Origin of the sequence: Labrys monachus, assembly GCF_030814655.1 — a bacterium.
GTDB lineage: Bacteria > Pseudomonadota > Alphaproteobacteria > Rhizobiales > Labraceae > Labrys > Labrys monacha.
In genome coordinates this window covers 1,871,359-2,328,947 of sequence record NZ_JAUSVK010000001.1, presented here as the reverse complement: position 1 = coordinate 2,328,947, position 457,589 = coordinate 1,871,359, and the positions used below count along the sequence as shown (strand labels likewise).

General features: G+C 66.9%; 408 protein-coding genes, 3 tRNA genes and 1 pseudogene (2 of these 412 only partly in view). 223 read left to right on the top strand and 189 right to left on the bottom strand.

Features of this window, described 5'->3' with window-relative positions:
• Positions 1-314: the 3' portion of an aspartate aminotransferase family protein gene (locus J3R73_RS10535; protein ID WP_307426055.1), read on the top strand. Its footprint begins 1,054 nt before the window's first position; 314 of the gene's 1,368 nt are visible here — the last part of the coding sequence; its start codon lies beyond the left edge, outside the window; the stop codon is at positions 312-314.
• A 12-nt stretch (positions 315-326) separates the two neighbouring features.
• On the opposite strand, the gene J3R73_RS10530 is transcribed toward J3R73_RS10535, so the two are convergent.
• The 5 genes from J3R73_RS10530 to J3R73_RS10510 form a co-directional block, all read right to left on the bottom strand.
• The gene (locus tag J3R73_RS10530) at positions 327-1,223 is read right to left on the bottom strand and encodes a carbohydrate kinase family protein (protein ID WP_307426053.1); all 897 of its coding nucleotides are present in this window, start codon (positions 1,221-1,223) and stop codon (positions 327-329) included.
• Positions 1,220-2,248, bottom strand: a complete 1,029-nt coding sequence (locus J3R73_RS10525; RefSeq protein ID WP_307426050.1) for an SIS domain-containing protein — start codon at positions 2,246-2,248, stop codon at positions 1,220-1,222. The genes J3R73_RS10530 and J3R73_RS10525 overlap by 4 nt, the downstream gene beginning before the upstream one ends.
• Positions 2,249-2,252: 4 nt before the next feature.
• Entirely contained in the window at positions 2,253-3,101 is an 849-nt protein-coding gene (locus J3R73_RS10520) for a carbohydrate ABC transporter permease (RefSeq protein ID WP_307426047.1), read from the bottom strand.
• The gene (locus J3R73_RS10515) at positions 3,101-3,985 is read right to left on the bottom strand and encodes a carbohydrate ABC transporter permease (protein ID WP_370880074.1); all 885 of its coding nucleotides are present in this window, start codon (positions 3,983-3,985) and stop codon (positions 3,101-3,103) included. The genes J3R73_RS10520 and J3R73_RS10515 overlap by 1 nt, the downstream gene beginning before the upstream one ends.
• Before the next feature lie 112 nt (positions 3,986-4,097).
• Positions 4,098-5,303: an extracellular solute-binding protein gene (locus J3R73_RS10510; protein ID WP_307437261.1), complete on the bottom strand. Its 1,206-nt coding sequence runs from the start codon at positions 5,301-5,303 to the stop codon at positions 4,098-4,100.
• Positions 5,304-5,560: 257 nt separating this feature from the next.
• On the opposite strand from J3R73_RS10510, the gene J3R73_RS10505 reads away from it, so the two are divergent.
• Entirely contained in the window at positions 5,561-6,790 is a 1,230-nt protein-coding gene (locus J3R73_RS10505; protein WP_307426041.1) for an ROK family transcriptional regulator, read from the top strand.
• Between the two features lie 11 nt (positions 6,791-6,801).
• Here J3R73_RS10505 and recF read toward each other — a convergent pair whose 3' ends face one another.
• The 3 genes from recF to trpS form a co-directional block, all read right to left on the bottom strand.
• Positions 6,802-7,923, bottom strand: a complete 1,122-nt coding sequence (recF, locus tag J3R73_RS10500; protein ID WP_307426038.1) for a DNA replication/repair protein RecF — start codon at positions 7,921-7,923, stop codon at positions 6,802-6,804.
• Between the two features lie 259 nt (positions 7,924-8,182).
• A complete protein-coding gene (gene dnaN, locus J3R73_RS10495; RefSeq protein WP_307426034.1) occupies positions 8,183-9,301 on the bottom strand; it encodes a DNA polymerase III subunit beta in 1,119 nt (372 codons plus the stop codon).
• 105 nt (positions 9,302-9,406) lie between these two features.
• A complete protein-coding gene (gene trpS, locus J3R73_RS10490) occupies positions 9,407-10,447 on the bottom strand; it encodes a tryptophan--tRNA ligase (RefSeq protein ID WP_307426033.1) in 1,041 nt (346 codons plus the stop codon).
• A gap of 266 nt (positions 10,448-10,713) precedes the next feature.
• Between trpS and J3R73_RS10485 the strand changes: the two genes are divergently transcribed.
• The 4 genes from J3R73_RS10485 to rplT all read left to right on the top strand — a co-directional run bounded on the left by J3R73_RS10485 (position 10,714) and on the right by rplT (position 13,975).
• Complete coding sequence (locus J3R73_RS10485) at positions 10,714-12,414, top strand: saccharopine dehydrogenase family protein (protein ID WP_307426030.1); 1,701 nt, start codon at positions 10,714-10,716, stop codon at positions 12,412-12,414.
• 87 nt (positions 12,415-12,501) lie between these two features.
• Positions 12,502-13,068, top strand: coding sequence for an elongation factor P (gene efp / locus J3R73_RS10480; RefSeq protein ID WP_307426029.1), 567 nt, complete (start codon positions 12,502-12,504; stop codon positions 13,066-13,068).
• Positions 13,069-13,386: 318 nt separating this feature from the next.
• Positions 13,387-13,587, top strand: a complete 201-nt coding sequence (rpmI, locus tag J3R73_RS10475; RefSeq protein ID WP_284311925.1) for a 50S ribosomal protein L35 — start codon at positions 13,387-13,389, stop codon at positions 13,585-13,587.
• Between the two features lie 37 nt (positions 13,588-13,624).
• Entirely contained in the window at positions 13,625-13,975 is a 351-nt protein-coding gene (gene rplT / locus J3R73_RS10470) for a 50S ribosomal protein L20 (RefSeq protein ID WP_307426024.1), read from the top strand.
• 91 nt (positions 13,976-14,066) lie between these two features.
• On the opposite strand, the gene J3R73_RS10465 is transcribed toward rplT, so the two are convergent.
• On the bottom strand, positions 14,067-14,894 hold the full coding sequence (locus J3R73_RS10465) for an LOG family protein (RefSeq protein WP_307426021.1): 828 nt from the start codon (positions 14,892-14,894) through the stop codon (positions 14,067-14,069).
• Positions 14,895-15,069: 175 nt separating this feature from the next.
• On the opposite strand from J3R73_RS10465, the gene pheS reads away from it, so the two are divergent.
• The gene (pheS, locus tag J3R73_RS10460) at positions 15,070-16,152 is read left to right on the top strand and encodes a phenylalanine--tRNA ligase subunit alpha (protein WP_307426019.1); all 1,083 of its coding nucleotides are present in this window, start codon (positions 15,070-15,072) and stop codon (positions 16,150-16,152) included.
• 141 nt (positions 16,153-16,293) lie between these two features.
• On the opposite strand, the gene J3R73_RS10455 is transcribed toward pheS, so the two are convergent.
• A complete protein-coding gene (locus J3R73_RS10455) occupies positions 16,294-17,784 on the bottom strand; it encodes an MFS transporter (protein ID WP_307426016.1) in 1,491 nt (496 codons plus the stop codon).
• 775 nt (positions 17,785-18,559) lie between these two features.
• Here J3R73_RS10455 and J3R73_RS10450 point away from each other — a divergent pair.
• The 4 genes from J3R73_RS10450 to pyrF are packed head-to-tail and all read left to right on the top strand — an operon-like array spanning position 18,560 to position 21,867.
• Entirely contained in the window at positions 18,560-19,252 is a 693-nt protein-coding gene (locus J3R73_RS10450; RefSeq protein WP_307426013.1) for a glutathione S-transferase family protein, read from the top strand.
• A 39-nt stretch (positions 19,253-19,291) separates the two neighbouring features.
• Positions 19,292-20,503 (top strand): tRNA epoxyqueuosine(34) reductase QueG, encoded by a 1,212-nt coding sequence (gene queG, locus J3R73_RS10445; RefSeq protein WP_307426010.1) that lies wholly within the window; start codon positions 19,292-19,294, stop codon positions 20,501-20,503.
• A 51-nt stretch (positions 20,504-20,554) separates the two neighbouring features.
• On the top strand, positions 20,555-21,172 hold the full coding sequence (locus tag J3R73_RS10440) for a class I SAM-dependent methyltransferase (protein ID WP_307426007.1): 618 nt from the start codon (positions 20,555-20,557) through the stop codon (positions 21,170-21,172).
• Positions 21,169-21,867, top strand: a complete 699-nt coding sequence (pyrF, locus tag J3R73_RS10435; protein ID WP_307437258.1) for an orotidine-5'-phosphate decarboxylase — start codon at positions 21,169-21,171, stop codon at positions 21,865-21,867. Before J3R73_RS10440 ends, pyrF begins: the two co-directional genes overlap by 4 nt.
• Before the next feature lie 24 nt (positions 21,868-21,891).
• On the opposite strand, the gene J3R73_RS10430 is transcribed toward pyrF, so the two are convergent.
• The 3 genes from J3R73_RS10430 to J3R73_RS10420 all read right to left on the bottom strand — a co-directional run bounded on the left by J3R73_RS10430 (position 21,892) and on the right by J3R73_RS10420 (position 24,876).
• Positions 21,892-23,817, bottom strand: coding sequence for a DUF2207 domain-containing protein (locus tag J3R73_RS10430; protein ID WP_307426005.1), 1,926 nt, complete (start codon positions 23,815-23,817; stop codon positions 21,892-21,894).
• Complete coding sequence (locus J3R73_RS10425; protein ID WP_307426002.1) at positions 23,817-24,377, bottom strand: LemA family protein; 561 nt, start codon at positions 24,375-24,377, stop codon at positions 23,817-23,819. Before J3R73_RS10425 ends, J3R73_RS10430 begins: the two co-directional genes overlap by 1 nt.
• Before the next feature lie 178 nt (positions 24,378-24,555).
• Positions 24,556-24,876 (bottom strand): hypothetical protein, encoded by a 321-nt coding sequence (locus tag J3R73_RS10420; protein ID WP_307425999.1) that lies wholly within the window; start codon positions 24,874-24,876, stop codon positions 24,556-24,558.
• A gap of 300 nt (positions 24,877-25,176) precedes the next feature.
• Here J3R73_RS10420 and J3R73_RS10415 point away from each other — a divergent pair, with 300 nt between their 5' ends.
• Positions 25,177-26,994, top strand: coding sequence for a peroxidase family protein (locus J3R73_RS10415; protein ID WP_307425997.1), 1,818 nt, complete (start codon positions 25,177-25,179; stop codon positions 26,992-26,994).
• A 118-nt stretch (positions 26,995-27,112) separates the two neighbouring features.
• Positions 27,113-27,598, top strand: a complete 486-nt coding sequence (locus J3R73_RS10410) for a hypothetical protein (RefSeq protein ID WP_307425995.1) — start codon at positions 27,113-27,115, stop codon at positions 27,596-27,598.
• A gap of 41 nt (positions 27,599-27,639) precedes the next feature.
• On the opposite strand, the gene J3R73_RS10405 is transcribed toward J3R73_RS10410, so the two are convergent.
• The 4 genes from J3R73_RS10405 to rpsO form a co-directional block, all read right to left on the bottom strand.
• Positions 27,640-29,625 carry a BTAD domain-containing putative transcriptional regulator gene (locus J3R73_RS10405; RefSeq protein WP_307425994.1) on the bottom strand — a complete coding sequence of 662 codons (1,986 nt, stop codon included), beginning with the start codon at positions 29,623-29,625 and terminating at the stop codon, positions 27,640-27,642.
• 173 nt (positions 29,626-29,798) lie between these two features.
• The gene (locus tag J3R73_RS10400) at positions 29,799-31,052 is read right to left on the bottom strand and encodes a YcaO-like family protein (RefSeq protein ID WP_307425992.1); all 1,254 of its coding nucleotides are present in this window, start codon (positions 31,050-31,052) and stop codon (positions 29,799-29,801) included.
• A gap of 117 nt (positions 31,053-31,169) precedes the next feature.
• A complete protein-coding gene (gene pnp / locus J3R73_RS10395; protein ID WP_307425990.1) occupies positions 31,170-33,314 on the bottom strand; it encodes a polyribonucleotide nucleotidyltransferase in 2,145 nt (714 codons plus the stop codon).
• Between the two features lie 349 nt (positions 33,315-33,663).
• Positions 33,664-33,933, bottom strand: coding sequence for a 30S ribosomal protein S15 (gene rpsO / locus J3R73_RS10390; protein ID WP_307425987.1), 270 nt, complete (start codon positions 33,931-33,933; stop codon positions 33,664-33,666).
• 297 nt (positions 33,934-34,230) lie between these two features.
• Between rpsO and J3R73_RS10385 the strand changes: the two genes are divergently transcribed.
• The 4 genes from J3R73_RS10385 to dapB all read left to right on the top strand — a co-directional run bounded on the left by J3R73_RS10385 (position 34,231) and on the right by dapB (position 37,855).
• A complete protein-coding gene (locus J3R73_RS10385; RefSeq protein WP_307425984.1) occupies positions 34,231-35,661 on the top strand; it encodes a sensor histidine kinase in 1,431 nt (476 codons plus the stop codon).
• Between the two features lie 127 nt (positions 35,662-35,788).
• On the top strand, positions 35,789-36,466 hold the full coding sequence (gene tsaB / locus J3R73_RS10380; RefSeq protein ID WP_307425981.1) for a tRNA (adenosine(37)-N6)-threonylcarbamoyltransferase complex dimerization subunit type 1 TsaB: 678 nt from the start codon (positions 35,789-35,791) through the stop codon (positions 36,464-36,466).
• Positions 36,463-36,954 carry a GNAT family N-acetyltransferase gene (locus tag J3R73_RS10375; RefSeq protein WP_307425979.1) on the top strand — a complete coding sequence of 164 codons (492 nt, stop codon included), beginning with the start codon at positions 36,463-36,465 and terminating at the stop codon, positions 36,952-36,954. The genes tsaB and J3R73_RS10375 overlap by 4 nt, the downstream gene beginning before the upstream one ends.
• A gap of 85 nt (positions 36,955-37,039) precedes the next feature.
• Positions 37,040-37,855, top strand: a complete 816-nt coding sequence (dapB, locus tag J3R73_RS10370; RefSeq protein WP_307425976.1) for a 4-hydroxy-tetrahydrodipicolinate reductase — start codon at positions 37,040-37,042, stop codon at positions 37,853-37,855.
• Between the two features lie 31 nt (positions 37,856-37,886).
• Here dapB and J3R73_RS10365 read toward each other — a convergent pair whose 3' ends face one another.
• The 7 genes from J3R73_RS10365 to J3R73_RS10335 form a co-directional block, all read right to left on the bottom strand.
• On the bottom strand, positions 37,887-38,528 hold the full coding sequence (locus J3R73_RS10365; RefSeq protein ID WP_307425974.1) for a glutathione S-transferase family protein: 642 nt from the start codon (positions 38,526-38,528) through the stop codon (positions 37,887-37,889).
• 57 nt (positions 38,529-38,585) lie between these two features.
• Positions 38,586-39,050, bottom strand: coding sequence for a PTS IIA-like nitrogen regulatory protein PtsN (gene ptsN, locus J3R73_RS10360; RefSeq protein WP_307437254.1), 465 nt, complete (start codon positions 39,048-39,050; stop codon positions 38,586-38,588).
• A gap of 137 nt (positions 39,051-39,187) precedes the next feature.
• A complete protein-coding gene (gene hpf / locus J3R73_RS10355; RefSeq protein WP_307425971.1) occupies positions 39,188-39,769 on the bottom strand; it encodes a ribosome hibernation-promoting factor, HPF/YfiA family in 582 nt (193 codons plus the stop codon).
• Between the two features lie 236 nt (positions 39,770-40,005).
• The gene (locus J3R73_RS10350) at positions 40,006-40,947 is read right to left on the bottom strand and encodes a 2-hydroxyacid dehydrogenase (protein ID WP_307425967.1); all 942 of its coding nucleotides are present in this window, start codon (positions 40,945-40,947) and stop codon (positions 40,006-40,008) included.
• A 61-nt stretch (positions 40,948-41,008) separates the two neighbouring features.
• Entirely contained in the window at positions 41,009-42,637 is a 1,629-nt protein-coding gene (locus tag J3R73_RS10345; RefSeq protein WP_307425964.1) for an ABC transporter ATP-binding protein, read from the bottom strand.
• 186 nt (positions 42,638-42,823) lie between these two features.
• Positions 42,824-43,531: a molybdate ABC transporter permease subunit gene (gene modB, locus J3R73_RS10340; protein ID WP_307425959.1), complete on the bottom strand. Its 708-nt coding sequence runs from the start codon at positions 43,529-43,531 to the stop codon at positions 42,824-42,826.
• Between the two features lie 82 nt (positions 43,532-43,613).
• Entirely contained in the window at positions 43,614-44,975 is a 1,362-nt protein-coding gene (locus tag J3R73_RS10335) for a polyhydroxyalkanoate depolymerase (protein ID WP_307425957.1), read from the bottom strand.
• Positions 44,976-45,124: 149 nt separating this feature from the next.
• Here J3R73_RS10335 and J3R73_RS10330 point away from each other — a divergent pair, with 149 nt between their 5' ends.
• The 5 genes from J3R73_RS10330 (at position 45,125) to J3R73_RS10310 (ending at position 50,391) form a co-directional block, all read left to right on the top strand.
• Entirely contained in the window at positions 45,125-46,192 is a 1,068-nt protein-coding gene (locus J3R73_RS10330; protein ID WP_307425954.1) for an alpha/beta fold hydrolase, read from the top strand.
• A 132-nt stretch (positions 46,193-46,324) separates the two neighbouring features.
• Positions 46,325-47,227: a sugar phosphate isomerase/epimerase family protein gene (locus J3R73_RS10325; protein WP_307425951.1), complete on the top strand. Its 903-nt coding sequence runs from the start codon at positions 46,325-46,327 to the stop codon at positions 47,225-47,227.
• 63 nt (positions 47,228-47,290) lie between these two features.
• The gene (locus J3R73_RS10320) at positions 47,291-48,172 is read left to right on the top strand and encodes a beta-keto acid cleavage family enzyme (RefSeq protein ID WP_307425946.1); all 882 of its coding nucleotides are present in this window, start codon (positions 47,291-47,293) and stop codon (positions 48,170-48,172) included.
• A 13-nt stretch (positions 48,173-48,185) separates the two neighbouring features.
• Positions 48,186-48,767 (top strand): thioesterase family protein, encoded by a 582-nt coding sequence (locus J3R73_RS10315; protein WP_307425944.1) that lies wholly within the window; start codon positions 48,186-48,188, stop codon positions 48,765-48,767.
• 187 nt (positions 48,768-48,954) lie between these two features.
• Positions 48,955-50,391, top strand: coding sequence for an NAD-dependent succinate-semialdehyde dehydrogenase (locus tag J3R73_RS10310; protein WP_307425943.1), 1,437 nt, complete (start codon positions 48,955-48,957; stop codon positions 50,389-50,391).
• Positions 50,392-50,414: 23 nt separating this feature from the next.
• Here J3R73_RS10310 and J3R73_RS10305 read toward each other — a convergent pair whose 3' ends face one another.
• The 3 genes from J3R73_RS10305 to J3R73_RS10295 all read right to left on the bottom strand — a co-directional run bounded on the left by J3R73_RS10305 (position 50,415) and on the right by J3R73_RS10295 (position 52,414).
• On the bottom strand, positions 50,415-50,996 hold the full coding sequence (locus J3R73_RS10305; protein WP_307425942.1) for a peroxidase-related enzyme: 582 nt from the start codon (positions 50,994-50,996) through the stop codon (positions 50,415-50,417).
• Positions 50,997-51,035: 39 nt separating this feature from the next.
• Positions 51,036-51,626, bottom strand: coding sequence for a CMD domain protein (locus J3R73_RS10300; protein WP_307425940.1), 591 nt, complete (start codon positions 51,624-51,626; stop codon positions 51,036-51,038).
• 230 nt (positions 51,627-51,856) lie between these two features.
• A complete protein-coding gene (locus tag J3R73_RS10295) occupies positions 51,857-52,414 on the bottom strand; it encodes a c-type cytochrome (protein WP_307425937.1) in 558 nt (185 codons plus the stop codon).
• A gap of 223 nt (positions 52,415-52,637) precedes the next feature.
• Here J3R73_RS10295 and J3R73_RS10290 point away from each other — a divergent pair, with 223 nt between their 5' ends.
• Both J3R73_RS10290 and J3R73_RS10285 read left to right on the top strand, forming a co-directional pair.
• On the top strand, positions 52,638-53,378 hold the full coding sequence (locus J3R73_RS10290) for a 3-deoxy-manno-octulosonate cytidylyltransferase (RefSeq protein ID WP_307425936.1): 741 nt from the start codon (positions 52,638-52,640) through the stop codon (positions 53,376-53,378).
• Positions 53,375-54,238, top strand: a complete 864-nt coding sequence (locus J3R73_RS10285) for a prephenate dehydratase (protein WP_307425934.1) — start codon at positions 53,375-53,377, stop codon at positions 54,236-54,238. Before J3R73_RS10290 ends, J3R73_RS10285 begins: the two co-directional genes overlap by 4 nt.
• A 298-nt stretch (positions 54,239-54,536) precedes the next feature.
• Here J3R73_RS10285 and J3R73_RS10280 read toward each other — a convergent pair whose 3' ends face one another.
• The 5 genes from J3R73_RS10280 to J3R73_RS10260 form a co-directional block, all read right to left on the bottom strand.
• On the bottom strand, positions 54,537-55,484 hold the full coding sequence (locus J3R73_RS10280; RefSeq protein WP_307425932.1) for an IS110 family RNA-guided transposase: 948 nt from the start codon (positions 55,482-55,484) through the stop codon (positions 54,537-54,539).
• A 329-nt stretch (positions 55,485-55,813) separates the two neighbouring features.
• The gene (gene nudC / locus J3R73_RS10275; RefSeq protein ID WP_307425928.1) at positions 55,814-56,770 is read right to left on the bottom strand and encodes an NAD(+) diphosphatase; all 957 of its coding nucleotides are present in this window, start codon (positions 56,768-56,770) and stop codon (positions 55,814-55,816) included.
• 9 nt (positions 56,771-56,779) lie between these two features.
• A complete protein-coding gene (locus J3R73_RS10270) occupies positions 56,780-57,199 on the bottom strand; it encodes an HIT domain-containing protein (RefSeq protein WP_307425925.1) in 420 nt (139 codons plus the stop codon).
• 579 nt (positions 57,200-57,778) lie between these two features.
• A complete protein-coding gene (gene pyc, locus J3R73_RS10265; protein WP_307425922.1) occupies positions 57,779-61,258 on the bottom strand; it encodes a pyruvate carboxylase in 3,480 nt (1,159 codons plus the stop codon).
• A gap of 252 nt (positions 61,259-61,510) precedes the next feature.
• Positions 61,511-61,786, bottom strand: coding sequence for a hypothetical protein (locus J3R73_RS10260; RefSeq protein ID WP_307425919.1), 276 nt, complete (start codon positions 61,784-61,786; stop codon positions 61,511-61,513).
• Positions 61,787-61,976: 190 nt separating this feature from the next.
• Here J3R73_RS10260 and J3R73_RS10255 point away from each other — a divergent pair, with 190 nt between their 5' ends.
• The 3 genes from J3R73_RS10255 to J3R73_RS10245 all read left to right on the top strand — a co-directional run bounded on the left by J3R73_RS10255 (position 61,977) and on the right by J3R73_RS10245 (position 66,466).
• Positions 61,977-62,906, top strand: a complete 930-nt coding sequence (locus J3R73_RS10255; RefSeq protein WP_307425917.1) for a LysR family transcriptional regulator — start codon at positions 61,977-61,979, stop codon at positions 62,904-62,906.
• A 98-nt stretch (positions 62,907-63,004) separates the two neighbouring features.
• Positions 63,005-65,422, top strand: a complete 2,418-nt coding sequence (gene pheT / locus J3R73_RS10250; RefSeq protein WP_307425914.1) for a phenylalanine--tRNA ligase subunit beta — start codon at positions 63,005-63,007, stop codon at positions 65,420-65,422.
• Between the two features lie 243 nt (positions 65,423-65,665).
• Positions 65,666-66,466 (top strand): undecaprenyl-diphosphate phosphatase, encoded by an 801-nt coding sequence (locus J3R73_RS10245; RefSeq protein ID WP_307425911.1) that lies wholly within the window; start codon positions 65,666-65,668, stop codon positions 66,464-66,466.
• A 52-nt stretch (positions 66,467-66,518) separates the two neighbouring features.
• Here J3R73_RS10245 and J3R73_RS10240 read toward each other — a convergent pair whose 3' ends face one another.
• Positions 66,519-67,484, bottom strand: coding sequence for a complex I NDUFA9 subunit family protein (locus J3R73_RS10240; RefSeq protein WP_307425908.1), 966 nt, complete (start codon positions 67,482-67,484; stop codon positions 66,519-66,521).
• A 156-nt stretch (positions 67,485-67,640) separates the two neighbouring features.
• Here J3R73_RS10240 and J3R73_RS10235 point away from each other — a divergent pair, with 156 nt between their 5' ends.
• The 7 genes from J3R73_RS10235 to J3R73_RS10205 all read left to right on the top strand — a co-directional run bounded on the left by J3R73_RS10235 (position 67,641) and on the right by J3R73_RS10205 (position 75,066).
• Positions 67,641-68,939, top strand: a complete 1,299-nt coding sequence (locus J3R73_RS10235) for an ActS/PrrB/RegB family redox-sensitive histidine kinase (RefSeq protein ID WP_307425906.1) — start codon at positions 67,641-67,643, stop codon at positions 68,937-68,939.
• Positions 68,940-69,104: 165 nt separating this feature from the next.
• A complete protein-coding gene (locus tag J3R73_RS10230; RefSeq protein ID WP_307425902.1) occupies positions 69,105-69,647 on the top strand; it encodes an ActR/PrrA/RegA family redox response regulator transcription factor in 543 nt (180 codons plus the stop codon).
• A 124-nt stretch (positions 69,648-69,771) separates the two neighbouring features.
• On the top strand, positions 69,772-70,884 hold the full coding sequence (locus tag J3R73_RS10225; protein WP_307425899.1) for an S-(hydroxymethyl)glutathione dehydrogenase/class III alcohol dehydrogenase: 1,113 nt from the start codon (positions 69,772-69,774) through the stop codon (positions 70,882-70,884).
• A 162-nt stretch (positions 70,885-71,046) separates the two neighbouring features.
• Positions 71,047-71,706, top strand: coding sequence for a Spy/CpxP family protein refolding chaperone (locus J3R73_RS10220; protein ID WP_307425897.1), 660 nt, complete (start codon positions 71,047-71,049; stop codon positions 71,704-71,706).
• 24 nt (positions 71,707-71,730) lie between these two features.
• Positions 71,731-72,426 (top strand): response regulator, encoded by a 696-nt coding sequence (locus J3R73_RS10215; protein ID WP_307425896.1) that lies wholly within the window; start codon positions 71,731-71,733, stop codon positions 72,424-72,426.
• Between the two features lie 31 nt (positions 72,427-72,457).
• Positions 72,458-73,711: a HAMP domain-containing sensor histidine kinase gene (locus J3R73_RS10210; protein WP_307425894.1), complete on the top strand. Its 1,254-nt coding sequence runs from the start codon at positions 72,458-72,460 to the stop codon at positions 73,709-73,711.
• 140 nt (positions 73,712-73,851) lie between these two features.
• Positions 73,852-75,066, top strand: coding sequence for an aminotransferase class I/II-fold pyridoxal phosphate-dependent enzyme (locus tag J3R73_RS10205; RefSeq protein WP_307425891.1), 1,215 nt, complete (start codon positions 73,852-73,854; stop codon positions 75,064-75,066).
• Here J3R73_RS10205 and J3R73_RS10200 read toward each other — a convergent pair.
• The 8 genes from J3R73_RS10200 to J3R73_RS10165 all read right to left on the bottom strand — a co-directional run bounded on the left by J3R73_RS10200 (position 75,035) and on the right by J3R73_RS10165 (position 82,064).
• The gene (locus tag J3R73_RS10200) at positions 75,035-76,420 is read right to left on the bottom strand and encodes a glycosyltransferase family 2 protein (RefSeq protein WP_307425888.1); all 1,386 of its coding nucleotides are present in this window, start codon (positions 76,418-76,420) and stop codon (positions 75,035-75,037) included. The two genes, J3R73_RS10205 and J3R73_RS10200, sit on opposite strands and share 32 nt — an antisense overlap.
• A gap of 90 nt (positions 76,421-76,510) precedes the next feature.
• Positions 76,511-77,758, bottom strand: coding sequence for a glycosyltransferase family 2 protein (locus J3R73_RS10195; RefSeq protein ID WP_307425885.1), 1,248 nt, complete (start codon positions 77,756-77,758; stop codon positions 76,511-76,513).
• The gene (locus J3R73_RS10190) at positions 77,755-78,552 is read right to left on the bottom strand and encodes an SDR family NAD(P)-dependent oxidoreductase (protein ID WP_307425884.1); all 798 of its coding nucleotides are present in this window, start codon (positions 78,550-78,552) and stop codon (positions 77,755-77,757) included. The genes J3R73_RS10195 and J3R73_RS10190 overlap by 4 nt, the downstream gene beginning before the upstream one ends.
• Positions 78,549-78,950, bottom strand: a complete 402-nt coding sequence (locus J3R73_RS10185) for a MaoC family dehydratase (protein WP_307425882.1) — start codon at positions 78,948-78,950, stop codon at positions 78,549-78,551. Before J3R73_RS10185 ends, J3R73_RS10190 begins: the two co-directional genes overlap by 4 nt.
• Complete coding sequence (locus J3R73_RS10180; protein WP_307425879.1) at positions 78,947-79,393, bottom strand: hypothetical protein; 447 nt, start codon at positions 79,391-79,393, stop codon at positions 78,947-78,949. Before J3R73_RS10180 ends, J3R73_RS10185 begins: the two co-directional genes overlap by 4 nt.
• Positions 79,390-80,607 carry a beta-ketoacyl-[acyl-carrier-protein] synthase family protein gene (locus J3R73_RS10175; protein WP_307437251.1) on the bottom strand — a complete coding sequence of 406 codons (1,218 nt, stop codon included), beginning with the start codon at positions 80,605-80,607 and terminating at the stop codon, positions 79,390-79,392. Before J3R73_RS10175 ends, J3R73_RS10180 begins: the two co-directional genes overlap by 4 nt.
• On the bottom strand, positions 80,603-80,887 hold the full coding sequence (locus J3R73_RS10170) for a phosphopantetheine-binding protein (protein ID WP_307425877.1): 285 nt from the start codon (positions 80,885-80,887) through the stop codon (positions 80,603-80,605). Before J3R73_RS10170 ends, J3R73_RS10175 begins: the two co-directional genes overlap by 5 nt.
• A 22-nt stretch (positions 80,888-80,909) precedes the next feature.
• A complete protein-coding gene (locus J3R73_RS10165) occupies positions 80,910-82,064 on the bottom strand; it encodes a hypothetical protein (RefSeq protein ID WP_307425874.1) in 1,155 nt (384 codons plus the stop codon).
• A gap of 244 nt (positions 82,065-82,308) precedes the next feature.
• On the opposite strand from J3R73_RS10165, the gene J3R73_RS10160 reads away from it, so the two are divergent.
• A complete protein-coding gene (locus J3R73_RS10160; protein WP_307425870.1) occupies positions 82,309-83,106 on the top strand; it encodes an ABC transporter permease in 798 nt (265 codons plus the stop codon).
• Positions 83,090-83,911 (top strand): ABC transporter ATP-binding protein, encoded by an 822-nt coding sequence (locus J3R73_RS10155; protein ID WP_307425867.1) that lies wholly within the window; start codon positions 83,090-83,092, stop codon positions 83,909-83,911. Before J3R73_RS10160 ends, J3R73_RS10155 begins: the two co-directional genes overlap by 17 nt.
• Positions 83,912-83,971: 60 nt before the next feature.
• On the opposite strand, the gene J3R73_RS10150 is transcribed toward J3R73_RS10155, so the two are convergent.
• Entirely contained in the window at positions 83,972-84,523 is a 552-nt protein-coding gene (locus J3R73_RS10150) for a sterol desaturase family protein (protein WP_307425864.1), read from the bottom strand.
• A 515-nt stretch (positions 84,524-85,038) separates the two neighbouring features.
• The gene (locus tag J3R73_RS10145) at positions 85,039-85,731 is read right to left on the bottom strand and encodes a GntR family transcriptional regulator (protein ID WP_307425859.1); all 693 of its coding nucleotides are present in this window, start codon (positions 85,729-85,731) and stop codon (positions 85,039-85,041) included.
• Positions 85,732-85,878: 147 nt separating this feature from the next.
• Here J3R73_RS10145 and J3R73_RS10140 point away from each other — a divergent pair, with 147 nt between their 5' ends.
• The 6 genes from J3R73_RS10140 (at position 85,879) to trpA (ending at position 92,646) form a co-directional block, all read left to right on the top strand.
• Positions 85,879-87,255, top strand: a complete 1,377-nt coding sequence (locus J3R73_RS10140; RefSeq protein WP_307425856.1) for a glutamine synthetase family protein — start codon at positions 85,879-85,881, stop codon at positions 87,253-87,255.
• 130 nt (positions 87,256-87,385) lie between these two features.
• Positions 87,386-88,510 carry a polyamine ABC transporter substrate-binding protein gene (locus tag J3R73_RS10135; RefSeq protein ID WP_307425854.1) on the top strand — a complete coding sequence of 375 codons (1,125 nt, stop codon included), beginning with the start codon at positions 87,386-87,388 and terminating at the stop codon, positions 88,508-88,510.
• Positions 88,511-88,740: 230 nt separating this feature from the next.
• On the top strand, positions 88,741-89,667 hold the full coding sequence (locus J3R73_RS10130) for an SMP-30/gluconolactonase/LRE family protein (RefSeq protein WP_307425850.1): 927 nt from the start codon (positions 88,741-88,743) through the stop codon (positions 89,665-89,667).
• A 154-nt stretch (positions 89,668-89,821) separates the two neighbouring features.
• Positions 89,822-90,508, top strand: coding sequence for a phosphoribosylanthranilate isomerase (locus tag J3R73_RS10125; protein ID WP_307425848.1), 687 nt, complete (start codon positions 89,822-89,824; stop codon positions 90,506-90,508).
• Positions 90,505-91,725: a tryptophan synthase subunit beta gene (gene trpB, locus J3R73_RS10120; RefSeq protein ID WP_307425846.1), complete on the top strand. Its 1,221-nt coding sequence runs from the start codon at positions 90,505-90,507 to the stop codon at positions 91,723-91,725. The genes J3R73_RS10125 and trpB overlap by 4 nt, the downstream gene beginning before the upstream one ends.
• A 93-nt stretch (positions 91,726-91,818) precedes the next feature.
• The gene (trpA, locus tag J3R73_RS10115) at positions 91,819-92,646 is read left to right on the top strand and encodes a tryptophan synthase subunit alpha (protein WP_307425844.1); all 828 of its coding nucleotides are present in this window, start codon (positions 91,819-91,821) and stop codon (positions 92,644-92,646) included.
• Positions 92,647-92,766: 120 nt separating this feature from the next.
• Here the strand turns inward: trpA and J3R73_RS10110 are convergent, their stop codons facing one another.
• Positions 92,767-93,336 (bottom strand): NUDIX domain-containing protein, encoded by a 570-nt coding sequence (locus J3R73_RS10110; RefSeq protein WP_307425841.1) that lies wholly within the window; start codon positions 93,334-93,336, stop codon positions 92,767-92,769.
• A gap of 160 nt (positions 93,337-93,496) precedes the next feature.
• On the opposite strand from J3R73_RS10110, the gene J3R73_RS10105 reads away from it, so the two are divergent.
• Positions 93,497-93,581 (top strand) — tRNA-Leu (locus J3R73_RS10105).
• Positions 93,582-93,669: 88 nt separating this feature from the next.
• The gene (locus tag J3R73_RS10100; protein WP_307425839.1) at positions 93,670-95,319 is read left to right on the top strand and encodes a DUF6538 domain-containing protein; all 1,650 of its coding nucleotides are present in this window, start codon (positions 93,670-93,672) and stop codon (positions 95,317-95,319) included.
• A gap of 751 nt (positions 95,320-96,070) precedes the next feature.
• On the opposite strand, the gene J3R73_RS10095 is transcribed toward J3R73_RS10100, so the two are convergent.
• Complete coding sequence (locus J3R73_RS10095) at positions 96,071-96,832, bottom strand: hypothetical protein (protein WP_307425837.1); 762 nt, start codon at positions 96,830-96,832, stop codon at positions 96,071-96,073.
• 290 nt (positions 96,833-97,122) lie between these two features.
• Between J3R73_RS10095 and J3R73_RS10090 the strand changes: the two genes are divergently transcribed.
• Positions 97,123-98,274 (top strand): IS5 family transposase, encoded by a 1,152-nt coding sequence (locus J3R73_RS10090; RefSeq protein ID WP_307429163.1) that lies wholly within the window; start codon positions 97,123-97,125, stop codon positions 98,272-98,274.
• 291 nt (positions 98,275-98,565) lie between these two features.
• On the opposite strand, the gene J3R73_RS10085 is transcribed toward J3R73_RS10090, so the two are convergent.
• The 7 genes from J3R73_RS10085 to J3R73_RS10055 all read right to left on the bottom strand — a co-directional run bounded on the left by J3R73_RS10085 (position 98,566) and on the right by J3R73_RS10055 (position 109,174).
• Entirely contained in the window at positions 98,566-99,360 is a 795-nt protein-coding gene (locus J3R73_RS10085) for a tyrosine-type recombinase/integrase (protein WP_307425834.1), read from the bottom strand.
• 232 nt (positions 99,361-99,592) lie between these two features.
• Positions 99,593-99,985, bottom strand: coding sequence for a hypothetical protein (locus tag J3R73_RS10080; protein ID WP_307425832.1), 393 nt, complete (start codon positions 99,983-99,985; stop codon positions 99,593-99,595).
• Between the two features lie 167 nt (positions 99,986-100,152).
• On the bottom strand, positions 100,153-104,613 hold the full coding sequence (locus J3R73_RS10075) for a hypothetical protein (RefSeq protein ID WP_307425829.1): 4,461 nt from the start codon (positions 104,611-104,613) through the stop codon (positions 100,153-100,155).
• Between the two features lie 721 nt (positions 104,614-105,334).
• Positions 105,335-106,702 carry a hypothetical protein gene (locus J3R73_RS10070; protein WP_307425825.1) on the bottom strand — a complete coding sequence of 456 codons (1,368 nt, stop codon included), beginning with the start codon at positions 106,700-106,702 and terminating at the stop codon, positions 105,335-105,337.
• Positions 106,692-107,450, bottom strand: coding sequence for a hypothetical protein (locus tag J3R73_RS10065; protein WP_307425822.1), 759 nt, complete (start codon positions 107,448-107,450; stop codon positions 106,692-106,694). The genes J3R73_RS10070 and J3R73_RS10065 overlap by 11 nt, the downstream gene beginning before the upstream one ends.
• Positions 107,450-108,007 (bottom strand): hypothetical protein, encoded by a 558-nt coding sequence (locus tag J3R73_RS10060; protein WP_307425819.1) that lies wholly within the window; start codon positions 108,005-108,007, stop codon positions 107,450-107,452. Before J3R73_RS10060 ends, J3R73_RS10065 begins: the two co-directional genes overlap by 1 nt.
• Before the next feature lie 900 nt (positions 108,008-108,907).
• Entirely contained in the window at positions 108,908-109,174 is a 267-nt protein-coding gene (locus J3R73_RS10055; protein ID WP_307425816.1) for a hypothetical protein, read from the bottom strand.
• A gap of 139 nt (positions 109,175-109,313) precedes the next feature.
• On the opposite strand from J3R73_RS10055, the gene J3R73_RS10050 reads away from it, so the two are divergent.
• Positions 109,314-109,568, top strand: a complete 255-nt coding sequence (locus J3R73_RS10050; protein WP_307425813.1) for a hypothetical protein — start codon at positions 109,314-109,316, stop codon at positions 109,566-109,568.
• Positions 109,569-109,852: 284 nt separating this feature from the next.
• Positions 109,853-110,569 (top strand): AbiU2 domain-containing protein, encoded by a 717-nt coding sequence (locus tag J3R73_RS10045; RefSeq protein WP_307425810.1) that lies wholly within the window; start codon positions 109,853-109,855, stop codon positions 110,567-110,569.
• A 576-nt stretch (positions 110,570-111,145) separates the two neighbouring features.
• Here J3R73_RS10045 and J3R73_RS10040 read toward each other — a convergent pair.
• The 4 genes from J3R73_RS10040 to J3R73_RS10025 all read right to left on the bottom strand — a co-directional run bounded on the left by J3R73_RS10040 (position 111,146) and on the right by J3R73_RS10025 (position 116,372).
• Positions 111,146-111,721, bottom strand: coding sequence for a recombinase family protein (locus tag J3R73_RS10040; protein ID WP_307425807.1), 576 nt, complete (start codon positions 111,719-111,721; stop codon positions 111,146-111,148).
• A 123-nt stretch (positions 111,722-111,844) separates the two neighbouring features.
• Positions 111,845-112,543, bottom strand: coding sequence for a hypothetical protein (locus J3R73_RS10035; protein WP_307425804.1), 699 nt, complete (start codon positions 112,541-112,543; stop codon positions 111,845-111,847).
• 195 nt (positions 112,544-112,738) lie between these two features.
• Entirely contained in the window at positions 112,739-113,338 is a 600-nt protein-coding gene (locus J3R73_RS10030; RefSeq protein ID WP_307425801.1) for a trypsin-like peptidase domain-containing protein, read from the bottom strand.
• A gap of 2,464 nt (positions 113,339-115,802) precedes the next feature.
• The gene (locus tag J3R73_RS10025) at positions 115,803-116,372 is read right to left on the bottom strand and encodes a TetR/AcrR family transcriptional regulator (protein WP_307425798.1); all 570 of its coding nucleotides are present in this window, start codon (positions 116,370-116,372) and stop codon (positions 115,803-115,805) included.
• A 100-nt stretch (positions 116,373-116,472) separates the two neighbouring features.
• Between J3R73_RS10025 and J3R73_RS10020 the strand changes: the two genes are divergently transcribed.
• From J3R73_RS10020 to J3R73_RS10010, 3 genes are all read left to right on the top strand, one after another.
• The gene (locus J3R73_RS10020; RefSeq protein ID WP_307425795.1) at positions 116,473-116,856 is read left to right on the top strand and encodes a DUF4267 domain-containing protein; all 384 of its coding nucleotides are present in this window, start codon (positions 116,473-116,475) and stop codon (positions 116,854-116,856) included.
• Between the two features lie 39 nt (positions 116,857-116,895).
• Complete coding sequence (locus tag J3R73_RS10015; protein WP_307425792.1) at positions 116,896-117,333, top strand: ester cyclase; 438 nt, start codon at positions 116,896-116,898, stop codon at positions 117,331-117,333.
• Positions 117,334-117,650: 317 nt separating this feature from the next.
• The gene (locus J3R73_RS10010) at positions 117,651-118,178 is read left to right on the top strand and encodes a hypothetical protein (RefSeq protein WP_307425789.1); all 528 of its coding nucleotides are present in this window, start codon (positions 117,651-117,653) and stop codon (positions 118,176-118,178) included.
• Positions 118,179-118,336: 158 nt separating this feature from the next.
• Here the strand turns inward: J3R73_RS10010 and ltrA are convergent, their stop codons facing one another.
• Positions 118,337-119,704 (bottom strand): group II intron reverse transcriptase/maturase, encoded by a 1,368-nt coding sequence (gene ltrA / locus J3R73_RS10005; protein ID WP_307424710.1) that lies wholly within the window; start codon positions 119,702-119,704, stop codon positions 118,337-118,339.
• A 496-nt stretch (positions 119,705-120,200) separates the two neighbouring features.
• A complete protein-coding gene (locus tag J3R73_RS10000; RefSeq protein WP_307425787.1) occupies positions 120,201-120,653 on the bottom strand; it encodes an NUDIX hydrolase in 453 nt (150 codons plus the stop codon).
• A 618-nt stretch (positions 120,654-121,271) separates the two neighbouring features.
• On the opposite strand from J3R73_RS10000, the gene J3R73_RS09995 reads away from it, so the two are divergent.
• The 5 genes from J3R73_RS09995 to J3R73_RS09975 all read left to right on the top strand — a co-directional run bounded on the left by J3R73_RS09995 (position 121,272) and on the right by J3R73_RS09975 (position 125,818).
• On the top strand, positions 121,272-122,039 hold the full coding sequence (locus tag J3R73_RS09995) for a glucose 1-dehydrogenase (protein ID WP_307425784.1): 768 nt from the start codon (positions 121,272-121,274) through the stop codon (positions 122,037-122,039).
• Positions 122,040-122,202: 163 nt separating this feature from the next.
• Entirely contained in the window at positions 122,203-123,834 is a 1,632-nt protein-coding gene (locus J3R73_RS09990; RefSeq protein WP_307425781.1) for a SulP family inorganic anion transporter, read from the top strand.
• Positions 123,834-124,472 (top strand): ParB-like protein, encoded by a 639-nt coding sequence (locus J3R73_RS09985; RefSeq protein ID WP_307425778.1) that lies wholly within the window; start codon positions 123,834-123,836, stop codon positions 124,470-124,472. The genes J3R73_RS09990 and J3R73_RS09985 overlap by 1 nt, the downstream gene beginning before the upstream one ends.
• Positions 124,473-124,562: 90 nt before the next feature.
• Positions 124,563-125,267, top strand: coding sequence for an SDR family NAD(P)-dependent oxidoreductase (locus J3R73_RS09980; RefSeq protein ID WP_307425775.1), 705 nt, complete (start codon positions 124,563-124,565; stop codon positions 125,265-125,267).
• Between the two features lie 11 nt (positions 125,268-125,278).
• Positions 125,279-125,818 carry a 2,4'-dihydroxyacetophenone dioxygenase family protein gene (locus J3R73_RS09975; protein WP_307425771.1) on the top strand — a complete coding sequence of 180 codons (540 nt, stop codon included), beginning with the start codon at positions 125,279-125,281 and terminating at the stop codon, positions 125,816-125,818.
• Between the two features lie 12 nt (positions 125,819-125,830).
• On the opposite strand, the gene J3R73_RS09970 is transcribed toward J3R73_RS09975, so the two are convergent.
• Positions 125,831-126,718 carry a hypothetical protein gene (locus tag J3R73_RS09970; protein ID WP_307425769.1) on the bottom strand — a complete coding sequence of 296 codons (888 nt, stop codon included), beginning with the start codon at positions 126,716-126,718 and terminating at the stop codon, positions 125,831-125,833.
• A gap of 193 nt (positions 126,719-126,911) precedes the next feature.
• Between J3R73_RS09970 and J3R73_RS09965 the strand changes: the two genes are divergently transcribed.
• On the top strand, positions 126,912-127,400 hold the full coding sequence (locus J3R73_RS09965; RefSeq protein ID WP_307425766.1) for a hypothetical protein: 489 nt from the start codon (positions 126,912-126,914) through the stop codon (positions 127,398-127,400).
• Between the two features lie 27 nt (positions 127,401-127,427).
• On the opposite strand, the gene chrA is transcribed toward J3R73_RS09965, so the two are convergent.
• Positions 127,428-128,651, bottom strand: a complete 1,224-nt coding sequence (gene chrA / locus J3R73_RS09960; protein WP_307425763.1) for a chromate efflux transporter — start codon at positions 128,649-128,651, stop codon at positions 127,428-127,430.
• Positions 128,652-129,017: 366 nt separating this feature from the next.
• Here chrA and efeU point away from each other — a divergent pair, with 366 nt between their 5' ends.
• The 6 genes from efeU to J3R73_RS09930 all read left to right on the top strand — a co-directional run bounded on the left by efeU (position 129,018) and on the right by J3R73_RS09930 (position 134,399).
• On the top strand, positions 129,018-129,932 hold the full coding sequence (gene efeU, locus J3R73_RS09955) for an iron uptake transporter permease EfeU (RefSeq protein WP_307425760.1): 915 nt from the start codon (positions 129,018-129,020) through the stop codon (positions 129,930-129,932).
• Positions 129,929-131,113: an iron uptake system protein EfeO gene (gene efeO, locus J3R73_RS09950; RefSeq protein ID WP_307425758.1), complete on the top strand. Its 1,185-nt coding sequence runs from the start codon at positions 129,929-129,931 to the stop codon at positions 131,111-131,113. Before efeU ends, efeO (J3R73_RS09950) begins: the two co-directional genes overlap by 4 nt.
• A gap of 13 nt (positions 131,114-131,126) precedes the next feature.
• Positions 131,127-132,416 (top strand): iron uptake transporter deferrochelatase/peroxidase subunit, encoded by a 1,290-nt coding sequence (gene efeB / locus J3R73_RS09945; RefSeq protein WP_307425756.1) that lies wholly within the window; start codon positions 131,127-131,129, stop codon positions 132,414-132,416.
• 68 nt (positions 132,417-132,484) lie between these two features.
• Positions 132,485-133,309, top strand: coding sequence for an iron uptake system protein EfeO (gene efeO, locus J3R73_RS09940; RefSeq protein WP_307437248.1), 825 nt, complete (start codon positions 132,485-132,487; stop codon positions 133,307-133,309).
• A 136-nt stretch (positions 133,310-133,445) separates the two neighbouring features.
• Positions 133,446-134,189 (top strand): COG4280 domain-containing protein, encoded by a 744-nt coding sequence (locus tag J3R73_RS09935; RefSeq protein ID WP_307425753.1) that lies wholly within the window; start codon positions 133,446-133,448, stop codon positions 134,187-134,189.
• A 3-nt stretch (positions 134,190-134,192) separates the two neighbouring features.
• Entirely contained in the window at positions 134,193-134,399 is a 207-nt protein-coding gene (locus tag J3R73_RS09930; RefSeq protein ID WP_307425751.1) for a hypothetical protein, read from the top strand.
• 15 nt (positions 134,400-134,414) lie between these two features.
• Here J3R73_RS09930 and J3R73_RS09925 read toward each other — a convergent pair whose 3' ends face one another.
• The 4 genes from J3R73_RS09925 to J3R73_RS09910 form a co-directional block, all read right to left on the bottom strand.
• Complete coding sequence (locus J3R73_RS09925) at positions 134,415-135,575, bottom strand: hypothetical protein (RefSeq protein WP_307425749.1); 1,161 nt, start codon at positions 135,573-135,575, stop codon at positions 134,415-134,417.
• Between the two features lie 169 nt (positions 135,576-135,744).
• Positions 135,745-137,202 (bottom strand): xylulokinase, encoded by a 1,458-nt coding sequence (xylB, locus tag J3R73_RS09920; protein WP_307425747.1) that lies wholly within the window; start codon positions 137,200-137,202, stop codon positions 135,745-135,747.
• A gap of 311 nt (positions 137,203-137,513) precedes the next feature.
• Positions 137,514-143,066 carry a DUF3320 domain-containing protein gene (locus J3R73_RS09915; protein WP_307425745.1) on the bottom strand — a complete coding sequence of 1,851 codons (5,553 nt, stop codon included), beginning with the start codon at positions 143,064-143,066 and terminating at the stop codon, positions 137,514-137,516.
• Positions 143,067-143,285: 219 nt separating this feature from the next.
• On the bottom strand, positions 143,286-145,013 hold the full coding sequence (locus J3R73_RS09910) for an MFS transporter (RefSeq protein ID WP_307425743.1): 1,728 nt from the start codon (positions 145,011-145,013) through the stop codon (positions 143,286-143,288).
• Between J3R73_RS09910 and J3R73_RS09905 the strand changes: the two genes are divergently transcribed.
• A complete protein-coding gene (locus J3R73_RS09905) occupies positions 144,988-145,224 on the top strand; it encodes a hypothetical protein (RefSeq protein ID WP_307425740.1) in 237 nt (78 codons plus the stop codon). The genes J3R73_RS09910 and J3R73_RS09905 overlap by 26 nt on opposite strands.
• Before the next feature lie 101 nt (positions 145,225-145,325).
• On the opposite strand, the gene J3R73_RS09900 is transcribed toward J3R73_RS09905, so the two are convergent.
• Complete coding sequence (locus J3R73_RS09900) at positions 145,326-145,976, bottom strand: LexA family transcriptional regulator (protein WP_307437245.1); 651 nt, start codon at positions 145,974-145,976, stop codon at positions 145,326-145,328.
• A 163-nt stretch (positions 145,977-146,139) separates the two neighbouring features.
• Here J3R73_RS09900 and J3R73_RS09895 point away from each other — a divergent pair, with 163 nt between their 5' ends.
• The 11 genes from J3R73_RS09895 (at position 146,140) to J3R73_RS09845 (ending at position 156,894) form a co-directional block, all read left to right on the top strand.
• Complete coding sequence (locus J3R73_RS09895) at positions 146,140-146,391, top strand: hypothetical protein (RefSeq protein ID WP_307425737.1); 252 nt, start codon at positions 146,140-146,142, stop codon at positions 146,389-146,391.
• A 51-nt stretch (positions 146,392-146,442) separates the two neighbouring features.
• The gene (locus tag J3R73_RS09890; RefSeq protein WP_307425734.1) at positions 146,443-146,949 is read left to right on the top strand and encodes a hypothetical protein; all 507 of its coding nucleotides are present in this window, start codon (positions 146,443-146,445) and stop codon (positions 146,947-146,949) included.
• Between the two features lie 88 nt (positions 146,950-147,037).
• Positions 147,038-147,655 carry a hypothetical protein gene (locus J3R73_RS09885; protein ID WP_307425732.1) on the top strand — a complete coding sequence of 206 codons (618 nt, stop codon included), beginning with the start codon at positions 147,038-147,040 and terminating at the stop codon, positions 147,653-147,655.
• A 94-nt stretch (positions 147,656-147,749) separates the two neighbouring features.
• A complete protein-coding gene (locus J3R73_RS09880; RefSeq protein WP_307425729.1) occupies positions 147,750-148,283 on the top strand; it encodes a DUF1697 domain-containing protein in 534 nt (177 codons plus the stop codon).
• A gap of 157 nt (positions 148,284-148,440) precedes the next feature.
• The gene (locus J3R73_RS09875; RefSeq protein WP_307425726.1) at positions 148,441-149,337 is read left to right on the top strand and encodes a cation diffusion facilitator family transporter; all 897 of its coding nucleotides are present in this window, start codon (positions 148,441-148,443) and stop codon (positions 149,335-149,337) included.
• Positions 149,338-149,502: 165 nt separating this feature from the next.
• Entirely contained in the window at positions 149,503-149,838 is a 336-nt protein-coding gene (locus J3R73_RS09870; RefSeq protein WP_307425724.1) for a hypothetical protein, read from the top strand.
• A 2-nt stretch (positions 149,839-149,840) separates the two neighbouring features.
• Positions 149,841-151,205, top strand: coding sequence for a hypothetical protein (locus J3R73_RS09865; protein WP_307425721.1), 1,365 nt, complete (start codon positions 149,841-149,843; stop codon positions 151,203-151,205).
• Positions 151,206-151,303: 98 nt separating this feature from the next.
• The gene (locus tag J3R73_RS09860) at positions 151,304-151,804 is read left to right on the top strand and encodes a hypothetical protein (protein ID WP_307425718.1); all 501 of its coding nucleotides are present in this window, start codon (positions 151,304-151,306) and stop codon (positions 151,802-151,804) included.
• Positions 151,805-152,456: 652 nt separating this feature from the next.
• The gene (locus J3R73_RS09855; protein WP_307425715.1) at positions 152,457-153,518 is read left to right on the top strand and encodes a hypothetical protein; all 1,062 of its coding nucleotides are present in this window, start codon (positions 152,457-152,459) and stop codon (positions 153,516-153,518) included.
• Between the two features lie 131 nt (positions 153,519-153,649).
• On the top strand, positions 153,650-154,174 hold the full coding sequence (locus J3R73_RS09850; protein ID WP_307425712.1) for a hypothetical protein: 525 nt from the start codon (positions 153,650-153,652) through the stop codon (positions 154,172-154,174).
• A gap of 116 nt (positions 154,175-154,290) precedes the next feature.
• Positions 154,291-156,894, top strand: a complete 2,604-nt coding sequence (locus tag J3R73_RS09845; protein ID WP_307425709.1) for a hypothetical protein — start codon at positions 154,291-154,293, stop codon at positions 156,892-156,894.
• Positions 156,895-156,941: 47 nt separating this feature from the next.
• On the opposite strand, the gene J3R73_RS09840 is transcribed toward J3R73_RS09845, so the two are convergent.
• Positions 156,942-157,820, bottom strand: a complete 879-nt coding sequence (locus tag J3R73_RS09840) for a hypothetical protein (RefSeq protein ID WP_307425708.1) — start codon at positions 157,818-157,820, stop codon at positions 156,942-156,944.
• Positions 157,821-158,025: 205 nt separating this feature from the next.
• Here J3R73_RS09840 and J3R73_RS09835 point away from each other — a divergent pair, with 205 nt between their 5' ends.
• The 5 genes from J3R73_RS09835 (at position 158,026) to J3R73_RS09815 (ending at position 163,167) form a co-directional block, all read left to right on the top strand.
• Positions 158,026-158,241 carry a hypothetical protein gene (locus J3R73_RS09835; protein ID WP_307425705.1) on the top strand — a complete coding sequence of 72 codons (216 nt, stop codon included), beginning with the start codon at positions 158,026-158,028 and terminating at the stop codon, positions 158,239-158,241.
• Complete coding sequence (locus J3R73_RS09830) at positions 158,238-160,040, top strand: portal protein (RefSeq protein WP_307425702.1); 1,803 nt, start codon at positions 158,238-158,240, stop codon at positions 160,038-160,040. Before J3R73_RS09835 ends, J3R73_RS09830 begins: the two co-directional genes overlap by 4 nt.
• A gap of 95 nt (positions 160,041-160,135) precedes the next feature.
• Positions 160,136-161,140, top strand: coding sequence for a hypothetical protein (locus J3R73_RS09825; RefSeq protein ID WP_307425699.1), 1,005 nt, complete (start codon positions 160,136-160,138; stop codon positions 161,138-161,140).
• Positions 161,141-161,368: 228 nt separating this feature from the next.
• Entirely contained in the window at positions 161,369-161,890 is a 522-nt protein-coding gene (locus tag J3R73_RS09820) for a hypothetical protein (RefSeq protein ID WP_307425696.1), read from the top strand.
• 239 nt (positions 161,891-162,129) lie between these two features.
• Positions 162,130-163,167, top strand: coding sequence for a hypothetical protein (locus tag J3R73_RS09815; RefSeq protein WP_307425693.1), 1,038 nt, complete (start codon positions 162,130-162,132; stop codon positions 163,165-163,167).
• A 114-nt stretch (positions 163,168-163,281) separates the two neighbouring features.
• Here J3R73_RS09815 and J3R73_RS09810 read toward each other — a convergent pair whose 3' ends face one another.
• A complete protein-coding gene (locus J3R73_RS09810; protein ID WP_307425689.1) occupies positions 163,282-163,734 on the bottom strand; it encodes a hypothetical protein in 453 nt (150 codons plus the stop codon).
• A 178-nt stretch (positions 163,735-163,912) separates the two neighbouring features.
• Here J3R73_RS09810 and J3R73_RS09805 point away from each other — a divergent pair, with 178 nt between their 5' ends.
• The 11 genes from J3R73_RS09805 to J3R73_RS09755 all read left to right on the top strand — a co-directional run bounded on the left by J3R73_RS09805 (position 163,913) and on the right by J3R73_RS09755 (position 173,377).
• Positions 163,913-164,254 carry a Bbp19 family protein gene (locus J3R73_RS09805; RefSeq protein WP_307425686.1) on the top strand — a complete coding sequence of 114 codons (342 nt, stop codon included), beginning with the start codon at positions 163,913-163,915 and terminating at the stop codon, positions 164,252-164,254.
• A gap of 134 nt (positions 164,255-164,388) precedes the next feature.
• Complete coding sequence (locus J3R73_RS09800) at positions 164,389-165,063, top strand: hypothetical protein (protein ID WP_307425683.1); 675 nt, start codon at positions 164,389-164,391, stop codon at positions 165,061-165,063.
• A gap of 45 nt (positions 165,064-165,108) precedes the next feature.
• Positions 165,109-166,110, top strand: a complete 1,002-nt coding sequence (locus J3R73_RS09795) for a major capsid protein (protein ID WP_307425680.1) — start codon at positions 165,109-165,111, stop codon at positions 166,108-166,110.
• A gap of 191 nt (positions 166,111-166,301) precedes the next feature.
• Positions 166,302-166,742 carry a Bbp16 family capsid cement protein gene (locus tag J3R73_RS09790; RefSeq protein ID WP_307425677.1) on the top strand — a complete coding sequence of 147 codons (441 nt, stop codon included), beginning with the start codon at positions 166,302-166,304 and terminating at the stop codon, positions 166,740-166,742.
• Position 166,743: 1 nt separating this feature from the next.
• Positions 166,744-166,995, top strand: coding sequence for a hypothetical protein (locus J3R73_RS09785; RefSeq protein ID WP_307425674.1), 252 nt, complete (start codon positions 166,744-166,746; stop codon positions 166,993-166,995).
• Between the two features lie 49 nt (positions 166,996-167,044).
• The gene (locus J3R73_RS09780; RefSeq protein ID WP_307425670.1) at positions 167,045-167,635 is read left to right on the top strand and encodes a phage connector family protein; all 591 of its coding nucleotides are present in this window, start codon (positions 167,045-167,047) and stop codon (positions 167,633-167,635) included.
• Positions 167,632-170,103 carry a phage tail protein gene (locus tag J3R73_RS09775; RefSeq protein ID WP_307425667.1) on the top strand — a complete coding sequence of 824 codons (2,472 nt, stop codon included), beginning with the start codon at positions 167,632-167,634 and terminating at the stop codon, positions 170,101-170,103. The genes J3R73_RS09780 and J3R73_RS09775 overlap by 4 nt, the downstream gene beginning before the upstream one ends.
• A gap of 133 nt (positions 170,104-170,236) precedes the next feature.
• Positions 170,237-170,485, top strand: coding sequence for a hypothetical protein (locus tag J3R73_RS09770; protein ID WP_307425664.1), 249 nt, complete (start codon positions 170,237-170,239; stop codon positions 170,483-170,485).
• Positions 170,486-170,708: 223 nt separating this feature from the next.
• Entirely contained in the window at positions 170,709-171,587 is an 879-nt protein-coding gene (locus tag J3R73_RS09765) for a glycosyltransferase family 2 protein (RefSeq protein ID WP_307425661.1), read from the top strand.
• A gap of 53 nt (positions 171,588-171,640) precedes the next feature.
• Positions 171,641-172,546, top strand: a complete 906-nt coding sequence (locus tag J3R73_RS09760) for an NAD-dependent epimerase/dehydratase family protein (RefSeq protein ID WP_307425658.1) — start codon at positions 171,641-171,643, stop codon at positions 172,544-172,546.
• A 3-nt stretch (positions 172,547-172,549) separates the two neighbouring features.
• The gene (locus tag J3R73_RS09755; RefSeq protein WP_307425655.1) at positions 172,550-173,377 is read left to right on the top strand and encodes a hypothetical protein; all 828 of its coding nucleotides are present in this window, start codon (positions 172,550-172,552) and stop codon (positions 173,375-173,377) included.
• A gap of 5 nt (positions 173,378-173,382) precedes the next feature.
• On the opposite strand, the gene rfbA is transcribed toward J3R73_RS09755, so the two are convergent.
• The 18 genes from rfbA to J3R73_RS09665 all read right to left on the bottom strand — a co-directional run bounded on the left by rfbA (position 173,383) and on the right by J3R73_RS09665 (position 192,336).
• Positions 173,383-174,249 (bottom strand): glucose-1-phosphate thymidylyltransferase RfbA, encoded by an 867-nt coding sequence (gene rfbA / locus J3R73_RS09750; protein ID WP_307425652.1) that lies wholly within the window; start codon positions 174,247-174,249, stop codon positions 173,383-173,385.
• Positions 174,246-175,118 (bottom strand): dTDP-4-dehydrorhamnose reductase, encoded by an 873-nt coding sequence (gene rfbD, locus J3R73_RS09745; protein WP_307425649.1) that lies wholly within the window; start codon positions 175,116-175,118, stop codon positions 174,246-174,248. The genes rfbA and rfbD overlap by 4 nt, the downstream gene beginning before the upstream one ends.
• Positions 175,103-176,176 (bottom strand): dTDP-glucose 4,6-dehydratase, encoded by a 1,074-nt coding sequence (gene rfbB, locus J3R73_RS09740; protein WP_307425646.1) that lies wholly within the window; start codon positions 176,174-176,176, stop codon positions 175,103-175,105. The genes rfbD and rfbB overlap by 16 nt, the downstream gene beginning before the upstream one ends.
• A 22-nt stretch (positions 176,177-176,198) precedes the next feature.
• Positions 176,199-176,756 (bottom strand): dTDP-4-dehydrorhamnose 3,5-epimerase, encoded by a 558-nt coding sequence (rfbC, locus tag J3R73_RS09735; RefSeq protein WP_307425643.1) that lies wholly within the window; start codon positions 176,754-176,756, stop codon positions 176,199-176,201.
• Positions 176,757-176,762: 6 nt separating this feature from the next.
• Positions 176,763-177,560 carry a hypothetical protein gene (locus J3R73_RS09730; protein WP_307425640.1) on the bottom strand — a complete coding sequence of 266 codons (798 nt, stop codon included), beginning with the start codon at positions 177,558-177,560 and terminating at the stop codon, positions 176,763-176,765.
• 83 nt (positions 177,561-177,643) lie between these two features.
• Positions 177,644-178,699, bottom strand: coding sequence for an ABC transporter permease (locus J3R73_RS09725; RefSeq protein WP_307425636.1), 1,056 nt, complete (start codon positions 178,697-178,699; stop codon positions 177,644-177,646).
• Positions 178,700-178,776: 77 nt separating this feature from the next.
• The gene (locus J3R73_RS09720; protein ID WP_307425633.1) at positions 178,777-180,309 is read right to left on the bottom strand and encodes a sugar ABC transporter ATP-binding protein; all 1,533 of its coding nucleotides are present in this window, start codon (positions 180,307-180,309) and stop codon (positions 178,777-178,779) included.
• Positions 180,310-180,427: 118 nt separating this feature from the next.
• Positions 180,428-181,357, bottom strand: a complete 930-nt coding sequence (locus tag J3R73_RS09715) for a sugar ABC transporter substrate-binding protein (RefSeq protein WP_307425629.1) — start codon at positions 181,355-181,357, stop codon at positions 180,428-180,430.
• 103 nt (positions 181,358-181,460) lie between these two features.
• Positions 181,461-182,288, bottom strand: coding sequence for a TIM barrel protein (locus J3R73_RS09710; protein WP_307425626.1), 828 nt, complete (start codon positions 182,286-182,288; stop codon positions 181,461-181,463).
• Between the two features lie 263 nt (positions 182,289-182,551).
• Positions 182,552-183,592 (bottom strand): Gfo/Idh/MocA family protein, encoded by a 1,041-nt coding sequence (locus tag J3R73_RS09705; protein WP_307437242.1) that lies wholly within the window; start codon positions 183,590-183,592, stop codon positions 182,552-182,554.
• 40 nt (positions 183,593-183,632) lie between these two features.
• A complete protein-coding gene (locus J3R73_RS09700) occupies positions 183,633-184,418 on the bottom strand; it encodes a ThuA domain-containing protein (RefSeq protein ID WP_307425623.1) in 786 nt (261 codons plus the stop codon).
• Between the two features lie 218 nt (positions 184,419-184,636).
• Complete coding sequence (locus J3R73_RS09695; RefSeq protein WP_307425620.1) at positions 184,637-185,764, bottom strand: ABC transporter ATP-binding protein; 1,128 nt, start codon at positions 185,762-185,764, stop codon at positions 184,637-184,639.
• A 4-nt stretch (positions 185,765-185,768) separates the two neighbouring features.
• On the bottom strand, positions 185,769-186,590 hold the full coding sequence (locus J3R73_RS09690) for a carbohydrate ABC transporter permease (protein WP_307425616.1): 822 nt from the start codon (positions 186,588-186,590) through the stop codon (positions 185,769-185,771).
• Positions 186,587-187,510 carry a carbohydrate ABC transporter permease gene (locus J3R73_RS09685; RefSeq protein ID WP_307425614.1) on the bottom strand — a complete coding sequence of 308 codons (924 nt, stop codon included), beginning with the start codon at positions 187,508-187,510 and terminating at the stop codon, positions 186,587-186,589. Before J3R73_RS09685 ends, J3R73_RS09690 begins: the two co-directional genes overlap by 4 nt.
• A 108-nt stretch (positions 187,511-187,618) precedes the next feature.
• Positions 187,619-188,878, bottom strand: coding sequence for an ABC transporter substrate-binding protein (locus J3R73_RS09680; protein ID WP_307425612.1), 1,260 nt, complete (start codon positions 188,876-188,878; stop codon positions 187,619-187,621).
• 238 nt (positions 188,879-189,116) lie between these two features.
• Positions 189,117-190,001 carry a DMT family transporter gene (locus tag J3R73_RS09675; protein ID WP_307425610.1) on the bottom strand — a complete coding sequence of 295 codons (885 nt, stop codon included), beginning with the start codon at positions 189,999-190,001 and terminating at the stop codon, positions 189,117-189,119.
• Between the two features lie 203 nt (positions 190,002-190,204).
• A complete protein-coding gene (locus J3R73_RS09670) occupies positions 190,205-192,244 on the bottom strand; it encodes an FAD-dependent oxidoreductase (RefSeq protein ID WP_307425607.1) in 2,040 nt (679 codons plus the stop codon).
• A 16-nt stretch (positions 192,245-192,260) separates the two neighbouring features.
• Positions 192,261-192,336: transfer RNA gene (locus J3R73_RS09665), tRNA-Ile, on the bottom strand.
• A 127-nt stretch (positions 192,337-192,463) separates the two neighbouring features.
• Between J3R73_RS09665 and J3R73_RS09660 the strand changes: the two genes are divergently transcribed.
• Positions 192,464-193,180 (top strand): SIMPL domain-containing protein, encoded by a 717-nt coding sequence (locus J3R73_RS09660; protein WP_307425605.1) that lies wholly within the window; start codon positions 192,464-192,466, stop codon positions 193,178-193,180.
• Between the two features lie 149 nt (positions 193,181-193,329).
• Entirely contained in the window at positions 193,330-193,815 is a 486-nt protein-coding gene (locus J3R73_RS09655; RefSeq protein ID WP_307425603.1) for an Lrp/AsnC family transcriptional regulator, read from the top strand.
• A 48-nt stretch (positions 193,816-193,863) separates the two neighbouring features.
• On the opposite strand, the gene J3R73_RS09650 is transcribed toward J3R73_RS09655, so the two are convergent.
• The 4 genes from J3R73_RS09650 to carA all read right to left on the bottom strand — a co-directional run bounded on the left by J3R73_RS09650 (position 193,864) and on the right by carA (position 199,936).
• Positions 193,864-194,352, bottom strand: coding sequence for a hypothetical protein (locus J3R73_RS09650; RefSeq protein WP_307425600.1), 489 nt, complete (start codon positions 194,350-194,352; stop codon positions 193,864-193,866).
• A 261-nt stretch (positions 194,353-194,613) separates the two neighbouring features.
• Positions 194,614-195,087: a transcription elongation factor GreA gene (gene greA, locus J3R73_RS09645; protein WP_307425598.1), complete on the bottom strand. Its 474-nt coding sequence runs from the start codon at positions 195,085-195,087 to the stop codon at positions 194,614-194,616.
• Between the two features lie 106 nt (positions 195,088-195,193).
• Complete coding sequence (carB, locus tag J3R73_RS09640; protein ID WP_307425596.1) at positions 195,194-198,511, bottom strand: carbamoyl-phosphate synthase large subunit; 3,318 nt, start codon at positions 198,509-198,511, stop codon at positions 195,194-195,196.
• Positions 198,512-198,754: 243 nt separating this feature from the next.
• A complete protein-coding gene (gene carA, locus J3R73_RS09635) occupies positions 198,755-199,936 on the bottom strand; it encodes a glutamine-hydrolyzing carbamoyl-phosphate synthase small subunit (RefSeq protein ID WP_307425594.1) in 1,182 nt (393 codons plus the stop codon).
• 241 nt (positions 199,937-200,177) lie between these two features.
• Here carA and J3R73_RS09630 point away from each other — a divergent pair, with 241 nt between their 5' ends.
• Both J3R73_RS09630 and J3R73_RS09625 read left to right on the top strand, forming a co-directional pair.
• Positions 200,178-200,639, top strand: coding sequence for a GatB/YqeY domain-containing protein (locus J3R73_RS09630; RefSeq protein WP_307425591.1), 462 nt, complete (start codon positions 200,178-200,180; stop codon positions 200,637-200,639).
• Positions 200,640-200,776: 137 nt separating this feature from the next.
• A complete protein-coding gene (locus tag J3R73_RS09625; RefSeq protein ID WP_307425590.1) occupies positions 200,777-201,913 on the top strand; it encodes an alpha/beta hydrolase in 1,137 nt (378 codons plus the stop codon).
• 169 nt (positions 201,914-202,082) lie between these two features.
• Here J3R73_RS09625 and J3R73_RS09620 read toward each other — a convergent pair whose 3' ends face one another.
• Positions 202,083-203,021 (bottom strand): NAD-dependent epimerase/dehydratase family protein, encoded by a 939-nt coding sequence (locus J3R73_RS09620; protein ID WP_307425587.1) that lies wholly within the window; start codon positions 203,019-203,021, stop codon positions 202,083-202,085.
• 56 nt (positions 203,022-203,077) lie between these two features.
• Here J3R73_RS09620 and J3R73_RS09615 point away from each other — a divergent pair, with 56 nt between their 5' ends.
• The 6 genes from J3R73_RS09615 to J3R73_RS09590 all read left to right on the top strand — a co-directional run bounded on the left by J3R73_RS09615 (position 203,078) and on the right by J3R73_RS09590 (position 211,278).
• Positions 203,078-204,073: a LysR family transcriptional regulator gene (locus J3R73_RS09615; RefSeq protein WP_307425585.1), complete on the top strand. Its 996-nt coding sequence runs from the start codon at positions 203,078-203,080 to the stop codon at positions 204,071-204,073.
• 144 nt (positions 204,074-204,217) lie between these two features.
• On the top strand, positions 204,218-206,128 hold the full coding sequence (gene dnaG / locus J3R73_RS09610) for a DNA primase (protein WP_307425582.1): 1,911 nt from the start codon (positions 204,218-204,220) through the stop codon (positions 206,126-206,128).
• 260 nt (positions 206,129-206,388) lie between these two features.
• Positions 206,389-208,392 carry an RNA polymerase sigma factor RpoD gene (rpoD, locus tag J3R73_RS09605; RefSeq protein ID WP_307425580.1) on the top strand — a complete coding sequence of 668 codons (2,004 nt, stop codon included), beginning with the start codon at positions 206,389-206,391 and terminating at the stop codon, positions 208,390-208,392.
• Positions 208,393-208,566: 174 nt separating this feature from the next.
• A complete protein-coding gene (locus J3R73_RS09600) occupies positions 208,567-208,866 on the top strand; it encodes an HlyU family transcriptional regulator (RefSeq protein ID WP_307425577.1) in 300 nt (99 codons plus the stop codon).
• Between the two features lie 305 nt (positions 208,867-209,171).
• Positions 209,172-209,248 (top strand) — tRNA-Arg (locus tag J3R73_RS09595).
• Positions 209,249-209,730: 482 nt separating this feature from the next.
• Positions 209,731-211,278, top strand: coding sequence for a Fic family protein (locus J3R73_RS09590; protein WP_307425574.1), 1,548 nt, complete (start codon positions 209,731-209,733; stop codon positions 211,276-211,278).
• 286 nt (positions 211,279-211,564) lie between these two features.
• Here J3R73_RS09590 and J3R73_RS09585 read toward each other — a convergent pair whose 3' ends face one another.
• A complete protein-coding gene (locus J3R73_RS09585; RefSeq protein WP_307425571.1) occupies positions 211,565-212,890 on the bottom strand; it encodes a glycosyltransferase in 1,326 nt (441 codons plus the stop codon).
• Positions 212,891-213,550: 660 nt separating this feature from the next.
• Between J3R73_RS09585 and J3R73_RS09580 the strand changes: the two genes are divergently transcribed.
• Positions 213,551-214,258, top strand: a complete 708-nt coding sequence (locus J3R73_RS09580) for a response regulator (protein WP_307425568.1) — start codon at positions 213,551-213,553, stop codon at positions 214,256-214,258.
• A gap of 269 nt (positions 214,259-214,527) precedes the next feature.
• Here J3R73_RS09580 and J3R73_RS09575 read toward each other — a convergent pair whose 3' ends face one another.
• From J3R73_RS09575 to J3R73_RS09515, 13 genes are all read right to left on the bottom strand, one after another.
• Positions 214,528-215,334: a cyclase family protein gene (locus tag J3R73_RS09575; protein ID WP_307425565.1), complete on the bottom strand. Its 807-nt coding sequence runs from the start codon at positions 215,332-215,334 to the stop codon at positions 214,528-214,530.
• A gap of 394 nt (positions 215,335-215,728) precedes the next feature.
• Positions 215,729-216,757 carry a cytochrome-c peroxidase gene (locus tag J3R73_RS09570; protein WP_307425562.1) on the bottom strand — a complete coding sequence of 343 codons (1,029 nt, stop codon included), beginning with the start codon at positions 216,755-216,757 and terminating at the stop codon, positions 215,729-215,731.
• Between the two features lie 483 nt (positions 216,758-217,240).
• Positions 217,241-219,736 (bottom strand): two-component system VirA-like sensor kinase, encoded by a 2,496-nt coding sequence (locus J3R73_RS09565; protein ID WP_307425559.1) that lies wholly within the window; start codon positions 219,734-219,736, stop codon positions 217,241-217,243.
• A 361-nt stretch (positions 219,737-220,097) separates the two neighbouring features.
• Positions 220,098-220,751, bottom strand: a complete 654-nt coding sequence (locus J3R73_RS09560) for a DUF1127 domain-containing protein (RefSeq protein WP_307425555.1) — start codon at positions 220,749-220,751, stop codon at positions 220,098-220,100.
• 399 nt (positions 220,752-221,150) lie between these two features.
• Positions 221,151-221,723: a DUF2478 domain-containing protein gene (locus J3R73_RS09555; RefSeq protein WP_307425554.1), complete on the bottom strand. Its 573-nt coding sequence runs from the start codon at positions 221,721-221,723 to the stop codon at positions 221,151-221,153.
• Between the two features lie 161 nt (positions 221,724-221,884).
• The gene (locus tag J3R73_RS09550; protein WP_307425551.1) at positions 221,885-223,135 is read right to left on the bottom strand and encodes a molybdopterin molybdotransferase MoeA; all 1,251 of its coding nucleotides are present in this window, start codon (positions 223,133-223,135) and stop codon (positions 221,885-221,887) included.
• A 2-nt stretch (positions 223,136-223,137) separates the two neighbouring features.
• Complete coding sequence (locus tag J3R73_RS09545; protein ID WP_307425547.1) at positions 223,138-223,422, bottom strand: hypothetical protein; 285 nt, start codon at positions 223,420-223,422, stop codon at positions 223,138-223,140.
• Positions 223,423-223,431: 9 nt separating this feature from the next.
• Positions 223,432-224,334, bottom strand: a complete 903-nt coding sequence (locus J3R73_RS09540) for a peptidylprolyl isomerase (protein WP_370879877.1) — start codon at positions 224,332-224,334, stop codon at positions 223,432-223,434.
• A 3-nt stretch (positions 224,335-224,337) separates the two neighbouring features.
• On the bottom strand, positions 224,338-225,117 hold the full coding sequence (gene narI / locus J3R73_RS09535) for a respiratory nitrate reductase subunit gamma (protein WP_307425544.1): 780 nt from the start codon (positions 225,115-225,117) through the stop codon (positions 224,338-224,340).
• Positions 225,118-225,130: 13 nt separating this feature from the next.
• Entirely contained in the window at positions 225,131-225,835 is a 705-nt protein-coding gene (gene narJ / locus J3R73_RS09530; protein ID WP_307425541.1) for a nitrate reductase molybdenum cofactor assembly chaperone, read from the bottom strand.
• The gene (gene narH, locus J3R73_RS09525) at positions 225,835-227,361 is read right to left on the bottom strand and encodes a nitrate reductase subunit beta (RefSeq protein ID WP_307425538.1); all 1,527 of its coding nucleotides are present in this window, start codon (positions 227,359-227,361) and stop codon (positions 225,835-225,837) included. The genes narJ and narH overlap by 1 nt, the downstream gene beginning before the upstream one ends.
• Entirely contained in the window at positions 227,358-231,101 is a 3,744-nt protein-coding gene (locus J3R73_RS09520; RefSeq protein WP_307425535.1) for a nitrate reductase subunit alpha, read from the bottom strand. The genes narH and J3R73_RS09520 overlap by 4 nt, the downstream gene beginning before the upstream one ends.
• 16 nt (positions 231,102-231,117) lie before the next feature.
• Complete coding sequence (locus J3R73_RS09515; RefSeq protein ID WP_370879876.1) at positions 231,118-233,859, bottom strand: nitrate/nitrite transporter; 2,742 nt, start codon at positions 233,857-233,859, stop codon at positions 231,118-231,120.
• Between the two features lie 170 nt (positions 233,860-234,029).
• Between J3R73_RS09515 and J3R73_RS09510 the strand changes: the two genes are divergently transcribed.
• Positions 234,030-234,743 carry a helix-turn-helix domain-containing protein gene (locus J3R73_RS09510; protein WP_307437229.1) on the top strand — a complete coding sequence of 238 codons (714 nt, stop codon included), beginning with the start codon at positions 234,030-234,032 and terminating at the stop codon, positions 234,741-234,743.
• A 109-nt stretch (positions 234,744-234,852) separates the two neighbouring features.
• Here J3R73_RS09510 and J3R73_RS09505 read toward each other — a convergent pair whose 3' ends face one another.
• Both J3R73_RS09505 and J3R73_RS09500 read right to left on the bottom strand, forming a co-directional pair.
• Positions 234,853-235,587, bottom strand: a complete 735-nt coding sequence (locus tag J3R73_RS09505) for an RES family NAD+ phosphorylase (protein WP_307425532.1) — start codon at positions 235,585-235,587, stop codon at positions 234,853-234,855.
• 2 nt (positions 235,588-235,589) lie between these two features.
• Positions 235,590-235,988: an MbcA/ParS/Xre antitoxin family protein gene (locus J3R73_RS09500; RefSeq protein ID WP_307425530.1), complete on the bottom strand. Its 399-nt coding sequence runs from the start codon at positions 235,986-235,988 to the stop codon at positions 235,590-235,592.
• Positions 235,989-236,216: 228 nt separating this feature from the next.
• Here J3R73_RS09500 and J3R73_RS09495 point away from each other — a divergent pair, with 228 nt between their 5' ends.
• Together J3R73_RS09495 and J3R73_RS09490 are read left to right on the top strand one after the other, a co-directional pair.
• Positions 236,217-236,876 (top strand): peroxiredoxin, encoded by a 660-nt coding sequence (locus J3R73_RS09495; RefSeq protein WP_307425527.1) that lies wholly within the window; start codon positions 236,217-236,219, stop codon positions 236,874-236,876.
• Between the two features lie 90 nt (positions 236,877-236,966).
• The gene (locus J3R73_RS09490; protein WP_307425525.1) at positions 236,967-238,004 is read left to right on the top strand and encodes an MBL fold metallo-hydrolase; all 1,038 of its coding nucleotides are present in this window, start codon (positions 236,967-236,969) and stop codon (positions 238,002-238,004) included.
• Between the two features lie 54 nt (positions 238,005-238,058).
• Here J3R73_RS09490 and J3R73_RS09485 read toward each other — a convergent pair whose 3' ends face one another.
• Positions 238,059-239,786, bottom strand: coding sequence for an AfsR/SARP family transcriptional regulator (locus J3R73_RS09485; RefSeq protein WP_307425522.1), 1,728 nt, complete (start codon positions 239,784-239,786; stop codon positions 238,059-238,061).
• A 510-nt stretch (positions 239,787-240,296) separates the two neighbouring features.
• Here J3R73_RS09485 and J3R73_RS09480 point away from each other — a divergent pair.
• The 9 genes from J3R73_RS09480 (at position 240,297) to J3R73_RS09440 (ending at position 250,689) form a co-directional block, all read left to right on the top strand.
• On the top strand, positions 240,297-241,391 hold the full coding sequence (locus J3R73_RS09480) for a sugar ABC transporter substrate-binding protein (RefSeq protein WP_307425518.1): 1,095 nt from the start codon (positions 240,297-240,299) through the stop codon (positions 241,389-241,391).
• A 130-nt stretch (positions 241,392-241,521) separates the two neighbouring features.
• Positions 241,522-243,075 (top strand): sugar ABC transporter ATP-binding protein, encoded by a 1,554-nt coding sequence (locus J3R73_RS09475; RefSeq protein WP_307425515.1) that lies wholly within the window; start codon positions 241,522-241,524, stop codon positions 243,073-243,075.
• The gene (locus J3R73_RS09470) at positions 243,072-244,085 is read left to right on the top strand and encodes an ABC transporter permease (protein WP_307425512.1); all 1,014 of its coding nucleotides are present in this window, start codon (positions 243,072-243,074) and stop codon (positions 244,083-244,085) included. Before J3R73_RS09475 ends, J3R73_RS09470 begins: the two co-directional genes overlap by 4 nt.
• Positions 244,086-244,167: 82 nt before the next feature.
• Positions 244,168-245,616, top strand: coding sequence for an aldehyde dehydrogenase family protein (locus J3R73_RS09465; protein WP_307425510.1), 1,449 nt, complete (start codon positions 244,168-244,170; stop codon positions 245,614-245,616).
• 84 nt (positions 245,617-245,700) lie between these two features.
• On the top strand, positions 245,701-247,233 hold the full coding sequence (gene xylB / locus J3R73_RS09460) for a xylulokinase (protein WP_307425507.1): 1,533 nt from the start codon (positions 245,701-245,703) through the stop codon (positions 247,231-247,233).
• Complete coding sequence (locus J3R73_RS09455; protein ID WP_307425504.1) at positions 247,230-247,877, top strand: HAD family hydrolase; 648 nt, start codon at positions 247,230-247,232, stop codon at positions 247,875-247,877. Before xylB (J3R73_RS09460) ends, J3R73_RS09455 begins: the two co-directional genes overlap by 4 nt.
• 7 nt (positions 247,878-247,884) lie before the next feature.
• Complete coding sequence (locus tag J3R73_RS09450; RefSeq protein ID WP_307425501.1) at positions 247,885-248,718, top strand: SIS domain-containing protein; 834 nt, start codon at positions 247,885-247,887, stop codon at positions 248,716-248,718.
• 49 nt (positions 248,719-248,767) lie between these two features.
• A complete protein-coding gene (gene rpiA, locus J3R73_RS09445; RefSeq protein ID WP_307425499.1) occupies positions 248,768-249,487 on the top strand; it encodes a ribose-5-phosphate isomerase RpiA in 720 nt (239 codons plus the stop codon).
• A 152-nt stretch (positions 249,488-249,639) separates the two neighbouring features.
• On the top strand, positions 249,640-250,689 hold the full coding sequence (locus J3R73_RS09440) for a GlxA family transcriptional regulator (RefSeq protein ID WP_307425497.1): 1,050 nt from the start codon (positions 249,640-249,642) through the stop codon (positions 250,687-250,689).
• A 103-nt stretch (positions 250,690-250,792) separates the two neighbouring features.
• On the opposite strand, the gene J3R73_RS09435 is transcribed toward J3R73_RS09440, so the two are convergent.
• Positions 250,793-251,005, bottom strand: a complete 213-nt coding sequence (locus J3R73_RS09435) for a hypothetical protein (RefSeq protein WP_307425495.1) — start codon at positions 251,003-251,005, stop codon at positions 250,793-250,795.
• Here J3R73_RS09435 and J3R73_RS09430 point away from each other — a divergent pair.
• The 8 genes from J3R73_RS09430 (at position 250,985) to J3R73_RS09395 (ending at position 260,031) form a co-directional block, all read left to right on the top strand.
• Positions 250,985-251,827, top strand: coding sequence for an ABC transporter permease (locus J3R73_RS09430; protein WP_307425491.1), 843 nt, complete (start codon positions 250,985-250,987; stop codon positions 251,825-251,827). The genes J3R73_RS09435 and J3R73_RS09430 overlap by 21 nt on opposite strands.
• A gap of 44 nt (positions 251,828-251,871) precedes the next feature.
• On the top strand, positions 251,872-252,918 hold the full coding sequence (locus tag J3R73_RS09425; protein ID WP_307425488.1) for an ABC transporter substrate-binding protein: 1,047 nt from the start codon (positions 251,872-251,874) through the stop codon (positions 252,916-252,918).
• Between the two features lie 83 nt (positions 252,919-253,001).
• Positions 253,002-253,844, top strand: coding sequence for an ABC transporter ATP-binding protein (locus tag J3R73_RS09420; RefSeq protein WP_307425485.1), 843 nt, complete (start codon positions 253,002-253,004; stop codon positions 253,842-253,844).
• A 25-nt stretch (positions 253,845-253,869) separates the two neighbouring features.
• On the top strand, positions 253,870-255,309 hold the full coding sequence (locus J3R73_RS09415; RefSeq protein ID WP_307425482.1) for an LLM class flavin-dependent oxidoreductase: 1,440 nt from the start codon (positions 253,870-253,872) through the stop codon (positions 255,307-255,309).
• A 181-nt stretch (positions 255,310-255,490) separates the two neighbouring features.
• Entirely contained in the window at positions 255,491-256,348 is an 858-nt protein-coding gene (locus tag J3R73_RS09410; RefSeq protein ID WP_307425480.1) for an SDR family oxidoreductase, read from the top strand.
• Positions 256,349-256,503: 155 nt separating this feature from the next.
• Positions 256,504-257,184: a response regulator transcription factor gene (locus J3R73_RS09405; RefSeq protein WP_307425479.1), complete on the top strand. Its 681-nt coding sequence runs from the start codon at positions 256,504-256,506 to the stop codon at positions 257,182-257,184.
• Positions 257,185-257,387: 203 nt separating this feature from the next.
• The gene (locus J3R73_RS09400) at positions 257,388-258,938 is read left to right on the top strand and encodes a glycosyltransferase family 39 protein (protein ID WP_307425476.1); all 1,551 of its coding nucleotides are present in this window, start codon (positions 257,388-257,390) and stop codon (positions 258,936-258,938) included.
• 37 nt (positions 258,939-258,975) lie between these two features.
• Positions 258,976-260,031 (top strand): glycosyltransferase family 2 protein, encoded by a 1,056-nt coding sequence (locus tag J3R73_RS09395; protein ID WP_307425473.1) that lies wholly within the window; start codon positions 258,976-258,978, stop codon positions 260,029-260,031.
• Between the two features lie 48 nt (positions 260,032-260,079).
• On the opposite strand, the gene J3R73_RS09390 is transcribed toward J3R73_RS09395, so the two are convergent.
• The 3 genes from J3R73_RS09390 to J3R73_RS09380 are packed head-to-tail and all read right to left on the bottom strand — an operon-like array spanning position 260,080 to position 261,713.
• A complete protein-coding gene (locus J3R73_RS09390) occupies positions 260,080-260,511 on the bottom strand; it encodes a GtrA family protein (RefSeq protein WP_307425470.1) in 432 nt (143 codons plus the stop codon).
• Positions 260,512-260,522: 11 nt separating this feature from the next.
• Positions 260,523-261,281, bottom strand: a complete 759-nt coding sequence (locus tag J3R73_RS09385; RefSeq protein ID WP_307425467.1) for a cytochrome b/b6 domain-containing protein — start codon at positions 261,279-261,281, stop codon at positions 260,523-260,525.
• Positions 261,282-261,317: 36 nt separating this feature from the next.
• Positions 261,318-261,713 (bottom strand): hypothetical protein, encoded by a 396-nt coding sequence (locus tag J3R73_RS09380; protein WP_307425465.1) that lies wholly within the window; start codon positions 261,711-261,713, stop codon positions 261,318-261,320.
• 363 nt (positions 261,714-262,076) lie between these two features.
• Between J3R73_RS09380 and J3R73_RS09375 the strand changes: the two genes are divergently transcribed.
• Both J3R73_RS09375 and J3R73_RS09370 read left to right on the top strand, forming a co-directional pair.
• A complete protein-coding gene (locus tag J3R73_RS09375; RefSeq protein WP_307425463.1) occupies positions 262,077-263,408 on the top strand; it encodes a sensor histidine kinase in 1,332 nt (443 codons plus the stop codon).
• 143 nt (positions 263,409-263,551) lie between these two features.
• Complete coding sequence (locus J3R73_RS09370; protein ID WP_307425460.1) at positions 263,552-265,174, top strand: ABC-F family ATP-binding cassette domain-containing protein; 1,623 nt, start codon at positions 263,552-263,554, stop codon at positions 265,172-265,174.
• A gap of 45 nt (positions 265,175-265,219) precedes the next feature.
• Here the strand turns inward: J3R73_RS09370 and J3R73_RS09365 are convergent, their stop codons facing one another.
• Positions 265,220-266,602 (bottom strand): aminotransferase-like domain-containing protein, encoded by a 1,383-nt coding sequence (locus J3R73_RS09365; protein WP_307425458.1) that lies wholly within the window; start codon positions 266,600-266,602, stop codon positions 265,220-265,222.
• 305 nt (positions 266,603-266,907) lie between these two features.
• On the opposite strand from J3R73_RS09365, the gene J3R73_RS09360 reads away from it, so the two are divergent.
• The 9 genes from J3R73_RS09360 to J3R73_RS09320 are packed head-to-tail and all read left to right on the top strand — an operon-like array spanning position 266,908 to position 274,651.
• Complete coding sequence (locus tag J3R73_RS09360; RefSeq protein WP_307425455.1) at positions 266,908-267,390, top strand: MSMEG_0572/Sll0783 family nitrogen starvation response protein; 483 nt, start codon at positions 266,908-266,910, stop codon at positions 267,388-267,390.
• 59 nt (positions 267,391-267,449) lie between these two features.
• Positions 267,450-268,493, top strand: a complete 1,044-nt coding sequence (locus J3R73_RS09355) for a Nit6803 family nitrilase (RefSeq protein ID WP_307425451.1) — start codon at positions 267,450-267,452, stop codon at positions 268,491-268,493.
• Positions 268,420-269,538 carry an MSMEG_0568 family radical SAM protein gene (locus J3R73_RS09350; protein ID WP_307425448.1) on the top strand — a complete coding sequence of 373 codons (1,119 nt, stop codon included), beginning with the start codon at positions 268,420-268,422 and terminating at the stop codon, positions 269,536-269,538. The genes J3R73_RS09355 and J3R73_RS09350 overlap by 74 nt, the downstream gene beginning before the upstream one ends.
• Positions 269,535-270,077: an MSMEG_0567/Sll0786 family nitrogen starvation N-acetyltransferase gene (locus J3R73_RS09345; protein ID WP_307425445.1), complete on the top strand. Its 543-nt coding sequence runs from the start codon at positions 269,535-269,537 to the stop codon at positions 270,075-270,077. The genes J3R73_RS09350 and J3R73_RS09345 overlap by 4 nt, the downstream gene beginning before the upstream one ends.
• Positions 270,078-270,087: 10 nt before the next feature.
• Entirely contained in the window at positions 270,088-271,062 is a 975-nt protein-coding gene (locus J3R73_RS09340) for a sll0787 family AIR synthase-like protein (RefSeq protein ID WP_307425442.1), read from the top strand.
• Positions 271,059-272,222: an MSMEG_0565 family glycosyltransferase gene (locus J3R73_RS09335; protein WP_307425439.1), complete on the top strand. Its 1,164-nt coding sequence runs from the start codon at positions 271,059-271,061 to the stop codon at positions 272,220-272,222. Before J3R73_RS09340 ends, J3R73_RS09335 begins: the two co-directional genes overlap by 4 nt.
• Entirely contained in the window at positions 272,215-272,502 is a 288-nt protein-coding gene (locus J3R73_RS09330) for an MSMEG_0570 family nitrogen starvation response protein (protein WP_307425436.1), read from the top strand. The genes J3R73_RS09335 and J3R73_RS09330 overlap by 8 nt, the downstream gene beginning before the upstream one ends.
• A gap of 11 nt (positions 272,503-272,513) precedes the next feature.
• Entirely contained in the window at positions 272,514-273,788 is a 1,275-nt protein-coding gene (locus J3R73_RS09325) for an MSMEG_0569 family flavin-dependent oxidoreductase (protein WP_307425433.1), read from the top strand.
• A gap of 14 nt (positions 273,789-273,802) precedes the next feature.
• Positions 273,803-274,651, top strand: a complete 849-nt coding sequence (locus tag J3R73_RS09320; RefSeq protein ID WP_307425431.1) for a Pnap_2097 family protein — start codon at positions 273,803-273,805, stop codon at positions 274,649-274,651.
• Positions 274,652-274,674: 23 nt separating this feature from the next.
• Here J3R73_RS09320 and J3R73_RS09315 read toward each other — a convergent pair whose 3' ends face one another.
• Positions 274,675-275,319, bottom strand: a complete 645-nt coding sequence (locus tag J3R73_RS09315; RefSeq protein WP_307425428.1) for a TetR/AcrR family transcriptional regulator — start codon at positions 275,317-275,319, stop codon at positions 274,675-274,677.
• A 244-nt stretch (positions 275,320-275,563) separates the two neighbouring features.
• On the opposite strand from J3R73_RS09315, the gene J3R73_RS09310 reads away from it, so the two are divergent.
• The 3 genes from J3R73_RS09310 to J3R73_RS09300 are packed head-to-tail and all read left to right on the top strand — an operon-like array spanning position 275,564 to position 279,326.
• Complete coding sequence (locus J3R73_RS09310) at positions 275,564-276,040, top strand: (2Fe-2S)-binding protein (RefSeq protein WP_307425426.1); 477 nt, start codon at positions 275,564-275,566, stop codon at positions 276,038-276,040.
• On the top strand, positions 276,037-277,020 hold the full coding sequence (locus tag J3R73_RS09305) for an FAD binding domain-containing protein (RefSeq protein WP_307425423.1): 984 nt from the start codon (positions 276,037-276,039) through the stop codon (positions 277,018-277,020). The genes J3R73_RS09310 and J3R73_RS09305 overlap by 4 nt, the downstream gene beginning before the upstream one ends.
• Positions 277,017-279,326: a xanthine dehydrogenase family protein molybdopterin-binding subunit gene (locus tag J3R73_RS09300; protein WP_307425420.1), complete on the top strand. Its 2,310-nt coding sequence runs from the start codon at positions 277,017-277,019 to the stop codon at positions 279,324-279,326. Before J3R73_RS09305 ends, J3R73_RS09300 begins: the two co-directional genes overlap by 4 nt.
• A 69-nt stretch (positions 279,327-279,395) precedes the next feature.
• Here the strand turns inward: J3R73_RS09300 and J3R73_RS09295 are convergent, their stop codons facing one another.
• Both J3R73_RS09295 and J3R73_RS09290 read right to left on the bottom strand, forming a co-directional pair.
• Complete coding sequence (locus tag J3R73_RS09295) at positions 279,396-279,743, bottom strand: hypothetical protein (RefSeq protein WP_307425417.1); 348 nt, start codon at positions 279,741-279,743, stop codon at positions 279,396-279,398.
• A gap of 65 nt (positions 279,744-279,808) precedes the next feature.
• Entirely contained in the window at positions 279,809-280,273 is a 465-nt protein-coding gene (locus J3R73_RS09290; protein WP_307425414.1) for an Hsp20 family protein, read from the bottom strand.
• Positions 280,274-280,676: 403 nt separating this feature from the next.
• Between J3R73_RS09290 and uxuA the strand changes: the two genes are divergently transcribed.
• The 11 genes from uxuA (at position 280,677) to J3R73_RS09235 (ending at position 293,721) form a co-directional block, all read left to right on the top strand.
• A complete protein-coding gene (gene uxuA, locus J3R73_RS09285) occupies positions 280,677-281,870 on the top strand; it encodes a mannonate dehydratase (protein ID WP_307425411.1) in 1,194 nt (397 codons plus the stop codon).
• A gap of 75 nt (positions 281,871-281,945) precedes the next feature.
• Positions 281,946-282,602 carry a bifunctional 4-hydroxy-2-oxoglutarate aldolase/2-dehydro-3-deoxy-phosphogluconate aldolase gene (locus J3R73_RS09280; protein ID WP_307425409.1) on the top strand — a complete coding sequence of 219 codons (657 nt, stop codon included), beginning with the start codon at positions 281,946-281,948 and terminating at the stop codon, positions 282,600-282,602.
• Between the two features lie 52 nt (positions 282,603-282,654).
• A complete protein-coding gene (locus J3R73_RS09275) occupies positions 282,655-283,440 on the top strand; it encodes an SDR family NAD(P)-dependent oxidoreductase (RefSeq protein WP_307425406.1) in 786 nt (261 codons plus the stop codon).
• Positions 283,441-283,446: 6 nt separating this feature from the next.
• The gene (locus tag J3R73_RS09270) at positions 283,447-284,550 is read left to right on the top strand and encodes an ABC transporter ATP-binding protein (protein WP_307425403.1); all 1,104 of its coding nucleotides are present in this window, start codon (positions 283,447-283,449) and stop codon (positions 284,548-284,550) included.
• 33 nt (positions 284,551-284,583) lie between these two features.
• A complete protein-coding gene (locus J3R73_RS09265; RefSeq protein ID WP_307425400.1) occupies positions 284,584-285,828 on the top strand; it encodes an ABC transporter substrate-binding protein in 1,245 nt (414 codons plus the stop codon).
• 437 nt (positions 285,829-286,265) lie between these two features.
• The gene (locus J3R73_RS09260; protein ID WP_307425398.1) at positions 286,266-287,213 is read left to right on the top strand and encodes a carbohydrate ABC transporter permease; all 948 of its coding nucleotides are present in this window, start codon (positions 286,266-286,268) and stop codon (positions 287,211-287,213) included.
• Positions 287,214-287,222: 9 nt separating this feature from the next.
• A complete protein-coding gene (locus J3R73_RS09255; RefSeq protein ID WP_307425395.1) occupies positions 287,223-288,107 on the top strand; it encodes a carbohydrate ABC transporter permease in 885 nt (294 codons plus the stop codon).
• 74 nt (positions 288,108-288,181) lie between these two features.
• Entirely contained in the window at positions 288,182-288,961 is a 780-nt protein-coding gene (locus J3R73_RS09250) for a GntR family transcriptional regulator (RefSeq protein WP_307425392.1), read from the top strand.
• 431 nt (positions 288,962-289,392) lie between these two features.
• Positions 289,393-290,484 carry a substrate-binding domain-containing protein gene (locus J3R73_RS09245; protein WP_307425390.1) on the top strand — a complete coding sequence of 364 codons (1,092 nt, stop codon included), beginning with the start codon at positions 289,393-289,395 and terminating at the stop codon, positions 290,482-290,484.
• 112 nt (positions 290,485-290,596) lie between these two features.
• Positions 290,597-292,891: an ABC transporter permease gene (locus tag J3R73_RS09240; RefSeq protein ID WP_307425387.1), complete on the top strand. Its 2,295-nt coding sequence runs from the start codon at positions 290,597-290,599 to the stop codon at positions 292,889-292,891.
• A gap of 35 nt (positions 292,892-292,926) precedes the next feature.
• A complete protein-coding gene (locus tag J3R73_RS09235; RefSeq protein ID WP_307425385.1) occupies positions 292,927-293,721 on the top strand; it encodes an ATP-binding cassette domain-containing protein in 795 nt (264 codons plus the stop codon).
• A 69-nt stretch (positions 293,722-293,790) separates the two neighbouring features.
• Here J3R73_RS09235 and J3R73_RS09230 read toward each other — a convergent pair whose 3' ends face one another.
• The gene (locus J3R73_RS09230) at positions 293,791-294,888 is read right to left on the bottom strand and encodes a GntR family transcriptional regulator (protein ID WP_307425383.1); all 1,098 of its coding nucleotides are present in this window, start codon (positions 294,886-294,888) and stop codon (positions 293,791-293,793) included.
• An 84-nt stretch (positions 294,889-294,972) separates the two neighbouring features.
• A complete protein-coding gene (locus tag J3R73_RS09225) occupies positions 294,973-295,788 on the bottom strand; it encodes an HpcH/HpaI aldolase family protein (RefSeq protein ID WP_307425380.1) in 816 nt (271 codons plus the stop codon).
• A 157-nt stretch (positions 295,789-295,945) separates the two neighbouring features.
• Between J3R73_RS09225 and J3R73_RS09220 the strand changes: the two genes are divergently transcribed.
• Positions 295,946-296,719: an SDR family NAD(P)-dependent oxidoreductase gene (locus J3R73_RS09220; protein ID WP_307425378.1), complete on the top strand. Its 774-nt coding sequence runs from the start codon at positions 295,946-295,948 to the stop codon at positions 296,717-296,719.
• 20 nt (positions 296,720-296,739) lie between these two features.
• On the opposite strand, the gene J3R73_RS09215 is transcribed toward J3R73_RS09220, so the two are convergent.
• The 8 genes from J3R73_RS09215 to J3R73_RS09180 form a co-directional block, all read right to left on the bottom strand.
• Positions 296,740-297,891 carry a mandelate racemase/muconate lactonizing enzyme family protein gene (locus J3R73_RS09215; protein ID WP_307425375.1) on the bottom strand — a complete coding sequence of 384 codons (1,152 nt, stop codon included), beginning with the start codon at positions 297,889-297,891 and terminating at the stop codon, positions 296,740-296,742.
• A gap of 84 nt (positions 297,892-297,975) precedes the next feature.
• The gene (locus J3R73_RS09210; protein ID WP_307425372.1) at positions 297,976-298,755 is read right to left on the bottom strand and encodes an SDR family NAD(P)-dependent oxidoreductase; all 780 of its coding nucleotides are present in this window, start codon (positions 298,753-298,755) and stop codon (positions 297,976-297,978) included.
• Positions 298,752-299,555 carry an ABC transporter permease gene (locus J3R73_RS09205; protein WP_307425370.1) on the bottom strand — a complete coding sequence of 268 codons (804 nt, stop codon included), beginning with the start codon at positions 299,553-299,555 and terminating at the stop codon, positions 298,752-298,754. Before J3R73_RS09205 ends, J3R73_RS09210 begins: the two co-directional genes overlap by 4 nt.
• A gap of 3 nt (positions 299,556-299,558) precedes the next feature.
• Positions 299,559-300,398, bottom strand: coding sequence for an ABC transporter permease (locus tag J3R73_RS09200; RefSeq protein ID WP_307425368.1), 840 nt, complete (start codon positions 300,396-300,398; stop codon positions 299,559-299,561).
• On the bottom strand, positions 300,398-301,450 hold the full coding sequence (locus tag J3R73_RS09195; protein WP_307425365.1) for an ABC transporter ATP-binding protein: 1,053 nt from the start codon (positions 301,448-301,450) through the stop codon (positions 300,398-300,400). Before J3R73_RS09195 ends, J3R73_RS09200 begins: the two co-directional genes overlap by 1 nt.
• 2 nt (positions 301,451-301,452) lie before the next feature.
• Positions 301,453-302,664, bottom strand: coding sequence for a mandelate racemase/muconate lactonizing enzyme family protein (locus J3R73_RS09190; RefSeq protein ID WP_307425363.1), 1,212 nt, complete (start codon positions 302,662-302,664; stop codon positions 301,453-301,455).
• A 289-nt stretch (positions 302,665-302,953) separates the two neighbouring features.
• Positions 302,954-304,012 carry an extracellular solute-binding protein gene (locus J3R73_RS09185; RefSeq protein ID WP_307425360.1) on the bottom strand — a complete coding sequence of 353 codons (1,059 nt, stop codon included), beginning with the start codon at positions 304,010-304,012 and terminating at the stop codon, positions 302,954-302,956.
• A 40-nt stretch (positions 304,013-304,052) separates the two neighbouring features.
• Complete coding sequence (locus tag J3R73_RS09180) at positions 304,053-304,727, bottom strand: GntR family transcriptional regulator (RefSeq protein ID WP_307425357.1); 675 nt, start codon at positions 304,725-304,727, stop codon at positions 304,053-304,055.
• Between the two features lie 204 nt (positions 304,728-304,931).
• Here J3R73_RS09180 and J3R73_RS09175 point away from each other — a divergent pair, with 204 nt between their 5' ends.
• Entirely contained in the window at positions 304,932-305,114 is a 183-nt protein-coding gene (locus tag J3R73_RS09175; protein ID WP_307425355.1) for a hypothetical protein, read from the top strand.
• Between the two features lie 131 nt (positions 305,115-305,245).
• On the opposite strand, the gene J3R73_RS09170 is transcribed toward J3R73_RS09175, so the two are convergent.
• Entirely contained in the window at positions 305,246-306,349 is a 1,104-nt protein-coding gene (locus J3R73_RS09170) for a LacI family DNA-binding transcriptional regulator (RefSeq protein ID WP_307425352.1), read from the bottom strand.
• Positions 306,350-306,462: 113 nt separating this feature from the next.
• Between J3R73_RS09170 and J3R73_RS09165 the strand changes: the two genes are divergently transcribed.
• The 3 genes from J3R73_RS09165 to J3R73_RS09155 all read left to right on the top strand — a co-directional run bounded on the left by J3R73_RS09165 (position 306,463) and on the right by J3R73_RS09155 (position 310,133).
• Positions 306,463-307,281: an ABC transporter substrate-binding protein gene (locus J3R73_RS09165; RefSeq protein ID WP_307425350.1), complete on the top strand. Its 819-nt coding sequence runs from the start codon at positions 306,463-306,465 to the stop codon at positions 307,279-307,281.
• A gap of 124 nt (positions 307,282-307,405) precedes the next feature.
• A complete protein-coding gene (locus J3R73_RS09160; RefSeq protein ID WP_307425347.1) occupies positions 307,406-308,950 on the top strand; it encodes an amino acid ABC transporter permease/ATP-binding protein in 1,545 nt (514 codons plus the stop codon).
• 49 nt (positions 308,951-308,999) lie between these two features.
• Positions 309,000-310,133: an NAD(P)/FAD-dependent oxidoreductase gene (locus J3R73_RS09155; RefSeq protein WP_307425345.1), complete on the top strand. Its 1,134-nt coding sequence runs from the start codon at positions 309,000-309,002 to the stop codon at positions 310,131-310,133.
• A 40-nt stretch (positions 310,134-310,173) separates the two neighbouring features.
• Here J3R73_RS09155 and J3R73_RS09150 read toward each other — a convergent pair whose 3' ends face one another.
• Both J3R73_RS09150 and J3R73_RS09145 read right to left on the bottom strand, forming a co-directional pair.
• Positions 310,174-310,776: a CatB-related O-acetyltransferase gene (locus J3R73_RS09150; RefSeq protein WP_307425342.1), complete on the bottom strand. Its 603-nt coding sequence runs from the start codon at positions 310,774-310,776 to the stop codon at positions 310,174-310,176.
• Between the two features lie 38 nt (positions 310,777-310,814).
• A complete protein-coding gene (locus J3R73_RS09145; protein WP_307425339.1) occupies positions 310,815-311,558 on the bottom strand; it encodes a hypothetical protein in 744 nt (247 codons plus the stop codon).
• A gap of 490 nt (positions 311,559-312,048) precedes the next feature.
• Between J3R73_RS09145 and J3R73_RS09140 the strand changes: the two genes are divergently transcribed.
• Positions 312,049-313,074 (top strand): aldo/keto reductase, encoded by a 1,026-nt coding sequence (locus J3R73_RS09140; RefSeq protein WP_307425336.1) that lies wholly within the window; start codon positions 312,049-312,051, stop codon positions 313,072-313,074.
• Positions 313,075-313,296: 222 nt separating this feature from the next.
• Here J3R73_RS09140 and J3R73_RS09135 read toward each other — a convergent pair whose 3' ends face one another.
• The 5 genes from J3R73_RS09135 to J3R73_RS09115 all read right to left on the bottom strand — a co-directional run bounded on the left by J3R73_RS09135 (position 313,297) and on the right by J3R73_RS09115 (position 318,835).
• Complete coding sequence (locus J3R73_RS09135) at positions 313,297-314,316, bottom strand: ABC transporter ATP-binding protein (protein WP_307425333.1); 1,020 nt, start codon at positions 314,314-314,316, stop codon at positions 313,297-313,299.
• The gene (locus J3R73_RS09130) at positions 314,316-315,329 is read right to left on the bottom strand and encodes an ABC transporter ATP-binding protein (protein ID WP_307425330.1); all 1,014 of its coding nucleotides are present in this window, start codon (positions 315,327-315,329) and stop codon (positions 314,316-314,318) included. The genes J3R73_RS09135 and J3R73_RS09130 overlap by 1 nt, the downstream gene beginning before the upstream one ends.
• A complete protein-coding gene (locus tag J3R73_RS09125) occupies positions 315,326-316,195 on the bottom strand; it encodes an ABC transporter permease (RefSeq protein ID WP_307425327.1) in 870 nt (289 codons plus the stop codon). The genes J3R73_RS09130 and J3R73_RS09125 overlap by 4 nt, the downstream gene beginning before the upstream one ends.
• Positions 316,192-317,130 carry an ABC transporter permease gene (locus tag J3R73_RS09120; protein ID WP_307425324.1) on the bottom strand — a complete coding sequence of 313 codons (939 nt, stop codon included), beginning with the start codon at positions 317,128-317,130 and terminating at the stop codon, positions 316,192-316,194. Before J3R73_RS09120 ends, J3R73_RS09125 begins: the two co-directional genes overlap by 4 nt.
• 103 nt (positions 317,131-317,233) lie before the next feature.
• Positions 317,234-318,835 (bottom strand): ABC transporter substrate-binding protein, encoded by a 1,602-nt coding sequence (locus tag J3R73_RS09115; protein WP_307425321.1) that lies wholly within the window; start codon positions 318,833-318,835, stop codon positions 317,234-317,236.
• Between the two features lie 180 nt (positions 318,836-319,015).
• Between J3R73_RS09115 and J3R73_RS09110 the strand changes: the two genes are divergently transcribed.
• Genes J3R73_RS09110 through J3R73_RS09085 form a run of 6 tightly spaced genes read left to right on the top strand, consistent with a single transcriptional unit; the run spans position 319,016 to position 325,222 of the window.
• Complete coding sequence (locus J3R73_RS09110) at positions 319,016-320,002, top strand: GntR family transcriptional regulator (RefSeq protein ID WP_307425317.1); 987 nt, start codon at positions 319,016-319,018, stop codon at positions 320,000-320,002.
• Positions 319,999-320,700 carry a creatininase family protein gene (locus J3R73_RS09105; RefSeq protein ID WP_307425314.1) on the top strand — a complete coding sequence of 234 codons (702 nt, stop codon included), beginning with the start codon at positions 319,999-320,001 and terminating at the stop codon, positions 320,698-320,700. Before J3R73_RS09110 ends, J3R73_RS09105 begins: the two co-directional genes overlap by 4 nt.
• Positions 320,697-321,734: a ketopantoate reductase family protein gene (locus J3R73_RS09100; protein ID WP_307425312.1), complete on the top strand. Its 1,038-nt coding sequence runs from the start codon at positions 320,697-320,699 to the stop codon at positions 321,732-321,734. The genes J3R73_RS09105 and J3R73_RS09100 overlap by 4 nt, the downstream gene beginning before the upstream one ends.
• Complete coding sequence (locus J3R73_RS09095) at positions 321,731-322,489, top strand: SDR family NAD(P)-dependent oxidoreductase (RefSeq protein WP_307425310.1); 759 nt, start codon at positions 321,731-321,733, stop codon at positions 322,487-322,489. Before J3R73_RS09100 ends, J3R73_RS09095 begins: the two co-directional genes overlap by 4 nt.
• A complete protein-coding gene (locus tag J3R73_RS09090) occupies positions 322,486-323,883 on the top strand; it encodes a dipeptidase (protein ID WP_307425306.1) in 1,398 nt (465 codons plus the stop codon). Before J3R73_RS09095 ends, J3R73_RS09090 begins: the two co-directional genes overlap by 4 nt.
• Entirely contained in the window at positions 323,876-325,222 is a 1,347-nt protein-coding gene (locus J3R73_RS09085; protein ID WP_307425303.1) for an amidase, read from the top strand. Before J3R73_RS09090 ends, J3R73_RS09085 begins: the two co-directional genes overlap by 8 nt.
• A 185-nt stretch (positions 325,223-325,407) precedes the next feature.
• On the opposite strand, the gene J3R73_RS09080 is transcribed toward J3R73_RS09085, so the two are convergent.
• Both J3R73_RS09080 and J3R73_RS09075 read right to left on the bottom strand, forming a co-directional pair.
• Positions 325,408-326,363, bottom strand: a protein-coding gene (locus J3R73_RS09080) for an IS630 family transposase (RefSeq protein ID WP_307421350.1) whose coding sequence is annotated in 2 segments (ribosomal slippage) — positions 325,408-326,015 and positions 326,015-326,363 — 957 coding nt in all. Because the reading frame shifts where the segments join, the coding sequence is not laid out codon by codon here.
• A gap of 207 nt (positions 326,364-326,570) precedes the next feature.
• Positions 326,571-327,650, bottom strand: a complete 1,080-nt coding sequence (locus J3R73_RS09075) for an IS5 family transposase (RefSeq protein ID WP_307424647.1) — start codon at positions 327,648-327,650, stop codon at positions 326,571-326,573.
• Between the two features lie 207 nt (positions 327,651-327,857).
• Between J3R73_RS09075 and J3R73_RS09070 the strand changes: the two genes are divergently transcribed.
• From J3R73_RS09070 to J3R73_RS09025, 10 genes are all read left to right on the top strand, one after another.
• On the top strand, positions 327,858-329,654 hold the full coding sequence (locus tag J3R73_RS09070; protein ID WP_307425301.1) for an NAD(P)/FAD-dependent oxidoreductase: 1,797 nt from the start codon (positions 327,858-327,860) through the stop codon (positions 329,652-329,654).
• A gap of 438 nt (positions 329,655-330,092) precedes the next feature.
• A complete protein-coding gene (locus tag J3R73_RS09065; protein WP_307425298.1) occupies positions 330,093-331,124 on the top strand; it encodes an aldo/keto reductase in 1,032 nt (343 codons plus the stop codon).
• Positions 331,125-331,210: 86 nt separating this feature from the next.
• Positions 331,211-331,936, top strand: coding sequence for a GntR family transcriptional regulator (locus tag J3R73_RS09060; RefSeq protein ID WP_307425296.1), 726 nt, complete (start codon positions 331,211-331,213; stop codon positions 331,934-331,936).
• A 3-nt stretch (positions 331,937-331,939) separates the two neighbouring features.
• Positions 331,940-332,965, top strand: a complete 1,026-nt coding sequence (locus J3R73_RS09055) for an ADP-ribosylglycohydrolase family protein (protein WP_307425294.1) — start codon at positions 331,940-331,942, stop codon at positions 332,963-332,965.
• Positions 332,962-333,906 (top strand): PfkB family carbohydrate kinase, encoded by a 945-nt coding sequence (locus J3R73_RS09050; protein ID WP_307425291.1) that lies wholly within the window; start codon positions 332,962-332,964, stop codon positions 333,904-333,906. Before J3R73_RS09055 ends, J3R73_RS09050 begins: the two co-directional genes overlap by 4 nt.
• A gap of 126 nt (positions 333,907-334,032) precedes the next feature.
• A complete protein-coding gene (locus J3R73_RS09045; RefSeq protein ID WP_307425289.1) occupies positions 334,033-335,100 on the top strand; it encodes an ABC transporter substrate-binding protein in 1,068 nt (355 codons plus the stop codon).
• 209 nt (positions 335,101-335,309) lie between these two features.
• Positions 335,310-336,206, top strand: a complete 897-nt coding sequence (locus tag J3R73_RS09040) for an ABC transporter permease (RefSeq protein ID WP_307425286.1) — start codon at positions 335,310-335,312, stop codon at positions 336,204-336,206.
• A gap of 9 nt (positions 336,207-336,215) precedes the next feature.
• Positions 336,216-336,995: an ABC transporter permease gene (locus J3R73_RS09035; RefSeq protein WP_307425283.1), complete on the top strand. Its 780-nt coding sequence runs from the start codon at positions 336,216-336,218 to the stop codon at positions 336,993-336,995.
• Positions 336,982-338,040, top strand: a complete 1,059-nt coding sequence (locus J3R73_RS09030) for an ABC transporter ATP-binding protein (RefSeq protein WP_307425281.1) — start codon at positions 336,982-336,984, stop codon at positions 338,038-338,040. The genes J3R73_RS09035 and J3R73_RS09030 overlap by 14 nt, the downstream gene beginning before the upstream one ends.
• Positions 338,041-338,097: 57 nt before the next feature.
• Positions 338,098-339,723, top strand: coding sequence for an NAD(P)/FAD-dependent oxidoreductase (locus J3R73_RS09025; RefSeq protein WP_307425279.1), 1,626 nt, complete (start codon positions 338,098-338,100; stop codon positions 339,721-339,723).
• A gap of 34 nt (positions 339,724-339,757) precedes the next feature.
• Here J3R73_RS09025 and J3R73_RS09020 read toward each other — a convergent pair whose 3' ends face one another.
• The 10 genes from J3R73_RS09020 to J3R73_RS08975 form a co-directional block, all read right to left on the bottom strand.
• On the bottom strand, positions 339,758-340,399 hold the full coding sequence (locus tag J3R73_RS09020; RefSeq protein WP_307425277.1) for an alpha/beta hydrolase family protein: 642 nt from the start codon (positions 340,397-340,399) through the stop codon (positions 339,758-339,760).
• A gap of 177 nt (positions 340,400-340,576) precedes the next feature.
• Positions 340,577-340,867: a type II toxin-antitoxin system RelE/ParE family toxin gene (locus J3R73_RS09015; RefSeq protein WP_307425275.1), complete on the bottom strand. Its 291-nt coding sequence runs from the start codon at positions 340,865-340,867 to the stop codon at positions 340,577-340,579.
• On the bottom strand, positions 340,864-341,115 hold the full coding sequence (locus J3R73_RS09010) for a type II toxin-antitoxin system ParD family antitoxin (RefSeq protein WP_307425273.1): 252 nt from the start codon (positions 341,113-341,115) through the stop codon (positions 340,864-340,866). The genes J3R73_RS09015 and J3R73_RS09010 overlap by 4 nt, the downstream gene beginning before the upstream one ends.
• A 267-nt stretch (positions 341,116-341,382) precedes the next feature.
• Positions 341,383-342,507 carry an aldo/keto reductase gene (locus J3R73_RS09005; RefSeq protein WP_307425271.1) on the bottom strand — a complete coding sequence of 375 codons (1,125 nt, stop codon included), beginning with the start codon at positions 342,505-342,507 and terminating at the stop codon, positions 341,383-341,385.
• Positions 342,508-342,544: 37 nt separating this feature from the next.
• Positions 342,545-343,279, bottom strand: a complete 735-nt coding sequence (locus tag J3R73_RS09000; protein ID WP_307425269.1) for an aspartate/glutamate racemase family protein — start codon at positions 343,277-343,279, stop codon at positions 342,545-342,547.
• A gap of 252 nt (positions 343,280-343,531) precedes the next feature.
• A complete protein-coding gene (locus tag J3R73_RS08995) occupies positions 343,532-344,362 on the bottom strand; it encodes a substrate-binding periplasmic protein (RefSeq protein WP_307425267.1) in 831 nt (276 codons plus the stop codon).
• Positions 344,363-344,388: 26 nt separating this feature from the next.
• Positions 344,389-345,051 carry an amino acid ABC transporter permease gene (locus J3R73_RS08990; RefSeq protein WP_307425265.1) on the bottom strand — a complete coding sequence of 221 codons (663 nt, stop codon included), beginning with the start codon at positions 345,049-345,051 and terminating at the stop codon, positions 344,389-344,391.
• Entirely contained in the window at positions 345,051-345,689 is a 639-nt protein-coding gene (locus tag J3R73_RS08985) for an amino acid ABC transporter permease (protein ID WP_307425262.1), read from the bottom strand. Before J3R73_RS08985 ends, J3R73_RS08990 begins: the two co-directional genes overlap by 1 nt.
• The gene (locus J3R73_RS08980) at positions 345,686-346,480 is read right to left on the bottom strand and encodes an amino acid ABC transporter ATP-binding protein (protein WP_307425259.1); all 795 of its coding nucleotides are present in this window, start codon (positions 346,478-346,480) and stop codon (positions 345,686-345,688) included. The genes J3R73_RS08985 and J3R73_RS08980 overlap by 4 nt, the downstream gene beginning before the upstream one ends.
• A 108-nt stretch (positions 346,481-346,588) precedes the next feature.
• On the bottom strand, positions 346,589-349,030 hold the full coding sequence (locus J3R73_RS08975; protein ID WP_307425256.1) for a GcvT family protein: 2,442 nt from the start codon (positions 349,028-349,030) through the stop codon (positions 346,589-346,591).
• Positions 349,031-349,127: 97 nt separating this feature from the next.
• Here J3R73_RS08975 and J3R73_RS08970 point away from each other — a divergent pair, with 97 nt between their 5' ends.
• Both J3R73_RS08970 and J3R73_RS08965 read left to right on the top strand, forming a co-directional pair.
• Positions 349,128-350,045: a LysR substrate-binding domain-containing protein gene (locus tag J3R73_RS08970; protein WP_307425254.1), complete on the top strand. Its 918-nt coding sequence runs from the start codon at positions 349,128-349,130 to the stop codon at positions 350,043-350,045.
• Between the two features lie 96 nt (positions 350,046-350,141).
• Positions 350,142-351,419 (top strand): alpha-mannosyltransferase, encoded by a 1,278-nt coding sequence (locus tag J3R73_RS08965; protein ID WP_307425251.1) that lies wholly within the window; start codon positions 350,142-350,144, stop codon positions 351,417-351,419.
• Between the two features lie 188 nt (positions 351,420-351,607).
• Here the strand turns inward: J3R73_RS08965 and J3R73_RS08960 are convergent.
• Positions 351,608-352,563, bottom strand: a protein-coding gene (locus J3R73_RS08960; RefSeq protein ID WP_370879838.1) for an IS630 family transposase whose coding sequence is annotated in 2 segments (ribosomal slippage) — positions 351,608-352,215 and positions 352,215-352,563 — 957 coding nt in all. Because the reading frame shifts where the segments join, the coding sequence is not laid out codon by codon here.
• 173 nt (positions 352,564-352,736) lie between these two features.
• Here J3R73_RS08960 and J3R73_RS08955 point away from each other — a divergent pair.
• The 20 genes and pseudogenes from J3R73_RS08955 to J3R73_RS08860 all read left to right on the top strand — a co-directional run bounded on the left by J3R73_RS08955 (position 352,737) and on the right by J3R73_RS08860 (position 370,667).
• Complete coding sequence (locus J3R73_RS08955; RefSeq protein WP_307425248.1) at positions 352,737-353,714, top strand: glycosyltransferase; 978 nt, start codon at positions 352,737-352,739, stop codon at positions 353,712-353,714.
• A 37-nt stretch (positions 353,715-353,751) separates the two neighbouring features.
• Positions 353,752-354,048, top strand: a complete 297-nt coding sequence (locus J3R73_RS08950) for a PqqD family protein (protein ID WP_307425245.1) — start codon at positions 353,752-353,754, stop codon at positions 354,046-354,048.
• A complete protein-coding gene (locus tag J3R73_RS08945) occupies positions 354,021-354,863 on the top strand; it encodes a hypothetical protein (protein ID WP_307425242.1) in 843 nt (280 codons plus the stop codon). Before J3R73_RS08950 ends, J3R73_RS08945 begins: the two co-directional genes overlap by 28 nt.
• 422 nt (positions 354,864-355,285) lie before the next feature.
• Positions 355,286-356,404, top strand: coding sequence for a glycosyltransferase family 2 protein (locus J3R73_RS08940; protein WP_307425240.1), 1,119 nt, complete (start codon positions 355,286-355,288; stop codon positions 356,402-356,404).
• 15 nt (positions 356,405-356,419) lie between these two features.
• Positions 356,420-357,352, top strand: a complete 933-nt coding sequence (locus tag J3R73_RS08935) for an ATP-grasp domain-containing protein (RefSeq protein WP_307425237.1) — start codon at positions 356,420-356,422, stop codon at positions 357,350-357,352.
• Positions 357,353-357,407: 55 nt separating this feature from the next.
• Positions 357,408-358,202 (top strand): glycosyltransferase family protein, encoded by a 795-nt coding sequence (locus J3R73_RS08930; RefSeq protein WP_307425235.1) that lies wholly within the window; start codon positions 357,408-357,410, stop codon positions 358,200-358,202.
• A 206-nt stretch (positions 358,203-358,408) separates the two neighbouring features.
• Positions 358,409-359,125, top strand: a complete 717-nt coding sequence (locus tag J3R73_RS08925; protein ID WP_307425231.1) for an outer membrane protein — start codon at positions 358,409-358,411, stop codon at positions 359,123-359,125.
• A 15-nt stretch (positions 359,126-359,140) separates the two neighbouring features.
• A pseudogene (locus J3R73_RS08920) lies at positions 359,141-360,276 on the top strand (nodulation protein NodZ).
• Between the two features lie 295 nt (positions 360,277-360,571).
• Positions 360,572-361,267: an acetoacetate decarboxylase family protein gene (locus J3R73_RS08915; RefSeq protein WP_307425228.1), complete on the top strand. Its 696-nt coding sequence runs from the start codon at positions 360,572-360,574 to the stop codon at positions 361,265-361,267.
• A gap of 56 nt (positions 361,268-361,323) precedes the next feature.
• Positions 361,324-362,085 (top strand): SDR family NAD(P)-dependent oxidoreductase, encoded by a 762-nt coding sequence (locus J3R73_RS08910; RefSeq protein WP_307425224.1) that lies wholly within the window; start codon positions 361,324-361,326, stop codon positions 362,083-362,085.
• Between the two features lie 153 nt (positions 362,086-362,238).
• Positions 362,239-363,354, top strand: a complete 1,116-nt coding sequence (locus J3R73_RS08905; RefSeq protein ID WP_307425221.1) for a branched-chain amino acid ABC transporter substrate-binding protein — start codon at positions 362,239-362,241, stop codon at positions 363,352-363,354.
• A 71-nt stretch (positions 363,355-363,425) separates the two neighbouring features.
• Positions 363,426-364,376 carry a branched-chain amino acid ABC transporter permease gene (locus J3R73_RS08900; RefSeq protein ID WP_307425219.1) on the top strand — a complete coding sequence of 317 codons (951 nt, stop codon included), beginning with the start codon at positions 363,426-363,428 and terminating at the stop codon, positions 364,374-364,376.
• A gap of 3 nt (positions 364,377-364,379) precedes the next feature.
• Positions 364,380-365,375 (top strand): branched-chain amino acid ABC transporter permease, encoded by a 996-nt coding sequence (locus J3R73_RS08895; RefSeq protein WP_307425216.1) that lies wholly within the window; start codon positions 364,380-364,382, stop codon positions 365,373-365,375.
• The gene (locus J3R73_RS08890) at positions 365,351-366,175 is read left to right on the top strand and encodes an ABC transporter ATP-binding protein (protein WP_307425213.1); all 825 of its coding nucleotides are present in this window, start codon (positions 365,351-365,353) and stop codon (positions 366,173-366,175) included. The genes J3R73_RS08895 and J3R73_RS08890 overlap by 25 nt, the downstream gene beginning before the upstream one ends.
• Positions 366,162-366,815: an ABC transporter ATP-binding protein gene (locus J3R73_RS08885; RefSeq protein ID WP_307425211.1), complete on the top strand. Its 654-nt coding sequence runs from the start codon at positions 366,162-366,164 to the stop codon at positions 366,813-366,815. The genes J3R73_RS08890 and J3R73_RS08885 overlap by 14 nt, the downstream gene beginning before the upstream one ends.
• Positions 366,816-366,829: 14 nt before the next feature.
• Positions 366,830-367,597 carry an SDR family NAD(P)-dependent oxidoreductase gene (locus J3R73_RS08880; RefSeq protein WP_307425209.1) on the top strand — a complete coding sequence of 256 codons (768 nt, stop codon included), beginning with the start codon at positions 366,830-366,832 and terminating at the stop codon, positions 367,595-367,597.
• Positions 367,598-367,678: 81 nt separating this feature from the next.
• A complete protein-coding gene (locus tag J3R73_RS08875) occupies positions 367,679-368,317 on the top strand; it encodes a helix-turn-helix domain-containing protein (protein ID WP_307425206.1) in 639 nt (212 codons plus the stop codon).
• Between the two features lie 246 nt (positions 368,318-368,563).
• Positions 368,564-368,920: a lysozyme inhibitor LprI family protein gene (locus J3R73_RS08870; RefSeq protein WP_307425203.1), complete on the top strand. Its 357-nt coding sequence runs from the start codon at positions 368,564-368,566 to the stop codon at positions 368,918-368,920.
• Between the two features lie 146 nt (positions 368,921-369,066).
• Entirely contained in the window at positions 369,067-369,420 is a 354-nt protein-coding gene (locus tag J3R73_RS08865; RefSeq protein WP_307425200.1) for a YciI family protein, read from the top strand.
• On the top strand, positions 369,417-370,667 hold the full coding sequence (locus tag J3R73_RS08860; protein ID WP_307425197.1) for an RNA polymerase sigma factor: 1,251 nt from the start codon (positions 369,417-369,419) through the stop codon (positions 370,665-370,667). Before J3R73_RS08865 ends, J3R73_RS08860 begins: the two co-directional genes overlap by 4 nt.
• Before the next feature lie 33 nt (positions 370,668-370,700).
• Here the strand turns inward: J3R73_RS08860 and J3R73_RS08855 are convergent, their stop codons facing one another.
• Together J3R73_RS08855 and J3R73_RS08850 are read right to left on the bottom strand one after the other, a co-directional pair.
• Entirely contained in the window at positions 370,701-371,033 is a 333-nt protein-coding gene (locus J3R73_RS08855; RefSeq protein ID WP_370880073.1) for an Atu4866 domain-containing protein, read from the bottom strand.
• Positions 371,030-371,854 carry an oxidoreductase gene (locus J3R73_RS08850; RefSeq protein ID WP_307425194.1) on the bottom strand — a complete coding sequence of 275 codons (825 nt, stop codon included), beginning with the start codon at positions 371,852-371,854 and terminating at the stop codon, positions 371,030-371,032. The genes J3R73_RS08855 and J3R73_RS08850 overlap by 4 nt, the downstream gene beginning before the upstream one ends.
• Before the next feature lie 108 nt (positions 371,855-371,962).
• Here J3R73_RS08850 and J3R73_RS08845 point away from each other — a divergent pair, with 108 nt between their 5' ends.
• A complete protein-coding gene (locus tag J3R73_RS08845; protein ID WP_307425191.1) occupies positions 371,963-372,868 on the top strand; it encodes a LysR family transcriptional regulator in 906 nt (301 codons plus the stop codon).
• 148 nt (positions 372,869-373,016) lie between these two features.
• Here the strand turns inward: J3R73_RS08845 and bla are convergent, their stop codons facing one another.
• Positions 373,017-373,874, bottom strand: coding sequence for a class A beta-lactamase (bla, locus tag J3R73_RS08840; RefSeq protein WP_307437223.1), 858 nt, complete (start codon positions 373,872-373,874; stop codon positions 373,017-373,019).
• 358 nt (positions 373,875-374,232) lie between these two features.
• Here bla and J3R73_RS08835 point away from each other — a divergent pair, with 358 nt between their 5' ends.
• The 3 genes from J3R73_RS08835 (at position 374,233) to J3R73_RS08825 (ending at position 378,007) form a co-directional block, all read left to right on the top strand.
• Positions 374,233-375,324 (top strand): Gfo/Idh/MocA family protein, encoded by a 1,092-nt coding sequence (locus tag J3R73_RS08835; RefSeq protein ID WP_307425186.1) that lies wholly within the window; start codon positions 374,233-374,235, stop codon positions 375,322-375,324.
• A gap of 440 nt (positions 375,325-375,764) precedes the next feature.
• Positions 375,765-376,667: a glucosamine kinase nucleotide-binding domain-containing protein gene (locus tag J3R73_RS08830; protein WP_307425183.1), complete on the top strand. Its 903-nt coding sequence runs from the start codon at positions 375,765-375,767 to the stop codon at positions 376,665-376,667.
• Positions 376,668-376,855: 188 nt separating this feature from the next.
• Entirely contained in the window at positions 376,856-378,007 is a 1,152-nt protein-coding gene (locus J3R73_RS08825; protein WP_307437221.1) for an IS5 family transposase, read from the top strand.
• 176 nt (positions 378,008-378,183) lie between these two features.
• Here the strand turns inward: J3R73_RS08825 and J3R73_RS08820 are convergent, their stop codons facing one another.
• From J3R73_RS08820 to J3R73_RS08810, 3 genes are read right to left on the bottom strand one after another with little or no spacing between them, the layout of a single operon-like run.
• The gene (locus J3R73_RS08820) at positions 378,184-379,113 is read right to left on the bottom strand and encodes a MurR/RpiR family transcriptional regulator (protein WP_307425182.1); all 930 of its coding nucleotides are present in this window, start codon (positions 379,111-379,113) and stop codon (positions 378,184-378,186) included.
• Positions 379,106-380,590 (bottom strand): mannitol dehydrogenase family protein, encoded by a 1,485-nt coding sequence (locus J3R73_RS08815; RefSeq protein ID WP_307425179.1) that lies wholly within the window; start codon positions 380,588-380,590, stop codon positions 379,106-379,108. Before J3R73_RS08815 ends, J3R73_RS08820 begins: the two co-directional genes overlap by 8 nt.
• Before the next feature lie 10 nt (positions 380,591-380,600).
• Positions 380,601-381,386, bottom strand: coding sequence for an oxidoreductase (locus tag J3R73_RS08810; RefSeq protein ID WP_307425176.1), 786 nt, complete (start codon positions 381,384-381,386; stop codon positions 380,601-380,603).
• A gap of 365 nt (positions 381,387-381,751) precedes the next feature.
• Between J3R73_RS08810 and J3R73_RS08805 the strand changes: the two genes are divergently transcribed.
• From J3R73_RS08805 to J3R73_RS08780, 6 genes are all read left to right on the top strand, one after another.
• Entirely contained in the window at positions 381,752-382,810 is a 1,059-nt protein-coding gene (locus J3R73_RS08805; protein ID WP_307425173.1) for a sugar phosphate isomerase/epimerase family protein, read from the top strand.
• Positions 382,811-382,813: 3 nt separating this feature from the next.
• On the top strand, positions 382,814-384,001 hold the full coding sequence (locus J3R73_RS08800) for a Gfo/Idh/MocA family protein (RefSeq protein ID WP_307425170.1): 1,188 nt from the start codon (positions 382,814-382,816) through the stop codon (positions 383,999-384,001).
• 127 nt (positions 384,002-384,128) lie between these two features.
• Positions 384,129-385,154, top strand: coding sequence for an ABC transporter substrate-binding protein (locus J3R73_RS08795; RefSeq protein WP_307425167.1), 1,026 nt, complete (start codon positions 384,129-384,131; stop codon positions 385,152-385,154).
• A gap of 268 nt (positions 385,155-385,422) precedes the next feature.
• Positions 385,423-386,928 carry a sugar ABC transporter ATP-binding protein gene (locus J3R73_RS08790; RefSeq protein WP_307425164.1) on the top strand — a complete coding sequence of 502 codons (1,506 nt, stop codon included), beginning with the start codon at positions 385,423-385,425 and terminating at the stop codon, positions 386,926-386,928.
• Positions 386,925-387,911, top strand: coding sequence for an ABC transporter permease (locus J3R73_RS08785; protein ID WP_307425161.1), 987 nt, complete (start codon positions 386,925-386,927; stop codon positions 387,909-387,911). The genes J3R73_RS08790 and J3R73_RS08785 overlap by 4 nt, the downstream gene beginning before the upstream one ends.
• Positions 387,908-388,849 (top strand): ABC transporter permease, encoded by a 942-nt coding sequence (locus J3R73_RS08780; RefSeq protein ID WP_307425158.1) that lies wholly within the window; start codon positions 387,908-387,910, stop codon positions 388,847-388,849. The genes J3R73_RS08785 and J3R73_RS08780 overlap by 4 nt, the downstream gene beginning before the upstream one ends.
• Positions 388,850-388,885: 36 nt before the next feature.
• Here J3R73_RS08780 and rocF read toward each other — a convergent pair whose 3' ends face one another.
• Positions 388,886-389,815 carry an arginase gene (gene rocF, locus J3R73_RS08775; RefSeq protein WP_307425155.1) on the bottom strand — a complete coding sequence of 310 codons (930 nt, stop codon included), beginning with the start codon at positions 389,813-389,815 and terminating at the stop codon, positions 388,886-388,888.
• Between the two features lie 151 nt (positions 389,816-389,966).
• On the opposite strand from rocF, the gene J3R73_RS08770 reads away from it, so the two are divergent.
• Positions 389,967-390,404 (top strand): Lrp/AsnC family transcriptional regulator, encoded by a 438-nt coding sequence (locus tag J3R73_RS08770; protein ID WP_307425152.1) that lies wholly within the window; start codon positions 389,967-389,969, stop codon positions 390,402-390,404.
• 33 nt (positions 390,405-390,437) lie between these two features.
• On the opposite strand, the gene J3R73_RS08765 is transcribed toward J3R73_RS08770, so the two are convergent.
• From J3R73_RS08765 to J3R73_RS08745, 5 genes are all read right to left on the bottom strand, one after another.
• Positions 390,438-391,574 carry a lipase family protein gene (locus tag J3R73_RS08765; RefSeq protein WP_307425150.1) on the bottom strand — a complete coding sequence of 379 codons (1,137 nt, stop codon included), beginning with the start codon at positions 391,572-391,574 and terminating at the stop codon, positions 390,438-390,440.
• Positions 391,575-392,068: 494 nt separating this feature from the next.
• Positions 392,069-392,923, bottom strand: coding sequence for a sugar phosphate isomerase/epimerase family protein (locus tag J3R73_RS08760; protein WP_307425147.1), 855 nt, complete (start codon positions 392,921-392,923; stop codon positions 392,069-392,071).
• Between the two features lie 79 nt (positions 392,924-393,002).
• Positions 393,003-394,001 (bottom strand): sugar ABC transporter substrate-binding protein, encoded by a 999-nt coding sequence (locus J3R73_RS08755; protein WP_307425144.1) that lies wholly within the window; start codon positions 393,999-394,001, stop codon positions 393,003-393,005.
• 48 nt (positions 394,002-394,049) lie between these two features.
• Positions 394,050-395,021, bottom strand: coding sequence for an ABC transporter permease (locus J3R73_RS08750; RefSeq protein WP_307425142.1), 972 nt, complete (start codon positions 395,019-395,021; stop codon positions 394,050-394,052).
• Entirely contained in the window at positions 395,021-396,571 is a 1,551-nt protein-coding gene (locus J3R73_RS08745) for a sugar ABC transporter ATP-binding protein (RefSeq protein ID WP_307425139.1), read from the bottom strand. Before J3R73_RS08745 ends, J3R73_RS08750 begins: the two co-directional genes overlap by 1 nt.
• Positions 396,572-396,874: 303 nt before the next feature.
• On the opposite strand from J3R73_RS08745, the gene J3R73_RS08740 reads away from it, so the two are divergent.
• Entirely contained in the window at positions 396,875-397,570 is a 696-nt protein-coding gene (locus J3R73_RS08740; RefSeq protein WP_307425137.1) for a GntR family transcriptional regulator, read from the top strand.
• Positions 397,571-397,703: 133 nt separating this feature from the next.
• On the opposite strand, the gene dxs is transcribed toward J3R73_RS08740, so the two are convergent.
• Positions 397,704-399,620 (bottom strand): 1-deoxy-D-xylulose-5-phosphate synthase, encoded by a 1,917-nt coding sequence (dxs, locus tag J3R73_RS08735; RefSeq protein WP_307424423.1) that lies wholly within the window; start codon positions 399,618-399,620, stop codon positions 397,704-397,706.
• A 238-nt stretch (positions 399,621-399,858) separates the two neighbouring features.
• On the opposite strand from dxs, the gene hpnA reads away from it, so the two are divergent.
• From hpnA to J3R73_RS08700, 7 genes are read left to right on the top strand one after another with little or no spacing between them, the layout of a single operon-like run.
• Entirely contained in the window at positions 399,859-400,851 is a 993-nt protein-coding gene (gene hpnA, locus J3R73_RS08730; RefSeq protein WP_307437217.1) for a hopanoid-associated sugar epimerase, read from the top strand.
• Positions 400,852-400,859: 8 nt separating this feature from the next.
• Complete coding sequence (locus J3R73_RS08725; RefSeq protein ID WP_307425134.1) at positions 400,860-402,011, top strand: glycosyltransferase; 1,152 nt, start codon at positions 400,860-400,862, stop codon at positions 402,009-402,011.
• Positions 402,011-402,883, top strand: a complete 873-nt coding sequence (gene hpnC / locus J3R73_RS08720; protein WP_307437212.1) for a squalene synthase HpnC — start codon at positions 402,011-402,013, stop codon at positions 402,881-402,883. Before J3R73_RS08725 ends, hpnC begins: the two co-directional genes overlap by 1 nt.
• Positions 402,880-403,713 (top strand): presqualene diphosphate synthase HpnD, encoded by an 834-nt coding sequence (gene hpnD / locus J3R73_RS08715; protein ID WP_307425132.1) that lies wholly within the window; start codon positions 402,880-402,882, stop codon positions 403,711-403,713. The genes hpnC and hpnD overlap by 4 nt, the downstream gene beginning before the upstream one ends.
• Complete coding sequence (gene hpnE / locus J3R73_RS08710; protein WP_307425131.1) at positions 403,713-405,008, top strand: hydroxysqualene dehydroxylase HpnE; 1,296 nt, start codon at positions 403,713-403,715, stop codon at positions 405,006-405,008. The genes hpnD and hpnE overlap by 1 nt, the downstream gene beginning before the upstream one ends.
• Positions 405,005-406,972: a squalene--hopene cyclase gene (gene shc / locus J3R73_RS08705; RefSeq protein ID WP_307425128.1), complete on the top strand. Its 1,968-nt coding sequence runs from the start codon at positions 405,005-405,007 to the stop codon at positions 406,970-406,972. Before hpnE ends, shc begins: the two co-directional genes overlap by 4 nt.
• A gap of 41 nt (positions 406,973-407,013) precedes the next feature.
• Positions 407,014-407,751, top strand: coding sequence for a phosphorylase family protein (locus tag J3R73_RS08700; protein ID WP_307425124.1), 738 nt, complete (start codon positions 407,014-407,016; stop codon positions 407,749-407,751).
• On the opposite strand, the gene hpnH is transcribed toward J3R73_RS08700, so the two are convergent.
• Complete coding sequence (hpnH, locus tag J3R73_RS08695; protein WP_307425121.1) at positions 407,671-408,822, bottom strand: adenosyl-hopene transferase HpnH; 1,152 nt, start codon at positions 408,820-408,822, stop codon at positions 407,671-407,673. The two genes, J3R73_RS08700 and hpnH, sit on opposite strands and share 81 nt — an antisense overlap.
• Before the next feature lie 44 nt (positions 408,823-408,866).
• On the bottom strand, positions 408,867-409,793 hold the full coding sequence (gene ispH, locus J3R73_RS08690; RefSeq protein WP_307425119.1) for a 4-hydroxy-3-methylbut-2-enyl diphosphate reductase: 927 nt from the start codon (positions 409,791-409,793) through the stop codon (positions 408,867-408,869).
• A 272-nt stretch (positions 409,794-410,065) separates the two neighbouring features.
• Between ispH and hpnN the strand changes: the two genes are divergently transcribed.
• Positions 410,066-412,654, top strand: coding sequence for a hopanoid transporter HpnN (gene hpnN, locus J3R73_RS08685; RefSeq protein WP_307425116.1), 2,589 nt, complete (start codon positions 410,066-410,068; stop codon positions 412,652-412,654).
• On the opposite strand, the gene hpnK is transcribed toward hpnN, so the two are convergent.
• From hpnK to cyoA, 10 genes are all read right to left on the bottom strand, one after another.
• Positions 412,655-413,509 carry a hopanoid biosynthesis-associated protein HpnK gene (gene hpnK, locus J3R73_RS08680; RefSeq protein WP_307425114.1) on the bottom strand — a complete coding sequence of 285 codons (855 nt, stop codon included), beginning with the start codon at positions 413,507-413,509 and terminating at the stop codon, positions 412,655-412,657.
• A 306-nt stretch (positions 413,510-413,815) separates the two neighbouring features.
• Positions 413,816-415,255: a hopanoid biosynthesis associated radical SAM protein HpnJ gene (gene hpnJ, locus J3R73_RS08675; protein ID WP_307437210.1), complete on the bottom strand. Its 1,440-nt coding sequence runs from the start codon at positions 415,253-415,255 to the stop codon at positions 413,816-413,818.
• Between the two features lie 2 nt (positions 415,256-415,257).
• Positions 415,258-416,397 carry a bacteriohopanetetrol glucosamine biosynthesis glycosyltransferase HpnI gene (gene hpnI, locus J3R73_RS08670; RefSeq protein WP_307425111.1) on the bottom strand — a complete coding sequence of 380 codons (1,140 nt, stop codon included), beginning with the start codon at positions 416,395-416,397 and terminating at the stop codon, positions 415,258-415,260.
• 159 nt (positions 416,398-416,556) lie between these two features.
• Positions 416,557-417,558 carry a lysylphosphatidylglycerol synthase domain-containing protein gene (locus tag J3R73_RS08665; RefSeq protein ID WP_307425109.1) on the bottom strand — a complete coding sequence of 334 codons (1,002 nt, stop codon included), beginning with the start codon at positions 417,556-417,558 and terminating at the stop codon, positions 416,557-416,559.
• 589 nt (positions 417,559-418,147) lie between these two features.
• The gene (locus J3R73_RS08660) at positions 418,148-418,816 is read right to left on the bottom strand and encodes a GOLPH3/VPS74 family protein (RefSeq protein WP_307425107.1); all 669 of its coding nucleotides are present in this window, start codon (positions 418,814-418,816) and stop codon (positions 418,148-418,150) included.
• Between the two features lie 3 nt (positions 418,817-418,819).
• Positions 418,820-419,158 carry an STAS domain-containing protein gene (locus tag J3R73_RS08655; protein WP_307425104.1) on the bottom strand — a complete coding sequence of 113 codons (339 nt, stop codon included), beginning with the start codon at positions 419,156-419,158 and terminating at the stop codon, positions 418,820-418,822.
• Between the two features lie 213 nt (positions 419,159-419,371).
• Positions 419,372-419,770 carry a cytochrome o ubiquinol oxidase subunit IV gene (gene cyoD, locus J3R73_RS08650; protein WP_307425101.1) on the bottom strand — a complete coding sequence of 133 codons (399 nt, stop codon included), beginning with the start codon at positions 419,768-419,770 and terminating at the stop codon, positions 419,372-419,374.
• Positions 419,767-420,357, bottom strand: coding sequence for a cytochrome (ubi)quinol oxidase subunit III (locus tag J3R73_RS08645; protein ID WP_307437208.1), 591 nt, complete (start codon positions 420,355-420,357; stop codon positions 419,767-419,769). Before J3R73_RS08645 ends, cyoD begins: the two co-directional genes overlap by 4 nt.
• A 47-nt stretch (positions 420,358-420,404) precedes the next feature.
• Positions 420,405-422,387, bottom strand: coding sequence for a cytochrome o ubiquinol oxidase subunit I (gene cyoB / locus J3R73_RS08640; RefSeq protein ID WP_307425098.1), 1,983 nt, complete (start codon positions 422,385-422,387; stop codon positions 420,405-420,407).
• A 1-nt stretch (position 422,388) separates the two neighbouring features.
• Positions 422,389-423,405, bottom strand: a complete 1,017-nt coding sequence (gene cyoA, locus J3R73_RS08635) for a ubiquinol oxidase subunit II (protein WP_307425095.1) — start codon at positions 423,403-423,405, stop codon at positions 422,389-422,391.
• Between cyoA and J3R73_RS08630 the strand changes: the two genes are divergently transcribed.
• From J3R73_RS08630 to J3R73_RS08595, 8 genes are all read left to right on the top strand, one after another.
• Positions 423,371-423,793 carry a hypothetical protein gene (locus tag J3R73_RS08630; RefSeq protein ID WP_307425092.1) on the top strand — a complete coding sequence of 141 codons (423 nt, stop codon included), beginning with the start codon at positions 423,371-423,373 and terminating at the stop codon, positions 423,791-423,793. The two genes, cyoA and J3R73_RS08630, sit on opposite strands and share 35 nt — an antisense overlap.
• The gene (locus J3R73_RS08625) at positions 423,753-425,420 is read left to right on the top strand and encodes a thiamine pyrophosphate-requiring protein (RefSeq protein WP_307425089.1); all 1,668 of its coding nucleotides are present in this window, start codon (positions 423,753-423,755) and stop codon (positions 425,418-425,420) included. The genes J3R73_RS08630 and J3R73_RS08625 overlap by 41 nt, the downstream gene beginning before the upstream one ends.
• A 102-nt stretch (positions 425,421-425,522) precedes the next feature.
• Positions 425,523-427,094: an ABC transporter substrate-binding protein gene (locus J3R73_RS08620; protein ID WP_307425086.1), complete on the top strand. Its 1,572-nt coding sequence runs from the start codon at positions 425,523-425,525 to the stop codon at positions 427,092-427,094.
• Positions 427,095-427,160: 66 nt separating this feature from the next.
• On the top strand, positions 427,161-428,153 hold the full coding sequence (locus J3R73_RS08615) for an ABC transporter permease (protein WP_307425085.1): 993 nt from the start codon (positions 427,161-427,163) through the stop codon (positions 428,151-428,153).
• Positions 428,150-429,133, top strand: coding sequence for an ABC transporter permease (locus tag J3R73_RS08610; RefSeq protein WP_307425081.1), 984 nt, complete (start codon positions 428,150-428,152; stop codon positions 429,131-429,133). Before J3R73_RS08615 ends, J3R73_RS08610 begins: the two co-directional genes overlap by 4 nt.
• The gene (locus J3R73_RS08605) at positions 429,130-430,938 is read left to right on the top strand and encodes an ABC transporter ATP-binding protein (protein ID WP_307425077.1); all 1,809 of its coding nucleotides are present in this window, start codon (positions 429,130-429,132) and stop codon (positions 430,936-430,938) included. The genes J3R73_RS08610 and J3R73_RS08605 overlap by 4 nt, the downstream gene beginning before the upstream one ends.
• Positions 430,935-432,329: a dihydropyrimidinase gene (gene hydA / locus J3R73_RS08600; protein WP_307425074.1), complete on the top strand. Its 1,395-nt coding sequence runs from the start codon at positions 430,935-430,937 to the stop codon at positions 432,327-432,329. The genes J3R73_RS08605 and hydA overlap by 4 nt, the downstream gene beginning before the upstream one ends.
• On the top strand, positions 432,326-433,384 hold the full coding sequence (locus J3R73_RS08595) for a GlxA family transcriptional regulator (RefSeq protein WP_307425070.1): 1,059 nt from the start codon (positions 432,326-432,328) through the stop codon (positions 433,382-433,384). The genes hydA and J3R73_RS08595 overlap by 4 nt, the downstream gene beginning before the upstream one ends.
• Positions 433,385-433,617: 233 nt before the next feature.
• Here the strand turns inward: J3R73_RS08595 and J3R73_RS08590 are convergent, their stop codons facing one another.
• The gene (locus J3R73_RS08590; protein WP_307425068.1) at positions 433,618-434,394 is read right to left on the bottom strand and encodes an SDR family oxidoreductase; all 777 of its coding nucleotides are present in this window, start codon (positions 434,392-434,394) and stop codon (positions 433,618-433,620) included.
• Positions 434,395-434,495: 101 nt separating this feature from the next.
• On the opposite strand from J3R73_RS08590, the gene J3R73_RS08585 reads away from it, so the two are divergent.
• Complete coding sequence (locus J3R73_RS08585) at positions 434,496-435,422, top strand: allantoinase PuuE (protein WP_307425065.1); 927 nt, start codon at positions 434,496-434,498, stop codon at positions 435,420-435,422.
• Positions 435,423-435,447: 25 nt separating this feature from the next.
• Complete coding sequence (locus J3R73_RS08580; protein WP_307425060.1) at positions 435,448-436,215, top strand: class II aldolase/adducin family protein; 768 nt, start codon at positions 435,448-435,450, stop codon at positions 436,213-436,215.
• Between the two features lie 140 nt (positions 436,216-436,355).
• Here the strand turns inward: J3R73_RS08580 and J3R73_RS08575 are convergent, their stop codons facing one another.
• Entirely contained in the window at positions 436,356-437,120 is a 765-nt protein-coding gene (locus J3R73_RS08575; protein ID WP_307425058.1) for a DeoR/GlpR family DNA-binding transcription regulator, read from the bottom strand.
• An 82-nt stretch (positions 437,121-437,202) separates the two neighbouring features.
• Here J3R73_RS08575 and J3R73_RS08570 point away from each other — a divergent pair, with 82 nt between their 5' ends.
• From J3R73_RS08570 to J3R73_RS08560, 3 genes are all read left to right on the top strand, one after another.
• Complete coding sequence (locus tag J3R73_RS08570) at positions 437,203-438,624, top strand: NAD(P)/FAD-dependent oxidoreductase (protein ID WP_307425056.1); 1,422 nt, start codon at positions 437,203-437,205, stop codon at positions 438,622-438,624.
• Positions 438,617-439,861 carry an FAD-dependent oxidoreductase gene (locus J3R73_RS08565; protein WP_307425054.1) on the top strand — a complete coding sequence of 415 codons (1,245 nt, stop codon included), beginning with the start codon at positions 438,617-438,619 and terminating at the stop codon, positions 439,859-439,861. The genes J3R73_RS08570 and J3R73_RS08565 overlap by 8 nt, the downstream gene beginning before the upstream one ends.
• A 130-nt stretch (positions 439,862-439,991) precedes the next feature.
• Positions 439,992-441,395 carry an FGGY family carbohydrate kinase gene (locus J3R73_RS08560; protein ID WP_307425052.1) on the top strand — a complete coding sequence of 468 codons (1,404 nt, stop codon included), beginning with the start codon at positions 439,992-439,994 and terminating at the stop codon, positions 441,393-441,395.
• A 55-nt stretch (positions 441,396-441,450) separates the two neighbouring features.
• Here J3R73_RS08560 and J3R73_RS08555 read toward each other — a convergent pair whose 3' ends face one another.
• The 16 genes from J3R73_RS08555 to J3R73_RS08480 form a co-directional block, all read right to left on the bottom strand.
• Positions 441,451-442,266, bottom strand: coding sequence for an IclR family transcriptional regulator (locus tag J3R73_RS08555; protein WP_307425050.1), 816 nt, complete (start codon positions 442,264-442,266; stop codon positions 441,451-441,453).
• A gap of 46 nt (positions 442,267-442,312) precedes the next feature.
• Positions 442,313-443,344, bottom strand: coding sequence for an ATP-dependent DNA ligase (locus J3R73_RS08550; RefSeq protein ID WP_307425047.1), 1,032 nt, complete (start codon positions 443,342-443,344; stop codon positions 442,313-442,315).
• A gap of 91 nt (positions 443,345-443,435) precedes the next feature.
• A complete protein-coding gene (locus J3R73_RS08545; RefSeq protein WP_307425043.1) occupies positions 443,436-443,702 on the bottom strand; it encodes a hypothetical protein in 267 nt (88 codons plus the stop codon).
• Positions 443,703-443,739: 37 nt separating this feature from the next.
• A complete protein-coding gene (locus J3R73_RS08540) occupies positions 443,740-444,852 on the bottom strand; it encodes a WD40 repeat domain-containing protein (RefSeq protein WP_307425040.1) in 1,113 nt (370 codons plus the stop codon).
• 5 nt (positions 444,853-444,857) lie between these two features.
• Positions 444,858-445,172 (bottom strand): hypothetical protein, encoded by a 315-nt coding sequence (locus tag J3R73_RS08535; protein ID WP_307425039.1) that lies wholly within the window; start codon positions 445,170-445,172, stop codon positions 444,858-444,860.
• Positions 445,172-445,636 carry a hypothetical protein gene (locus J3R73_RS08530; RefSeq protein ID WP_307425036.1) on the bottom strand — a complete coding sequence of 155 codons (465 nt, stop codon included), beginning with the start codon at positions 445,634-445,636 and terminating at the stop codon, positions 445,172-445,174. Before J3R73_RS08530 ends, J3R73_RS08535 begins: the two co-directional genes overlap by 1 nt.
• A 21-nt stretch (positions 445,637-445,657) precedes the next feature.
• The gene (locus J3R73_RS08525) at positions 445,658-447,718 is read right to left on the bottom strand and encodes a sigma-54-dependent Fis family transcriptional regulator (protein WP_307425034.1); all 2,061 of its coding nucleotides are present in this window, start codon (positions 447,716-447,718) and stop codon (positions 445,658-445,660) included.
• 70 nt (positions 447,719-447,788) lie between these two features.
• Positions 447,789-448,283 (bottom strand): hypothetical protein, encoded by a 495-nt coding sequence (locus J3R73_RS08520; protein ID WP_307425031.1) that lies wholly within the window; start codon positions 448,281-448,283, stop codon positions 447,789-447,791.
• A gap of 148 nt (positions 448,284-448,431) precedes the next feature.
• The gene (locus J3R73_RS08515) at positions 448,432-450,063 is read right to left on the bottom strand and encodes a molecular chaperone GroEL (RefSeq protein ID WP_307425028.1); all 1,632 of its coding nucleotides are present in this window, start codon (positions 450,061-450,063) and stop codon (positions 448,432-448,434) included.
• A 255-nt stretch (positions 450,064-450,318) separates the two neighbouring features.
• On the bottom strand, positions 450,319-451,104 hold the full coding sequence (locus J3R73_RS08510) for a metal-sulfur cluster assembly factor (protein WP_307425026.1): 786 nt from the start codon (positions 451,102-451,104) through the stop codon (positions 450,319-450,321).
• A gap of 5 nt (positions 451,105-451,109) precedes the next feature.
• A complete protein-coding gene (locus J3R73_RS08505; RefSeq protein WP_307425022.1) occupies positions 451,110-452,132 on the bottom strand; it encodes an amidohydrolase family protein in 1,023 nt (340 codons plus the stop codon).
• A 131-nt stretch (positions 452,133-452,263) separates the two neighbouring features.
• Entirely contained in the window at positions 452,264-452,635 is a 372-nt protein-coding gene (locus J3R73_RS08500; RefSeq protein WP_307425019.1) for an MmoB/DmpM family protein, read from the bottom strand.
• A 5-nt stretch (positions 452,636-452,640) separates the two neighbouring features.
• Positions 452,641-453,711: an aromatic/alkene monooxygenase hydroxylase subunit beta gene (locus J3R73_RS08495; RefSeq protein ID WP_307425016.1), complete on the bottom strand. Its 1,071-nt coding sequence runs from the start codon at positions 453,709-453,711 to the stop codon at positions 452,641-452,643.
• A gap of 46 nt (positions 453,712-453,757) precedes the next feature.
• Positions 453,758-454,807 carry a 2Fe-2S iron-sulfur cluster-binding protein gene (locus J3R73_RS08490; RefSeq protein WP_307425014.1) on the bottom strand — a complete coding sequence of 350 codons (1,050 nt, stop codon included), beginning with the start codon at positions 454,805-454,807 and terminating at the stop codon, positions 453,758-453,760.
• Positions 454,808-454,913: 106 nt separating this feature from the next.
• Entirely contained in the window at positions 454,914-456,584 is a 1,671-nt protein-coding gene (locus J3R73_RS08485) for an aromatic/alkene/methane monooxygenase hydroxylase/oxygenase subunit alpha (RefSeq protein ID WP_307425011.1), read from the bottom strand.
• A 672-nt stretch (positions 456,585-457,256) separates the two neighbouring features.
• Positions 457,257-457,589, bottom strand: the 3' portion of a protein-coding gene (locus tag J3R73_RS08480; RefSeq protein WP_307425008.1) for an NAD(P)-dependent alcohol dehydrogenase. The gene runs 720 nt beyond the window's last position; 333 of the gene's 1,053 nt are visible here — the last part of the coding sequence; the start codon falls outside the window, past its right edge — the gene reads right to left on this strand; its stop codon occupies positions 457,257-457,259.

Below are 457,589 nucleotides of genomic sequence, written 5' to 3'. Positions count from 1 at the left end.
TGCAGAAGCGCTGGCTCGCCTTGGCCGACCATCCGATGGTCGGGGAAGCCCGCATGGTCGGCCTCGTCGGAGCGCTCGAACTGACGCCGAACAAGGCGACGCGCGCCTCCTGGCCGGTCGAGACCGGCACGGTCGGGCTCATCACCCGCGACTTCTCCTTCCGCAACGGGCTGGTGATGCGGGCGACGCGCGACACCATGATCATCGCCCCGCCTTTGGTGATCAGCCATGACGAGGTCGATGCGCTCATCGCCTGCGCCAAGAAGACGCTCGACGATGCCTGGACCGAGGTGAAGCGCCGCGGCTATGTGTGACCGCCGGAGGCGCTATTTGTAGCGGCGGGGGCTGGTCGACACCGCCAGCGACGCGACGGTGACGCCGCGCGTCACCGCGGCCGCAAGGTCGGCCCCCTCGGCGAGGGCGGCGAAATAGCCGGCCGAGAAAGTGTCGCCCGCGCCGATGGTGTCGACGACATCGACCGCCGGCGCGGCGATGTCGACATGATCGGCGCCGCGCCACGCCATCGCACCCCTCGGGCCGCATTTCACCACCAGCGTGGCGCCGGCCGGCAGCAGAGGCAGGATCGCCGACGCCGCGCAGGCGGGCGTGTCGGCGCCCGACAGGCCCTTCGCCTCGATGTCGTTGATGAGCAGATGGTCGCATCGGGCGATCCAGCCCCGGACCCTCGCCCGCACCGCCTCGGTCCAGCCGCCGTCGGGCCAGCCGGTGTCGAGGGCGATCCGGTATCCCCGGCCGCACAACACGCCGATGAGCTGGTCATAGTCATCCAGCAGCGCCGGCGTGACGAAGGGGCCGACCAGCAGGACCATGCGCCCGCCGCCCTCGTCGTCGAGCTGGGCGAGCACATCGGCGAGGGTGAAGGCGTGGAGATGGCCGGTCGTGGTGAGGAAGGTGCGCTCGCCGTCCGGGTGGCCGATGCCGACCGAGACCGTCGTCGGCGCCTCGGCCCTCGCCCAGGCGGCGGCACGCCGCCCGAACGGCTCGGCCAGCCAATGCCCCAGTACGTCGTTGCCCCGGCTGGCGACCAGCCGGTAGTCGACGCCCAGCGCTTCGAGGGCGAGGGCGGTGTTGCCGGCCGCGCCGCCGACGCGCAGCTCACTGTTCGGCAGGATCACCTCGGTGCCCGGCTGCGGCCAGGGCGCCAGCGGCCCCATGACGAGGTCGACATTGACATTGCCGATCAGGATGAGGGCTTCGGTCATAGTTCGGTCGTGACCTTGGTGGACCGCACGGGCTCTCCGACATGGCGCACCCGGCGGGCGGCGAAGGTGACGAGCAGCGTCTGCAGCGCCGGCAGGACGGAGAGGATCGCCGCCATGCCCTCGGCCTTCGGCAGGGCGAGGGTCACGGCGTCGGCAACCGGCGCCTCGCCGGAGACGTCGAGCACCACGACCGGCGATCCGGCGGCGCGGCAGGCCGCGGCGAGGCCGGGGGCGAGCGCCGCCGACGAGCCGGCGGCACGCAGCAGGACGACGCCGGTGTCGGCCGAAAGCATTTCCATCGGGCCGTGGCGCAATTGCCCGCCCTCCAGGCCGAGCGCCGGCAGGCGGGCGAGCTCCATCACGCAGAGCGCGCCGGATTCGGCGACGCCCTGCAGTTCGGCGCGGCCCGACAGGACGAGCGCAGCGCTCGCGGCGAGGGCCGCCAGCGCCGCTTCGAGCGGCGGCAGGACGGGCGCCTGGAGGATGGCGAGGGCGGGCTCGGCCGCCATGCCCAGCGCCTTCAGGACCGCGAGGTGCAGGGCATGGCTCACCAGGATGCTGCGCGTCGCCGCGAAGGCCCGTTCCGGACCGCCGACGCCGACGAGCGAGGGCAGCCGCGAGCCGAGCGCGCTTTGGGCGTCGAGCGTGAGGCCGAAGCGCTCCTGCCGGCCCGCCGACCGGTCGAGGAAGGCGACGACCTCGCCCGAATTGCCGGACTGCGAGGTGACGAGAACCGTGCGCGGCCGGTCGGGCTGCGGCGTGATCAGCAGCTCGGAGAGCACCTCGGTCTCGACCTCGATGCCGAGGCGCCGGTAGAGCACCGCCGCGGCGCGGTTCACCCAATGGGAGCCGCCCATGGCGGCCAGGGTCAGGCGGCCGGTGAGCCCGATGCTGTCGGCGATCCGCTCCGCCATGACCCCGGCGCCGTGGAAGGAGGCCAGGGCGTCGGCGTGCTGGCGCGCCATTTCCGCTTCGATCATGGCCAGCCCCGTGCCGGGCACGAAGGCGGTCGTTTCGGTGTTCATGAGGTCAACCCTTGACGCTGCCGGTGGTGAGCCCCGCAACCAGAGATTTCTGCAGGACGAAGGCGATCAGGACCGGCGGCAGCGCGGTGAGCAGGCCGGCCGCCGAGACGAGGCCGAAATCCGTCGCACGGCCCGCGGCGAAATCCGCGATGGTGACGGTCAGCGTCTTGGCGTTCTGATTCGAGGTGAAGAGCAGGGCGTAGAAGAAGTCGTCCCACGCCAGCAGGATGGCGAACAGCGCCGCCGTGGCGACGCCGGCCCGCGCATAGGGCAGCGTCACGCGCCGCAGCGTCTGGAACACCGAGGCGCCGTCGATGGCGGCAGCGCTTTCGAGTTCGCGCGGCACCGCATCGAAGGCGGCCTTGATGAACCAGGCGGTGAAGGGCGTCAGCATCGAGCAATAGACGATCACCAGGCCCAGCACATTGTTGAGCAGCCCCAGCGCCGACAGCAGGAAATAGAGCGGCAGGATCAGGGCGACGGCCGGCGTCATATAGGTGGCGAGGATGACGTAGAGCACCGTCGCGACGCGCCCGTCGCGATAGCGCGAGAAGGCCCAGCCCGCCGGCACGGAGACCGCGAGCGCGATCACCGTCGCGCCCACCGAACTCAGGAGGCTGTTGCGCAGAGCCATGAGGAAGGCTTCGCCCAGGCTGTTGGCGTTGAAGGTGAACAGCCGGGCGTAGTGCGAGAGATCGATATGCTTGGGAATGAGGGAGAGCGGCTTGTCGGTGAGGTCGGCCGGCAGCGAGACGCTCATGACGCCGAGCCACAGGATCGGGGCGAGCGTCGTCACCAGGAACAGCGCGACGCCGAGATAGACGAGAACCGTCGCGAATGGGCGGCGCACCATCACGAGGCCTCCTGCCGCTTGAGCAGGCGCACATAGACGCCGACGAACACCATGCAGATCAGCACGACGATCAGGGCGTAGGAGGCGCCGGAGCCGACGCGCATGAAGCGGAAGGACTCCTCATAGACGAAGAAGCTCATGGTCTTGGTGGCGCTCGCCGGTCCGCCATGCGTCATGACGTAGAAGATGTCGAAGACCTTGAGCGCCTCGATCGAACGCAGCACCAGCGCCACGAGGAGCGGCGGCGCGATGATCGGCCAGGTCACCACGCGGAAGCGATGCCAGGCATTGGCGCCGTCGAGCGTGGCAGCGCCGTAGAGTTCCGCCGGCGCCGATTGCAGTGCCGCCAGCACGATCAGCGCGACAAGCGGATAGTTCTTCCAGACATCGGCGAGGATCACCGCATTCATGGCGCTGCTCTCGACCCCGAGCCAGCTGCGATAGCTGCCGATGAGCCCCGTCTGGCTGAGCACGGCGTTGAGCACCCCGAAGTCCGGCTGGTAGACGAGCCGCCACATCAGGGCGTTGACGATGGTCGGCAGCGCCCAGGGCAGCACCAGCAGGGCCCGGCAGAAGGTTCGCCCGTGGAATTCCTGGTTGAGCAGCAGCGCCACGGCGATGCCGAGCAGCGCCTCGGCGCTGACCGAGACGAGCGTGAAATAGACCGTGCGGCCGGCCGCGGCGAGGAAGTCGGCGTCGGTGAAGACATAGGCGAAGTTTTCGAGCCCGATCCAGTGGGCCGAGCCCGGCCCCGCCATCAGCCGCGTGTCGGTGAAGGCGAGCCAGATCGTGGTCACCACGGGATAGCCGACGGCCGCGAGCACGACGACGAGCATCGGGCCGAGCAGGAGCCATGGCGAGGGCATGCCGATGCGGCCGCTCATCATCGGGAACAATCCATGGGTCGCCTGCCGGAAAACACGTCGCGGAGGATGGGAAGGCACGGTCCCCGCCTTTTCCGGTATCGGAAGAGGCGGGGACGTTCGCGAGCGCGGGTCAGCGGATGCGCGCCGCATCCTTGGCGGCCGCGGCGAGGGCATCCTCCGGCGTCGCCTTGCCGGCGAGCGCGTTCTGGATCTGCGTCTGCAGGATGGTCGACAGTTCCTGGTAGCTGGCGACCATCGGGCGCGGCGTCATCAGGCCGATCGCGACGTCGGCGGACTGCACCAACGGCTCCTGGCCCTTGGTGACGGCGGGATCGGTGTAGGACGCCTTCCAGATCGGCAGGCTGAGCTGGGCGTATTTGTCCTGGACCGGCTTGGAGGTGAGATAGGCGATGTATTTCCAGGCGAGATCCACCTTGGAGGAGCCGGCGGTGATGCCGAGCGCCATCGAGCCGTTCACCGCCGACGCGGCGGTCTTGCCCTCGACGCCGGGCGCCGGCTCGACGCCGACCTTGCCGACCACCTTGCTTTCGGCGGGATCATTGGCCTTGCCGTACATATAGGTCCAGTTCAGGGCGAAGGCGGCGTCGCCCGCCGAGAACACCTTGCGGACGTCCTCTTCCAGATATTCCTTGGAATTGGGGTTGGAGACGCCGTCCTTCAGCGTCTGCACCATGTATTTCAGCGCATCGAGCGAGCCGCCCTTGTCGAAGGCCGGCTTGCCGTCGTCGAAGAACTTGCCGCCATAGGCCGCGGCGATCGTCACATAGTCGCAGATGACCGCCTCGGCCTGCGACCAGCTCCACACGATCGGATATTGGACGATGCCCTTGTCCTTGATGATCTTGGCGTCCTTGGCCAGTTCCTCCCAGGTCTTGGGCGGCGCGGCGATGCCGGCCTTCTTCAGCATCTCGGTGTTGTAGAACAGATATTTGGTGTCGAGGATCCAGGGCATGCCATAGGTCTTGCCGTCATAGTCCACGGTCGCCCAGGCACCGTCGAAGATCTGCGAACGGTCGAGGCCCTTGAGCCTGTCGGTGACGTCGACCAGGACGTTGTTCTGGGCGAAGGCGGCCGGCCAGATCACGTCGTAGAGCACGACGTCGTAGCCCGCGCCGCCGGCGGCCTTGGAGGCGACGATCTTGTCGTAGAGCGCCTCATAGGGCACGAATTCGAGGTTGACGGTGACGCCCGGATTGTCCTTCTCGAAGGCAGCCGTCATCGCCTTGACGTCGCTGTCGCTATAGGCGGCCTGCGCCATGAACAAAGCGTTGAGCGTTTCGGCGGACGCCGAGGACATCGCGCCCAGCGCCGCCATGGCGAGACCGGCGGCTGCGCCGGTACAAACGCTTCGCAAACCCAACCAACCATCCGACCAGGAACCAGACATTGCAACTATCTCCCGCTTGCAATTTCCGCCAAGCCCCAGGCCCGGCGCTGATGAAAAGTTTCGAGCTGCGCCCCGCTTTGATATGTCTGGTCGCGTCAGCCAGGGAAAAATTATTAACTCAATTTGTTTGAATGTAAATGTCCCGTCATACTCCGCGCGGTGGTCTGGTGAGCGGGATGGAACGGATGTCTGGGTATGTCGCGAGGACCGGGAGACAGGCTGGCCGAAGCGCGGCGGGCCGGAGCGTCGCCGGCACCAATCTCGAACATGCCCGCTCGCACAACCGGCGCGTGGTGCTCGACGTCGTCCGGCGGCTCGGGCCGCTGTCGAGGGCCGAGATCGCACGCGAGACCGCGCTCACCAACCAGACCATCTCCAACATCGTCGACGAGCTGGAGCTCGCCGGCTTCCTGCTGCCGGGCGTGCCGACCCGGGAAGGGCGCGGCCAGCCGCCCATTCCCTATGGCATCAATCCGGAGGGGGCCTGGTCCCTCGGCTTCCATGTCGACCACCGGGCGATCACCGGCGCGCTGGTCGACCTTACCGGCAGGCCGGTCGCCCTCAGGGAAGTCGCCGCGCAGCGGCCCTCCCCGCAGGATGCGGCGCCGATCCTCCGGCGCCTCGCCGACGAACTCGCCGCCGAGGCCCGGATCGAGCCCTCGCGCCTGCTCGGAGCCGGCCTCGCCCTTCCCGTGCGCTTCGACGTCGGCGCCATCACCACCGCGGGGCCGACCACCCTGCCCGGCTGGGACGGGCCGGACATGCGCCTTCATCTCAGCCGGACCCTCGGCCAGCCCGTGCTGATCGAGAACGACGCCATGGCCGCCGCCATCGGCGAGCGGCTGCACGGGGCGGCCCGCGACATCGACAGCTTCGTCTTCCTCTTCCTCGACCAGGGCCTCGGCGCCGGCCTGTTCCTCGGCGGCCAGCCCTGGCGCGGCGCCTCGCTCAATGCCGGCGAGATCGGCCATATGATCGTGGTGCCCGGCGGAAGGCCCTGCCCGTGCGGCAATCGCGGCTGCCTGGAGCGCTACGTCTCCCTCAGCGCCGCGCAGGAATTCCTCGCCGACGACCCCGCCTCCGATACGGCGATCGACCTCGCCGCCGCATCGCCGGAGCGCCTGGAGCGCTGGATCGACGAGGCGGCACCCCATCTCGCTGCCGCCGTCAACATCCTGGAATCGACGCTCGATCCCGAGACGATCCTGCTCGGCGGCGTCGCGCCGGCGGCCCTGCTCGCGCGGCTGATCGAAAAGGCGATGCCGCTGCCGATGTCGGTCGGCTCGCGCACGGGCCGCGATCGGCCGCGCCTCATCGCCGGCGCCGTCGGCCGCCACACCGTGGCGCTCGGCGCCGCCTCGCTGCCGATCTTCGACGAGATCAATCCGAGGTTCGACGTGCTGCTGAAGCGGTAGGGGGCGTCCCCCTATCGTCCAACATGGCCCGGCGTGACCTTGAACACCGCCGCCTCGCCGGCGAGGGCGTCGAACACCGAGGGGTCGGCGCCGGTGAGCCAGACCTGCGCGCCCGAAGCCAGCAATTTGCCGTAGAGCGCCTCTCGCCGGCTCGGATCGAGATGCGCCGCCACCTCGTCGAGCAGCATGATCGGCGCCATGCCGGCCAGGCGGGCGACGAGCCCGGCATGGGCGAGGACGAGGCCGAGCAGCAGCGCCTTCTGCTCGCCGGTGGAGGCGCGCTCCGCCGCGATGCCCTTGGGACCGTGGACGACGAGGAGATCGGTCAGATGCGGGCCCTCCAGCGTGCGGCCGGCGGCCCGGTCGCGGGCGCGGCCCTCGCGCAGGATGCGGCGATAGCGTTCCTCCACCGCGACGGCGGGCTCGTCGAGCACCGCATTCTCGATCGCCCCGTCCAGCGCGATCTGCGCATGCGGAAAGGGCGAGGACGGATCGATCTCCTCGCCGATCAGGCCGGCGAGGCGGCGCACCGTGTCGGCGCGCGAGGCGGCGACGGCGATGGCGATGTCGGCGATCTCATGCTCGGCCGCCTCCAGCCAGCGCTGGTCGGCCTGGGGATCCTCGAGGAGGCGGTTGCGGGCGCGCAGCGCCCGTTCCAGGGCGTTGACCCGCGTGCCGTGGCCGGCATCGACCGCCAGCACCAGGCGGTCGAGGAAGCGCCGCCGCTCGCCGGCCGGGCCGGAAAACAGGCCGTCCATCGAGGGCGTCAGCCAGACGAGGCGCAGATGGTCGGCGAAGGCCGCCGCCGAGGAGACCGGCTCGCGGTCGATGCGGTATTTGCGCGGGCCGGGCTCCCCCTCGATGCCGGTGCCGAGATGGACCGGGCCGAGGGCCCCGTCGGCTTCCGCCGCCACGGCGAAGCTGCCGTCGCCCTCCTCGCTCGCCATGTCCGCGAGATCGGCGCGGCGCAGGCCCTTGCCCTGGGTGAACAGCGACAGCGCCTCCAGCACATTGGTCTTGCCGGCGCCGTTCTGGCCGGTCAGCACCACCATGGCCGCGTCGATGGCGAGATCGAGCTTTCGATAGGAGCGGAAGGCGGTGAGGATCAGGCGGGTGATGCGGGGCGCGATCATGGGACAAACATGGGAGCGCGGACATCCTGTCCGGAGGCGCTGGATAAGCGGATCAGCCGCCTTCTCCCGGCCGGGAAAAGGTCCCGGCAGGGGGATGAGGGACTGATCTTTGACAACAAGGGTCCGACAATCGCGGTTGAATAGTCGAAGATTAACCCCTCATCCGGCGCCTTGCGCCACCTTCTCCCATTCGGGAGAAGGAAACTCGCGCTGTTTCTGCAGACCTGACGCCAACCGACAGGCTGTCCGCACTTCCCGCTCAAACCCGCATCGGCATCAGCACGTAGAGGGCCGAGGCCCCCTCGCGGTCCTGCACCAGCGTCGGCGAGCCGGGATCGGCGAATTTCAGCAGCGCGGTATCGCCGTCGAGCTGGGCGGCGATGTCGAGCAGATAGCGCGAATTGAAGCCGATATCGAGCGGGGCGGCATCGTAGTCGACCTCGATCTCCTCGGTCGCCGTGCCGGAATCCGGATTGGTGACGGTCAGCACCAGGCGGCCGTCCGCCAGCGATAGCTTCACCGCGCGGCCGCGCTCGGAGGAGATCGTCGAGACGCGGTCGACCGCGGCGGTGAAGTCGATCCGCTCGACGACGAGGCTCTTGTCGTTGCCGCTCGGGATGACGCGGGCGTAATCGGGGAAGGTGCCGTCGATCAGCTTGGAGGTCAGCACCACCGGACCGACGGTGAAGCGCACCTTGGCGGCGGACAATTCCACCGACACGATCGCTTCGGCATCCTCCATCAGCTTCTGGATCTCGCCCACCGCCTTGCGCGGCAGGATGACGCCGGGCATGCCGGCGGAACCCTCGGGCGCGGGCAGTTCCACCCGGGCGAGGCGATGGCCGTCCGTCGCCACGGCGCGGATGCGGATGTCGCCGTCGACCTCGAGGGTGTGCAGATAGATGCCGTTGAGATAATAGCGCGTCTCCTCGGTCGAGATCGCGAACTGGGTCTTCTCGATCAGGCGGCGCAGATCGGCGGCCTTGAGCTCGAAACGATGCGGGAACTCGCCGGCGGCGAGGTCGGGGAAATCGGACGGCGGCAGCGTCTGCAGCGTGAAGCGCGACCGCCCCGAACGCACGATCAGCTGCGTCGCCTCCCCGCCGCCTTCCAGCGAGACCTGCGCTCCGTCCGGCAGTTTGCGCACGATGTCGTAGAGCGTATGGGCCGGCACCGTGGTGGCGCCGCCCATGGTGACGTCGGCGGGCGAGGATTCCACCACCTCGAGATCGAGGTCGGTCGCCTTCAGCAGGAGGCTGGCGCCCTGCGCCTCGATCAGGACGTTGGACAGGATCGGAATGGTGTTGCGCCGCTCGACGACGCGATGAACATGGCCCAGCGATCTGAGAAGGGCGGTCCGTTCGAGCGTAACCTTCATGGAATGCGTCCTGGCGTAGCGAACCGCACGCGGCCGTCGGGGCCGCGTGCGGTCAAAAGGGCGAAGACCATGCCGCCCCGCGCGCGGAAAGGCAAGCGCCTGCGCCTAGCGGGACCGGATAAAGCCGACGATATCCTTCACCGAAGCCATGATCGGCGCCGCGATGGTCCTCGCCCGCTCCGATCCGTCGGCGAGCACGGCGTCGATATGGGCCGGCTCGGCCATCAGGCGCTTCATTTCGCCGGCGATCGGCGCGAGCTGGGAGACGGTGAGGTCCGCCAGCGCGGTCTTGAAGGTCGAGAACTGGCCGCCGCCGAACTCGGCGAGGACCTCAGCCACCGTGCGGCCCGACAGCGCCGCGAAGATCGCCACGAGGTTCTCCGCCTCGGGCCGCCCTTTCAGCCCCGCTTCCTCGCCCGGCAGCGGCTCGGGATCGGTGCGCGCCTTGCGGATCTTGGAGGCGATGGCGTCGGCATCGTCGGTCATGTTGATGCGCGAGAGATCGGACGGATCCGATTTCGACATCTTCTTGGTGCCGTCGCGCAGGCTCATCACCCGCGTCGCCGCGCCCTGGATCAGCGGCTCCGGCAGCGGAAAGAACCCGCCATTATGGCCATGAGAGGCGATCGACTCGGCGAAATCGTTGTTGAACTTGGTGGCGATGTCGCGCGCCAGCTCGAGATGCTGCTTCTGGTCCTCGCCGACCGGCACATGGGTGGCGCGGTAGACCAGGATGTCGGCGGCCATCAGGGCGGGATAGGCGAACAGCCCGACGGAGGCGGCTTCCCGGTCCTTGCCCGCCTTCTCCTTGAACTGGGTCATGCGGCTGAGCCAGCCCATGCGGGCGACGCAATTGAAGACCCAGGCCAGTTCCGCATGCTCGGCGACCTGGCTCTGGTTGAAGACGATATGGGCCTTGGGATCGATTCCGGCGGCCAGGAACGCCGCGGTCACCTCGCGGATGGCGTTCTGCAGGCCCTTGGGATCCTGCCACACGGTGATGGCGTGCTGGTCCACCACGCAATAGATGCAGTCATGGCTCTTCTGCATCTCGACGAAGCGCTGGATCGCGCCGAGATAATTGCCCAGATGCAGGTTGCCGGTCGGCTGGACGCCCGAAAAGACGCGCTCCGCGAACTTCGTCATGGCAGGAGGGTTCCGTTTTTGCTGCTGCGCTTATGGCGGGCAGCAGGCAAAGACGCAAGTGCGGGGAATTCCTCCGGGGAATCGCCGCCTTTTCGGGCACGGACTGGAGCGTCGATCCCCGATCGACGTGGAAGCCCGCGTTCGCCGGAGGGGGAAGATGTCGATCGGGGATCGACACGCCAGGGCCGAAGGCTCTCGGGGCAACGCCCCTTGCCCCGCCGGGCGCCAGCCTTTACCCAGAAGAGGAACCGCGCGGAACTCAGCCCGTGAGCCTGTCTCCGTCTTCCCTCCGCATCCTCATCCTCGGGGGGTACGGCACCTTCGGCGGCCGTCTCGTCCGCCTTCTCGCCGGCGAGGAGAGACTGACGCTGATCGTGGCCGGCCGCTCGGCACAGAAGGCGGCCGCCTTCTGTGCCGGCATCGAGGCGCGGGCGCAGTTGCAGCCGGCCGCCTTCGACCGCGCCGGCCCCGCCGCTGCGCAGATGCGGGCGCTGGCTCCCGACATCGTCGTCGACGCCAGCGGCCCGTTCCAATCCTATGGCGAGGCGCCCTACCGCATCGTCGAGGCCGCGATCGCGCAAGGCGCGTCCTATCTCGACCTCGCCGACGGCGCAGGCTTCGTCGCCGGCATCGAGGCTTTCGACGCGGATGCGGGACGGGCGGGTGTGTTCGCCCTTTCGGGTCTCAGTACCTGCCCCGCGATCACGGCGGCGGCCGTCCGTCGGCTCGCCGAGGGACTGGACCGCATCGACCGCATCAGTGGCGGCATCGCCCCCTCGCCCCGGGTTCGCATTGGCCTCAGCGTCCTCGCGGCGATCACCTCCTATGCCGGCAAACCCATCGCCCTCCTTCGCAACGGACGGCCCGCCACGGGCTACGCGATCGTCGAGACGCTGCGCCGCACCATCGCGCCGCCCGGCGCCCTGCCGCTGCGCGACCGGCTTTTCGCTCTGGTGGACGTTCCGGACCTGACGCTCCTGCCGCGCCTGTGGCCGGCGTCGACGAGCGTCTGGTTCGGCGCCGCGCCCGCCCCGGAAATCCTGTACCGATCCCTGATCGCCATGGCCTTCCTGGTTCGATGGCGGCTCCTGCCGTCACTGCTGGCCCTGGCGCCGCTCCTGCATCGGGCGAACGGCGTCCTGCGGTGGGGCGAGAATCGCGGCGGCATGTTCGTGTCCGTCGAAGGCCGCGATGCTGCAGGCAAAAGGCGAGACCGCTCCTGGCATCTGATCGCCGAAGGCGACGACGGGCCGTTCATACCGGCGATGCCGGCGGCGGCAATCATCCTGCGCACGCTCGACGGGCGTGCGCCGGCACAGGGCGCTCGGCCGGCCCTGCACGAACTCGCCCTTGAGGATTTGCGGCCGCTGCTCGCCGCGCGAAACATCGTCACCGGGATCCGGGAAGACGGCGTACAGGCGGGGCTGGCGCTCTATCCCGCCGTGCTCGGCGCGGCCTACGAGGCGCTTCCGGCGCCCATCCAAGCCCTTCACCGGCACGAAAGCGGCACGCCGATGCGCGGCAGAGCGGATATCGACCGTGGTACGGGCATGTTGGCGAGGCTCGTCGCCGCCTGCTTCGGCTTTCCCGCGCAGGCGAAGGATGTGCCCGTGGCCGTCCGTTTCGAAATCGCGGATGGAACCGAAATCTGGCATCGCGATTTTGCCGGCCGGCGTTTCCGCTCGGTGCAGTCGGCCGGCACGGGCCGCAACCGCCATCTCGTCGAGGAGCGTTTCGGCCCGTTCGTCTTCGGCCTCGCTCTGGTCGCGACACCCGGGAGACTTCGCTTGGTAGTCCGGAACTGGCGCGTCTTCGGAATTCCCCTCCCCCGCTTCCTCGCCCCCTATGGCGACAGCCATGAGAGCGGAGCGGACGGGCGCTTCAACTTCCATGTCGAGATCGCCCACCCGCTCCTCGGACTGATCGTGCGCTATCGTGGCTGGCTGGTGCCCGGAAACGGCGCCTAGGCCGCGCTATTTTGGCAGGATGCGCTTTCGCTCGAACGCGGCGCGGTGTATGAGGCGCCACACATTCTCAAGGTTCAGGACAATATCGTGAAGGTCATCGCCAGCCAGATTCGCAAGGGCAACGTCGTCGAAGTCAACGATCAGCTGTATGTCGTGCTCAAGGCGGAGAGCTTCTTTCCGGGCAAGGGCACCCCGACGACGCAGATCGACATGCGGCGCCTTTCGGACGGCGTCAAGACGGTGCAGCGGTACCGGACCACGGAGCAGGTCGAACGCGCCTTCATCGAGACGAAGGAGCACAACTATCTCTATGAAGACGCGCATGGCTACGCCTTCATGAGCAATGAGAACTACGAGCAGGTGACGGTGCCCGCCGACGTGATCGGCGACCAGGCGGTGTATCTGGCCGAAAACATGCCCTGCCAGATCAGCCTCTACAACGGCGTGCCGGTGGCGATCGAACTGCCGGCCCGCGTCGTGCTGGAAGTGATCGAGACCGAGCCGGTGACCAAGGGCCAGACGGCCTCCTCCTCCTACAAGCCGGCCACGCTCTCCAACGGCGTGCGCACCACCGTGCCCCCCCACATCGCCGCCGGCACGAAGGTGGTGGTGATGACGGAAGACGGTTCCTACGTCGAGCGCTCCAAGGATTGATGCCCGGCCGAGCCGGGGCCTTCCCCCGCCCGGCTGAGCGCAATCCGCATTCAGCCGGGTGCGAGGACGTCCCGTTCGCTCTTCCAACCCGCAAACGCAGCGCATCCGGCGCGCCGGATTGGAAGGACTGCGAATTCCTCGCTGCGCTGTTGCATTCGGGCCCATCTGCGACTATAGACGCCGCTTCCCCGCATCGACCGGCTGATCAGGGCTGCCGTGGCGATGCTGTTGGCTCGGACGCTTTCAAAAAAGCATCGCGGCTTACCGGTGGCGGAACCGACGGGTTCCGGTGCCTTTTCATATTCGGAGACGAGCAAAATGCCCAAGATGAAGACCAAGTCGGGCGCCAAGAAGCGCTTCAAGATCACCGGGTCCGGCAAGGTGATGCATGCCCAGCAGGGCAAGCGGCACGGCATGATCAAGCGCACCAACAAGCAGATCCGCAAGCTTCGCGGCACGCGCGTCCTGTTCAAGACGGACGGCGAAAACGTGAAGAAGTACTTCCTGCCGAACGGCTGATCGCCACGGCAAACGCGCAACCTCGAGGAGATCAGCCATGGCTCGCGTCAAACGGGGCGTCACCGCCCATGCAAAGCACAAGAAGGTCCTGAAGCAGGCGAAGGGCTATTACGGCCGCCGCAAGAACACCATCCGCACTGCCAAGCAGTCGGTGGAGCGTTCGCTTCAATATGAATATGTCGGCCGCAAGCTCAAGAAGCGCACGTTCCGCGCCTTGTGGATCCAGCGCCTCAACGCGGCTGTCCGCGAACTGGGCCTGACCTATTCCAAGTTCATCGCAGGTCTCACCCGCGCCGGGGTCGAGATCGACCGCAAGGTGCTCTCCGACCTCGCCATCCGCGAGCCGGAAGCGTTCAAGGCCCTCGTCGAGAAGGCCAAGGCGGCCTGAGCCGCCTTCCCTGCGAGACGACAGGTCCTGCAGAACCCGCTGCCTCGTCGCGGCGGGTTTTTGCTTGACTGCGCCCGGCCGGCCAGCGGGTTCAGGGCGCAGGCTCGTTGAGGCCCTCGCGGTCGAGGATGGCCCAGCAGGCCTCGGCATCCTCGGCGAAATGGAACAGGCCGAGATCCTCGGCCCGGATGAAGCCCTCCTCGGCCAGCGCCTCGAAATTGACCGTCCGACGCCAGAAGGCCTCGTCCATCAGCACGATGGGGCAGAAGGGCATCTTGCCGGTCTGGCGCAGGGTAATGATCTCGAACAATTCGTCGAAGGTGCCGAAGCCGCCGGGAAACGCCACCAGCGCCGCCGCATGCATGGCCAGGTGCATCTTGCGCATCGCGAAATAATGGAAGCGGAAGGTGAGGTCCGGCGTCGTGTAGACATTGGGGCGCTGCTCGTGCGGCAGCGTGATGTTGAAGCCGATCGTCGGCGCGCCCGCATCCCTGGCGCCGCGATTGGCCGCTTCCATGATGCCCGGGCCGCCGCCGGTGGCGATGACGTTGAAGCGCCCGCCCCCGTCCTCGTTGCAGGCGCCCCCGCGTTCGGAAGCGATGCGGCCGAAGGTCCGCGCCTCGGCATACCAGCGGCCGTGCCGGCCCGGCGCATCCTCGCGGATGCGCGCCGAGCCGAACACCACGATGGTCGAGCGGATACGGGCGGCCCTGAGGCCTTCCTGCACCTTCATATATTCGAGCTGGAAGCGGACCCCGCGCGTGGAATCGCCGAGGAGGAAGTCGGGGTCGACCGCGGCAAGCCGATAGGCGGGCGCTTCGGTCTGGCGGAGTTCCTCGATCTTCTCCTTCGTCTGCGGGGCCAGGGTTTGCCTGGTGGAGACCATCGTGGTCGGCGAGGACGTATCGGTGGTGGACATTGAGAGCCTTGCGGAGGTCGGTGGGCCCGATCTGGGCTCTTGAACGGCGCGCCGCAAGGTCCGGCGCCCGGGGTCCCTCCGGTTTCCGCGGGCCGGCGGCGGAATTTGCGGTCAAGCCGGTTCCCATCCCGGCCGGATATGCGCTAGAAGGCGCCTCGATTTGAGGAATGGCACGATGACCGATCTCGCCGCGCTGGAAAGCGCCCTTCTGTCCGATATCGATGCCGCCGCCGACGAGGCGGCGCTGGAAGCGGTGCGCGTCGGCGCGCTCGGCAAGAAGGGTTCGCTATCCGAAAGGCTGGCGGCTCTCGGCCGCATGGCGCCGGACGAGCGCCGGGCCGCCGGCGCCGCCATCAACGCCGTCAAGGACCGCGTCACCGCCGCGCTGGCGAGCCGGCGCGCCGTGCTCAAGGCGGCGGCGCTCGACCAGCGCCTGCAGGCGGAAGCCGTCGACGTGACGCTTCCCGTCCGCGAGACCGGCACCGAGATCGGCCGCCTGCATCCGATCAGCCAGGTCATCGACGAGATCACCACGATCTTCGCCGATATGGGCTTCGCCGTCGCCGAAGGGCCCGACATCGAGACGGACGAGTATAATTTCACCATGCTCAACTTCCCGCCGGGCCATCCGGCGCGGGAGATGCACGACACCTTCTTCTTCGCGCCCGACGAGAAGGGCGAGCGCAAGGTGCTGCGCACCCATACGAGCCCGGTGCAGATCCGCACCATGCTCACGCAGAAGCCGCCGATCCGCGTCGTCATTCCGGGGCGGACCTATCGCTGCGATTCCGACCAGACGCACACGCCGATGTTCCACCAGGTCGAGGGCCTGGTCATCGACGAGACCAGCCATGTCGGCCACATGAAGTGGGTGCTGGAGGAGTTCTGCCGCGCCTTCTTCGAGGTGCCCTCGGTCAAGATGCGCTTCCGGCCGTCCTTCTTTCCCTTCACCGAGCCGTCGATGGAAGTCGACATCCAGTGCTCGCGCAAGGGCGGCGAGATCCGCTTCGGCGAGGGCGACGACTGGCTGGAGATCCTCGGCTGCGGCATGGTGCACCCGAACGTGCTCACCAATTGCGGCCTGGACCCCGACCGCTACCAGGGCTTCGCCTGGGGCATGGGCATCGACCGCATCGCCATGCTGAAATACGGCATGCCGGATCTTCGCCCCTTCTTCGACGCCGATGTGCGCTGGCTGTCGCATTTCGGCTTCCGCCCGTTCGACCTGCCGAGCCTGGCCGGCGGCCTGTCGGCATAGGGTGCCTCGCCCCCCGGGCGGCGGCGTTGCCATCCTGCCGGGGAACCGGCGCGCTCGGAGCGCGGACATCCCGTCCGCTGGTGGACCCTCGCGCTTGCGGAAGAGGGCGGACAGGATGTCCGCGCTCCCCCTATCCGCAGGTCAGGGTTTCCTGGCGGCCTCGACCGCGAGCCCCTGCAGCCAGCCGCTGCCGTCGGCGGACACCTTGGTGAGCGGGTCGGCGATGTCCTCGAGGCCCTTGCGCTCGGCGTCGACGCCGCAGACGAGGGCGACGATGCCGCCGAACATCATCACGGCCGACCCGACGACATAGCCCCAGAACAGCGGGTCGCGCTGGGTGCCGTCGCCGACCAGATAGCCGAAGATCAGCGGGCCGAGCGAGCCGACGATCTGGGCGACGGCGAAGAAATAGGAGATCGCCTGCCCGCGCACTTCGAGCGGAAAGATCTCGCTGACGGTGAGATAGGCCGAGGACGCTCCCGCCGACGCGAAGAAGAACGACACGCACCACAGCAGCGTATGCGTGCCGGCGCCGAGAAGGCCCAGCTTGAACAGATAGGCCGAGACGAGCAGCACCATGCCGGCGAGCACATAGGTCCCGAAGATCATCCGCCGGCGCCCGATCGTATCGAACAGCGGCCCCAGCACGAGCGGGCCGAGCAGGTTGCCGATGGCGAAGGGAAAGAAATAGAGCGCCGTCCGCGACTCGTTGAGATGATAGAAATTCTGCAGGACGAGAGCGTAGGTGAAGAAGATCGCGTTGTAGAGGAAGGACTGCGTGACCATCATGGTGAGGCCGAGGAAGGTCCGCGACGGGTAGCGCTCGAAGAAGACATGCATCAGCCGCCCGAAGGGGACCGACGTCTCCGGCCTTATCGTCACCGCCCTGCGCTCGTCGACGGGCGGCAGGTCGGCTCCGCCCTCGCGCAGGCCCGCCTCGATGCCGTCGACGATGCGATCGGCCGCCTCGGCATGGCCGTGGGTCAGCATCCAGCGTGGGCTTTCCGGGATGTGACGGCGCAGGAAGATGATGGCCAGGCCGAGCAGCGGGCCGATGAAGAAGGCGAGGCGCCAGCCGAGATTGGCCGGGAACAGGGAATGATCGAGCAGCACGAAGCTGCCGACCGCACCCAGCATGGCTCCGGCCCAGTAGGTGCCGTTGATGGCGATGTCCACCCGGCCGCGATACCGGGCCGGAATGAGCTCGTCGATGGCGGAATTGATCGCCGTGTATTCGCCGCCGATGCCGAGGCCGGCGACGAAGCGCCAGACATAGAGGAACCACGGTGCCCAGGCGAGGCCGGCGACGCCGGAGCCGACGAGATAGATCGCCAGAGTGATGATGAACAGCTTCCTTCGTCCCCAGCGATCCGTCAGGCGGCCGAACAACAGGGCGCCCACGACCTGACCGACGAGATAGATCGTGCCGGTGAAGCCGACTTCGGCGCTCGACATGCCGAGCGTCTCCTTGAAGCCGGAGGCCGAGACCAGCTGGATCTCGATGCCGTCGAGAATCCAGCTCACCCCCAGCCCGACGACCACCATCCAGTGGAACCGCGCCCAGGGCAGCCGGTCCAGCCGCGCCGGTATGAGGCTGTGGACGGGCCGTGTATCGGCGGATGCTGCCCGCATGTTCTGCTCCTGAGAACGTCTTCCCGACTCTGTTCTTGGGGATACCGGTCGCGAAAGCCGAATTTCCGGGACTTCACGTCCGACGACCGAGGGAGGCGCGGCGCGTGCGGCCGAAGAAGGCCTCGAAGACGCAACGGCCGGATTCATGCCGCATTTCGGCTCTATTCGGCTCTGCCTTCGCGCCGCGGCATGCGGGGCGCCGGGAGGCGCCGGTCGTCCGACGGTCGGGACGGGGCATGCCGACAGGCCCCCGCGGCGACAAGGCGGGGCGGAGCGGGTCCGGCGGTCCGGGACGCGGCACCGGCGGGAAAGGGCCGGCCCCGAGAGCGGGCGGACGTCCTCCTCGCGCGGCTTCGTCGCCGGAAACCGTCCACGCATCGAAGGTCGGCATCATCGCCCGCACGCCCGGCATTCCAGCACATTCGAGGCATCACCGCTCAATCCGCAGGAGAAATTCCATGCCGTAATCGTGGTCGGCAGTAAAAGTTCCCGCAGTCCCGGCCTTGCAAAGACGTTTGGGGGATGTTGACGACTCGTTAACCTCCCAAGCCCATTTCCGGATCGGCGATGCACAACCTGTGCTTTAGTCCCTCCGGAGAGTTGCCGCGCGATTACGGACGGGGCTATAGGAATCTCCCGCAGAAGCCCTCGTTGCGGGAATCTCCAGGGCATAATTACGGAAAGCTGCAGACTTTTCGACGAGATTATGCGTAGATTCAAACAGATAGAGCAATCTGACGCTCCTATGGGTAGTCCTGCTCCGACCGGCGGTTTCATGGCACAGCTTTTTCATCATTCTATCGACCCGCAATCGCGCTTCATTCGTCTCGTCCTGAATGAAATGGATGTGGCGACGGATCTGATCGAGGAGCGGCCATGGGAACGCCGCGAGGCGTTCCTGCATCTCAATCCGGCCGGCGTCCTGCCCGTGCTGGTCGACGCGACGGGCCTGGCCATCCCGGGCGCGGCGCTGATCTGCGAATATCTCGACGAGACCTATGGCGATGCCCTCGGCGAGCAGCGCCTGCTGCCGCGCGACCCGCGGGCGCGGGTCGAGACCCGCCGCCTGATCGAATGGTTCGGCATCAAGTTCCATGCCGAGGTGGGCGAATATCTCATCACCGAGAAGATCCTGAAGCGCTTCGTCCCGGTGGGGGAAGGCGGCAGCTCGCCCGATACGGTGGCGATCCGGGCCGCCAAGAGCAATGTGCGCTACCATCTGCGCTATGTCGGCTATCTGGCACGGCGGCGGAACTGGCTCGCCGGTGACCGCCTCTCCTATGCCGATTTCATCGCTGCCGCCCATCTGTCGGTGATCGACTATCTCGGCGACGTGCCGTGGGAGGAAGACAGCGCCGCCAAGGAATGGTATGCAAGGCTGAAATCGCGCCCGTCCTTCCGTCCGTTGCTGGCGGAAACCATGCGCGGCACGCCGCCTTCGGCAAGCTATGCGGATCTCGATTTCTGAGATCGGGCCTGTGCCGCGCCTCATCCGGCAGATCCCGACATGGTCCCACACACCGACCGATCTCCCGAGCCCACGCGGCCGGCGCCCGCCGCTTCCGGCCTCAAGGCATCGCTGATCGTCCGGGCCCGGGCCGAAGGCTTCGACGCGGTGCGGGTGACCGGGCCCGACGCCATTCCCGCCGCGCCGGAGCGGTTGCGCAGCTTTCTCGACAGCGGATTTCAGGGCAGCATGGCCTGGATGGCCGAACGGGCCGAGCAGCGCGGCGATCCGCGGATCCTGTGGCCCGACGTGCGCAGCATCGTCATGCTCGGCCTCAATTACGGGCCCGGGTCCGATCCGAGGCTGGGGCTCGAGGATCGCGCCGGCGGGCTGATCTCGGCCTATGCGCAGGGCGACGACTACCACGACGTCGTCAAGAAGAAGCTCAAGAGCCTGGGGCGCTGGCTCGGCGAGACGACGGGGCAGGCCCTGAAGGTCTTCGTCGACACCGCGCCGGTGATGGAAAAGCCGCTCGCGGCCGCGGCGGGCCTCGGCTGGCAGGGCAAGCACACCAATCTCGTCAGCCGCGAGTTCGGGTCCTGGCTTTTTCTCGGCGCGATCTTCAGCGCGGCGGCGATCGAGCCGGACGGGCCGGAACGCGACCATTGCGGCTCCTGCCGGGCCTGCCTCGACGCCTGCCCCACCGCCGCCTTCCCGGCGCCCTACCGGCTCGACGCCAGGCGCTGCATCTCCTATCTGACCATCGAGAACAAGGGGCCGATCCCGCGCCGGTTCCGGGCGGCGATCGGCAACCGCATCTATGGCTGCGACGACTGCCTGGCGGCCTGTCCGTGGAACAAATTCGCGCAGACGGCGCGCGAGCAGAGGCTGGCCGCGCGCGCCGAACTGCGCCAGCCGCGCCTCCTCGATCTCGCTCGCCTCGACGATGCCGGATTCCGGGCGCTGTTCGCCCGCAATCCAGTCAAGCGCATCGGCCGCGACCGCTTCATGCGCAACGTCCTCGTCGCCCTCGGCAATGGCGGCGACGGGGCGGCCGTGCCGGCCGTCGAACGCCTGCTGCGCGACCCCTCGCCGCTCGTGCGGGGCGCCGCCATATGGGCCCTGTCGCGGCTGGCGCCGGAACGGCTGGCCGCCGCCTCGGCGCTCGCCGTCGACGAAACCGATGGCGAAGTCCGCACGGAATGGTGCGAGGCCGGCATCGACTTTCAGGGAAACGCCGCAAATTTGTCGCATTCGGACGGCTTGCCTTGACGCCGCGGCCGTCCGTCAATAGCGGTGGTTTCGAGTAACAGGAGGATGGCGATGCTTCATCGGAATGAATCGCGGCAGTTGGGCAGGAAATCACCGAGGCGACTGCACGATGCCGCTCAATTCTTCCGAAGCTGGGCCGAGAAGCCCCTGCAGATGGGTTCCGTCACCCCGTCGAGCCGTACCCTTTCCCGCGCCATCGCCCGAGCCGTCAACCCGCAATCCCCGGGACCCGTCATCGAGATCGGCCCCGGCACCGGCCCCGTCACGCAGGCGCTGATCGAGCGCGGCATCGCCGAGGACCGGCTCGTCCTGGTGGAATACAGCCCCGAATTCTGTGACCTGCTGCGGCGTCGCTTCCCGAAAGCGCGGATCGTGCAGGGGGATGCCTATGCCCTGGCGAAGACGCTGGACGGCATGCTGTCCGCCAAGGCGGCGGCCGTCGTCTGCGGGCTCCCCCTCCTTACCAAGCCGGAGCCGGCCCGGCTCGCGCTGCTCGCCCAGGCCTTCAGCCTGATGCAGGCCGGCGGCCCGTTCGTCCAGTTCACCTACTCCCTGACCTCGCCGATGCCGCTTCGCAATGCCTTCTTCACCTGGAAGGCGTCGCCGCGCATCTGGCTCAACGTGCCGCCGGCACGGGTCTGGACCTATCGCCAGCTTTCGAGGAACTGATCTTGGACCAGCGGGACCGTCTCATCGTCGCCCTCGACATCGACAGCGTCGCACGGGCCGAGGCCCTGGTCGCGCAGCTGGGCGACAGCGTCACCTTCTACAAGGTCGGCTACCAGCTCGTCTTCAATGGCGGCCTGCCCTTTGCGCAGGCGCTGGTCGCGTCGGGAAAGAAGGTCTTTCTCGACATGAAGCTGCACGACATCGGCAACACCGTCGCCAAGGGCGTCGAGGCGATCGCCCGCATGGGCGTCACCTTCCTCACCGTGCACGCCTTTCCGCAGACGATGCGGGCGGCGGTGGAAGGCGCACGGGGGTCGGACCTCAAGGTCCTCGGCGTGACGGTGCTGACCTCCTACGACGCCGCCGACCTCGCCGAATCCGGCTATCGCCAGAGCGTGAGCGACCTCGTGTCCCTGCGCGTCGGGCAGGCTCTGGAGATCGGCCTGCCCGGCCTCGTCCTCTCGCCGGAAGAGGCCGCGGCGACCCGGCGCCGCGTCGGAGACCGCATGCTGCTGGTGACGCCGGGCGTGCGCCCCGCCGGCAGCGACAGCGGCGACCAGAAGCGCATCATGACGCCGGGGGACGCCCTGCGTGCCGGCGCCGACCATCTCGTCGTCGGCCGCCCGATCGTCGCGGCGGCGGATCCGAAAGCCGCGGCCCTGGCGATCCAGGCCGAGATCGCCGCCGCGGTCTGACCCCGGCGAAGAGCGGGCGCGGCCCTACCAGCCGCTTCCCCCTCCTCCACCGCCGCCGCCGCCGGACGAGCCACCTCCGCCCCCTCCGCCGCCGCCGAAACCCGTGCCGGGGCTCGAGCCGGGCGGGGACGAGGCGGCGGCCGCGCTCGTGGCGAGCCCGTCGCCAAGCCGCGTCCCGAAGGAGGTGGGGTTCGAGGGGTTCCAGTTGGTGCCGACATACCAGGCGGGCGCGGTGATGCCGGCCGCCGCCAGCACGGCGGTGAACTTGCTGCTCCATTCGTGCGAGCAGCCGAGCGCCAGCGCATAGGGCAAATAGCGCTCGAAGAGGTCGGGCGTGCGCTGCGGCGGATTGAGGATGTTCAGGCGTTCTTCCTCCGCCGCCGCCAGATACATGCGGAAGCCCTCGATCTTGTCGAGCAGGTCGCGCCCGGCCCGGCTCGGTGCCGGCAGCAGGAAGAAGAAGACGAGATTGAGCCCGCCGATCGCGGCGGCGGCGAGCATGGGCAGCCAGTCCCCGGGCGAAATGCCGTCGACGGAGGCGAACACCGCCGGCAGGGCGAGGCCGAACAGCACGAACGGTGCGAGCACGAGGAGGCCGAACAGGCGCCCGATGGCGGCGACGCCGCGCACGCCGGCGAGGCTGGCGACCAGCCGGCGTCCCATCGCGAAAATGATCGCCCACCAGACGACGAAGAAGGCGCCGACGATCAGCGGACCGGCTTCGCCGGACCCGAGCACGAAGGCGACGGCGAGGAAGGCGACGGAGAGGGCGAGGCCGGCCGCGAACCACCCCCGATTGAGGCTGAAGGCCTTGCCGCCATAAGCGAGGTCGAGGGCGCTGCGCAGGGCCGAACGGGCCGCCTCGACCCGCCGGTAGCTGGTATTCGAGAGGACGAGGGGGCTTGTTCCGAGCGTCTGCACGAGGCGCAATTCGTCCGGCATCAGGCCTGTCGGCGCCTTGCCGAGCGGCTGGAGCTGGTAGGACGACGCCGTGTCGACGATCTTGAGATAGCCCTTGACGGCAAGATCGATCACCGCGCTGGAAAAGGCCTTGTCGTCGAAGCCGCGCTGGCGGACATAGCGGGCGGCGGCCGGCGTGACGCCGGCCGGCGGGCGGAAGGCGGGGACGATGACGCCCGCCGGCGGATCGCGCCCCACCCGCCACCACGCGCCGAGGAAGAAGCCTGCGACGACGACGACGCCGAGCAGGGCGACCACGGTCGAGGCATTGTCCTCGACGAACCAGAGGATCCTCTGCAGGCGGCCGGGCGGCGTCACGAAGCCTTTCGGCCAGTCGACCGCGATGGTGAAGCCCTGGTTCGGCTGCAGCGGGGCGGTGGTATGGGCGGCGAAGGCCGCGCCGCTTTCGTCGACGGCGGCATCGCGCTCCCGCGCGCCCTGATAGCCGGTGTAGAGGCTCGATCGCAGGGCCGCGGCGCCGGGCGGCAGCGTGACGCGGATGCTGGCCGCGTCGATGGGAAACTCCCAGCCATTGCCGGTCACGTTCCAGTACAGCTGGTCATAGCCGTCGAAGAAGCCGATCTCGCGGGTGGCCCGGTAGCGGATCTCATAGGTCGTCGGCCCCGGCGGCAGCACGACATCCTTGTCGCCGATGCGGATACGCACGCCGTTGCTGAGGCCCTCCAGCACATAAGGCTCGCTCCGGCCGTCGCGCTTCACCGCTTCCACATGGAAGCCGACGAACAGGAGGTTGCCGTTGCGATCCTTGTAGCGCGTGGGGAAATCGCGGTTGATGCCGTGCCGGATGCGGATGCCCTGCACGTCGACCCGGATCGTCTCGACGACGTCGAGGGCCGCATCCGGATCGACCGTGGCGGCGCTGTCGAAGGCGAGGATATGCTCGTCCGCCCAGGCGGGGAGGCCGAACAGCAGCGCGGCGAGGAGAAGGAGCCCGCGCAGCAGGGAGAAGGCCGTCGCAGCCCGTGCCATCAGGGCGTTCCGAAGCTGACTTTCGGTGCGGTGCGGGCCGCTTCGTCGCCGATCTCGAAATATTCGGCCTTCTGGAAATGGAAGGCGTTGGCGATGAGGTTGGAGGGAAAGGATTCGATCTGCGTGTTGAAATTGCGCGCCGCGCCGTTGTAGTAGCGCCGGGAGGCCTGGATGTCGTCCTCGATGCCGGAGAGCTGGCTCTGCAGGTCGCGGAAATTGGCGTCCGCCTTGAGGGTGGGATAGGCTTCGGCCACCGCGAAGAGGTTGGCGAGCGCCGCCTGCAGCCCGCCTTCGGCAGCGGACTTGGCGCCGACGCCCTTGGCGCCGAGACTGGCGGCGCGGGCCTGCGTCACCGCTTCGAAGACGCCCTTTTCATGGGTCGCATAGCCCTTCACCGTCTCGACGAGGTTGGGAATGAGGTCCGCGCGGCGGCGCAGCTGCACGTCGATGCCGCTCCAGCCTTCCGCCGTCAGGTTCTTGTTGCGGATGAGGCCGTTATAGGCCGTGATCGCATAGAGCGCGACGACGGCGACGATGCCGAGGATGATGTAGCTGGTCATGGGGCGCTCACGGTTTCGGCGATGCCCCACCATCGCGCACCGCTCGGGCGAAGGCAATCGCAGGAGAAATAGTCCCGGCGGGCGCGCCGGGCCGTGCGAAGAGGCACGGCGCGGAGGCGGGATGGCGGGCAGGATGCCGGCAGCTGACTGGGGCGGGCGGAGCAATGCGGGATGAAGCCTATCCCCGATCGAAGTTCGACGGGCCCGGCAGGGTCTCGACGGCATCGAAGATCCAGCCGCGGCACTGGCCGCTGTTGCTGTCCATCCCGGTCGCCCGCATGCGCCGCAGGCCGCTCGCGTCGGGTTCGAAGATGAGGATCGAGCCCATGGCCGGAAAGAAGGAATTGTCGACGACATTCGAAGGAAGGCGTGGCAGGATCATGAAGATCGACGACCCCGCCAGTTCGAGGGTGAGACGCCCGTAGATCCGCGGGCTGCCGAGGCTCGTTTCCGGCGCGGTGATGGTGAGGACGTTCTGCCGTGACTCGACGGTGACCACTTCCTCGCGAATTTCCGTAATGGGAAGATGGGGACTCTCACAGCGCGAAAATCGGAATTGATTGTTCATTCGCGTGAGAAAATCACTCATCAAATGCCTGCAATTCGTCTCGGTGTGACGGGACACCGTGCTGCGCAGGGAGCCATTCTCAGGCTTTTGTTCCGACGCGCCCGATGGATGGCGCAGCGTTAAGAAGGCAGCGTGATCGCAGCGTGAACTGCGTTGGCGGTACTATAGCGCCGACATTTCACGCTGCGATCACGCGGATGTCGTAACCGGCGGTATGGGGAGGACGCGAGCATGAGTGGTCACGGTAGCAGCAGGGCACGGTTTCTGTCGAACATACCCAAGACGTTGAATCTACGGTCTCTTCTGGAAGCCGACGTCGATCCCCTGGCGGCACGCGCCCCCGGCGCGGGCGATCCGCGCCAGCGGGGCATGGCGGGCTTCCGGCATTTCATCCGGCCGCCCGAGCCGAAGGAACGCTTCGCCGTCGCCCGGCGCCCGTTCGATCCCGCGGACGCGCAGCAATTCACTCAGGTGCAGGACCTGATGCACAAGCTCGCCGACATGATCGAGGCGGCGCCCATCCCCGCCGGCCAGGAAGACGGCATCAGCGCCTGGTTCAATCGCGGCCTTCCCAGCGGCTTCACCTATTTCATGCAGTTCATCGCCCATGACATGGTGAGCAGCTCGCTGACGCTTTCGCGCAGCGAGGCGCAGACCGTCGGCTTCGCCAACCAGCGTCGCGTGCCGCTCAGGCTCGATGCGATCTATGGCGGCGGCCCGGCCGTCTGCCCGCATGCCTACCAGCCGGACCCGGCGGTGGAGCTGCGCACCCGCCTTCGGCTGGGCCGGACGCGCGACGATACCAGCGGCCGGCTGCGCGACATCGCCAGGGGCCGCGACACCACGGTTCCCGACGGCTCGCCCCTCTATCCGGAAGCGCTGATCGCCGATCCGCGCAACGACATGCACGCCCTCATCTCGCAGATGACGGTGCTGTTCCATCACCTCCATAACGCGGCGGTCGAGACGCTGGCCCGGGACAAGAGCCTGCCGCCGACCGCCAACAGCTTCGCGGCGGCGCAGCGCAATTTCTTCGCCGCCCAATGCGCGTGCATCCTGATCTACCGCCATCTCATCCGGGAAGACCTGCTGCCGCGCATCCTCCATCCCGACGTCTATGCGGTCTATCGCGCCGGCTCGGGACCGTTCCTCGAGGACTGGACCGGGCTCGAAGAGGATATCTGGACCGCGCCGCTCGAATTCACGCATGGCGTCATGCGCTTCGGCCACGCCATGATCCGTGCGAAATATTCCTTCAACGAACTGACGACCTTCCCCGACAGCCCGGCGGCGCCCGACAAGTCCTTCAACTTCACCGACATCATGCGCTTCAATTCGGACCTGCGTCCCGACCAGATGCCGCTGCTGACGAAATGGACCGTCGACTGGCACCGCTTCTTCGGGGACGATCCGAAGACTGGCAATTTCAGCGTCCGGCTCGGTCCGTGGACGCATCGGCAGCTGGAATTTTCCATCGAAAGCCAGAAGCCGCCCGGCGGCGGCAGCCTGATCTACCGCGACCTCCTGGGATCGGTGATGACCTGCCCCTGGTCGGTCAACGCCCTCATCGCGGAGATCGCCAGGACACATGGGGACCTGATCGCCGGCTCGTCCCTCCTCTATGACGACACCACCGCGCAGCTTCCGACGGCCCGGCCCTGGGCCAAGCCGATGAGCGACTGGCTGGCGCAGCAGAGAAACCGCGTCGGCCATGCACCGACCGACGAGGACATCGCCGCGATCATCCAGGATCCGCCGATGCCCTTCTTCGTACGCTTCGAGGCCGCCCATGCGCCGGGCGCCAGCGGCAAGCATCTCGGCATCTTCGGGTCGATCGTCATGGCCGACACCCTGTTCGGCGTGCTGAACCAGGACAGGGTGCTGGGCATCGATCCCCTCGCCGATCTCGACGTGCAGCTCAAGGCGGTCTCGCGCATCGCGCTCGACGCCGACGACAAGCTGCAGGCCCTGTCCGGCATCCGGGATTTCAATTCGCTGATCGACTATCTCGGCGATGCCGTCGCATTTCCGTCCGGGCTGAATGGCTGACGATCAGTTCCGCTGGAAATGACGAGATCTTTGGGTGAGACTACCCAAGGGACAAAGTAGTGAACTGCGACTGAATTGAATATCATGCTTGAGCGGTTTTTCGCTGGAAGGGGAAACTATGGAACGCTATCGCATCAATGTGGACGACAACTTCGCCTGGGGAAAACTCGTGAAGACGTGGGCCACGGGCCGCAACTATGTCGACCATGAGCCGACGGAAGCCGAACCCCTGCCGACGGAAGTCGAAAACCCGCCGAAATATCCCAAGCCGACCTGCTTCAAAGACCTCGCAACCCAGGCCATCGCCGCCAAGGTCGGAATGCATTTCGAGGATGGCAACAATACACCTGTCACCGGAGACGAAGATCTCGGCTTCCTGCTCGCGCAGGCGACCCTCGAAACCTATGTGCTGCGTCTGCCGGCCAAGGATGCGCTGGAGCGATCCGAGCAGCAATTGCTCGCGGGGCAGGACTATTGGCTGCCGACGTTCTACAGCCGCATCTTCGAAACCGACGTGAAGCCGGCGGAAGTCCAGACCGCCACGCAGCGGGCCCAGCTGCACGCCGAACGCGTGGGCGAGTACACGATCAATACTTGCCACTGACGAGACGATCGGGCGAGCGGAAGCTGCGGCCCGATTCGTACTTACCAGACCCCGAAGGCAGCCTTCTCGACCGGCGCTCCAGCGCCGCCGAGACCGGCCCGCAGGTGCTCCCAATCCTCGGCGACGGCGATGGGATAGAGATGCAGCATCCAACGCGCCATGTTTTCGGGAGTCGGATTGTGCTTGCCGTGCCAGTCGCTCCTGATCCTGACATAGGTCTTGTCGAGTTCGGCCGCGGCCTCTCGCGAGCGGCCGAGCCTGGCGAGGGCGGCGGTGACCCACATCCGAAAACCCGGGGATGCGTCTAATCCATTCGCGGCGAGTTCGATGCAGGCTTCATAATCGCCGACGAGAAACTTGATGACCGAAAGATAGGTCATCTGCTGCGGCGTCGCCAGCGGCGTGATATCGACCGAGGCTGCCGCGAAATCCCTGGCTTCGGCGTATTTGCCGCAATAGGCAAAAATCAATCCCGCCGACATCAGCGTCCAGGGGTCGCTGCCGTTCAGATCGATGGCCAGGGAAGCGTGCAAAGTGGATTCGTCGGCGCGGCGGGCGAGCTGGTGGGTCCAGGCGAGGTTGAGCTGGGCCCGGGAATCGAGCGGGTCGAGATGGGCGGCGCGGCGCGCCAGGACGAGCACATCGGCGAGGCGCGCGCGGTCAAGGAAGACGCCCGGCCGCGCGATGTGCTCGGTGTTGTTCATCTGCACCAGGCTGGTGAGCGCCGGCCCGTAGTCGGGCGCGTCGCGCACCAGCTCCTCGAAGACGGCGAGCGCCGCGCGCCAGTCCTCCGACGCCAGGCGATGCACCATCGCCTGGCCGCGCAGCCAGCGATCATGGATGTCGGAGGCGATGCTGCCTTCGACGCCGATGCGCCTGAGCCTTTCCGCCGACAGATGCACATTCAGGGCGGTGGCGATCTTGCGGACGATCTGCTGCTGCATTTCGAGCCAGGTCGCCAGCGACAGCTTGAAACGCTCGCTCCACACGCAGATCGAGGTCGCCGCGTCACGGAAGGTGATGATGAGCCGGATCTCGCCGCCCGATTCATAGGTCGTGCCCTCGACCACATATTCGGGCGGCGCGAACCAGCTCGCCGGCACGGGCTTCTGGTCGGGCGCCAGGGGGCGCACGGACCATTCGCGAAAGCGCATCAGGCAGGCGATCAGCTCGTGCTGGAAGCCGTCGACGACGTAGCGCTTGTCGGTCGGCACGCCGCCGGCATCGAAGGGGCAGACCGAAATCAGGACGCCCTTGGCCCAGACCGGTTGGCTCTGCAGCGCCGCGGGCCGGCTCGGGCGCGTCGCGCTCCAGTCCGCCTGCTGCTTGATCTCGACGATGAGGTCCTGCGTCTCCTTGGAAGGCTCGATATCGAAATCGGCCTCCAGCACGTCCCACAGCGTCTTGTAGGCCTTCATCGCGGCGCCGATGTCGCCCCGGGCGGCGCGTGCGCGGATGAGATGCCGGCAGGCGGGCTCATGGGTCGGGTCGAGATTGAGCAGGGCGGTCGCCACGGCGCTGGAATCGATGCCGCTGCCCTCGGGCGGCAGCAGGGCCTCCAGGCCCAGGGTCAGCCGGTCGTGCAGGAGCTGGCGCCGGGTCTGCACCCAGATCTGGAAGGCCGGATCGAGATCGTCGAGGCCCTCCAGCAGCGCATCGGGCAGCCGCTGGGTCGACAGCAGGCGCTCCGGCACGTCCTGACGCACGATCGCCGCGATGATCTCGTCGACGTCGCATTGATAGCGGCCGCGCTCCAGAGAGAGCGTCAGCTTGCCGGGGCGGAAGCCGTCGAAGCCGACGGCGTCGCAGGCGGATTTGATGTCGTGCACGGCCTGCCGCAGGGAGGCGCGCGCCCGCTCCTCGTCGCTCTCGCTCCACAGCAGCCCGACCAGGCGCTCGCGCGTGTCATGGGCGTTGTCCGACAACGCCAGATAGGCGATCAGCGCCCGCGTCTTGCGCTTGGGCAGGTCGAGCCTGCGCCCGTTGAAACTGGCCGAGAAATCACCGAGCACGCGCAGAATCAGCACCGGGCGCTCCCCAGCGCTCCCGGCCCCGTCGGCTGCCGCGTTCGACATATCCTGCAAGGCAATCCCCAAGGCCCTCGCCCCTCTTGGAAGATCCGTCTTCCAACGGAAGACGAGTTCCTTTGGAAGATTATGAATGAGAATGGCACGGCATGCCGCCCGATGGCAATGCACATCTAGAAGAGCGGCAAGCCGTCGGCGAACTCTCCGTGACCCGGCATGTTCCGCAACGTTTCCAGGCGCTTCGCCGTCACGTCCCGAGAATAGGGCTGAAGGTCGGGAGAGACCGCGCGCAGGACGGCGATGCCGATATCGCCCCGCGACAGATCCACCAGGAAAATGCGGATGCCGCGCTCGCGGAGATGGCCGACGAGCCGATCGAGAGCGCCGGTCCGGCTGCTGCCGTCGAAGAGCGCCGCTGCGTTGGAGAGGCCGGCGCTTTCGAGAAGGGGACACCCGGCAGCCGGAAAGGCGGCCCGGCGCAAATGGCGCCGGTCCGCCTCGTTGAGCCCGGCCTCGCCGCGTTCGGCCAGCTTGGCCGCGGCAATCGGCGCCGACAATTCCATCTGGGCCATTTCGAGCACGGCCGCCGCGACGGCTTCTTCCGGGGCGAGCCGCGCGGCGACGCCGCAGGCGAGGCCCCGGCCGTCCCCATCCATCGACAGGGCGGCGACGGCCGGCACGCCGGGATCGGCGGTGATGTCGAGGAGCAGCGTGCGGCGGCCCTCCACGCCCCGCCTCAGGCGCCCCACCAGCGCGCGGCCGGCGAGGCCAGCCGGATGGTCCGCAGCGAAATGCCGCGGCGCGCGGCCGCCGAACCACCAGAGCGCCGCCGCATCGCGTTCGCAGAGCTCGAGGATGGCGCGCAGCGCGGCCCGTTCCCGGTCGGGCCCGGCGGCGACCCCGGCCGACAAGGCGCCGGCCGGCGCCAGGACGCGCCTTGCCGGGTCACGCCGCAGGCAGAGATCGGCGGGCAGGAGAACGGGGTCGCCGGAGGCCGCCTCGACACCGGCCATCCAGTCCAGGGCCCGGCCCGCGCCGATCGCCCCAGCCCCGATCCAGCCATCGGCCATGCTCCCCGGCAGGCCGGCCGGGCCGCCCTGGGCGGCGATATCGCCGTCCCTTTCGAATTGCGAGAGCAGGTCGGCCGTCTCGCCGAGGCAGGAAATGAAGGCGGCCTCCGCCGTCTCGCCATTGCCGGTGACGCTCAGGCGCGGAGCCCTATTGGCGAGAGAAGCCGCAGCGTCGAGCACGACCTCCCCGCCGATACAGACAAGTCCCGGCGCGAAGGGAGAGCGGACCGCAAAGGCGCGCGCAAGACGGGCGGCGACGGCGGCCAGAGCAGGCGAGGCCTGGTCCGACACCGCCTGCAGCAACGCCGTTCCGGCCTCGGCACGAAGGTCGATCGGGTGGAGAGAGGGCAGCGCCATGCCGGGCTTCCTGTCGTGGGGACGCCCGCAGTCTACACCGTCCCAAGAAAAAGGGCGGCCCGCGAGGGCCGCCCATGATCGTTACGCGCCGGAGATTCCCGGGCTCGGGAGGAGATCTTACTCGGCCGCCTGGCCCTCGGCCTTGGCCTTCTTCTCCAGGTCTTCGCCGGTGGCCTGGTCGACCGCCTTCATCGACAGGCGGACCTTGCCCCGCTCGTCGAAGCCGAGCAGCTTGACCTTGACCTTGTCGCCTTCCTTGACCACGTCGGTGACCTTGTTCACGCGGTTCGCAGCCAGTTGCGAAATATGAACGAGGCCGTCCTTGGCGCCGAAGAAGTTGACGAAGGCGCCGAAATCGGTGGTCTTGACCACGGTGCCGTCATAGACGGCGTTGAGTTCGGGCTCGGAGGCGATCGACTTGATCCAGTTGATCGCGGCCTTGATCGCCGTGCCCGAGGCGGAGGCGACCTTGACGGTGCCGTCGTCCTGGATGTCGATCTTGGCACCGGTCTTCTCGACGATCTCGCGGATGACCTTGCCGCCCGATCCGATGACCTCGCGGATCTTGTCGACGGGAATGGTGATCACCTCGATGCGCGGGGCATGCTCGCCGAGTTCGGGGCGCGCGCCGGTCAGCGCCTTCGACATCTCGCCGAGGATGTGCAGGCGCCCACCCTTGGCCTGCTCCAGAGCGACCTGCATGATCTCTTCGGTGATGCCGGCGATCTTGATGTCCATCTGCAGCGAGGTGATGCCGTTCTCGGTGCCGGCGACCTTGAAGTCCATGTCGCCGAGATGATCTTCGTCGCCGAGGATGTCGGACAGCACCGCGAAGCGCTCGCCTTCCAGGATCAGGCCCATGGCGATGCCCGCCACCGGCGCACGCAGCGGCACGCCGGCATCCATCAGCGCCAGCGAGGTGCCGCAGACGGTCGCCATCGAGGACGAGCCGTTGGATTCGGTGACCTCGGACACGACGCGGATGGTGTAGGGAAATTCGTGCTGCGGCGGCAGCATCGGATGGACGGCACGCCAGGCGAGCTTGCCGTGGCCGATTTCGCGGCGGCCGGGCGAACCCATGCGACCGGTCTCGCCGACCGAGTAGGGCGGGAAGTTGTAATGGAGCATGAAGCGCTCCTTGTAGGTGCCCTCCAGGCTGTCGACGAACTGCTCGTCGTCGCCGGTGCCGAGGGTGGCGACGGCCAGGGCCTGCGTCTCGCCGCGGGTGAACAGGGCCGAGCCGTGGGTGCGGGGCAGGATGCCGGCTTCAGCGACGATGGGGCGAACCGTCTTCACGTCGCGGCCGTCGATGCGGATGCCGTTGTCCAGGATGTTCCAGCGCACGACCTTGGCCTGGAGGTCGTGGAAGACCTCGGCGACCTGCTGCTTGGAATAAGCCGGGGTCTCGGCGCCCTCGGGAAGGAAATGGGCGATGACCTTGGCCTTGGCGGCGTCGATGGCGGCATAGCGCTGCTGCTTGGCGGTGATCGAATAGGCGGCGCGCAGATCGCCTTCGATCACTTCGAGCATGGCCTTTTCGAATTCCGAGCGGTCGGAAGGCTGGAAGTCGCGCGGCTCCTTGGCCGCCTTCTCGGCGAGGCGGATGATCGCCTCGATCACCGGCTGGAAGCCCTTGTGGCCGAGCATGACCGCCTCGAGCATGGTCTGCTCGGAGAGTTCCTTGGCTTCCGATTCCACCATCAGCACGGCGTCGGCGGTGCCGGCGACCACGAGCGAGAGGGAGGATTCCTTCATCTCGTCGACGGTGGGATTGACCTTGAGCGCACCGTCGACGAGGCCGACGCTGGCGGCGCCCACCGGCCCCATGAAGGGCACGCCCGACAGGGTCAGCGCAGCGGAGGCGGCGACCATCGCGAGCACGTCGGTGTCGTTGACGAGGTCATGCGAGAGGACGGTGACGATGACCTGCGTCTCGTTGCGATAGCCTTCGACGAAGAGCGGGCGGATCGGACGGTCGATCAGGCGGGAGATCAGGGTCTCGCGCTCGGACGGACGCCCTTCGCGCTTGAAATAGCCGCCGGGAATGCGGCCGGCCGCGAAGGCCTTTTCCTGGTAGTTGACGGTGAGCGGGAAGAAGTCGATGCCCGCTTTCGGCTCCTTGGCCGACACGACGGTGGCGAGGACCGTGCTGTCGCCGTAGGAAGCCAGCACCGCGCCGTCAGCCTGGCGGGCGATCTTGCCCGTCTCGAGCGTCAGTTTGCGGCCGGCCCATTCAAGCTCTTCGCGATATATCGTGAACATTCTGTTCAATCCTGTCCTTGTGTGGGCGACCAGACGAAGCAGGCATAAACGAAAGCAGCCATGAGCAAGACGGCGCGATGCATCCTCGGAGCCGAAAGCTCCAGGAATGCATCCTGCGATCCTGCCATGGTCTGCTGCCCGTCCGGTCTGATGCGCGATCCTGCCGCGCCCTGCGCGTCTTCAAAACGGATCCCGCGTCCTCTTGTAGCGAGGCAGCTTGCCTGCTGCTCTCCTCGGGCTGCACGGCGGCCCCATGCCGCCATGCCCCTCCATGTCGTTGCCGCGGCCCTCTGCTGCAAGGCCGCTGCGGGCGGCGCACGGAAAACCGTGCGCCCGTCGAAAACCGCTCTCAGCGGCGGATGCCGAGGCGCTCGATCACCGTCTTGTAGCGGCCCTCGTCCCTCGACTTGAGATAGTCGAGCAGCGAGCGGCGCAGCGCCACCATCTTGAGAAGCCCCCGCCGCGAATGATTGTCCTTCACATGCGACTTGAAGTGGCCGGTCAGGTTGGCGATCCGCTCGGTGAGGATGGCGATCTGCACTTCCGGCGAGCCGGTGTCGCCGGCCTTCGTTCCATATTCCTTGATGAGCGCGCTCTTGCGCTCCACAGTAATCGACATCGGGTGTTCCTTTCACAGGGCATGTACGGCGCAAAATGCGCTATGATGCCGGAGCGTCTTGCGACGAGGGAGGCCTGTGAGGCCAGGATCGCCATCCACCTCGGCCCGGCCGGGATGTCGTCCAGCGGGGTCGGCGGAGGCGGTTTAAACCCGGACGGCTTCCGTCCGGATGCGGCCCTATAGTCGATACCGGGACAAAAAGCCAGAGAAAAGGCAAAGTCTCTTTCTATATGCTTGCACGCCGACGCATCGCTGGGACACTGGCGGCGCGCGGCAATTTCGACTAAGGCAATTTGTGTGCCCAATTTCGCCGACATCAAGGACAAATCCGGCCTTTTCGGACTTTCCGCACGCCTGCTCGTCCTCACCATCCTGTTCGGCATGCTGGCCGAGGTGATGATCTATCTGCCGTCGGTGGCGACCTACCGCCAGAACTGGCTGTCCAACCGCATTTCGTCGGCGATCACCGCCGCGCTGGTGCTGGAGGCGGCGCCGAACGGCATGGTATCGGACAGCCTCGCCATGCAGATTCTGGATTCGGTGGGGGCCAAGATGGTGGCGCTGAAGATGCGCGACACCAAGCGCCTGCTCGCCTCCTCCGAAATGCCGCCCCAGGTCGCGACCACGACGGACCTGCGCAACGTCTCCGAAATGGCGTCGATCCGCGAAGCCGTCGCCACGCTGATCGCCCCTCCCGGGCGTTTCATCCGCGTCATCGGCAATGCGCCGATGAACGGGCAGTTCGTCGAGATCGTGATCGACGAAGCCCCCCTCAAGGAGGCCATGTATGCGGCCTCGCGCCGTCTCCTCCTGATTTCGCTGTCCATCTCCGCCATCACCGGCTGCCTCGTCTATCTCACGCTGAGCTGGCTCATCGTCCGGCCGGTGCGCCGCCTGACCTTCGCGATGATGCATTTCGGCGACAATCCGGAAGACGGCTCGCGCATCGTGCAGACGTCGCGGCGCAACGACGAAATCGGCGTCGCCGAACGCGAGTTGGCGGCGATGCAGCGCCAGCTTCTGGGCATGCTCCAGCAGAAGAGCCGCCTCGCCGCGCTGGGCCTCGCCGTCTCCAAGATCAACCACGATCTTCGCAATCTCCTGGCGGCGGCGCAGCTCTTCTCGGACCGCCTGACCGATTCGGAGGATCCGTTGGTGCAGCGCTTCGCGCCGAAGCTGCTGCAGACGCTCGATCGCGCCATCGCCTTCTGCCAGTCCACCCTGTCCTATGGCCGGGCGGCGGAACAGCTGCCGTCCCGGCGCATGATCCCGGTGGCGCCGATCGTCACCGACACCCGCGAACTGCTCGGGCTCGGCGGCGAGGACGGCATCGTCTGGTACGAGAAGATCGAGCCGGACCTGCACATCGATGCCGACCCCGACCATCTCTCGCGCATCCTGCTCAATCTGTGCCGCAACGCGCTGCAGGCGCTCGAAGCCCAGGCGAGGACCGAGGACGGCCGGGGCCGCATCCACGTGATGTGCCGGCGCGACAGCGCGGCGGTGATCATCGAAGTCGCCGACGACGGCCCCGGCGTGCCGGAACGGGCGCGGCAGAGATTGTTCGAGGCTTTCGCCGGCTCGACGCGGCCGGGTGGATCGGGGCTCGGCCTGGCGATCGCGGCCGAGCTGGTGCGGGCCCATGGCGGCATGCTGACCCTCCTCGACCAGAGCCCGGGCGCGACGTTCCGCATCCGCATTCCCGACCGGACGGGGTCGCCGTCCTGAAGCCGGGGCATAATTTGTGAATTTGTCGAATTTTAAGGCAAATTTATCAGAAAAATAAGTAGATGGAGCCGAATGAGGGATCCGATGGGACCGTCGTTTCCTCCCTTGCTGCTTACGGACGATCTTCATGCGTATCCTGGCCATCGACACCGCCCTCGGAGCCTGTTCGGCCTGCGTGTTCGATTCGGATGACGGCGAGATCGCGTCCGAGACCGAGATCATGCAGCGCGGCCATGCGGAGGCGCTGATTCCCCTCGTCGAACGCGTCGTCGCCCGCTCGGGCGGCTTTTCGCCGATCGACCGCATCGCGACGACGGTGGGCCCCGGCTCCTTCACCGGCCTGCGCGTGGCGATTTCGGCGGCGCGCGCCTTCGCCCTCGCCTTGCGCGTGCCCTGCGTCGGCATATCGAGCCTGGCGGCCATCGCGGCGCCGTTCATCGACGAGAAGGACGGCCAGCACGTGGCCGCCGCCATCGACGCCCGCCACGGCAACATCTATTTCGAGCTGTTTTCCAATCGGGGCCGCACCATCGTGGAGGCGAGCTGCATTCCCATCCGCGACGCGGCGCGCGTCCTCGGCCCGGCCACGGTGAAGATGGCGGGCCCCGCCTCCCCCCTCCTGCTGGCCGAGGCCAAGGCGGCGGGGACCGCCGGGATCATCGTCGACAGCCGGCCGGCGCCGGACATCGCGTGGGTCGCCCAGCTCGGGCTGCTCGCCGATCCCGCGGAATCGCCGCCGCGGCCCTATTATCTCAAGCCCGCCGACGCCACGCCGCAGCAGAACGGCCAGGTTGCACGGCAATGAGCGGGAACTGGCCCTGGTTCGGCAGGCCGCAGCCGCCGGTCGTCGCCGATGCGCAGACCGCCGATGCGGCCGGGCTCGCCGCCATCCATGCCGCCAGCTTCGAGCGGGGCTGGGACATCTATGAATTCGAGCACCTGCTCGCCGACCGCATGGTGGTCGCCCATGTGGCGCGGCCGGGAGGGCGCGGCAGTCCGACGGGCTTTGCCATGTCCCGCCTCGTCCTGGACGAAGCCGAGATCTTTACCGTCGCCGTGGCGCCGGCGGCACGGCGGACGGGGCTGGCCACCCTGCTGATGCAGCATCATCTGGCGCGCCTCGCCGCCGCCGGCATCAAGAAGGTGTTCCTCGAAGTCGCGGAGGACAATGTCGCGGCGCGCCGGCTCTATGACCGCCACGGCTTCGTCGAGATCGGACGGCGCGCCGCCTATTACGCCCGCAAGGGCGGAGCCGCCGCCGCGGCGCTCGTCATGGAACGAAGCCTGCGCTGATGCCGTGCGATGTTTCAACCACGCGTCACCCCGACGTTCGACGGACCGCGAACCGTTCGGCACAATCGGCACAAGGAGAAGAACGATGGCGGATATGAGGCTCGTGGTAGCGGGCGCCGGCGGGCGCATGGGGCAGGCCCTCGTCCGGCTGATCGGCGCGACGCCCGGCGTCGTCCTCGCCGGCGCCATCGAGCGGGCGGGCTCCCCCCTGATCGGCCAGGACGCCGGCAGGCTGGCGGGCCTCGAACCCAATGGCGTCCTCGTCACCGACGATCCGCTCGCCCTCCTCACCGGCGCCGAGGGCATCGTCGACTTCACCGCCCCGGCGGCGACGGTGGAGCTCTCGGCCCTCGCCGCGCAGATGCGCATCGTGCATGTCGTCGGCACCACCGGCCTGTCCAGCGAGGACATGGCGCGCCTGAGGGCGGCCGGCCGCCATGCCGTGATCGTGCAGTCGGGCAATATGAGCCTCGGCGTGAACCTGCTCGCAGCCGTGGTCAAGCGGGTGGCCAGGAGCCTCGACGCCGAATTCGACATCGAGATCCTCGAAATGCATCACAACCGCAAGGTCGACGCGCCCTCGGGCACCGCGCTCCTGCTCGGGGAAGCGGCCGCCGCCGGGCGCGGCGTCGATCTCGCCGGCCATGCGGACCGGGTGCGGGACGGCCACACCGGCGCGCGCCAGAAGGGGCATATCGGCTTTGCGACCCTGCGCGGGGGCACGGTCGTCGGCGAGCACAGCGTGATCTTCGCCGGCGAGGGCGAGAGGATCGAATTCTCGCACAAGGCGGAGAGCCGCACGATCTTCGCGAACGGCGCGCTCAAGGCGGCGATGTGGGGCCAGGGGCGCAAGCCGGGCCTCTACACGATGGCCGACGTGCTCGGCCTCGCCGACCTGTAGCGGGACGGAGGTCGGCCTGGCCGGCCGGGGATCAGCGCACGCGCAGATCCTCGTAGGAAATCATGACATGCTCCCGGAACGCCGCCCGCTCCGTCAGCCGGTCGTAGTAGCGGCGCAGGGCGGGATGGCCGGGCCGCTCGATCGCCATGTCGAAATAGCGGTAGAGCACATGGCCGAACTGGATATCGGCGAGCGTGAAGGCTTCGCCCGCCAGATGGGCATGGCGGGCGAGGCGGGTCTCGGCGATGTCCAGCCTGGCGCCGAGTTCGCCGACCGCCCGGCGGATCGCCGCCTCGTCGCGGTCCTTCGGCGCCGTGCGCACGGCGCGCCAGAAGATCGGCACCGTGAAGTTCAGGGCGATATTGATCTTCGACCATTCGGCCCACATGTCGACCCGGCTGCGCGTCTCGATGTCCGCAGGCCAGAAGGGCGGCTCGCCATAGCGATTGGCGAGATAGCGCAGGATCGCGCCCGTCTCCCACAACGGCTCGCCCTCCCCGTCCCGCAGCACCGGAACCGTGCCGTTGGGATTCATCGCCAGGAAGGCCGGCGTGTCGTTGCCGCCATAGTTGTGGCCGACGTCGTGCCGCCTGAACGCAAGCTCCAATTCGCCGATGCACCACATCAGCGCCTGCACATTCGACGATGTCTTGCGTCCCCAGACCGTCAACATGCCAGCAGCCCTCCCGCGGCGGCCGCAGGCGGTCATCGCACCGCGGGCCGGTCCGTCCTATGCAGCGTGGGATGCCGGCTCGTCGCAGAGGATGGCGTGGAGCCCCGCGCCGTCGCGGGTCGCGCGCAATTTCTGGACGATGCCGGGATCCCGCAACATGCGCGCGATACGCGACAGCGCACGCAGATGGTCGGCGCCCGCGCTTTCGGGGGCCAGCAGCAGGAAGATCAGGTCGACGGGCTGGCCATCCAGCGCCTCATAGTCGATCGGCCTTTCGAGCCGGGCGAAAAGACCGAAAATCCGGTTGATCTTGCCGAGCTTGCCGTGCGGAATGGCGATGCCGTTGCCGACGCCGGTGGATCCCAGCCGCTCGCGCTGCAGGAGCGTGTCGAAGATTTCGCGTTCGCCGATACCGGTCAAAGCCGCCGCCTGGGCGGAAATTTCCTGCAAAGCCTGCTTTTTTGAGTTTACCTTCAGCGCCGGAAGCACCGCATCCTGCGGCAGCAGATCGCTCAGAGGCATCGAATTCCTCGCGGATGGTTCGAGCACGGCCGCACTCGAGGCGATCGTCGGCTCAATCTTGTTCGTGTTTGCCTGCCGGTTCGCCACCGGCCCGGCGCCCGCCTCTCGTCGAGGCAGGCGCATGATTGATGGGCCGGTCAGGATGCGTCCGCCGCAACATGCGGCAGGTCGATCCAGCCGATATGGCCGTCGGAGCGGCGGTAAACCACGTTCACGCGGCCATGTCCAGCGTGGCGAAACACCAGGGCTCCGGCGCCGGTCAGATCGAGGTCGGTCACCGCCTGGCTGACCGAGAGGCGTTTCATGCGCTTGGAATTCTCGGCGACGATCACCGGCGTGAATTCGCCGGGCGCCGCTTCCTCCTCGTCCGGGGCGGCGATGACGTAGTCGATGGATTCGCCGTCGGCCCCCGAGTCGGGCCCGGCATGATAGTCCTTGATGCGGTGCTTGTAGCGCTTGAGCCGCTTTGTGAGCCGTTCCGTCGCCAGGTCGACACTGGCATGCGGGTCATGCGCCATCGATTCCGTCTGCAGCGTAAGACCCGTGGAGAGATGGATGAGGCAGTCGGTCCGAAACCCCGTCCCCTCCCTCTTAACGGTGACATGTCCGGTATAGTCGTGGTCAAAATACTTCGACAGGCTATCGGCCACCCGCGCCTGGACGTGGGTACGCAACGCCTCGCCAATGTCGAGATTTTGTCCGGAGACACGCAAGGTCATGCTTCGCTCCGCTTCTGAGATAAGCAGGCCTGAGGGGCCTGCATCCACGAACCGGCCGTCAGGACCGGCCCACCCATCTAGGTAGGACCGTCTTGATCCCGCGTCAACGCCGATGCGTTTTCGCCCCGCCTTAAAAGGATGTAATCCACGCCGCGGCTTCCTGCCGGACGGGCTCGAATACGGCTTGTTTGTCAACGGCTTGGGCGCGGATGCCGAGGCCGGCCGGGCGCGCGCCCTCAATACTGCCTGGCGATATCCACCGGCGCCTCGAAAGGCAGGCCGCGTTCATGCCGCTCGACCTGGCGGAGCACGAAGCGGCCGACCGCCTCCTCGTCCGAGATCGAGGAATTGTGCGGGGAGATGGTGACGTTCGGATGCAGCCAGAGCGGGCTCTCGGGGGGCAGGGGCTCGCTCTCGAACACATCGAGGGTGGCGGCGCGCAGGGTGCCGTCGTCCAGCGCGGCGAGGATGTCGGCCTCGACCTGCAGGCCGCCGCGCCCGGCATTCATCAGGATCGGCGCGCCGAAGACGCCGTCGCGCGCCAGCTTCCCGAACAGGCTCCGGTCGAGGATGCCGCGCGTCGCCGGCGTCAGCGGCAGGAGCGATACGAGCAGATCCGTCCGTGCGAGAAAGCGGTCGAGGTCCTCGCCCGCGAAGCAGGGAATGGCGTCGACCTGCTTGGGCGTCCGGCTCCATCCCGCGACGTCAAAGCCCATGAGGGCGAGCTTGCGCACCGCATCGAGGCCGAGCACGCCGAGACCCATCACCCCGACGCGCAGCTCGCGCGCCTCGGGCGAGGGATCGAGCTCGCGCCAGATCCTCTGGCGCTGCAGCGCCTGGTAGCCGGCCTGGTTGCGCAGATGCATCAGCGCATGCATCACCACCCATTCGCTCATGCGGTGGGTGAGGCTGTCGTCGATCACCCGCCCGAGCGGCACCGGCGGCAGCGCGGGATCGGCCAGCACATGGTCGACCCCCGCGCCCAGAGAGACGATTCCCCGGAGATTGGGGAAGGTCGCCAGCAGGCCCGGCGGCTGCTTCCATACGGCGGCATAGGTGATCTCGGCGGGGTCGCCGACATCCGGCCAGGCGCGGATGTCGCGATCGGGCGCGAGGCGGCGCAGCCGGTCGAGCCAGCGCGCGGCGTCCCACTGGGTGATGCAGAGAAGAAGAGCCATGACAGCCGGACCTGAATGGAAGGGATGGGGGGACGCGCGGTGGCGGGCGGCGTGGTGCGGATCACTGGCTCACGGCATCGACGTCCACGGCCTCGATCGAGAAGGCCGCCGCCAGCAGCGCCTTGGTGTAGTCCTCGCGCGGATGGTCGAAGATCTCCGTCGCCGGCCCGTGTTCGACCACCTTGCCCGCCTGCATCACCATCACCTCGTTGGCAAGGGCGCGGACGACCTTGAGGTCGTGGCTGATGAAGAGATAGGCCAGCTTGTGGCGCTGCTGCAACTCGCGCAGCAGATCGACGATCTGGGCCTGCACCGACATGTCGAGCGCCGAGGTGGGCTCGTCGAGCACGACGAAGCGGGGCTCCAGCACCATGGCGCGGGCGATGGCGATGCGCTGGCGCTGGCCGCCGGAGAATTCGTGCGGATAGCGGTCCATCACCGCCGGATCGATGCCGACACCGACGAGGGTCGCCGCGACGGCCTCGCGCCTCCGGGCGGCCGACATCGCCTTGCCCTGGACCAGCAGCCCCTCCTCGACGATCTGGGCGATCGAAAGCCGCGGCGACAACGCGCCATAGGGATCCTGGAACACGATCTGCATGTCCTTGCGCAGCGGGTTCATCGCGGCCCGGCCGAGGCCCTGGATCGGCCGGCCGAGATAGGCGATCGGCCCCTTGCTCGAAATCAGGCGAAGGATGGCGAGGCCCAGCGTGGTCTTGCCGGATCCGGACTCCCCGACGACGCCGAGCGTCTGGCCCTCCTTCACCGCGACGCTGATACCGTCGACCGCCTTCACATAGCCGACGGTCCTGCGCATCAGGCCGGCCTTGATCGGGAACCAGACCTCCAGCCCTTCCGTGGTGACGATGGTGCGGGCATCGGGATCGAACGGCGTTGGCCGGCCTTTCGGCTCGGCGGCGAGCAGGCGCCTGGTATAGTCGCTGGTGGGGTTGGCGAACACCTCATGGGTCGGCCCGGCGTCGACGATGCGGCCCTTCAGCATGACGCAGACCCGGTCGGCGAGCTTGCGCACGATGCCGAGATCATGGGTGATGAACAGCATCGCCATGCCGGTGCGCCGCTGGATGTCCTTCAGCAAGGCGAGGATCTGCGCCTGGACCGTGACGTCGAGCGCCGTGGTCGGCTCGTCCGCGATGAGAAGGTCCGGGTCGTTCGCCAGCGCCATCGCGATCATCACGCGCTGGCGCTGGCCGCCGGACAATTGATGCGGAAAGGCATCGAGCCGCTTGTCCGCGTCGCGGATGCCGACCTGGCGCAGCAGGTCGAGCGTGCGCACCCGCGCCGCCTGCCGCGACATGCCCTGATGCACGCTGAGAATCTCGCCGATCTGCCGCTCGACGCTATGCAGCGGATTGAGCGAGGTCATCGGCTCCTGGAACACCATGGTGATGTCGGCGCCGCGCACCTTGCGCATCACCGGCTCGGGCGCGCCCATGAGATCGCGCCCCTTGAACAGGATGCGGCCGGAGGGGTGCGACGCGGCGGGATAATTGAGGAGCTGGACGATCGAGAGCGCGGTGACCGACTTGCCGGAACCGGATTCGCCGACGAGCGCCAGGGTCTCGCCCTTGTCGAGGGCGAAGGAGACGCGATCGACCGCAAGCGTGGTTTCGCCGTCCTGATGGAATGCGGCCGAGAGATCGCGGACGTCGAGAAGAGGCGTGGTCATCCGGGGCTGAATCTCGCGGTTCACGACGAAGGGCGGGTGCTCCCTCAAGCCTTAAGGCAGAATCGGGGGCAATTGAATCGGATTCTGGCGTGTTCTGCCGTCGGATCGGATCACCAGGGATTGCAAAATTCTTTTGATACCAATGCGTTAAATTGGTGGACCACCCCTGCCTGGACGCATTTTGGTTTAGCCGTCCACGCGCCCCTGGCCGATGCGGGCCCGTGCCCGCCTCGCCAAGGCTTCGGAGACGATGAGGGCGGCAAGAGCCAGCGCCACGGACACCAGGGTCAGCCGCAGGACGGTGCGGTCGCCATTGGGATCCTGGAGCGCGGTGTAGATCGCGGCGGACAGGGTCTGCGTCTCGCCGGGAATATTGGAGACGAAGGTGATGGTGGCGCCGAATTCGCCGAGCGCCTTGGCAAAGGCGAGCACCATGCCGGCGATGATGCCGGGCAAAGCGAGGGGCAGCGTCACCACGCCGAAGGCGAGGAAGGGATTGGCGCCGAGGGTGCCGGCCGCCGCCTCGAGCCGCGGGTCGACGGCCTCGATGGCCAGACGGATGGCGCGCACCATGAGGGGAAAGCCCATGACGGCGCAGGCCAGGGCCGCCCCGGTCCAGCGGAAGGCGAGCACCACGCCGAAATGCACGGCCAGAAAGGCGCCGATCTCGCCGTTGCGCCCGAACAGGACCAGCAGGACATAGCCGGTGACCACCGGCGGCAGCACCAGGGGCAGGTGGATGAGGCCGTCGAACAGCGCCTTGCCGGGAAAATCGCGGCGCGCGAGGATCCAGGCGGCGGCGATGGCCGGCACGAGCGACAGCATCGTGGCGAGCCCGGCGATCTGAAGGCTGAGCCGAAGCGCCGTCCATTCCTCAGGCGACAGCACGTCCATCGCCTTCCTCCCGGCGGTTCACCACGTCCGGCTCATGCCGACGGCCGGCGGTTCCATCGGCAGGCGCCGCAAAGCACCAGGGTCATTCCTTGACCAGGCGAGGCTTGGGGCGCTCGGCATCGGAGGAAACCGGCCGCTTGGCGGCGCCGCCGCCCCGCGGGACGACGCTCGGCGCGGCGTTGGAGCGGATGAAATCGGCGATGCGCGGCGCGATCTCCGAACGGAAGCGGGAACCGTTGAACACGCCGTAATGGCCGACGCCCATCTGGGTGTAATGGGCCTTCTTCTCCGGCGGAAGATTGACGCACAGCCCGTGCGCGGCCTGGGTCTGGCCATGGCCGGTGATGTCGTCGTTCTCGCCCTCCACGGTCAGCAGGGCGACGTTGCGGATCGCGGCGGGATCGACCGGCTTGCCCCGGTGGGTCATCTCGCCCTTGGCGAGGGCAAAATTGATGAACACGGTCTCCACCGTCTGCAGGTAGAACTCGGCGGTGAGATCCATGACCGAGAGATATTCGTCATAGAATTCGCGATGCTTCTGGGCATTGTCGCCGTCGCCGCGCACGAGGTCGAAATAGAGAGACTTGTGCGCGTTGACGTGGCGATCGATGTTCATCGTCATGAAGCCGCTCAGCTGCAGGAAGCCGGGATAGACGTCGCGCATGAAGCCGGGATGCGGAAACGGCACCTTGGTGATGACGTTGCTGCGGAACCAGTCGATGCCCTTGTCGACCGCGACGTCGTTGACCTTGGTCGGCGACAGGCGGGTATCGATCGGTCCGCCCATCAGCGTCATGGTCTGCGGGATATAGGGGTCCTGCTCGGCTTCCATGCGGGAGACCGCCGCCATCACCGGCACCGAAGGCTGGCAGACCCCGACCACATGGGTGTCGGGGCCGAGCGTGTGCAGCATGGAAATGACATAGTCGATGTAGTCGTCGAGATCGAAGCGGCCTTCCGCGGCCGGCACCATGCGGGCATCGACCCAATCGGTGATGTAGACCTCGTGATTGGGCAGGAACGCCGCCACGGTGCCGCGGAGCAGCGTCGCATAATGGCCCGACATCGGCGCCACGATCAGCAGCTTCGGGTCGGGCCGGCGAGCGCCGCGGACGGCGCGGGAAAAATGCAGGAGGTTGCAGAAGGGCCGCTGCCAGACGATTTCCTCATGCACCGCCACGCGCTCGCCGCCGACCAGCACGTCCTTGATGCCGAAGGCCGGCTTGCCGTAGCGGCGCGTCACGCGCTCGAACACCTCACAGGCGGCCACCACCGACTTGGCCCACGGCGTCTTCGAAAAGGGGTTGCCGGGATTCTCGAAGAATGCCCTGGTCGCGTCGGAAAAAGCGCGGGAGGGGCCCAGGGCCGCATGCGTGGCTTCGTAAAGCGAATAGACCGGCGCGGAGAGCACGCCGAGCCCGTCACCTGAAAAATTGTCAAACATCACAATACCCAAGGGGATGGTCTGCCCATCCCGTGCAGGTTAGCCGTCGAATTATCAACAAACTGGCGCGCTTTATGCGGGGGCGCAAGGGCCGGCGGCGTCATTCGTCTTCTAAATTGTGCAGTGCACCTTGCAGCAGGAGATCCCGGGTGTCATCCAAATTTCGTTTCCCGCCGGCATGGCGCGCCCTTCATGGGGCCGCGACGCTCGTCGCTTTCTGTCTCGCTTTCGCCTGCCTTCCGGCCGCGGCCCAGACGGCAGCCCCCGCCGGAATCCAAGGCCCCGTTTACACGCAGGCGCTGGGGATCGGCCTTGAATCCTGGCCCTATCCCTATCCCGTCCATTTCATGCCCGTCGAGGAGCAGGGTCAGGCCCTGCGCATGGCCTATATGGACGTGGCGCCGTCAGCCACGCCGAACGGGCGCACGGCCCTTCTCTTCCACGGCAAGAATTTCGACAGTTCCTACTGGCGCCTGACGATCGAGGCCCTGGCCGGCGCCGGCTATCGTGTCGTCGTACCCGACCAGATCGGCTTCAACAAATCGTCCAAGCCGGAAATCGACTACTCCTTCGATGTCCTGGCCGCCAACACCGCCCGGCTGCTCGACAGCCTGCACGTCAGCGATGTCGACCTGATCGGCCATTCGACCGGCGGCATGCTGGCCGTCCGCTTCGCCCGCACCTTTCCCTCCCGGATTCGGCGGCTCGTGCTGGAGGACCCGATCGGCCTCGAAGATTACCGCCTCTCGATTCCGCCGCAGACCACCCGGACGCTGTTCGAGGCCGAGCGCAACCAGACGGTCGAGCAGTACCGGGCCTTCATCAAGCGTTATTTCCCCGTGCTGCCCGCAAGCCAGTACGAACCCTTCGTCGAATGGCGCGCCCGCATCGGCCTCAGCGGCGAGTTCGACCGCTATGCAATGGCGGTGGCCCTGACCTACCAGATGATCTACCGCCAGCCGGTGCGCTATGAATACCGCTTCCTGGAGATGCCGATGCTGATGATGGTGGGCGGGGCCGACCGCACGACGCCGCTGCGGGCCTATGCGCCGCCCGAGGTCGCCGCCAGGATGGGCGATTTCCCGGTGCTGGCCCGGGACGCCTGCGCGGAGGCCCGGCATTGCCGCCTTGTCGTCTTTCCGGGCCTCGGCCATGTGCCGCATCTGGAGGCACCCGACGCGTTCAACCAGGACCTGCTGGCGTTCCTGCGCGAGTGATGGACCGGCCGCAACGGGCAAAGGCGGCGCCAACGGCCCCGTGTGACCGTCATTGAGATCATGCAAGGCTTGGAAATCATGTAAGGCTTGGCGTCGCCGTCCTCCCGCCATCGTTCATTTCCCAGGCCCGCCATGTCGCTTTCCATTCCAGTCGGTCTCGCCGCGCGCGAAGGCCAGCCCGACCTCTCCGACTTCGCCGCCACCCTCGACGACATGGCCGGTCTCGGCCTCGGCTATGTCGAGATCCCCGCTTATGCCTATGACCTCGTGATCGCCGGCAGGCTGTTGCCGGCACGGGTCGCCGAGTTCGCGGCGATCTGCGAGGGACGCGGACACGGCTTCACCATCCACGGCCCGCTGTCGATCAACTTCATGGGACCGGAAGCCCAACTGCCGCGCTTCCTCGAGGCGACCAAGGCCTTCATCGAGATCTGCGCGCGCATCGGCGCCCCGCATCTCGTCATCCATGCCGGCATGATGCAGCCGGACGAGCGGCATGATTTCGAGAACGCGGCCGGGCGCCAGCGGGATTGCCTGCATCGCGCCGGCGAGTTTGCGGCCGAGCACGCGGTGACGCTCTGCGTCGAGAACCTCTTCGACTTCGGCCCCTATGCCGCGACGCCGAGCATCGCCCGCCTCGCGCGCGAACTGGAGGCGATCGGCCACGACCATGTGCGCGCCACCTTCGATTTCAGCCACGGCCTGATCCATGCCACCCAGCATCGCTACGACTTCCTTGCGGAAGCCAGGGCGCTGGCTCCCTTCTCCAAGCATCTGCACCTGCACGATTCCTTCGGCATACCGGACCTGCCCTGGGTCTATGCCAGCGCCGAGGCCAATGCCTTCGGCTTCGGCGACCTCCATCTGCCCCAGGGCTGGGGCTCGGTGCCATGGGCGGCGATCGCCGCGCAATGCGCCTTCCCGCCGGAGGCGATCGCCATCCACGAGCTCAACATGCGCTTCTGGCGCGACCGGCACGCCGCGATCGACGCCGCCCGCGCCTTCGCCGCCGGCCTGTCGCATTCGGCCATCTGATTGTCGCGGCAGGTCACGAGGCCGCATCGCCGTCCCCTAACATCGCGGCAAAGGAGAACGCTCGTGAACACCGACATCATCATTTCCTGCGCGATCACCGGGGCCGGCGATACGGTCGGCAGGCATCCCGCCATCCCCGTCACGCCCAAGCAGATCGCCGATTCGGCGATCGAGGCGGCCAAGGCGGGGGCGGCGATCGCCCATCTCCACGTGCGCGATCCCGAGACCGGCAAGGCCGGGCGCAAGCTCGAACATTACCGCGAGGCGGTCGAGCGCATCCGCGATTCCGGCGTCGACGTGGTGATCAACCTCACCGCCGGCATGGGCGGCGATTTCTTCTTCGATCCGCAGAACCCACGCACCGGCGGACCGGGCACCGACATCGCCAACGCCGCCGAGCGCGTCGCCCATGTCGAGGAACTCAGGCCCGAGATCTGCACCCTCGACTGCGGCTCGCTCAATTTCGGCGACGGCCTGTTCGTGGGCACGGCGGACCTGCTGCGCGACATGGCGCAGCGCATCCAGGCGGTCGGCGTCAAGCCCGAGATCGAATGCTTCGAGCTCGGCCATATCTGGCTCGCCAAGGACCTGATCAAGCGCGGCCTGATCGATGCGCCGCCGCTGTTCCAGCTCTGCCTCGGCATCCCCTGGGGCGCGGAGGCCACCACCGAGACCATGCTGGCCATGCGCAACCACCTTCCGGCGGGTGCCAATTGGGCGGGCTTCGCCATCGGACGCATGCAAATGCCCTTCGTGGCGCAGGCCATGCTGCTCGGCGGCAATGTGCGCGTCGGCCTCGAAGACAATATCTGGCTCGACCGCGGCGTGCCCGCCTCCAACGGGTCGCTGACCGCCCGCGCCAAGGAAATCGTCGAGCGCATGGGCGGGCGCGCCCTGACCCCCGCCGAAGCGCGCGAAAAGCTCGGCCTCCGCAAGCAGAAATAGGGCTCGACATCCGATGCAGGACCGGCCGACACGCGTCGTCGCACCGAACGAGGGCAAGCCCTTCGCGGGTTGGGACTGGTCGAAGCCGGTCCCGGCGCCGCTGGCCCTGCACCGTACGCCGGTGATCGAGGCCTGGACCGACTATAACGACCACATGACCGAAAGCGCCTTCCTGCTGGTCTTCGGCGATTCCTCCGACTGCTTCTTCCGCTATATCGGCATCGACGAAGCCTATCGGGCCGCCGGCCGGTCGATCTATACGGTGGAGACGCGCATCCACAACCGGCGCGAGGCCCATATCGGCGACCGCCTGGCCCTGACGCTGCAGCTGCTCGACCACGACGCCAAGCGCCTGCACGTCTTCCACGGCATGACCGACGAGGCGACCGGCCAGACGCTGGCGACCGCCGAGCAGATCCTGGTGCATGTGGACATGAAGGAGGGGCGCTCCACCCCGTTCCCGCCGGACCTCGCCGAGCGCATCGCCGCCATCGCCGGCGCGCATGCCGTCCTGCCCGTGCCGGCGACGGTTGGGGTGCCGACGGGCTTGCGGAAGGCCCGGCCGCCCGCCATCGCGGGCACCGACCCGCGATAAGGCCCCGTGCCGCGTCGGCGGCGACATCGTGCTGCGCCCCGCCGACGCCGTGTGGCTGCCAAAAGACGCGCGTCTGGTCTACAAGGTGACGAGCCGGGCGACGGGCACCGATGCGCCCCCGGCCGGCTGCAAGCCCCGGCTTGCGGCCGGCGCGCCCGACGATTCATCGCCTTCAAGGAATTGCCCCATGTATTCCGACACGCAGCTGCTCATCGACGGCGTCTGGCGCCCGAGCCATGACGGCCGGACCATCGACGTCCTCAATCCCGCGACCAATGAGCGCATCGGGTCGGTCGCCCATGCCGGCATCGCCGATCTCGACGACGCGCTGACGGCCGCCGAGAAGGGCTTCCGGGTCTGGCGCGCCATCTCGGCCTTCGAGCGCAGCAAGATCATGCGCCGCGCCGCCGAGTTGGTGCGGACGCGCTTCGAGGCCATCGCGACGGCGATGACGATGGAGCAGGGCAAGCCCCTCGCCGAAGCCCGGATGGAGGTCCTCAGCACCGCCGACATCCTCGACTGGTTCGCGGAGGAAGCGCGCCGGACCTATGGGCGGGTGATTCCGGCCCGGGCCGAAGGCGTCAGCCAGCTCTCGCTCCGCGAGCCGGTCGGGCCGGTCGCCGCCTTCACGCCGTGGAACTTCCCCATGAGCCAGGTGGTGCGCAAGGTCGCCGCGGCGCTCGCCGCCGGCTGCTCGATCATCGTCAAGGCGTCGGAGGAAACCCCGGCCTCGGCGGCGGCGCTGGCCGCGGCGCTGGTCGAAGCGGGCGTGCCGGCGGGCGTCCTCAACCTCGTCTTCGGAACGCCTGCCGAGATTTCGGAGCATCTCGTCCCGCATCCGACGATCCGTAAGGTATCGTTCACCGGATCGGTGCCGGTGGGCAAGCATCTCGCCGCGCTCGCCGGCCGCCACATGAAGCGGGTGACGATGGAACTCGGCGGCCATGCGCCCGCGATCATCTGCGACGATGCCGACATCGAAGCCGCGAGCACGCTCCTGTCCGCCTCGAAGTTCCGCAATGCCGGGCAGGTCTGCGTCTCGCCGACCCGCTTCCTCGTACAGGAAAAGGTGATGGATGCGTTCGTGGACCGCTTCGTCCAGCACGCGCGCGCCATCCAGGTCGGCGACGGCCTCGATCCGGCCACCCGCATGGGCCCGGTCGTCAATTCCCGCCGCCTGGATGCGCTGGGCAGCCTCATCGCCGATGCGCAGCAGAAGGGGGCGAGCGTCGCCACCGGCGGCAGCCGCGTCGGCAATACCGGCAATTTCCTGGAACCGACCGTCCTGACCGGCGTGACCCGCGACATGCGCATCATGAACGAGGAGCCGTTCGGGCCGGTCGCGCTGATGACGTCCTTCCACGATCTCGACGAGGCGGTGGCGGAAGCCAACCGCCTGCCCTTCGGCCTCGCGGCCTATGCCTTCTCGCGCGCGTCCCGGAACGTGGCGACGCTGTCCGCCGGCATCGAGACGGGCATGCTGACGATCAACCATCTCGGCCTCGCCTTGCCCGAAGTGCCGTTCGGCGGCGTCAAGGACAGCGGCTACGGCTCCGAAGGCGGCCTGGAAGCGATGGAAGCCTATCTGACGACGAAATTCGTCACCCACGCGGCGCTGGCCTGAGGCACCGCGCACGCCTCCCCGCTCTACGAGGAGGTCTGGCATTCCGCATTCCGGTTCGCGGCCGGACGTCCGCCGTCGCGGCCGGTGCCGGACCCTGCCGGCTCGCCCAGCGACAACGTCAGGCGATTGACGCCGTTGCACAGCGCGACGGCGTTGATCATCGCCGCGATGGCGTCATCGTCCAGCCCGACGCGGCGCAGTTCGCGGACATGCCCGGCCCCGAACTGGCTCGGCGTGGCGGACAGAGCCGCCGATGCGGCGGCGATGGCGTTCCAGCGCGGGCCGAGATCGGCAGCGGTGCCCTGGTCGAGGAGGCGCTGCATGTCGCCCGTCCGGCCGCAGGCCTGCGAAACGGTGCGTGCGTGGACGGAGGCGCAGAAGAAGCAGCCGTTGAAGCGGGACGCGACGGCGGCGCAAAGCGCCTGCTCGACCCGACGCACGCCATCCTCCCGCGAGCAGGCCGCATCCGAGCCGGACGGGACGCCCTCGCCGAGAAGCTCGCGGCTCGGCGGAGCGCATTCGAGCCAGCCCAGCCACGCCGGTGCTTCCAGGGCGAAGGCGGCGGGACCGTCGAGGCAATGAGGGAGGGGCGGAGCGGCGGTCATGGCGATCTTCCTGCCCGCATTGGGCGGGCGGCTGCCGGGTCAGGCCACATCGAGAACGCGCAGGCCGGCCACGGCGCGGATCTGAAAGACGAGGAAGGCGACGAGCTGCGACAGGGTCACGATGCCTTCCGGCGGCCAGCCGGCATCCTCCAGCGCACGGAGATCGGCGCGCCCGGCGTCGCCGGGGTGGAACACCAGCAGATGGGCATGCTCCAACGCCGCCGCCAGCCGCCGGCCGAGGACCGGCCGGTGCGCATCCAGGACACGATAGCGCATGCCTTCCCCACCCTTGGCACCGGGCGGGACGGCGGAGCGGCCATAGGGCCCCCGCGCGGCGCCGCAAAAGACCTCCTCGGACAGGAGGCGGGCCAGCCGCCCGTCCGGATCCGCCATGCCGCGGCCGTAGAACTGCACGATCGAGGGCTCGCGGTGCAGGCCGGCGACGAAGGCGGCGACGACATGGCGCTCCTGTCTTGTCACGCCCGCCTCGTCATCGCACTGGAACAGCGCGCGATGGCGTTGCTGCGCGTCACCGCGTATCTGCGGAGCCCGGCCGCGAATCCCGTCGAGACGGGAGCCGGGATCGATGCCAGCCAGATGATCGATGACGTCGGAAGCGACCGCGCGCATGGCCCGTTCCCTTCTGCCGGAGAGGAATGCGGGCGCGGGTCATCCGCCCGGTCATCCCACCGCCGCGGCGCCGGGCGAGGCCGCCTCGGCGCGAAGGCACCCGGCAAAGGAAACGAGCGAGGGAGCCGCCGGTTCCGTCGGCCCCCGAATTTCCGTCGAGTGGGGAACCTAACAGAGAAAAGCCGGGCGCAAGGCCCGGCTCCGACGGCGGCGCTACAAAAAACGAGGGATCAGGACTTCGGCAGGTCGACGGGCTTGTCGCTCTGCGAGTTCAGATAGGTCAGCACGTCGGCGCGATCCTGCGGCTTCGGCAGGCCGACGAAGGTCATCTTGGTGCCCTTGATGAAGGCCTGCGGGGACTTGATGAAGTGGTAGAAATCATCCGGGGTCCAGGTCTCGCCCTTGTCGTGCAGGGCCTTCACGGCGTCCGAATAGGCGAAGTCGCTCTTGTGCCCCTTCGGGCCGCCGATCACGCCGTAGAGGTTGGGGCCGACGCCGTTCTTGCCGCCCTTGTCGTCGGTATGGCAGGCGCCGCACCGCTTGAAGATCGCGGCGCCGCGCTCGGCCGACGCCTTGGCGAGGACTTCGGCCAGCGGCGGATCCTGGGGAGCGGCAGCCGCAGTGCTCGTGTTGGTCGGCGTCGCCTCGGCCAGCTCATAGCCCTGCTTGGCCGGCTTGGGCTGTTCGAAGATGATCTCGGAGAAGATGCCCAGCGCGACGGTGAGGGTCAGCGTGCCGAGGACCGCGCCGGCAATCTTGTTCAGTTCAAACGATGACGACGAGCTCATCCCCGGCTCCAAATATGACAAACCTTGGCACGGCAGCCCCTGGGAGCCCGCCGATCCCTGCGCCAGACAGACGCGGGCCACCGCTTGTGTCAAGCGACAAACCTCATCGGCTCGTCTATCCGGTTTGACCCGTTGTTTGCAACTCGTATAAATCGCGCGCGCTTGCTACTTTTCGCCGCCCCACTCTCGCCGCGTTTCGCGCGGCTTCTCACCATGGTCCGCCTTGTCCAATCCGCTCATCCTCATTCCCGCGCGCATGGCCTCCACGCGCCTGCCGGGCAAGCCGCTCGCTCCCATCGCCGGGGAGGCGATGATCGTCCATGTCTGGCGCCGCGCCTGCGAATCGCGCCTCGGCCGCGTCGCCGTCGCCACCGACGCGCCTGAAGTCGCCGCGGCGGTGCGCGCCGCCGGCGGCGAGGCGGTGATGACGCGCGCCGACCATCCGTCCGGCTCCGACCGCATCTATGAGGCGCTGCTCGCGCTCGATCCGCAGGCGCGGCACGACGTCGTCGTCAATGTGCAGGGCGACCTGCCGACGATCGAGCCCGAAACCATCCGGACCGTCTTCGCCCCGCTCGCCGACGAGGCGGTCGATATCGCCACCCTCGCCGCGGTGATCACGCGGGAGGAGGAGCGGACCGACCCCAACGTCGTCAAGGCGGTGGGCACGCCGATCGGGCCCGGCCTGCTGCGCGCCCTCTATTTCACCCGCGCCACCGCCCCATGGGGCGAAGGCCCGCTCCTGCATCACATCGGCCTCTACGCCTATCGCAGGACGGCCCTCGTCCGTTTCGTCGGCCTCGCGCCGTCGACGCTGGAACAGCGCGAGCGCCTGGAGCAATTGCGTGCCCTGGAAGCGGGCATGCGCATCGACGTCGCCATCGTGCCGGCCGTGCCGCTCGGCGTCGATACCCCCCATGACCTGGAACGCGCCAGGATCCTCTTGGAAAGCCGCAACGCATGAGTCCGCCCCCCCTCAAGATCGCCTTCCAGGGCGAGCCCGGCGCCAATTCCCATATCGCCAGCCTCAATGTCTTTCCCGAGGCCGAGCCGCTGCCCTGCCCGACCTTCGAGGACGCCTTCAACGCGGTCTCCTCGGGCCAGGCCGCGCTCGCCATGATCCCGATCGAGAATTCGGTTGCCGGGCGCGTCGCCGATATCCATCATCTGATGCCGACGGCCGACCTCCACATCGTCGGCGAATATTTCCTGCCGATCCATCACCAGTTGATGGCGATCCCCGGCGCGAGTCTGCAGACGATCCGGACCGTGCACAGCCATCCGCAGGCGCTCGGCCAATGCCGCAACACCATGCGCCGGCTGCATCTGACGCCGGTCACCGAGAGCGACACCGCCGGCTCGGCGCGCCTGGTGCGCGACTGGCAGGATCCGGGCAGGGCCGCCCTCGCGCCGGCGCTCGCCGCCGAGATCTACGGGCTGGAGATCCTCGCCGCCGACGTCGAGGACGAGACGCACAACATGACGCGCTTCATCGTGCTGTCGAACGAGCCGCGATGGCCGCCCGTCGGCGACGGCCCCTGCATCACCTCGCTGCTCTTCACGGTGCGCAACCTGCCGGCGGCGCTCTACAAGGCGATGGGGGGCTTTGCGACCAACGGCGTCAACATGACCAAGCTCGAGAGCTACATGGTCGGCGGCTTCTTCTTCGCCACCCAGTTCTATGCCGATGTCGAGGGCCATCCCGACGAGCCGGGCCTGCGGCGCGCCATCGACGAACTGCGCTTCTTCTCCACCGAGGTGCGGATCGTCGGCGTCTATCCGGCCAATCCCGTCCGCGGCGTCCGCGCCCCGCCGGCGGAGTGACCGCGAGGGCGGCGCATCGCCGCGCGATCGCGTGTGCTGGCGCGAGATCCCGGCCTCACCCAACAGGTCACAACACCGAAGCCAGGCCGTGACGATCGGGCGGCGCCGCCGTCTGCCTCGTCCCGGTTGCGCTGCCCCTCATCCTCACCTTCTCCCCGCCAGCGGGGAGAAGGGCTGGCTGGCGTCGCGTTTCGATCACCGGGCTGCGAGACGGCGGCCTCTCCATCCTGTCGCGACGCCGATGTCTCCTCGCCCCGCGGAGCGGGGAGAGGATAGAGGTGAGCGACTATCTGGCTTGTCAAGTTGCGTTGGCGAAAGCGATGCGCGCATCGCGTGCTTTTGCGTTGAGCTTGACGAGAAGTTTGCGGGCCAGGGCAATACGGATGACCATTTTGGGCTTCTTGGCATCCAGCAACCTCTGGTGGAATTGTTTCAGGCCGGGGTCGTAGCGACGGGCGATGTCGGCGACCAGGAAGAGGATCGAACGCACCGGAGCCCGGCCGGCGCGGATATGGCGCTTGCCTTCGAGTGCGCCGCTTTCCCTGGCGATCGGGGCAAGGCCGACCAGTTTGGCGATGGCTCGGTTGGAATAGGTGCCGATTTCCGGCAGGTCCGCCATCAGGCGGGCGATCGAGCGATTGGCCACGCCCTTGACCGACCGAAAAGTCTCCCCCAGATGGCTCCAGAGGGGATCCTCGTCGATCAGACCGGCGATCTCGCCCTCCAGCGAACGCGACTGGCGTTTGAGGAAGGCGATCAATTCGTCCAGGCTGGCGAGAGCCTTGGCGTCGGTCGTTATCTGGCGCCGCTGCTTCTGGACCACAAGGTCGCTCGTGACCTGGCCGAGCCGGCGTACAAGCGCCGTCAGGCTTTGCTGGGCCAAGCTCGGCGGCGGATCGGGCCGCATCTGCTTCACTTCGGCGAAGCGCCGGATCATGCCCGCATCGATCCGGTCGGTCTTCTCCAGCACCCCCATGGCTTCGGCGAAGCGGCGCACCGACCGGGCATTGGCCAGGGCACAGGGGATGCCAGCCTCCCACAGAAGCAGGAAGGCCAGCCGCTCATAGCCGCCGGTCGCCTCCATCACCACCAATTCAACGCCATGCTCCCGGCACAAGGCCGCAAAGTCGGCGATCTGCGCCGCGTCGTTGATGAAAGAAGCTCTCACCACCTCGCCACGCGGGTCCAGCATCTCCACGTCGAGACGCGCCTTCGAAACATCTGCTCCACAAAACTGATGCGCCACGGTAACCTGCCTTGTTCGTGCGATTGCGATCCAGCGACTATTCGGTCGTACGTGACAACGGCGAAGATCCCAGGCTCACCTGCGGTTGTAACCTGAGGGGCAACGGGCGACTTCACCGCACCCGAGGACCGGTGGCCACCGGTCCTCGGGCTCTGTCGCTTCAATCCAACATCAATCGTGATGTCCAGATACAAGGGGCGGCGCGGAGCTATCTGCCGTTCCGTGGTGCAGCCCCTCATCCTTACCTTCTCCCCGTCAGAACGGGGAGAAGGGGCGGCGGCGTCGCGTTGCATCATGACGCGGCGGGGCCGCGCGGCAGATGTCTCCCCCTACGGCACCACCTCGCCGCCCTTCTCCGCGAATTCCTTCAGGAGGTGGTGGGCGATCGCCACCGGCTTGGGCGCCAGCAGGCCGGCGGGATGGGTCTCCGCCAGCATCTGCACCACCTCGGCCCGCGTGAACCAGCGGGCATCCTCCAGTTCCTTCATGTCGATGGTGATGCCGTCGCCGATGGCGCGCGCAAAGCAGCCGACCATCAGCGACGACGGGAAGGGCCAGGGCTGGGAAGCAAAATAGCGCACATGCGAGCAGGCGATGCCGGCCTCCTCGCGGATCTCGCGGCGCACCGCGTCCTCCACCGTCTCGCCGGGCTCGAGGAAGCCGGCCAGGGCCGAATACATCTTCTCGGGAAAGCGCGCCTGCCGGCCCATGAGGCAGCGGTCGCCGTCGACCGCCAGCATGATCACCACGGGGTCGACGCGCGGGAAATGCTGCGCGCCGCACTGCCCGCAGTCGCGACGCCAGCCGCCGGACACCGCCTCGGTCGCATGGCCGCAATTGGCGCAGAAGCGATGGCGGTTGTGCCAGTCGAGGGTTTCCTTGGCGCAGCTCAGTTCGCCCAGGACCTCGTCGGGCACCAGCCCGCGCTGGGCGGTGGACCGCAGGTCGATCGCCTCGATGTCCTCCCGCCCGGCGATCTCCTCCGCCAGCGCCTTGTCGAAGGAACGCGCGAAGACCGCCCCGCCGTCCGGCTGCAGCCCGAGCAGAACCGTCTGCCGGCCGTCCCGGAACGTCTCGATGTCGGCGCGGGTGAAGGCGGCCTCGTAGCCGCCGCCATGCTTGCGCAGCACGGGCACGTCCCCGGCGAAGGCGAAGAAGCGGCTGGCGGGATCTTCGAGACTGCGGGCAATGAAATCGGCGTCTTCCCGCCGGTCGGAGACCCGGTCGAGCGGGTTGACGCAAAAACCGATCGCGGCGGAGCGGTCGAACAGGGAATGAACTGTCATGGGAATTCTTCAGGCGATGAAAAGCTTGGATCGGAGCTGGCTGACGAGATCGGCGGCGCTTCTCTCGTCATAGGCCACGGCCTCCGCCTGCCCCCAGACGGGCCGGGGCCAGGCCGCATCGCTCCGGAAGCGGGCGATGACGTGGACATGAAGCTGCGGCACGGCGTTGCCGAGCGAGGCGACGTTGAGCTTGTCACAGCCGGTATGCGCCTTCAGGACAGCGGAGACCAGCGCTATTTCGCGCATCAGCGCGGCGCGATCCTCTTCGTCGAGGTCGATGATCTCGACGGCGCCGGCCCGCCGCGGCATCAGCAGCAGCCAGGGATAGGTCGTGTCGTTCATCAGGCGCAGATGCGAGAGCGGCAGATCGCCGACCTCGATCGTGTCCCTGACGATCTGCGGATGGAGCGTGAAGGCGGAGACGGGCATGAAGGCTTTCCTGGGAGCGCGGACGTCCTCGTCCGCCCTTCCTAGCCTGCCGGCGCGGCTGTTCCAAGCTGCGCCGGGGAAGGATTCGTCACGCCGGCGGCATCGCGCCGAAGCCGCGGGAGGGCGGCTTCTGGCCCGCGACGATCGGGATTTGTCATTGCCGGGCTCGTCCCGGCAATCCAGCCGGGCCGCCAAACTCCTTCCGGATGACCTCCGGATATCCGGGGACAAGGCCATACCCGCCTTCTCCCGGTCCGGGAGAAGGTCCCGGCAGGGGGATGAGGGTCTAAACTTCAACGCAGATAGCTTAATAGTCGCGCTGGACTTGCAGAAGTCCAGGCCCTCATCCGGCGCTTCGCGCCACCTTCTCCCACTCGGGAGAAGGAAAATCGCGCTATTGTCGGCAAAGTTAGCGCATATGGGGGACAAGCCCGGATATGACACGACAGCGCCTCTTCCTCGCCTCCCGCCGCATAGGCCCCGAGGCATGGTCTGGACTGGTGAGATGGCCGTCCCGCCCCCACCCTTCCATTCCCTGCCCGCACGCGGCGGAGGGAATGGAAGGGGCGGGAGGCGGGATCAGCCCATCACCATCAGGAGGTCCTTGGCGTCGATCTGCGCGCCGGGGGTGACGAGCACCTCGGCGACCTTGCCGTCATGCGGGGCATGCAGCGCGGTCTCCATCTTCATCGCCTCGATGGTCAGGAGCACGTCGCCGGCCTTGACGGCCTGTCCCGCCTTCACCGCCACGGTCGAGATGGCGCCGGGCATCGGCGCGGCGACATGGGCCTCGTTGCCGTCCTCGGCCTTGCGGCGGAGCTTGACGCCGCCGGCGGCGAGGCGGTCCGGCACCTTGATGATGCGCGGCTGGCCGTTGAGCTCGAAGAAGACGCGGACCTGGCCCTCCTCGTCGGTATCGCCCAGCGTCTGCAGGCGAATCGCCAGCACCTTGCCGCGCTCGATCTCGATGGTGAGGTCCTCGCCCGCCTTCATGCCGTAGAAATAGCTGTGCGTCGGCAGCACCGAGACGGGACCGTATTTGCGCAGGGCATTGGCGTAGTCGACGAAGACCTTGGGATACATCAGGTAGGAGGCGACTTCCTGGCCGTCGAGGGCACGGTCGGCCTTCTTTTCGGCTTCCGCCTTGAGGGCGGGGATGTCGGCGTCGGGCAGGAGCGACCCCGGCCGCACCGCGATCGGCTTCTCGCCCTTCAAGGCGCGGTCCTGGATCGCCTTCGGCCAGCCGCCCTGGGGCTGGCCGAGATCGCCATGCATCATCTCGACCACCGAGGCGGGGAACGCCACCTCGCGGGCGGGATCGAGCACGTCGGCGACCGTCAGGCCCTGCGCCACCATCATCAGCGCCATGTCGCCGACGACCTTGGAGGACGGCGTCACCTTGACGATGTCGCCGAACATGTCGTTGGCGGCCCGATAGGCCTTGGCGACCTCGTGCCAGCGGGTTTCGAGGCCGAGGGAGCGGGCCTGCTCCTTCAGATTGGTGAACTGGCCGCCCGGCATCTCATGCAGGTAGACCTCGGAGGCGCCGGCCTTGAGGTCGCTCTCGAACGCGGCATATTGGGTGCGCACCGCCTCCCAATAGAACGAGATCTGGCGGATCGCCTCCGGATCGAGGCCGGGATCGCGCTCCGAATAGCGCAGCGCCTCGACGATCGAGCCGAGGCAGGCCTGCGACGTCGTGCCCGACATCGCATCCATCGCGGCGTCGACGACGTCCACCCCCGCCTCGATGGCGGCGAGCACGGTCGCCCCGCCGATGCCCGAGGTGTCGTGGGTGTGGAGGTGGATCGGCAGGCCCACCTCCTCGCGCAGGGCCTTGACGAGCTTGCGGGCCTGGGCCGGCTTCAGGAGCCCGGCCATGTCCTTGATCGCGAGAATGTGGCAGCCCGCCTTTTCGAGCTCCCGCGCCATCGCCACGTAATAGGCCAGATCATATTTCGAGCGGGTGGGGTCGAAGATGTCGGCGGTGTAGCAGATCGCGCCTTCCGCCAGCTTGCCGGCCTCCAGCACCGCGTCGATCGAGACCCGCATGTTCTCGACCCAGTTGAGGCAGTCGAAGATGCGGAAGAGGTCCATGCCGGCATCGGCCGCCTGCCTGACGAAATGGCGCACGACATTGTCGGGATAATTGGTGTAGCCGACGGCATTGGCGCCGCGCAGCAGCATCTGGGTCAGGATGTTCGGGGCGCGCTCGCGTATCAGCGCCAGCCGCTCCCACGGGTCCTCGGTCAGGAAGCGCATGGCGACGTCGAAGGTCGCGCCGCCCCAGCATTCGAGCGAGAAGAGCTGCGGCAGGCCCGCGGCATAGGCCGAGGCCGCGCCCGCGATGTCATAGGTGCGCATGCGCGTGGCGAGCAGCGACTGATGCGCGTCGCGCATCGTGGTGTCGGTGACGAGGACCTGGCTCTGCTCCTTCATCCACGCCGCGAATTTCGCCGGCCCGAGGGCCTCCAGGCGCTGCTTGGTCCCCGGCGCGGGCGCGCCGTCGAACACCGGCGCCTGCGGCGTGCGCGCCTCGGCCGGCGGACGCACGCGGCCGCGCGCCTCCGGATGGCCGTTGACGGTGACGTCGGCGATATAGGTGAGCAGCTTGGTGGCACGGTCGCGGCGCTTGGCGAACTGGAACAGTTCCGGCGTCTCGTCGATGAAGCGCGTCGTGTAGTCGTTGTTGCGGAACTTGGGATGCGCCAGCACCGCCTCGAGGAAGGGCAGGTTGGTGGCGACGCCGCGGATGCGGTATTCGCGCAAGGCGCGCGTCATGCGGGCGATCGCCTCCTGCGGGGTCGAGGCCCAGGCCGTGACCTTTTCCAGCAGCGGATCGTACCAGCGGGTGACCACCGCGCCCGAATAGGCGGTGCCGCCGTCGATGCGGATGCCGAAGCCCATGGCGCCGCGATAGGCGGTGATGCGGCCATAGTCCGGGATGAAGTTGTTCTCCGGGTTTTCCGTGGTCAGGCGGCATTGCAGGGCGTGGCCGCGCATATGGATGTCCGCCTGCGCGGGGATGCCGGTCTCCAGCACGCCGTTCGGGCCGAACGGGCCGATATGGCCGCCCTCGGCGATGCGGATCTGCGCCTTGACGATATCGAGGCCGGTGACGACCTCGGTGACCGTATGCTCGACCTGGATGCGCGGGTTGACCTCGATGAAGTAGAACTTGCCGCTGTCGGCATCCATCAGGAACTCGACCGTGCCGGCGCCGGCATAATCCGTGCCGCGGCCGATGCTGAGCGCCGATTCGCACAGCGCCTGCCGCGTGGCCTCGTCGAGATAGGGGGCGGGAGCGCGCTCGATCACCTTCTGGTTGCGGCGCTGGATCGAGCAGTCGCGCTCGAACAGGTGGACGAGGTTGCCATGGCTGTCGCCGAGGATCTGCACCTCGACATGCCGCGCCCGGCGCACCAGCTTTTCGAGATAGACCTCGTCCTTGCCGAAGGCGGCCTTCGCCTCGCGCTTGGCGGTGAACACGGCGTCGAGCAGCTTGTCCTCGCTCTCGATCGGCCGCATGCCGCGCCCGCCGCCGCCCCAGGAGGCCTTGAGCATGACGGGATAGCCGACGGCGCGCGCCGCCGCCTTGATCGCCTCGGCGTCGTCCGGCAAGGGCTCGGTCGCCGGCATCACCGACACGCCGACGGAGATGGCGAGGTTGCGGGCGTCGACCTTGTTGCCGAGGGTGCGCAGGGTCTTCGGGCTCGGCCCGATGAAGGTGATGCCGGCCGCCGCGCAGGCCTCGGCGAATTCCGGGCTTTCCGAAAGGAGGCCGTAGCCCGGATGGATCGCATCGGCCCGGGCTTCCTTGGCGACGCGGATCACCTCGTCGATCGAAAGATAGGCCTCGACCGGCCCGAGATTTTTCGAAGGGTCCTTGCCCTTGCCGACCTGATAGGCCTCGTCCGCCTTGAAGCGATGCAGGGAGAGCTTGTCCTCCTCCGCATAGATGGCGATGGTCGAGATGCCGAGTTCCGTAGCGGCACGGAAGACGCGGATGGCGATCTCGGAACGGTTGGCGACGAGCAGGCGGCGAAAGGGCGGGCGCATGGGCACTCTCATCCAGAGGGGCAGCACCCGACTTTATGTTGCAACGCGAAGACCGTTGCAACGGGCATCTGCCGAACAGCGCGCCACGCCCATTTCCTCGGCAATGCAAGAGGCGGAGGCCCCGCGCGAACGAGGCCTCCTACGATCCGCCGGGCCGGCTTGGGGCACGGCCCGGCGGATCGGTCCGGCTGCAGCGTCCGCCGGCATGCGGAGCTTCGGTCGGCAGCGTGGACCGAAGTCCGCCCTGCCTCGTCAGTAGCAGACGCGGACGCGTTCCCAGTGCCAGCCGTAATAGTCGGCGACGCGGCGGCGCTCGATATGGCAGCTGCGGTAATAGACCGGCTCGGAGTCGTAATAGGCGTTGTTGTAGGCGGCGCCGGCGAGCACGCCGCCGAGCAGGCCGAGGCCGGCGCCGGCCGCGAAGGCACCGTGATTGCCGTAGCGGGCTTCGGCGGAACCGGTGGTGGCGACAGCCGCGCCGGCCAGGGAGGCGGCAACCAGGGCACCGGTGAGGATCTTCTTGAACATCGTCGTCTTCCTCTCGCTGGATCTGCGCGGGCTTGCGCTCGATCGATGGGAAGATCATGGTCGAAGCCGGAAGAACCTGCCGTGCGAAACGGCACGGGCTCGTCCGGAGCACGGACGTGCCGTCCGCTTCTTCCTTTCTGCAGGCGCGACGTTTCCAAGAGCGGACAGGATGTCCGCGCTCCGGGATGGCATGATCGACAAGCTCGAATTCCTGATCGCCCTGTCCCGCGAACGGCATTTCGGCCGGGCGGCGGAGATCTGCGGCGTCACGCAGCCCACTCTGTCGGCCGGGCTCAAGCAGCTCGAGGGCGAGCTCGGCGTGCTGCTGGTGGCGCGCGGCTCACGCTTCCAGGCTTTCACGCCGGAGGGAGAGAAGGTGCTGGAATGGGCCCGGCGCATCGTCGGCGATGCGCGGGCCATGCGCCAGGAGGTCGATGCCCTCAAGCGCGGCCTGCACGGCCATCTCACCATCTCGGTGATCCCCACGGCGCTGTCGATGGTCGCCTCGCTGACCACGCCCTACCGGGCGCGCCATCCCAACGTCACCTTCACCATCCTGTCGCGCCCCTCGATCGGCGTGCAGCAGGAACTCGACGACCTCGCCATCGATGCCGGCATCACCTATCTCGACAACGAGCCCCTCGGCAAGGTGTCGGCGGTGGAGCTCTACCGCGAGACCTATTGCCTGCTTTCCGCCGCCGACGGCGAATTCGGCGGGCGCGACGAGGTGAGCTGGTCCGAGCTCGGGCATGTGCCGCTCTGCCTGCTGACGCCCGACATGCAGAACCGGCGCATCGTCGACCAATTGCTGCGCGGGGCGCAGGCCCAGGCGGTGCCGACGCTGGTGTCCAACTCGATGCAGGTGCTGCTCTCGCATGTGCGCACCGGGCAATGGTCGAGCGTGATGCCGTCGATCCTGGTCGAGACGCTCGGCGTCGGCGACAGGGTGCGTTCCATTCCCATCGTGAATCCGGACGCCCGCCATCTGGTGGGCCTGATCACGCCGCGCCGGGAGACGCAGACCCCGCTGGTCGCCGCCCTGATCGCCGAGGCGAAGCGCTTCGCCGCGCGGCAGGCCGAGGATGGGGTGCGCCGGCCTTCGGATCGGCCTCCGGCATGAAGAATGCGGTCGAAGACCGCCATACCGACGCCCCCCTTTGCATCTTGGCGCTCAACGCGCTATCGGCAGGGCCTGCGCAGAATGACTAGGCCTCCTCGATGAAATTCACGCTTTCCTGGCTCAAGGACCACCTCGACACCGAGGCGTCGCTTGACGAGATCGTCACCACGCTCACCCGCATCGGCCTCGAGGTCGAGGGGGTGGAAGATCGCGCCAAGAAGCTGGCCGGCTTTTCCATCGCCTATGTCATCTCGGCCGTGCAGCATCCCAATGCCGACAAGCTCAGGCTGTGCATGGTCGATACCGGCTCGGGCGAGCCGGTGCAGGTCGTCTGCGGCGCGCCGAATGCCCGCACGGGCATGAAGTCGGTGTTCTCGCCGCCCGGCACCTACATCCCCGGCAAGGGCATCACGCTCGGCATCGCCCCGGTGCGCGGCATCGAGAGCCGGGGCATGCTGTGCTCGGAATTCGAGCTCGAGCTCTCCAACGAGCATGACGGCATCATCGACCTGCCGGCCGACGCGCCGGTCGGCGTGCCCTATGCCGAGTGGGCGGGCCTGGGCGACCCGGTCATCGACATCAACCTGACGCCGAACCGGCCCGACTGCACCGGCATCGCCGGCATCGCCCGCGACCTCGCCGCCGCCGGGCTCGGCACGCTGAAGACGCCGCCGGTTGCCGCCATCGCCGGCGAAGGCCCCTGCCCCGTCGGCGTGACGCTGGATTTCGGCGACACCGCCCCGCTCTGCCGCGGCTTCGCCCTGCGCCTGGTGCGCGGCGTGCGCAACGGCCCGTCGCCGGCATGGATGCAGCGCCGCCTCACCGCCATCGGCTTGCGCCCGATCAGCGCGCTCGTCGACATCACCAATTACGTCACCTTCGACCGCGGCCGGCCGCTGCATGTCTTCGATGCCGGCAAGATCGCCGGCAACCTCGTCGTCCGCCGCGCCCGGGAAGGCGAAACCGTCCTCGCGCTGGACGGCAAGACCTATGCGCTCGACGAAACGATATGCGTCATCGCCGACGACAAGGGCATCGAATCGATCGCCGGCATCATGGGCGGCGAGCAGTCGGGCTGCGATGCGGACACCACCGACGTGCTGATCGAATCGGCGCTGTGGGAGCCGCTCAACATCGCCCGCACCGGACGCAGCCTCGGCATCAATACCGACGCGCGCTATCGCTTCGAACGCGGCGTCGACCCCGCCTTCATGGCGCCGGGCGCCGATCTCGCCACGCAATGGGTGCTGGAGCTGTGCGGCGGCACGCCGACTCAGCTCAGCGTCGTCGGCGCCGAGCCGATCGTGCCGAAGCGCATCGCGTTGCCGGCCGGCGAAGTGCGCCGCCTGACCGGCCTGGACACCGACGCCGAGGAGAGCGCCGCGATCCTCGGACGGCTGGGCTTCGGGGTCGGGCGCGGGACCGACGCGCTCGACGTCACCGTCCCCAGTTGGCGGCCCGACATCGAAGGCAAGGCCGACCTCGTCGAGGAGGTCATGCGCATCGTCGGCGTCGACAACATCGCCGTCACGCCGCTGCCGCGCGCCCCCCATGTGCCGCTGCCGGTGCTCACCGTGCTGCAGAAGCGCACCCGCCTCGCCAAGCGCAGCCTCGCCGCCCGCGGCATGATGGAGGCCGTGACCTGGTCCTTCATCGCCAAGGCGCAGGCCGAACGCTTCGGCGGCGGCCAGCCGGCGCTCGCGCTCGCCAACCCGATCGCCGCCGATCTTTCCGACATGCGGCCGAGCCTGCTGCCCGGCCTGATTGCGGCCGGCCAGCGCAACGCTGACCGTGGCGCGGGCGACGTCGCGCTGTTCGAGGTCGGCCAGATCTTCCGCGGAGACCGTCCGGAGGACCAGAAGATCGCGGCCTCGGGCATCCGGCGCAGCCAGGCCCGGCCGACCGGCTTCGGCCGGCACTGGTCGGCGCCGGCCGCCCCCGTCGGCGTGTTCGATGCGAAGGAGGACGCCTTCAGCCTGCTCGCCGCCCTCGGCGCGCCGGTCGCCAGCTTCCAGATCGTGCCGGGCGCGCCGTCCTGGTACCATCCCGGCCGCTCGGGCACGATCCAGCTCGGCCCGCAGAACGTCATCGGCTGGTTCGGCGAGCTCCATCCCGCCGCGCTGGAGACGCTCGACGCGGCGGGCCCGGTGGCCGCCTTCGAGATCATCCTCGACGCCATCCCCCAGCCGAAGGCGAAGGCGACCAAGACACGCGGCCCGCTCGCCGTGTCGCCGTTCCAGCCGGTCCGGCGCGACTTCGCCTTCCTCGTCGACCGCAAGGTGCGCGCGGCCGACATCGTGAAGGCGACGCAGGGCGCCGACAGGAAGCTGATCGCGGGCGTGTCGATCTTCGACGTCTATGAGGGCAAGGGCGTCGGCGAAGGGCAGAAATCGATCGCCGTGGAAGTCGTGCTGCAGCCGCAGGACAGGACGCTGACGGATGCGGAGATCGAAGCGGTGGCGGCGAAGATCGTCGCCGAGGTGGGCCGGAAGACCGGCGCCAGCCTTCGCGGCTGAGACCGGGCACGCCCGCCGGCGCCCGGGAGCCGAGCGGCCGTCCGCCTTCCCGGCAAGGTTGCCGGGGTGTCGCAGGGCTCGCTTTTCGATGCATGGTTACTTCTTGGTTACCCCTCCTCCTCTAGAATCATCCATCGGCCGGCTTTCCGCGCCCCCCGCGCGGAAAGCCCGGTCTTCCGGTTTCCATCCTGCATCGGTTCCGGCGCCCTCCTCCGCCGGATCATACCCCTGCAAAGGCCCCCCATGACACTGCCCGGCATTCTGGAAGCGATCGTCCTCGGTGTGGTCGAAGGCCTGACCGAGTTCATTCCCGTGTCCTCGACCGGGCACCTGCTGCTCGCCTCGCATTTCCTCGGCTTCGCCTCGGACGGCACCTTCGAGATCCTGATCCAGCTCGGCGCCATCCTGGCCCTGCTGCTCGTCTATGCGGAGAAGCTGTGGCGGATCGCCGTCGCCGCGCCGCGCGACCGGGAAGCGCAGCATTTCGTGGTGGGCGTCCTCGTGGCGTTCCTGCCGGCGGCCATCCTCGGCGCGCTGTTCGAGCACAAGATCAAGGAATATCTCTTCGACGTGCACATCGTGTGCTACGCGCTGATCGCGGGCGGCTTCGTGCTCATCGCCATCGACGAGATCAACTTCACCCGCCGCTTCAGCAATTGCTACGTCCTGCCGCTCCCCGCCTATCTGAAGATCGGCCTGTTCCAGTGCCTCTCGCTGATCCCCGGCGTGTCGCGCTCGGGCTCGACCATCGTCGGCGGCATGCTGGTGGGCCTGGACAGGCGCTCGGCGGCGGAATTCTCGTTCTTCCTGGCGATGCCGACGATGCTCGGCGCCTTCGTGTATGAATTCGCCAAGAGCTACCACACCATGACGCTCGACGGCCTGGGACAGACCGCCATCGGCTTCGTCGCCGCCTTCGTCTCGGGCCTGTTCGTGGTGCGCTCGCTGCTCGACTTCGTGTCGCGGCGCGGCTTTGCCATCTTCGGCTGGTGGCGCATCATCGTCGGCGTCGCCGGCCTCGTCGCCCTCTACACGATCGGCTGACGGGACCGCTCGCCGGCGCGGAGCGGCCTCACCGCTCCCGCCGATGCACCGTTCAGGCCGGCATATGCTCGAACTGGCCGGATTTGCGGAAGCGCCAGAGATAACCGGGCACGATGGCTTCCACGGTGGCGGCCTGGATGCCGAGCCCTTCCAGCGTGCGGCCTTCGGCCTGTGCCGCCGCCGAGACGATGTTGTCCCGGCGCAGCAGCGCGACCTGGTCGCGCGTCAGCGGCGCGTTGGGCAGGAGGCCGAGCACCGCCGCCTGGAGATTGGCGAGCGCGAAGGGCATCGGCACCAGCAGGCGCTTGCGGTTGGTGACCTTGAGCACGAATTTGAAGATGTCGCGCAGGGTCATGATCTCCTGCCCGCCGAGTTCATAGGTCGTGCCCGGCCGCAGGCCGCCTTCGACGCCGCGCGCCAGGACCTCGGCGACATCGCCCACGAAGACGGGCTGGAACTTCGTGTCGCCGCCGCCGATCAGCGGCAGGACCGGCGACAGGCGGGCCAGGGCGGCGAAGCGGTTGAAGAAATTGTCGTCCGAGCCGAAGATCGCGGAGGGACGCACGATGATCGCATCGGCGAAGGCCGACCTTACGGCCGCCTCGCCCTGTGCCTTGGAGCGCGCATAATGCGCCTCGGCGCCGGCCTCGCAGCTCAGGGAGGAGACATGGACGAGGCGCTGCACGCCCGCGGCCTCGGCGGCCCGGGCGATGGCGCCGGCGCCGAATGCCTGCACGGCATCGAAGCCGTTGCGGCCGTCATGCATGACGCCGACGAGGTTGACGACCGCCTCGGCGCCTTCCACCGCGGCGGCGATCGAGGCGGGATAGCGGATATTGGCCTGCATGCCGTGGATCTGGCCGACGGCCCCGGCCGTCATCAGGAATCGCGCCAGGTCCGGACGGCGGACGGCGACGCGCACGCGAAAACCGCGCTTGGCCAGCGACCGCACCAGATTGCGGCCGACAAAACCCGATCCCCCAAATACCGTGACCAGACGATCGCTGACAGGCGCCATTCTCTTCGATCCCCGAGATAAGCTCGATGCGAGGTTTCCTTAGCGCGGCAGGGTGGGCCTGTACAGGGTGCAGCGCAAAACCGGGATGGTTTTGCCGTCGCAACGGCGTATAGCGGAGAGGCACGCCGCCGGCGACCTTCAGCCCCCGGGAGAAGAATGTCCTCGTCCTTCCTGCCCCATGACAGCTTCGGCATCGGCACGCTCCGGCTCGACACGCTGATACGCCTGCGCTGGATGGCGCTCGCCGGCCAGCTCAGCGCCGTGCTCGGCGTTCATTTCGGCCTGCGGTTCTCGGTGCCGCTCGGCGCCTGCCTCGCCCTGATCGGCGCCAGCGCCCTCGTCAACCTGGTGCTGCGCCTGCGCTATCCGGCGACCGAGCGCGTCGATACGGCCCGAGCCGCCAGCTTCCTCAGCTTCGACATCATCCAGCTGGCGGCCCTGCTCTTCCTCACCGGCGGCCTCGAAAATCCGTTCGCCTTCCTTTTCCTCGCGCCGGTGATGATCTCGGCCACCTCGCTGCCGCCGATGCTCACTTTGGCGCTCGGCCTGCTGGCGATCGCCTGCGCCACCGTGCTGACCGAATGGCACCTGCCGCTGCCCTGGTTCGACGGCCAGAGGCTCAACATGCCGATCCTCTATGTCGCCGGCATGTGGTTCTCCGTCCTGCTCGGGCTCGGCTTCATCGGCATCTATGCCTGGCGGGTGGCGGACGAAGCGCGGCTCCTGTCCAACGCGCTGGCCGCGACGGAACTGGTGCTGGCGCGCGAGCAGCACCTCTCCCAGCTCGACGGCCTCGCCGCGGCGGCGGCCCATGAACTCGGCACGCCTCTCGCCACCATCGCCCTCGTCGCCAAGGAACTGGAAGTCGCGGCGCCGCAGCAGGGCGACTTCATCGACGACATCCGCCTTTTGCGCAGCCAGGTCGAGCGGTGCCGCGAGATCCTCGGCAAGCTCGCCTCGCTCAGCGAGGACAGCGCCGCCCCCTTCGACCGCCTGTCCCTGCCCCTGCTGATCGAGGAGGTCGCGGCGCCGCACCGCGATTTCGGCATCGCCATCGCCACCCGGTTCGAAGGCGTGGAACGCATCGCGCCGACGGCCGCACGCAATGCCGGCATGCTCTACGGCCTCGGCAACATCGTCGAGAATGCCGTCGACTTCGCCAAGTCCCAGGTGACGATCGTCGCCGCCTGGGATCCCAAGATCGTCACCCTCACCGTCAGCGACGACGGGCCGGGCTTTCCGTCCGAGATCATGGCGAGGCTGGGCGATCCCTATGTGACGCGCCGCCGCCCCCGTCCGCCGGGCCAGCCGGGCGGCGGCCTCGGCCTCGGCTTCTTCATCGCCAAGACGCTGCTGGAACGCTCCGGCGCCTCGATCTCGCTCGCCAACCGTGCGGCGCCGGAAAGCGGCGCCATCATCCGGCTCGAATGGGCGCGGGACATCTTCGAGCGTTAGCGGCGCGCCGGGGCGATGCGGGTGCCCTTCGCCGCCCCGCAAAGACCGGGGTTTGCAATCGCCGGCCGAGGGAATAAACGATATGCGCAGTTCGCGATGAAAATCCTTTGTTTCGCCGTTATACTTTGAGATGTGGCGATCTGCCGCGCAGTGTGAGTTTGTTTCATGGTTGCACCCGATTTCGCCGACCGTTCGCTCCTGCTCGTCGATGACGACAAGGCCTTCCTCCAACGGCTCGGACGAGCGATGGAGGCGCGCGGCTATGTCGTGACCACCGTGGACACGGTCGCCGACGGGCTCGCCCAGGTCGAGGGATCGCCGCCGGCCTTCGCTGTCATCGACATGAAGCTGTCCGACGGGTCGGGCCTCGACGTCATATCGCGGCTGAAGGTCAAGCGGCCCGAAGCGCGCGGCATCATCCTCACCGGCTACGGCAACATCGCCACCGCGGTCACGGCCGTGAAGCTCGGCGCCTTCGACTACATCGCCAAGCCGGCCGACGCCGACGACATCCATGCCGCCCTGATGGCCGACCCCAGCCACAAGCCCGAACTGCCGGAAAACCCGATGTCGGCCGACCGGGTGCGCTGGGAACACATCCAGCGCGTCTACGAGCTGTGCGGGCGCAACGTCTCGGAGACGGCGCGCCGCCTCGCCATGCACCGGCGCACGCTGCAGCGCATCCTGGCCAAGCGGGCGCCGCGCTAGCCTCGGGCGCCGATATCCGAGGTTGCGGGTTTTTCGTGCGGCTCGTCTTTTCGAACTGCCCGTAGGGATCTTGCCTCCCGGCTCCCTTTCGCGCTACGCCCTCGCTACAGTCCGGGGAGGTCACATGAAGACGCGTGCCGCAGTAGCTTGGAAGGCGGGAGCACCGCTGACGATCGAAACCATCGAGATCGGCGGCCCGAAGCCGGGCGAAGTGCTGGTCGAGATCATGGCGACGGGCGTGTGCCACACCGACGCCTACACGCTTTCGGGCGCCGATCCGGAAGGCCTGTTTCCGGCCATCCTCGGCCATGAGGGCGCCGGCATCGTGCGCGAGGTCGGGGCGGGCGTGACCTCGCTGAAAGCGGGCGACCATGTGATCCCCCTCTACACGCCGGAATGCCGGCAGTGCAAGACGTGCCTGTCGCAGCGCTCGAACCTGTGCACGGCGATCCGCGCCACCCAGGGCAAGGGCGTCATGCCGGACGGCACCAGCCGCTTCTCCTGCGACGGCGGCGAAGTCTTCCATTATATGGGCTGCTCGACCTTCTCGAACTTCACCGTGCTGCCCGAAATCGCGCTCGCCAAGGTGCGTGAGGACGCCCCCTTCGACAAGATCTGCTATATCGGCTGCGGCGTCACCACCGGCATCGGCGCGGTGATCAACACGGCCAAGGTCTGGCCGGGTGCCAATGTCGTGGTGTTCGGCCTCGGCGGCATCGGCCTCAACGTGATCCAGGGCGCCCGCATGGTCGGTGCCGACAAGATCATCGGCGTCGACCTCAACCCCGCCAAGGTGGCGATGGCGAAGAAGTTCGGCATGACCGATTTCGTCAATCCGGCCGAGGTCGGCCAGGACAAGATGGTGCAGGCGATCGTCGATCTCACCGGCGGCGGCGCCGACTTTTCCTTCGAATGCATCGGCCTGCCGGTGACGATGCGCCAGGCGCTCGAATGCTGCCACCGCGGCTGGGGCGAATCGATCATCATCGGCGTCGCCGCCTCGGGCCAGGAAATCTCCACCCGCCCGTTCCAGCTCGTCACCGGCCGCGTCTGGAAGGGCACCGCCTTCGGCGGGGCGCGCGGGCGGACCGACGTCCCCAAGATCGTCGACTGGTACATGGACGGCAAGATCGACATCGACAGCCTGATCACCCATGTCATGCCGCTCGACGAGATCAACACCGCCTTCGACCTCATGCATGAGGGCAAGTCGATCCGCTCGGTGGTCACCTATTGAGCGTCCGCAAGGCTGCGCGAACCGCGGCGGCAACCCAGAGTTGCCGTATTTTCTTCGCGCTTCGTTCACCTAACTTTACATAGGGCCGCTCGGCGCGAAACCTCCATTGTCTAGGGTTCTCCCTGAAGCAGCCGCTTCGGCTGCGCTTCAATGGAGACTGAGATGACCGACGGTGAACTCGACTATCTCGCGCCGAAACCCGCCTCCGGCGAGGGCGAGCCTGCCCGCAGGCGGATGTGGCCGCGTGCGCTCCTCTTCGGCGGAGCCGTGGCGGGCGGCATGGCACTGGGCGCCGCCGGCCTCGCCGGCGCCGCGGTGATGGGCGACCATATGGGCTGGCACCCGCGCGGGTCCCATCTGGCGCATATGCAGAACTTCGTGCGCATGGCGCTCGACTCGGTCGCGGCGACGTCGGACCAGGAAGCGAAGATCCACGATATCGTCGCCTCCGCCTTCACCGACCTCGCGCCCAAGCCGGAAGACCGCGCCGCTTTGGCCAAGCAGGCGATCGAACTCCTGCGCGCCCCCACCATCGACAAGGCCGGGGTCGAGAAGCTGCGCACCGATTTCGTCGGCCAGATGGATGCGAAGTCGAAGCGCTTCGTCGACGCCCTGCTGCAGGCCGCCGACGTGCTGACGCCGGACCAGCGCGCCAAGCTGGCGGACCGCGCCGCCTTCTGGGCGGAACACCCGCCGCAGCATCCTCCGATGATGGGCGCCCCCGGCTGGCGCCACGGCGAAGGGCCTGATGGCGGCCCCGATGGCGATCGTCATGGCATTCCCGGCGCACCTGATGATAATCAGGGTCCCGACAACGACTGACGGCGAACGAGCGAGGCGGCTGAGGTGGAACGCATTCTGATCATCGACGACGATGCGCGCCTTGCCGCCATGCTCAGCGAATATCTGTCGGCGGCCGGCTTTTCGGTCGACCGCCGGCAATCCGGCCAGGAGGGGCTGACGGCCCTGGAGCGCGACGTCTACGATGCCGTCGTGCTCGATATCATGCTCCCCGATTTCGACGGCTTCGAAGTGTGCCGCCGGCTGCGGGTGCGCTCCAACATCCCGGTGGTGATGCTGACGGCGCGGGGTGACGATACCGACCGCATCGTCGGGCTCGAGATCGGCGCCGACGACTACCTGCCCAAGCCCTTCAATCCCCGTGAACTGCTCGCCCGCCTCCGCGCGGTGCTGCGGCGGCGCGTCGCCACGACCGAGCCGCAGGACACGACGATGCGCTTCGGAAGGCTGGAGATCGATCGCGGATCGCGCAGCGTGCGCATCGACGGGGACGAGCGTTCGCTGACGAGCCACCAATTCGACCTGCTGCTCGCCCTCGCGGACAATGCGGGCCGCGTGCTCAATCGAGAAAGGCTGATGGACCTCGTCAAGGGCGAGGAGCTCGATGCCTTCGACCGTTCGATCGACGTGCATATTTCCCGCATCCGCGCGGCAATCGAGGAAGACGCCAAGCATCCGCGCCGCATCCTGACGGTGCGCGGCGCCGGCTATGTCTTCGCCCGCCGCCAGGACGCGGACTGAACCAGGCCGGAAAGCAGGATCGAGCGGTTCGATGCTCACATTCTTTCGTAAGCGGCTGTTCTGGCAGGTCTACCTGACGCTGCTGGCCTGCCTGCTGCTGCTCGCTTTGCTCGTCGGCGCGCTCCTCCACTTCACGGGGGAGAGCCCGGAGGCCCGCTGGGACGCCTTCCGCGTCCGCCTGACCGACGAACTGGCCAAGACGCAGGGCCTTCCGCACGAGGGCGTGCGCGCCGCCGTCCGCGAGCTCAGCCAGGATCTCGGCGCCGCGATTTCGGTCTACGGCCCCGATCGGGTCCTGATCGCCGCGCAGGGACGTCCGATTCCGCTTTCGGCGGGAGAGGACGAGGTGCCGCAGCGCTGGCGGGACCATGTCGTGCGGGTGGACCTGCCGGAAGGTCGCATCGTGCTGGCACGGCTGCCGCCGCCGGAGCCCGGCCTGCGCATCCTGACGCTCGTGCTCCTGGTCGCCGGCGGCGTCGGCATCGCGGCCTATCCTGCGACGGCGCGGCTGACCCGTCGCCTCGAGCAATTGCGGACCGGCGTCGAAAGCTGGGGCAGCGGCGCCCTGGCACGGCGGGTGCCCGAGCAGGGACGCGACGAAGTCGCCATGGTGGCGCACAGCTTCAACGGCGCCGCCGACCGCATCGAGGCGCTCGTCAACTCGCAGAAAGCGCTGCTCGCCAATGCCAGCCATGAATTGCGCTCGCCGCTGGCACGCCTGCGCATGGCGATCGAGATCTGGTCCGCCTCGCCGGGCGCGGCGCGCGAGGAGATCACGCGCAATCTCGCCGAGATCGACCAGCTCGTCGAGGAAATCCTGCTGGCGAGCCGGCTGGACTATGCCGGCGCCAGCCCGCTCAGCGGCAGCCAGGTCGACCTCCTCGGCCTCGCTGCCGAAGAAGCGGCGCGCACCGGGGCCGGCGTCGACGGCACGCCGGTCGAAATCTACGGCGATGCCACGCTGCTGCGCCGGCTCATGCGCAATCTGCTGGAGAATGCCGGCAAGCACGGCAGGCCGCCGGTCGAGATCACGGTGAGCCGCGCCGGCGACCGGGTGCGGATCGCCGTCGCCGACAGGGGCCCCGGCATTTCGGAGACCGAGCGCAAGCGCCTGTTCGAGCCGTTCTACCGGCCGGCGGGACGCAGCGAGATGTCGGGCGGCTGGGGCCTCGGCCTCGCGCTGGTCAGGCAGATCGCGGGGCGCCACCACGGCACCGTGCGGTGCGAGACGCGGGACGGCGGCGGGTCGGTATTCGTGGTCGAGCTGCCGATCGCGGCATCCTGAACGCCGCCGGCACGCGGACCCGCGGTCCGCCCCCAGGCACCGCTCCTGCGGGAAAGAACGGGCGGGAAGCTCCGCATTCCCTGGAATGCCGGCCAAAATAGGCTATGACGACGGCCTTGCATCGGATCGACGGAGGAAACATGGCGGGACCGGCTGGCATCAAGGCACGTTCGTCCGGCTTTGCCGACATGTTCGACCGCTCGACGGCCGGCGGGCTCACCCCGCTCGACGTGGTGATCGAGAAGGTGCTGAGCCCTGTCCGCGCGGTGATCGAAGGCCGGGAGACGCTGATGTTCGGCACGAACTCCTATCTCGGCCTGAATTTCGAGCCGTCCTGCATCGAAGCGGCCACCATCGCCCTCGCAGATTTCGGCACCGGCTCGACCGCCTCCCGCGTCGCCAGCGGCAACCAGCGCCTTCACGTCGAACTGGAACGGGCGGTCGCCGACCTCTATGGCCGGCGCGACGCGATCGTGTTCTCCACCGGCTTCATGGCCAATGTCGGCACCATCGGCGGCCTCGTCCGTGAAGGGGACGCCGCCATCCTCGACGCCCATTGCCACGCTTCGATCTTCGATGCCTGCAAGCTCAGCGGCGCCAGGACCCTCACCTTCCGGCACAATGACGCCGTCGACCTCGCCCGGGTGATCGAGGCCAGCGGCATTGCTCCGAGCCGTATCCTGGTGATCGTCGAAGGCCTCTACAGCGTGCTCGGCGACATCGCCGATCTCGTCTCCGTCAGCGCCGTGACGCAGGCCTCCGGCGCGCTGCTGCTGGTGGACGAGGCGCATGCCCTCGGCCTGTTCGGCCGCAGCGGGCGCGGGGTCGCCGAGGCGCAGGGCGTCGAGGACAAGGTCGACGTCATCGTCGGCACTTTCTCCAAGAGCGTGGGGGTGGTCGGCGGCTATTGCGTCACGGCGGATCCGGCCTATCGCGCCCTGCGCTTCGCCGCCCGGGCCTATCTCTACACGGCCTCGCTGCCGCCGCCCGTGGTGGCGGCGGCCAGCCGGGCGCTGCACCTGATCCGCACCGATGACGGCCCGCGCCGGACGGTGGCGGCCAATGCCGAGGCGCTGCATCGCGGACTGACGGCGCTCGGCCTGCCGCCGCTCGCGCCGCCGGGGCCGGTCGGCGCCGTGCGCATGCCGGGGATCAAGGCCGGCCTCGACATGTGGCGCAGCCTGCTCGCGGCCGGGGTCTACGTCAACATGCTGATCCCGCCGGCGACCCCGAACGGCGAGGTCGTGCTGCGTTACAGCGTCTCGGCCGCCCATCGGCCGGAGGATATCGACGCAGCGCTGGCCATCGTGTCGGCCGTCGGGCTCAGGACCGGGGTGATCCGCCCGGCAGCCTGAGATCGGCGGCGGCCGGCACCGGCACCGGTACCGGTTCGGCATAAGCCGTCTGCGCCGCCGATTTCGGCGTCCGCACGAATTCGCTGCGTTTGCGGAAGATCACCTCGCGCTGCGCCGGGCCGATGGCGGCACCGATGCGGAAGAGATCGCGCGAGACGAAGAGGAAATCGCGCAGGAACCGGCCGAACGTCGTGGCGCCCGGCCGCAGGGAAAGATTGCCCGCGCGGAGGAACAGGAACAGCGCGACATAGCCGACCGCCAATTGCCCGAGCAGCAGGGCGGCGAGCGTCCAGCGCAGGGGCGAAGCGAGCAGGACGGCCGCGACCCCGGCCGGCAGGGCGACGCCCCAGGCGATGCCGGACCACCAGACGCCCAGATGGATCGCCGCCCTGCAGCGGTCCGCCAGCGACAGGGAGGCGTCGCCGAGGATCGGCCACAGCAGGCGCAGCATCACCTCGCCGAATCCCTTGGTCCAGCGCTGCTGCTGCGTCATCCAGGCCTTCATCGTCTCCGGCAGTTCGCCCGGCACCGGCACGCTCATCAGGAAGGAGCCGCGGCGCCCGATGCGCCAGGCCCGGTAGGACAAATCGAGGTCCTCCGCCAGCGTGCCGCCGCGCCAGCCGCCGGCGGCCTCGATCGCCTCGCGCCGCCACACGCCGCATGTCCCGTTGAAGGGCAGCGGGTGGCCGCCCCAGCAGCGCGTGCCCTGCTCGATGGCCAGATGCGCATCGAGCAGCACGGCCTGCGTGCGGGTCAGGTCGTTGGCGTCGCGGTTGATGTAGTCGAAGCGCGCCTGGATGAAGGCGAGATTCGGCGCCGCGAGCAGGCAGGTCATGGTCTTGCGCAGGAAATCGGGCTGCGGGACGTAGTCGACGTCGAGAATGGCGAAGAAATCGTGGCGCGTCAGCGTCATCGCGTGGGCGAGCGCCCCGGCCTTGTATTCGGTGCGGTTGGTGCGGTGGATGACGAGGACGTCGAAGCCCAGGGCGCGGCGGTCGGCCGCCTCCTGGCGGGCGAAGAGCGTCGACCCGTCCGTGGAATCGTCGAGCACCTGGATGTGCAGCCGGTCGCGCGGCCAGTCGAGCGCGATGGCGGCATCGAGCGCCCGCGCCACCATCGCGCCTTCGTTATAGGTCGGGATCTGCACCACGACGTGCGGAAGATCCTCGTCGGGCGGCAGGCCGTGCGCCAGCAGCGCGCTCTCCCGCGCCGTGCCCGCAGCGCGCAGGCGCCAATGCTCGGCCACCAAATAGAGCGTCGCCAGGGTCGAGGCGAAGGTGACGGCCCAGCCGGCCAGCGAAACCCACGACAGCACCAGCGCAAGCCAATCGATCGCTATCCAGAACCTATCCAAGCAATGCCCCGTTCGCCCGCGCCTGCCGAAGCGCCTGCCTGTTCCACTCACCAAGTCCCGGCCCGGAAACGCGGCTTCGAGAAAACCCGCTCATTTCCGCCCCGTCTTCGGCGTCCGCACGAAATCGCGGCGGGCGGCGAAAGGCGCCGCCATGACGGCACCCGAATTCGCGATCGCCAGGAAGACCAGGAGAGCGGGCATCGTCGTCAGGGTCGCCACGTAGCGAACTATACCACCTCGGCGCAAGCGCTTAAACGGCGGCAGCGTGATCGCGACCGCCGACACCCCCGCGACGATCGCCGCTGCCGTGGCGATGGCGCCGTGAACCGGACCGAAGCCCCGCACCCCTCCGTCCAGCAGCAAGGCGCCGGCGGCGAGCAGGAAACAGGGCAAGCCCGCCTGCAGCCCGAGCAGCAGGCTGGCGCCCAGCTTCGCCGGCAGCGGCCATGCGGCCCGCCATATCAGCGGCAGCGCCTTGCGGGCGACCTGCACGAAGCCGGTAGACCAGCGGGCCTGCTGCACGCGCCACGCGCCGATATCGGCGGGCGCCTCGCCCTGCAGCGCCGGCTCCAGCGCGAGAAGGCCGTGCCAGCCGGCCGCATAGGCGCGGAAGGTGAGGTCGAGATCCTCGGCCAGCGTGTCGGCCGACCAGCCGCCGGCATCCTCGATCGCTGCCCGCCGCCACACCGCCCCCGTGCCGTTGAACTGGAACGGCTCCCGGCCCGCCGCGCGGCCCGCCTGCTCGGCGCAGAAATGGGTATCGACGGACAGCTGCTGGCCGCGCGTCATCCAGTTGCGGTCCCGATTGGCGAATTCGAAGCGGAACTGCACGAAGGCGGCCCGCTCATCCGCCAGGAGGGCAGCGACCGCGACCCGAAGCCAGTCCGGCGGCGCGCGGAAATCGACGTCGAGAATGGCGACCATCGGGGCGACGCTGCGGGCGAGCCCGGCCGCCAGGGCGCCGGCCTTGAAGCCGGAGCGGTGCGCGCGGCGCACGTGATCGATCGCCGGACCGCCCGGCGGCAGGCGGCCGATCGCCGCCTGCAGGATGCAACCGGTGTCGTCGGTGGAATCGTCGAGGAGCTGGATCGTCAATTTTTCGCGCGGCCAGTCCAGCGCCGCGGCGGAAGCCAGGGCTCCCTCGACCGAGGCCGCCTCGTTGTAGAAGGGGACCTGCACCAGCACCGCCGGCAGGCCGGCATCCGGCACCGCCGTGCCGGCCGGCGGCCGGAAGCGCCGGGCCATCCAGGACAGGCGCAGATGCTGGAGCAGCAAAGCAAGCAGGAAAGAGCCCGCGAGGAGCCCGATCGCGTCGACGAGCCCGAGAAGCGCCGTCACGGCTCGATCCGCTCGCGCTCGGCCGTCTCGGGCACGTCGACGCCCGGCCGGTCGAGGAAGCGGTCGGCAATCCCTGCCGGCATCAGGGTGAGCAGGCGCAGGCCGGCATAGAGGATGAAGGGGAAGGCGATCACCGCCTTGCGACGGTCGAGACCCCGGCGGATGATCCTCGCCGCCGCCGTGGCGGACATCTCGAGCGGGCGCGGTGCCCGGAGGCGCTCGTTCAGCGGCGTGCGCACGAAGCCCGGCGCGACGAGGCTGACGGCGATGCCCTCGCGCCGCAGCGCCGGACGGATGCCCTCGGCATAGGCGTGCACCGCCGCCTTGGCCATCGAATAGGCAGGCGAGGACGGAAAGCCGCGCAGTCCGGCCAGCGAGCCGATCAGGGCGACATGCCCGCGGCCTCTCGGGCGCATCGCCGCCAGCACGGGCTCGACGGTGTTGAGCACGCCGACGAGATCGACCGCGAGCACCGCCCGCATCGCTTCGCCGCTGTCGAGCGCCCGGTCCGGGCCGGTGCCGGAGACGATGCCGGCGCAGGCGACGGCGAGATCGATCGGCGTCGCCGCGTCCCGCTCGGCGATCCAGGCGGCAAGGCCGTCACGGTCGCGCACGTCGATGCGCCCGGCTTCGGTGGCGGCCCCGCGCATCCGGCATTCGCCGGCAATGGCGTCGAGGCGGGCCCGATCACGGCCGACGAGCAGCAGATGCACGCCGGGGCCGGCGAATTCGAGGGCGAGCGCCCGGCCGATGCCGCTGGTCGCGCCGGTGAGGAGGATCGTTCGCGCGGTCATGCCGGCCAGCCCTCGGCGGGCGGCGACAGGGTGGCCTCCGCGATGCAGGCGAGCGCCCCGCCGGCGATGCTGACGAACAGGCGCATGACGAGGGGATCGCGCCGGCCGGCGGCCTTCACCACGCGGCCGCTGATCTCGAGCCTCTCCCCGACCGGAACCGGCGCCATGAACCGCGTCGCCAGGCCGGTGATCGTGCCTTTCGGCCGGTAGTGCCGTGCCGCGTCGTGCAGGAAGGCGACGAGCAGCATGCCGTGCACGGGAACCGCGTCGAGCCCCACCTTGCCGGCCAGCGCCGGATTGACATGCAGGGGATTGCCGTCGCCCGAAACCGCGGCGAAGGCTTCCACCTGCGCCCGGGTGATCGGCCCGACGGTCAGGGGCGGCAGGGACACGGTCATGACGCCTCGGGCCGGAGGTCGAACAGGCGATAGGTCGCGCCGAATGTCGCGACGACATCGCCGTCCGGCGTTTCGATATGGGCCTCGATCTGCACGTCCTCCGGCCTTGCCGGCGCGGCGCGGCGCAGGATGACGAAGCGGATGTCCTCCCCGATGCGCAGAAGACGACGATATTCGAAGCGCTGCGCGATCAGGACGGGCACGCGATGGGCGTCGCCGGCGAGGTCGGCCATGGCGGCGCGGGCCGCCGGATGCCACAGCCAGATGGCGGGGAAGGTCGCCGGCACCGCCTCGGGAGTGGCCTCTTCGGGCGGCAGGCCGTCGCAGGCCGTCGCCTCCCGGTAGCGGCGCACCTCCTCGGCCTCGATGCGCGCGGCGATCGGGCCGATCCGCAGCGGCGGCCATGCCGGCCCCGGCGCCGCCTGTCCGGAGGCCGCGCTCATGGCTGCCCGAGCACCAGGACGGCGTTGATGCCGCCGAAGGCGAAGGAGTTGGACATGGCGTAGCGCATCGCCACCTCTCGCGCCTGGCCGGGCACGCAGTCGAGGTCGCATTTCGGATCCGGCGTGGTCCAGTTGGCGGTCGGCGGCGCAATGCCCGCCCTCAGCGCCATCAGGGTGACCGCCAGCTCGATCGCCCCGCCGGCGCCCAGCCCGTGGCCGTGGATGGGCTTGGTGGAGGAAACCGGCAGACGCCGCAGCCCTTCCCCGAAGACGCGATGCAGCGCGGCGGCCTCGGCCGCGTCATTGGCGAGCGTACCCGTGCCATGGGCGTTGACGTAGCCGATCGCGCCGGGGGGCAGGCCGGCATCGTCCAGCGCCTGGCTCATGGCCGAGGCGGCGCCCGAGGCGTCCGGCCGCACGATGTCGGCGGCATCGCTCGACGTCCCGTAACCGCAGAGTTCGGCGAGCGGCTCGGCCCCCCGCCGGCGCGCCGCTTCCTCGCTCTCCAGCACGAAGATGCCGGCGCCCTCACCGAGCACCATGCCGTTGCGGTCCTTGGAAAAGGGCCGGCAGAAATCCGGCGACAGCACGCGCAGCGCCTCCCAGCCCTTCATGCCCGACGCGGTGATGCAGGCTTCCGCTCCGCCGACGATGGCGCGGTCGACGAGGCCGGCGCGGATGAAATGGGCGCCGAGGCCGATGGCCTGCGTTCCCGAAGCGCAGGCGCTCGCCACCGCGAAGGACGGGCCCTGCGCGCCGTAGCGCGCGCTCAGCTGCGAGGCGGCGCCGTTCGGCATCAGGCGCGGCACGCTCCAGGGGTCGACCCGCTGGCCGGTGACATAGGCATTGTGCATGCCGAGCTCGATGGTGTCCGCCCCGCCGATGCCGGTGCCGACGATGGTGGCGGTGCGCGGGCCGAGCCGCTCGCCGCGCGCCAGCCCCGCCTGGGCCAGCGCCTCGTCGCCCGCGACGACGGCGAACTGGGTGAAGCGATCGCAGAATGCCAGCACGCCGCTCTCGATATGAGCGGCGGGATCGAAGCCCCGTATCTGTGCCCCGATGCGGATATTGCTGCGCAGCGGCCGCGCGAGCTCGAGCGGGCCGACCGCGCTGCGCCCTTCGCGCGCGGCCTCCCACAAGGGGGCGACGCCGATGCCGGCCGCCGTGGCGGCGCCAGCCCCCGTGATGAAGACGCGAGGCCTCGTCACATCAATTCTTTTCGCTGGCGATACGCTGAAGCACGCCGTCGATGAAGGATTTCAGATCCCGGGCTTCGGCGATCGATCCGTCCATCGGAATATAGACGTCGAACTTCTCCTCGACGGCCGTGAGGATCATCACGATATCGATCGATTTGAGACCAAGGGTGTCGAAGGTCGCCTCCGGCGTGACCTTGTCGCGATCGACCATGCCTTCGGTCACGATCAGGTCGACGACCTGGTCGTAGACGCGCTGCGGATCGGACAGGATATTTTCTTTGGTTTCAGTCGACATCTTTTTCCCAGGGCACAGCGGCTCACTCTGCGCGAGGGGACCGTGTCGATGCTTCGAACACGCCGAAGCGGCGCGTCGACTGGGCCCCGAGCCATTCAACGACATTCGTCATGGCATAGTTGTCATCAAGAATCCAACCGCATTCCAGGTCTTGCACACCGGTCACGGCCGCACGGCGCATCAATTCGTCGACGAGGACCAGTGCGACGCCCGCGCCGGAGACCGAACCGACCATGTGCGAGGCGACGCCGAACAGCACCGCCCGCCCGCCGGTGAAGCGCCGCGTCAGCCCCCGCCAGCCGAGTTTCAGCCAGCCCAGAGGCGACGGCGCGCCGCCGAGATCGCCGGCGATCTCGAAGACGTTGGGCAGGAACAGCGCGAAGCCGACGAGTTCCCCCCGCTTCTCGACGAACACGCCGTATTCCGGCTTGAGCAGCGGGCGGAAGGCCTTGATCATCGCCGCCATCTCGGCCTGCGATACCGGCACGAAGCCCCAATTCGCCGCCCAGGATCCGTTGAACAGCAGCCGTCCCCGTTCGGCGTCCTCGGCCAGGCGGTCCATGCGCATCGTCCGGATGTCGAGGCCCCGGCGGCGGCGCTCCATGCCGAGCTGCTGCAGCCGTTCGGCCAAGTCGCTGCGGCGCCGGTCGAAGGCGTAGGACTTCAACACCTTGGCGAGCCGGGCGCCGGCCGCTTCCAGATGCGCCCGCAGATAGGGAGGATGCCAGGGCATCAGCACCATGGGCGGTGCGGCGAAGCCCTCGATCAGCAGGCCGGATTCGGCGTTGATCGACAGGGTGAACGGCCCGCGCATCGCCGTCCGGCCGCGCTCGGCCAGCCAGGCGCGCGCGCTGTCGAGGAGACGCGCCACCACGTCCGCGTCGTCGATCGCATCGAGGCAGCCGAAGAAGCCCATGCCCTCATGCTGCGGCCCGGTGGCAAGATGGTCGATCTGCGCCGAGATCCGCCCCACGTCCCGACCCGCCGCGTCCGAGGCGATCCAGTAGGCCGCCTCGCCATGGGTCCAGAAGGCGCTCTTGGCCGGCGCGATCAATTGCGCCCGGTCATGGTCCAGCGGCGGGACGAAATGCGGTTCGCCGGCATAGAGCCGGCGCGGCAGGGCAAGGAAACGCGCCAGGTCGCGCTTGGTCGTGACGGGACGGATGGTGACCGGCATGGGCCTTCCAGGGGTGAAGCGCATGACGTCTAGCGCCGAATGGGGCGAGCGCAAGGACAATCCGGCGCGAATATCGCTTCGCGGCAAGCCGGCGCGTCCGGCCGCGGCGGGGAATCCGAAACGCCGGCCCGATAGTCGGCCGGCCCGGCTCCTGTGACCGAGACCGCGACCTCCGGCGCGCCATGCCCCTTGTTGGAGCGGGTGCCTTTGGCTATGCCTCCTGCTCCCCGTCCGGAAAAAGCCCTTGCTGCAGCCCTTCCTCGACATCTGGCGCCAACGAGAATTGTTCCGCGCCATTCTCACGCGGGAGTTGCAGGTGCGCTTCCGCGGCTCCGTCTTCGGATGGGCATGGGCCATCCTCGCGCCCCTGGCGATGCTCTCGGTCTATACGCTGGTGTTCTCCGGCGCCTTGAAGATCGATGCCGCGCGCCAGGACACCGGCCGCTTCGGCTACGCCTTCTCGATCTTCGTCGGGCTGGTGGTGTTCAATTATTTCTCCGAGATCGCCTATCGCTCCCCGCTGCTGCTGGCCGAGCACAAGCACATCATCCGCCGCTCGATCTTTCCGCCGCAGGTGCTGGCCTGGATCGCGGTGGCCCGCGGCGGCGTCTACATGCTGATCGCGCTGGCGGTGCTGCTGGTCGGGCACGTGCTGATCAACCAGTCGATCCACTGGTCATGGCTCGCCCTGCCCTTCGTCCTGCTCCCGCTCTGCCTCACCTTGCTCGGCATCGTCTGGCTGCTCTCGACCATCGGCGCCTTGACCGGCGACCTCAACCATCTGATCATCTCGATCATTCCGGTGGCGATGTTCGCCACGCCGGTCTTCTACGAAGCGGCGAACGTGCCGGCGGGCTGGCGCTTCGCGCTCTATTGCAACCCGCTGACCGGCATCATCGAGATGATGCGCGCCATCATCCTGCGCGGGGAATGGCCGGACGGCCTGCTCTACGCCGCCAGCCTCGCCGTTTCGCTAGTGCTCTTCTATGGGGGCCGCACCCTGTTCATGCGAAAGAAGGCCATCCTTGTCGACATCATCTGACCTTGCGCCGGCCGGGGCCCCGGCAGAGGGCGCGCCCGAGGCCGGGATCGCGATCGAATGCCGCGGCCTCGGCAAGGCCTACCAGTTCTACCGCCGGCCGATCGATCAGGTGAAGCAGGTGCTGTTCGGCGGCCGCAAGCGCTATTACGACGAATATTGGGCGCTGCGGGATATCGGCTTCTCCATCCGCAAGGGCGATGCGGTCGGCATCGTCGGGCGCAACGGCTCCGGCAAGTCGACGCTGCTGCAGATCCTGTGCGGCATCACCGCGCCGACGGTCGGCTCGCTCACGGTCAAGGGCCGCATCGCCCCGGTGCTCGCCCTCGGCGCCGCCTTCGACTACGACCTCACCGGACGGGAGAACGCCTATCTCTCCGGCGCCATCCTCGGCCTCAGGCGGGCGCAGGTGAGCGAACGGCTCGATGCGATCCGCGACCTCTGCGGCCTCGGCGACTTCTTCGAGCAGCCGGTGAAACTCTATTCGAGCGGCATGGGCGCCCGCCTCGCCTTCGCGATCTGCGCCCATGCGGACGGCGACGTGCTCATCGTCGACGAGGCGCTCGCCGTCGGCGACGATGCCTTCCGCCAGCGCTGCCAGCGCATCATCCGCGATTTCCGAGCCCGCGGCACGCTGCTGTTCGTCTCGCACGACCTCGACCAGGTCGTCGACCTGTGCGACCGCGTGATCTGGATCGACCGCGGGCGCATGCGCGCCGACGGCGAGACGCATGCCGTGGTCACCGACTATTGCAAGGCGCTGGCCGAGGAGCCGGACGATCCCAACCGCTTCGCGTTCATGACGTAGCCGCCTCGCCGCGAAGACCGCCGACGTCCCGTCCGCCTCCCCGCAGGGCGCGGCGGCAGCCTACGATGCGCGGCGGCGCTGCGGTTCGATATAGGTTGCGAAGACGTGATCCCAGAAGGAGGTGATGACGCCGTAATTGCCTTCCTCGCCGCGGAAGTGATGCACCATGTGCTTGAGGCGCAGCCGGTAGAGCAGGCCGCCCGGCTTCAGGGCCCAGTGGTGCGAGGCATGATGCACCAGCATGTAGGCGGTGTAGCCGAGCAGGATGCCGCTGGTGAAGCCGCCGGCGAAAACGTGGCTGGCAAAATACAGGGGCAGGTAGAAGATCGCGAAGATCAGGGCGACGCTGAAGAACGAGGGCGCGCCGATCATGCCCTTGGGCTCCTGATGGTGGGCGTCGTGCATTTTGTCGAAATAGGGCACGGCATGGTAGACCCAGCGATGCACGGCATATTCGACCAGCGTCCAGGCCATGCAGCCTGCCACGAAAGCCAGGCACCACATGCCGAGCGCCGTCAAGTCGCCCTGTGCCAGAACGGCAAGCAACAGGCCGGCAATGGCAAGCGGGCAGGCAATGAAATCGCCGAAATAAAGAAACCTGTTCAGATTCATGCGCTTCGCCCGATTAAAGATTGAGTAGCTCTACTCTATTCATACAGATTGCGTCAGTTTGAGGACATCGAAGATGCCTTCACGGCCTTGCCGGCCGTCCGCCCCGCACATTCGTCCTACTCTGCCTACGCGTGGCGTCGAGGACTCGTCAACATCGCCAATTTGCCACGAGTCAGCGCGATGGTGAAATCGATAATGACATCCGCACCAGAGCCGAGCCCTGCTTTGACGTCGCAGCGCAGCAGCGATCGCACCCCATTCAAACGCCATCCGGATCCGACAGGGACGGACGGAACGCGTCGCCTCGACGGCGAATCCCCGCCTGCGGCAGCACATACCCTTATCCTTATCAAGATAAAGATAAATTTATCATCATATCGTGCGACCCGCAGCGTATTTTATGCAGGTCTGCCGCGTCCCAAGCGGGACTCTCGCGCCTGGCGCGCCCCGGCTGCAGCACCGCGGGCGGCGGCCCGGCAGCGGGCGGGAGATCCCTTGCCGGCCGATCGCCGAGCCTAGGGCAGCGCCATGCCGCCGATGATGGACATGCCGTCGGCGATGTCGGCCTCGATCGCCGCCCGCAATTCGGCCGCATCCCGCCGCTCGATGGCGCCGATCGCCCGGCCGTGCTGGTCGACGAGGCCGGTCATGTCCAGCCCTTCATAGACGAGGCGCATGAAGGGCCCGAACTGCAGCCAGAGATTCTCGACGAGGGGCAGCAGCACCGTCGACGGCGCGGCGCGGTAGATGGCGAAGTGGAAGGCGTGGTTGGCGCGCATATAGCCCTGCGCATCGCCCTCAGCGAGGCAGCGCTCGAGCGCCGAATCATGAGCCCGTATCTCGGCCAGCCGCGCGGCGTCGACGGCCGGCAGGGCCCGCACCGCCGCCTCGCCTTCGAGGAGGATGCGGACCCGCACGAGCTCTTCGAAGCGGTCGGCGGTCATCACCGGCACGCTGATGCGCCGCGTCGGGGTGAGCGCCAGCGCCCCTTCCGCCACCAGCCGCGCCACCGCCGCCCGGACCGGCATGGGGCTGACGTCGAGCATGTCGGCGAGGCCGCGCAGGGTCACCGGCCGTCCGGGCACGAAATCGCCGCCGATCAGGCCCTCGCGCAGCGCCTCATAGACCCGATCGTGCATCGGCGCATACAGGGCGTCCGGCAATTGCGCCGTCTTCTCGGCCCCCGTGCCCGCCAGGACTCTCGCCATCGCCTTCCCCGGTTTGACATCCCCCCGATTTGTGATCACAATTATTGGCATGAAAAAGGCGCCGATGCGCCGCCCCGCCCGAAATCGCGTGGCGGCAGCGCAGCGTGCGGTCGGCATCGTCTCAACAGGCCCTCAGGTCCGGTCATCATGGGTTTTCAGACGCTCGGCGTCAGCGACGTCGCCGGGGACGAGGCGGCAGCCTCCCGCCCGCCGCCCCTCGACACGATCGAGGTCCTCCTGCCCGACACCAACGCCATCCTGCGCGGCAAATGGCTTCCCGGCTCGGCCCTCGACAAGATCGGCAAGGACGGCGTCGCCATGCCGCTGTCGATGTTCGGGCTCGACGTCTGGGGCCGCGAGGTGGAGGAAACCGGCATCCATATCGAGACGGGCGACAAGGACGGCCTGTGCCGGCCGGTCCCCGGCACGCTGAAGCCGGTGCCCTGGGCGGCGCGGCCGACGATGCAGGCCCTGCTGTCGATGGACCTGGCGGACGGACGGCCCTGGATGCTCAATCCGCGCCATATCCTGCAGTCGGCGGTCGACCGCTTCGCCGAGCTGGGCCTGCGGCCGGTCGTCGCCTTCGAGCTCGAATTTTACCTGCTGCGGCCCGACGCCGCGCCGGGCGGCGCGCCGCGCACCGTCTTCCATCGCGCCGAGGGTCCGGCGCCGCAGAACATGTATTCCATCTCGGACCTCGACGACCTCGCCGCCGTGATCCAGGACATGCGGACCGCCGCCCAGATCCAGGGGCTGCCGGCCGATTCGGTGATATCGGAGGCCGCGCCCGGGCAGTTCGAGATCAATCTCCACCATCGCGGCGACGCGATGGCGGCGGCGGACGACGCCGTCCTGCTGCGGCGGCTGATCCGCGGCGTCGCCCGCAAGCACGGCTTGCGCGCGAGCTTCATGCCCAAGCCCTATCTCGACTGCGCCGGCTCGGGCATGCATGTCCATGCCAGCCTCCTCGACGCGGCCGGCGCCAACGCGTTCGCGGACGGCGAGACGGGCGAGGTCCTGCTGCGCCGGGCGGTGGGAGGCCTGCTCGCGCATATGCCGGACACCGCGCTGATGTTCGTCTCCAGCTATAACGGCTTTCGCCGGCTGATGCCCGGGTCCTATGCGCCGGTGTCGCCGAGCTGGGGCTGGGACAACCGTTCGGTGGCGGTGCGCATCCCCAATGGCGGGCCGGCGGCCCGGCGGGTGGAGCATCGCATCGCCGGCGCCGACGCCAACCCCTATCTCGTGCTCGCGGCCATCCTCGCCGCGATGGAGGACGGCATCCGCCAGTGCCTTCCCGCCCCCGAACCCGTGAGCGGCAACGCCTACGACCTCGCCCGCGGCGCCGATGCGCCGACGCTTCCCGCCACCATGCGCGAGGCGGTTGAACGGTTTCGCGGATCGGCGTTCAATGCCCGCAATTTCGGCGCGCGCTTTTCGCGCATCTACGCCATTATGAAGGAATTGGAATGCGCCGAATTCGAGCGGCGCATCTCGGACCTCGAATACCAGACCTATCTGTAAGCCAGGCATCGATCCCCGCCTGCCACCGTCAATCCGCAAGACCGGGCACCTCACCGCGATGCTCCGGCTTGCCGACCACAGACGCCGCGTCCGGGAAAGCGCGCGCGTTCATCCAGAGGAGGTATTCCCGATGCCCGCGTCGAAACCGCATCCGTTGAAACTGGCCCTCGCCGCCACGGCAGCCCTGCTGCTTGCCGGACCGGCCCTGGCCCAGGACAAGGTCGTCAACGTCTACAACTGGTCCGACTATATCGATCCTTCCGTGCTGGAGAGCTTCACCAAGGACACGGGCATCAAGGTCGTCTACGACACCATGGATTCGAACGAGGTCCTCGAGACCAAGCTCTATGCGGGCCATTCGGGCTATGACGTCGTGGTGCCGACCGGCGCCAATCTGCAGCGCGAGATCAAGGCGGGCGTGTTCCAGCCGCTCGACAAGTCGAAGATCCCGAACCTCAAATATGCCTGGGACGAAATCGTCAAGCGCCTGCAGACCTATGATCCCGGCAACAAATACGCCGTGAACTACATGTGGGGCACCACCGGCATCGGCTACAATGTCGACAAGGCCAAGCAGCGGATGGGCGACCAGCCGATGAACAGCTGGGACGTGATCTTCAAGCCCGAGATCCTCTCCAAATTCGCCGATTGCGGCATCTACTTCCTCGACACGCCGGACGAGCTCATCCCGGCCGCCCAGAAATATCTCGGGCTCGATCCCAATTCCAAGGACCCCAAGGACATCGCCAAGGCCACCGCAGCGCTGGTGGCCATCAGCAAATATGTGAAGAAGTTCCACTCCTCCGAATATATCAACGCGCTCGCCAACGGCGACATCTGCCTCGCCGTCGGCTGGTCGGGCGACGTGATCCAGGCCAAGAACCGCGCGATCGACGCCCATACCAAGTCGCCGGACAAGCCGCTGGTCGACATCGGCTATGCCATTCCCAAGGAAGGCGCGCTGATGTGGTTCGACTCGATGGCCATCCCGAAGGACGCCGCCCATGTCGACGAGGCGCATGCCTTCATCAACTACATGATGCGCCCGGACATCGCAGCCAAGAACACCAACTACGTCTCCTATCCCAACGGCAATCTCGAATCGCAGAAGTCGGTCAACCCGGACATCCTCAGCAACACCTCGATCTATCCGGACGCCGCGACCCTGGCCAAGCTGTTCATCACCACGCCGCCGGACGCCAAGATCCAGAAATTGTGGACGCGCAACTGGACCAAGATCAAGACCGGGCAGTAAGCCCAAACGCTTTCCGGCATCGAATCGGCGCGGGCGATCATCCCGCGCCGTTTTTTATTTGCCGTGCGTTTTGCCCCCTCGACCTGACCGCAATTCCATGCTCTCTGCCGTTCGGATGAGGGTTCTGGCCTTCGTCGGCGCCGCGTTCGAAAGCGGGATCGACGAAGGCCGGCCTCTTCGGAAAGGTGGCGGATCGGCAAGATCCGCCGCGGAATCATCGGGGAAACGCCATGCTGACCAAGGACTTCGAAGTCATCGATCCGCGCTTTGAGAAACTCGTCTTCGGCAATGTCCATCTCGAGCGCCTGTATACCGGAACGCGCTGGGCCGAGGGGCCGGCCTATTTCCCCGCCGGCAAATATCTGGTCTGGTCGGACATCCCCAACAACCGCCTGATGCGCTACGACGACACCGACGGCTCCGTCTCGGTGTTCGAGCAGCCGAGCCGCAACCAGAACGGCCACACCGTCGACCGCGAGGGCCGTCTCATCTGCTGCGAGCACCTCTCGCGCACCGTCACCCGCGTCGAGCATGACGGCACCCGCACCACCATCGCCTCGGAATTCGAAGGCAAGCGCCTCAATTCGCCCAACGACGCGGTGGTGAAGTCGGACGGCTCGATCTGGTTCACCGATCCGACCTATGGCATCGATTCCTATTACGAGGGCGACGCCGCGCCGTCGGAAGTCGGCGGTTCCTATGTCTACCGGGTGTCGCCGGACGGCAGCCGCATCGATGCCGTGGCGCGCGACTTCGTCAAGCCGAACGGCATCGCCTTCTCGCCGGACGAATCCAGGCTCTATGTCGCCGACACCGGCGCGACCCATGTGCAGGACGGCCCCCGCCACATCCGCGTCTTCGACGTCGGCGCCGACGGCCTCACGCTGTCGGGCGGCGCGGTGTTCGCGACCTGCCCCGTCGGCCTCTTCGACGGCTTCCGCGTCGACATCCACGGCAATGTCTGGACCTCGACCGGCGAGGGCGTGCTCTGCTACGCGCCCGATGGCACGCTGCTCGGCAAGATCGTGGTGCCGGAAGTCGTCGCCAACGTGGAATTCGGCGGGCCGAAGCGCAACCGGCTCTTCATCTGCGGAACCACGACGCTCTATGCCGCCTATCTGAACACCCAGGGCGCCCGCCGGCCGAAGGCGGGCTGACCCCGCCGGGCGCGGGATCGCGGCGGGCCTGCCGCCCGCGATCCCGGCATACGCTCGCACAGGCGGCATTTCCCGCGCGGCGACGGCCCCAAATGGCCGAAGCCGTGCGTATTTCGCTGGCATCCACGGCAGGATGCCACTATCTGCAGACATCATGGCCCTGATCAAGATCTGCGGATTGTCGACACCGGAAACGCTCGAAGCGGCCCTCGCCGCCGGCGCGGACATGGTCGGCTTCGTGTTCTTCGCCAAGTCGCCGCGCCATCTGACGCCCGAACGGGCGGCGGCGCTCGCCCCGCGGGTCGCGGGCCGGGCGCGCAAGATCGCGCTCAGCGTCGACGCCGACGACGGCGCGCTCGACGCGATCGTCGAGGCGCTGGCGCCGGACGCGCTGCAGCTCCACGGCCGGGAAAGCCCGGAGCGGGTGGCGGCCGTCAAGGCCCGCTACCGCCTGCCGGTGTTCAAGGCGGTGGGCGTGTCCACCCGCGCCGACCTGCAGGGGACGCAGGCGCACCGCACCGGCGCGGACTGGCTGCTGCTCGACGCCAAGCCGCCCAAGGGCTCGGCCCTGCCCGGCGGCAACGGCCTCGCCTTCGACTGGACGGTGCTCGGCGATCTCGACCGCAGCCTGCCCTTCATGCTATCGGGCGGCCTTGACGCCGCCAACGTCGCCGACGCCGTCCGCATCGGCCGCCCCGACGGCGTCGACGTCTCGTCCGGCGTCGAAGACCGGCCCGGCGTGAAGAACCCCGACAGGATCAGGGCTTTCGTGGCGGCCGCCCGCGCCGCCTTCGCCCGCCTCCAGCCCCCCATCCCGCCTCCGGAGACCCCCCTTCGATGACCGAAGCGCCCAAGCTCAATTCCTTCCGCAACGGACCCGATGAGCGCGGTCATTTCGGCCAGTTCGGCGGACGTTTCGTGGCGGAAACCCTGATGCCGCTGATCCTGTCGCTCGAGCAGGCCTATAAGGAGGCCCGCGTCGACCCGGCCTTCCACAAGGAGATGGGCGGGCATCTGGTGCATTATGTCGGCCGGCCGAGCCCGCTCTATTTCGCCGAAAGGCTGACCGAGCATCTCGGCGGGGCGAAGATCTACCTCAAGCGCGAGGAGCTCAACCATACCGGCTCCCACAAGGTCAACAACGTGCTCGGCCAGATCATGCTGGCGCGCCGCATGGGCAAGCCGCGCATCATCGCCGAGACCGGCGCCGGGCAGCACGGCGTCGCCACGGCGACGCTCTGCGCCCGCTTCGGCCTCAAATGCGTCGTCTATATGGGCGCCGTCGACGTCGAGCGCCAGCAGGCCAACGTCTTCCGCATGAAGATGCTGGGCGCCGAGGTCATCCCCGTGCAGTCCGGCTCGAAGACGCTGAAGGACGCCATGAACGAGGCGCTGCGCGACTGGGTCACCAATGTGCACGACACCTTCTACTGCATCGGCACGGTGGCCGGCCCCCATCCCTATCCCGCCATGGTGCGCGACTTCCAGTCGATCATCGGCCGCGAGACCCGCGAGCAGATGATGGCGGCCGAGGGCCGCCTGCCGGACAGCCTCATCGCCTGCATCGGCGGCGGCTCCAACGCGATGGGCCTGTTCCATCCCTTCCTCGACGATGCCGGGGTGGAGATCTTCGGCGTCGAGGCCGCCGGCCATGGGCTGAGCGGGCTGCACGCCGCCTCGATCGCCGGCGGGCGCCCCGGCGTGCTGCACGGCAACCGCACCTATCTCCTGATGGACGCCGACGGCCAGATCGAGGAAGCCCATTCCATCTCGGCCGGCCTCGATTATCCCGGCATCGGGCCGGAGCATTCCTGGCTGCACGATGTCGGCCGGGTGACCTATCTGTCGGCGACGGATGAGGAGGCCCTGGAGGCCTTCCAGCTGCTCTCTCGCCTCGAGGGCATCATCCCCGCGCTCGAGCCGGCCCACGCCATCGCCCGGGTGATCGAGCTCGCGCCCAAGCTGCCCAGGGACCACCTGATGGTGGTGAACCTGTCGGGGCGCGGCGACAAGGACGTGCCGCAGGTCTCCGAGATCTTCGAAAGCCGGGGCCGCTAGCCGCTCCCGCGCGGGCGGCCGGCCCGTGCGCCGCGAGACACCCATCGTTTCCAAGATGCGGGCGAGGACGTCCGCGCTTCCCAGGGTTTTGCCATGACCAGCCGCCTCACCGCCCGCTTCCAAGCCCTGGCCGCCGACAGGCGCGCCGCCCTCGTGACCTTCATCACCTCGGGGGATCCCGATGCGGGCACGACGGCGAAGATCCTCGCCGGCCTGCCGGCCGCGGGCGCCGACGTCATCGAGATCGGCATGCCCTTCACCGACCCGATGGCCGACGGGCCGGCGATCCAGGCCGGCGGCCTGCGGGCGCTCAAGGGCGGCATGACGCTGGCCAAGACGCTCGCGCTCGTCGGCGACTTCCGCAAGGGCGACGACGCCACGCCGATCATCCTGATGGGCTATTACAACCCGATCTACATCTACGGCGTCGAGCGCTTCCTGGTGGACGCCAAGGCCGCCGGCGTCGACGGGCTCATCGTCGTCGACCTGCCGCCGGAGGAGGACGACGAGCTCTGCCTGCCGGCCCTCGCCGCCGGCCTCGCCTTCATCCGCCTGGCGACGCCGACGACCGACGACAAGCGCCTGCCGACGGTGCTGCGCAACACCTCGGGCTTCGTCTATTACGTCTCGATCACCGGCATCACCGGCTCGGCCACACCCGATTTCGGCGCGGTGGCCGCCGCCGTGTCCCGCATCAAGCAGCACACCGACCTGCCGGTCTGCGTCGGCTTCGGCGTGCGGACGGCCGAGCATGCGCGCGCCATCGCCGAGGGCGCCGACGGCGTCGTCGTCGGCTCGGCCCTGGTGGAGGCGGTGCGCGCCTCGCTCGACGCCGAAGGCCGCGCGACGCCGGCGACGGTGCCGGCCGTGCTCGACCTGGTGGCGCGCATCGCCGAAGGCGCGCACGCCGTCCGCAAATAGCGCCGGAAGGGCGCCGCCGCTAGAGCAAAGCGCGTTTAGGCAGAAGCGGCGCTTTGCTCTAGCTCTTTGTTTTTCGACGCGTCTTTGCGTTTTGCCGATTCCGTCAAAACACAAAACGCTCTAGCCGCCGAAGAGCTCCGGCCGCTTCAGGCGCAGGGTCTGCACCAGCGCATAGGTCTTGAGATCCGTCAGGCTGCCGCCGTCGGCCATGGCGGCGAGCTCGGCCAGCCCGATCTCGACCACCTCGATCTCCTCGTTCTCCTCGGACAGGCCGCCCCCGGCGCCGACGCGGCTCGCCGGGCCGTATTCGGCGAGGAAGAGATGCATCTTCTCGGTGGAGACGCCTGCCATCGGGAAGGCGCAGCCGAGGGGCACGAGGTCGGTCAGCAGCAGGCCCGCCTCCTCCATCGCCTCGCGGCGGGCGCAGGCGGCCGGATCGTCCTCGTCGAGGATGCCGGCCGGCGCTTCGAGCGAATCGGCGAGGCCATGCCCGCGCAGGAGCGCCACCCGCAGCTGCCGCACCAGCAGCGCCATGCGGCGCACCGGATCGAAGGGCAGCACGGTCACCGCATCGCCATGGTCCTCGACGCTGCGATGGATCACGGCGCCGCTCGGCGTGCGCGCCTTCACCATCAGCAGGCGGTTCCAGCCGTCATAGAGCAGGGCTTCATCGAGAATCGCTGCGGCCACCCGACACCTCCTTGGAATCCGCCACACCCAAGCCCAGCATGGTGTCAAAGGCAAGGCGAAGCGACGACCGGAAGCCGCTTCACCGAACCGTCAAAATGCTGGCGGAGGCATGTGAATCGGCGTTGACATCCGCCCGCCCTCCCCCTAGAAGCAGCGCCACGCCCAGATGGCGGAATTGGTAGACGCGCTGGTTTCAGGTACCAGTCTTGCAAGAGGTGGAGGTTCGAGTCCTCTTCTGGGCACCATTCCCACCCGTTTCTTGAACGGGGACAATAAGTTAAGCATTGTCAGAGAGTTACACGCCACGGAACTGTGTAACAATGGTGGCAGACAATGCTCTATCGCGTGGTTCGGCCCGTGCGTCGTAGCGGCTCCCGTGTCCCCTACTTCATCCAGCGAATTCCGGCCGACCTGAAGGCCCGTGTGGTCGGCCTCAAGCTGGCCATCCCGCTGGCTGGCACCATCGTGCCGCTCACCATCACGGAAAAGACCCCCTTCATCCGGCTGTCTCTGCGGACCACCAATCCAAGCGAGGCCAAGGTCCGCCAAGCGGAAATCGCGGCGTACCTCGAAGCCATCTGGCGGAGCCTCCGCGAGAACGCCCCGGTCTCCCTTACGCTCAAGCAGGCAACCGCTCTATCTCACGACCTCTATCTCTCTTGGGCTGCCGGCGAGGACAACGAGCGGACTGTCTCGGGGACCATTGGGTTTGACGGCAAGTGGACCCTGGACACGCCGCCCACGCTCGAAGAGACACGCGCCGCCTGGGTTGCTGTTGTAGAGCGCTGGGAAGCCCTTGGCGCCAGCACAGAGCCCGCGGACCTTGAGCCACATGTTGGCCCGCTCGTTAGCCGCCGGCTGCTCGCCAGGGGCATCCCCTCTGTCACGCCAGAGACGAGGGCCATTCTGCTTCGCGTCTTCTGGGAGGCGCTCCGCGATGGCTTCGCGAGCCGCAAGCGTAACGCCGATGGCGACTATTCGCCGGACCCCAAGGCCGCGCGGTATCCCAAGTGGGAGGAGCCCGGGCGGGCCACCGCGAGCCCGGCCCCCAAGGTCTCCCTCAAAGGGCTTGTTGAGTCGTGGTGGACAGAGGCCAAGGCGGCGGGCCGGACCATCAGCACCTATGAGAGCTATCGCAACACCGTGGGCCGCCTCGCGGACTTCCTGAAGCACGACGACGCTGCGGCCCTCACCGTCCATGACATCATCGCTTTCAAGGACCATCGCCTTGCCCAAGGGGTCAGCCCCAAGACGGTGGGTGACAGCGACATCGCCGGCCTTCGGTCCATCTTCAAGTGGGCCGTGGCGAACCGAAAGCTTACCTCGGATCCAACCGAAGGCGTCAAGGTGACCCGCGCAAAGGCCACCCGCACACGGTCCAAGGGGTTCACCGATGCCGAAGCCAAGGCGATCCTGAAGCAGGCTGCGGAGCACGTGAGGGGAAGGGAAAGCCCCAAGCTCTTCGCGGCTAAGCGGTGGGTCCCGTGGCTCTGCGCCTACACAGGTGCCCGCGTGGGCGAACTGGTGCAACTTCGCAAAGAGGACGTCCGCCAGGTCGGAGGGAATTGGGTCATCACCATTACCCCCGAGGCCGGGACGGTGAAGGACAAAGAGGTCCGCCAAGTCGTCCTACACCCGCACCTCGTGGACCTCGGGTTCCCCGCCTTTGTTGGCGGCTCCAAGCCCGGCTATCTGTTCGTGGCGCCAAAGGCGGAGGGCGACATTCGCGGGGTCTGGCAGGCCACCAAGAACCGCCTCGCGGAGTTCGCCCGGCAGATCGTGAAGGACCCCGAGGTCGCCCCGAACCACGGATGGCGCCACCTCTTCAAGACCGTGGGCCGCGAGGCCGGCATTGAGGATAGCGTGTTGGATGGCATCTGCGGGCACGCTGCGGGAACCGTGGGCGGGTCCTATGGTGAGGTGAGCATCGCGGCGCAGGTGAGGGCCTTTGAGAGGTTCCCGAGGTTCAACATTGATGAGTGATCAGCCTAACTTCGTTCCCGAAAGCGCCTTTGAAGTCGCCCTTGCGGCGGCCCTCGGGGCATGGATATGCGAGTCCGACGACAATGCGCAGGCGATGTGGTCCGCTCTCGCCAATATCATTTGGACCCATAGCGACGGGACGGAGGCAGCATACACTTTCCGCGACGCTGGCAGCCTGATTGCCTCGATCAGGGGGCGAGGAACCCACATGGATTGGTATTGCAGCGGTCCCTACGCACAGGTGAGCGAGCACATTGCGGCCACGATGGCAGGCGCAGGGTGGACCCCCTCACACTATCCGCCAGACCCCGACGAAACGGACGTTCATTTAGTGGGCGAGGACGGGAGGATGGTGAGCCACCGTATCGGCGCCGTCACAGGGCCGAAGTGACTTCCGGCTTACCGGCGGGAGTCGGCCAAGTCCGCCTCCGTCACCCTGCCCGCCTCATAAAGCCCCACGCAGCGCCCCCACTCAGCCACCCCATGGTCCGCGCAGTAGGCCATCAACAGGTCCGGGCGGGGTTCCACGCCAACCCGCTGCGCAAACACGCCGTGGCCATTGAGCCAGTCGGCGGCAAGGTCCCATGCGGCCGGCCCAAAGGCGACCGCACAGGCCAGAGCGATAGCCGCGAGGTCTCCACGGCGGAAGGAACGAGGGAGAGACATAGGCCGAACCCCTTCGATACTAAATGCCTCTCCCCCGCCCGCTGGCCTCCGCTGGCCGGCTAGCACGGGGCGGAGGAACTCGGTGTCAGTTGCTTGGGTGCCTCACCGCACGCCACCGGGCGACTGCCTCGGGGGTAGCGGGAGGGTTGTGGGACCAGTGGACCTTGAGGGCGCTTTCGAGAATGCCCCGGTAGGTCTCCGGGTCCGCGCCGAAGCGCTGTTCGCCCGTCCTTGGGTCCTGCGGATCGTGCCCGTTGGGCTTGGCGTAGATCCTCACTGCGGTGTCCAGGAATTCCTTAACGCCTCTGTAGATAGAGCCCGGCCCCTCCTCTATGAAGAGCCGGCGCATGCGGCAATCGCGGTTGGTATAGGGGTGGGACCGGTCAACCATGCTCCGCACCCTTTGCCCTTGGCCGGCCTGCATGAGGACCCGCTGTAGGAATGCGCTGTTGCCGAACATCTTCGGGTAGTGCCATGCCCTGCGGCTGCCGTCCTCGCTGCCGTGCCCGTCATCATCCACGAACAGGGTGCCGCCGTTGGCGAGGGCAAGGCGGATCACGAGGAAGGCTTCGGGGTCCCAATAGCGGAGGCGTGGCCGGGCTGCACTGTTGTCGCCCTCGCGGTCTTTGAGGCGCAGGGTCTCAGAACGGATGGACTGGGTGGTGGCGGCGATGACCGGCGACCCACCTACGGGGTCCGGCTCGACGTGTGCGCGTACGATGGCGCCCTGTGGCCAGTGATTCAGGAGGAGTGCCGGATGCGGATTGCCGCCCGTCTTGCGCCCTTCAAGCCAGCCGTAGAGATCATGGAAGGCGAGGGTAGTCATGGGTCCGTGGGTTCTGCTCATGGGGTTCGGTCCTTTCGTTTTGGTGATCATCGTGGGGTTCGGCGCGGACACACGGCCTCGCCTCCCGGAGCGCGGAGGGCGCCCGGGTTCGGTCTGGCTGGTGGTAGGGGGAAGTCGGGAGAGGCTAGACGCTGGCCAACAGGTACGCCCTGTCGACCTTTCGCTTGAGGTCCTTCAACTCGTCTCTCGTGAGGAAGTGGGCGCGTTCCGGGTCTAGCAGGCTGCGGAAAAAGTCTTCCTCGAAGCGTTCCATGGTGATTCACTGCTGGTGCATGAACGGGAGGGGATCGATGCGCGGAGCGGATGTTCGGACGGAGAGTCTGTTCTCGTATGTGAGCTGCGAAGCTCGGGTTCCTGCGGATCATCCGCTGCGTGCGATCCGTGCGATTGTCGACGAGGCGCTGGAGGCGCTGTCGCCGGAGTTCGACAAGCTGTATTCGCGGCATGGGCGTCCTTCGATCCCGCCGGAGAAGCTGCTGCGTGCGCTGTTGCTGCAGGCCTTCTTCACGATCCGCTCGGAGCGGCAACTGATGGAACAGATGGATTACAATCTGATGTTCCGCTGGTTTGCCGGGCTGTCGATGGATGCGCCGATCTGGGATGTGACGGTGTTCACCAAGAACCGCGAGCGCCTGCAGGAAGGCGATATCGCCGCCAAGTTCCTGGCTGCGCTGCTGTCCCAGCCGCGGGTGACGGCTTTGCTGTCGGAGGATCATTTTTCGGTGGACGGCACCCTGATCGAGGCCTGGGCGAGCATCAAGGGCTTCAAACCCAAGGCCGATAGGGCCGACAGCCCGGATAAGGGCGATGATGGCGGTTCGGGCAGCGTCCCGCCGGCTTCCGGTGCGGCTCCGGAAGGCAAGCCCGCCGGCGGACGGAACGCCGAGCGCGATTTCCATGGCGAGAAGCGCAGCAACCGGACCCATGCCTCGACCAGCGATCCGGATGCCCGGCTCTACAAGAAGGGCCGCGGCGCCGCGGCCAGGCTGTGCCATATGGGGCACTTCCTCATGGAGAACCGCCACGGCCTGATCGTCGACACCGAACTGACGCTTGCGACCGGCACTGCCGAGCGGGAAGCGGCCCTGAGCATGCTCAGGCGCCGCAACGCCCGTCATCGCATCACGGTCGCTGCCGACAAGGCCTATGACGTGGCTGGCTTTGTGGCGGATCTGCGCAGTATCAAGGTCACCCCGCATGTGGCGCAGAACACCACCAACCGGCGTTCCGCCATTGACGGGCGCACCACCCGGCATGCCGGCTACGCTCTCAGCCAGCGCATCCGCAAGCGGATCGAGGAAGGGTTCGGCTGGATCAAGACCTGTGGCGGACTGAGCAAGACCCGCCATCGAGGCACTGAACGCGTCGGTTGGTCCTTCACGCTGACGGCGGCGGCCTGCAATCTGATCCGATTGCCCAAATTGATCGAAATCAAAGGATAACTGCGCCAAAATGTCGGAAAACGCATCCAAAATGCTGTTTTGGCAGCGGTCATTGCATGAAAATCGGCCGCCAAAATCAAACCGAGCCCAAAAAATCAGGCCCTCAGCCAAAATATGCGGCCACGCAACACGTTTTTCCGCAGCCTGCTAGGGGTCCCTGCCGGGCGGGAGCGTCTTCGGCCTCACAAAGCGGCGCGAAGCCTCCGCCCTCACTGAGGAGGAACAAGGCCGCCTCCCCGGGAAACCGGAAGATCGCGCCGGGAGGCATCCCCCGAAGATGGGCTTGTCCTGTCAAAGCCACCGCTTCATCTCCTCCGCGCTGTACCCGCCGACCAGCCGCAAGTACCCCGTGGTGGTATGCACAGAGCTATGCCTGAGGTACTGCCGGGTGACGTCCAGCGGCATGTTGCGCTCCACGTGCAGGTACCTCGCCGCCGTTCTGCGGAAGGACTTCAGGGTCGCCGTGGGGACATCAGAGACGCCGAGGACACCCCTGCACTCGTTCCACAGGGTGGACAGCACGCGGTATTTCGCGGGGAACACGAGGCCGGCCGGGCCGGCTGCCGGATCGGCATTGCGGCGCCTCAGAAGGATCTCCCCAGCCTCCCGCGAGAGTGGAAGGGTGGCCTGTGAGGCTACGGTCTTCGTGCCTGGGATGAGCACATACATATCCTCGGGCAGGCGGGGGTCCCTGGGGCAGAATGTGATGTCTCGCCAGCGGAGCCGCAGGGACTCCTCCACGCGGAGACCAGTCACGCAGACCCACTCGATATAGTCCGCGAGGACAAGCCGAGCGTCGCCATGGGGCGCCATCGTCGCGGTGTCCCGCAAGTGGGCGACAGCCTTGGCGCGGTACGATGGATTGAGCCACCATTGCAGAGGCTTGGGGAGCTTCGGCAGGCAGCCCTCAACGGGCGCCCCCATGAAGCTGATCGCCGTGAGGCGCTTGCGGACGGTACTCGCGGAATACCCCTCTGCAAGCCAGGCCCGCACGGCCTCACGTATCTTGTCCGGGGTCACGTCGTCCACATGGTAGACCCCGAGGCTGTGCAAGCCCTTGATGGCCCCCAAGCCTTGGGACGCCATGGTCTCCTCGGACCGGGCGCCGGACCAGTGCTTGCGAATGACGTGTTCCAAGGCGTCCGTGAGGAGGGTCTTGCCGGGCTGCGCTAAGGCCGCGCTAGTGCGAGCCGTTGGGCCTGCCGCGCCGGCTTCGGGTGGGTCGAGAGCGTTGGCCACAGCCTCATCCGTCAAGGGGCGTAGATAGGCTGCTGCATCTGTTCGGCGGTAAGACATCGCTGTATCCCTCCCCTCGCCGCTAGGCCTTGACCCGGACGATGGCGAGGACGCCGAAGCCCTGTTCTTCGAAGCCGTCCCCTTTGCCGGTCCGGTTGTTCTTCACCAATTCGAAGCGCTCCGCTCGCTTGGCTGCGGGCGACTCCTTGACCCACTTGCCCCAAGCCTCCCCGAGCTTTTGCTTGATGTAGCCGTGGTTTACCTTCTCGGCGGGGGCGCCGCGGACCTCCACGAAGTAGCAGGCGGGCACGTAGAAACCGCGGGGCTTACCGTCCCGCTCGATCTCCGCAGCAAGAGCGGTCCAGCGGTCACGGAAAGGGAGCGGATCGTGCCCGAACCTCGGGGGCTCCGGTGGGAGGGCTTCGAATACCTGGACTGGAAAGTCATAGCGGGGCTTTGCAGCGGCGGCGGGCATGATTGGATGTCCTTACGGTTGAGGTGGAAGCGTCTATTGTGTTCGGCGAGGCGGCGGGCGGGGTCCAACGCAAAGGTTGCATCGATCCGGCCCCATTGATTCATGCTGGTGATGAGTGGCCCCGAGGCCCCGCTGTCGGCAGAGCCCCGGGAGCAGCCAAGAACGGCTTAGGGTTGCTTGATGCCCGGCAGTCCGACCCCGGTTAGGATCTTGTCGAGCGTCTGCGCCTGCGGGATCGCGCCCTGCGGGTCCCTCTGCTTCGCCGCGTAGGCAGACCGCACGGCCTCATTGGCCGCATAGAGCGCCTGCCGGACATTGGGGTCCGCCATGAGCGCCTTCTTGGCCTTGTCGTGGTAGGGGTTGATGACGGAGCCCAGAAGGTAAAGCCGTGTGCCCTTGATCGTGGCGGCCCCATCGGGAGCCCTGCGATAGGCGGGGGTCTGCATCACCTTGGCGACCAGAGACTTGAGCGATGGGGCACCCGGAAGGTGGCCCCCGAGTTCCTGGTACCGGTCCCATGCATTGCGGCCATCGGCCATGTATACGCTGCGGAGGTCATAGCCGGGTCCCGTGGGGGTGAGCCCTGCGATGGACCTCCCGTCCGCGGTGTCCATGGCGAGGCGCTCCATTTCGTGGTCCACCTCGCCGTGAACCGTTGTGGACCAAGCGAGCCTCGCGTGGATGGGATCGCCCCACGTGTCCCGCCTCGGGGGCACCCCGGTAGACAGGCCGGGGATGTTGGCCAAGAGCCTGTCCACGATGGACCGGGCGTCCCTCATGGTGTCGTCCCCGAAGTTCCTATTGACGTCCCGGAGGGCCGCCGACATGGGCACGAAGCCGGACGCGATGTCCCCCGCCGTCCGCTCCCATGCGTTCGGGGTCGGGCTGGCGATGAGGTCCAAGGCCTGCGAGAGGCCCTGAAGGTACGTGCTGTCCGCCATCTGCTTCGAGAGGGCCAGCGCGAAGGAAGAGATAGCCGTCTGCGAGCCGTCCGCCGCCTCCGGATGGTGGATCGCCTCCGCAAGGTCCGCCGCGATGGTGAAAGGCACGGCGTAAGGTCCAAGATAGTCGCGAAACGGGACGTAGGTTGTCGCTCCGTCCGCATTGCCCCGGCGGATCGAATAGGGCCGCCATCCCGTGGCCATGAGGTCCCGCCGCGCCTTGGGGTCCGTTGGGCCTCCCCCGGTGATCATGCCCCCGCTTGCCATGAGATAGGCGGTGCCCATGAAGAGGGACCCAAGGGTCATCTGGCCCCGGGCCTGTGCCATGTTCATCATACGGATAGCCTGGGTGTCCCCCTTCTTGCCGGCCCATGCCGCCCGGAAATCATTGCTGAGGAGATTGAGACCGGGTGTCACGTTGACCCCCAGCCGCGCAATGTTCGTGCTGGCCTTCACGAAGGGGACCAGCCATTTGATGGGCGGGAACTGGTTGGAAACGGATTGGAGCGCCCTCCCGCCCGCCGCGAGGATGCCGCTATCGAGGTCGTTGGAGAATGTCGCGGTCTGGGCTTCCCGCTTCGCCGCTACATCCGTGGCCCGCCCTTGATCATCGAAAGCCTTGGCGAGGCGATCATTGACGAAGCTATCGAGGTCCCGCCCGGTGAGGCCCATCTGAGCCGCCTCGATATGGGCCTTGGACCCGACCACGCCGCGATAGGTGATCATCTTGGCTGCCTCATCGGCTGCCGTGAGGAACCGCAGGGACCCGCCCACGGCCATCTGCCCGAAGTTGCTGAAGGAAGCCGCGCCGTTATAGGCGAGGTCCGCCACGTTGTTCACGGGCTTCCACTTGGCGAGCGCCCGGTTGCCGTACAGCGGCGTCCCGTAGAGGTCCGTGTTGTACATGGCCAGCTTGCTGTCACCCAGCTTGAAGGCTTCCACGGCGGCATGCCAGGCGTCCGGGATGGCAGACGCCATGTAGGCGTATTGCCGGACAGCCTGTTCCCGAACGGATGCGCCCTCGCTGCCCATGAGGGAGGCCCCCACGATCCTCTCGGCAGGGCGGACCACGGCCGTGACGGCGTTGGACACGATGTTGTTGACCTGGGTTTTCCAGCCGTAGAGCAGATTGCTTGCGTAGTAGAGGTCTGCGAAGTTCCTGAGGCGCCGCAGGAAACTCGGTTGGATGACCCCGCGGAGGCTCCTCACGTCTCCCTTGGTGGTGGCGAGGATCTGGGCCAGCATATCGGGGTTGGCGTCTTGGATGCTTGCGATCATCTCGGGATCCGGCATGAACTCCGCGCGGTTCCTGCGGACGATGCGGCCACCAGCGGCGCGGATCGCGTTGGCGTGCTTCAAGGCCTGGGCCGCATAGGCAAGCTGCGCCTTGGCCTGGGTGGCTGCCGCCAAAGCATCCCCGCCCCACTGGTCCAAGCGGCCCTCCTTGATGGCGAGGCCGGACACATAGGCATCTTGGAAGTATTTGTTGGCGAGCAGATAGCCGACCTCCATATGGGCCACCATGTCTTTGGTCGCCGCCCCGGCCCGGGCAAGGTCCCCCATCATCTGGACGGGGTCGGCGCCGGCAGCTTCCGCCAGCCGTGAGACCGTCTGCTGTACCTTGGCGTCCGAGAGGATCGCCCAGCCCTTCCCCTCATCCAGCCACCCCGTACGGTTGAGGGCGACCACGGCATTGTTGATGAAGCCTTCCACCGCCTCCGGGCTGGCCATCTTGTTGTACGGCAGGGCGTTGGGCGGCGAGGCGAACCGCTGGCCCCCTTCAAGGGCAGCATTCCAATCGATCCCCTTGCCCAAGGTGGCGTCCCAGTCCTTGCGGACAGCCGCGACGATATCGAGGGTCATTTCGGGGTCGAACTCGGGGGGCGCCACCTCGGGGGCCTTGGGTTGCCCTTCCGTCCCCATGGTGTCCGCCGCCGGCTTCGCCTCCGCCTCACGGGCCGCCGCGAAGTATTCCTTAGCGGCCTCTACGCGGGCCTCGGGCGTGTTGAGGACCTCCTCGGACCGGAAGTCGTCGAAGTTCCTCGGGGTGACGGTGAGGTCCTTCTCGGGGTCGAAATAGATGGTGACTTTGTGGGCCGCCGTGCCGGTCTGAAGTCCCCCGAGATGCGAGATGCCGTCGTAGCCGTGCTGCTGAAGGTTGTACTTCAGGCTGTCGAAGAGGTCCTGCACATCGTTGGTGGAGAGGCCGTTAGCCGTCCCGTGCTCCCGGATGCCGTCATAGAGTTCCCGGAGGTTCCTGGGGTTGTCCCTGAGGGCGTAGGAGAGGATGGCATCGGCCTCGCCGGGGTGCTCGGGATGGCCCAGAAGGATGGACTTGAGGTATTCGCTGAGGGGCTGCTCGGCGTCCAGGATGTTGAGGGGTCGTGTCTCCGTGACCTCATAGAGATTTCTTGAGCCGGTGTCCTGTGAGCCCCGCCTTGAGTACCTATGGGCCACGTCCACGGCATCGGTCGTGTAGAAGCCCTGCCCGTAGTAGTTCCTTGAGGAGGCGTGGATGCTGCTGGGTTGCAGGGTGGGGTCAGAGGTCCCGTGATACTGCGTGCCCTGCCCTCGGGTGTCGTTGAGGGGCTGAAGGTATTTCGGGACGGGAGGCAGTGGGAGGTCAGGCGGCGCCTGGGCCAGAGTGCTGGACCCACCCTCCTCGATCCTTATCGCGGGGCCGTTCATGTCCTTCTGTGCGACCAGCGGGGTACTTCCCCAGCGCTGGCCCTGGGCATCCGTCATCATCCCATTGGTGACAGCGGTAATCTCGACGGGCTTGCCATCGGGGTAGATCGTGACCCGCTTGCCCTGGGACAGCGCGGTGCCGACCTCGGAGGCGACCTTGGCCCCCGCCGCGCCCATGTCGAAGTAGCCCTTGGCGTCCGAGAGGCGAGCCTTGAGTTGCGCCGCGGTCTCGACGGTTGCCGCAGGGGCTACCGGGGAGATGGACCCCGATTGCTGCGCCCCGGGGGCGCTTGCCCCTGCTGCCGGCTGTTCCCCCTGCCCTCCGGTGTCGGCCTGCTGGTGTGCCTTCAGGACCTCATCGGTTGCCGCCGCGATAGCCGGACGGTCCCCCGAGGCCAGTGCCTTGTAGAGCTTCACGCCGCCGATGAGGAGGGCACCCGTCCCGGCCTCTATCCCGAGGTTCTCCATGACGTTCCGCAGGCGGCCCACCGCGTCGCTCTCTCCCGGCTGGTGGGCGAGAAGGGCCGTGATGGGGTTACGGAGGGAGGGGTATTGCTGAATGAGATTGCTGAGGCCTTCTTGATGTGGGTCGAAGGCCGTGGCGCTGACAATGGAGGTCTTGGCGGCCTCTGCGCCCGCCCGGGTGAGGCTGGACCCATTGATATATCCCTCCGCCACTTCCACCCCCCTGGCCACCCACGGGAGGAGCTTGAGGCCGGCCGTAAGTTCGCCAAGGCCCACCATGCCGGTAGCGAACTGCGAGGTGGCCCCCGCGAGACCAGCCACGGGGGTATTCTCCGCGGCCCTGTTGAAGTTGGCCTCACGGGCCTTGCGCCATGAGGACTTCTGGTCCTCCGGGGTCGGCCCGAAGAGGAAATCATGGGCCTCAATGGCAGCCTTGTTGACACCTTCGAGGGAGGCCACCCCGATATCCGCGAGATGCTGTCCCCTCTCCCCGGCCTGCTGGGTGTACTCCGGGTGGAACTGCTCGGAGATCATGGGGTCTGTCTGGGAGGGATCGAAGCCGGACGCTGGGTCCATGGCTCCGGGGGTGGCCTGGGGCTGCTGGTCGGCTGCTGCCTGGGCCATAGCGGCTTGGAGGGCTGCATCTTGAGCTTGGGGACCCGCGGGGGCGACCTGGGGACCCGCTTGCGTAGTGGTCTGCCTCTGGGTCTCTGCGGCCATCTGGTCCGCTATGGCCTGCTGAAAGATGGCATCCTGTAGGGCCTGGTCTTCGGGGGACATCGGGGTGCCTGGGGTGGGTGAGGAAGTGGATGCTTTGGGGTCGGCCATGGGGTGAGCCTTGCGGTTGAGGGGATGGGGTGGTAGGGATGGCCTGAGGTGACCTTGCGGACCTCGGGGAAGTATCGAAGAAGAAGACACAGGGCGCCGTTGACATGCCGTGGCGTCTTGGGGCATACCTTGGGGGGTCTTCTGGTAGTTGATGGATGAGTGGTCTAGTAAGCTAGGTCATGAGAGGGTCCTTGAAGACGTGAGGAATTGTCCGGAGAACTGACCGGGAGACGTGGAGATGCCGGGGTGCACTTTGAGGTGCAGCGCAAAGAGGCCCGATGGCGCACTCTAAGCTTGGGGAAGCTAGGCGCTCACTGTGGTCCGGCGATGTGTGATTGAGGAGTGCGGGTTTATCTCTTCATCCGGGTTTCCTGTTTGGTGACACTGGGAGGAGAGGAGGAGCTAGTAGCCTTTATGTGGGCCGTAACTAGCGCCGATATAGTTTTGTGGTGGTCGGCAGGCGGAAGCCGGTAAAGTCCCGCGCCGCTTCCTCCATTGCCTTTCGCGCCGTGGCGGCCTTCGATGCTGCGACCATTAAGCCGTCATGCATCGGCAGCGCCGTAACGCCCTGATCGACAAGGCGAAGTAGCGTCGCCACCATAATCTCGCTTTCTGTGAACATGAGGCTCAACCCGACGCCGGCCTCAAACATGTGGGCGACCGAATGATGTGCGGCGAGAATGGCCTCGCGGACCTCGCTGGCCGATGCCCCACGTGGGAAAAGCTGCTTGGCGCCTCTCGGGAACTTGGTGAGTGGCGTGGTCCGGAAGAGCATCGCGTTAACGACCTTCTTGAGACCGTCCCGGAATTTGGTGCCGCGCCACACGCCTGCATAGAGATCTCCAGCCGCTGGGGATGGAAGCCCAGCTCGGAGGTAGGCCAGGCGAAGAAACATACTGCGGAAATCAAGGTCCGCGATGGGCTCACCGTCAATGCGGATATGGTGCCGCTGCGACGATGGCAGTTCTTGCCACCACCCACCGAACAGCCGGCCGCAAAGGTCAAAGCGCGGCTTGTCTTCGCCTTCCGGAAGCTTGAAGTACCTGCAAAGCTCTCGCTGGGCAAAGACCCCCATGCGGGCTGGGAGGTCCGCTTCTAGACCAAGTTGGGCTCCGGCGAGATGGCGATTGATCCGCAATAGCTCTGCTCGATATCGACGGCTACTCTCGGTATCTTCGGTGTAATCGACCAGTTTCCCTTCCCTATCGTGGTCGCTTTGGTCCTCTTCCGCCTCCTCATACCGGTGCCGAATGCTTCTGCTAAGACGGATGAGTTCGCGACCCTCCACCCTTCCGAAGTGCTCGGGCAGGGCGGTGAATGACCCCTTTTTCGTCTCCCACTTGAAAGCGGTAACCCGGGTTTCGATCGTACTCGCTATCTGCCGTTGGGTTGATCGCCGCACTACGAGATATAGGCCGGTGCTTGCCAACTGCTCTACGACTTGCGGAAGACTACTCAGCCCTTGCGCGTCATATCGTGTGTGCTTTTGCCTGTAAGACCGCAGGCTGATAGCCACTGCGGGCGGACTGGCCCCGAGAGCGGCGGCATAGGCAAGATTAACGTAAATTGCCCGAAAGATACGTTCGAAGCTCGCGGCATCGCGGGCCTTTTGTTTCCGCTTCCGTTGCGACGGGTAACGCATTCCGTAAGTGGCACGGAGGTTCGATATGACCCCGTCAACACTGTCGGAGCTTGTTACCAACCACGGGTCAAACATCAGGCGCTGCCGCTCTACCTTTGCGTCCTCGCCTCGGCCCCCTAGGCCGCTCACGGGTTTGCTCTCGCTATCGTCCACGGGTTGCCCCTTGTGCTGCCTGGCGGGGCTTAGAGGCCGCCCTAGGCCCTTCCCGCGAGGTCTCCGCCATGACCACTACGGCCGCTACGCAGCCCGCCCCGACCCACTCGCACGCCTTCTCGATCATTTGTCCGAGGTGCCGAATGGCCAGCCCCGCAGACCTGGGGTACCGCTCATAGCCGTAGTCCGTGTGGTACCCCGAGGCGAGCCGATGGGCCGCCTTGCCTATCTGGGTCTGCCGGAATACCTCGCGGTCACCGCCTGGGCCTACAGAGTCATCCGTGATGGTGGCGCAAACGGTGAGGTAGACCAAGAGGAGCCTATCGGCTGGGACCCCGGCATCCCGCATACGCGCCAGTGCAGCCCGCGCCTTGTCCGCCGCCGGCATGACCATGATGTCGCTCATACGCTGCACAGGCCCGGCCCGCTGCATGATGCCGTCCAGTGCGCTCTTGGCCGCAAGGAGCCCCTTGTCGGCCTTGTGGTCCCGGATGTACCGCAGGGCGGCCCGCTTGTAGGGAAGCAACTCGGCGGCCCTGTAGGTGCCCTTGTAGTAGCTGCCGTGACGATTGTGGTACTGGGCATGGTAGCGGCAGATGAAGGTCGATAGCCCCTTCCTCGCCGCCGCCTGCGGGAGCCGCTTGCATCCCCAGACAGTGCAGCAGGCCGCTGCGCCTTCGGCCCGCTTCGCGACGAGAGCCTTGACCCTCGCCCGGTCCCCAAGCCACTTCTGATGACTCTTGGCCATCACGGCTCCTTATCCACGGCATCACGGCGTAGTTTGTCAGTGTCCACCTTGGCCCACGGGTTTTCCCGCAGCTTCAGGTCTTCAAGGGTGGGCTCACGGACACCGCGGCGCCTACGGCTGGCAGCCGAGCGGAGCCGCTTCAGTAGTGCAGCGCCTTCGCTTCCCGGCTCCGGGACCTCCGCCGTCACCCTGATGCCCTTCGACTGCATCAGTTCCCACAGCACCCGGCACTCATCGCGATGGGTGTCCGGCTTGGACCGGAAGCCCTCCTTGGCGGCATCTTCAAGGCGTCCTAACGAGAACATTTCGGCTATGGGCGCCATAGGAACCACGATGTGCACCACGGCGCCGGCTGGGCTGTCCCCAATGAGGGCAGTGAGGAAGTGGAGACAGGCGAGGTATAGCGTATAGCCACCGTCCTGGGTGTACTCATTGATCGTGGGGAGGGCCGTAGCGTCTGCCGGCTGTACCTGCCACGCGATAAAGACCTTAGGCGAGAACTTGGCATTCGGCTGTTCTGCACTGCCTGCCATCCCCACTACTATGGTGTTGTCCAACGGTGCCCCCTTGGCGACAGCAAGGGGTACCTCCCCCTGTTGGGGTGTAGGTATGGGCACCTATTTGGGAACAATCAAGCCCATCAAGTACAGTAAACGCAAAAATACTTCCGATTTTATTATCACACCCGAATATCCCTAGTGAGGACATTTGTTCGAATGGGTATGAACAGTGGGGATCAATAGCGATTTTTAAGCTTCATAAGTGGGCCATAGATGGAATTAAAACATACTAATGGTGGGCCATAATCTACCTGCCTCACTTATCCACAGGCCGTCCGGCGCCAAATCCTTCTGCGCTGCAATGACTTAGAGGACAAATGGAGGCCGCCTGTGGATAACTCCTACGGCGTGTTGGGCACCTGTCGGGCGCAACGCGGGCAAAGCCATCTACCGCCACCCTCCTCACAACCGCACAGAGCCCACAAGCCCCTTCTCGCCCGCAGGCACATCCAGGCCTCGACAGCGAGAGTAGCCGTCAGTGAGTCTCTGCGGGCTTTCGGGGACTATTCTAGTGAGGCGCAGCGCCGTCCCCCCGGCGCCGACGGCTCGCTTTACACATGGCCGGCTTCGCGAGTGAGTTTAGGAAATAACCATCGCCATGCCATACGATTCCCCCTCGCCCCGCTTCACCGGGTGAGAGGATCGGAGGCGAGATGGACCCCACAATTCACATTCTCATTGTAGGCATCTTCGAGGCTACCGCCTCAGGCTTGCTTGGCGTGGTGGCTGTGACTTTCATAGCCGCACTTCTCATCATCCTGGCCACGCGGGGCAGCCGGCCGCGCAAGGAATGACAGCCAAGCCGGCTGCATGTCCAAACGTCCGGACCCGCCCGCGGCAACTCCACGGTATCGGACGCGGCCCCGGGTCCCTCCCCCGAGCGGGAGCGATTGCCCCTCAGTCCTCGCTCCGCCTGTCCGCCCGGCTCAACCGCTCATAGAACAGGTCCCGAGCGTAGGCCTTCGAGACCTTAACCGTGATAGCCGCGACCTCCTCCGTGAGCGCCGCGAGGTCGGCCTCAAGGCTGCCATTGAGGACGATGAGCGCCATAACAGCGGCCCGAGCATCCCCGCCGCAGTCCGCGATGGCCTGCTCTGTGGCAGCCACAAGCTCATCTTGCGAGAGGTCAACGCCGCGCAGGCTTTCGGAAAGGGGTCTCGACATCAGGGCCTCCGCATCTCGGGATACGGAAGGCTACCTAGGGTCGCCCGTGAAGGCGAGTCTTTTGTTCTCTTCTTGTTCTCGCCTGTAGTTTGCGGCAAGATCCGCCGGGGGTGGCGCCTCGGGACCGGAGGATGGCCCAATGGCAAACATCACGTACTATGTCGTCGTGCCCTTTGAGCAGAATGAGGAGGGCGACATCGTCATGCTGGACCCCGTGGAGGCCCGCAGCGCCGACTCTGCCCGCTCTCGGGTTCGGCTGCTTGCGGGGGCCGGCAGGGGTGGCGTTGCGTTCTCGCGGATGGGCGACCCGGAGCTTGGGGACTTCAAGGACGGGGAGATTCTTGAAGCCCTGGGAAGCCTGCCGGCGAACCTGGATGAGTATCTGTCCGGATAATGCCAGCCATTAAATAGGTGGCCTCCGCTGGCTTGGCGCGAGGCCCCATCACCCTCGGCGGCTAACTCGGATAGGATTAGTCTCGCTAACCCCTCGCTGCTGCCACGCGACATCTCATGCGTCGTCCTTGTTCGCCCCTGATAACGAACTGTAAGCATTCCGCCGCTGGCTTCCCACTCTCCGGTATGCCTCCCGTCGGCGGTGGTTACTTTCTGCCAGTCTTTCGGCGGGGTTCGCGATTTGCTCATGAATTACCAAGAAGCCCTCTGTAAGGATTTGCGGCAATGACCACGCCGAAGACCCCAGCGCCGCAGCCAAAACCGGCCGAAATCATCGAAAGACTGGACATCTACAAAGTACGACTCGTCCGAGAAGCTGTTAGCGCCCTTGCGTTATTCGAAGTCTGGGACGGGCTGAATGAGGACACTACCCGCCGCCGCGCAGTAAAGGCTTCGCCGGTCCATAAGGCAATAGATGTGATGTGGCGAGCGACGATGGACACTCTTATCCTAACGCTGGTCCGATCGCTCGAAGGGTTCCGCGGGTCAGTCCACGCTACTCACAAGGTTTCGTTTCAGGTTGTCCGCAAGCTGCTGGATGAGCCGGGCGTTCTTGATCTGCTCGTAGATCGCGCCAAGCACAACGCAGGACCGGCGCCCGCAAGGGCGAAGGGACAAGCCGTTTTGGAAGCCGCAGCCCGCTTGCGCAGCAACGTAGATCGGTTGGCTTCTGAAAGCCCCAGCCGCATCAGGCGCCTTCAGGAAATCCGCCACCGGTATCTCGCCCACCAGCTACACGTTACCGACCCGCTTGACCCGCCCGAGTACGAGAGCATTGGTGAGATAGCCAATGAGGTCTTGTCCCTCGCCGAACATACGACGCGGATCCTAGAGCCCACGGCTATCGAGTGGCCGCGGGGCGAACTGGCCGCGGCGACTGCCCGGCTTATCAAGGTGATTGCCGAGCGCTTTCCCACTGCGGCGCATGTGTCGGGGGATTAGCGGCCCGCCCCGTAGAAAGGTGGCTGTATCGATGCCGTGTCAAAGACAACGCAATAGGCGCCGCTTCGGAGTGAGGAGGCCGCTCGCGTCCCTAGCTGCCCGGGCGCGAGTCGGGAAGCCCCCAGCCCTGGGGGGCTCTCTCGAATCATCCACCATGCTCTCTGTCCCGCTCAACGTTTTCTGTTGCTACGAACTGCGGGCGAAGATGGACCCAACCCTGCACGTGCAGATCGGCCTGAACGGGTTTGAGGTCTCTGCCTCGGGCTGGCTCGGCGTTGGGGGAGCGATCTTCCTTGTCGCCCTCGTGGTCCTTATGGCCGCCTGGACGAGACGCAATCCGCGGCAGGGCCGCCCGCGAAGGCCTCGCCGCAGAGAGCGCCTATGCGCCTCCCGCTGCGCCGGCACCGTTGGACCTCGACGGCAGGAAAGCCTGCCAGTGACTCTCTGAGGCCACGCTAGGGGCATTCCGGCGGAGACGGGAGACGCGTCCTTGCCGCAGGACCCGCGGGACCCACTTCGCCGCACTCGAAGTCAGCGCCGGGCCCCTCCCCGCACCGCAGGCCCCCGCATAGCTCTTCAGGCCTGCGATGATGCGGCCACATCCTCGATAGCCCGGTAGACGCTCCCCCGGCCGATCCCCAAGGCCTTCGCGATCTCCGTAGGGGTCTTCCCCTCGGCATGCATCTTCCGGACATCCTCAGCCTTCGCCCGCGCGGTGGGCTTGCGGCCCTTGTAGACCCCTTCCGCCTTGGCCTTGGCGATCCCCTCGCGCTGCCGCTCAAGCATCATCTCGCGCTCGAACTGAGCGAACCCTGCGAAGATGCTGAGGATGAGCCGGCCGGTAGCGCTCTTGGTGTCCACCGTCTCGCCGCCGAGGTTGAGGACCCGCAGGCCCACGCCCTTGCCGTCCAGTTCCTTCACGATGTCCCAGAGGCCGACCGTAGAGCGGGCCAGACGGTCCACCTTGGTGACAACCAGCGTGTCCCCTTCCCGGGCGAACGCAATGGCCTGCGCGAGTTGCTCCCGGCTGGCGACGGATGAGACGTGTTCGGAAAAGACCCTCTCGCATCCGATGGCTTTGAGGTCCCGCTGCTGGGCCTCAAGCCCCGCCGCCTGTTCCGTGGTCGATGTCCTGGCGTAGCCGATAAGCATGTTCTCAACCTCCCAAGTGTCCAATAGGATCGAGGGATGATGAGTCGGGCCGTCCAGAATGTCAAGCCCCATCCTAATGGACGCGATTGAGGATGGAAGCGGACACGTCCACACGGGCAGGGTCTAATGGGCGCGGCCGCTGTCCCCCGACTGCTCGCTAACAGCTTCTCCGGCCTTAGCCACCAATTCGTAGAAGGCTGCCGACAACTCGAAGCCGTCTTCTTTGGCAAAGAAGTCCACGTCCTTTTTCGGCGTTAGAAAACCCCGGCGACTCAGTTCGTTCAGCCCCTCAGCCAAGATGCCGTCATCGCGAAGGTCTGCGACTAGCTCCGGCCCTTTGACGGCGGCGACGGATACCCACCTTGGGTTCGCAGAGGGCACCACGTAACTGGCGATATGAGCAATCAGCCTAAGTTCGTTCTTCGAGATGCCTTCAAGTCGTCCTGCCATTCGACTGAAATTCGCCGCCTCCGGGCTTTCCTCGCCCACCTCCCCCACGATGAACGCCGCCAGCACTTCAAGCGTATGCTCGTACTCGCCCTGCATGACGGCCTCGAAGAACCTGTAAGCCATCGGGACGAGTTCCGCGTGTTTCTCAGCGGAGAGAAGCGCCACCTCGCCCTTCCGGAGCCGGTCCGCTAGAATCCGCTCCCCGCGCTTCACGAACTTGCCGATGGCGAATGTGAACGCTGCCGCCGCAACGGCGGCTGTCACGGGAAACCACGTTGCGGCAACCGCAGCGCCAATGCCCGCGGCCAGGGCGGCTACGTCCGCGGCGCCTTCGGTCGGGCTCGGCGGGTCATGTTCGGTGCTGTCCGACATCGTTTTTTCCGTGCTGAAAACCGGGCCACCCCAGAGGGGGGAAGTGCCTGCGCCGTTGGCACGTGATGGGGTCTCACATGGGTGACCCCTGGGTAGTTCGGGTGTCACCCCGAATTATCGAGGTGGGGCAAACACCGGGCCGCGTACATGGTCCCAGCAGCTTCTTAGCTTTGCATCGCCGACAAGATGCTGTCGCTACGTGCCCAAGCGATTAACTAGTTCACCGCCACCCCACTCAAGTCGGCACGTATCGCGAGACACTCCACCGGCGATGCCAGCGGTATCCGCCGCAATCGCCCCGCTCTCGACGAATTCCCAAAGGAAGCGCTGGGCCACAACACCGTGCCCATCTCGCGCTTCGACAACCAACAGCATCGCGGGGGCGATCAAAGAAGCATAAGAAATGTGGCCTGTCTCCTCGCCGTCCAGCTTCATCGAGGAGCAAACGACGCCCCTGACTAATCCGTCCTCGCCAAGCACCGGACCGCCGCTCATGCCGCCATCATACCGCGCCGACGTGCGAAAGCACGGGAAGTTCAAGCTGTGGCGATCTCGCGTCGGTACGTGTAATTCCTCAATAATACCTCTCGATGCTGCGAAGTTCTGATGGACCTGATGGAGTTGCTCATCTCCACCCCAGGTCATTGCATGGTAGCCCAAAGCGAAGCATGTCTCGCCGACCCGAGGTAGACCGAGGCCGAGCTTGTTTGCTGGCATCCGTATCGGCTTCCCATTTCGCTGATCGATAGGGAGGCAAAGCTGCACCGCCGCGATGTCTAAATCGCCAGCGAACATGGAGCGCTTAACTGGGAGAAGCCCCCCCCCACGAGGTCCGATTGGCCCGGGTCTTTAGGAGGTTTGATATAAAGCGCGAAGAGGTTTCCGTCTTCTGCCGTTAAGTCTCGACGTTCGCCGAATGCTCGCGGAAAGGCCTCTTCTACGACATGCCGAACTGTCAGGCAAAGGCCCTGATTTGTAATTGCAAAACACGTTCCCACGCCTCTCTTCCGCTCTCCGTCCATGTGGAAGAGAGGCATGACAGCCATCTGCACCGGGCTGAAAGCCGAGACCGGGGTAAAATCGCCGGTGCAGAAGTCAACCAACTGAGTTTCGATCACGTTGTCCGGTTCTCCCGCTGCTCGGTGAGGCACACCGTTACGAACATCGCAGCCGGAGCGGCAAGGAGGTCGTCATCTCCACAAGGCGCTGACGCCGCGTGTAGACATCTTACGCGAGCGCCCCGCACTGAGTCGAGGCTTGCCAACTGTGTAACAGGTATGGCATACATCCACACGAACGAACCTTAAATTTCCCTTTAATATCAACGCAAAGCAGCTTCTGCGGCGCAATCCTCTTCTGGGCACCAGTTTCAAAAAGGCTCGACGCGGCTGATGGCCCGTCGGGCCTTTTGCTTTTGGGGGACCTTCCCGCCGATAGCGGGGGCCGTTCTTCGTGACGCAATGGGGGCAGTTCCGGCTGGCGCGTGACACGCGCCCCTTGGGGGCCGGCACCTCGCGTCTCCCGGGTGCGCGGACGTCCCGTCCGCTCTGGAAACGCTGCGCTCGAAGGTTGAGACGTGGCGCTTGGGGGTCGGCATCTCTCCCGGGAGCGCGGGCGTCCCGCCCATATGCGCTAACTTTGCCGACAATAGCGCGATTTTCCTTCTCCCATGCGGGACTTCGCATTTCCCGCGGAAATGCTGGGGGTGGCGCGAAGCACCGGATGAGGGTCTGGACTTGTGCAATTCCAGCGCGACTATTGAGCTATCTGCGTTGACGTTTAGACCCTCATCCCCCTACCGGGACCTTCTCCCGAACCGGGAGAAGGCGGGTATTTCTGTTATGTTAGCGCATATGGGCGTCCCGCCCGCTCTGAAAACGCCGCGCTAGCCGATTGAGACGTTGCACTTGGGGGTCGGCATCTATCCTGGGACCGCGGGCGTCTCGCCCGCTCTGGAAACGCGACGCTCGAAGGTTGAAACGTTGCGCTTGGGGGTGGCAAGAGCGGACGAGACGTCCGCGCTCCCAGGGAAGAACACCAAACCGGCGACAGCGCGGATGTGTCATCCCGGACGCGGTGCGGCACGTAGTGACGCATCGCAGATCGGGATCGCGCGCAGAAGGAACCTCATCCTGCACGCGGTCCCGTGTCTGCACCGCACCCCTGCGGGGTGCCGTGCGCACGGGATGACGGCGGCTCTGCGGACATGCGTCTTCGTCGCCGCGCCCTGAGCGGGCCGGATTATGCACGGGAAGATCGGGGCGACGACGGCTGGTCTGGTGTCAGCCGTGGTGCAGTGTCTCAGTGGTCGTGAGGAATCGTAGCCTGGCATGTTGTGCAAGGCCGCCGTCGCCCCTTTCCCGCCGGGCCAGGCGCGCCAACAGGCAACGCGCCGAGGCCCGGCTCTCTCCCATCGATCCGGATCAAGCCTTCGGCCTGAACCCGGATTGCCGGACGGGAGGCATCGCCGGCTCCGGAGGGCACGGTTCCCTCCCTTGCCAGCCACGCCGGACAGGCCCCGCGCCCTTCACCGCTTCCGGGCCAGGGAAGCCGGTCGGGACGCGCAAAGCCTCACCCACGGAACGGGCGGGACAGGGGCCTTGGCGGACGGCTTATGTCTTCGCCGCACCCCGCCGGCCGGGCAGCCGGGTCCCCGTGCTGCTGCGGCCGCGGACGCTGCGGGCCGGGTTTGCCGGCCGCCGGCGTCCGACAAGGCGATCCGGCCTGGAATGCCCACCCTCCCATCCTTGCGGACGATACGGCAGGCGGCCGGCGCCTCTCCTGTCTCGCGCGGGATCGAGGGCAGGCCCGAGGGCGGCCCGATCCCGGCAAGGTTCCTCATCGAGCCCCGTGTGCAGACCTGACGGCCGGGTGATCGCACACCCGGCGCTACCGGATGTCGGCGGTCCCGGCATCGCGCCTGAAGAAGACGCAATGGGGCGGTCTGCAGCGATCCCTCTTAGCGCCGGCCCCGTCCCGGTTTCCAAGCCAGGACGAAGTTGGACAGGCGCCTCGATGCGGCTGGCACGCCGCAGGCGAACCGGGATCGCCCGGAGTGGGTGGAAGGCACGGGGCGGTATCGCGAACCTTGGCCCCGCCGCGCTTCATTCCCAAGGGAAAGTAGGCCATGGTGGAGCGCGGATGTCAAGGTTTGTGCGTGTTTTGTTCCTGTCGTACATCGCCACCGTAACTTCCGGTCGCCGCCTTCTGCCGCGCCCCTCCTGCCGCCGGCGGTGCCGACGATCCGTCGGGCAAGACGTCAATCGCGGCTGAATTTCCGGACGAGAATGTTCAAGCGAGCCTCGGCGCCCGCCGCCGGGATGCGTTCGGATTGCATGAGCACCACCAGTCCATGCAAGGCGCTCCACAGCACTTCCGCCAGGAAGACCGGTTCCTGCCGGTCCGGCCCGAGCGCGGCGACCATCGCGGCGAAGGCGGCGCGGAGGGCCGGCGGCGTTTCCTCGCTGGCGAATTTGATCCCCGTCGGCAGGACGAACATCGCCTCATAGACGACCGGCCGCGAACGGGCGAAATCGAGATAGGCGGCGCAGACGTTGCGCAGAACGTCCGGAGCGCCCGCGACGTTCGCCATTTCCATTGCCAATCGCGCCGCGAGTTCCTCGAAGCCTCTCATGGCGACGGCGGCCATGATGTCCGCCTTGCCCTTGAAGTGGCTGTAGAGAACCGGCTGGCTGTAATTGATCAGGTCCGCGAGCCGGCGCGTGGTGACGGCGTCCCAACCCTCCGCTTCGGCCAGTTCGCGCGCGGCGGACAGGATGAGCTCGTAGCGCTCTGCGCGTTGGCGCTCTTTGCGTTCGGCAATCGACATCGGCAGATCCTAGCGCGGAACGTTTTTATGTCAACGATAGATTTCCATTGACGAGAAATTCTAGCGTCGCTAGTCTCCCTGCAACTGACAGGAGACTCTCATGATCCAAATCGGATACGTCCTTTCCGGCCTGATCGCGGCCGCAATCCTCTTCCTCGGCGCGCGCTTCTGGTCCGCGCCTGCGGCCGCATCGGCCGCCTTCGGCATCGCCGGTTCACCCCCGCCATCGACCGGGCTCACCGCATGGCTGTCCGTGAAGGGCACGCGCGATATCGCCTCGGGCCTCTTCGTCATCCTGCTGATGACCAATGGTCCGCCGCGCCTGCTCGGCGAATTCATGCTGGTGGCGAGCCTGATCGCCTTCGGCGACATGGCGACGGTCCTCCGTTCGGGCGGAAGCAGGGCCCTCGCCTTCGGCATGCATGGCCTGACGGGGCTGGTCATCGTCGCAACCGGCGCCTGCCTGATCCTCGGCGCCCCGTAACAACCACTCCGAATACTTCATTCCAGGAAGGAACGAGAAATGACGACCCCACTGCCAACCGATCCGAGCAAGCTCGGCTATCTCTTCGCCGAGATCATCTCCGGCCACGACATGTCGCGCCTCGATGACATCATCGCGCCGAACTACGTCAACCATAACCCATTCGCCGAACCCGGCCCGGAAGGCGTCAAGAAGATCTTCGAGGAAATCCTCTCGGGCGTGCCCGACATCAAGGTGACGGCGGAAGACGTCTTCGTCTCGGCCGATGGCTCCCGCGTGGTCGGCCGCTACCGTTACGAGGGCACGCACACCGGTAGGCTCCTCGGCTACGCCGCCACGGACAACGCCTTCGCCATGCGCTCGATCGACATCTGGCGCGTCGAAAACGGACGCTTCGTCGAGCATTGGGACGAACTCAACACCCTCGATGTCTTCATTCAGATGGGCGCCGTGCCGCCCCCTCGCCAACCGTCGTGAGCGCGGGGGCCGCAATGGACTAACGGTGACCGTGTGCTCTATTTGTCCAATTGGCCACGGACTGTAGCCGAATAAGACGCACTGTCATCGTAATTCCAAAAATGTGAATATAAAAGATGGTGTTCGAAAATTGAACAACCTGAAAAGCTACGTGGAGGGTTTATTGGCCGAAAAAATAAGAACGACAATGAGGAAGACGGCAATAAGAATCAAGGAAAGGACCAAAAATCTAATTCTGACGGAAGTAAATCTGATGGAGGTGGCTCAAGAGAGGGCGGCGGTGGCTCGAGCTCCAGCAAAGGTGGATATAATTGAAGATGTCAAATATTAAGATCCCAATTTTGGACATTGCTAAAACTGGCGCATTCGCGTTTGTACACGTAGGAGATAAGCTTGATGATATCGGTGAGAAGCTCGGTCCTCCTCGATATTGGGGGTTTGGATCTGAAGATTTTTTCACTGCGTATATGGGATTTGGCGGCGTTGAGCTATATTTTAGATCGAATAACAATATTGTATATGTCGAACATGGAAATCTCCGTATTTCGAAATTTCGTAATAATATTGCTAAGTTTTCGGCAGATCGAAAAGGAAATACAATTTTTTTTGAATTGCCGGCAGAACGGAAGTATTTGACTTTTGATTTTATATCGAAGATGATGAGAGATGCTGGCATAAATTCTGGTGCTGGAACTAAAGAGGAGGTTTTCTCCGGGACAACCGCGGTGATAAATGTTGGATCTTCGAGGTTTTACTTCTATTTGCCAGATAAAATATTGGAATTTATCGAAATCGGGAATTATGGTGATGGGCGTAGAGTGCACCCCGTAGGCGAGGCACGCTAATTTCTGTGCCAAGTTGTCCCGAAGGATGACCTATGACAGACGATTGAAGCTCAGAACGTTCCGATGGCGTTCAAGATTGCGACGATCAAGCGGTAGAGTCGAGGAAGGGCGCGGTAGCTTGAGCCATTCGGCAACGCCCCGTTTCCCTTCCCCGCTCATCAAACCGGACGTGCGGATTTCCCGCATCCGGCTTTCCGGGTGGCTTCATTGTAAGGCCCACGACGGGACACAGGATGCACGCGTCTGAGCTGGCGCACACCGAGTTCGGCGAAGATGGTGCTTCGCGAGAACGCTGATGTGCCGCTGTTTTGCTCCTTGTGTCGTTTGGCGAGGAAGTGCCTCACGCGGTCAACGACATGATGATCGGCCGCCTGATACGTCAGCGACAGCGAGCCATAGCCGAAGTAGGCCGACCAGCCAGCCAGAAGGCTGTTCAGTCGATCCCGCACGTCGGGCCATGATCCCTTGTTGCCGGGCACCAGCAGATCGCTCACCTTGCCTTTCAACCGTTGCAGGCTCCTGGCGGACGGACTGGCGCCGAGATAAAGGCGGCCATCCTTGCTATGACGATGCGGACCGAACGTGTAGCCGAGGAAGTCGAAGCGCTCGGTTCGAGCTTCCTTCACCGAGGTTTTCGCCTCGTTGATCGTCAGCCCGAGCCTTGTCATCACCGCCTTCGTCCACGCCAGCGCCTCTGCCGCGTGGCCGCGGCTGAGGATGACGAAGTCGTCGGCGTAGTTGACGACATGCGCCCTGAACGCCTCGCCGCAAGCAGCAAGACGCCAGTGCTTCAGGAACCGGTTCATGTAGAGGTTGGCCAGCAACGGGCTGACGACACCACCCTGCGGCGTGCCGAGCCGGTTGCGCTTGCCACCCATCCTGCGCCGGGTTCCATCCTCGCCTTGTTCCTCGACCGGCACTTTGAGCCACATCCGGATCAGATGCAGCACATGCCGGTCACAGGTACGACGAGATACCGACTTCATCAGTTCAGGGTGCGGGATCGTATCGAAGTACTTCGACAAATCCGCATCCACCACATCCGTATACCCTCCAAGCAAGTGCTGGTGCACCTGCCGGATCGCCTCGGCGGCGCCCTGCTGGGGACGATAGCCGTAAGCAGTCCTTTCCAGGTCCGCTTCGAAGATCGGCTCGAGCACAAGCTTGGCGGCGGTCTGAACAACCCGGTCCCGTATCGTCGGGATGCCGAGCGGGCGTTCACCGCCTCCCGGCTTGGGGATGATCACCCGCCGTACAGCCTGCGGCCGATACGTCTTCGAAGCGAGGTCCTTACCCAATGCCGCCAGCCAGTTCTCGACACCGCCCGCCTCGATCTGCGCAAAGCTCATCCCGTCAACACCCGATGCACCCCCATTCTCACGGGCACGCAACCAGGCATGGTGCAGGATGTCTTCACGGTAGATCTTGTCGTACAGTGCATAGAAGCGGAAGGCAGGCTCCGCCTTCGCCTTGCAATACAGCTTTCTTTGAAGAATCCGGATCCGTTCGGGCGTTGCTAGACGCATCGTCAATCGCCTCCACCTCATCTTTGCCGAAAGCACACCACAAGTCAGGGGCCTTCCCTCCACCGGCATTACCCGGTCTCGACAGTACTACGCCCCTGTCCGACTCCCGCCCGATGCCGCTGTCCTGAATGACAGCGTTGAGGACGCGACCCCCGCACCAAACGGGTCTCCCCCGATTACGCCCACCACCTTGCCGGCGTGCCGTGCCCACTACCCCGGTGAACCGGACGGGTGCAGATGTCGATTGCTTCCCCCTCCGCGCGGCCTTCCCCGGTAATCCGGCGGGTCGGCGCTCACATCTCGACTTTCGAGGCCTGCTCAGGCTTTACTCACATTACGGCCCACCGGCTCGCTCAACCGCCCAGGGCGGCCTTTGTCACGAGGCTCCGGCCCGCCCAATTACCCGGACAAGCCGCTCGTCTGCTACCGGATCAATCGACAACTGTCCGGGTGGAATCTTCCTCCACTGGTGATGTACACCGTCGGGGCGCACACATTACCGTGACATCCCCTCCAGCGGGTCGGACGGCTGTTCCGAGGGCTCATCGAGTGCCGCCAGCAATGCGGAAAGGCCCACCTCGTCCACCAGCAGCGCCGCATCGGCGGGCGCAAACCACCGCACCTCGCGTTCGCCCTTTTCGCGCCAGGCCGCCAGGTGACCGGTCACGTCGAAGCGGTACACCTGGACGCGCACCAGATCGAACTGGGTTTCGCGCCGCTTCCAATAGAGAAAATTGCCGACCGGTTCACGTCCGGCCTTGCCGATGAGGCCGGCTTCCTGCTCCGCCTCGATTTCGGCGCTGCGGAAATCCTTGGTATCCTTCATCGGCCAGCCCTTCGGGATGGTCCATCGCCGGGTCTCCCGGGTGGTGACGAGGCAGACCTCCAGCCTCCCATTCTTCCGTCGCAGGGGAAGGGCGGCGACCTGCCGCAATTCGGCGGCCGTCAAGGGCGGCTTCACAGCGGCCTTGCTCATCGAGCTCTTGGCAGACTTGGGCATTCCGTATCGAAACACTCCTTCGGGGTTGAGCGTTCACCCAATAATCCGGGTGGCCGTGGATGCTGTTGCTTCAGAGGAAAAAGCTTGCGGAGACACTGCGGTTCCTTCGCTTCCCAACAAAAGCCGGCAGCGGCACATGTTTGCAAGGCGGGTACTGTACGGAGAGTTCAGGAGCACGGCCGCCGATGGCCTCCAAATCGTCGATCCCACCCATCCCGGCAGTACCATCTGCAATAATATCTTTCTTTTTTCATGACCCGCAAGCGCAGCCACGCGACGAATCCTGTCGCAGGACCGCCAATCGAGGAAATCACCTCTTGGCCAGTCCAAGACAGGCAGCCGGACAGTTATGCCGGGGCGCAGTCGGCCGACTGCGCTGGGCGTCGGGCGCCCGACAAGGCAGGCGAAGTTCCCGCCGCTCCTCGTGCCGCGCTGACAGGGTGGCGGCCGGAAGCGTCGCGGCGAAGGCACACCGCCATCGGTCCGCAGGATGGCGCCGGTCCAAGATTGCACTGGTTCTCGCAGGACCTGCCCGCTAGGTTCGCTCGCCGAACAGGGAAATTGCCGATGCCGACCACTTCATTCGATCTTACAGGCCGCAACGCTCTGGTGACGGGTTCGAGCCGGGGCATCGGCCTCGCGCTCGCCCGCGGCCTCGCCGAAGCCGGCGCCAATGTCATCCTCAACGGCCGCGACGAGGCCAAGCTCGAACAGGCCGCGGAGGCCCTGCGCGCGCAGGGCCATGCTGTCGATACGGCGGCCTTCGACGTCGCGGCCCCGGAGGCGGTCAAGGCCGGTATCGCCGCGGTGGAAGCCCGGCACGGCGGCATCGGCATCCTCATCAACAATGCCGGTATCCAGCATCGCACCCCCTTCGTCGACTTCACCGCCGAAGCCTTCCACAAAGTGCAGGCGACCAATGTCGACGGGGTGTTCTTCGTCGCGCAGGCGGTGGCGCGCGGCATGATCGAGCGCAAGGCTGGCAAGATCATCAATATCTGCTCGGTGATGAGCGAACTGGGGCGGGCGAACATCGTGCCCTACACCGCTGCCAAGGGCGCCGTGAAGATGATGACGAAGGCCCTGTGCGCGGAACTCGCCCGCCACAACATCCAGATCAACGGCATCGGCCCCGGTTACATCGAGACCGAACTCAACGTCGCCCTGATGACCGACGAGAAATTCTCGGCCTGGGTGGAGGCCCGCACGCCGGCCGGCCGATGGGGCAAGGTCGAGGAACTCGTCGGCGCCGCGGTGTTCCTGTCGAGCCCCGCCTCCGATTTCGTCAACGGGCATATTCTCTATGTCGACGGCGGGCTGACGGCGAGCGTCTGAGCGAGTTCCGACCTCGCGGGCGCCGGACCCAGAGAACGGCCCTGCCCTCGCGCTTTTGCAGGCCGCGCCTGCAGAAGCGCGCCCGGTACCGGCCCTTCACAATCCCGCCGCAATCTCCTCCCCTTGATGCGCGATTCAATTTGCCGGCAAAAGGAAGGGCGCCTTGGCGATCCCGCATAGAGACGTCCTGGCGGGCCTTTCCGTTGCCGGCCTCCTTCTCCCGGAGGCTGTCGCCTATTCGACGATCGCCGGTCTCGCGCCGCCCCATGCGATCTTTGCGGCCCTGGCGGGCCTGATCGTCTACGCCCTGCTCGGCCGCAGCAATTACGCGATCACGACGCCGACCTCCTCCTCGGCCGCCATCCTTGCCGCCACGGTCGCGGCGTTCCCGCTTGCCGACCCGGCCAGGAGGGAAGCCGTCGCCTTCGTGGCGGTGATGCTGGCCGGCGGCGTCTTCCTCGTCGCGGCCCTCGCGCGGCTCGGGTCGCTCTCCAGCTTCGTGTCGCGGCCGGTCCTGCGCGGTTTCGCCTTCGGGCTCGCCGCGGTCATCGTGCTCCGGCAGATCCCGACCATCCTCGGCATCCAAGTATCCGCGAGCGACCCGCTCGGCGTCCTCGCGGGCACGCTCCGCCAGGCGGATGCCTGGAACCTCGTCGGCCTCGCCAGCGCCGCCATCGCCCTCGCATTCCTGCTGGCGCTCCGCCGCTTGCCGACCCTGCCGGGTGCCTTCATCGTGCTCGCCGGCGCCATCGCCGCCACCTATGTCGTCGATTTTCCCGGACATGGCGTCGCGACGGTCGGGACGATCGCCATGGATTTCGCCCTGCCCCGCATTCCCCAGCTCGACAGCGAGGAGTGGTCTCTGCTGGTTGAGATGGCGGTGCCGCTCTCCCTCATCCTCTTCGCCGAATCCTGGGGCACCATACGGTCCCTCGCCCTGCGCCATGGGGAGCAGGCCGACGCCAACAGGGAATTGCTGGCGATCGGCGCCGCGAACCTGGTCTCCGGCCTCGTGCGCGGCATGCCGGTCGGCGCCGGCTTCTCGGCCTCCTCGGCCAACGAGGCGGCAGGCGCGACCTCGCGGCTGTCCGGTTTCGTCGCCGCGGTCGGCGTGGCGGTGCTGATCGGCGTCGGCGGCGAGCAGGTCGCCCGTCTTCCGGAGCCGGTGCTGGCCGCCGTGGTGATCGCCGCCCTGCTGCACGGGCTGGATCCGCGGCCGCTGCTGCGCCTGTGGCGGATCGACCGCGATCAATACGTCGCCTGCGGGGCGGCGGCGGCGGTGATGGCGCTCGGCGTCCTCGACGGCATGCTGGTCGCCATCGCCCTGTCGATCGCGGCGGCCCTCCGCCGTCTCGGCGCGCCCCTGGTGGCGGAGCTCGGCGAACTCGGCGATTCCCGCGACTTCGTCGACATCGCCCGGCATCCCGAGGCCCGCCGCCATGACGCGATCGGCATCTTCCGGCCGAGCGAGCCCTTGTTCTTCTTCAACGCGGAGAGCAATCTCGCCCGGGTGCAGGCGCTGTGTGCCGCCAATCCGCAGCTCAAGGCCGCCATCCTCAGCCTGGAGGAAAGTGCCGACATGGACAGTACCGCCCTCGACGCCCTGATCGAATTCGAACATGCCTTCCATGCCGGCGGGCGCACCCTCTATCTGGCGCGCCTGAAGGACGACGCGCGCGCCGGCCTCGTCAAGGCGGGGGCGGCCGCCCTGACCGGTCCCGACCGCTGCTTCTGGAGCGTGTGGGACGCCTATCGCGCCGCGACCTCGGATCTTTCCGCAACAGGCAGGCCGTGATGAAGAACAATCCGTCGAGAGCCAGCGATTATATCGATCCCGTCCTCAAGCCGGTGCCCATCGGCGATCTCAAGCCGACGCAGATCACCGTCGGCATGGGGGAGGTCGCCGAAAAGCGTCGGCGCTGGAAGGCGCAGGCCGCCGACAAAAAGGCGAACTATGTCCGGGAACACATGATTCCCGTCATCCTCGGCCCGGAGAAAACCCACTACATCCTGGACCATCACCATCTCGCCCGGGCGCTGCACGAGGAGAAGGTGAAGCACATCTTCGTCTACGTCGTCTCCGACCTGTCGATGCTGGATCGCGGGGCGTTCTGGTACATGCTGGACAACCGCAATTGGATGCATCCCTTCGACGAGGATGGCAGGCGCCGGGACTACGATGCCATTCCCGAACGGGTGAGCGACCTCGTCGACGACCCCTTCCGCTCGCTGGCCGGCTCGCTGCGGCGGGCCGGTGGCTACGCCAAGGACGAGACCCCCTATACGGAATTCCTCTGGGCCGATTTCCTGCGCCGGCGCATCGCCAGGAAGACGGTGAACGGCGATTTCGAGGAGGCCCTCGACCAGGCCCTGCAGCTGGCCGCCTCGAAGGAGGCGCGATACCTGCCGGGCTGGGCGGGGATCGACCGATGAAGCGGCGGCGATGCTGACGCCGGCACGCATAACCCCAAGCCGCTTGCCGTGCTATGACGCCCGCAATCGACAAGGGGAGGACGAATCGCCATGCGCAGAGCACTCATCACCGGCGGGGCGCGAGGCATCGGCTACGGCGTGGCCTCGGCCATGCTCCAGGCGGGCTATGACGTGACGGTCACCGGCCTCACCGCTGCGGAGGCCGCCGCGGTCCCCGCCCATCCCCACCTTTCCGCCCGGCAGCTCGACGTCACCGATGACGGCGCCGTCGCCGATCTCGTCGGTTCGCTCGACCGGCTCGACGCCCTCGTCAACTGCGCGGGCATGATCATGCGCGACGCGGAATACGAGATCGAGACTTTCCGCAAGGTCGTCGACGTCAACCTCACCGGCACGATGCGGATGTGCCTTGCCGCCCGGCCGAAACTCGCTGCGGCCGGCGGCGGCGCGATCGTCAACACGGCCTCGATGCTCTCCTTTTTCGGCGGCCCGCTGGTGCCCGCCTATTCGGCTTCCAAGGGCGGCGTGGTACAGCTCACCAAGTCGCTGGCCGTCGCCTGGGCCGATGACGGGATCCGCGTCAACGCCATCGCGCCGGGCTGGATCGCCACCGAGCTTACCAAGGGCCTGGTCGAGGACGAGGCGCGTTCGGCGGGCATTCTCGCCCGCACCCCGCTGAAGCGATGGGGCGAGCCTGCCGATATCGGCGAGACCGTCGTCTTCCTGTGCTCGGAGGGAGCCCGCTTCATCACCGGCACGGTGCTGCCCATCGATGGCGGCTATGCCGCAGCCTGAAGGAGAGAAGAATGGCCGATGAATCGCCGATCCGTCCGCAGCTCGACCAGAGCCGGGTGCCCTATCGCCATCCCCAGCCGAAGGAAGCCTTTCCGGAACTCGTCGTCCCCCACGCCATTCCCGAGGACGAGCGCCTCTGGGTGCCGCAGCAGGCCAATGTCTGGTTCCGCCCCCTCTGCCTGTCGGCGAGCCGGGGCTATTGGATGAATCTGCTGCGCGTCCGCAAGTCCGGCGTCCTGTCGCGGCATCGCCATCCGCAGCCGGTGCATGGCTTCGTGCTCAAGGGCAGCTGGCATTATCTCGAACACGACTGGACGGCGACGGAAGGTGCCTATGTCTACGAGGCGCCCGGCGAGACGCATACGCTGGTCGTCGAGCCGGACGTGCCCGAGATGATCACCCTCTTCCAGGTCAACGGTGCGATGATCTATGTCGATCCGGACGGAGCGGTGCTCGGCTATGAGGACGTCTTCACCAAGATCGACCTCTGCCGCAAGCACTACGCCGCCGTCGGCCTCGGCGAGGACCATGTCGAGCACTATATCCGCTGAGCCCGCGGACATTCACCGCCAGGCGGCGAGCAGCGTGCGCAGATGCTCCGCGGCCGCCGCCGCCTCCGCACCGACCTTGCCGGTGACGGTGCGAAATTCGACGCGCGCCCTCAAGCCGCCGTCGAGGTCGAGCGAGCCGATGCAATAATGCTGCCCCGTGACCGGGAAGCTGTCCGTATCGCAGGAAAACAGCAGCGGCTTGCCGGCATCGCGTTCGAACCAGATACCGCCGGGATAGACGTCGAAGGCGCCGTCCGGCTGGACGGGCGGCGACGTGCCGGCCTTGGCCATTTCCTGCTTCCAGGCGGTGAAGTTGGCGAGTTGCGGCGCCGGACGGTGGAACATGGTTTCGCCGTCGAAATCCTTGGGATCATAGACCGTGGCGACGGCGAGGCGGCGCGGCGTTCCGGCCTGCCGATCCTCTCCGAGGCAGAGGAAACGCATTGCCTCGTTGGAAAGATCACCGCAGAAGCCGGCGCGCCAGTCCGCCGGCACGCCCCAATTCTTGTCCATGGCGTCGAAATTCAGCGCGATCGCCTTGGCGGTGACGACAGGCTGCGAACAGCCCTTGCCGATACCCTCGCGGGTGGAGAAATCGATGTCGTCGTCGACGCCGGCGCCGACGACGAGCGTCAGCGCGGGCGAACCGGGAATGCGGAAATCCGCCGCACCGAGCTTGACCGCGATCGCCTTGCCCAGGCAGCCGTCCGGCGCAGCCCGGCCCGCGGGCGGGGAATCGGGCCGGAGCGCCGAAGAAGACGCAACCTCGCCGCCGGCCATGCCCTGCCTCGTCGCTTCGGGCCGGCTGCCCCTGGCGTGGTAGATCACAATCCCGGCGATGATCACGAGCAGCGCGATGCCGGCCGCGATCGCCTGAATTTTACGCGAACTGAAATCCATCATGTCATCCTGGGCCATCGGAAGAGCATATAGCGCCCGAGCCCGCGCGCAGATAGAGCCGCCGAATACGGCAAATGGAGGGAGGGGGCGGATCACTGCCCCATCGGCGGGACGGCGCGCGCAGGACGGTTGCAATGCGACCGCCTTACGTCCTATCGCTGTCGGCATGGCTGAAGAAAAACCACGTCCGACGATGCTGAAACGGCTCGCTATACTGCCGCTGCAGATCCTCGTGGCGCTTCTCGTCGTGATCGACGAACTGGCCCGTCCCCTCTACCGCCCGCTGGTCGGCTGGTTCCAGTCGCTACGGATCGTCGAGATCGGCGAGCGCTTCGTCGCCCGGCTGCCGCGCTTCGTCATCCTGGCGCTGCTGGCCGTCCCGATCGCCATCGCCGAACCGCTCAAGATCTACAGCCTCCTGCTGATCGGCGAGGGGCGACCGATTCGCGGCATCCTGCTCCTGGCGCTCGCCCATCTCGCCAGCTTCCTGCTGATCGAGCGCATCTATGAAGCGGGCAAGCCGAAGCTGATGACGATCGGATGGCTGGCGCTGCTGCTGGGCTTCGTCGCCAGGATCCGCGCCTGGTTGCTGGACTGGGTCAAGTGCACGCCGGCCTGGCGGCTCGTAGCGGCGACCCGCCAATGGGTCGCCGGCCTCATCGCCGCCCTGAGAGCGCGCTGATCCCGACCTTGGGCCCCCGCGGCATTTTCATAAGAGAGCCCGGAGGATGCCGGCCGCACCCAGTGCGATCACCACCAGCCAGGCCGGTTTGCGCCACATCGTCAGCAACGCGAAGCCGGCCACCGCGACCAGAACGTCGTCGGCTCCCGCGATGGTCGATGTCCACAAGGGCTGGTAGAAGGCGGCGGCGAGCAACCCGATCACCGCGGCGTTGACGCCGCGCATCGCCGCTCGCATGCCGGCGAGGCGGCGCAGCCCGCTCCAGAACGGCAGGACGCCGTGCATCACGAGCAGGCCCGGCAGGAAGATCGCCACCAGCGCGATGAGCCCGCCCGCAAGGCCGTTCGGCGATGGCTGGGCCGTGGCGCCGAGATAGGCCGCGAAGGTGAAGACGGGCCCCGGCATCGCCTGCGTCACGCCGTAACCGGTGACGAAATCACGATCTCCCACCCAGCCCGGCGTGACCGCCACATCGTGGAGAAGCGGCAGCACGACATGTCCGCCGCCGAATACCAGAGCTCCGGAGCGATAGAAGCCGTCGAAGAGCTGCAGCCCATGCCAGCCCGTCGACGCCGACAGCACCGGCAGTCCGGCAAGCAGCACCGCAAAGAGCGCCAGCGAGACGGCGCCGGCCCGCCGCGACACCGGCACGGGCGCCTGGAACGCCGAAAGGGCCTCGTCCCGGGGCATCAGGAGGAAGCCGGCCAGCGCCCCCATGGCGATCACGAGGATCTGGCTCCAGCCGCCCTCGAGCGCGAGGGTCAGGACCAGGGCGGCCAGCGCGATCGCGATCAGGCGCCGGTCCCAGGCGAGGCTGCGTATCATGCCCCAGATCGCATGGGCGACGATGGCGACGGCGACCAGCCTGAAACCATGCAGCAGGCCGATCTGCCACGGCTCCACGAAGGAAGCCGTACCCGCGGCAAAGGCGATCAGCACCAGCGCGGAAGGCAGGGTGAAGCCGAGCCACGCCGCAAGCCCGCCGACCAGCCCGCCGCCGCGCAGCACGCCGAGCGAGAAGCCGACTTGGCTCGAGGCCGGGCCGGGCAGCATCTGGGCGAGAGCGACGAGATCGGCATAGCCGGCATCGGATATCCACCGCCGGCGCTTGACGAATTCCTCGCGGAAATAGCCCAGATGCGCCACCGGTCCGCCGAAGGCGACGATACCGAGCCAGGCAAAGGCGCCGAGGATCTCGAGGAAATGCCCCCTCTGCCGAAACATCTCGGCACTATCGTCGGAACTCGTCATCGAGCCGGCCTGCCCTCTTCTTGCTCGGTGCTTCACTAGACGCAAACGGCCGCCGATTGAAGGGCGGTGTTGGGGTTTTCGGAATAATCCGGCATCCCCTGGCGCATCGATGGCCTTGCGCCAAGCGGCGAAGACGCCCGGAGGGTTGCAGACCGGTTCTCCGCCTCACTTTTGAAATGTTCTAAGAAATGAAAGGAAGTGCGCAGTTTAGAATCGCTCACAACTATAATTTAGAATGACTATTATCTTTGATATCCAAGGCTTTTCCGCACCGTTTCCTCTTGTTCATCGGATTCGATCCCGTGTAATAGCAGCGCCTCGACAGGATTTCATTCAACCGCTGTGGGGGCGTTAGGAACCGGCGCAATGCTCGTACCGTTTCTCATCATGCTGCGCGAAGGCATCGAGGCGGCGCTGATCGTCGGCATCGTCGCAAGCTATCTGCGCCAGACGGGACGGGGTTCCTGGATGCCTGCGGTGTGGCTGGGGATTTTCCTGGCCGTCGGCCTCTCCTTCGCCGTCGGCGTGGCGTTGTATCTCGCCAGCGCGGAGTTTCCGCAGAAGGCACAGGAGCTGTTCGAAGCCGTCATCGGCCTCGTTGCCACGGGGCTGCTGACGGCGATGGTGTTCTGGATGCGCAAGGCGGCGCGCTCGATCAAGGCGGAGCTTCATCATTCGATCGATGCTGCCCTGGCGGAAGGCGATCGCCAGGGCTTCGCCCTGGTGAGCATGGTGTTCTTCGCCGTCGCCCGCGAGGGCCTCGAATCCGTGTTCTTCCTGCTCGCGACATTCGAACAGAATGTCGGCTACGGAGCGCCGATCGGCGCGATTCTCGGCCTTTCCGTCGCCACCGCGGTCGGCGTGGCGATCTATTATGGCGGGGTCAGGCTCAATCTGAAGCGCTTCTTCCGCTGGACCGGCGTCTTCATCCTCTTCGTCGCCGCAGGCCTCTTCGCCGGCTCGGTGCGGGCGCTGCACGAAGCGGGCCTGTGGAACCACCTGCAGGGCATCGCCTTCGATCTCAGCGGCATCCTGCCTTCCGACAGCGCCGTCGGCTCGGTTCTCGCCGGCATCTTCGGCTACCAGGACACGCCCACCAACGGCGAGTTCGCCGCCTATCTCCTCTATCTCATACCAGCCCTCTTCCTGTTTCTTGCCGTGCCCGAAAGCCAGGCCAAGCCGGCCCGTCCCAAGCCGGCCCACGCCAAGGTGCCGGCTGGCGCCGCTGCGGACGACAAGGCGGGAACCAAGACGGGCATCTCCTATGGTGCGGAATCGTGACTGCTTCGCGTAGCAACTATATCGCCGTCGGCGCCGGCATGCTGGCGATCATCGTGGCAGCCGGGGCCGGCACCTATTATTTCGCCGCCCGCAAGCATGCGGCCGATGCCCCGGCCGCCGGTCCGGCTGCCGCCGGGAAAGTGGTGGACGTCGCGGTGACGGCCTCCACCTGCGAGCCCAACGAGCTCACCGTGCCCGAAGGCCGCAACGTCTTCGCCATCACCAACAAGAGCAACCGCGCTATGGAATGGGAGATCCTCCAGGGCGTGATGGTGGTGGAGGAGCGTGAGAACATTGCTCCCGGCTTCACCCAGAAGATCACCGCCAGGCTCGATCCCGGCGATTACGAAATCACCTGCGGGCTGCTCACCAATGCAAGGGGCAAGCTCCACGTCACGGCGCTCGCCAATGCACCGAAACAGGCCAAGCCGAAGCTGGTCGACCTCATCGGTCCGCTCGCCGAATACAAGGTCTATATCAGCGGCGAGGTCGACGAACTGGCGACGCAGACGAAGGCCTTTGCCGACGCGGTCAAGACCGGCGACCTCGCCAAGGCGCAGGCCCTGTATGCACCGGCCCGGACGCACTACGAGCGCATCGAGCCCGTCGCGGAACTCTTCTCGGACCTCGACAAGGCGATCGATGCCCGCGCCGACGATTTCGAGAAGAAGGAAGCCGATCCGGCGTTCACCGGCTTCCATCGGCTCGAATACACGCTCTTCTCGGGCAAGACGACCGAGGGCCTCGGCGCGCTGGCGGACCGGCTGGTTGCCGATGTCGCGCAATTGCAGGAGCGGGTGGCGAGCTTGAACATTCCGCCCTCGAAGATGGTCGGCGGCGCGGCCGCCCTCATCGAGGAAGTCGCTTCCAGCAAGATCTCCGGCGAGGAGGACCGCTACAGCCGGACCGACCTTTCGGACTTCCAGGCCAATATCGACGGGGCGAAAAGGATCGTCGACCTGCTCAACCCTCTGACGGCCAAAGCCGACGCGACGCGCCAGGCGTCCATCGAAGCCGATTTTGCGGCCGTCGATACCATCCTGGCCAAGTACAGGACGCCCGACGGCACCTTCAAACCCTATGACGCGCTGAGCGAGACCGACCGGCTCGCCCTGCAGAAGCCGGTGACGGCACTTGCGGAGAGCCTGGCGACCCTGCGCGGAACCCTTGGGCTGGACTGACACGAGCACGACGATGACAGACAAGATCCTCTCCTCCCCTTCGCCCGGCACCCCCGCCTCGCCCGGCCGGCGCTCCATGCTGCTGGGCCTCGGCGTCGCCGGCGGCGGCGCGCTTCTCGGCGCGCTGTCCCCCGCCGCCGCTGAGACCAACACCGGCGAGCCCGGCGCCGTCTCCAGTCTCGACGACAGGGTGCCCTATCTTGGAACCTACCAGGCCGGCGTCACCACCCCGCGCCAGCCGGTGGGTCTGGCGGTCGCCTTCAACGTCCTCGCCACCGGTCCCGCCGATCTCCAGCGGCTCTTCCGCGTTCTCACCGCGCGCATCGCCTTCCTCACCCAAGGGGGCACGCCGCCGGTGATCGACGCCAAGTTTCCGCCGCCCGATTCCGGCCTGATGGGACCCGTCGTGGCGCCGGACAATCTCACCATCACGGTCGCCGTCGGCCCTTCCCTGTTCGACGGACGCTTCGGGCTCCAGTCGAAGAAGCCGCTGCGGCTCAAGGAAATGCCGCAGTTCAAGAACGACGCGCTCAATGGCGACCAGTGCCACGGCGATCTCCTGCTGCAGATCTGCTCGAACACCGCCGACAGCAACATCCATGCGCTGCGCGACATCGTGAAGAACACGCCGGACCTCCTGATGGTGCGCTGGAAGCAGGAAGGCTTCGTGCCGCCGCCGCGCGCCCTCGGCGAACGCCAGGCCTCCCCCCGCAACCTGCTCGGTTTCAAGGACGGCACGGCCAATCCCGCGCATGACGATCTCGAGGAAATGAAGCGGGTCGTCTGGGTCCAACCCGACTCGGGCGAGCCCGAATGGGCGGTCAACGGCACCTATGCGGTGGTCAGGATCATCCGCAATTTCGTCGAACGGTGGGACCGGACGCCGCTTCAGGAACAGGAATCGATCATCGGCCGCGACAAGCCGACCGGAGCCCCGCTGGGGATGAAGGCGGAATTCGACCTGCCGGTCTACAGCAATGATCCCGACGGCAAGCGGACGCCGCTCGATTCCCATATCCGCCTGGCCAATCCGCGCACGCCCGGCTCGGAGAAGAACCTGATCCTGCGCCGCCCCTTCAACTATTCGAACGGGGTCACCAAGTCCGGCCAGCTCGACATGGGCCTGCTCTTCATCTGCTTCCAGGCCGATCTCGATGCGGGCTTTGCAACCGTGCAGGACCGGCTGAACGGCGAGCCGCTGGAGGAATACATCAAGCCCGTGGGGGGCGGGTATTTCTTCGTTCTTCCGGGCATTGCCGACAAGAACGCCTTTATCGGGCAATCCCTGCTCGAAGTTGCCTGACGATATCCGCATCGAGCAACTGAACCGCCCTTCCAACCTTGAACTGGAGTGAGACGAGGATGAGAAATCTGAGATGGCGCGTCCTTCTCGGTGCCGCGGCGCTGTGCGCGGCAACCGCCGCCGGCGCCGAAACCACGGCGGTGTCGCCGCTGGACCTGGTGCAACCGGTGTCGGACTACAAGATCTATGTGAGCAAGGGCGTCAACCGCCTGGTCGAGGATACCGCCAAGTTCACCGCGGCGGTGAAGGCCGGCAATCTCAAGAAGGCCCAGGAGCTCTACGCCCCGACGCGCTTCCACTACGAGATGATCGAACCCATCGCCGAACTCTTCTCCGACCTCGACGGCAGCATCGATTCGCGTGCCGACGACCATGAGAAGAAGGAAGAGGATCCCGGCTTCACCGGCTTCCACCGCATCGAATACGGCCTCTTCGAGAAGAAGAGCACCGAAGGGCTGGGCGAATTCGCCGACAAGCTCAATGCCGACGTCGCCGACCTCAAGAAGCGCATCGCCGGCCTGACCGTCCCGCCCGACAAGATGGTCGGCGGCGCCGCCGCCCTGATCGAGGAAGTCGGCGCGACCAAGATCACCGGCGAGGAGGACCGCTACAGCCATACGGACCTGTGGGACTTCAAGGCCAATGTGGACGGAGCCCGGAAGATCGTCGATCTGCTGCGTCCGCTCACCGTCAAGGCGGACAAGGACCTGTCGAAGAAGGTGGACGACAACTTCGCCACCGTCGAGGCCATCCTGGCCAAATACAAGACGGCCAATGGCGGCTACGAAAATTACGACAAGCTGACGCCGCAGGATCGCACCGCCCTGCAGGGCCCGGTCACGACGCTGGCCGAAGACCTGTCGAAGCTGCGCGGCACGCTCGGCCTGAACTGAGACGTGAAGGCGGGCCGAAAGCCCGCCTTTCCTTCGCCCCTCCCCGGCAGAGCGCCGGGGAGGGGCCATCGCCCTCATGCGGCGAGTTTCCGCGGCGACCTCAAATCTGCCGCGCTTTGGCGGCATGGGCTGCGGCATGACCGGTTCGATCAGCCTCGCCTCCACCCTCACCGCCTCCTTCCTCGCCTCGCTGGTCGAGGTCGTCGAAGCCTACACCATCGTCCTGGCCGTCGGCCTGACGCGCGGATGGCGCCCTGCGCTGGCCGGTTCCATCGTTGCGCTCGGCTGCCTCGCCCTGCTCGTCGTCGTCCTCGGGCCCCTGCTCACGCTGATACCGATCGCCGCGCTGCAATTGGCCATCGGCTCCCTGCTGATTCTGTTCGGCCTGCGCTGGCTGCGCAAAGCGATCCTGCGGGCGACGGGCTTCATCGCGCTCCACGACGAAGACGCGGCCTTTGCCCGGGAGACGGACCTGCTGGCGCGCCAGGCTGCCGACCGCCGCGCCGACTTCCTCGGCGGGTTGACGGCTTTCAAGGCCGTGATGCTCGAAGGGGTGGAAGTCGTCTTCATCGTCATCGCCACGGGCACGGCCCGCGGCCTGACCCTGTATGCGGGCGCCGGGGCGCTCGCGGCCTGCCTCCTCGTCGCGCTGGCCGGCCTCGCCTTGCACAGGCCGCTGTCCAAGGTGCCGGAGAACACGCTGAAATTCGCGGTCGGCGTCCTGCTGAGCGCCTTCGGCGTATTCTGGTGCGGCGAAGGGCTCGGCGCGAACTGGCCGGGGGCCGACTTCGCCATCCTCTATCTCGCCCTGCTCTTTCTCGGCGCGGCGCTCGCCGCGGTTCACATGCTTCGGCCGGCCGCCGCGAGCGCGAGAGGATAGGCCATGCTCGGGATCCGAACCATCCTCGCCGAACTGATCGGCCTCTTCGTCGACGACGGCAGCCTGGCGCTGGCGGCAGCTATCCTCATCGGCATCGTGGCGCTGCTGGCGAGACTGGCGCTCCTGCCACCCGTCTTCATCGGAGCCATGCTCGCGGCCGGCTGCGTGGCCATCCTCCTGGAAAGCGTCTTCCGGGCGGCGCGGCGATAAGCGCGACGCCCTTGCCTATTTGTCCAGGAGTTCGACCGAGCGGCTCAGCGCGACTTTTCGTCCGCCGATATTGTCCTTCAACAGGATATCCACCCGGTAGACCCCGCTCTTGTCGTCCGGCTCGAAATGCAGGCTTACGGTGGAGCGGCTGTCGAGGACGTTGAAGCGGGTCGGGACCTTCTGCTTCAGGGCCTGGACGTCCGTCTGCGTGGAACGGCTGTCGATCACGCCGTCGGGCCCCGTCACCTTCATGTCGTAGCTGACGTCGGCGGACAAGTCCGGTGCCAGCGCCATGCCGGAAAAGAGCACGGATATGCCGATCGTATCGCCGCGCCGCGCGGTCTGCGGGCCGCCGTCGGCGGAGACCGGCTTGGGCATCTCGGGGGCTGAATTGCCCTCGGGCAGTCTCATCATCTCCATTTCCGCGGAGAACTCGCCGTCATGATCGGGGGCCGGCTTGAGTTCCGCGGCCCGGGCGGCGAGCATGGCGTCGAGCGCCTGCTTGTACTCCCCGGTGGCGTCGGCCTCGCGCTGGCGCAGGAACCGCTCGATGAGCTCGTGCTGGCGCATGTTGACGGCGAGGCCCGCCGCCGACATGTTGCGGATGGCATTGTCGAGTTCGCGGCTCCCGGTCAGGATGCGGCTGCGATCGATCGAATCGACCATTGCGGCGATGAAGCCGGGATTGCCCGTCGCATAGAAGGCCCCCCATTTCAGGTCCATCTCCACCGGGGAGCGCGGCGTCAGGGTGAAGAGATTCCCCGGCCGGGTCGCAAGGAAGTCGGGCCGCTCGTGAAAGAGCGCGTCGATCAGATCGGCATTGCCCGACTGCCAGAGAGAGAATTCGAGAATGGCCTTGCTGTCGCCGGGATAGGCGCCGTTGCGGATCCAGCCCTCAACCCGCGACCGGTTCTGAATGAACACCATGGAAAAAAAGCCGGCAAGGGCTGCACGCGAGACGCCGCTGCGCATCACCTCGCCGGTTCGCAGCGCCTCCATCAGCAGCGGAATGGCGGAAACATCCTTGCGCACGTAATAATAGATGATGGCCTGGGCGAGTTGGGGATCGATGGGGATGGCGCGCGGCGCCGTCGCCGCACCGCCGGAGGGGGCTATGGAAGCCTCGACCTGAACGACGCGAGAGGCCAGACCAGGCCGCTCGGAGCCGGACGGCATGAACGCCTGCGCCGGTGCCAGACTCAAACCCAACCCGGCGAAGCAGATCGTCCAAAACAATACACGCATCAAAAGGCCTTGCCGCTCGACTGGTCTTCTTCGGGAGGCTCTTTGTTGCGATTACAAGGCGGCGAAATTGCGCTCGCCGACAGCGCCGGCGTCATTTCGTTCATGCAGCGGCACCGCGCAGGGCCGGATAGAGCCCGCGCCAGCGCGCCAGCGCTTCGCCATAGGCCCCGGTCAGTCCGGCGTCCGGCTCGATCGTCTCGATGCGCCGGGGCGGCGTGCACACGGCCTCCGGTGCCTCGCGGGTGCAGGCGAGCCGGGCGAGCCGCGCCGCCCCGAAGGCACCTCCGGTCTCGCCGTCGCTCAGCCTGTGGACCGGAAAGCCAAGGACGTTTGCGAGGATTTCCACCCAGAACCGCGAACGCGAGCCGCCGCCGATGACGTCGGCCCCCGAGATCACCGTGCCGGCTTCGGCGAGAGCGTCGCGGCAATCGGCGAAGGCGAAGGCCACGCCTTCCAGCACGGCCTGCACCATGGCGTTGCGGCCGTTCTCATGGGCGAGCCCGGCAAAGGCCCCCCTTATCCGCGCATCGTCGTGCGGGGTGCGCTCGCCCGAGAGATAGGGAAGGAACTGCACCGGAGACGGCCCGGCCGGCCGCTCGCCGAGCGGGGCGAGCAGGTCCGCCTCGCGGGTTTCCATCACACCGGCGAGCCAGGCCAGGCAGGACGCCGCCGAGAGGATGACGCCCATCTGGTGCCAGGTGGCGGGGATCGCATGGCAGAAGGCGTGCACCGCATGGTCGGGGTTGGGCGCGAAGCGATCGGTCGTCGCCCACAGCACGCCCGAGGTCCCCAGCGAAATGAAGGCCGAGCCCGGCTCGATGGCGCCGAGACCGACCGCTCCGGCGGCATTGTCGCCCGCGCCGCCGGCGAAGATCGGGGCCTTCTCCATGCCCCAGCGCGCCGCGAGATCCGCTCTCAACTGGCCGGCGGGCTCCGATCCCTCGACCAGGCGCGGCATGTGGCTGCGGTCCAGCCCCGTGGCGGCGAGCGCCTCGTCCGACCAATCCCTTCTGCCGACATCCAGCCAGAGCGAGCCCGCCGCATCCGACATCTCCTCGATGGCGTCGCCGGTCAGGGCGAGGCGCACATAGGCCTTCGGCAGCAGGACCAGCCTGGTCCGCGCAAAGATCGCCGGCTCGTGACGAGCAACCCACAGCAGCTTGGGCGCGGTGAAACCCGGCATCGCCTTGTTGCCGGTGACGGCGCGCAAGGCCGGCCAGCGCGCCTCCAGCTCCGCGCATTCGGCACTCGATCGGCCGTCGTTCCAGAGGATCGCCGGCCGCAGCGGGCGGTGGTCGGCACCCAGCAGCACCGCTCCATGCATGTGCCCGGACAGGCCGATGCCCTGTACGGCGGAAACGGCGGCCGGATGGGCCGCCTTGAGCGCATCGACGGCGGCGATGACCGCTTCGACCCAGGCGTCCGGCTCCTGTTCGGAAAAGCCGGGTTGCGGACGCTGTACCGTCAAGGGCACGTCGCTGCTCGCGACAATGCGCTGATGACCGTCGGCAAGGAGCGCCTTCACCGCCGACGTCCCGATATCGATGCCCAGAAACACGCTGCTTCCTCCGTGTACAAGATGCCGGACAGCCGGCTTCCTGCACATATTATGAGCCACGACACAAGCGCAGTGCGCCTGATTCGGCAAAGCCGGCGGGGTTGCGGTCTATTGCAGGAAGGCCCTCGCGACAGGCCGCGCGGCGATGTGCGGGCGATCACGCCCGGTTCACGGCATCGGCGCTAATAAAGATACGTTACCCCTCACGAAGCCCAACTCGGCACCAGGGACCGCCTCGCGACGATCCTCCCGGCTCGCAGGCCCCTGGTGCCCTTTTTGGACCCCTCCGCCGCGAAGCCCGCTTGTCGCCGTCATTGAACCGCCACGACGAGATTGTTGCGCTGCGCGAGTTCCTTGCGCGCCAGCATGGCATCCAGCACCTCTTCGAGACGTTCGCGCAGCGGTGCGCTGGTGGCGGCGAAGCCGAGCAGCCGGGACACCGCCACGAGCAGGGCGTCCCGCGGCGCACCGCGATTGGACTTGATCACCGTCACGAAGGCCGCTTCGATCTCCTGAGGAGGAAGCATGTCGAGCTTGCGCAGCCCGGGCGACGTGGTCTGGGAGCGGTCCCGCGCCGTGATCGCCTGGCCGGGCAGCGTGTAGAAAGGACCGCCCGATATCCGGCCCATGATGCGGGCGGCATCGATGCCGTCGAGCACCGCCTCGCGAACGCGAACGCCCGCCCGGCCAAGTCCGAAGGCGCCGCGGATGCGGGCTATGATTTCCTGCTCGTGCACGGGCCCTTCCACCTGGACGACCTCGGCGACATAGACCGCCATGCGGGCCGCGGACAATTCCTGGAGTTCGTGGCGCCCCGACACTCTCAGCACCGCCTCGACATAGGGGTGCGACAGCGACGACCGCATCTCGGCCGGTCGGGCGGCGCCGTGCCTTTGTTCGGGCACGGAGAAATCGCCGTTGACAGGTTGAAGCTCGTCCGTCTCCTCGATGTCGAGGCTGCCGGCATCGGCCGCTCCCGCGTCGATGTCTTCGGCATCGTCCGCCGAAGACCGGGCCGGCACCACACCGGCGGTGAATTCCCAATCCTCGACTTCGGCCGGCCCGCGTTCCGCCGGGGCCGCTTCGGCCGGCACCGGTCCGGCAGGTAACGGTTGGCGCGGAAGGGGGGAGGCCGGAAAGGCCTGGACCGGAGGGGCTTGGACTGGAGGGGCTTGGACCGGGGGAGCCTGGACTGAAGGGGGCTGGACCGGGGGCGCCTGGACTGAAGGGGGCTGGACTGAAGGGGGCTGGGGCGGAAGAGTCTGAGACGGAGGGGCCTGGGGCGGCCTCGATACGGACGGCCTGACCACAGGCGGTACCGGTTCGATGCGCTTGGGTTCGATCGGCTGGAACACCGGAAACGGTGCTACCGCTGCCCCATCGGTCCTGTTCGCCGCGGACGCCAGGGGTCCAAACGTGTGAAGCTTGAACCAGGGGGGAGTCGGATCCGCAACCTTCTCGGCGGGTCCCTTGCCGGTCGGCCCAACGTCCTCCCCGGGACCGATACCGGCGGCCGGCGAGGCAGGGCCGGTTTCGGCTCTTTCCGGTTCGGCGGGCGACGGCTCATCCGTCGCGGGCCCCGCGACTGCAGGGGCCAAAGGATCCGGGCCGAACGGATCCGGGGCCGGCAGATTCGGGGCGAAGGGATCCGGAACGGCAGGAACGAATGCTTCCTGCCGGACCACGTCGTCCGACGGCCGGGGGGCGACGGCGGAAATCGGCTCCAGCGTCACCGAGGGTGAAGCCCGATCGTCGTCCCGCTGCTGCCAGGCAAGCCTGGCCTTGATGATCGAGGCTTCGACTTTGGCGAGTTCCTCCTGCGGGCGCTGATACCAGTCGACCGACCAGATGCGATGCACGATCCAGCCCAGTTCCTCCAGAACCTGCTGATGCAGACGGTCTCGATCCCTCGTCGAACGTGCGGCATTGTATTGCGCGCCGTCGCACTCGATCCCGAGGATATAGCGTCCGGGCTGGTCCGGATCGACCACGGCAAGGTCGACATGGAAGCCGGCGCCACCGACCCGCGTGGCGACGGCGTGGCCGCGTGCGCGAAGCTGCGCCGCGACCTGCTCCTCGAACAGGAGGGGCGGCTCCCGACCTGCGCCGCCTGCAGGAGCGAGACGGCCGTTCTGTGCGAAGTCGAGAAAGGTCTTCAGCGCCGCGACGCCGCGTGCACTGGTGCGATCCGCGTCGACGTCTTCGGCAGTGATCGACGAAAAGACCTCGCACCGATATCTCGCACGCGAGATCAAGACGTTGAGCCGCCTCTCCCCCCCTTCGAGATTGAGGGCGCCGAAGCTCATCGCAAGATAGCCTTCCGCCGTGCGGCCATAGCCGATGGAGATGAAAATCACATCACGTTCGTCACCCTGCGCATTTTCGAGATTCTTGACGAAGAACGGATCGATGCTTTCGCTGTTGAAGAAAGCTTCGGTGTCGGGGTGGGCCCGGCGCAGCAGTTCCAGTTCCCTGAGAATCGCCTGCCGCTGCGCGACCGAGAAGGTGACGACGCCGAGCGATTGCGCAGCGCGACGTTCGCTATGGTTCCTGGCATGGGCGATGACCGCTTCGGCCACGGCCCTGGCTTCCTGCGGATTGGTGCGGGTGTTGCCGCGGTCATAGCGCGCCTGCGGTAGATGATGGAAGACGAACCCCAGATCCGGGCTCTCCCGCGTCGGGTTGGGCATCGCCATCAGCCGGCCGCCGTAGAATTCCCGGTTCGGCACCACGACGAGCGACTCGTGCCGGCTGCGGTAGTGCCAGTCGAGCGTATGGAACGCCATGCCCTTGGCGAGACACAGATCGAGTATGCTCTCCGCATCCCGACCCTGGAACGCCGATCCCTCCTCCTCGTCGTGCTCCTCCCAATCCCCGGTAAGCCTGGCGAAGAAGCGCGTCGGCGGCAATTGCCGCTCATCGCCGACCACGACCAGCTGTCCGGCACGGGCGATGGCACCGAGGACGGAGACCGCCTCGATCTGCGATGCTTCGTCGATCACGAGGAGGTCGAAGGCAAGCGCGCCCGGCTTCAGGAAATGGCTCACCGAGAGCGGGCTCATCATCAGCACCGGCTTCAGTTGCTGGATGGTGGAGCCGGCCTTGTCCAGCAGCTGCCGGATCGGCAGGTGACCGCTCTTCTTGGCGAGTTCACCGTCGAGGACGCCGAGCGCGCCGGCGCCGCCGCCACTCGGGGGCCGCGCCTGAAGATGGCGTGTGGCAACCATCTCGCCTGCCAGGGCAATGCGGCCGTGATCGAGAACGCGGAAGCTCTCGACCATGAGGTCCTGCAGTTCGCCGTCGAAGCGCTTGAGCTCCGGCAGGCGCTCGAAGAAGTCGCCGCGCAAGACCTCGTAATAGGTACGCTCGAACGTCGGCACGAACAGATGTCCGGCGATCCTGCCGTCGCGAAGGGCTTCGACGAGCCCGGCGAGTCCCGCCTCCTGCGCCGCCTTGCAGCGTGCACCGAAGGCGACCCACTGCGCCAGCGCTTCAACGCCGGCCAGCCACAGCCGCAAGCGCGACGTCAGCTGTGCCACCTCCAGATCGGCCCATTGCTCGACGCCGAACGCCCGCTTGATATCGAGGCCCAGAAATTGCTGCAGCTGGCCGAGATCCGCGTGGAGCCGGGGCACGCTTTGGGCAAGGGATCCGGCCGGAGTGCCTCGCTCCTTGACGGCGGGACGCACGGCGAGGCGGACCGCCAAATTGTCGGACGAGGCTACCTGGCGATTCTCCCGCCACCAATCGACGATCGCCTGAAGGCTGTCCCAGTCCGACCGCTCTTCCTGCCAGAGCGTGCCGAAGGCCTCGGCCCCGAGATGGCGCTGCGCCTCGAAGCGCCGGCGAGCCTCCTGCGCCGAGATCATGCCGTCGAGCAACGAAATCTGCTTCGCGCGATCGGCCGGCATGTCGATGGCCAGCAGCGAGCGAAACTGCTCCATGGCTTCGCGGTAGGGACCCTTGAGAAAACGCGTCCAGGACGCATTGTGCGCAGCGATCTCGTTGCGCAGCATCCGCATGTTGAAGCGCCAGGCCTGGGGCCGGTAGACCAGCGCCATCGCATCCGAGAATTTGCGATAGCTTCGGCCGAGCACGATCAGTTCGGCGATGGCCGGCGCGTTGGTGCGCCAGACCGCACCGGCAAGGGCGGTGCGGTCCGCCTGCGGCGGGAGCGCGAACGTCGCCTTCACGGAGCGGGCGAGCGTCTCGAAATCCCCGATCCTGACGACGTCGACGCTATAATCCCGGCTGACCGCGGCTGCCGACCTGCCGACGGTCTCGAGGTCGGCCTCGACATTCTGCAGCAGGCTCACGAGCCGGTCGCGCTCGCCCGGGTCGAGCGCCTCCCGGCCGACGCCGCGCCACATATGGGAGTCGGGATCTCCGATCTTCTCCACCAGGCGAGCGAGATCGGCGGCGAGATCGAAGCGGACGCGGCTTTCACGGCCGGTCCATCGCTCCGCTCCCGGGAGATCGTAACCGGGAAGGCCGCCACCATCCTGCACGCGCAGGAGATGGCCGAGCAGCTGGTAGGCCGTCAGCCCGGTGGGCTGCAAGGCCTCGTGCAGCATCGCGGCATGGCTGTTGAGGCCCGCCTGGGCGTCGCCCAGCGCCTCGATGAGGCTGAGGTCCTGCGGGGTCGGGCGGCCGGCGATATCGCGCGTGCGGCGCAGGTCCTCGAGGACAGCCCGCTTGCCGGCCTTCGCGGAATGGAGCTCGAGCGTCAGGCGCCCGAGCCCGGCATGGCGCAGGCGGCGCTGCACGGCTTCGAGGGCCGCTGCCTTCTCGGCGACGAAGAGGACTTTCTTGCCCTGGAGGACGGCCCCGGCGATGATGTTGGTTATCGTCTGGCTCTTGCCGGTGCCGGGTGGCCCCTTGATCACCAGGTGGCGTCCCCGCAACACCTCCTCGATCGCAACGGCTTGCGAGGCGTCGGCATCCACGACGTGATTGAGCGCGGCGGGCGGGATGATGGCGTCGATCGGCCCGCGGTCGCCGATGATCGGAGCCTGGCGATCGAAGCCCTCGCCCAGCAGCGCCGCCAGGAGGGGATGCTCGTGCAGCGGGTTGCCGGCCGGCCAGGCCGCCGGATCGAGATCGCGATACATGAGATATCGGGAAAAGGAGAACAGGCCGAGCATCATGGCGTCCGGCAGCACCTTCCAGCGCGCCTTGCCGGCGACGACCGCGGCGACCTTCCCGAGATAGGCCGCGACGTCGATGTCGTCCTCGTCCGTGAACCCCTCGACCGCCAAGCCGAACTCGTCCCTGAGCTTGGCCTGGATCGACAGATTGAGCGAAGCAGGCTCATCCCGCCTGCGCAAGGTGAAACGGTCGCTGGCGCCGGAACGCTGGAGGCGTACCGGCAGGAGGATCAAAGGCGCGTGGCGCGCCACGTCGGAGCGGTCGTCCTCGAACCAGCGCAGGAGGCCGATGGCCAGGAAGAGCCCGTTGACGCCCTGCTCTTCCTCCAGCGCTGCCGCGTCGTACCAGATGTCGAAAAGCCGCTTCTGCAACCCCTCGGATGTGAGGCGGGTCTGGAGGCGGGTATCGGCATGGCGGCGGAAGACGCCGCCGCCTTCTTCCATTTCCCGTTCCGGGGGCTGAGGGATGGCCCAGCCGCCGCGATCGTGCTCGTCGGGCCCCTGTTCCGTGCTGCTGGGAACGCGGCCGGGCAGGAACGTCAATCCTTTGCCCGCCGTCAGGGATCGGTAGATCTCGGGCGATTTTTCATCGACGATTTCAAGTGTACGCAAACCATCGATGCGCAAAGGGACGTTGATCAACCGGTTGCGGAGGCCGAGATCGAGCAATGCCCGGCGCTGATCCGACAAACGACTGCGCACCAAATTTTCCGCCATTGATTCGGATTCCCTCGCCACGAAACCGTATACTGGCGAAAGACGGATTTTCCAGCACAATGAGGCTTGGAAAGCGACGAAAAGGGGCTCCTCTTCGGCAGCGCAGATCCGGCGGACCGCCCGCCGTCCGGATTTGCGCCGTCGCCCCGATCAACATCCTTCGGCCACATGCGGGATAGGGTAATTTGCTACCCCAGTCAAACCCGTGCCGGACCCGCCTCAGGACGGGATGTCGTCCAGGTCGCGATGCCTCGTCTCGGGCACGAAGATCAGCCCTATGACGAAGGTGGCGGCCGCGACGACGATCGGATACCACAGGCCGTAATAGAAGTCGCCGCTTGCCGCGACCATGGCAAAGACGACGAAGGGAACGAGACCGCCGAACCAGCCATTGCCGATATGGTACGGCAGGGACATGCCCGTGTAGCGGATCCGGGTCGGAAAGAGTTCCACCAGCGCCGCCGCCATCGGGCCATAGACCAGCGTCACCAGCAGGACGAGGACGGTGAGGACCACCACCAGCATCGGCTTGTTCATCGCCGCGGTGTCGGCGGGCGCCATGGCATAGACCGTGGCGGTCTTGTCGGTGCCGTCATCGTTCTTGGCGATGCTGCCGTCCGGGTTCTTCACCGGCACGGCCTTTTCCGCGACCGGATAATTGTGCTCCTTGAGCGCCTTGTAGAGGGTCCCCGAGAACTCGGCCGCCTTGGCCTTCGCGGCGGCGGCGTCGAGGCCGCTCGACGAGAAGGAGGTGACCAGCGTATCGCCGACCTTCACCGTGGCCAGCGTGCCGGGAGGCGCGGCGACGTTGACATACGCCACCGAGCCGCTGGCGAGGAAGTTCTTGGCGACGTCGCAGGACGACGTGAACTTGGCCTTGCCCACCGGATCGAACTGGACCGAGCAGTCCGCGGGATCGGCGGTGACGGTGACCTGGGACGCGGCGAGCGCCGCTTCCAGGGCCGGATTGCCGTAATGGGTGATCGCCTTGAAAATCGGCATATAGAGCACGGCGGCGAGGAGGAAGCCGACGAGCATGATCGGCTTGCGCCCTATCCTGTCCGACAGCCCGCCGAAGATCACATAGAACGGCGTCCCGATGAGAAGGGCGATCGCCATGAGCACATTGGCCGTGGTGCCGTCGATTCGCAGCGTCTTGGTGAGGTAGAGCAAGGCGTAGAACTGGCCGGAATACCACACCACGGCCTCGCCGGCGACGAGGCCGAACAGGGCGATCAAAGCGAGCTTGAGATTGCTCCATTTGCCGAAGGCTTCGGAAATCGGCGCCTTCGAGCGCCGCCCTTCATCCTTCATGCGCACGAAGGCGGGGCTTTCCGAGAGCTGGAGGCGGATCCAGATCGAAATCCCCAGCAGCACCACCGAGATGAGAAAGGGGATGCGCCAGCCCCACGCCGCGAACGCGGCCTCGCCGACGCCGAGGCGCACCACGAGGATCACCAGCAGCGAGAGCAGCAGCCCGCCGGTCGCGGTGGTCTGGATCCAGCCGGTATAGAAGCCCCGCCGGTTGGGTGGCGCGTGCTCGGCGACATAGGTGGCCGCGCCGCCATATTCGCCGCCGAGCGCCAGGCCCTGGATGATGCGCAGGAGGACGAGGCCGATCGGCGCCGCCAGGCCGATCGAGCCGTAGCTCGGCAGCACGCCGACCAGGAAGGTCGAAGCGCCCATCAGCGTGATGGTCACGAGGAAGGTGTATTTCCGTCCGACGAGGTCACCGATGCGCCCGAACACCAGCGCCCCCAGCGGGCGCACGATGAAACCGGCGGCAAAGGCGAGGAGTGCCGCGAGGAACGACGCCGTCTCGTTGAGGCCGGCAAAGAATTGGGCGGCGATGATCGCCGAAAGCGACCCGTAAAGATAGAAATCGTACCATTCGAAAGCCGTCCCGAGCGAGGAGGCGAAAATGATCCGCCGGTCGGCCGAAGACATCCGCCCGGACGACGAAGGTCGAGTGGCGGCGCTCGTTGGCGTGCTAATTGACATGAACTTCCCTCCAGCCGGCCATGTCGCGCAGGCTCCGCACGAAGTGCCGGATCAGATGCTTCCTCCCGGGGCCGCGGACCGGCCTCTTTCCGGCGTTGCCGGTTCGTTATTGCTTTCACAGAAGATAGCCAGCGTCAAACGGGGATTTGACTTATAACCGCCGGCCACTACTTGTCCGCCCGCAGCTTAGGGACATCGCGGCTTCCACGCCGGGTCCGCGGATGGGAGTATAAGGCCGCCGGGCGTCGGCTGCCGGCCTCAGCCGTCGAATTTTCCCACCACCCTCAGCGCCCGGCGCCACAGCGCGCGCGGCAGCGAGAATTCCTCCTGCCCCCCCGGCGGCGGATTGAACTGCCGCAGCAGCCACTCCTGTTCCGTCCAGCCGCGCAGATGCTTGATGGTGGCAATGAAACCGCCGTCGACGCTCTCTTGCATGAAGATGTGCTCCTTGCCGCGCATGGGCGCCAGGCGCGGATTGACGATGGCCATGTCGCCGGGCCGGAAGGCCGGCACCATCGATTCACCGACCACCAGCACCGCGAAACCATCCCTCACCGCCCCCATGAACCAGGGGCGGGGCACGATATCGATGGGATCGGTCGACACGACGAGATCGCCTGGACCGCCCTCGACGGCGGCGAAGACGGCAAGATCCCTCTCGCCCAGCAGATCGCGGGCCGGCGAGGGACGCCCCGGCCCGGAATCCTGCAGACCGGGACGCAGGGCCGGCATGTTGGCATAGGCGCCGCCGATCAATTCGCGCAGGCGCTCCTGGGCGAGCGGGTCGGGCAACTGCCCGCCGAGCCAGCGCGAGACCGTCGGCTGCGACACCCCGATGGCGGCCGCGAGTTCGGCCTGTCGCCATCCGCGAGCCTGCAGGAGCGCCCTGATGTCCTGTTCCGTGACCATATTCAAATGATATGCGCCAACGCATAAATTTGCACGCATTTTCTTGACTCTGGATATGCGTGAATGCATAAATCCTTAATGCGCGGTGAGGCGCCGGCAACGACCACGAAATTAAACTTTATAAATATCAAGCAAATCCTTCATCAGAGAAAGGAAACCTCCCTTGACCCACAAGGATGAGGACGGCGATCATGCGGCCGAAATCATGCGTCAGCGCATGCGGCAGGAAACCAAGGACCATCTCCGCGACATCCGTCGCGAGCATGGGATCGGCAGGCATTGGGCCAGTCTCGTCCTTCCCGCCGGTACGCCGCATGTCCTCACCATCCAGCCGCTCCATTCCTGCGCCGGCAGCCCTGGAGCGATGTGCGCCGCCAATGGCGATGCCGTCCGCCGGATCGCCGCTTCCGACTAGAACAAAACAAGAACTAATCCGCCACGCAACTCTTTTCAACGAGGTATCGTCATGGCTCTCGGCTTTTCCGCCACCGCGCCCACCGCCTTTCTTCCCATTCTGAAATATCACATCCCCGACGGCCGCTTCCTGCGCATCGACCGCACGCCGGTGGGAACGACCATCCACGACATCACCGATGATTTCGCCGCCGTCGTCGACATGGACGCCATCGAGGTCGGCTGGATGCGGTTCGGCCACGGCGTCCGGCCCGACATGCGGCTCTTTCCGCTCGGCGGCGTCTGGCCCGAGGCGCCGAGCGTGCAGCACAAGCGCGGCCTGCGCGTCGTGCTGCAGCTCTCCGATGCCCATGGTGGTGAGGTCCGCGAACTCTCCTCGACCGCCGGCAGCTTTCTGGAGGCCTTCGACGCCCTCCATGACGAGTTCCTCGCCGGGCGTTCCGCCAATCCCGGTAAGCTGCCGGTGGTCGTGCTGATGGGAAGGGATGCGGACAACCGCCCGCACTTCACCATTGCGGGCTGGGTCGAGCGGCCGCCGGCGCTGGCCGGCAGCCACTGAACGCGCGGCCGGCCTCCGGCGCCGCAACGGCCGGCCCCGCGCGGGCCGGCCTGACGCTTCTTCCCGCAACCCGTTTTCCAGGACTTTCATGCCGAGATCCATCCGCCGGAACCCGCCCTCCCCGCCGCGTTTCCATCGCTGGGATGCCGAGAAGGAATGCGTCACGGTCGATACGGAAAAGATGCGGGCCGTCGAGGCGCCGCTGCCCGAGCGCGCCACGCCCGAACGGCTCGCCAAGGCGGCGTTCCACATGATCGGGCAGGACGACGGCGTGCAGCGCGTGATCGCCGGCCCCCTGGAGGTGCTGCATGCCGGGGGAGCACTCGATCCCGATCCGCGCCGCAACGCCGTCCTTTTCGACGCCGGGCGCCGCTACCAGCGCCATTGGCACGGCGCCGCACTTGCCGGCTTCAGCGGCCGCGACCTCGGCCGCGTCCGCGGCGGCGGCTCGGGCGAACACGCCTGGGCGGTGCCGCCCTCAGAGGCGGCGGCGCGTCATCGCGGCGAGTATCGGCGCGCCCGCGAACGGCTCGGTCCCTATCTCGCGCGCTGGGTCGATGCGGTCGTCATCGACGAGCGGGCGCCGCTCGATGTCGGCGGCGACACGACGCGCCATGCGGACGCGGCGACCGCCACCGCCATCGTGATGGAGGTGCTGCGCGCAGGCCTGACGACGCTCGCGGACCATTGGGGCATGATCCGGTGAAGGCGATTGGACCGTCCGGCGGCACGTGTTCCGTTTACAGCCGGGGGTGAAACCGGAAATATGCGTGCTTCGCGACCGTTTTCAGGAGTTCCCCTTGTCCCATTCGATCGCTCTCCTGCGCGGGGTCAATGTCGGCGGCACCGGCACCGTGAAAATGGCCGCGTTGCGTGCGCTCGGCGAGGAACTCGGCTTCACGCATGTGCGGACATTGCTGCAGAGCGGCAATATCGCGTTCGACGGAGCGGCCAAAAGCCACGCCGCGCTCGAACGCCGATGGGAAGCGGCCCTCGACGAGCGCCTCGGCGTGAAGACCGTCTTCATGATCCGCAGCGCCGGAGAATGGCAGGCCCTCATCGCGGCCAACCCGTTCGCGGCGGAGGCCGATGCCGACCCCTCCCATCTCGTCCTTCTGGTCGCCAAGGAAACGGTCGGCCCCGAAGCGGTCGCCGCGCTGCGAACGGCGATCAAGGGCCCCGAGCAGGTGCGGGCTGGCGAACGCTGCGTCTACGCCTGGTATCCGGACGGCATCGGCACATCGAAATTGACCGTGAAGCTGATCGAACGCCATCTCGGCACCCCCGTCACCGGACGCAACTGGAGCACCGTCCTGAAGCTTGCGGCGCTATAGGCCGGCTTCCGGGATCACGGCAGGCCTTCCCGGCGGCGTCCGCTGCATAGCCGGAGCTATAAAATATGCTCTGGCCTTCCACATTCCCTCCGCGCTAGTGGTCCGCCCATCGCGCAGGCCACTTCCGGGCATGGCGACGCCTCGATGAAGGATCGAAATGGACCGCACCCAGAAAGCCGCTCTTGCGAGCGCCGGCATTGGCCTCGTCGTGCTGGCGCTCAAATTCGGCGCCTATTGGCTGACGGGAAGCCTTGCGCTCTATTCCGATGCGCTGGAGAGCATCATCAACGTCGCCGCGGCGGCCGCGGCCTTCATCGCGCTGCGCGTCGCTGCGAAGCCTGCTGACGGCGACCATCCCTATGGCCATCACAAGGCGGAATATTTTTCGGCGGTGATCGAGGGCGTCCTGGTCGTCGGAGCGGCGATCCTGATCCTGCGCGAGGCCTATTTCGGCTTCTTCAACCAAGCGCCGCTGGAAGCCCCGTTGCTCGGCCTCGTCGTCAACGCCCTCGCGACCGTCGTCAACGCCGGCTGGGCCTGGGCGCTGCTGCGCTGGGGCCGCCAGTGGCGCTCGCCGGCCCTGAAGGCCGATGGCCAGCATGTCCTCGCCGACGTGTGGACCTCGGCCGGGATCCTCGTCGGCGTCGCTCTGGTCATCGCCACGGGATGGCTGGTGCTGGATCCGCTGATCGCCGCGCTGGTCGCGCTCAACGTGCTGTGGTCGGGCTGGGCGATGATCCGCGATTCGGTCAGCAGCCTGATGGACGCCTCGGCGCGGCCCGAAACGCTCGCCGAAATCAAGCAGATCATCGCCACGCAGAGCGAGGGCGCGCATGAAGCCCATGACGTGCGGACCCGGCAGGTGGGCAGCGTCGTGTTCATCGATTTCCATCTCGTCGTGCCCGGCAGCATGTCGGTAAAGGAGTCGCATGCGATCTGCGACCGCATCGAGCAAGCGCTGAAGGCGCGCATCGCCGGCGCCATGGTCACCATCCATGTCGAGCCGGAGGAGAAGGCCAAGCAGAAGGGTGTTCCCGTCCTCCTGGTCATGTAGCGGGACTGCCGGATTGCTTCAGGTTCGACCTGCGGCAATCCATGCCGAGAACAAAATGGCAACATTCTTGACTTCGAACCGGAACCATGCGATAAGAGGATGATCGTCATTACCTTGCGCCCGGAGCTCCAAGCTTCCGGGCGTTTTTGTTTTCAAGGGGACACCATGAGCAAGCGGAAGCCCGCCGCCGCGGAAGAGCCGCCGCCCGACGCCGCCGACACCGGGACGGCATCGTCCCGCCCCGCCGCCAAACCCCGACCGCGCAAGGCAAGCGGGGCGAGCAAGGCGGCTGGGCTTTCGGTCCTCGCCGACAACGTCCTCGCTGCGCTGACGGCGGCCGGCGGCGCGGACTATCTCCTCACCATCGCGCGCGACGATCCCAAGACCTTCTGCGCCTTGCTGACACGGATCCTGCCGGGACGCATCGACGGCAAGGCGGAGGGCGGCGGCATCGTCCTGCGCTGGGCCATCGCGGATGCCGGCGAGGCCGGCGGCGAATGAGCATGCCCGGTCCCGACGCGTCCGCTCCCTCGCTCCTTGCCGCCCTATCCCCGCCCATCAAGGCCACGGCATCGGAAGGCCTCGTCACCCTGCCCTATGCACCGCGCCCGGCCTTCCAGCCCTTCCACGCCCGCGGGCAGCGTTTCGCGGTGCTCGTCTGCCACCGGCGCGCCGGCAAGACGGTGGCGACGGTGAACGACCTCATCCGCCGTGCCGTCGAATGCAGCCGCCCGGCGCCGCGTTACGCCTATATCGCGCCGCTGTTCCGCCAGGCCAAGGACATCGCCTGGGACTATCTGAAGCGCTACACGGCGCCGATTCCCGGCCGCGTCGTCAACGAAAGCGAGTTGCGCGTCGACCTGCCGGGCGAGCGACGAATCCGCCTCTACGGCGCCGACAATCCCGACACCCTGCGCGGGCTCTATCTCGACGGCGTCGTCGTCGACGAGCCGGCGCAGATGAAGCCGGCGCTGTGGCAGGAGGTGCTGCGGCCGGCCCTTGCCGACCGCGGAGGCTTCGCCGTCTTCATCGGCACGCCCAAGGGCCGCAACTGGCTCTACGACCTCTACCGCCGCGCCGAAAAGGACGAGGCCTGGTACACGCTGACGCTGCCGGCCTCGCGCTCCGGCATCCTCAGGCCGGCCGAAATCGCGGCGCTGACGCAGGACATGGCGCCGGCCCTGGTCGCGCAGGAAATGGAATGCTCCTTCGAGGCGCCGGACCGCATGCAGTTCATTCCCCCGGCGCTGGTGACGGCAGCCGGCGAGCGCCCCGCCTCCCGCGGCGGCGCCCGGGTGATGGGCGTCGACGTCGCCCGTTTCGGCGACGACCGCAGCGTCATCCTCGTCCGCAACGACACGCTCGAGCATATGCGCGTGCTGCGCGGCATCGACACCATGCAGACGGCGGCGCTGGTGGCGGAAGAAGCCGAGATCTGGCGGCCGCAGGCGATCTTCGTCGACGGTGCCGGCGTCGGCGGTGGCGTGGTCGACCGGCTGCGGATGATGGGCCATGTCGTCTTCGACGTGCAGGCGGGCGGCAAGGCCAATGCCGGCGAGCGCTACGCCAACAAGCGCGCCGAAATGTGGGGGGTGATGCGCGACTGGCTGCGCGATCGCGGCGCCCTGCCCACCGGGATCGACCATCGCGACGAGCTCGCCGACGACCTCGTCGCCCCGCAATACAAATATGATGCCGGGGGACGCCTGCTGCTCGAAGCTAAGGACGACATGAAGGCGCGCGGCCTGCCCTCCCCCGATCTCGGCGACGCCCTCGCCCTCACCTTCGCCGAACCCGTCGCCTCGCCGGAACTGCGCCGCATCGCCTCCGAGGGCCCGGCCCAGGATTACGACCCGCTGGATTATTGAGCACGGGAGCGATGTCGCTTCTCCCCGTGGGAAGAAGGCAGCTGACCCGCTCATGCCTGCGCTTGCGGACGACACATCCACGCTCCCAGGAAATTCCCATGCCCGTCACCATCCTTCCCGCCACGCTGCGGGACATGACCTATGTTGCCGTCAACATGCGCGAGGCCGACCGCCGGGAGATCCGCGCCGTCTTTCCCGGCACCGACACGGCGATCGGCATCGCTTTGTTCGAGGCCTCGCCCGGCCTCGCCTGGACGGCCTGGACCGGCGGCTCGCCGGTGTGCGCCTTCGGCATATCGCGGCTTTTCCCCGGCCTCGGCAGCGGCTGGGCCTATGGTACGCGGGCGATGGCCGCCGCGATGAAGCCGGTGACGCGCTTCTGCCTGCGCGACGTCGCCCCCCGCCTGCGGCGCGACGGCTTTCGCCGCATCGAGGTGCGCAGCGCCATCGGCCACGACCTCTCCCACCGCTGGCTCGAATGCCTCGGCTTCCGGCAGGAGGGCATCGCCCGCGACTATGGCGCCGACGGGCTGGATTTCATGACCTATGCGGCGACACGAGAACGACGCCGCAGACGGCATGAGGATGTCTGCATCTGAATTCCAAATCGCCGACATGATCCCTGCTCTTCGAAGCACGGCAGTGCATACGTTGTCTCCTTTGCTGCGTATTTCCTTCTCGCCGTTTCCTTCGATTGCCGTTGTCGTGGCTCGTCTTCCGGGAGCGTCAATATATGGAGACTTCCCTTTGTCGATCGTCACGGGGGGATCGATTCTATTTGCATAGCGCCGCGCTTGTCTCTATTTTACTCTACCTCTATAATAGGATTGTCTTTACCATGAAAAGCGCTGCGCTTATTGGTCTTTTCCTTCTATTTATAGCTTTGAATTTTAGTTCATGCGGGATCCTCACTGTTAAATTATTCGACCTTGAGGGCATTCCCATCCCTCCAAACGGAAATAGGGGCGCTTATACATTAATAACAAATCGATCCAGCATGTCGTACCGCAATATACAGCTCGAATGTCACTTCAAACTCTCAGACAATATAATTGTCTCCAAAATTATAAATATCGAAGAATTACCATCTTTCGGAAGTATAGAAATACGCTCAACTCCGAGCGGAGACCCGCACGATCTGGTGGTAAATTGCAAAGAATCAGCTCCAATCAAAATAGGAATCGTCTTTGTAAATAGAACTATTCACTAAAATATAAAATTTATCGAGGCCTTACTTTCCTGGAGAGCAGAATGAGCGATTGGAAAATCGTATATTCAGAGCGTCCGCTGGGCGTGGCTGTACACGGCGTGATTTCGATCTTGGACGAATATGACCAAGTAGTCGAATCATTTGAAGGATTGGCTACCGATGCGAACGGCCATGTCAAACCGATTGGATCACAAAAACTCGGCGACACCATTCAAGGTCATTTTTATCCTGGCCGATCCGCAAATGCAGAATCACAACCAAAGATAGTCTATGTGGGTTCAAAACCAGCTATCGTGAGTGCGATGATTGCAATGGAGGATGCTACCGTTGCAATCAACCTAAAGAATATTCCCTATCAGCTGCCTTTGATCGATTCCGGCTTCAATGCACCGACCAACAGCAACTCCTATATTGCAACCATGTTTTCGGTGTTGGGACTTCGTGCGCCCACGCCCCTCTACGATACGGCCGCTGGACAGGTGGGGCGCGGTATGCTGTTGCTCAGTCCCGAAGAGATCGCCGGTTTCCATGCCGGCATCGGCGGGACGGTTGCAGCAGGGCAACAGGAGAGCCATGGCAACTCCTCCGCGGAACCTGTCCTCTCAGGTGCGATACCGCACCCACCTCCCCGTCCGAACTTGGAGATAGACAGAGCGAAGTCGCGCCGCAATGAAGAACAAGCAGGGACAGAATCTCCCGTGACGTTCACGGGTTGGTGGGGCCGCCAAAACAGTCGCTCTACCGGATCGCCATCAGATATCGTCGCGCTCCCTTCGGAGTTTGTCACGAGACAATCGCCGGCATCTGGAGACGGTGCAGATCGATACTTCTCCGCTTCCGGCGATCCAACAAACGGCTCAGGCCGTTTGCCCTCGCCCGGCGGCATGAACCACTCTCCGAATCCTAGTTATTTTCCGCAAAGCATCTCGGGATTTTCAGAACTCAAATTGGACGGCTTTAGAACCGATGACGATATTCAGGGAAATTTTCCGGACATAAACTATGTCAACGGTCTAAACTTTCATTCCTTGCTCGTGGCTCCCGTCGATATCGGAACCCAATCTCTTCCAAGTGGCAACGGAGTAGGAAACAAAAATCGGTGATTTTTACTTTAAATTATGGCACCTATATTTAAACATCGTTCGATGCCCGCTGTCTAAGTCAGCGCATGTCATGTCCTGGCTGTTTCTCCAGCCCTCCCTTGCGGAGGGCTTTTTTTCATTTGGAGTTTCTCATGTGTCCTCCCATCCTGATCGCCGCCACATCCCTGGCGGGCACAGCCTTGTCCGCCTATGGCTCGATCGCTGCCGGCAACGCACAGAAGGCTGCAGCTGACGCGCAGGCCGCCGCCGACAACCGGCAGGCAAGCATGGCCCTGCAGCAAGGCGAATACCAAGCCGACCGCAAGCAGGACGAGATCAACCGGACGATCGGCAGCCAAATCGCCTCGACCGCGGCTTCCGGCCTCGACCTCAGCGGCTCGCCTTCCGACGTGATCGCCTCAACCGCGAGCGAGGGTGCCCTCGACACCAGCGCCATGCGCTACGGCGCCAGGGTCCAGGCCGACAATCTCATCTATCAGGGCAAGCTCGCGCGGCAGGGAGGACAGGTCGCCGAGCAGGCCGGCGCGATCGGAGCGGCCGGCGGCCTCCTCGGCGGCCTCGGCAAGTTTGGCGACAATGGCGGCTTCACCCTCCTCGGCAGCGCCTTCGGCCTCAACGGGCAGGATGCCTTCCAGAAGGCATGGAAACTGCAATGACAGCCGGACCGCGGCGATGAGAGCCTCGGCCGCACCGTCCTGATTTCCTGCAGACGCCCCCCTCTGTCTTCCACCCCGGCCCGCCCTTCCGGCGGGCTTTTGTTTGGAGCGAAACCTTGCCCCGTTTTCCCGACTACGTGGCGCAGAACGGTCTCGACATCGGCCGGGCGCCGCAGATCCAGGCCCATGACGAGGCCGCGCAAGCCCTGCGCAAGCTCGGCCAGGACGTCGGCGATGTCGCCGACCGCTGGCTGGCGCGCCAGAAGGAACAGGCCGATTTCGACGATGAGATCAGCTATCAGCGCTACGGCCTCGCCCAGCGACAGGCGATGGCGGAAGCCCTGGCGGCAGCACCCCAATCGATGAGCAGCTTCCACGACAGCTTCATGGCCGCCCGCGACCAGGCCGACAAGGCTTTCCTGCAGACCGTCAACCCCGGCAACCGCGCGCGCTATGCAGGCCTGCTGAGCCTCGATCGCGATAAGGCTTCGATCGCCGCCGCCGAGGCCGAATATCGCGGCCGCGGCGCCTATGAAGCCGATCAATATGGCCGATCCGCCGCGCTGCTCGCCGACGAAGTCCGGCGGGATCCGTCCCGGGCGGGAGAAGCCCTGCGGGTGCTGCACGAACAGACCGGCAATCTCTCCAGCCTGCTGACGCCGCAGCGCCAGGCGCTGTGGGACGACAGCCGCCGCCAGATCGCGCTCGCCGATTGGGAGGGGCGCTATGGCGGCGACGATCCCTCCGACACGCGGCTGCGCGAGGCTCTCGCGGCGGTCGGCGTGTCCTCCTCGGGCGGAGCCGACCGTGCTTCCTTGACGCCGCTGAAGGCCGACGGCCCCGTCGATCCCGCCTTTCGGGTCCTCGACGAAGGGACACGCCTGCAACTCGCCAACCGCGCCCTCGCCCGGCAGCGGCAGGCACAGGTTTCGGCGCGGGCAACTCTCGCGCAGGCGCTGCAGGACGGTTCGGCCGTATTGCCCTATGAAGGCGTCTGGCCGGGCGAGCCGCCCGGCCGGGCACGGTTCGTCGCCGCCTATGGCCCCGACGAGGGCGCGCAACGGTACCAGGCCTTCGACGGCCTCCTGCGGGATGGGCCCCGGATTTCGGCGCTGCTGCGCCAGCCGGACGATGCCCAGGATGCGGCGCTTATCCGGACCGCCGACGCCACCGATGCGGAAAGCCGCCGATTCCACGGCAACGCCCTCGCCGCGATTGCCCGCTACCGGAGCGAGCGTGCCGCCGATCCGGTCGGCACGCTCGGCAAGCTCTATCCCGATTTCGGCCGGCAATGGGCCGCCCTGCAGGGGGCCGACCCCGCCACGCTGCGCCAAAGCCTGCCCGGCCTCGTCGACCAGACCGCCGCCCTGATGGACGCCGCCGGCGTGCCGCCGGGCGAGCGGCGCTATCTGCCGAACGGCATGGCCTCGACCATCGTCAGTAGCTTCAATGATCCGACAAGGTCGATTTCGGATCGTCTCAACGATGTGAGTAATACCCTGCTAGCCACTCGGCTTCCAACCCAGCAGCACGCGGTCTTCGATCAACTGGTCTCAACCGGCCTGCCTCCAATGATGAAATCGGTAGTCCCGGCGCTCGTTCGTGGAGATGACAACGCGACGAAAAGAATCGCCGAGGCAGTGCTCTTAAACCCCAACGGCGATATAAGCCCTGGAAATACCATTTCAGTTTCACTGTTGCTTGGGAATGCCAGCGATCCAAGCTATTCAAATGAAATCTCCTCCGTTAGCCGAGATCAGGTTGAGAATAATCGGAACGCGCTTCTCTACAGGCGTCTTGTGCAGAACAGTCTAGCCCGAAATGGCGGAGATCTAGACAACGCGGAAGCATTGGCATTATCCGACATCGGTGGGTATAGGCCAGCGGCTTCAACGAATGTGATCGCAGATGGAAAAACTAAAAATTCTTCCACCATTTTCAACGACACGGTACAGAAAAATTCGCTCGATCGGCCTATGCCCTCGGATAAAAATACGAAAATACGCGCAAAAAACCCTTCTCTAGAAGAATATATGAGAATATACATAGAAAAAAATCTTCCGTATATATTAGGTCTTCAGAAAATATCTAAACCTAATACCCTTGATCCGACGACACTCGCCTTTGAATCACGAAATTTGCCCGGCGCATTTGTTATGCCAGATGCGGGCGATCTCGCAAAAATGATGAGTCCAGAGCCGACGGGCTTTGATAAGTTTCAGTTGAGTAAGGCGGCCGTACTTAATGAGATACGTCGCGGCGCAATCGACACAGCTAACGAAATAGGAGTTGCACCGCTTGACCTCTTGACAGCAATGTATTTTGAAACGGCCGGAACCCTTAATCCTTGGAAAAAAGGCCCAACAACTAATCCTGGCGGGAGGCACATTGGCCTGATTCAATGGGGAGACGCTGAGCGAAACAAATACGGCATCACCAAGGATATGCTGCCCTATGATCAGGTCCGAGCAGTGGGAAGATTTCTACAGGACCGAGGTGTTATGCCGGGCATGGGTCTGCTTGACATTTACTCAGCAATCAATGCCGGTCACGTGGGTCTTTACAATCGAACTGATGCCGGCAACGGTGGCGCCGCGGGGACGGTTGCAGATAAAGTGGCGGGCATGGCTGATCACGCCAAAAAAGCGCAAGCTCTACTGAACAAGCCACATACGATTCCCCCACTCTATCCTCCGTTCACACCACCGGATGAAAACTAGGACCCAATCAATTCCGAACGATATCGCCGAACCGCCGAACAGAGAATTTATTGATGATAACCGTCGTCCGATAGCTGGAATACGATAGGCGGCTTGAAGCCAAAACGTCCTGAGTGCAGTTCCGTCGCAGGTACGTTCGCGGCACCGACTATCGGCCTCCCTTTTACGTCTAGTGGCCACGCCTGCTGCGGGCGGCAGGCGCGGCGGACGGTCGTCACGTCCGCATAGATCATGGTGAATTCGAGTGCGGGGGAAGAGTGTCTCCGAACAAGGTGAGAAAGCCTGAAATAGACGGACTTTCCCCTGGCATCGTCGCAGGTGAAGGTGTAAGCGCCCATATCCACCGAGCCAGCGACGAGAGCCCTCTTATCCAGCCGGAGATCGGATGTTTCGCTAAGCAGCCGTCCGTCGCGCACCCCAAAGGAGACCAGCCAACTCACGGCACTGCCGGTGCTTCGATAATAGGAAAGGCAATAAAGTCGCTCGTCTTTCGCGCTGCGCTTTAACACAGCGCAATGCTTTGCGAGCGCTTCACCGTCGTCGTCACTGGCTCTTTTGCCAGGCCAATAGCCGAGGAAATGCAGCGATCCGCCCTTGTCGCGCCTCGCCAGCAGGGATCCCCCGCCGAGATCAGGATGACCGGCGCAGTCGGTCCGATACGGCGCTACAATATAGTGTTTGTTCTCCGCCATTATCGGATAACTCCGCTCAATGGAAACAAAGCATCTCGTGCCCTCCTCGGGAAAATCGGCCTGGACATCGCGGGGAAAATTGATGGCTTCGAGGCAAGTGGCTCCCTTCGTATCTTGTGGCTTGCAGATCAGCCTGATCAACGCAGACTCATCCGAAGTAGGAAAATCATTCGATGCCGATGCCGTCGCCGTCGCGCAAATCACCGCGATAAAACCCACAACAAACCGCTTCACTCTCCCACTCCAGCTAATTCCACGCATCCAATCTAGAATGACACAGAAAAGAACAAAACAAAAACAAAATTTGACACCGGATCTTCGTCATGCTAACCTCAAAATCATGGATCTCGACGCCTCCGGCTCGATCCCGCTTCCCACCGCCCCCCTGTCCAGCCCTCCCTTTCGGAGGGCTTTTGCTTTTACAGCCCTGGAGTTTCCCATGTGCTTTTCCACGCCCAAGCCGCCGCCCCTTCCGCCGCTGCCCCTGCCGGCCAACCGCGCCGATGACGCCAACCAGGCCGCGGTCAACAACACGCTCCGGCGGGTGCGCAGCCAGAACGGCAATATGCAGACCCAGCTCACCGGGGGCCTCGGCGATTCCGGCTTCGGCCAGAACGTCAACCGCGTCACGCTGCTCGGACAGGCCGGCTCATGAACGAGGAACGCTCCATCCTCGACTCAACGGCGCTGTGCGGCGACGTCGTCGCCCGCATGGAGGCACTCGCCAATGATCGCGTGCAGTGGGAGAAGGTGTGGGCCGATATCGCCGACTACTGCCTGCCCGACCACGCGCGCTTCGTCCCCGGCGCCTCGTCGAGCGCGGCGACGCGCTACGATCTCATGGCCCAGGGGCCGGCCTCGGTCGATCGCGGCCGGGTCCGCTTCGACGACACCGCCCTCCGGGCTGTCGACCGGCTCGCTTCCGGCATGGAAAGCCTCGTCACCCCGCAGTCGGAAAAATGGCACGGCCTCGCCGTCACCGATCCGCTCGCGCCCGAACCCACCGACGAGGAAGCCGAATATTTCGAGACCTATCGCGACTACATGTTCGCGGTGCGCTACAATTCCCGTTCGGGCTTCATCGGTGCCCACCAGAAGGCGCTGCGCTCGGCGATCGCTCTGGGCACCGGCGTCGTTTTCGTCGAGGAATCGCTCGGCAGGGAAGCCCATGCCGTGCCGGCGCTCTACCGCTACCTGCCGCTGAGCGAATGCTACCTCGCCGTCGATGCGCAGGGCGAGCCCGACACGCTCTACCGCAAGTTCACCATGTCGGCCCGGCAGATGCGCCAGCGCTTCGGCGAGGAGGCGCTGGCCGACAATGTGCTGCGCGCCTCGGAGAGCGCGACGGAGAAGGATCGGCTCTTCACCGTGATCCACGCCGTGCAGCCGCGAAAGGACGTCGACTGCGAGGCAGGCGGCGCCGCGCGGAAGGCACCCTTCGCCTCCTTCTATGTCGACCGCGACAACAACCGGATGCTGGGGGAAGGCGGCTTCTACGAATTCCCCTTCGTCGTCTATTACTGGGCGCCGGTGGAGACCATGCCCTATGCGCAATCGCCCGTGATGATGGCGCTCGCCGACATCAAGGGGCTCAATGCCATCCGCAAGACCACGCTGCGCGGCCTGCAGCAATATCTCGATCCGCCGATGGCGATCGCCCATGACGGGGTGATGAACCGGCCGAACCTCAACCCGCGTGCCATCAACTACAACGCCATCGATTCCAACGGCCGCATGAAGATCCAGCCGATCCTCACCCAGCAGCGGCCGGACTTCGCCCAGCAGATGATCGACGCCGAACGGCAGGGCGTCAATGACAGCCTCTACGTCACTTTGTTCCAGATCCTCTTGCGCAACCCCAACATGACCGCGACCGAGGCGATGATCCGCGCCAACGAGAAGGGGGAACTGCTCGGCCCCGCCGGCGGCAAGATCCAGCAGGCGATGGCGCGCGAGGTCGAACGGCTGGCGGGCATTCTCGAGCGCAAGGGCGCGATGCGAGAGGGCTCCCCGCTCGCGCCGCCCGCCAGCCTCGCGGGCCGAGATTTCGGGGCGCGCTTCACCTCGCCGCTCGACCGCCTCCGGCGCAGCGCCGAGGGGCTCGGCATCCAGCGCACCCTGCAGACCATCATGCCGCTGATGGAGGCCGACCCGAGCGTGATCGACAATTTCGACCTCGACGAGATCGCCCGCCTCACCTGCGAGATCGAAGGCGCACCGCACCGCATCCTCAAGCGCATCGACGAACGCGACGCCGCCCGCCAGCAGCGCCAGCAGATGACGGCCCTGCAGCAGGGCCTCGCCATGGCGAAGACGGGCGGCGAAGCGGCGAAGAACCTCGTGCCGGCGCTGGGACAGGCGGCAACGATGGCGCAGGGCGGCAGCCCGACGAATGGCGCCCCCGGAAGCGGCGGGCCGGCGACGGGCGGAAAGCCCGGCAAGGCACCGACTTAAGTCCCGGCGACGCCGGCAATCTCTACCGAGCCGTCTCCTCACCTCTCACCGTCCCAGCCCGCCCTCACCGGCGGGCTTTTTGTTTGGAGCAAGCCTTGCCCCGTTTTCCCGACTATGTGGCGCAGGAGGGCCTTGCCGTGCCCTCCGCGCCGCAGATCCAGGCCAACACCGCTGTCGGCAAATCCCTCACCAGCCTCGGCAATACCCTGCAGGAGGCCGGCCAGCGCCTCGCCGAGCGCCAGCGACAGCAGACCGACTTCGACGATCAGATCGCCTATCAGCGCTACACTCTCGGCCAGGACCAGGCCCTGCAGCAGGCCCAGGCCGGCATGGCGCCGCAGGCGACCGGCTTCCATGACGCCATCATGGGCGGCCGCGCCCAGGCGGACGGCGGTTTCCTCCAGACCGTCTCGCCCGCCAACCGCGACCGCTATGCCGGTCTGCTCGCCCTCGACCGCGACCCCGCACCTCCTTCGCCGCCGCCCGCATGGAGTTCGCGAGGCGGGGCACCTATGAGCAGGCCGCCTTCGGCCAGTCGGCCTCGGACATGGCCGACCAGGTGCGCGCCAGTCCCAACCTGCTTGTCTTCCGCGCTCAACGCGCTGAAGGCGCAGCAGGCCAGCCAGTCGAGCGTGCTGCCGGCCGCGCGCGAGGCGCAGTGGACGGCGACGAAGCAGGCCCTGCAGACCGCCGGCTGGCACGGCCGCTATGGCGACGACCCCTCCGGCCAGGGCCTCGCCGCGCTCGGCGTCAAGCTCTCGCCCGAGGACCAGACTGTCCTGCCGCTGCTGATGGACGAAGGCCCGGTCGATCCCAGCGTCGACGCCCTCCCCCCGGCACAGCGCCAGCAACTCGCGCTGCAATGGCAGACGAACCAGACGCAGAAGCAGGCCGCCGCCAGGGCCGATCTCGCCGGCCTGCAGCAGCGCCTCGACGACATGATGCTGACCGGCATGCTCGACGGCCCGCCGCCGGACCGGCAGACCTTCGTCACCGCCTATGGCCCGGACGAGGGCGCCCGGCGCTTCGACGAGGCCGGCGCCTTCCTGAAGGACGCGCCGGCGATCACCGCCCTGCTGCACCAGCCGGACGGCGCCTAGGACGCCGCGCTTCGCCAATACGACGCCACCACCGATCCTGACGGGCAGCGCTTCCTCAACAACGCCACGGCCGCCGTCGCCCGTTACAGGGCGGAGCGCGCCAACGATCCGGTCGGCACGCTTGGCAAGCTCTATCCCGGCCTCGCCCAGGGCTGGGCCGCCCTCGACAACGCCGATCCCACCACGCTCCGGCAAGCGCTGCCCGGTCTCGTCGGCCAGACCGCCGCATTGATGGACGCCGCCGGCGTGCCGGTGAGCCAGCAGCGCTATCTTTCTACCGCGCTGGTAAACAATCTCGCGAGCAGCATCCACAATTCCGACAGGACACTCGCTGAACGAATGGCGCCGCTCGAAGCGGTGTTCGCCGCCGTCAAGAAACCGGATCTGCAACGAGCCATCTTCTCCCAGTGCGTCAAGGCCGGTCTTCCGCCGCTGCTGCAGCCCATGGCGGTCGCGCTCGCGCAAGGGGATAGAGGGGTCGCTGGCCGCCTTGCCGAGGCGGTGCTCGTAGACCCTCCAGGTAGCGCCGGTGGCTCTTCCGATCAGCCGCCCCATCCCGACCTCCTCGCCGGTCCCGTCCAGATCGGCGACGGCCTCGACCGGGCTCGCCGCACCGGCCTGCTGTTCACCCGCCTAATCCAGCACGGCCTCGCCCGCAACGGCGGCGACCTCGACGCCGCCGTTGTACAGACTCGGTCGGATCTCTTCGGCAACCGGCCGATCCTGCCGGGCGACATCGTATTGCCGTAGCAACGGTTGCTCCGGCCGGTGTTCATTTGTGACAGGACAGGATCCATACTGGCGAAATGCGGGGAAACTCTCTCCGAAGGGCTTCCGCCAGATCGCTGGATTTCAATTCCGTATCCGTATCCTTCTCGATGCCAGCCTCCGTGCGATCAACAGCGCTTTCCATTTCTTCGATCTCGCCAGCGAAACAAAGTCCGGAGTATCAGCGGGCTTTAGCCATTGCGGAAGGAGTCCTGTCAGGATTGATACCGGACCCGACGGGAGGAGCAACAGACTATTGGGCGATCGGATCGCAAAATAACTCCGATGCCAGCAAAGGGACCAAGGCCAGAATTCAGGGTGTGCTTGCCACTGGAAAGACTTTGCAGATCGGGAAACATCTTTTCAATCAAAAGCCGGAATCTCTCGTCAATCGGCCCCCGGCAAACTTCCAGACGCTTCTCGCCGGCTCGCAGAGCGCCGATCAGATCGACCGCCTGAGAGATCTTCAGCGCGCCAGCCTCGCCTCTTCTCCCGAAATCGAGGCGAAAGCGGCGGCCCTGCCGGGCGACCCTGCCGAGAACAAGGCTCGCCTGATCGACCAGGCCGAAACGCTTTCCGAACAGGCGCCCGATGAAGGTTCGCCCCAGGCGGCGCCCGTCGACGCGAAACTTTCCACGGCGTGGGCCATCGCGGCGACGGGTATGGGCAGGATGTCCATGACGGACGCGCTCGCCTTCCTGAGGGGACAGATCATCCAGGAGCAATTGCAGTCTCCCGGCTTGAGCGAAGAAGAAGCCGTGCAGCGCATCGGCCGGCAATATGGCGTCATGGACCTCCCGCTCAGTGATGCCAGAATACGGAAGTATAATAGTAAAGCAGTAGGGCTCCCAAACGATCCGGAGGATTGGGCAGATCCCAGGAAAATTTCGGGCGCGATCAATGCTGCAAATCCACCGCCGTCCTTCGCATTTCCATCCTACGTCAACGGACGCAGCTTCCATTCGGATGCTCAAGACCTGTCAGACCGGATCGACGCTTGGGGTCTTTCGTCACACCCGCCGGCATCCCTCAATTTTGAGGAACCAGCGACAAACACTTCGCCCCAGCCTCTCCCGGATGCCGGCTCGCAGGAGCAGCCTCCAGACACGAACATCGTCCCGGAGAACACGGGAGCACCTCAACCTCGAGAGGCACCTCCCTTCACGCCGCCCGTCCTGCCCGACAGTATGGGCATGCAGAGGCCCTTCGGCATTTTCCAGAACCTGCCGACATCGCGCGACACCGGCAATGGAGACTGACCCGTCCCCCCCGACCGCGTTTCCGACGCCCGATCAGAGACGAACGGCATCTCCATGTTCATTGACCTGACCTGCGCATCTTCTACCGCAATCCACGATCCTCATCGTCCTTCCTCACTTGTGGCAGGACGGGAGCCATACTGGTGAAACACGAGGATACTTTTGGCGAAGGGCTTTCGCCAGATCGTTGGATTTCCATTTCGCATCGGTGTCCGCGTCGATGACCGCCAGATCCCCATCCTCGAAGACGCTGTCCGCGAGATCGTCGGCGAATTTGGGGTCTCTCCCCAACACCCAGCCAGTCATATCAAGCCAAGCATATTTCAAATCTGTAGAAGAGAATCCGTAGTCGAACCACGAATGTTCCTTGCCACTGACATACAGCGTCGCTCCCCACCCGCCGTCCAGGGACTTTCCCTTGAATGTCTTGTTGCCGAATTTCAATTCAAGGCGCCGATCTCCCGTATTGCGCATATATTGCCGGCCCTCCGGACATTTCGCAATTGCCAGCGAGGGCAGAAGAGAGAGCGCCACGGCGCCCGCGAGCAATGCCACGTTTCTGAACATTTTACTCCCCGTCGGGGCCGCTCTCGGGCCACGGAAACCTTTATCACTACCCTTGAACAAATCAAGAACAAACCTTGCCTTTGGTCGCATCATGTGCTATAAGGAAAGAATCATGGGATGCGCCGCGCGAATGGCAGTTTTGGCCTGATTCCCTTCAATTTCCTTCCCGAAATTCCTCATGGAGGCGGCCCTGCGCTGGTTTCCGCTTGCCCGGCATCTCGCCGGGCACCCCGCCCGTTCGGCCGAGGCCGAATTGCGGCTGGCCCTCGCCTATCGCAACGTCTTCAATCCGCAGAATGCGGACGTGCAGATCGTGCTGTCCGACCTCGCCGACTTCACCGGTTTCTACCGGGTCAACGGCGCGGGCATCCCGCCCGACGACCGGGCGTTTTCGGACGGCATGCGGGCCGCCTTCGGGCGGCTCTTTCGTTTTCTCAACCTGACTGACGAGGAAAAGGCCGCGCTGGTGGAAGCCGCGCGCAGCGAGACGCTCGTCAGCGCAACACAGGGTCTTCTGTGATGACAGATTTCGCCGGCACCGGGTCCGATTTGTCGGGCAACCCTGCGGGCTCCCCCGCGCCTTCCTCCTCCGGGTCCGGAGCGGAGAACGCGGGCGGCCTCCTCAGCGGTCTTCGCGAAGAAGGCAACCGCCGGGTGGCCGAAGCAAAGGGCTGGAAGGACGCCGATACCGCCATCAAGTCCTATACCGAACTCGAAAAAAGACTGACCGAAGTTTCCAGCCGGGCCGTGGCGCCGCCGCCCGAGGATGCACCCCGCGAGCAGTGGGACGCCTTCTACGCGCGGATCGGCCGCCCGCAGCAGGCCGATGGGTACGAGTTCAAGCTGCCCGACGGCCTGCCCGAGACGATGCCCTATGACGGCGAAAGCGCGGCCCGCTACAAGCAATGGTCCCACGAGGCGGGCCTCTCGCCGCGCCAGGCCCAGACGCTGCACGACGCCTTCGTGCGCGACCAGGCGCAGCGCTATGCCGACCACGCCGCCACTCTCGTCCGGCGCGGAGAGCGCGCGCATGGCGAGCTTATCCGGGCCTGGGGCGATACGAAGTCGGCGGCCTACGCCCAGAATGTCGGCTTCGCCAACCGCTTCATCGAGCGCAATGGCGGCGACGCGCTGCTGCGCGAGTTGAAGGAAAGCGGCCTGCTCTCGACGGAAGGCGCCGTGCTCTCGCCGGGCCTTGCCAAGGCCTTCGCCCGCGCCGGGCGCACGCTCTATGCCGAAGACCAGTTCGCAACGGGCAACGCGGCGTCGCGCGCGGCGGACCCGGCCCGCACCCTCTATCCCAACGATCCCTTCGCCTCGCGAAGGTAACCGGCGGAGCCGATCGCCCCGCCTTCTCCTTTGAAAGGGCCTTTCATGGCAACTATCGGCAACAACTATCCGACCCTGGTCGATGTCACCAAGCGGCTCGATCCCGACGGCAAGCCCGCCGTGGTGGCCGAGCTCCTGTCGCAGCTCAACGAACCGCTGGCCGACATTCCCTGGATCGAGGGCAACCTGCCCACCGGCCACAAGACGACGATCCGCACCGGCATTCCGGCCGCGACCTGGCGCCAGCTCAACTACGGCGTCATCCCCGCCAAGAGCACGACGGCGCAGATCACCGATGTCTGCGGCATGCTCGAAACCTATTCGGTGATCGACAAGGACCTCGCCGACCTCAACGGCAACACCGCCGCCTTCCGCCTCACCGAGGATACCGCCTTCATCGAGGGCATGAACCAGCAGTTCACCCAGGCCCTGTTCTACGCCTCGACAGCCGCCAATCCCGAACGCATCACCGGCCTCTCGCCGCGCTATTCCTCGCTGAGCGCCGGCAACGGTACCAACATCATCGACGCCGGCGGCACCGGCTCCAGCAACACCTCGATCTGGCTGGTGGTCTGGGGCCCGAACACCATCCACGGCATCTATCCGAAGGGCACCGCTGCCGGCCTCACCCATCAGGACGTGACCACGGCAGCGCCGATAGGCGACGGCAATGGCGGGCTCTACCAGGCCTACCAGACCAAGTACCAGTGGAAATGCGGCCTGACGGTGCGCGACTGGCGCTATGCCGTGCGCATCGCCAACATCGACACCACCAGCAATGCCGGCGGCCTGCAGTCGACGACGCCGCCCAATCTCTATCGCTTCATGGTCCGGGCGATGAACAAGATCCCATCGATGAAGATGGGCCGTGCCGCCTTCTACGTGAACCGCGCGGTGAAGACCTGGGGCGACATCCAGGCGATGGAAAAGACCACGCTCGCCTTCCAGACGGTACAGGACGCCCAGGGCCAGCCCTTCCTGACATTCCGCGGCATCCCCGTGCGCCTGACCGACCAGCTGCTCAACACCGAAGCCCGCGTGGTCTGATTCCGCTCCCGTCATCCCGGACGCGATGCAGCACGCCAGTGATGCGTCGCAGATCCGGCGCCGTTCGCAGGAAGAAGCTCCTTCTGCACGCGGTCCCGTGTCTGCACCGCACCCCTGCAGGGTGCCGTGCACACGGGATGACCGCGGAATTTCAAACATCACCGCCCACCCCCCTTCCTCGGAGATCCCTCATGATCCTGGACCGCCAGCTCCTGCTGTCGAATGCCCAGCCGATCACCGCGACCGCGGTGTCGACCAATACGATCGACCTCGCCATCGCCCGCGATATCGGCATCGGCGACAATCTCGAACTGTTCATCAAGGTCATCGCCGCCTTTGCCGGCGGCACCTCGGTGCAGTTCGCCTTCATCACCTCCGCCAATGCCGATCTCTCCTCGGCGACGGTGATCGTGCAGACGCCGGCCATCCCGACGGCGAGCCTCGTCGCCGGCAGCGAATGGCTGCGGGTGCAGGTTCCGGCGCTCTCGCAGGCGGCGGCGATGCAGCGCTATATCGGCGTCAGCTACACTGTGGTCGGCACTTTCACCGGCGGCACCGTGACGGCCGGCCTCGCGCTCGACCGCGAAGGCACTGCCTATTACCCCTCCGGCCTGAATTCCGGAGGCTTCTGAAATGGCGCGCTATCGTGTCCTGGAGCTGTCCTATTTCAACGAGCGCATCGTCGAGCCGGGCGACGAGGTCGAATTCAACGGCATCGCCGGCGCCAATCTCGAGCTGATCGGCGATGCGCAGGCGGCGCGGGCCGAAACGCTGGCCATGCTGCAGGCCGAGGCCCAAGCGCTCGGCCTCGCGATCGACAAGGGCCAAGACCCTGCCAGGCTCTCGGCCCTGATCGCCGAGGCCAAGAACCGCCGGACCAACTGAGCAACAAGGCCGGACTTCGCGTCCGGCCTTCCTTTCCCGAAGGTCGCCCATGCCCTCGCAACTCGACGTCACCGCCATCTGCAACCTCGCGCTCGACTATCTCGACGAGGCGCCTCTGACCTCCATCGACGACACCGGCGCGGTCGGCCGCTGGTTCCAGCGCAATTTCTGGCCGATGGCGTGGAGCCTGATGCGCAAGCATCCCTGGAACTTCGCCCTGGCCCGCGCGAGCCTCGCGGCCTCCGCCGTGCCGCCTCTGTTCGGCTGGCCCAACGCCTATGACCTGCCGAGCGACTGCCTGCGCGTGCTGCCTCTGACGACAGACGGCACCGAGAACGGGCGCCCCGTGCCGTTCAAGGTAGAGGGGGCGCAGATCCTCACCCGGCAGGAGGCGCCGCTCAAGCTGCGTTACATCCGCCGCATCGACAATCCCGGCCTATTCGACGGCCAGTTCTGCGACGCGCTCGCCGCCGCGCTGGCCCAGAAGGCGGCCCATTTCATCACCGGCAAGCAATCCTACAGCCAGGCCGTCGGACAGATCTTCGCCAGCCTGATCAACGACGCACAGAGCATCGATGCGCTCGAGGGTACGCCCGACGATCCGATCGACGATTTCTGGCTCGATGCGAGGCGCGCATGACGATCTATTCGATCCAGGCCACCTTCGGCCGCGGCGAGCTGACGCCCAAGCTGCACAGCCGGGCCGATCTCGACCATTTCAAGATGGGCCTCTCCATCTGCCGGAACTGGATGGTGATGCGCCAGGGCGGCCTGAAGCGCCGACCCGGCACGCAGTTCATCGCCGAAGTGAAGGACAGCAGCAGGCCGGCGCGGCTCATCCCCTTCATCTACAATGCCAGCCAGGCCTATGTGCTGGTGCTCAATGCCGGTGTGTTCCGGGTCTACGCCCTGGGCGGCCGGGTCGGCACGGTGGAAGTCGCCCATTCCTATGCCGACGCCGACCTGCCTGATCTCGATTACGACCAGACCAACGACGTGCTCGACATCACCCACAGGGCCTATCAGCCGCAGCGCATCTCCCGCCTCGGCAACACCTCATGGGCCCTCAACCCGGTGGCGACCACGGACGGCCCCTATCTGCCGCTGAACGCCACGGGAACGATCATCACGCCGAGCGACACCGGCAATGCGGTGCCGATCATGACCAGCAACACCGCGCCGAGCGGGACGGTCACGGCCTCCGGCACCTATGCGGGCGCGGCGTGGCATGTTTTCGATGGGGATCCCAATTCGGTTTGGATCAGCTCTGATGCGTCTGCATGGATCGGTTACCAGTTCGCCGCGGCGCGGGTGATCGTTGGCTATTCCATCAAGTCCGGCTTCTCGATCACCGTCAACGACCCGAACGACCTCGGCTCGCTCAACGCGCCGAAATCCTGGACGTTCGAGGGCTCGAACGACGGCACCACATGGGTCACGCTCGATTCGCAATTCGGGCAGACCTCATGGAGCTTCGGGGAGACGCGGTCCTACCTCTTCACGAACACGACGGCCTACGCCTATTACCGCCTCTCCCTCATCAACAACAATGGCGGCACCTATCGCGAACTGAGCAAGATGGCCTATCTGGAGGATCCGTCCGCCGCCGCGGCGATCACTTTGACGGCCTCCTCGACGACGGGCATCAACAACAACACCGGCTTCGCGGCGAGCGATGTCGGGCGCTATGTGTCGCTGCTCGGCTCGGACGCGCGGTTCCACCCGTTCAAGATCGCATCGGTGGCCTCGACCACGGTGGCGACGGCCAAGGCCACCGGCTCGGCGCTGCCGACGACGAAGGGCACCCAGCAATGGAAGCTCGGCGCCTGGAGCGCGACGACGGGCTGGCCCGCCCATGTCGCCACCTTCGAAGGGCGCAAGGCCTATGCCCGCACCGATGCCCAGCCCAACGGCGTGTGGATGACCAAGAGCGGGGGCTACGGCACCACGCTCGATTTTTCCACGACGGTGCCGACGGCCGACGACGATGCCATCACCTTCACGCTCACCGACGTCAACGAGATCCAGTGGATCGCCGAGTCGCAGGAACTCCTGATGGGCACGGCCGGCGCGGCGCGCACGCTCGGCCGCGACAGCGCCAACCTGCCCTTCTCGGCCTCGAATTTCCGCCAGGAACTCGCATCCAACTATGCCTCTGAAGCGGTGCGGCCGGTCAAGGTCGGTGCGTCCACGCTGTTCGTCTCGACCTTCGGCAAGGCGATGCGCGAATTCGTGCGGTCCGACAACGGCATCGACTATCAGACGCCGGACATCTCCATCCTGTCCGAGCACCTGGTGCAGTCCGGCATCGTCGAGCTCTGCTACGCGCAGGAGCCGGACAGCATCGTCTGGCTCCCGGTCGGCAACGGCGAGCTGGTCGGCCTCACCTATGAGAAGGACCAGTCGATGGCCGGCATGCATCACCACCAGCTCGGCGGCGACGGCTTTGTCGAGTGCAGCTGCACCATTCCCGGCACCGACCGCAACGAACTCTGGATGATCGTTCGGCGCACCGTCAACGGCCAGACCCGGCGCTATATCGAGCGCATGGCGGCGCCCTTCGAAGCGGCGACGATGGACCCGGCGCAGGCCTGGTATGTCGATTGCGGGCTGCAATATTCCGGGGCGCCGGTGACCTCTGTCAGCGGCCTGTCGCATCTCGAAGGTGAGACGGTATCGATCCTCGCCGATGGCGCCCGCGAGACCGACCAGGTGGTGACCGGCGGCAGCGTGCCGCTCGCCTCCGGCCGGGCCGCGGCCACGATCACCGTGGGGCTGCCGATGACGTCGAGGGCGCGGACGCTTCCCTCGCCCTTGTCCATCGGCGACGGCTCCGGCCTCGGGCGACGCAAGAAGGTGGTGAGCGCAAAGCTCGACCTGTTCGAAACCGGCTCGATGATGGTGGGACGAGACGAGGCCGGTGTCGAGGAAATCGCCTTCCGCGCCACGACCGACCCGCTGGTCGCCGCGCCCCCCTTGGTAACCGGCTTTCACGATTGCCGCTTCGCGTCGAGCTGGAACGACAAAGGCCAGATCGAGCTGATCGCAGCCGGTCCCCGCCCCGCGACGCTGTTGTCGCTGACATTGTCGCTGGAAACGGAACCCTGATGCTACGCGCTTTCACCCATGTCACACGCCAGCAACGCTGCGGACCTTCGCCAAGACGAAGCGCAGAGAAGGAGACCACCATGCCGTTCCGCGTCCATCGCCTCGCCGCCGGCGCAAGCCCCGGACGGACATCGTGAGTGCGCCGATCGAGTGGGAGCAACTGGCGCCGCTCATCGGCGTCGTCGCCATCGTCGGTGGCGCCTTCTGGCGCGCATGGTCGATGGTGCAGGCCGTTCGCGACGAGATCGCCGGCATGCGTCTCGAGGTCGCCCGCGACTATGTCTCCGCCCGCTCCGCGCGCGACATCGAGATGCGTCTCGCAGCGGCGATCGAGCGCCTGGGCGATCGCCTCGACCGGGCCTTTGACAAGGCCGGTTCCTAAGCAGAGATTCACGGGTGAGAATGCCCGTGAATCTCTGCAGGACTCTTGAAAGGACGCGGCAATCTTCGGATCCATCCGTTGGAAGGACCCGAAAATTCTGCTTAGACGATCTCGGTCCTGCGAAGGCTCCCGCCTTGCATCGCCGGCGGGCCGTGGGTTAGAACCGTCCCGACAGGCGCCGGGTCTCGATCCGCCGGACCAGGTTCGCTGCGAGAAGGCATTCATGACGACAGTCACCGTCGGCGTTCCGGTCTACAATGGCGCGGATCAATTGCGCGAATGTATCGAATGCCTGCTGGCTCAGACGTTGCGCGACATCGAGATCCGCATCTACGACAATGCTTCGGCCGATGCGACACCGGACATCGCGCGAGCTTTCGAAGCGCGGGATTCACGGGTGCGTCACATCCGGCATCCCGAAAACATCCGGGCGATGCCGAACTTCCATCGCATCATCCTCGATTGCACGACGCCGCATATGATGTGGCGGGCACATGACGACCTCTGCTCGCCCGACTATATCGAAAGACTGAATAATGCGCTGATCGCCGATCCGGCGGCGCGCTTGGCGGTACCGACCACGAACACCCTGAGCTCCAACGGGCGCTCCCGATATTCACGCCCCAGGCCGCTCGAGCACAAATCGGCGACCAGGGACATTCTGCAGCTCCTGTTCAACTCCCATGCTGGATGGTTCTACGGCCTTTGGAACCGCGATGCCCTGCTCAGGGAGTTCGAGAGGGCCTGGACCGCCTTCCCGCACGCCTGGGCGCTGGACCATCTCATCCTGTTTCCGTTCCTGCTGGACCGCAGTGTGGCCATCGTCCCCGAGGCCGTCTTCATCCAGCGGCTCGTCACCAAGAGCTACACGCCGAAGAAGGGCACCAAGCCGCCGGTCTCGGAAATGCTGGCGTTGCGGCGTCAGTTTGCCGCACAGTGCCGACGTTACATCGATGAAAGGCCCTTTTCGACGGTCGAGCGGTTGACCATCCGGGCGGCACTGCCATTCTACGTCGACAAGCGAGTCTACCGCCTGAGCAAGATCATCAAGCGCACCGTCCTGCGGGACAAATCGCCCGCCGGACTCGGGAGCGAGTTCTAGGGTCGCCTTTCAAGACGCGTTTCTCCATCGCGAGGACACCAGTGCGGATATTGATGACGGGTGGCACGGGGTTCGTCGGTCGCTGGGTCGTCCAGGCCTTGCGTCGATACGGAGCGGAAGTCGTCCTGTGCACCCGAGGCGCATCCGGCGAGGCGTCGCCCGGCGTCATCCTTGCCGATCTTCTGGACCCCGATGCGGCAGACGAGGTCGTCTCGCGCGCGAAGCCCGACATCATCCTGCACGCGGCATGGTGCGTCGAACACGGCCAATTCTGGCAGACTCCCGCCAATCTCGACTGGGCGGCGGCAACCTTGCGTCTTGCCCGCGCGGCCGGACGCCACGGCGTCCGGCGTTTCGTCGGCATCGGTACCTGTTTCGAATATGACTGGCCCGAAGAGGGCGATTGCATCGAGGGGAGAACGCCGATCCGCCCGACCACGCTCTACGCGGTGACGAAGGACGCGACCCGGCGGATCCTCGCTGAATATGCGGCGCTGCAGGCCTTCGAGTTTGCGTGGGGCCGGCTGTTCTATCTCTTCGGCCCCTGGGAGCATCCGGACCGCCTGGCGGCATCGGTGGCGATCCGGCTCGCCCGACGGGAACCGGCCCCCCTCTCCTCGGGCAGCGCCGTGCGCGATTTCATCGATATACGCGACGCGGGGGATGCCCTCGCCGCCCTGGCCCTTTCGCCCGTGCAGGGCGCCGTCAACATCGCGAGCGGTCGCGGCCTGGCGATTGCGGACATTGCGGGAATGCTGCAGCGCGCCGCAGGCCAAGACGCACGGCTCCTGATAGGCGCGCTGCCCGACCGCCCGAATGAGCCGCCGCGCATCGTTGCCGATATCTCCCGGCTGCGCGACGAGGTCGGCTATACGCCCGGCGCTTCGACGGAAGAGCGCCTGACGGAAACCTATCACTGGTGGCGGGAACATCTGGACCAGAACGCAGCGGCGCAATGAGCCATGGGTGAAGCGAAGAGCATCGCGGTCTTCTATCTCCTGCGCAGGGGCAACGATCCCTGTCTGTTCGGCGGCTTTCTCGCCAGCCTCAGGAAGCACGCAACTGCGATCGACTACATGCCGTTCCTGATCCAGAAGGGGTTTGCCGAGGCCGAGATCGAACCTCTCGCCTCGTCATGGGTCACGGAGCGGGGACAGCGCGCCACCGTGCTGCACGTCTCCGACGAGGGATACGACCTCACCGCCTATCGCACCGCAGCCGCGCGGATCGAAGCTTCCCATTGCCTCTTCTTCAATTCATATGCGCGTCTCCTCGCACCGAGGTGGCTGGAAGTCTATGCCGACGCTTCGGCCCGGCTCGGCGACGATGCCGTGATCGGAGCCACCGGCAGCTGGACGTCGATTGACCCCGAATTGTCCTTTCCCAGCCCGCATCTGCGCACCAATGCCATCTTCCTGCGAAGAGAGCTCTATCTGTCGTTCGATAATCCGCTGGATACCAAGGACGCCTGCATTCGCTTTGAATCCGGCCCGCAGAGCCTGTCGAGGAGCATATTGAGGGGCGGCGGACGCATCGCGATGGTCGGACGATCGGGGCAGGTCGTCCCCCCCGAATCATGGCCGGAGTCGCGCATATATTATTCAGGCGACCAGGAGGAGCTGTTGGTGGCGGACAATCGCAGCCATGGCTATCAAGTCGCCCGCGCGCGAAGCCGCTGGCGCCTGTCCAAGGCCGCCTGGGGCGATAAGCGCGCGAACATCGCCAGGAGATCCTGGCTGAGCCGCAAGGTCCTCGACTGGCAATGGCGCCATGGCCGGCCCGTACCCTGAAGGCATCAATCCCCGACCATCCGCCGGAGATACTCGCTGTAGCTGCCTCGCCCCAAACGGCGGACGGCCGCCCGCACGTCCTCCGGGCCGATATATCCGAGCGAGAGAGCGATCTCTTCGAGGCAGGCGAGCTGGATGCCCTGGCGCGTCTCCAGCGTCTGGACGAAATGTCCGGCCTGGATCAACGATTCATGCGTGCCGGTGTCGAGCCAGGCAAAGCCCCGGCCCATCCGTTCCACCTGCAGGTCGCCCCGCCGGAGGTAGGCCCTGTTGACGTCGGTAATCTCGAGTTCCCCGCGCGGCGAGGGCAGCAGCTGCGCCGCGATATCAAGCACGTCATTGTCGTAGAAATAGAGCCCCGTCACGGCGAAGCTGGATTTCGGCCGGGCCGGCTTCTCCTCGATGTCGATGGCTCGTCCCGCGTCATCGAACGCGACGACGCCATACCGTTCGGGATCGGCCACCTGATAACCGAAGACCGTCGCTCCCCTCGTCCGGCCGGCCGCCTTCGCGACCATGTCCGACAGCCCATGGCCGTAGAAGATGTTGTCGCCGAGAACGAGAGCCACGGTATCGGCTCCCACAAACCGGCGCCCGATGACGAAGGCCTGCGCCAATCCGTCGGGACTGGGCTGCGCGGCATATTGCAACGACAGGCCCCATTGGCCGCCATCGCCCAGCAGAGCCTCGAACTGCGGCAGATCCCGCGGCGTCGAGATCACCAGAATGTCGCGAATCCCCGCCAGCATCAGCACGGAAAGCGGGTAATAGATCATCGGCTTGTTGTAGACGGGCAGCATCTGCTTGGAGACCGCCAGCGTCAGGGGGTAGAGCCTCGTCCCGGAACCACCGGCGAGAATGATGCCCTTCACGATGTCTTCTCCATTGCATCCAGCGTGCGCCGCAGGCCGAGCCGCCATCCCGGCATCGCGACGCCGCTCTTCCCCAGCAGCCTGTCGCATGAGAGGCGGGAATTCAGCGGGCGGCGGGCCGGCGTCGGGTAATCGGCGGAGCGCACCCGCATGATCGCCGGCACGCGCGGGATGAATCCACGCTGCAGCGCTTCTTCGAAGATCGCCTGCGCGAAGTCGGCCCAGGTCGTCGCACCGGCGCCCCCGCAATGATGCAGGCCCTCGATCCGGCCTTCATGCAGCAAGGGCAGGAGAGCGGCGCAGCCATCGGCCAGATCCTGCGCCGATGTCGGGCCGCCCGACTGGTCGGCGACGATGTCGATCCGGTCACGCTCCAGGGCCAGGCGTAGCACGGTCTTGACGAAATTCCTGCCATAGGAGCTGTGGACCCAGGCGGTCCGCAAGATGAGCGCCCTCGCCCCGCTTTCCAGCACGGCACGCTCTCCCGCCAGTTTACTGGCACCGTAGACGTTGAGCGGGCGCGCTTCGTCGTCTTCCCGCCACGGCCCGTCGCCGGCACCGTCGAAGACATAGTCGGTCGAGACATGAAGAAAGGCGACGCGGTTCCTCGCGCACCAGCGGGCCAGGGCGCCCGGTGCGGCCTCGTTCACGGCGAACGCCCGTTCCGGTTCGGTCTCCGCCTTGTCGACGGCCGTATAGGCTGCGGCATTGACCAGCACATCAGGCGCTTCCCGGTCGAGGATCCGATCGAAATCGGCCGCACATGCCAGATCGATGATATCGCGGCCGAGGAAGCGCCAGCCCTGCCCGGCCCGTTCGCGCAGGCATGAGGCCAGCTGCCCGTGCTCGCCGATCACTGCAATGCGCACGACTGGCCCTGCCCCTCGCCGATACGCCGTCCATCATACTTGTTTCGCTGCACGCCGCGCCACCATGCCTCGTACTCGATATACCACCTTACTGTGCGCTCCAGTCCGCTGTCGAAGGTCTCCAGCGGCTCCCAGCCCAGTTCCCGTCGGATCTTCGAGGCGTCGATGGCGTAGCGGAAATCATGTCCCGGCCGGTCGGCGACATGGGTTATGAGATGGTCATGCTGCGCGTTTGCCGGCCTGAGCCTGTCCAGCACCGCACAGATCGCCCGAACGACGTCGATGTTCTTCCGCTCGGCGCCACCCCCGATATTGTAGGTCTCGCCGACTCTTCCCTTCGTGAGCACCGTCCAAAGCGCCCTGGCATGGTCCTCGACATGCAGCCAGTCGCGCACGTTCTCGCCCTTGCCGTAGACCGGCAGCGGCTTTCCGTCGAGGGCGGCGACGATCACCAGCGGGATGAGCTTTTCGGGAAACTGCCACAGCCCGTAATTGTTGGAGCATGACGAGACCAGGATCGGAAGGGCATAGGTCTCGTGCCAGGCCCGGACGAGATGGTCGGATCCGGCCTTGCTCGCGGAATAGGGAGAATTCGGATGGTAGGGCGTGGCTTCCGTGAAGGGCGGATCGCCCGGCCCGAGCGCGCCATAGACCTCGTCGGTGGTGATATGGTGGAAACGGAAGGCCTCTTGCGACGCCGCCGGCAGGCCTGACCAATAGTCCCTGGCTGCCTGCAGGAGATTGAAGGTACCGACGAGATTGGTCTGGATGAAGGCATCGGGGCCGTCGATCGACCGGTCGACGTGGCTCTCGGCGGCCAGATGCATCACGTGGCTCGGCCTGTGCTCCGTGAAGATGGCCTGCAACGAGGCGAGATCGCGGATGTTCGCCTTGACGAAGGCGTAGCGGTCCGAGTCGGCGCCCTTTTCCAATGCCTCGGGCGTCGCCGAATAGGTCAGGGCATCGACGTTGACGACCTGCGCATCGGTATGGGCGATGAGGAAGCGGATCAGCGCCGAACCGATGAAGCCCGCGCCGCCGGTGATTAGGATTTTCATGGCGGCCCGCCCTCCCCTCGCTTCAAGCAAACGAGGCGTTGAAATCGGCAAATGTCGGCAGCCCGCGATCCTTGTCGGACAGGAGCGGACTGCCGCCTTCGAGCGGCCAGGCGATGCCGAGTTCCGGATCGTTCCAGACCACGCCGATCTCGTGATCCGCCGCATAATGCGCATCGACCTTGTACTGCACTTCGGTTTCGGGCTCGAGAGTATAGAAACCGTGCAGGAAACCGGCCGGGATGAACAATTGGGCCCAGTTCTCCGCGCTCAGCTCCGTCGCGGCCCAGCGCCCGTAGGTGGGCGAGGCGCGCCGGACATCGACGGCCACGTCAAAGATGCGGCCGCGGGTGACGCGCACCAGCTTGGCCTGGGCGAAGGGCGCCCGCTGCCCGTGCAGGCCGCGCAGGACCCCGGCCTGCCGCGACAGGGATTGATTGTCCTGGACGAAGACGGTGTCCGTGCCAGCGGCCTGCCGGAACCTGGCGGCGTTGAAGGTCTCGGAAAAAAATCCCCGCTCGTCGCCGAGGCGCGGAGGCACGAGGCGCACGAGGCCCGCGAGCGCTAATCTTTCAACTTCCATGAAGCCTCACGCCTTTCCCTGCTTCCGGCGAAGCCGCAGCTGGCGCATTCTCTGCCATTTCCTGAACCGCCAGAAACGCGCACGCCATGCATTGGCGGTGATGTAGAGGGGCTTGAAAGTGGTGAGAATGCGACGCGACCGGAAGGCTCGGCCATACTTGTCCTCCAGGCGGCGCATGCACTCGAAATAGCTTGCATCCGCATTGCCGCGGCTGTGATGGCGCAAGTGAAAATCGATCACATAGGCCGTGAATCCGCGCAGCTCCGCCTGCAGGCAGGCATCGGTGCCATAGAGGTGAAAGCCGGCGAGGTCGGCCGAAAAGCCGATCAGCCTTTCTCGGCACAGAAGCAGGAAGTTCTCGTCCAGGCTGTGAACGACCGCCGGCAGCGTCCCGACATGCTGGTCGTCACCATAGGGATCGGAGATGCGGACGGCCCGCCCCGCCGGCCCGGCGCCGGCATTGCCGACGATCGCCCAGAAAGGATCCTTCGCCGTCAGCTCATCGAGCCTGGCCTCAAGTTCATGGGCGCCGTCGCCGATCAGTTCCACGTCCTGATGGCAGCAGATGATGTAGCGCCCCCGGGCCTTGGCCAGCATCGCGTTGAGGCCGCCATAGGCCTCGAACGTGTTGCCCCCCCGATTGTCGACGAAGATGAACTCGGTATCTTCTTCAGAGAATCCGTACCGCGCGAAGCTCGCCAGCATGCGGTCATACTGGCTGTCGTTGTTGACGAGCGAGCAAATCGAAAAGAGCGGCCCGTCGAAGGGCAGCGCCTGCACGTTCCGGGGCGAGGCAAGGTTCATGCCGCCTTTTATTTTGGCCGCGCGGGGCATGCAAGCCGTTCGAACGGGAAACGGCGATCCCACCCCGTGCGGGCGGGCGTGGATCAGGGTTTGCGGCGCCGGTTGCGGCGATACTGGTCGATGACGACCGCAGTGACGATGATGGCGCCGAGGACGATCTGCTGAAGCGAGGCCTGCACGCCGAGAAAGGTGAAGCCGGACTGCACCACGCTCAGGATCAGGAGGCCGATCACGGTACTGGTGATCCGCCCGACGCCGCCGGACAGGGACGTCCCCCCGATGACGACGGCGGCGATCGCCTGCAGCTCATATCCCAGCCCCATGCCGGACTGGGCGGAATCGCCGCGTGCGATCATGACGACGGCGGCAAGCCCCGACAGGAGCCCGGCGATTCCGTAGACCTTGACGAGATGGCGCCGCACATCGATGCCGGAAACCCGCGCCGCCTGCATGTTCGAGCCGATGGCATAGGTGAACTTGCCGTAGCGCGTGTAGCACATCGCGATGTGGAAAATGAGGGCGACGGCGAGGAAGATCGCAATCGGCCAGTTGATCGAAAGATCGCCGAACAGCCTGGTCGAAGAACCGATGACGCGGAACGCCGGCGTGAACGTGCTGACCGGGGAGCCGTTGGTATACCAGATGGCGAACCCGCGCGCGGAGACCATCATGCCCAGCGTGGCGATGAAGGGCGGCACGCTCGCATAGGCGATCAGCACGCCGTTGACGACGCCGGCGAAGAGCCCGGCGAGCAGGCCAGCCGCCACCGGAACGAAAAAGGGCAGATCCCCCAGACCGTGATAGACCAGGGAGCGCGCCGTCGCGACCTGGGCAAAGCTCGCCGCGATCATCGCGGTCGCGCCGACCACGGATCCCGACGAGAGGTCGACGCCGCCGGTGATGATGGTCTGCGCCACGCCGACGGCGATGATGCCGACGACCGACGTCTGCAGGAAGATGATGCTCAAGCGGTCGAGGTTGAGCAGAAAGCTCTGCCCCTTCAGCGGCCATCCCATCAGCTCGAATACCAGCGAAATACCGATGAGCACGACGAGGATGCTGATCTCCTGAGGAATGCGCCGCCGCGCGAGCCTCCCCGGGGCGGCCGGGGACCGGCCTGCGGCTTCGTTGGCTGACATCGCTTCCTCCGCTCTTTCCTGTTGTGGCGCAGCCGGCCCGACGAACGCTGCCGGGTCCGCCGGCGGCGGCCTGGACGTCAGCGGGCCGCCAATTCCATGATGCGAACCTGGTCGGCCTCGGCGCGGTCGAGAATGCCCGTGACGCGCCCGGCATGCATAACCAGGATGCGATCGCTCATGCCGAGGACTTCGGGCAGCTCGGATGAGATCATGATCACCGCCACGCCGTCGCCCGCCAGCCTGGAGATGAGGCGATGGATCTCGGCCTTGGCGCCGACGTCGATGCCGCGGGTCGGCTCGTCGAGGATGAGGATGCGGGGCTTCGTCAGCAGCCATCGCCCGATCAGCACCTTCTGCTGGTTGCCGCCGGAGAGATTCTCGATACGCTCGTGCATGTCGGGCGTCTTCACCCGCAGGGCGGCGCTCATCTGCTCGCAGGCGGCGCCCAAATCGCCGGCGGTGACGAATCCGGCCCTGACATAGCGCTGCGTCAGCACCGCCATCTGCATGTTCTCGAGCACGTTCAGGACGAGGAAGCAGCCGGTATCCTTGCGGTCCTCGGTCAGGAACGCCACGCCGTGCCGCATGGCGACGCCCGGCGAGGTCATGGCGACGGGCTCGCCCCTGATCTCGATCCGTCCGCTGCTCGCCGGCGTCACCCCGAACAGCGTCTCGGCGACATTGGAGCGGCCTGCACCGACCAGCCCGGCGAAACCAAGGATCTCGCCTTCGTGCAGGTCGAAGGAGACATCCGCGAAGACGCCGTCCAAAGTGAGGTTGTGCACCGACAGGACGATGTCGCCGATCGGCACCGCCTCCTTCGGGAACATCTGGGTGATTTCCCGCCCCACCATCCGGCGGATGATCTCGTCACGCGTCAGATTGCCGGCGAGATCGGTGCCGACATATTTGCCGTCCCGGAATATCGAAACCTCGTCCGCGATCTCGAACAACTCGCTCATCTTGTGGGTGATGTAGACGATCCCCTTGCCCGCCGCCTTGAGGTCGCGAATGATGCCGAAGAGATGCAGGACCTCGGTCTCCGTGAGCGCCGAGGTCGGCTCATCCATGATCAGCACGTCGGAATCGTAGGAGACCGCCTTGGCGATCTCCACCATCTGCCGGTTGGCCACGCTGAGCGAACCGACCTGCACGGCTGGATCGATGCCGATGTTCAGCTGGCCGAAGAGCCGGGCGGTGCGCCGGTTGAGCTCGGCATGGTCCACGAAACCGAGCCGGGTCAGCGGTTCGCGGCGGATCCAGACATTTTCCGCCACCGTCATGAACGGCATCAGGTTCAATTCCTGGTGGATCATGGCAACGCCATGCCGCAGCGCATCGAGCGGCCCGGCGAAATGCACCTCCTCGCCGCGCAGGCGCATCACGCCGCCATCCGGCTGATAGACGCCCGCGATGATCTTCATGAGCGTCGACTTGCCCGCGCCGTTCTCGCCCATCAGGGCATGGACGGTTCCCGGCCGCAGCCGGAACGAGACGTCGTCGAGGGCAAGGACGCCGGGGAAGCCCTTGCGGATGCCTTCGGCCTCGATGAGGTAGCCCAGGCGCCCGCCGGAGCCGGCGGTCTCGACGCTTGCCTGCGAACCGGCCATCACAATCCCCTTGCCAGGATCCCCTGCCCTGCGCGCGCAACGCGGACGGCGCCGGACGCACGAGGCACCCGATCTTCCACCCCGCCGGCGGCGCCGGCGGGGCGGCATTCGGCCCTGCTCAGTTCTTCTTCAGATAATTGTCCATGTTGGCGGGCGTGACCAGTTCGAACGGCACCCACACCATGGGATCGGCGATCTTCTCGCCCTTGGCGAGCTTGAGAGCCGTATCGATGGCCCCCTCGCCCTGGCCCTTGGCGTTCTGGAACACGGTGACCTGAAGGTCGCCGTCCTTCATCGCGGCGAGACCGTCCTGCGTCGCGTCCACCCCGGCGACGATGGTCTTGCCGCCGGCGAGGCCGACCTGCTTGAGGGCCTGGATCGCGCCGATCGCCATTTCGTCGTTGTTGGAGACGACGGCGGCGGGCTTGATGCCGGCGGTGATCCAGTTCGTCATCAGGTCGATGCCCTGCGTACGGTCCCAGTTGGCCGTCTGCTTCTGCAGGATCTTGATGCCGGTGCAGGGCGCCTTGGCAATGACGTCGTCGACGTCCTGCGTACGCTGGCGGGCCGACTGGTTGGACAATTCGCCCATGATGACGACGATGTCCCCCTTGCCGCCGAGGAGCTTGCAGACTTCCTTCATCTCCAGCGTGCCCGAATCCACCTCGTTCGAGCCGACGAAGGCGACCTTGTCGGGCAGCTTGGCATCGGACGGCATGCGGTTGACGAAGACGAGGGGAACGCCGGCCTCGGAGGCGAGCTTGGTCATCTGGGGCGTGGCGTCGGTATCGACGGGATTGACGATGATGGCGTCGACCTTCTGAGCGATGAAGTTCTGGATCTGGCTCAGCTGCTTGCCGATGTCGTTCTGGGCATCCTCGATCTGGAGGTTGAGGCCCGGCTTCGTCTTGGCATAATCGCTCATGCCGTTGCGCAGCACGGTCAGGAAGTTGTCGTCGAACCTGTCCATGCTGACGCCGATATTCTCCGCATAGGCAGTCCCGCCCATGAGAGCGGTCACGGCCAGCGCCATAAGGGTATGTTTCATCGCTGTTCCTCCTGGTCGGGCGTCCGGCGGCACCCGTCATTTTCCGGAAATCCCCGTTCGGCGGGAATTGGGGCGTTCCTCCGGCCGCGCCGCGTCTCGTGCCCTAAGCACGTACGCCGCTGACGACCAGCTTCATACTCTTCTCGACACCGTCGCGGAGTTCCGACTCTGAGAGGCGGTGCACGCTGTCCGCGAAAGGCTCGAAAGACAGCGTGCCTTCGTAACCGCCGGCGAGCAAAGCCCGAATCTGAGCGACGTTGCCGAGCCGATCGCCTTCGCCCACCAGCACGCGATGGCTGTCGCGCATGTCGCCGGGGGCGATGTCGTCCTCGACGCCGGAAATATGGACGAGGCCCGTCCGCTCCGGAAACAAGGCATCCTCGCCGGCCAGGTGATGGTGAAACGTGTCGTGAACGAGCCGGAAGACATCGGCTCCGTCCACGGCGTCGATTCCCGCCACCGCCTCCGACTTGCGCCGCAAGGACGAGGTCTCGAACCCCAGCGGCTCGACGAGGCCGATCAGGCCCCGGGCCCGCAACAGGGGCTTGAGGGCCCGCAAGGCCGTGGTCAGATTGGTCAGCCGCTCATGATCGCCCCGCCCGCCGCCATCGTTGCCGGGAACCAGGACCAGGGCCTGCGCCCCGCATTGCACGGCATAATCGGCAAGCTCGGCCGCCTCGCTTTCCCGGGCGGGCGACCAGTCGTTGAAGCGCTGCAGGGCATTGACCGAGAGGATCGCGACGCCGGCGCGTTCAGCCTCGGCGCGGATCTCGGCAGCCGGTGTGCCGTCGAGGATGGCATTGCCCGGCAGGTCGTTGCGGATCTCCACGCAGGCGATTTCCAGCTCCCTGGCACCGGCGAAGAAAGCAGGCAGCGGCAATCCTGGCGCAATGATGTGATTGAGCGCGAAATGCACGGCTCCCCTGTCCATCGGCAGCTTCCTTCCCGTCCAACCAAGCGTTCCGAACGCTCGACCGCAGATCACCTCATCCATTAAATGGAATGATTCAACCTTTTTTGTTATTAATTGGAATTATCATTCCATTTCTTGCGAAGCCCTGTCAAGAGCGCTTTCGCCGATCCGCGGGCGGGCCGATCAAATCTGCGTTGACGCCCGCCCCGCTCGCGCTGCTGCGCATCCGGCACGCATGGCGGCGGTCGATCTTTCCCGCCGAAGCCCTCCCGAAGATGGCTTCACGCGATCTGCGGGGCGGCGGCCGCATCCATGTCGTAGCAGCGATCGATCACGCGCTGCAGATTGGCGGCGTGCCGGAAGCTCGGCTCGGCCGTTTTCCCGCTTTCTATCGCCGCCACGAAGCGCTGGTAATTGGTCTTCACCGGCTCGGTTGCGAGGTCCCGCCACGCCTGGTTGTGCACGCCGTCGCCCGAGCAGATGCGCAGGCTGGTGTACTGGCCATGGCTCAGCTCGATGGCGCCCGTGGTCCCGAAGACGGCGAGCTTCAGGGTGTTGGCGTAGCCGGTCATGAAGCGGCTCGCATGGATCACGCCGAGCGCGCCGTTCTCGAAGCGCACGGACATGACGGCGCTGTCGTTGGCGTCGATCGAATATTCGCCGATCTGGTTGCCCGGCGCCTTGCTGAAGGTTGCGAGCTGGGCCTGCACCGCGACCGGCGTCATGCCGACGGCATAGCTGGCGAAGTCGAGGATATGGATGCCGATATCGCCGAGCACCCCCTTGGATCCGTGCTTCTCTGACAGGCGCCACAGCCAGCGCGGCTCGGTACGCCAATCGCCCCAATGGTTGCCCACCAGCCAGCTCTGCCGATAGGACGCCTCGATATGGCGGACTTCGCCGATCTCGCCGCGGGCGATCATGATCTGCGCCGTCTGCAGCGCCGGCACATCCCGATAGGAGAGATTGACCATGTTGACGAGCCCGGCCTTCTCGGCCGCCCGCGCCATTTCGTCGGCAAGAGGGAAGGTCTCGGCCAGGGGCTTTTCGCACAAGACATGCTTGCCCGCCGCGAGCAGCTTCATGGTCGTGGGATGATGCGCCTGGTCGGGCGTCACGTTCGCGACGGCGTCGAACTTCCCCCAGGCGATCGCCTCGTCGAGGTCGCCGAAGGCATAGGGGATGCCGTGCTCGTCGGAGAAGTTGCGCGCCCGCCGGGCATCGACGTCGACGCCCGCCACGACCTCGGCATCGGGCGTCATGCGGATGAGATGGGCGTGGTTGGCGGCCATATTGCCGGTGCCGAGCAGCATGATGCGCACTGTGCTCACGGTGTCTTCTCCGCACGTTCGGCCGACGCGTTCACCGGTAGCCCTCCTCGCCGTCCGCATGCAGGCGGGGCCCCTTGACCTCGAGCGGGACAGGAGCCTTGTCGTGCGGTACATTGGGGGCTTCGTTCACGCGCTTCCAGGCCGACGCCGGGTTGCAGGCCCATTTGACGGCGTTGCCGAGAACCCGGCGGACGATGGGGTCGTGGTAGGTCGGATAGGCTTCATGGCCCGGGCGGAAATAGAAGATCCGGCCCGCCCCGCGCTGATAGGTCAGGCCCGAGCGGAAGACCTCGCCGCCCTCGAACCAGGAGATGAACAAGGTCTCGAGCGGTTCCGGCACCGAGAAGGGCTCGCCATACATCTCCTCGTGCTCGATCTCGAAATGCTCGGGCAGGCCCGCCGCGATCGGATGATTGCCGTTGAGAACCCAGATTCGCTCGACCTCCCCCGCCTCGCGCCACGACAGGGCGCAGGGCGTGCCCATCAGCGATCGGAAGATCTTCGAAAAATGGCTCGAATGCAGGGCGATGAGGCCCATGCCTTGCCAGACCCGCTCCTGCACCCGCCTGACGATCTCGTCCTTCACCTCGCCATGTGCCGTATGCCCCCACCAGACGAGAACATCGGTATTTTCGAGCCGTTCCTCGGTGAGCCCGTGCTCGGGCTCGTCCAGCGTCGCGGTCTGCGTGACGATGCCGCCGGCTTCGCCCAGCGCCGCGGCGATCTCGCCATGGATGCCCTGCGGATAGATCTGGCGGACCAGGGCGTTGCTCTGCTCGTGGCGGTTTTCATTCCAGATCAAAGCGCGGATCGGCATGATGGATTCCCTCGCAAATGCGTCGATATTCGAAATGGCTGGACATCGGGAGCGTCTCTGAAGTCGGACGGAAGAAGGTGTCGCATGCCGACATCCGCTCGCGCCGTGATGGTTTCGACATCATCGCGCATTCCAACCTCGAAAAACGTCAATGCCCCACCCGGCCGATGGTTCCGGCACCCCATTATGCGCGACAAACTATTGTTTTTATGTCGAAATCAGGCGCCCGGACGAAGTTTCCCCGGCTTTTCTGCAGTGGGCGCAAGGCGCGGCAGGGCCGAGCCGTCGCGCTTGAACACATGGATGAGCGTGCCCGGTACGGCAATGGAAACGGTTTCGGTCATCGAAAGCGGAGCGTCCCCGGCCTGCCGCAGCGTGATCAGCTGACCGTTTGCGATCCGCACATGAACGAGATGGCTGTCGCCGAGCTCTTCGACGAGTTCGACGGTCCCGCTCAGGCAGGCTTCCGCGCCGTCCGCCGACAGATGCTCGGGCCGGATGCCGAGGGTCACCTTCTCCGCGGGTGCCAGGCTCGATCCGTCCACCCGCACCAGGACGCTGCCTCCGCCCGGCAAGGCGAGCCTGGCGCCGGAGGCATCCGCGTCGACGACCTCGCTGTCGATGAGGTTCATGCGCGGCGAACCGATGAAGCCGGCGACAAAGAGGTTCCTCGGACGGTGGTAGAGGTCGAGCGGCGCCCCGACCTGCTCGATATTGCCGGCATTGAGCACGACGATCCTGTCCGCCAGCGTCATCGCCTCCACCTGATCATGGGTGACATAGATCATCGTCGCGCCGAGCTGCCGGTGCAGCCTGGCGATCTCGATGCGCATCTGCACGCGCAGGGCGGCGTCCAGGTTGGAGAGCGGCTCGTCGAACAGGAAGACCTTGGGCTGGCGCACGATCGCCCGGCCGATGGCGACGCGCTGGCGCTGGCCGCCTGAAAGCTGCCGCGGCAGGCGGTCGAGCAGCGGCGTCAATTCGAGGACCTGCGCCGCCTCCCGGATCTTGGCGTCGATCGTCGCCGTCGAGGTCCTCGCCAGTTCGAGACCGAAAGCCATGTTCTGGTAGACGTTCATATGCGGATAGAGTGCATAGGACTGGAAGACCATGGCGATGCCGCGTTCGCGGGGCGTGCGGGCGTTGACCCGCTCGCCATCGATCAGGAGGTCGCCGGAGGTGATGTCCTCCAGGCCGGCGATCAGGCGCAGCAATGTCGACTTGCCGCAGCCGGACGGACCGACGAAGACGACGAAGGCCCGATCGGCGATGTCGAGATCCACGCCGTGGACGACCTCCATGCGGCCGAAGGATTTGCGGATGTTCCGAAGCGTCACGCTCGCCATGCTGCTATCCCTTGACCGCGCCGGCGGTGAGGCCGGCGACGATCTTGCGCTGGAAGACGAGGACGAGGGCGACGAGCGGCAGCGTCACCACCACCGATGCCGCCATGATGTCGCCCCAGGGCAGTTCCTGCTGGCTGGCCCCGGTCATGGAAGCGATCGCCACCGGCACGGTCCGGTTGTCCGGCGAGAAGGTGAGAGCGAACAGGAATTCGTTCCAGGCGGCGATGAAGGCGAGCAGACCCGTCGTCACCAGAGCGGGCCACATCAGCGGAAGGAAGATCCGCCGCACGATGATCCAGGGACCGGCGCCGTCCACGAAGGCCGCTTCCTCGAGCTCCTGCGGCATCTCCCGCATGAAGGCCGTCAGCACCCAGACGGTGAAGGGCAGCGTGAGGATGAGGTTCGAGAGGATCAGCGCCGGCATGGTGTCGTAGAGGCCGAGGAGGCGGATCAGCTCGTACATGCCCGAGAGCACCGCGACCTGCGGGAACATCGAGATGGCGAGGATGGTCATCAGCAGCAGGCCGCGTCCGGCGAAAGGGATCCGCCCCAGAGCGTAGGCGGCGGTCACGCCGAGGAAAAGCGAAATGGCGACGACGCTCACCGCGACGATGATCGAGTTGAGGATGTTCCAGGCGAAGGATTGCTGGCGGAAGACGGCCGCATAATTGGAGAAGTCGAGGCGGTCAGGCAGCAGCGAGGTGTCGAACAGGCCCTGGCCGGACCGCATCGACGACAGGATCGCGTAATAGAACGGAAAGACCGAATAGAGCACGATGGCGGCGACCAGCAGCCAGAAACCGGCGGATGCGAGGACCTTGCTCATCGGGCCGCGTCCCCGGAAAGGCGCACCCTGCCTGCCGTCATCACCAGCACGGTGACGACGGCGATGACGAGAAACAACAGGGTCGACGCCGCCGAGCCATAGCCCGTCTTGGCGAAATCGACGAGTTGCAGGCGGGCGAAGCCGGACATCGAGATGGTGTCGCGGCTGCCCGAGGTCAGGATATAGACGAGATCGAAGATGCGCAGGGCGTCGAGGGCGCGGAAGATCACGGCGACGGCGAGCGCCGGCCTTATCAGGGGCAGCGTCACCTTGAAGAAGACCTTGGCCGGATGAACCCCGTCGACCCTGGCCGCCTCGTAGCAGTCGGTGGGGAGCATCTGGAGTGCGGCGAGGACCAGGAGGGCCATGAACGGCGTGGTCTTCCAGACATCGACCATGATGACCGACCACATCGCGGTGGTGCCGGTCGTCCAGGCGACGGGCACCACGATGAGGTGAAGCGTCATCAGGATATGATTGATGATGCCGAATTGATCATTGAGCATCCAGAGCCATATCTTGGCGGAGACAACGGTTGGAATCGCCCAGGGGACGAGGACGGCCGCGCGGACGATGGCCCGTCCGGGGAATTTCGCGTCCAGGACCAGCGCCACCACGATGCCGAGGACCGTCTCGATGGCGACCGAGACCAGCGCGAACCAGGCCGTGTTCCAGGCCGCCTGCCACCACACCCTGTTGGCGAGCAGCCCGATCCAGCGCCCGTCGACATCGGCGAGATAGTTGGAGAGGCCGACGAAGCGGTAGGCGTCGGGCCGGCTCAGCCTCGCATCGGTGAAGCCGAACCAGATGGTGCGCAGCAGCGGCCATCCCGCGACCAGGGCCAGGGCGATCAGCATCGGTGCCATGAAGAGCCAGGCGGATCGCAGGCGGGTGCGGGTCAGTTCGGATCGATCGGCCATCTCGCTCTCGCGCAGGAATCCCGGATCGGCTGCCGAACCCGGTGGAGGGCGGAAAAAAGCGCCGCGAACCCGGCAGGAACCGGATCCGCGACGCAGGCGGGGAGGATTCTACCAGCCGGCCCCCTTGATGTCGGCAAGTTCGCCGTCGAGATCCTTCAGCGCCGCCTCGGCCTGCTGCCGGCCGGACAGGACGCCGGCGACGGCGTTCCAGAAGGCGTTCGAAACCTCGTTGTAATTCGGGCCGGTGACGCGGGACGGCCGGGCGACGGCATTGACGAAGGTGGTCTTCAGATCGCCGAAGAACGGCACCGCCTTGAGGACGTCAGGATCGTCATAGAGGACGGGAATCGTCGGGTTGAAGCTTCCTTCGATGGCGCGACGCTTCTGTTCAGCCTGCGAGGTCATGTAGACGACGAGGTCGGCCGCGATCGTGGGATTCTTCGAATATTTGGAGACGGCGAGCTGGTAGCCGCCGAGCGCGCCGGTGCTCTTGCCGTCGGGGCCGCCCTTCGGCAGGGCGACGACGCCGATCTTCCCCTTGACGGGACTGTCCGCCCCGTTGCCGAGCGACCATGCATAGGGCCAGTTGCGCATGAAGGCGGCATTCCCCGACTGGAACACGCCGCGGGCCTCTTCCTCGCTGTAATTGAGGACGCCCTCCGGCGATATCTTGCCGATCCAGGAGGCGGCGAGCGTCAGGGCCGCAGCCGCCTTGGGATTGTCGATCGTGATCTTGCCGTCGCCGTCGACGATCGAGCCGCCGCCGAACGAATCCACCCATTCGAGCGCGTTGCAGGTCAGCCCTTCATAGGCCTTGCCCTGGAAAACATAGCCCCAGAACTTATCATTGCCGGCCTTGCGCTCGCCCTCCTGGATCCTCTCGGCGTCCTGCGTCATATCCTGCCACGTCGCAGGCGGCTTCAATCCGTATTTGGCGAGGAGATCGGTGCGGTAATAGAGGACGCCGGCATCGGTGAACCAGGGCATGGCCACCAGCTTGCCGCCGATGGTATCGTTGGCGACGATGGCCGGAAAATGGCTCTTTTCGGCGCCCTTGGTGTAGGGCGCCAGGTCGATGAAATATTGGCCGAGCGTACCCGGCCAGATCACGTCGATCTGGAAGACGTCGACGTCGGCAGCGCCCGCGGAGAGAAGCTGCTGATAGAGGGCCAGCCGGTCGTTGGTGTCGTTCGGCGTCGACACCACCTTGACGGTATTGCCGGTCTTCTTCGCCCACGCCTCGGCGCCGGATCTGCACAGGGCCAATTCCTGACCGACCGCGCCGCACGAAATGGCGATCTCGGCGGCGCCGGCGGCGTGGCCGGCCAGGATGAACGAGGCTGCGGCGAGGGTGATACGGCCGAGCATGAGGACCTCCTTGTGTCGACACGGCCCGAAAGCCCGCGGATGAGCGAGCAGGTCGAGCCGGTACCGTCCCCCCGTTCCGCCACCTGTTGCCGGTGGTCAGACGACGCCTCTTCGCGCGTCGATGTCATGTTCCCGCAAAGGGCGGAGCCTGTCAAGCCGGGTCGCGGCGATCCCGCCCGCTCGCCCGCGGGCGGGTGCACCGCAGATTCGATACCTCACAGCGCCGAATCCGCCGGCGCTATGCTTCCGCGACAGCCACGGCGCCGGCGGAGCGGTCGCGATAGAGAATGAAGAGACCGCTCGCGATGATGATGGCATTGCCGATGATGATCGGCGGTGTCGGTACGTCGCGCCACACCATCCAGCCCATGATCGTCGCCCACAGCATGGCCGAATATTGGAACGGGGCCAGCACGGCAGCCGGCGCGAGGGCGAGCGCGCGCGTGATGCACACGAAGCAGAGCATGGCGACGACGCCCACCAGGAACATCAGTCCGAGGTCGGTCGGATTCGGGGTGACCCAGGCGAAGGGGATGGTCGCCGCGCCGATGATGCCGGCACCGACGAACTGCCACAGCACGAGCGGCAGCCAGTGCGTCCGTCGCAGCCGCCGCGTGACGGCGACGGAGAAGCCGAACATCACCGCCCCGAACAGGGCGATCGGGGACGACGAGGTGAAGATGGCGGCCGATGGCTGCAGCGCGATCACCACGCCCACGAATCCGGCGAGAACGGCCGCCCACCGGAACGGCTCGACCCGTTCGCCGAGCAGCGGGACGGACAGCGCGGTGATGATCAGCGGCGCCGCCATATAGAAGGTCATGACGTCGGCGAGCGGCATGGTGCGCGTGGCATAATAGAAGGAGAAGGTATCGCCGGCCATGGCCAGGATACGCAAGGCCTGCAGATGCCATTGGCCGAAGTCGAACAGGTTGATGCGCAACCGCCAGATCATCGGAAGCAGCACGATGCAGGCGCCGACGGAGCGCAGCAGCAACAGCTGCCCCACCGCATAGTCCATCGCCAGCCATTTCCCGAGCGCATCGTTCAGGGCGAAGAAGAAGATCCCCGTCAGGAACAGCACGATGCCGAGGCCATGGGCGGCCGGGCGCATGGAAGTCATGATCGTCTCGTTTCCCGCCCCGCGGGCGGGCGGCTCTCTTGGCGAGGCAGGCGGGACGACAACCCGGCCAGACCGTCGTCCATCTGATTGCCGTTGCCAATATCAGCTTTGGCGGGCGGAGCAAGTATCGGCGAAAGACGATCGTCCTTCATCCGGCGCCGAAGCGAGCACGTCCGCCCGGACGACGAGCCACCCTCGCCCCGCTACAGCCGCGCAAGAACTTCCCTGGCCGCGCGGTACCCCGAGCCGATCGCGCTCTCGACCGAAGGCGTCCCCTCGGTATGCTGGCCGGCGAACGAGATCGGACCAAGCGGGCGGCAGGCGATACGCCGCGGCGCCTTGCTGCGATCAAGCTTTCCGTCCGAATCCAGCGTATCGCCGAACAATGATTTTGTGGTGGGCAGGATCATGCTGTGCCCCCAGCGATAGACGAAGATCGCGCTGACATCGCGGTCGAAATCGAAACCGGTTCCCTGGGTGATCCGCGCCAGGTCTTCCCGCAAGGCTCTCTCATACTCCTCGAAAGGCGTCTGCAGCAGCTTCATGCGCTCGAGCGGGAACTCCTCCCTCGGCACGGTGATGCCGTTGAAGAAGGTCAGCACCGAAGCGCGATCGGGATTGTCGCGCCCGTCGGTCGTCCAATCCGCGATCTCGAAATTCGACCAATAGCGGCTGCCCCATAGATAATTGTCGTAGCCGAGTCCGAGCTTGACGAAAGGCGCCATGTTGCGGAGCGCGACGTTGGCGACGAGTGCCGGCGCCGTGTTGAATTCGTCCCACGCCGCCTTTCTTTCCTCGTCGCACAGATGGTCGATCAGGTGCTTTGCGCTGGAGGCCTGCGTCGCAACGATCGCGGCCTCCGCGGTCGCCCGATAAAATTTGTCGTCCTTGAAATACGTGACGCTGGCGGCCCGCTTCGACCCCGACCCGTCAATATCGACTCGCAGGGCAACAGCGTTTTTCCGCGTGTCGATAGAGTGGCCGGGCCTGGCGAGCCATTGGGCGAGGCGTGCCGCAATCTCCGACGTTCCGCCGGGATAGGCGAAGCAGGTACCGGCATATTCGGAACTCAAAAAGCTGATCGCAGTATGGGCGGCGACGCTATGGGCGGTGCCGCCCATGCAGTCGGTGGTGTAATTCGAATAGAAATCGACGACGATCGGGTCGCAGTGAAGTTCCTTCGTCAGGTACTCCGCCAGCGTGATGCGCGAAAGATAGTCATATTTGGGGTCGCTGGCGTCCGGCGGGTCATCGGGGCCTCCCTCGACGTCGTACCAGTCCTTGAAGACTTTGAATGATCTTGCGAAATCATCCATGATCTTCTCGCTGTAGGGCGGGTCCCGGGTCTTGCCGGGCGTGAAGATCTCCTCGGTCTGCCAGCCCTCGTAGCCCGGATTCACACCCGGCGCATTCTTGTCGAAGAAATAGGTGGTGCGTGGGGAAGGAATCCTGAATGCTTCCCCCTTGATGCCGATCTCGGCGTAGAGCTGCTGCATGAAGCCGTCATCGGGGATGGTGCAAAAGGCACCGGCCGTCGATGCCGGTACCGGCAAGGGCGCCTCGGCGTCCCGCGCAGCATTGCCGCCGGTGTAGCCGTTGGCCTCGAGGATGAGGATACGCAGATCCGCCCGTTTCTGCAGCAGATGGAAGGCGGACGACAGGCCGGCAAGGCCCGCGCCGACGACGATCACGTCGAATTCCCCGGGCTCGGCGTGAATATCGAACTTGCCGGCATGGGAATCGCACCCCGGCGCGATGGTCACGGCACCGGGCTCGAAGCTCAGCCGCTGATCCCGCATCCAGTGCCCGACATTGAAGGCCGCCGGCAGATTGCCGCCGTGAAGAAGACGGGGGTCGACGCCGGCGATGTCGTCGCACGCGCCGGCCGCCGGTTCCGCCGCGAAGGCGCGCATCGGCGAGGACACGCCGACGACGAGGCCCCCCGAGGCAATGAGAAGACCATTCATGAAATCTCTTCGCGAGATCCCTTCTGGATTCGGGCGCGGCGGCAGTCGATTCATCGGCGTCATCTTGCCCCCGGCACGTGCAGGCACATGCTCGGCAGGATGACGCATTTTGGAGATGGCCGCAATCGAGGGTGGTGCAGATACTCGGCCATGAAGAGGTTGAACATGCGACGTTCGGCTCGCGCATGACAGAACCCAATAGCTGTCCTCGTTTCCCGCATTCGCACGGCCAAGAAAAACTGGCCGAGAAATCGGGCTAACCGCCCCGTAAGCCATTGATATCATTTGCATCTGGTGGGCCCGGAGGGACTTGAACCCCCAACCAGACCGTTATGAGCGGCCGGCTCTAACCATTGAGCTACAGGCCCGGCTGTGCCAGACGGTGCATCTATAGGCAGAGTCCGGCGCCGATTCAATGCCGCCGCGCCGTCATCATGCCGCCGCGATCGGTTGCGAGCTTCCCGGCCCGCAACCGCTGCCCCATCGGAGCCGTCAATGTCCCGCTTTCCCGCCGGCCGTCCCGCCCTCGCCGCGCTCCTGTTGGCGGGCTCCCTCGGTCTCGCCCATGCGGACGACGCCAGGCGGTCGGTCTCGGTGAACGGCGAAGCGCTCACCAGCGCCAGGCCGGACGTCGCCTTCATCACCATCGGGGTCGAAAGCACCGGCAAGGATGCGCGCGACGTCGTGGCGGCGAACTCCAAATCCACGGGCGACGTCATCGCCGCCCTCAAGGCCGACGGCGTCGACGGCAAGGATCTGCAGACCACGGGCTTTTCCGTGCGGCCCGAGATCGACCGCTCGCAGAACGCCCTCGCGAGTGCCGGCACGCCGCCGGCGATCAATGGCTACACCGTCTCCAATTCGGTAAACGTGACGCTGCACGACCTGACGCGGCTGGGGGAAATCCTCGACAAGGCGGTCACGGCCGGAGCGAATTCGATCGACGGCATCCAGTTCGACGTTTCCAACCAGTCGGCTCTCCTCGACGATGCCCGCAAGGCGGCGTTCGAGGACGCGCGGCGCAAGGCGGCGACCTACGCCGCCGCATCCGGCCTCAAGCTCGGCAGGCTGATCGAGCTGAGCGAGAGCACCGGCCCGAGGGGTGGCGGGCTCTATCGCGCCAAGGCGATGACGGCGGCTGCGGTCCCCGTCGAATCCGGGGAGAGCACGCTCGGCGTCTCCGTCTCGGCGCGATTCGAACTCGACGAGTGATGATTTCGAACGGAAACGCGGTCGGACGCCGCGGTGCGTTGCGCAAGTTTCTTGCGCCCGCACCGGCGGATTGTGCAATAAAGATGCTTGCCTGCCTTTCCTCTCCGGTTTAGGGAACGCTTGCCCGTTCGCAATCGGAAAGGTCTCCCGTGCACGCACGCCTTGACACCGTCGACTGGAAAATCCTCGCTGAGCTTCAGGCCGACGGCCGCATGACCAACGTGGAATTGGCCAAGCGCGTCGGCATCTCCGCGCCGCCCTGCCTGCGGCGGGTGCGGGCGCTCGAGGACAACGGCGTGATCAAGGGCTATCGGACGCTCCTCGACGAATCGGCGCTGGGCTATGAAATCACGGTGTTCGCGATGGTCAACCTGACCTCGCAGGCCGGCGCCGATCTCAACACCTTCGAAAACTATGTGAAGGGCCAGCCGCTCGTGCGCGAATGCTGGATGCTTTCCGGCGATATCGACTTCGTGCTGAAATGCGTGGCGCGGGACCTGCGATCCTTCCAGGCCTTCGTTTCCGAGCTGACCGCCGCCCCCGCCGTCCGCAATGTCAAGACGGCGCTGACCCTGCGCTCGATCAAGGACGCACCGATCGTCCCGCTCGAAGTGGACGTCACCGCGAACGCCTGAGTCTCGGGGAACGCCCCCGGCCACGGGCGCGTCCCTGAGGGACGGCCGTCAGCCGAGCTTGCTCACCACCCAGTAGGAGAAGGTACGGGCGAGCGAATTGAACCGGCGCGGCGTGGGATCGGGGATCTGATCCGACGCATCGACGGCGAAGGTGGACGTCAGCAGCGGGAAGCTCTTCACTGCCGCGCCGGACGGCGACAGCAGCGTAATCCTCGAATCGAGCACGTCGGAGGCATCCGAACTGAACGGGCCGAAGGAATCGCCCGAGGCGGTTTCAAGCTCGATGCCGGTCAGTTCCACCACGAGCGTCGCGCCGCCGGCGGCGCCGGGCTGATAGCGGGACCCGAGTTGCTGCACCAGGTTGCGCTGCACATAGGGCGTGATCCGCTCGATATAGGAATTGGCGTGACCGGTGACGCGCACGCTGCGGATCACCGGCAGGGCGGCATTGCCCGCCAGGGAGGTCGCGCAGCCGCTGAGGGCAAGCCCCGCGCCCAAGGCCAGCAAGGCCCGGCGATCGATGAAGGGCGATGTCATGGATGTCTCCCGTGTACGAACGACACCGGCATGGGACAGGCCTCGATCAGGACGCACGCCCCGCCGGTTTCACCATCCTACGATGTCGAGCCGCATCCGGTTCAAGGAGCCTGTCTCTTCGAAGGATCGGACGCGCGCTCTCTTGCACCGCCACGGCATTTTCGGCGAGACAATTTCCCGTGAGAAGGCCGGGATCGGGACGCGCATGCGCCGCGCCCCGTATGGGCAGACGCGACGCGAGGACATCCATCGTCGGGACGCTCAGCTCCAGGCGACGTTGGCGATCTCGTAGGCCTTCGGGCCTTTCGGCGTGTTCACTTCCACCGAGACGCCCTTCTTCTTGCCCACCAGGGCCCGCGCCAGCGGCGATCCGATCGAGATCTTGCCGGAGCGGACATCGGCCTCGCTCTCGCCGACGATCTGGTAGGTCTTCTGCTCTTCCGTATCCTCGTCGATCAGCGTGACGCGGGCGCCGAACTTCACGGTATCGCCCGACAATTTGGTCACGTCGATCACTTCGGCACGCGACAGCATGTCCTCGAGTTCGGCGACCCGGCCCTCATTGTGGCCCTGCGCTTCCTTGGCCGCGTGGTACTCGGCATTTTCGGAAAGGTCGCCATGGGAGCGCGCTTCGGAGATCGCCGCGATGATACGGGGTCTCTGGACCTGCTGGCGCTCCTTCAACTCTGCCTCGAGAGCGGCGTGGCCCGCAGGCGTCATGGGGATCTTGTCCATCTTCGTCTTCTCTTCCAAACGCAAAAAGAACGCCTACACCGAACGGAAAATCCGGCACGGCGGTCATCATCATCGCTGTAAAGCTGTGGGGCCGTCCATTCGCGGATCAGGCGCCCACCTCAAAGTATGACTGCAGCGCACGCACTTCGAGATCGCCGCCCTTATAGGCCTTGATTCCCTGCGCAGCCGCCACTGCTCCAGAGAGAGTGGTGTAATATGGCACTTTATGCAAGAGGGCTGCGCGGCGCAGCGAACGCGAGTCGGCGAGCGCCTGTGCACCCTCGGTTGTGTTGAACACCAGCTGGATGCCGCCGTTCTTGATCGAATCGACGATATGCGGCCGCCCTTCCAGCACCTTGTTGATGCGCCTGGCGGCGATGCCGTTGGCCGCGAGGTAGCGCTGCGTGCCGCCGGTGGCGACGATCGAAAAGCCGAGTTCGGCGAGCAGGCGCATCGATTCGAGGATGCGCGGCTTGTCCGCGTCCTTCATGGCGACGAACACGGTGCCGCTGGTGGGCACGGTGCTGCCGCCGCCGAGCTGGCTCTTGGCGAAGGCCACGGCATAGTCGCGGTCGAGCCCGATGACCTCGCCGGTCGAACGCATCTCCGGCCCGAGCACCGTATCGACGCCGGGAAAGCGCGCGAAGGGAAACACCGCTTCCTTGACCGCGACATGGTTGAGCTTCTTTGGCTTGAGCCCGAAGGATGCCAGGCTCTCGCCCGCCATGATGCGCGCGGCGATCTTGGCGATCGGCTCGCCGATCACCTTGGCGACGAAGGGCACGGTACGCGAGGCCCGCGGATTGACCTCGAGCACGTAGATGACCCCTTCCTTGATGGCGAACTGCACGTTCATCAGGCCGCCGACATTGAGCGCGAGCGCCATCGCCCTCGACTGGCGCTCCAGTTCCGCCAGGATCTCCGGGCTGAGGGAGCGCGGCGGCAGGGAGCAGGCCGAATCGCCGGAATGAATGCCGGCCTCCTCGATATGCTCCATGATCCCGGCGACATACACGTCCTTGCCGTCGCACAGGCAGTCGACGTCGACCTCGACCGCATCCGAGAGATAGCGGTCGAACAGCAGTGGATTCTTGCCGAGCAGCGTATTGATCTGCCCGGTCTTGTCGTTGGGATAGCGCACCTTGATTTCCGGCGGCACCATCTGGGGCAGCGTGCCGAGCAGGTATTCGTCGAACGTCGACTCGTCGCGGATGATCGCCATGGCGCGCCCACCGAGCACATAGGAGGGGCGCACGACCAGCGGCAGGCCGAGATCGGCGACCACCAGCCGGGCCTGCTCCACCGAATAGGCGATGCCGTTCTTCGGCTGACGCAGATTGAGCTTGTCGAGGAGGCGCTTGAAGCGGTCGCGGTCCTCGGCGAGATCGATGGCGTCGGGGGTCGTTCCCAGGATCGGGATGCCGGCCTGTTCCAGCGCGACGGCCAGCTTCAGCGGCGTCTGGCCGCCGAACTGCACGATGACGCCGTGCAGCGTGCCGTTCGACTTCTCGACCTCGAGGATTTCAAGCACGTCCTCGACCGTCAGCGGCTCGAAATAGAGCCGGTCGGAGGTGTCGTAGTCGGTCGAGACCGTCTCCGGGTTGCAATTGACCATGATGGTCTCATACCCCGCATCCGACAGCGCGAAGCAGGCGTGGCAGCAGCAATAGTCGAACTCGATGCCCTGGCCGATGCGGTTCGGGCCGCCGCCGAGGATCATGACCTTCTTGCGGTCCGAGGGGCGCGCCTCGTCGGCGAGGGCGCCGGCGAACGGCGCCGCATAGGTCGAATACATATAGGCCGTGGGCGAGGCGAATTCGGCGGCGCAGGTGTCGATGCGCTTGAACACCGGCCGCACGTCCAGGGCGCGGCGGGCCGCCCGCGCCGATCCCTCGGCCGCGCCTGCGAGCGCGTCGAGCCGGCGATCGGAGAACCCCATCGCCTTGAGGCCCCTGAGGGCGCCCGGCGTTCCGGGAATGCCGAAGGTGCGGATGCGCTGCTCGGCGTCGACGATGCCGCGGATCTGCGCCAGGAACCACGGATCGATCTTGCAGGCGCCGTGGATCTCGACGTCCGACAGGCCGAGACGCATCGCCTGCGCCACGTTGAGGAGGCGGTCCGGCGTCGGCTTGCCGAGCGCCGCGCGAAGGGCGTTCTTGTCGTCGCCCATGCCCAGCCCCTCGATCTCGATCTCGTCGAGGCCGTTCAGCCCGGTCTCCAGCGAACGCAGCGCCTTCTGCAGGCTTTCCTGGAAGGTGCGGCCGATGGCCATGGCCTCGCCGACCGATTTCATCGCCGTCGACAGGATCGGCTCGGCGCCGGGGAACTTCTCGAAGGCGAAACGGGGGATCTTGGTGACGACATAGTCGATCGTCGGCTCGAAGGAGGCCGGCGTTGCCCCGCCGGTGATGTCGTTCTCGATCTCGTCGAGCGTGTAGCCGACCGCGAGCTTGGCGGCGACCTTGGCAATGGGAAAGCCGGTCGCCTTCGAGGCCAGAGCAGAGGAGCGCGACACGCGCGGATTCATTTCGATCACCACCAGGCGGCCGGTCGCGGGATCGACGGCGAACTGCACGTTCGAGCCGCCGGTCTCGACGCCGATCTCGCGCAGCACCGCGATCGATGCGTTGCGCATGACCTGGTATTCCTTGTCCGTCAGCGTCAGCGCCGGGGCGACGGTGATCGAATCGCCCGTATGCACGCCCATCGGGTCGATGTTCTCGATGGAGCAGACGATGATGGCGTTGTCCGCTTTGTCGCGGACGACCTCCATCTCATATTCCTTCCAGCCGAGCACGCTCTCCTCGACCAGGACCTGCGTCGTCGGCGAGGCGTCGAGCCCACGCTCGATGATGTCGATGAACTCGGCCTTGTTGTAGGCGATGCCGCCGCCGGTGCCGCCCAAAGTGAAGGAGGGGCGGATGATGGCGGGAAGGCCGATCGCCTCCAGCGCCTCCAGCGCTTCGGAGAGGCTGTGCGCCAGGCGCGAGCGCGGCGTCTCCAGGCCGATGCGGTTCATCGCCTCGCGGAAGCGCTCGCGGTCCTCGGCCTTGTCGATCGCATCGGCGTTGGCGCCGATCATCTCGACGCCGTACTTCTCCAACACGCCCATCTCTGCAAGCTTGAGCGAGGTGTTGAGCGCCGTCTGGCCGCCCATGGTGGGCAGCAGCGCGTCCGGACGCTCCTTCTCGATGATCCGCGCCACGACTTCCGGCGTGATCGGCTCGACATAGGTCGCGTCCGCCAAATCCGGATCGGTCATGATCGTGGCCGGATTGGAGTTGACGAGAATGACGCGGTATCCCTCCTCACGCAGCGCCTTGACGGCCTGTGTGCCCGAATAGTCGAATTCGCAGGCCTGGCCGATGACGATCGGGCCGGCACCAATGATCAGGATGGAAGATATATCGCTACGCTTTGGCATTGCTCGTCCGAGACTGGAGGGCCGGCATGAAAAAGCCGCGGAGGGGTACCGCGGCGCCGGACGGATCGAGCGGTTCGACTAAACCATTTTGGCGGTCGGGGAAAGAGGCCCGACGCGCATCAGCCATGACGAAGCGATGAAAGGTGGTGTTTGCGCCCTGGGAGCGCACTCCATCCTGTCCGCTCCCTTCCGCAAGATCCTGTGGTTTCCAAAGTGCGGACGGATGTCCGCGCTCCCGGAAAATCAGGCCGCGACGGCCTGGCTGCCTTCCATCATCTCGACGAAGCGCTTGAAGAGATAATGGCTGTCCTGCGGGCCCGGTGAGGCCTCGGGATGGTGCTGGACCGAGAAGACGCGCTTGCCCACCAGCGCCAGCCCGCAATTGGAACCGTCGAACAGTGAGGCATGGGTCTCCACGACGCCCTCGGGCAGGCTGTCGCGATCGATGGCGAAGCCGTGGTTCATCGACACGATCTCCACCTTGCCGGTGGTGAAGTCCTTGACCGGATGGTTGGCGCCGTGATGGCCCTGCTTCATCTTCACTGTGCGCGCGCCGACGGCGAGCCCGAGCATCTGGTGGCCGAGGCAGATGCCGAAGATCGGCACGTCCCGTTCGAGCAGCGTGCGGATGACGGGCACGGCATAGACGCCGGTGGCGGCCGGGTCGCCCGGACCGTTCGACAGGAATACCCCATCCGGCTTCAAGGCGAGGATATCTTCCGCCGTCGTGGTCGCGGGTACGACGGTCACCGCGCAGCCCGCGGACGCCAGGAGGCGAAGGATGTTGCGCTTCACGCCATAATCGATGGCGACCACGCGGAATTTCGGCTCGGCGAGACGGCCATAGCCGGTCGCCCATTCCCAAACGGTCTGGTCCCAGTCGAAGCGCTGCGCCGTCGTCACCGGCGGCACGAGATCGAGCCCGTCCATGGCCGGCAGCCCCGCCGCCTCGCGCTTCAGGGCCTCGACGTCGAAATCCCCGTCGGGATCGAAGGCCAGCACCGCGTTCGGCATGCCGCCCTCGCGGATGCGGGCCGTCAGGGCCCGCGTGTCGATGCCGGCGATACCGGCGATGTTGCGGGCCTTCAGCCAGGCGTCGAGGTGGCGGCTGGCGCGGTAATTGGCAGGCTCGGTGATCGGCGCATGCAGCACGATGCCGCGCACGCCGGAGGAGGCGGCCATGTTCACCGTCTCGATATCCTCATCGTTGACGCCGACATTGCCGATATGGGGAAAGGTGAAGGTGATGATCTGGCCGGCATAGGAAGGATCGGTCAGGATCTCCTCATAGCCCGTCATCGCGGTATTGAAGCACAATTCGCCCGCGGCCTTGGTGACGGCGCCCAGGCCGATCCCTTCCAGCACGGTGCCGTCGGCAAGCACGAGGAGAGCCGTGGCTTTGGGTTCAATCCAGCCATTTTCCATGGTGATCGCGCGTCCTAGCTTGTGTGACGGTCATTTTCATCTTAAGTGCCGGTTCGATGGCGGCGGCAGAAACCGGCCGGCCCGGCAGTCGCGGCGGAAATTAGGGATGGGACGGCTTGCCGTCAACCCTTTGCATGAAGCGGAATTGCAAGAAGAAACAGTAGCTTGCAATGGCGTCGTGAAATAGTTCCCAGCGTCGTGCCCCCTACGAACCAAATCTTAGATCAGGAAGGTCCCGACAATGCCTTTGCGCGAAGACTTCAACAACGCCGTCAAGGAAGCCATGAAGGCCGGCGACAAGCCGCGTCTTTCCGTCGTCCGCCTGATCACGGCCGCTCTGAAGGATCGCGACATCGCCGCTCGCGGCGGAGAGCATGACGGCCGCATTCCCGACGGCGAAATCCTCTCCATGCTGCAGAAGATGATCAAGCAAGCCCAGGAATCGCAGGAGACCGCGATCAAGGCCGGCCGTGCCGAGCTCGCCGAGCAGGCGAAAGCCGAGATCGAGGTCATCTCCTCCTTCCTGCCCAAGCAGATGGATGCCGCCGAGACCAGGGCCGCCATCGCCGCGGTCGTGGCCGAAACGGGCGCCGCCGGCATGAAGGACATGGGCAAGGTGATGGCCGCGCTGAAGGAGCGCTTCGCCGGCCAGATGGATTTTTCCAGGACCGGCCCGCTCGTCAAGGAAGCCCTCGGCGGGTAGAGGCCTCTCCCGCACCGGCGCGGCGGCCCGGGACGGCCCCTGCGGCGCACACCCGCGGCAATCGACGATCCCGGGGCGCCCTTCCTTGTTGCCGCAGCTACAGCTAGACTGTCCGGCGGTTGCGGTCAGAGGCAGGCATGGCGTCCTTCATCCGAATGTTCCGGCTGGCAGCGGCCGCCCTGGCTCTCGTCGCCTGCCTTGCGGCCTGTGCCGACCGGCCCGGCCCGCGGCTGCTGCACCCCGTCGCCGACGCCGCGGGCGTGGGCACACCGGTCAGGGTGCTGATGGCGACGACCCGCCAGCGCTCGACCGTCGACCGGCGGGACTTCACGGACAAGCGCAATTTCGGGCTGAGCTACGAGCAATATTCGATCTCCATACCCCCCACCCATGTCGAGGGGCAGATCGAATGGCCGAGCGAGGCGCCGGGCGACCCCGCCCGCAATTTCGTCGTGCTCAACTCCGGCGCGCTGGACGAAGCGGGCTTCAGCAAGGCGCTGCTCAACGGCCGGAAAAGCGGCGAAGTCGCCGTCTTCGTACACGGCTACAACACCAATTACCAGGAAGCCGTCTACCGGGTCGCCGAACTCAGCCGCGACAGCGGCTTTCCAGGCACGGTCGTGGGGTTCGCATGGCCTTCGCTCGGCACGCTGACGGGCTATGTCGCCGACCGCGAGGCCAGTACCTATTCGCGGGATTATTTCGAGGAATTCCTCAATGATCTCGCCCGCACCCCGGGCGTCAAGCGCATCCACATCATCGCGCACAGCATGGGCAACTGGCTGGCGGTCGAAACCCTGCGCCAGGCGAAGATACGCGGCGGGTCGGCTTTTCTCCCGAAGCTCGGCGAAGTCTTCCTGATGTCGCCCGACATCGACGTCGACGTCTTCAGGACGCAGATCGACGCGATCGGCAAGTTGAACGAGCCGATCACCATCGGCATATCGCGGGACGACCGCGCCCTCGGCGCCTCGCAGCGCATCGCGGGCGACCTGCCGCGCCTCGGCAATGCGCTCGCCGATACCCCGAAGGCGCAGGAGGCGATGACCCGTTACAACCTGCGCGTGATCGACATGTCGGACACCAAGAGCCTCGATGCAATGAATCACGGCAAATTCGTCAGCATCCTGCCGGCGCTGAGCGAAGTGGCCAGGAACGACGCCGCGGCGGCCCGCGGCAACCCGGTCTCGCGCACCGGCCTCTTCGTCGTCAACACCGCCGGCACCATCCTCCAGACCCCGCTGCGGCTCGGCCAGGCCGTGCTCGGGCAATAGCCTGACCTGAGGTCGTGGGAGGACGCGCGTCAGCGCCTATGACGTCTTCGCCGCGGGCTGGGATGCGATCGACGCGGCGTCTTTGGCATCCCGTCTTTCGCCGGACTCCGCTTCGTCGTCCGCACGACGAGGATCCGGAAGATGTCCGGTGAGGTGTCGATACCATCGGCTAATGCGGTCTGCGAAAGCTCTCGGCCGTGGCTTCGATCCCTTCCTCCAGCGGGGTCGGCTGCACGCCGAAGCGCTGTTCGAATTTCCGGCTGTCGACCCGGAAAGGCCGGTCGTGCTGGAAATAGGTTTCGTGCCATTCGCGCAGGAAAGGCATGAACAGGCCGAGCAGCGGCATCAGCCATCCCGGCAGCGCCATCAACCGCAGCCCGACACCCAGCCGCGAGGCCGCCATGCCGAGAAGTTCGCGCGGCGCCCGGGCGGGCGCGCAGGGCGCATGCCAGATCTGGCCGTAGGCGTCATCCGGCGCGTCGAGCAGCAGGATGGCGGCTCGCGCGATGTCCGGCACATAGGCGAGCGCGTGCGGCGCATCCGGCGCGACGACGAGCTGGGCGGTCCTTCCCTTGGCGAGGGCGCCGATGGTGGCGTCGCCGAAGATCGACAGCGTGGTGCCGGGACCGTAGAAATCCGGGGCGCGGAGGGCTGCGGTCCTGACACGCCCCGCCTTGTAGCTGGCCTGCCATTGCCGCGTGATGGCGGCACGGACCTTGCCCTTGCGGCCTGTCGCGGCCATCGGCAGGTCCTCCGTCAGCGGGGCGTCCTGCGGCCCGTACATATAGACATTGTCGATGAAGACGAGACGCGCTCCGGCGGCCTCGCAGGCGTCGAGCATGTTGGTCATGAGCCGGGGCCAGCTCTTTTCCCAGACGGCGGAATCATAGGCGAGGCCGATCGTGCAGACCACCGCGCTCGCGCCCTGGACGACACGGCGCAACGCCGGGCCATCGAGCGCGTCGCACGCCTCGAACACTGCGCCCTCGGGCAGGTTTTCCGGCCGCCTGCGCTGCACGATGGTCGATGTGCGACCCGCTGCCGCAAGCTGCTGCACGATGGCCTGGCCAATCGGGCCGTAACCCAGGATCAGAATTTTCTCCGGCATGATCGCCTCCTTTGGTGGGAGAAGCGATACAGGGTGTCCTATCATAATTCCAATGCATGGTTTATATCTACCATATGCGCGACGTGCATCTGAAAGCGATCGACCTCAACCTGCTCACGGCGCTGGGTGCGCTTCTGGCCCATCGCAGCGTCAGCCGGGCGGCGCGGGACATTGGCCTGAGCCAGCCGGCCATGAGCCGGGCGCTCGACAGGCTGCGCCATCTCTTCGGCGACGAGTTGATGCTCCGATCCGGAGCCGGCATGGTGCTGACCGCCCGGGCGGAGGCTCTTGCGCCGAGAATCCACGCCATCCTTGCCGATATCGGCGATGTCGTGGCGGAACCGCGCTTCGACCCGGCATCGGAACGGCGCACGATCCGCATCGCCGCGGTCGATTCGCAGACCGCGCTGTTCTTTCCCGGGGTCATGGCGCGGCTGATGAAGGAAGCGCCTGAGGTCGACTTGCGCGCAATGCCGCTCGGCCCGGATATCGCAAGCCGCATGCAGGCAGGCGAGATCGACATGACGTTTTCGCTCGCCACCTATCCGCTGCCGGCCGGGGCGCACAGCGAATTGCTGCTGGAGGACAGCCTCGCTTTGGTCATGCGTCGCGGCCATCCCGCGGCTCGAAACCCGGCGCCGAGCCTGGCCGACTATGCGCGCTTCTCGCACGTCACCGTGTCGATCTTCGGCGACGGCCATACCGAAGCCGATTCGACGCTGGCGGCCGCCGGCCTCGAACGGCGCGTCGCCCTGACGACCCCGCATTTCACCGCCGCCCTGGCGGTGGTGGCGAGGACCGACATGGTGACGACGCTGTCGCGCGCCTTCGCGCGCCGGTTCGCGGACGCTTTCGATCTCGTCCTCGCCGAACCGCCGCTGGAAAGGACAGCCCTGCCCCTCACCATGGTCTGGCCTGCGGCCCGCAAGAACGACCGCTTGCTGGCCTGGCTCAGAGGCATCTTCAAGCAGACGGCGGCCGAGATCGGCGATCCGCACTTGCCGCCCATCCGATCCGGGCGTATCGGCGGTGGTTCCCAGAACCATCGATGAAGGCTGCCGGCGGCCCCGATTGAGGGGAGCGAACGCGAAGGACGGCGACGTCATCGGCTGATATCTGGTATCCTCGAAACATCCGGCGAGGAGCATGCCCTCCATGCACCTTGCCAACGCAGCGCCCATCCTCAGATTGAAGCCATGAAATATCCGCCTGCCCTGCTCGACGAGATCCGCGCCCGCCTTCCGGTGTCCGCGGTCGTGGGCAAGCGCGTCAAGCTCAGGAAGCAGGGCCGGGAGTGGCGCGGCCTGTCTCCCTTCAACGCGGAGAAGACGCCATCCTTCTACGTCAACGACCAGAAGGGCTTCTATCACTGCTTCTCCTCCGGCAAGCATGGCGACATCTTCCGCTTCCTGATGGAGGTCGAGGGCCTTTCCTTCCCCGAGGCGGTCGGCCGCTGCGCCGACGAAGCCGGCGTGGCCCTGCCGAAGATGACGGCCGAGGACGTCGTCCGCGAGGAGCGGCGCGCTTCCCTGCACGAGGTGCTCGATCTCGCCGCCGCCTTCTTCCAGGGCCGCCTGCAGGCGCGCGAGGGCGCGGCCGCGCGCGGCTATCTCGCCGATCGCGGCCTGACGCCGGCGATCCAGGCCGAGTTCGGCATCGGCTATTCGCCCAACGAGAAATATGCGCTACGCGACCACCTCGCCTCCCGGGGCGTCGACCGCGACGCGATGATCGAGGCCGGCCTGCTCATCCATGGCGAGGATATCCAGGTCCCCTATGACCGCTTCCGCGACCGGGTGATGTTCCCGATCCATGACGCCCGCGGCAGCGTGATCGCCTTCGGCGGCCGGGCCATGGACAAGGACGCCCAGGCCAAATACCTGAACTCGCCGGAAACGCCGCTCTTCCACAAGGGCTCCTGCCTCTACAACCACCACAAGGCCCGCAAGGCGGCCCATGACAAGGGCGGCATCATCGCGGTGGAAGGCTATGTCGACGTCATCATGATGAGCGTCGCCGGTTTTCCCCATACCGTCGCCCCGCTCGGGACGGCGCTGACGGAAGACCAGCTCAACCTCCTCTGGCGCCTGAGCGAGGAGCCGGTCCTGTGCTTCGACGGGGACAAGGCGGGCCGCCGCGCCGCCTATCGCGCCGTCGACGTCGCCCTGCCGCAGATCGGCCCGGCGAAGACGCTCCGCTTCGCGCTGCTGCCCGACGGGCAGGACCCGGACGAACTGGTGCGCCGGGCCGGACCGGGCGCCGTAGGCGAGGTGCTGCAGGCGGCCCTGCCGCTCTCCGACATCCTGTGGGCCCGCGAGACCGAGAACGGCGACCTCTCGACGCCGGAGGCCCGTGCCGCGCTCGAGCGCCGCTTGATGGAGGCGCTCGCCCCGATCCGCGACGAAACAGTCCGCAAGCACTACCGCGCCGACATGGAGACGAGGCTGCGCGGCCTGTTCGCCCCGGCCCGCGGGCCGCAAGGCTCCTTCGACAGGACGCAGAGGCAGCCATGGCGCCAGCAGGGCAATGGCCGGCGCGAGGCGGCGCCCCTCGGCCGCCTCGTCACCCCCGGCGTCAAGGAAAGCGTCCGCGTGCGCGGCGGCCATGGCGGGCTGCCCGCCCGGGAAGCGCTCATCCTCGCGGCCCTGGTGGCGCATCCGGAACTTCTCGATCATCATTGCGAGACGCTGGCCGAGCTGGAATTCGACAATGCGGAAGCCAACCGCCTGCGCCAGGCGCTGATCGATTGCGCGGCCCACGGCCAGCGCGAATCACCTGTGATCACCGCGCAGCTGCACGTGCTCGGATTCGAGCGCCTGCTCGCTCATATCAGCGCGGCGAGTGCGCCGACCCATTTCTGGGTGCGCCACGACGCCGCTTTTTCCGATGTTCAGCAGGGATTCATGCATGTGGTGACCTTGCATCACAAATCGCGTACGTTACATAAGGAGCTCAGGCTTGCCGCTGCCGCGCTCGAACAGGACTTCACACAAGAGAATTTCGCCCATCTGACGGAGATCAAGGCCCAGCTTGCCGCGATGGAAGGCATGGAGGCGACGATCGATGGGTTCGGAGCTTCATCTGGACGTGCGGCACGGGCCATGTAGTCCGTTTTCCGGTCCGGCTTTCGCCGGCCGGACCGGAAAACGGATCGAGCAGGGTTAACGGCGGATTAGCGTTTACCCGTCAATGGTGCGACAGCGAGTCGGGTGGCTCCGGACAACGGACGCTGCCCTTTTTGGTGTTGGCGATCAATCCCTCTGCGGGAGGGAATCCGGCCATGCCTTCGGGTGTGGCACAAGGTGCGGTCTTAAGCCAGCGGTCCTTGCGGGAGGCTGGCCGGTTCGAGGCGATGAGGACAACGACGATGGCGAAAAAAGAAGCTGACAAGGAAGAGACGCCGGAAACCGAAGCGCCGAGCCAGGACAGTCCCCTCCTCGACCTTTCGGATGCCGCCGTCCGCGCCTTGATCAAGCGCGCCAAGAAGCGTGGCTATGTCACGCATGAAGAGATCAACAACGTCCTGCCCTCCGAGCAGGTCGACGGCGACCAGATCGAGGACGTGCTCGCCATGTTCTCCGAGATGGGCATCAATGTCGTCGACAATGAGGAGACCGAGACCGAAGAGGCCGAAGAACCGGCCGCGCCCGCCGAGGAAGAGGAAGCCGAGGGCGGCGATCTCGTCGAGGCGACCGCTTCGCGCGCGCCCGTGCGTTCCGAAACCGCCAAGGAACCGACCGACCGCACCGACGATCCCGTGCGCATGTATCTGCGCGAAATGGGAACCGTGGAGCTTCTGTCGCGCGAGGGCGAAATCGCCATCGCCAAGCGCATCGAGGCCGGCCGCGAGGCGATGATCGCCGGCCTGTGCGAAAGCCCCCTCACCTTCCAGGCGATCATCATCTGGCGGGACGAGCTCAACGACGGCAAGATCCTGCTGCGCGACATCATCGACCTCGAGGCGACCTATGCCGGCCCGGACGGCAAGAACGTGCCGCCGGCCGTGATGGGAGAGGCGGCCGAGGGCGAAGCCGCGCCCGCCATGGACGACGACGCGCTGCCGCCCATGGACGGCGATCTCGACGAAGACGACATGGAGAACAACGTGTCGCTTTCGGCGATGGAGGCCGAGCTCAAGCCGAAGGTGCTCGAAACCTTCGACCGCATCGCCGACGACTACAAGAAGCTGCGCCGCCTGCAGGACGTGAACGTCGAGAGCCGCCTGCAGAACCGCTCGCTTTCGCCCTCGCAGGACCGCAAATACAAGAAGCTGAAGGAAGAGATCGTCACCAATGTGAAGAGCCTCTCCCTCAACCAGGCGCGCATCGACGCCCTGGTGGAGCAGCTCTACGACATCAACAAGCGCCTCATCGGCTATGAAGGCCGGCTGATGCGCCTGGCCGAGAGCTATCGTGTCGATCGCGCCGACTTCCTGCGCACCTATCAGGGCTCGGAACTCGATCCGAAATGGATCCTGCGCGTCTCCAAGCTCGGCTCCAAGGGCTGGCGCGAATTCGTCGCCCATGAGCTCGAGACGATCAAGACGATGCGCGAGGACATCCACAACCTCGCCACCGAGACCGGCCTCGAGATCATCGAGTTCCGCAAGATCGTGCATATGGTGCAGAAGGGCGAGCGCGAAGCCCGCCAGGCGAAGAAGGAAATGGTGGAGGCCAATCTGCGCCTCGTCATCTCCATCGCCAAGAAATACACCAATCGCGGCCTGCAGTTCCTCGACCTGATCCAGGAGGGCAATATCGGCCTGATGAAGGCCGTCGATAAGTTCGAATATCGGCGCGGCTACAAGTTCTCGACCTATGCCACCTGGTGGATCCGGCAGGCCATCACCCGCTCGATCGCCGACCAGGCCCGCACCATCCGCATCCCCGTGCACATGATCGAGACGATCAACAAGATCGTGCGCACGAGCCGGCAGATGCTGCACGAGATCGGCCGCGAGCCGACGCCGGAGGAACTGGCCGAGAAGCTCGCCATGCCGCTCGAAAAGGTGCGCAAGGTGCTGAAGATCGCCAAGGAGCCGATCTCTCTGGAAACGCCGATCGGCGACGAAGAGGATTCGCATCTCGGCGACTTCATCGAGGACAAGAACGCGATCCTGCCGATCGACGCGGCGATCCAGTCGAACCTGCGCGAGACCACCACGCGCGTGCTCGCCTCGCTCACCGCCCGCGAGGAACGCGTGCTGCGCATGCGCTTCGGCATCGGCATGAACACCGATCACACGCTGGAGGAGGTCGGCCAGCAATTCTCGGTGACGCGCGAGCGTATCCGCCAGATCGAGGCGAAGGCGCTGCGCAAGCTCAAGCATCCGAGCCGCTCGCGCAAGCTGCGCAGCTTCCTCGACAACTGAACCACCCCGCCCTGCCCTGGGCCGGAACATCCAAGCCTTCTCCGGATTATCGGAGAAGGCTTTTTTGTGGAGCGGGTTTGGCGTCGAGTGTGCGGGGGACGGCGGCCGGCATTGGCGCAGCCATGACGGTAGGGTTATTCTATGGGTCGATCGATCCGAACAGGGGGCAGCATCATGGCATCATTCCTCAAATCCATATCGTCGCTCCTCGGCGGACGCCGCGAGGCGGCGGCCGACGAGCCCGCGGAAGCCGAAGGCCATGAACACAAGGGGTTCACCATCCGCGCCGCCCCCTACAAGGAGGCCGGCCAGTACCAGACCGCGGGCGTGATCGAAAAGGACGTCAACGGGACGCCGAAGAGCCATAAATTCATTCGCGCCGACCGTTTCGCCAGCCTGGACGACGCCGTGCAGTTCTCCCTGGCCAAGGGCCGGCAACTCGTCGACGAGCAGGGGGAACGCCTCTTCGACTGAACAGGAGCCGCCGCCGGCAGCGGGCGCGATTCGGCCGGCGTGCAGGACACGAGCGCCGATCACAGCCCGCGGCACGGCGGCGGGAACCCGGCCGGACGGCTGCGCGATCGCGAAAATACGCGGCCCGATGCGGCGTTCCTCGCGCAGGACCCCTCATTTGCACGGGTTTGAGGGGCCTGTCCGCCGCCGCCTCGGAGGCGCTCCAAAAACTTCCCGACCGCCCGGTAAAAAACACCGAAGGCGCTTGCATTCCGCGGCCGCCTTGACTATTCAGACGCCACCGGAAGCGCTGAGCGCTTCCTAGCGCGCCCGTAGCTCAGCTGGATAGAGCATCAGACTACGAATCTGAGGGTCAGAGGTTCGAATCCTTTCGGGCGCGCCAATTCCGAACGAAACCGGGCGCTTCAGCCGTAGTTGCTCCATCGTCCATAACGAGACATTCAGGAACCGTCCGGCGCCATGGATGCGGACTTCAGTCTCATCGACTTCCACCAGGTCGATCGCGAGCGGATGTAGGCGTGCCGAAACGGCGTATCGTCGTCAGGCTATTTGAACGCATGATCTCCACAAATGCGGCGATCCTTTCGTCCGGAATGCGGGCGCGCTGATTTTATTCTTTCACGGCACGATCGAGAGCAATCAGCGCCAGGTCGCGTTCCGTTTGACGGCGGCTATGCGCTCCTTGAGCGTGGGGTCGGTGGGATCGCCGCGCCCTACTCGATGGCCGCGTAGAAGCGTCCCAGGCGGCCCGGTACCGGCATGTGGGATACGCGGTTGCTGACCGCAGCAGGTTCATTGAAAGTTATCGATTTTCATGAGAATATGCCATCTGGTATAGATATTCGGCTATAGGTATTGAAATTCATGACCGGCGCCCCTCAGTACCAATTTTCAGGGGTTGTTACCGTTTTTCATGACCGGCGCCTGCCTGAAGAGGCACAGCCGGCGGGTTATGCCGCGCTGATCGATGCTTACGGCCTGGGCGTTCCCGTACCGCTGACCCTCGCCGCCATCGGCCAGCGCCACAAAGTCTACGAGGCCGAAGACTGGCGCATCTATACGCCACGCCACCGCCCCGACGACAGCCTTACCGGCCATCTGACCTTCGCCCTTCGCTACGAAGGGCTCGATCTCTGCGTCCTGAAAGCCCTGTTCCGCCGGACGGGGCCGGCGTCGATCGCCGACATCGTTCGGGGCGCGCCGACAGGCGCGTTCGCCCGCCGCGTCTGGTTTTTGTATGAGTGGCTCCTGCAAGCGCGTCTCGATCTTCCGGATGCCAGGGCCGGCGCCTATGCGCCTGTCGTCGATCCCGGCCAGCAATGGGCGACAGAAGGCACCAGTTCGACGCGCCATCGCGTCAAAAATAATCTTCCAGGCACGCCGGCCTTCTGCCCGATGATCTTCCGGACGCCGGCATTGGAGGGCTTTGTCGCGCGCAATCTCGCGGATCGGGCGCGGGCGCTGGTCGCCGACGTGCCCGCCGACCTGCTGGCGCGCACCGCCGCCTTCTTGCTGCTGAAAGACTCGCGCTCCAGCTTCCAGATCGAAGGCGAAGATCCGCCGCAGGAGCGCATCCTGCGTTGGGGCCGGGTCATTGCCGAGGCCGGGCGGCGCTCGATCGACCTTGAAGAACTGCTCCGCCTGCAGAAGATCGTTATCGGCGACGCCCGCTTTGTTCGTCTGGGCCTCCGTACCGAAGGCGGCTTTGTCGGCGAGCATGACAGAAGCACCGGCACCCCCATACCCAACCATATCAGCGCCCGTCATCAGGATCTGGCGGAGCTCGTGGACGGTTTGATCGACTTCGACCGCACCGCCGCGCGCGCGCTCGACCCCGTGCTGGCCGCAGCAATGCTGGCCTTCGGCTTCGTCTATATTCACCCCTTCGAGGACGGGAACGGCCGCCTGCACCGGTTTCTGATCCACCATGTATTGGCAGAGCGGAGGTTCAATCCGCCAGGCGTCGTGTTTCCGGTCTCGGCGGTCATTCTCGACCGCATCGATGACTACCGCCGCACCCTTGAGAGTTATTCAAAGCGCGTGCTGCCGCTCATCCGCTGGCGGCCGACCGATCGCAACAATGTCGAAGTTCTGAACGATACGGCCGATTTCTACCGGTACTTCGACGCGACGCCGCATGCCGAGTTTCTGTTCTCATGCGTGGCGCGGACAGTCGATGTCGATCTACCGGCCGAGACGGCTTTCCTGAAAGCCTACGATCAGTTCAAGACGCGTGTGAAGGCGATTGCCGACATGCCGGACAGGCTGCTCGACCTTCTGTTCCGGTTCCTCCGGCAAAATGGCGGCGTGCTTTCCAGGCGCGCCCGCGAAAAGGAATTCGCCGGCCTCACGGATGCGGAAACGGCAGAAGTCGAAGCGATATTCGCCGAGCTCAATCCGCGAGCGATTTAGCATTCCAATTGCGATTTCGTGAAGCCTCTGAAGCACGGAGCCACCATGATCCGGAGACCATGGCGGGTTGGGCGCTCGTATTCGATACGCATGACGGCAGCGGGATTGCCGCTGCCGCGGTCTTCGGGACCCGGCAGCGTCGCGTGCTTGGACTGGTCCGGCGGTACGCGATACCCTGTTCCACGCCGGCAGCAGGCCCGTCGGATTGCGCGCCCGTCGCCGCCTGGGTCAGGCCCGCAGGACCGGGTTGCCGAGGTCGTGGACGAAGCCGAGGCAGAATCCTTGCCTAGAGGAAGTTCTCTACCGCGAGAGGCCGAGCCGTCCGATGCCGGGACGCAGCCTCGTTGACGAGCCGGAGAATCTCCGATCGCGTATCGATCTCGGCGAATTCTCCAGCCATCTGGCGGGAGCGCGCACGATAGTTCGGCGTGTCGAGCACCGTTCGAACGGCTTGCCTCAGCGCCTGCGGCGTGGGCTCGTTGGTCGCAAGATCGATGCCGACCCCGGACCACGCGACCCGCGCATTGACGTCGGCCTTGTCCTCCGTCAGCCCCGCCGTGACAAGCGGGACACCCAGGCTCATGGCCTGGTTGACGCTGCCGTAACCGCCATTGGTCACCAGCAGATCGACTTTGGGAAGCAGCCATTCGAACGGCAGATAGCTGGCGAGGCGCGCATTGTCCGGGATCGGGCCGGGTATGGCATCGATGGCGCGGCCGCCGGCGGTGGCGACCACCAGCACGTCGGGCTCGTTTGCCAGCGCCGCCAGCGTCGGAACGGTCAGAAGGCCGAAATCGTGATTGGCCACCGTTCCTTGCGTCACGAGCACGACCTTGCGCGATCCGTCCAATTCATGCGCCCAGGGCGGGAGGGGAGCCTGATTGGGAATGAAGGGCAAGGCTCCGACGAAATGCACCGAGGGCGGGGTGTAGCGCGGAAACTCGAAACTCGGCACGGTCAGCTGCAGATGGATGTCTGCAAGTTCCACCACGGATTCGAAAAGGCTTGCCGGCAAAGGACCGAGGCCCAACGTGCCGAGATAGCGATTGACCCGGCTGGCGATGGGCTGATCGACGGCCGTCTCATGCTCTCGCGCGATCGCCTCGTACTCGCTGCGCTGCGCCTTGGTGAGTGCCGGCGGCAGGCCGGCGAAATGCGGTGCCTTGTCGGCCCGGCGGCAATGCAGGATGGATGTCCCGCAAAGGACGACAGGCGGGCGTTCCGAGCGCGGCCCGAGCAGCATGGGCAGGACGCCGAAGAATGTATCGTCGGTGATGACGACGTCCGCCGGGAAATCGCGAAGAATCCCCTGCAGCCTCTCGTGCTGGGCCGGAATCGGGTCGGCGAACACGCGCTGGACCGCGATGCGCAACCATTCCGGTCCAGGCGGCGTGTCCTTCAACTCCGGGGCCACCGAGTGGATGTTGCCCGGATCGAAATCCACGCTCGCGGGAAGCGGACGGAATCCCGCCGAGATACCTTCGATGCGGCCGCGCAAGGCGGTGCCTGACAGGACGATGACCTGATGACCTTCGGCGATCAGGATCCGGCCGATTGCAAGCAATGGATTGAGATGACCCGTTGCCGGCGTCGAAGCAATTAGAATTTTCATGAGATCAAGCCACTCTGCTTTTATAACAACTTCCCGCCAACTCCAGAATGGATCTGATCAGGCGGGCGAAGCGGAGATAGACTTGCGATAGGCCGATTACACCTTGGCTTCAGGGCCAGGCCAAATGGTTACGATTGCAATGCGGGAGAGTTCGCGCGGAACAATCGGAGAGGCTCGACGGGAGCGACCGCCTCCCGACCAGATCCGCGCCGACCCGGGCAGGCCTCCAGCCCGATCGCACTGTCCCCAAGCCAGTCGCTCCGGCACTGGCTGCGCCGCCAGATCGCCTCATTCGAGGAGCATACGTCAAACGGTTTACACGAGGCCGTTTCGATCTGTTCCATAGGGTACATCGCCGGAAGCATCACTCTATATAATTGAATTTGTTTAGAAATTCACAAAATCGCTCTTGGAGTTCGCTGGGTTGTCCTATACCGACTTCTCCAAAGATAACGTTTTCATTGTGTCCATCACGCCCTCGGCCAAGCTGGTGATGGACCTTTGCTGTTCACGCTGGGATCGGCCGATCGCCATTGCCGGCTCCCGGATTTCCAAGTGATTGGCTGATCTATGAATACCCCAGCAAACAAGCTCGGCGGCACTGAAACCCGAGCACCGCGTCCGTCCCGGCCGAACGCAAGCAGCGAGCGCCGTCAACCGATGAACATCCTGGTCGTCGACGACGACCCCACGATACAGCATATGATCGTGGACTATCTTGCGAATCACGACATCCGGGCCCTCTCCGCCTATCGGCGGCAGGAAATGATCAGCCTCCTCGCGCGCGAGGAATTCAGCCTGGTGCTGCTCGACCTGCGCCTCGACGAGGAAGACGGCCTCGATCTCCTGCGTGAAATCCGGTCGCAATCGGACGTCCCCGTCATCATCACCAGCGGCCATCGCCGCGACGAAATCGACCGTGTCGTCGGGCTGGAACTCGGGGCGGACGACTATGTCGTCAAGCCGTTCGGCCTGCGCGAACTGTTGGCGCGTATCCGGGCGGTGCTCCGGCGCGAGGCGACACGTGTCGCGGCGCCGAAGGATGCGGAGCGTGGCGGCTATCGATTTGGCGGCTGGCAGCTGGAGCGGCGCCTGCGCCGCCTGACGGATCGCTCCGGTGAGCAGGTTGCGCTGACGAAAAGCGAATATTCGCTGCTGATCGCGTTTCTCGACGCGCCGCAACGCCCGCTCACCCGCGAATATCTGTTGCAGGCCACCCGCATACATGAGGATGTCTTCGACCGCAGCATCGACGTCCAGGTGCTTCGGCTGCGGCGCAAGCTGGAGACGGATCCGATCGCACCGAGCATCATCGTGACCGAGCGCGGCGTCGGCTATACGTTCGCGCTCGCCGTCGCGCCGCTTTGAAGCGCCGGCGGCAGCGCAAGATACTTTCCTGAGGCAAGAGCTGGGGCGCTGCCGGACGGAGCCATCTCCAGGCTTCCCGGAACGAACGTCCCTGGCTCCCGAATTCGCCGCCCGGCGGGTCGTTCGCATCACAAGAGCCCGTACGCGATCGACCCGGCATTCCCTGCAGCATCGGAGCCCCGGCCTGATGCGTCACGGCATGCGGCTCGATACCGCCCCTCGCGCCGGGATGAACGACTGCGGCATGGCCGGCGTCGGCCGTCCCGAGGTCAGGCCGAATGCTCCTGCCCTGCGACGGCATCGTCGTCCATCATCGCGACGGCGCGTACCCATCCCGCCGAACCGCGGTCGATTTTCACGGGGAAGCACGATACCGTGAAGCCTGTAGCAGGCAACAGGTCGAGGTTGGTCAGTTTCTCGATCTGATAATAGCCGCGCACCCGTCCCGCCTTGTGGCCCTCCCAGATGATGCTGGCGTCGTTGTCGCGCCGATACCGCGCGGCGGTGAAGGAAAAGGGCGCATCCCATGACCAGGCGTCGGTGCCGACGACCTTGATCCCCTGCGCCGTCAGGAACAGCGTGGCTTCAGCACCCAGGCCGCAGCCCTTGTCGACATAGCCTGGATCGCCATAGGCAGCCCCCGCACTCGTATTGATCAGCACGATATCAAGCGGCTGCAGGACATAGCCAATTCGGTGCAGCTCCGCCTCGACATCTGCCTTGCCCGCGACATAGCCATGGGGAAAATGCCTGAAATCGAGCCTCACGCCCGGACGATGAAAATAGTCCAGGGGGGCTTCGTCGATTGTCGGCGCCGGCAATCCGTCGTCGGACGTCGAATGATAGTGGTACGGCGCGTCCATATGCGTGCCGTTATGGGTCGTAAGCTGAAGGGACTCGATCGCCCAGGCCTCGCCATCCGGCAGATCTTCCGGCCTCAGGCCCGGGAAGAACGCTGCGAGCTGGCCAAAACTCTCCTTGTGATGAAAGCGCGTTATCTTCGGAGCCATGACCGGCGGATCCGACATGATCCGGTCGGTGATGGGGATCGACAGGTCGACATAACGCCGAGCCATGACATGTCCTTTCTGGGTGCCCTTGGCACATTCGTTGAAATTTATAGCCGGCCCCGGCGCATGGCCGGAGGGACATCGATGCCTGCATCCGTCAAGCGCCTCGCCGTTCGCGCGGCGCACGTCCCACCGTGCCCCGCAGGTCGCCATGGGTTCTGGAGAGCGTCTCGATTTCAGCAGCCGGCATTTCCTAATGCGCCGCCGATTTCATTTCCGTGTCAAATTGGTGCGACCCGGTTTCAAATGTAATCCAGGGCGCCGGTGCAGCGTTCCGATGCCGGCTGACCGTCGGCCACTCGCCGTCGCCCCCTCCCCTCGCTTGTCGGCGTCCCGGAACATGCGGCGCCGGATCTTTCCGGCAAACGCCCGTCCGGATTTCGCGCCCCGGCGCCGCCCTTCACGGTGCCGGCCCGGTTACGGGCACGCCCCGATAGGTGCCCGTGAGCGTGTTCAGGAATGCGACGATCGCGTCGACTTGCACGTCCGGCAGTCTTTGGTCCAGCTGCGCCAGGGCCATCCTGCGGACGGCATCGTCGAGCGTCGGCGCACTGCCGTCATGGAAGTAGGGCGGCGTGGTGGCGATGTTGCGCAGGCTGGGAACGCGCAGGAGCCGAGGCTGCGTCGAGGTCAGCGGACGAAAGATGCCGACCCTCTCGAACAGGTTGCCGCCGATGTTCACGCCCTGATGGCAGGAGGCGCATCCGAGCGACTTGAACAGCCGATAGCCGTACTGCTCGTTGGGTGAAAGTTGAGCGGCCTCGCCGGAAAGCCAACGATCGAACCGGCTTCCGGGCGTCACCAGCGATTCTTCATAGATTTCGAGTGCGTCCAGCAGGCTGGCCCGATCCGGCGGATGCCCGTAAGCCTCGTTGAACCGGCTCGCCACGTCGGAAGCGGCCTTCAATCTATCGAGCACTTCGTCCATGCCGGCCGCCATGCCCCCGGGATCCTTCAACGAAGCCTCCGCCTGTGACTGGAGGCTGCGCTGATTCCCCTCCCAGTTCAGTCGGAAGCTGAGGGCGGCGTTGAAGACGGTAGGCGTATCGAACGCCATCTTCGCGCCGGCGTTCGCCGTTCCCGACACCCGGCTCAACGCCCCGTTGGTGCGGATGTCATGACAGGACGAGCATGCAAGGCGCCCGTCATGGGACAGGCGACGATCGGCAAAGAGGCTTTCCCCGAGGGCCAGCTTGCGAGGATCGGCGGCGGGAGGGCTGGGAATCGGCGTTATCGGCTCGTCCAACGCCGGCGTCGCGCTCGATGTCGAAGGGGATTGCGCGGGCGCCTCGCCGGCAAGAGGGAACAACACCACGCACACGCTCAGGGACAGCGCAAGAAAGCCCGACACCCGGCCAATGCCCCGCAAGGGATAAAACCCCGCGGAGAGCCAGGCGAAGACAAATGCGATCTTGAGAATGTAATGCATGGGACAGATTCGAGAGCGGCACATCGATCGGGAGAGGCATTCAAGTCTGTTGCAGTTCTGGGCGTCCCCGCGGGCGCATCGGCGGCAACGGCACAGGGCCGGGCTTGGCCGATATCCGGCCATGGCGCCGATGTCCGATATCCCTCAGGGCGCTATCGTCGGCGGAATAGCTTGCCATGCGCCGTCGGCGCCGTGCTTTGCCGATGCCCTTTGCCCGCGGCGGCAAGGAGGGCAATTCTTCCGACGCTGCATTCCTGTTCTCCACCTGTCACCGGGTGTGGCCGGCGGAGACATTGCCCGCGCCCGGCTACGGGACTGTTTCGCCCCTGAAAAAAGCGGTTACGATTGTAGTATGACAATTCGAATTGGACGATGGGCGTGATCGCTGCGTCGGGCCGGCTCTCCACGCATGGAGGTCGAACAGCGCTCAAGAGGTATGCGCGGCTCGAAACGGCTCGGCGTCGCCGCGACTGGACGATGGCTCTACGCCCGCAGCAGGCCAGCAAAATTTCCGTCATTCGTCAGTGCCCGCTTGAGCGCTTCGGCGACCTGCGCGGAGCTGAGGGGCGAGCGCACGATCTCGAAGCGACCGGCGACGGCCAGCGTATCGGCGTCGACCTCGTTCACCGACGCCGTCGCGATCACGACCGGCAGATCCGGCGCGGCCGCGCGTAGCGCCATTGCCAGGTCGAGCGCAGACCTTGCCGAGCCGGCATGACTCACCACGACGGCATCGAAGCGCTCGGGCGTTTTTCGGCAGGCGGCCAGAGCCTCGGACGGGCTGACGAAGCCGACCGGCTCATAGCCGAGCGCCGCCAGCATCTCCTCCCCCCTCATTAACCGCACGCTATCGTCGTCGATCAGCATCAATGTCTCGCCGCGCCCGAGAGGGAGCGTCCCGGACGACGCAATCCGATCGGGCGCGGCGGTTGCGGCGATGCAGGGAAGCCAGGCTTCAAAACGGCTGCCGACGCCCGGCGCGCTCCATACGTTCATGCTGCCGTCATGGTCGCGGACGATTTCCTGCACGGTCGCCAGCCCGAGGCCGTTTCCGGCCGAACGCGTGGTGAAGAAAGGTTCGAATATCCGCTCCCGCGTCGCCTCCTCCATGCCGTGGCCGGAATCGCGGACAGCAAGGCGAAGATGGAGACCCGGCGCGGACGTCCCATGGCTGTGCACCATTTTCGCCGTCAGTTCGTGAATTTCCGTTTCGACGATCAGGCGCCCCTCGTCATTCATCGCCTGCACGGCATTGTTGCAGAGATTGAGGATGACCTGCTGCAACTGCTCCGGTTCGCCATGCACGATGACCGGATCGGCCGCCCTTCTGATGACCAGCTCGATCTGCTTCGGCAGGGATGCCCGCAGCATGGAGGCCGTCTCGGCCAGCAGCGCATCGACATTCACCGGCCGGCGATGCCCGTCGCGCCGGCGGCCGAACGACAGGATCTGATCGACCAGATCGCGCGCGCGCATTCCGGCCGTGCGGATCGCCAGGAGATGCCGGTCTGGCCGCCGCCTGGCCGCGACCTGTTCTTCCGCCATTTCCGCATGACCCAGGATGGCGCCCAGGATATTGTTGAAATTATGCGCGATGCCGCTGGCGAGCGCGCCGACCGTCTCCATGCGGCGGGCCTGCTGCAACCGTGCTTCCAGTCGGGTTCTCTCCTGCTCGAGGCTGTTGCGGGCAAGGGCGTTGGCAAAGGCATCGAGTGCCATGCGCAACAGGCCGAGTTCCGCGATCCGGGCGTTCAATGGGCCGCGTAGGGCATCAAAACCCAACAGGTCGATTCCGCCGTCACCGACGATGGTGCAGACACCGGCCCAGCTGTGGAGACCGGCCGCCGCGAGGATGTCCCTGTCCGCTCCGGCGGCCAGCCGGTCGCAGTGGGGGATATGGATGATCCCGTCCCTGGCCGACCTCAGCCGGGCCGACAGCTCCGGCGCACGGCGAGGCCAGTCCGGCGAATAACCGACACCGTCCCGGCTCCATAGGTGCGACTGCTCCGGCTTGCGGGCCAGGAGGAGATACGCCCTGTCCGCGCCGACATGGGCAGCCAGCTCGCCGAGGGCCTCCTCGACTCGCGCACCGATCTCATGCGACCGGACATTGATGAAGCGGGTGGAAATGCCGGCGATGACACCTTCGAGCGCCGCTCGTCGCTGCAGATCGCGCATCCGCGCCCGGAGCCGCCATCCGAAGTGAAGGAGCGCGGCGAGCAGCAGAAGCGACGCCGCGTAGAGCAGGAGCTGGAAATGGCCCGCTTTCGCCATCGAGGCGGCACGGCGGTCGCGCATGAGCGTACGAACGGCCTTCTGGCTCTGTTTCAACGGCAGCGCGCGCAAAGCCTTCAGGGAGGCGTCGGTCGCAGGCAGAAGGTCATGAAGCAATCTGCCATGCGCCAGCAGCCCTTGCACTGAATCGGTGTCGCTGGGCGGAAACTGCTGTGCGGCGAGGTCATTCAGCCGATCCTCGACATCCTGCGCCATCGCCGGAGACGTATCGAGCGTCAATCGCAGCATCGCCGTGGTGAGTGAGCCGATCGCCGGCGCCATGGGCTCGTTGCGGCTCCACGAGCTCAGCCGGCCGCTGAACAGGCCGAAATAGGCGAAGGAATTTTGGAGCAGGGCATTGTCGCTCTTGAAGCGTTCGACCAGTTCTTCCTGCTGCCTCATCGCGGCGGCCAGACGATCGACCTCGGCGGTGATGTCGGCGTCATTCGCCACATCGCTGTGCAGTTGAGCAAGCGACTCGTCGATCACCTTCACCCCGTGCACCAGGGGATCGTAGTCCCGCAACAAGCCTGCGCGCGCACTGAGCATGTCGCGCGTCAGGGCGCTTTCCGCCATGTCCAGCTGGTCGAGCACGCCGAGAGCCCGATTGAGCCCTTCCGCATCCGAGTTGACGGCGCTCAGCGACAGCCATGTGAGCAGGACGAGCGCGGGCAGCGCCGCGGTAACGGCTATGACTGTCTTCACGGCCTTGGCCCGCTCCAGGGGAGATCATGATCCGTCCCCGGGGAAGTATGCGGGAACGCGGCGGCCCGCTCCTCCGGCGATCTCCGATCGAGTTCCGCTGCGACCACCCCGGAAGCGGCATCACCGAACGCCGATGCGCTGGCGTCATGAAAGTGGGGCGGGACGGCGCCCTTGTCGCACCGCCCCGGAATGCGTGAGGCAGGAGGCGGCCGAATGAAAGCAGGGGTGATTTCTGGGATGCGGTGCATATCGGCAGGACGTCGGAATCGATGCATGAAACCGGTGGATGTGTGCCGGCTGACGGCAAGGGCCACCGTCGCCGCGCCAAGGGCCGAATCGCAATATCAAGGAGGGAGAAGCGTCAATCCGTCGGCCGCCAATAGCGGGTAACCACGTCAATATCGTGGCGCAACAGCCCGATATCCCGGAGCAGCCGGTCGTCCAAGGTCTCCAGCGCCACGCGTGCCCGGCGCCTCTCGGTTGCGCGAACCCATCCTCGCCAGGGCATGGCGAGCATCGACAGGAGCCGCGCGAGCGGAGCGGTGGAACGGCTTGCGCCCCTCCGAATCGGCGCATAGGGGTCGAGGCCGACAGCAGGTTTTCCGACGCCTCCTCGCTGCTGCGGCCAGCCGAGGCGCTTCGTTGCGCTGGATGAGAGCCGGATCGGCTCTATCGAGCAGGCCGGGGGAAAGATCGCGCGCGCGGGCCGCTCAAATCGCCGGGTCGGCGACGCCTCCTTGCCGCGTCCGGGGGCACGCCGGTCCTCATCGAGCGCGGCGTAGACTTCCGGGTGCATGCTGGCACCATAGAGCGCAAAGCCCTCCACGATACTCGATATCGCCAAGAGGAAGATGCTCCTGGGCCGCCCCGCGCGGTCGTCGACAACGGGCGCCCCTGATCTGAACATGAAGGACGGGAGGGCCTCGGCAAGGTCCAATGGTTCTCCTTCCCATAGGCGTATGCTGCGGTTGTCGTGGGCGGCGGCGGTGCGCGACGACTTCTCTTCGAGCCGCATTGCTTTCTCTCCACTGTTTGTCGGAGTTGACGACGGAGAGCGTGCCGGCGCCCGGCTACGGGAGCATTTCGACCCTGGAGAAATGGGTTACCGCTGTAGTGCAACGATCCGCCTCCTCACGGTCGCCCGCCTGCGGAGCGGACCCATATGCGGGCGGTGCCGGCGTTTGCATATGTGCGTCAGGCCTGGAATCGGCGGTTCGATCGCCGCCCCGAGAACGGGCCGATCCGCCCCGCCGTCATGATCCGGCGATGGCGGGATCGAACTCGAGCTTGGCGGCCGTCTCCGGCCGCCTCCTGCCCTTCCCGATTGCATCGTGAGCGCCGTGTCGACCACCCGGCACCGGAGACTGTAGTCACCATTCCGAGCGGGAGCTCCCAGGACGATGCGGCGGCCGGATCATGCCGCTCCCACCCCCTGCTCCGCCCGAATCGGCCCGAAGCCAGCCCGCAGATGTTGGACCGCGAGGAGCGGGTCGGTGTCGAGTTCGGACAGTTCGATCACGCGCTCGAACCCCGCCGAGAATGCGCAGAACGGTGCGAGATTGATCAGGGGAACACCGATCAGGACAGGAACGGACCGCTCGATCGCGTTGCCGATCAGCGCTCTGAACCCGCCCCCTTCGACCTCGGCCTTGCCGAATTTGCAGAGGACCAGGAGATCGGTCCGGCCGGACAATCCGGCTTGCGCCGCCTCGCAGGCGCGCAACAGCCTGTCGGTGTTCAGGACACAGCCGCGGGCGTGAGAGCCGCGGTCGTCGGATATGCCGTGGCTCTCCCCGGTCGCGAGGTCCAGCAGATGCATGTCGCATTTCACGCGATCAGGCTTGGGTTCGCTGCGCTGGATGAGACCGGCCAGCCGCAGCCCCTGATCGGCCATCACCGCAGTGATGGCCTGCAGGAAAGCCTCGAATTGCGCACCGCTGGAATAGACGATCGCCGTGATCGGATAGTTTCGTTCAGCGATCTGCATGCGAGAACTCCTTGTATGAAGGCACCGGCTGGCGGACATGGGCGGCGTCGGTCCGCGGCCTGGCGCCAGCATGGAACGGGCCACGGCCCGGACGAAAGGCTGGATCGAGCCTGTGCGGCATCCTCCGCCCGGCACCGTCGACCAGAAAGCAGGCCATGCCCCTATCCGCCCAGACGCGGTTGATCGAAGGGGAGGACTTCGAGGCACGTACCGGCCTCAAGGGGCGTCGATGCGCCCGGCACGACGGCAACGGCGTCGGCGGACACCATCGGCATCATTCTGTGCGAGCCATCCGGTCCGCTGCGACGGGCGGTCAACCGGCCGTGCTCGACGCTCAGGCTCACGGGCAGCAATTCCGTGCGATCCGGCTTGCGGGACGCTGCGAAGGCTGTCCTGGCCGTGACGCGCTTCGCCGGAGCCTGGCCGAGCAGCCTTCTCGTCATCGGGCGCACGAAGGCGAGTGCGCCATAGGCCGCGGCCTGCGGATTGCCCGGCAACCCCGCGAAATACGCCTCCCCGATCATGCCGAACGCCAGCGGCTTGCCAGGTTTCATCGCCACCTTGACGATGTCGAGCCGACCGCCGGCGCGCCCGACCGCATCGCGCACGTGATCCGCGTCTCCAACCGACATGCCGGCCGTGGTAATCACGAGATCGACCGCCCCCGCCTGGGTTTGGAGCGCATCCGCGATGGCGTTCACCTCGTCGCGCACGCTCAGCGACACGATATGTGTGTTGGGGCCCGCCAGGAGCGCTGCCAGCATCGGCCCGTTCGAATCGTAGATGGCGCCGGCCGGCAGCGGTTCGCCGCCGTCGCGAAGTTCGGAGCCGGTCGTGACGACCGCGATCCGCAACGGGCAGGCAACCCGCACGGTCCTGACGCCGAGGGCTGCGAGAACAGCAATGTCGGCCCAGCCGATCATGCGGCCCGGCTCGATGACGGCAGCGCCCCGCACCACGTCCTCACCGCTCCTGCGGATATGGGCGCCGGGCTCGATGGGAAGATCGAAATGCAGGAGGTCGCCCCGGCGCGCCACATGCTCCTGCATCACGACGGCATCGGCGCCGGTCGGCAGCGCCGCACCCGTCATGACGCGATGCGCCGTACCCGGGCGCAGGACGCCCGGCGCATCTCCGGCATTCGTGCGTCCGCCCATCGGAAGGACCACAGGCACGCCCTTCCTGCCGGACAGGCAGACGGCATATCCGTCCATCGCAGCCTGATCGAAAGGCGGCAGCGCGCTCGGAGCCTCGATCGCCGCGGCCAGGACGCGCCCGGCAGCGAGGGCTATCGGCACGTCTTCCGACCGGTCGAGCGGCCGGGCGAGCGCCGCGGCAGCGTGCCGCGCGGCATCGAAGGACACCGTCTGCGTATCCGCGCCAAAATTATCGTCGCGTAGGGCGGCACCCATGGTCAGCTCTCCCTTGTCTGCGGCAGGGCCTTTTCGAGAATGGCGCGCATCGCGGCGAGGCCCGGATCGTCGGCACGGTTCATGATGCCGATGAGCTGCGTCCAATGATCGTCGGACGCCGTCTCGATGAAATTGCGCACGATCGAAGCGATGTACGCGCCCGGCGGCCGGCCGGACGCATCGGCGGCCGAGGCCAGCCGCGCCAGCAAGGACGGGTCGTCGAAAGCAGCGACCAGGGTCATGGCGATCTTCGGATCGTCCAGCGAAGCGATGAGATTTCCGAGCATCGCATCCCCTCACTGCACCAGTGGCGACGAGGCGCCATCGATCGCAATTCCGGTGATGACCGCCTGGCCGACGAGCAGAGAAAGATACTGCGCCGTCGCCTGCCGCCGGACGTGTTCGGTCAGATAGGAAGCGATGCGGTCGCGCACAGCCTCGAAGGGGAGCTGGCGGCCCTCGATTCGCCGGGTCAGGCGAATGAGGTGGACGCCGTAACGCGTCTCCACCGGCGCCGAGATGTCGCCGGGGGCGAGTTCGACGAGAGCGGCTTCGAACGCCGGTGTCGTGTCGCCCGGCCCGATCTGGCCGAGGCTGCCGCCAACAGAGCCGGACGGGCAATCAGAACAATCGCGAGCCAGGGCGGCGAAACGTTCCGGCTCCGCCGCCAGGGCGGATCTGAGCGAGGAGGCCCTTTCGCGCGCCGCCGCGAAGGCTTCCTCATCCTCGCGGCGAGCGCCGATCAGGATATGATCGGCTTCGTAGAGCGAGGGGGTGACGAAGCGGCGAAGGTTGTTGTCGTAGAACCGGCGGAGCGTCTCTTCGTCCGCGTCCGGGACATGGACTTCGCGTTCGATGAGGCTGCGCATCTGTGCGTCTTCCGGGGTCTCCCGCCGCCCATCCGCGTCGGTTCGCTGCTCCGCGCGGACATCGAGACGGTACGCTTCCTGCAGGAGCAATTCGCGGACGACCAGCGCACGGGTCGCCGCCGTCCAGCCCTCGCCGGGATTGCGGGCCGGAAAGTTCTGCACCTCGGCGGCGATCGCCTTGCGGGAGATCGTCACGCCATTGACGGTCACTGCGGGCATCGCCACGCGCTCGCCCGACGGCCTGGTGTCCGGTGCCGCAGGGCGATGTTCGTGCGGATGGTCCGTCGACGGCTTGCTGCCGCCCGCGTGATTGATGATGAGCGCGGTCATGATCTACTCCGCCGGGTGGGTGGTGGGATGGGTGGCGACCGGCCGCACGGGCACATGGGGCCGGACCGTCGGCACGGGCGTGGATGATCGGCGGTCCGCAAAGCGCGTGCGCACGACCTGGTAGCCGGGGCGACCAAGATACCAGATCGGCGCACTCCAGACATGGACCAGCCTGGTGAAGGGGAAGACGAGGAAGATGGTCATGCCCAGAAGGAGATGGGCCTTGAAGATCGGATTCACGTCGGCGACATAGGCAGCCGCGGAAGGCTGGAGGGTCAGGATGCCCTGCGCCCACCTCATGAACTTCACCATCTCATGGCCGTCCATATGGCCGAGCGAGACGAAGATGGTGGAGAGGCCGATGGTGAGTTGAAGCCAGAGCAGCAACAGAATGGCGATGTCGCCGAAGCTGGAGGTGTTGCGGATCCGGGCGTCGAAGAGCCTGCGGTGAGCAAGAAGTGCGATGCCGACGAAGCAGGCGATGCCTGCGACACCCCCGACGACGATCGCGAGGCCCTGCTTGAAGCCGTGAGAAATGCCGAGCGTGTCGAAGACCCAGATCGGCGTCAGCAGGCCGACGAAATGCCCGCCGAAGATCGCGAGGATGCCGACATGGAACAGATTGGAGCCCCAGCGAAGCTGGCGGCGGCGCAGGAGCTGGGAAGACCCGGTCTTCCAGGTGTATTGCTCGCGGTCGAAGCGGATGAGGCTGCCGAGGAGGAACACCGTCAGGCAGAGATAGGGATACCAGCCGAAAAGCGCGTCGTTGATGGCGTTGGACATTGTCTCCCCTCCCCTAGGCCGCGCCGCGCCGTACGTCGCGGTTGGCGGCGCGCATCTGGATCCTCAGCCGGTCGACGGAGCAGCCGTCGGTCGCATTCCCCGGACCGAAGGTGACGGCGGTTTCCTCCCAGGCGGCATCGATGGCCGCGAGGTCATCCGGTTCGTCGTCGGCTTCGGCCGTGCCGGCGATCCCGGCGCTCTCGCTGACGATCGAGAGCAGAGCTGTGAAGACGGCGGCGTAGGCCCCGTTTCGTCTGGCCAGCCGTTCCTCGAGCAAGGTAAGGATATGGGCCGTCTCCCGGAGCAGGCCACGCGCCTCATCGAGGGGACGCGCCGAGAGAAACTCCAGGAAAAGCGGGATGAAGTCGGGCAGCTCGTTCGCAGCGATCATAAGTCCGCCGCGCTGATAATGCTCGACCAGATCGACCATCGCCTGGCCCCGGTCGCGGCTCTCGCCGTGGATATGCTCGAAGAGATGCAACGAATGGCGGCGCGTCTTGTCGAACAGCTCGACATAGCGTTCCTGCAGGTCATACAGGTCTCCCGTGCTCAGATCGGCGAGCAGGGGGCGGAGCTGCTGCATCGCTTCCTGCGATACCAGCCGCTCCGACGTGATCACCGCGCCGATGTCCGGGATCGCCGTGGCGAGTTCGCCGGTCGGATAGGCAAGGAGCGCCGAGAGCCCCTTGAAGCTCTTGTTCGCGGGCAGGTCGGTCATCATGCGATCTCCATCGGATTCGTCGGCCGCTTGATCTGCTTGGTTCCGAAGAGGTTCGTCTCCGTCGAGCCGCCCGAGCAGCCGTTTCCGAAGGAGAAGCCACAGGAACCGCGCATGTCCTGCGCGTCTTCGCTCCATTCGCGATGAGCGGTCGGGATGACGAAGCGATCCTCGTAGTTTGCGATCGCCATCACCTTGTACATCTCGTCGATGGCCGCGCCCGTCAGGCCGACCCGTGCCGCGATCGCCTCGTCGAGGCGGCCGTCGATCGTCTTGGCCCGCATGTAGCTGCGCATGGCAAGCATGCGTTCGAGCGCCAGCGCCACCGGCTCTTCTTTTCCCGCGGTGAGCAGATTGGCTAGGTATTGGAGCGGGATGCGCAGGCTGCGCACGTCCGGCATGTCGCCGTCGACGCCCATCTTGCCCGCCGCGGCCGCCGACTGGATCGGCGACAGGGGCGGCACATACCAGACCATCGGCAGCGTCCGATATTCCGGATGCAGCGGGAAGGCGATCTTCCACTCCATCGCCATCTTCCACACCGGCGAGAGCTTGGCGGCCGCCAGCCAGTTGTCGGGAATACCGTCGGCGCGGGCCTGAGCGATGACCGCGGGATCGTTCGGGTCGAGGAAGACGTCGAGCTGGGCCTGATATAGATCCTTCTCATCCGGCGTGCTGGCGGCCGCCTCGATGCGGTCGGCGTCGTACAGGATGACGCCGAGATAGCGGATGCGACCGACGCAGGTTTCCGAGCAGACCGTCGGCTGGCCTGCCTCGATGCGGGGATAGCAGAAGATGCATTTCTCCGATTTGCCGGACGACCAGTTGTAGTAGATCTTCTTGTAGGGGCAGCCGGACACGCACATGCGCCAGCCGCGGCATTTGTCCTGGTCGATCAGAACGATGCCGTCCTCCTCCCGCTTGTAGATGGCGCCCGAAGGGCAGACAGCGGCGCAGGCCGGATTGAGGCAGTGCTCGCACAGCCGCGGCAGATACATCATGAAGGTGTTTTCAAACTGCCCGTAGATATCCTTCTGGACTCCTTCGAAATTTACGTCCTTCGAACGTTTTTCGAATTCGCCGCCGAGGATTTCCTCCCAGTTGGGACCCCATTCGATCTTTTCCATGCGTTCGCCGGTGATGGCCGACCGCGGGCGAGCGGTGGGGAAAGCCTTCGATTCCTTCGCCGTGTGCAGATGCTCGTAGTCGAAGGTGAACGGCTCATAATAGTCGTCGATCTCCGGCAGGTCGGGATTGGCGAAGATATTGGCGAGGATGCGCCATTTAGCGCCGATCTTCGGCTCGATGCGGCCGTTCTTCTTGCGACGCCAGCCACCATTCCATTTCTTCTGGTTTTCCCACTCCTTGGGATAGCCGACGCCGGGCTTGGTCTCGACATTGTTGAACCAGGCGTATTCGACGCCTTCCCGATTGGTCCACACGTTCTTGCAGGTGACGGAGCAGGTATGGCACCCGATACATTTATCGAGGTTGAGCACCATCGCGATCTGGGCACGGATTTTCATTCTGCAGCCTCCTTCGGCGCTTCGGATGCGAGCGGCCCTTCGAGCCAGTCGACATTGGCCATCTTGCGGACGACGATGAATTCATCGCGGTTGGAGCCGACGGTTCCGTAATAGTTGAAGCCGTAGGACTGCTGGGCGTAGCCGCCGATCATGTGGGTGGGCTTCAGCACCGTGCGGGTGACGGAGTTATGGATGCCGCCGCGATTGCCGGTCATCTCCGATCCCGGCGTGTTCACGATCTTTTCCTGGGCGTGATACATCATCATCATGCCCGGCTTGATGCGCTGGGAGACGACGGCGCGGGCGGTCAGGGCGCCGTTGATGTTGAAGACCTCGACCCAGTCATTGTCGACGAGGCCGGCGGCCTTGGCGTCGGTCTCGGAGATCCACACCACCGGCCCCCCGCGGTTGAGCGTCAGCATCAGCAGATTGTCGGTGTAGGTGGAATGGATGCCCCACTTCTGGTGCGGCGTGATGAAATTGAGGACGATCTCCTTATGCCCGTTGGGGCGGACGTCCTTGATGCCGGGGATCGTCTTGAGATCGACCGGCGGCTTCCAGGTGACGAGCCCCTCGCCGAAGGCCCGCATCCACAGGTGATCCTGGTAGAGCTGCTGGCGGCCGGTCAAGGTGCGCCATGGGATCAGCTCGTGGACATTGGTGTAGCCGGCATTGTAGCAGACCTTCTCGCTCTCGATGCCGGACCAGGTCGGCGAAGAAATGATCTTGCGCGGCTGGGCCTGGATGTCGCGGAAGCGGATCTTCTCATCTTCCTTCGACAAGGCGAGATGGGCGTGCTCACGGCCGGTGATTGCCGACAAGGCTTCCCACGCCTTGATCGCCACCTCGCCATTGGTCTCCGGCGCCAGCATGAGGATGACCTCGGCCGCGTCGATGTCGGTCTCGATCCTGGGCAGGCCCCTGGCCACTCCATCGAGGCGTATGCCGTTCAGCGCGCCGAGCGCCTCGACCTCGCGCTCGGTGTTCCAGGCAATGCCCTTGCCGCCATTGCCGACCGTCGCCATCAGCGGCCCCAGCGCCGTGAACTGGGCGTAGAGGTTGGGATAGTCGCGGGTGACGAGCGTCACCGAGGGCATCGTCCTGCCCGGTATCGGCTCGACTTCGCCGAGCTTCCAGTCCTTCACGTCCAGCGCCTGCGCCATCTCGGCCGGGCTGTCATGCTGGATGGGGGTGAGAACCACGTCCTCCTCGATGCCCAGCACCTCGAGCGAGACGTCCGAGAAGGCCTTGGCGAGGCCCTTGTAGATCTCCCAGTCGGAGCGCGATTCCCATGCCGGGTCCACCGCCGCGGAGAGCGGATGGATGAAAGGATGCATATCGGAGGTGTTGAGGTCGTTTTTCTCGTACCAGGTGGCCGTCGGCAGCACGATGTCGGAGTAGACGCATGTGGTCGACATGCGAAAATCCAGGGTGACGAGCAGATCGAGTTTCCCCTGCGGCGCGGTCTCGTGCCACACGACTTCGGTGTTGCGGACCGCCCCTTCCGCGCCCAGATCCTTGCCCATCACGCCATGGGTGGTGCCGAGCAGGTGCTTGAGGAAATATTCGTGTCCCTTGCCGGACGAGCCGAGCAGGTTCGAGCGCCAGACGAACATGTTGCGCGGCCAGTTGGCGGGATCGTCGGGGTCGTGGCAGGAAAGCTCCAGCTCGCCGGACTTCAGCGCCCCGGCGACATAATCCTTCGGTTCGAGGCCGGCCGCCCTCGCCTTGCCGGCGATCGTCAGTGGGTTCTGCTTGAGCTGAGGCGCGGAAGGCAGCCAGCCCATCCGCTCGGCGCGGACATTGTAGTCGATGAAGCTCTTGTTCCAGTCGCCCTCGGGTGCGGTGGGCGAGAGGATTTCGGCGGCCGTCAGGGTCTCATAGCGCCATTGATCGGTCTGGGCGTAGAAGAACGAGGTGGAATTCATGTGCCGGGGCGGACGGTTCCAGTCGAGCCCGAAAGCCAGCGGCGTCCAGCCCGTCTGCGGGCGGAGCTTTTCCTGCCCCACATAATGCGACCAGCCACCGCCCGACTGGCCGATGGCGCCGCAGAAGACCAGGAGATTGATGATCCCCCGATACGTCATGTCCATGTGGTACCAGTGGTTCACGCCGGCGCCGAGAATCACCATCGAGCGGCCGTTGGTCTTTTCCGCATTGGTGGCGAATTCGCGCGCGACCGTGATGATCGCATCGCGCTTCACGCCGGTGATGCACTCCGCCCAGGCGGGCGTGAACGGCACGTCCTCGTCATAGCTGCTGGCCGCATGCTTGCCGCCGAAGCCACGGTCGAGGCCGTAATTGGCCATCATCAGGTCGTGCACGGTGGCAACCGCCACCCTCGTGCCGTCGCCCAGTTCGATGCGGCGGACCGGGAGGTTGCGGGTGAGGATCTCTCCATGGCTGGTGGCGACGAAGTGCTCGGTGGCGCGGCCGCCGAAATAGGGAAAATCGACGGCTGCGATCTCGGCACCTTCGCCTGCAAGCGTCAGCTTGAGACGATGGTCACGCCCTTCCCCATCCTTCTCCTCGAGGTTCCATTTGGCGCTCTCGCCCCAGCGATAGCCGATCGAGCCGCGCGGAGCGACGAGGGCGTCCGTCCCCTCGTCGATCGCCACCGTCTTCCAGGCCGGATTGTTGGTCTCGCCCAGGCCGCCGGCCACTTCGGAGGCGCGCAGAAGCCGTTCGGGGACAAGCCGGCCGTCGCGTGCGGTCAGGCGAACCAGGAACGGCAGGTCGGTATAACGGCGGGCGTAGTCGTCGAAATAGGGAACCGTCCGATCGAGATAATATTCGCGAAGGATGACGTGACCCATGGCCAGGGCCAGCGCCGCATCGGTTCCCTGCTTCGGGTTGAGCCAGATGTCGGCAAACTTGGTCGCCTCGGCGTAGTCCGGGCTGACGACAGCGCTCTTGGTGCCCTTGTAGCGAACCTCGGTGTAGAAATGCGCATCGGGCGTCCGCGTCTGCGGCACGTTGGAGCCCCAGACGATGATGAAGCCGGCATTGTACCAGTCGGCGCTTTCGGGGACGTCGGTCTGTTCGCCCCAGGTCTGGGGGCTGGCCGGCGGGAGATCGCAATACCAGTCGTAGAACGACATGCACACGCCGCCCATCAGCGACAGGTAGCGTGAACCCGCCGCATAGGAGACCATCGACATGGCCGGGATCGGCGAGAAGCCGATGACACGGTCGGGGCCATAGGCCTTTACCGTATAGGCGTTGGCCGCCGCGATGAGTTCGTTCACCTCGTCCCAGGTGGCGCGCACGAAACCGCCATGGCCCCGGATCGAGACGTAGGACTGCCGCTTGTCCGCATTCTCGACGATCGAGGCCCAGGCCGCGACGGGCGGCATGGTGGCGCGCGCGGCACGCCACAGCTTCAGCAGCCGCCCGCGGATCATCGGATATTTCACGCGCGCGCCGGAATAGAGGTACCAGCTGTAGGAGGCGCCACGCGCGCAGCCCCGAGGCTCGTGGTTGGGCAGATCGGGCCGCGTGCGCGGATAGTCGGTCTGCTGCGTCTCCCAGGTGACGATGCCGCCTTTGACATAGATCTTCCACGAGCAGGAACCGGTGCAGTTCACCCCATGCGTGGAGCGCACGATCTTGTCGTGCTGCCAGCGCTTGCGATAGCCGTCCTCCCAGGAACGATCCTCGTTGGTGACGATGCCGTGGCCATCGGAGAAATTGTCCACGGTCTTGCGGAAGAAGGTGAGCCGGTCGAGAAAATGCGACATTGCTTTTTGACCCCTGTTATTTTGCTGCGGCCGGATGGACGGGCGAGCTGCGCTTGGCGCGCTCCACGTCGTGGAGAAGGCCGCCCTTGCGCGTGTAGACGGCCCAGGTGATCGCCAGGCAGCTCACGTAGAAGAGAAGGAAGCCCCACAGGGCCGCCTCCGGCCCCCCCGTGAGGGCGATCGAGGTGCCGTAGCCCTTGGGGATGAAGAAGGCGCCGAAGGCCGCGATCGCCGAGGTGAAGCCGGTGATGGCGGCGGATTCCTTCTCCGCCTGCCGCCGGCGCGTTTCCGCATCGGCGGCAGGCATCAGGCGGCCCATCTCCTTCGCCATGATCACGGGGATCATCTGGAAGGTGGACGCGTTGCCGACGCCGGTGGCGAAGAACAGCACGAGGAACGCCGCGAGGAAGCCGTAGAAGGCACCGGGCTGATCCTTGACGCCGACGAACCACAGAACCCCGGCGACGCCCGCCATCATCAGGACGAAGGCCCAGAAGGTGACGCGCCCGCCGCCATATTTGTCAGCCAGCCAGCCGGAGCCCGAGCGCGAGAGGGCGCCGACGAGCGGGCCGAGGAAGGCGAACTGCAGCGCATTCACCTCGGGGAACAGCATCTTGGACAGCAGCGGGAAGCCGGCGGAGTAGCCGATGAACGACCCGAACGTGCCGGTGTAGAGCCAGCACATGATCCAGTTGTGCCGTCGCTGGAAGATGACGGCCTGCTCGGCGAAGGAGGCCTTGGCCGAGGCGATGTCGTTCATGCCGAACCATGCCGCGAAGGCCGAGATCGCGATGAACGGCACGAAGACGAAGCCGGCATTCTGCAGCCAGAGCGGTGCCTCGCCGGCTGCCCCCTTGACCATGGCGGGATCGCCGCCGAGCCAGCCGAAGATGCCGGCGGTGATCGCGAGCGGCACCACGAACTGGACGACGCTCACCCCGAGATTGCCGAGGCCGGCATTGAGCGCCAGCGCGTTGCCCTTTTCCGCCTTCGGGAAGAAGAAAGAGATATTGGCCATCGAGGAGGCGAAATTGCCGCCGCCGAAACCGCAGAGCAGCGCCAGCCCCAACAGGATCACATAGGGGGTGTCGGGGTTCTGGACCGCATAGCCGATCCCGACAGCCGGAATGATCAGCGACCAGGTCGTCAGGGTCGTCCAGAGCCTGCCGCCGAAGATCGGCACCATGAAGGAATAGAAGATGCGGAGCGTGGCGCCCGAGAGGCCGGGCAGAGCGGCGAGCCAGAAGAGCTGGTCGGTGGTGAAGGTGAAGCCGACGAGCGGGAGCTTGGCGACGACGACGGACCATACCTGCCAGATGGCGAAAGACAACAGGAGCGCCGGGATGGAAAGCCACAGGTTGCGCCGGGCGATCCGGCGCCCCTTCTCCTGCCAGAACGCCGGGTCTTCCGGCCGCCAATCCGTGAGGGCGCCACCTTTCCGCGGCGCCGTCGCGGGCTCGGGCATGCCCTGCATCTCGGGGAAGGGCGGGAGTTCGGCGAGCGCTTCGCCGACGGCCGCCCGTTCCATCTGGCGGATGGCGGCGTGCATCCACAGGAGCGCGCCGGTGACGAGGACGAAGAGCGCCATGAAGCAGCTCGTCCACAGGCCGGTGAGATCGAGCAGCACGCCGAACAGGATGGGCAGCAGAAAGCCGCCGAGGCCGCCGATCATGCCGACGAGACCGCCGGCCGAGCCGACATGATCGGGATAGTAGACCGGGATGTGCTTGTAAACGGCCGCCTTGCCAAGCGCCATGAAGAAGCCGAGCACGAAGATGGTGATGATGAAGCCGACGAGGCTCATCTCGAGGTGGAAGGCCGTCGTGCCCTTGAGGCCATGCACGATGTAGTCGGTCGGCGGATAGGACAGGATGAAGGTCGCCACCGCCGAGACCAGGAAGGTCCAGTAGAGCACGCGCCGGGCGCCGAAGCTGTCCGAGAGGTGCCCGCCATAGGCGCGAAAGAGACTGGCCGGCACCGAGAAGAAGGCCGCGATCATGCCGGCCGTCTTGATATCGAGGCCGTAGACGTTGATGAGATATTGCGGCAGCCACAGCGCGAGCGCGACGAAGGCGCCGAAGACGAAGAAATAATAGAGCGAGAAGCGCCAGATCTGCACGTTCTTCAGCGGCTCGAGTTCGAGCCAGGCGCTCTTCGGCTTGATGCCGGAACGCCTGCGTTCGACGATGACCGGGTCATCGCTCGTCGTGAACCAGAAGACGGCCGCCATGAGGAGGAGGCCTGCCGCCCAGACCTGCGCCACCGCCTGCCACCCGAAGGCAACGAGCACGAAGGGCGCAAGGAATTTGGTGACCGCGGCCCCCACATTGCCGGCGCCGAAGATGCCCAGCGCCGTTCCCTGCCTTTCCGGCGGATACCAGCGCGACACATAGGCGACGCCGACGGCGAAGGAGCCGCCCGCGATACCGACGCCCAGCGCGGCCAGCAGCATCTGGGGATAGGTATGGGCGCCGGCCAGCAGGAATGTCGCCGTCGCGGCGGCCAGCATGGTCATCGTGAAGACCACCCGGCCGCCATATTGATCCGTCCAGATACCCAGCGCGACCCTTATCAGGGATCCCGTGAGGATCGGCGTGCCCACAAGCAGGCCGAACTGCGTTTCGCTGAGGCCGAGTTCCTGGCGGATGCGAATGCCGATGATCGAGAAAATGGTCCAGACCGCGAAGCAGACCGTGAACGCCGCCGTGCTCGCGCTTAGGATCTGACCGGATTTCGAATACACGGTCGGTTGCATCATATGCAGTCCCTTCGACAATGGGTCCCAAGGAGCGGAATCACATCCGCCGGGGCCCAAATTGCCGAAGTCGCCGCGTCGCAACGTGATCTGAATCAAATATGTATGTGACATTTGTCACAAGTTGAGGACGGCGATCGGACACTCGATCGGGAGACAATCGGTTGGACACAGTGACGGACAGGGACGCGGCGCCTGAAAATCTGCCGCTCCTGCGCGGATTGTCGGAGGCAAGGCGTGCAGGCCTGCTGGCCAATGCGGTCGTGCACGGCGTCGCCGCCGGCACGATCCTGTTCGAGCAGGGCGACGTGCCGAACTTTCAGCTGGTGGTGCTGTCGGGATCGGCGCAATTGTTCGGACGATCCGCCGAAGGCCGCGAGGTGCTGATCGAAGCGGTTCGCGCCCCGGATCTCATCATTCCCGCGGCTGTCGTCACCGGCGCCCCCTATCTCATGCAGGCCCGCGTGCCGGAGCCGTCCCGCCTGCTGCTGATCCATGCGGCCGCGTTTCGCGCCGCCGTCGAGACAGACCCGGTGTTGGCGCATTCGGTGATCGGAAGCCTGGCGCAGCAATTCCGGCGCATGGTGCGGCAGGTCAAGAACCTGAAGCTGAGGTCCTCGACCCAGCGTGTGGGATGCTACATCCTGGCCTTGTCCCAAAGGCAGGGCACGCCGGATCGGATCGTGCTCCCCTACGAGAAAAATCTCATCGCGTCGGAACTCGGCATAACCAGGGAGTCGTTTTCGCGCGCGCTGTCGAGCCTGGAGAAGTCAGGTATCAAGGTCCAGGGCCAGACGATTGCCATTCTCGACAGGATGCGGCTGGCTGCCGAATGCAAGCCCGATCCGTTGATCGACGGAACCGGCGACGACGACCTTGTACCGTGAGCGGCCTGCTGCGGGCCGGCGGGCCGACCAGGCATGGCCTGGGCCGGCATCCCCCCTTAAAACGGTGTCGGGCGGTTGCCGGCTGATCGTCGGCACGGACGAACGGCGCCTATTCGGTGCCGCCAGCCTCGCCGGGAGCGCTCGCCGAGCCCGGCAAAGCCACCCATTCGTCGTTCAGATAGTCGAAGTAGCGGTCGACGCGCGTGCCGTTCCAGCGATATTGGAGATGGCGTTCCTGCATGGGGATCCGCACCGCACGCGGCTTGAATGCGCCGAGGCAGAACCCGCCGGCGCAGCGAACGCTCGGATAGACCAGGCCGAGAACGCCGGCGTCCCGCCGCGCCCGGGCAAAGGGCTGCGACGCGGCGTAAGCCGATGGATCCAGCACCTGGGAGCGCTGGGGCTCGGCCAGATCGTCCACATCCTCGAACGCCTCATGCACCGCGCCGACCAGCACCCGCATATCCTCGGTGCGCAGGGGATCGCCGCTGTCGCGGGCGAAGGCCTCGAAATGGTGAACGGTCTCGGCGATCGCGGTGCGCAGATCGGACGCGGCATAGTAGACGCCGAAGCTGCCGTCGCTGAAGCGCGATCCTTTCGGATTGACATGGGTGAATGACGCCATGATGTAGCTCGCACCCGGGCCGCTCACACGGTCCTCCGGCGCGACCAGGGCGATCTCGCCCACCTCGTCGCGCACGCGCGGGTTCGTCATCTGCTCGAGCGCGATCAGCGCCTCCCAGACCTTCGGGTCGGCCGTCAGCCTCTCGAACAAGCCGATCGGCGGATAGCGGGAGGCGATGATCCGCCAGGCCTGGGGCCAGTCGACGCGGCGAAGCGCCATGATCAGCTCCAGGGCGCCCGGGCCGCATCGAGATACGACCTGACGGCCGCGAGGTCCGTCACGTCGCCGGCGGACATGCGCTGCAGCGGCGTCTGTCCGCCGAACGCCCGATTGGGACGCGATACCCAACCATCCGCCAGATGCGGATCCGAATAGACGATCTGCAGCGCCTTGTAGATGCCGGCGACATATCCGATCCGGCGCAGCGTGTCCTGGGGCACACGCACGCCCTTCCCGGTCCGCCAGGAATAATAGGTCCGCTCGGGAGGAGAACCGAGAATCGCCCGACTTTCCTCGGCGCCGGCGCGCCAGGCCTCCATGATCATGAAGAAGCCCCGCATGGCGGCGGCCGCGTCGATCTCGGCGGCAGCGGCACGGACTCCCAGGGTGGTAGCGAGCATAGCGATGTCCTGCAGTTTCGCCGAATATAGCTGTTTACATGCGAATTTGCAACGAAGTGGCACCCAAGGCTTTCGAACCCGCGACAGAAGCCCGGCAGCCGGGCGTTCGAATCGGCCCCCCGATCGGCCGGCAACGGCCCGTCACCGGCCGTCGGCACCGGGGAACGCTCGGGGAATGTCGCCTGCCTAAGGTGCCCGCATCCTGCTTCAAGGACCAAGGAGAGACCCGTGACGCTGCAGATCAATGAAATCGCGCCGAATTTCGATGCCCGGACGACCGAGGGGATGCTCAATTTCCACGAGTGGATCGGCGACCACTGGGCCGTCCTGTTCTCCCACCCCAAGGATTTCACGCCGGTCTGCACGACCGAGCTCGGCTACATGGCCAGGATCAAGCCGGAGTTCGACAAGCGCAACGTCAGGATCATCGGCCTGTCCGTCGATCCGATCGACCGGCACGCCACCTGGGCGGCCGACATCGAGGAAACGCAGGGCGCCGCTCCGAACTATCCGATGATCGCCGACACCGACTACAACGTCTCGAAGCTCTACGGGATGCTGCCGGCGCCGGTGTCCGGCGATCCGACCCAGCGCAGCGCTGCGGACAATCAGACGGTCCGAAACGTGTTCGTCATCGGTCCCGACAAGAAGATCAAGCTGATCCTCGTCTACCCCATGACCACCGGCCGCAACTTCGACGAGGTGCTGCGCGTCATCGATTCGCTGCAGCTCACCGCTAGGTTCAAGGTGGCGACCCCGGTGAACTGGAAGAACGGCGACGATGTCATCATTGCCGGCTCCGTCACCGACGAACAGGCGAAGGTCGCCTATCCCGACGGCTGGAAGTCGCCCAAGCCCTATATCCGTATCGTGCCGCAGCCCCACTGAGGCACGCATGCGAGACCACTCCCGCAGGTTGCCGAGCAAGGCAGCCTGCACACGCCGAATGCATGTTCAATCCATTGGGGCGCGGGGCTCATGATTTTTCGCCAGCTGTTCGATCAGGTTTCCGGTACCTATTCCTATCTGCTCGCCAGCCGCCGCGGCGGCGAGGCGATGATCATCGACCCCGTGCTCGACAAGGTCGACCGCTATCTGCAGCTCATCCGTGAGCTCGATCTGAAATTGGTGAAGGCCGTCGACACCCATCTGCACGCCGATCACATCACGGGCCTCGGCGCGCTTCGCGACAGGACGCAGTGCGTCACCGTGATGGGCGACCAGACGAAGGCGGACGTGGTGTCGATGCGCCTCGGCGACGGCGACAAGCTGGCGGTCGAAGGGCTCGTGCTCGATGCGGTCTACACGCCGGGCCACACCGACGATTCCTACAGCTTCGTCATGGCCGACAGGGTCTTCACCGGCGATACGCTGCTGATCCGCGGCACGGGCCGGACGGATTTTCAAAATGGCGATCCCCGCCAGTCCTACGAATCGATCTTCGGCAAGCTTCTCAGATTGCCGGACTCGACGCTCGTCTATCCCGCGCATGACTACAAGGGCGATACCGTCTCGACCATCGGCGAAGAGAGGGCCTTCAACCCCCGTCTTCAGGTCAAATCGATCGAGGAATATGTCGATCTCATGCAAAACCTGAACCTGCCCAATCCCAAGATGATGGACGTCGTCCTGCCCGCCAATCTGCGCGTCGGCCTGCATCAGGAGGAGATCGATCGCCGCGGCTGGTCGCTGTCGGCCGCTGCCGCGATGGCGGCGCCGGGTCGCCCGGACATCGTACTGGTGGACCTGCGCGAGCAAAGCGAGCGCGACCGGCACGGGACGATTCCCGGCTCGGTTCACCTGCCCTATACGGCGTTGCAGGAAAATCTCCGGCCGGGCGGCATTCTGAACGAGTTGGCGAATGCCACCGGCAAGCAATTGCTCTTCTATTGCGCCTTCGGCGAACGCTCGGCGATGGCCGTGCAGGCCGCTCAGGACGCCGGCTTGCATTCGGCGCGGCACATCAGCGGGGGCCTCGGCGCCTGGAAGAAAGCGTCCGGCACCCTGACGTCCTGACCGGCCATGACCCCGGCCTCGCGCCTCGACGCCGCACGCGGCCCGCCTTTCTCGTCACGAGGCGGCGAGCAGTGCGGGCCCTCCCGCCGCGATGCGGCCGAGGCACCGCTGTTCGTCGCGCACACGGCCGAATTCGGAATAGCGGGCGGCGGCCTCGCGGAACAGCGCCGCCGCCTGTCCGCCTTCGCCGCACGCCAGGCGATAGACGCCGCGGGCCTCCCAGATCGCGACCGGCCAGGGGCTGCCCTGCCACATGCCGGCGATCCGCTCGGCCGCGTTGATGCGCTGGACCGCATGGTCGAGATGACCGGCCTCGGCCAAGGCGATCGCCGAAGCGACGCGAAAGCCCATCGAGCATTGCTGGCAGATGGTGCGCTCGGCGAGCGACCTGTCGCCTGCCTCGATGGCTTCCCTGACCTGCTGGGGCGTCGTGGCCGCCTCGACGGCGAGGCATTGAAAACGGATCGAGCTGTGCGCGGCGCACCAGGTCGACTCCGACAGGCGCATGCCCTTCTGCGCCAGCCGGTTGGAGCGCCAGTTCTGGCCGCGCGCAAGAGCGATCTCGGCCAGCCGGTGGAGCGCGAGCGCCTGTCCGAACGGCGTTCCGGCTTCGGCGGCGAGCTTTTCCGCGGCCGTCAGCGTCGCTTCGGCAGGCTCGAGCCGTCCCTCCAGGAATTCGACCATTCCGAGGATCAGGAGCGAGAGCGCCCGGCCTGCGATCGAGCCGGCGCCTTCGGCGAACGCCAGAAGCTCGCCCGCGCATTTGCGCATCTCGTCATGGCCGCCGGCCTTGGTGAGGCAGAATTCCGCAAGGCACAAATTCGCGTCGAAGACCTCGGTGGCGAATTGCGGCGAGCGTTGGATGCAGTCGACGAATTCGGACTGGAACATCTCACGCCAGCGCCCCTGCATATGCGCGGTGATGCCGACGATCGCGCTCGCCTCGCCGACCTCGCGGCCGAGCTTGGCCGCGATGGCCAGCAGCCGCGCCTCCTCGCCCTTTTCCCGCGCATCGCCGAACTCGCCATTGTTCAGCTGGACGATGCCCCATGCGAGCAGGCCGCGAACGCGCTCCGAGATCCCCGCCGGCTCGACGCTCCTGAGCGCCACGGCGCGCTCGTACAATTTCACCGTCTCGGCCTGGGGGCCCATGCCCATGTCGGCCCGCAGCCGGTCGCGCAGGCGCTGGAACTGCCGGATCACCTCGCCGCGATCGCCGGCGTCGAGGGCGCTCTGCATCAGCGCCCGCACGGCCCGTTCGTCGAACGGGTCGACGGAGAGGACCTGCTCCCAAAGCCCGGCCGCCTTGAGCGCCCGCACATAGAGATCGCGCAGCCGCTGCCGCCGCTCGTCGGTCCACTCGGCGTAGAGGTCCCCGGGCAGCAGATCCCCGACATAGAGTTGCGCCGCGCGTGCCGCGGCGGCCGGATCGTCGGTCTTCAGCGCCGCGGCCGCATCCGCCTCGAAGACCTCCGCGTCCACGACGATCTCCGCGCCCGGCGCCAGCGCGAGGGTCTCCCCTTCCACCAGGATGATTTCATGCTCCCCGAGCGTCCGCCGGGCGTAGTGGATCGCCTTGCGGAGATTGGCTGCCCCGGCCTCCGGGCCGAGTTCCGGCCAGAGCGCATCGATCACCTGCTCCCGGTGCATCCTGTGCCGCGGAGCAAGCGCCAGGAGCTTGACCACCGCCACGCTTCGCGTCCGCCGCCAATCTCCCGCGCCCGGCGAACGGCCGTCGACGGAAATCGAGAACTGCCCAAGCAAAGTTACGTCGACATGCATCTGCGAAATCCTGAAGGCCGAGTATCCATGACTGAGGAATAATACAGATATGATCTGGAAAAAGACACACGCACCGGGAAGTTCTGGAGAAACCCAGCGTCAACAAGATCGGTCTCCACGGGAAGCGAAGAACGTCGCCGCCCCCTCCTCCCCGCCGCAAGAAGAGGTTAGCGGCGTTCGGGGCGAACATCCACTCCCGGCGATAGAAAAGACCTCGAGGCTTGTGAATGCCGACAGCCGGGTTCTACAACTTCCGGTGGTGACCAAGGGTTCGAGGACACATGCGTCACTCGAGGCCGAGGGGTGCGGCGGGAGCGCCCGCGGCCTCGCCGGGGAGCCATGGCGAAGGGTCGGCGGAGGCCGCCTGCGCCTGCGCCCTCCCGCTCACATTAATTTCGGGCCCGTGGGCCGGCCGCCCCTTGACACGTCCCGAAATATAGAAAAACTACGTAGATAAGTCGAAGCAAACGAGCCGGGGCAAACCAAACCGGCCTTTTATGGAGGAAATCTATGTCTACGGAGTTTTTCCGAACCTCTCGTCGTGCCTTCCTGAAAGGCGCGGCCGCGCTTGCCGCCGGCACCGCCGTCGGGAGCCAGGCCAGCGGCGCGTCGGCAGCCAGCAAGCCTTTCGTCCCCTATTCCAACAAGAGCCTCGACTATTATTTCTTCGTGGCCCAGGAAGAGGCTGTCAAGCGGGCGGTCGAGGCCCAGGGCTGGGAATTCCAGGCGGTCAACGCCAATTTCGACAATACGCGCCAGTTGCAGCAGTGGCAGAACCTGCTCCTGAAGAACCCGGCGGCGATCATCTCCGACCCTATCGACAGCCAGGCCATCGCCAGCGCCATCAAGCGCTTCAACAAGAAGAAGATTCCCGTCGGCATCATCGACACGCCGGCCTCGGACGGCGGCGTCGCCATCACCGTGGACTTCGACAATTACCAGGGCGGCGCGATGGCGGCCGAGCAGATCATCAAGCTGCTGACCGCCCGCCACGGCTCGCCCAAGGGCAGCGTGCTCAACGCCTATGGCGCCCTGCAAAGCGTCGCCTGGCGCCTGCGCAAGGAAGGCTTCGAAGCCACCATGCAGAAATATCCGGACATCAAGCTCTACAGCCGTCCGACCGAGGGCATGATCGACAAGATGCAGTCGGTGACGCTCGCCACCCTGGCCGAGGTGCCGGACCTCGACGCCGTCCACGCGCCGTCCGACACGCCCTCGCGCGGCATCGTCACGGCCTTGCAGCAGAAGGGCCGCTGGAAGAAGGTGGGCGAGGACGGCCATGCCATCTTCGTCAACATCGACGGCGAGCCGATCGCCCACCAGTGGATCAAGGACGGCTATATGGACGCCTCGGTCGCGCAGGATCCGATCGCCTATGCCGAGATCACCGTGGAGATGCTGTCCAAATACGCCATGAAGCAGCAGCCGGTGCCGACCGGCCCCTATGAGAACAAGAAATATTACTGGGAACGCGGCGTCATCACGGACTCGCTGACCGGCCCCTCGCTGATCATTCCCCCCTTCGTGATCAACAAGGACAATGTCGACGACAAGCGCATGTGGGGCAACATCGCCTACAACGAATGGGGCCTGAAGTATAAGTGAGACCGTCGAAGCAGGGTGCGCTGCCCGTCCCTTCCCCGCATCGGGGAAGGGAGACTTCAGCAGGCGGCCGCACCGCGCTTCGTCCGGCCGGCGCGGCAGGCCCCCTTCCCATCGTCCCGCGAGATCTCGCATGATCGCTTCCGCCCCGCAAACCCATGCCGAGCCCGACGTCATCCTCCGGGCCGACGGGCTGGTGAAGACCTATGCCGGCGTGCAGGCCCTGAAGGGCGTCTCCCTTTCGGTCCGCCGCGGCAGCATCCACGGCCTGCTCGGCGAGAACGGCGCCGGCAAGAGCACGCTCGTCGGCCTCATCTCCGGCATGCGAACGCCGACGAGCGGCGAGATCTGGCTCGACGGCAGTCCCGTCGGCGGCCGCGACGTGAAGGCGATGGAGCAGGCCGGCGTCTTCCTCGTCACCCAGGAGCCGATGATCGTCGACCCCTTGAGCGTCGAGGAGAACCTCCTGCTCGGCCGCTGGCCCTCCAAGGGCGGCTTCGTCGACTTCAAGCGCCTCAGGCGCGATGCGACCCATATGCTCGAAGGCGTCGGCATCGCGCCGGACATGTCCGCCGGCCTGCTCGGCGCGGTCGAGAAACGCAAGCTCAACATCCTGCGCGCCCTGTTCAGCGGCGGCCGGGTGATCATCCTCGACGAGCCCACGACCTCGCTCACCGTCGCCGACCGCAACCAGCTCTTCGATTTCATGCGGGAACTGAGGGGGCGCGGCGTCACCTTCATCTTCATCTCGCACTACAATGAAGAGATCCTCGAAATCTGCGACGCCGTCTCCGTGCTCCGGGACGGCGCGCTCGCCGGAGAGAGCGCCGACATCGCCGCGCTCAACTCCGACAGCCTTTCCGAAATGGTGCTGGGGCGGGACCTGTCCCTGTTCCACCGCCGCAAACGCACGCCGGAGACGCTCTCCCCCTCCCCCGGCGTATACTTCCGCGACGTGCGCGCCGCCGGTGTCGCCGTCGCGGATTTTTCCATCGCTGCCGGCGAGATCGTCGGCTTCGCCGGCCTGCCGGGCTCCGGAGCCAAGGATTTCGCCCGCTGCATGTTCGGCCTCGAGCCCACGGAAAGCGGCAGCTTCGCCATCGCGGGCCAGGAGCCCATCCCGCTTCCCGCAGCGCCTCACGAGGCCTTCCGGCACGGCATCGCCTATCTCTCGGATGATCGCCGCCGCGACGGCCTCGTCGGCATCCGCTCCATCGGCGACAATCTGGTGATGTCGAGCCTCGATGCCCTCTCCTCGCTCGGCTGGATCGACACCCGGCGCGAGGGGGAGACCGCCCAGCGCTATTTTCGCCAGATGGGCGTGAAGGCGCCGGGCCTCGCCACGCCGGGCGATTCCCTCAGCGGCGGCAACCAGCAGAAGGTCTGTCTCGGACGGGTTATTGCCACCGGCCCCAAGCTGCTGATCCTCGACGAGCCGACGCGCGGCATCGATGTCGGCGTGAAGGAGGACGTGCACCGGCAGATCGACACCCTCACCGGACAGGGCATGAGCGTCATCGTCATCACCACCGATCTCGACGAGATGGTGCGGACGGTCGATCGCGTCTGCGTCTTCTCCGGTGGCGCCATCGTCGAGACCCTCATTGGGTCCGACATCACCAAGGAACGCCTGCGCGCCGCGGCCTTCGACCGCGCGGCCAACACTCCAGGAACGAGCCAGCCATGAGCGATGGAGCTTCCGTCAAGCCGTCCGCCGCCGCGAGCCGCACCGCCGGCCCCGCGCGCAGCGGCCGATCGAGCACCCTGCAATGGCTGCTCCAGAACGTCGTCTGGTTCTGGCTGTTCGGGCTGGTGGTGATCTTCGGGGTGTTCAACCCCTACTTCTTCACGATCAACAACATGCAGAACATCATGGTCCAGGCGACGGTGCTGGGCCTGCTGGCGCTCGCCATCTCGCTGCCGCTGCTGGTGGCCGAGATCGACCTGTCCATCGCCTCCAACATGGGCTTTTCCTCGGTGATCGGGGCGCTCACCCTCAATTACGGCGTGCCGTGGTGGGGCGGCGCGCTCGTCGGCATCCTGGCGGGCGCTGTCGTCGGCCTCTTCAACGGCCTGTGCGTCACGCGCCTGCGCATGGTGTCACTGATCGAGACGCTGGCGATGATGATCATCCTGCAGGGAGCGCTCCTCGCCATCACCGAGGGCAACACCATCGCCAACATGCCCGACGAATATACCTGGATCGGACAGGCCACCATCGGCACCTGGCCGATCATGCCGCTGGTGTTCGTCGTTTGCCTGGCCGCCGAGGCGATCATCCTGCGCCGCACCGTGCTGGGGCGCAGCATCTATGCGGTGGGCGGCAACGCCGCCGCCTCGACCGCCGCCGGCATCCGCGTCGACCGCATCAAGATCATCGCCTTCGTGCTCTCCGGCCTGCTCGCCGGCATCGCCGGCTACATGCTGGCGGCCTGGCAGATGGCGATCACCTCCAACCAGGGCGAGGGCTTCCTGCTCTATTCGATCGCAGCCCCGATCATCGGCGGCGTGTCAGTCTTCGGCGGCCGCGGCTCGGTCGTCGGCATTCTCGGCGGCGTGTTGCTGCTCACCACCATCCAGGCCGGCCTCGCCGTGGTCAGCTTCCCCTCCTTCTATGTGCCGATGATCGGCGGCCTGATGATCTTCGTCGCCGTCGCCATCGACGCCATCCGCGTGCGGATGTCGGCCGGGCGCTGATCTGCCACCCGGGGAGCGGACTTCGGTTGCCCGATGTAGTTTTACTAGATAAGCCGGGTCGGACCGGTTCCGGAAATCCACTATGAGCGACGTGAAGCGCTATCCCAATTTCATCGACGGACAATGGACGGCGGACGGCGCGGCGGACTGGTTGCCCGTCGTCAACCCCGCCACCGAGGAAAGGATCGCCGAGGTCGCCCGGAGCGGCGCGGCCGTCGTCGACCGTGCCGTCGCCGCCGCGCGGCGGGCCTTCCCGGCCTGGCGCGACCTCGGTGCCCATCGCCGGGCCGACATCCTGCGCAAGGCCGGGGAGCGGGTCAGCGCCCATCGCCAGGGGATCGGCGAGGCGATGACCCGCGAACAGGGCAAGCCGCTGAACGAGGCGCTGGGCGAGGTCGACAAGCTGGCCAAGACCTTCGCCTACTATGCCGAGGAGGCCGTGCGCGTGCTCGGCTACACCGCGCCCAACGAGGAGCCCGGCCATCTCAGCCTGGTCGAGCGGGAGCCGATGGGCGTGGCGGCGGCGATCGCCCCCTGGAACTATCCGGTCGAACTGATCGGCTGGAAGCTCGGCGCCGGCCTCGCCGCCGGCTGCACGCTGGTGGTCAAGCCCTCGGAATGGACGCCGCTGTCGGCGATCGGCGTGGTCCGGTGCCTCGAGGAGGCGGGCCTTCCCGCCGGCGTCGTCAACCTCGTCAACGGCGACGGCCCGACCACCGGCCAGGCGCTGGTCTCCCATCCCGATATCGACAAGATCGCCTTCACCGGCTCGCTCCGGGTCGGCGAGGACATCTTCCGCACCATGGGCGGCATCAAGTCGGTCTCGCTGGAGCTCGGCGGCAACTGCCCGCTGGTGGTGGCGCCGAGCGCCGACCTCGCCGCCGCCGTGAAGGGAGCGGTGCGGCGCAGCTTCCGCAACATGGGCCAGGTGTGCATCGCCATCAACCGCATCTATGTCCACCGGCCGCTCTATGACGACTTCGTCGCCGGGATGGTGGCGGCTGCCGGCAGGCTGGTGATCGCCGACGGCTTCGCCGTGCCGACCGCCGATCTCGGACCGATGACCAATGCCGCCGGGCTCGTCAAGGTGCGTGAGCACGTCGCCGATGCGCTCGCCAGGGGTGCGCGCCTCGGCTGCGGCGGCAAGCGTCCCGACGACAAGCCGGTCGGCCATTTCTACGAGCCGACCGTGCTCGCCGACTGCACGCCCGACATGCTGGTGATGAACGCCGAGACATTCGGCCCGGTCGTCGGCATCAGTGCCTACGACACGCTGGAGGAGGCGATCGAGCTCGCCAACGATTCCCCCTACGGCCTCGCCGCCTATGCCTATGCCCGCGATGCCGGCGAGATCTTCGACATGGCGCGGAAGCTCTCCTTCGGCAGCGTCGCCATCAACAATGTCGATGCCGGCATCATCAACGCCCCCTATGGCGGACGCCGCAAGAGCGGCACGGGATACGAGCATGGCCGCGAGGGCATGGAGGGCTATCTCCAGTTCAAGCATGTCCGCATCCGCCATCGGGCCTGAGGGGATGACAGCCATGCAGATCGAGCCTCGCGCCGCTCCTCCGATACGCGCTTCGATGGCGCCCGGCCGGAAGGGCACGCCCGCATGAGCTCGCGTCCCTGCTTCATCGGCGTCGATCTGGGCACCTCGACCTGCAAGACCCTGGCGCTCGACGCCGAGGGTGGCGTCGTCGCCCGGGCCAGCATCGACTATCCGCTCGTCACCCCGCGTCCCGGCTGGGCCGAGCAGGATCCGCAATTGTGGTGGCAGGCGACCGTCGAGACGATGCGCCAGGTCACCGCGCGTCTCGAGGGCTGGCAGGTCCAGGCGATCGGCCTCACCGGGCAGATGCACGGCCTGGTCCCCCTCGATGCGGAGGACGGCGTGATCCGCCCGGCGATGCTGTGGTGCGACCAGCGGGCCGCCCCCCAATGCGAGACCATCACCGAGCGTGTCGGCGGGCTCGACGCCCTGCTCGCCCTCTCCAACAACCGCATGCTGCCCGGCTTCACCGGCGGCAAGTTCCTGTGGATGGCGGAACAGGAGCCGGATGCCTTCGCCCGCCTGCGGTGTTTCCTCAATCCCAAGGACTATCTGCGGCTGCGCATGACCGGCGTGCACGCGACCGATGTTTCCGACGCCTCCGGCACCGGGCTGTTCGACGTCCGGCGGCGGCGATGGTCGCCGGAGCTCCTCGCCGTCGTCGGGCTGGGGCAGGCGCAGGCGCCTGCGGTGTTTGAATCGAGCGAGGTCACCGCCGGCCTTTCGACCGAGGTCGCGCGGCTGTGGGGCCTGCCGGCGGGCCTGCCGGTCGTCGCCGGCGGCGGCGACGCGGTGATGCAGACGACGTCCCAGGGCGTCGTCCGGCCCGGCAGCATCGGCGTCACCATCGGCACCGCCGGCATCGTCGGCGGCGCGGCCTATGCCTGCCCGGACAACCGGGACGGCCTCCTGCAGGTCTCCTGCGGCAATGCGCCCGACCGCTGGCACGTCATGGGCGTGTCGCTGAATGCCGGCGGCTCCTTTCAATGGCTGAAGGAGACATTGGCGCCGCTGGCCGGCGGCGACCTCTCCTTCGACCGTCTCGCCGCCCTGGCCGAAAGCACGCCGGCCGGCGCCGAAGGCCTTCTCTTCCTGCCCTATCTGATGGGCGAGCGCTGTCCCGACATCGCCGCGGACGGACGCGGCGCCTGGATCGGCCTCACCCGCGCCCACGGCATCGGCCACATGTCCCGGGCCGTGATGGAAGGGGTGCTGTTCAACATGCGCGCCATTCTCGACCTCTTCGCCCGCAGCGGCCTCGATTGTGAGCGGCTGCGCGCCTCGGGCGGCGCCACCGCCTCGCCCCTCTGGCTGCAACTGCTCGCCGACGTCACCGGGCGCCCGGTCGCGACCGTCTCCGGGGCCTCGGAAGGGGGCGCCTTCGGCGCCGCGCTGCTCGCCGGCATCGGCGCCGGCCGTTGGGCGAGCCTGGACGAGGCCGTCGGCGTGGTGGCGCAGACCCGACAGATCGAGCCCGATCCCGCCCGCGCCGACCTCTATGACGCGATGCATCCCGTCTACAAGACGCTCTATCCGGCCATGGAGGCGACCTTCGGCAAGATCGCCGCCCTGGCCGACAGAAAGGTTCGACCATGAAGGCTGCCATTTTCGATCTCGACGGAACCCTGGTCGACAGCGCCCCGGACATCACTTTGTCCATGAACCGGCTGCTGGCCGACCGCGGGGCGCCGCCGCAGGAGGTCGCCTTCGTCGAGGGCTTCATCGGGGAAGGCGCGCGGGCGCTGGTGGCCAAGCTCTTCGCGGCGCTGGATGTCCGGACCGACGACCTCGATCGGGACGTCGCCACCTATATCGCCTATTACCGCGCCAACCCGGTGGAGTCGTCCAGGCTCTACGCCGATGCCAAGCCCGCCCTCGAGGCGCTGCATGGGGCGGGCATCCGGCTCGGCGTCTGCACCAACAAGCTGCAGGAGCTCGCCGAGATCGTGCTCGACCATTTCGGCCTGCTCCCGCTGATGTCGGTGGTGGTTGGCGCGGATACCACGCCCTTCACCAAGCCGGATCCGCGCGCGCTGCTGCATGCCGTCGAGGCGCTCGGCGTCGCACCGCAGGACGTCGTCTATGTCGGCGATACCGTCATCGACCGCGACTGCGCCGCCGCCGCCAACATCGCCTGCCGCATCGTCGACTGGGGCACGGGCCCGGCCGTCGCCGTCGCGGCGCAGGCCCGCCTCGCCCGCTTTGCCGACCTGCTGCCGGGCGCAGTGGCGACGGATTGAGGGCGCCATGCTGAAGGAAGTCGCCAAGATCAGGGCCTCGCTCGCCAAGGCCGAGCTGCGGCTGGCCGAGGTCATCCTCAGGCAGCCCGAAGCGGTCATCACCATGAGCATGGTGGACCTGAAGAAGGAAGCGGACGTCTCCGATCCGACCATCCTGCGCTTCTGCCGCCGGCTCGGCTGCAGCGGCTATCCCGAATTCAAGGTGCGCCTCGCCCAGGGCCTGTCGCCCGCGGCCCCCTTCGTGCATCGCGCCATCGAGCAGGGGGACAGCGTCGCCGACGCCGTCGGCAAGATCCTCAGCAATTCGATGAACGCCATCAAGCGCTTCGCCGACGATGCCGATCCGGTGGCGGTGGAGAAGGCGGCGGACGCCATGATCCAGGCCCGCGCGGTGTTCCTGCTCGGCCTCGGCATCTCCGAGACCGTGGCCTTCGACGCCGAGCACAAGCTCTTCCGCCTCGGCCTGCACTGCCGCACGGTCTTCGACGCCCAGCGCCAGATGGTGCTGGCGCCGACGCTGAGGAGCGACGAGGTGGCGGTGCTCTTCTCCCATTCCGGGGCGACGCGCACGCTGGTGAACGTCGCCATGATCGCCCGCGAGAACGGCGTGACCACCATCGGCATCACCGCGCCGCAGTCCCACCTCGCCCGCCACAGCGACATCGTCATTCCGGTTCCGCGCTACGAGCACAGCGAGCTCTACACGCCGCTGACGGCACGCCTGAACCATTTCCTTGTCATCAACATGCTGGTGGCGGCGATCGGCCTGAAGCAGGGGCGCAACATGCCGGACAACCTCACCGCGCTCGATCCCTGGCTGACCGAAAAGTTCATGGATTGAGACCCTCCCCCCCCCCGAAACACGGCCGAATGACCCGAAGGAGCCCCGCGTGTTGCAGCCGAAGAACGAGCAGGACAAGGCCAAGATCGCCGCCGGCCGCAAGGCCATCGCGACCTATTTCCGGAACGACATGCAGGTCGGCCTCGGTTCGGGCACGACCTCGCACTGGATGGTTCGCCTGCTCGGCGAGGAAGTGAGGAACGGCCTGCGCATCGCCGGCGTGCCGACCTCCAACGCCACCCGCGCGGTCGCCGTCGAAGCCGGCGTGCCGCTGCTCGACCTCAACGACGTCACCGAGCTGGAGGTCACGCTGGACGGGCCGGACGAGGTCGATCGCGAAGGCCGCATGATCAAGGGCGGCGGCGCCTGCCTCCTGTGGGAGAAGATCGTGGCGCGCGCCTCCAAGCGCATGGTCTGCATCGCCGACGACAGCAAGATCGTCGACACGCTCGGCCGTTTTCCCCTGCCCATCGAGGTCGTCCAGTTCGGCTGGCGCAACACCGTCCACCAGCTTCGCAGGCTCTTCACCGAATTCGGCTTCACCGAGGTTCCGATCCTGCGTCGCGGCGGCGACACGCCCGTCGTCACCGACAGCGGCAACTACATCGTCGACTGCCACCTGCGGGCGATCGGCGAGCCGGATCGCCTCGCGCCCCGCTTCAACGAGATCCCGGGCGTGGTCGAGCACGGCCTGTTCGTCGGCATCGCCAGGGAGATCGTGATCGGCCATGCCGACGGCACCGCGGACGTCGAAGTCTACCGGAAATAGCCGTTCCGCCGGATCGCCGATCGCCGCCGGCATGGCGCTGGGCCATGCCGCGGCGCTGGCCCCGCGCCTCCCCCATCTGTAAGCTGCAATCGCCGGACCCCGGCATGAAAGCGGCGGCAGGCCCGCAGCCGCCCGAGCAACGGGATTGCAAGGTGGTTCAGATACCGAATGTCGATGCCGGCGCGAAGCCGTTGAGGATCGGGTTCATTCTCAGCCGTGACTTCACGATGTCGGCCTTCTCGATGTTCCTGGACACGCTGCGCCTCGCCAGCGATGTCGGCGATCGCAGCGGGCGCGTGCATTGCGACTGGGAGGTGCTCAGCGCAACCGGTCACCTGATCAGGAGCAGTGCCGGCATCGAGGTCGCGCCGACTGCGCCGCTCGGCGATCCCCGCCGCTTCAGCCATGTGGCGGTGGTCGGCGGCCTCCTGCGGGCCGAGGCCCCGCTCGACGAGGCGGCGATCGATTTCCTGCACAGGGCGGACGCCGCCGGCATCCCGCTGATCGGCGTCTGCACCGGTTCTTTCATCCTGGCTCGGGCCGGCCTGCTGCTCCGACGCAAAGCCTGCGTCAGCTGGTATCACGTCGATGATTTTCGCCGGCAATTTCCCGATATTCCCGCTTTGGCGGACCGCCTGTTCTTCGTCAACGGCAACCGCATCACCTGTTCGGGCGGCGCCGGCGCGGCGGATCTCGCCGCCTATCTCGTCGAACGCCATCTCGGTCTGCCCTCGACGGAGAAGGCCCTGCAGATCCAGCAGATCGAGAGGGCCCGTCCGCCCTCCGAGCCGCAGGCCAGGGCGCCCCTGGGCAAGGCCGTGTCCGATGATCGGGTCAGGCGTGCCCTTCTGATCATGGAGCAGAGCATGAGCCAGCCGCTTCGCATCAGCGACATAGCGGGCCGGGTCGGCATTTCCGCCCGCCGGCTGGAGAGCCTGTTCTGGGAGGAGACGGGCACGCGTCCCAACGCGGCCTATGTTCGGCTGCGGCTGGATCTCGCACGCTGGCTGGTACTCAAGAGCAAGCGGTCGCTGATGGATATCGCCATCTCCACCGGCTTTCCGCATCCTTCCAATTTCTCCCGCCGCTTCAGGGAGGCTTTCGGGGTCTCGCCGACCGCCCTGCGCCAAAGCATCGGCCGGACGATGTCGGGCGATGCGCCACCTCCTCACGTCGCCGAAGAGGATGCACGCTTCGCGTGAGGCGCGGCCGAAGCGAGGGCTCCGCAAACGCAAAGAGCTTTCCGGGACGAACGCGGGGCCCGACGACCGGCGACCAGCCCCGGTGAGCGGACTGCGCCTCCGCTCACCGGCCCACCCTGCCGGCCGCGGAAGGCCGGCGGAAGAAGCGGGCAGTCCCGTCCGGTCCAGGAAGATCACCGGTCTCGGGCAGGTGAGGGTTGACATATCCATTTTGTTGATAGATTTTATAGATTATATGCACTTTATCCGAGCCGGCCGCCGGACGGCAATCCGCCATCCCTTCCTGGATTTCGAAATGACCGATCAGATTCTTCACGACGAGACCTCGCCCCCCTTGCGTCGAGGCGATCTTCGCCCCGCCGGTCTCTGGTTTCGGGAATGGGTCGAGCCGGTGCTGCGCAATTCGGCGGCGATCGTCGCCTTTCTGCTCCTGTGGGAGCTGGCGCCGCGCTTCGGCCTCATCAACCGCACTTTCCTGCCGCCCTTCTCCGAGGTGATCGAAAAGGGCGCCGAATATGCCCTTGCCGGCCAGTTGCTGCCGCAGATCCTGGTCAGCGTCGGGCGCGCTGCCGGCGGTTTCGGCCTCGGCGTGGTCACGGCGGTCCCGCTCGGCATCCTGCTCGGATGGTACAAGCCGCTCGAATCCTACCTCAATCCGCTGCTGCAGCTGCTGCGCCAGACCAATCCGGTCTCCCTGTTTCCGGCCTTCATCCTGTTCTTCGGCATCGGCTACGCCACCAATGTGGCGATCATCTACTGGGTCGTCGTCTGGCCGATCCTGCTCGGCACGATCACCGGTGTCAGAAGCGTCGATCCGGCCCTGGTCAAATATGCCCGTTCGATCGACCTGCCGAGCTGGCAGCTGCTGCTCAAGGTCGTGCTGCCATCCGCCGTTCCCTCGATCATCACCGGCATGCGCCTGGCCGCGACCTATTCCTTCCTGATGCTGGTCGTCTCGGAGATGGTCGGTGCCAGCAGCGGCCTCGGCTACCTCATCGTCAACGCCCAATATCTGATGAGCGTCCACCTGCTCTATGTCGGCGTCATCGTGCTCGCCCTGCTCGGCATCGGCAGCAACTGGCTGCTGGTCTCCCTGGAACGCCGGCTGTCGTCCTGGCGCCAGGACGTCAATCCCTGATCCGAGCCGCAACGGCCCGTCCTCCCCCTTCAAAGGAGCCTGCCATGTCCAACGTCTCCCGCCGTTCCCTCCTCAAGGCGGCTGCCGGTTCGCTCGCCCTCGCCGGCGTCGCCGCCCCCCTGCTCTCGCCGTCTCGGGCCCGGGCCGGCGATCTGAAATCCGTCAGGATCTTCCGTCCGCCCCTGAATCAGAACTGGAGCATCGGCTACGAACTGATCGAAGTCGCGGATGCGCAGGGCTTCTTCGCCAAATACGGCATCCAGGCGGACTTTGCCGTCATCCCCTGGGATCAATACACCGTCGCCCTCGACAGCGGCGCGCTCGATCTGGCTCCCTTTGCCGACTACGCCTATTTCATCAACGTCTTCGACAAGGGCCTGAAGGCCAGGGAGATCGTTTCCTCCACCCTGCCTTTCGATCCGGCCAATGCCGGCGACGGCCTCATCGTCCTCGAGAATGGGCCGATCAAGACGGCGCAGGATCTCAAGGGCAAGCGCATCGGCACGCAATGGCCGACATTCTCCGGCGTGTGGTTCGCCATGGACTGGCTGGCCAAGCGCGGCGTCCACAAGAGCGAAGTGACGATCGTCCCAGTGCCGCAGGCGCAGTATGAGCAGGTGCTGCAGCAGGGCGGAATCGATGCGATCATCGCCTACACGCCGCTCGACATCCAACTGCGCCGCAAGGGCGGCTACCGCCAGCTCTTCTCGGTCTCCGACATCGCAGGGCGCTTCATCACCCGTGGCGGCACCATGGCCTCCGACAAATTCATCGCCGAGCATCCGGAACTGATCAAGGGCTATGTCTCGGCCATCGCCGAAGCGGCCGACTGGGCGAACCAGCACCCGGCCGACGTCATCAAGCTGGGCGTCGACCGCGGCAAGCTCGATACCCAATATCTGCCGGATATCTACAACAGGGACGGCAAGGAGGATTACAGCCATCTGCGCTGGGCGACGCACGGCCTGAACAACGAGCAGGATCTCGCCTTCTGGCTGAAGCTGGTCGAGGACGCCGATATCGTGCCGAAGGGCAAATACAAGCCCACCGATTTCTACACCAACGCCTTCAATCCCTACGCCTCGGCCTGAGGCTTCGCCGCCGCGCGGGCGTGGACGGCGGGCCTTGGCCGTGCCGGGTCTCGCCCGTCCGCATCATTTCCGGGAATGACGAGATGAGCAGCACCATACAGATCCAGAACGTCGGCAAGACGTTTCCCCTCAAGGTGGCGTCCGGCCGGAACGGCGGCGGCGGCAGCTTCACCGCGCTCGAGAACATCAACCTCGAGGTCAAGGCCGGCGAATTCATGGTGATCGTCGGGCCGAGCGGCTGCGGAAAATCCACCCTGCTCGATCTCCTCGGCGGCCTGGTGGCGCCGAGCACCGGCCGTATTCTCATCGACGGCCGGCCGATTGCCGGTCCGGCCCTCGACCGCGGCCTCGTCTTCCAGCAATATGCCCTCTTCCCTTGGCGCAGCGCCCTGAAGAACATCGAGTTCGGCCTGGAGGCCAAGGGCGTCGGCCGGCGCGAGCGGGCCGAGCGGGCCCGGCATTTCCTCGCAATGGTCGGTCTCGAAGGCTTCGGCGACCGCCTCCCCCACGAATTGTCGGGCGGCATGAAGCAGCGGGTGGCGATCGCCCGCAGCCTGGCCTACGATCCGGGCGTGCTGCTGATGGACGAGCCCTTCGCGGCGCTCGACGCCCACACGCGCGAGACGCTGCAGGACGAGTTGCTGCGCATCTGGCGCACGTCCGGCAAGACGATCGTCTTCATCACCCACGGCATCGACGAGGCCGTTTATCTCGGCCAGCGCGTCGCCGTGATGACCTCCCGGCCCGGCCGCATCAAGGATGTCGTCGATATCCCGCTCGAAGCCAGGGGCCGGGACGAGGATCTGCGCTCGGACCCGCGCTTCGCCGAATTGCGCCATCGGGTCTGGAGCCTGCTGCGCGACGAGTTCCGGCACGCCGAGGGACAGGAACGCAGCCGCCTCGCCGGCTCGTCCGCCGCCGCCTGACCCGCCCCCGCAAAGGCCCGCATCCATGACCCGTCAGATCCACTTCAACGCCTTCGAGATGAACTGCGTCGGGCACCAGTCGCCCGGGCTGTGGGCGCATCCCCGCGACCGTTCCTGGCAGTACAAGGATGTCGAATACTGGACCGGGCTGGCGGCCACGCTGGAGCGCGGCATCTTCGACGGCATCTTCATCGCCGACGTCGTCGGCTATTACGACGTCTACAAGGGCAGCGCCTATCACGCCATCGAACAGGCGGCCCAGATCCCCGTCAACGATCCGCTGCAGCTGGCCGTGCCCATCTCGATGGCGACCGAGCATCTGGGCATCGGCATCACCGCTTCCACCACGTTCGAGCATCCCTATACCTTCGCCCGGCGCCTCTCGACGGCCGACCACCTCACCAAGGGGCGGGTCGGATGGAACATCGTCACGTCCTACCTGAACAGCGGCGCCCGCAATGTCGGGGACGACGCGCTTCGCCGCCATGACGATCGCTACGATGTCGCCCAGGAATATCTCGAAGTCCTCTACAAGCTGTTCGAGGGCAGCTGGGAGGAAGGCGCCGTGGTGCGGGACCGCGCCAACCGCGTCTTCGCCATCCCCGAGAAGGTCCACGAGATCGGCCACAGGGGTAAATATTTCGAGGTTCCAGGCTATCATATGTGCGAGCCCTCGCCCCAGCGCACGCCTCTGCTCTACCAGGCCGGCGCATCGGGCGCCGGCAAGGCCTTTGCCGCTCGCAATGCCGAATGCGTCTTCGTGGGGTCGCTGTCGAAGAGCGTTCTCAAGGCCTACGCCTCGGACATACGCCGCCGCGCCGCCGAAAGCGGCCGCGACCCGCGAAAGCTGCTGATCTACAGTCTCGTGACGGTCATCGTCGACGAAACCGATGCCAAGGCCCAGGCCCGCTTCGACGAATACCGGCGCTATGCCTCCTATGACGGCTCGCTCGTCTTCATGTCGGGCTGGAGCGGCGTCGATTTCGGTCAATTCTCGCCGACCGACGTGATCCGGGACATCCCGCCCAATGCACTCACCTCGATGATCGAGAATCTGGTCTCCGACAGCCGCTCCTGGACGGTCAACGACCTCGCGACATGGGGCGGTGTCGGCGGCGTCGGCCAGGTCTTCGTCGGTTCCCCGACAACCGTCGCCGATCAGCTGCAGCAATGGGTGGAGGAAACCGACATCGACGGCTTCAACCTCGCCTATGCCGTCACGCCCGAGACCTTCGAGAGCATCGTCGACCTGCTCGTTCCCGAACTGCAGCGCCGCGGCGCCTACCCCAAGGCGTATCGCGCCGGGACACTGCGCGAAAAGCTGTTCGGCGAAGGCCCCTATCTGCCGGCCGATCATCCGGCAGCCTCGTTCCGGGACATCGAGGCCGTGAAGAAGGCCGAACGGCAGCGCGGTGAATCCCCGGGCTTCGCGCTGGATACCGCCGGGCAGGCGCCTGCCGCTTGAGTTGCGCGCCCGATCGCCATCCCGGCGCGCCGGCAAGGCCGGGCAGGCGGCCGGGCGCCAGCCGGCCCAGATCCGGCCGGATCGACATGGTGCGGGCGATTGATCGCACGCTCGGGAAACCCTACGGGGGCAGGACGGTTGTGCATCGACGACCCATGCATCAACCGAGAGAACCCCTCCAATGTCGGATTATCCCCAGCCCCCCTTTCCAAAGCAGCAGCAGCCCATGCCCGGCTTGACCGACCGCATGGACCCTAAGCCGGACCATGGCGAAGCGTCGTACAAGGGGTCGGGAAAGCTCGCCGGCAAGAAGGCGATCATCACCGGCGCCGACAGCGGCATCGGCCGGGCGGTGGCGCTCGCCTTCGCGCGTGAAGGTGCGGATATCCTCGTGTCCTATCTCGACGAGCATGTCGACGCTGCCGAAACCAAACGTCTGGTCGAGAGCGCCGGGCGCAAGGCCGTCCTCGTCCCCGGCGACATCCAGGCATCCGCGCATTGCCGTGCGATCGTCGACAAGGCCGTGGCCGAATTCGGCGTCGTCGACATCCTGGTCAACAACGCCGCCCATCAGGCGACGTTCGAGGACATCGGCGACATCTCAGACGAGGAATGGGAGCTGACGTTCCGCACCAACATCCATGCAATGTTCTATCTCGTCAAAGCCGCCGTGCCGCATATGAAGCCCGGCAGCGCGATCATCAACACGGCGTCCGTCAATGCGGACACGCCGAACCCGACGCTGCTCGCTTATGCGACGACCAAAGGGGCCATCCAGAACTTCACCGCGGGGCTGGCGCAACTCCTCGCCGAAAAAGGCATCCGCGCCAATTCGGTCGCGCCGGGCCCGATCTGGACCCCGCTCATCCCCTCGACCATGCCGGAAGAAACGGTCGAGAATTTCGGCAGCAAGGTGCCGATGAAACGGGCGGGCCAGCCGGCGGAACTCGCCACCGCCTATGTCATGCTCGCCGATCCGCTGTCGAGCTATATCTCGGGCGCCACCATCGCGGTCACCGGCGGCAAGCCCATCCTGTAGCCTGGATATCTCCCCTTTGGGCTTTGCTCGACGCCTGGCGCCATCGAGGCGGCGATATCTCCACCATGCCGAGGGCTCAGGGAGCAGGAGGTTGCCCCGCCGGCGTGGTGCTCGTACCATGCCGGCTCGGCACGGGGCGAACCGGCAGGGTGTCCATGCGACTGCTTTTGGTTGAAGACAGCGCGCGTCTGCGCGACCTGCTGGGAGAGAGCGTCCATCTCGCCGGCTGGCGGCTGGACAGCGTGGAGACGGTGGCGGCCGCCCGCCAGGCCATCGAGGCGGTCGCCTACGATCTGGCGCTCGTCGATCTCGGCCTGCCCGATGGCGACGGCCTGGCGCTGATCCGGGACCTGCGCCACGGCGGCTTCAACGCGCCCATCCTGGTCATCACCGCCCGCGGCTCGATCGAGGACCGCGTGGCGGCGCTCGACGGCGGCGCCGACGACTATCTGGTCAAGCCCTTCAACCACACCGAACTGATGGCGCGCTGCCGGGCCCTGCTGCGGCGCAGCGCCATCCATTATGCCGAGCAGATCGCCGTCGGCGGCCTCGCCTTCGATCCGGCCAGCGGCAATGTGACGGCGGATCAGAAATCCCTGTCGATCGCGCCGCGCGAAAGATCGGTTCTGGAGCTGCTGCTCCGCAACGCCGGGCGCGTGACATCCAAGCAGTCGATCGAAACGATGCTGTCCGAATTCAGCAGCGAGATTTCGACGAACGCCGTCGAACTGGCGATCTCGCGCCTGCGCCGCCGCCTGCTGCCCTATGACCTCGGGGTCGAGATCGAGACGATCCGCGGCATCGGCTATCTCCTGCGGGAAAAGCAGCCGGACTAGCGGCCGGCCCGCCGCCCCCTTTCGCTCGCGAACAGCGTCGCCCTCCGATGTCGAGGGGGCTGTCAGCTCGCTGTCAGCGAAAGGATAAACCCGGCGATTGTGGCCAATCTCATCAATTTGCCCGCGATTTGCCATCACCGGCTTCTGTAGATTTGTCTGACCGCTGCGGCGGTCCTCTTCGGAAATGCCGGTTCGACAATGCCATGACCACCATCCCTCCTGCCGCAGCCCAGCCGGCGCCGGCCCCTTTCCGGGCCGCCGCCTTGGCCAGATCCGGGCTTCTGACGCCGACGGCGGCCGTCCTTGCCTTGTGCTTCCTGCAGCTCCTGTTCTGGACGCTCGTCCCGGCCCTCAGCCGCAGCGCCCTGCCGCGCAATGTGATCGAAGGCTATGGCTGGGCGCGCGAATGGATCGTGCTGAGCTACAAGCATCCGCAATTGCCGGCCTGGTGCCTCGGCCTCAGCCGCTTCCTGTATGGCGGCATCGGCTGGCCGGCCTATCTCGTCTCGCAGATCTTCGTCTGCGTCACCTACATCTTCGTCTTTCTGCTCGGCCGCGATCTCGTCGGCGGCCGGCACGCCGCAGCCGGTACCCTGTTCCTCGCCGGCTGCTATTTCTTCACCTGGCCCACGGTCCAGTTCGACCACAACGTCGCACAGATGCCGTTCTGGGCGGCGATCGCCTGGTGCCTGTGGCGAGCGTCCGGGCAGGACCGTCCCGGCTGGTGGCTGGCGCTGGCGGCCGCGGCGGGGCTCGGCATGTATGCCAAGCTGTCGACGGGCCTGCTGCTCCTCGCCTGCCTGGCCTGGCTGCTGGCGGATCGGCAGGCCCGCGCGCGGTTTGCCGGCATCGGTCCCTGGCTTGCGCTGGCCGTCTTCGTCCTGCTGGTCTGCCCCCTCCTCTACGAGCTATGGGCCCTGGACTTCCAGCCGCTGAAATATATGAGCGCGGAATCGGCGGGCCTGCGCCACAATCCCCTCTTCTTCATAGCCAAGGAGATCGGCGACAACGCCGCCCTCTTCGTGCTGATCGGCGTCGTCCTATTCGCAGCGCGAGGCAGGGAGCAGACAGCCGGTCCGTTCACGCTCGAACGGCGCAGGTGGATCTTCCTGCTCCTGGTGGGAGTCGCGCCGCTGGCATGCGTCGCGCTCGCCTCGCTGAGAGGCGACATCAATGCCGGCTGGGCCGCACCGATGTACAACCTCGTCGGCCTCGTCGTCGTCGGTCTGCTCGGCAGCCGATTGACTGCGCGCGCCTTCGACTATCTGGCGGTTTCGGCGCTCGGCCTGGTGGTTCTCTTCGCCCTGGCCCTGCCGGCAACCGAAATCTGGCAGAGCATGGCCGCCCAGCCCCGGTCGACGGCCTTGTGGCCGGAGGCGGCGATCGCTTCGCGCTTCGAGGCGCTGTGGCGGGCGAAGACCGGCGCGCCGCTCGCCGTCGTCGGCGGCGACCCGTGGATCGCCGGGCTGATCGCGGACCCGCTGCCCCAGGCCCGCGTGTTCACGGAGCTCGATCCGAGCGAAGCGCCGTGGATCACGGCCGACACCGTCGAGCAAAAGGGCCTGCTGGTGGTGTGGCGGGCGGGCTCGGAGCCGGCACAGGTCGCCGATCTCGAGACCGCCTCGCCGGCCAGCATCTTCGGCCAGGAGACGTTCATCTGGTCAAGGGCGGACCGTGCCGAGCCGCTGCGCATCGCCTATCTGCTCCTGCCTCCCGGCAATCGGGCCGGCGCCTTTCTTCGCCGTCAGAACTGAACCGTTGTCACGCTCACTCCCGATCGGTACCGTTGGAATGTCGAAGCCACTCGTCACGATTGTCATCCCGGTCCTCAATGAAAGAGGCGGCCTGGAGGAACTGGTCTCCCGCCTGGAACGCAGCCTGGAGCCGGCGCGGGTGGACTGGACCATCCTGTTCGTCGACGACGGCTCCACCGACGGGACATTCGCCTATCTCGGCAAGTTCCACGAGGCCGACAAGCGGATCTCGGCGATCGCCCTGAGCCGCAATTTCGGCAAGGAACAGGCCATCGCCGCCGGCCTCGCTTACGCGCCCGGCGACGCCGTCATCATCATGGACGCCGACCTCCAGCACCCGCCGGAACTGGTCCCCGCCTTCATCCAGCGCTGGCGCGAGGGCTATGAGGTCGTTTTCGGACAACGTCTCGACAGGGATACCGATGGCTGGCTCCGGCGGCTCTATTCGGTGCTTTTCTACCAGCTGTTCGCGCGCCTCTCGAAGGTACCGCTGCCGGACGGCGCCACGGATTTCCTGCTGCTGGGGCGAAAGCCGGTCGATGCCTTCCGGAGACTGGCGGAGAAGAACCGCTTCAGCCGCGGCCTGTTTTCATGGGTCGGCTTTCGCTCGATCTGCGTACCCTTCCACTACGGCCATCGCTCGCAGGGCCGTTCGAAATGGAGCTTTCCGAAGCTCCTCGGCCTGGCTCTGGACAGCTTCTTCGCCTTCTCCAAGGCGCCGCTGCGGTTGTGCCTCTATGCAGGCCTGCTGTCCCTGTCGCTCGGCTCGATCCTCGGCGGCGAGGCGCTGGCCCGGCATGTGCTGCACCATCGCGCTCCCTCGGAAGCCGGCATGCTCTTCCTGATGTCGTCCCTCCTGCTGGGAATCCAGCTCCTCTTCATGGGAATACTGGGCGAGTATGTCGGCAGGATATTCGACGAGGTGCGGGCGAGGCCGCTCTTCATCGTCGACCGGTCGGTCGGCCTCAGGCCGGAGAGCGGTCTTGCAGCCCAGCCCGTGGCGCCGGGCGGGACCGCGCGGGACGCACGGATGAACCACCGCCTCATGCCGGACGACGACATCGTGTTCTATCCGGCCGCCAACGATCTGTGAGCGGCACGGCATGGGCCGCGGGTGGGGCTTCCGGCCGTCGGGACCGCCCTATCGGGCGAAGACCAGCCGGAGATAGCTCCAGAAATTCAGGGACATCGACAGGCCCGTCGCCGCCGCGATCGCGATGACCGGCTCGCGGCGGAAGACGTCGCAGCCGGACGTCAGCGCGAGATAGACGCCCAGATTCACAACCGCGGCACCCGAACTGGCGCCGGCGTAGCGGATGAATTCAGCGAGGCTGAGGGCGCCGGCCCGGTCGGCGAAGGTCGTCGAGCGATTGATCAGCCACGTCGCGACGAGCGCGCATGCGAAGGACGCCAGCCTGGCCAGCCGCCGATCGGAGCCCAGATGCAGAAGGCCCGTCAGGACGCCGGCATCGACCATGAATCCGAGGGTGCCGGCGATCGCGAATGAGATCAGCCGCCGCCGGCCGGGTGTGGACCCGGACGCGCGGACGGCCGATCTGTTCGAAAGGGGCACGAAGCCGGCGCTCAGACGGAGGAGCCGAACAGCGCCACCGCGCCGTAGACCACGCCGGCGGCCACCAGCAGGCAGATGCCGGCCACGGCCAGCGAACCGCCCTGCGCTTCACGCCCGTCGACATAGGGCCGCACGTCCTTGCGGCCGGTGATCATCGCCCCGATGATATTGTCGCGCTTGACGAACTGGTAATAGAGGTTTGCCGCGATATGGAGGCCCGCCAGGCCCAGGATGACGAAGTAGAACCAGGCGGCATGGATCTCGGCCACCCAGCCGGCGACCGTATCGCCGACCATTCCGGCGAAGGGACCCGCCGCGGTGACGCCGTCGCTCGAGAACAGGCCCAGCAGCACCTGGACCGAGCATCCGAGCAGGAGGCCGATCACCATGAGGCCGCCGGCGGGGTTATGTCCGAGATAGGGCTTCGCGCGCCCCTGCCGGAGCAGGCGCAGATAGAACCATGCCGAGGCGGGCGAGCGCACGAAAGTGGAGAAACGCGCCGTCGACCCGCCGAAGATGCCCCACAGCAGGCGATAGATCAGCAGGACGAGAATGCCGTAGCCGGCCGCCTTGTGCACGGTCATGTCGGGATCGGCGAAGCCGCTCGATATCCACGCCGTCGCGATCAGGGCGACCAGCGACCATTTGAACAGGCGGGTGGGAAGATCCCAGGCCCGGACCGTCCTGGCCTTGGTCGAAGTCCTGCCGCTCCCCTGCCGCTCCTTCGTGGGCTTGGAGATGGGCTCATACGTTGTCGCATGCTTGTTCAAGCAAGCCTCCTGTCATCGGAAATCATGTCGGGCGCTCTATTTGTGCGCGCTGTGGCAGGTCTTGCATTCGGTGACGACGGCCACGAACGCCTTGCGGAACGAAGCCGGGTCCAGGGTCTGGCGGCCCGGCGGTTCGGCGGCGGCGGCCATCCTGTCGAAGCGTGCGCGCATGTCCTGATCCCTTGCGCTTTGGCCGCTGGCGAAGAGAGTCTTGCCTTCGCGGGCATCGGCCGCGTAGCGGCGCAGAACGGCTTCCGCGGTCCGCGCGTCGAAGCTGGACAAGGCCGCCTTGGCCGCGCTGGTATTGTCGGACATCTGCCGCATGAGGCCCTTGAGCGACAGCGCCAGGGCAGGTCCGGTCAAGGCGAGGACCGCGAGACCGGCGATGGTGTAGGGTCGATATTTGCCGAGGAGACCATGATGTTTCTGCATTCTGACCGTCTTGTTGAGTAGAGATAAACACGAACGTCGCGAAGCAGCGGCAATTGAAGCCAGGAATCACGAAGGGCTCGATATCCAAGGCCGTTGCCGCCGCCGCGGATCGGCTCGCATAGGACTGTCCGAATGCGGCGAAAGCCGTCATGCGCCACGGCTGTGGCCCGGCTTTCGCTCAACCTTGACAGGCATTTGACAGGTCGATCGGATAGGCTGAGGCCTCGTGGGACGCCCTGCCTTCAGATCGAACCACCATGAACCGCAAAATTCTTTTGGCACCACTGCGTTCAATTGGTGATCCGCACCTGCTTGAACGCATTTTGCTCTCGGGAACGATGCGCACCGGGTATCGGGGGATCGATGACCAGCCGAAAGACACTCGCCCGCATCGTTGCCTGGCGCATCGTGATCTTTGCCGCACTGGCGGCGACGCTGCAGGCCTTCGTGATCTTCGCGGATTACTATTTCGACGACACCAAGCTCGCCGACCTCATGGTCCAGCGCGAGACCGGCCTACTGGTCGAGGGAATCCGGCGCGAGCAGTCCGGCTGGCGCTACCGGCTGCCGGACGATCTCGCGCGCTACGATTCGACCGACCCGTCCTATGTGACCCGCATCAGAACGCCGACGGGCGAGGTGATCTACAGCGATTGCGACGTCAATTGCGAACGCCACCTTTTGCCCCTCGAAGTCAATCCGCCGGACGTGTGGTCAAGGCTCATCGGATCGGGAAAGCCGATCAAGGTCGCCGGCGGCAAGACCTTCACCGTCGAGGGCCAGAGGATCTTCATCGAAATCGCCGTGCTGGACGACCATGACCACGTCCTGTGGGGTGTCCTCGAGCAGGAGTTCGAGGACCATCTCGCCATCCCCATGTCGATCATGCTGCTGCTTCTGCTGGGCGGGACGCTGCTGTCGATTCATTTCGCGCTGCGTCCCGTAAGGCAGGCCGCGCATCTGGCGGAGAGCATCGATCCGCTCGATCCCAAGCAGACGATCGACGTCGCCGGCATGCCTCGCGAAATCGCGGATTTCGGCGCCGCCATCAACCGGACGCTGTCGCGCGTCCGCTCGCTGATGTCGTCGCAGCGCGTGTTCACCACCGCGGTCGCGCATGAAATCAGAACGCCGCTCGCCATGATGCAGCTCGAGCTCAGCTATATCGACCACCCGAGGGCCCGCAAGATCGAGGGGGATATCAACGCGCTGACGCGCTTCATCGCCCAGATCACCGCGCTCGGGCGCCTCGAAAGCGTGGACCGCACCACATTGCAGCCGATCGACATCGCCGAGATCGCCCGGCGCGTGGTTATCGACATCGCCCCCTATGTCTATGACCGCAAGGACAGGATCGCCTTCGACGACAGGGGGGCGGGCACCGTCCAGGGCCATGCCCCGCTTCTCTACGATGCCATCCGCAATCTCGTCGAGAACGCGGTGAAGCACACGCCGGCGGGCACCGGCATCGAGGTGGTGGCCGGTCCGGGCCTGGAGGTCTCGGTCGTGGACGATGCCGGGCTGCTTCGCGACGGCGGCGGCATCGAATTTTCCAACAGCACCGATCGGCTCGGCATCGGCCTGGAAATCGTGCGGCGCATCATGGCCCTCCATCGCGGAGAGCTTCAAAAGCATGTCGTGCCCGGAAAGGAGACGGCCATGCGTCTCGTCTTCGGCGTCAGGCGGGTGCCGTGAGAGCATTCCGTCCAACCGGCCGCCGATGACCGCCGGGCCTGTCCGCATCCGTCACAAGGACGCGCCGGCCGTCTGCTAGATGCTTCCGCCGGCGCGGCACATGGCGTAAACGCGCCGCATCTCCTATCGACACCCGCAGGCACATGATTCGTCTCGAAAACATCAGCAGGCAGAACGGCAACCAGATTCTCTTCATCGAAGCGTCGGCGGCGCTGCTGAAGGGGGAAAAGGTCGGCCTGGTCGGCCCGAACGGCGCAGGCAAGACCACCCTCTTCCGGATGATCACCGGGCAGGAGCAGGCGGATGAGGGCCGGGTCTCGGTCGACCGGGGCGTCACCATCGGCTATTTCAGCCAGGATGTCGGCGAGATGGCAGGCCGCAGCGCCGTCTCCGAGGTGATGGACGGCGCCGGCCCGGTGAGCGTGGTGGCCGCCGAGCTGAAGGAACTCGAGGCCGCCATGGCCGACCCGGCCCGCGCCGACGACATGGATGAGATCGTCGGGCGCTACGGCGAGGTGCAGGCGCGCTTCGAGGAACTCGACGGTTACGCGCTGGAAGGCCGTGCGCGCGAAGTCCTGGCCGGCCTGAGCTTCACCGAGGCGATGATGGACGGCGACGTCGGCGCCCTGTCCGGCGGATGGAAGATGCGCGTCGCGCTGGCGCGCATCCTTCTGATGCGCCCGGATGCCATGCTCCTGGACGAGCCGAGCAACCATCTCGACCTCGAAAGCCTCATCTGGCTGGAGGCCTTCCTCAAGAATTACGAGGGCGCCTTGCTGATGACCTCGCATGACCGCGAATTCATGAACCGGATCGTCGGCAAGGTGGTGGAGATCGACGGCGGCACGCTCACCACCTATTCGGGCGACTACGAGTTCTACGAGCAGCAGCGGTCGCTGAACGAAAAGCAGCAGCAGGCGCAATTCGAGCGCCAGCAGGCCATGCTCGCCAAGGAAATCAAGTTCATCGAGCGTTTCAAGGCACGCGCGTCCCATGCCGCGCAGGTGCAGAGCCGCGTCAAGAAGCTCGACAAGATCGAGAAGATCGAGCCACCCCGGCGCCGCCAGACCGTCGCCTTCGAATTCCAGCCGCCGCCGCGCTCGGGCGATGACGTGGTGAGCCTGAAGAACGTGCACAAGCGCTACGGCGCGAAGAGCATCTATGAGGGCCTGAACTTCCAGGTGCGCCGCCGGGAGCGCTGGTGCGTGATGGGCGTCAACGGCGCCGGCAAGTCGACCCTGCTGAAGCTGGTCGCCGGCTCCACGGCGCCGGACGACGGCACCGTCGCCCAGGGCGGCAGCGTGAAGATGGGCTATTTCGCGCAGCACGCCATGGATCTGCTCGATGGCGAGCACACCGTTTTCCAGTCGCTGGAGGATTCCTTCCCCCAGGCCGGGCAGGGATCGCTGCGCGCCCTCGCCGGCTGCTTCGGCTTTTCCGGCGACGACGTCGAGAAGCGCTGCCGCGTGCTTTCGGGCGGCGAGAAGGCACGGCTGGTGATGGCCAAGATGCTCTACGACCCGCCGAACTTCCTGGTGCTGGACGAGCCGACCAACCATCTGGACATGGCGACGAAGGAGATGCTCATCGCCGCCCTGGCGCAATATGAAGGCGCCATGCTGTTCGTCTCGCATGACCGGCGCTTTCTCGCTGCGCTGTCCAACCGCGTGCTGGAACTGGCACCGGACGGCATCCATCAATATGGCGGCGGCTACACCGAATATGTCGCCCGCACCGGCCAGGAGGCTCCCGGCCTTCACAGCTGAGACGGCCCCGCCGCCCTGCGCAGGCGCCGGGCCGGCCGGCGCGGTTCAGAAGAATGCCGCGGCAGTCTCCGGCGAACCTTCCAGCGCATGCGCCATGAATTCCAGGCCGGTCCGCAGCCGTTCGCGCGTGATCGGGCCGCCCAGCCCGACGCGCACCGCCTCGCCGGGATTGCCGCCGACGGTGAAGACGTCGCTGGCGACCACGCCGATGCCGGTGCGCCGGACATGGCCGACGAAGGCCGAGCGCGTCCAGCCATTGGTGAGCGGCAGCCAGATGTTGAAGCTGAGCGGGTCGGACAGATAGGTTCCCGGCTCGAAGAATTGCGAGGCGAGCTTTTCCCGCGCCGCCGCCTCGGCGCGGATGAAGCGCAGGATGGTGTCCGCCGTGCCGTCCTCGATCCAGCGCGTCGCCACCGCCACCGTCACCGGCGAGGCCATCACCGAGATCGCCCGCATCGCGGCGCTGAAGGACCATCCCGAACGCGCGTCCGGCGCGACCACGAAGGCGAGGCGCAGGCCGGCCCCGATGCATTTGGCGAGGCCGGCGATGTGCCAGCAGATGTCGGGCGCGATCGCGGCCAGCGGCGGCGGCCCGTAGCTCGGAATGAAGCCGTAGGCGTCGTCCTCGACGATCGGCAGGCGGTGCCGGCGGGCGACGGCGCAGATCGCGGTACGTCGCCGCTCCGGGATGGTGACCGTCGTCGGATTCTGCAGGGTCGGGTTGAGATAGAGCGCCTTGGGCTTGTGGCGCTTGACCGCCTCTTCCAGCGCCTCCGGCAGGATGCCGTCATTGTCGGTTTCGAGCCCGACGAGGTTGAGGCCGAGCTGCGCGGTGATCGAGCGCACGCCGGGATAGGTGATCGCCTCGGACAACAGGGTGTCGCCGGCCTTCGCCAGCAGCGAGAAGATGCCGACCAGAGCCGTGTGGGCGCCCGGCGTCACGAAGATGCGCTCCTGCGCCGGGACGAGCGCGCGCCGGCCGAGCCAGGCCGAGGCGGCGTCCTTGTCGACCGCGGCGCCGCCGAAGCCCTGATAGCGCAGCAGCGGCAGCAGGTCGCGCGCCACGCTGGCGAAGCCGTCCTGCATGCGCGCGATCAGTTCGGGATCGTCGGGCTCGGGCGGCATGTTCATCGAGAAGTCGGCGAGTTGCTGGCGCCGGGGATCGCCGTCCTCGCGCAGGGACGCGTTGCTGCGGATGAAGCTCCCGCGCCCGACGGTGGATTCGATCAGCCCGCGCTTGCCGGCTTCGACATAGCCGCGCGCCACCGTGGTGAAGTCCACCTCCAGCGCGGCGGCGAGCGTGCGCTGGGGCGGCAGGCGATCGCCGGGCGTCAGCACGCCGCGTGCGATGTCGCGCGCGATCGCATCGGCGATCGAGAGGTAGAGCGGCCCCTCATTCGCGCTCAGATCCGGCCGCCAGCCCTTCATGCCACCCTCCGTCCATACCGTGGATTGACTGTATATTGTCGCAGGAACCCTTTGTCACCGGTCCATCGCGATAAAATTGACCGCACCTTGTCTGCAAGCCGCGCTGACTGATTTAACGGCAGAATGCTTGCCCATCTCTGCACGATGCGGAGCATTTTCGACCAAATCACCGAAAATTGCCGACTCGATTGACTGGATTTTATGAGATATATAAGCAATATTGACCGTTTTAATGTTGGCACGTTGATTGCTTTGATGGAGATGCGACCGCCCAGAGCGTGTCCTGCCCATACAGGAGCTTCAGCATGCCCGCCGTTACCCAGCCCGCGCACCAGAAGGGCGATTATTTCGTCGACTACGAGCAGAAGCTGTTCGAGGACGTCAAAGCCGAGCCCGGCGAGAAGGCGCTCGTCACCTTCCACACCGTCGCCTTCGAAGGATCGATCGGTTTCGTCAACCTGCTGCAGGCGACCCGCCTCAAGCGCAAGGGCTTCGAGACCTCGATCCTGCTCTATGGGCCGGGCGTGACGCTCGGCGTGCAGCGCGGCTTTCCGAAGATCGGCGACGAGGCCTTTCCGGGCCATCTCAACTTCAACAACCAGATCGAGAAGTTCATCGCCGAGGGCGGCAAGGTCTATGCCTGCCGCTTCGCCCTGCAGGCGCTCTACGGCCATGGCGAGCCCTCGCTCATTCCCGGCATCCAGCCGATCAGCCCGCTCGACGTGCTCGACCTCATCCTGCTGCACCGCCGGGACAACGCCTTCATCCTGGACACCTGGACCCTGTGATCCCGCAGGCCGGCGGGCCTTGTCCCGCCGGCATCGGAGGATCGAACGGAGACCCCCAAATGACCGCAAAGACATCGATCAGGGCGGCGGCGGTGCAGATCGCGCCGGACCTGGCCTCGCGCGAGGGCACGGTGGACAAGGTGCTGGCGGCCATCGCGGAGGCCGCCGGCAAGGGCGCCGATCTCGTGGTCTTCCCCGAGACCTTCGTGCCCTGGTATCCCTATTTCTCCTTCGTGCTGCCGCCGGTGCTGACCGGCAGGGAGCATCTGCGGCTCTATGAGCATGCCGTCACGGTCCCCAGCCCCGCGACCGACGCCGTCGCCGGCGCCGCGCGCCGCCACGGCGTCGTGGTCGTGCTCGGCGTCAACGAGCGCGACCACGGCACGCTCTACAACACCCAGCTCGTCTTCGACGCCGACGGTTCCCTCAAGCTCAGGCGCCGCAAGATCACGCCGACCTTCCATGAGCGCATGATCTGGGGCCAGGGCGACGGATCCGGGCTGCGGGTCGTCGACACCGCCGTCGGCCGGCTCGGCGCCCTCGCCTGCTGGGAGCACTACAATCCGCTGGCGCGCTACGCCCTCATGGCCCAGCACGAGGAAATCCACGTCGCGCAATTTCCGGGATCGCTGGTCGGCCCGATCTTCGCCGAGCAGATCGAGGTGACCATCCGCCACCACGCGCTCGAGAGCGGCTGCTTCGTCGTCAACGCCACGGGCTGGCTCACCGAGAGCCAGATTGCCTCGATCACGCCGGACGAGGGCCTGCAGCGCGGCCTGCGCGGCGGCTGCATGACGGCGATCGTCTCGCCCGAGGGCCGCCATCTCGTCCCCCCGCTCACCGAGGGCGAGGGCATCCTGGTCGCCGATCTCGACATGAGCCTCATCCTCAAGCGCAAGCGGATGATGGATTCGGTCGGCCATTACGCCCGCCCGGAACTCCTCCACCTCGTGCTCGACGGCCGCGCCGCCGGCCCGATGGAATTCGCCCGCGAACCCGCCGCACAACCCGACCTCAGGAGCCTTCCCGATGGAGAACGCAGCGATCCTGCCGACCGCGCAGCTGATCAACGAATTGCAGTCGTTCGGAGCGCGGCTGGTTGATCCCAAGGCCGGGCTCGAAAGCCGCCGCGGCGGGGCGGGACCGTCCGACCACAAGGCCATGACCGTCGACGGCATGACGGTGATGGTGCCCGTCCACACTGCCCCGGCCTTCGACAGCCCCTATCTCGTCGAGAAGCCCGACGCCTTCGGCAAGAGCCGCATCAGCCGCGAGGGACGTCCGGTCGGCGAGGTCACCTTTCCGCTGCGGCCCCGCTTCTACGACCTCACCACCGCCGACGGCATCCCCTATTCCCACATCGCCGTGCTGCACGGGCGGGACGTGCTGGCGACGACGGTGCTGCAGACCTGCATCCGCTACCAGAGCCGTACCAGGACCTGCCAGTTCTGCTCGATCGGCCAGTCGCTCGCCGCCGGCCGCACCGTCGCCCACAAGACACCGGCGCAGCTGGCGGAAGTCGCGAAGGCGGCGGTCGAGCTCGACGGCGTCAGGCATATGGTGATGACGACGGGCACGCCGAAGGGCGAGGACCGGGGCGCCGCCGTCCTCGCCGACAGCGCGCGTGCGATCAAGGCCGCGGTGGACCTGCCGATCCAGGCCCAATGCGAGCCGCCGGAAGACGACGCCTGGTTCGGGCGCCTGCGCGAGGCGGGCGTCGATGCGCTCGGCATGCATCTGGAGGCGGTCACGCCCGAGGTCCGCCAGCGCATCATGCCCGGCAAGGCGCAGGTCCCGATCGAGAAATACATGGCCTCCTTCGCCGCCGCCGTGCCGGTGTTCGGCCGCGGCCAGGTCTCGACCTATATCCTCGCCGGGCTCGGCGACACGCCGGAGGCGATCCTCGACATCTGCGCCAGGCTGGTCGCGCTCGGCGTCTATCCCTTCGTCGTGCCCTTCGTGCCGATCTCCGGCACGCCGCTCGAAAGCCACCCCGGGCCGACGCCCGCCTTCATGCATGCGATCCTCGCGCCGCTCTCCTCGATGCTGGTGGCGAGCGGGCTGAAGGCGGTGGACATCAAGGCCGGCTGCGGCAGATGCGGCGCCTGCTCCGCCCTCGCGACCTATGAAAGGACGCTGGCGAAATGATCTTCGAACCGTTCAAGCCCTTCACCGCCAGCGAATTCCAGGTCAAGTTCGCGACCGATCCATGGGAACGGGCCGGTGCCCTCGCGCTGCGCCGCGATGTTTTCTGCAGCGAGCAGGGCCTCTTCGACCGCAGCGACATCGACGCGATCGACGGGCACGCTATCCCGATCGTCGCGCTGTCGATGCTCGGCGTCGCTGCCGACCGGGTGGTCGGCACTGTGCGCATCCACGAGGCGGAAGATGGTCTGTGGTGGGGCTCGCGCCTCGCGGTCGCCGCCGACTACCGCAAGGTCGGCGCGCTCGGGACGTCGCTGATCCGCCTCGCGGTCTGCTCGGCCCACGCCCGTGGCTGCCGGCGTTTCCTCGCCCATGTGCAGGAACAGAACGTCCTGCTCTTCCGCCGCCTGCACTGGCGCAGCGTCGAGGAGATCGAGCTGCACGGCCGCAGGCATCATCTGATGGCGGCCGACCTCGACCATTACCGTCCCATCGCCAATGCCGAGCAGGGCTTCGTCGCCCTCGCTCGGAAAGCCGCGTGAGGGGAACGGCATGGCCATCGATCTCGCCGCCCTCGCCGGCACGCTGCGCGCCAACCGCGGCATCGCCGCCAAGCAGGACATCGGCATCGTCGCCGAGCGGCTCGGCCTATCCGGGCACGGCGCGGTGCCGGTCGGCGACGATTGCGCCGCGATCCCCGACGGCGACGGCCACCTGCTCTTCGCCATCGAGGGCTTCATGAACGAGTTCGTCGCCGGCGATCCGTGGTTCGCCGGCTGGTGCGGCGTGATGGTCAACATCTCCGACGTCGCCGCCATGGGCGGACGGCCGCTGGCCATCGTCGACGCGGTGTGGGCGAACGGCGAAGAGGGGGCCGGACCGGTCCTCGCCGGCCTCCGCGCCGCGGCGCAGGCCTTCGGCGTGCCGATCGTCGGCGGCCATACCAATGTCCGCACCGACCGCAGCCAGCTCTCCGTCGCCATCCTAGGCCGCGCCACCCGCCTGCTGACGAGCTTCGACGCACGGCCGGGTGACCGTCTCGTCGCCGCGATCGATCTGCGCGGCCGCTATCGCGAACCCTTCTCCAACTGGGAGGCCGCGACGGATGCGCCGCCCGACCGGCTGCGCGGCGACATCGAGATCCTGCCGGCGCTCGCGGAAGCCGGTCTCGCCCGGGCCGCCAAGGATATCAGCCAGGGCGGCATCGTCGGCACGGCGGTCATGCTCGCCGAATGTTCCGGCGTCGGCATCGACATCGACGTCACCCTGATCCCGAGGCCGCCGGCCGTGCCGCTCGAACGCTGGCTGGCGACCTTTCCGAGCTACGGCTACCTCCTCGCCGTCAAGGCCGGCGACGTGGAGGCGGTCGTCGCGCGCTTCACCGGGCGCGGCATCGCCGCCGCCGCCATCGGCACGATCGACGCCTCGTCGCAAGTCGCCATCACCGACGGCGATCGCCGCGAGGTGATCCGCGACCATGCCGCCCTTCCCCTCCTCGCCATGACCGGACGGGAGGTTGCGGCATGAGAACGAACGAGCGGCTGCGGATCGCCATCCTCTCCCATTCGACCAATCCGCGCGGCGGCGTCGTGCATGCCCTGGCGCTGGGCGAGGCGCTGACGGCGCTCGGGCACGAGGCGGTGGTGCACGCCCCCGACGCGAAGGGCGGCGGCTTCTTCCGCAAGGCGGCCTGCGAGACGGTCTGCGTTCGCGCCGCGCCGGCCGGGGACGGCACGCTGGCGATGGTCGAGACCCGCATCGCCGACTATGTCCGCCATTTCCAGGACGCCACCAACCGCCGCTTCGATGTCTACCATGCGCATGACGGCATTTCGGGCAATGCGCTGGCTACCCTGCGGCAGGCGGGCCGCATCGAGGCGTTCGCCCGCACGGTGCATCACGTGGATCGGTTCGAGGACGCGCGCATCGCCGCCCTCCAGGCGCGCTCGATCCGCCTGGCCGACCGGCATTTCGTCGTCAGCCGGCTGTGGCGCGACCGGCTCGCCCGGGATATGGGCCTCGACGCCACCATCGTCGGCAACGGCGTGGACACCGGCTTCTTCACGCCGCGCGCCGACGGCGGCGAAAGCGCCCTCGCCCGCCGGCTCGGCATCGGCAAGGGTCCGGTCTTCCTCAGCATCGGCGGCATCGAGGAACGCAAGAACAGCGTCCGGATCCTCGAAGCCTTCGCCCAGGTGCATGTGCTGATGCCCTCGGCGCAGCTCGTCGTCGCCGGCGGCGCCTCGGTGCTCGACCATTCCGCCTATCGCGCCGAATTCGAGGCCGCGCTGGACCGGCTCGCTTTGCCCGAGGCCGCCCTGCGCATCACCGGGCCGGTTCCACAGGCCGAGATGGCGGCGCTCTACCGCATCGCCGCTGCCCTCGTCTTCCCTTCGGTCAAGGAAGGCTTCGGCCTCGCCGTGATCGAGGCGATGGCCTGCGGCATCCCGGTGGTGACCTCTCATATCGAGCCGTTCACCGACTACCTTGCCGACGGCGACGCGCTCTGGTGCGATCCGGCATCGCCGGGGTCGATCGCCGACGCCATGGTCGCGGCGACGCGCTCGCCGCAGCGCGAACGCCTTGCCGCGCGGGGCCTCGCCGTCGCGGCCCGCCACAACTGGGCCGACACCGCCCGCGCGCATCTGCCCGTCTATCTTGCCCTGGGAGCCCGCCAGCATGCCTGAAATACGCTTCGTCATCCGCTGGCCCGACGGCGAGGAGGTGACCTGCTATTCGCCCTCGCTCGTCATCAGGGATTATTTCGCGCCCAGCACGGCCTATCCGCTCACCGATTTCCTCGACCGCAGCCGCACCGCGCTCGGCATCGCCAGCGAGCGCGTGCGGGCGAAATACGGCGTGCCCTGCTCGCGCGCTCTGCGCCAGCTCGGCGACATCGAGACCCGCGCCGCGCATTTCGCCGACCAGCCCGCCGCGCAGGTCATCTGCACCGCCTTCATCGAATGACGGAGACATCCATGCGTGCCCCTTCCCTCCCGCACCACCCCGCCGTCGTGGTCGGCGGCGGCCAGGCCGGCCTCTCGGCCAGCCATCATCTCAAGCGCCACGGCATCGATCATGTCGTGTTCGAAAGGAACCGCATCGCCCATGCCTGGCGCAGCCAGCGCTGGGATGCCTTCTGCCTGGTGACGCCGAACTGGCAGTGCCAGCTGCCGGACTTCCCCTATGCCGGCCCCGAGCCGCACGGCTTCATGCCGCGCGACGAGATCGTCGCCTATGTCGAGGCCTTCGCCCGCCATATCGACGCCCCCCTCCGCGAGGGCGTCGCGGTCGAGCGCGTGTCGCGCCGGAACGGCGTCTTCCTCGTCGAGACGAGCGAAGGCGCGGTGACCGCCGATGCGGTCATCCTCGCCGTCAGCGCCTACCACCTGCCCAACACGCCGCGGATGTCGGAATCGGTTCCGGACGCGATCGTACAGATCCACTCCTCCGCCTACCGCAACCCGCAGCAGCTGCCCGAGGGCGCGGTGCTGGTGGTGGGCTCCGGCCAGTCCGGCTGCCAGATCGCCGAAGACCTCCATCTCGCCGGCCGCAAGGTCCATCTCGTCGTCGGCAGCGCGCCGCGCTGCCCGCGCTTCTATCGCGGCCGCGACGCCGTCGACTGGCTCGACGATCTCGGCCAGTACGACATGACGGTCGAGCAGCATCCGCTCGGCGAGAAGGTGCGCCGCAACGCCAACCACTATCTCACCGGGCGCGACGGCGGCCGCGACATCGATCTGCGCCGCTTCGCGGCCGAAGGCATGGTGCTGCACGGCCGGCTCACCGGCATCGACGACGGAAGCCTGACGCTCGCCGACGACCTCGCGCGCAACCTCGATGCCGCCGATGCGGTCTATAACGGCATTTGCGGGCTGATCGACCGGCATATCGCCGACAATGCCATCGCCGCGCCCGAGGGCACGCATTACGAGCCGGTGTGGCAGCCGGGCGAGCCTGCGCGCCGCCTCGACCTTGCCGCAAGCGGCATCGGCAGCATCGTCTGGAGCACGGGCTTCCGGTCGGACTGGTCCTGGGTCGACCTGCCCCTCCTCGACGAGAACGGCTATCCGAGCCACCGGCGCGGCGTCACCGGCGTCGACGGCGTCTATGTCGTCGGCATGCCCTGGCTGTGGACCTGGGGTTCCGGCCGCTTCCTGAGCGTCGGCCGCGATGCCGGCTTCGTCGTCGACCACCTCGCCGCGCGCGGCCGCGACCGCGCCGCGCCGGTACCCGCGCGCCTCGCCGTTTGAAGCGGACGCAGGCCATGAATGTCGCTCTGCGCATCGACCCGCCCGGAACCCGCGACGCGCCGATGGAGGCCGGGCTCGGGCCGGTGCTGCTCGGCATGCCGCATCTGGCGCTGAACGGCCTGTCCGAAACCTGGCTTCTGCGGGAACTCGGTCATCGGCACTGGCTGCTGCTCGCCCGCATGGCCGGCCGCCGGGTGCCGGATTTCCGGGACCGCCAGGGCCACGCGGTCTATGCCGCGTTCCGCTCGGTGGCGATCGCCGATGCCGCATTCGATCGCGTCGGGGAAAACGACGTGCTGGAAATCGTGACGTCGCTGTCGCGCATCTCGCGCACGCAGATCCGCAGCCGGCACCTGCTGTTCGCCGGCGGCGCGCCCCTCGGCGAGGTGACGATGGTGTCGGTGTTCGTCCACCGGCGGGACGGCGCTTCGAACCATACCGTGGCGCGGGTCGAGATTGACGGGCTGCCGGCGATCGAGCCCATGGCCGACGACGCCGCGCCCCCTGGCGGGACCGGCCACCCCCGGCCCGTCGCCGCACCGGGCGCACCGGTCATCCTCGAATGCACGCCCTGCCCGTCGCAGGACTTCAACGGCGCCGGCTTCCTCTATTTCACCAGCTTCGTCGCCTTCGCGGACCGGGCCGAATGGCAGCTCGATCCCGCGTTCGCCCGCCACGCCATCACCGTCCGGCGCGAGGTCGCCTATCACGCCAATCTCGATCCGGGCGAGGCGATCCTCGTCCGCCTCCTGGAGGCGTGCAGCGGCCCGACCGGCTGGCGGCACCATTGCCGGATCGAGAGAAAGAGCGACGGCGCGGTCCTCGCCGACATCCGGAGCGTGAAGCGGGCGTCGCAGCGATAGCGCTCCTGCGCTGTCCTCCCGGTTCAGCGCGGCCGGCCCGCGCCTGCCGGCGCCTGCTGTGCGCCCCAGCGAAGCCCAGCCATCAGCAGCCCGACGAGCCGGCGCGACCGTTCGCGCCATTCCGGTGTCTCCGGCGTCGAATAGATGCCGGACAATGCGTGGATCAGGTCGGTGCTTTCGATATCCGGACGGATGGCGCCGTCGGCCACGCCCGCCTCGACCAGGCGCTGCACGGCCTGCATGACCATGCCCGACGTGTCCGCGAACAGACCGGCATTCGCGGTGAGCAGGATGCGCAGGCTCTTCGCGAGGCCGCGCTTGGTGGCGATATAGTCCACGAAGCGCAGCATCCACAGTTCCAGGGCTACGTCTGACGGATGGCTGCGCAGCAGCTCCGCCGCCGCCGCGCACAACCCCTCCACCTCCCGTCGGTAGACCACCTCGACGAGATGCTCGCGTGTCGGAAAATGGCGGTAGAGCGTGCCGATGCCGACACCGCTTCGGCGCGCGATCTCTTCCAGGGACGTGTCCACGCCATGTTCGGCGAACGCGGCGGCGGCAGCCTCGATCAGCCTGTCGCGGTTGCGGCGGGCATCCGCGCGCAGGGGCCTCGCCGTCTCGTCGGCGGCGGGGACGTTCGCGGGGTCGGCGGGTGGCCTGGTCGCCAATGGGCACTCCCATGCGGATTCGGACTTGAACCGAAAACGGCAAGTCTCTAAACTGCACAAACGGAGGCGCCTCCGTTTGTGTGGAAAATTCTTGTCTGCAAGCCGAGTACGCCATGTGCTTCGAGCGCGCAAGATTCCGCAGGAGACCGGCGGTTCCCCGCGGTGAAGGGCCCGAGCGCGCCGACCGTGCCGCCGCCTGCACCCGTTCAAATCACTGCCTGCAAGGGCTTGCGGAGTCTGACGCATGACGAGCCGAACCACCCTCCACCTCAGCATCAACGGGCGCGAGCATGCCTTGGCGCTCGAGCCCCGCGTGACGCTGCTCGACGCCCTGCGCGACCATCTCGGCCTGACCGGGACGAAGAAGGGATGCGACCAGGGACAATGCGGCGCCTGCACGGTCCATGTCGACGGCCGGCGCGTCCTGGCCTGCCTGACGCTCGCGGCCCAGGCCGAGGGCCAGGCCGTCACCACCATCGAAGGCCTGTTCGAGCCGGAGGGCCGGCTCCATCCCGTGCAGGCCGCCTTCCTGGAGCAGGACGCCTTCCAGTGCGGCTATTGCACCCCCGGGCAGATCATGTCCGCCATCGCCTGCATCCGCGAGGGGCATGCCCGCTCCGACGACGAGATCCGGGAATACATGTCCGGCAATCTCTGCCGCTGCGGCGCCTATCCCCACATCGTCGCCGCCGTGCGGCAGGCCGCGGAGATGGCGTCATGAGGGATTTTTCCTATCACCGCGCCGGCTCCGCCGACGAGGCGCGCCGAAGCGCCGCCCTCCCCGGCGCCATGCTGCTCGCCGGGGGAACCACCCTGCTCGACCTCGCCAAATGCGGCGTGACCGAACCCGAGCACCTCGTCGACATCACCCGCCTCCCGGGCCTGGACGCGGTGACCGTCGAGAGCGGCCGCGCCAGCATCGGCGCCCTGGCGAAAATGAGCCTTGTGGCCGACGACGCCGACATCAGGCGGCATTTTCCCGCCGTCTCCGAAGCGCTGTGGCAGGCCGCCTCGGCCCAGATCCGCAACATGGCGACCATCGGCGGCAATCTGATGCAGCGCACGCGCTGCGCCTATTTCCGCGATCCCGCGGCCTTCCCGGCCTGCAACAAGCGGGCGCCGGGCAGCGGCTGCTCGGCGATCGGCGGCATCACCCGCAATCACGCCGTGCTCGGCACCAGCCTGGCCTGCATCGCGGCCTATCCGGGCGATCTGGCCGTCGCGCTCGTCGCCTTCGACGCCGTCGTCCATCTCGGCGAGCGGACGGTCGGCGTCGAGGACTTCTTCCTCCTGCCGGGCGACACCCCGCATCGCGAACAGGCGATCCGGCCGGGCGAAATGATCACGGCGGTCAGCCTCCCCGCCTCGCCGGCGGCACACCGCTCGACCTATCTCAAGATCCGCGATCGCCAGTCCTATGAATTCGCGGCGGCAAGCGCGGCCGTGGGCCTGGAACTGGCGTCCGACGGCCGGACCATCCGCGACATCCGCGTCGCCCTGGGCGGCGTCGCGACGCGGCCATGGCGGGCGCGGGCGGTCGAGGATGCGCTGCGGGGCAGGCTGCTGGACCCGGAAACCGTCCGCGCCGCCAGCGCCCTCGCCATGGACGGCGCCGTCGACCATGGCGCCAACCGCTACAAGATCGAACTCGCGCCACGCGTCGTGGCGCGAGCCATCCTCAGCATGGGAGAGCCGGCATGAAATCTCTGGAATCGCCGCGCAAGCATGGGGACGCCTCCGACGGGGCGATGGCGGGCGCGGTCCTCGGCGCTCGCCTGGTGCGCATGGACGGCCCCGCCAAGATCAAAGGCGCCGCGCGCTACGCGCTCGAGCATCGGCCGGAAAACCTCGTCCACGCCGTGATGGTGCAGAGCACCGTCGCCGCCGGCCGGGTACGCAGCATCGACAAGGCGGCGGCAGAAGCCGCGCCCGGCGTGCTGCTGGTCCTGACGGCCGACAACGCTTTGCACCTGGCCACCGCCTCGGACTGGACCGGGGCGCCGCCGCCCGATCGTCCCTACAATCCGCTGGCGCGCGACGTCGCCTTCAACGGGCAGCACGTGGCCGCCGTCGTCGCCGAGACTTTCGAGCAGGCGACGGAGGCGGCCCGCCTCCTCGACATCGCCTATGACGAGGCGCCCGCCATTGTCGATCTCGACGACCCGGCCGCCGGGGACGGCATGCCGATCGGCATGCTCACCGCGCAATGGGGGGACGCCGATGCCGCGCTCGCCGCGGCCCCGGTCCGCATCGAGGCGGAATACCGGACCCCGCGCGAATACAATGTGCCGATCGAGCCGCATGGACTGATCGCCGAATGGCATGGCGACAGCCTCACCTTGCGGGAGCCGAGCCAGTGGCTGGACGGCATGGCCCGCACCTATGCGGAATGGTTCGGCGTTCCCTTCGAGAATGTGCGCATCATCGCGCCCTATATCGGCGGTGGCTTCGGATCGAAGGCGCTGGCGCTCGGCCACGGCGCAGTGGCGGCGATGGCCGCCAGGATGCTCGGCCGGCCCGTCAAGCTGGCGATCACGCGGCCGCAAAGCTTCACCGCCTTCGGCGGGCGCCCGGCCACCCGCCAGACGATCGCGCTCGGCGCGACCCGCCAGGGAAAGCTGCTGTCGATCGTCCATCGCGGCGCCAACGAGACCTCGATGGAAGGGGTCGCCGTGGAGCCGCTGGGCTCCGTGACCACGATCATGTACGCCACGCCCAACCTGTCTTCGCACCAGAACGTCGTCCGCGTGAACACGGTGAGGCCGGGCCCCCTGCGCGCGCCGGGCGAGAACCCCAGCGCCTTCGGCATCGAATGCGCCATCGATGAACTCGCCTGCGAACTCGGCATCGACCCGCTCGAGATCCGCCTGCGCAACTATGCGGAAGAGGATCCGAAGGCCGGCAAGCCGTGGTCGACGCGCCGCCTGCGGGAAGCTTTCGCCGCCGGAGCGGACGCTTTCGGCTGGTCGCGGCGCAGCCCCGAACCGCGCTCGATGCGCGACGGCCACGACCTGATCGGCTGGGGCCTGGCGGCGGGGACCTATCCGGTGCGCCGCACGCCCGGCGAGGCGAAGGTGAGCATCCTCGCCGACGGCACGCTCGAAGTCACCAGCAGCAGCATCGACATGGGCCAGGGCACCTATACCATCCTGGCGCAGACGGCAGCGGAGGCGGTCGGCGTCGCGGTCGAGAACGTCGCCGTCAGGCTCGGCGATTCCTCGCTGCCGCGGGCGCCGGTGGCCGGCGGATCCCAGCTTGCCAACCTGATGACGGGCGCCGTGCACAAGGCGGCCCTCGCCGCACGCGACGAACTGGTGGGCCTGGCGATCAACGACCCGCGTTCGCCCTTCCGCACCTTGCAGGCCAATACCCTCCTCGTCTCCGACGGCCGGATATCCTCACCCCGTGGAGAGGGGCCGGCCTTGCCGATCGGCGAGTTCCTGCGCCGCATCGGCCGGGAGCGGATCGAGGTGCTGCGCGACACCTTGCCGGAAGGCGCGCGGAGTGCCGCCGACCGCTACAAGAACTACACCACGATCGCCACGATGCTCTCGCCGACCGACGGCGACTATTCGCTCCATAGCTGGTGCGCCCATTTCATCGAAGTGCGGGTGGACGAGGATTTCGGCACCGTGCGGGTGTCGCGCGTGGTGTCGGCCCTCGATTCCGGGCGCCTCTACAATCCCAAGCTGGCGGAGAGCCAGTGGAAGGGCGGCATCATCATGGGCATCGGCCAGGCGCTGCTGGAGGAAGGCATCGTCGACCGGCGGCACGGGCGCATCGTCAACAACAATCTCGGCGACTATCTGATCGCGACCAATGCCGACATTCCCGACATCGAGGTGATCTCGGTCGGCATTCCCGATCCGCACGCTTCCGTCCTGGGCGGCAAGGCGGTCGGGGAACTGCCCATCGTCGGCGTGGCGCCGGCCATCGCCAACGCCGTGTACCACGCCACCGGCAAGCGTATCCGCGACCTGCCGATCACGCTGGAGAAGCTGGTCTGAGGGCCGCCGAGAGCCGATCCCGAGCAGTCGGGATCGGCCTTTCCGCCCGGTTCGGCAACGGCGCGCCCCTCACTGGAGCGGCGCGCTGCGATCCGCTGGTCTTCGAGCCCGTGCGAAGATGCGCCGCCGGCGCTCCAGCCGCCGGAAGCGATGCGACGCCACCGCATCCTCCCTGTCGAGCGAACGAAGCGCGTCCATGATGTCGTCGAACGCGACGGTTCTGCCCCTCGGGAGCACGCGCAGCTGGGGCGCGGCCTCCATCGCGCAGGCATCCGAGGCCCAGGACGCCAGGATCGCGCGCTTCTCGTTCAGGGTCAGGTCCGGGTCCTCGACGACCTCCAGCGGATGTTCGAAAGCCCGGGCGGGGTGCAGCAGGGCACCGAGGTCGAAATCTTGCTTTCCCACACCATCCTTCATCGATATCTCCCTTGCGTCCGCGAGGGCGGCGCGGGGCCGCACCGCCCTCGCCCTCTCCGCCCGCGTCAGGCCGCCTTCGCGCCTTCCAGCCGCTTGTCCTCCCGGGGAGGAGCCGACGAGACGATGTCGATGCGCCGGGGCTTCATCGCCTCGGGCACGTGGCGCACGAGGTCGATATGCAGCATGCCGTTCTCGAACGCGGCGCCCTCGACAACGATATAGTCGGCGAGATTGAAGCGGCGTTCGAAGGACCGGTTGGAGACGCCCTGGTAGATATAATGCTGCCCGCCTTCCGGGGCGGCCTTGCGGCCGGTCACCACCAGAAGGTTCGGTTTCGCCGTGACCGCGATCTCGGACGCCGCGAAGCCCGCCAGCGCCACGCTGATGCGGAACGTGTCCTCGCCGGTCCTGACGATGTCATAGGGCGGGAAATTGTCCGGCGTTTCCGCCACCTGGGCGTTCAGGAGATCGAACAGGCGCTCGAAGCCGATGGCCGAGCGGGCAAACGGACTGAAGTCATAGGTTCTCATAGCCACATCCTCCAAGAAGCAACATGGTTACAAGCGGCACGCCAGACGCCGCCGGCGCCCGCGCCGGGTCAAGCGCGACCCCGGCGCGCAAGGAATTAGGAGAGCGCCGAGGCGTTTCAAGGGCCGCGGCGAAAAATTTGTGGCATCCGCAGCCGTGCTTGCATCGCGGCATTGCGCTCCCTGCGCTTCCAGCGCCGCTTCGAGTTCGCCGGTCATGGGGAGGTTGTCCGTGCCAGCCCTGCCCACGCGCAGCCGGTCATCGGCCTCCAACATGAGCCTGCGAGGAGATGAAGCCGCGCCAGGAAGAGGCTTGCTTTCCATCTCCTTGTTTCCTACCATGGTAGTCTAAAAGAAATAGCAATCGCACGGCAGCCGCGCGGCGACATCAAGGGGGAAGCAAATCATGGAGCAGGCTTGGCGCTGGTTCGGTCCCGGCGATGCGGCAACGCTGGGCCATGCGCGCCAGGCCGGCGCCACCGGCATCGTCACGGCGCTCCATGACATTCCCTATGGCGAGGCCTGGCCGCTCGAGGCGATCCGCGAACGGCAGCGATTGATCGAGGCCGATGCCGCCATGGGGTTACGCTGGAGCGTCGTCGAGAGCGTTCCCGTCCACGAGGACATCAAGCTCGGCCGCGGCGATCTCGACCGCCTCTACGGCAATTTCAGCCAGACCCTGCGCAATCTCGGCGCCTGCGGCATCCGCCGCGTCTGCTACAATTTCATGCTGATCCTCGACTGGACGCGCACCGACCTCGCCGTGCCCCTGCCCGGGGGCGGGCGCGCGCTCAGGTTCAACATCCACGAATTCGCCGCCTTCGACTGCTTCATCCTGCGCCGCGAGGGCGCCGAGCGCGACTATGCGCCGGAGGTGATGCAGCGCGCCGCCGAGTGGCACGACACCACGCCCGCCGACGCCAAGCGCCGGCTGCTCGCCAATGTGATGGCCGGCCTGCCGGGGGCCTTCAGGCGCTATGAGGCGGAGGAGTTGCGGGAGGTGATCGCCGAGCAGTCGGACATCACCCACGCGCAGCTGCGGGCCAATCTCGTTCAGTTCCTCCGGGCGATCCTGCCGGCGGCGGAAGAAGCCGGCGTCGTGATGTCGATCCACCCCGACGACCCGCCGCGCAACCTCGCGGGCCTCAACCGCATCGTCAAGGATGCCGACGACATCGCCTTCATTCTTGATGCCGTGCCGTCTCCCTTCAGCGGCCTGACGCTGTGCACCGGCTCGCTGGGCGCCAATCCGGCCAATGACGTGCCGGCCATCGCCAGGCGTTTCGCGGACCGCATCCATTTCGTCCATCTGCGCAACGTCCGGAAGGATGCGGACGGCTCCTTCATGGAATCCGACCATCTCGGCGGCGATGTCGACATGGTTTCGGTCGTCGGGACGCTCCTCGACGAGCAGCAGCGCCGGCGGGAGGGAGAGCCGGATTTCCGGCTGCCGTTCCGGCCCGACCACGGACACGACCTCATCGACGATGCCGCGCGGCCGACCCATCCGGGCTATCCGGTCGTCGGCCGTCTCAGGGGGCTGGCGGAACTGCGGGGCGTGATGACGACCCTGGCGCAGCAGCGCCGATACCAGCTGTAGGGCGCGCGCCGGCCGAGCGCCGGCATCCCGCCCGACGGACAGCTTGCGGAAACCGATTGCAGGGAGGAAGACGGCATGACGTCCCAGGACATGGAAGCGCGCCTCAGGCGGGTCGGGGTGGTGCCGATCATCGTGCCGCGCTCCGTCGCGTTCTGCCTCGACGTCATCGGCCCCCTGGCCGAAGGCGGCGCAGAGGGCATCGAGATCGTCATGCGCACGCGCGAGGCCCTGCCGGCGGTCGAGGCGGCGCGCAAGGCTTTCCCCGATCTCCTGATCGGCGTCGGCACGGTGATGACGCCCGAACAATATGACGCCGCCGTCGCGGCCGGCGCGGCCTTCGCCATCTGTCCCGGCTTTCCGCCGGTCCTCGCCGAGCATGTCCGCCGGTCCGGGCCGATTCCGTTCGTCCCCGGTACGGTCACCCCCACCGAGGTCATGACCGCGCAGCGCGCCGGCTTCGACATCCTCAAATTCTATCCTTCCGGGCCGTCCGGCGGCACGGCCACGCTCGGCGACTACGGCAATGTCTTCCCGAAGGCCCGCTTCATGCCGAGCGGCAAGATCGGCCTCGACGACCTGCCCGACTATGGCAGCCTCGCCAACATCGTCTCGGTGGGCGGCAGCTGGATGTACATGAACGGCGACCGGCCGTTCGAACGGGCGGAAATCGTCGCGCGCATGCGCCGGTCGCGGGAGGCGATGCGCGGGGCTTTCGCGATATCGACGACATAGCCGGCGCTCGGCTTTCTACCATGGTAGCATTGAACAACGGGAGAAGACGGCCATGAGCCAGGAAGGGCGGAAAAGAGCCCTGGTGACGGGAGCCGCGATGGGCATCGGGCGGGCGGTGGCCGAGAGGCTGGCCGAGGAGGGCTGCGCCCTCGTGCTCGTCGACATCGCGGAGGAGGAACTGGCCGCCGTCGCCCGCTCCCTCCGGTCCGCCGGCGCCATCGTGCATGCGGTCGTGGGCTCGGTGGCGGACCGTGCCCTCTGCGCCCGCGCCGCCGAGACGGCCAGGCGCGAGCTCGGCGGCCTCGACATGCTCTCCCACAATGCCGGCATCCAGCGCTACGGCACGGTCGAGACCACGGCGGACGAGCTGTGGGACGAGGTGATGAACGTCAACCTCAAGGCCGCCTATCTCATCTCGCAGGCGGCGATGCCGATGCTGCGCGAAAGTCGCGGCGCCGTCGTGCATATGGCCTCCGTGCAGGGCCTCGCCAGCCAGGAAGGCGTTCTTGCCTATTCCACCGCCAAGCACGGCCTGATCGGCCTGACCCGCTCCATGGCGGTCGACTACGCGCCGTTCGGCGTCAGGGTCAACGCCGTCGCGCCGGGTTCGGTCGACACTCCCATGCTGCGGGAGGCGGTCCGGCTCAATCCCGATCCGGACGCCGTCTGGCGGGCGATCGACGCCATGCATCCGATCGGCAGGCCGGCGAAGCCCGGGGAGATCGCCGAGGTCGTCGCCTTCCTCTTGTCGGAGCGTGCCTCCTTCGTGACGGGTGACGTCGTGCGGGTGGACGGGGGTCTCCTCGCACGCCTCGGCGGCTCGCCCCGGAAGGAGTAGCGGCCGATGTCGCATGTCAGCCTGAGGCAGCTCGTGAAGGTGTATGGCCACCAGGTGGCGGTGAAAGGCATCGATCTCGAGATCGCCGCCGGCAGCTTCGTCGCCTTCGTCGGCCCTTCCGGGTGCGGCAAGTCGACGACGCTGCGGATGATCGCCGGCCTCGAAAGCGTCTCCCATGGCGAGATCCGCATCGGCGAGCGGCTCGTCAACGAGGTGCCGGCGCGCGACAGGCGCATCGCCATGGTGTTCCAGTCCTACGCCCTCTACCCGCATATGACCGTCTACGAGAACATGGCCTTCGCCCTCAAGGTGGCGAAGGTGCCGCGGGCGGACATCGACCGGCGGGTGCGCGGCGCGGCAGGCATCCTGCAGCTCGAGCCCTATCTCCAGCGCCGCACGTCGCAGCTTTCCGGCGGCCAGCGCCAGCGGGTGGCGATGGGGCGCGCCATCATCCGCGAGCCCCAGGTGTTCCTGTTCGACGAGCCCCTGTCCAATCTCGACGCGCAGCTGCGCAGCGCCATGCGCGTCGAGATCAAGCGCCTGCACCAGCGGCTCGGCACCACCGCGATCTATGTCACCCACGACCAGACGGAAGCCATGACCCTGGCCGACCAGATCGTCATCATGCGCGACGGCCTCATCGAGCAGGCCGGCGCGCCGCTCGATGTCTTCGAGCAGCCGGCGAACGAGTTCGTCGCGCGCTTCGTCGGTTCGCCGGCGATGAACATGCTGCCGGGACGCATCGAGCCCGACGCGCAGGGCGATCCGTCCATCCGGCTGACGGCCGACCAGGCGATCAGCCTGCCGCCCGGCGTGTTCGGGGATCTTCCTGCCGGCCGGCCCGTCACGCTCGGCGTGCGGCCCGAGGACATCGTCCCGCAGGGCCATGGCGTGATGCCGGCGAACGGGCACGGTTTTTCGGCACCGGTGGTGCTGACGGAATCACTCGGCAACGAAACCCTGCTGTTCGCGCAATTCGCCGGACAGGAGGTGACGAGCCGGATGCAACAGCCCCGCATCGTCAGGGACGGCGAGACCCTGAGCTTCTCGCTCAACAAGAACCGGCTGCATCTCTTCGACCAGGAGACCGGCCGGTCGCTGCGCCAATAGGCCGACCATAACAGACGACCAGGAGGAACGACCATGCTGAAACGAACGAAGAGCGTGCTGGCGCTCGCACTTGCGGGAGCGCTGATGACCTTCGGCGCGGCCGCCCGAGCCCAGACGGTGACCGTCTTCCACGACAAGCCCTTCTACCAGGCGGGCTGGGACGGGCTGACGGCGACTGCCAAGAAATCGGGCATCGACCTGCAGTTCAGCGCCTATGCCACCGACCAGTTCCAGGCCTATATCCAGTCGAGCCTGCAATCGGGCGATGCGCCGGAAGCCTTCACCTGGTGGAATGGCACCAAGCTCAAGGAGATCGTCGACAGCGGCCAGATCGCCCCGCTCGACGACCTCTGGGCCAGGAAGATCGCCGCGGGCGAATACGACGCCAGTTCCGCCGAGCCCTTCAAGGTCGACGGCCATATCTATGGCATGCCGACCGGCCTCAACCGCTGGGTCGTCTTCTACAACAAGGCGCTGTTCAAGAAGGCCGGCATCGACAAGGTGCCGACGAGCTGGGACGAGCTGATGGCGAGCTGCGCCAAGCTCAAGGCCGCCGGCATCACGCCGTTCAACGCCTCGCTGCAGGAAGGCTGGCGCGGCTTTATCTGGTTCGAGGAATTGCTGATCCGCACCGATCCGGACGCCTATGTCGCCCTCAACCAGGGCAAGCTCAAATATACGGACGAGCCGGTCCGCAATGTCTTCAAGATCTGGGGCGACCTCTACGCCAAGGGCTATTTCACCGACCCCGCCAGCCAGGAGGAACAGCTCGACTTCGCACGCGGCAAGGCGGCGATGTATCTGGCGGGCGACTGGAACATCGGCCTCATCGAGAAGGGCGGCCTGAAGGCGGGCCAGGACTTCGACGGCTTCATCATGCCGAATGTCGATCCGAAGGTGCCCAAAGTGGTCATCGTCGAGGCGGCGCCGCTCCTGATCAGCAAGGCCGCTGCCGACAAGCCGGAGATCAAGGCGTTCATGGAATGGTATATGAGCCCGGCCGCCATGGACTCCTGGGCGACCGTTCCCGGCCTCTATGCCGGCAACAACAAGGCCAAGGCCCCCAATTCCATCGTCCAGCAGATCGCCAAGGTCGCCTCGGACGAGCATTACCGTTCGATGGTCCGCTATTGGGAGGCCTCGCCCTCGGAGATCGTGCTGCCGGCGGTGGAGGAGTTCAACCGCTTCATGACCAACCCCTCGCCGCAGGCGGCCGAGACCGCGATGAAGAACATCGACGCGATCGCCTCGCAATATTGGGCGGCACATGGCGGCTGAGGGATGGAAACGGTGAGGCCTGACCATACGAATCTGCCCGGCCTCTTCCCCGGGAGCGCGGACGTCCCGTCCGCTCTTCCTGGCCGCCGGGCGCGACGCGCATGGACCGTGCCGATCGGGGGACCGGCACACCGGCGGGCGGGTCCGCGACCCGCCTGCTGCGAATCCGCCTGGCTCTTCGTTGTCGGAAGAGGCGGACGGGCCGTCCGCGCGCCCGAGGCGGCGGACACCGGGCCGTTCCAGGCGCTCCTTCCCGGGAGCGCGGACGTCCCGTCCGCTCTTCCCGCCCGCCGGCCGCGACGCGCATGGACCGTGCCGGTCGGGGGACCGGCACACCGGTGGGCGGGTCCGCGACCCGCCTGTCGCGAATACACTTGGTTCTCCGTTGTCGGGAGAGGCGGACGGGCCGTCCGCGCGCCCGGGAAAAGGCGTACGCCGTGACGCAGACATCCGCCACCCTCCGGCTGCCGGCCGGCGCGCCGCCGATCGAGGCGATGATCGCGCTCGAGCGCCGCCGCCAGCGCAGGCGCCTGTGGACCGCCCTCGCCTTCATGGCGCCCGCGATCTTCTTCGTGACGGTGTTCCTGCTGCTGCCCGTCCTGTTCAACGTCTACGCCTCGCTGACGCAATGGGCGAAGTTCTCGGGCCTCGACGCCTTTGCGGGCACCGCCAATTACCGGCGTCTGCTCTCCAATCCCAATTTCGCCGCGGCCGCCTTCAACACGGCCTTGTGGATTCTCGCCTCCTTCATCCTGCCGGCCGTCTTCGGCCTCAGCCTGGCGCTGTTGGTCAGGGGCGTGCGCGCCGAGGAGAGCTTCAAGAGCATCTTCTTCATCCCGCGCATGTTCTCGGCCACGGCGATCGGCGTGATCTGGTATTACGTCTACGCCAATCAGGGCATCGTCAATTCGGCCCTGCGGGCGCTCGGGCTCGGCAATCTGGCAAGCCGCTGGCTCTACGAGGAGAACCTGGCGACGCCTGCGATGATCGTCACCCATCTGTGGCAGCAGATGGGGCTGATGATGGTCCTGCTCCTGCTCGGCCTCAACGCCGTGCCGACCGACCCGATCGAGGCGGCCAAGGTCGACGGCGCCTCGCGCTGGCAGGTCTTCCGCTTCGTCGTGCTGCCGCTGCTGATGCCCACTCTGCTGGTGGTGGTGACGATCTCGGTGCTCGCGGGCTTCACCTCCTTCGATCTCGTCTGGGTGATGGGCCGCGATTTCCCCAACCGCTCGACGCTGACGCTGGCGGTCAACCAATATTGGGAATCCTTCCGGGCCGGATCCTGGGCCTATGGCGCCGCCATCGCCGTGGTGCTCGGGCTGCTCGCCTTCAGCATCAGCTGGTCGCTCGGCATGCTGCAGCGCCGTCTCGACAAGCGATAGGAGGATCAAATGACCGCGACCGACGCCGGCGCCCTCGATTTCGACGCCATCGCCCGCCGGAGCCGCAACGCGGACCAGGGCCGCATTCTCGGCTTCGCCATGGTGGCGTTGCTGGCACTCGCCTGGGTGACGCCGTTCTATTACCTCGCCGTCTCGGTGTTCAAGACGAGCGCCGAATATGGTCAGGGCCAGCCTCTGGCGCTGCCGCAATCCTTCGCCCCCTTCATCGACAATGTCCACGAGGCCTGGATCAAGACCCGCATGGGCTCGGGCATGTTCAATTCGGCCCTTTATGGGCTGGTCGGCGGCAGTGCCGCCGTCTTCATCGCCGCTCTCGCCTGCTACGGCCTCACCCGCATCGATTTCCGCGGCAAGGGGTTCTGGTTCATGCTCATCTTCTCGGGCACGATCTTTCCCCTGCAGATGTATCTGATCCCCCTGTTCATGGCCTACAACAAGCTCGGCCTGACCAATTCAAGGCTCGGCATGATCCTGTTCTACACTGCGATCTGCATTCCCTTCCCGGTGCTCGTGCTGCAGAACCACATGGCCGGCCTGCCGCGGGAGATCGACGAGGCGGCGCGCATCGACGGCTGTTCGGAGTTCCGCATCTTCCGGTCGATCATCCTGCCCAATTGCTGGGGACCGATGACCGCCCTGTTCCTGATCCAGTTCACCTGGATCTGGAACGACCTCCTCTTCTCGATGGTGCTGACGACGCGCGAGGACGTCCGTTCGCTGATGAACGGGCTGATGGTGCTGCAGGGCAGCTATGCTGCGGAAACGCCCAATGTGGTGATGACGGCGACCCTGCTGGCGAGCCTGCCGACGCTCGCCTTGTTCTTCGTGCTGCGGCGCCATTTCATGCAGGGCCTGCGGCTGCAGAACCTGTAGGAATCGGTTGCAATCGGGTTGAACGCCTTGTTTCACCCATGAGGGCGATGGCAGCCTGCTCCTAGGACATCAAGATGGACATCGATCCCCAGGCAGATACTCCGTTCGGCCTCTCGCCGGTTCTTTCCGCCGGTACCTCGGTGGCGGGGCGCGCCTTCGGCATCCTGCTCAGCCAGATCATGACCTTCCGGCTGAAGCCGTTCGAGCTCGTGTCGGAAAAGGCGATCTCCGAGGCGCTGGGCATCAGCCGCACGCCGGTCCGGGAGGCGCTCGCCCGCCTCGCCGGCCTGGGCCTGATCGACATCTATCCCCAGCGCGGCAGCGTGGTCGCGCCGCTGCGACTGGCGGATCTCGAAAAGTCGCAGTTCCTGCGCGAGGCGCTCGAAGTCGGCCTCGTCGGGCGCGCCGTCGCCAGCCCGAACCGGCCGCATCTCCTGCACAAGCTCAAGGACGAGCTCGTGCTGCAGGAGGCGCTCTCCCTGATCTCGGACGACCGGCGCTTCTTCAAGTCCGACGAACTCTTCCACCAGCACATCGCCAATCATGCCGGCTTTCCGGGCCTGTGGGCGGAGATCAGCGCCGCCAAGCTCCATATGGACCGCTTCCGCTTCCTGACCTTCCCGCGCGTCGACAGCATGAAGACGGTGATCGACCAGCACCGCGCCATCGTCGACAGCATCGAGATCGGCGAAGCCCGCCGCGCGGAGGAGGCGATGCGGGAACATCTCCGCCGCATCTTCAGCGTGATCGGCATCGTCCAGCAGCGCCACCCCGAATATTTCAGCGACGAGGATCAGCAACCCCAGCTCGCCCGCCCGCGTCGAGGCCGCGGCGAGAAGGACGCCGTCGCCTGACACGGCCGAAATTTCACCGCCGGAGCATTTTCCAGAAAAGTCGATCGGCTTTTCGATCAGGAAAATGCGTCGCAATAATCGTTTGAGAAAAATTGCGTTTCGATGGAAGCGCCATTTGCTCAAGCGCGGGACGTCTGGTCCATCGGCTCCCTGTCCGACTGAAACGGCCCCCGATCCTCCCTCGCCAAGGACTTGCCGAACCGGCTCGGGCGCCCCGCCCTGCCGACAGGCGTCGCGACGGGAGAGTGCCGCGCGTGGGCGCCGGCACGGATGGCCGTCGGCATGGCCGAGCGCCAGCCGTTCGATTGACATTCATGTCAATCATACAATACAAAATGATTGCTGATCGCCGCAGGCCAAATAGCGGCGCGAAGCGGCCTTCCCTCGCTCGGGCGGGCTCGCCGGAAAGAAGAGAAACAACGGAGGAAACCATGAAGTACGCAACATGCGCCCTGATGCTGCTGGCGACGACCGTGTGGTCGGCGTCTTCCGGAGGAGCACAGGCCGCGGGCACGGGCGTCCTGTCCAAGGCGGTCGGCGGCTACACGTTCGAGGATGCGGCCAAGGAAGCGCCGGCCACCAAGGATTTCCATTCCAAGGACGGCAAGCTCACCTTCGCGATCATCACCCATACCGCCGGCAACGGCTTCTTCGACCCGACCTATGTCGGCGCCAAGGTCGCGGCCGACGCCTTCGGCATCAACCTCGTGATGCTCGGCTCGGAGGCGCCGCTCGACGACATCCCGCGCGAGATCGAAATCCTCAATCAGGTCGTGCAGGACCCGACGATCGACGGCGTGATCATGACGACGCCGCAATCCGGCGCCTATGACGACCTCGTCAAGAAGCTCGAAGCCAAGGGCGTGCCGGTCGCCACCACGAATTCCTACGATCCCAACCTCTACGATCGGCTGAACATTTCCCACACCGGCCAGGACTCCTCGGCAGCCGCCATCGGCGGCGCGGCTCTCGCCAAATGCCTGATCGACAAGAAGGTCAGCGGCGGATCGGTGATCTTCCCGTCGATGACTCAGGCCGGCAACGAAGAGGTCAACCGCCGGGTCACCGCCGCCTTCGAAGCGACGGTGAAGGCGCTCAACGCCGCCGGCGTGCTCCAGAACTTCAAGGTCGACGCCGGACCGAAGAATATCGGCATCGACGTCGACACCAACGACCTGAGCGGCTCGATCATCCGCCTGATCGAAAGCCGCGGCGACGTCGTCGGCGCCTTCGCGGCGAATGGCGGCGTGACGCCGGCCCTGGGCGACGCCATCTCGCAGAAGCAGCTCAACAACAAGATCTGCGCATTCGGCTTCGACCTCGGTCCCAAGCAGCAGGAACAGATCAAGACCGGCGCCCTGACCGGATCGCTCGGCCAGCAACCCTTCCTGCAGGGCTTCTGGCCGGTGATGCAGCTCTATCTGCAGATCGATCGCGGCATCGCGGCCGCCAACCTCGACACCCGCGCGCAGCTGGTGACCAAGGACAGTCTCGGCAACGTCGGCAAGCGCTACGAAAACTGAGCCGCAAGGGGCGCGGCGGTTCGCCCCCGTCCGCGCCTGCCGTTCCCGCCGCGCCGGCGGGGACGGCGCCGGTCTTCGCACCCGCATCACGCCATGCCGGAGAAGCGCCTCGATGAACCGCCACGCCGCCGCCTCGGACCATCGCGCAGGCCGCCCCGCCGCACAGATCGCGGGAGGATGGGAGGTCGGCCTCCTCCTGTTCATGGTGCTGATCTACGCCATCGGCGTCTTCACCAATCCGAGCTTCTTCGGCAGCGGCAGCGCCGTCGGCTCGGTCCTGCGCGATGCCGCGCGCTATGGCGTCATGGCCTGCGGCATGACCTTCGTCATCGTCGACAGGGACCTCGACCTTTCGGTCGGCTCGACGCTGGGCCTCGTCGCCACCATCTTCTCGATCAGCTACGGGCAGAGCTTCTTCGATTCCGACGTGACCACCGCCATCCTCGCCGCGGTCGCCATCGGCGTGTTCATCGGCTTCCTGAACGGCTGGCTGGTCACCATCATGCAGGTGCCCTCCTTCATCGCCACCCTGACCATGCTCTTCATCGGGCGCGGCTTCGTGCTCGGCTTCACGGGCGGCAAGACGATCGCCTATGACAGCAAGGCGGTGGGCGATGCCTGGTTTTTCCACCTCGGCGAGAGCAATGGCTGGGGCTTCAACAACCAGATCCTGATCTTCTTCGCGGTGGCGACCCTGGCGGCGATCACCCTCGCCAAGACCCGCATCGGCTACGAGACCTACGCCGTCGGCGGCAATGAACAGGCGGCGATCTATGCCGGCATCCCCTCGCGCTGGGTGCGGATCCGCGCCTATGTGTTTTCGGCGATGGGCGCGACGCTCGCCGGCCTCATGAACGTCGCCCAGAACAAGGGCGTGGATTCGAGCTTCGGTGCCGGCGCCGAGCTGATCGTCATCGCCGCCACCATCGTCGGCGGGGCCGCCATCGCCGGCGGCCGCGGACGCGTCCTCGGCGCCTGCCTCGGCGCCATCCTGGTCGAACTCATCGACATCGTGCTGCGCCAGGGCGTGCCGATCACCCGGATCATCAAGGTCGGCGACATCGAGATGAAGGTGCAGCAGCTGGCGCAACTCCCGCCCGGCGCGGTACCCGCCTTTCTCGGCCTGATCCTGCTGCTCGCGGTGACGATCGAGCCCTATGTGGTGCAGCGGCGCGTGCTCGTCCGCCTGTTCGCGCATCTGACCGGCCGGCCACTGCCGCTGTCCTTCGATACCGGCAGCGTCGCCATCGCCCAGCCGGCGACGAAGGGCACGCGGGCGCAGTCGCGAGGGGTCGGCGCCAAGGGCCTGCGCGCCCTCTTCCATCGGCGGGATGCCGCCGCCGTCATGCTCGCGGTCGGGCTCTGGCTGGTGGGTCTCTATCTCCGGCCGGATTTCTGGGGCTCGCTCGACAACACCTTCAATCTCGCCCTCGCCTTCACGGAGATCGCGCTGCTCGCCATCGGCCTCACCTATGTCATCGCCAATGGCGACATCGACCTCTCGGTCGGTTCGGTCCTGGCGCTGTCGGCCTCGACCGCGGCCTTCCTGATGCACGAGTTCGGCGCCGATCCGGTCTTCGCCGTGCTCGCCGCCCTCGTCGTCGGCACGCTGGCCGGCGTCCTCAACGGCGCCCTCACCGTGCGCTTCGGCATGCCGGCCTTCGTCGCCACGCTCGGCATGTTCTACATGGCGCGCGGCGTCGGCGCGTGGCTGTCGGCGGGGCGGCAGCTTTCCGGGTTCGACGCCGGCTTCACGCTGCTCGGCCGCAAGATCATCGAACTCTTCATCTATGTCAGGATGGAGCCGGCGCCCGGCCTGCTGCACAACCTCGCCGACGCGATATCCGTGCAGACGGTGATCATGGCGGTGATCGCGACCCTCGCAGGCATCGTGCTCGGCAGCACCACCATCGGCCAGATGATCTACGCCACCGGCGGGAACCTGCGCGCGGCGCGCTACGCCGGCATCAATGTCGACCGGGTTCGTTTCCTGAGCCTGGTCTTCTCCGCCTTCTGCGCCGCGGTCGCCGGCGTCATCTACGTCGCCTATCTGCGCAGCTTCAACCCGACAGCCGGCCAGGGCCGTGAGCTCGACGGCATCGCCTCGGTGATCATCGGCGGCGGCTCGGTGTTCGGCGGCTACGGCACCGTCATCGGCTCGCTCGCCGGCGCGCTGGTGATCACGCTGATCCGGGGCCTGCTCTCGCTGCAGATCTTCCTGCCCGACGGCTCCTCTTTCGTCATGCCGCAGCATTGGGTCAACGTCTTCATCGGCCTCATCCTCATCGTGGCGGTGCTGGGCGACATCTGGATACGCCAGCAGGGCATTCTCGACCTCTGGCTCGGCCGATGGCGGCGATCCCCGGCGAAGCATGCCGTCGAGCCGGTCGCCGTGACGCAGGACTGAAGACCCGAAAGCAACAGAACGAGCGGGAGACGCCCATGACGACGGCCGGCACCACGCCCATCATCGAGATGCGGGATATCAACAAGAGCTTCGGCGCCGTGCAGGCCCTGAAGAACGTCAGCCTCCATCTCATGCCCGGCGAAATCCTTGGCCTGGTCGGCGACAATTCGGCCGGCAAGTCCACGCTGATGAAGGTGATGACCGGCGCCTATCTCCGCGATGCCGGCGAGGTCCTCGTCGGCGGACAGCAGACGCATTTCCGCAGTCCGCAGGACAGCCGGGCCCTCGGCGTCGAGATGATCTACCAGGACTTCGCCCTGTGCGGGAACATGGACATCGGCCAGAACATCTTCCTCGGCCGCTGGCCGCGGCGGATGGGGCTCTTCGTCGACCGCGAGAAAATGTATGCGAATGCCGGCGAGGTGCTCAGGCGCCTCAAGGTCGACGTCAATTCCGTCTACCAGAAGGTCGAGAGCCTGTCGGGCGGGCGCCAGCAATCGGTCGCCATCGCCAGGGCGATCTCGTTCAACCCCAAGGTGGTCGTGCTCGACGAGCCCACCGCCAACCTTTCCGTGATGGCGACGGAACGCCTGCTCGAGACCATGGCGGAGCTCAAGCGCCAGGGCGTGGCGCAGATCATCATCTCCCACCGCCTCACCGACATTTTCGAGGTCGGCGACCGCATCATGGTCCTCAAGCGCGGGCAGAACGTCGGGGAGCGCTACATCCGCAACACCTCGGAAAAGGAAGTCCTGGAGCTGATCGTCTCGGGAACGCCCGAGACGCGGCTCTCGGCCGACGAGGCGGAAGGGCGGGAAGCGGTGTCCTGAACCTCATCCGCCGTGCCGGCCGCACGAGGCGCCGCTGCCCGAGAAGGCGCGTCCGGAATGTCGGAAGGCCTATCCCTCCTGCGGCGCCGGGCCGGTGCTGTCGTGGAGATCGAGCACGGGGGGATCGTAGACGGTACCGTAGGGGTCGGCCGGGTTCTGCCAGCGCCAATAGAGGCGTTTCAGCACGGTCTCAGCGGCCTGGCGGCTGGGGCGGCCGGCGACGGCGAGCTTGCCGAGATGCTCGCTTTCGATATCGGGGGTGCCGATGCGGACGACGCTGACGTCGCCGGGCATGGACAGCCCGACGGCCTCGAAGGCTTCGAGGATCCGGGCGCCCGTCTCGAAGGACAGCAGCACCACCGCCGTCGGGTGCGGCCCGCCTTCCCCGCGGAACAGCGCCGAGAGCGTGCCGACGAGATCGGCAAAGCCGAAATAGCCGCCCCGCGACGGCGAAAAGACGAGCGGTGCCTCGCTCTGGGACAGGCCGCGCCAGAAGCGGAACGCCTCGAACAGGCGCCCGACGCGCTCGTAGAAATAGTCCGGGCGGTCCTCGACCACCCAGGCGATCCGGCGGTGGCCGAGTTCGGTCAGATGCTCCAGCACGAGGCGGGACAGGATGCTCGGATCGTTGGAGATCGCATCCACATCGATCTGGTCGACGGCGCGGTTCTCGATGATCACGCCGTTGCTGATCTCCCTGAGCAGCCCCAGCAGCCGGACCGGGATCACCGAAGTGCGCGGCTGCAGGATGCAACTGTCGTAGCGCGGCCCGTCGCGCAGCATCGCCATGGCATGTTCGGCGTCGTTGTAGGTCAGCACGACCGAGGTATGCCCGTCGGCTGTCAGCCGCTGATGGATGGTCTGCGCGATGATGTCGCCGCGCTCATATTGCGAATGGTGCAGCAAGGTGAGGACCTGCCTCGTCGCGACGCGCCCCGGCTGCGCCATGCGCGGGCCGACGAAGGTGCCGCGTCCCACATGGGTGGCGACCACACCGTCGGCGCTGAGGGCCTGCAAAGCCTGCTGGACGACATGCTGGCTCACGCCGTAGCGGGCGACGAGGTCACGCACCGTCGGCAGACGGGAGCCCACGGGCAGGCCGTCGGCCATGCGCCGCAGCTCCTCGACGATATTCACATTGGCCCCGACCGACAAACCCTGCCTCATTCCCTCGACGATCCCCCTTGCCGCACCTCCCGGCCGGTGTCCAGCCTGCATCTCGCCGCCCCGCCCTGGCGCAGGCGGCGGCGTTCAATAGCCATGGGACAGTTCGCGCACCTGCAGCCCGGCGCCGCCGCCGCGGAACGCCGCGAAGGCCGACAATTCGGTCTTCGCGGCCTCCCGCAGCAGCGAGACGTCGCCGGAAGGCAGGACGACGTCGAAGCCGTCGCGGAACAGGTCAGGCCAGCCGCGGCCGGCGCTCGGCACCGTGCCGGTCTTCAGGCCGGCCTTCCTGGCCACGGCGAGGACGTGATCGACCATGCTGTTGACGTCCGGATGGTCGAGCCCAAGCGTATGCCCGGCATCGGCGGCGAGATCGTTGCGGCCGATGAAGACGATATCGATCCCCTCGACCTCGCAGATCGCCTCGATCGCCTCCACGGCCCGGACCGATTCGATCTGGCAGGCGATGACGAGGCCCCTCGCCGTGCCCAGCGTGTAGTCCTGGTCGATGCCGTAGCGCGATGCCCGGGCGGAGCTGGCGGCCCAGCCGCGCGTGCCGAGCGGGGGATAGCGGCAGGCGGCGACGGCGCGCCGCGCCTCCTCCGCCGATTCGATCATCGGGATCATCACGCCGTCGGGCCCCTGGTCGAGCAGCGGCTTGAGGAAGGCGGGGTCGGCGGAGGGCACCCTCACCATGGCGCCGGCACCCGAGCGCTGGACTCCCCGCATCATATTGGCCGTATCCATGAGGCTGCCCGGCCCATGCTCCATGTCGATCAGCACGATGTCGTATCCCAGCAGGCCCATCATCTCGGCGATACCGGGATGGGCGAGCTGCAGCCACACGCCGAGGACCGGCGCTTCGCGCTGCAGCGCCTGCCTGAGCGGATTCGAAATAGCCATGACCACCCTCCCCAATCGGCCGGCCTCGCTCTTCCAACCGGGTCGGCACCGGATGGCCCATGTAAGAAAGTCGGGCACAACTTGACAATACAATTTTTCAATCAATACAAATTATATGAAAGCGGGGAGCGCCCCCGCGGGCCGGAGGAACAGCGCCATGGAGCCGAGCGAAACCACCCGCTACGCCAGCCTTCGGGCCCGCGCGGTCCTCGTCACGGGCGGCGGGTCCGGCATCGGTGCGGCCCTTGTGCGCGCCTTCTGCGAGCAGGGTGCCCGGGTCGGCTTTCTCGACATCGCCGCCGCGCCGTCCGAAAGCCTCGTACGGGCCATCGCCGGCGACGGCCTGCCGCCGCCCGTCTTCATGCCATGCGACCTGCGGGACATCGATGCCCTCCGGCAGGCGGTCGCGGCGATGAAGACGGCGATCGGGCCGATCTCCGTCTTGGTGAACAATGCCGCGCATGACGAGCGGCATGACTGGGCGGATGTCACGCCGGCCTATTGGGACGAGCGCTTCGCCGTCAATCTGCGCCACCAGTTCTTTGCGGCCCAGGCGGTGATCGACGACATGAAGGCGGACGGCGGCGGCTCCATCATCAACTTCACCTCGACCTCCTGGATGGTCGGCGTCGGCGGGATGGCGGCCTACACGGCCGCCAAATCGGGCGTGATCGGCCTGACGCGCAGCCTTGCCCGCGATCTCGGCCCCTTCGGCATCCGCTGCAACGCCGTCGCGCCGGGCTGGGTAATGACCGAGCGGCAGGTCAGCCTCTGGCTCACGCCGGAGAGCGAGAAGCGCCTTCTCGAGGACCAGTGCCTCAAGTTCAAGCTGGTCCCGGAGGATATGGCGCCTCTCACGCTGTTCCTGGCGGCCGACGACAGCCGCGCCATCACCAGCCAGACCTTCGTGGCCGACGCCGGCCTGCTGTGAGGGCCGCCGCGGACAGCTCCCTATGCGAACAGCGGCGCCGGGTCCGGCGTGTAGCGGGCGAGCTTGTCGCGGTCGATGGCGACGCCGAGGCCGGGGGCCTGCGGGATCGGCAGATAGCCTTCGGCATCGAGGGTGAAGGGCTCGGCGAGGATGCCGTCGACATAGGGGCTGCCGCCGATGAACTCGACCAGGTCGACATTCGGCAGGGCGTTGGCGATCTGCAGGTCGGCAGCGACGCCGAGCGCCGTGTTCCAGCCATGGCCGACATAGCGCACGCCGAAATCCTGCGCCATCCAGGCGATGCGCCGCTGCTCGCTGATGCCGCCGACCTTGGTCGCGTCGGGCTGCACGATGTCGAAGGCGCCGCGCGTCAGGAAGGGGATGAAGCTCTGGCGGCGGGTGAGCACCTCCCCGCCCGCGATCGGCACCGGGCTGACGCGGCGCAGATGGCAGAAATCCTCGAGCGCATCGGGCACCAGCGCTTCCTCGAACCAGCCGACATCGTAATCGGCCAGCATCTCGGCGGTGCGCATCGCCCATTTGAGGCCCTGCGGCCATTGGGCGTCGCTCGCCCCGGCATCGACGAAGAGCTGGGACTCCGCGCCGATGCCCTCGCGCGCGGCCCGCACGATGGCTTCGTCGAGCTTGGTGTCGCCCCGCCGGCCGAACGGCCCCCAGCCGATCTTGAAGGCGCGGAAGCCGCGGTCCCGATAGGAGGCGACGACCTCGCGCATCAGGCCGGGCTCCTCCATCAGCAGCGAGCAATAGGGCCTGACCCGCTCGCGATAGGTGCCGCCGAGAAGCCTGCCCACCGGCTGGCCGGTGATCTTGCCGAGGATGTCCCACAAGGCGATGTCGATGCCGCTGATCACATGGGTGAGCGTGCCGCCGCGCCCCATCCAGAAGGTGTTCTGGTGGAGCTTCTCCGTCACCCGCTCGGGCTCGAGGGCGTTTTCGCCGCGCCAGAGCGGCTCCAGCACGTCGAGGCCGGCCTTTGCCAGCCGCCCGTCGGTGAACACCGAGCCATAACCGGTGACGCCGGCGTCGGTGTGCACGGCGATGATGGCGTGGATCGAATCCTCCGGCTTGATCTCGGCCGACCAGCCGCCCTTCGGGCTTTCCCCGAGCAGAGGCGCGGCATGGATGGACCGGATGGTGACTTTCGAAGACATGGTAACCTCACTCGACACGGTCCGGAGAAGCCTCGGCTTTCCGGATTGAAGGATGCAACGGGACCGGCGCGTCGCTGCGCCGTTTCAGAAGGTGGCCGACACGCCGCCGTCGACGGGCAGGATCTGCCCTGTGACGTAGGTCGCATCGTCCGAGCACAGGAAGAAGGCCGGCCCGGCGATATCCTCGGGACTGCCGGCCCGCCGCAAGGGAATGCGGCCATATTTGATGTAGATATCCTTGAACCAGTCGGTGTCGTGCTCATGGCCCGATCCGTCCGGCAGCAGCGCCATGCGCGTGTCGATGAAGCCGGGCGCGAGGGCGTTCACCAGGATGCCGTCCGGGGCGAGGTCGCAGGCGAGCGCCCGCGTGAAATTGACCAGCGCGCCCTTGGCGGTGGAATAGGGTATGGAATCCGGCGCGCCCCGCAGACCCATGATCGAGGCGATGTTGAGGATCCGGCGCGGCCCGGGCGCCGCCTTGACCAGCGGAAGCATGGCGAGCGTGACCCGCACCGCGCCGTCCTGGTTGATGTCGAGCACCTTGCGGTAGCGATCCATCGTCATCGTCGCGATGCCGGTCATGTCGAGGATCCCGGCATTGTTGACCAGGATCTCGCAATGCCCGTGCCGTGCCCGAACGAGGTCGGCGAGCGCCGCCACCGAAGCCTCGCTGCCGATGTCCACGCGGGCGGCGATCGCGCCGCCGCCGATCGCCTTCGCCGCCCGTTCCGCCTCGGCTTCGTCGATATCGGCGACGACGAGCCTGGCGCCTTCCGCCGCGAGCCGTTCGGCGATGGCGCGCCCGATGCCGCGCGCGGCGCCGGTGACGACGGCAACCCGGTCCACAAGTCTCCGGCCGTTCATTCTTCATCCCTTTGGTCGGTCGATTTCAGGCGCATGCCGATCACGATGGTGAGCATGATCGAGACGAGAAGCACGATGGTGACGAGGGCATTGATCTGAGGCGAGAAGCCGACGCGCATCATCGCCCACAGGCGCAGCGGCAGCGTCGTGGTGTCGCCGGCCACGAACACCGAGATCAGCGTCTCGTCGAAGGAAAGCGTGAAGGCGAGGATGGCGCCCGTCGCCACCGCCGGGCGCAGCTGCGGCCACAGCACCCAGCGCAGCGTCTGCCAGCGCGACGCGCCGAGATCCGCCGACGCCTCGACGAGGGATTTCGCCAGGGATTGCAGCCGCGTCTGCACCAGCCGGAAGATCACCGCCAGCACGAACACCGTGTGCCCGATGATCAGGGTCGTGAAGCCCCGCTGCACGCCGGCGCCGACGAAGAAGATCAGCATCGAGAGGCCCGTCACGATCGGCGGCAGCAGGAAGGGGAGGTAGACGACGAGTTCGACCAGCCGCCGGAACAGCGCGCCCTCCCATTCGACATAGAGCGCGAGCACCACGGCGAGGATGGCGGCGAGGCATACCGCGATGCCGCCGACGATCGCGGTGGTGCGGATGGCGTCGAGGATCGACTGGTTGTCGAGAAGCTTGCCGTACCATTGGAACGAGACCGTCTCCCAATGGATGCCGGCGCGGTCGACGGTCACCACGGAGAACAGGGCGCCGATCAGCACGGGCGCATAGAGGACGAAGAGCGCGGCGCCGGCGATCAGGCCGAGCGCGACATCGGTGAGGCGTTCTGCGCGCGAATGCATCGGCTACACCCTCTGGCGCCGGGAGGCATAGCCGCCCGCCACGATCGCCACCAGCGAGACAGCGAACAGCGTCACGCCCATGGCGGCGCCGAACGGCCAGTTATAGGCGAGGCCGAACTGCGACCAGATCACCCGCCCGAAGGTGAAGCCCGAGGGGCCGCCCACCATCTGCGGCGTGATGAAGTCGCCGAGGGCGAGGACGAAGGCGAAGAGAGCGCCGGCAATGGTGCCCGGCAACGAGAGCGGCAGGATGACATGGCGGAACGTCGCCGCCAGCCCCGCCCCGAGATCGGACGAGGCCTGGATGAGATTGCGCGGGATGCGCTCCAGCGACAGGAAGATCGGCAGGATGACGAAGGGCAGGAAGATCACCGCCATGGTCATCAGGATGGCCGTCTGGTTGTAGAGGAAGAGCAGGCTCGGCCGGGCCAGGAGCCCGCTGCCGACCAGGATCTTGTTGAGGAAGCCGTCGAGGCCGAGGATCGAGCGCATCGTGTAGATCTTGACGATATAGCTCATGAACAGCGGCATGATGAAGAGCAGCAGCAGGACGTAGCGGCTGCGCCCGTGCCGGCGCGAGATGAAATAGGCGATGGGATAGCCGACGAGGAGATCGATCGCCGTCACTTCCGCGCACAGGACGAGGGTGAGCAGGAAAGTGCGCAGATAGGCCTCGTTGCCGAAGAAGGCGGCATAATTGGCCAATGTCGCCGCTGGAACGATCTGCTGGCCGTCCATGCGCCAGAACGACATCACCAGGAAGGCGACGATCGGCACCAGCACGAACAGCACGGGTGCGGCCATCACCGCGACGAAGGCGAGGATGCGGAGGGGAAGGCGCATCACCGTCTCTCCGCCGGCACGACGGCGATGTCGGCCGCCGCGATCGAAACGGTCACGGCCGAGCCGGGCGAAAGCCCGTCGCGCCCGCGATCGCTGGTGACCTTGGCGAGGAGCAGGCGCGCAGGGGCGCGCTCCGGCCGCAGCCGGACATGGGTGGTGGCGCCGACGAAGATCACGTCCTCGATCCGGCATTCGACCGCCAGGGCGTCCGGCCGGGCGCCGAAGGAAAGCTTCTCCGGCCTGACCGCGAGGTGCACCGGCCCCTCGCCCGCCGCGGCATCTGCCGGGAAGGATCCGAGTTCGCTGTCGATCGCCCCGTCGCGCAGGACCGCGCCGATGAGGTTGTTGTCGCCGAAGAAGCGGGCGACGAACGGCGTGTGCGGGGCGTAGTAGATTTCCTTGGGCGCGCCGATCTGCTCGATGCGGCCGCGATTCATCACCACGATGCGATCGGACATGGTGATCGCCTCGTCCTGGTCGTGGGTGACGAACAGGAAGGTGATGGCGATGCGCTTCTGCAGGTCCTTCAGGAAGATCTGCATGTGCCGGCGCATCTCGGCGTCGAGCGCGGCGAGGGGCTCGTCGAGCAGGATCATCTGCGGCTCGCAGACGATGGCGCGGGCGAGCGCCACGCGCTGCTTCTGGCCGCCCGAGAGCTGGGCCGGATAGCGGTCGAGCATGGCGCCGAGGCCGACGATGTCGAGCGTTTCGGCGGCCTTGCGGCGGATTTCCGCCTTGGGCCGTCCCCGCACCATCAGGCCGTAGCCGACATTCTGCTCGACCGTCATGTGCGGGAAGAGCGCATAGTCCTGGAACACGGTGTTGAAGGGACGCCGGTTCGTCGGCATCGCCGTGATGTCCTTCCCGGCGAAGCGCAGCCGGCCGGAGGTCGGCTGGGTGAAGCCGGCGGCGAGGCGCAGGATCGTCGTCTTGCCCGAGCCGGAGGGGCCGAGGATGGTCAGGAACTCCCGGTCGGCCACCTCGAACGAGGTCGGTTCGAGCACCGTGACCGTGCCGTAGCTCTTGGTGATGGCCTCGAACGCGAACGCCATGGTCAGGCGACCTGGTAGCGGCGCACGATGTCCCAGTCGACCTCGACGCCGAGACCTGGCTTCACGGGCAGCGGGATGGTACCGTCCTCGAGCAGGAGTTCCTCGGCCGCGAGCTCGCGCCGGAGCCTTTCATGGCAGAGCTGCGGCGGCAGATATTCGATGAAGGCGCAATGGTCGGTGACGAAGGCCAGATGTGCCGTCGCCGAGATGGAGATGCCGGTCTTCCAGCAATGCGGCACGATGAGCCGGCCGCGCTCGGCCGCCATGTCGCAGACGATCTTCGCCTCGCCGATGCCGCCGACGCGGCCGACATCGGGCTGGGCCACCTGCACCTTGCCGGCGTCGAGCAGTTCGGCGAATTCGTAGCGGGTGGCGAGCCATTCGCCGACGGCGACCTTCATCGGCGCCTCTTCGGCCACCCGGGCGATATCGGCGATGTTGTCGGACCAGATCGGCGTCTCCAGGAAGAAGATGTCGAACTCTTTCCAGTCCCTGACGACGGACAGGCAGGTTTCCGCGTCCTCCCACAGATATTGGACGTCGATCATCAGGGTGATGTCGGGCCCGATCGCCTTGCGCACGGCGGCGACGACCTCCGTATGCCTCTCATAGCTCTCGCGCATGCCGCCATGGGCATAGGGCCCGTTCATGGTGACTTCGCTCTTCATCGCCTTGAAGCCGAGCGCCTTGGCGTCGAGGGCGGACTGCACCAGGGCGTCGCGATATTCCTCGAAGCGATGGCCGGCGGGCTGCAGCGAGGCATAGGGCGTGATGCGGTCACGCGTCGCCCCGCCCAGCAGGGCGTGCACCGGCTTGCCGAGCGCCTTGCCGCAGAGGTCCCACAGCGCCATGTCGACGGCGCTCATGGCATGGATGACCATGCCGCGCCGCCCGTTCATGGCGGTGCCCAGATAGATCTTCTGCCAGAGCGGACCGATCTCGAACGGATCCGCGCCGATGAGGAGATCGCGGATGCTCAGGCCCATGGTGTGGGTGCCCGGCGCCTCGATGCAGGCCTTGGCCATCCACGGATTGGCGTCGCATTCGCCGACACCGACGACGCCTCCGTCGGTCGAGATCACGACGACGAGGCTGTCCTGCGCCGAGGAGGTGAAACGGGGATCGAAATCGGGCGCGAGCAGCGTGTGGCACTCGACCTTGGTGATCTTGAGCTTGGGCCGGGATCCGTCGATGACGGGCGAAATCGTACGCATGGGCATCCTGCTTGGAAAAACGGTGCGCCGGGCAGCGCCCGACGGATGGAGATTGTCAGGTCTCCGGACTGACTCGTCCGGCAGGCGGCGCGGTTCCGTGCCGGTCAGGGACCGGCACACCGGTGGGCGGGTCCCCGACCCGCCTGTCCCGGACCGCGCCGAACGGGATTGGCGAGGCCGAGCGACATCCGGCAGGCGGCGCGGTTCCGTGCCGGTCGGGGGACCGGCACACCGGTGGGCGGGTCCCCCGACCCGCCCCGCCCCCCAGGCCCGCGGTTTCGGAACGGCCTCAGGGCGCGGCCTTGACCTCGTTCCAGAGCGCGACACGCTTGTCGAAATTCTCAGGCGTCTGCAGGAAGGTCAGCTTGTCGGCATAAGTGAAGCCGTTGCGCTTGTTGGCGTCCTCGTCGGTGGTGTTGCCGTAGCTCTTCTTGTCGGAGAGGAAGCCGCCGACCTTCTTGTCGAGGCAGGCGTCGAGCCAGGCATTGGCGAGATCGACGTCGCGGGCGCCGGCCGAGACCACCCAGCAGTCGAGCCAGCCGATGGCCCCCTCCTTCGGGATGACGAAGGCGGCATCGACGCCCTTGGCCTTCAGGCTCGGCACCTGCGGCTCGCCCATCGAGAACATCGCCTTGATGCCGGACTGGGCGAAGATGCTGACGCCGTCGTCGAAGCCGGCATAATAGGTGAGCAGCAGCTTCTTCTGGTCGATCAGCTTCTGCTTGACCTGCGCGAACTGGTCGTCGCTCAGGTTGAAGGGGTCCTTGAAGCCGAGCACGATAGCGGCGAGCACGATATTGTTGTTGGCGTCGTCGAGCGCAATCAGCTTCTGCACATTGGCCGGGTCCCACATCACGGACCAGCTGTCGGGCGCGGTCGGGAATGCCGCCTTGTCGTAGACCAGCGGCAGCGAACCCCAGGCGAAGGGCAGGCCATATTGCTTGTCGCCGCGCATCAGCGGCGCGACCTTCTTGAAAGCCGGAGCGAGATTGGCGGCATTCGGGATCTTGGCGAGGTCGAGCACCTGGATCAGCCCGCCGTCGATATAGCGCTTGAAGCTCGACGTATCGAAGGCGACGACGTCGAAATCGGCGCCCTTCGAAGCCTGCATCTTGGCGAACATCTCGTCGACGGAACCGGTGTAGACCACCGACGCCTTGACGCCGTGCTTTTCCTCGAACGGCTTCACCCAATCGGGCTCCGCATAGCCCTCCCAGGTAAGGATGCGCAGTTCATCCGCCTTGGCCGAGGCCATGCGCGACACGAAGGGTGTGGCCAGGGCGGCCAGGCCGCCGGCGACGGCGGCGCGACGGGTCAGGGTAAACGAAGTATCGGAAAGCCGTGTCATCGTCTTATCTCTTCTGGATGGATGGAACGATTGTTGTTTTTCAAAGATCGAACGTCTTCAGGCCCGCGACATGCAGGTCTATCTCCTTGTCGATACCTTCGGGCGTCTTGTGCAGGAGAGCATCGATATAGTCGCGATGCTCCTTGACCACGCGGTCGAAATCGACGTCGCGATAGGTCTCGATCGAGAACATGATCAGCACATGCCGGGAAATGGCGTTCCACAGCGTGATCATCAGCGGGCTGCCGGCAATCTCGAACACGGCCGCATGAAAGGCGATGTCGGCCCGGTTGACCGAAAGCCAATTGCCCCTCGCCTGCTCGATGGCGGTCACGCAGACCTCGAGGCGCGCCAGGGCGGCGGGGTCGCTCTTGACGATATCGGCGGCGAGATGGGCGCCGAGGCGCTCGATCGCCACGCGCGCATCATGAAGCTGGCGCGCCCAGGGCGCATCGAAGGTGGCGACGCGCGCGCCGCGCCGCGGGGTGGCGACGACGATGCCCTGGCTGGTGAGGATGCGGATCGCCTCGCGCACCGGCACCCGGCTGACATGGAGCGCCGCCGCCAGTTCCGTCTCGATCAGCCGCTCGCCGGATACCAGGCGCCGCGCGGCGATGGCATCGACGATCTGGTCGGCGACCTGATCGGCAAACGTCGCCGAGCTGACCGGCAGGAAGCCTGAATCGTCGGAAGAGAGGATGGTTTGTACCGGCAATCTCGCGCACTCAATTTTGTATACAGAGTACGGTAGTTAGAATTCAGCATCCTGTCAACAAGCGGTGCGTCGGATCGTTCGGCACAGTTCCAAAGAACGTAGGAAGGGAAGCCGCGGCGGATGGCCGGCCCACGGCCGAATCGACGCAGTGCCATCGGGGTCCTGACCTGCTAAGCCTCGGCCTCCCGCAGGAGACGATCGGGCATGACGACGGGCAAAAGCACGCCACCGAGGCGACATGGCGACGGGCCGAAGATCGCCGCCCTCGTCTTCATCGCGCTCCTGGTCATCGGCGGCGTCTGGGTGTTCACCAGCCTGCAGAACGCCAACGACACCCTGAACTGCATCGCCTCCGGACGGACGAACTGCGATGTGCTGAACCGCTGAAGCCCTTTGCGGTTTGCCGGACCGGGACGCCGCGGGCCAGACCGCCGGAGCAAGACGGCGTTTCCCGGAAAGCGCCTCGCCCCGGTTGCGGCGAGCGCAAGGCCGGCCTGCGGATGGCGGGCGGGCGATTCCTACGGGGTCCGGGCTCGCCCTTCGACGGCATCGGCGGCAATCGGCGGGGAAACCGACTCGCGGCGGATGAGCGCCGTCTCCAGCACGCAGCGCCGCGGCGCGGACTTGTCGCCGCCGATGCGCTCGATCAGCATGCGCGCGGCCGCGTAGCCGAGCCGGTAGGACGGCTGCGACACCACCGTGACCGTCGGCGAAACGGCGCTCGTCCAACCCGCATCGTCGAACGTGATCAGCGACAGGTCCCGGGGCACTGCGAGGCCGACCGCCCTCGCCGCCCGGAAGACTTCGAGGGCGATCTTGCTGTCGGACGACAGGATGGCGGTGGGGCGGTCGGGCGCGCGCAGGAGTTCGAGCAGGATCTCCTGCGACTGCGCGGTCGTGGAGGCGCCGAGGCGGATCCGCAGGTCGGATTCGGCCAATCCCGCGGCTGCGGCGGCCTCGCGAAAGCCGGCGATGCGATTCTGGACGGTGGTCAGCACGATCTGCCCGGTGTCACTGTATCGCCCGTCGACCACGGATGTCGCGGTGATATAGGCGAGGCGCCGGTGCCCCGAAGCGATCAGCAGGCCGGTCGCCTCGCGTGCGGCCGCCTGGTCGTCGATGAGCGCGACGTCGACCGGCAGCCCGGGCACGTCGCGGTCGAGCAGCACGAGCGGGCATCCCTGCCCGAGCGCGTCCGCCAGATGGGCGCCGTCATGCATCGTGGCCGGCGCCACGATCAGCCCGTCCACGCGCTTGGCCAGGAAAACCCGCGTGGACGCCTTTTCGGCTGACGGCGTCTCGCTCGAGTTCGACAGGATGACGTCGAAGCCGGATGCCGCCGCCAGGTCGCTGATGCCGCGCACCGCCGAGCCGAAGAAAGGGTTCTCGATGTCGCCGACGATCACGCCGATGGTGCCCGAGCGCCCCGTGGCCATGGTGCGGGCAAGTTCGTTCGGGCGGTAGTCGAGACGGCCTGCCGCTTCCAGCACCCGCTGCTTCACGGCATCGCTGACGGAGCCATAGCCGCCCAGCGCCCGGGCCGCCGCCGCCTTCGATACCTGGGCGGCCCGCGCCACATCCGCCACGGTAACCGCGCGCCTGGCAGTGAATTCGTTGTCCATGCCCCGCCACTATCTCGTTTGATGCGGGAGCGTCAATGCCGATTCCGGATTGAAGAGACCGGTCTCACCGTGGTATGAGACCGCTCTCAATAACAAGACCAGAGGGTATCTGCATGAAAAAGCTCAATCGGCGCCAGCTGATGGCGGCTGCGGCGTTCGGCGTGCTGGCAGGCGTTGCGACGGGACGCGGCTTCGCGGCGGAGGTCGCCAACCCCTATCACCTCATCGACCCGACGATGATCAGCGTCGGCAGCATGGGCGACGCCAAGCCCTACACCTTCACCGATGCGAATGGCGAATTCGGCGGCTTCGATGTCGAACTGTTCCGGGACGTCGCCCGCCGGCTCGGCTTCGACAAGGATCACGTGACGTTCACCGGGCAGGACTTCTCGGCGCTGATGCCGTCGGTCGCCAACGGCCGCTTCGATGTTGCGGTTGCCGCGATCGGCACCACCGAGGCGCGCAAGAAGACGGTCGATTTCTCCGACGGATATCTTGCCGGCTACCTGACCGTCATCACCGCCGATCCGGCGATCAAGAACGCCGACGACCTCGCCGGCAAGCGTGTCGGCACCGTGCAGGGCACGCTGCAGGAAACCTATGCAAAGGCTCACTTCACCAAGTCGGACATCGTCGATTTCCCCGACAACAATTCGGCCATATCGGCGCTCAACAGCGGCACCGTGGACGCGCATTTCCTCGATTACGAGGCGGCCAAGCAATATGGCGAGCGCTTCAAGGGGCTGAGGCTCGCCATCAACATCCCCTCCTTCGACGCGCCCGCGGGCTTCGTGGTCAGGAAAGGCAATGATGCCTTTCGCGAGGCGCTGAACAAGGCCCTGCACGAGGCCATGCAGGACGGCACCTGGAAGAGGCTCTACATCAAATGGTTCCCGGGCTCGCCGATGCCCGAGCAGTATCTTCCCAAATAGCGCCGCTCGACAGGCGTCGTCGCGGCCGGGCCACGGCCGGGAGCGGGCAGGAATCCCCCCGCTCCCGCATCCCCGTGGCGATCGGCCCCCTTATTTCCTTCAAGCGTGCCGGAAAGACAGCCGCATGAGCTGGTTCGACATCATCCAACGCAGCTTCTTCGACTGGGACTCCATGGCGGCCGTCTTGCCGAGCATGCTGATGGTCGGCCTGAAGAACACGCTGCTGCTGGCCTTCGCCTCCACAGTGCTGGGCATCGTCATCGGCATGATCCTCGCGGTCATGGGCATTTCCCGTTCGATCTGGATCCGGACCCCGGCCCGCGTCTACACCGACATCTTTCGCGGACTGCCGGCGATCGTCACCATCCTGCTGATCGGCCAGGGCTTTGCCGGTATCGGGCGCCAGATCTTCGGGCCCTCGCCCTATCCGCTCGGCATCCTCGCGCTCAGCCTGATCGCGGGCGCCTATATCGGCGAGATCTTCCGCGCCGGCATCCAGAGCGTCGAACGCGGCCAGCTGGAAGCGTGCCGCGCCCTCGGCATGACCTATCCCAGGGGCATGCGCCTGATCGTCATTCCCCAGGGCGTGCGCCGCGTCCTGCCGGCTCTGGTCAACCAGTTCATCGGCAACATCAAGGATTCCAGCCTCGTCTACTTCCTCGGCCTGCTGGCATCGGAGCGGGAGCTGTTCCGCGTCGGCCAGGACCAGGCCGTGGTGTCCGGCAATCTGTCGCCGCTGATGCTCGCCGGCCTTTTCTACCTCGCCATCACCGTGCCCCTGACCCATGTGGTCAACGCCGTCGACCGCCAGTTGCGGTCCGGCCGCCGCATCACCACGGTCACCAGCGGCCTCGACGAGGTGAGGGAACTCGCCGACGCCACGCGGGCGGCCGAGGGCGCCCCTCTTCCCGAACGCGCTTCCGAAGACAGCGGCACCAGGCGCAAGGGCGCCTCGCTGGAGGTCGTCGGCCTGGACATGGCCTATGGCGACTTCAAGGTCCTGCGCGGCGTGAATCTGAAGGCCGAGGCAGGCAGCATCACCTGCGTGATCGGACCGTCGGGGTCCGGCAAGTCGACGCTGCTGCGCTGCCTCAACCGCCTCGCCGAGCCCGCGGCCGGCGATATCCGCCTGGACGGACGCAGCATCCTGCGCATGAAGGCCGACCTGCTGCGCCGCCGCGTCGGCATGGTGTTCCAGCAGTTCAACCTGTTCCCGGACCATACCGCGATCGGCAATGTCCAGCTCGCCTTGCGCAAGGTCCAGGGGCTTCCGGCCGCCGCGGCCCGGCGGATCGCGGAGCAGCGTCTCGCCGAGGTCGGGCTCGCGACCCGCATGCGCCATCGCCCGATCGATCTGTCCGGCGGCCAGCAGCAGCGCGTCGCCATTGCCCGGGCGCTCGCCCTCGAGCCGGAGCTGATGCTCTTCGACGAGGTGACGAGCGCGCTCGATCCCGAGCTCGTCAAGGGCGTCCTCAACCTGATGGCCGATCTCGGCAGGAGCGGCATGACCATGGTGGTCGTCACCCATGAAATGAACTTCGCGCGGCGGGTCGCCGACCAGGTGGTGTTCATGGACGAGGGCAAGGTCGTCGAGGCCGGCCCGCCCGACGCGATCTTCGGCAATCCCCGGAGCCCGCGCCTCCAGCGCTTCCTTTCGGAAATGCTCTGACCGAGCGCTCCCCCTCTCTTCCATTCTCCAAGACCTGAAAGCTCCTGATATGACCGCATCCCCTCCCGTTTCACGCGTCGTCGTCGTCGGCGGCGGCATTCTCGGCGTCTCGTCCGCCGTGCATCTGGCGCGCCTCGGCGTCTCGACGATCCTGGTGACGGACGGCCGGCCCGCGAACGGCGCATCGGGGCGATCGCTCGCCTGGCTGAATTCCTCGCGCCGGCGCTCCGATGCCTATCATCGCCTGCGCATGATCGGCATCGACCGCTACCGCAGCCTGGCCGCCAGGCATCCGGATGCCGCCTGGCTGCGCTTCGACGGTGGCCTGACCTGGGATGCGGACGACGACGACAACGACATCGCCGGGATCTACGCCCATGAGAAGGCCCTCGGTTATGATGCCGCCTTCCTGTCGGCAGAGGAGGTCGGCGCGGTGACGCCGGGTGTCGACGCCGGTTCGATCGCCGCCCGGGGAGCGATCTTCAACCCGGGTGAAGGCTGGGTCGACCTGCCTTCCCTGATCGACCTGCTGCTCGCGGAATTCCACGACAGGGGTGGCGCGCTGGTCACCGATGCCGGCAAGGCGACCGTCACCGTCACGGCGGGACGCGCCGGCGGCGTGACGATGGCGGACGGCCGGCGGTTCGAGGCCGACGCCGTCCTGCTGGCCGCCGGCGCCGACGTTCCCGCCATCGTCGCCCGGGAGGGCCAGCATATCGCGGACGGCACGCCGATCTCCTTGCTCGTGCGCACCCGGCCGGTCGCGCACGCCTTGCGCGCCGTCCTGAACACGCCCCGGGTCGCGATCCGGCCAACGCCGACGGGAGCCCTGGTCCTCGATTCGGCCTGGTCGGAGGAGGAAATCACCCGTCACCCGGACGGAAGCTTCGAGGTCAGGGACGCGACCATACGCGGCCTCCTCGCGGAGGCCTCGAAGGTCCTGGCGGGAAATCCGACGCTGGAGCTCGATTCCTACGGGGCCGGCCCCAAGCCCATTCCGGGAGACGGCGAACCGGTGTTCGGACCGCTGGAAGCCATTCCCGGCTACCATGTCGCCTTCAGCCACAGCGGCGCGACGCTCGGCCTGATCGCCGGCGAATTGCTGGCCGGCGAGATCGCCAGCGGAACGCCCCATCCCCTCCTGGCTCCCTTCCGTCCCGCACGGTTTGCCCGCGCGGCGTGACGCGTTCCGGAGGCTGGAGCGGCACCTGGCGCTCCAGCCGTCACGCCACGGCGTGCCGGGCGATGAACGCATCGACGGGCCCGTAGAGGCTCTCGCTTTCTCTCACGACCTTCTCGTCCTCCCAGTTCCACCACTCTATCCGCGACAGTGCGGCGATGACGGCGTCGGGAAAACGATAGCGAATCACCCGGGCCGGGTTGCCTGCGACGATGGCATAGGGCGGCACGTCTCTTGTCACCACCGCGCCCGCACCGACGACGGCGCCATCGCCGATAACGAGGCCGGGCAGCACCAGCGCTCGCTGGCCTATCCAGACATCGTTGCCGATCCGGCGGCCGACCGGCTTTCCGAACACCGTCACGCCGTGCTTGTGGCCCATGAGCAACTCACGGATCGGGAAGGTCGTCGCCCTGTCGGTGAAATGATGCCCGGCGCACATGATCAGTGCTTCCGCCGCGACCGAGCAGAACGCCCCGACCGTCAGACGGGATTCGAAGGATGGAAGAAAAACCGATTCGGGCGTGATCCCGTAAGTATGCCGTCCGATCGTCACGTATTTCTGCAGCTCGCGCATTTGCGCACTGCGGACCTTCTCTCGATTTCGCAAGTCCCTCTTGCGCAGAAAACGCTTGAGAATGGACATCGTCTCCCCCCGCTCCCGCTGCCCGCGCCACCGCGGTTTCAGCGCCAGATCCGTTCCCTGAAGCGACGCAGGCTCCGCCGCCATCCGCCGGGAACGGCGATATCCTCGGCCCGCCAGCGCAAGATGTCCCGCTGCTTCGGCGCCAGGCTGTCATAGAGATCGGTCTGGCCGTCATAGATCCAGATATTGGACTGGTTTCCTTTCCGAAACACATGGGGCACGCGCCGCGACTCCGCGAGGCGCAGAGTGCCGCTGTCGGGCGTCACCACCCATGCGCCGAGCCCGCGCGCGCGCACCGAATTCGTGATGGAGTCCTGACCCGACTCGAACGCCAGGCACTCCTCCCGAGTGGTGCAGATGCGCGGATATTCACGCAGCCGGGCGACGCGCATGAAGAAGCCGGTGGTTCGAATATGCGCGGAATACTCGAATGACGATGTCGACCCATACAGACCGTCCCCGTTCTCGTCCCGGGCCGCCACGAATGCTTTCAGCCAGGAGGGGCTCCTCGCATAAGAGGTGGATGAAAGGCACATGATCCAATCGTCGTCACCGAGGGAAAGCGACGCCCGCTGGTGCGCTCCGATATCCCGGCCCCCGCCGTCATAGTCGATGACCCTGTATTTCAGGCCCGAGAAGGCCTCGGCCAGGCTGCTCGTCAATCCGTTGTTGGAATTGACCAGGACAAGCTCGTGATCCACGCCCGGAGGAAATCGCGAATATGAATCGGAAAACCTTCTGACGGCTTGCCAATAGCTTTCGGGCTCGGGTGCGCCGGCCACTCTGCCTGGAATAACGAACGATAGCGCTATCACGAACTCCCCCGGCCTCGTCATCGGGCTCCGCAAGGCGGCGCCTGCCGACCATCAGCGATATCATACCGGATGCCTGGCTTCATGGCCGAAGAGGTGGCATAGCCATCCCCTTTGGCCTGTTGTTTTCGCCGGCCGCCCGACGAAGGCGATAATGTATCGGAGATGAGCGCCACCGGCCGGATCCGCACTCCTGCTCGGATGCTGCCAAGGCCGAAGCCCAGCCAACCCCGTTGAGGCAAGGCCTTCCTGTTCATTTGAAACAGTGAATCCCCGCAGGCCGCAAGGCACCGGTCGGATCGGTTCTCGGCCCGACCGGGGCCCGGGCTGACGCCTCGCGCTCGAACGGGATTGCTTCCGCCCGCGCGCTGCCGGATACAATCGGCGGGCAAGCGAGGACGACGGCGGCGAGGAGCCAATGCCGGCGTCTCAAAATCGCACCGTCGTGAGGAGACCCCCCGTGCCCGTCAATCTATCCGACTATCGTCAGCTTGGATCGAGCCGGCTGAAACTGCCGGTGCTCGGCTTCGGCTCCGCCCATCTCGGCGGCATGTACAACCGGGTCGGCGGGGATGTCGCCCATGCGACGCTCGAGGCGGCCTGGAACGGCGGCGTCCGCTATTATGATTCCGCCCCCTATTACGGCCTCGGCCTGAGCGAGCACCGCGTCGGCAGCTTCCTGATCGACAAGCCCCGCGACGAATTCCTGGTGACGACGAAGGTCGGCCGCGTCCTGCACCGCCCGGCCGATCCCCGGCATTTCGACCGCACGCCCTGGGGCGGCGGGCTGAATTTCGAGATCGAGTTCAACTATTCCTATGACGGCTTCATGCGGGCCTATGAGCAGAGCCTGATGCGGCTGGCGCTGGATACGGTGGACGCCCTGCTGATCCATGATCTCGACGCCCATTCGCATGGCGACAAATTCGCCGGCCGGCTGAAGGACCTGACCGACAGCGGCATGAAGGCGCTTGAGGAGTTGAAGCGCTCCGGCGACATCAAGGCGATCGGCATGGGCATCAATGTCGAGGAATCCCTCGACAACATCGCGCCCCTGGTCGATCTCGATTTCGTGCTGGTCGCCATGCCCTATACGCTGCTCGACCAGGGCGTCCTCCATACCGGCCTGAGGCGTTGCGTCGACCGCGGCATCGGCGTCGTCATCGGCGCGCCCTTCGCGTCCGGCATCCTCGCGACCGGCCCCGGGCCGACCGCGCGCTATCGCTACGGCATCGCGCCGGAGGAGATCCAGGACAAGACCCGCCGCATCGAGGCGGTCTGCCGCGCGCATGGCGTGTCGCTGCAGGCGGCGGCGCTGCAGTTCCCCCTCGCCCACCCCGCCGTCGCCTCGATCATCCCCGGCTCCGCCCGGCCCCAGGAAGTGGCGAACAACATCGCCTCCCTGCAGGTGCCGATCCCCGTCGCGCTGTGGGCCGACCTGCGGACCGAGGGCCTGATCGACAAGGACGCACCGGTGCCGGCATAGACGACCCGGCGAGGGCCGCGCCGCCCCTGATCCTCACCCCGAGCATTTCCCCAGGAAGAGTCCTCGCAAGCGGGGCGAAGGAAATGGCGGCGTTGCGTCATAAGAAGCGGGCTGCGAGACGCAAGCGTGGCGGATCTGTCCCGACGCCGATGTCTCCTCGCCCCGCTTGCGGGGAGAGGATAGAAATGAGGGGCTGCGCATCCCTGTCGAGACGTGCCGGCCCTATCCCGCCTCCACCCCGAAATCCGTCAGCAGGCAGGCGGCGCGGTGCGACGGCGTGCGCGGCGACAGGTTCGGCCGCTCCGTCGAACATCGTTCGAAGGCGTGGGGGCAGCGGGTGTGGAAGGGGCAGCCGGAGGGGATGTCGAGCGGGCTCGGCAACTCGCCCCTCGCCGCGGCGACGCGGCTGCGGCGCGACGGGTCGAGATCCGGCGCCGCATCGAGCAGCGTCTTCGTATAGGGATGGCGCGGCGAGGAGAAGAGGCTCTCAGTCGGGCCGATCTCGACGATCGATCCGAGATACATCACCGCGACGCGATGCGAGATATGGCGCACGAGGCGCAGGTCGTGCGCCACGAAGATCACCGTCAGATGGAGCCGCTCCTGCAGTTCGAGCAGGAGGTTGACGACCTGCGCCTGCACGGAGACGTCCAGGGCGGACACGAGCTCGTCGGCGACGAGGATCTCGGGTTCGACCGCCAGCGCCCGGGCAATGCCGATGCGCTGGCGCTGGCCGCCGGAAAATTCGTGCGGCAGCTTGTCGGCGGCATCGGGCGGCAGACGGACGAGGTCGAGCAACTGGGCCACCCGCGCCGGAATCTCGCTCGCGGGACGCATGCGATGCACCGACAGCGCCTCGGTCAGCACCTGGCGCACGGTCATACGCGGATTGAGCGAGCCGAACGGATCCTGGAAGATCATCTGGATGCGGCGGTTGAAATCGCGCCGCCTGCCGCCGCGCAGGGTCGAGATGTCCGTGCCCTCGAACCGGATCTGGCCATCATTCGGCTCGATGAGGCGCACGATGGTGCGGGCGAGCGTCGATTTCCCGCAGCCCGACTCGCCGACGATGCCGATCGTCTCGCCGCGCCGGACGTCGAACCGGACGGCATTGAGCGCATGCACGGCGCGCCGGGGACGGCCGGCGATGCGATCGAACGTCGTATAGGGCACGTCGAAGCGCACCACGACGTCGTCGATGGCGAGCAGCGGATTGGCGGATTGCGTCATGTCCACCGCCATCACGCAGCCTCCCGTCCCGCGAGGTCCTTGTAGCGCAGGCAGGCATTGGCCCGGCCCTGGCCGGTCTCGGCCAGTTCGGGGCGCCGGCCGGCGCAGATGTCGGTGCTGGCGCTGCAGCGCGGATGGAAGGCGCAGCCCGCCGGCATCGCGCCGAGCGAAGGCGGCGTCCCCTCGATGGAGAGGAGCGGCTGGCGCTCCCGCCCGCCATGCGGCACCGAGCCGAGCAGCCCCCGCGTATAGGGATGGTCCGGCCGCGCGAAGACCGGCCCCACCGGCCCGCTCTCGACGATCCGCCCGGCATACATCACCGCGACCCGGTCGCAGGTCTGCGCCACCACGCCGAGGTCGTGGGTGACGAGGATGACGCTCATGCCGAGCTGCTCGCGCAGGTTGAGGATGAGCTTGAGGATCTGGTCCTGGATGGTGACGTCGAGCGCCGTGGTCGGCTCGTCGGCGAGCAGGAGCTTCGGATTGCTGGCGAGCGCGATGGCGATCATCACGCGCTGGCGCATGCCGCCGGAGAACTGGTGCGGGTAGTCCGACAGGCGGCTGGCGGCGGCGGGAATGCCGACCATGTCGAGGAGCTCGACGGCCCGCGCCCGCCTCTCCCGCGACGACAGCCGGGTATGGGCGCTCAGGCTCTCGCCGATCTGCTGCTCGACGCTCATCACCGGGTTGAGCGCCGTCATCGGCTCCTGGAAGATCATCGCGATGTCGCGGCCGCGCACCTCGCGCAGGCGCGCCTCGGGCAGGCCGAGGAGATCGCGCCCCCGCCAGGTCACCGAGCCCTCGACGATGCCGGGCGCGCGCACGAGGCGCAGCAGGGACCGCAGGGTCAGGCTCTTGCCCGAGCCGGATTCGCCGACAAGGCCGAGCACCTCGCCGGGCTGGAGGTCGAGGTCGACATGGTCGACCGCCGTCAGGGAGCGTTTCCCCCATACGAAGCGCGTGGTGAGGCCCCGGATCGACAGGCCGGTATCTCTGGCGGGATCGGCGGTGGCTTGCCCGTTCATCGCTTCACCCTCAGCATGTCGGCGAGGCCGTCGCCCAGCAGGCTGAAGCCGAGCCCCGTCAGGACGATCGCCGCACCGGGGAAGATCGAGATCCACCACGCCGTCTTCATGTAGTTCTTGCCGTCGGCGATCAGCACGCCCCATTCGGCGGTCGGCGGCTGCGCGCCGAGGCCGAGATAGCCGAGGCTGGAGCCGAGCAGGATGCACAGGGCCATGTCGGTCATCCAGTAGACGATGGCGCCGGTCACCGCGTTGGGCAGCAGATGACGCAGCACGATGCGGCCGGTGCCGTAGCCCATCACCCGCGCCGCGGCAGCATAGTCAAGGCGCTTCTGGACCTTGAATTCGGCCACGATCAGCTTGGCGTAGAAGATCCACCCCACCAGGCTGACGGCGATGTAGAGATTGAGCAGGCCCGGCCCGAGCACGGCGACGATGGCGATCACCAGCACCAGGAAGGGAAAGGTGACGACCGCATCGACGATGCGCCCGAACACGGCTTCCAGCCAGCCGCCGACATAGCCGACGACCGCGCCGACCAGCGTGCCGAAGACAACCGGGAACAGCGTGCCGAACAGGGCGATCTGCAGGTCGACGCGATAGGCCCAGATGGTGCGCGACAGGATATCGCGGCCGAAATTGTCGGCGCCGAACAGGTGGGCGGCCGAGGGCCCCTTGAGGATGGCCTTGTAGTCGAAGGCGGTCGGGTTGTAGGGCGCGAAGAGCTGCGGGAAGACCGCCAGCAGGAGCGACAGCGCCAGGATCGCCGCACCGGCCAGGAAGGTCAGGGAAAGGCGGATGCGGCGCCTCGCCGCCTTGGCCGGAACGGCCGCCACCACAGGGCTCACGGGCTCGATCGCCGTCATTTCGCCACCCGCGGATCGAGCGCCGCCTGCAGGAGGTCGGTCGCCAGGAAGATCAGCGAGACGACGACCGCCAGCGCCATGGTGAGCCCCTGGATCACCGGATAGTCGCGGCCGTAGATGCTGTCGATCATCAGCCGGCCGACGCCGGGAATGGCGAAGACGGATTCGGTGATGACGGCGCCGCCGAGCATGGTGCCGACCATCGGGCCGAGCAGCGCGACGGTGGAGATCAGGGCGTTGCGCAGGACATGGCGTCCGAGGATGACGCGCGGCATCAATCCCTTGGCCCGGGCGAAATCGACATATTCGGCATTGAGGACGTCGACGATCGCCGAGCGCAGGTTGCGCATCAGCACCGCCGCCAGGCTGACGGCGAGCGTAAAGGCCGGCAGCAGGAGATGGTAGATCCTGTCGGGCCAGTTGTCGCCGTAGCCGCCCACCGGGAACCATTGCAGTTGCGCCGAAAACACCGTCAGCAGGACGAGGCCGATATAGAAGACCGGCATCGACAGCCCCACCTGGAAGGCGCCGCGGATGACCATGTCGGCGGCCCGGTCCCGCCGGAGGGCGGACACGAAGGCGAGCGGCACCGCGAGGAGGATCGCCATCGCCGTCGCCATCGCGCTGAGCAGCAATGTCGGCGGCAGGCGCTGGCCGATCAGGCTCCAGACCGGGATGCGCACGACATAGGACCGGCCGAGATCGCCGGTCGCCACCCGCCGGAGAAAGTCGACGAACTGGACGAGGACCGGCTGGTCGAGGCCGAGTTCGGCCTTCGACTGCGCCACCTGCGCATCGGTGACCCGGTCGCCCGCCGTGGCGCTGAGCGGATCGCCGGGCAGCAGGCGGACGATCAGGAACGTCACCACCAGGATGAAGATGAAGGTGGGGATGACCTGGAGAAGGCGGCGGATCACGAAGCCGGCGTTCAGCAAGGGCTCGACCTCCGGAATGTTCGGGTGATGGCCCGCCCCCCGCAACGGCCCCGGAGAGGGCCGCAGCCGAAGCGGAAGGCACGCCACACGGGACGGAGACCGATCACTTCTGGATATAGGTGCCGGAGAAAATGTTGTTTCCGAGCGGGATTTGCAGGAATCCCTTCACGTCTTTCTTCAGCACCACCGGATAGGGCGCCTCATAGAGCGCGATGATCGGCCCGCTCTTGTAGAGCTCCTGGATGCGCGCATATTCGTCGGCGCGCTTCTTCGGATCGAGTTCCTGCTGGGACTGCTCGAACAGCTTGTCGGCCTCTTCGTTCTTCCAGCCCGAATGCTGGGACTCGATCGTCGGCGAATAGGCGAAATAGGAGGTGATCTCGTTGGGATCGGCGATGTCGTCGGTCCAGTAGCCGAGGCGCATGGAGAAATCGCCGTCGCGGTAGCGGCTTTCCAGCGTAGCGTTGTCGACCTGCTCGATATTGAGGGTGACGCCGATCGGTGCCCACATCTGCTGCAGAGCGGTGGCGATGCCGATCTCGTCGACATTGCCGGCGATGACCAGACAGGAGAAGCTGAACCCCTTCTCGAACCCGGCCTCCTTCATCAGTTCCTTGGCCTTGTCGACATCGACGGGGAACCAGGTGCCCTGCCCGACATGGAGAGGCGTCGCCGCGGACATGAAACTGCTCATCGGCGTGCCCACGCCATGGGTGACGATCGCGATGATCGCATCCTTGTCGGCGGCATAATTGAGCGCGAGCCGCACCTTCTCGCTGGAGAGCGGATTGTCGGAGCCGTTCTTCAGCTTGGGCCGGACGTTGAGATTGCCGTAGGTCACCTTGGTGGAGGGAAACAGCTCCATGTTGAGCTTGTCGTCGGCCTTCAATTCCTCGACGCGGCTGAATGGGACGAATTCGGACGCGTCCAGTTCTCCCGACTGCACCTTGAGGATGCGGGTGGCGTCGTCGGGGATGACCTCGAACTTGATGCCGTCGAGATAGGGCAGCGGTTTGCCGTCGTCGCCCATGCGCCAGTAATAGGGATTCTTCACCAGCGTCATCTCGGAGCCGTGGCTCCAGGACTGCAGCATGAAGGCGCCCGACCCGACGGGATGCTCGCCGAACGCCTTGGCCTTGTCGGCGTCCGTGGCTCCCGGCTGCGCCTCGAACACTTTTTCGGGCAGGATGGCGGTGTTGAACACGGTCAGCGCATGGATGATGGCCGGATCCGGGTTCTTCAGGTTCAGCACGACCGTCTTGGGGTCCTTGATGTCGACCGAGCCTACCGAGGCGACGAGAAAGCTCCATATGCCGTTCTTGGGGTCGCGCGCCCGGTCCAGCGACCATTTGACGTCGTCGGCCGTGATCGGCGAGCCGTCGGAGAATTTGGCGCCCTCGCGCAAAGTCAGGGTCACCGCCTTGCCGTCCGGCGAAAGGCTCCAGGCCGTGGCGAGGCCCGGCTGCACGTCCTTGCCGTCGTCGGTGGGCAGCAGGAGGGTATCGTAGAGGTTGGACAGGATCCAGATGTCGACATTGGCGTCGTTGAGCACGGGATCGAGGAACAGGCTGTCGGCATAGCGGCCATAGACGAGCGTGCCGCCTCGCGGCGCCGCCGCGGCGGGAGCGAGGCTGGCCGCCATGGCCGCCAGGCTGATGCCGGCCATGAGCGTCGTGGCGGCCGCGAATCGTACAATGCTCTTCATCGTCATCCCCTCAAATGCCAACCGTTCTAGTTTCCCAGTACGCTAGACCCCGCTCCGGCGACCTGTCAATTCACGGGATTGGCAGAAATTTCGGCAGGTTCTGCGCCTTTTTTGAGCAATGCATCCAATTGAAGCGCCGGGAAAAACTGTGCTAGCCATCTAGAACGGATAAAGCATGCCATGGCCCTTACAGTCGACCGCGACCTTCCCGTCCCGCTGAGCGCACAGCTGCGCGGCCTCATCGAATACGGCATCACCTGCGGGGAGCTGTCGCCGGGCGCGCGCCTGCCTTCGGTGCGCGAGCTCGCCGAGGAAGCCGGCGTCGCCCCGATGACGGTCAGCCAGGTCTATCGGGATCTCAAGGAGGCCGGCCTGATCGAGACGCGGGCGGGATCGGGCACCTTCGTGGCGCAGCGCGATTTCGGCGTGAGCAGCACCGACAGCCGCGTGACGGACCTCCACCGCAGCATCGATGCGCTCATCGACGAGGGGCTGGCGCTCGGGCTGCGCCTCAGCGACATTGCGGGTCTGATCGGGGCGAGGCTGTCGAACCGCCATGCCCGCGCCCGGGTGCAGCACATCGTGCTGGTCGGCATCTTTGCGGCGGCGACTGCCGGCTACGCCCAGGCCGTTGCCGAAAATTTGGGCTCGCTCGCAACGGTCGAGGCGGTCACCATCGACGCGCTCGAACAAAGCGAGGAAGCCCGCCGGCGGGCGATGAGCGCCGATCTCGTGCTCACCATGGCACATCGCCGGCGCGACGTCGCCGCCCTGCTGCCGCGCCAGCGCGTCATCGCCATCCGGTTCATTCCCTCGGAGGCGACGCGGCGCGCCCTCGCCTCGATCGCGCCGCTCGCCAGCGTCCTGTGCGTTTCGCGCTTTCCCGAATTCCTGCCGATGATGAAGCCGGGCGTGCAGCGCTTCGCCGCGCATGTGAACTCGATCGCGGCGACCGTGGTCGACGCGCCGGATCTCGACGGGCTGATCGGCGCGCATGACGTCGTGGTCTATGCCACCGGCGCCGAGTCCGTGCTCGATCGACTGGGGCCGCAGCGCACGGCCATCGAATACAGGCACATGCCCGATCCGGGCGACATCGAGCGGCTCGTCCGGCCGCTCATCGATGCCGGGAGCGCTCCGGCCGCAGCAGACAGGAAGGCGTCATGAAGATCAGCGATATGAACTGGCCGCAGGTCGAGGAATATCTGAAGCACGACGACCGCGCCATCCTGCCGCTCGGCAGCACCGAGCAGCATGCCTGGCTGAGCCTGTCGGTGGACTCGATCCTCTCCGAGCGCGTCGCGATCGAGGCGGCCGAGCCGCTCGGCATCCCCGTCTTCCCGGTGCTGGCCTATGGCGTCACGCCCTATTTCCTCGCTTATCCCGGTTCGGTGAGCCTGCGCGTGGCGACCTATGTCGCCATCGTCCGCGACGTCCTCGACAGCCTCTATCATCAGGGCTTCCGCCGCATCCTCCTCGTCAACGGCCATGGCGGCAACCAGCCGGCCGGCAGCCTCGCCATCGAATGGATGGCCGACCATCCCGACGCAGCGGTGAAGTTCCACAATTGGTGGGCGGCCCCCGCGACGATGGGCAAGGTCAAGGAGATCGATCCGGTCGCCTCGCACGCCTCCTGGATGGAGAATTTTCCGTGGACGCGGCTGAAGGATGCCGTCCTGCCGACGCAGCAGAAGCCGATGATCGATTTCGAGCGCCTGCGCGTGCTCAGCCCCGAAGGCGTGCGCGCCTATCTCGGCGACGGCAATTTCGGCGGCTATTACGAGCGTCCCGACGAGGACATGCTGGCGATCTGGTCGCTCGCCGTGGCGGAGACGCGCGGCCTCATCGAGGGGCCCTGGCAATGAGCGGCGGCCCCATCCTGGTCTGGGGCGCGGGCGCCATCGGCGCCACCCTCGGTGCCGCCTTCATTCGTGCCGGCGAGGAGGTCGTCTTCGTCGACGCCGCCGCCGACCATGTCGCGGCGATCAACGCGGCGGGCCTCGCCATCACCGGCCCGGTCGATCCGCACCATGTCACGGCACGTGCCTTCGTACCCGAGGCGGTGGAAGGCACCTATGACCGCATCGTGCTGGCGGTGAAGTCGCACCACACCGCCGCCACCCTCGGCGGCGTCGCCCGGCACCTCGCGCCCGGCGGCTTCGTCGTCTCGGCCCAGAACGGCCTCGAGGAGCATCGCATCGCCGCGGCGATCGGAGCGGAACGCACCGTCGGCTGCTTCGTGAATTTCGGCGCCGACTACATGGAACCGGGCGTCGTGCTCTATGGCGGGCGCGGCGCCGTCGTGGTCGGCGAGATCGACGGCCGGCTGACGCCGCGCCTCGACGAGGTCTTCGCCCTGTTCCGCAAATTCGACCGCGACGCCATCCGTACCGCCAACATCTGGGGCTATCTGTGGGCCAAGCTCGTCTACGGAGCCATGCTGTTCGCCACCGCGCTGACCAATGACAGCATCGCCGACGTCCTCGCCATCGAGCGCCACCGGCCGATGCTGGTGAAGCTCGCCCATGAGATCCAGGCGGTGGCGGCGGCTGAAGGCATCCGGCTCGAAGCCTTCAACGGCTTCGATCCCGCGGCCTTCGCCCCCGACGCCCCCTACGCCGTGGCCGCACGCTCCTTCGACGAGATGGTCGCCCACAACCGGAAATCCGCCAAGTCGCATTCCGGCATCTGGCGCGATCTCGCCGTCCGCAAGCGGCGCACCGAGGTCGACGCGCAGCTCGGGCCGATCATCGAGTTCGGGCGCCGGCACGGCGTCGCGACGCCGATCGTCGAGGGCGTGATCGAGCGCATCCACGACATCGAGGAGGGCCGGCGCCAGCTCGACCTCGCCTGGCTCGACGAACTCGACGCCATCGCCGACGCAGGAGCCGCCGCATGAACATCGACCTGTCCGGCCGGACCGCCCTCGTCACCGGCGCGGCGCACGGCTTCGGCCGCGCCATCGCCGTCGCGCTCGCCCGGGAGGGCTGCCGGGTGTTCGCCTGCGACATCCTGGCGGACGAATTGCCGGAGACGGCGCGGCTCGCCGGCCCGAACTGCGAGGCGCGCAGGCTCGACGTCTCCAAGCATGAAGCCGTCCAAGCCGTGGTGGCCGAGATCGAAACCCTGACCTCGGGCGTCGACATCCTCGTCAACAATGCCGGCGGCGTGCTCGGCCAGGTCGGGCGGCCGATCGAGGCGATCACGCCGACCGACTGGCAGGCGATCTTCGACGTCAACCTGACCGGCGCCTTCCTGATGACGCAGGCGGTGGCGCCGGCCATGAAGCGCAAGGGCTCGGGCCGCATCGTCAACATCTCCTCCGGCGCCGGGCTCGGCATCAGCCTGACCGGCATCCAGGCCTATGCCAGCGCCAAGGCCGGCCAGATCGGCCTCACCCGGCAATTGGCGCATGAGCTCGGGCCGTTCGGTATCACCGTCAACAATGTCGCGCCGGGCTTCGTGCGCTCCAATCCGACGACGGAGCGCCAATGGGAGGCGATGGGCGAGGCCGGCCAGCGCAAGCTGATCGACAACATCGCCCTGAAGAAGCTCGGTTCGCCGCAGGACATCGTCAACGCCGTGCTGTTCTTCGCCTCCGACCTCGCCGGCTGGATCACCGGCCAGGTCCTCAGCGTGGACGGCGGCAAATGAGCGGGGATCTCGCAGCCATCGAAGCCGCGCTCGCCGCGGGCGAGGCCGGCTTCATCCAGGAATTGATGGCCTTCTGCCGCATCCCGAGCGTGAGCGCCGATCCGGCCTATCGCGACGGCATCGCCGAGGCCGCCCGTTTCGTCGCCGGCCGGCTCGAACGCGCCGGCTTCGACGACGTGGCCATCGTTCCCACCGGCGGCCACCCCGTCGTCACGGGCGGGTGGTGCCGGGCGCCCGGCGCCCCCACCGTGCTCGTCTACGGCCATTACGACGTCCAGCCGCCCGATCCGCTGGAGCGCTGGACCAGCCCGCCCTTCGAGCCGACCCTGCGCGACGACCGCCTCTATGCCCGCGGCATTTCCGACGACAAGGGCCCCCTGCTCATCCCGATCCTGGCGGCCGAGGCCTGGCTCAGGCAGCACGGCTCTTTGCCAGTCAACCTCAAATTCCTGATCGAGGGCGAGGAGGAATCCGGCAGCCCGCATTTCGAGGCGGCGGTGGCGGCGCTCGCCGAGGAACTCGCCTGCGACCTCGTCGTCTCCGCCGACGGCGCCATGTGGCGCGCCGACCTGCCGTCGGTGACGGTCGCGAGCCGCGGCATGACGGCGCTCGACGTCATCGTCCACAGCGCCGCGAAGGACCTGCATTCGGGCCGGCACGGCGGCAGCGCCCCCAATCCGGTCCGGGCGCTCGTTCGCCTGCTGGCGAGCCTGCACGAGGAGGACGGCAAGGTTGCCGTCGAAGGCTTCCATGACGGCATCGTCCCGCCGGATCCAGCCATCGTCGAGGCGATCGACGCCGTGGATTTCGACGCCCGCGCCTATTTCGAGGGCATCGGCGCGCCGGCGCCGGAGCCCCTGCCCGCCGGCCGCGACCTGCTGATCCGCCAATGGCTGGAGCCGACGCTGGAGTTCAACGGCATCAGCGGCGGCTATGCCGGTGCCGGCACCAAGACGGTGATCCCCTCGCAGGCCCAGGCCAAGATCACCTGCCGCCTGGTCGCCGGGCAGGATCCGGCGGCGGTGCGGGAGGCGATCCGACGCCACCTGCAGGCGCGGCTGCCGAGCGGCTATCGGCTCGAAACGGTCGAGCACGGGCCGGGCTCGCCGGCCTTCGCGCTCGATCCCGACGACCGCGGCCTGCGCATGACGCAGGACATCCTCGGCGAACTGCTCGGGCGCCGGCCCCTGCGCGTCGCCATGGGCGCCACCATCCCGATCGGCGCGGTCTTCCGGAGCCGATTGGGGGCGCCCACCGTGTTCTTCTCCTTCTCGACCTCGGACGAGGACTATCACGCCCCCAACGAGTTCTTCCGCCTCGCCAATTTCCGCCTTGGGCTCGTCGCCTGGGCCCGCCTCATCGACCGGCTGAAGGAGCTCAAGGGCCATGGCTGACGCATCCGCATTCGCCTATGCCGGCGTGGCCGCCATCGGGGCCGCCTTCCGGGACGGCTCGCTGTCGCCGCGCGCGCTCGTCGAGGCCGCGCTGGCGCGCCTCGACCGGCTGGAGCCGCGGCTCAACGCCGTGATCGATCCGCTGCGCGACCTCGCTTTCGCCATGGCGGCCCGGGCGCAGGATGAATTGAAGGCCGGCCGCGACCGCGGGCCGCTGCACGGCATCCCCGTCGCCATCAAGGACATCATCGACATCGAGGGCGTGCCGACCGGCTATGCCACCCGGGCGCTCGATCCCGCTTTGCCCGAGCAGGATGCAGCCCTGGTCGCGCGGCTGCGCGCAGCCGGCGCCGTCTTCCTCGGCAAGACCAACCTGCTCGAATTCGCCTATGGCATCGCCCATCCGGCCCTCGGCCAGACCAACAATCCCTTCGACACCGGCCGCACCTCGGGCGGGTCGAGCGGCGGCTCGGCGGCGCTGGTCTCCGCCGGCATCGTGCCGCTCGCCGTCGGCACCGACACCGGCGGCTCGATCCGCATTCCCGCCGCCTATTGCGGCATCGTCGGCCTCAAGCCGAGCTACGGCGCCGTCTCGACGCAGGGCGTGTTCCCGCTCTCCTGGTCGCTCGACCATGCCGGCCCCCTCGCCCGCAGCGTGGCGGACGCCGCCTTCCTGCTCGGCGGCCTGACCGGCAGCCCTGTTGCGCTGGCGCCGCGCCGGATCGAGGGGCTGCGCATCGGCCTCCTCGAACCGCATCTCGCCTCGCCTTTGGTCAGGCCCGGCGTCTCGGCCGCGGTCGAGGCGGCGGTCGCGCGCCTGGTCGAGGCCGGCGCCACGGCCCGGCCGGTCTCCTTCGAAGGCCATGAGCGGGTATCGGCGGAGCTGATCGCCATCCTGCATCCGGAGGCCAGCCTCATCCACGAGCCGATCCTCGCGCGGCGTCCGGAAGGCTATGCGCCCGGCACGCGCGCGCAGGTCGAGGCCGGCTTCGGGGTGCCGGCGACCGACTATGTGCGGGCGCAGCGCTTCCGCGCCGGGCTCACCGAGACGATCGAGGCCCTTTTCGCCGAATTCGACGTCCTGCTCAGCCCCTCCGTCGCCTTCGTCTCCCCGATCGAGGATCCAGCGATCGGCGGCGAGGACGGCGACGCCGAAGGCCTGTCCTCCGGCCTCGCCAACATGACCGGCCAGCCCGCCATCAGCCTCCCCTGCGGCCTGAGCGAGGGCCTGCCCGTCGGCCTCCAGCTCATGGGCCGCCGCGGCGACGATGCCGGACTGCTCTCGGCCGCCGCGGCGGTGGAAGCCGTGCTGGGCTTCACGGCCAGGCCGGCGCTGTGAAGGGCGCCCTCCCGGATGCCTGCCGCCCTTATGAGGGCTGATCGGAGGTGTTTTCCCGGCGCGGGACGTCTCGTTCGCGCCGGGGAACGCAGCGGCTGCGGTTGAAAAGAGCGGACGAGACGTCCCCGCACCCGGCGGTAACGCCGAAACGGGGCCGGCATGCCGGAAAATTAGAGCGAAATTGTTCAGACTGTAGAATATCCAGCATTAGAGAAGTAATTTCTGCATTCGGACGGGGAGAAGCGCGGGAGAGTTTTGGCGATTTCGTCCCAGAGATCGTGGATGGATCGGGTTGCAGCCGCGCGCAGGAGAGCTTTGAGCTTTGCGAAGAGGTTCTCGATCGGATTGAGATCGGGGGAGTAGGCGGGCAAGTAAAGCAGTTCCGCCCCTGCGGCCTCGATGGCTTGGCGCACACCCGGGACTTTGTGGCTGCTCAGATTGTCCATGATGACGATATCGCCGTAATTGAGGGTGGGAACGAGGATCTGCGCGACATAGGCCTTGAAGCAATCGCCGTTGACTGGGCCGTCGAGCACGCAGGGAGCTGTCAATCCCCCGCTGCGCAGAGCGCCAATGAAGGTCGTGGTTTTCCAATGGCCATGCGGCACGTAGTCGATCAGGCGCTGTCCGCGCTTGCACCTGCCGTAGTGGCGCGCCATCGCGGTCGAGGCCCAGGTCTCGTCAATGAAGACCAGACGCGAGGGCCTCAGCCAGATTTGGTTGCTGTGCCATTTGCGGCGAGCGGCCGCGACATCGGGGCGTTTTTGCTCGCTGGCGTGGATCGTCTTTTTTTATATGTCAGCCCAAGCCGCTTGAGCATATGCCACATCGGGGCATGGCTGATGCTGACCCCCAATTCTTCCTCCGCCCAGGCCCGCAGATCCGCGACACGCGCATCCGGATCCGCCGCGACCTTGGCCCGCAGAACCTCTTCATGCTTGGCAAGCTTGAGCGGAACATGATTGCGCTGGGGGCGGGCACTGACCTCCCCCGTCGCGCACCGCCGCGCTGCCGCCTTGTAGATGTAGGACACACTCACCCTGAAGATTGGTGCGATCGTGCTCGCCGACATCCCGCTATCCAGCGCCCCAAGCACACGATCTCGCAAATCCTGCGAATAGGCTTCACCACGCTTCGTCATGCTTCATCTCCGGAATAGCCCGGAAACCTATGAATCACACTAAGCCATCCAGTGGAATCCCTTCCGATTCCACTCAGACAAATTCCGCTCTAACAGGCTGCGGAAATTGACATCTGTATAGGTGATTTTCGTTTTTGCTCATGCAGTTGGAGTGGGATTTCTGACGGATTTGGATCGGGTATCGATGCGTTTTTCCGGTATTCCGGTTCAAGTCGTTGCGAAGAGTTTGGGAAGTCGGATGAGGTTGTAGGCTGCGGCTCTGAGAGTGAACATCCATCCGACCCGTTCTTGGCCTCGGTGTTTTGTTTGCCGGAAGCCGCCGGCTTCCTTGATCCAGCCGAACGGCTCTTCGATGCGTTTGCGGATCGTCTGGCTGAGGGCATATCCGGGGTGGCGTGTCGTGCGCCGATCGATGGCTGACCGGCGGTTGGTGGCGTTCTGCGCGACATGCGGCGTCACGCCGAGAGCGCGCAACCTGGCCACATGCGCAGCGACGTCATAGGCCTTGTCGGCGCCCAGGGTGACACGGCCGGCCGGCGCGGCGTCCTCGATCATCGCCTCGGCCGCCGCCCGCTCGGCCCAGCCGGTGGCCTTCGTCAGTTCGGCATCGACGATGAGGCCGTTGCGGTTCTCCATGAGGACATGGCCGAGATAGGCCAGCTTGGCGGGCTGGCCGTCCGCCTTGCGATAAAGCCGGGCATCCGGGTCGGTGGTGCTCTCATGGGTCTCGTTGGAGCGCTTCTCGCCCCGGAAATCGCGCTCGCCATTGCGGCCCGGCCCGGGCGGTGACCCGCTGCCATCCTTGGGCTGAAAGCTCTTCATCGACGCCCAGGCGGCGATCAGCGTGCCGTCCACCGAAAAATGCTCGCTCGACAGCAAGGGCTTGACCTGCGGATCGGCCAGGATCGCAAGCAGAAATTCCCGCGCGATGTCGCCCTCCAAAAGCCGGTCGCGGTTCTTGGTGAACACCGTCACATCCCAGATCGGCGCATCCATCGACAGGCCGATGAACCAGCGGAACAGCATGTTGTAGCGCACCTGCTCCATGAGCTGGCGCTCGGAACGGATGCCGAAGAAGGCCTGCACCAACAAGGCCCGCAGCAGTTTCTCCGGTGCGATCGAGGCGCGGCCATACGGCGAATAGAGCTTCGAGAACGGCTCGGACAACCGTTCGAGAGCCGCGTTCACCACAAGGCGGATGGCACGTAGCGGATGATCGCGAGGAACAAGCGATTCAGGGCTCTGATAACTAAAGAGCGCACCCGTCTGTTCATCCGATCCGCGCATCAGCCCCTCCAAGCAATCCACAACAATCAGTGAATCAGATCGCTCGCGCTTCGGGTAGTGAATTTCCGCAGCCTGCTAACCCGGGTTCGAAGCCCGGCATTTGTCGTTCGGACGCTTGATCTTGCCTGCCGACTGTCGCAGGCTCCGGGTCACAAGGCGTGCTCCCGCAGAAGGGCACCCGTTTCATGTTCCGGGAAGAGACGACTCATGGATGGCTCACAGGCGACGCATCACCTCTCCACATGGCTCGACCAGTTCGGCGCCGCATTGGCGGCGAACGACAGGCAGGCGGTGCTGTCTCTCTTCAACGACGACTGCTACTGGCGCGACCTTCTCGCCTTCAGCTGGAATCTCCATACCGCGGAGGGCAAGCCCGCCGTGGCGGCGATGCTCGACGCCACCCTGGAGCAGGCCCGGCCGAGCGGCTTCGCGCCCTCGGGCGAGACGGCGACGGCCGACGGCGTCGTCGAAGGCTGGTTCGATTTCGAGACGCAGGCGGCCCGCTGCAAGGCCCATCTGCGCCTGCGGGGCGGCAAGGCATGGACGCTGCTCACCTCGATGGAGGAGCTCAAGGGATTCGAGGAGAAGAAGGGGCGCAACCGCGTCTTCGGCGCCGAGCATGGCATCCATCGCAACCGCAAGACCTGGCTCGAACGCCGGCAGGAGGAAGAGGCCGCACTCGGCCGCGAGCGCCAGCCCTATTGCCTGATCGTCGGCGCCGGCCAGGGCGGCCTGGCGCTCGGCGCCCGCCTCAAGCGGCTCGGCGTGCCCACCATCCTGGTCGAGGCGCTGGAGCGCCCGGGCGATTCCTGGCGCCGGCGCTACAAGTCGCTCTGCCTGCACGATCCGGTCTGGTACGACCACATGCCCTATCTGCCCTTCCCGGGCGACTGGCCCGTCTACACGCCCAAGGACAAGATGGCGGACTGGCTGGAGAGCTATGCCCGGATCATGGAGCTCGACGTCTGGACCTCGACGGCGTGCCGGCAGGCCTCCTTCGACGCCGGCAGCGGCACATGGACGGTGGAGGTCGTGCGCGACGGCACGCCGGTGACGCTGCACCCCAGACAGCTGGTGCTGGCCACGGGCATGTCGGGCCTGCCCAACCAGCCGGATTTTCCGGGCATGCAGCGCTTCGGCGGCGAACAGTATCATTCGAGCCGCTACCGGAGCAGCGAGGCCTATCGCGGCCGCAAATGCGTCGTCATCGGCTCGAACAATTCGGCCCACGACATCTGCGCCGACCTCTGGGAGAATGGCGCCGACGTCACCATGGTGCAGCGCAGCTCCACCCATGTCGCCTCGTCGGACGCGCTGTTCCGGCACGGCACCAGCAAGCTCTATTCGGAAGCGGCGCTTGAGCGCGGCATCACCACCGACAAGGCGGACCTGCTCAACGCGTCGGTGCCCTATGGCCTGTTGCCCGAACTGCTGAGGCCGGTCACCGCCGCCATCCGGGCCGATGACGCCGACCTGCTGCGCCGGCTGGAAAAAGTGGGATTCCTGCTCGATTTCGGCGACGACGAGTCGGGGCTGTTCCTCAAATATATGCGCCGCGGCTCGGGCTACTACATCGATGTCGGTGCCTCCGAACTGATCGCCAACGGCGACATCAAGCTGAAGAGCGGCGTCGGGATCCGGGAGATCACGCAAAGCGGCGTCCTGCTCGCCGACGGCACCGAGCTGCCGGCCGATCTGATCGTCTACGCCACCGGCTACGGCTCGATGAACGGCTGGGCCGGCAAGCTGATCTCGCAGGAGGTGGCGGACAAGGTCGGCAAGGTCTGGGGACTCGGCTCCGGCACCACCAAGGATCCCGGCCCCTGGGAGGGCGAGCCGCGCAACATGTGGAAGCCGACGCGGCAGGAAGCCCTGTGGTTCCATGGCGGCAACCTGCACCAGTCGCGGCATTATTCCCAATATCTGGCCTTGCAGCTGAAGGCGCGGATGGAAGGCCTGCCGACCCCGGTCTTCGGCATGCCCGAGGTGCACCATCTGAGCTGAGGCGTGCGGAAGGCTGCCTGGGAGCGCGGGCGTCGTGCCCATATGCGCTAACATAAAGGCAAGATCCGCCTTCTCCCGGCTCGGGACACCGCATTTCCTTTGGAAATGCTTGGGGTCCCGGCAGGGGGATGAGGGTCTAAACTTCAACGCAGATAGCTCAATAGTCGCGCTGGTATTGCGGAAGTCTAAACCCTCATCCGGCGCTTCGCGCCACCTTCTCCCGCATGGGAGAAGGAAAATCGCGCTATGGTCGGCAAAGTTAGCGCTTATGGGCGTCTCGCCCGCAGCCGGAAGCACCGCGATCGCCGGCAGACGCACGGGATGCTTCCTGCGATCAGCCGTCGTTCCTGCGGATGGGAAGAGGCGGGCGGGACGTCCGCGCTCCCGGGAAGAACGATCCGGACACGCCGCAACACCTCATCCCTGGAGAGACACCCCATGACGGTTTCCGCCTTGAAGACCCGCCGCCTCGGCCGAGCCCCTGTCTCGGTCTCGGAGCTCGGGCTGGGCACCGCCCCGCTCGGCGATCTCTTCGACGTGGTCGAGGACGACGAGGCGGAGGCGCTGCTCCAGGCCGCATGGGACGGCGGCATCCGTTATTTCGATACCTCGCCCTGGTACGGCAAGGGACAGGCCGAACATCGTGTCGGCCGCGCGCTCTACCGCCGCCCGCGCGGGGAATTCGTGATCTCCAGCAAGGTCGGCCGCACGCTCCGCCGGCCGCTGAAGCCGGGCCCGTTCGAACGCGGCGACTGGCTCGGCGGTCTCGAATTCGATGCGGTGTTCGACTACAGCTATGATGGCATCATGCGCTCCTTCGAGGACAGCCTGCAGCGCCTCGGCATCAACCGCATCGATGTGCTTCTCATCCATGACCTCGATCCCTGGCATTTCAAGCTCGAGGCCAAGGTCGGCGCCTATATGAACCAGCTCTATACCAGCGGCTGGCGGGCCCTGGAGGAGTTGCGCGACCAGGGCGTGATCAAGGGCATCGGCGCCGGCTTCAACACGATGGGGACGATTCCGCGCTATCTCGACCTGTTCGACATCGACTTCTTCCTGATCGCCATGCGCTACACCCTGCTCGAGCAGGACGTGCTGGACGCCGAGTTTCCGCGCTGCGCCGAGCGCGGCGTCGGCATCGTCATCGGCGGCACCTATAATTCGGGCATCCTCGCCACCGGAGCGGTGCCCGGCGCCATGCACAATTACGCGCCGGCCGGGCCGGAGATCCTCGACAAGGTCGCCAGGATGGAGGCGGTGTGCCGGCGCCACGGGGTGCCGCTGGCGGCGGCCGCGCTGCAGTTCCCGCTCGGCCATCCCCTCGTCGCCTCGGTCATTCCCGGCGCGATCAGCCGGCGGCAGGTCGCCCAGAACCTCGCCGCCTTCGCCCATCCCGCCCCCGCCGACCTCTGGGCCGAACTGAAGCATGAGAAGCTGCTGCGCGAGGACGCCCCGGTTCCGGCCTGAGCCCGCATCCGGCCATTGACATCCTCCGCGCGCCGCTCTACCCCTGATTGAACAGGTGTAAACAAGTATAGTATACAGGTGCATATATGGCGCGATCCGTCGCCAGGACAGCCCCCGGAGCAAGCAAGCCCGCACAGATCGCGACGGCGCTCGAACAGGAGATCCGTTCGGGCAAGCTGGGCTTCGGCGACCGCCTCCAAAGCGAGAGCGAACTCGTCCAGCGCTTTTCCGCCAGCCGCAATACTGTCCGCAAGGGCCTCGAAGAACTCTCGAACCGCGGCCTGATCGCCACCAGGGTCGGCATCGGATCCTTCGTCACCTTCGACGGCAAGATCGTCGACGACGCCGTCGGCTGGTCGCGGGCGCTCGCCGATGTCGGCGCCAATGCCGAGACCCGCATCCTCAGGCTCGAGATCATCGAGGATCCCGATCTGGCGGCAAGGCTCGCCTTGGAGAGTCCCTTCTTCATCGCGCTCGACCGCCTGCGCAGCAACGCGGCCGACGGACACGGCATTTCCATCGAACGCAGCCGCCTGCCCCTCACGCCCAAGCTGGAGGAGATCCCGCTGAGGGGCCTGCGCGAAGGCTCGCTCTACGAGACGCTGCGCAGCGTCGGCGTCGTGCCCGATCATGGCGAGGAATGGGTCGACATCGAAATGCTCGACGCCCGGGACGCCGCCGTCCTTGGATGCGCGGAAGGCGCGCCGTTCCTGCGTTCGCGCCGCCTGGCGCGGGACGCCGGCGGCCAGCCGATCGAATATGTCACCAGCCTGCTCAACCCCGCGCATTTCGCGCTCCATCTGGAATTCTGAACCATGCCGAGCATGCGACCCGAAGATCTCGTCGACCGCGCCACGGGCGCGCTGGTCGGCGGCGCCCTGGGCGATGCCTTCGGCATGCCGACGCAATTGCTGTCGCCGGGCGAGATCCGGGCCGCCTACGGCTTCGTCGACCATCTCGTCGCGCCGGCCGCCGACCACCCCGTCTCGAAGGGCCTGCCGGCCGGCGCCGTCACCGACGACACCGAGCAGGCGCTGCTGCTCGGTCGGGCGCTCCTGCGATCCGGGCCCCGCTTCGACCATAAGAGCTGGGTGAACGCGCTGCTCGGCTGGGAGCAGGACATGAAGGCGCGCGGCAGCTACGACCTGCTCGGCCCTTCGACCAAGCGGGCGATCGACGCCATCAATGCCGGCGTGCCGGTCGAGGAGGCGGGCCGCCACGGCGACACCAACGGCGCGGCGATGCGCATCGCCCCGGTCGGCATCCTGATGCCGCCCGAACCGCTCGACGCGCTGGTCGACAAGGTCGCCGAGACCTGCCGGGCGACGCACAACACCGCCATCGCCATCGCCTCGGCCGCCGCGGTGGCGGCGGCGGTGAGCTGCGGCGTCTCGGGCGGCGATTGGCGTGCCGCCTCCGTCCTCGCCGTCGCCGCCGCGAGGCTGGGCGCGTCGAGGGGGCACTGGGTCACCGGCGGCAGCATCGCCGCCCGCATCGACTGGGCGCAAGGCCTCGTCCGCGGCCGGGCGAGAGCCGAGGCGATCGGGCAGGTGGTCGACCTCGTCGGCACCGGCGTCGCGGCGCAGGAATCGGTGCCGGCAGCCTTCGCCGTCCTCGAAATCGCGGAGGGCGATCCTCTGCAGGCCGCCATCATCGCCGCCAATCTCGGCGGCGATACCGACACGATCGGGGCGATCGCCGCCGGCGTGGCGGGGGCCTGCACCGGCTTCGCCCGCCTGCCCGCCGACGCCGTCGCGGGCCTGAAGGGCATCGACCTCGCCGGCGTGCATGCGCTCGCGGCCGATCTCGTGGCGGCACGCCTGGGGGCGCGGCCGGCATGAGGCACAGGCCCAACCCGACGCGCCTGTTGTCGGTCGGCAGCATCATCGCCGACATCCGCATCGACGTGCCCGCCTTGCCGCCGCGCGGCGGCGACGTCCTCGGCTCGCCGGCCACGGTCAGCGCCGGCGGCGGCTTCAACATCCTGGCGGCGGCGGCCCGCAACGGCCTCAAAGCCGCCTTCGGCGGGCAGCACGGCACCGGCCCCCATGGCGAGCGCATCCGGGCGGATCTCGTGGCGGAAGGCATCGCCGCGCTCATGCCGCCGAGCCGCGAGGGCGACAGCGGCTTCTGCGTCGTGCTGGTCGAGCCGGACGGCGAACGCACCTTCATCACCAGCCCCGGCGTCGAGGCCCGTCCCGGCGCCGCCGGCCTGCGCAGCCTGCCGCCCGGGCCGGCCGACGCGGTGTTCGTCTCCGGCTACGACCTCTGCTACCCCGAGCTCGGCCCCGCCATCGCCGCATGGATCGCGACGCTGCCGGCGACCGCGACGCTCGTCCTCGATCCCGGGCCCCTGGTCGCCGACATCCCGCCTTCCGTCTCCGATGCGGTGCTGGCGCGCGTCGACGTGCTCACGCTCAATCGCCGCGAGGCCGGCCTGCTCGCCGGCTCGGACGACCTTCGGGAAGCGGCCGGCCGGATCGCCCGCCGCCTCCCGGCCGCCGCCCTCCTCATCGTCCGCGATGGGGCGGCCGGCTGCCTCCTCGTCGGCGGGGACATGCCGCCGGCAGGGCTTTCGGTGCCGGCGCCCGCCGTGCGCATGGTGGATTCGACCGGCGCGGGCGACGCCCACACCGGCGTGTTCGTCGCCTCCCTCGCCGCGGGTCTCGACCCGCCGCAGGCCGCCCGGCGCGCCAACGCCGCCGCCGCTCTCGCGGTGACGCGGCGCGGGCCGGCGACGGCGCCGGGCACCGCGGAGCTGGAGGCTTTTATCGCGGCCTGAAAGGCCGGGAATACAAGAAGATAGGGCGAATCTCTCGCAGGAGAGGCGAACGCCCAGGACACGGCAGAACGACAAGACCGAACCCGCGTGAATTCGTCCGTCATCATCGAGCCAGGGAACGAAACCATGACCTATCAGATCACACGCCGCCGCTTCACGGCCGCCCTCGGCGGCGCCGCCATCGCCGGGGCCTGGGCGCGGCCCGGCTTTGCCGACGCCAAGGAAATCATCGTCCTCAACTGGAAGGGCTACGGCACCGACGAAGCCTTCGCCCTCAAGGCCTTCGCCGACAAGACCGGCATCACCGTCAAGCACGATTATTTCAACTCCGAACCGGAGATGCTGACCAAGCTGCGCACCAATCCCGGCGCCTATGACGTGGTGCTGATCAACTCGGCGCGCATCCAGCAGGCTGAGAGCGAAGGCCTGATCGATCCGATCGATTTCGCCAAGGTGCCGAATTCGGCCGGCCTTGCGCCCGCCTTGAAGAACCACGCCAACCTGACGGTCGACGGCAAGGCCTACGGCCTGTCCTGGCTGTGGGGCATGAATTCGCTCACCGTGCGCAAGGGCATCGCCGCCGACAGCTGGTCGATCTTCACCGATCCGAAATATGCCGGCCGCCTCGCTTTGTTCGACGACGCGGTCACCGAAATCGGCATCGGGGCCCTGCTGACGGGCCAGGACATCAACGATCCCAAGGACCTCAAGGCGATCGTCGACAAGCTCAAGGCGATGAAGCCCAACGTCAAGCTGACATGGTCGAGCGAGGACGAATGGAACAAGGCCTTCGCGGCCAACGCCTTCGACATCTCGGTCTACTGGTCGGGCGCGGTGGTGCGCTCGATCCATGTCAGCAAGCTGCCGGCCGAATTCATCATCCCGAAGGAGGGCGCGATCGGCTGGCTCGACAGCCTCGCCGTCCCCACCTCCAGCACGAAGAAGGACGATGCGCTGAAGTTCATCGACTACATGATCGACCCGACCTTCTATCTGACCTGGGCGAACGAGTCGGGCGCGCCGGCCTCGGCCAACCAGGCGGCCATGGCGAAGCTGCCGGCCGACGACCTCAACCGCCAGATCCACAAGGAAGACTATCTGAGCAAGCTGCAATTCATGTCGGCCCTGCCGGACGACCGGCGCCAGGCCTTCAACGACGCCTGGGAGGAAGTGAAGGCGTTCTACGCGAAATAGGATAGCCGGATTGGATCCTTCTCCCGTTCGGGAGAAGGTGCCGGCAGGCGGATGAGGGACGAAACCTGGACAAGCGGGACTCTGCGAGTCCTCGCTCAAATCGTCGAACGCCAGACCCTCATCCGGCGCTGCGCGCCACCTTCTCCCATTCGGGAGAAGGAGATCGCGCCACATCCCAACACGTTCCTCCAGCCCGGGCGACCATGCCGATGGCCCATGAAGTCGAGGTGAACATCCCGAGACCCGCCCGCCGCCGGCGCCAGGGCTGGGCGACGGCGGCCCTGCTGGCGCCGGCCTATGGCTGGCTCCTGCTGGCGGTGTTCCTGCCGCTCTGCGCCATGCTGTTCTTCAGCTTCCTGAAGACCTCGCCCCTCCCCGGCCGGCCGCTGTTCTACACGGTCAACAACTATCTCGCCTTCATCAACCGGCCCTATCTCTTCGACGTCGCCTGGACCTCGATCCGGATCGGGCTGTGGACCACGGGCCTGTGCGCCGTCATCGGCCTGCCGGCCGCGCTCGCTCTGGCCCGGGCGACCAGCGGGCGCTCAAAGCATGTGCTCTTCCTGCTGATCATCCTGCCGTTCTGGACCAACGGCCTGGTGCGGGTGTTCTCCTGGACCATGGTGCTGCGCGAAGGCGGCCTGCTCGACTACGCCCTCCATCTCGTCATCCCCGGCGCGCCGGCCTTCTCGCTGCTCTACAGTTTCCCCGCGATCATCATCGGGCTGGTGCACGCCTACCTGCCCTACATGATCCTCACCTGCTATCTCTCCGCCTCCGCCATCGAGGACGGCTATGTCGAGGCGGCGCGCAGCCTGGGCGCCCGCACGCCGGTGGTGTTCTGGAAGATCCTGCTGCCTTTGTCGCTGCCGGGCCTGATCTCCGGCTCGATCCTGATCTTCGTGCCGGTGATCGGCAGCTTCATGGAGCCGCGCATCCTCGGCGGACGCATCGGCGTGACCATGGGCACGGTGATCGAGGACCAGTTCACCGCGGCCTTCAACTGGCCGCTCGGGGCGGCCCTGTCCTTCATCATGCTCGCCGTCGTCCTCGTCATCTTCGCCGCCTCCGCGCGCGTCCTGCGCGCCGGCGGCGCCCTGCAATAGGAGCCCGGCATGATCGCATTGGGACGGGCCTTCCTGGCGGCGACCCTCGTCTTCCTCTATCTGCCGATCGCGGTGATGGTGGCGATGGCCTTCAACGCCTCGCCGCTCTACACGCTGCCGCTCGAACCGACCTTCCACTGGTTCGGCGTGCTGGCGCAGAACGGTCCGCTGCTGGCGGCGACCTCCAACAGCCTCGTCCTCGCCCTGGCGACCGCGGTGATCGCGACCGCCGTCGGCACCCTCGCCTCGCTCGCGCTCAACCGGCGCAGCTTCCGCGGGCAGTCGCTGCTGAAGGTGCTGCTCCTGCCGCCGATCGCCATCCCCTGGCTGATCACCGGCACCGCCATGCTGCTGTTCTTCTTCTGGACCGGCATCGGCCGGGGCCTCCACGCCATGCTGATCGGCCATGTCGCGCTCGCCATTCCCTATGTCGTGCTCATCGTCGGCGCCGGCATGCAGAACCTGCGCGCCGAGCTCGAGGAGGCGGCGATGAGCCTCGGCTCAACGCCGCTCCACGCCTTCTTCGCGATCACCCTGCCCCTGCTGGCCCCGAGCATCGTCGCAGCGCTGCTCTTCGCCTTCGCGGTGTCGCTCGATCAGTTCGTGGTGTCCTATTTCCTGGCGACCCCGGGCGTCAGCACGCTGCCGGTCGAGATCTACACGTCGATCCGCAAGGGCTTCACCCCCGAGATCAACGCGATCTCGGCGATCTTCCTCGGCGTGTCCGCGGTTCTCGTGCTCGTCTTCGCGCAATTGTCCAACCTCGGAGGAAACCGTGATCGGCGTTGACGTCTCTTCCATCGGCAAGGGTTACGGCACGCTGCGCGTGCTCGACCAGGTCAGCGCCTCCTTCAAGGCGGGGCAGTTCACCAGCCTGCTCGGCCCGTCGGGCTCCGGCAAGACCACGCTGCTGCGCATCATCGGCGGCTTCATCGAACCGGACGAAGGCGCGGTCCGCTTCGGCGGCGAAGACGTCACCCACGTCCCGCTCTGGCAGCGCAAGGTCGGCATGGTCTTTCAGTCCTATGCGCTGTTCCCGCATATGAGCGTGCAGGACAATGTCGTCTTCGGCCTCAACCGCCGCGGCATCCGGGGCGAGGCGGCGCGCCGGCAGGTCGCCGAAGCGCTGGAAATGGTCCACCTGACGGGGTTGGAACAACGCAAGCCCCGGCAGTTGTCCGGCGGCCAGCAGCAGCGCGTCGCCCTCGCCCGGGCCATCGTCACCAAGCCGCGCGTGCTGCTGCTGGACGAGCCGCTGTCGGCGCTCGACCGGCGCCTGCGCCAGGACATGCAGATCGAGCTTCGCCGCATCCAGCGCGAGAGCGGCCTCACCACCATCTTCGTCACCCACGACCAGGAGGAGGCGCTGACCCTGTCCGACACGGTGGCGATCCTCGATCGCGGCCACATCGTGCAGGAAGGCGCCCCGCTCGACATCTATGAGCGCCCGCGCACGCGCTTTGCCGCCTCCTTCCTCGGCGACGCCAATTTCTTCACGGGAACGGCGGGCGCCGACGGCATCGAGGCAGCGGGCGGGCTGATCCGCACCGCCGACAGGCTGCCCTCGCCGGGCACCCGGGTCACCGCGGCCGTGCGGCCGGAGAAGATGCGCCTGCTGCCGCAGGGAACGCCCGAGGAGCGCGGGCAGAACAGCTGCGCCGTCATCCTGCGGGAGGTGATCTATGCCGGCTCCGTCTCGACCTTCCTTGCCGAGGGCCCGGACGGCACCCCGATCAAGGTCCTGGCGCAGAACCGCGAGGCCAGCGTGCCGGCGGTCGGACAGGCCGCGACGCTGGCATGGTCGCCCGAACACACGGTGCTGGTCGCCGATTGAGACCACCCTGCGGCGGCCCGCATTGCATGGCGGTTGGCGGGCCGCTAAAGCAACGCCATGCTGCGTCTCACCGAACTGAAGCTGCCGCTCGGCCATGCGCCCGAAGCGTTGCCTGCCGCCATCCGCGAGCGCCTGGACATCGAGCCGGCGGACATGATCGATTTTGCCGTCGCCCGGCGCGCCAATGACGCACGCCGGAAGTCCGCCATCCTGATGGTCTATTCGGTCGACGTGACGCTGAGAGACGAAGCCGCGGTCCTCGCCCGCTTTGCCGGCGATCACCACGTCCAGCCCGCGCCCGACACCGGCTATCGCTTCGTCGGCAAGGCGCCTGCGAATAGCGGCGGGCCGCGCCCCGTGGTCATCGGCGCCGGCCCCTGCGGCCTGTTCGCCACCCTGATCCTGGCCCAGATGGGCTTTCGCCCCATCATCCTGGAGCGCGGCAGGGTGGTGCGCGAGCGCACCAGGGACACCTGGGGCCTGTGGCGGCGCGGCGTGCTCGATCCCGAATCCAACGTCCAGTTCGGCGAGGGCGGCGCCGGCACCTTCTCGGACGGTAAGCTCTACAGCCAGATCAAGGATCCGCGCCATCTCGGCCGCAAGGTGCTGACCGAATTCGTCGCGGCCGGCGCGCCGCCGGAAATCCTGACCGAGGCCCATCCGCATATCGGCACCTTCCGCCTGGTGACGATGGTGGAGCATATGCGGAGCACGATCGAGGCCCTCGGCGGCGAATACCGCTTCGGGCACCGCGTCGAGGATCTCGATATCGCCGCCGGCGCCGACGGCATCCGCCGCGTGCGCGGCCTGCATCTGCACGACGGCAGCTACCTCGAAGCCGACCGTGTCGTCCTCGCGGTCGGCCACAGCGCGCGCGACACCTTCGGCATGCTGTACGGCCGCGGGGTGCACATCGAAGCCAAGCCCTTCTCGATCGGCGTGCGCATCGAGCATCCGCAGTCCTGGATCGACAGAGCACGCTTCGGCGCCTGCGCCGGCCATCCCGACCTCGGCGCCGCCGCCTACAGCCTGTCGCATCACTGCCGCAACGGGCGGACGGTCTACAGCTTCTGCATGTGCCCGGGCGGCCGCGTGGTGGCGGCGACGTCCGAGCCCGGCCGCGTGGTCACCAACGGCATGAGCCAATATTCGCGCCAGGAGTTCAACGCCAATTCCGGCCTCGTCGTCGGCATCGATCCCGCCCGCGACTATCCCGGCCACCCGCTCGCCGGCATCGAGTTGCAGCGGCACTGGGAATCGCTCGCCTATGTCGCGGGCGGCTCGACCTATGAGGCGCCGGGCCAGAAGGTCGGCGACTTCCTCGCCGGGCGCGCCTCGACCGAATTCGGCGAGGTCATCCCCTCCTACAAGCCGGGGGTCCATCTGACGGACCTCGCCGAATGCCTGCCCGGCTTCGCCGTCGAGGCCCTGCGGGAAGCGCTTCCCGCCTTCGGCCGCCAGATCCCGCGCTACGACCATCCCGACGCGGTGATGACCGGAGTGGAGACCCGCACCTCCTCCCCTGTCCGCATCGGCCGCGGCAAGGATTTCCAGAGCCTCAACACCGCCGGCCTCTTCCCGGCCGGCGAAGGCGCGGGCTATGCCGGCGGCATCCTCTCCGCGGCGGTGGACGGCATCAGGGTGGCGGAGGCGGTGGCACAGAGCCTTGTCGGCGCGGCGTGACCGAGCATACGCGCCTCGCGGCTGCCTGTTTCTTCTACGGCCCGATCCGCCCCGCCCAGGCCGCGACCCCGGCCGCCAGCCTGCCCAGATTGTCGTCCATCGTCAGGCCCGAGACGTTTCTGCGCGGCTTGAGGTCATGGTCGCCGTCCTCCAGCCACAGCAGCTCGATCGCCTTCGACAGCGCATAGCCGCGGACGTCCTCGCGGGTTCCGAACGGATCGCGCGTGCCCTGCGCGATCAGGGCCGGCGTCGTCATCGCGGCGAGATGCGCGGTGCGCAGTTGCGCCGGCTTGCCGGGAGGATGGAAGGGATAGCCGAGGCACAGCAGGCCGGCGATCCGGCCGGCGGCGTGCAGCTCGTCGGCGACCATGCTGGCCACGCGCCCACCCATCGACTTGCCGCCGATGACCACCGCTCCCCTGGCATCGAGGGCGTCGACAGCGGCGAGATATTCCGACGTCAGCGTCTCCGCCCGCGGCGGCGGCTTGCGCCCCGCCGACGTCCGGCGTGCCGCCATATAGCCGAACTCGAAGCGGACGACGCGCAGTCCCGCCCCGGCCAGCGCCGCGGCGGCGGCGTTCATCCACGGCGAATCCATCGGTGCGCCGGCACCGTGGGCCAGGAGGATGGTGTATCCGGCATCGTCGGGGCCGTCATGGAGGAAGACCGTCGCCATTCACAGGCCCTCGTTTTGCAAGGCGTTTGAGAACCTATCCGCCGTCGTGGCACCAGGACGACCTTGCCGCCTGGTCGCTTGGCATTCCGCGATGTCGCTCGGTCCCTTCAGCGACGGGTTACCGTCGAGCAAGCTCCCAAGCGGATGAGGGGACCATATAGGCTGGGCAATTGCCGCCTATAAACGGCTCCCGAAATCCATCCTCTGATGCAGGATGCGCACGACGTCCAATCGTCCTGCGGAGACGCGATAAAACAAGACGTGCGCTCCTACGGAAAATTTCATGTATCCGGCTCGTATCTCGTCGCAGCGACGCCCCCGCTGTGGATTTGCCGCCACGGCCTCGATCGCCCCTTGAATGTTCCGAATATAGGCCTCGGCTTGGGCACCGCTCCAACGCACCTGCGTATAATCCCAGATTTCATGGAGATCCGCATGCGCGCGCGGGGAAAGAACATAGGGGTTCACGTCTCCGAGCCGCCCCTGTCCCGCTTACCGGCTATGAAAGCATCGAAATCAAAGGGCGTCGAAACACCGCTGTTCTCACCCTCTATCAGAGCGGCTCGCAAAGCGGCCAGGCGGGCCTCCTGCTCTTCGAGCAGACGCAAGCCGGCTCGTACGACCTCGCTGGCCGAGCCATAACGTCCCTGCTCGACCTGTCCGCTGATGAAGCCCATGAAATGGTCACCGAGGCTGAACGACGTGGTTTTGCTCATCGCATCTCTCCAGCGAGAAGATTACTAGGAACTAGTATCGGCTGCAATGGCGAACCCGTCTTTGGCTGTCGGCAAGCTCCTGTGGCTCCGGCAAGCGCGACACACCGTTCGCTGCTGTCGCCGTTCCGGCCCGCCCCCGGCGCAGGGAACAATGCCCGGAATCAGGATCGAGGCATTTCTCTCCAATCGTGATGCTTTTCCGTGACCTGGCGGCAATGACCCTGCGATTGAACCGACTGGGATTTCACCCGCAACCCAGCCGGCCTCTCACGCCCGGAAGGCGAAATCCTCGATCTTCTCGGCGAGCACCGGCGGCGCATAGCCGGCCGGCTTGTCGCCGACCGTGCAGCCGGGGTTGAGGATGCCCGCCTGATAGGCGTCGGTGAAGAGGGCATAGGGATAGGTCGGCGCCACGGCGCTCGCCTCGTCCAGCCGGGCGCGCAGCGGGTCGGGGATGGCGAAGTCCAGCGCCGTGAGGTTGTCCTCGATCTGGCTCGCCTTGCTGGCGCCGATGATCGCCGCGCCGATGCCGGGGCGGTTCGCCGCCCAGTTGAGGGCGATTTGCGCCATGCTGCGGCCGAGTTCGGCGGCGACCTGTTCCAGCACGGCGACGATGCGCCAGTTGCGTTCGGTGAAATGGCCGAGGCCGCCGCTGCCCTCGTGCAGCGTCAGCCGCCCCTCCCCGCTGCCGCCCGGACGATATTTGCCCGAGAGCATGCCCATGCCGAGCGGGCTCCAGGCGGTGAGGCCGATGCCGAGATGCTGGCCCAGGGGCACGAATTCCTGCTCGATCGCCCGGTCGATGAGCGAATAGGGCAGCTGCAGGCTGACGATCGGGGCCAGCGCATGCGCCTCCGCCCAGGTCTGGGCCCGGGCGGCGTACCAGCCGGGCACGTCCGACAGGCCGGCATAGCGGATCTTGCCGGCCCGGACGAGATCGTCGAAGCCGCGCATCACCTCCTCGGCCGGGGTGATGCGGTCCCAGGTGTGCAGCAGGTAGAGGTCGATATAGTCGGTGCGCAGCCGGCGGAGCGAGGCCTCGACGGCGCGCATCATGTTCTTGCGCCCGTTGCCGCCGGCATTGGGATTGCCGGGATCGAGGTTGTTGCTGAATTTGGTGGCGATGACGACGCGGTCGCGCAGGCCCTTCTCGGCGACGAATTCGCCGATCATCGTCTCGCTGGTGCCGGCGGTGTAGGAATCCGCCGTGTCGATGAAATTGCCGCCGGCCTCGATGTAGCGGTCGAAGATCGCCCGCGAGACCTCCTTCGGCGCCCCCCATGCGCCCGAAATGCCGCGTATGCCCTCCGTTCCGAAGGTCATGGTGCCCAGGGCGAGGCGGCTGACACGCAGGCCCGAGCGGCCGAGCAGGTAATAATGGTCGAGCGCCATGTCGTCAGCCTCCTGCGCGCCGGGCGCCTTTGACGGGTTACATGCTGCCCGCATAGGGGCGGCGGGCGACGCTGGCCTGCACGTAATTGATCATGGTGATGAAGTCGAACACCGGCCGGCCCGTCGCCGCCTGGATGGCGTGGGCATAGGGCGGCAGGTCGCTGCATTCGAGCAGGATCGCCCCGATCTCGGGATGAGCCTCGATCATGCGCCCGGCGACGCCGACCACCTCGCGCTCGATCGCCGCCGAATCGAGCGTGCCCTTCTCTTCGAGGATCGCCTCGCGGAACTCGGTCTGGTCCTGCATGCCGGCGACGACCAGCGGGATGGACGAGGCGATGCGGCTCGCCTCGAAATGGCGCGGCGTCAGGCGTTCGGCATTGGCGGTGACGATGCCGATCGGCTTGTTGGTGACGGCATGGATGAAGGGGATCTGCATCAGGCTCGACAGGAAGACGGGGATGTCGACCGCCGCCGCCACCTCCTCCTGGAAATAGGCCATGAAGCCGCAGGCGCCGGTGATCGCCTTGACGCCGCGGTCGCGCAGCTCGGTCGCCGCCTCGATGAAGGCGTCGAGCAGTTCCGGGTCGCGCTGGTTGAGCAGCCGGTCGATCGAGGCGCCCCTGACTTCCTGGTAGCGCACCGGGAAATCATAGGTAGTGGCGTTGCCGACATTGCCGGGCACGCAGGGATAGGCGGCGTCGAGGATCAGGATGCCGATCGATTCGCCGTACCAGGACTGGCTCTTGCGGGAAATGCTGTAGACCGTCATGGCGCATCCGTTTCGTGACGATGAGGGAGGATTTCCACCCCCGGGCCAGCGCCGGGAGGGAAGAAGGCGGGTCGGGTGACCCGCCCACCGGTGTGCCGGTCTCCGGACCGGCACGGAGCCGCTGCGCCTGCTGCCCAAAGAGCGGACTGGAAGTCCGCCCTGCCGGGACGGGTATACCGAAGTCGCAGGAGGCGGGGCCGCAACCCCGCCCACCGGTGCGCCGGTCCCCGACCGGCACACATCTGGCCGGCCCTATTGGAGCAGGCGCGCGGCGCCGGTGTCGGCCGCCGAGGCGTCCATCCCGTAGGAGGTCAGGATCTTGGCGATGGTGCCGTCCTTGTGCAGGCTCTCGATGTCGGCGTCGAAGGCCTCGCCGAACGCCTTGTTGGCCTTGGCATAGGGGAAGCCGGCCTGCGCCGCTTCCTTGGTCGCCTTCACGCGCGCATCGGGCTCGGCAACCTTGACCTCGATATCGCCCATCGCGCCGGCCTTCTTGGCGACGACGCCGGTCGAATAGCCGTCGACGCCGATCTCGATGCGCCCGGTCTTGAGGTCCTGCTGCATGCCGACCGAGTTCGGATAGAGCTTGAGGCTGGCGCCCAGCAGCTTCTTGAGGTCCTCGACCCACAGATAGCCCTGCACCGTGCCGACCTGCTTGCCGACGAGGTCCTGCACCTTGGTGACGCCGGCCTTGGAATAGAGCCCCATCTGGTCGGTGTAGAGCGGCGCGGAGAGGTTCATGACCTTGGCGCGCTCGGCGGTGCGGTACCAGTCGCCGGTGGCGATGTCGGCCCGCCCGGACAGAACGTACTGGATCGCCGCCGCCGGATCGACTGCGGTGGGCTTCAGCGCCAGGCATTCCATCTCGGCGATCTTGGTGGCGATGTCGCCGTCGACGCCCGACGCCTTGCCACCGTCCAGGAAGGAATACGGGGCATAGGTGGTGACGGCGATGGTGAGCGAGCCCGCTTCCACCGTCGTGAATGTGTGCTTCGGCGTGCAGGCCGCGAGGGCGGCATCGCCGATGACGACCGAGGCGCAGAGCGCCATGGAAACCGCGCTCAGTGACTTCAAGAACCGCATGACTTTCTCCTCTGATGTTATTGATCTTAGCGCCGGGAATAGTGCCCGGCGCGACGTTCCACCGCCCCCACGAGAATGGAGGCCGGTATGCAGATGACCGCGTAGAGGCAGGCCGCCGCGAGAAGGGCGGGAAAATATTCGAAGGTCGTCGAGCCGATCTCGTAGGCCCGGCTCAGCAGCTCCGGCAGCGCGACGACGAAGCACAGAGACGTGCCCTGGAAGATCAGGATCGAGAAGCCGAGCAGCGCGGGAACCGCGATGCGCAGCCCCTGGGGCAGGAGGACGTAGCGCAGCTCGTCGAGCCGCGAGAGCCCGATCGCCGTCGCGGCCTCCCGCTGGCCGTGCGGCACCGACTGGAGCCCGGCGCGGATGATCTCGCTGGTATAGGCGCCGGTATTGCAGGCGAGCGCCAGGATGGCGGCCGCATAGGATGTCATGGTCAGCCCCACCGCCGGCAGGCCGAAATAGACGAATTGCAGCAGGACCAAAGCCGGCGTGCCGCGGCCGATCTCGACGAACGCCAGGCAGGCGCCGCGCAGCGGCCGCCACTGCGCCTGGACCCCGAGCGCCAGCAGCAGTCCGAGGGGAATGCCGAGCAGGAGGCTGCCGGCGGTCACGATCAGGCTGACCGTCAGACCGTCGGTCAGGTCGGGGAGCCAGGCGGCGATATCGGCGAGGGACACATCCATCAGCGTGCCACCTTCGTCCGCAGATAGCTGTCCGCCGAGCGGGCGAGCCAGGCGACCGGCAGGCTGATCAGGATATAGATGGCCGCCGCGATGCCGAAGGCGTAGAGCCCGCTGAAGGTGCGCTGGGAGAGCTGGTTGGCCTGGAAGGTCAGTTCCATCACGCCGATGGTGGACGCCGTCGCGGTATCCTTCAGCAGGCCGATCGCATAGCTCGCCGCGGAGGGCAGCGATACGCGCAGGGCCTGCGGCGCGACGACGTCGGCGAAGGTGTGGAAGCGGCTGAGGCCGAGGGCCTCGGCGGCGTCCCATTGCCCGTGCTGGATGGCCATCAGCCCGCCGCGATAGATCTCCGCCATGTTGGCGGTCGCGATCAGCCCGAAGGCCACCGCCGCGGCAAGGAAGGGAGAAATCTGGATATAGCCGGTGCCGAGGCCGAAGAAGAGGATGAACAGCCACACCAGCGGCGGGATGCTGCGGATCAGCGCGATGACGGCGGCCGCCGCCAGCCAGACGGCGGCGTGGCGCGAGCGGCGCGCCAAGGCGAGGGGAACGCCGAAGAAGACGCCGAGGGCGAGGGCGACCGCGGTCAGCGCCATCGTCCATGGCAGGCCGCTCAGGATGGCGAGCATGTCGCTCATGTGCGGTCGTTGACGGCGCGCAGGAAGCGCTTCGTCCGCTCCTGCCGGGGATTGCGCATCACCTCGGCACTCGGTCCCTGCTCGACGATGATGCCGTCCGCCATCACCAGCACGGTGTCCGAGACGTTTTCGGCGAAGCGCATCTCGTGGGTCACGACGATCATGGTCATGCCGTCATCGGCCAGCTCCCGCATCACCGCCAGCACCTCCAGCCCGAGCTCGGGATCGAGCGAGGAGGTCGGCTCGTCGAACAGCATGACCTTGGGATCGAGGGCGAGCGCCCGGGCGATGGCGACGCGCTGCTGCTGACCGCCCGAGCAGCGCAGCGGATATTGATGCGCCTTGTCCGCCAGGCCGACGCGGGACAGCAGCTGCATCGAACGCTCGTCCGCCTCCTTGCGGCTGCGGCCCGCCACCCGTTCCTGCGCCAGGCTGACATTCCTGAGGACGGACATGTGCGGGAACAGGTTGAAGGACTGGAAGACCATGCCGACCGAGCGCCTCAGCAGGGCAAGGTCCTTGCGCGAGGTCGCCCTGCCCGCCTCCAGGCGGATGCCGTCGAGCATGATCGTGCCGCTGCTGGGCGGTTCGAGATAGTTGATGCAGCGCAGCAGCGTGCTCTTGCCCGAGCCGCTGGGCCCGATGATGGCCATGACGTTGCCGGCATGCACTTCCAGGTCGATGCCGCTGAGCACGGTATGCGTGCCGTAGCGCTTGACGACCTTGTCCAGGACGATGAGGGGCCGGGCCTCTGCCCTCCCGGCATCGGTGCCGGCTGCTTCAGCCTGCATGGGCGCGGCTCCGGGCGCGGCGCGGCCGGCATGCCCGGCCCCAGGGTCTGCAAGGAAGTGCGGCTCTGCGTTCATTTGGCATCGTCCCTCCATGCGTTGCCGCAACCGTCACATGCGGCACCGCGCATTGGCCGGATCGTAGGGCGATTCCGCGATGACCCGGGCCTTGCGGGCCTGGCCGAGGACGAGGACCTCCAGCTCCGTGCCGACAGCCCACAGCGCCTCGGGCAGCAGGGCGAAGGCGAGGTCGTGGCCCAGATGGTAGGAATAGCCGCCCGAGGAGATCCGTCCGACCAGAGCGCCCTTGCTGTATACACCCTCATGCGCCAGCACGCTCGACTCATCGGTATCGATGGCGATGGTGGTGAGACGCTGCCGCAGGCCCGCATGCCGTTGCACCGCGAGCGCCTGCCGGCCGGAAAAGTCCCCCTTGTCGAACTTGACGAAGCGGTCGAGCCCGCTTTCGAAGGCCGTCAGCTCAGTGTTCATGTCGCGATACATGGCACGGTAGGATTTTTCCAGGCGCAGCGATTCCAGGGCCTGCAGGCCGACCAGCTTCAGGCCGAGCGGCGCCCCCGCCCGCAGCAGCGCATCGAGCAGATGCCGCTGATAGGGCATCGGATGGTAGAGTTCCCAGCCGAGCTCGCCCTCATAATTGACCCTGAGCATGCGGACATCCTCGGCAAGCCCGATGCCCCCGGTCCGGAAGCTCATCCAGGGGAAGGCGGCATTGCCCAGATCCGTCTCGGTCAGCGACTGCAGGAGGTCGCGAGCGTGCGGGCCGACCACGGTGAAGCAGCCCCTCTCGTCGGTGACGTTGGCCAGCGTCACGCTGCCGTCCGAGGGCAGGAGGCGCCACAGCACGTCGAAATTCAGGCGCTCGGCGCGCGGGGTCGAAACGAGGTAGAAGGCGTCTTCGGCGAGACGGGTGACAGTGTATTCGCCCTGGACGCAGCCCTTGTCGGTGAGGTGGTGGCACAGGGCGATGCGTCCCGGCTTCGGCAGTCGGTTGGCGAGGAGCCCGTCCAGCCATGCCGCGGCGCCCGGGCCGCGAACCTCATATTTGGTCATCGGGCTGATGTCGACGAGGCCGACGCCGCTGCGGACCGCCCGCACCTCGGCCTCGACATGGCCGGCATGCCGGGTGCGGCGATGGCTGTAATCGTCCTTCGGCTCGACGCCGGGCGGCGCGTACCAGTTGGCGATCTCCCAGCCGTTGAGGACGCCCCACACCGCACCGAGCTGCGACAGCCGGTCATAGGCCGGCGCGGTCTTAGCCGGGCGCGCCGCCGGCAGGTCCTCGCCGGGGAAATGCAGTTCGGCATGGGTGCCCCAGGTCTCCTGCACCTTCTCGCGCGTCCACGCCTTGTTGGCGTAGCGCCCGAAGCGGCGCGGATCGATGTCGGACATGTCGATGCCGGTATCGCCCTCGACGATCCATTCCGATAGGTAATGGCCAAGGGCGCCGCCCCACAGGATGCCGCCCGGCACGCCCTCGGCGAGCCAGACATTGCGCAGGCCCCAGGCCGGCCCCGCCAGCGGCAATTCGTCGGCCGTCATCTGGAACGGCCCGCGGACATTGCTCTTGATGCCGGCACGCGCCAAAGCGGGCACGAGCTCCGTCGCCACCTCCCAGTTCTCGGCGACGGCATCGAAATCCTCGGGCAGCAGGTCGGCGCCGAACCATTCGGGAACGCCGTCGACCGCGAACAGCTTGAGGTGCTCCGTCTTCTCATAGGGCCCGAACATCAGGCCCTCGCCCTCCTCGCGCAGATAGCCCGCGAACGCCTCGTCGCGCAGGATCGGCATTTCCGGCAGGCCCCTGGCGCGGCGCTCGACGATTTCGGGGACCGCCTCGGTGATCCAGTATTGGTGCAGGATCGGGATGGCGGGAATGTCGAGCCCGAGCATGGCGCCCGTCTGGCGTGCGTAATTGCCGGTGGCGCTGACGATATGCTCGCAGATGATATCGCCCTTGCTGGTCTTCACCCGCCATTCGCCGCCCGGCAGGGCTTCGAAGCCCGTCACCTCGGTATTGAGATAGATTTTCGCGCCGCGGTCGCGCGCGCCCTTCGCCATCGCCTGGGTGACATCGGCCGGCGCGATATGGCCGTCGTCGGGATGGTGGAGCCCGCCGATCATCGTCTTGTTGTTCTCGAGCAGCGGCCACAGCTCGCGCGCCTCGGCCGGCGTGACGATGCGGGCCCGGGTGCCCTGCGCCTCGGCGACGCCGATATAGCTGTGGAACTCGTCCATGCGCTCGCGGGTGTTGGCGATGCGCAGCTGGCCGCATTTGTGCCAGCCGACCGTCTGCCCGGTCTCCGCCTCCAGCCCTTCATAGATCGCGATGCTCCGCGCGATCATGCGGCCGATATTGCGGTTGCGGGCATAGGAGGGAATGAGGCCGGCCGCGTGCCAAGTCGAACCCGCCGTCAGCTGGGTGCGTTCCAGCAGGGCCACGTCGGTCCAGCCGCGCTTGGCGAGGCCGTAGAGGGTGGCGGCGCCGACGCATCCTCCGCCGATGACGACGACGCGTGCATGAGACTGCATGGACCCAACGCTCCGGATGATCTGTTTGCAGCGATCATAGGGGCATGGACGACAACGGCGAGCTTGAAAAAAATCGCGCCATCGATAACTTGAAGTTATGCATAAGCTTCGCTCCGTGGTTCCCTCGGCCAATCACCTCTTCGTTTTCGAGGCGGCGGCCCGGCGGCTGAGCTTCACCGCGGCAGCCCGGGAGCTGAACGTCACCCAGCCGGCCGTGAGCAAGACCATCCGCATCCTCGAACGGTCGACCGGCCTGAAGCTGTTCCACCGGGAGAGCGCGCGCCTGCGGCTGACTGCGGACGGCCAGCGGCTCTACGAGGAGACGCAGGCCTGCTTCGACCAGATCTACAAGGCCATCTCGACGATGCGCCGGCAGGGCGACCGCGATATCGTCCGCGTGTCGTTCTCGACCTCCTTCGTCTATCTCTGGCTGCTGCCGCGCCTGCACGAGTTCAAGGCGCTGCACACCGATGTCGCCCTCAACATCGAGGAGAGCAGCCGCGACGACATCGACTTCGCCGACGACACCATCGACCTGTCCGCGCGCCTCGGCGACGGGGCGTGGCCGGGTATCCGCAGCTGGCTCTTCACCGCCGAGGACGTCTCGGCGGTGTGCAGCCCGTCCTATCTCGAAGAGCATGGCCCGATCGAGACGGCGGCGGACCTGCCGCGGCACCGGCTGCTGCATTTCACCGAACGCTACCGCAGGCGCATCGGCTGGAACGAATGGCTCCGGCGCATGGGCGTGCCGGCCGCCAACGTCATCGAGGACGTCGTGTTCTCCGATGCGCTGGCCGCCACCGAGGCCGCCGCGCTCGGCCAGGGCGTGGTTCTGGGATGGAACCATCTCGTCGACGACTATGTCCGCTCCGGCCGGCTCGTGCGCCCGCTCCAGACCGGCTACCGCTCCGGCCAGTCGATCTATCTCACCGCCTCGGCCGCCCGTCCGCTGAAGCCGGCGGTCGACCTGTTCCGCCGATGGCTGCTGAGCAAGGCCGAGGGGCCGGCCGCGTAGGAAAAATGCGCAGCGACGCGGCGCGCGGGCTTTGCCACAGCTCCGTGATCGCCTGCCGATTGCCTATCGCCTGTCCGTGAGAGTAGGTTCGCCGCCATGATCGTCGAGAATGCGCGCCAGCAGACATTGCTGGCGGAACGTCTGAACAGCCTGGAGCCCTATCCTGGAGCGCGGTTTGCCGGTCGAGGGATCGTCGTCTGCGCCGGGGGACCCTCCTTCTTCACCAATGCCTATGTGCTCGTGCATGTCCTGCGCGAGGCTCTCCAGTGCCGCCTGCCCATCGAAGTATGGCATCTGGGCCCCGCCGAAATGTCGGCGAGGATGGCGGCAATGCTCGGCGCCTTCGGCGTGCGCGTCGTCGACGCCACCGCGGGCGACGCAGATCATGCCTGGATCGTCGACGGCTGGCAGCTGAAGGCCCATGCGCTCGCCTGGTCGTCCTTCGAGGAGGTCCTGCTCCTCGACGCCGACCAGGTTCCGACCAGGGATCCCGCCGAGGTGTTCGAATGGGCGGACTACCGGGAGACGGGGGCGGTCCTCTGGCCCGACATCGTCGACCTGATTCCCGAAAACCCGGTCTGGGACGCCTGCGGCCTGGCGCCGCGCTCCGCGCCGGCGATCGAATCCGGCCAGTTGCTCATCCACAAGGCCAGGAAATGGCCGGCGATTCAGCTCGCGCTGCATCTCAACCGGCACGCCGACTTCTACTACCGCATGATGTATGGCGACAAGGAGACCTACCTGTTGGGGCTCCTCATGGCGGACTCGCGCTTCGCCGTCATTCCCCATCGGCCGCTGCCCGATGTCGGCCTCTGCCTCCACCAGCATGATTTCGAGGGACGCGTGCTCTTCCAGCACAGGACCGGCGCCAAATGGCGCTACGCCGGCGGGCAGGAGGAACCGGCGGGCTTCGTGGGCCTTGAAGCCTGCATGACCGCGCTCGCGCAGCTCCGCAAGGGCTGGAACGGGCTGGTGTTCCATGCCCCTCCGAGGAGCGCGCATGCGCTTCGGACGGAACGGGAATGGGCTTCCTTCCGAACGCTCGCCTTCATCGTTCCCGGACAGGCCGCCGTCACGCTCGAATTGCTGCCCGACGGCGAGATCGGCAGGAGCCGGGCCGCCGACCGCATGAACTGGTGGTGCGACGAGAAGGACGGAGCGCTTCACCTCGTCATCCACGATGCGTTCGGCCCGTGCTGGCGCCTCGAATACCAGGCCAACCGGCACTGGTACGGCGCCTCGGTCGCCGACCCCGCGATCGAGGCCTATGCCGCGGCGGAGGGCGTGAGGAAGAGTTCCCACGCCTCCGATACCGCCTGGAGGCAGTGGATATTCGCCGGCCGCTACGTGCTGGCGAATGACGGGGATATCTGATGCGCCCGCGCAAGGCGGTGTTCATCAGCCCGATCGTGCCGGCGCGCGCGGGAAACGGCCTGGCGATGCGCATGGGCCTGTTCCTGGAGGCTCTATGCCGGATCGCCGAGGTCGACGTCGTCGTCGCCCCCGTGGCCGGAGGCCCGACGCAGGCCGATGCCTTCCTGCAGGGCCTAGAGCGAAATTGTTCAGACTGTAGAATATCCAGCATTAGAGAAGTAATTTCTGCATTCGGACGGGGAGAAGCGCGGGAGAGTTTTGGCGATTTCGTCCCAGAGATCGTGGATGGATCGGGTTGCAGCCGCGCGCAGGAGAGCTTTGAGCTTTGCGAAGAGGTTCTCGATCGGATTGAGATCGGGGGAGTAGGCGGGCAAGTAAAGCAGTTCCGCCCCTGCGGCCTCGATGGCTTGGCGCACACCCGGGACTTTGTGGCTGCTCAGATTGTCCATGATGACGATATCGCCGTAATTGAGGGTGGGAACGAGGATCTGCGCGACATAGGCCTTGAAGCAATCGCCGTTGACTGGGCCGTCGAGCACGCAGGGAGCTGTCAATCCCCCGCTGCGCAGAGCGCCAATGAAGGTCGTGGTTTTCCAATGGCCATGCGGCACGTAGTCGATCAGGCGCTGTCCGCGCTTGCACCTGCCGTAGTGGCGCGCCATCGCGGTCGAGGCCCAGGTCTCGTCAATGAAGACCAGACGCGAGGGCCTCAGCCAGATTTGGTTGCTGTGCCATTTGCGGCGAGCGGCCGCGACATCGGGGCGTTTTTGCTCGCTGGCGTGGATCGTCTTTTTTTATATGTCAGCCCAAGCCGCTTGAGCATATGCCACATCGGGGCATGGCTGATGCTGACCCCCAATTCTTCCTCCGCCCAGGCCCGCAGATCCGCGACACGCGCATCCGGATCAGCCGCGACCTTGGCCCGCAGAACCTCTTCATGCTTGGCAAGCTTGAGCGGAACATGATTGCGCTGGGGGCGGGCACTGACCTCCCCCGTCGCGCGCCGCCGCGCGGCCGCCTTGTAGATGTAGGACACACTCACCCTGAAGATTGGTGCGATTGTGCTCGCCGACATCCCGCTATCCAGCGCCCCAAGCACACGATCTCGCAAATCCTGCGAATAGGCTTCACCACGCTTCGTCATGCTTCATCTCCGGAATAGCCCGGAAACCTATGAATCACACTAAGCCATCCAGTGGAATCCCTTCCGATTCCACTCAGACAAATTCCGCTCTAGGCGCCCGCCTCCACATCGTCCCGGTCAGTGGACGCAACGACACGCATTTCGCCCTGTTGTCGCGGATCTCCGACGAGAGCATGCGCCTCGAAGCCTTCCGCGCCTATGGCCGGCCGAGCCTCGCCAGCTTCCTGTCGGCTCCGGTCCTGGCGCAGATCGCGGGCCTCATCGAGGCCTGCGCGCCCGATCTCGTTCATATCGGGCGCTCCTATATGGCGCCCTGCCTCGACGCCGTCCCGCCGGGAACCGCCGCGACGCTGGATCTGGACGAAGACGACCGCGCCGCCTTCTCCTCCCTGGCCCGTCTCGCGCTCGCGCGTGACGGCGCAGGCCGGATGCGCGCCGATTGGCTGGAGCAGGAGGGCCGGGCCTGCGACGCGCTCGTCGCGCGTTTCGGCCCGCGCTTCCGGCGTGTCTTCGTGGCGAGCCGGCAGGAAGCCCGCCTGCTCGGCCGCCGGCACCCCGGCCTCGCCTGCGAGCCGATGGCGAACGCGGTCGAGATTCCGCCACGGGCCGCCGCGCGCGACGACGGCGCGACCCTCATGTTCCTCGGCTCGCTCTCCTATGCGCCCAATGCGGAGGGCATCCTCTGGTTCTGCCGCACGGTGCTGCCGCGCCTGAGGGCCGCCGGCGGCGGGGCCTGCCGCCTCCTGATCGCTGGCCCGCAGCCGCCGCAGGCGGTGTCCGCCCTCGGCCGCCACCCCCGCATTTCGGTACTCGGCCGTGTCGGGGACGTCAGCGCCCTCTATCGCCGCTCGACCCTGGCCCTCGCGCCCCTGCAGGCCGGCGGCGGCACCCGCATCAAGCTGCTGGAGGCGGCTGCGCACGGCGTCGCCAGCATCTCGACGCCGACGGGCGCCGAAGGGCTCGGCTGGCCCGCCGGCACCGGCGGGTGGATCGCAGCGGCGCCGAACCATTTCGCCGAGGCCTGCCGCGACGCCCTCGCCCAGCCCGCCGAGCGGCAGCGGCGCGCGGCACTCGGGCTGGACTGGGTGCGGCGGCATCACGCGAGGGAAAACCTCGTGATTCGAATTTCCCGATCGCTTGCGATGGCCTAGAAGCAGGCAAAGCCTGAACGGAGGAACGGAGCGACGAATGACCGACGAAAGCCAAGCCTATTTCAAGCGCATGGGAGATTTCGAATGCAACGAGGTTCCGGACGGCTACGTCATCTATGACCATGTCTCCGAGAGCGTGCATTATCTCAACCTGACGGCCGCGGCCGTCTTCGAGCTCTGCGACGGGCGAAGCAGCGCCGAAGCCATCGCGGATGTCCTGCAGGACCTGTTCGACCTTTCGGCGCCGCCTCGCGGCGAGGTCGACGCGTGCCTCCTCTCGCTCGCCTCACAAGGTCTCGTGACGTCTTGCAGCCCGTCCTCGTCCGCGGCCTGAAGCGCAGCTTCGTCATCGCTCCCGGCACGATCGGGCGGCCGCTCGAGGCCTTGCGCACGACGCCGGAGCTGCCGGGACCCGAACCTGTGCCGGAGGAGGTGGTGATCGCGCCGGCAGGCGGCCATTACCGGCTGCTGTTCCCATCCGGGCTGGCGGCGCTGGGGTCGCTGCGGGAATGCCTGCTGCAGGTCGATGCGCGGATATCGCGGCAGGCGACGGCCGCCGAACGCGACGCGCTGATCCTGCCGGCGGCCCTCCTTCGCAGCCCCGCCGAGCAGCGGATCGCGCTGGTCGGCGGCGCGCGGGCCGGCAAGAGCTGGATCGCCCTGGCGCTGATGGCCCGCGGCTGGCAGATCGAGGGAGACGCCTGGGCCGCCGTCCGGCTCGGCGGCCTGTGCGCCCTGCCCCGCACCATACGCATCGACGAAAAACCTGCGGCCCTGCCGGCCTTCCTGCGCGGGTTCGCCGCGAACGCTCCGCTCCTCCCCGTCGACCTGTCGAGAAACGTGCATGCCGTCGACCCCCGGTCCTTCGGCAGTCCCTGGCGGCTGCAGGCCGGCCCCGTCGCGGCGATGTTCTTCCTCGACCGCGCAGACGGAAGTCGCGGCGCCATCTCGCTGCTCGACCGGGATGCAGCCTTCCGCCGGGGATTGATCCTGGGCGCCGACCGGATCAGCGGCGCCGGGGCCGCCGGCCTGAGGTTGGCGCTGGCAGCGGCGCCCGCCTACAGGCTGCAGGTCGGATGTCCGGAACGGGCCGCAGAACGCGTCGAGGGTGCATGCGCGGGCGGCGTGCCGGATTGTTCGTTCAATTGACAGTTCGGCAACTCGTGGTTACAAAATATATCGTTCGCGGAATGAGGATTCTAGATGAGCCTTGATGGCTCGCGGAAGGTGTTGAATGGGTGCTAACGCAAATTCGCTTCGCCTGAAGGAAGTTGACGCCGTCTCCAGGGATGTCGTGGCAAAGGTTCGTTCGCTCGCTGCGAAGACGCCCTATGAGGCGCCGAAGGTCGTCTCCTTTCCGATCCGGGAAATGAAGACGTCCCATGCGCTTTCGATGGCCGGGAACGCTGGTTGATCTGCAAGTCTCCGGTGCTTGAACGTCGGTCAGGCGATGGAGAGGATATCTCTTTCGCCTGATTTTTTTGTTTTCGGTAGCCTGTGATGCTCTTGCAGCCGTCGTGGGGAGCGTGGCTCCATCCTATCGGCCATGCGACGATTCGTGGTTCCCACCCATGACGGGCCGGGTTCGTGTCTCCGCGGCCATGATCGTCAGGAACGAAGAGCGTTTCCTGGCAGGTTGCCTCGAATCGCTGTCGGGACGCGTCGAGGAGATCGTCGTCGTCGATACCGGTTCGAGTGACGATACGGTCGGCATCGCCGGACGGACGCCAGGCGTCCGTCTGCTGCATCACCGCTGGAACGATGATTTTGCCGCCGCGCGCAATGTCGCCCTCGATGCGGCTTCCGGTGACTGGATCTTGTATATCGACGCCGACGAACGACTGGGCCTGCCGAAGGGCGGCGTCGTCGCGGACTATATCGATCCCGGCGCCGTCGCGGGGTTCGTCCGCTTCCGGCCCAAGACCGGCTATACGCGCTATCGGGAGTGGCGGCTGTTCCGCAGCGACCCGCGCATCCGTTTTGCCGGGAAGATCCACGAAACGATCAAGCCCGCCGTCAGGCTGCTCAGCGCCCGCGAGGGGCTGCCCATCGTCCGGACCGAGGTGGAACTCGATCACATCGGCTATGACGGCGACCAGTCGCACAAGCATGGCCGCAACCTTGCTTTGCTTGAAATCGCGGTTCGCGCCGATCCCGACCGGGTCTATTGCTGGCATCACATGGCCGAGACCCTCGCGGCGCTCGGCCGCGTGCAGGAGGCGGTCGCGGCGGCGCGCGAGGGCCTGGCGCGCGCGGATCGGGATCTTTCGAACGACCAGCGGGCTCCGGCCAGTCTCATCGTCCAGTTCCTGGCGCGGATCGAGGCCGAACTGGGCGGCGATCCCCTCGATGTCATCGAGGCCGGCCTGGCGCGGATGCCGGACGACCACGCCCTGTGGTTTCTGCGCGGGCAGGCCCTGCTCCGGGCGGGGCGGCCGGGCGAGGCCCTCGAGATGGCGGAAAGGCTGCAGGCCATCGATCCGGAGGATCTGTGCGACGGGCTGCTGGCCTATGACCGTGCCATCTTCCGCGAGAAGGCCTGCGAACTGGCGGCCCTCGCCTGCCTGCGCCTCGGCCGTCGCCGGGAGGCTGCGGCGCAGTTCGCCGCCGCCGCGCGGCTGGCCCCGGGTGATGCCGCCTACCGGATCAAGGCGATCGCCCTGAACGGCCCCGCGCGCGTCGCGCCCTGATGCGGAGTTGAACCCATGGCGGCAAGCCGGAACCTCGTGCTGGTCCATACCGAGGGCTGGCAGGACATCGCGGACTTCGAGGCGATCAAGGCTCACATCGAGGCGATGGCACCGGATATCGAAGTGTACATCGCGTCGAATGCGTCCCGTTCGTCCTATACCCGCAAGAAGGCCGCGGCCCGGCCGTCCCTGGTCTTTTCGCCGATCAAGCTGCTGAGCTTCAGTCCGGATCGCGGCAAGGTCTATGCCGGGCAGCCGATGTCGAAGCTGGCGGAAATCCAGCGTTTCGCGGCCGCCGGCATCGCCGTGCCGCCTTTCGAGGAAATCTGTCCCTGGACCCTCCTCTCGCCTGCCGCCTACGGCCCCTACACCGTGGTGAAGCCGTCCTTCGCGCTCGCTTCCTGGGGCCAGGGCGTCGAACTCCTGCGGACGGAGCACGTCCGCTACCGCGCACCATCCGATTTCCCGGACCGTCACCCCGGACGGCAGGGACCGATGATCGCCCAGAAGTTCGTCGATTGCGGCTACGCGATGACCTGCCGCGTCCTGACCTTGTTCGGCGTCCCGATCTTTTCCTATCTGCGCGAATCGACCCTCCCCCTGGCGCTGGACGGCCGGGAAGGGCCGTTCGAGCAGAAGGATTTCATGCCGACGCCTCCCAACACCAATGTCTATGTCAGCCATGATCCGGCGATCCTGGCATTCGCGGCCTCCGCCTATGAAGCCATGCCGGAGGCGGCTCTCCAGGCCTGCGACATCCTTCGGGCCAAGGATGGCGAGTTCTATCTCCTCGAGGTCAACCCCGGCGGGGGAACCTGGATGTTCTCCAGTCCAGCAGCAGCCGGCTACAAGGAGCGGCTCGGCATCGAGGACCTGGCGGCGCCGTTCGACGCCTTCCGCACCTGCGCCCGCGTCCTCGTCGACCGGACCCGGGCCGAGGCGATCTAGAACGGATCCTGCTATCCTACCCCCGTGCCCGCCGCCCATCTCCTGGTGAACAACGATGCAGGCCTCCCCCGCTCCCCCGCCCGCATGTGAGGCCACATACCCGTCGGTTCTCGTCCTGACGCCGCTCAAAAATGCCGCCTCGCATCTCGGCCGCTACACCGCGCTGCTCGGCAGGCTGGAATGGCCGCGGGAATGCCTTTCGCTCGGGATCCTGGAAAGCGACAGCACCGACGGCAGCTGGGACAGGCTGTGCGAGGCCGAGCCGGCGCTCGCGCAGCGCGCGGCCCGGGTGGCGCTGGTCAAGCGCGACTACGGCTTCAGGATTCCGGACGGTGTGCCGCGCTGGGCGCCCGAAATCCAGCAATTGCGGCGCTCCATCCTCGCCCGGGCGCGCAACCAGCTGCTGTTCCGCGCCCTGCGCGAGGAGGATTGGGTTCTCTGGCTCGACGTGGATGTCGTCGACTATCCCGCCGACATCCTTTCCCGCCTGCTGGCGACTGGCTTTCAGATCGTCCATCCCCATTGCGTCAGGGAACCCGGCGGCCCCACATTCGATCGCAATGCGTGGTGCCGCCACGCAAACGCCACGCTCGAGGATTTCCGCGGGCGCGAGGCCGTCCGCCTGGACGCCGTCGGCGGCACGATGCTGCTGGTCAAGGCCGATCTCCACCGCGACGGCCTGATTTTTCCGCCCTTTCCCTATGGCGTGGCCAACCCCAGGATTCGCCCGCATCATCCCCTCTGGGGACAGGGCGAGATGGAGACGGAGGGCTTCGGGATCATGGCCCTCGACATGGGCGCGCAATGCTGGGGCCTTCCGGGCTTGGAGATACGGCATGCCGACGAGTAAGCAGCTCGCCGCGTGCCCCTATTGCGGCGTCGGCGGGGCATAACCGTGGCTGATTTGTCACAATGGTCCGGAAAATCATGTTGCGCCATTGCCTATGGCCGCATTTCCTTTGACGGGCGGAGCTAAGGATCGCTATTTTTATTGTATTGAATTCGGTGCTCGTTACGTGCCGATGGGGTTGAGATCTACAGGAAGAAGAGCAGATCATGTCGAAGGGTCTTTTTGAAACGACGGCGATGGCCGTGGTGCTCTCAGCTGGAGCAGCCCTGCTTTTCGCATCGCAGCCTGCTTCGGCAGCCGATCTTGCTCCCCAGGCGGTCGAGCCTGCGGCTCCCGTCGTCCTGCCTTTCGACTGGTCCGGCCCCTATATCGGTCTGCATGCCGGCTATGGCTGGGGTCGTGAGCACGACGACCAGAGTTCCTTGTTCTCGGAAAACGGGCCGCCGGCCGATCATTTCAACATGAACGGCTTCATCGGCGGTGCCCATGCCGGCTACAACTTCCAGTTCAACCAGTTCGTGGTCGGCGCCGAAGGCGATATCGACTATTCCGCCCTCAAGGGCGACCACTTCTACAGCTACGATCTCGGCACTGTCACCGGCTCACTTAAGCTGAAGAGCGACTGGCAGGGTTCGGCCCGCCTGCGGGCCGGCTACGCCATCGACAATCTCCTGCTCTACGTGACGGGCGGCGTCGCCTTCGCCGATGCCAAGCTGTCGACCGCCGGCGAGAGCTCCAGCAACACGCATGTCGGCTGGACGGCGGGCGGCGGCATCGAATATGCCTTCACCCAGAACTGGATCGGCCGTATCGAAGTCCGCTACAGCGACTTCGAAAAGAAGAGCTTCCAGACGCTGGATGGCCCGGTCAAGGCCGGCTGGAACCAGACCACCGCGACGGCGGGCATCAGCTACAAGTTCTGATCGCGCTTTCTCGATATGAGAGCAAAAGCCCGGCGAACAGCCGGGCTTTTTTGTGAGCGCTTGCCTCCCGGACGGGATGAACCGCAGCGCTATTCCCGCGAAAACCGGCTGCGTTGCCCGATCGGGTCCGATGACCGGCGGCAATGCCCCCCTCCGAAGGGCCAAACTCGACTGATGAACCGACGATATGTCGTTTCCCTTCGCAGGACCGGACTTGGGGATCGCCTGATTTGTCTCGCTGCTGCATGGAAGTTCGCAAGGGATACGCGGCGCACACTCGTCGTCGACTGGCGTCGGTCGCTCTATTCCGTTGGGGACAGCAATCTATTTCCGGCTTGTTTCGAGCCGGCTGGTGAACTCGCCGGCGTTTCACTCATCGCGGATCGAGCGATCGACACCGCCAGCCTGCCTCGCCCCATCCCGCGATATGGGAGAAAGAGGCACTGATCGCCTCTCCCTGGCAGGTGCCGGCGGATGCCTTTCCCGAAGAGCGCATCCGGGCCGTCGCGCTGATACGGTCCGGGGCGGATGTCGCCGCTTCAACGGTGGTGTTCAACGCTTGCATCAACGATGGCATCGTCGCGTTCGGCGATGCCCGCTCGTGTTTCGAAGCCCTGCGCCCCGTCAGGCGGGTGGCCGATGCCGCCGACGCCTTCCTCGAAGCACATGTCGAGGACGCCCCCTTTATCGGCCTGCATGTCCGCCACGGCAATGGCGGCGACATCATGGGGCATGCTTTCTCCTGGCAAGCGTTCGGCACGGCGATGATGCGGATCCGGCGGGCCGTCGACGTCGCGCGCGAGCGTCTGGGCAAGCAGGCATTGGTGCTGCTGTGCACGGACAGCAGCGATGTCCAGTCGGAAATAACACGCACGATTCCGGGCGTGATCTGCCGCCCGAAGCCCTATCGACCGCCGGGGCACGGAGAGCTTCATCACGGCCCCGACGCGGCAGCCCGCCTGGACGACGCCCTGATCGAAATGGTGCTGCTGGCGAGGTGCAACGCCCTTGTCCGTTATCCCGCCGCAAGCTTCTTTTCCTTATACGCGGCCGTGATGAAGCCGACGGAAGATCCTCATCCGGTCGATCTTCTCAGCCTGGCAAGGCCGTCGAATTCGCAGGACCGGTTGTCTCCTGCCGTTCTGTTCTGAAAAGGCCGGATCGTCCCGCTCCACCGACGGCGCAACTCGGGGATTGTCAGTTCGAGAGACGTCGAAGCCGCCTGTTGTTCGGAACCGGGCCATGAGGGAGTGCATCCCGGCGGCGGGGCTATTTCAGCAGGCCTTGCCGGCAAGGACGCGATGGGCCGCGCTACGCGCGTCGACCTTGCCGAACACGCGAGGCGTATCGTCGGCCTTGGAACATCACATAAATGAAATTATTGACAGTTTTTATCATTTATGTGAAATATTGCAGGGATCGATCAAGCCAAGGATGACGCATTCAATGTCCCAGCCGGCCTATTCCATTCCTCAGCGTTCGCCGCTCTACCAGGCGCCGCCATTCGACTACAAAGCCTTCAGCAAGGTCAGCGTTTTTTGCCGGGTCGACGAGGCTGCCATTCGCGGCGCGCTGCCCGCACAGTTCGACGTGCGCGGCGATGTCATCGAGTTCTTCATCATGGACGTGCCGGCGGGCGGCTCGCTCGGCGCCTATGCCGAGGGCGGCATCGTTGTGCCGATGAGCTACAAGGGACGACCGGGCGGCCATGTCCTCTACGAGATCGTCACCAACGATGATTCCATGGCTGTCGGACGCGAGGTCTGGGGCTACCCCAAGAAGATGGGCGACGTGGAATGGCAGGCCGACGACAACGCCGTCAGGGCCAAGCTGTCGCGTCGCGGCACTTCGCTGATCGAGATCGATTTCAAGGTGGATGGCCCGCAATTCGAGAAGCCGGCGCTGCAGCCGCGGTTCCAGACGCGAATCATCCCCTCCCCCGAAAGCCCTGCCGTCGAGACGCAGATCATCGAGAACTCGCTGGGCGGCTCGTCGATCATCCGCCACGCCGTCGGCACGGCCGAGATCAGGATCGGCGGCAACGCAAGCGATCCCTTTTCGGATTTCGAGATCCGCGAAATCGTCGGCGCCGAGATGATCGTCGCCAATTTCGTGCTGTCATTCGGCAAGATCATCGGCTGAGCCCACCCGACTTCCAACGCAAGGTCGAAGCAATGTCGCCCACCGCTCCGGAGAAGATGTTTCGCCTCGACGGCCAGCGGGCATTCATCACCGGCGGCGGGGGCGGTATCGGACGGGCGGCGGCACTCATGTTCGCTTCGTTCGGCGCTGACGTCGCTATCTTCGACAGCGACGACGAGGCCGGACGCACGGTGGCTGAGGCGGTGAAGGCGCGGGGCGGCACCGCTGCCGCCTATGTGATGGACGTCACGGACGAAGCCTCGGTTCTGGATGCCTTTTCCGAGGCCGAGACACAATCCGGCGGACTCGACATTCTCGTCAACAATGCCGGCATATCCATCCGCAAGCCGTCCGCCGAACTCGCGCTGGCGGACTGGAACAAGGTGATCGCCGTCAACCTGACCGGAATGTTCCTGTGCTCGCGCACCGCCGCACGCTCGTGGCTATCGCGACAGGCGGCAGGCGCTATCGTCAACACGGCATCGATCATGAGCTATTCGGGAGGGGGACTGCACCCGAACATCTCCTACCAATCCGCCAAGGCCGGGGTGGTGAACCTCACCCGGGCCCTTGCCGTGGAATGGGCCGGCGCCGGGATCAGGGTGAACGCCGTTGCGCCGACCTGGGTTCGGACAGCGTTGATCGATCATCTCATGCGCGATCCCGTGCAGATGGAGAAGATCCGCCAGTTGACGCCGATGCAGCGCCTGGCCGAGCCGGACGAGGTCGCCGCGGCCATGATCTTCCTGGCAAGCGGCGCTTCGTCGATGACGACGGGCCACGTGCTGGCCGTCGATGGCGGCTACCTCGCCACCTAATCCAACGCGTTTCTCAGGAGGACGGGCCGATGACGTTCGCATCGTCATCACGAAAATGAAAAAATAACATTCAAAATTCACGTCGATGTCGCCCGGTCTGCACTTTCGACCCGACACGTTCAACGATGAAATGACCAAAGGGGAACCACCAGAATGACAAGAACCAATATCCTTTCGGCGCTCGCCTTCGTGCTGGCGTCAAGCATACTGCCCGCTTCGGCGGCCGAGATCGTGGTTGGCGGCAGCGCTCCGATGTCCGGCGCACAGGCCGAGTTCGGCCAGTCCCAGATTGACGGCGCCCAGCTGTTCTTCGACCAGCTGAACGAAAAGGGCGGCATCAACGGCAACAAGGTCGTGTTTCGCCCTCTCGACGACCGGGCCGACCCGCGGCAGGGCACGCTCGTGGCGCAGCAATTCTGCGACGACCCGGCTGTCCTCGGCGTCATCGGCCATATGAACAGCGGCGTCACCATGCCCGCCCTCGACATCTATTCGGAGTGCGGCATGCCGCAGATCGTCCCGGCGACCAATCCTCAACTGATGCGGATGGGCTTCAAGACGGTCGTGCGTCCGGTGGCCAACGATTTCGTGCAGGGCGCGCTGCCGGCAACATACGCCGTCACCAAGCTCACCCTCAAAAACGCCGTTCTGGTGAATGACAAGACCGTGTTCGGCCAGGGCATCACCGGCGTATTCAAGGAAAATTTCGTCAAGGGCGGCGGCAAGGTCGCCGGCACCTATGGCGTCAATCCCGAGGATGTCGACTTTTCGGCCTTGATCGCCAACATCAAGCTCGAAAACCCGGATGTGGTCTACATGGGCGCCGGCATGCCGCAGCTCGCGCTCTTTCTAAAGCAGATGCGCGAACAGGGCCTCAAGGCCCAATTCATCGGCCCCGACATCGGCTTCACGGCCGATCTGATCACCCAGGCCAGCCCAGCCTTCGCGGAAGGCGCCCTGTTCACCTTCCAGCTGCCGCCCTATGATTCCTCGCCGGAGCTGAAGGACTTCACCGAGCGCCACCAGAAGCATTTCGGCCGTGCGCCCGGACCTTACGCCTCGCTCGGCTACGTCAATGCGCAGGTGATGGCCGCTGCCGTCGAGAAGGCGCACGCGCTGGATCGCGAAGGTGTTCTGGCACAGCTGCGCAACGTCAAGGTCGATACCCTTCTAGGACCGGTTTCGTTCGATGCGAACGGCGAGAGCGTCGACGCTCCGATGTATCTTTATATCGTGAAGGATGGAAAATTCGAGCTGATCAAGGGCTGACCGCGCCTATCGGGTGGCTTCATCGGGGCTGGCGCCGTGCGCGTCGGCCCCAGGCGACAGAGGGCGGCTCATTGCTCGACTATTTCCTTCAACAACTCATCTTCGCGCTGGCGATCGGCGCGATCTACGGGCTGATCGCGCTTGGCTACACGATGGTCTATGGCGTGATGCGGCTGATCAACTTCGCCCATGGCGAGTTCTTCATGCTGGGTCCCTATGTCTACACCTTCGTGCTGACGGGGCTCGTTGCCATCGGCGGCGTGACGCCGGTGCTCGATTCCACGCTCGCGATCGTCACAAGCTTCATCGCCATCGGCTTGCTGGGCGTCGCGGTCGAGCGCTTCGCCTACCGGCCGCTGCGCGGTTATGGCAGGCTGGCGCCGATGCTGAGCGCGCTCGGCATGTCGATCATCCTGCAGAGCGCGGTTCGCGTCTTCGTCGGTCCACAGCCGATCCATTTCCCGGCCATCATTCCCAATTCGCCGATCGACATGCTGGGTGGCATGGTGACGACGGTGCAGATCGGTATCCTCGTTGCCGCGATATCGCTGATGGCCGGGCTGACGATGTTCGTCAACGGCACCCGGCTCGGCATCTGGATCCGCGCCGCCTCGGAAAGCTGGGTGACTTCGAGCCTGCTCGGCATCCGCGTCAATCGCGCCGTCAGCTTGATCTTCTTCATCGGCCCCGGACTGGGCGCCCTGGCGGGTATCATGTACGCGTCCTATTACGGCATCATGCAGCCGACCATGGGGTCCACCATCGGGTTGAAGGCCTTTACCGCCGCGATCCTGGGCGGAATCGGCTCCATCCCCGGAGCCATGCTGGGCGGATTCCTGCTGGGCGCGATCGAAGTCTTCGGCACTGCTTTCCTGCCGATCGTTTCGGGCGGCCTGATCGGCACCGAATATCGGGACGTCTTCTCGTTCGCCGTGCTCATCGTGGTTCTTCTGTTCAAGCCGGCGGGTCTGCTGGGTGAAACGGTTTCGGAAGAAACCACCGTCGCAAAGAAGGATTACTGAGCCATGGCCAATTCGGTTCTTGCGAGAAGGCTCGGCCTTCTCGCGGCGCTGGTCATCTGCCTTGCTCTTCTGGCGGCGGTCCCGCATCTGTCGCCCTATTACGTTCGCGTCGCCGACAGCATCCTGATCTACATCATCCTTGCGGTCGGCCTCAATCTGGTGGTCGGATATGCCGGCCTGCTCGATCTCGGTTTCATCGCCTTCTATGCGGTCGGCGCCTACACCTATGCGCTTCTGGCGAGCGGCCAGTTCGACATCCACCTGCCCTTCATCGTGATCCTGCTGATCGGGGCGCTCGCCGGCGGCGTGGCGGGGATCCTTCTCGGCTTTCCGGTGCTCAAGCTGCGGGGCGACTATCTGGCCATCGTCACGCTCAGCTTCGGCGAGATCATCCGCATCGCCATCAACAATGCCGATGGCCTGACCAATGGTCCGCAGGGGATCGCGGCACTCGACCGGGCCAGCATCTTCGGTCTGCCGCTGACGAGCCCCGTGCATTTCTACTGGCTGCTTCTTGTCCTGGCGGTGATCGTCTGCGCCTGCGTGTATTTCATGGAAAGGTCCATCCTCGGCAAGGCCTGGCGGGCACTTCGCGAGGACCAGGACGTCGTGCGCGGGCTTGGCATCGACACCACGACCCTGAAGCTGGCCGCCTTCGCCATCAGCGCGTCGATCGGCGGCGCCGGCGGCGTCATATTCGGCTCGTTCCAGCGCTTCGTCAGCCCGGAGAGCTTCACCTTCCAGGAATCCCTGCTGGTCGTGCTGATCATCATCATCGGCGGCGTCGGCAACATCGTCGGCGTGATCGCCGGCGCCATCATGCTGGTAATCCTGCCGGAGGTCCTTCATTTCGCGACGCAGTACCGGTTGCTGATCTACGGCGTGGTGCTGGTGACCGTTATCGTGCTGCGGCCTACGGGGCTCGTCTCTCCCCGTTACAACCTCGGCTATTTCCTCCAGAAGGTCAGGTCCCTATGGCTCTCACCCTCGAGAACGTAAGCAAGCTTTTCGGTTCCCTGGTCGCCGTCAAGGAGCTGTCGCTCGCCTTCGATGTCGGCTCGATCTATTCGATCATCGGCCCGAACGGCGCGGGCAAGTCGACCGTGGTCAACATGATCGCCGGATCCTATGCGGTGAGCTCGGGCACCATCCGGCTCGGAGCGACGATCCTCAGCAACCTGCCGAAATACAGGGTGGCGCGGCTCGGTATTGCGCGGACCTACCAGAACCTGCGCCTTTTCGACGGGATGACCGTGTTGGAAAATCTGGAGGTGTGCTTCTTTCCGCAGTCCTGGCCCTCCTTGTTCGGCGGACGAAGCCGGCTGAACAAGGCTTCGCGCCTCGAACGCTGCCATGCATGCCTGGAGCGTTTCGGCCTGACCGATGTCGCCGACCTGCTTGCCGGCGACCTTCCCTATGGACGCCAGAAGGTGCTGGAGCTCGCGCGGGCCTTCGTGACCGAGGCGCCCGTCGTGCTCCTCGATGAACCGGCGGCTGGCCTGAACCATACCGAAACCAGGGACATGGCGCGGATGATCGCCAGCCTGAAACGCGCCGACCGCGCGATCATCCTGGTCGAGCACGACATGGATCTGGTGATGTCGATATCCGACCGCATCGATGTCCTGAACCACGGCGAACTGCTCTGCTCCGGCACGCCGGAGGTGGTTCGAAGCAATGAAAGAGTGCAGGAGGCATATCTTGGAACGACCGCAGAGCTCGACGCCATCCAAAGGCTTGCTGAAGGTCGCAGGGCTCAAGGCCGGCTACGGTCGAACGCAGATATTGTTCGGCATTGATCTCGAACTCCATGCCGGCGAGATCGTCACCATCATCGGCGCCAATGGCGCCGGCAAGACGACGACGCTGCGCTCGATCTCCGGCCTGACGCAGGTCTATTCCGGCACGATCGAATTCAAGGGCCGGTCCATCCGGGGCACCGCTCCGGAGGAAATCACGCGCCTCGGCCTCGCACATTGTCCGGAAGGCCGGCAGATCCTGCAGCGGCTGAGCGTGGAGGAGAACCTTCTCGCCGGCTACATTCCCAATCGCGGCCGAACCTTCGAGGCGATCCGCTCGGACGTCTACCAGATGTTCCCTGTACTCAAGGAACGGCGCAATTCGCCGGCCAGCCGAATGAGCGGCGGCCAGCAGCAAATGCTCGCCATCGGCCGCTCGCTGATGGCGTCGCCCGATCTGCTGATGCTGGACGAACCGTCGCTGGGGCTCGCGCCGAAGATCATCAACCAGATCTTCGAAATCATCATCGGCCTCTCAAAGGCGGGCATCAGCCTGGTCATCGTCGAGCAGAACGCCGCGGTCGCGCTCGAACTCGCTGATTATGCCTATGTCTTCGACGCCGGCCGCTGCACGGTCGAAGGCGGGGCCCACAAGGTGCTGGCCGATCCGGACCTGAAAGCCGCCTATCTCGGCGCGTAATTCCGGAGGACGACATGGTCGAAGCAAATCAGGCGGCCGTGCTGATTTCCGGTGCCGCTTCCGGTATCGGACGAGCGACGGCGCTGAAGCTCGCTGCCGAGGGCGCACGCCTCGGCCTGTTCGATCTCAACGCAGCGGCGCTTGCATCGGTGGCGGCCGACTGTGAAGCGCTCGGCGCGCGCGCGATGTCGATGCCCGGCGACGTCTCCAGCGATAGCGATGTGGCCGGCGCGGTTGCGGGCCTGGTGGAAAGATTTGGATGCTTGTCAGCCGTGGTTTGCGCGGCCGGCATCGCCTTGAAGGGGAATGTCACGACACTTACCGATGAGGTGTGGAACAAGACGCTGGCCGTCAATCTGACCGGCACCTTCCTGATGGCGCGCCACGCGATGCCGCATCTGATCGCCCGCTCTCCATCCGCCTTCGTGGCCGTCAGTTCCGATTCCGGCGTGCGAGGGTCGAGTGGCTATGCCGCCTACAGTGCTTCCAAGCACGGCGTGATCGGCCTCGTGCGCTGCATGGCGCTTGACCATGGCCCTCATGGGGTTCGGAGCAATGTCGTCTGTCCGACATTCGTCGACACGCCGATGGCCGATGAGCTGCTCAGGGAGGGCGGGCGCTACGATCGCGCCTTCTATGAAAGCCGCATTCCGCTCGGGCGCTTCGCGCGAGCCGACGAAGTGGCGGACGCCATCCGTCACCTGCTGTCGCCGCAGGCGAGCTATGCCAACGGCATGGTCTATGTGCTCGATGGCGGCACCACGGCCGGTACCTTCGGATAGGCCCTTCGCCGCAACGAGACGGCGGCTTCCGAGAAACGCGGTGTAACCGGTCTCGAGGGGAGCCGCTGCATTGACAAGCCGATGCAGTTCGGCAATCCCGTCATGATTGTGGAAACGGCAAGAATAGTTCGCATGCCAGAAAACGATGAAGCGTCCACGCCGGCGCCCTCGCATGTGGGCAAAACCCTGCGTGAGCTCAGGCGTTCGCGCCGGATCACGATCCAGCAGCTCGCCAAGGGGCTCAACCGCTCGACCGGGTATGTCAGCCAGCTGGAGCGCGGCATCTCCCAACCCACTTTGAAGGACCTCTACGCCGCGTGCACCATCTTCGGTGTTCCCATGAGCTGGTTCGTCGATCTGAACCAAACCAGCGGCGAGGACCTTCGTGAAAAGGGATTCATCGTCCGCAGCGGCCAGCGCCGCTTCATGTTGCATGAAGGCGCCCGCACCGAGTTGCTGTCTCCGGAACTCGATCCAAAACTGGAGTTCATGATTTCCACCTTCGAACCCGGACTGGAAACCGAGGCCAAGAATGTGCCGACCACGGGCGCCGAATATGGACTGCTGCTGAAGGGCCAGCTCGAACTCTGGATAGACGAAGAGAAATTCGTTCTGTCGGAAGGAGACAGCTACCGGTTCAGCCGCTCTTCGACCTACCGCTCACGCAATCCGTCGGCGACCGTGCCTGCCGTGATCGTTTGGGTTGGGGTATATGTCTAGCCAGAGCATTTTCCGGGAAAGTTGATCGGCTTCTCGAATAGGAAAATGCCTTGGAAGCCGCGCGCTCGCCCGTTCTCTTCGGCTTCATGCTCCGCTTCCCTGGCGCGTGCCGCGAAGAGCTTGTGCCGCCGCCGGTCGGTTGGCACGCGTCGCCTCTCCGTCTACGATAGGCCACGATCGAAAGGTGCCGGACGCCCGATTTCGATGCGTTCGCGCTTTGAGCCACGCAGGGAATGAGGAAACGCAATGAAGACATGGCTTGTCCTCGCGATCGCCGCCGCGGCCTCCGCCTTCCCGTTCGCGGCCTGCGCCGCCGACTATGCACCGATCGATTGCGCCAAGGCCTCCTCCCCGGCCGAGCTCGCCATCTGCCGCACCTATTCGCTCGGCCAGGCCGAAGCTCGCATGGCGACCTTGTTCGGCATCACGACGTCGCTCGTCGCCATGGGCCAGCGGGGCGACATCGGGGATGCGCAGAAGCGATGGCTGAAGACGCGCGATGCCTGCGGCGGCGACGTCTCCTGCCTCGCCGAAGCCTATCGAAGGCGGATCGCCGAGCTCGGCGCGGTGATGGACGCCATCGCCTCGCGCGGGCCTTTCTGAAGCCGGCGGGCGGCCTCGTCGATCCGCCGCGAGGCGGTGGCCCGTACGAAGCGACCGGATGGCGCCGTGCCTGTCCAAATGAGGATGGCCGGCGCGTCATGGAAGCGGCGGAAGCGATCCTCCGCCGCAACCGAAGGAGAATTCCCATGCAATATATGCTGATGGTCTATGTGGACGAGGCCAAGTGGCCCGCAATGTCGAAGGCCGAGCAGGAACAGGGCCTGGCCGCCTATGGCGCCTATATCGAGGCGCTCAAGCAGGCGGACGTGCTGCGGGCGAGCGGCCGCCTCCAGCCGAGCTCGGCCTCCACCACCGTGCGCCTCGCAAACGGCCGGCCGCAGGTCCTCGACGGTCCGTATGCGGAGGCCCGCGAGCAGCTCGGCGGCTATTTCCTCATCGACGTGCCGAACCTGGACGCGGCACTGTCCTGGGCAGGGCGCTGCCCCGGCGCCGCCCATGGCGTCGTCGAGGTCAGGCCGATCTGGTCGATGACGGCGTGAACGGGCCGGCGGGCGACGGTGCGGCGCGCGATACGGCGGAGCTGGCCGCCCGCCGCAGCTATGGGCGGCTCGTCGCCTTCCTCGCCGCCCGCACGCGCGACGTCGCCCAGGCCGAGGACGCCCTGGCCGACGCCTTCGCGGCGGCGCTCGCCGACTGGCCGGCGAAAGGCTGCCCCTCGAACCCCGAAGCATGGCTGCTGACCGTCGCCCGGCGCAAGCTGGTCGACGGCAGCCGGCGGATGCGGACCGGCGAGGCCGCCGCCGGCCAGCTGCTCGTCCTCGCCCAGGGGCTGGAGGCCATGGAAGCCGCGCCGGACATTCCCGATCGCCGCCTCGCGCTGATGTTCGCCTGCGCCCATCCGGCGATCGAGGCCGGCATTCATGCGCCGCTGATGCTGCAGGCGGTGCTCGGCCTCGACGCCCGCCTGATCGGCTCGGCCTTCCTCGCCTCCCCCGCGGCGATGGGCAAGCGCCTCGTGCGCGCCAAGGAGAAGATCCGCCAGGCCGGCATCCCCTTCGAGGTGCCGGACCATGCCGAACTGCCGGCGCGCCTGCAGGCGGTGCTCGATGCCGTCTATGCCGCCTTCACCGCCGGGTGGGCCGACCCGGCCGGCCTCGACCAGGCACGCCGCGACTTGGCGGCGGAGGCTATCTTCCTGGCCCGCATCGTCTCGGAGCTGCTGCCGCGAGAGCCCGAGATCCATGGTCTGCTGGCACTGATGCTGCATGCGGAGGCCCGCCGCCCGGCCCGGCGCGGCGGCGACGGCGAGTTCGTCCCGCTCGACGAGCAGGACACCGCCCTGTGGGACCGGCGCATGATCGGCGAGGCTGAAGGCCTGCTGCGGCAGGCGCGCTCGCTCGGCGCCATCGGGCGCTACCAGCTCGAGGCGGCGCTGCAATCGGCGCATGTCCACCGCTGCCGGACCGGCCGGCCGAACTGGGAGGCGGTCGTGCACCTCTACGACGCCCTGGCCGCCTTCCTGGATTCGCCCGTGGTGGCGCTCAACCGCGCCCTCGCTCTCGCCGAATGGCAGGGCCCGGCCGCGGCGCTCGACGCGATGCCCGACGTCGAGACCGACAGGCGCCTTGCCGGCTACCAGCCCTATTGGGCCGCCCGGGCCGCCCTGCTCTCCCGCACCGGCGCGCGCCGGCAGGCCCACGAGGCCTACGAGATCGCCATCGGCCTCGAAGGCGATCCGGCCGTGCGGCGCTTCCTGCAGCGCCGGCAGGCCCTGCTGGGCGCATAGGCCGGACAGCCACGGTTCACGAAGGGCGCACGCCTATCGTTCGCGCAGGAAGACCATGCCGCCATGGTGCAGCCGGTCCTCGCCGACGAAGGTGCCGTCGGCGGTGAAGCCGGTATCGTCCCAATAGTCGATATGGGTGCCGCGCACCTCATAGCGCCCCCGATAGGCGCTCCTGCGCGTGCCGCGTTGCTCGTCATAGCGGCCGTCCGGCAGGAGTTCCTGGCGGATATGGCCGTCGGCGGTTACCCACATGCCGAGATAGGGATGGTCCTGCATCGTGCTCCTCCGATCAATCGTGATACGGGCGGGGGTCCGTACGGCCGGCCCGGCCGTACGGTTTTGGTGCCTGTCGCAACGCTGCCTCAGCCGGGAAAATCCGTGCCGCGCGTCACCTCTTCCCAGCGGTCCATCTCCTCGATGACGGCATCAAGCTTCGTCCGGGCCCGCCGCAGCGCGTCGGTTCCGAGCAGCAGGTGCAGCGGCGGCTCGGCGGCGGCGACGGCGGCGAGGATAGCCTGGGCCGCCCGGTCGGGATCGCCGAGCTGCTTGCCGGCCATGCCGTCGAAGGCCGCCGCGGCGCGTCCGACGCTCGGCGCATAGGCCGGATCCTCCGTCTCGCTCTTGCGGATCGAATGGGTGGAGAGGAAATCCGTACGGAAGGCGCCGGGCGCCACCGCCGTCACCTTGAGACCGAGCGGCCCCACCTCCTGGGCGAGGCTCGCCGAGAGCCCTTCGAGCGCGTGCTTGGCCGCCGCGTAGAGGACGGAGGCCGGCCCGGGCGCCCGCCCGGCGATCGAGGTGATGTTGACGATGTGGCCGGATCCCTGCGCCCGCAGATGCGGCAGGGCGGCGCGGATGATGCGGAACGGCCCGAACACGTCGACCTCGAACAGGCGCGTCATCTCCGCGTCGGTGGCCTTCTCGGCGGCGCCGAGCAGGCCGTAGCCGGCATTGTTGACGATGACGTCGATGCGGCCGGCGAGGGCGAAGGCCCGCTCGACCGCCGCTTCCGCCGCCGCGCCGTCGGCGATATCGACGGACAGGACGTGCAGCGTGCCCGGCCCGGCGTCGAGATCGGGCGTGCCGCTGCGCACCGTGCCGATGACGGTGTCGCCCTCGGCCAAAGCCGCCTTGGCGAGCGCGAGGCCGAGGCCGCGCGAAATACCGGTGATGAACCATGTCTTCATGAGAAGTCTCCTTCAGGGACTCGGGAGATAGTCCCGGCGCCGCCCGTTCAGAATACCTCGGCATCTGACAGCACTTGTAAGTCCAGCTTAAAAGTGGTGGAATGCGCCATGGACTCTCCTCTCTCGGGCAGCGACTACAACCAGCTCCGCGCCTTCGTCGTCGTCGGCGAACTCTTGAGCTTTTCCCGTGCCGCAGAGATCCTCGGCGTCTCGCCATCGGCGCTGAGCCAGATGGTGCGCGGCTTCGAGGAACGCGTCGGCGTGCGGCTGTTCAACCGCACGACCCGCAGCGTCGCGCTGACGGAGGCCGGGCAGAACCTCTTCCACCGGGTGCGGCCGGCCGTCTCGGAGCTCGGCGACGCCGTCGGCCAGGTGCGGCGCTATCGCGAGCGCCCCGCCGGCACCGTCCGCATCCATGCGTTCCGCTCGGCCGTCGAGACTTATATCGAGCCGATCCTGCCCGCCTTCGCGCAGGCCTGTCCGGATGTCGTGCTCGACATCGCCGTCGACGACGAGGTGGTCGACATCGTCGGCGGCGGCTTCGATGCGGCGATCCGCATCGGCGAGGTGATCGAGCGCGACCTCATCGCCCTGCGCCTCGGCCCGGACCTGCGCCAGGTCGCGGTCGCCGCGCCCGCCTATCTCGCCGCGCATGGCCGCCCGGAGCATCCGCGCGACCTCGTGCATCATCGCTGTGTCCGCTGGCGCTGGCCGGGCCATGCCGTGCCCTATGCCTGGGAATTCTTCGAGGACGGGCGCTGGTTCTCCGTCGTGGTGGACGGGCCGCTGATCGTCGACGACAAGGAGACGGCGCGCCGGGCCACCCTCCAGGGCATCGGCATCGGCTTCGCCGTGGAACAGACGGTCGCCGACGACATCGCCGCCGGCCGCCTCGTGAAGCTGCTGGAACCCTGGTCCGCCCCGTTTCCGGGCCTGTTCCTGTGCTACCCGCAGCAACGCCAGATGGCGCCGGCGCTGCGCGCCTTCATCGACGCCGTGCGGGTGAAGGGTTGAAGCGGCGCTCGGAACGAGCCACTACCGGGGACCCACCGCTTCGAACGCGGGCCAATTTCTTTGACGGCTCCCGTAGCGTCTGCTGGTCGAACGGCGCGCTCGGGGTCGGCGAGAGCGGACGGGACGTCCGCGCTCCCGGGAAACACCGCTATCCTTGCGCCCAAGCGACGAAGGCGGAACCCGCTTCGCGGATCACCGCCTCACGCTCCGCCGCGCTCATCTTCGGCGAGTGGTAGTAGACGGCTATGAGCAACGGCGCGCGCCCCGGCGGACGGACAATCGCGTAGTCGTTCGATTCCTCGGTGACGTTCTCGCCGGTCCGGTCTCCGATGAACCATCCTTCGGGCAGCGAAGCCCGGATGCGTCTGCCACCCGGCTTGCAGGCGGCCATACCGGCCTCGAGCTGCGCCCTGGTGTCGGCCTTCAATACATCCCCGAGGAGTATCTTGTGAGCCGAGCCGACGATGGCGCGTGGCGTCGTGGTATCGAGCGCGCCGCTATATCGGTTCGATGTCGGCTCATAGCGATCCGAACGAGTCACCGTATCGCCGAGGCTTCGCAGGAATGCCGTGAGGCCGGGCGGGCCCCCGGCGCTTCGCATCAGCAGGATGGCCGCGGTGTTGTCGCTGTATTCAAGGACGGCCCGCGCCAGCTCGCCGACCGACATCTCTCCCTTGCCGAGATTGGCTTTCGTGACCGGCGACGTAAAGATCAGGTCGCTCGCGGTGTAGGCGATCATCCGCGACAGGCTCTCCCGGCCCGCGTCGACCTTGGCGAAGACCTGGGCCACGAGGAGCCCCTTGAAGGTGCTGCACATCAGGAAACGTTCGTCCGCCCTATGGGCAAGGGTGCGCCCGCTTGCCGTATCGAGGGCAAAGACACCGAGCCGCCCGCCATGCCGTTTCTCGATGGCGGCCAGCGTCCCGTCGTCCCGGGCCATGGCACTGCGAACGCCAAGCCCGACCGAAAGAGGCAGACCGATCACCACGGCACGGCGGTTCAGCATGGTCACGTTGTTTAACTCCTATCTCAGCTCTTATTCTTAAATATCGAAGATGACGGCACAATTATGGACATGGGAGGAGGATGGAAACCGTAGGGAGTACAGACGGACGCTTCTCTCCTGGCCTAGCCCCGGGTGACTGACGGGGTTCCTCGCCTCTCGGTCGCGCATGGCCAAGGCGGCCTTGCGGCGAAGGAGCCGCCGGCCGCGCCAAAACCATCGGACGCGCCGCTTGACGTCCCATGATTTCCCCTTACGCTCGCTCCCAATCAAACATCCGACGCTTCGCGACGCGCCCTTGCCCCGTCCGGCGCGGGCGATGCCAGCCGGCCCGGACGCCGGTGCATTGGGAGGTTCGGACATGCCGCCATTGCGGGTTCTGCTGGTCGGGCTCGGCCATATGGGCATGGCGCATGGACGCGCCTATGACGGGCTGGAGGGCTACGAGATCGCCGGGCTGTGCGCGCGCGGCGTGCACAAGCGGACGGACCTGCCGGAGGCCTGGGCCGCCCTTCCGCGCTATGCCGATTATTACGAAGCCCTCGCAGCGGTGAAGCCGGACGTCGTCTCCATCAACACCTGGCCGGACACGCATGCGGATTTCGCGGTCGCCGCCTTCGAGGCCGGCGCCCATGTCTTCATCGAAAAGCCGCTGGCCGAGACGGCGGCGGACGCCGAGCGCGTCGTCGCCGCCGCCCGCAAGCATGGCCGCAAGCTCGTCGTCGGCTATTCGATGCGCCACAATCCGATCTGGAAGCGCGTGGTGGAACTGGCGCAGGGCCTCGGCAAGCCGCTGGTCATGCGCATGAACCTCAACCAGCAATCGATCGGCCCGTCCTGGACCTGGCACAAGAACCTGCTCTCGGCCCTGTCGCCGATCGTCGATTGCGGCGTGCACTATGTCGACGCCATGTGCCAGATGACGCTGGCCAAGCCCGTGCGCGTCAGCGGCATGGGTGCGCGCCTCAGCGACGAGATCGCGCCCGACCAGTATAATTACGGCCATCTCCAGGTCTTCTTCGACGACGGCTCGATCGGCTGGTACGAGGCGGCCTGGGGCCCTTCGATCAGCGAGACGGCCTTCATGGTCAAGGACATCATCGGGCCGAAGGGCAGCATCAGCGTGGTGCCGCCCTCGCACAAGCTCGGCACGCCGGAAGGCGCGGACTGGACCTTCTCCTCCGACATCCACACCCATGGCAGGATGGAATCGGTGCTCGTCCACCATGCCGCGCTCGATGCCGACCAGAAGCTCGTGCATGGCGACGAGATCATCCCCGTGGTCGACAAGCCGGACCATGACGCCATCTGCCGCCTCGAGCAGATCTACCTGCTGGACGCCATCCGCAACGACGGCGATCTCGACGAACACATGGAAGCGGCCGTCAACAGCCTGAAGATCGTGCTGGCGGCGGATCTGAGCATCAAGGAAAAGCGGATGGTCGAACTCTGAGGGGCAGCGTCGAGGCGGGACGAGACGATCGAGCCGGGTATCTGCCATACAGTCGCGCCGCCCCTCATCCTTACCCCAAGCATTTCCGCAGGAAATGCGGAGTTCCCGCGGGAACGGGGAGAAGGGGCGGCCGGCGCCGCGTTTCGAAAGGGCCGGGCGAGACGGCGACGCCGATAGCCTGCCGCGACGCCGATGTCCCCTCTCCCCGCTCGCGGGGAGAGGATAAAGGTGAGGGGCGGCGCCGAGACCGCTGCCGTATCACCGGTATCTTTCCGGAGAGAGAAGCGCAGCCCCTCATCCTTACCTTCTCCCCGTAAGGCCGGGGAGAAGGGGCCGTCGGCGCCGCGTTTCGAAATGCCCGGGCGAGACGGGCGGTGAACAGCGCCGCCAAGGGATAACAGAGGCAGGGGCTCCCCCCCACAGCCGAGGAGTGGGAAAACATGACCGACATCGACCACCCCCCGCTCTATTTCTGCGTCGATGCCGGCGCCACCCGCAGCCGCGGCCAGCTCTATGACGGCTCGGGCACGGTGATCGCCAGCGCCGAAGCCGGGCCGGCCAATGCCAGCTACGACAGCGAGGAGGCCGCCGACAGTCTCCTCGACCTGTGGCGGGACCTCAATGCCGCAGCCGGGCGCGACCCGCAGGACCTTTCGGGCGTGACCTTCGCGATCGGCGGCGCCGGCCTCTATGTGCAGGGCCCGCGCGAGGCGTTCCTCGCCCGCGGCCCGGCCTTCGCGGCCGTCTTCGTCATGAGCGACGGCTATGCGGCGCTGATCGGCGCCGGCGGCGGCCGGCCCTGCGCCCTCGTCACCATCGGCACCGGCGTCGCCGGCCATCGCCTGTTCGCGGACGGCTCCTCCATCCAGCGCGACGCCTGGGGCTGGATCGTCGGCGACAGGGGCAGCGGCTCCTGGATGGGCGTGCGGGCGATCCGCCATGCCTTGGCGGTACGGGACCGCATCGCCGCGCCGTCGCTTCTGGCCGAGGCGGTGATGGCGCAGATCGGCGGCGTGACGGGCCTGCTCGAAGGCGCCCTCTCCGGCCTGACGGCCCACCGCGTCGCCGCCTTCGCGCCGCTGGTGCTCGATCTCGCCGAAAAGGGCTGCCCGGTCGCCGCCGCGATCCTGGCGAGGGCCGTCGGCCACCTCACGGATCTCGTCGGCTCGCTCGATTGCGCCGACGTGCCGCTCTATCTCAATGGCGGGCTCGCGCCGGTGATGCAGCCCCGGCTGGTCGAGCGTATCGGCCGCCCGGTGCAGGACGCCGCCGGCGACCCTCTCGAAGGCTGCCTGTTGGTCGCCCGCGGCGAGGCGCCGCCGGAGCGGATGGTGTTCGAATAGGCGGCGAGCGCTCGGCTTGCAGGAAAGAGCGCGATTCCCTTCTCCCGAGCGGGAGAAGGTGGCGCGCAGCGCCGGATGGGGGCCTAACCTTCGACAATTCAAGCGCAGTCACTAACAGGCTGCGGAAAAAGTCTTCCTCGAAGCGTTCCATGCTGATTCACTGCTGGTGCAGGAACGGGAGCGGATTGATGCGCGGAGTTGATGTTCGAACGGAGAGTCTGTTCTCGTATGTGAGCTGCGAAGCTCGGGTTCCTGCGGATCATCCGCTGCGTGCGATCCGTGCGATTGTCGACGAGGCGCTGGAGGTGTTGTCGCCGGAGTTCGACAAGCTGTATTCGAGGCATGGGCGTCCTTCGATCCCGCCGGAGAAGCTGCTGCGTGCGCTGCTGTTGCAGGCCTTCTTCACGATCCGCTCGGAGCGGCAACTGATGGAACAGATGGATTACAATCTGATGTTCCGCTGGTTTGCCGGGCTGTCGATGGATGCGCCGATCTGGGATGTGACGGTGTTCACCAAGAACCGCGAGCGCCTGCAGGAAGGCGATATCGCCGCCAAGTTCCTGGCTGCGCTGCTGTCCCAGCCGCGGGTGACGGCCTTGCTGTCGGAGGATCATTTCTCGGTGGACGGCACCCTGATCGAGGCCTGGGCGAGCATCAAGGGCTTCAAACCCAAGGCCGATAGGGCCGACAGCCCGGACAAGGACGATGATGGCGGTTCGGGCAGCGTCCCGCCGGCTTCCGGTGCGGCTCCGGAAGGCAAGCCCGCCGGCGGCCGCAATGCCGAGCGCGATTTCCATGGCGAGAAGCGCAGCAACCGGACCCATGCCTCGACCAGCGATCCGGATGCCCGGCTCTACAAGAAGGGCCGCGGCGCCGCGGCCAGGCTGTGCCATATGGGGCACTTCCTCATGGAGAACCGCCACGGCCTGATCGTCGACACCGAACTGACGCTTGCGACCGGCACTGCCGAGCGGGAAGCGGCCCTGAGCATGCTCAGGCGCCGCAACGCCCGTCATCGCATCACGGTCGCTGCCGACAAGGCCTATGACGTGGCTGGCTTTGTGGCGGATCTGCGCAGTATCAAGGTCACCCCGCATGTGGCGCAGAACACCACCAACCGGCGTTCCGCCATTGACGGGCGCACCACCCGGCATGCCGGCTACGCTCTCAGCCAGCGCATCCGCAAGCGGATCGAGGAAGGGTTCGGCTGGATCAAGACCTGTGGCGGACTGAGCAAGACCCGCCATCGAGGCACTGAACGCGTCGGTTGGTCCTTCACGCTGACGGCGGCGGCCTGCAATCTGATCCGATTGCCCAAATTGATCGAAATCAAAGGATAACTGCGCCAAAATGTCGGAAAACGCATCCAAAATGCTGTTTTGGCAGCGGTCATTGCATGAAAACCGGCCGCCAAAATCAAACCGAGCCCAAAAAATCAGGCCCTCAGCCAAAATATGCGGCCACGCAACACGTTTTTCCGCAGCCTGCTAAGTCCCATTCGGCAAAGTTTAGACCCTCATCCCCCTGCCGGGACCTTCTCCCAACCGGGAGAAGGCGACTGATCTCCCCCCCTTATCTGCTCCACCCGCAGCACCAGCGCCATCGCCACCGAAAGCGTCGCCGCCAGCGACTTGAAGCCGGCGAAATCCTCCTCGACGACTTCGACATAGGCTTTCGACAGCGGCACCAGCGGGCTGAAGGCGCTATCGGTGATCGAGACGATCGGCACGTTGCGCTGCGCCGCCGAGGCGACCAGTTCGGGCGTGATGGAGTTGTAGGGCGTGAAGCTGATCGCGAGCACCGCGTCGGCCTGCGTCGCGCAGCGCAGATGCTCGAAGGCGGCCGAGCCGACATTGTCGACCGCGATGTTGCGGATACCGAGCTTGGAGAGCGCCAGCGACATATAGCTCGACACCGTGAAGGCGCGCTTCGAGCCGATGATGTAGATCAGCTCGGCCCAGGCCAGCGTGGCGGCGATCGCCTCGAACTGGCCGAGGTCCAGCCGGTCGCGCACGCGCGACAGCGACAGGGTGGAAGACCTGACGAAGCCGTCGACCAGCCCGGCCGCCTCGCTCCCCGCGCCCCCCTCGGCAGGCGCCGTCACCTCGCCGGCGCCCTGCCCGCCGCGCAGATAGGCCTTGAAGATGTCCTGCAGGTCTGAAAAGCCGGAATAGCCGAAGGTCTGGGCGAAGCGGACCAGGGTCGAGGGTTGCACGCCGACCTGTTCGGCGAGGCTCGTCACCGTGCCGAGCGCCACCGCGGTCGGGTGCTGCCACAGATGGATCGCGACCTGGCGCAGCTTCTTGGGCAGGCGCACGGTGCCGGAGGAGAGCACCGCGCGCAGTTCCTCGTAGCTTTCCGGCCGCGAATAGCCGAGGGCGGCGCGGTCCGCGCCCTTGTTCAGCACGGGAACGACATCGCCCGTGGTGTCGCGATCGTCATCCATGCGCGACCCCGGCGAGATAGGAGCGCGGATCGACCGAAAGCAGCCCCTCCAGATGCCGGGCGATCGCCGCGCAGGCGGGCGAGGCGGCGAGGTCGGTGCCGAAGATCGCCCCGATGCCGAGCAGCGCCCGCGCCAGGGCTTCGAAGTCGCCGCCGGCCTCCTCGCCGAGCGCGACGACGCGCGGCGCCAGCGGATCGTCCGGCACCCAGCGCGCCCCGAACCGCCGCGCCCCGCACAGGGCGTAGGCGAGCCAGCTCGCGACCGCGAGGGCGAGCAGACCCGGCGCATGGCCGGCGGCGAGACGCTCGCGCAGCGGATTGACCAAGCGCTGCACGATCTTCTGCGAGCCGTCGGTGCCGATCTGGTGGCAGCGATGGCGGATCGCGGGATTGGCGATGCGGGCCATCGAGGTGGCGATATAGGCGTCCGCCGCCATGCCCGGCACGTCCGGCAGCGTCGTCGCCGTCTCGCGCTCCAGCATGCGCCGCGTCAGGGCCGACAGCAGCGGATCCGAGGCCGCCTCGAAGCTGAAGTCGTGGCCGAGGATGGCGCCCAGATGCGACAGCGTCGACTGCGCCGCGTTGAGGACGCGCATCTTGATCAGCTCATAGGGCGTCACGTCCGCGACGAACTGCGCGCCGGCGAGGTCCCAGGGCGGCCGCTCGGCGATGAAACGGTCGTCGATCACCCATTGGCGAAACGGCTCGCCGACCACCGCCGCCTCGTCGATGAGACCGGTCCGTTCGGCCGCGAAGGCCCTGTCCGCCTCGGTCGGCGCGGGCGCGATGCGGTCCACCATCGTCGAGGGGAAGGCGACATGGACCTCCATCCATGCCGCGAGCGGCGGCGAACGGACATCCAGGAACGCCGCGAGGACGGCGTGCAGCAATGCGCCATTGGCGGGAACGTTGTCGCAGCTGATCACGGTCAGCCCGGGCGCGCCGGCGGCCCGGCGCCGCTCGAAGGCCGCGGCGAGCAGGCCGAGGACCGTGCCCGGCACCCCCGCGCCATCGCGGTCGCGGCAAAGCTGCGGGTTGGACCAGTCGAGCGCGCCGGAAGCCGGAACATGGCAATAGCCCTTCTCCGTCACCGTCATCGTCACCGCCCGCACGGCGGGAGAAGCCAGGGCGGCGATGGCGGCTTCGGCGCCGGCGGCATCCTGTGCGTCGATGACGCGGCGGATCGAACCGATCACCCGCGTCTCGGCCCTGCCGCCCTCCCGCAGCGTGCGGGTGTAGAGGCCGTCCTGCGCGCCGAGCGGGCCGGCGAGGCGCGGCGGATGCAGATTGATCCCGACGACGCCCCAGGGCCCGAACCGCGCCTCGAGCATGTCGTCGGTATAGTCGGCCTGGTGGCAGCGGTGGAAGGCACCGACGCCGATATGGGCCATGCCGACCGCCAGCCGCTCGCGATCGTAGCACGGGCGGCGGATATCGGCGGGAACGGCGTGAAGCGTCGACGCTGTCAGTCGCTGCATGGTCGCGGCCTCAGGCCCTGACGCCGATGACATAGGCCTGCTCCTGGTCGATGAGGGAGCCGGTCATCGGCCCCGAGGCGTCGCCGAGGAGGAACAGCGCCAGCCGCGCGACGTCGTCGGGCGAGAACAGGCGGCCGGAGGGCTGGGCCGCCTGGGCCGCCGCCAGCCAGCCCTCGCCGAGTCCGAGCGTCACCGCCTGCATGCGGCGCTCGGCCGGCGTGTCGGCCCAGCCGACATTGATGCCGTTGATGCGGATGCGGTCGAAGCGATGGGCGAAGGCGGCGTTCTTCGTCAGCAGCCCCAGCGCGGCCTTGGTCGAGGCGTAGACGGCTAGGTCCGTCGTGCCGCCATGCATGTTCATGGAGAGGATGTTGACGATCGCCCCCGGCGCGCCGCGCGCCCTGAGATGGTTGACGACGCCCTGCATGAGGAAGAAGGGCGCCCGGGCGTTGACCGCGTAGAGACGGTCCCACAAGTCCGGAGGCGCCTGCGCGACAGAGCCACGATCAGTCTCGGCCGCGGCGTTGACGAGCGCGTCGACGCGCCCGAAGCGGGCGAGCGCCGCCGCCAGGACAGCCGCGGGTGCCGAGGCCTCGCCGAGGTCGGCGGCGACGAACGCCGCCGCGGCCCCGAGCGATGCGACCTCGGCGGCCGCATCCGCGCCGCGCCCCCGATCGCGCCCGACCAGGACGATGCCCTCGGCGCCCGCCTTCGCCGCCGCCACCGCGATGGCGCGCCCGATCCCCTGCGTTGCCCCCGTGACGAGAACGATCCGCCCGTCCACCTGCGTCTCCATGCCGGTCCGCCGCCTGCCCGTCCTCCGGCAATTGTGGATGAGAATTTCCAAATGTCAAATATCAGAAAATTCTTTCTATCCAAGTCCGTCTCCACCACCCTCCCCAGGAGGGGGAGGGTCGGCCTGAAAGGCCGGGGTGGGGTGATGATGCTCGACCTATCCATGAAATAACATGAAATTCCGAGCCGGAAGCCACCCCACCCCGACGCTGCGCGTCGACCCTCTCCCTCCAGGGGAGGGTGAAATGGGCCGACAACCGATTTGACAAATCGAAATTTATTGCGATTATCTCTTCAATAGCTGGAATTTTCCCAGAACAACGACGATCACGGGCTCGAACCCGTGTGCGCATCGGGAGGCAATGCATGCGGACCATCAAGGGCCCCGGCCTGTTTCTCGCCCAGTTCGCCCGCGATACGCCGCCCCACAACACGCTGGAGGGCATCGCGGGCTGGGCCAAGGGCTATGGCTACAAGGCGATCCAGATCCCGACCTGGGATCACCGCTTCTTCGATCTCGACGAGGCCTATGAGAGTGAGGCCTATTGCGACGAGGTCAAGGGCAAGCTCGCCGATATCGGCATCGCCGTCAGCGAATTCTCCACCCATTTCCAGGGCCAGATGGTCTCCGTGCATCCGGCCTATGACGCCCTGTTCGACGGCCAGTGCCCGCCTCATGTCCGCGGCAACCCGCAGAAGCGGCACGAATGGGCGGTGGATCAGGTTCGCAAGGCCGCGCGCGTCTCGCGTCGCTTCGGCCTGACCGAGCACGTCACCTTCACCGGCTCGCTCGCCTGGCCCTATTTCTATCCCTATCCGCAGCGGCCCGCCGGCCTGATCGAGGAATGCTTCGCCGAGCAGGCGCGGCGCTGGCAGCCCATCCTCGATCTCTATGACGAGAACGGCGTCGACCTCTGCTACGAGATCCATCCGACCGAGGACGTCTTCGACGGCGACACCTTCGAGATGTTCCTCGATGCGGTCGGCGGCCACCGGCGCTGCAACATCAATTACGACGCCAGCCACTACATCAAGCAGGGCATGGACTATCTCGGCTTCATCGACGTCTTCCACGAGCGCATCAAGATGTTCCACGTCAAGGACGCCGAGTTCAATCCCACCGCCCGGCAGGGCGTCTTCGGCGGCTACAAGGGCTGGCTGGAGCGAGCCGCCCGCGACCGCTCGCTCGGCGACGGCCAGGTCAACTTCAAGGCGGTGTTCTCCAAGCTGGCCGGCTATGATTTCGCCGGCTGGGCGGTCTATGAATGGGAGTGCTGCCTGCAGCACCCGGAAGTCGCGGCGCGAAAAGGCGCCCAGTTCATCGCCGATCACATCATCGAGGTGACGGACCGCGTGTTCGACGACTTCGCCGCCACCGGGGCGGACCGCGCCACCAATCTCAGGCTGCTCGGCGTCGGAGGCTGACCCATGGTCTATGCGACGGGAGACGGCGTCGGCGGCGAAGGAAGGCTCAGGGTCGGCATGGTCGGCGGCGGGCGCAACGCCTTCATCGGTGCCGTCCACCGCATGGCGCTGCGGCTCGACGACCTCATCACGCTGAGCGCGGGCGCCCTCTCGGCCGATGCGGAGAATGCCAGGCTGTCGGGTCTCGACCTCGGCCTGCCGCCGGACCGCATCTATGCGGACTATCGGGAGATGGCGGCGCGCGAGGCGGCGCGGCCGGATGGCATCGAGGCCGTCGTCATCGTCACGCCCAATCATCTGCACCACCCTGTCGCCAGGGCCTTCCTCGAAGCCGGCATCGACGTCATCTGCGACAAGCCGCTGTCCGCCTCGCTCGAAGAGGCCAGGGACCTCGTCGCCCTCACCCGCGCGCGCAACCTCGTCCTCGCGGTGACGCTCAACAACACCGGCTATCCGATGGTGCGCCAGGCCCGCGAGATGATCCGCGCCGGCGAGATCGGCGACATCCGCGTCGTCCATGCGAGCTATATCCAGGACTGGCTGACCAACCCGATCGAGGCGGACGGCCAGAAGCAGGCGGAATGGCGGACCGACCCCGCCCGCGCCGGCGCCTCGGCCTGCCTCGCCGACATCGGCGTGCACGCCCACAACCTCGCCTTGTTCGTCACCGGCCTCGAACTCGACCGCGTTTCGGCCGACCTCGCCACCTTCGTGCCCGGCCGCCGGCTCGACGACAACGCCCATGTGCTGATGCGCTTTGCAGGCGGGGCCCGCGGCGTGCTGACGGCGAGTCAGGTCGCCGTCGGCAACCTCAACAATCTCAGCCTCAAGGTCTACGGCACCAAAGCGGGGCTCGAATGGGCCGGCGAGATGCCCGAATTCCTGCGCTTCACCCCCTATGGCGAGCCGACGCGGCTGCTGCAGCGCGGCGGCCCGGCCAATACGGACGAAGCGCGGCGCGGCTCGCGCATGCCGGGCGGCCATCCGGAGGGCTATGTCGAGGGCTTCGCCAATCTCTACCGCGACGCCGTCGAACTGATCCGCGCCCGCCGGGCGGGGCGGGCGCCGAGCCCCGCCGCCCTCGCCTCGACGCCGGACGTCCTCGACGGGGCGCGCGGCATCGCCTTCATCGAGGCGGCCGTCGCCTCGAGCCGCAACGACGGCGCCTGGGTCTCCACACGCCTGCTCTAGCCTCTGTCTCTAATTCTGCCGCCGTTTCCGTCGAAAGGCCTGTCAACTTTTCTCGAAAGCGGTTTGAATGCAATCATTGCGCCATCGAACGGCTGAAGCCGCAACGCGCATGACCGGAGAGGAAACGATGAAAAGCAAATATCTGGTGGCCGGCGCTTCGCTGGTGTCCGCGCTGCTCATGGCCGACGGCGCGATGGCGGCGGGCAAATATGTCGTGGGCGTGTCCAACACGCTGATCGGCAATGGCTGGCGCGAGGAAATGATCTGCTCGATCAAGGCCCAGGCCGAAGCCTCCGGCCTCGTCTCCAAGGTGATCGTCGCCAACCGCAATGGTGGCCCCTCGGAGCAGATCGCCGACATGCGCAACCTGATCTCGGCCGGCGCCAACGCCATCATCATCAACCCCTCCGATCGCGAGGCGCTCAATCCGGTGATCAAGCAGGCGGCGGCCAGGGGCATCGTCGTCGTCGCCGTCGACCAGGCGGTGTCGGCGCCGGAGGCCTATGTGCTGAGCAACGATCAGGTCGCCTATGGCAAGGTCGGCGCCAAATGGCTGTTCGACAAGCTCGGCGGCAAGGGCGACGTGCTGGAGATGCGCGGCATCGACGGCGTGCCCGCCGACGCCGACCGCCATGAAGGCTTCACCGAAGCCCTGAAGGATTATCCCAACATCAAGGTGACCTCGGTCTTCACCGGTTGGGCGCTCAACAAGACCTCGCAGACCATGAAGGACATTCTCGCCTCCGGCAAGCAGGTCGACGGCGTGTGGACGTCCGGCCTCGATTCACCGGTGGTCGACGCCTACAAGACGGCGCAGAAGCCGTTTGTGCCGGTCGTCGGCGCCGACAACAACGGCTTCATCGGCCAGTTGATCAGCCTGAAGGACAAGGGCCTCACCGGCGTCGCCGTCAGCAATCCGCCGGCGGTGGGCGGCGCGGGCCTCGCCCTGGCGCTCGACGTGCTGGAGAAGAAGAAGGACTATCCGCACGTCGTGAAGATCACCCCGACGGTGTGGGACAACTCCGACGCCGGCATCGCCCAGCTGAAGCAGGCCTATAATCCGAAGCTCGATCCGTTCTACGGCGTCGCCGTGTCGGTGCCGCCCTACACGACCTACACGATGGACCAGATCCTCGCCTGCAAGGGACCGTGACCGCCGTTTCCCGGAACGGTGACGAGGCGGTCCGCTCTTCCTGCGCGATGGGCAGATAAATTAGCAGCCTTCTCCCATTCGGGAGAAGGTCCCGGCAGGGGGATGAGGGTCTGAACCTGAAGTGAGTAGCGCTCGATAGCTGCGCTTCAGCTGTCAAGCGTCAGCCCCTCATCCGCCCCTTCGGGGCACCTTCTCCCACCCGGGAGAAGGAGGATCGCGCTCTTTTCTATAGACGTGACGCCATGACACTCTTTTCGAGCGGGGATTGATGAGCGCGGATGACAACCTGCTCCTGCGCATCCGCGGCGTCGCCAAGCGCTTCGATTCGGTGGTGGCGCTGCGTTCGGCCGACCTCGAGGTGCGGGCGGGCGAGGTCCATGCCCTGATGGGCGCCAACGGCGCCGGCAAGAGCACCCTCGTCAAGATCATCACCGGCGTCTTTCCGGCCGATGCCGGCGAGATCGCGCTGTCCGGCAAGGCGAGCGTGTTCCGCTCGCCCGCCGAAGCGCGCAAGGCCGGCATCGTTTCCGTCTACCAGGACCCGGCCATCGTGCCGGACCTCACCGTCGCCCAGAACATGCGGCTGGCACGCGTCCCCCTCGATGCCGTCAAGGCGGCGATGCGCGATCTCGGCATCGACCACATCGATCTCTCCCGCACAGCCCGCGACATCGATTTCGCGCTGCTGCGGCTGATCGACCTGTCGCGCGCCATCGCTTCCAATCCCAGCATCCTGCTGCTCGACGAGATCACGGCGGCCCTTCCCGTCGATCTGTCGGAGCGCGTCTTCGCCCTGGTGCGCGAATGGCGCCGGAGCGGCAGGAGCGTCATCTTCATCTCGCACCGCATGGCCGAGGTCGCCGCCTTGTGCGACCGCGCGACGGTGCTGCGCGACGGCATCACGGTCGGCGTCACCCCGACGGCGGGCGCCGAGAGCCGGATCGTCGACATGATGCTCGGCACCGACGTCGCGAGGGCCGCTGCCGAAGCGCCCGCGCGGCGTGCCTCCGCCGCCGTGGCGGATCGGCCCGCGGCGATCGAGGTGCGCGATCTCGCCTATGGCCATGCGCTGCGTGGCGTCTCCTTCCGGGTCGCGCCGGGCGAGGTCCTCGGCGTCGCCGCGCTCGAAGGACAGGGGCAGGAGGAACTCTTCGATTGCATCGCCGGCGTGCGCCGGGCCTCTTCCGGCGAAATCCGCACCCATGGGGAGGTGCTGCGCCTGCGCCATCCGGCCGATGCCATCCGGGCCGGGCTGGTGCTGGTGCCCGCCAACCGGCTGCAGGCCCTGCTCCAGCAGCGTTCGATCCGCGAGAACGTCGCCCTCGCCGCCTTCGGCCGCCTGCGGGCCTGGGGCCCGATCGCCATGGATGAGGAGAAGCGGCGCGTCGACGATGCCGTCCGCCGGCTGCAGATCGACACGCGCGCCTCGCCGGAACTGCGCCGGCTCAGCGGCGGCAACCAGCAGAAGGTGGTGATCGCACGCTGGCTGGCCTCGGGCTTCCGCACGCTGCTGTGCTTCGACCCGACGCGCGGCATCGATATCGGCACGAAACGGCAGATCTATGCCCTGCTGCGCGAGATCGCGGCCCAGGGCGCCTCCGTGCTGCTGTTCACCTCGGAGCTTCCCGAGATCCGCCTCGCCTGCGACCGCGCCATCGTGCTGTTCGGCGGCCGCATCTCCGGCGCCATGGATGCGGGGGAGGCCGACGAAGCCCGCCTGCTCCACGCCGCCCACGGACTGTCCGCTCCCGATGCCGTGGAGGCCCATCCATGACCCCTGTCGCCCCCTCGCGCGCATCCGGCATGTTCGGTGCCCTGGGCCGGCAGGTCCGGGCCTATGGCATGCCCCTCGTCTTCCTCGCCGCCATCCTGTCGACGGCCTTCGTCCATCCCAATTTCGGCTCCTTCGACGTACAGTCGCTGGCGCTCGGCGCCCTCCCCCTCGCCATGGCCGCCGCGGCGCAGACGATCGTCGTCATCAGCGGCGGCATCGACCTGTCGGTCGGCTCGCTGATCGCCGTCTCGAACGTGCTGTCGGCGAGCCTGATGCAGCAGGCTTCCTTCCGCGATTCTCTCCTCATCGCCGCCGCCATCCTCGTCGCCGGCGCCGTGCAGGGTGCGCTCAACGGGCTGGTCGTCGCGGTCTCGCGCATTCCCGACGTCGTGGTCACGCTGACCACCGGCTTCATCTGGGGCGGCGTCGCCCTCCTCATCCTCGAGCGGCCCGGCGGCGGCGCGCCGCCAGAATTCCTCAACATCGGTTCCGGCGCCGACCTCTCCGAATGGGTGCCGAACGCCCTCATCGTCATGGCGGTGGTGATCGCGGCGATCTGGCTGCCGATCCGCTTCAGCCGCATCGGCCTCCTGCTCTACGCGGCCGGCAGCGATCCGGTGGCGGCCTTCCGCAGCGGCGTCGACGTGCGGGTGGCCCGCACCCTCGCCTACACCTTCGGCGGCATCGCCTGCGCGGCCGGCGGCATCGCACTGACGATGACGACCGGCATCGGCGCGCCGCTCGCCGGCACCACCTATACGCTCGGCAGCGTCGCCGCGGCGGTGATCGGCGGCGTCAGCCTGAATGGCGGGCGCGGCGGCATGATCGGGCCGGTCGCCGCCGCCCTGCTGCTGTCGCTGATCCCGATGGACCTAGTCTTCCTCAACATAGATCCGAATTACGGCCTGGTCATCCAGGGTACCCTGATCGTGCTGGTGGTGATGATCGGCGGCTTCGTGAGCTTCATGCAGGCCCGCAAATGACGGCAGTCCTCGATTTCCTGCGCAACCGCACCATCTTCGCGCTGGTGCTTCTCCTGGCGCTCTTCGTCGCCGGCGTCGAGGTCGCACGGCCGGGAACGGTGACGCCGCTGTGGACCTCCAACGTCCTGCTGTTCGCAGCCCCGCTCGCCATCATGGGCGCCGGGCAGACGCTAGTGATGCTCACCGGCGGCATCGACCTGTCTGTCGCCAGCGTCGCCACCGCCGCCGCCTATCTGCTGGCGACGAACGCCACCTCCGGCGACGTCCCCGCCCTCGGCATCGCCCTGGCGCTCGGCGTCGTCGTCGGTGCCGTCAACGGCATCGGCGTCGCCCTCCTGAGGGTGCAGCCGCTGATCATGACGCTCGGCACCGGACTGATGACGAGCGGCGTGATGATCGTCTACAGCCAGCAGATGCTGGCGAGCCAGCCCCATGTGCCCGCCTTCATCCAGACGCTCGGCGCCGGCAAGGTTTTCGGCCTCGTGCCGGTCGATCTCTTCCTGTGGCTCGCCGTCGCCGCCCTGATGCTGTTCGGCCTGCACCGCAGCGGCTTCGGCCGCCTGCTCTATGCCGTCGGCGACAATCGCGAGGCGTGCCACCTCGCCGGCATCCGGGTCTGGCGCGTGCTGTTCGTCGACTATCTGCTCTGCTCGGTGCTGGCCGCCGTCGCCGGCCTCGTCCTCGTCGGCGGCACCAACGCCTCCGACCTCAGTCTTGCAGATTCCTATCTTCTGCCGTCGGTCGCCTGCGTGATCATCGGCGGCACCTCGATCTTCGGCGGCCGCGGCGGCTATGCCGGCACCATCGTCGGGGCGCTGATCCTCACCGTCCTCACCAGCCTCCTGACGCTGCTGGACGTCACCGAGCCCGTCAAGCAGATCCTCTACGGCGCCATCATCCTGCTGCTCGCCGCCGCCTATGCCCGCCTGACGGCGTGAGGCGGGCATAGGCGGCAACCATGCGCCCAGCGGCGCTCAGTAGCTGCGCGTGGGGCGGTCCATCACCCGCCGGCCCATCAGGCTGGCGACGAGATCGACCATCAGGCGCGCGGTGCGGCCGCGATCGTCCATGAAGGGATTGAGCTCGACGAGGTCGAGGCTGGTCACGAGACCGCTGTCATGCAGCATCTCCATCACCAGATGCGCCTCGCGGAAGGTGGCGCCGCCCGGAACCGTGGTGCCGACGCCGGGCGCGATGTCGGGATCCAAGAAATCGACGTCGAAGCTGACATGCAGCATGCCGTCCGCCGCGGCGACGTCGCGCAGGAAGCGGCCGAGCAGCATGGCGACGCCACTCTCGTCGATGGCGCGCATGTCGTGCACGGTCACGCCGGCCGCCGCCAGCGCCGTGCGTTCGGGCGGATCGACGCTGCGGATTCCCATCATGCAGACATGGCGCGGGTCGACAGGGGCGGCCAGGGGCGGGAAGACCCCCTCGAAGCCGGGCCGGCCGGTGGCGTAGGCCATGGGAACGCCGTGCAGGTTGCCGCTCTGCGTGGTGTCGAGCGTGTGGAAGTCCGGATGGGCGTCGAGCCAGAGGACGAAGAACGCCCGCCCCGCTTCGGCCGCCCGCCGGCTCAGGCCGGGAAGCGTGCCGGCCGCGATGCTGTGGTCGCCCCCGAGCACGATCGGCATGCCCTCCGCGCCCGCTCGATAGGCGGCCTCGGCGAGGGTCTCCGTCCAGGCGGCGATCTGCGGCAGGGCCTTGAGGACAGGATTGGGGTGGCACAGCGCACGCGCCGCCGCCGGGACGAGGTTGCCCTGGTCGGTCACGGCATGCCCGAGTTCCTCCAGCGCGCCGGCGAGCCCGGCCGCCCGGAACGCGCTCGGCCCCATGTCGCAGCCGAGCCGCCCCGTTCCCTCCTGGACGGGCGCCCCCAGCAGAATGCATCTCGACGGATTCACGGCGTCCCCTTCCCTTGAAGCAGCGGCAATGCCGAGGCGTTTGCCGTCGACGGCATGCTTAGGGGCCGAAGCCGGCGGAATGAACGGATCAAATTGGCAAAAGGGACAGATCGGCCTATCGGAATGGCGGATGAAACTCCCGGATTGATAAATGGACGATATCGATCGCCAGCTCCTCACCCTGCTGCGCCACAATGCGCGCCGCAGCATCTCCGACCTCGCAGCCGAACTCGGCATGTCCAGGGCGACCATGCGGGCGCGCATCGAACGGATGGAGCGGCAGGGGGATATCGTCGGCTACACCGTCATCCTGCGGGCGGACGCGGTCTCCATGCCGGTTCGCGGCATCATGCTGATCGAAGTGGAAGGCCGCGCCGCGGACCGCGTCGTCGGCGTGCTCGGCGGCTTTCCGGAAGTCACCGCGGTCCACACCACCAATGGCAGGTGGGATCTGGTGGTCGAGCTCGGCACCGACAGCCTGACCGAGCTCGACGCGGTGCTGCGCCGCATCCGCCTGATCGCCGGCGTCACTGCGTCGGAGACCAATCTCCTGCTGGCCACGCCGCGCAGCACCCGCGCGCGGCTTTAGCGCGCGACTACCCTGTTGCGCCTTGCCGGGGGCTCAGGGCTCGTCCCGGGGCTGGCTCTCCGCCGTCATCGGCTCGGCCGGCTCGGACGGCTCGTCCTGCGGCGGCATCGGCGGCTCGACCGGATCGGAGGCGAGCGTCGGCCCCAGCGCATCGAGCGGCACGTTGCTGGCCTGCTGCGAGATCGCCTCGACCCCGTGGGACACCGCCAGGCCCTTGAGGAAATCGAACACGGTCTTCTCCAGGACGCGAAGGTCCTCGACGATGACGCCGGCGCTGACCGCCACCAGGTCGGGCGTATGCAGGTCGAGGTCGACGCAATTGGCATAGTGCTCGTGCACGATGTCCCGGGCATGGTCCCGGTCGAGCATCGCCGCGTAGCAGACGATGTGGTGGTTGCACCAGGGATCGCAGCGTATGCTGGATTTCGCGACCATCGGGTTGAACCACTCGGCCCGCAGCAGATGGGCATAGTCGGTGTGCAGCGGCACGTGGGGCACGATGTCGATGAGGTAGTTGATCACCCGGTACACCGCCACCGAGCGCTCGAAATGGTTGACCCAGTTGACGTCGCCGGTCCGCGGCGAGGCGAAGAGGCATGCGCCGACATGCGGGTTCGCCCCGCCTTCGCTCAGCGCCTCGACGAGATAGGTGCCGACCGCGCTGCCCAGGCTGTGGCCGGTGACGACGATCTCGCGCCCGGCCGCCAAGGCGAGAAGCCCCCTGGCGGCGTTGTCGTGGAGCCTCTCCCCGGTCTGGGGGTCCTCGATGGCCATCGTCTCATAGACCGACCAGAAGCCGCGCTCGACCTTGCATTTGGGATAGGCATCATGCGCCTGATGGACGAATTCGGCATTGACGGCCCACTCGACCCCGCCCGACGTCCCCCGGATGGCGACCAGCAGGTCCTGCGGCTCGGCCTTCCTCTGCAGGACATAGCCGAAATAGACGCGCTTGTTCAGGTTGACCCTGACCCATCTCTTGTTCAGGCTCCCCGCGATAACGGGCTCGTTGACGGTCAGATATCCTTTCAGGTCCCAGGCGTCCGCTTCGATCCGGGGATCGAGAGGCGGGTTCAAGACGTAGCTGTTTTCGGGATACATGTCCTCCGCATAGAGGGCATACATCGCATAGCCGGCAGCGACCCGATCATCGGAGAAATCAAAAACCATCTTACTCCTGCCTAAAAAATACACTATGAGGCATATATACTATAAAAAACAATATATTGTAAATAAAATTATGACCATAGCAACCATTCGTATATTTACGCCTGCGTCACCCTCTGCAAACACGACAGTATTAACTTATAGGTACAATATTACACTCATTTACATTCATTATATTGACCGATTTCGGGCGGGTATTGATCAATATTCTGACATGATTTTTCAAATTACTCGAAATTACTCTCATAAAATAGATATTAACTTAAAATTTCGATGATTTAAATAGAAACAGAGCTTCTCGAAAACAGAATCATTCGGACGGAAACGTACAGCTATACTTCATGCGGTGGTAAATGTAGGGAGATTCCGAATCGGTCTTCCGCTCGCGCGGCGGAGGGCGATCATCAGCAAGCGGCTTCACCACGGAAAGCCCGGTGGGGCGATCACCCGATCGCCCTTCTTGCGGAAACGCCGAGCCTGCGGGAGATGCGCGGATCCTATGCGCGGGCCGCGTCCCATCCCCGGCGGATGAGGCCGTAGCCCTCGCTGTAGACTTCGCGGGGCGTCGGGAAGAAGTCGCGCCACACCCGTGTGGCGGCGGCCAGCGGCGGCAGCGCGCGGCCGAAGGCCTCGATGGTGATCCAGCCGTCATAGCCGGACCGTTTCAGCTCCTCGAAGGTGGCGGCGAAGTCGATATGGCCCCTGCCGGGCGTGCCGCGGTCGTTCTCGGAGACATGCATGTGCCCGAGATGGCGCCGGATGGCGGCGACGGCGCCGATCGGGTCCTTCTCCTCGATATTGGCGTGGAAGGTATCGTACATGCCGGTGATGTTGGGATGGTCGACCGCATCGAGATAGGCGGCGAGGTCGCTCATCGTGTTGAGGAAATAGCATTCGAAGCGGTTGAGCGCCTCGATCGCCACGCGCACGCCGAGCCGCCCGGCGACGTCCCCCGCGGCGCGGTGGAACTCGATGCCGCGCTCACGCTCCTCCCGCGTCGGCGCCTCGCCGGAGAAATGGCCGAGCGTCGAATGGAGCGGGCCGCCGACCAGCCTGCCGCCCATGGCGGCGGTGCATTCGAGGATCCACGCCATATGCCGGAGGCCAGCCGCCCGCTGCGCCGGATCGGCGCCGATCGGGTTCATGTCGAGGCTGGGGAAGAGGGCGATGCCGGTGGCTTCGAGGCCGACCCGCTCCAACTCGCGCCCGAGTTCGGCGTAATGGGCGGGCGAGCCTTCGAAGACCGGAATTTCCACGCCGTCATAGCCGCAGCGCTTGATCTCCTCGAGGAGGAGCCAGTGCTCGGGCTGCACATGCGCGGTCCACAGCAGCAGGTTGAAGCCGATCTTCATGCGCTTTCCTTCCGTCGCGGGGGCTGCCGCGGCCATGGTCCGGCAGGGACCGGGCCGCCCGGAGGCGGCCCGTCCGCGCTCAATTGGTCGGGCCGGGCGAGGGCTGCGGCAGCGGCTGGGCCAGCCATGCGGCGACCTGGTCGGGCTTGGCATCCCACGGGATCGCCGTGTCCATGTTGGCGCTGGTGATCAGCTGGGTCGGCGCGGCATAGAACTGGCCGGGTTCGATCTTCTTGTCGATGACGGCCAGAAGCAGCTGGAGCGACTGGACCGAGGCGATCGAAGGCGGGTTGCTGTTGGTGATCGTCATCTTGCCCTGCTTGATCAGGTCGATGCCGTAGGGCGCGCCGTTGCAGGCGCCGAGCAGGATCTTGCCGGTCTTGCCGGCGCGGTCGATGGCGATCGACACGCCGACCGCCATGTCGTCATTGGCGGCGTAGATGGCCTTGACGTCGGGATGGGCGGTGAGGATCTGGGCCGTCGCATCCAGCGCCTTCTGGCGGTCCCAATCCGCCGCCACCTCGGCGACGACGCTCGCCTTCGATCCCACCGCCTTCAACCCGTCCTTGAAGCTGTTGGCGAAAGCCTCGGCGTCGCCGCGGCCGAGCTTGCCGGTCACGATCGCCACCTCGCCGTCGGGAACCTGCTTGCCGAGCGCCTCGCCGACCGGCTCGCCGAACTTGAAGAGGTTGATCTCCATGAAGCCCGCGGCATTCTTGAGCAGCGAGGGGTCGTAGCCATACTGGAAGAAGATCGGCACGCCGGCCCGCTGGGCCTGCGCGATCGCCGCCTTCTCGGAAGACAGCGAGACCGCGTAGATCAGGATGCCGTCGACACCCTTGGTGATGGCATCCTGCACATTGGCCAGTTCCTGTGTCGGATCGTTGTTGGCGGTGTAGGTCACCAGCTTGACGCCGAGCTTGTCGGCGGCCGCCTGGGCCGCGTTCATGCCGTACTGGTAATAGGGATCCGGCCCGCCCCGCATGAAGGCGATCGTCTTCTCGGCAGCCTGCGCGAAGGTGGGGGCGATGAGCGCCCCGAGCGCCACGGCCGCGAGGGCCATCGTGGATTTCTTCATTGTCGTCCTCCCTTGACTTTTCTGGATCGAAAGCCGTGCCCGCTGCGTTCAACGCTTCTTCTGCAGGAGGACGGCCGCCGTTATGATCAGTCCCAGCACGGCGCTCTGGTAATTGGCGCCGACGCCGAGAAGATTCATGCTGTTGCTGACGAGGCCGAGCAGCAGGACGCCGCCCAGCGTGCCGATCACCGTGCCGCGCCCGCCGACCAGCGGAGTGCCGCCGATGACGACGGCGGCGATCGCCCGCAGTTCATAGCCGTTGCCCATGCTGGGCAGGCCGGAATCGAGGATGCCCGTCAGGATCACGCCGGCCACGCCCACCATCAGGCCGCTGAGGGCGTAGAGGCCGATCTTGACCCGCCGCACCGGGATGCCGGAGAGGCGCGCCGCCTCCTCATTGCCGCCGATGGCGAAGGCGTAGCGGCCCAGCATGGTGAAGCGCAGGACGAGGTAGATCGTGGCGACGGCGGCGAGCAGCGCATAGATCGGGAACGGCACGCCGAACGCGCTCCCCGTGCTGAAGATGTCGAAGAGCGTGTCGACGCCGTTGACGGGGCTGCCGTTGCACATGACGATCGCCATGCCCTGCAGGAAGGTCATGGTGCCCAGGGTGACGATGAAGGGCGTCGCGCGGTTGGTGGCGACCAGCGCCCCGTTCAGCGTGCCGATCGCCGTTCCCGCGGCAAGGCCGGCCAGCACGCCGAGCAGGGTCGACCCGGTCCCCACGACGGTGAGCGCGGTGGAGAGCCCCGCCACCGACAGGGCCGCGCCGACCGACAGGTCCAGCCCCCCGGCGACCAGCAGCACGGTCTGCCCTGCGGCGACGATGCCGAGCGTCGAGACCTGGAAGAGGATGTTGAACAGGTTGTTGGCGGACAGGAAGCGCGGATTGCCGATGGCCGTCACGACGATGATGGCGAGGAGCACGAGCAGGAGCGTGAAGCGGCCGACGCCCAGGGCGCGGATCGGAGAGCTCTTCTGCACCCGGCCCTCGAGGCCGGTCAGGACGGTTTGCGACATCAGTGCGGACTCCCGGTGCTCTGGGTCTGGATGGCGGCCAGCAGATGTTCGGGCCTCAGCCCGGCCGGCACGAGTTCCTGGTCGATGCGCCCGCCGCGCAGCACGACGATGCGGTCGGCCAGGGCGATGAGTTCCTCCAGGTCGGTCGAGACGAAGACGACGCTCGCGCCCCTGTCGGCGAGATGGCGCAGATGGTCATGGATCTGGCGCTGCGACTCGACGTCGACCCCCTGCGTCGGCTCCTCCAGCACGAACAGCCGGGCATCGGCGAAGATCGCCCGTCCGAGCAGGGATTTGCGCTGGTTGCCGCCGCTGAGAAAGCGCACCTCCCGGTCCGGGGCGCGCGGGTTGAGGTCGAGCCGCTCGGCCATGGCGAGCGCCGCCTGGTGCTCCTTGGCGAGGTTGAGGCACCAGGCGCGGGCGAGCTTGGGAAGCGCGGCGAGGGAGATGTTCTTGGCGACGGAGAGCGGCATCACCAGGCCCCTGCCCCGCATGTCCTCGGGAATGAACTGGACGCCGCGGGCGACCGCGGCGCGGATCGAACGCGGGGCATAGGGCTCGCCGCCGAGCGTCATCGCGCCGTCCGCCCGGTCGATCCCCGCGATGACCGCCGCGAGCGCGTTGGCGCCGCCGCCGACGAGGCCGGTCAGGCCGACGATCTCGCCCCGGCCGACGGAGAGCGAGACATCGTCGAGCCGGCCGGCCAGCGACACATGGGCGAGCGTGAGGAAGGGATCGGCATGCGGGGCGGGCGCCCGATGGGTCTCGACGGCACCGAAGCTGCGGCCGACGATCATGGCGATCAGGCCGTCCTTGTCGGACGTCTTCCCCTCGACCACCGCCACCTTGCGGCCGTTCCGCAGGATGGTGATCCGGTCGGAGATGGCGAGGACTTCGTCGAGATGGTGGGAGACATAGACGATCGCCATGCCCTGCCGTGCGAGGCTGCGGATCAGCCGGAACAGGAAGTCCGCCTGGCTCTTGTTGAGCGCCGCCGTCGGCTCGTCGAGCAGCAGGACCCGGGCCTCCTCCCTCACCGCCTTGGCGATGGCGACCTGCTGGCGATGCGCGATGTCGAGATCGCCGAGGCGGGTGCCGACGGGCAGGGAGAGGCCGAGCCGCGCCAGCAGCGCCGAGGCCTTGCGGGCCATCGCGCGGTCGTCGAGCAGGCCGAGCCGGGTGCGGGGTTCGGCGCCCAGGAAGATGTTGGCGGCGACCGAGAGGTCGAGATGCAATTCCGCATTCTGGTAGACGACGGCGATGCCGGCTGCACGGCCATCCGCCGGATTGAGGGCGCGGAAGGCCTGGCCTCCGACGACGATCTGCCCCGAATCGGGCGGCTGGGCCCCCGACAGGATCTTCATGAAGGTCGACTTGCCCGCCCCGTTCTTGCCGACGAGGCCATGGATCTCGCCGGGCGCCACGGCGAAGTCGACGCCGTCGAGCGCGCAGGTGCCGAGGAACGCCTTGGTGATGGCCCGCGCTTCGATCGCGGGCACCGGCAGGGCTCCCCCATCGCCGCCGCCCGACACCGTCGGTTCCATCGCCATGCTTCGCTCCCGGACGCTCTGCGGTTTTCTTGTTTTAGGGGACGACGGCGCCCGGTGAGGTTGCCCTCCTGCGGCGGCCCGGCCTCCCGATGTCGAACGCAGCGCCGGCGGCCGGTGGGTTCCGGCGGATGCCATTGCCCGTCCGTCAGGCGAGACTTTCTGTTATATTAGTGTAACGTGTCAAGGCTCTTCCGGCTCGGAGCCATATTCGCCGGGGGATGGCCGGTCCTGGCAGAGCCGAATGTCGGTTTACGCGCCGATTTGTGCTACCGAACGGCAGTTTCGATTGGCGGAGGTGGACAGGTGAGCGATGGGCCGAGCATTCAGCTGCAGGGGGTCAGCCTCGACCGGCGTGCGCCGCTGCGGGACCAGATCTATCAGCTCGTGCGGAGCCTGATCATCATCGGGCAATTGCGCCCCGGCCAGCCCGTCAACGAGATCGAGATCGCCGAACAGCTCGGCGTCTCGCGCACGCCCGTGCGGGAGGCCGTCAAGCGGATCAGCGACGAGGGCCTCATCAACGTCTTCGCGCAGAACGGCACCTTCGTTACCGAGATCAGCCGGAAGGCGCTCGAGGAGGCCTATATCATCCGCAATGCGCTGGAGATGGAGAGCGTCAGGCGGGCGGCCGGCCAGATGACGACGCGGGAGCACGAGGAGGCGCTGGAGGACATCATCGCCCTGCACGAGACCGCCATCATGCGCCGGCGCTTTGCCGACGCCATCCGTCTCGACGACCAGTTCCACCGCTACATCGCCGAGATCAACGGCCTCTCGATGCTCTGGCGTGCCGTCGACATCTCCAAGGCCCAGATGGACCGCGGCCGCTACCGCGCCTTGCCCAGCCCCGGATCGGGCGAGACCACGATCCTGCAGCACAGGAACATCCTCGCCGCCCTGCACGCGCAGGACCCGCAGCAGGCCATGGAGGCCATGCGGCTCCATCTCGACACCTCGCTGCGGAACACGCTCAGCCTGCTCGGCGACAATCTGGACTGAGGAGTCAATTTCCGGAGCGCGGACATCCTGTGGCGAGATTGGAGCGTCGATCACCGATCGACCTCTTCCGTGCGGCAGGCTCCGCGCTTCAAGGGGGCGATCGGTGATCGCCCCTCCTGCCGCGCCTAATTGGTCACGCCCGTTTGGCGCCGGAAAGCGTGTCGCGTCCGAGGACGGCGAGGACCTTGGCGACGATGCCGGCGGCGTCGAGGCCGGCGCGGGCATAGAGCGTCTCGGGCTTGTCGTGGTCGAGGAACAGGTCCGGCAGCACCAGCGAGCGGAACTTCAGCCCGCGGTCGAAGGCGCCCGCATCGGCCAGGCACTGCGCCACGAACGAGCCGAAGCCGCCCACCGAGCCTTCCTCCACCGTCAGCAGCACCTCATGCTCGCGCGCCAGCCGCAGCACCAGATCCTGGTCCAGCGGCTTGGCGAAGCGCGCATCCGCCACCGTCGCCGACAGTCCGAACGCCGCCAGGTCCTCCGCCGCCTTCAGGCATTCGGCCAGCCGCGTCCCCAGCGACAACAGCGCGATATGGCTGCCCTCGCGCAGCACCCGCCCCCGCCCGATCGCCAAGGGCACGCCCTGCTCCGGCATCTCCACCCCCACGCCCTCCCCGCGCGGGTAGCGGAACGCGATCGGCCCCGCGTCATGCGCCGCCGCCGTCGCCACCATGTGAACCAATTCCGCCTCGTCCGCCGCCGCCATCACCACCATGTTCGGCAGGCAGCCCAGATACGCCACGTCGAACGCCCCGGCATGCGTCGCTCCGTCCGCCCCCACCAGCCCCGCCCGGTCGATCGGGAACCGGACGGCCAAGTTCTGGATCGCCACGTCGTGCACCACCTGGTCATAGGCCCGCTGCAGGAAGGTCGAATAGATCGCGCAGAACGGCTTGTAGCCCTCCGCCGCAAGCCCCGCCGAAAACGTCACCGCATGCTGCTCGGCGATCCCCACATCGTAAAGACGCTGCGGGAAGGCCTGGCCGAACAAATCCAGCCCCGTCCCCGACGGCATCGCCGCCGTCACCGCCACCACCCGCTCGTCCCGCTCCGCCTCCTTCACCAGCGCCTCGGCGAACACACGCGTATAGGCCGGCGCATTCGCCTTCGCCTTCACCTGCGTCCCCGTGATCACGTCGAACTTCACCACCCCGTGATACTTGTCCGCCGACGCCTCCGCCGGGCCGTAGCCCTTGCCCTTCTGCGTCACCACATGCACCAGGATCGGCCCCTCCGCCTGGTCGCGCACATTCTTCAAAACCGGCATGAGATGGTCGAGATTGTGCCCGTCGATCGGCCCGACATAATAAAAGCCGAGCTCCTCGAACAGCGTGCCCCCCGTCAGCAGCCCCCGCGCGAACTCCTCCGTCCGCCGCGCCTTGTCGTAGAAGAAGCGCGGCAGCTTCTGCGCCAGCATCTTGCCGAAATCGCGCAGGTTCTTGTACGTGCCCCCCGACACCAGGCGCGCCAGATAGGCCGACATCGCCCCCACCGGCGGGGCGATCGACATGTCGTTGTCGTTCAGGATCACGATCAGCCGCGACCCCAGCGCCCCCGCATTGTTCATCGCCTCATAGGCCATGCCCGCCGACATCGCCCCGTCGCCGATCACGCAGATCACATTGTTCCGCCCGCCCTTCAGGTCCCGCGCCGCCGCCATCCCCAGCCCCGCCGAGATCGACGTCGAGGAATGCGCCGCCCCGAACGGGTCGTATTCGCTCTCGCTGCGCCGCGTGAAACCCGAAAGGCCCCCGGGCTGGCGCAGCGTCCGGATCCGGTCCCGCCGGCCCGTGAGGATCTTGTGCGGATAGGCCTGGTGCCCGACATCCCAGATCACACGGTCCGCCGGCGTGTCGAACACCGCATGCAGCGCCACCGTCAGCTCCACCACCCCCAGCCCCGCACCCAGATGACCGCCCGTCACCGACACCGCGTCGATCATCTCCGCCCGCAACTCGTCCGCAACCTGCCGGAGCTTGTCCTCCGGCAGAGAACGTAGATCGGACGGTATACGGATCGTATCCAACAACGGCGTCGAAGGCTGGGGCAAGGTCAATCCATCGGTTATGGTGCCGGTCCATCGGCCGGCCGTTGATTAGATTACATAATAAGAGCGGCAGCAATGCACTTTTGCAATCTTCCAAACTGCGGCGGACCGATCGTCGCAGGTGCCCGCGAGCCTCGCGGCGGGCCCCGAGCCGAAGCTCGACTTGCCCGCCCGTCCGGGCTAGCGTCCGGCCGCGATCGGATGCCGGTCGGCTAGCGGAGTGGTTGCTGGAATGGCTGTGATGCTCGTGACGGGGGCCGGCGGCTTCGTCGGATCCGCGGTTGCCCGCCTCCTCGCCGGGGAGGGCTGGCGCATCCGCACGGTCATGCGCGCCGCGGCGCCGCGCCGCAACGTCGCCGATCTGGACTGCGAGATCGTGGTCGGCGACCTCAGGGACGCCGGCACCGTCACGCAGGCGATGCAGGGCGTCGAGGGCGTCTTCCACGTCGCGGCGGACTACCGGCTCTGGGCCCGGGACCCCGACGAGATTCGCCGCAACAACATGGCGATGACGCAGAACGTCATGCGCGCCGCCCTCGCAGCCGGGGTCGGACGCGTGATCTACACGTCCAGCGTCGCGGCGATCGAGCCGCCGGCCGGGACGACGGACATCCGGCCGAGCGACGAGACGAGACCGCTCGACGAGGCCAGGGCGATCGGCGCCTACAAGCGCAGCAAGGTCGCCGCCGAGCGCCTCGTCGAAGCCATGGTGCGGGACGAAGGCCTGCCGGCTGTCATCGTCAGCCCGTCGACGCCGATCGGCCCGCGCGACGTCCGGCCGACCCCGACCGGCCGCATCGTGGTCGAGGCGGCATCGGGACGGATGCCGGCCTTCGTCGATACCGGCCTCAACCTCGTCCATGTCGACGACGTCGCGGCCGGCCACCTCGCGGCCTACAGGCAGGGCCGGATCGGCGAGCGCTACATCCTCGGCGGCCAGGACGTGCCGTTGCGACAGATGCTCGCGGAGATCGCGGCGCTGACCGGCCGCCGGCCGCCCCGCATGCGGCTGGCGCCGGGCATGGTGATGCCGCTCGCCGTCGCCGCCGAGGCTTTCGCGCGGATCAGCGGGCGAGAACCGTTCGTCAGCGTCGACGCCCTCCGGATGTCGCGCCACATGATGTATTATTCCTCGGCCAAGGCGGAGCGGGAACTCGGCTATCGCGCCCGTCCCCACGGCGAGGCCCTGGCGGATGCGATCTCCTGGTTCCGGTCGGCGGGTTATATTCGATGATTGCTGCGGTGCCCCTGCTCCTTGCCCTCGCCAGCGCCGCCGTCTGGGTCGGCCTCATCGCCCTGCGCGGCGGCTTCTGGCTGTCGTCCGTCCGCGACGAGCCTTCTGCCGGCCCGGCACCGGCGCAGTGGCCGCCGGTCGTCGCGGTGGTGCCGGCCCGCAACGAGGCCGACGTCGTCGCGCACGCCGTCGGCTCCCTGCTGGCGCAGGACTATCCGGGACAGCTGCGCGTCGTGCTGGTCGACGACAACAGCGACGACGGCACCGCGGAGCAGGCCATGGCGGCGGCGGAGGCCGCGGGCGGCGGCGCACGTCTTTCTGTCCTGTCCGGCCAGCCGCTGCCGCGCGGCTGGACCGGCAAGCTCTGGGCTCTCAGCCAGGGCGTCGAGGCGGCCGGCCGCAGCGAGCCCTCCTATCTGTGGCTGAGCGACGCCGACATCGTCTACACCCCCGATACGCTGCGCTCGATGGTGACGCGCGCCGAGGCGGGCGGGCTCGCGGCCGTCTCGCTGATGGCGCGGCTGCGCTGCGAGAGCCCGGCGGAGCGAATGCTGATTCCCGCCTTCATCTTCTTCTTCCAGATGCTCTACCCCTTCGCCTGGGTGAACCGTCCCGCCGCGGCGACGGCCGCGGCGGCGGGCGGCTGCGTCCTCGTCCGCAGCGACGCGCTGGCCGGCATCGGCGGCATCGGCGCCATTCGCGGCGCCCTCATCGACGACTGCACCCTGGCCGCCCGCCTCAAGGGCAAGGGCGGCCGGATCTGGCTCGGGCTGACGAACCGGGCGAGGAGCATCCGCGTCTATGACCGCTTCGACGACATCCGCCGCATGGTGGCGCGCTCGGCCTATGCCCAGCTCGGCTACTCACCGCTGACCCTGCTCGGCACCGTGCTCGGCATGGCGCTCGTTTATGTCGCACCACCCGCAATCGCCTTGTTCGGTCCCTCCCCGGCCCGCTATGTTGCGCTGGCGACCTGGATCGCGATGGCGCTTGCCTTCGTGCCGACGCTCCGTTTCTATAGAGTTTCCTGGCTGTGGGGCCCGTTTTTGCCTGTCATCTCCGCCTGCTACATGGGTTTCACCTGCGACTCGGCCATCCAGCACATCGCCGGCCGCGGCGGATTGTGGAAGGGGCGCGTGCAGGCGCCGCGGGACGCATGATGGACACCGCCTCCTCCGCCAGGACCGGCAAGGGCGCCGGCGACGAGAATTTTCCCGTCGCCTCCTGGCTCATCGCGCCGCAACATCGCCCGGCGATCTTCGCCTTCTATGATTTCGTGCGCACGGCCGACGACGTGGCGGACCACGCCATGCTCGCACCCTCGGAGAAACTGCGGCTGCTGGACCAGCTCGAGGCGGGCCTCGCCGGCCGCGACGACCGGGAAGCGGTCGCCGTGGCGCTGCGTTCGGTCCTGCGCGAGCGCGGCCTCGGCCCGCAGCATGCGATCGATCTCCTCAACGCCTTCCGCCTCGATGTGCACAAGCTGCGCTACGAAACCTGGGAGGAACTCATCGACTATTGCCGCCTGTCCGCCATGCCCGTGGGGCGCTACGTCCTCGACGTCCACGGCGAGAGCCAGGCGCTGTGGCCGGCGAACGATGCGCTCTGCGCCGCGCTGCAGATCATCAACCACCTCCAGGACTGCGGAAAGGACTACCGCGCGCTCGACCGCGTCTACGTGCCGGGCGAAGCGATGGCGGAAGCCGGCGTCGACGTCGCCGCCCTGGGCGCCGACCGCGCTTCGCCCGCCCTGCGCCTCTGCCTCCACGGCCTGGCGCGCCGGACGGGGACGCTGCTGGAGGAGGCCCGCGGCTTTTCGGCCGATATCCAGAACCGCCGGCTGTCCCTGGAAGTCGCGATCATCCATCGCCTGGCCGACCGTCTGGTGCACCGGCTGGAACGCCGCGATCCGCTGAGCGAGCGGGTGCATCTGGGCAAGGCCCACGCCCTGGGCGTGGTGATCGGCGTGCTCGCCGGCCGCTGGCGCCGCCGGCCGAAGCGGCCGGCGCCGGCATTGCGGGTACCGACATGACACAGGCGCAAGCACCGGCGGCGACCGCGAGCCGCGCCAAGGGCAGTTCCTTCTATGCCGCGATGCGCATCCTGCCGCGCCAGCAGCGCGAGGCGATGTATGCCGTCTACGATATCTGCCGCGCCGTCGACGACGTCGCCGACGAGGGCGGGACGTCGGAACAGCGCCTCGCCGAACTGGAGAACTGGCGGCGCGACCTCGATGCGCTCTATGCCGGCGAGGCGCCGGGCCGGTTTGCGGCCGTCGCCCCCACGGTGCGGCAATACGGCCTGCGGCAGGCCGACTTCATCGCGCTGCTCGACGGCATGACGATGGATGCCGAGGGCGACATCCGCGGCCCCGACATGGCGACGCTCGACCTCTATTGCGACCGGGTGGCGAGCGCTGTCGGTCGGCTGTCCAACCAGATCTTCGGCATTCGCGGCGGCGACAGCGTCCTGCTCGCCCATCACCTCGGCCGCGCCCTGCAGCTGACCAACATCCTGCGCGATATCGACGAGGATGCCGGTCTCGGACGTCTCTATCTGCCCGACGAGGCGCTGGCCGAGGCCGACATCGCCAGCCGCGACCCGGCGGAGGTGATGGCGCATCCCGCCGTCGCCAGGGCCTGCCGTCCTCTGGTCCTGCAGGCCCGGGCCCATTTCAACGAGGCCGCGGCCGTGCTGCGCCGCATCCCCCGCTCGGTGTCGCGCGCCCCGCGCCTGATGGGCGCCGTCTACGGCCTCCTGCTCGACCGCCTGGAGGCACGGGGCTTCCGGCAGCCGCGCGAGCGCGTGCGGCTCGACAAGCTCACCCTGCTGATGCTCCTCGTCCGCCATGGCCTGGTGTGATGCCGCCGGGAACCGTCCATGTCGTCGGCGCCGGATTGGCCGGCCTGTCCGCGGCGACCCGGCTCGCCGATCGCGGCTGGACCGTCCGCCTCTACGAGGCGGCGCCGCAGGCGGGCGGGCGCTGCCGGTCCTATGTCGACCAGGCCCTGGGCACCACGATCGACAACGGCAACCATCTCCTGCTCTCCGGCAACCAGGCCGCCCTCGCCTTTCTCGACCTCGTCGGGGCGCGCGGCCAGCTCGTCGGTCCGGAGCACGCCTCCTTCGACTTCGTGGATCTTCGCAGCGGCGAGCGATGGCGCCTGCAGCCGAGCGCCGGCCGGATCCCCTGGTGGATCTTCAGCAAGGCGCGGCGCGTGCCCGGCAGCCGCCCGCTCGACTATCTGGCGCTGCTCCGCCTGCGCTTCGCCCGGCATGGCGCCACCATCGGCGAGGCCATGGCCTGCAGCGGCCCGCTCTATGAGCGCCTGTGGCATCCCCTGCTGCTGGCGGCCCTCAACACCGAGCCGCCGGCGGCCAGTGCCAGCCTCGCCGATGCGGTGATCCGCAACACGCTGGAGCGCGGCGGCGCGGCCTGCCGGCCTCTCGTCGCCCGCGCCGGCCTCTCGGCCACCTTCGTCGACCCCGCCCTCGCCTTCCTCGATCGGCACGGCGCGGCGGTCCGCTTCGGCAGCCGGCTGCGCTCGATCGCGTTCGCCGGGGCCCGCGTCGAGCGCCTGGAATTCGCCGAGGGCGCGGTCGACGTCGCAGCCGGCGAGCAGGTCGTGCTGGCCGTTCCCGCGCCGGTCGCCGCCCAGCTCCTGCCCGGCATCGAGACCCCTGTCGAGCACCGCGCCATCGTCAACGGCCATTTCAGGATCGACGTGCTCCCCGGCGCCCCGCCCATGATCGGCGTCGTCGGCGGCGAGGCCGAGTGGGTCTTCACCTATCCCGGCCGCATCTCGACGACGACGAGCGGGGCCGACCGGCTGATCGACCAGCCGCGCGAAGCGCTCGCCGAAATTCTGTGGCGCGACGCCGCCGCCGCCCTCGGCCTGCACGGCCCCCTGCCGCCCTGGCAGATCGTCAAGGAACGCCGCGCGACCTTCGCTGCGCTGCCGCGGGAGGAAGCCCGTCGCCCGCCGGCCGCGACCCGCTGGACCAATCTCGCCCTCGCCGGCGACTACACCGCCACCGGCCTGCCCGCCACGATCGAAGGCGCGGTACGCTCTGGCGTCGCGGCGGCGGATGTGGTGGAAAGAACCGCCGTGCCGGGCGAGCACCCGGCCGGCAGCCAGAAGGCCGTTGCCGCATGACCATCGTCGAGGACGCCCCCAAACCCAAGCCCGCTTTGCCCGATCTCGACCGGGCCGTGCGGTCCGGCCGGCAGGCGCTGCTGTCGCGCCAGCGCCCGGACGGCCATTGGGTGTTCGAGCTCGAAGCCGATGCGACCATTCCCGCCGAATATGTCCTGCTGCGCCATTATCGCGGCGAGCCCGAGGATGCCGGCCTCGAAGCGAGGATCGCCACCTATCTGCGCCGCATCCAGGGCAGCCATGGCGGATGGCCGCTGTTCGAAGGCGGCGCACTCGACATCAGCGCCAGCGTCAAGGCCTATTTCGCCCTCAAGATGATCGGGGATGCCCCGGACCTGCCGCATATGAAGCGAGCGCGGGAAGCCATCCTCGCCGCGGGCGGCGCGGCGCGGAGCAACGTGTTCACCCGCATCCTGCTGGCGCTCTACCGCGTGGTGCCCTGGCGCGCCGTGCCGGTGATGCCGGCCGAGATCATGCTGCTGCCGCGCTGGTTTCCGTTCCATCTCACCAAGATCTCCTACTGGGCGCGGACGGTCATCGTGCCGCTCCTCATCCTGCAGGCGCTGAAGCCTGCCGCCAGGAACCCGCGCGGCGTCGGCATCGACGAGCTCTTCCTCGTGCCGCCCGACAAGGTGCGGCACTGGCCGAAGGGCCCGCACCAGAAGGCGCCCTATTCGCAGATCTTCGGCGGCATCGACCGCGTGCTTCGCCTGGCCGAGCCGTTCTTTCCCGGTGCCTCACGCAAGCGCTCGATCGACAAGGCGGTGGCTTTCGTGACCGAGCGCCTCAACGGCGAGGACGGGCTCGGCGCGATCTACCCGGCGATGGCGAACGCCGTCATGGCCTTCGATGCGCTCGGCTATCCTGCCGACCATCCCGCGCTGGTGGTCGCCCGGCGCTCGATCGAGAAGCTGCTGGTGCACAGGGAGACGGAGACCTACTGCCAGCCCTGCGTCTCGCCGGTGTGGGATACGGCGCTGGTCTGCCATGCCCTGCTGGAATCGGGAGAGGATGCGCGGGCCCCCGAGGTCCATCGCGGCCTTGCCTGGCTGAAGCCCCGGCAGGTCCTCGACGTCAAGGGCGACTGGGCGGAACTGCGCCCCGACGTCCGCCCCGGCGGCTGGGCTTTCCAGTATGCGAACGACCACTATCCGGACCTCGACGACACCGCGGTGGTGGTGATGGCGATGGACCGCGCCCAGAGCGCGGCCGGACATGAGGAATTCGCCGGCGCCATCGCCCGGGGCCGCGAATGGATCGAGGGGCTGCAGAGCCGCAATGGCGGTTGGGGCGCCTTCGACGCCGACAACGACTATGACTATCTGAACCACATCCCCTTCTCCGACCATGGCGCGCTGCTCGACCCGCCGACGGCGGACGTCACCGGCCGCTGCCTGTCGATGCTGGGTCAGCTCGGGGCCACCGCGAAGACGAGCGCGGCGGTCGCCCGCGCGCTCGACTATCTCTGGCGGACCCAGGAGAAGGACGGCAGCTGGTACGGCCGCTGGGGCGTCAACTATGTCTACGGCACCTGGTCGGTCCTGTGCGGGCTCAATGCCGTCGGCGTCGATCCGGCATCGCCGCCCGTCCGCCGCGCGGTCGACTGGCTGATCGCCATCCAGAACGAAGACGGCGGCTGGGGCGAGGACTGCGCCAGCTACAAGCTCGATTATGCCGGCTATGAGAAGGCCGCCAGCGCGGCCTCGCAGACGGCCTGGGCCGTGCTCGGCCTGATGGCCGCCGGCGAGGCGAACCACCCCGCCGTGACGACGGGCGTGCAATGGCTGCTCGACCGCCAGGAAGGCGACGGGCTATGGCCCGAGGAGGCCTATACCGGCACAGGCTTCCCGCGCGTCTTCTATCTGCGCTATCACGGCTATGCGAAATTCTTCCCGCTCTGGGCGGTTTCCCGCTACCGCACTCTGATGAAGGGCAACGGCGTGGCCGTGCTGCACGGAATGTGAGCCTGCGCCCCCCGGCGGCGCAGCGCGTCGGCGGGATGGCCATGAGGAAGAGCGAAGCCATGCCGTCCACCGCCTCGCCTCCGCCGCCCTGCGTGCTCGCCGTCGTCGGCCTGCAGGCGGAAGCGCGCATCGCGCAGGACCCGCGCGTGAAAACGGTCTGCGGCGGCGGACAGGCGGCGCTGCTGAAGGCACGGCTGGCCGAGGCGCTCGCCGCGGGCGGCGTCGCCGGCCTCGCCAGCTTCGGCATTGCCGGCGGACTCGATGCCGGGCTTCGGCCCGGAACGGCGGTTCTCGCCCGCTGGGTCGCCGGCGCGGGCGGCCGCTGGACCGCCGATGCCGCCTGGCTGGCGGCGCTGACGGCGCGCTGTCCCGGCATGGTCGCCGCGGGCATCGTCGGGAGCGACCATGCCATCGGCACGCCGCAGGCCCGGCAAGGCCTCCAGGCCTCGACCGGCGCGGCGGCCGTCGATATGGAATCGCATGTCGTCGCCGAAATGGCGCAGGCGCACGGCCTGCCCTTCGTCGCCATCCGCGTCGTCGCCGACGCGGCGGAGCGGACCCTGCCGGCGGCGGCACTCATTCCCCTGCGGCCGGACGGCCGGCCCGACATCGGGCGCATACTCGCGGCCGTCGCCGCCGATCCCGGTCAGATCCCGGCGCTCATCCGTGTCGCGCGCGAGACCGGCAAGGCCTTCGCCTCACTCCGCCGCGTCCGCCGGCAGCTCGGCCTCGGCCTTGCGTGTCCGGATCTCCTCAAGCTTGTGCTCGACATGCCGTGAGAAGGTAAATTCAGGCGGACGCTGGCGGTCGAGCGGGATTTCCGGCGCCATCGGCCCGTCGGTGCGCGGTCCCTTGAGGGCAACGCTCAGCATCTTCAGGGGATGCTTGAAGGCGTCCTTCACCGCCGTCGCCTCGAAGCCGCTATGCACCATGCAGTCGGCGCATTTCTCGTAGTTGCCGGTGCCGTAGGAATCCCAGTTGGTGTCTTCCATCAGCTCCTTGAAGGTCTTGGCATAGCCTTCGCCGAGCAGGTAGCACGGCTTCTGCCAGCCGAACACGGTGCGCGTCGGGTTGCCCCAGGGCGTGCAGTGATAGGTCTGGTTGCCGGCCAGGAAGTCGAGGAAAAGCCCGGACTGGAAGAACTCCCAGTTCCGGCCGTTGCGGCCGCGCTTGAAGATCTCGCGGAACAGCGTCTTGGTCGCCTTGCGGTTCAGGAAGTGCTGCTGGTCGGGCGCCCGCTCATAGGCATAGCCAGGGGAGATGGTGATGCCGTCGACGCCGAGCGGCTTCATGGTGTCGAGGAAGGCCGCCACATTGTCCGGCTGGGCGTCGTTGAACAGGGTGCAGTTGATGTTGACCCGGAAGCCAGCGGCCTTGCCGGCCTTGATCGCCGCCACCGCCTTGTCGTAGACGCCGGTCTGGCAGACAGACTTGTCGTGCATCGGCTTGTCGCCGTCCAGATGCACCGACCAGTTGAAGTTCTTGTGCGGCTTGTACTGGCCGAGCTTCTTCTCCATCAGCAGCGCATTGGTGCAGACGGTGACGAACTTGCCCTTCGCGAGCAGCTTCTCGACGATCTCGGGCAATTCGCGGTGCAGCAGGGGCTCGCCGCCGGCGATCACCACCACGGGCGCCGGACATTCATCCGCGGCGCCCAGGCATTCGGCGACGGACAGGCGCTGGTTGAGGATCGGCGCGGGATAATCGATCTTGCCGCAGCCCGCACAGGCGAGATTGCAGCGGAAGAGCGGCTCGAGCATCAGCACCAGCGGATAACGCTTGGTGCGCAGGATCTCGTTCTTCAGGATGTAGGCGCCGATGCGCGCCATCTGATTGAGGGGTATGCCCACGCAGCGTCATCCTTCAATGTTCAAAAATATCGGATTTGAAACCATCAGCCTTCGACCAGCTCGGCGGGCAGGCGGAACTGGATGCGCTCTTCCCGGCCGGCGAGGGTGGAGACGTCGATATCGCGCCATTCGGCCAGGCGGTCGATGACGCGCTCGATCAGCACTTCGGGAGCCGAGGCGCCCGCCGTCAGGCCGACGCTGCGGGCGTTGCGGATCCATTCCCGGTCGAGCTTGCTCTCGTCGGCGATGAGGTAGCTGGGAATGCCGCATTCCTCGCCGATCTCGCGCAGCCGGTTCGAATTGGAGCTGTTGCTCGACCCCACCACCAGGATCACGTCGGCGCTCTTGGCGAGTTCGCGCACCGCCCATTGCCTGTTCTGCGTGGCATAGCAGATGTCGCGCGTATCCGGCCCGGTGACGTTGCTGAAGCGCCGCTCGAGCGCGACGATGATGGCACGGGTGTCGTCGATGCTCAACGTCGTCTGCGTCACATAGGCGAGCGGGGTATCGAGCGCGAGCGGAAGCGCCGCGACGTCGGCCACGGTCTGCACCAGATGCACCTCGCCGGACATGCGGCCCATGGTGCCGACGACTTCCGGATGGCCGGCATGCCCGATGAGAATGACGACGCGCCCCTGTGCGGCATAACGCCGGCCCTGGTTGTGCACCTTGGCGACGAGCGGGCAGGTCGCGTCCAGCACCGGCAGGCCGCGCCCGCGTGCTTCGTCCTCGACGACTTGGGCCACGCCATGCGCGCTGAAGATCGTTATCGCGCCCGGCGGAATGTCGTCGAGATTCTCGACGAACCGGGCGCCCTTTGCCTCGAGACTCTCGACGACATGGCGGTTGTGGACGATTTCATGCCTGACATAGACCGGAGCGCCATATCTCTCGAGAGCGAGTTCGACGATTTCGATCGCGCGGATGACACCGGCGCAGAACCCGCGAGGCATAGCGAGAATGACCTTCATCGACAACAGCCTACCATCCAAATCTATATATCAAACTAGCAATTGCGCGTCCGACAGTCCAACCAAATTGCCGAGGCTCCGGGGGCGCCTGCTGGGGTCTCCCCAGGCGACGGTCCGGTCGCCGCGCTTGACATGGCGCGATCCGCTCCCCCCTTGTGGGTCCATATGAAGCAGCGAGTCAATACAATATGGTCGCGCCGCGCTCGTCGGCGGCCCCTGCAGCTCCCGAGCTGGCCCAATTCCCGATCCAATCCTGGGAGAAACGAATAGAAATGGTGGAAGCCTTCGTTCTTCGCGTCGTCCAGGCCTGCATCCGGCATGCCTTCGCTACCCTGGCCTTGGCTCTCCTCGTCTTTCTTGCCGCCGCCGGCTACACGGCCACCCATTTCGAGATCAACACCAATTCCGGCGACCTGATCTCGCCCAACGTCGAATGGCGCCGCCACGAGGCGGCGTTCAATGCCGCCTTTCCGAACCTGATCGCCGACGACGTCGTCGTGGTCGACGCCCGGACGGCGGACCAGGCCGACGCCGCCGCGGCGGCGCTGGCGAAACGGCTCGCCGAGGCGCCGAAGGCGATCCGGGTCGTCCGCCAAACCGGCGGCGGCGCCTTCTTCGTGCGCAACGGACTGCTCTTCCTGCCGCAGGAGAAGGTGAACCGCGTGGTCGCCACGCTCATGCGCGCGCAGGCCTTCCTGGCGCCCCTGGCCGCGGATCCCAGCCTGCGCGGCCTCGGCCAGATGCTGGCGGGCATCGGCGGCGGCCTGGCGGCCGGCCAGATCTCGCCCGACGCCCTCGACCCGCGCCCGCTGGCGGCCATCGCGGCGACCCTGGAGGACGTGCTCGCCGGCCGCCCCGCCTCCTTCGCCTGGAACGGCATGGTCGACAGCGGCGGCGAGACGCGCAGCACGCGCCGCCTGCTCCTCGTGCGGCCCGTCCTCGACTTCGGCGATCTCCAGCCCGGGCACCTCGCCGCCGACGCGATCCGGAGCGCGGCCAGGGAACTCGGCCTCACGCCCGCGAACGGCGTCACCGTGCGGCTGACGGGCGACGTGCCGATGGCGGACGAGGAGTTCGGCACCCTGGCGGAAGGAGCCGGGCTGAACGGCGCCCTCACCATGCTGGCCGTGCTCGTCATCCTCTGGCTCGCGCTGCGGTCGGGGCGGATCATCCTCGCCGTGGTGATCAGCCTCTTCGTCGGCCTCGCGGCCACCGCCGCGCTCGGCCTGCTGATGGTCGGCGCCTTCAACCTGATCTCCGTCGCCTTCGCCGTGCTCTTCGTCGGGCTCGGCGTCGATTTCGGCATCCAGTTCAGCGTGCGCTATCGTGAGCAGCGCCACCGGGAGGACGACCTGGCGGCCGCGCTGCAGCAGACGGCGCTGAAGGCCGGGCGGCCCCTCGCTTTGGCTGCCGTCGCGGTCGCCGCCGGCTTCTACTCCTTCCTGCCGACATCCTATCGCGGGCTGTCCGAGCTCGGGCTCATCGCCGGCAGCGGCATGATCGTGGCCTTCATCACCAGCATCACGGTGCTGCCCGCCCTGATCCGCCTTCTCAAGCCGGCGGGCGAGCGCGAGCCCGTCGGCTTCCTCTTCCTGGCTCCGGTCGACCGCTTCACCGCACGCCATCGCTATCCGATCCTGATCGTCACGCTGCTGGTGGTGGCAGCCGGCCTTCCCCTGCTCTGGCATGTCCGGTTCGATTTCAATCCGATCCATCTGCGCAGCGCGGCGGTGGAATCCGTCTCGACCTTCATCGACCTGACCAAGGCCCCCGACACCAGCCCGGCGACGATCCATATCCTGCGGCCCTCGCTGCAGAGCGCGCAGGACACGGCCCAGGCGCTCGACCGCCTGCCCGAGGTCGGAAGAACGCTGACGCTCGCCTCCTTCATCCCGGACCACCAGGCTGAGAAGCTTGCCGCCATCGCCACCGCCAAGGCGGCGCTGGCGCCAGTGCTGGCGGCGAGGCCGGCGGTGGCGCCCCCTTCGGACGAGGAGGTCGTCGCCTCCCTCCGGCAGGCCGCCCAGGCCTTCGACGGCATCGCGCGCACCGATCACGACCTGCGGCTCGCCGGGCTCGCCGGCGCCCTCAAGCGGCTGGCCGATGCGCCGCCGGAAACCCGTGGGCGCGCCCAGACGGCCCTGTTCGCGACCTTTCCGGCCATGCTCGCCCAGTTGAAGGAGAGCCTTGAGGCTTCGCCCGTGACGCTGGACGATCTCCCGGCCGACCTGCGGGGCGACTGGACCACGCCGGACGGAGGCGCCGCGGTGGAGGTGTTCGCGCGCGGCGATTCCAACGACAATGCGGTGCTGCGCCAGTTCGCCACTGCGGTGCGTGCGGTCGCGCCGGATGCGACGGGCTATCCGGTGACGATCCAGGACGCGAGCGAGACCGTGGTGCGCGCCTTCCTGCAGGCGGGCGCCCTGGCGCTGGCCAGCATCACCGTCCTGCTCATCCTCGTGCTGAAGCGCATCACCGACGTGCTGCTCACGTTGATCCCCCTGCTGCTGGCCGGCGTAGTGACGCTGGAGCTGACGGTGCTGCTCGACCTGCCGCTCAACTTCGCCAACATCATCGCCCTGCCGCTGCTGCTCGGGGTCGGCGTCGCCTTCAAGGTCTATTTCGTCATGGCCTGGCGCTCGGGCGAACGCAACCTCCTGGCGTCGAGCCTGACGAGGGCGGTCCTCTTCAGCGCCGCCACCACCGCCGCCGCCTTCGGAAGCCTGTGGTTCTCGCATCATCCCGGCACGTCCAGCATGGGCGAGCTGCTCGCCTTGTCGCTCGCCTGCACGCTCGCCGCAGCGGTGCTGTTCCAGCCGATCCTGATGGGCCCCCCGCGCAAGGCGGAGGCCCCCGAATAGTCAGGCGAGATCGGCGAAGCCGCACAGGCGCAGGCCCGCGCCGGCGGCGAGCAGGCGGGTTTCCGGCGCCGTCAGCCCGGCGAGCTCCTCGGCGTAGCGATAGCCGGGGGCGGCGCCGGGGAAGCCGCCGGACGTCGCCGGATGGGTGTAGATCTCGGTGACCTGCGGCCCGGCCCTCGGGACGAGGGCGCGGATGCGCTCGCCCGTCATCGCGCCGGTCCAGGCGAGCCCGAAGACCCGTTCCGGCACGATCAGCCCGCGGCGCCGGGCCCGGTAGCCGAGGAGGCGGCTCCACGGCGCCATCACCGCCGCCGTTCCCCCTCCCCCGCCGCCGTCGATGGCGCGGATCACCGCCGCCGGCTCCAGCGGCACGCGGAGGGCGCGCATGCCGTATCGCGGACCGATGGCGAGGACGAGCGCGGCAACGGTCGGATGCAGGTGGTAGTGCTTGTGGGCATTGACGTGGTCGAGCGGCAGGCCCGTCGCCCGGAACGCCTCGAACTGGGCCGCGATCTCGGCGGCCAGCTGCCGCCGCACGCTCGGCCTCAGGAACATGCCGGCGCCGGTCCGCACGAGGTCGCGGCGGAACAGGCCCTGCGCATCGACGAGATCCGGAACGGCGGAGGGCGCCAGCACCGGCCTGTCTTCGAGCAGGACGAGGTGGAGGCCGACCCTGAGCGAGGGCAGGCGCCGGGCGATCGCGACCGCCTCTCCGGCCCCCGCCGCGCCGACCATCAGGCTCGCCGCCGTGAGGATACCGCTGCGATGAGCGGCTTCGACCGCCTCGTTCACCTCATGCGCCAGGCCGAAATCATCGGCGGTGACGATCAGGGCCGGGCGGGAGGAAGCGGGCATGGGGGTGGTCCGGGCTGAGGAGGCCTGGGCCTCGGAAAAGTAGGGGTCGTCACCGAACGGACCCTGGTCTCCCGCGAGAACCGACGCCTCGCCCGTGGGCACAGGATTTGCAGGAAATGGCGCAATTTCTTCTTCTCCCGAGTGGGAGAAGGTGGCGCGAAGCGCCGGATGAGGGTCTCACGTCCGACGATTCAAGCGCAATTAGCGAGGCGCCAGGGTTGAAGTTTAGACCCTCATCCCCCTGCCGGGACCTTCTCCCATTCGGGAGAAGGCGGCTGACCGTCCTATCTTCGCGCTGATAGACATTCAGGATGCCGCCTTGTGGGCCGCGTCCTGCCGTTCGCGCAGGAAATGGAAGAATTCCACGCCCTCGCGCAGCCGGCGCTTCATCATCTCGGGGCTGCGGACCATTTCGCCGACGATCGAGGCGATCTTGCCGGCGCGGAAATAGAACTGCCGGTAGAAGGTCTCCACGGAATCGAAGATCTCCGCATGGCTCAGGCCCGGATAATGCAGCGGCGCGATCTGCACGCCGTGCTCGTCGACGAGTTCGGCATTGGCATCGTCGAGCCATCCCTCCTCGATCGCCTGCTTGTAGAGGAAGGTGCCGGGATAGGGCGCGGCGAGCGAGACCTGGATGGTATGCGGATTGATGCGCTTGGCGAAGCGGATCGTCTCCTCGATCGTCTCCTTGCTCTCCCCCGGCAGGCCCATGATGAAGGTGCCGTGGATGGTGACGCCGAGCTCGTGGCAATCCTTGGTGAAGCGCTCGGCGACGTCGATGCGCATACCCTTCTTGATGTTGTGCAGGATCTGCTGGTTGCCGGACTCGTAGCCGACGAGCAGCAGCCTCAGCCCGCTGTCGCGCATCACCTTGAGCGCTTCGCGCGGCACGTTGGCCTTGGCATTGCAGGACCAGGTGACGCCGAGCCGGCCGAGCCCCCTGGCGATCTCCATGGCGCGCGGCAGGTCGTCGGTGAAGGTGTCGTCGTCGAAGAAGAATTCCTTCACTTCGGGAAACGCCTTCTGGGCCCAGGCGATCTCCTCGAGCACATGGCCGACGCTGCGCGTGCGATAGCGGTGGCCGCCCACCGTCTGCGGCCACAGGCAGAAGGTGCAGCGCGACTTGCAACCCCGTCCCGTATAGAGCGAGATGTAGGGATGCTTCAGATAGCCGACGAAGTAGTTCTTGATCGTGAGGTCGCGCTTGTAGATCGGCGTGACGAAGGGCAGCGAATCCATCTGCTCGATCATCGCCCGGTCGGCATTGTGAACGATCGTTCCCTCCCGGTCGCGGAAGGACAGGCCGCGGATCGCCTTCCAGTCCATGCCGTCGGCGACGTCCTTGATGGTGAAGTCGAACTCGTTGCGGGCGACGAAATCGACCACCGGCGCGGCCGCGAGGCTGCCGGCCGCGTCGACCGCGACCTTGGCGCCGATCAGGCCGGCCTTGAGGTTTGGATTGGCCGCCTTCAGCGCCTCGATCGTCTTCACGTCCGACTTGAAGGACGGCGTCGAGGTGTGCAGCACCGCGAGGTCGAAATTGCGGGCCTGGGCCGTCACCTCCGCCAGAGAGGTGCGATGCGGTGGCGCATCGATCAGCTTGCTGCCTTCGATCAGGGCCGCGGGCTGGGCGAGCCAGGTCGGATACCAGAAGGAGGCGATCTCGCGCCGCGCCTGGTAGCGCGAGCCCGCGCCGCCGTCGAAGCCGTCGAAGGAAGGTGCCTGAAGAAACAAAGTGCGCATATTCATTCGCTTTCACGCCGTGCGGCCATGGTGCCGTCCGCCTCGACCAGGAAATGGCTGCCTCTCCAGCTGACGCCGCTGGGAAAGAAACTGGCCAGATAGACGTAGAACGACAGACAGTCGCGCAGCGGCAACAGCCAGAACGGAGCCTGCAACAGTCTAAACCGTCGTGCCACGCTCAACAACAGGAGAGATCGGCAGGCCAGGGCCGCGACGAGGAGGAGGCCGGCGTGCCATGATCCGCCCAGCAGGAGGGCCAGGATGGCGAGCGGGACCGGATGCGTCAGGCCGGTGCCGGCAAAGCCGATCCGGTTCAGGCCGGCCACGGTCTTGGCCCAGCGCATCTCATGGCTCATCATCTCCCCGAACGTCGCGTCATTGCTCATATGCGTGACGACGAAGGGGGTCACCGCGACATCGAGCCCCAGCCGCCGCACGGCGTCGCCGATCGCATAGTCGTCAGCGAGGATGTCAGCGAAAGCCTGGAAGCCGCCGATCCGTTCCAGCACCTTGCGCCGGAGGGCGATGGTCGCGCCGAAACAGGGCTCCGCCAGGCCGCATGCCATGCCGACGACGACGCCGGGCAGGAAATGGCTGTCGACCGCAAGGCCGGACAGGCCGGACCACGGCCCCTCGAAAGGCGCCGAACGATAGGCGCAGGTCACCGCGCCGACCCCCGGCCGCCCGAGAGCGGCGACCACCTGGGACAGGTAGTCGGGCTCGACGCGAATATCGCTGTCGGCGAGCACCAGGATGTCGGCCTTCGCCGCCGACATCATGTTGACGAGGTTGGAAACCTTCGGATTGGAGCCGTAGCGCCGGCTGTCGACGACGAGGGCGATGTCATGGTCCGGATGGGTCCGGACGATGTCCTCGACGACGGCGATCGCCGGATCCAGCGGATCCTGCACGCCGAAGACGATCTGCACCGGACCGCCATAGTCCTGGTCGAGGAAGGACGCCAGATTGGCGGCAAGACCGGGCTCGGCTCCGTGCAGGGGTTTGAGGATGGTCAGGGGCGTGTCGCCCGCGGCCACCGCCCTCCCTTGTCCGTAACGCGCCACGAGAAAAGCCGCCGCGACCCAGTAGATGCAGCCCGCAGCCGCAAGCGCGGCGAAGATCAGTTCAAGTCCGTACCCCATGACGGCCCCGCGCCCTGCAGCATGATCCGGGATAGCCCCAGCCTTGTGAATAGGATCCCATGTGGAAAACAACCAGGGGCATGATCCCAAATGTCGCAGACTTTTCGGCGGTTTCGCCAGGAAATCGACAGGCGGCGAATCGGATCGCGACCGCCCCCGTCACGTCCCGCCGGGCTTCCGCGCCGTGCGGACCTCGACCCCCTGCCAGACCATGAGGCCGAGAATGCCGAGCACGATGTCCGGCGCACGCTTCAGCAGGCCGACAGCCAGCGCCACCTGCGGCGAAAGGCCGTAGGCGGCACCGAGCGCGATGATCGCGCCTTCCTGGATGCCGATGCCGCCCGGCACGACGAACAGGGCGGCGCGGGCGGCGTGGGACAGGCTTTCGATCACCAGCGCCTCCTCGAAATCGACCGGCTGCCCGAGGAATTGCAGCCCGATCCAGACCTCCAGCGCCCCGAAGACCCAGATCGCCATGTGAATGGCTGCGGCCACGAGAAGCCGCGACGGCGAGCGATGAACGGCCTGGAGGCCGGCCGCGAGACCGACGACGCCGCCCGGCACCGGCCAGCCCCTGTTCGTCGCCACCGCCACGATGCGCTTTTCGATCCACTCGGCGCCGCCGCCGCGCTGGGCGGCGACAAATCCGAGCACGCCGGCGGTAAACAGAAGGAGGCCGCAGCCCATCCAGAAGCTCAGGTCGCTGTCTCCGGCCTTGAGGACGAAGAAGAGCAGGCCGAGCAGGCAGAACACCAGCTGCGTCGAGACCTGCACCAGCATGTCGGCGAGGACGCTCGCCGTCGCCGTCGCGCCCGGCACGCCGAATTTCGCCAGCAGCCTGGCGCCGATGATCTCGCCGCCGACCTGCGCGACCGGCAGCAGCACGTCGATGGCCTCGCGGACCCAGCGCAGCAGCGGACAGATCCACCACGACACCCGCGCCACCACGACGCTGCGCCAGGCGACGCCTGAGAACAGGATCTGGGCAAGGCGGACGAGAATGATGAGAGCGACGCCCCAGCCTGCGCTCGCGACTGCCAGCATGACGCCGCCGGCACCCCAGTACAGGGTGAGCCCGACCAGCAGCGCCACGCCGAACAGGGTGGCGAGATGGAAGCGTTTCAGGCTCGGCAGGGTCACGGAACGCACGTCATGGACCACCGGAATATCCTCGCTAGGGCTGGGCAAGGGAGTTGGCAGGAGCGTTGGAGAGGGCGGAAACGAAAGGCAGAATGGCCAGTCCGGAACGGAGGTCCATGAAGGCCGCTGATATAGGACGGAGCGAGCGCGGTGGCCACGGCTTTCGCGCGCCGCGGTCCTTCGCCGCGATTCCAGCGGGCCGCCGGCCGCCCGCCAACGCCGGAACAGCCGGCCGTCGACCGCAGGTGCAAGGCCCATACGCGCTGATGTTAGGTACTGAAGCGCAACGTTGGCCGCCTCCCTCCTCCTTGTGGGGAGGAAATAGAAGGGTGGGGGTCGAGACAGCAGGCTCGTGTCGAGCAAGATGATCCCGCCCCCCCTTAACCCCCAAAGCAATTCCGCGGGAAATGCCAAGCCCACAGGGGGGGGAAGGGAGGCCGATTTGCCGAGCCAATGCCGCCGGAGGGTACCTCCCGAGATGACCGCCGCTATGCCGCCGTGCTGCGAAAAGCTGGGATCGCGGAGTTCCAGGCGCCGGGACGGGCGGCTCCTCGCGGTGGGGCGTTCGGAGCCACTGACACCCGGATGCCTGCCCTTTTCCGACCCGCCGTCAGGGATAGCCCGCCAGCAGAACGGCGGCCATCGCCTCCCGGATCTGCGAAGACACCAGGCTGACCGAGCGGCCCATCTCCTCGAGCGAGACCACCTCGTCGATACGATCGGACAGGCTCGCCATTTCCTGCCTGGAGAACATCGCGTAGAGGACCTCGGTGGCCTTCGCCAGGCCGAGCAGCAGGGTGTCGCGCGGGTCCGGCACCTCGCCGCTGTACAGCACCGCCGTCAGCCGGGCCTTCGCCTCGCGGCCTTCCAGCCCCGAGACCTGCGGGTAGGCGCGGCGCGAGAACACCCAGAGGAACTTGCGCTGCTCCTCGCGCAGCACGCCGGCGCTCACCAGCCGCCGGAGGATCCAGTTGACATAGTCGACCGGGCGATTGGCCAGGCGCTCGATCCACCAGGCACTCGGATGCTGTTCGGGTTCCGACTTGATGATGTCCAGGGTCGAATCCAGCAGCTCGTCGCCGACCGGGGTGGCATCCACCAGGAAGAGGGAATGAAGATCCGTGTCGATGCGGCCGAGCAGCGCGAGTTCCATCAGGATGCCGCCGACGATGGCGACCGGCGCAACCGCGACGCATTCCGACTTGAGCTCGCCGGAGGCGTCATCCAGCATCAGGACGACGATTTCGTCCGCGAGCGTGAGATATTTGATGTCGGTCATGTTCTAGGCCCCGAGCTTTTCACGCGCTTCGGCGTCGCTGGCGGCAATCGGAATGATCTTGTCGAAGCCCGCGACGGAAAAGATCTCCGCCACTCCCGCCTGGAGACCGAAGATGGCGATGCCGCCCCCGAGGGACTTCGCCTTCTTCGCGGCCCGCACAAAGGCCCTCAGCCCGGCCGACGACACGTAGTTCACCTCCCGCAGATCGAAAACCAGGCGGTGCCTGCCCTCTCCGAACGCGGCGTCCACGGCGGTGTCGATAGCCGGGCTGGTGGATGCATCGATACGGCCCGTCACCTGAAGGTGCGTTGTATTCTCATCGATGCTGCTGACGATATTCATGGTTTCCCTGCACCCCGAGGCCATGGCCCTCGATCTTATATCGGCCATTTTTCCGCCTTACTTTGGGTAGTGTGCGCAGGGGCGCCGGATGCTGTCAAGCCGCGCGGCCGGTATTCCCGGGAGATATCGGCCCCGCTTCGGCGATGCCCGGGCGCCGATCATGCCTCCGGGCGGGCGGCGCCGGGAGGCCGGGGCCCGCCTTCCGCCCTCTCCTCAATGCTGCATCTGCATGTTCATCAATGCGCCCGTCGGCATCATGTTGGCGTCGAGGTTCGCCATGATCCACAGCGAGCCGGCCACCACCAGCGCCACGATGAGCACGCCGAAGGCAAGGGCCAGCACATTGTTGGTGTTGTCCGGCCCGGTGGACAAATGCAGGAAGAAGACGAGGTGCACGCCCATCTGCGCGACCGCCAGCACGGCGAGGCCGATCGGCACGCCCGGCGCCCACAGCGCGGAGGTCGAGGCCGCCCAGAACGAGGTCGCGGTGAGCAGCGTCGCCAGAGCGAGGCCGACGATATAGGTCAGCAGGCCGGAGAGCGTCTCCCCGCCCCTTTCGCCGGAGATCGTTTCGTCGCCCGGGGCTCGGTCGTGCCGTGTCGGCTCCATCATCGGCCTCCCATCAGATAGACGATCGTGAACAGCGCGACCCAGATGATGTCGAGCGCGTGCCAGAACAGGCCGAAGCAGAGCAGCCGCCGCAGCACGAACGGCCGGAAGCCCTTCGCCGCGACCTGGGCCATCATCACCACGAGCCACAGCAGGCCCATGGCGACGTGCAGCCCGTGGCAGCCGACGAGGGTGAAGAAGGCCGAGAGGAAGGCGCTGCGCTCGGGCGTCGCCCCCCTGGCGATCATGTCGGCGAATTCCCGCAGTTCCAGCGCCAGGAACGCCACGCCGAGCCCGAAGGTGACGAGCGCGCCGAGATAGGTGGCGAGGCGATGGCGCGCGGCGACGCCGAGCGACATCATCCCGCAGGCGAAGCTCGACAGCAGCAGGCAGCCGGTTTCGATCGCCACATTGGTGCGGTCGAAGAGCTGCGCGCCGGTCGGCCCGCCGGCGGTCGCCTTGGCGAGCACGGCATAGGTGGCGAAGATCGCCGAGAACATCACGATGTCGCTGAGGAGGAAGATCCAGAAGCCGTAGCCGGCGATGATGCGCTTGGGCGCAGGACCGTCCTCGCTCGAATGCGGCCGCATGCCATGGGAGCCGTAGCCGCCGTCACGGGCGATCGCGTCGGTTGCGGTCATCGGGCGATCTCCGTTCGGTGTGCCCGGTCGCGGCGGGCGACGTCCTCGGCCGTGATTTCGGTCTCGGCCTCGTCGCGCCAGGCGAAGGCGAGCACGGTGATGAAGGCCCCGAGGAGGCCGAGCACGACCATCCACCAGATGTGCCAGATCAGGGCGAAGCCGGTGACGACCGCGAAGAAGGCGGTGACGAAGCCCATCGGACTGTTCAGCGGCATCTCGATCGGCGCGTAGTCGATCGCTCCGCCCGGCGCCCCCCGTGCACCCTGCGCCTTCTGCTTCATGCGCCAATAGGCGTCCTCGCCCTCGACATGCGGCAGCACGGCGAAATTCCAGCTCGGCGGCGGCGACGGCGTCGACCATTCGAGCGTCCGCCCGTTCCACGGGTCGCCCGTGAGGTCGCGCCGTTCGGCGCGGGTGCGGATGGAGACGACGAGCTGGACGATGATGCAGACGATGCCGGCGAGGATGACGACGGCGCCCAGCGCCGCGACGACCAGCCAGGGTTGCCAGTCCCTGTCCCAGTAATGCTGCATGCGGCGGGTCATGCCCATCAGGCCCAGCACATAGAGCGGCATGAAGGCGAGATAGAAGCCCACCAGCCAGCACCAGAAGGCGGCCTTGCCCCATCTTTCGTCGAGGGTGAAGCCGAATGCCTTGGGGAACCAATAGGTGTAGCCGGCAAAGGCGCCGAACACGACGCCGCCGATGATGACGTTATGGAAATGGGCGATCAGGAACAGGCTGTTGTGCAGCACGAAGTCGGCCGGCGGCACCGCCAGCAGCACGCCCGTCATGCCGCCGATGACGAAGGTGACCATGAAGCCCACGGCCCACATCATCGGCACGCCGAAGCGCACGCGGCCGCCATACATGGTGAAGAGCCAGTTGAACACCTTCACCCCCGTCGGCACCGCGATGATCATCGTCATCACGCCGAAGAAGCCGTTGACGTCGGCCCCCGCCCCCATGGTGAAGAAATGGTGCAGCCAGACGATGAAGGAGAGGATGCAGATCGCCATCGTCGCCGCGACCATCGAGCGATAGCCGAACAGCGGCTTGCCGGAGAAGGTCGCGATCACCTCGGAGAAGACGCCGAAGGCCGGCAGGATCAGGATGTAGACTTCCGGATGGCCCCAGGCCCAGATCAGGTTGATATACATCATCGGGTTGCCGCCGCCGTCGACCGTGAAGAAATGAAAGCCGAGATAGCGGTCGAGCAGCAGCATCGCGAAGGTCGCGGTGAGGATCGGGAAGGCGGCGACGATGAGGAGGTTGGAGGCGAGCGAGGTCCAGCAGAACACCGGCATGCGCATATAGCCCATGCCGGGCGCCCGCATCTTCAGGATGGTGGTGACGAGGTTGATGCCGGACAGCAGCGTGCCGACCCCGGAGATCTGCAGCGCCCACAGATAATAGTCGACACCGACCCCCGGCGAGAAGCGCAGCTCGCTCAAGGGCGGATAGGCGAGCCAGCCCGTACGCGCGAATTCGCCGATCACCAGGGACATGTTGACCAGCAGCACGCCGGAGGCGGTCAGCCACAGGCTCACCGAATTGAGGGTCGGGAAGGCGACGTCGCGCACGCCGAGCTGGAGCGGCACCGCGAAATTCATCAGGCCGATCATGAACGGCATCGCCATGAAGAAGATCATGATGGTGCCGTGGGCGGAGAAGACCTGGTCGAAATGCTCGGGCGGCAAATAGCCCTGCGCGCCGCCGGCCGCCAGGGCCTGCTGCGTCCGCATCATGATCGCATCCGTGAAGCCGCGCAGCAGCATGACGAGCGCCAGCACGCAATACATCACGCCGATGCGCTTGTGATCGACCGAGGTCAGCCATTCCCGCCACAGATAGGGCCAATGGCCCTTCAGCGTCAGCCAGGCGAGGATGGCGGCAACCGCAAGGATCATCAGCCCCGAGGCGATCAGGTCGATGGGCTCGTGGATCGGGATCGCGCTCCAGCTCAGCTTGCCGAGCATGTCAGTCCTCCACCTGCAGGCGTGCCTGGCGCGCCGGGGCTCGGCACAGGCGGGACGATCCGGAAGCGGCTTGCCTCGAGCCTGTGTGGTCCAGGTCACCCCTGGCCGGGCCGGCCCGGGCGGCATCCCCGGCATCGAGGGGCGCCGCGCCGGCGCTGACGATGCGCTGGAACAGGTCGGGCGCGACGCCGCCATACGTCGTCGGCGCCACCGCCCCGCTCGGCTTTGCCAGGCCGGCATAGGCCTCGGCATCGAGCGTCGGTCCCTTGCCGCGGACGTCCGCCACCCATTCCTCGAACCGGTCCTGCGGCACGGCATCGACGTCGAAATGCATGTCGGAAAAGCCGTCGCCGCTGAATTGCGCGGAAAGCCCGAAATAGCGGCCGGGCCGGTCGGCCTGCAGGTTGAGCCGCGTCACCATATTGGCCATGGTATAGATCTGGCTGCCGAGCTGCGGCACGAAGAAGCTGTTCATCACGCCGCTCGATGTCAGCCGGAAGCTGATCGGCGTCATGGCGGGAACCGTCAGCTCGTTGACGCTGGCAATGCCCTGCTCGGGATAGATGAACAGCCATTTCCAGTCGAGCGAGACGACCTCGACCGTCACCGCCTTGGTCTGCGAGGCGATCGGGCGGGACGGGTCGAGGTCATGGGATCCGATCCAGCCGATGCCGCCGAGCAGCAGCACCGTCATGGCGGGGATCGCCCAGACCACCATCTCGATCTGGCCGGAATATTGCCAGTCCGGCAGGTGGCGGGCCCGGCTGTTCGAGGCCCGGAACCACCATGCCACGGCCAGCGTGGCGACGATGGTCGGGATCACGATCGCCAGCATGATGCCGAGCGAATTGAACAGGATGGTCTCGCTGGCCAGGGCGATCGGCCCCTGGGGATCGAGCACGCCCTTCGAGCAGCCGCCGAGCAGGACGGCGGGAACGACGAATACGGGCCTCGCGGCCCGGCGGACAGGATGGCCGCGGAGCGTGACCGTCTCCGCGCCGGCGACATGTCTGGCCATCACCTTTTCCCCGGGCAGTTCGCGAAAGCCGGAACGCGGATCGCGGCAAGCCGGTGCCCCCGACGGCCGCGCGCCGCGCAAGCGGTCAAGGCGCGAACCCGGCTTCCGGTTCCCGAGGAAATCGCAGGGAGCGGAAAAATGGCGCGCGGCGGCGCGGCGGCCCGCCGATCCGGACACCGCCACGGGCGACGCCCGTTCCGCAGCCGCAGGGAAACCGACCGTGCATTCTTCGTCGATTGGGATCATGATTGAGTCGTTCGGCATCATCACCGCCTCGGATTTGCGCCTAAGCTTCCGTGATGAAATTTCGGGCTTCGGCCCCATCTCCCGCGAAAGATATCCCCGACATGAACGGCGCCGACATCATCGCAGAGCTGCTGAAACGTGAGGGCGTCGAATATCTGACCTGCTTTCCGCACAGCGAGATCATCGATTCCGCCTCCGCCGTCGGCATCCGCCCGATCCTCGCCCGCACCGAGCGGGGCGCCGTCCACATCGCCGACGGCTATGCCCGCATGACGGGCGGCCGCAAGATGATCGCGGCGACGATGCAATACGGCCCCGGGGTCGAGAACGCCTTCGGCGCCGTCGCCCAGGCCTATGGCGACAACGTGCCGGTCCTCTGCCTGCCGACCGGCTATGCCCGCGACCGGCAGGGCATCGCGCCTAACTTCCAGGCCAGCACCGCCTTCCGGCCGGTGTCGAAATGGTCGGAATGCATCAATTCCACCGCGCGCATTCCCCAGGTCATGCATCACGCCTTCTCGCAGCTGCGCAACGGCAAGGCCGGGCCCGTCCTCATCGAGACGCCGACCGATGTGCTGGTCGAGAAGACGGACGCCGATTTCGACGATTATGTCAGCATGCCGCGCTCCGCGCCGCAGGCCGACCCGGAGGATGTCGAGCGCCTCGTCGCCCGACTGCTCGCCGCGAAGTCGCCCGTCATCCTCGCCGGCCAGGGCATCTTCTACGCCAAGGCCTGCGGCGAACTCCTGGAGCTCGCCGAAGCGCTGCAGATCCCGGTGATGACGACGCTCAACGGCAAGAGCGCCTTTCCGGAGAACCACCCGCTGGCGCTCGGCGCCGCCGCTTCGGCCCGCCCCTGGACGGTCGATCATTTCCTCGCGCGGGCCGACCTCGTGCTCGGTCTCGGCACCAGCTTCACCCAGTCCGACTACATCGCGCCGATCCCGGCCGGCAAGGCGCTGCTGCAGGTCGTGCACAGCGAGGCCGACATCGGCAAGGACTACCGCATCGCCATGGCGGTGATCGGCGACGTCAAGGCGGTGATCCGGCAGATTATCGCCTCAGCGACGCCGCAGGCGGGGGATGCGCGGGAGCGAGGCGCCGCGCTCGCCGCCGAAATCCGCGACGTCCGGGCGCAGTTCATCACCGCCTGGCTGCCGCTGCTGACCTCGGAGGAGGAGCCGATCAACCCCTATCGCGTCGTCTGGGAACTCAACGGCCTCGTCGACAAGAACGCCACCGTCGTCACCCATGATGCCGGCAGCCCGCGCGACCAGACGCTGCCCTTCTACGAGGCGGTGGTGCCGCACGGCTATATGGGCTGGGGCAAGACGACCCAGCTCGGTCTCGGCATGCCGCTGATGATGGGCGCCAAGCTCGCCCGGCCGGACTGGCTCTGCGTCAACATCATGGGCGACGCCGCCTTCGGCATGATCGGCACCGAATTCGAGACGGCGGCGCGCTGCCGGCTGCCGATCTTCACCATCGTCCTCAAGAACAGCGTGATGGGCGGCTATACCGGCTATCTGCCGATCGCCTCGGACAAGCACGACATCCATGTGCTGACGGGCGATTATGCCGGCGTGGCGCGCGCGCTCGGCGGCCATGCCGAGGAAGTGACCCAGCCCGGCGATCTCAGGGCCGCCATGGCACGCTGCATCGAGCATACCAGGAACGGACGTCCCGCCCTGCTGCAGGTGATCACGCGGGAGGAGACCCGGTTCTCCAAGGGGCGGCTCGGCGTCACCCCGACGAGCTACCGGCAATAGAGCGGCGAGGAAGAGGAACGGACGAGGGTTCAAGCGACGGGATCGCCGGCAGAAGGCCAAAGGCCCGCGGCGATGCCGAAAAAATCATCCAGAAGGGGATCCATGAGCATGAAGGACGATCTCGACAAGGCCCGATCGCGCTATGCGATCGATCGGCGCCGCTTCCTCGTCGGCGCCGCCGGCCTCGGCCTGTCCGCAGGCATCGTCGGCGCGACCGGGAGCAGCGCTGCCGCCGACACGCCCAAGCGCGGCGGCAATCTGCGCGTCGCCATCCTCGGCGGCGGCTCGGCCGACACGCTGGACGCCAATTCCAACGTGACGCAACCCGACACCGCTCGGGTGCTCGGCCTGTACGAGCCGCTGCGGCGCGTGCGCCATGGCGGCAAACTGGAGAACATCCTCGCCGAATCCATGGAATCGAACGCGGCCGGCACCGAATGGACCATCCGCCTGCGCAAGGGCGTCACCTTCCACGACGGCAAGCCGCTCAAGGCCGAGGACGTCGCCTTCACCCTGCGCCGCGTCACCGATCCGGCGGCGCCGCTCGTCGGCGCGCCCGAGCTCGGCCCGATGGACCGCGACAGCTTCAAGGTCCTCGACGACCTCACCCTGCGGGTGACGATGCATTCGCCCTTCGCCATCTTCGACGAGGCGGTGGCCGACGACATCAATCTCGGCATCGTGCCCGTCGGCTATGATCCCAAGAAACCGGTCGGCACCAACGCCTTCAAGTTCGAGAGCTTCACGCCCGGCCAGCAGAGCGTCTTTTCGCGCTATGACGGCTATTGGGGCGAGAAGGCCTATCTCGACACCGTCACCATCATCGATTCCTTCGCCAGCGACACCGCCGCCTTCAACGCGCTGCAGGGCGGCGAGATCGACGCCTTCGCCGCCGCCCCGCTCGCCCTCGCCAAGCAGGTGCAGGACGGCGGCCTGATCAAGCTGCTGGTCTCCCAAGTCGGCCAGTGGACGCCCTTCACCATGCGCGTCGACCAGCCGCCCTTCGACAATCCCGACGTGCGCAAGGCCTTCCGCCTCCTCGTCGACCGCCAGCAGATCATCAAGATCGCGCTCAGCGGCTATGCCGAACCGGGCAACGACGTGTTCTCGCTGTGGGACGATGCCCCCAAGACCTTTCATCGCGGCCGCGACGTCGAGCAGGCGAAGGCTCTCCTGAAGAAGGCCGGCCAGGAGAACCTCACCGTCGAACTCGTGACCGCCGACATCGCCAACGGCGTGGTCGCCTCCGCCCAGATCTTCGCGCGCCAGGCCAAGGACGCCGGCGTGACCGTCAACGTCAGGCAGGTCACGCCGGAGGTCTTCTTCGGCGACCAATACCTCAAATGGCCCTTCGCCCAGGACTTCTGGACGCTCAAGCCCTATCTGCCGCAGGTCGCCCTCTGCCTGCTGCCGACCTCGCCCTACAACGAGACGCATTGGGGCGGCGACAAGGCCTATATCGATCTCTACCAGCAGGCGCTGTCGACCATCGACCCGGTCAAGCGGGCCGTCATCGTCAGGCAGCTCCAGACGATCGACTTCGAGCAGGGAGGCTATATCATCCCCTCCCACAACCGGATCATCGACCTCGTGGCGCAGAACGTGAACGGGCTGAGTCCCGGCACGCTTCTTGCCCTCGGCGACTATGATTTCGCCAAGATCTGGCTGAGCTGACCTTTCCGTCTTCCCGGGGCGGCGGCACGGCCGTCCACCGCCCCGGTCCGATTCAGGCAGGTTCAGATGCCGGCACGTTCGAAATTCTCCTCCCCCGTGGTCGGGCTCGTCGTCAGGCGGCTCGCCCTCGGCCTCTTCACGCTCTTCCTGGTCTCCATCCTCGTCTTCCTGGCGACGGAAGTGCTGCCGGGCGATGCCGCGCGCGTCGTGCTCGGCCGGGCCGCCAACGCCAAGAGCCTCGAGGCGCTGCGCGAGCAGCTCCATCTCAACGCGCCCGTGCTGCAGCGCTACGGCTGGTGGCTGGCGGATCTGTGCTCCGGCAGCTTCGGCATCTCCCTGGTCAACGGCCAGGCGGTGTCGGCGATCGTGGCGCCGCGCATCCTCGATTCGGCCTTCCTGCTCGGCCTCGCCGGCCTGATCGGCGTGCCGCTCTCGATCGCCGCCGGCATCTTCGCCGCCTTCCGGCGCGGCCGCCGCATCGACGGCGTGCTGTCGATCCTGACGCTCATCCTCGCCGCTCTCCCCGAATTCGTGGTCGGCATCGGCCTCATCGTGCTGCTGGCGACCGTGGTGGTGCAGTGGTTCCCGCCGGTGTCGATGATCCCGCCGGGGGCCTCGATCCTGTCGCGCCCGCGCATCCTCGTCCTGCCGGTGCTGACGCTCGTGCTCGTCACCTTTCCCTATATCTTCCGCATGATGCGGGCGACGATGATCGAGGTGCTCGACAGCGACTACATGGAGATGGCCGCGCTGAAGGGCCTGCCGCGCTGGCGCCTCACGCTCGTCCATGCCCTGCCCAACGCCGTCGCGCCGACGGTCCAGGTGGTGGCGCTGACCTTCGCCTATCTCGCCGGCGGCACGGTGATGATCGAATATGTCTTCGGCTATCCCGGCCTCGGCCAGGGCCTGATGAACGCCATCCAGGCGCGCGACATCCCGGTGATCCAGCTCATCGTGCTGCTGCTCGCCGCCTTCTACGTCCTCCTGAACCTGGCGGCCGACATCGCCGCCATCCTGGTGACGCCGCGCCTCAGGGTCGGCGCCTGGCAGAGGGCATGAGCATGGCCATGGCCCTGTCGAGCAGGAAATCCGGCGCAGCCGCAGACGTGGAAGCGGAGCGCGAAGGCACCAAGGCCCTTGCCGCGCCGCCCCGCCGCCGCGGCATGTTCGCCCATGGCAGCGCGATCTGGGGCGCGGCGTTGACGGCCCTGGTGCTGCTCCTCGTCGCCGCGGGGCCGTTCGTCGCGCCCAATTCGCCGATCGACTTCATCGGCGAGCCCTTCGAAGGCCCCTCCTCCTACGCCTGGCTCGGCACCGATGCCGTCGGGCGCGACGTGCTGTCGCGCGTGCTGTGCGGCGGCGGCGTCATCCTCTCCCTCTCCGCGCTCGCCACGATCCTCGGCGTGGCGGCGGGCGGGCTGCTCGGCATCTGCGCGGGCTATCTCAAGGGCCTCACCGACGACGTCACCATGCGCCTGCTCGACGTGCTGCTGGCCTTTCCGCAGACCATCCTGGCGCTGCTCTTCGTCAGCGTGCTCGGCTCGAGCTTCTGGCTGATCGCCATCCTCGTCGCCGCCATTCATGCGCCGCAGGTCGCCCGCGTCATCCGCGCCGCCACGCTACGCGTCGCCGGCGAGGACTTCGTGAAGTTCGCGCGCGGCATCGGCATGCCGCAGCCCCGCATCATGGCGATGGAGATCCTGCCCAACGTGCTGGTGCCGTTCCTGGTCGAAGGCGGGCTGCGCTTCACCTATTCGATCGCCCTCATCGCCGGGCTGAGCTTCCTCGGCCTCGCCCAGGAGCCGCCGGCCGCCAATTGGGGCCTGATGGTCAACGAGAACCGCATCGGCCTCTTGCAGAACCCCTGGCCGGTTCTGGCGCCGATCATCCTCATCGCCATCCTCACCGTCGGCGTGAACCTCCTCACCGACGCCTATGCCCGCCATGCCGCCGGCTCGAACGGCATGGCGCGCGATCCCCAGGAGGACGACGGCGTCGACCGGCTGCCGGCCGCCGGCACGGAAGGGCCCTTGCCATGATCGCCGCCGACACGCTCCCGCGCCCCGGCGCAGATCCAGCGATCGCGGTCGGCGGCCTACGCATCGTCACCGCCGACGGTGCCCGCAGGGTGGTCGACGACGCCTCCTTCGAGATCGCGCCCGGCGAGATCCTCGGCGTCGTCGGCGAATCCGGCTCGGGCAAGACGACGCTCGGCCTCGCCCTCCTGCGCCATTGCCGGCGCGGCCTCGCCATCGACGCTGGCGTGATCCGCATCGGCGGCAACGACCTGCGCCGCGAGGACGAGGACGGCCTGCGCCGGCTGCGCGGCCGCCATGTCTGCTACGTGCCGCAGGACCCGGCGACGGCTCTCAACCCAGCCCTGCGCATCCGCACCCAGCTCGCCGAATGCTTCGGTACGGCTGTCGGCGAGGCCGCCCTGCTCGACCTCCTCGACGAGGTGAAGCTGCCGCGGCGGCCCGATTTCCTCGATGCCTTCCCGCATCAGCTCTCAGGCGGCCAGCTGCAGCGCGTCGCCATCGCCATGGCCTTCGCCAATCGCCCGCGCCTGATCGTCATGGACGAGCCGACCACCGGCCTCGACGTCACCACCCAGGCGCATGTGCTCGACACCGTCCGGCGCCTGTGCGCCCACCACCATGTCGCGGCGGTCTATGTCAGCCACGACATCGCGGTCGTCGCCGCCATCGCCGACCGCGTCGCCGTGGTCTATGCGGGGCGCATCGTCGAGATCGGCCCGACCGAACGGGTGCTGCACGCCCCCTCCCACCCCTATACCCGCGCCCTGATCCGCGCCGTGCCCGACCTCGACGACGACAGGGCGGTGACCGGCATTCCGGGCCGGGCGCCGGATCGCGGCGCCGAGGACGACCGCTGCTCCTTCGCGCCGCGCTGCGTGCTGGCGGTGGAGGCCTGCCGCCGCACCGTGCCGCCGCCGGTCGCCGTTTCCCCGTCACACGAGGTACGCTGCCTGCGCAGCGCCGACCGGGAGAGCGAGAAGGCCCGCCCCCTCATCGCCATGCAGCCGGCCGCCTCGCCCCGCAGCGTCGTCCTGGAGGCGAAGGATCTCAAGGCCTTCTACGCCAGGGCCGAGATCCTCCACGGCCTGACCTTCGAGATCGGCGCCGGCGAATGCGTCGGGCTGGTCGGCGAATCCGGCTCGGGCAAGACCACGCTGGCCCGCTGCCTCGCCGGCCTCCACGACGAGACGGCCGGCGCCATGACCTTCGCCGGCGAGGCGCTTCCCGCCGGTGCCCTGCGGCGCAGCCGCGAGACGCGGCGGCGCATCCAGTACATCTTCCAGAACCCCTACGGCTCGCTCAATCCGCGCCGCCCGATCGGCGCCTCGATCGGCCTGGCGCTCCGCCAGTTCGTGCAGCTGCCGTCGCGCGACAGGCGCCGCAGGGTCCTCGCGGCGCTGGACCAGGTCTCGCTGCCGGCCTCCGCCATCGACCGCTATCCGCACGAATTGTCCGGCGGCCAGCGGCAGCGCGCAGCGATCGCCCGCGCCCTCGTCGCCGAGCCGGACGTCCTCGTCTGCGACGAGATCACCTCGGCGCTCGACGTGTCGGTCCAGGCCGTCATCACCGAATTGCTGTCCGATCTGCAGCGCGAGCGCGGCCTCACCTTGCTGTTCGTCACCCACAATCTGGCCGTCGTCCGCGGCATCGCCCAGCGCATCTTCGTGATGCAGAGCGGACGCATCGTCGAGAGCGGCAGCACGGCCGAGGTGCTCGGCCATCCCGTCGCCGCGGAGACGCGGCGCATGATGCGCGACGCGCCGCGCTTCTCGCACCCTTCGCGGGCGGCGGAGCCGGCGCCATGAGCTTCGACCTGTGCATCCGCAACGGCACCGTCGTCACCGCCGCCGAACGCTTCGCCGGCGATATCGGCATCCGCGACGGCCGGATCGCCGCCATGGGGCGCGACTTGCCGCGGGCCGAGCGCGACATCGACGCCAGCGGCCTGCTGGCGCTGCCCGGCGGCGTCGACACGCATTGCCATATCGAGGAGCCGGCCTATGCGGGCGCCCTGCTCGCCGACGACTTCGAATCCGCCACCCTTGCCGCGGCCTGCGGCGGCACGACGACGATCATGCCCTTCGTCAACCGGCTGGCCGGCGCGAGCCTCAGGGAATCGGCGGAGGATTATGCCGGCCGGGCCCGGGCGCGTGCGCGCATCGACTACGCCTTCCACGTCATTCTCGGCCAGGACTCCGCCGGCGGCATCGGCCAGGACCTGCCGGCCCTGATGGAGGACGGCTACCTCTCGGTGAAGGTGTTCATGAACTATGCGGGATATATGCTCGACGACGAGCATATCCTCGAGGTGATGGCGACGACGCGCCGCCACGGCGGCGTGACCATGGTGCATGCCGAGAACGGCCATTGCGTGCATTGGCTCTCCGACCGGCTCGAACGCCGCGAGCGTCCCCGCCTATCCGCCTTCGCCGCGACCTCGCCGCCCGCGGTGGAGCGCGAGGCCACGCACCGCGCCATCACGCTGGCCGAGCTCAGCGGCGCACGCACGCTGATCGTGCACGTCTCCGCCGCCGATGCGGTCGAGCAGATCCGCTGGGCGCATGCCCGCGGCATTTCCGTGCTGGCCGAAACCTGCCCGCAATATCTCGTCCGCACGGTCGAGGAACTCGACAGGCCCGGCTGGGAGGCGGCGAAATATCTGTGCTCGCCGCCGCTGCGCCATGCGGGCGACGCCGCCCAGCTGTGGAACAGCCTCGCCAACGGCACCTTCCAGCTGGTCTCCTCCGATCACAGCCCCTATCGTTTCGAGGGGGCGACCGGCAAGCGCAGCGCCGGTCCCGAACCGCATTTCCGGCATGTGCCGCCGGGCCTGCCCGGCCTCGAGACGCGGCTGACGCTGCTGTTCAGCGAGGGTGTCCAGGCCGGCCGCATCACCCTCGAGCAGTTCGTCGCGCTGACGGCGACCAATCCCGCCAGGATCTACGGCCTTCATCCCCGCAAGGGCAGCCTGATGCCGGGCGCCGATGCCGATATCGTGCTGTGGGACGCGCAGGCCCGCGGCATCATCCGCCACGCCGAGCTCCACGACGCCTGCGACTACAGCCCCTATGAAGGGCAGGCGGTGCACGGGCTGCCGGTGATGACATTCTCGCGCGGCGAATGCCTGTGGGATCGGGGCCGTGTCGCCGGCGCCGCCGGCCGCGGTGCGCCCGTGGCTCGGACGAAGGCGGCATGAAGGCGCCCGGGACCCTCCGCCGCCAGGGGACGGCGCTGCGGCCGCCGCTCGCGCCGCCGGCCGGCCCGTCGCGCCATCGTCCGCCCGCCAACATGCCCCTGCGCAGCATCGGCTTCTACCTGGCGCCGCAATTCTCGATGATCAGCCTGATGTGCACGATCGAGCCGCTGCGCATCGCCAACGAGTTGCTCGGCCAGTCCCTGTTCACCTGGGAGCTGATCTCCAAGGACGGCAACCGCGTGCCGGCGGTCAACGGCCTCGACCTGCCGGTGCACCGCGCCATCGCCGATTGCGAGCGCTTCGATGCGCTGGCGGTCTGCGCCAGCTACGACCTGCCGGGCGCCTGCGACCCCCATATTCTCGCCTGGCTGCGCCTGATGGAACGGCGCGGCGTGCGCATCGGCGCCGTCGACACCGGCAGCCATGTCCTCGCCAAGGCGGGGCTGCTGACCGGCTATCGCTGCACCATCCACTGGCAGAACCTCGAAGCCTTCGAACGGGACTTTCCGGAGCTCAACGCCACCTCCAACCTCTACGAGATCGACGGCAACCGCTTCACCTGCGGCGGCGCCACCGCCGCCCTCGACATGATGCTGCACCTGATCGCCATCGAATATGGCGCGCGGCTCTCGCTCCAGGTCTCCGAGCAGCTGATCTATGCCCGCCTGCGGCAGGATCACGACAACCAGCGCAGCTCGGTGGCGCAACGCCTCCAGGTCCATGACGCCAAGCTCTCGGCCGTCCTCGCCGAGATGGAGAACAACATCGAGGTGCCGCTCGCCATCGGCGCCTTCGCCGGCCGCGCCGGCATCACGCTGCGCCAGCTCGAAAGGCTGTTCGAGCAGCATTTCGGCACCTCGCCGAGCCGCTATTACGCCGACCTGCGCCTCACCCGCGCCCGCTCGCTGCTCAAGCAGACCAGCATGCCGGTGCTCGACGTGGCGCTGACCTGCGGCTTTCCGAGCTACGCCCATTTCTCCCGCTCCTACACCCGCCTGTTCGGCCAGTCGCCGACCAGGGAGCGCAAGGGCCCGTTCCGTGGGGCAAGGGCATGAGGGAGGACTTCAACGAAGAACGCCGACGAAGCGTCGGCGGGCCGATCGCGATGTCGTTCGCAAGGAGGAATGCGTTCGCCGGGAAGAAGAGGAGCGGCGCTGCGAAGGGGCATCCGCCGTCGCGCTTCGACGGATCGGCAGCGAGACGGCGGCTCGCGGGGTTGTCCGCGACATCGGGGTCCCCTCTCCCCGCATGCGGGGAGAGGATAGAGGTGAGGGGCTGCGCCGCCCCCTCAGAACGTGCCGGGATAGCTGCCGCCGTCGAGGAAGATGTTCTGGCGGGTGATGTAGCCGGCATTGGTGCCGCACAGGAAGGCGCAGACCATGCCGAGCTCGTCCGGCCTGCCGAAGCGGCCCGAGCTTTCACCCTCGCGCCACTCCTCCAGCACGTCGTCGGGGCTCTGCCCCACCTTGGCCGAACCGGCTGCATTGTCGCGCAGCCGGTCGGTGGCGAAGGAGCCCGGCAGGATGTTGTTGATGGTCACATTGTGCCGGGAGATGTCGCGGGCGAGACCGGCGACGAAGCCGGTGAGGCCGCTGCGGGCGCCGTTCGACAGGCCGAGATAGGAGATCGGCGCCTTCACGGAGACCGAGGTGATGTTGACGATGCGGCCGAAGCGGCGGCCGATCATGCCGTCGAGCGTCGCCTTGATCAGCTCGATCGGCGCCAGCATGTTGGCGTCGATCGCCGCCAGCCATTGCTCGCGGGTGAAGTCGCGGAAGTCGCCGGCCGGCGGGCCGCCCGCATTGTTGACGAGGATGTCGGGCTGCGGGCAGGCGGCGAGCAGCCTCTCGCGGCCTTCCACCGTCGCCACGTCGGCGACGACCGGGGTCACGGTCACGCCCGTGGCGGCGCGGATCTCCGCCGCCGTGCGCTCGAGCGTCTCCGGCGTGACGCCGTTGATCACGAGTTCGACGCCCTCCTGCGCCAGCGCCAGCGCGCAGCCCTTGCCGAGTCCCCGGCTGGACGCGCAGACGATGGCCTTCTTTCCCTTAAGTCCCAGATCCATGTTCGATCCTCCATTTCGAATAACACCGCGCCCACTCATACTAAAATTTCTTCACTGTCAATACAAACTCCGTGAATTCATCTCTATTTCACGGAAATACAATGGAATATCCCAAGATGAGCTATGAGGTACGAAGAGATATCGTCGGATACGGCAGGAATCCGCCTCATCCTCGCTGGAAAAACGATGCAAGGATCGCGATAAACTTCGTCCTCAACATCGAGGAGGGAACCGAATACTCGATCGGCGACGGCGACGGTTTTGCCGAGGCGACCCTGACCGAGTTCGACGCGTCCTATGTGCCGCGCGGGGATCGCGACCTCGCGGCCGAATCCATGTTCGAATATGGCAGCCGCGTCGGCGTCTGGCGGGTGCTACGCCTATTCGAGGAGCGCGGCCTGCCGCTCACGCTGAACGCCTGCGCCCTGGCGGTCGAGCGCCATCCGGAACTGGCGGCGGCGATCCGCGACAGGAATTACGACATCTGCTGCCATGGCTGGCGCTGGGTCGACCATTTCCTGCTGCCGGCCGAGGTCGAGCGGCGGCATATCCTCGACGCCATCGCCAGCCTGGAGCGGACGGTCGGACGCCGGCCGCTGGGCTGGTGCTGCCGCACCGGCCCCAGCGTCAACACCCGCCGGCTGCTGAAGGAGATCGGCGGCTTCCTCTATGACAGCGACGCCTATAATGACGAACTGCCCTATTGGGTCGACGTCGAGGGCCTCGACCATCTCGTCGTGCCCTACACCCACACCCATAATGATTCGAAATATGCGCCCGGCCCCTTCGCCACCGCCGGCGACTACGAGACCTGGCACCGCGACGCCTTCGACTGGCTCTACCGCGAGGGCGCGACGGCTCCGAAGATGATGTCGGTCGGGCTGCACGCCCGCATGATCGGCCATCCCGCCCGCATGGCCGGGCTCGCTCGCTTCCTCGACCACATCGCCCGCCACGCGGATGTCTGGGTGTGCGAGCGCATCGAGATCGCCGAGCATTGGCGCGCCCACCACCCGCCCCGGGCCTGAACACGCAATCGGACGGAAGGACACCATGATGACACTTGCGACGCTCGAACGCGCGGACGCCCTCGGCGGGGAGGAACGCCGGCTCCGCATCGATCTCGCCGCGGCCTTCCGGCTGGCGGCCGGCTTCGACTGGCACGAATCGGTCGGCAACCATTTCAGCGTCGCGGTGGCGCCCGGCAGCCGAAGCTTCCTGATGAACCCGCGCTGGATGCATTTCGCCCGTATCCGGGCCAGCGACCTCCTCCTTCTCGACGGCGACGCTCCCGGGGTGATGGACGGTCCCGGCGCGCCCGATCCTTCCGCCTGGGCGATCCATTCCAGCCTCCACGCCCATCTTCCGCATGTGCGCTGCCTGCTCCACCTCCACCCGCCCCACAGCACCGCGCTGGCCTGTCTCGCCGACCCCGAGATCAAGCCGATCGACCAGAACACCGCCCGCTTCTTCGACCGCATCGCCGTCGATCTCGCCTATGGCGGCATCGCCGACGAAAGGGCCGAGGGCGAACGCCTCGCCAAGGTCCTCGGCAATCGCAGCATCATGCTGATGGGCAATCACGGCGTCCTCGTCGCCGGGGAGACGATCGCCCAGGCCTTCGACGACCTCTATTTCCTCGAACGCGCCTGCCAGACGTTGATCCTGGCCTATTCGACCGGCAAGGCCCTGAACGTCATGCCGAGCGACCTCGCGGCCCGCACCGCGCGCGACTGGGAGGATTACGCCGAGATGAGCTTCGCCCATTTCGAGGAACTGAAGAAACTCCTCGACGCAAAGGATCCCTCCTACGCGCAATGACCCGGGAGCGTCCACTCTTCCCCCGGCGGCTGTGATTCCATGCCGGCCGGGGACCGGCACATCGATGGGCGGGTCCCCTGACCGGCAATCTGCCCGAACAGGCGGATGCGAGCGATAGACGGCAAGAAACGACCGATCGGTCACGCCGACGGATCGGCAACGACGACCTCCACCCCCGCCGACGTGAGAGCCTCGGCCAGAGATCCCTCGGGACGGACATCGACGACGAGACGGTCGATCCGGCCGAGCGGACAGACCTGGAAAAGCGCCATCCGGCCGAGCTTCGAACCGTCGGCGATCACGGTGACGGAGCGCGCCTGGGCGACCATCGCGCGGGCGACCTGGGCTTCATCGAGCAGGAAGTCCATGGCGCCGTCGCGCCCGATGCCGCCGACGGTGATGACCGCATGGGCCGCATGGAAGCGGGCGATCTGCTCGACGGCAAGGGAGCCGGTCATCTCGCCGACGTCGGCCCGGTACTCCCCGCCGATGACGAAGACCTTGCCGCCGCCGGCCGCGACGGTCCGGGCGATCTGCGGCCCATTGGTGATGACGGTGATGCCGGGCCGGCGCGCCAGCTCCTCGGCGAAGAGCAGCGTGGTGGTGCCGGTGTCGATGAAGAGGGTGTCGCCCTCCCCGAACAGCGCCGCGGCGGCGCGGGCGACGGCGCGCTTCTCGCGGATCGCCTCGGAAAGCCGGGCAGGAAACGCGCCCTCGCGAGGGGCCTCCGGCATCACGGCGCCGCCATGGACCTTGCGGATATGACCGCGCCCGTCCAGTTCGGTGAGATCGCGCCGGATGGTCTCGCGCGAGCTGCCGAGGAGGCCGGCGAGATCGTCGACGCTCATCCGCTCATGCTCGCGGACGAGATCGACGATGCGCTCGCGGCGAATCCCAGGCTTCATCACGCATGTCCTTGCTGAACCACGATTGACAAAACGGTCATCCATATCTACCGAATGGTCAATCAGGCGACCGGGGATCAACGTGCCAGAGGCCATCGCCGATAGCAATCGCATCAGCGGGATCGGGACGGCCGACGTCGCGGTGATCGGAGCCGGCGTCGTCGGCTGCGCCGTGACCCGCAGGCTCGCGCTGCTCGGCGCCCGCGTCGTTCTCCTGGAGAAGGCGCCGGACATTCTCGCCGGCGCCAGCAAGGGCAATAGCGCGCTCCTCCATACCGGCTTCGATGCCCCGCCGGGCAGCCTCGAATGCGCGCTCATGCAGCGCGGCCATGCGGAATTCCTCGACATCCGCGAGCGGCTCGGCCTGCCGCTGCTCGAAACCGGCGCGATGGTGGTGGCGTGGAACGAGGCCGAGGAAGATGAACTCGACGCCATCGAGGCGCAGGCCCGGCGAAACGGCGTCGGCGACGTCGTCCGCCTCGGCCGGCGGGAGGTGCTGGCGCGCGAGCCCGCCCTGGCGCCGCATCTGCGCGGGGCCGTGCTGGTGCCCCGCGAGCATGTCATCGATCCCTGGTCGACCCCGCTCGCCTATCTCACCCAGGCGCTCGCCAACGGGGCGCAGGCGCTGTTCGGGGCGGAGGTCTGCGGCGGCTCGTTCGACGGCGAGGCCTGGACGCTGCAGACCGCACGCGGCGCCGTCCGGGCCGCCCGCATCGTCAACTGCGCCGGCCTCCAGGGCGACCGCATCGAGCGCCTCCTCCTCGGCGATGCGAGCTTCGAGATCAGGCCGCGCAAGGGCCAGTTCGTCGTCTTCGACAAGCCGGCGGCCGGACTGCTGACGACCATCCTCCTGCCGGTGCCGACGGAGCGGACCAAGGGTATCGTGCTCACCAGGACGATCTACGGCAACCTGCTCGTCGGCCCGACGGCGGAGGAGCAGGACGAGCGCGACCGCGCCACCATCGAGGCGGAGACCCTGGCGGCGCTGATCGCCAAGGCCGTCGAGTTCGTGCCGGCGCTCGACGGCATGCCGGTGAATGCGGCCTATGCCGGCCTTCGCCCCGCCACCGAGCGCAAGGAATACCGCATCCGCCATGAGAAGGACCGGCACTGGATCACGGTGGGCGGCATCCGCTCGACCGGCCTCACCGCCGCCCTCGGCCTCGCCGCCCATGTCGCCGAACTGCTCGCCGGCGAAGGCTGGCAGGCCTCGCCGCTCGAAGACCCCGTCTGGACGCCCGTCCCCAACCTGGCCGAGCACCGCCCCCGCGACTGGCAGGCGCCGAACCATGGCGAGATCGTCTGCCATTGCGAGATGGTCACCCGCCGCGAGATCGAGGCCACCTTCGCTTCGCCCCTGCCCCCGGGCGATTTCGGCGGCCTGCGGCGCCGCACGCGGGCGGCGATGGGGCGCTGCCAGGGCTTTTATTGCGGCGCCCGCCTGGCGGAACTGACGGCGGGCCGCCTTGCCGAGCCGCTCGCAGCGGGTGACGCCGATGCCTGAACCGATCGACACCGATGTCGCGATCGTCGGCGGCGGCCCCGCCGGCCTCGCCGCCGCCATCGCCCTGCGCCGCCGGGGTATCGCCCGGGTCCTCGTGCTCGAACGCGAGAGCGAGGCGGGCGGCATACCCCGCCATTGCGGCCATCCGCCCTTCGGCATCCGCGAGTTCGGCCGGCCGATGACCGGCCCGCGCTACGCCCGCCGCCTGCGCGCCGAGGCGGCCGCGGCCGGCGTCGACCTCCGTACCGGCCACAGCGTGGTGTCGCTGGAGCCGGGCGGCCGGCTCACGGTGGCGGCGCCGGAAGGCGTGCGCACCGTGGCCGCGCGGCGCATCATCCTGGCGACGGGTGCGCGGGAGGCGACGCGCGCGGCGCGGCTCGCCTCCGGCGACCGGCCGATCGGCGTGATCAACACCGGCGCGCTGCAATCCTACATCTACCTGAAGCGGCTGAAGCCGTTCCGGCGTCCCGTCGTCGTCGGCACCGAGCTGGTCGGCCTCTCCGCGCTGTGGACCTGCATGCGGCACGGCATCCGGCCGGTCGCCGTCGTCGAGGAAGGCATGCGCGCCACGGCGCGCTGGCCGCTCTCCCTCTTCCCGCGCCTTCTCGGCATTCCCGTCCATTACGGCTCGCGCCTCGGCGACATCGCCGGCCTGCCGCGCGTCACCCATGTCGAGATCGACGGCCCCGGTGGGCGGAAGAGCCGGCTCGCCTGCGACGGCGTCCTCTTCACCGGCCGCTTCCTGCCCGAGGCCGCGCTGGTCCGCATGGGCACGCTCGCCCTCGACCGCGGCAGCGGCGGGCCGGCGGTCGACCAGCATGGCCGCTGCTCGGATCCGGCCTATTTCGCCGCCGGCAACCTGCTGCGCCCGATCGAGACGGCCGGCTGGTGTTTCCGCGAAGGCCGCCGGATCGGCGAAGCCGTCGCCGACGACCTCGCGGGCGCTCTGCCCGTCGCGACGCGGACGGTCCGGGTCGGGCATGCCGCGCCGATCCGGTTCGCGGTTCCGCAGTCTCTCTCGCTGGCGGGATCCTCTCGCCTCACCGGCACCATCCAGCTTCGGGTCGGTACCGAGAGCGCCGGCCGGCTGACCGTCAGGGCCGGCGGCCGCCTCCTGTGGTCGCGCCGCATCGATACAAGGCCGGAACGTCGCATCCTGGTGCCGCTCCAGGGCATCGACCTGCCCGAAGGCATCGACGCTATCGAGATCGCGATCGAGCCCGGGGGTGGAGCATGACCGAGACGATCGGGCCGGCCTGCCCATCTGGGGCGCCGCAACCGTCGATGTCGAATGCGACGGCTGCGGCCACTTCCGTCACTGCAGACCTCGCCTTGATCTGACCATCTCCCGGATAGGAAAGAGCAGAATGCGCATCGCCGCCGTCGACCAGGGCACCACCAGCACCCGCGTCCTGGTGTTCGAGGACGATGCGCCGCCGCGCGTCGCCCATGCCGTGCGCCACCGCCAGTCCTATCCGCAACCGGGATGGGTGGAGCACGATCCGCTCGAACTCCTCACCAATATCGAGGCTTGCCTGGCCGCAGCCGGCCCGGTCGATGCCATCGGCATCGCCAACCAGGGCGAGAGCTGCCTCGCCTGGGACGCCGTCTCGGGCGAACCCCTGTCACCCGTCATCGTCTGGCAGGACAATCGCACCAATGACGCGATCGAGCGCCTCGCGGCGGCGGGCGCGGCGGAAGGGGTGGCGGCGCGGACCGGCCTGCCGCTCGACTGCTATTTCTCCGCCTCCAAGCTCGCCTGGATCGTCGAAAACATCGCGCCGGCGAGGGCGGCGCTCGATGCCGGCCGGCTTCGCCTCGGCACCACCGACAGCTTCTTCCTCGACCGGCTCGCCGGCACCTTCGCCACCGACGCCACCACGGCCTCGCGCACGGCGCTGATGGACCTCGCCACGCTCGCCTGGGACGAGGGCCTGTGCCGGCTGTTCGGCGTGCCGCGCGAGGCACTGGCGCCGATCCGGCCCACATCCGCCGCCTTCGGCGCCATCGGCGGCACGCCGGTGACCGCCTCGGTCGTCGACCAGCAGGCCGCCCTGCGCGGCCATGGCTGCCGCGCCGTCGGCGATGCCAAGATCACCTTCGGCACCGGCGCCTTCGCCCTCGCCGTGACCGGCCCGGACATCGCCCGGCAGCGGACGGACGGCCTGATCTCGACTGTCGCCTGGCAGACGCAGGCCGCGACCACCTATGCGCTCGAAGGCGGCGTCTACGATGTCGGATCGGTCGTCGAATGGGCATTGCGGATCGGCATCCTCGACGCCCCCTCGGAACTGGCCGCCTTCGCGGCTCCCCCCGCCCTCTCGCGCGGCCTCGCTTTCGTGCCGGCGCTGTCCGGCCTCGCCTGCCCGCAATGGGACCGCAACGCCGCCGGCCTGTGGATCGGCATGACCACGGCGACCACCCGGCAGGACCTTCAGCAATCGCTGCTGGAGGGCATCGCCATGCAGACGCGGGAAGTCGTCCGCGCCATGGACAAGGCGATCGGCCTCGGCGACGCCATCTCCGTCGACGGCGGCCTCACGGCGAGCCCCTATTTCCTGCAATTTCTCGCCGACGTGACCGGCAAGACCATCGTCAGGCGCGCCAATGCGGAACTCACCGCCTATGGCTGCGCCCTGCTCGCCGGCCTACCGGAAAGCGGCGGCCCGTCCTCCGCCGACATCGCCTATAGCCCCGGCAGGCCCGTCAAGGGCGCCGACGCCCGCTACGCCGAAGCGCTGGCGCGATGCGGCGGCTGGCGCTCGGTCTGAGTTCGCTACGGCATCGTTTTCACCGAGAATCGGAATCCACTCTTCCGCCCGATGCTCAAGGCTTCCTGCCGGATGTCTCCTGGGCCGGCCCGGCCGACAGGCTGCGCGCGCTGTTCTTCAGGACCTCGACGAGCCCCATGCGGGCGACGGGTGCGGCGTCGGCCTTGACGATGAAGCAGAGCGTCGCGACCGCCGCGCCGCGGCGGTCGCGAATGGGCACGGCGAGGCAGGCGGCGGTGTTGTCGGCCAATCCCGAGGTGATGCAGTAGCCGTCCGCGGCGGCCCTCGCGACATCGGCGAGGAAATCGTCGACATCGATGCGGCGGCCGTCGGGGAGGACGAAATCCTGCGGCGGGATCAGGTCCCGTATGGCGTCGGGCGTCATGCTGGCCAGGAGCAGCCGGCCGGCGGCCGTCCAGGGGATGGGCAGCCGTATCCCGGCCTCCGGATCGCGCCCGGGCAGCCGCGTGCCGGGGCGCCGATGGACGGCGGCATATTTGTCGCCCTGCAGCACGCCGAACTCGGTCGTCTCCCCCGTCAGCGCCGCCAGGCGGTCGACCTCGTCGCGCGCGCGGCGCAGCAGCGCGTTCGCACCGAGATAGTCCGCCGCGTAGAAATACAGGGTGGTGCCGAAATAGATGCGGCCGTCGAGATCGGAGACCTCGAGGATGCCGGCCGCCGTGAAGCGGTTGACGATGTCGTAGATGGTGGAGCGCGGCGCCTTGAGCCGGCGCGCGATCTCGGCGACCGCCAGAGGCTGGCGGGCGGCGTGCAGGCATTCGAACAGCCGGATCGCCCTGTCGATGCTGCGTTCCCGAACCTGTCCCACGCGCACCCCGATCGCCTTGGCCGCCGAACGGCCCGGCGGCACTCTACCTATATTATAATACCACCGACACCAGGAAAGTCGCCAGCCTTCATGCCGGCAGATCGGCAAGGGGCGCGGCCATCTGCTCGAACGTGCATTGGCGCGGGCCCTTGTCGGGCCGCCAGCGCAGGAGCTTGGTGCCGTGTCGGAAACGCCCGCCGGTGACGTGGTCGAAGCGCACCTCGACCACGAGCTCCGGCCGGAGAGGTTCCCATTCGCCGCTGCGCTCCGTGCTCCAGCGGCTCGGACCTCCCGGCGCCTTGCCGGTGAAGCCGGGCGGCTGGCGCAGCGCTTCCAGGCGCCGGGTCAGCGCAGGCCTTACCTCGTCAGTGATCGTCGAGGTGAAGCCGACATGGTCGAGCCGGCCGGCCTCGTCGTAGAGGCCGAGCAGCAGCGAGCCGACCTCCCGGCTGTCGCGTGCATAGCGGAAGCCGCCGACGACGCAGTCGGCGGTCCGCAGCCGCTTCACCTTGATCATCGCCCGCTCGCCGGGAGCGTAGGCCGCGTCCAGCGGCTTGGCGACGACGCCGTCCGTCGCCCCCTCGCCGACATCGCCGAGCCAGCGCAGGGCCTGCCCGCGATCGCGCGTGAAAGGCGATACGATCAGGCGGCCGGGAACGGCGGCCCTGCGCCCGAACGCTTCCAGGGCAGCGCGCCGGCTGGGCAACGGCTGGTCGAGCAGGCGCTCCCCCTGCGGCGACAGCAGCATGTCGAACAGGATGAAGCGGGCCGGCGTCGCCGCCGAGAGCTTGCGGATCCGGCTTTCCGCGGGATGGAGCCGCATCTGCAGGGCGTCGAAGGAGAGGCGCCTGTCGATCTCGACGACCAGTTCCCCGTCGACGACCAAGCGCTCGGCCGGACAGTCGGCAAGCAGCGACACCACCTCCGGGAAGTAGCGGCCGAGCGGCTTGCCGGACTTGGCCCTGAGCTCGATCGCCTTGCCCGCCTTGAAGGCGAGGCAGCGGAAGCCGTCCCATTTCGGCTCGAACTGCCATGCCCCCTCCGGCAGTTGCGCGGCGGACCGCGCTTCCATCGGCGGCGTGTCCAAGGGCAGCCCGAAGACGTCGCTGCTGTCGCCCATCGCGGATCCCCCCTTTCAGGAGCCTTGTCGATCACGCGATACGGCCGGGAGCCGCGCTTTGTTCCCGCCGGCAGGCCGACGGGCCAGCGCTTTATTGCGAAGCGCTCTTCTGGAAGGGCTTGTTCTCGGCGATGAAGCGGGCCGCCAGCACGAAGGCGCCCATGGCGAATTCCCGGCCATGGGCGGCGATCATCCGCTCGGCAAGCTCGGCGATCTCCTGGAAGAACCGGTCCTTGCTCGCTTCCTCCGACATCTTCGGGGCTGTCGTCATGGTATCCTCCTGGCGGTGGGTGGGGTCGCCGCCATGGTCCGGGAGCGGGATGCCCCGGGCGAAGGCGGACGAGACGTCTGCGGTCACGGGAAACCTGCGCCTGCCGGCGGCGTCCGGCCTTGCGTCACTTGAACAGCCCCGACGGGAAGGTGACGATCGCCGCCTGCCCCTCCTCGGTTCCCAGCGCCAAATGCCGGCCGTCGCGCGACCAGCGCAGGGCGCGCACCGCCGATCCGCCGGCCGTCCTGACGACGAGCTCGTCACGCTTGCCGATCTGCGCCACCACGACGCTGCCGTCGCCATAGCCCGCCGCGACGAGCGGCCGGTGCGGATGGATGTCGACCGCCTCGACCGGGACGAGGCCGGCCCGCCCGGTCTGCGGGTTCTCCGGCCGGGTGCGGTCCTGGAACAGGGTGTCGACCCGCCACACCACGATGCGGAAGGCGCCGCCGGTGGCGAGATGGCGCGAATCCGCGCTCCAGGAGAGCGAGCGGACGGGCGCCGGATAGTCCGGGATCGGCAGGCTTTCGCCGCTCCCCGCATGCACAAGCACGATGCCGCCCTGCGCCACCGAGGCGACGAGCCAGGCGCCGTCGGGGCTCCAGGCGAGTTCGAACACCGTGCCGAGGGGCAAATGCCGGGCCTCTCCCTCGCCGCCGAGGGTCCGGAGCGACAGGCCGTGCGGCCCGCCGAGCGCGAGGCGGGACCCGTCGGGCGAGGCAGCCATCGCCGAGGGCTCCTCGTCGTCGGCGCGCAGCAGGCGAAGCACGCCGTCCGCCTCGCAGGCCGCCAGCACGGTCCCCGCCGCCGCGACGGCTCGCCCGCCCGGCAGCACGGCGAGGGCGGCGACCGGCCCTCCCCCGACATCCGCGAAGGGTTCGACGCCCTCCGCCACCGTGAGGCGGGCGAGCCGGCCGCCGCGCCCGCCAGCCACGAAGCCCGCCTCCCCCAGCGGCGCCAGCCGGACCGGTCCCGCATCGACGATCAGCTGCATCGCCGGCGGAACCGGGCGAGACCGACGGGAAATGGTGGCGCGGCCGTCATCGGCGGCGATGCGGTAGCGGTCCTCCGGCGGCTCGGCATCCTGCATGCGCGCCAGTGCCACCCGCCCATCGGCGAGCGCGAAGGCGACCGCACCCTCGGCGGCATCGAAGCAAAGCCGCTCCACGCCGGCGCCCACCGACCACTGCCGCGCCAACAGGCTGTAGAGCGTCGCGGTTTCTTCCGTCCTGTCCATGGCCCTCACTCCCGTTCGACGGCGGCGATCCGCCTGTCCAGTTCCTCGATCTGGCTTTCGAGCCCGGCCAGCGCGATATCGTCCGCCACCATGGCGCTCCTCGCCGCGTCCCGCCGTTGCAGTTCCTCCCGCAGGGCGGCGGCCCGGGCCTCGGGGGTCTCGCCGTCCTCGCGCTCGCCTTCCATCCGCATGATCGCGAAGTCCGCTCCGCCGGCGATCTGCTGGTTGAGGAGATGCCGCGCAGTCAGGCGCGAGACCTCCTGCACGATCCGCAGCCGCTCCCGCAGCATCGCGGCGATGGACCCATCGGAGTCGCTCATCATGCCCTCCCCGTCGCCGGCGGGCCGGCTTCGACGTCGGCGAGGATGCGCTGCAGCCCGCCGACCCCCGATACGAAGCGGCGCTGCGCATCCTCGACATGCGAGCGCAGCGAGTCCCACAGATCGACCCTGAGGAGGCGCATCGGATCCCCGGCCAGGGTCTCGATCGCCTGCAGGCCGAACTGGTGCTCGAGGCCGACGCCGTTGAGCACGAACTCGGCCAGTTCCCGCGCATGGGTCTCGATGAAGGGGCGCAGCAGGGGATGGTCGCCATAGACGACGCCGCGCCGGGCGAGCTGGTCCTCGATGAAGAGCTGGAAATGGCGCACCAGCAGATATTGGCTCTCGCCCACCAGGCGGATCACGAAGGCGAGGTCGCGGTCGGCCCGCGACAGGATCTCGGAGGCGAGCAGGGATGCCGCATCTTGTCCTCCCTCCTGCCGGCCGGCCGGTTCCGACGCCATCGTCCTCTCCGTCTTCTGCCCTCAGGCCTGCGAGCGATATTGGTGCAGCTTGCGGTAGAGCGTGCTGCGCGAGACGCCGAGCCGGCTGGCCGCGGCCGAAATATTGCCGCTGGCGGTGACGACCGCCCGTTCGATCACCCGCCGCTCGGCCTCGTCGAGCCGGGCTACCTCGGCCTCGTCCTCCCCGCCGGGCGGGAGCCGGTCGCCGGTCTCCTCCCGCGCCGCGGCCACCGCCTCCCTGAACTCCTCGGGGAAATCCTCCGGACCGACGGTGTCGTGGGTCGACATCAGCACGAGATTCTCGACGAGATTGCGCAGCTCGCGCACATTGCCCGGCCAGTCGTGGCGCCGGAGCAGATCGAGCGCATCCGCTTCGAGGCGCAAGGGCGGCCTGCCATAGGTGGCCGAGAACTCGCGATTGAAATGGTCGATCAGGATCTCGATGTCGCCGCTGCGCTCCCGCAGCGGCGGAATGACCACCCGGACGGCGCCGACACGGAAATACAGGTCCTTGCGGAAACGGCCCTCCGCCACTTCCTGCTTCAGGTTGCGGTTGGTCGAGGCGACGAGGCGCACGTCGACGGGCCGGGGCTTGTTGTCGCCGAGGCGGTAGACCGCCCGCTCCTCAAGCACGCGCAGCAGATAGGGCTGGAGCTCGAGCGGCATCTCGCCGATCTCGTCGAGGCTGAGCACCCCGCCATGCGCCGTTTCGAACCGACCGGGGCGGCCTTCCCGCGTCGCGCCGGTGAAGGCGCCGGGCGCGTGCCCGAACAATTCGCCGCCGAGCAGCTCCTTCGAGACGGCGCCGCAATTGAAGGCCACGAAGGGCTCCTTGCCGGTGGCCTGGCTGGCGGCGGAGACGAGCCGGGCGAAGAGCTCCTTGCCGACGCCGGTCTCGCCCTCGAGGAGGATGGCCGTCCGGCCCTGCGCGGCGCGCTCGACCTTCTCGACCGCCTGCAGCAGCGCCGGGCTGCAGCCGACGATCGCCGCCCGCGCCGCTTCCAGCGGAGCCCGCGCCCTGGCCTGGCCCTCCGGCGCCGGGCGGCTTGCCCGCGGCTGCGGCGCCAGCACCAGCATCGCCCCCCGGATCACGCCGTCGACGAGCAGCGGCTCGATGCCCTGCCCGCGCAACGCTTCCGGCAGGCGGTCGGCGAGATCGTCGCGCGACAGCGGGCTGCGCACGTCGACGAGCCGGGTTCCCACCTGCAGCTCCGTTGCGCCGACGAGGCCCCGCCAGCGCAGGGACGCCATGTCGTTATGGTGGACGACCCGCCCGAAGCGGTCGAGCACGACCACGCCATCGGCGTTGCCGGTGCCGCCCATGCGGCCGATACAGGCTTCGAGCAGCCTCATCCGGTCGATGCGGATCCTTTCGGACAGGGCGAGCTCGATATGGTTGGCCGCCAGCACCGCCAGGGCGACATTGTGCCGGTGGAAGATCGCCTGCGGCCCGGAGAAGTCGATGATGCCGATGATGGTGCCGTCGAGCGGGCTGCGGATGGGCGCGCCGACGCAGGTCCAGTTCTTGATCCCCTCGGCGAAATGCTCGGCGGCATGGACATGCACGGGCTGGCCGGTGATCAGCGCCGTGCCGATGCCGTTGGTGCCGGTGACGTTCTCGCCCCAGGCCGCGCCGACCTCAAGGCGGATGTCGTGCCCCTCGTCGATCGTGCGCCGGTCGCCGCCGACCTTGAGCACGACGCCCTCGGCATCGGTGATCACCACCATGGTGGCGGCATCCCTGAGCACCTCGGCGACACGGCGGAAGGTCTCGGTGGTGGAGCCGAGCAGGTCGTCGTTCTGGCACTGCAATTCGTAGAGGCGGTCCGGATCAGCCAGCACATTGGAGCCGCGCCCCCGCGCGTCCACGCCGAGCCGGGCGCTGCGCTCCCAGGAGCGCTCGATCACGCTGCGCACCGCCACGCTTCCCGCCTCGTCGCCGCGCGTCAGGAAGGTCTCCCAGGCCCTGATGGTCTCCCGCTCGTCATAGAGAGGTCCCTGATCCGCTTCCGCATCGCCGAGGCCGTCGGGAACACATCCGCCCTGAAAAGGCGAGCTCGGCGCGAACCCCTGCTTCATCATCGGACACCTCGAATTTGCGGGATCACCGGCCGGCGGCGCCGGGTAGCTGTCGTCTCGGGCCATGACGGCCTCACCCGGCGCCCTCCCGCGCCGGCGCCAGGCCGAGCCGGACCGCGATCTCCTGCTTCAGCATGTCCTCCGCCTCGCCGTCCGGCAGGAGGACACCGTCGAGATCGGCGAGCGCGCAGCCCGCCTCCGCCTCGATCGGCTCGAAGAAGCCGTTCTCTCGCGTCGCGAGGGCGAAATGCCGCCCCTCCCCCCTGCCGGCGACGGCACCGAGGAACTGGAGCTGGCGGCCGGTGGCGAGATCGGCGACGACCACCCGGCCGTTCAGGCTGATGCGCACATAGGGCTCGGCCTCCTGCGGGCGGCTCGGCGGCGTGAACCACAGGGTTCCCGAAGGATCGGGCTGCTGCGGCGGCTTGGGATTGCGCATCTCGCGCCAGGCCCCGCCGGTGAGCCGATCGGCGAGGCCGTCGATCGTGGCGCGGTTGCGGTCGAGAAAACTCCTGATCTCGACGTCTTCCTTTCGCGGTCCATCGCGCTTGGAGATGATGTGGACCATGTCGTCCTCCTCCCATTCTGCGGCCGGTTGCCGATCCCGAGGCTTGTCAGCCGCCTCTTTTCCGCCGGACCCGGAGCTCCGCATCCAGCCATTCTACCTCATCCGGCGACCCCGGGGCAGTATCCCGTTGCGACATCGCCGCCGTCGATCACGCTCTGCCGAGCTTTTCGGCGCCGCCGCCCAGCGCCGGGCCGGCGGTCGGATCGGAGAATTCGGGTATGTCGACGACGAGCGTGCTGGTGGTCAGCACCAGCGTGGCGACCGAGGCGGCGTTGCGCAGGGCCGCCGTGGTGACGCGGACGGGGTCGACGATGCCGGCGGCGACCATGTCGGTGAAGGCTCCCTTGGCGGCGTCGAAGCCGGTGCCGGGCGGCGCCTTCAGGAGGTCGGCTACCACGGCGTCCGCGTCATGGCCGGCATTGCGGGCGATGAAGGCCGCCGGCCGCGACAGCGTCTCGCGCACGAGGCGGATGCCCACGCCGAAATCGCCGTTGATGTTGCCGAGCGTCTTCGTCACCATCGCCGCGCATTGGGCGAGCGCCGTGCCGCCGCCGGGTACGATGCCCTCTTCCGCCGCGGCGCGCGTGGCGCTGAGCGCATCGTCGATCAGCTGGATCGTCCGCTTCTGGGCGACCGGCGTCACGCCGCCCGCCAGAATCACCGCCGAGCCGCCGGAGAGCTTGGCGAGGCGCTCCTTCAGCTTGTCCTGCTCGATGTTCGGGGGCGCGAGGTCATATTGCCTGGCGACCTGCTGGCGGCGGGCGGCGATGGCCGCCTCGTCGCCGCCGCCGCGGATGATCACCGTCTCGCGGGCGCTGGAGCGAACCTGCCGGGCGGTGCCGAGATCGGCGAGGCCGGCCTGGTCGAGCCGGCCGCCGAGATCGCGGGCGATGACGCGCCCGCCGGTGATGATGGCGAGGTCGTCCATCATTGCCTTGCGCCAATGGCCGTATTCCGGCGGGTGGACGACCAGCACCTTGCCGCGATTGCCGTTGCCGAGCAGGGTGATCACCACGTCGGGGGCGATCTCCTCGGCGACGATGACGAGCGGCCGGCCCGTCTCGGCAACCGCCTTGCGGATGCCCGCGAGCTCGGCGGGCGCCATGATCTTGAGGTCGGTGAGCAGGATGAAGGGCTCGTCGAGGACGACCTCCATCTTCTCGACATCCGTCACCATATGGTGGGAGAGATAGCCGCGGTCGAACGACATGCCCTCGACGACCTCCAGCGTGGTATTGGTCGTCAGTCCGTAATCCGAGCTGATGATGCCGTTGCGGCCGACGCGCTCGACCGCCTCGGCGACGAGGCCGCCGAGATGGGCATCCGTGGCGGCGATGGTCGCCACCGCCTGCAGGGTCTTGCGGTCCGAGGCGGCGATGGCCGAGTTGCGCAGGGTCTCGACCACGAGTTCGACCGCCATGTCGATGCCCTTGCACAGGTCCACCGCCTTGGCGCCGCGCTCGAGCGCCGCCACGCCGCCCTGGATCAGGCCATTGGCGAGCACCATCGCCGTGGTGGTGCCGTCGCCGGCGACCTCGTTCGTCTGCATGGAGACCTCACGCACCACCTGGGCGCCCATATTCTCGAAGCGGTCGGGCAGTTCGATCTCGGAGGCGATGGTGACGCCGTCGCGCGAGACGATCGGGGTGCCGATCGGACGGTCGACCATGGTGTTCATGCCCTTGGGACCGAGCGTGGGCTCGACCGCCCTGGCCAGCTTCTGCACGCCCCGCGCCAATGCTCGCCGGGCTTCGTCATCGTGCAACAGGATCTTCGGCATGGCTTTCACTCCCTTGGATTTCACGTCTTGGGGACGGCAGGGGCCGGTCCCGTCATTCTCAGTTCAGATCGGTTGGGTGACGCTGCCCCTCACCTCTATCCTCTCCCCGCAAGCGGGGAGAGGGGACGTCGACGTCGAGAAATGCCGGCCGGCCTCGCTTCTCGCGGATCGATTCACGACGCCTGCCGCTCCTTCTCCCCGCATGCGGGGAGAAGGTGAGGATGAGGGGCTGCGCGGTCGTTGCTGCACAGTCGTTCACGCGCTTTCACGAATGGCGTCGGCCGGCGCATGCCGCGTGCAGCCGCTGCCGCACGCAAGGCCGAAATCGGCATCGATCTCCTTGTAGCGCGCATCCAGGAGCCCCCGGCACAGCACGCTGTTGAACTCCATGTTGATGCGCACCGCCCTGAGCCGCTGGAGATAGGCCGGGAGTTCGTGCGGCGCGATCGGGCGGCCGTTATAGGTGACGAAGGCACGCTCGCCCGCCAGGCCCCGCGCGACCAGCAGGGCCCGGTAGCGCGGCTTCTGGTAGCCGCCCTCGGCCTCGCCGAGATCGGCGCGGTCGAAGGCGGCGAGGCTCATGCCGCAGATCGCCGCGTCGTCATGCCCCGCCGCGCGCAGCGCCAGGATCACCGCCTCCTGGCGGCGCTCGAAGGCCTTGCGCCGGAACTTCTCCCGGACCTCGTCGAGCGTTTCGCCGGCGGCGAAATCCTTGAGCGCCTCCGCAAAGGACTGGCCGAGCCGCACCCCCCGGTTGATCTCGGCCGCGACCATGTGGTCCTGCAACTGCGGGCGCACCGCCCGGACCCAGGGCAGCGACGACACCGCCAGGCGCATGTCGTCGGCCATCAGGAAGGCGAAGTTCGCCGAACACCAATAGGTGGGCAGGCGGAAGACCACGTCGACCCCGCCCTCCCCGTCGACCGCCACCGTCTCGACGAAGCCGAGATCGGTGACGGGCTCGTCGAGTTCGGGATCCGTCACCTCGCCGAGCCGCGCCCAGACCTCGGCCACGCGGTCCGTCCGCACGGAGGCGCCCATCGCCATCACTCCGCCGCCACGGCGACGGGCTCGCCCGACAGCTTCGCCTTCTGGCTCTCGATGTCGATGCCGTAGAGCCGGGCGGCGTTGAGGCCGAGGATCTTGCGCTTGGCTTCCGGCGTCAGGTCGACGCCGCGCTCCTGCTTGATGTCCTCGGGGATCTCGAAGGCCCAGAACTTCTCCACCAGCCAGCGCGGCGTCCAGATCGCATAGTCCGAGCCGAACAGGATCTTGTCCTCGCCGACCCAGAACAGAAGCTCGCTGATCACCTCGGCGAAATAGCGCGGGCGGCTGTGGATGAAGGGCAACGCCACGGCGAGGCCGCCGAAGACATTGGTCTCCTGCACTGCGATCCAGCAGAAATCGTCGAGGCGCGGCAGGCCGCAATGCTCGACGATGAAGTTGAGGCCCTGGAAATCGGTGGCGGCGTGGTCGACGTCGTGGACGTCGAAGGCGTCCTTGTCGAGCGGGATGATGGTCGGGCCCTTGTGGACGTGGACATTGGTGATGCCAAGCTTCTCGCACAGCTCGAAGCAGCGATAGGCGCCGGGGTCGTTCAGCTTCCAGCCGCGGGAATCGCCCTTCCACTCGGCGGTGTAGAGCTTCACGCCCTTGATGCCGAAGGTTTCCTTCATGTAATGGATGTATTCGAGCGCACGTTCGCCGTCGCGGGGGTCGAACGAACCGTTGACGATGAAGCGGTCCTTGTATTTGCGGGCGATCTCGGCGTTGCGGTCGATCGTGTTGAAGCCGTTCTTGTAAAATTCGGTCAGATAGGTCGACTGGACGATCGCCATGTCGTCGGGACCGTCGACGAACAGGTCGTTATACATCTGCTCGGCGCTGTATTTCTCGAACTGGGGCAGCGGCCAGAGCTGTTCCTTGGGGCTCAGCGCCTTGTGATAGGCGTAGAAGCACTCAATGAACTGCTTGCCATGGACGTTGCGCTGGTTCTCCGGGCTCGCATCCCAGAAATGGGTGTGGCCGTCGACGACGAAGATCTCTTCGCCAGAGGGGGTCTTGAACATGGTGGTCTCCGAAATGGGGGCGGCGGATGTCCGGCGGCGCCGCGGCGCGTGAAACACGAAGACGGGAAAAGGGGGCAGAGCGGCGGCCGCTGCCGCGGCCCTGCCCCAGGCTCCGGGAGAGACGGCCGGGACTACTCGATGTATTCGCGGATCTCGTCCATGTCGCCGAACAGCGTCACCGTGTTGTCGTCGACGCGGACCATGCGGCCGTAATGGGTGGACGTGTTGACCTCGAAGATCTCGGCGGTCATTTCCTTGCCGAGGATCTCGCTGATCTCGTCCATCTTGAAGACGAGCTTGCCTTCGCCGTCGATGCGGATCAGGGCAGGCTGGTAGGTGATCGTCACATTGGGCTTCTGGCCCATGAATTCGGCGATGGCGCGCGCCTCGACGCTGTCGTTCATGGTGACGCCGCACTGGTGCGAGATCGTCTGGCTGAAGACGAGATCGCCCATTTTCTGGAAGATGTTCTGGTTCGACGAGGTCCTGGAAGCAACGGACATGATTTTCACTCCTTGGGAAGTTCGAGCCCGAGCTCGCCGAGAATCTTCTTGGTGCGTTCGACGGCATTCGCCCGGGAATCGACGAACTGCACCGGCTTGGAGTGCGGCTGCGACCAGATCGGCTGCAGGCCCGCGGCGGCGGTCGCGGCGAGGGCCGCATGCCGGTCGACCCAGCCCTGGAACAGCTTGCGGTTGTGGTCGCTGTATTGGGCGTCGTTGACCAGCAGGTGGAACAGGTCGATGGCGTTGGCGAGGTTGCGCTCGTAATCGGCCTCCGCCGCGGAGATGACGGCCGGCGTGATGAAGTCGCCGTTCGAGGAGGCGACCTGCATCAGGAAGCCGGACCGGAACAGCTCGCCGACCAGCGGCTCGAACACGATGTTGATCGCGAAATACTGCTCCAGATAGTCGGTCGAGCCCATGATGGTCTCGATCGCTTCCCGCGTGCCCTGCCAGCCCTTGTCCTCCAGCCAGGTCCGCTTGCCCGCCTCGTCGTCGAAGCCGGGAATGTCCATGCCGATCTCGGCGAGATACAGGGTGATGTCCTGGGAGAGGCGCAGCTTGTAGGACGCGTTGGTCAGCGTCGCATTGTTGATCATCTGAGTGTAGCCGTAGCGCTGGGCCTGCATCAGCGAGGTACCCAGGCCGAACTCGGCATGCTTCCAGGCTCCCAGATGGTTCTGCAGGACCTTGACCCAGGCCTTGTCGAAGGATTTGGGGGCGCCGGCCTTGCGGCCATTGGCGATCACCGACTGCACCATCGCCTCGATCTTCGACTGGCGCTGGTAATGGGTGCGCTCCCACTCCTGGTCCGGCGCCCGGAAGGCGTGCCAGTTGGAGCTCAGCGCCTGGGTGTTGTCCTTGTTGTAGGCCCCCTTCCCGTTCGAGAAGGAGATGATCCAGTTCTGGATGAGGTAGCGTTCCGGATCGGGCTGGACGTCGACGGTGACGTCCTCGTAATGGGTCGCCCTCTTGCTGCGCGGCTCGAAATAGCGGTATTTCCGGCTGTCTGAATCGGCGAATATCGCCGAGCCGGCGGCGCCCGATTTCACCGGGCTGGTCTCTACGGTGCTCATGATCAACTCCCTTGCTGGTCTTCGGACTTCTGGAGGATGTCGTTCCTCACGCCGGCACTTCGGCCGGGGCCGGCGTGAATTTGTCGAAGAAGGTTCGTTCCGCCTCGACGTCGTTCATGTTCAGGACAGGGGTCAGCGCCTCGATCATCGGCGCCGGCCCGCAGGCGTAGACGTCGACGTCCTCGCCGAGCCCAAGACGGCGCAGATGCGCTCCCACCACCTCGTGGACGAAACCCTTCTCACCCTGCCAATCGCCGTCGTCACCGGCGTGGGAGAGAACGGGCACGAAGGTGAAATCGGGGTTCTGCGCCGCGATCTCGGCAAGACGGTCGAGATAGAACAGATCATTGCGGGTCCGGGCGCCGTAGAAAAAATAGACCGGCCGCTGCTCGCCTGAAGCGATGTGGTCGTGGAGGATCGACCACAGGGGCGACATGCCCGAGCCGCCGCCGACCAGGATCACCGCTCCGTTTCGGTTCTCCCGTCGGAAGCAGGTTCCGTAGGGTCCCTTGATGCGGAGTCGCGTTCCGGGAGTGAGTTCCCCGTCGAGCTTTGAGGAGAAGCGTCCGTTCGGGTATTTCTTGATGATGAAGGCGAGCCTTTCGCTTTCGCCCGGCGTATTTGCCATGGAAAACGAACGCGTAAGCGCCTCTGCCCCCGGGAGCGTGATGTCGACATATTGTCCCGCCCAGAATTTCAGAGGTTGGTCGAGCGAGATCTCGAGGCGCCGGATATCGTGGGTAAGATCGATGACGCCCGTGACCGTGCCTTCGATGGTCTTGACCGGGATGGATTTCGAGAGGAGCTCCTCGTCATAGTTGAGGAGCTCGATGTCGAGGTCGGAATAGGCCAGCGTCCGGCACAGGAGGATATGGTCCTGCCCGCGCTCCATCTCGTTGAGGGCGAAGGTCGAATATTTCTTCAGTTCGATCTCGCCGTCCGTGAGAATGCATTTGCAGGCCGAGCACTGCCCCTCCTTGCAGCCATGCGGCAGGGCGATGCCCTGGCGGAAGGCGGCTTCGAGCACGGTCTCGTTCTCCTCGACCTCGAACTCGACGCCGACCGGATGCAGCCGAACGGTATTGGTCGCGCCCATGCGGGAGCCTCCCCGGAATCTCAGGATTTCGAAACGACAGGCGATGATGGGATGGCGGTGCGGAGCCGGCGGACCGGCCCCGCATGCCTTTCGGCGAGGGATCGGCTCAGTGGCAGGGGTTGATGGTGAAACCCTTGCGGTATTCGGCCAGATGCGCCTCGCGCTGCTCGGGCGACATCTCGCGCAGCGTCAGCAGCGGGCTCTTGAGGACATGGCCGCGCACGTCGTCGAGGGTCCACATCTCCTTGTCCTCGAAGCGCAGATGCGGCTGCGGGATGAGGGTCTTGCCGTCGGTGCGCACGAAGCCGAGATCCTGGATGGCGTCGGCCAGGTCCCAATTGTGGTAGACGCTCTCCCATTCGCGCCGGCCGCTGAAGCGGCCCATCGCCGGGGTCGGGCGGCCCTGATATTCGCCGGCGAAAGCCTCGACCGCGGTCCAGCGGTCGATCTCGTGCCCGAAGGTGTAGATCTGGCCGTCGATCTCGTCGGTGACGATGTCCTCGCGGATGAGGCACGGCACCAGGTTCGACCAGCAGCGATGCGGATAGACATAGCCGGTGTCGGTGTTGAAGGTCATCACCGTCTGGCCGCGATGCGAGAGCTTCTCGTACCACTTCCAATATTCGCCGAACTCCGCATACCAGCCCGGATACTTATGCTCGAACCACTCGAAGTCCTTGTCGGTCTGCGCCTCGATGCGCCAGAAATTGAGCGGCCAGCCCACCGAGAAGAACTGCGCGACCTTGTGGACGTAATGCTTCTCCGTCAGGCGCTTCCAGGCGGTCTGGACGTCGTCGTGATGGATCTTGATGCCGTATTTTTCCAGCGGCAGCATGTAGGTGCGATAATAGTCCTCGAAGATCCAGCGGTGCCACATCTCCGCATAGGATTCCTTGTTCTTGTCGCGATTGGTGGTGCCGTATTCGATGAAGGTGCCGATGGCCGCATCGACGATGGCGTGGTTCTGCCAGAAGGCGTAGCGCATGTCGCGCTCGAGCAGGAGGTGGTTCTCCGGCTCCTTCAGCATCGACATCAGCATGGAATGGCCGTTGCCGATATGGCGGCTTTCGTCCGACTGCACCGACAGGAACACGGTGGGCAGCGCATAGTCGCCGTTGCGGGCGGCCTCGGAGGGCATGGCGACGAACAGCGTGTTGGTGAAGGCAGTCTCCGCCACCACGGTCAGGTAGACGCAGGCCGAGGTGATTGCATCGCCGGTGATGAAGCCCTCACCGAACTGGCGGCCGATGGTGGTGGCGTAGCATTTGCCGAACGCCTCCTCGGTGATGTCGAAGCCGGCAGGGTCGATATAGTTCTCCATGTACCATTTCTTGAGGTTCATCTGGATCGTCGAGTGCCGGAACTCGTCGACCATCTGCATGGTGAAGCCGGTGCGCAGGTCCTCGCCGGGAGCGAGCCGCCCGACCATCGCCATGGAGCGCGCGGCCGAGATTTCCGGGAAGGGGATGATCGCCAGGAAGAGCTTCATCCATTCGACCCAGCGCGGTTCCACATTGCGGAACATGTCGCCGCGCAGGGCGGCGTCGAGCGCGCCATAGACGCGGTTGTCCTTTTCCTCCTGCATCGGGAAGTAGGAGCGCAGGACCTGCTTCATCGGGTCCTTCGGCGCCTTGGTGATCTTGTAGTCCGTCGGGAAGGTCATCGCTTCCTGGACATAGGACGGGTTCCAGCCGAGATCGGCGATCTTCTTGGCCGCCTCGCCGACCGAAATGCCGCGCTGGGCGGTGATCTTGTTGAGGGTCAGTGTGCCTGACATCTTATCCATCTCCTCATCGGGTCGAAGTCCACATCGATATTCCGCCGTACCCCGAAGGGCGCGGATGCATGGGGCACCGCAGCCCCGGCGGGGGGTGCGGTCTCTCGCTTGCTATCGGCAAAGGTTTCAAACGACCGTGGGAGCTCGCGGAGAGCGAAGGTCCGTTTCCCAAAAACCCGGGATGACATCCCGGTGGAAACCACTTCGCGCGCCGATGGAATGCAATGCTCCCGAGCCGGTCATCCTCCCCTTCGTTCTTGTCGTGGCGTGCCCTGACGGACCAGTCATCATTGTTCTGGGATATGCAATGCAAACGTCGTGCCAGTTTGAACAACAGTCGTATCGGCACGTTTGAGGCTTTATTCTACCGTATATCCCGGAAAATCGCCGCTCCCTCGGAGTCTTTCGGGATATGGACTGTTTCAATTTGCGACAGTGATGCAAATTGAGAAAATATTGCGGCGCAATACTGTTATGTTGCTTCGCAATAGAGGCACTGCGTCATCCCGTGCGCATTGCGCCACACAGTGGCGCGATGCAGACACGGGATCGCAAGACGACAAGAGCGCCCTTTTCGGCCGGCGATCCCGGATCTGCGAAGCGTCACTGAGTGCCGCATCGCGTCCGGGATGACACGAAGACTGCAGGCCGAGCCGATGAGCCGTCGTCCGCTCACGGGATCAGGACGGCGCGGCCGTGGATCTTGCCGGCGTTGAGGTCCTGCAGCGCCTTGTTGGCGTCGGCGAGCGAATATTCGACGGTGGCGAGATTGACGAGGCCGCGATCCGCCAGCGCCATCAGCTCCACCAGTTCCGCCCAGGTGCCGACGAGGTTGCCGATGATGTTCTTCTCGGTGATGACCATGTCGACGGTCGGCACGCGGATGTCCTCGCCATAGCCGACGACATAATAGCTGCCCATCGCCCGGGTCATGGCGAGGCCCTTGGCCGTGGTTCCCTTCTCGCCGACGAAGTCGATCACCGCCTCGGCGCCCTGCCCGTCGGT

What these genes read in the sequence shown, in the direction of transcription:
- J3R73_RS08905 (WP_307425221.1), top strand. Translation starts at nt 362,239, where the DNA reads ATGACAAGAACCAATATCCTTTCGGCGCTCGCCTTCGTGCTGGCGTCA.
- J3R73_RS10190 (WP_307425884.1), bottom strand. Translation starts at nt 78,552, where the DNA reads ATGACCGCGCGAACGATCCTCCTCACCGGCGCGACCAGCGGCATCGGC.
- J3R73_RS10520 (WP_307426047.1), bottom strand. Translation starts at nt 3,101, where the DNA reads ATGGTGCGCCGCCCATTCGCGACGGTTCTCGTCTATCTCGGCGTCGCG.
- J3R73_RS08895 (WP_307425216.1), top strand. Translation starts at nt 364,380, where the DNA reads ATGGCCAATTCGGTTCTTGCGAGAAGGCTCGGCCTTCTCGCGGCGCTG.
- trpA (WP_307425844.1), top strand. Translation starts at nt 91,819, where the DNA reads ATGACCAGCCGCCTCACCGCCCGCTTCCAAGCCCTGGCCGCCGACAGG.
- J3R73_RS10140 (WP_307425856.1), top strand. Translation starts at nt 85,879, where the DNA reads ATGGGTTTTCAGACGCTCGGCGTCAGCGACGTCGCCGGGGACGAGGCG.
- J3R73_RS09100 (WP_307425312.1), top strand. Translation starts at nt 320,697, where the DNA reads ATGAGCGGCGGCCCCATCCTGGTCTGGGGCGCGGGCGCCATCGGCGCC.
- J3R73_RS08550 (WP_307425047.1), bottom strand. Translation starts at nt 443,344, where the DNA reads ATGGGCGACAGCAGCGACGTCTTCGGGCTGCCCTTGGACACGCCGCCG.
- J3R73_RS09720 (WP_307425633.1), bottom strand. Translation starts at nt 180,309, where the DNA reads ATGGCCGGTTCGCAGGCAAGCGTCGAGACCGCCGGCTCCGGCGGGCGC.
- J3R73_RS10180 (WP_307425879.1), bottom strand. Translation starts at nt 79,393, where the DNA reads ATGAGCGCGGCCTCCGGACAGGCGGCGCCGGGGCCGGCATGGCCGCCG.
- J3R73_RS10040 (WP_307425807.1), bottom strand. Translation starts at nt 111,721, where the DNA reads ATGCTTATCGGCTACGCCAGGACATCGACCACGGAACAGGCGGCGGGG.
- J3R73_RS08965 (WP_307425251.1), top strand. Translation starts at nt 350,142, where the DNA reads ATGATCGTCGAGAATGCGCGCCAGCAGACATTGCTGGCGGAACGTCTG.
- J3R73_RS09790 (WP_307425677.1), top strand. Translation starts at nt 166,302, where the DNA reads ATGATCCTGGACCGCCAGCTCCTGCTGTCGAATGCCCAGCCGATCACC.
- J3R73_RS09185 (WP_307425360.1), bottom strand. Translation starts at nt 304,012, where the DNA reads ATGACACGGCTTTCCGATACTTCGTTTACCCTGACCCGTCGCGCCGCC.
- J3R73_RS09360 (WP_307425455.1), top strand. Translation starts at nt 266,908, where the DNA reads ATGCCCGCCGTTACCCAGCCCGCGCACCAGAAGGGCGATTATTTCGTC.
- J3R73_RS09500 (WP_307425530.1), bottom strand. Translation starts at nt 235,988, where the DNA reads ATGCTCGCTACCACCCTGGGAGTCCGTGCCGCTGCCGCCGAGATCGAC.
- J3R73_RS10075 (WP_307425829.1), bottom strand. Translation starts at nt 104,613, where the DNA reads ATGATCTCCGAGCAGTTCCACCCGGAGTACACCCAGCAGGCCGGGGAG.
- narJ (WP_307425541.1), bottom strand. Translation starts at nt 225,835, where the DNA reads ATGACCGACCTGCCCGCGAACAAGAGCTTCAAGGGGCTCTCGGCGCTC.
- J3R73_RS10100 (WP_307425839.1), top strand. Translation starts at nt 93,670, where the DNA reads ATGCTCTATCGCGTGGTTCGGCCCGTGCGTCGTAGCGGCTCCCGTGTC.
- J3R73_RS09505 (WP_307425532.1), bottom strand. Translation starts at nt 235,587, where the DNA reads ATGGCGCTTCGCCGCGTCGACTGGCCCCAGGCCTGGCGGATCATCGCC.
- J3R73_RS09005 (WP_307425271.1), bottom strand. Translation starts at nt 342,507, where the DNA reads ATGGCGCTCGACCATTATTACCTGCTCGGCCGCTCGGGCCTGCGTGTC.
- J3R73_RS09425 (WP_307425488.1), top strand. Translation starts at nt 251,872, where the DNA reads ATGTCCAACGTCTCCCGCCGTTCCCTCCTCAAGGCGGCTGCCGGTTCG.
- J3R73_RS08655 (WP_307425104.1), bottom strand. Translation starts at nt 419,158, where the DNA reads ATGAATATCGTCAGCAGCATCGATGAGAATACAACGCACCTTCAGGTG.
- J3R73_RS08585 (WP_307425065.1), top strand. Translation starts at nt 434,496, where the DNA reads ATGGAATATCCCAAGATGAGCTATGAGGTACGAAGAGATATCGTCGGA.
- J3R73_RS08985 (WP_307425262.1), bottom strand. Translation starts at nt 345,689, where the DNA reads ATGAGCGACATGCTCGCCATCCTGAGCGGCCTGCCATGGACGATGGCG.
- J3R73_RS10245 (WP_307425911.1), top strand. Translation starts at nt 65,666, where the DNA reads ATGACACTGCCCGGCATTCTGGAAGCGATCGTCCTCGGTGTGGTCGAA.
- J3R73_RS09935 (WP_307425753.1), top strand. Translation starts at nt 133,446, where the DNA reads ATGACCGGTTCGATCAGCCTCGCCTCCACCCTCACCGCCTCCTTCCTC.
- J3R73_RS09915 (WP_307425745.1), bottom strand. Translation starts at nt 143,066, where the DNA reads ATGGCGGAAAATTTGGTGCGCAGTCGTTTGTCGGATCAGCGCCGGGCA.
- J3R73_RS09400 (WP_307425476.1), top strand. Translation starts at nt 257,388, where the DNA reads ATGACCACCATCCCTCCTGCCGCAGCCCAGCCGGCGCCGGCCCCTTTC.
- J3R73_RS10255 (WP_307425917.1), top strand. Translation starts at nt 61,977, where the DNA reads ATGATCGACAAGCTCGAATTCCTGATCGCCCTGTCCCGCGAACGGCAT.
- J3R73_RS10365 (WP_307425974.1), bottom strand. Translation starts at nt 38,528, where the DNA reads ATGTTGACGGTCTGGGGACGCAAGACATCGTCGAATGTGCAGGCGCTG.
- J3R73_RS09230 (WP_307425383.1), bottom strand. Translation starts at nt 294,888, where the DNA reads ATGAGGCAGGGTTTGTCGGTCGGGGCCAATGTGAATATCGTCGAGGAG.
- J3R73_RS10410 (WP_307425995.1), top strand. Translation starts at nt 27,113, where the DNA reads ATGGAACGCTATCGCATCAATGTGGACGACAACTTCGCCTGGGGAAAA.
- J3R73_RS09225 (WP_307425380.1), bottom strand. Translation starts at nt 295,788, where the DNA reads ATGGCTATTTCGAATCCGCTCAGGCAGGCGCTGCAGCGCGAAGCGCCG.
- rplT (WP_307426024.1), top strand. Translation starts at nt 13,625, where the DNA reads ATGGCTCGCGTCAAACGGGGCGTCACCGCCCATGCAAAGCACAAGAAG.
- J3R73_RS09690 (WP_307425616.1), bottom strand. Translation starts at nt 186,590, where the DNA reads ATGAGCAAGGTCCTCGCATCCGCCGGTTTCTGGCTGCTGGTCGCCGCC.
- J3R73_RS09235 (WP_307425385.1), top strand. Translation starts at nt 292,927, where the DNA reads ATGACGACGGCCGGCACCACGCCCATCATCGAGATGCGGGATATCAAC.
- J3R73_RS09985 (WP_307425778.1), top strand. Translation starts at nt 123,834, where the DNA reads ATGAAGAACAATCCGTCGAGAGCCAGCGATTATATCGATCCCGTCCTC.
- J3R73_RS08785 (WP_307425161.1), top strand. Translation starts at nt 386,925, where the DNA reads ATGACCCCTGTCGCCCCCTCGCGCGCATCCGGCATGTTCGGTGCCCTG.
- cyoA (WP_307425095.1), bottom strand. Translation starts at nt 423,405, where the DNA reads ATGGCCAGACATGTCGCCGGCGCGGAGACGGTCACGCTCCGCGGCCAT.
- J3R73_RS09555 (WP_307425554.1), bottom strand. Translation starts at nt 221,723, where the DNA reads ATGCAGATCGCTGAACGAAACTATCCGATCACGGCGATCGTCTATTCC.
- ltrA (WP_307424710.1), bottom strand. Translation starts at nt 119,704, where the DNA reads ATGCGTCTAGCAACGCCCGAACGGATCCGGATTCTTCAAAGAAAGCTG.
- J3R73_RS09755 (WP_307425655.1), top strand. Translation starts at nt 172,550, where the DNA reads ATGGGTGAAGCGAAGAGCATCGCGGTCTTCTATCTCCTGCGCAGGGGC.
- J3R73_RS09485 (WP_307425522.1), bottom strand. Translation starts at nt 239,786, where the DNA reads ATGCATGTCGACGTAACTTTGCTTGGGCAGTTCTCGATTTCCGTCGAC.
- J3R73_RS09305 (WP_307425423.1), top strand. Translation starts at nt 276,037, where the DNA reads ATGAGGGATTTTTCCTATCACCGCGCCGGCTCCGCCGACGAGGCGCGC.
- dnaN (WP_307426034.1), bottom strand. Translation starts at nt 9,301, where the DNA reads ATGAAGGTTACGCTCGAACGGACCGCCCTTCTCAGATCGCTGGGCCAT.
- J3R73_RS08620 (WP_307425086.1), top strand. Translation starts at nt 425,523, where the DNA reads ATGAGCATGAAGGACGATCTCGACAAGGCCCGATCGCGCTATGCGATC.
- J3R73_RS09910 (WP_307425743.1), bottom strand. Translation starts at nt 145,013, where the DNA reads ATGTCTTCGGCCGACCGGCGGATCATTTTCGCCTCCTCGCTCGGGACG.
- J3R73_RS08820 (WP_307425182.1), bottom strand. Translation starts at nt 379,113, where the DNA reads ATGGATGACGATCGCGACACCACGGGCGATGTCGTTCCCGTGCTGAAC.
- J3R73_RS10440 (WP_307426007.1), top strand. Translation starts at nt 20,555, where the DNA reads ATGCTTCATCGGAATGAATCGCGGCAGTTGGGCAGGAAATCACCGAGG.
- rpoD (WP_307425580.1), top strand. Translation starts at nt 206,389, where the DNA reads ATGGCGAAAAAAGAAGCTGACAAGGAAGAGACGCCGGAAACCGAAGCG.
- J3R73_RS08760 (WP_307425147.1), bottom strand. Translation starts at nt 392,923, where the DNA reads ATGAAGATCGGCTTCAACCTGCTGCTGTGGACCGCGCATGTGCAGCCC.
- J3R73_RS09280 (WP_307425409.1), top strand. Translation starts at nt 281,946, where the DNA reads ATGACGTCCCAGGACATGGAAGCGCGCCTCAGGCGGGTCGGGGTGGTG.
- J3R73_RS09855 (WP_307425715.1), top strand. Translation starts at nt 152,457, where the DNA reads ATGAGCGATTGGAAAATCGTATATTCAGAGCGTCCGCTGGGCGTGGCT.
- J3R73_RS09125 (WP_307425327.1), bottom strand. Translation starts at nt 316,195, where the DNA reads ATGACGGCGATCGAGCCCGTGAGCCCTGTGGTGGCGGCCGTTCCGGCC.
- J3R73_RS10165 (WP_307425874.1), bottom strand. Translation starts at nt 82,064, where the DNA reads ATGCCGGTCACCATCCGTCCCGTCACGACCAAGCGCGACCTGGCGCGT.
- J3R73_RS09165 (WP_307425350.1), top strand. Translation starts at nt 306,463, where the DNA reads ATGAAAAAGCTCAATCGGCGCCAGCTGATGGCGGCTGCGGCGTTCGGC.
- J3R73_RS08835 (WP_307425186.1), top strand. Translation starts at nt 374,233, where the DNA reads ATGCCGCCATTGCGGGTTCTGCTGGTCGGGCTCGGCCATATGGGCATG.
- J3R73_RS08910 (WP_307425224.1), top strand. Translation starts at nt 361,324, where the DNA reads ATGTTTCGCCTCGACGGCCAGCGGGCATTCATCACCGGCGGCGGGGGC.
- rfbC (WP_307425643.1), bottom strand. Translation starts at nt 176,756, where the DNA reads ATGGAAGTTGAAAGATTAGCGCTCGCGGGCCTCGTGCGCCTCGTGCCT.
- J3R73_RS09865 (WP_307425721.1), top strand. Translation starts at nt 149,841, where the DNA reads ATGCCCGGTCCCGACGCGTCCGCTCCCTCGCTCCTTGCCGCCCTATCC.
- J3R73_RS09570 (WP_307425562.1), bottom strand. Translation starts at nt 216,757, where the DNA reads ATGCATTACATTCTCAAGATCGCATTTGTCTTCGCCTGGCTCTCCGCG.
- J3R73_RS10090 (WP_307429163.1), top strand. Translation starts at nt 97,123, where the DNA reads ATGCGCGGAGCGGATGTTCGGACGGAGAGTCTGTTCTCGTATGTGAGC.
- J3R73_RS10305 (WP_307425942.1), bottom strand. Translation starts at nt 50,996, where the DNA reads ATGACCGCCGCTCCGCCCCTCCCTCATTGCCTCGACGGTCCCGCCGCC.
- J3R73_RS08955 (WP_307425248.1), top strand. Translation starts at nt 352,737, where the DNA reads ATGCGCCTCGAAGCCTTCCGCGCCTATGGCCGGCCGAGCCTCGCCAGC.
- J3R73_RS09450 (WP_307425501.1), top strand. Translation starts at nt 247,885, where the DNA reads ATGCTGAAGGAAGTCGCCAAGATCAGGGCCTCGCTCGCCAAGGCCGAG.
- J3R73_RS08780 (WP_307425158.1), top strand. Translation starts at nt 387,908, where the DNA reads ATGACGGCAGTCCTCGATTTCCTGCGCAACCGCACCATCTTCGCGCTG.
- J3R73_RS08610 (WP_307425081.1), top strand. Translation starts at nt 428,150, where the DNA reads ATGAGCATGGCCATGGCCCTGTCGAGCAGGAAATCCGGCGCAGCCGCA.
- J3R73_RS10025 (WP_307425798.1), bottom strand. Translation starts at nt 116,372, where the DNA reads ATGTCGATTGCCGAACGCAAAGAGCGCCAACGCGCAGAGCGCTACGAG.
- nudC (WP_307425928.1), bottom strand. Translation starts at nt 56,770, where the DNA reads ATGACAGTTCATTCCCTGTTCGACCGCTCCGCCGCGATCGGTTTTTGC.
- J3R73_RS09265 (WP_307425400.1), top strand. Translation starts at nt 284,584, where the DNA reads ATGCTGAAACGAACGAAGAGCGTGCTGGCGCTCGCACTTGCGGGAGCG.
- chrA (WP_307425763.1), bottom strand. Translation starts at nt 128,651, where the DNA reads ATGACGAGTTCCGACGATAGTGCCGAGATGTTTCGGCAGAGGGGGCAT.
- J3R73_RS08490 (WP_307425014.1), bottom strand. Translation starts at nt 454,807, where the DNA reads ATGGGCGCGACCAATACCGTTCGGCTGCATCCGGTCGGCGTCGAGTTC.
- J3R73_RS08925 (WP_307425231.1), top strand. Translation starts at nt 358,409, where the DNA reads ATGTCGAAGGGTCTTTTTGAAACGACGGCGATGGCCGTGGTGCTCTCA.
- hpnJ (WP_307437210.1), bottom strand. Translation starts at nt 415,255, where the DNA reads ATGCGCACTTTGTTTCTTCAGGCACCTTCCTTCGACGGCTTCGACGGC.
- J3R73_RS09325 (WP_307425433.1), top strand. Translation starts at nt 272,514, where the DNA reads ATGCGTGCCCCTTCCCTCCCGCACCACCCCGCCGTCGTGGTCGGCGGC.
- J3R73_RS10515 (WP_370880074.1), bottom strand. Translation starts at nt 3,985, where the DNA reads ATGAGCGGCCGCATCGGCATGCCCTCGCCATGGCTCCTGCTCGGCCCG.
- narI (WP_307425544.1), bottom strand. Translation starts at nt 225,117, where the DNA reads ATGTCCAACGCCATCAACGACGCGCTTTTCGGCTGGTATCCCTATCTC.
- J3R73_RS08505 (WP_307425022.1), bottom strand. Translation starts at nt 452,132, where the DNA reads ATGTTCAAGACCCCCTCTGGCGAAGAGATCTTCGTCGTCGACGGCCAC.
- J3R73_RS09670 (WP_307425607.1), bottom strand. Translation starts at nt 192,244, where the DNA reads ATGGCTTACGGGGCGGTTAGCCCGATTTCTCGGCCAGTTTTTCTTGGC.
- J3R73_RS09370 (WP_307425460.1), top strand. Translation starts at nt 263,552, where the DNA reads ATGATTCGTCTCGAAAACATCAGCAGGCAGAACGGCAACCAGATTCTC.
- hpf (WP_307425971.1), bottom strand. Translation starts at nt 39,769, where the DNA reads ATGACCTTGCGTGTCTCCGGACAAAATCTCGACATTGGCGAGGCGTTG.
- narH (WP_307425538.1), bottom strand. Translation starts at nt 227,361, where the DNA reads ATGAAAATCCGTGCCCAGATCGCGATGGTGCTCAACCTCGATAAATGT.
- J3R73_RS09105 (WP_307425314.1), top strand. Translation starts at nt 319,999, where the DNA reads ATGAAGATCAGCGATATGAACTGGCCGCAGGTCGAGGAATATCTGAAG.
- J3R73_RS09310 (WP_307425426.1), top strand. Translation starts at nt 275,564, where the DNA reads ATGACGAGCCGAACCACCCTCCACCTCAGCATCAACGGGCGCGAGCAT.
- J3R73_RS10095 (WP_307425837.1), bottom strand. Translation starts at nt 96,832, where the DNA reads ATGAGCAGAACCCACGGACCCATGACTACCCTCGCCTTCCATGATCTC.
- J3R73_RS09355 (WP_307425451.1), top strand. Translation starts at nt 267,450, where the DNA reads ATGACCGCAAAGACATCGATCAGGGCGGCGGCGGTGCAGATCGCGCCG.
- J3R73_RS09795 (WP_307425680.1), top strand. Translation starts at nt 165,109, where the DNA reads ATGGCAACTATCGGCAACAACTATCCGACCCTGGTCGATGTCACCAAG.
- J3R73_RS09320 (WP_307425431.1), top strand. Translation starts at nt 273,803, where the DNA reads ATGAATGTCGCTCTGCGCATCGACCCGCCCGGAACCCGCGACGCGCCG.
- J3R73_RS09550 (WP_307425551.1), bottom strand. Translation starts at nt 223,135, where the DNA reads ATGGGTGCCGCCCTACGCGACGATAATTTTGGCGCGGATACGCAGACG.
- J3R73_RS10080 (WP_307425832.1), bottom strand. Translation starts at nt 99,985, where the DNA reads ATGCCCGCCGCCGCTGCAAAGCCCCGCTATGACTTTCCAGTCCAGGTA.
- J3R73_RS10415 (WP_307425997.1), top strand. Translation starts at nt 25,177, where the DNA reads ATGAGTGGTCACGGTAGCAGCAGGGCACGGTTTCTGTCGAACATACCC.
- efeU (WP_307425760.1), top strand. Translation starts at nt 129,018, where the DNA reads ATGCTCGTACCGTTTCTCATCATGCTGCGCGAAGGCATCGAGGCGGCG.
- J3R73_RS08845 (WP_307425191.1), top strand. Translation starts at nt 371,963, where the DNA reads ATGGACTCTCCTCTCTCGGGCAGCGACTACAACCAGCTCCGCGCCTTC.
- J3R73_RS10350 (WP_307425967.1), bottom strand. Translation starts at nt 40,947, where the DNA reads ATGGCTCTTCTTCTCTGCATCACCCAGTGGGACGCCGCGCGCTGGCTC.
- pheT (WP_307425914.1), top strand. Translation starts at nt 63,005, where the DNA reads ATGAAATTCACGCTTTCCTGGCTCAAGGACCACCTCGACACCGAGGCG.
- J3R73_RS10260 (WP_307425919.1), bottom strand. Translation starts at nt 61,786, where the DNA reads ATGTTCAAGAAGATCCTCACCGGTGCCCTGGTTGCCGCCTCCCTGGCC.
- J3R73_RS08605 (WP_307425077.1), top strand. Translation starts at nt 429,130, where the DNA reads ATGATCGCCGCCGACACGCTCCCGCGCCCCGGCGCAGATCCAGCGATC.
- J3R73_RS09805 (WP_307425686.1), top strand. Translation starts at nt 163,913, where the DNA reads ATGGAGGCGGCCCTGCGCTGGTTTCCGCTTGCCCGGCATCTCGCCGGG.
- J3R73_RS10400 (WP_307425992.1), bottom strand. Translation starts at nt 31,052, where the DNA reads ATGGCGCTGCCCTCTCTCCACCCGATCGACCTTCGTGCCGAGGCCGGA.
- J3R73_RS09830 (WP_307425702.1), top strand. Translation starts at nt 158,238, where the DNA reads ATGAACGAGGAACGCTCCATCCTCGACTCAACGGCGCTGTGCGGCGAC.
- greA (WP_307425598.1), bottom strand. Translation starts at nt 195,087, where the DNA reads ATGGACAAGATCCCCATGACGCCTGCGGGCCACGCCGCTCTCGAGGCA.
- J3R73_RS10035 (WP_307425804.1), bottom strand. Translation starts at nt 112,543, where the DNA reads ATGTCGGACAGCACCGAACATGACCCGCCGAGCCCGACCGAAGGCGCC.
- J3R73_RS09620 (WP_307425587.1), bottom strand. Translation starts at nt 203,021, where the DNA reads ATGCCGGAGAAAATTCTGATCCTGGGTTACGGCCCGATTGGCCAGGCC.
- J3R73_RS08510 (WP_307425026.1), bottom strand. Translation starts at nt 451,104, where the DNA reads ATGGGCGCCTCCGTGCGGACGGACCGCGTGGCCGAGGTCTGGGCGCGG.
- J3R73_RS09270 (WP_307425403.1), top strand. Translation starts at nt 283,447, where the DNA reads ATGTCGCATGTCAGCCTGAGGCAGCTCGTGAAGGTGTATGGCCACCAG.
- J3R73_RS09890 (WP_307425734.1), top strand. Translation starts at nt 146,443, where the DNA reads ATGGCTCTCGGCTTTTCCGCCACCGCGCCCACCGCCTTTCTTCCCATT.
- J3R73_RS10455 (WP_307426016.1), bottom strand. Translation starts at nt 17,784, where the DNA reads ATGCGGGCAGCATCCGCCGATACACGGCCCGTCCACAGCCTCATACCG.
- J3R73_RS08485 (WP_307425011.1), bottom strand. Translation starts at nt 456,584, where the DNA reads ATGTCAGGCACACTGACCCTCAACAAGATCACCGCCCAGCGCGGCATT.
- J3R73_RS09660 (WP_307425605.1), top strand. Translation starts at nt 192,464, where the DNA reads ATGTCCCGCTTTCCCGCCGGCCGTCCCGCCCTCGCCGCGCTCCTGTTG.
- rpmI (WP_284311925.1), top strand. Translation starts at nt 13,387, where the DNA reads ATGCCCAAGATGAAGACCAAGTCGGGCGCCAAGAAGCGCTTCAAGATC.
- J3R73_RS09245 (WP_307425390.1), top strand. Translation starts at nt 289,393, where the DNA reads ATGAAGTACGCAACATGCGCCCTGATGCTGCTGGCGACGACCGTGTGG.
- J3R73_RS09430 (WP_307425491.1), top strand. Translation starts at nt 250,985, where the DNA reads ATGACCGATCAGATTCTTCACGACGAGACCTCGCCCCCCTTGCGTCGA.
- shc (WP_307425128.1), top strand. Translation starts at nt 405,005, where the DNA reads ATGACCATCGTCGAGGACGCCCCCAAACCCAAGCCCGCTTTGCCCGAT.
- J3R73_RS09160 (WP_307425347.1), top strand. Translation starts at nt 307,406, where the DNA reads ATGAGCTGGTTCGACATCATCCAACGCAGCTTCTTCGACTGGGACTCC.
- J3R73_RS10220 (WP_307425897.1), top strand. Translation starts at nt 71,047, where the DNA reads ATGACCGACGGTGAACTCGACTATCTCGCGCCGAAACCCGCCTCCGGC.
- J3R73_RS08560 (WP_307425052.1), top strand. Translation starts at nt 439,992, where the DNA reads ATGCGCATCGCCGCCGTCGACCAGGGCACCACCAGCACCCGCGTCCTG.
- carB (WP_307425596.1), bottom strand. Translation starts at nt 198,511, where the DNA reads ATGCCAAAGCGTAGCGATATATCTTCCATCCTGATCATTGGTGCCGGC.
- J3R73_RS10375 (WP_307425979.1), top strand. Translation starts at nt 36,463, where the DNA reads ATGAGCGGGAACTGGCCCTGGTTCGGCAGGCCGCAGCCGCCGGTCGTC.
- J3R73_RS09150 (WP_307425342.1), bottom strand. Translation starts at nt 310,776, where the DNA reads ATGTCCATTCTCAAGCGTTTTCTGCGCAAGAGGGACTTGCGAAATCGA.
- J3R73_RS09300 (WP_307425420.1), top strand. Translation starts at nt 277,017, where the DNA reads ATGAAATCTCTGGAATCGCCGCGCAAGCATGGGGACGCCTCCGACGGG.
- J3R73_RS09860 (WP_307425718.1), top strand. Translation starts at nt 151,304, where the DNA reads ATGCCCGTCACCATCCTTCCCGCCACGCTGCGGGACATGACCTATGTT.
- J3R73_RS09680 (WP_307425612.1), bottom strand. Translation starts at nt 188,878, where the DNA reads ATGCTCGGCCGTATCACCCTCGCCGCAGCCTCGTTCATCCTGGCCGGC.
- J3R73_RS10430 (WP_307426005.1), bottom strand. Translation starts at nt 23,817, where the DNA reads ATGGCACGGGCTGCGACGGCCTTCTCCCTGCTGCGCGGGCTCCTTCTC.
- J3R73_RS10015 (WP_307425792.1), top strand. Translation starts at nt 116,896, where the DNA reads ATGACGACCCCACTGCCAACCGATCCGAGCAAGCTCGGCTATCTCTTC.
- J3R73_RS09870 (WP_307425724.1), top strand. Translation starts at nt 149,503, where the DNA reads ATGAGCAAGCGGAAGCCCGCCGCCGCGGAAGAGCCGCCGCCCGACGCC.
- J3R73_RS09380 (WP_307425465.1), bottom strand. Translation starts at nt 261,713, where the DNA reads ATGCAGAAACATCATGGTCTCCTCGGCAAATATCGACCCTACACCATC.
- J3R73_RS09335 (WP_307425439.1), top strand. Translation starts at nt 271,059, where the DNA reads ATGAGAACGAACGAGCGGCTGCGGATCGCCATCCTCTCCCATTCGACC.
- J3R73_RS10020 (WP_307425795.1), top strand. Translation starts at nt 116,473, where the DNA reads ATGATCCAAATCGGATACGTCCTTTCCGGCCTGATCGCGGCCGCAATC.
- J3R73_RS09250 (WP_307425392.1), top strand. Translation starts at nt 288,182, where the DNA reads ATGGACATCGATCCCCAGGCAGATACTCCGTTCGGCCTCTCGCCGGTT.
- J3R73_RS09405 (WP_307425479.1), top strand. Translation starts at nt 256,504, where the DNA reads ATGCGACTGCTTTTGGTTGAAGACAGCGCGCGTCTGCGCGACCTGCTG.
- J3R73_RS10300 (WP_307425940.1), bottom strand. Translation starts at nt 51,626, where the DNA reads ATGCGCGCGGTCGCTTCCGACGTCATCGATCATCTGGCTGGCATCGAT.
- efeB (WP_307425756.1), top strand. Translation starts at nt 131,127, where the DNA reads ATGACAGACAAGATCCTCTCCTCCCCTTCGCCCGGCACCCCCGCCTCG.
- J3R73_RS08495 (WP_307425016.1), bottom strand. Translation starts at nt 453,711, where the DNA reads ATGAGCACCGTAGAGACCAGCCCGGTGAAATCGGGCGCCGCCGGCTCG.
- J3R73_RS09205 (WP_307425370.1), bottom strand. Translation starts at nt 299,555, where the DNA reads ATGCATTCGCGCGCAGAACGCCTCACCGATGTCGCGCTCGGCCTGATC.
- J3R73_RS08915 (WP_307425228.1), top strand. Translation starts at nt 360,572, where the DNA reads ATGTCCCAGCCGGCCTATTCCATTCCTCAGCGTTCGCCGCTCTACCAG.
- J3R73_RS09965 (WP_307425766.1), top strand. Translation starts at nt 126,912, where the DNA reads ATGCTGAAACGGCTCGCTATACTGCCGCTGCAGATCCTCGTGGCGCTT.
- J3R73_RS09240 (WP_307425387.1), top strand. Translation starts at nt 290,597, where the DNA reads ATGAACCGCCACGCCGCCGCCTCGGACCATCGCGCAGGCCGCCCCGCC.
- J3R73_RS09135 (WP_307425333.1), bottom strand. Translation starts at nt 314,316, where the DNA reads ATGGCGGTGGACATGACGCAATCCGCCAATCCGCTGCTCGCCATCGAC.
- J3R73_RS08575 (WP_307425058.1), bottom strand. Translation starts at nt 437,120, where the DNA reads ATGAAGCCTGGGATTCGCCGCGAGCGCATCGTCGATCTCGTCCGCGAG.
- recF (WP_307426038.1), bottom strand. Translation starts at nt 7,923, where the DNA reads ATGATCGCGCCCCGCATCACCCGCCTGATCCTCACCGCCTTCCGCTCC.
- J3R73_RS08995 (WP_307425267.1), bottom strand. Translation starts at nt 344,362, where the DNA reads ATGCGGTTCTTGAAGTCACTGAGCGCGGTTTCCATGGCGCTCTGCGCC.
- J3R73_RS08800 (WP_307425170.1), top strand. Translation starts at nt 382,814, where the DNA reads ATGGTCTATGCGACGGGAGACGGCGTCGGCGGCGAAGGAAGGCTCAGG.
- J3R73_RS10465 (WP_307426021.1), bottom strand. Translation starts at nt 14,894, where the DNA reads ATGTCCACCACCGATACGTCCTCGCCGACCACGATGGTCTCCACCAGG.
- J3R73_RS10065 (WP_307425822.1), bottom strand. Translation starts at nt 107,450, where the DNA reads ATGGCCAAGAGTCATCAGAAGTGGCTTGGGGACCGGGCGAGGGTCAAG.
- J3R73_RS10055 (WP_307425816.1), bottom strand. Translation starts at nt 109,174, where the DNA reads ATGTCGAGACCCCTTTCCGAAAGCCTGCGCGGCGTTGACCTCTCGCAA.
- J3R73_RS09050 (WP_307425291.1), top strand. Translation starts at nt 332,962, where the DNA reads ATGAGGCACAGGCCCAACCCGACGCGCCTGTTGTCGGTCGGCAGCATC.
- J3R73_RS10230 (WP_307425902.1), top strand. Translation starts at nt 69,105, where the DNA reads ATGGTTGCACCCGATTTCGCCGACCGTTCGCTCCTGCTCGTCGATGAC.
- J3R73_RS09480 (WP_307425518.1), top strand. Translation starts at nt 240,297, where the DNA reads ATGTCTACGGAGTTTTTCCGAACCTCTCGTCGTGCCTTCCTGAAAGGC.
- J3R73_RS10505 (WP_307426041.1), top strand. Translation starts at nt 5,561, where the DNA reads ATGTCTGGGTATGTCGCGAGGACCGGGAGACAGGCTGGCCGAAGCGCG.
- J3R73_RS09170 (WP_307425352.1), bottom strand. Translation starts at nt 306,349, where the DNA reads ATGGACAACGAATTCACTGCCAGGCGCGCGGTTACCGTGGCGGATGTG.
- J3R73_RS08700 (WP_307425124.1), top strand. Translation starts at nt 407,014, where the DNA reads ATGAGGAAGAGCGAAGCCATGCCGTCCACCGCCTCGCCTCCGCCGCCC.
- J3R73_RS08815 (WP_307425179.1), bottom strand. Translation starts at nt 380,590, where the DNA reads ATGCAGCGACTGACAGCGTCGACGCTTCACGCCGTTCCCGCCGATATC.
- J3R73_RS08805 (WP_307425173.1), top strand. Translation starts at nt 381,752, where the DNA reads ATGCGGACCATCAAGGGCCCCGGCCTGTTTCTCGCCCAGTTCGCCCGC.
- hpnE (WP_307425131.1), top strand. Translation starts at nt 403,713, where the DNA reads ATGCCGCCGGGAACCGTCCATGTCGTCGGCGCCGGATTGGCCGGCCTG.
- tsaB (WP_307425981.1), top strand. Translation starts at nt 35,789, where the DNA reads ATGCGTATCCTGGCCATCGACACCGCCCTCGGAGCCTGTTCGGCCTGC.
- J3R73_RS09710 (WP_307425626.1), bottom strand. Translation starts at nt 182,288, where the DNA reads ATGGACAGGGGAGCCGTGCATTTCGCGCTCAATCACATCATTGCGCCA.
- J3R73_RS09115 (WP_307425321.1), bottom strand. Translation starts at nt 318,835, where the DNA reads ATGAAGAGCATTGTACGATTCGCGGCCGCCACGACGCTCATGGCCGGC.
- J3R73_RS08865 (WP_307425200.1), top strand. Translation starts at nt 369,067, where the DNA reads ATGCAATATATGCTGATGGTCTATGTGGACGAGGCCAAGTGGCCCGCA.
- J3R73_RS09715 (WP_307425629.1), bottom strand. Translation starts at nt 181,357, where the DNA reads ATGAAACATACCCTTATGGCGCTGGCCGTGACCGCTCTCATGGGCGGG.
- J3R73_RS09040 (WP_307425286.1), top strand. Translation starts at nt 335,310, where the DNA reads ATGGCCCATGAAGTCGAGGTGAACATCCCGAGACCCGCCCGCCGCCGG.
- J3R73_RS09835 (WP_307425705.1), top strand. Translation starts at nt 158,026, where the DNA reads ATGTGCTTTTCCACGCCCAAGCCGCCGCCCCTTCCGCCGCTGCCCCTG.
- J3R73_RS08595 (WP_307425070.1), top strand. Translation starts at nt 432,326, where the DNA reads ATGAAGGCGCCCGGGACCCTCCGCCGCCAGGGGACGGCGCTGCGGCCG.
- J3R73_RS08940 (WP_307425240.1), top strand. Translation starts at nt 355,286, where the DNA reads ATGACGGGCCGGGTTCGTGTCTCCGCGGCCATGATCGTCAGGAACGAA.
- J3R73_RS08790 (WP_307425164.1), top strand. Translation starts at nt 385,423, where the DNA reads ATGAGCGCGGATGACAACCTGCTCCTGCGCATCCGCGGCGTCGCCAAG.
- J3R73_RS09060 (WP_307425296.1), top strand. Translation starts at nt 331,211, where the DNA reads ATGGCGCGATCCGTCGCCAGGACAGCCCCCGGAGCAAGCAAGCCCGCA.
- J3R73_RS09375 (WP_307425463.1), top strand. Translation starts at nt 262,077, where the DNA reads ATGACCAGCCGAAAGACACTCGCCCGCATCGTTGCCTGGCGCATCGTG.
- J3R73_RS09970 (WP_307425769.1), bottom strand. Translation starts at nt 126,718, where the DNA reads ATGGATTTCAGTTCGCGTAAAATTCAGGCGATCGCGGCCGGCATCGCG.
- J3R73_RS08645 (WP_307437208.1), bottom strand. Translation starts at nt 420,357, where the DNA reads ATGCGGCCGCATTCGAGCGAGGACGGTCCTGCGCCCAAGCGCATCATC.
- ptsN (WP_307437254.1), bottom strand. Translation starts at nt 39,050, where the DNA reads ATGCCTCTGAGCGATCTGCTGCCGCAGGATGCGGTGCTTCCGGCGCTG.
- J3R73_RS09220 (WP_307425378.1), top strand. Translation starts at nt 295,946, where the DNA reads ATGGAGCCGAGCGAAACCACCCGCTACGCCAGCCTTCGGGCCCGCGCG.
- J3R73_RS09210 (WP_307425372.1), bottom strand. Translation starts at nt 298,755, where the DNA reads ATGAACGGCCGGAGACTTGTGGACCGGGTTGCCGTCGTCACCGGCGCC.
- J3R73_RS09695 (WP_307425620.1), bottom strand. Translation starts at nt 185,764, where the DNA reads ATGGCGAGCGTGACGCTTCGGAACATCCGCAAATCCTTCGGCCGCATG.
- J3R73_RS09975 (WP_307425771.1), top strand. Translation starts at nt 125,279, where the DNA reads ATGGCCGATGAATCGCCGATCCGTCCGCAGCTCGACCAGAGCCGGGTG.
- J3R73_RS08615 (WP_307425085.1), top strand. Translation starts at nt 427,161, where the DNA reads ATGCCGGCACGTTCGAAATTCTCCTCCCCCGTGGTCGGGCTCGTCGTC.
- J3R73_RS10030 (WP_307425801.1), bottom strand. Translation starts at nt 113,338, where the DNA reads ATGTTCGCTGGCGATTTAGACATCGCGGCGGTGCAGCTTTGCCTCCCT.
- J3R73_RS08765 (WP_307425150.1), bottom strand. Translation starts at nt 391,574, where the DNA reads ATGGTTTTTGATTTCTCCGATGATCGGGTCGCTGCCGGCTATGCGATG.
- J3R73_RS08950 (WP_307425245.1), top strand. Translation starts at nt 353,752, where the DNA reads ATGACCGACGAAAGCCAAGCCTATTTCAAGCGCATGGGAGATTTCGAA.
- J3R73_RS08520 (WP_307425031.1), bottom strand. Translation starts at nt 448,283, where the DNA reads ATGGTCCACATCATCTCCAAGCGCGATGGACCGCGAAAGGAAGACGTC.
- J3R73_RS09980 (WP_307425775.1), top strand. Translation starts at nt 124,563, where the DNA reads ATGCGCAGAGCACTCATCACCGGCGGGGCGCGAGGCATCGGCTACGGC.
- rpsO (WP_307425987.1), bottom strand. Translation starts at nt 33,933, where the DNA reads ATGTCGATTACTGTGGAGCGCAAGAGCGCGCTCATCAAGGAATATGGA.
- J3R73_RS09410 (WP_307425480.1), top strand. Translation starts at nt 255,491, where the DNA reads ATGTCGGATTATCCCCAGCCCCCCTTTCCAAAGCAGCAGCAGCCCATG.
- hpnN (WP_307425116.1), top strand. Translation starts at nt 410,066, where the DNA reads ATGGTGGAAGCCTTCGTTCTTCGCGTCGTCCAGGCCTGCATCCGGCAT.
- hpnC (WP_307437212.1), top strand. Translation starts at nt 402,011, where the DNA reads ATGGACACCGCCTCCTCCGCCAGGACCGGCAAGGGCGCCGGCGACGAG.
- J3R73_RS08880 (WP_307425209.1), top strand. Translation starts at nt 366,830, where the DNA reads ATGGTCGAAGCAAATCAGGCGGCCGTGCTGATTTCCGGTGCCGCTTCC.
- J3R73_RS09095 (WP_307425310.1), top strand. Translation starts at nt 321,731, where the DNA reads ATGAACATCGACCTGTCCGGCCGGACCGCCCTCGTCACCGGCGCGGCG.
- J3R73_RS09025 (WP_307425279.1), top strand. Translation starts at nt 338,098, where the DNA reads ATGCTGCGTCTCACCGAACTGAAGCTGCCGCTCGGCCATGCGCCCGAA.
- J3R73_RS09520 (WP_307425535.1), bottom strand. Translation starts at nt 231,101, where the DNA reads ATGTCGCATTTTCTCGACCGGCTCACCTTCTTCCGCAAGACCGTGGAC.
- J3R73_RS09130 (WP_307425330.1), bottom strand. Translation starts at nt 315,329, where the DNA reads ATGAACGGGCAAGCCACCGCCGATCCCGCCAGAGATACCGGCCTGTCG.
- J3R73_RS10525 (WP_307426050.1), bottom strand. Translation starts at nt 2,248, where the DNA reads ATGAACACCGAAACGACCGCCTTCGTGCCCGGCACGGGGCTGGCCATG.
- J3R73_RS10010 (WP_307425789.1), top strand. Translation starts at nt 117,651, where the DNA reads ATGTCAAATATTAAGATCCCAATTTTGGACATTGCTAAAACTGGCGCA.
- J3R73_RS08975 (WP_307425256.1), bottom strand. Translation starts at nt 349,030, where the DNA reads ATGCAGTCTCATGCACGCGTCGTCGTCATCGGCGGAGGATGCGTCGGC.
- uxuA (WP_307425411.1), top strand. Translation starts at nt 280,677, where the DNA reads ATGGAGCAGGCTTGGCGCTGGTTCGGTCCCGGCGATGCGGCAACGCTG.
- pheS (WP_307426019.1), top strand. Translation starts at nt 15,070, where the DNA reads ATGACCGATCTCGCCGCGCTGGAAAGCGCCCTTCTGTCCGATATCGAT.
- J3R73_RS09650 (WP_307425600.1), bottom strand. Translation starts at nt 194,352, where the DNA reads ATGACATCGCCCTTCATCGATCGCCGGGCCTTGCTGGCCTTGGGCGCG.
- J3R73_RS10285 (WP_307425934.1), top strand. Translation starts at nt 53,375, where the DNA reads ATGAGTCCGCCCCCCCTCAAGATCGCCTTCCAGGGCGAGCCCGGCGCC.
- J3R73_RS10170 (WP_307425877.1), bottom strand. Translation starts at nt 80,887, where the DNA reads ATGTCGACTGAAACCAAAGAAAATATCCTGTCCGATCCGCAGCGCGTC.
- J3R73_RS10310 (WP_307425943.1), top strand. Translation starts at nt 48,955, where the DNA reads ATGTATTCCGACACGCAGCTGCTCATCGACGGCGTCTGGCGCCCGAGC.
- J3R73_RS08525 (WP_307425034.1), bottom strand. Translation starts at nt 447,718, where the DNA reads ATGATGAAGCAGGGGTTCGCGCCGAGCTCGCCTTTTCAGGGCGGATGT.
- J3R73_RS08530 (WP_307425036.1), bottom strand. Translation starts at nt 445,636, where the DNA reads ATGGCGTCGGAACCGGCCGGCCGGCAGGAGGGAGGACAAGATGCGGCA.
- J3R73_RS09615 (WP_307425585.1), top strand. Translation starts at nt 203,078, where the DNA reads ATGGTTTATATCTACCATATGCGCGACGTGCATCTGAAAGCGATCGAC.
- J3R73_RS10085 (WP_307425834.1), bottom strand. Translation starts at nt 99,360, where the DNA reads ATGGCGTCCCAAGGCTTGGGGGCCATCAAGGGCTTGCACAGCCTCGGG.
- J3R73_RS09465 (WP_307425510.1), top strand. Translation starts at nt 244,168, where the DNA reads ATGAGCGACGTGAAGCGCTATCCCAATTTCATCGACGGACAATGGACG.
- J3R73_RS09630 (WP_307425591.1), top strand. Translation starts at nt 200,178, where the DNA reads ATGCCTTTGCGCGAAGACTTCAACAACGCCGTCAAGGAAGCCATGAAG.
- J3R73_RS09045 (WP_307425289.1), top strand. Translation starts at nt 334,033, where the DNA reads ATGACCTATCAGATCACACGCCGCCGCTTCACGGCCGCCCTCGGCGGC.
- J3R73_RS10235 (WP_307425906.1), top strand. Translation starts at nt 67,641, where the DNA reads ATGTCCTCGTCCTTCCTGCCCCATGACAGCTTCGGCATCGGCACGCTC.
- J3R73_RS10315 (WP_307425944.1), top strand. Translation starts at nt 48,186, where the DNA reads ATGCAGGACCGGCCGACACGCGTCGTCGCACCGAACGAGGGCAAGCCC.
- J3R73_RS08870 (WP_307425203.1), top strand. Translation starts at nt 368,564, where the DNA reads ATGAAGACATGGCTTGTCCTCGCGATCGCCGCCGCGGCCTCCGCCTTC.
- J3R73_RS10295 (WP_307425937.1), bottom strand. Translation starts at nt 52,414, where the DNA reads ATGAGCTCGTCGTCATCGTTTGAACTGAACAAGATTGCCGGCGCGGTC.
- J3R73_RS09420 (WP_307425485.1), top strand. Translation starts at nt 253,002, where the DNA reads ATGAGCAGCACCATACAGATCCAGAACGTCGGCAAGACGTTTCCCCTC.
- J3R73_RS09475 (WP_307425515.1), top strand. Translation starts at nt 241,522, where the DNA reads ATGATCGCTTCCGCCCCGCAAACCCATGCCGAGCCCGACGTCATCCTC.
- J3R73_RS08750 (WP_307425142.1), bottom strand. Translation starts at nt 395,021, where the DNA reads ATGTCGCAAACCGTCCTGACCGGCCTCGAGGGCCGGGTGCAGAAGAGC.
- J3R73_RS08930 (WP_307425235.1), top strand. Translation starts at nt 357,408, where the DNA reads ATGCAGGCCTCCCCCGCTCCCCCGCCCGCATGTGAGGCCACATACCCG.
- J3R73_RS10130 (WP_307425850.1), top strand. Translation starts at nt 88,741, where the DNA reads ATGCTGACCAAGGACTTCGAAGTCATCGATCCGCGCTTTGAGAAACTC.
- J3R73_RS09350 (WP_307425448.1), top strand. Translation starts at nt 268,420, where the DNA reads ATGGAGAACGCAGCGATCCTGCCGACCGCGCAGCTGATCAACGAATTG.
- J3R73_RS08980 (WP_307425259.1), bottom strand. Translation starts at nt 346,480, where the DNA reads ATGCAGGCTGAAGCAGCCGGCACCGATGCCGGGAGGGCAGAGGCCCGG.
- J3R73_RS09020 (WP_307425277.1), bottom strand. Translation starts at nt 340,399, where the DNA reads ATGGCGACGGTCTTCCTCCATGACGGCCCCGACGATGCCGGATACACC.
- J3R73_RS08795 (WP_307425167.1), top strand. Translation starts at nt 384,129, where the DNA reads ATGAAAAGCAAATATCTGGTGGCCGGCGCTTCGCTGGTGTCCGCGCTG.
- J3R73_RS09275 (WP_307425406.1), top strand. Translation starts at nt 282,655, where the DNA reads ATGAGCCAGGAAGGGCGGAAAAGAGCCCTGGTGACGGGAGCCGCGATG.
- J3R73_RS08875 (WP_307425206.1), top strand. Translation starts at nt 367,679, where the DNA reads ATGCAGTTCGGCAATCCCGTCATGATTGTGGAAACGGCAAGAATAGTT.
- J3R73_RS08850 (WP_307425194.1), bottom strand. Translation starts at nt 371,854, where the DNA reads ATGAAGACATGGTTCATCACCGGTATTTCGCGCGGCCTCGGCCTCGCG.
- cyoB (WP_307425098.1), bottom strand. Translation starts at nt 422,387, where the DNA reads ATGCTCGGCAAGCTGAGCTGGAGCGCGATCCCGATCCACGAGCCCATC.
- J3R73_RS09780 (WP_307425670.1), top strand. Translation starts at nt 167,045, where the DNA reads ATGCCCTCGCAACTCGACGTCACCGCCATCTGCAACCTCGCGCTCGAC.
- J3R73_RS10205 (WP_307425891.1), top strand. Translation starts at nt 73,852, where the DNA reads ATGGCGGGACCGGCTGGCATCAAGGCACGTTCGTCCGGCTTTGCCGAC.
- J3R73_RS10335 (WP_307425957.1), bottom strand. Translation starts at nt 44,975, where the DNA reads ATGTTTGACAATTTTTCAGGTGACGGGCTCGGCGTGCTCTCCGCGCCG.
- J3R73_RS08540 (WP_307425040.1), bottom strand. Translation starts at nt 444,852, where the DNA reads ATGGACAGGACGGAAGAAACCGCGACGCTCTACAGCCTGTTGGCGCGG.
- J3R73_RS09765 (WP_307425661.1), top strand. Translation starts at nt 170,709, where the DNA reads ATGACGACAGTCACCGTCGGCGTTCCGGTCTACAATGGCGCGGATCAA.
- J3R73_RS08935 (WP_307425237.1), top strand. Translation starts at nt 356,420, where the DNA reads ATGGCGGCAAGCCGGAACCTCGTGCTGGTCCATACCGAGGGCTGGCAG.
- J3R73_RS09850 (WP_307425712.1), top strand. Translation starts at nt 153,650, where the DNA reads ATGTGTCCTCCCATCCTGATCGCCGCCACATCCCTGGCGGGCACAGCC.
- queG (WP_307426010.1), top strand. Translation starts at nt 19,292, where the DNA reads ATGGTCCCACACACCGACCGATCTCCCGAGCCCACGCGGCCGGCGCCC.
- J3R73_RS10050 (WP_307425813.1), top strand. Translation starts at nt 109,314, where the DNA reads ATGGCAAACATCACGTACTATGTCGTCGTGCCCTTTGAGCAGAATGAG.
- J3R73_RS09625 (WP_307425590.1), top strand. Translation starts at nt 200,777, where the DNA reads ATGGCGTCCTTCATCCGAATGTTCCGGCTGGCAGCGGCCGCCCTGGCT.
- J3R73_RS08970 (WP_307425254.1), top strand. Translation starts at nt 349,128, where the DNA reads ATGCATAAGCTTCGCTCCGTGGTTCCCTCGGCCAATCACCTCTTCGTT.
- J3R73_RS09675 (WP_307425610.1), bottom strand. Translation starts at nt 190,001, where the DNA reads ATGACTTCCATGCGCCCGGCCGCCCATGGCCTCGGCATCGTGCTGTTC.
- J3R73_RS09925 (WP_307425749.1), bottom strand. Translation starts at nt 135,575, where the DNA reads ATGCCGTCCGGCTCCGAGCGGCCTGGTCTGGCCTCTCGCGTCGTTCAG.
- trpB (WP_307425846.1), top strand. Translation starts at nt 90,505, where the DNA reads ATGACCGAAGCGCCCAAGCTCAATTCCTTCCGCAACGGACCCGATGAG.
- J3R73_RS09110 (WP_307425317.1), top strand. Translation starts at nt 319,016, where the DNA reads ATGGCCCTTACAGTCGACCGCGACCTTCCCGTCCCGCTGAGCGCACAG.
- J3R73_RS08810 (WP_307425176.1), bottom strand. Translation starts at nt 381,386, where the DNA reads ATGGAGACGCAGGTGGACGGGCGGATCGTTCTCGTCACGGGGGCAACG.
- J3R73_RS09900 (WP_307437245.1), bottom strand. Translation starts at nt 145,976, where the DNA reads ATGGTCACGGAACAGGACATCAGGGCGCTCCTGCAGGCTCGCGGATGG.
- J3R73_RS09545 (WP_307425547.1), bottom strand. Translation starts at nt 223,422, where the DNA reads ATGCTCGGAAATCTCATCGCTTCGCTGGACGATCCGAAGATCGCCATG.
- J3R73_RS09515 (WP_370879876.1), bottom strand. Translation starts at nt 233,859, where the DNA reads ATGATGCAACCGACCGTGTATTCGAAATCCGGTCAGATCCTAAGCGCG.
- hpnA (WP_307437217.1), top strand. Translation starts at nt 399,859, where the DNA reads ATGCTCGTGACGGGGGCCGGCGGCTTCGTCGGATCCGCGGTTGCCCGC.
- hpnD (WP_307425132.1), top strand. Translation starts at nt 402,880, where the DNA reads ATGACACAGGCGCAAGCACCGGCGGCGACCGCGAGCCGCGCCAAGGGC.
- J3R73_RS08535 (WP_307425039.1), bottom strand. Translation starts at nt 445,172, where the DNA reads ATGAGCGACTCCGATGGGTCCATCGCCGCGATGCTGCGGGAGCGGCTG.
- J3R73_RS10450 (WP_307426013.1), top strand. Translation starts at nt 18,560, where the DNA reads ATGGCACAGCTTTTTCATCATTCTATCGACCCGCAATCGCGCTTCATT.
- J3R73_RS09070 (WP_307425301.1), top strand. Translation starts at nt 327,858, where the DNA reads ATGGATGGCTCACAGGCGACGCATCACCTCTCCACATGGCTCGACCAG.
- J3R73_RS09055 (WP_307425294.1), top strand. Translation starts at nt 331,940, where the DNA reads ATGCCGAGCATGCGACCCGAAGATCTCGTCGACCGCGCCACGGGCGCG.
- xylB (WP_307425507.1), top strand. Translation starts at nt 245,701, where the DNA reads ATGAGCTCGCGTCCCTGCTTCATCGGCGTCGATCTGGGCACCTCGACC.
- J3R73_RS10240 (WP_307425908.1), bottom strand. Translation starts at nt 67,484, where the DNA reads ATGGCGCCTGTCAGCGATCGTCTGGTCACGGTATTTGGGGGATCGGGT.
- J3R73_RS09365 (WP_307425458.1), bottom strand. Translation starts at nt 266,602, where the DNA reads ATGAAGGGCTGGCGGCCGGATCTGAGCGCGAATGAGGGGCCGCTCTAC.
- J3R73_RS09600 (WP_307425577.1), top strand. Translation starts at nt 208,567, where the DNA reads ATGGCATCATTCCTCAAATCCATATCGTCGCTCCTCGGCGGACGCCGC.
- J3R73_RS09175 (WP_307425355.1), top strand. Translation starts at nt 304,932, where the DNA reads ATGACGACGGGCAAAAGCACGCCACCGAGGCGACATGGCGACGGGCCG.
- J3R73_RS09065 (WP_307425298.1), top strand. Translation starts at nt 330,093, where the DNA reads ATGACGGTTTCCGCCTTGAAGACCCGCCGCCTCGGCCGAGCCCCTGTC.
- J3R73_RS08660 (WP_307425107.1), bottom strand. Translation starts at nt 418,816, where the DNA reads ATGACCGACATCAAATATCTCACGCTCGCGGACGAAATCGTCGTCCTG.
- J3R73_RS09395 (WP_307425473.1), top strand. Translation starts at nt 258,976, where the DNA reads ATGTCGAAGCCACTCGTCACGATTGTCATCCCGGTCCTCAATGAAAGA.
- J3R73_RS09255 (WP_307425395.1), top strand. Translation starts at nt 287,223, where the DNA reads ATGACCGCGACCGACGCCGGCGCCCTCGATTTCGACGCCATCGCCCGC.
- J3R73_RS08590 (WP_307425068.1), bottom strand. Translation starts at nt 434,394, where the DNA reads ATGGATCTGGGACTTAAGGGAAAGAAGGCCATCGTCTGCGCGTCCAGC.
- J3R73_RS08580 (WP_307425060.1), top strand. Translation starts at nt 435,448, where the DNA reads ATGATGACACTTGCGACGCTCGAACGCGCGGACGCCCTCGGCGGGGAG.
- J3R73_RS09810 (WP_307425689.1), bottom strand. Translation starts at nt 163,734, where the DNA reads ATGTTCAGAAACGTGGCATTGCTCGCGGGCGCCGTGGCGCTCTCTCTT.
- J3R73_RS08515 (WP_307425028.1), bottom strand. Translation starts at nt 450,063, where the DNA reads ATGCCGAAGATCCTGTTGCACGATGACGAAGCCCGGCGAGCATTGGCG.
- J3R73_RS09700 (WP_307425623.1), bottom strand. Translation starts at nt 184,418, where the DNA reads ATGCCGATCCGCGCTTTGATCTGGAATGAAAACCGCCACGAGCAGAGC.
- J3R73_RS09590 (WP_307425574.1), top strand. Translation starts at nt 209,731, where the DNA reads ATGACCGGCGCCCCTCAGTACCAATTTTCAGGGGTTGTTACCGTTTTT.
- J3R73_RS09580 (WP_307425568.1), top strand. Translation starts at nt 213,551, where the DNA reads ATGAACATCCTGGTCGTCGACGACGACCCCACGATACAGCATATGATC.
- J3R73_RS09725 (WP_307425636.1), bottom strand. Translation starts at nt 178,699, where the DNA reads ATGTCAGCCAACGAAGCCGCAGGCCGGTCCCCGGCCGCCCCGGGGAGG.
- J3R73_RS09290 (WP_307425414.1), bottom strand. Translation starts at nt 280,273, where the DNA reads ATGAGAACCTATGACTTCAGTCCGTTTGCCCGCTCGGCCATCGGCTTC.
- J3R73_RS09085 (WP_307425303.1), top strand. Translation starts at nt 323,876, where the DNA reads ATGGCTGACGCATCCGCATTCGCCTATGCCGGCGTGGCCGCCATCGGG.
- J3R73_RS10225 (WP_307425899.1), top strand. Translation starts at nt 69,772, where the DNA reads ATGAAGACGCGTGCCGCAGTAGCTTGGAAGGCGGGAGCACCGCTGACG.
- J3R73_RS08755 (WP_307425144.1), bottom strand. Translation starts at nt 394,001, where the DNA reads ATGAAGAAATCCACGATGGCCCTCGCGGCCGTGGCGCTCGGGGCGCTC.
- J3R73_RS10150 (WP_307425864.1), bottom strand. Translation starts at nt 84,523, where the DNA reads ATGAATCTGAACAGGTTTCTTTATTTCGGCGATTTCATTGCCTGCCCG.
- J3R73_RS09760 (WP_307425658.1), top strand. Translation starts at nt 171,641, where the DNA reads ATGACGGGTGGCACGGGGTTCGTCGGTCGCTGGGTCGTCCAGGCCTTG.
- J3R73_RS09875 (WP_307425726.1), top strand. Translation starts at nt 148,441, where the DNA reads ATGGACCGCACCCAGAAAGCCGCTCTTGCGAGCGCCGGCATTGGCCTC.
- J3R73_RS09155 (WP_307425345.1), top strand. Translation starts at nt 309,000, where the DNA reads ATGACCGCATCCCCTCCCGTTTCACGCGTCGTCGTCGTCGGCGGCGGC.
- J3R73_RS10145 (WP_307425859.1), bottom strand. Translation starts at nt 85,731, where the DNA reads ATGGCGAGAGTCCTGGCGGGCACGGGGGCCGAGAAGACGGCGCAATTG.
- bla (WP_307437223.1), bottom strand. Translation starts at nt 373,874, where the DNA reads ATGCTGAACCGCCGTGCCGTGGTGATCGGTCTGCCTCTTTCGGTCGGG.
- J3R73_RS09190 (WP_307425363.1), bottom strand. Translation starts at nt 302,664, where the DNA reads ATGCGTACGATTTCGCCCGTCATCGACGGATCCCGGCCCAAGCTCAAG.
- J3R73_RS10045 (WP_307425810.1), top strand. Translation starts at nt 109,853, where the DNA reads ATGACCACGCCGAAGACCCCAGCGCCGCAGCCAAAACCGGCCGAAATC.
- J3R73_RS09540 (WP_370879877.1), bottom strand. Translation starts at nt 224,334, where the DNA reads ATGACCGCGCTCATCATCAATCACGCGGGCGGCAGCAAGCCGTCGACG.
- J3R73_RS09730 (WP_307425640.1), bottom strand. Translation starts at nt 177,560, where the DNA reads ATGAACCTTGCCTCGCCCCGGAACGTGCAGGCGCTGCCCTTCGACGGG.
- J3R73_RS09775 (WP_307425667.1), top strand. Translation starts at nt 167,632, where the DNA reads ATGACGATCTATTCGATCCAGGCCACCTTCGGCCGCGGCGAGCTGACG.
- dapB (WP_307425976.1), top strand. Translation starts at nt 37,040, where the DNA reads ATGGCGGATATGAGGCTCGTGGTAGCGGGCGCCGGCGGGCGCATGGGG.
- rfbB (WP_307425646.1), bottom strand. Translation starts at nt 176,176, where the DNA reads ATGAAAATCCTAATCACCGGCGGCGCGGGCTTCATCGGTTCGGCGCTG.
- J3R73_RS09090 (WP_307425306.1), top strand. Translation starts at nt 322,486, where the DNA reads ATGAGCGGGGATCTCGCAGCCATCGAAGCCGCGCTCGCCGCGGGCGAG.
- J3R73_RS08745 (WP_307425139.1), bottom strand. Translation starts at nt 396,571, where the DNA reads ATGGCGATGGAACCGACGGTGTCGGGCGGCGGCGATGGGGGAGCCCTG.
- J3R73_RS09415 (WP_307425482.1), top strand. Translation starts at nt 253,870, where the DNA reads ATGACCCGTCAGATCCACTTCAACGCCTTCGAGATGAACTGCGTCGGG.
- J3R73_RS09930 (WP_307425751.1), top strand. Translation starts at nt 134,193, where the DNA reads ATGCTCGGGATCCGAACCATCCTCGCCGAACTGATCGGCCTCTTCGTC.
- dnaG (WP_307425582.1), top strand. Translation starts at nt 204,218, where the DNA reads ATGAAATATCCGCCTGCCCTGCTCGACGAGATCCGCGCCCGCCTTCCG.
- J3R73_RS09560 (WP_307425555.1), bottom strand. Translation starts at nt 220,751, where the DNA reads ATGCGGCTCGAAGAGAAGTCGTCGCGCACCGCCGCCGCCCACGACAAC.
- hydA (WP_307425074.1), top strand. Translation starts at nt 430,935, where the DNA reads ATGAGCTTCGACCTGTGCATCCGCAACGGCACCGTCGTCACCGCCGCC.
- J3R73_RS09995 (WP_307425784.1), top strand. Translation starts at nt 121,272, where the DNA reads ATGCCGACCACTTCATTCGATCTTACAGGCCGCAACGCTCTGGTGACG.
- J3R73_RS08500 (WP_307425019.1), bottom strand. Translation starts at nt 452,635, where the DNA reads ATGTCCGTTGCTTCCAGGACCTCGTCGAACCAGAACATCTTCCAGAAA.
- J3R73_RS10125 (WP_307425848.1), top strand. Translation starts at nt 89,822, where the DNA reads ATGGCCCTGATCAAGATCTGCGGATTGTCGACACCGGAAACGCTCGAA.
- J3R73_RS09345 (WP_307425445.1), top strand. Translation starts at nt 269,535, where the DNA reads ATGATCTTCGAACCGTTCAAGCCCTTCACCGCCAGCGAATTCCAGGTC.
- J3R73_RS10530 (WP_307426053.1), bottom strand. Translation starts at nt 1,223, where the DNA reads ATGACCGAAGCCCTCATCCTGATCGGCAATGTCAATGTCGACCTCGTC.
- J3R73_RS10345 (WP_307425964.1), bottom strand. Translation starts at nt 42,637, where the DNA reads ATGACCACGCCTCTTCTCGACGTCCGCGATCTCTCGGCCGCATTCCAT.
- ispH (WP_307425119.1), bottom strand. Translation starts at nt 409,793, where the DNA reads ATGAAGGTCATTCTCGCTATGCCTCGCGGGTTCTGCGCCGGTGTCATC.
- cyoD (WP_307425101.1), bottom strand. Translation starts at nt 419,770, where the DNA reads ATGATGGAGCCGACACGGCACGACCGAGCCCCGGGCGACGAAACGATC.
- J3R73_RS09455 (WP_307425504.1), top strand. Translation starts at nt 247,230, where the DNA reads ATGAAGGCTGCCATTTTCGATCTCGACGGAACCCTGGTCGACAGCGCC.
- J3R73_RS08565 (WP_307425054.1), top strand. Translation starts at nt 438,617, where the DNA reads ATGCCTGAACCGATCGACACCGATGTCGCGATCGTCGGCGGCGGCCCC.
- trpS (WP_307426033.1), bottom strand. Translation starts at nt 10,447, where the DNA reads ATGACGAAGTTCGCGGAGCGCGTCTTTTCGGGCGTCCAGCCGACCGGC.
- J3R73_RS09585 (WP_307425571.1), bottom strand. Translation starts at nt 212,890, where the DNA reads ATGAAAATTCTAATTGCTTCGACGCCGGCAACGGGTCATCTCAATCCA.
- J3R73_RS08625 (WP_307425089.1), top strand. Translation starts at nt 423,753, where the DNA reads ATGAACGGCGCCGACATCATCGCAGAGCTGCTGAAACGTGAGGGCGTC.
- J3R73_RS09010 (WP_307425273.1), bottom strand. Translation starts at nt 341,115, where the DNA reads ATGAGCAAAACCACGTCGTTCAGCCTCGGTGACCATTTCATGGGCTTC.
- modB (WP_307425959.1), bottom strand. Translation starts at nt 43,531, where the DNA reads ATGGACGTGCTGTCGCCTGAGGAATGGACGGCGCTTCGGCTCAGCCTT.
- J3R73_RS10185 (WP_307425882.1), bottom strand. Translation starts at nt 78,950, where the DNA reads ATGACCGTGTCCCTGCCGCCCCTGACCGTCGGGCCGATCACCCGGGCG.
- J3R73_RS10425 (WP_307426002.1), bottom strand. Translation starts at nt 24,377, where the DNA reads ATGACCAGCTACATCATCCTCGGCATCGTCGCCGTCGTCGCGCTCTAT.
- J3R73_RS09340 (WP_307425442.1), top strand. Translation starts at nt 270,088, where the DNA reads ATGGCCATCGATCTCGCCGCCCTCGCCGGCACGCTGCGCGCCAACCGC.
- J3R73_RS09885 (WP_307425732.1), top strand. Translation starts at nt 147,038, where the DNA reads ATGCCGAGATCCATCCGCCGGAACCCGCCCTCCCCGCCGCGTTTCCAT.
- J3R73_RS08770 (WP_307425152.1), top strand. Translation starts at nt 389,967, where the DNA reads ATGGACGATATCGATCGCCAGCTCCTCACCCTGCTGCGCCACAATGCG.
- hpnI (WP_307425111.1), bottom strand. Translation starts at nt 416,397, where the DNA reads ATGGGGTACGGACTTGAACTGATCTTCGCCGCGCTTGCGGCTGCGGGC.
- J3R73_RS10210 (WP_307425894.1), top strand. Translation starts at nt 72,458, where the DNA reads ATGCTCACATTCTTTCGTAAGCGGCTGTTCTGGCAGGTCTACCTGACG.
- J3R73_RS09295 (WP_307425417.1), bottom strand. Translation starts at nt 279,743, where the DNA reads ATGAAGGATGGTGTGGGAAAGCAAGATTTCGACCTCGGTGCCCTGCTG.
- pnp (WP_307425990.1), bottom strand. Translation starts at nt 33,314, where the DNA reads ATGTTCACGATATATCGCGAAGAGCTTGAATGGGCCGGCCGCAAACTG.
- J3R73_RS08890 (WP_307425213.1), top strand. Translation starts at nt 365,351, where the DNA reads ATGGCTCTCACCCTCGAGAACGTAAGCAAGCTTTTCGGTTCCCTGGTC.
- J3R73_RS09000 (WP_307425269.1), bottom strand. Translation starts at nt 343,279, where the DNA reads ATGACGGTCTACAGCATTTCCCGCAAGAGCCAGTCCTGGTACGGCGAA.
- J3R73_RS10325 (WP_307425951.1), top strand. Translation starts at nt 46,325, where the DNA reads ATGTCGCTTTCCATTCCAGTCGGTCTCGCCGCGCGCGAAGGCCAGCCC.
- J3R73_RS08830 (WP_307425183.1), top strand. Translation starts at nt 375,765, where the DNA reads ATGACCGACATCGACCACCCCCCGCTCTATTTCTGCGTCGATGCCGGC.
- J3R73_RS09075 (WP_307424647.1), bottom strand. Translation starts at nt 327,650, where the DNA reads ATGCGCGGATCGGATGAACAGACGGGTGCGCTCTTTAGTTATCAGAGC.
- J3R73_RS09685 (WP_307425614.1), bottom strand. Translation starts at nt 187,510, where the DNA reads ATGGCCGATCGATCCGAACTGACCCGCACCCGCCTGCGATCCGCCTGG.
- J3R73_RS10510 (WP_307437261.1), bottom strand. Translation starts at nt 5,303, where the DNA reads ATGGCGGCGCTGGGCGCGATGTCCTCGGCGTCCGCCGAAACGCTCAAC.
- pyc (WP_307425922.1), bottom strand. Translation starts at nt 61,258, where the DNA reads ATGCGCCCGCCCTTTCGCCGCCTGCTCGTCGCCAACCGTTCCGAGATC.
- J3R73_RS09200 (WP_307425368.1), bottom strand. Translation starts at nt 300,398, where the DNA reads ATGCGCCTTCCCCTCCGCATCCTCGCCTTCGTCGCGGTGATGGCCGCA.
- J3R73_RS09490 (WP_307425525.1), top strand. Translation starts at nt 236,967, where the DNA reads ATGATTTTTCGCCAGCTGTTCGATCAGGTTTCCGGTACCTATTCCTAT.
- J3R73_RS10135 (WP_307425854.1), top strand. Translation starts at nt 87,386, where the DNA reads ATGCCCGCGTCGAAACCGCATCCGTTGAAACTGGCCCTCGCCGCCACG.
- J3R73_RS09035 (WP_307425283.1), top strand. Translation starts at nt 336,216, where the DNA reads ATGATCGCATTGGGACGGGCCTTCCTGGCGGCGACCCTCGTCTTCCTC.
- J3R73_RS09905 (WP_307425740.1), top strand. Translation starts at nt 144,988, where the DNA reads ATGATCCGCCGGTCGGCCGAAGACATCCGCCCGGACGACGAAGGTCGA.
- hpnK (WP_307425114.1), bottom strand. Translation starts at nt 413,509, where the DNA reads ATGCCCGCTTCCTCCCGCCCGGCCCTGATCGTCACCGCCGATGATTTC.
- J3R73_RS09195 (WP_307425365.1), bottom strand. Translation starts at nt 301,450, where the DNA reads ATGGCGTTCGCGTTCGAGGCCATCACCAAGAGCTACGGCACGGTCACG.
- J3R73_RS08825 (WP_307437221.1), top strand. Translation starts at nt 376,856, where the DNA reads ATGCGCGGAGTTGATGTTCGAACGGAGAGTCTGTTCTCGTATGTGAGC.
- J3R73_RS09785 (WP_307425674.1), top strand. Translation starts at nt 166,744, where the DNA reads ATGGCGCGCTATCGTGTCCTGGAGCTGTCCTATTTCAACGAGCGCATC.
- J3R73_RS09215 (WP_307425375.1), bottom strand. Translation starts at nt 297,891, where the DNA reads ATGTCTTCGAAAGTCACCATCCGGTCCATCCATGCCGCGCCTCTGCTC.
- J3R73_RS09575 (WP_307425565.1), bottom strand. Translation starts at nt 215,334, where the DNA reads ATGGCTCGGCGTTATGTCGACCTGTCGATCCCCATCACCGACCGGATC.
- J3R73_RS08990 (WP_307425265.1), bottom strand. Translation starts at nt 345,051, where the DNA reads ATGGATGTGTCCCTCGCCGATATCGCCGCCTGGCTCCCCGACCTGACC.
- carA (WP_307425594.1), bottom strand. Translation starts at nt 199,936, where the DNA reads ATGGAAAATGGCTGGATTGAACCCAAAGCCACGGCTCTCCTCGTGCTT.
- J3R73_RS10270 (WP_307425925.1), bottom strand. Translation starts at nt 57,199, where the DNA reads ATGCCCGTCTCCGCCTTCACGCTCCATCCGCAGATCGTCAGGGACACG.
- J3R73_RS09330 (WP_307425436.1), top strand. Translation starts at nt 272,215, where the DNA reads ATGCCTGAAATACGCTTCGTCATCCGCTGGCCCGACGGCGAGGAGGTG.
- J3R73_RS09470 (WP_307425512.1), top strand. Translation starts at nt 243,072, where the DNA reads ATGAGCGATGGAGCTTCCGTCAAGCCGTCCGCCGCCGCGAGCCGCACC.